The sequence below is a fragment of the Pseudomonas sp. RC10 genome (assembly GCF_038397775.1).
GTDB lineage: Bacteria > Pseudomonadota > Gammaproteobacteria > Pseudomonadales > Pseudomonadaceae > Aquipseudomonas > Aquipseudomonas bambusae.
The window spans coordinates 6302691-6711602 of sequence record NZ_CP151650.1; the positions used below are offsets into that span (position 1 = coordinate 6302691).

A 408912-nucleotide genomic window follows, 5' to 3' on the forward strand; every position below is an offset into this window, starting at 1 on the left:
GAAATCCACATTCACCGCGTTGGCCGTACCGGTCGTGCGGGCGAGACCGGCATCGCCGTCAGCCTCGTTGCGCCGGGCGAGAGCCAGCGCGCCCGCGCCGTCGAAGAGCTGCAAAAGGCGCCGCTGAACTGGCAGCAGTACGACCAGTTGACCCGCAAGGAAGGCGGCAAGCTGCTGCCACCGATGACCACCCTGTGCATCGGTTCGGGCCGCAAGGACAAACTACGTCCGGGCGACATCCTCGGTGCGCTGACCGGCGAAGCGGGCATTCCCGGCACTCAGGTGGGCAAGATTGCGATCTTCGATTTCCAGGCCTACGTCGCCGTGGAACGTGGCATCGCCAAACAGGCGCTGGATCGTCTGAACAACGGCAAGATCAAGGGCAAATCGTTGCGGGTCCGGATTCTCTGATTTCGGTAACACCGCAGCGCCCTCATCGCGAGCAAGCTCACTCCTACAGGATCGCGCAGACCTGTAGGAGTGAGCTTGCTCGCGATGGCGTATTCACAGACACCGCAAAACCATCTGACACACCACAGAACATCCGAGGACACCGCTTTGCCCGTTACTGACGTTGTGATCATCGGCGCTGGCGCCGCAGGTTTGATGTGCGCCGCCATCGCCGCCAATCGTGGCCGCCAGGTGATGCTGATCGATCACGCCAACAAGCCGGGCAAGAAAATCCTCATGTCAGGCGGCGGGCGTTGCAACTTCACCAATATGTACACCGAGCCCGCCAACTTCCTCTCGCAAAACCCGCACTTCTGCAAATCGGCGCTGGCGCGCTACACCCAGTGGGATTTCATCGCATTGGTGGGCAAGCACGGCGTGCCGTACCACGAAAAGAAGCTCGGCCAGCTGTTCTGCGACAACAAATCCAGCGACATCCTCGGCCTGCTGCTCAGCGAGTGCGATGACGCAGGCGTCAGCCTGCACATGGACACTTCGGTGCAAACCATCGAGAAAACCGAATCCGGCTATCTGCTGCAAACCACTTTGGGCAACATCAGCTGCTCATCGCTGGTGATCGCCACGGGCGGCCTGTCGATCCCGACGCTGGGCGCTACCGGTTTTGGTTATCAGGTGGGCAAGCAGTTCGGTCACACCCTGCTGCCGACCCGCGCCGGCCTTGTGCCGTTCACCATCACCGATCAGTTGAAAGAGCTGTGCACCGAGCTGTCGGGCACCTCGGTCGATTGCCTGGTCAGCTGCAACGACACCAGCTTTCGCGAAAACATCCTGTTCACCCATCGCGGGCTGAGCGGGCCGGCGATTCTGCAGATTTCCTCGTTCTGGCACCCCGGTGACACGGTCGAAATCAACCTGCTGCCCGACCACGACGCCCACAACTGGCTGACCGAGCAACAGGCCGAGCGCCCAAACAGCGAACTCAAGACCCTGCTGGGCGAACTCTTCACCAAGAAGATGGCCAACCTGATCGCCGATCAATGGTTCGTCTCCAAGCCGATGAAGCAATACACCCACGCCGAACTGGCCGACATCGCCGAAAAGCTGGCGAGCTGGAAAGTGGTTCCGGCGGGCACAGAGGGTTATCGCACGGCAGAGGTGACGCTGGGCGGCATCGACACGCGGGAAGTGTCCTCGAAGACGATGGAGTCGCTGAAGTCACCGGGGCTGTATTTCATCGGCGAAGTGTTGGATGTGAGCGGGCACCTTGGCGGCTTCAACTTCCAGTGGGCTTGGGCGTCGGCGTATGCGGCAGCGCAGTACATCTAAGGCATTGCGAGAAACCCTGTGGGAGACGCCGGAGGTTACGACGGCAGCGAAAGCGGTGTGTCAGACGACAAAGCGGTGTTGGCTGTGCCGGCCCCTTCGCCACCGTCGTAACCTCCGGAAGCTCCCACAGGAAATCGGCGACCGGCGACAGATTGCCGCAAGGCTCACGGAATAAATTTTGCTAATCAGATGTACAGCGCGCATCAGGCGCTGTACATATCCATCAGCAGAATCAGTCGCGAAAAAGGCCGTCCGCGTTCATGGCATCGAAATCGTTGCGCAATACCTTCCGCCGCCTGTGGGCGCTGGACAAGTTTTCCTACAGCGTGCGGGTGTTCATCGCGCTGACCGGCAGCATGGCGCTGTGCTGGTATCAAAACGAAATGTCGCTGGTCATCCCGCTGTTCCTGGGGATTATCGCCAGCGCGCTCTCCGAAACCGACGACAGCTGGCAAGGCCGCCTCAATGCGCTGGCCGTGACGCTGGTGTGCTTCAGCATCGCGGCGCTCTCCGTCGAACTGCTGTTCCCCTACCCCGTCCTGTTCATCTGCGCCTTCGCTCTGGCGGCGTTCTGCCTGACGATGCTCGGCGCCTTGGGCGAGCGATACGGCGCGATCGCCTACGCGACGCTGATTCTCTCGGTCTACACCATGATCGGCGTGGACCAGCGCGGCGGCGAGGTCCTCGATTTCTGGCATGAACCGATGCTGCTGGTGGCCGGTGCCGCCTGGTACGGACTGCTGTCAGTGCTGTGGCAGATGCTGTTTTCCAACCAGCCGGTGCAGCAGGCATTGGCGCGACTGTTCCGCGAACTGGGCCTGTACCTGAAACTGAAGTCCGATCTGTTCGAGCCGATTCGCACGCTGGACGTCGAAGCCAAGCGTCTGGAGCTGGCCAAGCAGAACGGCAAGGTCGTCGCCGCACTGAACGTCACCAAGGAAATCATCCTCAACCGCGTCGGCAGCGGCCGTCCCGGTTCAAAGGTCAGTCGCTACCTGAAACTGTACTTTCTCGCGCAAGACATCCATGAGCGTGCCAGTTCGTCGCACTACCCCTACAACTCACTGGCCGAGGCGTTTTTCCACAGCGACGTGCTGTTCCGCTGCCAACGCTTGTTGCGCCAACAGGGCAACGCCTGCCGCGACCTGTCGGTATCGATCCAGTTGCGCCAGCCGTTCATTTACGACGACAGCTTCGCCCATGCGCTGGACGACCTGCGCGCCTCCCTCGAACACCTGCGCATCCAGAGCAACCCGGCGTGGCGGGGCCTGCTGCGTTCCCTCCGTGCGCTGGCGAACAACCTTGGCACGCTGGACCGCCTGCTCCGCGACGCGAGTAATCCCGATGCGCTGGCGGATGCCTCGGACAGCAGCCTGCTGGACCGCTCGCCTCGCAACTTGAAAGACGTCTGGACCCGTCTGCGCCTGCAACTGACGCCAACCTCGCTGCTGTTCCGCCACGCCCTGCGCCTGCCGATGGCGCTGGTGATCGGCTACCTGATGGTTCACCTGATTCACCCGTCGCAAGGCTACTGGATCATCCTGACCACGGTATTCGTCTGCCAGCCGAGTTACGGCGCCACCCGGCGCAAACTGGGGCAGCGGATCATCGGCACGGCCATCGGCCTGACAGCGGGCTGGATTCTGTTCGACCTGATCACCACGCCGGTGCTGCAATCGATGTGCGCAGTGCTCGCAGGGGTCGTGTTCTTCGTCAACCGCACCACGCGCTACACGCTGTCGACGGCGGCGATCACGGTGATGATCCTGTTCTGCTTCAATCAGGTCGGCAACGGCTACGGGCTGTTCCTGCCGCGCCTGATGGACACGCTGCTCGGCAGCCTGATCGCGGGCTTGGCGGTGTTTCTGTTCCTGCCGGACTGGCAGGGCCGACGCCTGAACAAAGTGCTGGCCAACACGCTGTCCTGCAACAGCATTTACCTGCGCCAAATCATGCAGCAGTACGCCCAGGGCAAGAGCGACGACCTTGCTTATCGCTTGGCCCGACGCAACGCCCACAACGCCGACGCCGCGCTGTCCACCACGCTGGCGAACATGCTGATGGAGCCCGGCCATTTCCGCAAAGAGGCCGACGTGGGCTTCCGCTTCCTGGTGCTCTCGCACACATTGCTGAGCTATTTGTCAGGTCTCGGCGCCCACCGCGAGACCCAGCTCCCCAACGAAGTGCGCGAGCAGTTGATCGAAGGTGCGGGCGCCAATCTGGCGTCGAGCATCGATGAGATCGCCCAGAGCCTGGCCACCCGTCACCCCGTGGCGGTACAAAGCGATGCCGAGGAAGCCCTGGCGGCGGACCTTGAGCAGATGCCGGAAGAGATCGATGAAGGGCAGCGTCTGGTGCAAACACAACTGGCGCTGATCTGCCGTCAGCTGGGGCCGCTGCGCACCTTGGCGGCTCACTTGATCAAAGAGCCGTCCAAGGACGAGACAACCGTTACAGACCGTGCAGCTTGAACAACTTGTCGTAGGTGCCATCGGCTTTCATGGCGGCGATGGCATTGTCGAAATCGGCGACGATTTTCGCGTGATCGGGGTTCTTCAGGCTGACCAGAATGTGCAGGCTGTTTTCGCTCAATGACTGGGGCAAAAAGTCGACGCTGCCTCGCACGTCTTCCGGCTCGTGACTAAGGGCGAAACGCGCCGCGTATTCGTCCTCGACGGTCAGCTCCACCCTCCCCGCCGCCAACATCCGGACCGCCGTCGAAAAGCTCGCGACCGGTATTTTTTTCAGATCGGGATCGTTATCGAACTCGGGGGAGTAGGCATAGCTGCGGACGATGGCAATGGAATAGGGGTGTAACTGAGGCAGGCTTTTGTACTGGATGTCCGACGTTTTGCGCTTGAGAAACCGCAAACGGTTAACCAGGTACTCGCCGGAAAACTCGCCCATCTCTGTGCGATCTCTGCTGTACCACGCGTTGATCAGGATGTCATAACGCCCTTCACTGACCCCATGAACCGCCCTGGCCCACGGCACCTGATCGTATTCAGTGGTGTAACCGGCGCGGTCAAGCGCCGTGCGAATCAGGTCAGTGGACAGCCCGCCATTGATCAGCGTCAGATCCGAATAAGGGGCCCAGGCGTCACCGGCGATACGCAGTTTCTGCGCCGACGCGCCTTGCGCAATCAACAGCATTCCCAGCAAAGCCATGGCTCGAAGCAAACGCGGCATGCTCAAGATCCTTAGGCAGGTGGATGGCCTGCGATTTTTCAGCGGCAATCAAGCGACACTGTGACATCCCTGGTGCGAGCAAAAGGTCGTTTAGCGACCCCAATGGAGGTGACGTTCGGAGGTAGCAAGTGGCCTTCATTGAAGACCGGTTGCTGTTTTTCCACAACACATAAGTGGCCAATGTTTGTGCCGCAGTTCAAGAAATCGCGCGATGCCCTGACTCTTGTCACAACTGTCACCACGCGTTGACGTTGGGCTTACAGCAATATGCGTTTAGTATCCGGGATCGACTTCTTTTCGCGAGCCGGCTTCATGTCTATCAACTGGATTTGCAAACACCATACCGCCCTGAGCAAGGAACAGTTGTACGCCATTTTGCAGCTGCGCGCGCAGGTGTTCGTTGTCGAACAGAAATGCTTTTATCAGGATGTCGATGGCCAGGACTTGCTGGGCGATACGCGCCATTTGATGGCCTGGCAAGACGATGAACTGGTGGCTTATCTGCGCCTGCTCGACCCGATCCAGCAGGACGGCGACGTGACCATCGGACGCGTGGTGACTGCCCCATCGATGCGCAACAAAGGCATGGGCCACGAACTCATGGTGCAAGCGCTGGAACACGCCGAACGCAACTGGCCCGATCAACCGATCTATCTGTCGGCGCAGGCGCATTTGCAGGGCTACTACAGCCGTTACGGGTTCAACCCGGTGGGTGAGGTGTACGTGGAGGACGGCATTCCACACATCGGGATGCGTCGGGATCTGGATTGAGCCTTCTGGCACTCCGCGGTCGAACTGTGGGAGCGAATTTATTCGCGATTGGCCAGTACAGCTGATACATCTCTGTCGCCTGGTCTACTTTCGCGAATGAATTCGCTCCCACAGGTGTTCAGCGTCAGTCGCCCCACTCAGGGATAACCCAGCACCGATTTGATCTGCATTAGATGCTCCGCAATCCAGCGCTTGTCGATCGCGCCCCACTCGCGAATCCGGTACGACCCCGCGTGATTGCGCGCGCCCTCTTCCTGTTCGAACTCACACACGATGTCCAGATCCGCCAACGCAGCGATAGTGTCTTGCGCCGTTCGGCGCGGCATGCCGGTGACGTCGGTGAGGGCCGGGACGCTGCTGGCGATGCCACTGCCGATCAAATACGCCACATACAAGCGGCGGTAAAAGCTGCTTTTGGTTTTGCTGACGTCCATCGTCAGGTCCTTGTCGATGAGAGGTGCGCCCATGCTCTCACCAATTCCGATAACGACCAACCATCACGCCCTCAGCCCTGCATGTCCCGCCACGTCAGGTACACGCGCAGGTCGAATTCCAGCTGGTGATACCCCGGCTGCATGTGCTCGCACAGGTTGTAGAAGGCCTTGTTGTGGTCGCTCTCTTTGAAGTGCGCCAGTTCATGCACGACGATCATCTTGAGGAACTCAGGCGCCGCCTCTTTGAACAGCGAGGCCACGCGAATTTCTTTCTTGGCCTTGAGCTTGCCGCCTTGCACGCGTGAAACCGTGGTGTGCAGGCCAAGGGCGCGATGGGTGAGGTCCAGGCGGTTATCGAACAGCACTTTGTCGATGGTCGGCGCGTTGCGAAGGTGTTCCTGCTTGAGGGCGAGCGCGTAGGCGTAAAGCGCTTTGTCGCTCTGCACGTCATGGCGTCCGGGGTAGCGCTGCTTCAGATAATCGCCGAGTTTGTCCTGGGCAATCAGGTGGCGGACCTGATCCTGCAAAGACGCCGGGTAGGCCAGCAGGTACTTGAGCATCGTTGGCGCGGTGGCGGTCATGGTCTGATCGTGTGGGTCGAAAAGGCATCAGTCTACCGCGTCAGCCTTTGCCCAGCAGCGACTCACGACTCGGCAACGTAATCGGCGCGACGAAACTCAAGGCTTCGTCCGGCGTCATCGGATGCGCCAGCAGGAACCCCTGGATGATTTCGCAGCCACTGTCGACGAGCCAGTGATATTGCTCCAGATTCTCGACCCCTTCAGCGATCACTTCGATATCCAGCAATCGGCACAGATCGATGATGCTGCGCGCTACGGCCAGATCGCGCGGGGAGTTCATCATGCCGCTGATGAAATGCCGGTCGATCTTGAGCGTGTCCAGATCCAGGTTTCGCAGGTGCGCCAGTGAACTGTCGCCTGCGCCGAAATCATCCAGCGACACCCGAACGCCAATGTCGTGCAGGCTTTGCAGCTGTTTACGACTGTGAACAAGGTTGTGGACCAGCGACGGCTCGGTGATTTCCACCTCCAACTGTCGCGGTTTCAGCCCGTGAATCTGGATCGCCCGCTGCAGCTCGGCAGCGAGATTGGGCATGCTGAACTGCGCCGGACTCACGCTCACGCTGATCACCAGGTCATCCGGGAACACCCCCTCCCAACGCTGGCGCTGCGCGGCGCCTTGCTCGTAGATCCAACTGCCCAGTTTGTTGATCAGCCGCGTTTCTTCCAGCAACGGGATGAACAGGCTGGACGGCACGTCGCCCGCATCCGGGTGGTTCCAGCGCAGCAAGGCTTCAAAACCTCGGGTACGCCCCGTCAAAACGTTGATCTGCGGCTGATAGACGATAGAGAAATCTTTGCCCTCAATGGCGGTGCGCACGCTTTCTTCGAGCATCAATCGAGAACGCGCACGGCCATTCATGTACTGGTCATAGAAACGGTATTGATGGCGACCCGCGCGCTTGGCTTCGTACATCGCGATGTCGGCGGCACGCAGCAGCCCATCGAGATTGGTGCCGCAATCCGGGTAAATCGCAATGCCGATGCTCGCGCCCAACGTGGCTTCGATTCCGTCCACCTGACGTCGCACCGATACCCGTTCGATGAGCTTTTCGGCGACTTTGGCGGCGTGTTCGGGGAAGTCCAGCCCATCGACCACAACGACGAATTCGTCGCCACCCATCCGCGCCAGCACGTCATACGGCCGCAAGCATTCCTTCAATTGCTCGGCGACCCAGATCAACACCTGATCGCCCGCGTCATGCCCCAGCGAATCGTTGACGTGCTTGAAGCCGTCGAGATCTAGATAGAGGACCACCAGGTATTTCCCGGCATTCTCATTGCGCAGCAGCATGCCTTCGACCGTTTGGTAAAAGCCTCGGCGGTTGAGCAACCCGGTCAACGAATCCGTGACGGCCTGGTGTTCAAGTTGGCTATAAAGGTCTCGCACCACCGACATGTCGAGCACGCTCAACACCATCGCTTTCTGCTCTTCAGGCAATGGCGCGCAAGACAGCGCCACCGGCACTTGCCGCCCTTCAGGGGTGCGCATGATGGCGTCATGAATGCGATAGGTATCAGCGCGTCGGTAGTGGTGATAAAACCCGGACTCTGTCCACTCAGCGACACACGGCTCTTCGAGATAACAGCACAGCTCGGTGCCTCGCAGCTCGCCATCGGTCATGCCCAGCAGCCGACAGATCGCCGGGTTGGCGAAACTGATGATGCCGTCTTCGTTGACCACCAGAATGCCTTCGGCAACGTTCGCCAGCACCGACGCATTGAACGCCCTCGCCGACTCCAGCTCCCGGCTGAGTTTCTGCAGGGCACGACGGTTGTGCTGCTGCTCCAGTAGCGCCTGAACCTTGGGTTTGAGGATGTTCGGGTCAAAGGGTTTGAAAAGATAATCCACCGCACCGCTGGCATAGCCTTTATGCACGGCATCTCGGGACTGCTCGTTGGCGGTCAGGAAAATGATGGGGGTCAGGCGCGTTCGTTGGCTGCCGCGCATCAGTCGCGCGACTTCGAAGCCGTCCATCTCAGGCATCTGCACATCCAGCAGGACGATGTCGACGTCCACATCCAGAAGCAGGCCCAGCGCTTCCATGCCGGAGCTGGCGGTGACGATTTCCCAGTCCTGTCGCTGCAGGACCGCTCTCATCGTGACGAGATTTTCCGGGTAGTCATCGACTACCAACAGAACCGATTTGCCATTAGGTGACAGGGGTTGCACGCATTCCATGCTGCTACTCATTACTTCACTGCCCGGTGAGAGGGCTCCGCCCATGATCCGAATGGCCCTTACTCTAGACCCGAATGGGGAAAAGTGAAGCTGGGCCACCGTTATGCCATCTCAAAAGTGTAATCGAACCGACTAACGGTATCAGCCCTGAGGTGCAGTCCTGCGCTGGCCTGCGTGGAATTTAGCGGCACATTGACGCTACCCGTTCGACGGTTTCACGTTAACAGGCAGGGACTTGGAACGTATAAGAAGCGCCCCTTTCCGCCTTGCGCCAGATGTTTGACTGGCAATGAGACACCTCGGACGAACTAAATGATTGATTTGGGAACCTGGAATCTGAGCATTCCTGTGGGCTCGCCCCCCGCCACCATTGAAACCCGCCAACTGCTTCAAGGCTACGACGGCAAGTACTTCACCTCCAGTGCTTCCAATGTCACGTTCTGGGCGCCGGTCACCGGCACCAAGACCGCCAACGCCAAGTACCCTCGCACAGAATTGCGGGAGACCTGGTCGAACGGCACCCTGCATAACTGGTTCTATCCTGACGCCGACAATTTCCTCACGGCCAAGCTCAAGGTCATTCAGGTGCCTTCATCCGGCCGCGTCGTGATTGGTCAGATCCATGTATATGAGAGCACCCAGCCGTTACTCAAAGTCGAGTACCAATATCAGGACGCGACCAAGGACGGCATCATCGTTGCCAAGGTCAGGTTTCATCCCACCGACAAGAAAGCGCGCATCTTCACGGTCGCCGAAGGCGTACCACTCAACGAAACCTTCAAGTATCAGATTCATCTGAACAAAGCCGGTTTGCTCAGTGTGAGGGCCAACAACATGTACTGGAACGATCGCATCAGCGCTACGTGGAGCAAACAGCAGCTGTACTTCAAGGCGGGGGTTTATACCCAGGACAACACCGGTTACACCAGCGAAGGCGGCAAGGTGATGTTCTTCAACCTGGATGTGGATCACAACAAAGGTTGAGCTTGCCATGCGACTGTAGCGGCGAGCCTGCTGGCGAAAGCGTTCCGACAGGCATCGCAATGCATCGGACCCACCGTCTTCGCCAGCAAGCCGGCTGCTAGAGCGACCTTACGCAGCCTTGTACTCTTTCTCCGCCGCTTCGAAACGCTGCAACATGCCCGCCGTCGGTCCTTTGCCCAGCGCACTGAAGAGCACAATGGCGAGGCTGGCGAAGATGAACCCCGGAATGATTTCGTACAGGCCCAGCAACTCGAAGTGCTTCCAGACGACGACCGTGACGGCCCCCACCAGAATTCCTGCCAGCGCACCGTTGCGGGTCATGCCTTTCCATAGAACGGAAATCAGCACCACGGGCCCGAATGCCGCGCCGAAACCTGCCCACGCGTAGCTCACCAGACCCAGGACTCGGTTCTCAGGGTTCGCGGCCATGGCGATGGCGATCAGGGCCACCAGCAGCACCATTGCACGTCCAACCCAGACCAGTTCAAGTTGCGAGGCACGTTTGCGCAGGAATGCCTTGTAGAAGTCTTCCGTCAACGCGCTGGAACACACCAGCAACTGACAACTCAACGTACTCATGACCGCTGCGAGGATGGCCGACAGCAGCACGCCGGCCACCCACGGGTTGAACAACAGCTTTGCCAGTTCTATGAACACGCGCTCGGGGTTTTCCGTCACAGGCCCGGCGACTTCAGGATGCGCGGAGAAATAGGCGATACCGAAGAAGCCGACGGCCACGGTGCCGCCCAGGCACAGGATCATCCACGCCATGGAGATGCGACGGGCCTTGGCGATCGACTTCACCGAATCGGCCGCCATGAAACGCGCCAGGATATGCGGCTGCCCGAAATACCCCAGGCCCCAGCCCATCAAAGAAATGATGCCGATGAAGGTGGTGTTCTTGAGCATGTCGAAGTGAGCCGGGTCTTTGGCTTCAATGGCCAGAAACGTGGTATCGACGCCACCCGTGGCCAGCAGGACGATGATGGGCGTCAGGATGAGCGCAAAGATCATCAACGTGGCCTGCACGGTGTCGGTCCAGCTCACGGCGAGGAAACCGCCGATGAATGTGTACGCGATAGTCGCGGCGGCTCCGGCCCACAGCGCGGTTTCATAAGGCATGCCGAACGTGCTTTCGAACAGACGCGCGCCGGCCACGATGCCCGAGGCGCAGTAGATCGTGAAGAACACCAGGATTACGATCGCCGAAATGATCCGCAGCACGCCGCTGGTGTCTTCGAAGCGGCTGGAGAAGTAATCCGGGAGTGTGAGTGCGTCGCCGTTATGCTCGGTCTGCACCCGCAGGCGACCGGCCACAAACAGCCAGTTCAGGTAGGCGCCGACGATCAGGCCGATGGCGATCCAGCTTTCCGACAGGCCGGACATGTAAATCGCGCCTGGAAGCCCCATCAGCAGCCAGCCACTCATGTCCGAGGCCCCCGCTGACAGTGCCGTCACGACGCTGCCCAGGCTTCGACCGCCGAGTATGTAATCCGAAAGGTTATTGGTGGAGCGATAAGCCATGAGTCCGATCAGGACCATGGCAGCGATGTAGATCACAAAAGTGATCAACGTAGGGTTGCTAATGTTCATCGTCTGTCCATGCCTTGGTGAAAGGAGGCACAACGGGTTGCACCAAAGGCGGGCATCCTAGGGAACAGAACGGAAAAGGTGCAACCTTTCGGAACACTGAGCCGCTCTTTTTCTGAGTCAAAATGTATCCCGTTGGTTTTTATGCGCTTTTTTGAACCATTGATAGCCGAAATCACACCAAATGACGGTGCTTAAACCCTTTTTTGAGGGGCATCGTGCATTGACGATACCTTTGGAAATATCTTGAAAAAACGGGTTGCACCCGGTTGCACCCAGCCCCGACCACAGGCTAATCTTGCCCGCAGTGACAGCCACGCCCAATGTGGCTCTGATGAGGACAAGACATGGCGACCACCACCCTCGGTGTCAAACTCGACGACCCGACCCGCGAGCGATTGAAAGCAGCTGCGCAGTCCATTGACCGGACTCCCCACTGGCTTATCAAACAGGCGATTTTCAATTACCTGGAGAAGCTCGAAGCTGGCGCCACCCTCAACGAGCTCAATGGGCTGGTCAGCAAAGACGCCGATGATCACGGCGATTTGCCCGTGGATAACGGCCATCAGGCGTTCCTTGAATTCGCTGAAAGCATCCTGCCTCAGTCAGTGCTGCGCGCCGCGATCACGTCGGCTTATCGTCGCCCTGAGCCTGAAGTCGTGCCAATGCTGCTGGAACAGGCCCGCCTGCCAGTAGCCATGGCAGACGCCACCCACAAGCTGGCCGCGTCGATTGCCGAAAAACTGCGCAATCAAAAGAGCGCCGGGGGCCGCGCGGGCATCGTGCAGGGCCTGCTGCAAGAGTTCTCGCTGTCGTCCCAAGAAGGCGTGGCGCTGATGTGCCTGGCCGAAGCGCTGCTGCGCATTCCGGACAAAGGCACCCGCGATGCACTGATCCGCGACAAGATCAGCACCGGCAACTGGCAGCCGCATCTGGGTAACAGCCCATCGCTATTCGTCAACGCAGCCACCTGGGGGCTGCTGCTGACCGGCAAACTGGTCAGCACTCACAACGAAGCAGGCCTGACCTCTTCGCTGAGCCGCATCATCGGCAAGTCCGGCGAACCGATGATCCGCAAGGGCGTCGACATGGCCATGCGCCTGATGGGCGAGCAGTTCGTCACGGGTGAAACCATTGCCGAGGCGCTGGCCAACGCCAGCCGTTTCGAATCCAAAGGCTTCCGCTATTCCTACGACATGCTCGGAGAAGCGGCGCTGACCGAACACGATGCGCAGAAATACCTGGCGTCGTACGAACAAGCAATCCACTCCATCGGCAAAGCCTCCCACGGTCGCGGCATTTACGAAGGCCCGGGCATCTCGATCAAGCTTTCGGCCCTGCATCCGCGTTATAGCCGTGCGCAGTACGAGCGAGTGATGGAAGAGCTGTACCCGCGCCTGCTGTCCCTGACGCTGCTGGCCAAGCAGTACGACATCGGCCTGAACATCGACGCCGAAGAAGCGGACCGTCTTGAGCTGTCACTGGACCTGCTCGAACGCCTATGCTTCGAACCGCAACTGACCGGCTGGAACGGCATCGGCTTCGTCATTCAGGCCTATCAAAAGCGCTGCCCATACGTGATCGACTACGTGATCGATCTGGCCCGCCGCAGCCGCCATCGCTTGATGATCCGCCTGGTGAAGGGCGCGTACTGGGACAGCGAAATCAAGCGTGCTCAGGTCGAAGGCCTGGAAGGCTATCCGGTCTACACCCGCAAGGTGTACACCGACGTGTCCTACATCGCCTGCGCCCGCAAATTGCTGTCGGTGCCGGAAGTCATTTACCCGCAATTCGCGACGCACAACGCCCACACGTTGTCGGCGATTTATCACATCGCCGGTCAGAACTATTATCCCGGCCAGTACGAATTCCAGTGCCTCCATGGCATGGGTGAACCTCTTTACGAACAAGTCGTAGGCAAGGTCGCTGACGGCAAGCTGAATCGACCGTGCCGCGTGTACGCTCCGGTTGGCACACACGAAACGCTGCTGGCTTATCTGGTTCGTCGCCTGTTGGAAAACGGCGCCAACACTTCTTTCGTCAACCGCATCGCCGACCAGTCCATTTCGATTCAGGAATTGGTGGCCGACCCCGTTTCCAGCATCGAGCGCATGGCCACGCAGGAAGGCGGCTTTGGTCTGCCGCACCCACGCATTCCGCTGCCTCGCGATTTGTATGGCAGCGAGCGCGCCAACTCGGCCGGCATCGACATGGCCAACGAACACCGTCTGGCGTCGTTGTCGTCCGCACTGTTGGCCACCGCACACAACGACTGGAAAGCCCTGCCGATGCTGGGCAGCCCGGTCAGCGCAGGCGCTGCAAACCCTGTGCTGAACCCATCCGACTTGCGTGACGTGGTGGGCCATGTTCAGGAAGCCAGTCTGGAAGACGTCGATAACGCCCTTCTGAGCGCCCTGAGCGCCGGTCCGATCTGGCAAGCGACGCCACCGGCCGAACGCGCCGCGATCCTGGAACGGGCCGCTGATTTGATGGAAGCCGACATCCAGCTCCTGATGGGCCTGCTGGCTCGCGAAGCAGGCAAGACCTACGCCAACGCCATCGCCGAAGTGCGTGAAGCCGTGGACTTCCTGCGTTACTACGCCGTGCAGGCTCGCAACGATTTCACCAACGACGCCCACCGTCCACTGGGTCCGGTGGTCTGCATCAGCCCGTGGAACTTCCCGCTGGCGATTTTCAGTGGTCAGGTCGCCGCAGCATTGGCCGCAGGTAACCCGGTATTGGCCAAGCCGGCCGAGCAAACCCCGCTGGTCGCGGCTCAAGCCGTGCGCATTCTGCTGGAAGCCGGTATTCCTGAGGGCGTGGTGCAATTGCTGCCAGGTCGTGGCGAAACCGTCGGGGCCCGCCTGGTCGGCGACGATCGCGTCAAAGGCGTGATGTTCACCGGCTCCACCGAAGTCGCCCGCCTGCTGCAACGCAACATCGCCGGTCGTCTCGACTCGCAGGGCCGTCCGATCCCGCTGATCGCCGAAACCGGCGGCCAGAACGCGATGATCGTCGATTCCTCAGCCCTGACTGAACAGGTGGTGATCGACGTGGTGTCCTCGGCCTTCGACAGTGCGGGCCAGCGTTGCTCTGCATTGCGCGTTTTGTGCCTGCAGGAAGACTCCGCCGACCGCGTCATCGAAATGCTCAAGGGTGCCATGGCCGAAAGCCGTCTGGGCAACCCGGAGCGCCTGTCCGTAGACATTGGTCCGGTGATCGACGCCGAAGCCAAGGCAGGCATCGAGAAACACATCCAGGCCATGCGTGACAAAGGCCGTAACGTGTATCAGGTGGCAATCGCCGACAGCGACGAAATCAAGCGCGGCACCTACGTGATGCCAACCCTGATCGAACTGGAAAGCTTCGACGAACTGCAACGCGAGATCTTCGGTCCCGTGCTGCACGTCGTTCGCTACAAGCGCAAGGAACTGGACCAACTGATCGGCCAGATCAACGCCTCGGGCTACGGCCTGACGCTGGGTGTTCATACCCGCATCGACGAAACCATCGCCAAGGTGATCGACTCGGTGAACGCCGGCAACATGTACGTCAACCGCAACATCGTGGGTGCCGTGGTCGGGGTTCAACCGTTCGGCGGCGAAGGTCTGTCGGGCACCGGTCCGAAAGCGGGCGGCCCGCTGTACCTGTATCGCCTGCTCTCGACTCGCCCTGCCGACGCCGTGCAGAAATCGTTCGCTCAAGGTGACGCCGCGACGAAGCCTGACGTGCGCCTGCGCGACAACCTGCTCAAACCGCTGACCGCTTTGAAAGCCTGGGCGTCGAGCCAGCAACAAGCGGAATTGGAAGCGACCTGTGATCAGTTCGCCGAACAATCGCAAAGCGGCATCTCACGACTGCTGGCAGGCCCGACCGGCGAGCGCAACAGCTACAGCATCCTGCCCCGTGAGCACGTGCTGTGCCTGGCCGAAGACGAAACCGACCTGCTGACGCAACTGGCCGCTGTACTGGCCGTTGGCAGCACCGCCATCGTGCCGGACACCGAGATCAGCAAGCCGCTGTACAAGCGCCTGCCGAAAGACGTGCAGGCGCGCATCAAACTGGTGAGTGACTGGAGCAAGGACGACATCGCCATCGAAGCCGTCCTGCACCACGGCGACTCCGACCAGCTGCGCGCCATCTGCGAGCAAGTCGCTCAGCGTGCTGGCGCCATCATCGGTGTTCACGGCTTGTCCAAAGGCGAAACCGGCATTGCGCTGGAACGCTTGGTGATCGAACGTGCGTTGAGCGTGAACACCGCTGCGGCAGGGGGGAATGCGAGTCTGATGACGATCGGGTAAGCCGGCGCTACGTCCCTCCTGTAGGAGCGAATTCAGTCGCGTGACGTCTGTACATCCGATGACCTTCGTCGGGTATACCTTCTCATCGCGAATGAATTCGCTCCCACGGTCAGAAACCGTGCGACGCTCTCTACCCGGCCTGCATTCACCCTGTGTTCTAGCCCTCCATCACCCACATCAATCTTCCTGTTCACCCCTTCCCCTCGCCCCTAGACTCCTCGGCAATCCAACAAAAGGTACGCCGCCATGTCCGAGACGCTGCTCAGTTCCCGCAATCTGGCTTTCGAGCTGTACGAGGTGCTGGACGCCGAGGCATTGACTCAGCGTGCAAGGTTTGCCGAGCACAGTCGTGAGACGTTTGATGCCGCCATTGGCACGGCGCGGGCGATTGCGGAGAAATACTTCGCGCCCCACAACCGCAAGAACGACGAGAACGAGCCGCGCTTTGAGAACGGCGAAGCGGTGTTGATCCCCGAGGTGAAACCCGCTGTCGATGCGTTTCTTGAAGCAGGCTTTTTGAACGCGGCGCGGGATTTCGAAGCGGGTGGCATGCAGTTGCCGACGCTGTTATCCCAAGCCTGTTTCGCTCACTTCCAGTCCGCCAACGCGGCGTCGACGTCGTACCCCTTCTTGACCATGGGCGCGGCGAACCTGATCGAGAACTTCGGCAGCGAAGAACAAAAGCAGAAATTTCTGCAACCGATGATCGAGGGGCGTTTTTTCGGCACCATGGCGTTGACCGAACCTCACGCCGGATCATCGCTGTCGGACATTCGCACCCGCGCAGAACCTGCCGCCGACGGTAGCTACCGGCTGCGCGGCAACAAGATTTTTATTTCGGGCGGCGATCATCCGCTGTCCGAAAACATCGTCCATCTGGTGCTGGCCAAACTCCCGGACGCGCCACCCGGCGTGAAGGGCATTTCGCTGTTCATCGTGCCGAAGTTTCTGGTCAACGAAGACGGCAGTCTCGGACCCCGCAACGACGTGCTGCTCGCCGGGCTGTTCCACAAAATGGGCTGGCGCGGTACCACCTCGACGGCTCTGAATTTTGGCGATAACGGGAGCTGCGTGGGGTATCTGGTGGGCAAGCCCCATCAGGGCTTGAGCTACATGTTTCAGATGATGAACGAGGCACGGATCGGCGTGGGCATGGGCGCCGTGATGCTCGGTTACGCCGGTTATCTGTATTCGCTGGAGTACGCCCGCGAACGCCCTCAGGGTCGCCTGCCCGACAGCAAAAATCCCGAAAGCGCGCCGGTGTCGATCATTCAACACGCGGACGTGAAACGCATGCTGCTGACGCAAAAAGCCTACGTCGAGGGCGCGTTCGATTTGGGACTGTACGCCGCTCGCCTGTTCGACGACACGCAAACGGGCGACACCGAAGAAGCGCGCAAGCTGGCCCATGAACTGCTGGACCTGCTGACCCCCATCGTCAAATCCTGGCCTTCGGAGTTCTGCTTGAAAGCCAACGAGCTGGCGATCCAGATTCTCGGCGGCCACGGTTACACCCGCGAATATCCGGTGGAGCAGTACTACCGCGACAACCGCCTGAACCCGATTCACGAAGGCACTCACGGCATTCAGTCGCTGGATCTGCTGGGACGCAAACTGGCGCAGAACGGCGGCACCGGTCTCAAGCAATTGGTCCGTCTGATCGCAGACACCTGCCAACGGGCGCAGGAACACGCGTCGTTGAGTTCATTGCGCCAGCCACTGGAACAGCTGGTGGCACGCTTGCAGGCCGTGACGCTTGAACTCTTAATGGACTTGGCCCAAGGCAAGGTCACCGCGACGCTGGCCAACTCTGCCCTCTACCTCAAAGCGTTCGGCCACACAGTCATCGGCTGGCGCTGGCTGGAGCAGGCGATTCGGGCGCAAGAAGGCCTGAATAAAGGCCAGACGGCCGACACGGATTTCTATACCGGCAAACTCGCGGCCGCACGATTCTTCCTGACGTGGGAAGTCCCGGCGTGTCATCACGAGCTGGCGATTCTCCAGGCTCGTGATGACGTCTGCCTGACGATGCAGGACAGCTGGTTCTGAGATAAGCGGCGCGTGAGCAGAGGCTCATTTCGCCGCCTATCGATCACCTTCTCAACTGGCCGCCGAGTGCCACGAGTTTTCGGCACCCGCTGTGATTTTCAGCCGTCGGCCAAATGGGACATAAAAGTCTTGAGCTTCTATCACGTACTCCTGATAGGTGAGCGAAGAAATGCCTGATTTTGCGTGGAGGGAATTGTCGAGCAAGGCCGCGTAGTCCGGGCGAACGCTCTTCAATGTGTCCAGCAACAGGCGCGGCCCTGTCACGAAAAATATCTTGGTCATGTAAGGATTTTTCCCGTCGATCACTTGGGACTTGTCTGCTTCCATGCTGACAAGCGCGTCGAGCTCGTCCTTGAAGCGCGCGTACAACGTGCTCTGCACTTCCCGTAACACCGGATTACCGGGGTGGCTGGCAAAATGGCTGTTGCCAGGACCGAAGAAATCCATGCGCGACGACGACACAGCCTCCCCCATCAACACATCGTTCGGCCCCGCATTCAGCGCTTGCCCCTCGAACGACACTTTGATCACGTCGTCGCAATCCATGTAGATACCGCCGTACTCATGCAACAACGGATAGCGCACCACGTCCGACGCCGCTGCATAGTTTTGGCCGCTGCCTTCACGGAAATAGTTGAAGGGTTCGGCGGTGTGCGGGCTTTCCCTGAAATGGGTGAAGAACGGTTCTTCTTCAAGGTTCGAGACGGTCATGTTCGGATGGCCCGCAAACGCCGCTTGCAGTTGTGCCTGTGGGCTGGCCCCGTCAACGATGGCAGTGTCATCGATCTGGATATGCAGAGTGAAGCTGAGGTCCGGGTTGGTCTCCATGTTGGCTTTCATCCCGGCGATCAAATGTTCATCCGGAAGCCTGCTGCCTAGCCAGACGTGGTGAACGGTGCGGTTCACCGCCTGCGTGTCTTTCGCCACGCCGGGCACGCGTGGAAATTTGTAAATCTCGCTTTTCACAGGCGGCAATAGCTTGCCCCTGACCTTGAGGAACCTGTCCTCGTTCCCCGATTTCCAGACGCCGTTGTTGTCCATCCATCGGAACTCGACGGCGTTCTTTTTCCAGCAACCCAGATCCACGTCATAGGACACCCGGACGTCTTTCGATGGATTGGGAATGAAGAACTGATCGATTTCCTGACCGTCATCGCCCACCACCGGCCGTACCTCGATACCGTCCAGTGGGATCTCCACGAACAAGGGCGGCTGCGCGCGCACCAGTGGAATATCCTCTTTGACCGGCGCGATCTCGGGAACAGGTTCGTCCCCAGGTACGTAGCTGTCGCCACCCCTCAGCCCAGGCCTGACATCAATGTCGGAATAAAAGCCTTTCAGCTTTTTGACGTACGGTCCCTTGAGCGTCGAATCGCGCGACGAAACGATTCGGTACTGCTGGGCATTCTCGACGAACTCCACTCGGTAGACCTTTGCGTGCACGCGAGCGAAATGGATGTCGCTTCCGGAGTCCTTGTCAAAAACGCTGTAGACGTTTCCTTCATCCAGACTGTTCCACTCTCCGCCAGCAGGCAGTTCATCGACATATTCGAAGCTGGCGAGATCAGCCCTCAGCGCCGGGCTCAGCGAGCGCAACCCTGCAGGCTCCACACCAAAGGCTTTCACAGCGTCGAAGTGGGCCGCGTGATGCGCTCTCAGGTCTGCTCGACGCTGCTCCTCCTGATCCCGTCGCGCCCCGCGTTCATCTTCGGACTCAGTCGCTCGCGCTTGCTTCTCTTCCGCCGCATGCGTTTCTGCGCGTTCCGCTTCGGCCGAGGCTGCAGTCCGCTCTTCTTCAGTTGCACTGCTGATTTTCTGTCCAATCTCGTCGGCCGCGCCTGCGGCAACTGGCTCGCCTTTCACCGCTGCCGCGCCCAATACTTTTCCAGCGCCCTCGGCGAGTGCCGGCACAGCATTGAGAACACCAAAGACGATTCGGCCAGCGCCCTCATGCTGTTCTTCGACAGTCCCCTCGATCACCTGATCGGCTCCCAGGCCGATCAGCGCCACAGACATCACCGCGAGGGGCGCCCACAAACCTGGCACCACCATCGCGATAACGCCGGTGACGTTGATCGCGGCAGACAGGATCTCCGCCGCCGTTTCCTTGTTGTAGTCGGCGCGGCTGCGGAACAGACGCCTTGCGTCCGACTTGAGTCGGCTTTGGAGGTTTTTCTTGAAATGAGAGAACGGCCACGGTGAAAGCGCCGGCCCCAGATTGATCTCACTGGCGGGGTTCCAATAATGCGTATTGCCGATGAACCAGTTCGGGTAAGCACCCAGTCCTTTCAGAGATGACTGCAGGCCACTGTAAAAAACGCCGTCAGGCCCATCCTCGATTTTAAAATGCCCTTCCAGCGCTGTTCTCCGCTGGGTGTATCGGCACTGCAACGCAAACCAGTCACGTAAGGCGGCCATGTCGTCGAAACCGTGCAGCGGCGACGAGTTGCCGGGGATGTACATCACTAGCCTTTCAGTGCGCTCATCCTTGAGCACAATGATGTCGGTAGCGGTGTAGCAATAAATGCCGAGCTCGCGAATTGTCACATTCTGAGGATTCAGCGGCGCATCCCGAAATGCCTCGAACGCCAACGTTTCCCACGGCTGTTCAGGCTTCAGGCCTACAGCGTCGAGGACAAGCGCCTTATCCTCGTCACTGAGCGAGCCTTCCTCATGCTGAACATAGGCAGCCCGCAGAAGCGAAGCCTTGATGAACACGTGATAGTCATCCCGGTGCGCGGCCCAGAAATCGTTGAGCAGCTCCTCGTAGTGGGACTGGAGATCAGCCTCCCAAATGAAGCGCTTGAACGGCTTGGGGTCCAGATGGACCTGAGCGGAACCGTCGAAGTGTTGGGGGGCGGTTTTACGGTAGATCGCTTCATAGGCAAAACACTGGTCGAGCGACAGAGGTTCTTCCGAAATGACCGCGGGATACCCTTCAAGCCGCCAGTCCTCCAGCGTTCCGAGATGATCGTAGAAGTGGCCATCGCCCTCCTGCTGCCAATTGCGCATCAAGGCTTCAGTCAGCGTCATCGAGTAGGCAAGGTTCGCACGCTGATCGCCGTGGTCCGCGGCGTCGATGTAGAGCGTGGCAATGATCAGGTCATCGGGATCGATGTCCAGCTCCAGATGCTCCAGAACGTAGGCCTTGGCCTTGTCGTGAGCGAAGTCTTTGGGGGACGGAAAGCTTAAATCCTTGCTGGCCAGGAACTCTGTCAGCAGCAAGGCGTGATGTGGGTCACGCCCTCCTTCTTCAATCGGCACGATTTCAGGCCCCTCCACCTCGGGTAGCCCGACTTCGTAGCCGATGCCTTCGGCAGCTTCATCTACCTCAAGATCAAGCTCTGGATAAAAAATCGAACCAATGCTACGTGGCCGAACGCCCGACGGCATCGGGTATAGGGAGGGCTCCAGTTTCTTTTTCATCGTCGACATCCTTGTCAGTGATCAGAAGCCCCACAGTAGCCAACTAAAGATCCGAACATGCACTGCATAATTACCGCACTCTGCACACCCTATTAATGGCATTGTGCACGGCTGTTGGTTCTCCAGGACCGAAGCAAGCGTTAAGCCCTCCACTGGCAGAAGCCTTTGACAGCGTGCCAATTCAACGGGTTAAATCCCTTGGCACGTGGACTGCATGTCAGTTCACGCATGCGTTCATTTCTGCTTTTGTCTGGAGTACCGCCCTTGGATGCGACGACCATCAACAGCCTGTTCCTGATCGGCGCGTTGCTGGTGGGCGCGAGTATTCTGGTCAGCTCGCTGTCGTCCCGGCTCGGCATCCCGATTCTGGTCATCATCCTGGCGGTCGGCATGGCGGCAGGCGTCGATGGCGGCGGCATCATCTTCGACAACTACCCGACGGCCTATCTGGTCGGCAACCTCGCACTGGCGGTGATCCTGCTCGACGGCGGCCTGCGAACCCGGGTCGCGAGTTTCCGGGTTGCGCTCTGGCCGGCCTTGTCGCTGGCCACGGTCGGGGTGCTGATCACCACGGGTCTGACCGGCATGATCGCGGCCTGGCTGTTCGACCTGAACATCATTCAAGGCCTGTTGATCGGCGCCATCGTCGGCTCAACGGACGCCGCAGCGGTGTTCTCGCTACTGGGCGGCAAGGGCCTCAATGAGCGGGTCACGGCCAGCCTCGAAATCGAATCTGGCAGCAACGACCCGATGGCGGTGTTCCTGACCGTCACGCTGATCGACATGCTGTCTAGCGGCCAGACCGGCCTGCACTGGAGCCTGTTGGGTCATCTGATCCAGGAATTCGGCATCGGCGCCATCCTCGGTCTCGGCGGCGGCTGGCTGATGCTGCAACTGGTCAACCGCATCAACCTGGCCAACGGCCTGTACCCGATTCTGGTGATCGCGGGCGGCCTGGCCGTGTTTGCGCTAACCAACGCCATCCATGGCAGTGGCTTTCTGGCGGTCTACCTGTGCGGTCTGGTACTCGGCAACAAGCCGATTCGTAGCCGTCACGGCATCCTGCACATGCTCGACGGCATGGCGTGGCTCGCCCAGATCGGCATGTTCCTGGTGTTGGGCCTGCTGGTCACGCCCCATGATTTGCTGCCCATCGCGCTGCCGGCCTTGGGCCTGGCGCTGTGGATGATTCTGGTGGCGCGCCCGCTGTCGGTCCTCGCAGGCCTGCTGCCGTTCCGCGTGTTTCATGGTCGCGAAAAAGCCTTCATCGCGTGGGTCGGCCTGCGCGGGGCGGTCCCGATCATTCTGGCGGTGTTCCCGCTGATGGCGGGTCTGCCGCAGGCGCAACTGTTCTTCAACCTCGCCTTCTTTATCGTGTTGGTGTCGCTGCTGGTGCAGGGCACGAGCCTGCCGTGGATGGCGAAATGGCTGAAGGTGACGGTTCCGCCTGATCCTGCACCCATCTCTCGCGCAGCGCTCGAAGTGCACGTGACCAGCGAGTGGGAGCTGTTCGTTTACCGACTCGGTGCCGAGAAATGGTGCATCGGTGCGGCCCTTCGCGAGCTGAAAATGCCGGAAGGCACCCGGATCGCGGCCCTGTTTCGGGGTCAGCAACTGCTCCATCCGTCGGGTAGTACGGTGTTGGAGACGGGCGACCTGCTGTGCGTCATCGGCCACGAACACGACCTTCCCGCCCTCGGCAAGCTGTTCAGTCAGGCGCCGCAACGGGGTCTGGATCTGCGCTTCTTCGGTGACTTCGTCCTTGAGGGAGACGCTCAGCTCGGGGCTGTCGCGGCATTGTACGGTTTGAAACTCGACGGCCTGGATTCGAACATGCCGCTGAGCCAGTTCATCATTCAGAAGAATCGCGGCGCGCCCATTGTCGGCGACCAGATCGAATGGAACGGAACTATTTGGACAGTTGCGGTTATGGAAGGGAACAAGATCCTCAAAGTGGGCGTCAGATTCCCCGAAGGAAGCCGCCCGGGTCCCGGGTTGTTCCTCTAAACTGCTCCTCTTTCCTGATCGTGCAACCCGGTGTCTATGTTCTCGCTGCGTACTTTTTTTGCCTCAGCCTTGCTGGGGCTTTGCCTTTCCAACGTCCCGGCATTTGCCGCCGACACTCCCCCACCGAGCAGCGACGTCGTTCAGCAGAGCCTGGACCGGATCGCCGACCGCAAGCTGTCGGCCGATGACCAGAAAGCGCTGCAACAGGTGCTGGAACAGACGCTCGCCTTCATCGCCAGCCAGAAGGACAACCAGCAAAAGCTGGAGGACCTGAAGAAGCAACTGGCCGATGCGCCGAAGCAGACCGGCGAGAATCAGCGCGAACTGGCCAAGCTCAAAGCCAGCAAAACGGTTCCGGTTGCCCAGCGCTACACCAATCAGGACGTGCCCCAGCTCGAAGGCATGCTGAGCCAACGCAGCGCGCAGCAGGCTGACTTGCAGAAGGCGCTGAACGATGCCAACAGCATGACGATCACGGCACAGACTCGCCCGGAGCGCGCTCAGGCCGAGATCAGTACCAGCCAGACCCGCATTCAAACGATCAACGGCATCCTCAAATCCGGCAAGGACGGGGGCAAGGCGATCAGCAGCGACCAGCGTAATCAGCTGAACGCCGAGTTGGCGTCGATCAACGCGTTGATTGCCCTGCGTCGTCAGGAGCTGGCCGGCAACAGTCAATTGCAGGATTTGGGCGGCAGCCAGCGAGATCTGCTGACCGAGAAAGTGGCCCGCCAGGATCAGGAAATCCAGGACCTGCAAACACTGATCAACGACAAACGCCGCGCACAGTCCCAGGAAACCGTGACGCAGCTGTCGATTGAAGCGCAGAAGGCCGGCGGCAGCAGCCTGCTCGCCACCGAAAGTGCGGCCAATCTCAAGTTATCCGACTACCTGCTGCGCGGCACCGATCGCCTGAACGAACTGACCCAGCAGAACCTCAAGACTAAAACCCAGCTCGACGCCATCACCCAGACCGATGCGGCGCTGGACGAGCAGATCAACGTGTTGAGCGGCAGCCTGTTGCTCTCCAAGATTCTCTACAAGCAGAAGCAATCGCTGCCCAAGCTCAAGCTCGACAGCGGCCTGGCGGACGAAATCGCCGATATTCGCCTGTACCAGTTCGAGGTCAATCAGCAACGCGAACAGATGAGCAACCCGGCGAATTACGTCGATACGTTGCTCGCGACTCAAAAGCCGGAAGACGTCACCCCGGCCTTGCGCAAAACCTTGCTGGACCTCGCCACCACCCGCACCGACCTGCTGGAGCGGTTGAACCGCGAACTGAGCGCACTGCTCAACGAATCCATCACCTTGCAGCTCAACCAGAAACAGCTGGTCAGCACGGCCATCAGCCTGCGCCAGACGCTGGATGAGCAGATGTTCTGGATTCCCAGCAACAAGCCGCTGGACCTGGAGTGGTTCGAGCGCATCAAACCGCGCCTGACAAAACAAGTCACCACCCTGCCGTGGACCTCGACATTCAGCGAACTGGGCGATGGCCTGACCCAGCGCCCGCTGATTTTCCTGCCGCTGTTGCTGGTGATCGGCGGCCTGATGTGGAAGCGCAAGGCCCTGTACGACAAGCTCAACCGCCTGCACGCCGACATCGGCCACTTCAAGCGTGACCGGCAGTGGCAGACGCCGTTGGCAATCTTCATCAATATCCTGCTGGCGATGCCGTTGTCGTTGGCATTGGCGTCGTGCGCACTCGCGCTGCAGATCGACGCCCGCGAACAGAACATCAATCTCGGCGCGGCGCTGATGCAAATCTCGCTGGCCTGGCTGGTGTTCTACACGGCTTACCGGGTATTGGCGCCGGGTGGCGTCGCACAGCTGCATTTTCGCTGGGAGAAGTCCCAGGTGGAATTCCTGCGGGGCTGGATTCGTCGCTTGGGTCTGGTGGTGCTGGCGCTGGTGACGGTGGTCGCCGTGGCCGAGCATGAGCCGTCCGCGCTGGCGGACGATGTGATCGGCATTGCCGTCGTCCTGACCTGCTACGCACTGATGACCTGGCTGCTCGCCCGTCTGTTGCTGACCAGCCCGACCCACGAAAGTGCGTCGCTGTTCCGCCGCACGGTAGGTTTGGCGTTCACCGCTCTGCCGGTCGCGCTGTTCCTCGCCGTGTGCTTCGGCTACTACTACACCGCGCTGAAACTCAGCGACCGCTTGATCGACACCCTCTATTTGCTGATGCTGTGGTTGGTGATCGAAGCGACGTTCGTTCGCGGCCTGGGCGTCGCAGCCCGACGCCTGGCCTACCAGCGCGCTCTGGCAAAACGTAACGCCGCCAAGGAAGCTGGCGAGGGTGAGGCGCTGGTCGAAGAGCCGACGCTGGACATCGAACAGGTCAACCAACAGTCGTTACGCCTGATTCGTCTGGCCCTGATCGCCGGATTCATCGGCGCGCTGTATCTGGTCTGGGCCGACCTGATCACGGTGTTCTCATACCTCGACAACATCACCCTGTACGAATACACCAGCGGCACCGGCGCAACCATGAGCATGGTGCCGATCAGCCTCGGCGACATGATCGGCGCGCTGGTGATCATCGGCATCACCTTTGTGCTGGCCGGTAACTTGCCGGGCCTGCTGGAAGTGTTCGTGCTGTCAAAGCTGAATCTCAAGCAAGGCAGCGCTTACGCGACCACCACGTTGCTGTCCTACATCATCGCCGGTGTCGGTTTCGTCTCGACGCTGTCGGCCCTAGGCGTGAGCTGGGACAAGCTGCAATGGCTGGTGGCGGCGCTGTCTGTGGGTTTGGGGTTCGGGATGCAGGAGATCTTCGCGAACTTCATCTCCGGCATCATGATCCTGTTCGAACGCCCGGTGCGGATCGGCGACACCATCACCATCGGCAACCTGTCGGGCACAGTCAGCAAAATCCGCATCCGCGCGACCACCATCACCGACTTCGACCGCAAGGACATCATTGTCCCGAACAAAACGTTCATCACCGGGCAACTGATCAACTGGTCGCTCACCGATACCATCACCCGCGTCACGCTCAAGCTCGGCGTGGATTACGGCTCGGACCTCGACCTCGTGCGCAACCTGCTGATCAAGGCCGCGCAGGACAATCCCCGAGTCCTCAAAGAACCAGCGCCGCATGTTTATTTCCTGAATTTCGGCGAAAGCACGCTGGACCACGAACTGCGCATGCACGTGCGCGACCTTGGGGACCGCAACCCGGTGCTCGATGAGATCAACCGGTTCATCAACAAGGAATTCAAGAAGCAGCACATCAACATCTCGTTCCGGCAGATGGAGGTTTACCTCAAGAACATGCAGGGGCAGGAGTACAAAATGGTGCCAATCGAGCAGGAGCAGAAGACGATTGCCACACCTACGTCCGTGCCTGCCGCGCCGAAGGACGTGCCGGAACCGCCGGAAGCCAAGCTCGACTGACGCAACAAATCCCAGCAGAATGCTCGGACATTCTGCTGGAGCTGTCTTGTGAAAGCCCTCGACGAACTGACCTTCGACAACCGTTTCGCCCGCCTCGGCGACACGTTTTCCACGTCCGTATTGCCCGAACCCATTGCCGAACCGCGCCTCGTGGTCGCCAGCGAATCGGCCTTGGCGTTGCTGGACCTGGACCCCGAGCAGGCCGAAGAGCCGGTTTTCGCCGAGCTGTTCAGCGGTCACAAGCTGTGGGAAGACACAGACCCGAGGGCGATGGTCTATTCCGGTCACCAGTTCGGCTCCTACAACCCGCGCCTGGGCGATGGCCGTGGGCTGCTGCTGGGAGAGGTCTACAACGAGGCAGGCGAACATTGGGATTTGCACCTCAAGGGCGCCGGGCAGACGCCGTTTTCGCGCATGGGCGATGGTCGCGCCGTGTTGCGTTCGTCAATACGTGAATTTCTCGCCTCCGAAGCGCTTCATGCGCTGGGCATTCCGACGAGTCGCGCAGGCTGCGTGATCGGCTCCAGCACGCCGGTCTGGCGGGAGACCCAGGAACGGGCGGCGATGGTGCTGCGTCTGGCTCACAGCCACGTGCGCTTCGGCAGCCTCGAATATTTCTACTACACCAAGCAGCACGATGAACTGAAACAGTTGGCCGATCACGTGCTGTCGCTGCACTACGCCGAATGCCTCGAACAGCCTGAACCCTATCTGGCCATGTTCCGCGTCATCGTTGAGCGTCAGGCCGAGCTGATCGCCAAGTGGCAGGCCTATGGGTTCTGCCACGGCGTGATGAACACCGACAACATGTCGATCCTGGGCATCACCTTCGACTTCGGCCCGTTCGCCTTCCTCGACGATTTCGACCAGCACTTCGTCTGTAATCACTCCGATCACGAAGGCCGTTACTCCTTCAGCAATCAGGTGCCGATTGGCCAGTGGAACCTCAGCGCATTGGCCCAAGCGCTGACCCCCTTCATCAGCGTCGAAGCGCTGCGCGAGTCGCTGGACCTGTTCCTGCCGGTGTATCAGGCCCACTATCTGGACCTCATGCGCCGCCGTCTGGGCCTGACCACGGCCGAGGACGATGACGCCGACCTCATCGCACGCCTGCTGCAACTGATGCAAAACAGCGGCGTCGACTACAGCCTGTTCTTTCGCCGTTTGGGCGAAGATTCCACCGACATCGCTGTGCGTCATTTACGCGACGACTTCGTCGACATGCTCGGCTTCGACGCCTGGGCCGAGACCTACAAAGCCCGCATCACCCGCGACCCCGCCAGCACTCAAGACGAACGCCGCACCCGCATGCACGCCGTCAACCCGCTCTACATCCTGCGCAACTACCTCGCCCAACGCGCCATCGAAGCCGCCGAACAAGGCGACTACAGCGAGGTTCGGCGGCTGCATCAGGTGCTGTGCAAACCGTTTGAAGCGCAGGACAGCATGGAGAGTTATGCCCAGCGGCCGCCGGATTGGGGCAAGCATCTGGAGATCAGTTGTTCGTCGTGAGGTTCAGGAAGACGCCTCAACCTTCGCTGCCACGGCAGGCTTGGCTGTCCCCATCGCCTCAACCCTCTTGGCATACGATTCCGTCCATGTCATCGGCGTGGGCGATGTGCGTGGGCTGAATTTCTTCGTACGGGCAGGGGTGTTCGGGTCGACTTTGTCTTTCTGTGTATCGACCATACCCGCGAGGATGTCGTACAGCGTCAGCTTCCGGTCGGCAGCGCGTCGCTCGACGAGGCCGGGCAAAGTAGCTGGTTCTGGCAAGGTTGGCTTGCTCTTGATCCGCGCCTCCAGAATCGCTTCTGCATCCTTGGGATAGTCCACCGCCTTCTCGATGGTCGGCAGCGATTTGAAGTAGCTCAGGGCCTCTTGGTAAAACTTCGACGCCTTGCCTGTGCGGGTTTGTTCGATGAGCCCTTCGGGGATCGCCACCTTGCGCCAGGCGTCGTCCATCTTCTGAATGCCGTGCCACGCGGCGCGTCGTTCGTTAAGGGTGAACGAGCCGCTGTCGTCATAGGCAACCAGGTTCAGTTGCTCGCGGGACAGCGCATCGAACGGACTCTTTGCGTTCTGATGCCCTGCAAGGGTTTGGGTGACGAAAGCCGTGGCGGCTCGTGCGCGATCCAACAATTCGGGGTCGGTCGTATCCGGCACTTCCATCGCCCGTGTGTGGCTGTTGGCTTTCGGGGTTTCAGACAAAAACTCGTTGATCCGGCTCAGCCCGTACTTCCCCAATTCCGCATGGGTCATGCCCGCATCACGCTTGGCAGCACGGGCAGCGCTTTCATTCAACTGGCTCGCCAGCGTCGAAAAGCTCGCCTTGTCCGTTGCTTTCTTCTCGGTCTTCTCAGGGCTCTCGACGGCGAGCTCCGGACCCTTTTTCGTTTCGGAGGAAACGGTCGCCGGGACTTTGCCGGAGGTGATCGCTGAGAATGCAGCCTGTAACTGATTGATCATTAGCGTCTCCCTGACCATGAATGAACAGGGGCCACTGACTCCCAACGAATCGACACCCCTTCAGGGCAGAAGCTATGCGCAGGCTTTACCGGGGGCTAGCTGGCCAAACGGGTCGCTCTTTCGGATAAAAATGCAGGGCAGGATGCGTGGAAAGCGCCGCATATGGGCGTTTCATCGTGAGGCCCGAGGAATGCTAGGGGTCTTCAAGGAGCGGGGCGGGCGGCGCATGTGGACCCGCTCATGTTCGGGAATGTGAACAACTGCGCATTGGAGTGGACTGGAAATCAGTCCTGCAAATCGATGATGCTCAGCACCTTTGACACGATTTCGTTCGTGGTATCCCGATCCAGGCTCTCGACGTACTTTGCAGACCCTGCTTGCACACGCTCATCGAGATCAAAGCCACGAACCTGATTGCATACAGCGACTCCGGTCGTGTCGTGGCCAGAAATCATCACACATAGACCGAGCTCTCGCGCAAACGCGCCACCGCTGCTTATTGGGACAGCCATGCACACGCCTAACGAATTGATTTGCCGGGAGGTGATCACCACGAAGCGGTGTCGGCCTTTCATCTCACGTCCCGCAACAGGATTCGGATCAATCCAGTACACATCCCCTTGGCGCGGCGCGTTGCGACGGACCATCAGATGATTTCCCGCCCAACGGGATCGCCTTCTCGCGCCCAAGCGGTGTCTCTATTCAGTTCAGCTACGTGTTCGGCGCCCTTGAGCAACTCCTCTGCCGTAAAACGCTTGCGCATTAGCCGGGTAAGCGGTTTAGCGACCAAACCACCCGATTCGACGCTCAGCTCGACCTGCGATCCAATATCAAGATCCAGCAATTTCAAAAAGGCCGGCGGGATAGTCATCACCGCAGCGCCACCTTGGCGTCGGATAGTTGCATTCATGGTCATCTTCGATCTCTTGCTGGCCATCGTCACCTCGCCTGTCAGTGCTACAAAAGTAGCACCAGCGATACACCGTTGCGAGCGACGAAACATGGCCGTCAGAGTATCGACACTTCAATTCCTCGCAAATACGAAGAGGCCGCACGTTCTGTGGGAATCGGCTGAATCTCACCAACTTGATAAACCCATCCCGCGGCCTCACTTACCGAGCATTCGCCTTCTCGCAGGTACCAACCATGTCCGAACCTCTCGTCATCCCGTGCCCTCAGTGCAACGGCCTCAATCGCATCCCCGCCGAGCGGCTGGGGGATCAGCCCAAGTGTGGGCGTTGCAAGCAGCCGGTGCTGTTGTCTAAACCGTTCACGCTGACTCAGGGCGATTACACAAGTCAGATCAAGGGCGATCTGCCGTTGCTGGTGGATGTCTGGGCGGAGTGGTGCGGGCCGTGCAAATCCTTTGCGCCGACGTTCGAGCAAGCGGCTGTGCAGTTGAGCGGGCGGGTGCGTCTGGCGAAGCTGGACAGTGAAGCGCACCCGCAGCTGTCGGCACAGCTGGGTATTCGGTCGATTCCGAGTCTGATTCTGTTCAAGAACGGTCGCGAAGTGGCGCGTCAAAGCGGGGCCATGCCGCTCCAGCAGTTGACCGCCTGGCTTGCCAGTCAGGGGATTTGAGGGCGGATTCGCCTCACGTCGAAGCCCGCGGCTGCAATGTTCGTAAGACGCGTCTGAAAACGCCTGGCGGACATCCCGAGCTCAAAGAAAGCGCCTAGGGTTGGCCACTCTCACGGTTGATCCAGAGGCGATGAGCGATGGCATCGGTAATCAGAGAAGGCGACACAACCACCACAGGCGGCGTGGTGCTGCAAACATCCGGTACGCAGACCTACGAAGAACGTCGGCTCGCACGCATGGGCGATCCGGTCTGGTGCGCGGCCTGCGAGCGGGTGGGGTACATCGCGCAAGGCAACCCCACCTACATTGATGATCTCGTCGCTGTCGCGACGAACGGACAACGCGTGCGGTGTGAGTGCCCGAACGAAGATCATCGTTTGATCGCGAGCCAGGACCGGTTGAACGCCGACATGAAGGCCGCCATCGATATCCCCAAAGACCTCGCCCGCAAGGCGCGCAAACGGGCCAGACAGCTCACCAAAGCGCTGCGTCAGGAAAGTCCGCTGACGCAGGATGACGAAGCCAGCGCAGCCCGGGAGATGCCGATCAATGCGCCGTATTGTTTTCCAGCAGATGATGCAGCTCGACGAATTGCTGGCTCAGCTTGTGACGAGCGTCCAGGTGAATCAGCGGCATGTTCGCCTGATGTGATTCGCGCATTTTGACCGAGCTGTTGAGGTACACCGGGAGCACCGGCAGGCCTTCGGCGATCAGCTCGTCGAGGATCTGCTGCGGCAGGCTGGCACGTGACTGGAACTGGTTGACGATAATGCCTTCCACCTCCAGACCTTCGTTGTGGTCTTCTTTCAGCTCTTCGATTTCCTTCAACAGCCCATACAAGGCCTGCCGGGAGAAGCTGTCGCAGTCAAAAGGGATCAACACCCGATCCGCCGCAATCAATGCCGAGACGGCGTAAAAATTCAGCGCGGGTGGCGTGTCCAGATAGATGCGGTCGTAGTCCTCGTCCAGCTCTTCGAGCAACTTACGCAGCTTGTTGATCTTGTGCTTGGCTTCAAGCTTGGGCTGTAGATCTGCCAGCTCAGCCGTCGCGGTGACGACGTGAAGATTGTCGAAGGGTGTTTCGTAGATATCGACCTGATTCTTCTTGGAGAACGGCCCTGAAGACAGCGTCTGCTTGAAAAAATCGGCGATGCCCATGGGAATGTCTTCGCCGGTCAGGCCCGTGAGGTATTGCGTCGAGTTGGCCTGAGCATCGAGGTCGATCAAGAGGGTCCGGTAGCCCTCGTTGGCGCTGACGGCTGCCAGATTGCAGGCGATGCTCGATTTCCCGACCCCGCCCTTCTGATTGAACACCACACGCCGCATTGGAAAACTCCCTGTCGCTGTCTTGAATGAATGGATCGTCTCGTGACCCGATGAATGGTATCGAGTCTAGGCAAACGAGACATGTCAGGCGAGCGCTTCGGAAAATTCCGATAGTCGGCCCGAAACCCGCGTGCTTATCAAGTCGCAACATCCTACAGACCTTTGCCAGACAGCGACTGCCGTTACAGTAGGAAATATCCCAAGTAAATAAACTATTTGTTTCAGCGTTTGCCTCTGTGCTTTTACGCCGGGATAATGCCCGGCACTCGGTGATAGCGCCGCGCCATGGTTGGTGTCACTTCGGATACTCGAAGCCAGGAAGTAAGCCCGCAGGGGCGGGAAAAGAATCGTGATCAATTTCAACATTGCACAGTGGCGCGCTTGGGCGCCGGGATTGACCACGGTCGAAGATTGGCGGCACTGGAGCCAAAAACCGTTCGTGCCCTGCCATCAGGATGAGGCCCCCGATGTCTCGTTCCTGCCCGCCATGCAACGCAGGCGCCTGAGCCGCTTGGCGCGTATGGCCTTCAGCGTCGGCTGGCCGCTGGCAGAACGGCTTGAACACCTGCCGCTGGTATTCGTTTCAAGACACGGTGAAACACCCCGGACCTTCGACATTCTCAGCGACCTGGCGGCCGAACAGCCGTTGTCCCCGACCCAATTCAGCCTGTCCGTGCATAACGCGGTCATCGGCCTGTGGTCGATCATGCGCGGCGAAACCAGCGAAATGACGGCCCTCGCAGCGGCAGGCGACGGTCTGGAGCATGGCGTGCTGGAAGCGGCGAGCCTGTTGAACGAAGGGGCTCCAGCGGTATTGCTGGTCATTGCCGAGGAATACCCGCCCAAGGCCTATGCGCCCTGGGTCGACGATGTGCCATTTCCCTACGCGCTCGGCCTGTTGCTGACGCCGGGCGACGAATGGCAACTGACCTTGCGCGTGAACGAGTCTAAGGACGACGCGAAATCACCCCACGAGTGGCCGCACGCCCTCAATCTGCTGCGCGCACTGTCGACACAACAAAACGCTTTGCAACATCCCTGGAAGAATCGGCTATGGAACTGGCAACGCAACCGCTGAGCAAAAGTCGCAACGCCTACTATTGGCGGTTGCTGACCACTGCCCTGAGCTTCGCCCTGTTCGGGCTGGGCGGGTTGTGCCTGCGCCTGTTCATTTTTCCCGTACTGGCATGGCTGCCCGGCGATTCGTGCAGTCATCAGCGTCGTGCGCGCCGAACCATCAGCCGCCTGTTCTGGACGTTCATTCGCTTCATGGCCAAGGCAGGCGTCCTCACCTACGAGGTCCAAGGTGCAGAGCGACTGGGCCGTCCTGGGCAGATGATCATCGCCAACCATCCGTCGCTCATCGACGTGGTGTTTCTGATCGGCCTCGTCAGGGATGCCAACTGCGTGGTCAAGGAAAGCTTGTGGCAGAACCCGTTCACGCGAGGTCCCGTGCGTTCGACTGGCTACGTCAGCAACGATGGCAGCGCCGACATGCTGGAAAACGCCGCGCATCTCCTCCAGACCGGCCAGACTCTGATCATCTTTCCCGAAGGCACTCGCACCTGCCCGGGCAAAGCCCCTGCCTTCCATCGTGGCGCGGCGGCGATCGCCTTGCGTGGCGCGAAGATCATTACTCCGGTCACGATCCATGTCTCACCGACCACCCTGACCAAGGCAGAGCCCTGGTATCGCATCCCTCAGCGTCGTCCGCACTTTCACCTGCGAGTGGGTAACGACATCGACCCGGCGACGTTCGCCCTGCTCGGTCCCGCCCCTGTGGCATCGCGCAAGCTCAATGACTATCTGCATCACCACTTCATCAAGGAGCTCGCCACAGATGAGCGATCTGCATCTGGAAATTAAACAGCTGATCATCGATGCCCTGGGCCTCGAAGACATCAGCACCCACGACATCGGCAATGACCAGACGCTGTTCGGCGAAGGCCTCGGGCTGGACTCGGTGGACGCCCTGGAGTTGGGCCTGGCCATTCAGAAACGCTACGGCATCAAGATCGACGCCGACGCCAAAGACACACGCACCCACTTCACCAGCGTCGACAGCCTCGCGGCATTCGTCAGCGCTCGCCAAGTGGCCTGAGGACTGAACATGCAATCCCGTGAAGAGATTTTCGAAACCCTGCGCACCGCATTGGTCGAGCTGTTCGAGCTGGAGCCCGAGCGGGTCACGCTGGATGCCAATCTGTATCAGGATCTGGAAATCGACAGCATCGACGCGGTCGATCTGATCGACCACATCAAGCGCAAGACCGGCAAGAAAATCGCCGCCGAAGAATTCAAGTCCGTTCGCACCGTCAATGACGTCGTCGAAGCGGTCCACCGGCTGGTCAACACCGCCGCATGAACCGCCTGATGGGTCTGGTATTGGTGCTCGCAGGGGTGCTGTACCCCTTCGCCGTGTATTTCGGCATGGGGCACTTTTCGCCGTGGCAATTCGCATTGCTGCTGGGCGCGCTGTGGGCTGCCCGTGCGCTGACGGCCGAGCGTCGTCCGGGCAGCCTTGGCATGGCGTCGGTCGCCATCGGCTTCTGCCTGCTGCTGGGCATCGTGAACAGCCCGCAATTGTTGCGCTGGTACCCGGTGTTGATCAGCGGTTTCATGCTGACACTTTTTGGCTTGAGCCTGATGCACGGCATGCCTGTGGTCGAACGCCTCGCACGCCTGACCGATCCCGAGCTGCCGGACGTCGCGGTCCGTTACACGCGTCATGTGACCCAAATCTGGTGCCTGTTTTTTCTGTTCAATGGCATCGTCGCCGCAGCCCTGACCCTTTGGGCGCCGCTGAGCTGGTGGGCGCTGTACACCGGGCTGATCGCCTACGGCTTGATGGGCTTGCTGTTCGCCGGTGAATGGGTCGTGCGCCAACGTGTGCGGGGGCGTGCATGAGTTGGCTGAGCATTGACCGGCTGTTGCTGGCGCCACACGCTGAACGCCCGGTTACTCACGCCCCGGGCATGAACCACGCACAATATCGCGAGCGCGCATTGTCGGTCGCGGCGGCGCTGCAACAACGCGCCGTGACCTGTGTCGCGATCCACCTCGAAGACGCGGCGGAACTGGCCATCGCCGTGTTCGCCGCCTGGCATGCGGGCGCCAATGTGTTATTGCCCTCGGACTTGCAGGCCCAGAGCCGCGAACGCTGGGCTCCCCTTGCCGAGCTTTGGTTGACGGACGCCGAAGGCGATACCCGTCTCGATGAGCTGAACGCCCCACCGCTCAAGCCGATGCCTCTCAATCTGGACGAGTGCTTGTTGAGCCTGTGCACGTCAGGCTCCAGCGGCGAGCCCAAACTGATCGAAAAAACAGCGCACCAGCTGGCCAACGAAATCGCCGCACTGGAACGACTCTGGGGCGCCGACCTTGGCCGGGCCTGCATCATTGGCAGCGTCGCCGCGCAGCACATCTATGGCTTGTTGTTTCGTGTGTTGTGGCCTCTGTGTGCCGGACGTAGCTTCATGCGCAAGCAGCTCCCGTTTCCAGAAGACCTGCAACGCGCCAGCCGCGAGCATGAAGCCTTTGCCTGGGTCGCCAGCCCCGCGTTGCTCAAGCGCATGGGCGACAACCTTGACTGGGATAGCTTGAGCGCCGTGCGCCGGGTGTTTTCTTCGGGTGGCGCCTTGCCGACCGACGCCGCGCAAAGCTTGCATCAACGCCTTGATCAGTGGCCGACGGAGGTTCTTGGCAGCTCGGAAACCGGCGGTATCGCCTGGCGCCAGGGCGATCCGTTGTGGCGCGCGTTCGACGACGTGAAACTCAGTCAGAACGAAGACGGCGCGTTGCGTATCGAGTCCCCCTACTTGCCCGTGGGCCATGTCGAACAAACCGCTGACGCGGCACGTTTCACTGAAGATGGCCGCTTTGAACTGCTCGGACGACTGGACCGCATCGTCAAGCTGGAAGAGAAGCGCATCTCGCTGCCGCTGCTGGAGCAAGCGCTGGCCACCCATGAATGGGTCAGCGAAGCCCGGCTGGGCGTGATTCGGGAGAACCGTGCGTCACTGGGTGCGCTGGTCGTCCTTAGCGCCCAAGGCGTGCATGCACTGCGAAATCAGGGCCGACGCGCGGTAACGGCCGCGCTGCGACAGCATCTGGTGCCTCATTGCGAAACCCTCGCCCTGCCCCGCCGCTGGCGGATCCTGAGCCAATTGCCGCTGAACACCCAAGGCAAATTGCCTCAGGTACAGGTTGAAGCGCTGCTCGTGGCACCGCGAGTCCATGAGCCGGAGTTGGTCAATCAGCAAGACACCGACGAAGGGCTTCGGCTGGAGCTGATCGTCCCGTTGGATCTGGCGCATTTCAGTGGCCACTTCCCCACCACGCCGATTCTGCCCGGCGTGGTGCAGGTCGACTGGGCCATCGCCCTCGGCCAGCGCCTGATGGACCTGCCACCGCGCTTTGCTGGAATGGAAGTGCTGAAATTCCAGCAACTGGTCCGCCCGGGCGACCGCATCACGCTGACCCTGCGATTCGACCAAGAACGCAGCAAGTTGTATTTCACCTATCGCAATGGCGACGCGGCCTGCTCCAGCGGGCGGATTTTGTGGAGTGAAGCCAATGCGTGAGCAGACCACAAGCTCCATGCCCGACACGGATTATGTGTCTGGCGATAACCCTGTGGGAGCGAATTCATTCGCGAGAGGCCGGTACAGTCCACCCATCTCTGTCGGATGTACCTCCGTATCGCGAATGAATTCGCTCCCACAGGATTTGCGGTCGGCAGTGACGTATCTCAGCGCTCGAAAAGGACTTCCCTATGCATAACCCCTGCGCCGTCATCCCGGTCTACAACCATGAACTGGCCGTCCCGGCTGTGGTTCAGGAATTGCTGAACGCTGGCCTGCCGTGCGTGCTGGTCGATGACGCCAGCAGCCAGGCCTGTGCGGCGGTACTCGGGTCGCTTGCCGAGCAGGACAAGGTGTTTCTGGTCCAGCTCCCGGTCAACCAAGGCAAGGGCGGCGCCGTGATGGCGGGTCTGCGCGAGGCCGCAAAGCGGGGCTTTAGCCACGCCCTGCAAGTGGACGCCGATGGCCAGCACGATCTGAATGACATTCAAGTGTTTCTCGACCACTCCCGCGAACACCCGACATCGTTGATCTGTGGCTACCCGCAATACGACGCCAGCGTGCCGAAAGGTCGTCTGTACGCACGCTACCTGACCCACGTTTGGGTGTGGATCAACAGCCTGTCGCTGCAGATTCCCGATTCGATGTGCGGCTTTCGGGTGTACCCACTCAAGCCCGTCCTGCACCTCATCGATACCGTAAACCTCGGCAAACGCATGGATTTCGACCCCGAGATTCTCGTGCGCCTGTCCTGGCGCAACCAGCCAATGCGCTGGCTACCGACCAAGGTTCACTATCCTCAGGATGGCCTCTCCCACTTCCGCCTGTTTCATGACAATGCGCTGATTTCGAAAATGCACGCAAAGCTGTTTTTCGGCATGCTCGGGCGTTTCCCGCTGATCCTATGGCGGCGATGGTTGCCATGAGCGAAGCCGAACAGAAGCAGCATTGGGCGGAGCACGAAGAGCGCGGCAGTTTCCTGCTGATGAAACTCACCGCCTGGGGCGTGAAGGTCCTTGGGCGCCGGGTGCTGAGCCCGATCCTCCACGGCATCGTGTTGTACTTTTTCCTGTTCGGCCGCAGCGCACGGCGCAGTGCGTGGCAATACCAACAGCGGCTTTCAGACTGGAGTCAGCGCCCCGAACTGCGTCCGACGACATGGCGAGTGTTCCGGCAATTCATGGCGTTCGCCGACGCATTGCTCGACAAGCTCGACGTGTGGAACGGCAAGCTGGGGCTGGACCAGATTGAAATCGTCGACGACGCTCATCTGCGTGATCAGTTGCGCGGCGAGCGCGGGCAGATGCTGGTGGGCGCCCACTTGGGCAATCTTGAAGTCTGTCGAGCGCTCGCCGAACTTGGCGAAAAAGTCACGATGAACGTGCTGGTGCACACTAAACACGCCGAGCGTTTCAATCGTCTACTGGGTGAGGCAGGCGCGACCAATCTGCGGCTGATTCAGGTCAGTGAGCTGGACCCGGCCATCATGCTGCAACTCAGCCAGCGTCTCGATGAAGGCGAGTGGCTGGCGATTGCTGGCGACCGGGTTCCGCTGCACGGCGGACGGAACGTCAGGGTCAACTTTCTCGGCCATTCGGCAGCATTCCCTCAAGGCCCGTGGCTGCTGGCAGGGCTGCTGAAATGCCCCATCAACCTGATTTTCTGCCTCAAGGGCCCCGGCGGTTATCGCGTGGTGCTTGAGCCGTTCGCTCGTGCCATCGAATGGCGGCGCAGTGATCGCCAACAGGTGATCGCACAGTGGACTCAACGTTACGCCGATCGCCTGGCGCACTACTGCCTGCAAGCACCGCAACAGTGGTTCAACTTCTACCCGTTCTGGAAATCCGATGACGAACCCAGCACCTGAGCCGATCATCTTCGGCGAACGTCCCCTGAGCATCGAGGACGTCCTTGCCCTGTCCAATCGCCAGCGGCCCACCGCGCTGCAAAACGACGACGCCTATCGTCAACGCATTGCCAAAGGCGCGCAGTTTCTCGACTCGCTGCTGGACAAGGAAGGCGTCATCTACGGCGTGACCACCGGCTATGGCGATTCCTGTGTGGTGGCCGTGCCGCTGCAACACGTCGAAGCCTTGCCTCATCATCTGTATACCTTTCATGGGTGCGGCCTCGGGAAACTGCTCGACGCACAGGCGACGCGCTCGGTACTGGCCGCCCGCTTGCGCTCGTTGTGCCACGGCGTCTCGGGCGTGCGGGTCGAACTGCTGGAACGCCTGCAAGCTTTTCTTGAACACGACATCCTGCCGCTGATCCCCGAAGAGGGTTCGGTGGGCGCCAGTGGCGACTTGACCCCGCTGTCCTACGTCGCAGCGACGCTGTCCGGTGAGCGAGATGTGATGTTCAAGGGCGAACGTCGCCAATCTGCCGACGTGCATCGCCAGTTAGGTTGGGACCCGCTGGTGCTGCGTCCCAAAGAAGCGCTGGCGCTGATGAACGGCACAGCTGTCATGACCGGGCTCGCGTGCCTGGCCTTCGCCCGCGCCGATTACCTGTTGAAGCTTGCGACCCGCATCACGGCGCTGAACGTCGTGGCGCTGCAAGGCAATCCGGAGCATTTCGACGAACGCCTGTTCGCTGCCAAGCCTCATCCGGGCCAAATGCAGGTGGCGGCGTGGCTGCGCGAGGATCTGGCGATCAATGCGCCGACCGCCCCGCTGCATCGCTTGCAGGATCGCTATTCCCTGCGCTGCGCCCCCCATGTGTTGGGCGTGCTGGCTGACAGCTTGAACTGGCTGCGGGGCTTCATCGAAATAGAGCTGAACAGCGCAAACGACAACCCGATCATCGACGCCGAAGCCGAGCGCGTGCTGCACGGCGGGCATTTCTACGGTGGCCACATCGCGTTCGCCATGGACAGCCTGAAGACCCTCGTTGCCAACGTTGCCGACCTGCTGGATCGCCAACTCGCGTTGCTGGTGGACGAACGTTACAACCACGGTCTGCCCAGTAACCTGTCTGGCTCGCCAGCAGACCGCGCGATGATCAATCACGGCTTCAAGGCCGTGCAGATCGGCACCAGCGCCTGGACCGCCGAAGCCCTGAAAAACACAATGCCTGCCAGCGTGTTTTCACGGTCCACCGAATGCCATAACCAGGACAAGGTGAGCATGGGCACCATCGCCGCGCGGGACGCGATTCGGGTGCTGGAGCTGACCGAGCAGGTCGCCGCCGCCACGCTGATCGCCGCCAACCAGGGCGTATGGCTGCGCAGTCGCGTTCCCGAAGCCCGCCCGCTGCCGCCGGTGCTGGCCGCCATGCACGAGCAACTGCGCGAGGACTTCCCCCCCGTCATCGAAGACCGCGCGCTGGAGGGCGAACTTCGCCTGTGCCTGCAACGCATCGCCGATCAACACTGGAGGCTGCATGCGTAGCAAAGGCGTGATCCACGAAGACACCGAAGTGCTGGTGCCGTTTTTCGACGTCGACACCATGCACGTCGTCTGGCACGGGCACTACGTGAAATACCTGGAAGTGGCACGTTGCGCGTTGCTCGACAAGCTGAACCACAACTACACCCAGATGCGCGACTCGGGCTATGCGTGGCCGGTGATCGACCTGCAACTGCGTTACGTGCGGGGCGCGGTGTTCGGTCAGCGGATCAACGTGCGCGCCAGCCTGGTGGAATGGGAAAACCGCCTGAAAATCGATTACCTGATCACCGATAAAGCCACTGGCGAGCGCCTGACCCGCGCCAGCACCGTGCAGGTCGCTGTCGAGATCGAAACGCGTGAAATGCAATTGGCCTCGCCCAAGGTCTTCGTCGAAGCGGTCGAGAGGGCCTTGCAATGTTGACAGCCACATCACACACCCCTGTAGGAGTGAGCTTGGTCGCGATGAGGGCTGGCCAGGCACTGATGCGGCGGCTGAAACAATCCATCGCGAGCAAGCTCACTCCTACAGTTGCGATGTTGTTGAGCTTCAATGCCCACGCCTTCGACCTGCACCAGCTCAGCGAGCAACTGGCCAAACCGAGCGTGATCCACGGCAGCTTCATTCAGGAAAAACACCTGCGTTCATTGCCTCAGCCGCTGACCAGCAAAGGCAACTTCGTGCTGGCCAAGGATTTCGGTCTGCTGTGGCTATTGAATACGCCGCTCAAACAGGACTACCGAATCAGCGCTGCGGGTATCGCCCGTCGTGACGCCGACGGCAGTTGGCAAGTCATCCCCGGCAAAACCGCAGGCGCCCAGCAAAACCGGCTGTTCCTCGCCGTTCTGCAAGGCGACAGCAGCGGGCTGGAACGGGATTTCGAGTTGCGGGTGAGTGGCGATGCCCAAGCGTGGCAACTGACGCTGGTGCCACGTTCGCTGATGCTTCAACAGGTGTTCAAGCAGATCAACATCGACGGCGGCGCGCTGGTCGAGCGCATTGAGCTGTTGGAGACCCAGGGCGACAGAACGCTGCTGAAGATGATCGACAGCACCAGTGCCCAGCCGCTGAGCGACTCGGAGCGCGCCGACTTTGCCCGCTGACCCGACACTGCAGCGCCTGCTGCCCCGCCTGTTCCTGATCCTGCTGCTCGCGGTCCTTGCGCTGGCGGGTTGGCAATGGCGTGGCGGCGCGCCGCTGTCGGCGAACCTGATGGAACTGGTGCCCGGCAGCAGTCCTGATGCGCTGGAATTGCGCGCCGAGCAGCGGATTCAGGAACCGTTGAATCGCGAAATGCTGGTGCTGGTGGGACACGCCGATCAAGAGCAGGCCATCGCGCTGGCCCGTAGGATCACCGATCAATGGCAAGCCAGCGGTCTGTTCGAGAAGGTCCAGTGGAACCTTCAGGCTGATCTCCCGGCCTTGCGTGAGCAGTTGTTGAAAGGCCGCCTGTCGATGCTCTCGAACAGCGACCGCACCGAGCTGATCGACCAGCCGGATGCCTTTATTCAGAAGCGCGTGCAGAACCTGTTCGATCCCTTTGGCGGTTTCAGTCTGGTAGCCAGTCAGGACGATTGGCTGGGGCTGACGGCGCGTATCCAGAACAGCCAGCCGACTCACGGCACGGTGCAACTGGACGTAGGCAGCGGCGCCCTCATCGCCGAGGCTGACGGCAAGCATTGGGTGCTGTTGCGGGCGCGCACGCAGGCCGACGCGTTCGACATGAGCCTGCCATTGAAGGTCTCGGCTCTGCTCGACGCCGCCCGCGCTGAAGCCGACAAGACCGACGCGCAATTGCTCGCCGCCAGCGGGCTTCTGTACGCCGCCCACGGCCAGCAACAGGCCACGCGGGAAATCACCTGGGTCGGTGGCGGCGCAACGCTCGGCATTTTGTTGTTACTGCTGTTGGCGTTCAAACGTTGGCGGGTGTTGTTGGCGTTCCTGCCGGTGGTCGTCGGCATGCTCTTCGGCGCCACGGCGTGCATCGCGCTGTTCGGCAAGATGCATGTGATGACGCTGGTATTGGGGTCGAGCCTGATCGGTGTCGCCGTGGACTATCCGCTGCACTATCTCTCCAAAGGCTGGAGCCTGAAGCCGTGGCGCAGTTGGCCAGCGTTACGTCTGACGCTGTCGGGGTTGAGCCTGAGTCTCGCCACCAGTTGCATCGGTTACCTCGCCTTGGCCTGGACGCCCTTCCCGGCGCTGACTCAAATTGCCGTGTTCTCCGCCGCTGGCTTGATCGGAGCCTATCTGTGCGCGGTCTGCCTGTTGCCTGCGCTGCTGAACGGTGTCGACCTACACCCCGCGCAGTGGCCGCTCAAGATTGCCGAACGCCTGATTCATCTGCGGGCTCGACTGATCGCACGCGTCGGCACACCCGTCTTGTTGGGCCTGCTGCTGGCGTTCTGCGCGGCAGGTTTGTGGCAGTTGACGACCAAAAACGACATTCGCCAATGGATCGCGGCACCACCGAGTCTCACCGATGAGGCCCGGGCCGTTGCGCACATTACGGGTTATCAGCCCACCAGCCAGTTCTTTCTGGTGCGCGGCGCCGATCAGCAACAATTGCTGGAGCGTCAGAGCGCACTGAGTCAGCGCCTCGATCAGTTGGTGAATCAGAAGGCGCTGCAAGGTTATCTGTCCTTGAGCCAGTTGGTCGCGACGCCCGCCGATCAGGACGCCACGCGTCAGGCGCTCGATGCCCTGCCTGCCCGGTGGCAGCCCTTGTTGGACCTCGGCGTACCGGTTGAAGCGTTGAACAACGAATTGGCCAGGCTGCGCGCGTTGCCGAATCAGGGCATCGACGAAGTGCTGGCCGGCCCGCTCGGTGAACCCTGGCGACTGTTGTGGATGGGCCGTGATACCGAGGGTGTCGCGGGCATCGTCAGCCTGCAAGGGCTCAACAACGCTGTGTTGCTGCAAGCCCAGGCCGAGGGTTTGCCCGGTGTGCAGTTGGTGGACCGCCTGGGCGACTTGAACAAAGTGTTCGCCGCCACGCAGGTCAGCGCTGCCGAGTTGAAACTGCTGTCGTGCGTGCTGATCGTCCTGCTGCTGATCCTGCCGTTCGGCCTGCGCGGTGCCCTGCGAGTCGTCGCCCTGCCGTTGCTGGCAGCGTTGTGCAGCCTGGCGAGCCTGGGCTGGCTTGGCCAACCGCTGACCTTGTTCAGCCTGTTCGGCTTGCTGCTGGTAACGGCTATCAGCGTCGATTACGCGATCCTGATGCGTGAGCAGATCGGCGGTGCTGCGGTCAGCCTGCTGGGTACGTTGCTGGCCGCCGCGACCACGTGGTTATCGTTCGGGCTGCTGGCCATCTCCAGCACGCCAGCGGTGAGCAACTTTGGCCTGTCGGTAAGCCTGGGGCTTGCCTTCAGCTTCATCCTCGCGCCGTGGGCGGGCAGTCATTCCGAACCCTCTACCCGGCAAGACGCCGACGCCCTCATACACTCGAAAAGGAAATCCTGTGCCAATAGCTGATAGGGAACATCGCCAGATCGTCGTCATCGGCGCCGGTCCCGCCGGGGCAATTGCCGCCGCGTTGCTCAAACGTCGCGGCCATGACGTGTTGATCATCGAGCGCCAAGCCTTTCCGCGCTTCTCCATCGGCGAAAGCCTGCTGTCGCACTGCCTGGACTTCGTCGAAGAAGCGGGCATGCTCGACGCGGTGCACGCGGCGGGCTTTCAGGTGAAGAACGGCGCGGCGTTTGCGTGCGGCGAGCAATACAGTGCGTTCGATTTCAGCGAGACGTTCAGCAACGGCAAGCCGACAACGTTTCAGGTTCAGCGAGCCGATTTCGACCAACTGCTGGCCGACGAAGCAGTGCGTCAGGGCGTGGACGTTCGCTTTCAGGAAACCCTCATCGCGGCTGACTTCACGGCCGAACAGCCTGTGCTCGACGTGCAGCGCGGGGATGGCAGTCAGTACCGCCTGCAAGCCGACTTCGTCTTCGACGCCAGCGGCTACGGTCGCGTCCTGCCTCGTTTGCTCGACCTTGAAGCACCCTCAGACTTCCCGCTGCGTCAGGCCGTGTTCACCCACGTTGAAGACCGCATCGACGATCCGGGCTTCGACCGAGAAAAAATTCTGGTCAGCGTGCACCCGACGATGCGCGACGTGTGGTTCTGGTCGATCCCGTTCAGCAACGGCCGCTGCTCGGTCGGCGTGGTGGCGTCGGCCGAACGTTTCAAGGACAAACCCACCGACCTCGACGCCTGCCTGCGCGCCTTCATCGAGGAAACGCCCAGCCTTCAGCGCGTCCTGCAAAACGCGGTCTGGGACACCCCGGCAAGGACCATCGGCGGCTACGCGGCCAACGTCAAAACCCTCCACGGTCAAGGCTTCGCGCTGTTGGGGAACGCGGCGGAATTCCTGGACCCGGTGTTCTCCTCCGGGGTGACCATCGCCATGCGTTCGGCCAGCATGGCCGCCGCTGTACTCCATCGTCAGTTGCAGGGGGAAGCCGTGGACTGGGAAAACGAATTCGCCGTCCCGCTCAAGAAAGGCGTCGATACCTTCCGTGCCTACGTCGAAGGCTGGTATGACGGCAGTTTTCAGGACGTCATTTTTTATCCCGGCAGCAGCGATGACATCCGCCGCATGATCTGCTCGATCCTCGCGGGTTACGCCTGGGACGAGCGTAACCCGTTCGTGGCCGAGCCCAAACGACGCCTGCGCATGCTCGCGGAAATCTGTGGGGGTGCCAGCGAATGAGCGAGCCTTTCTTCTCTCACAGCTACGTCGAAGAAACCCGGCTGGGTTTTCTGTTCTTGCGCAGCCACACCTGGCAGCACCACGTGCTGCGCGTGGCGATCAACGACCTGCGCGGCCTGTTCAGCGAACACCCACCCGAAAATCCGGTGATTCTCGACGCGGGTTGCGGTCAGGGAAAATCCTTCCAGTACCTGCACAGCGTGTTCAATCCGGTAAAAATCCTGGGTGTCGACGCCGATCCGCTCAGCCTGCGTCTCAGTGCCGAGGAAGCCGAGCGGCGACGCTTGAACGTCGAATTGATCGGCAGCGACTGCGCATCGCTTAAACTGCCCGACGCCAGCGTTGACATGGTGTTCTGCCACCAAACCTTCCATCATCTGGTCGAGCAGGAACAGGCGCTGACCGAGTTCTACCGCGTGCTCAAGCCGGGGGGCTATCTGCTATTCGCCGAGTCCACCGAGGCCTACATCGACACGTGGGTGATTCGCTGGTTCTTCCGCCATCCGATGCACGTACAGAAGAGCGCTGCGCATTATCTGGACATGCTGCACGGACAAGGTTTTCAATTTACCGCGAAGAACGTCTCTTACCCCTACCTGTGGTGGAGCCGCGCCAGGGATTTCGGCCTGCTGGAGCGTTTCAAGCTGGTTAAACCCAAGCCCTTTGGCGAACGTGAAGAGACGCTGGTGAATGCCGTCGCACGTAAACCGCTACAGGCACCATTCGAAGGTGAGACACCATGATCCGCGCACTTTTGCTGTTTTGCGTCGTGCTGCTGAGTGCTTGCACCAGCCACGCGCCACTGCCCGCGCAAATTCCGCACATCAAATTTCCCAAGCAGTTGCACGTCCTGCGTGAACAGGCTGGCCAGCGACAGGATTGGCTGCTGGTGATCCAGAAGGAACGCCACGGCCTGCGTTTCTCGTTGATGGACCCGCTGGGCATCCCCGTCGCCCGTCAGCAACTGGAGGAGGAAACCTGGAAAGCCGATGGGCTGCTGCCACCCAATCCCGAAGCACGGGAGCTGTTTGCAGCCGTGTTGTTCGCGCTGACCTCCAATGAAGAGGCGCGCTTCGACTACCCCGGCGTCGTGTTATTGCCTCACGGCCGCACCCTCGAAGAGCGCTGGCGGGTCGATTATGCCTCGGAAGGAGTTTTCCGCCTCACCCTGGAAAGCGGCGAGTTGAAATACGTCGTCAGCCCGCTCGAAGGCAAGGCCTCGAAATGACCGCTTACCTCAATGCACTGGGTCTTATCTGCTCGCTGGGCGATGACCGCGCAAGCGTGGCACGGACGTTGTTCGCGGGCGATACCTCAGGCATGCGGACTGAAAGCGGCTGGGTGCCTGAACGATCACTGCCCGTCGCGTCCGTGAAGGCCCTGCTTCCCGAGATTCCTGATGCGCTGCGCGGGCAGTCGAGCCGTAACAACCAACTGTTACTGGCAGCGGCGTTGCAGATCGAACCCGAAATCCGTGAAGCCATCGGGCATTACGGCGCTGCACGGGTCGGCGTGATTCTCGGCACCAGCACATCAGGGATCGATGAAGCCAGCCGGGGCATTGCCAGCTATCTTCGTGACGACGCGTTTCCCGGCGATTACGACTATCGTCAGCAAGAGCTCGGCGCGCCTGCGGATTTTCTGGCGACCTGGCTGGACGTAGGCGGCCCGGCCTACGTGATTTCCACCGCGTGCACGTCCAGCGCCCGCGCGTTGCTCAGCGCCCGTCGTCTGCTGGACATGGGCCTGTGCGACGCCGTGTTGTGTGGCGGCGTCGACAGTCTGTGCAAGCTGACACTCAACGGCTTTTCATCCCTCGAAGCCGTGTCCAGCGAGCGCTGCAATCCGTTTTCCGTCAATCGCAACGGCATCAATATTGGCGAAGCAGCGGTGCTGTTTCTGATGACCCGCGAAGCGAGTGCGGACCATCGGATTGCCCTGCTCGGCGCGGGGGCCAGCTCGGACGCGCATCACATCTCCGCCCCTGAACCCACGGGGCGCGGCGCTAAGGCAGCGATGCAGAAAGCCCTGGATAACGCCCGCCTGATGGCCTCTGACATTGACTATCTGAACCTGCATGGCACGGCGACCCAACACAACGATTCAATGGAATGCCTGGCCGTGGACGCGCTCTTTCCCGGCGGGGTGCCCTGTTCATCGACCAAGCCCATGAGCGGTCATACGCTCGGTGCAGCGGGCGCGCTGGAAGCAGCGTTTTGCTGGCTGACGCTCTCCTCCGAAAACGACGGGCATCGGCTGCCGCCTCATGTGTGGGACGAACAGGCCGATACGAGCCTGCCCGCGCTGGCGTGGGTCAAGCCCGGCGATGAATGGCCACCTCGCACACCGCGCCGATTGATGAGCAATTCGTTTGCCTTCGGTGGCAACAACGTCAGCCTGATCATCGGAGACGCCCCGTGACCGCCCTGATCTCCTGCCAGTGGCCCGTCGCCGAACTGGTGCCCCATGCGGGCGACATGATCCTCATCGACGAGGTGATCGAATTCGACGAAGAGCAGATCCGCACCCGCCTGAACGTACGCGCTGGCGGACTGTTCAATCGCGCCGATGGCAGCTTGCCCGCCTGGGTTGGCATTGAGCTGATGGCTCAAAGTGTCGCCGCTTATGCGGGGTGTCAGGCCCGAGTGAAGCGTGAGCCTGTCGAACTGGGATTCTTGTTGGGCACCCGGAAATTCGAATGCAATGTCGAAGGGTTTCCAATGGGCAGCGAATTGATCATTCATGCCCTCCGATCGTTAGAGGATGACAACGGCATGGGCGTCTTCGAATGCCACCTGAACGGGCCCGGCATTCACGCCAGCGCACGTCTGAACGTTTACCGTCCGCCCCAGTCGGCGGGCTATCTGGCTGAAGGAGCCGTGAATGACTGATTCAATCCTGGTCACCGGTTCCAGCCGTGGCATTGGTCGCGCCATCGCGCTGCGCCTCGCACGGTCCGGCTATGACATCGTGTTGCACTGCCGCAATGGCCGCACCGAAGCCGACGCGGTGCAAGCCGAGATTCGCGCACTAGGCCGGGAAGCACGGGTGCTGCAATTCGACGTGGCCGATCGCGCCGCCTGCAAGGCCGTGCTTGAAGAGGACGTCGAAACCCATGGCGCTTATTACGGCGTGGTCTGCAACGCGGGCCTGACCCGCGATGGCGCCTTTCCGGCGTTGACCGACGAGGATTGGGACGTGGTCATGCGCACCAACCTGGACGGTTTCTACAACGTGCTGCACCCGGTGATGATGCCGATGATCCGCCGCCGCGCCGCCGGACGGATTGTCTGCATCACCTCGGTTTCCGGGCTGATCGGCAATCGCGGACAGGTCAATTACAGCGCCTCGAAAGCGGGCGTGATCGGGGCCGCCAAGGCGTTGGCCATCGAGTTGGGCAAGCGCAAGATCACGGTCAACTGCGTCGCACCCGGCCTGATCGACACCGCGATGCTGGATGAAAACGTGCCGGTGGAAGAGTTGCTGAAAATGATCCCCGCACAGCGCATGGGCACCCCAGAAGAAGTCGCCGGCGCCGTCAACTTCCTGATGTCGGCAGAAGCGTCGTACATCACCCGACAGGTGCTGGCCGTGAACGGAGGCTTGTGCTGATGAAGCGCGTCGTCGTCACCGGCATGGCCGGCATCACCTCGCTGGGCAGCGACTGGGCCAGCATCGAGGCCAATTTCAGCGCCAATCGCAGCGGCATCCGGCGCATGGACGAGTGGGATCGGTTCAGCGAGTTGAACACCCGTCTGGCCGGCCCCATCGATGATTTCGCGGTGCCCTCGCACTGGACGCGCAAACAACTGCGCAGCATGGGCCGCGTGTCACGGCTGGCGGTCGGCGCCTCGGAAGAAGCGTTGCGCGACGCCGGTTTGCTGGGCGATCCGATCATCCGTGACGGGCGCATGGGGGTGGCGTGCGGGTCTTCCACCGGCAGTACCGACGAGATCAAGGCGTTCGGCAACATGCTGCTCAATTCGGTGGCCGAAGGGCTGAACGCCAACTCGTACGTGCGGATGATGCCCCACACGACGGCAGCGAATATCAGCATCTTCTTCAACCTCACGGGCCGTCTCATTCCGACGTCCAGCGCGTGCACCAGCGGCAGTCAGGGCGTGGGCTATGCCTATGAAGCGATCAAGTTCGGGCGCCTGCCGTTGATGCTTGCCGGCGGTGCAGAAGAACTGTGCCCAACGGAGGCCATGGTGTTCGACGCGCTGTATGCGACCAGCCTGAAAAACGATGCGCCCCACACCAGTCCGCGTCCCTATGACAGCGGCCGTGACGGGCTGGTGATTGGTGAAGGCGGCGGCATGCTGGTCCTTGAAGAGCTGGAACATGCACTGGCCCGTGGCGCGAAGATTCACGCTGAAATCGTGGGGTTTGGCAGCAATGCCGATGGCGTACACACCACGCGTCCCGAGCAGGTCACAATGCGCCGGGCGATGGAGCTGGCGCTGGAAGACGCGGGCCTTTCTCCGGATGCCATCGGTTACGTCAATGGCCACGGCACCGCAACCGAGCAAGGGGACATCGCTGAAACCCTGGCCACCCACAGCCTGTTCGGCGCGCGCATGCCGATCAGCTCGCAGAAGAGTTTCCTCGGCCACACGCTGGGTGCGTGCGGTGCGCTGGAGTCGTGGTTCACCATCGAAATGATGAAGCACGACCGCTACATCCATACCCTCAATCTGGACGGCGTCGATACCCGTTGCGGGGCGCTGGACTACCTGCGCGGCGAGCCCCGCGCCATGAGCCACGAGTTCGTGATGAACAACAATTTTGCCTTCGGCGGGGTCAACACGTCGTTGATTTTCCGTCGCTGGCCGTGAGCGTTTTTTAGTTGATCCCTCAAGGAGTGAAAGCATGAAACTGAAAGTCTGGGCGGCCACCGCTGCAATCATTCTGGGCGCGCTGCCCGGTATCAGTCAGGCACGGGATACCGCGCTGTATCTGCCGTTCGACAAGGTCGTCGCACAAATGCTTCAAGAGAAGAAACTGGACGGCAGCGTGAAGTTCTACCTGGCGGGTGTCACGCCAAAAGGGAAAGTGTCGGTGCTATCGCCGAACGCTGTGACCAACAAGAAAACCAACGCCTTCAACAAAAGCGACAACGACGCCTGCGAGTGGGCGCTGCAATCAGCCATCCTGCAATTGAACGAAGCGGCGAAAGGCGCAGGGGCAAATGCCGTGGTTAACATCGCCAGCTACTACAAGAAGATCGAACGCAAAGACCCTGCAACCTACGAATGCCACGCCGGGGCCATCATGGCAGGCGTCGCGTTGAAAGGTGACCTGGCGAAGGTGCAGTAAAGCTTTCTAATGGGGCGAGGCTTTCTGCCGCGCCCGATGGCACGAACGGTTCACCTGTGGGAGCGAATTCATTCGCGAACAAACTTCAGCCGATAGAGGTGCATCGCCTGTTGCATCTTTCGCGAATGAATTCGCTCCGACAGTTCGAATTGCGCATCTCGTGCGTCCTTACTAGCCCGCCTTGCGCGTCACCAACTCAACGAACGCCTTGGCCATGGGCGACTTCTGGTCCTTGCGCTGCACCAGCCACACCGCCGACGTTGCGGCCTCGTCCAACAGCGTGCGATAGACCACACCATCGATCCGCATGCGTTGGTACGACGCAGGCAGCACCGTCACGCCCAGCCCCGCCGCGACCAGCCCGATGATCGTCATAGCCTCGGCGGCTTCCTGGGCGAACAACGGCGTGAACCCCGCATCACGCGCCAAACTCAGCAGCTGCGCGTACAGGCCACTGCCGTAGCTGCGTGGAAAAAACACAAACGGCTCGGTCGCCAGCTCCTTGAGGTAAATCCCCTGTTCGCTGCCCTGAGCCATCGGATGGTCAGAGCGGAAAACGGCCACCAACGGCTCGCGCAGCAGCTCGACCGCTACCAGTGAGTCCGGCAACGGCAGCGGGCGCATGATGCCGACCTGCATCGACTCCTCCACCAGCCTTTCGGCGACTTCCTTGCTGCTCATTTCCTGCAATGCCAAGTGCACGGCGGGATGGCGTTGACGAAAGGCAAAGATCGCCTGCGGAATGCTCGATGTGAACGGTGCCGACGCGGTGAAGCCAATCTTCAACTCCCCCAGCTCACCCAACTGCGCGCGGCGCGCCACATCAGAGGCTTTCTCGACCTGCGCCAGCACCAGCCGCGCTTCGTCGAGGAACAGTCGCCCGGCCTCGCTCAATGCCACTCGTCGGTTGGTCCGCTCGAACAGTCGGGCACCCAATTCATGTTCCAGCGCCTGAATTTGCTGGCTCAACGGAGGCTGAGAGATGCCGAGTGACTCCGCAGCCCTGCCAAAATGCAGCTCTTCAGCCACCGCAATAAAGTAGCGAAGATGACGTAATTCCATGGCCTCACCATTGAGTCGTTAAAGCTATCAAACAGGTCGAACAATATATTGGAGGAAAACGTTAGCTGGCTATATGCTTTTCCCCATCGCTGCTTCACATCGTTTGAGGTTACCTGTGAATACTGCTGCATCCCCCGCGACGTCTGCGCCCGAGATCAACGTCGCAATTCCGCTGGGTGATACCTACATCGAGAAAGACACCCCGGCCTTCATCCGCACCGTTCTCGCGCTGTTTTCCGGCGGCTTCGCCACCTTTTCCCTGCTCTACTGCGTACAGCCCATGATGCCGGTGCTGTCCCGCGAGTTCTCCATCAACGCCGCCGAGAGCAGCCTGATTCTCTCGGTTGCCACGGCGATGCTCGCCATCGGCCTGTTGATCACCGGCCCGATTTCCGACCGTATGGGACGCAAATCGGTAATGGTCTTTTCATTGTTCTCCGCCGCTTTGTTCACCATTGCCAGCGCGTTCATGCCCAGTTGGGAGGGCGTGTTGGTGACACGGGCCTTTGTCGGGCTTTCGTTGAGCGGGTTGGCGGCGGTAGCGATGACCTACCTCAGCGAAGAGATCCACCCGCAACACATCGGCCTGGCCATGGGCCTGTACATCGGCGGCAACGCGATTGGCGGGATGAGCGGGCGGCTGATCACCGGCGTCCTCAGCGATTACGTGAGTTGGCACATCGCGCTGTCGATCATGGGTCTCATCGCACTGGCAGGCGCCTGCGTGTTCTGGAAGATCCTGCCCCCCTCGCGCAACTTCCGCCCTCGCCCGCTCAACGCTCGCAGCCTGCTGGACGGCTTCGTGTTGCAGTTCCGCGACGCTGGTCTGCCGTGGCTGTTTCTGGAAGGCTTCCTGCTGATGGGCGCTTTCGTCACGCTGTTCAACTACATCGGTTATCGCCTGCTGGCCGAGCCCTACAGCCTCAGCCAAGCTGTCGTGGGACTGTTCTCGGTCGTTTACCTGTCCGGGATCTACAGCTCGGCGAAAGTCGGCGCGCTGGCTGACAAACTGGGCCGTCGCAACGTGCTCTGGGCCGTGATCGTCCTGATGATCGCTGGCCTCGCCCTGACCATGTTCACCCCGCTAGCCATTGTGGTCATTGGCGTCGTGATGTTCACCTTCGGTTTCTTTGGCGCCCACTCGGTGGCCAGCAGCTGGATCGGCCGCCGCGCGATCAAAGCCAAGGGCCAGGCCTCGTCGCTGTACCTGTTCAGCTACTACGTTGGTTCCAGCGTGGCGGGCACCGGCGGCGGGTTCTTCTGGCATTACGCGGGGTGGAACGGGATCGGCGTATTTATCGCGCTGCTGCTCGCCGCCGCGTTAGGTGCAGCGCTCAAGCTGGCGAAGGTGAAGCCACTGCCGGTAAACGTGCAGGTCTAGCCGCTTCAGGCTAAGACTCGGCAGCCCAAGCCACCCTTGCCAATAGAAGAGCCTCTCGCTTTTCCAAGGTCAACGACTGCATCCGGGCGCCATCCTGCTCAAGACGAATCAGCCAGTTCAGCAAAGCCTTGGCATCGCCCTCCAGCGTCACGCTCAGGCCTTGGCTGTCGTTATCCAGTTGTGACAGGTCGAGGCCTGCCTTCGCAGCGCTTTCACTGACATGTCGGGACAGTGACTGCGCGATACGGACCGGGCGGCCGGAGCTTGCATGCTTCAGCCGTTCCGCCAACGACAGGTTTTGACGATAGACCCGTTCTGCGGCCTCAAGCCGCTGCTGAGTCGGTAACCAGACACCTTTGATCAACGACACGCCCAGCACGAAGACGCCCAGCAAAACGAGCATGTGGCGGTCTCTTCGATTGAGCCTTCGCCAGTGCTCGACCGCTGCCAGTCGCGCGTTCCATCGAAGCGTCATGCCTCGTCCACCCCAATGATCAACATCGCTTTGACCCCGTCCTGATGCTTGCTCGCGCCGTCAATCCGAATAGGCAGTCCGCTTCGCTCAACCTGGTCGCGTAGACGCTCAAGTGCGGTGAAATCCTTGACGGCAATGGCCACTTTCCAGCCCTGCGCACGTGTGAAGCCAACATGCCGGACTTCTACCTCAGCGCTGCCGAGCACCCGTTCGATGAGCATGGAAAAGGTCGCCATAGGCTTGCGCCCTACTGCCTGTCTCGCTTGCAGGGCACTGAAGCGGGTAGACAAGTCGACGACCCGCCCTTGATCCGGGTACAGCGTCTGAAACCGCTGCAGACTCTGTTCATGGAGACGCAATGCTTCGGACTCCAGATGCTGAATGCGCGCAACGCTGAATCCCCAGGACATTAAGCCAAGGCATGCCAACGTAAGCAGCGGCAGCGACCAACGCCACCGTCGAGGCGCAACGCGAAACTCTCCCTGCAAGAGGTCGATCGACATCTTGCGCCCCGCCACCAGAAAGGCCGCTGTTTCAGCCGCGTCCGGTTGAGCATCCCTTACGCAGAGACCTTGGGGCAGACGGGACGCAAACAAGGTGCGCGACTCATCTGAAAAAGCCAGTCGGCAACCGACCTTACCGCCCAGAATCCAGCGGCCCGCCCACCAGACCAGATGCGGCTGATCGTCGGGCAGCATGTCGGCGTCGATTTGTACGCTGCCGACCTGAATGCCTGCCTCATCGAGCACGCTCAACACCTCACGCAGCAATGACCTGGAAAGGATCAGCAATGGATAACGGTGCTCGGTGTCGCGTAAGCCCACGGCGACATGCAGTCCCTCGACGTCTTCCGACAATTGCTCTTCCACCGAGTACATCAGCGCTTGTGTCCGGGGGGCCCTGCGGGTCGGCCATGGCGGGGTGCGCAGCCAACTGCAGGTTTCCATCGGCAGGATGATCTGAACGGCATGTCCCTGAAATACCTGCGCAGCCTGAGCCAGCGTGCACTCGCGAAGCGCGACACCCTCAGCCCCACACCAGACCGAATCGAATCGTGCAGTGCCGGTCATGCTCTCGGGGGTGAAATACAGCCAGCCTTTCATGGAATGGAGCCTTGCGCGGGTGACAACAGGCGACGCTGGATAATCCGAAGCCGCTGAGTGTTCGCCACACGCTCCAGATCCGAGACCATGGTCATTCGGCTATCGGCAAGGCCTACCTCTGCGGTGATGCGAAACCAACGACTACGCACCCCTAGCCCGTGGGGCGAGATACCGAGCCCATCGACTGTGGCTGAGCCGACAAATGCCGCCGCATCCGGGTATCCTTCGGAGGGTCGTTGGCGAATCAGCTCCAGTGCGCTCGCCGTCGTCATGCCTTCCAGGCTCGCCAGCACCTGGGCGGGCGCCGTGTTGACGTTGAGGGCTGCGTCACGGGGCAGCACCGCGATCCACGGCAACAGATGTTGCAGGTCCGAGGGGCGCAATCCGGGGATTTGCTGAAGTTGAGCAGCATTGCTGAACGGCTGTGTTTTCAGCGCGGAAAGGTCGAATGGTTCGATATCCAAGGCGTTCAACAGGCGAAACCACCGCAAAGCATAAACGTCGTCGACACTCTCCGGCACCGCCAGATGGGTCAGGTTAAAGCGGCCGCCCAAGTCTTCGATGGAGAGCCGTACATCGAGATCTGGCAGCCGAAACCCTTGGGGACTCATCGCCCAGGCCTGCGCGAGATGGGTCGTCTCTCCCGCGCCCGATACGCTGTCCTGCAAAAGCTGCATCGCCCGACTTTCAGCAGCCAGGGCGGCTTGTCGCAGGTGCAAATGCTGCACCTGCTGTACGGTGGTTTGCAGCGTCAGGCGATGGCTGCGCAACACCCCTCCGATCACCATCAATGCCAGACTGGTGATGAGCAATACGCTGATCAACGCAACGCCTTGCTGGCAGGACCGACTCATGCGTCCCCCGCCAAGGGAACGACACGCCGAATGCCCTCGAAGCGCGCGAACGAGAGGGTCAACTCCACCGCTCTCGGCTGCACCGCTTGCGAGTCCCGCAACGAATCGGTACGCCAATGATGGCTGGCATCATAGAGGCGCCATTGGAGTTCCCGCACGTCACGCAACAGCAACTGCTTTTGGACCCCGGAAAAATCGAGGCTGCGGCTGTAACGCAATAACTGGTTTTTTTCGAATACGTAGCTGACTTCCTGGCTGTCACCTCGGGGTTGGCCGAGCGGATTGCGCCAGTTGCCGCGGCGCAAATTCAAGACGCCATGACGCAGTTGCACCGACGGCGTCTTCGATGAAAAAGTCGCCTGCATCAGATCGCGCTCAATGATGGCCACGGCTCGACGTAGATCACGCAAGTCCCGTTGCTCCCGCTGCACCTGCTCTTGAACCCTGAACACACCATCAAACAGCCGCCAGCTCGCGAATCCAAGTGTGCTGAAAATCGCCAGACTGATGAGCAACTCCAGCAGCGTGAACCCTTTACTCGTCGTCATGGCTTTTCCGCCAGAAGCGGCGAGGCAATCCATCCGCGGGTCCGAAAGACGGTGGCCGAATCGACGCTGCGACGCACATCGATTTCCACGCTGAGCAGACCGCTTTCGCGATGGCGTTCGACACGTTGTTCCACAACCCAGCGCTGGCCGGATAACACAGGGGCCACGCTGCGCCTTCCCGTTGGCGGAGGCTGCAGCCGCAATTCGGTCATGTGATTGTCTGCCAGCCAACTGGCCAACACCCGCTCGCGCAGTGCCTCGTTCTGCTGGAGAACGAACTGGCTCGCTGACAGCACCGCACTCGCCAGTAACGCGAACACCGCTAACGCCACCATGACTTCGAGCAAGGTGAAGCCGCGTTCAGCTTTCATTGATCGCAGCATCATTAACACCATCACTGGCAACGCTCAGCAAGCGACCCTGGGCAGTTTCGTAGTGAAGGGTGAAAGCGCTGAGCTCGTCGCTGCTCAGGACAAGCAATTGAGGCGCGTGGGTTCGCTCGGACAGGTGCAGCGGCTGCCCTTCCAGCACCAGATGAAACCGAAGGGCATCCGGCAGCGGATACGCCTGCATCGGCTGCCAGCCATTACCTTGCAACATCATCGACCGATAGCCCTGCTCATCGAAGTGCAACCCATACTCGCGGCCTTCGGTGACGGCTCGTTCGCGAAGCTCATGCAAAAGCATCAACAACTCATGGCCATGCTGTCGCGCCTGCTGTGCCGGGCTGGCGCTCAACAATGGCACCACCAAGGCCAGCAAAACGCCGATGAGAGCCATGACCACCAGCAGTTCCAACAACGTAAAACCCCGGCTGCATCGGCGCATCAGTCCGTAGCCCGACTGTCGATGTCGGCAGCGAAATCAACGCCGCCCGGCATGCCATCGGCGCCGTAGGAATACAAATCGTAAGGAGCGCTTCCGGTGCCTGGACTCAGGTATTGGTAGGGCGTGCCCCACGGATCCGACGGCAAGGCCTTTAGATAACCGCTCGGATTCCAGTTCCGCGCGGGAGGCAGTCCCGTCGGCTGTCTGACCAGAGCCTCAAGGCCTTGCTGAGAGGACGGGTAGCTGAAATTGTCGAGCCGGTACATTTCGAGAGCCGTGCTCAAGGCCTGTATGTCCGTGCGAGCGGCGGTGACTTTCGCCTGATCCGGACGCGACATGAACTGCGGGATCACCATGGCCCCCAGCACGCCGATGATCACCACCACGACCATGATTTCGATCAGCGTGAATCCGCGTTGTTTCCTGTGTCGACGAACGGCCATAGGTTCAGTGCACCAATTGATTGAGGTTGAGAATGGGCATCAGGATGGCCAGGACGATCATCAACACGAGGCCGCCCATGATGACCAGCATCGCCGGTTCGAACAGACTGACGATCAGCGCGATACTCGCGGCGAGACTTTTCTCCTGCTGTTGGGCGGCGCGTTCGAGCATGTGGTCCAGCTCACCCGCACGCTCTCCGCTGGCGATCATGTGCAACATCAAGGGCGGGATATCGCCCCCTCGCTCAAGGCTTCGAGTGAGGGTTTCGCCCTCGCGAACACGTCGGGCAACGTCCAGCATGCGTTCACGGATGGAGACGTTGCCAATCACCGCCGCTGAAACGTGCAGCGCATCCACCAAGGGCACAGCACTTTTGCCAAGAATCGCCAAGGTGCTGGCGAATCGCGCCGCCTCCATGGCTTTGATCACCCGCCCCATGACCGGCATTCGCAAAAACGCGCTGTGACAGCGCCGTTTCAGCTCAGGGTGCTGAAGACCCCATCGCGCCAGCATCGCCAGTCCCGCAAACAAGCCAATCAGCACACCGCCGTAATCCCTCAGCGCGGTACTGACAGCGATCAAGGCGTCGGTCAGAAGCGGCAGAGGCTGCCCGCTGTCGATGAAAACCTTTACGACGTCGGGGACCACGTACCCCAGCAGAAAGCCGACGATCGCCAGCGAAGCGCACAACAGAATCGCCGGATAGACCAACGCGAGTTGGATCTTCTGTCGCGATAGCTGACGCGCTTCCGTATAGGACGCTAGCCGCTCCAGCACATGCCCCAAATGGCCGGATCGCTCACCGGCCGCAACGGTTGCACGGTACAGATCGGGAAACGCACGTGGGTAAGCGCCAAGCGCCGACGCCAGGTCGTAGCCTTCCGTAACCCGTGCTCGGATAGCTGCCACCAGTTGGCCGACCTGCCGCTTTTCGGCTTGAGCTTCTACGGCATGCAAGGCTTCTTCCAACGGCAACCCGGCTTGAATCAAGGTCGACAGTTGCAAGGTCAAGAGTGTCAGATCGGCTGTGCTCAACCCCTGCCGTCGAACGGTCGGGCTGCCTGGCTGCGATGAAGCATTCGACGCGCAGACCCGCACGGGCAGCAACCCTTTATCCCGCAACAATTGCCGGGCATGCCGGGCGCTTTGGGCTTCCTGCTGACCCCGTTGACGACGGCCCGCTGAATCGTGAGCTTCATAACTGAAAGAGGCCATCGCTCACCGCTCCTGCGTGACACGCAACAGCTCATCCAGGCTGGTGCGACCTTCGAGTACCAGCCGACGCCCGTCCTCGAACAGACTGCGCGAACGCTGCTGCGCTTCACCCGCCAACTCGGACTCGCTGGCGCCCCGGTGGATCATTTCCGCCAGCCGAGGCGTCACTGTGATCAGTTCGTAGATACCGACGCGTCCGCGATAACCTTGCCGACAGTGCTCGCAGCCCCTGGCCTTGAACAACTTGGGCGGCTGGTCCCGATCAATGCGCAAACGCTCACACGCCGCTTCGCTTGCGATTTCGGAAACCTTGCACTGATCGCACAACGTACGCAGCAGCCGTTGAGCGAGGACGCCCAGCAAGGACGACGCCAGCAGAAAAGCGTCGACGCCCATGTCCAGCAAGCGTGTCACTGCTCCCGCCGCGCTATTGGTGTGGAGGGTCGAGAGCACCAGGTGCCCGGTCAGAGAGGCCTGCACCGCGACCTGTGAAGTTTCCCGGTCGCGGATTTCTCCCACCATCACCACATCGGGGTCCTGCCGAAGAATGGCGCGCAACCCTTGTGCGAAGGTCATCTGCACCTTGGGATTGACGGGCGTCTGACCGATGCCCGGCAGGTGGTATTCGATGGGATCCTCAATGGTGAGGATGTTGCGCGTCTGGTCGTTCAGACAGGTCAGCGCGGCATAAAGGCTGGTCGTTTTTCCGGAGCCTGTTGGCCCGGTGACCAGAAAGATCCCATGAGGTCGCTTCAGGATCTGCTCGAACTGTGCCCGCGTATCATCCGGCATCCCGAGTGTCACCAGATCCAGACTGCCTTTGCCTTTGTCGAGCAGCCGCATGACGACACGCTCTCCATGGGCCGAAGGCAGCGTAGAGACCCGGACATCCACTTCTCGCCCTGCCAGACGCAAGGCCATGCGTCCATCTTGGGGGATGCGTTTCTCGGCAATGTCCAGCCTCGCCATGACCTTGATTCGGGAAACCAGCAGGTTTGCCAGTTCTCGCCGTGGCTTGAGCACTTCACGTAACTGCCCGTCGACTCGAATCCGCACAGACAGGCAGTGTTCGAACGTCTCGAGGTGAACATCCGAAGCCTGCTCGCGCACGGCTTCACCCAGCACGGCATTGATCAGACGAATGATCGGGGCATCGCCTTCCTGCTCCAGCAGATCAGCGGTCTGCGGCAGTTGCTCGGCGATTTCCAGCAAATCCAGTTGACCGTCCAGCCCCTGAGCGACGTCTTCGACCCCGGTTTGGCCGTCGCTGTAAAGACGGGCAAGGGTCAATGCAAACGTTGCTTCGTCAAGCATTTGCCACTTCAACAAACGAGGACCGAGCAGACGTTGGGCCTCTGCGCAGGCCGTTAGAGGGGTGTCGGGCCGGATCGACAGCCACTCCGTGCCCTGATGCACCTCGTGCAGCACGCCGGCGCGGCGTGCAAAACCGAAAGGTAACGTCATGCTCATGGCTGGCCTCTTACGTCTCTGTCGGCATCAATGACAGGGGCGTCGGGTCGGTGATCGAACAGCTGCTTCACATCACGAGGCACCAAAAGCGAGTTAGCGCCTGTGCCGTCGCCCAGACTGCGTAGCAATTCATAGCGATCATCGGTGAGTGCGGTCAGCCCCGCGTTGCTGCGAACGATGGTTGGGCGCAAAAATATCATCAGGTTGGTTTTCTCTCGGGTATCGCTGGTCCAGCGAAACAAGGCGCCCAGCCATGGAATGCTGCGCAACATCGGCACGCCGCTTTCTCGGGTGCGGACGTTGTCCTTGATCAGCCCACCGATGACGATGACCTGGCCGTCGTCGGCGAGAATCGCGCTCTTCAGCGAGCGCTTGTTGATGACCAGGTCATTGAGGCCTTCAACCGAGCTGGCGATCTCCGAGTTTTCCTGCTCGACCTCCAGACGCAGCGTTTCGCCGTCGTTGATGTGAGGCCGAATCTTGAGCTTGATGCCAATGTCCTGACGGGTCACCGTCGTGTACGGATTCTCCGAACCGCTGCCAGGGGTCTGATAGGAGCCGCTCTTGAAAGGCACGTTCTGGCCAACGAGGATTTCGGCTTCCTGATTATCGAGCGTCAACAGGCTTGGCGTGGACAACACGTTGTTACGCGTATCACTTGCAAGGGCGTTGATGAGCACACTGAAGCGGTCGTTGCCTAGCTGCAACAGAGCCCCATCGGGCAAATTCACGTCCCCTGCCCCCAGTCCTGGAAGACCGATCCCGGCGCCGGGAAAATTGATTGCCCCAAGCCCTCCGCCTCTTTGCGCGCCCCACTGCACACCCAGCGCATTGGCGATGTCACCCGACACCTCGATGATTGCCGCGTGGATCAACACCTGCGAGCGAGGCTGGTCGAGCTGCCGAACCACCTGCTCCAGCGTGCGGAGGTGGGAGGGTTGAGCGATCATGACCAAAGCGTTTTGGCTCACGTCGGATTTGACCGTCGCTTTGTACTCGGATGCGGTGCCAGGCTCACCTTGCTGGTCAGGCGCAATGCCGTCCAGCACCTCTGCCAGCTGTCGAGCGTCGCTGTGGCGAAGCCGAATCACCTTCGCATTGTCACCATTTACCGAAGCGGGCGTGTCCAGGTCTCGGGCCAATGCACCCAGACGCTGTCGGACCGTGGCACTCCCCACAAGTACCAGACGGTTATGACCCACATCCGGGATCACAACAGCCCCGCTCTCTGCCCCTCGCTTGCCCAAGGATTGCTCAATGACGCGGGCCAGAGGCTCGGCAAGGGCGTGCTGCAACTGTACGACCAGATGTCCGTTGCTCTCACCAGCGTCCAATTGACGGACGATGCCCTTGATGCGCCGCACGTTGCCTGCCGCATCGGTCATGACCAACGCGTTGCTCGACGCGGAAGGCCCTACGTAACCATTGGCTGAAACCAGCGGACGCAGCAGTGTCGAAAGGTCGGCCGCGCTGGTGTTACTCAATGCGAATACCTCGGTGACGAACTGTTCATTCTGGGCATCGCGAGTATCGGCCTCGCTGGCGCGTGTCTTTCCCTCGGCAACCGGGGTGATCAGGATGCGCTCGCCCTGATCAATGACCGTGAAGTGGTGAGCATCCAGCACGGAGTAGAACAGCCTGCGCACGGCCTCTCGATCCAGTGCCTGTTCGGACATAACAGTGATGCGCCCTTGCACGCGCGGATCGAGCACGATCGTCGCGCCCAGAATGACTGACATCTCTCGCACCACATCTCGCAAATCGGCGTCGTTCATCGCCAACTGCCAAGAGGGTTCGCTGGCCATCGCAACGTTCGGAATCCTGAGTTCCGAGAGGAACAGCACGACGCAGAGCAGCCATATGTACCAACCTGGCGGGGCATACAGGCGCCTCATTGCGATTCGGACATCGCAGTAGTCGGTTTGAAATGCACAAGCGCCGTTGACTTGGGGTCGGCGGTCGTGACCAGCGTTGCAGAGCCACTTACCGATAACGGCAGGAACGTATCAACGCCCCGGTTTGACAGCAGAACGCGACCGGGCTCGATTCGTTGCAATACGCTGCCCCCTGGCAGGCGGTCGCCGAGACGGTAGCGGCTATCCTGGCCCGCAACAGTCAGCAGAGCTGTAGACGATCCGTTTGAAGCCATGAACAGGCCACGCACGGTCGCTGACTCCGGACTTTGCCGAAGCCTGCCATCTGCCTGGAATCCCATGGAAGTTAACAGCGCACCTGCACTTACAGGGCCGACCGGCGTGGTACTCGGAGACTTTTCGCGCAGCACTGGTGGAACTTTCGCCAACTCTGCGCGAACAGCCTTTTCATCTAACACGAAATAAAACCCAGACCCAGCAAGTGTGGCGAGGCACAAAATAGTTACGCCATGGAAACGTGTAAACGACTTCACGAGCGCTATCCAACTCATCACATCAATGCCCAAAACGGTCACTTGAAGCAGCACAATGTCGCCGCTCCAAGTGCCGGCCGTTATTTATTGAAGTATCCAGGCATCTTGCCAATCAGAGCCCGATCCTGGTTCAAAATGATGTGGACTTTGGGCGCACCACCCGGAAGCCGGGAACGGTTTGCACTCATAAACGTTGCCATCCGCTGGCTGTAGAACGGTGGTGCCCGCCGTGTACGTTTCCATGCCCTGTGGATAAATGGCGTCGTAGTCCTGACCGCCCCCTTCTCCTGATAACGTCAGCCCCCCAAGGGCCTGGCGGCTGGTACGCCCATCAGGCGTCACGCCAATCAGTTTGATTTGATGGTCGCCGGGCGCGCTGCGCAGGTCGATGTTGATCGTTGTGCTGCCCGGTGTCAGGACTTGGGCTGCGGCCCCCACTGATTTATGGCTGGAGTCGAAAACCGTGGCCTCGACGTTCATCGTGCGGTTTCCGGTCACCACGAGCGGCAACGTTGCTCGGCCTTTCACCAGTTCGAGATCCTGCCCGACAGGCTGAATGGCCAGTTCTGCTTGCGCATCTTCTATTAGGTCCATGTGTAGCTCGTAGCGGTTCACTCCGCTTTCCTGCTTGGCGTAGAGCGTGTTCGTCCCTTTGATCGGTGCAATGACGCCGTCGTCACCACGTACGCCAGCGCGCACCAGGGTGTGGGCGTCGTTGATTTGACTGGCCAGCTTGAATGACCAGTTTTCGGGCTTCCCTTCGTCCTCGTCAGCGATACTCACCTGTGAGCTGAATTCGGCGCTTTCGCCCTCTCCCATCAACGCCCGCGCTTTGACCTTGTCGCCGACCCACAAAGTGTCGCGGGGAGTAATGTTGCCGACGGGACGCCAGCCGTCCGGGGTTTCGGCCTCGGCGACGATGTCCACGTCAACCACGTTGTGGAACGCGCCGGGCGTGTCGTGCACGGTCCACAACCCAAGAATGACATGGTGGCCGCTGCGGTCAGCCGGAATCTGGCAGGAATGCTTTTCGCGCGCGGGGCCCTCGCTTCCCTGCGGACTGTCAGTCGGCAAGCGGCCGCCCGCATCGATCACGCAGAAGGGCGTCAAATCAAATGAGTTGCGAGTGAGCTCGGCGTTGGGGTTCCAGCCGTTTTGGGTGATGAAATATTCGTACTTCGTCGCCGGATGAGTCGCTTTGTAGTACCAATCGAAAGCGACCGTTCGATCTTTGATCTCGGTTTTGTGCCATCGCGTAGCGGACTGGACATCCAGGGCAGCAAATTGCGACAAGGCGCCACTGGCGATTTTGCCGTCGGGTACGCCGGTGGCAGGAAAACCTTTCGCGGTTTCTCCCACGCTTTGAGGTTCGTACTGAGCGCCGCCACAATCCTTGTTCAACCCTTTCTGGCAGGCGAATGCCCGGGAAGGAGGATCATTCAAATAGCCATGGGCAATGGCGTGCTGGGGGGTTAGCAATGAAAAGGTGAGAGCGAGGGACGATGCCCCGGCTGATAAAGCGGTGAGTCTGGACATTACTGATACATCCTGTTTTCTGTCTTACAGAACTTTCCATGGAACAGCCACGCCCTTGCTGGACTCAGCTGTAACTTAGCCATCTTGTGAGCTCGCTTCATCGTGCCCATCCATCTCCTTTCATCGAAAACGACAACAGGTATATAAGCGAGTGAATCAATGACAGGCGACACAAAGTCTACGTCAACAAAATTTTATAGATGTAGGAAGCATCCCTGCCGACATGAGTGACTTTTCGCTAATTTGCTACAGGCAAGTTACCAAACACTTTGAATATGCTTTCAAATGCAGATACAAAATGCAGAAACAAAAACGCCCGGCATTACCGGGCGTTTTGATATTTGTGTATCGATTTACCGATGATACTGCGCCGACAACTCATGCACTGCGTTGATGAACGCGCCTGCATTGGCCGGGTCGACCTCAGGGGTGATGCCGTGGCCGAGGTTGAAGACATGGCCGGTGCCGCTGCCGTAGCTGTTGAGGATGTTGGCGACTTCCTGGCGGATGGCCTGGGGGTTGGCGTAGAGGACGGTGGGGTCCATGTTGCCTTGCAGGGCAACTTTGCTGCCGACGCGACGGCGGGCTTCGCCAATATCGCAGGTCCAGTCCAGGCCCAGCGCATCGGCCCCTGCGTCAGCGATGCTTTCCAGCCACAGGCCGCCGCCTTTGGTGAAAAGGATCACCGGGACTTTTCGACCGTCGTGTTCGCGGATCAGGCCGCTGACGATCTTGCGCATGTAGGCCAGGGAGAATTCTTGGTACGCCGCCGCCGAGAGGCTGCCGCCCCAGCTGTCGAAAATCTGCACGGCCTGAGCGCCCGCCAGAATCTGGCCGTTGAGGTACGCGGTGACCGACTGCGCCAGCTTGTCCAGCAGCAGGTGCATGGCTTGCGGGTTGTCGTAGAGCATGGCCTTGGATTTGCGGAAGTCCTTGGACGAGCCGCCTTCGACCATGTAAGTCGCGAGGGTCCACGGGCTGCCGGAGAAGCCGATCAACGGCACGCGGCCATTCAGCTCGCGGCGAATGGTGCTGACCGCGTCCATGACGTAGCCCAGGTCTTTCTGCGCGTCCGGGATCGGCAGCGCTTCGATGTCGGCCAGGGTGCTGACGGTCTTCTTGAAACGCGGGCCTTCGCCGGTCTCGAAGTACAGGCCAAGGCCCATGGCGTCGGGCACGGTGAGGATGTCGGAGAACAGGATCGCGGCGTCGAGCGGGTAACGCTCAAGCGGTTGCAGGGTGACTTCACAGGCGAACGCCGGGTTCATGCACAGGCTCATGAAATCCCCGGCCTTGGCGCGACTGGCGCGGTATTCCGGGAGATAGCGACCGGCCTGACGCATCATCCATACCGGCGTGACGTCAACGGGTTGCTTGAGCAGGGCGCGAAGGAAACGGTCGTTCTTCAGGGCAGTCATGGCAGGATCCGGGAAAAAAGTGCGGGCATTTTCTCAGACACCAACGCAAAAGGCACGGTAAGTACCGTGCCTTTTGTCTATGGGGGCGATTTGTCGCACAAAAACAGCTACAAGCCAGAAGAGCAGCCTCAAGTTATCAGCTTCAAGCCACAAGTAAAAGCTAGACCGCGTTCATCTTGAGGCTTGCAACCTGTCTCTGAACTGCAGCAATAAGCCACAAGCCTCAAGTAAAAGCCGGACCACTTTCAACGTGAAGCCTGCAACCTGTCTCTGAGCTGCTTTGATTCTGCCGCCGCAAGCTTCAAGCCCTGAGCGGCTAGCCGAGGCCAACCGTGTCTACTTGTAGCTTGCGGCTTGAAGCTTGCAGCTGTTAAACGCCCAGATAGTCCAGAATCCCTTCAGCCGCATTACGGCCTTCGAAGATGGCGGTCACGACGAGGTCGGAACCGCGCACCATGTCGCCACCCGCGAAGATTTTCGGGTTGCTGGTCTGGTGCTTGAACTTGCCCTGCTCCGGCGCCACGACGCGACCCTGGCTATCGGTTTCGATGCTGTGCTGCTCGAACCACGGCGCCGGGCTTGGACGGAAGCCGAAGGCGATGACCACGGCGTCGGCCGGGATGATTTCTTCGGAGCCCGGAATCGGCTCGGGGCTGCGACGACCACGCGCATCAGGCTCGCCCAGACGGGTTTCGACGACTTTGACGCCTTCGACCTTGTCCTCACCCACGATGGCGATTGGCTGGCGGTTGTAGAGGAACTTCACGCCTTCTTCCTTGGCGTTCTTCACTTCCTTGCGCGAGCCCGGCATGTTTTCTTCGTCACGACGGTAAGCGCACGTTACAGCCTTGGCACCCTGACGGATCGAGGTGCGGTTGCAGTCCATCGCCGTGTCGCCACCGCCCAGCACCACGACCTTCTTGCCCTTCATGTCGACGAAGTCTTCCGGCGACTTTTCAAAGCCCAGATTGCGGTTGACGTTGGCGATCAGGAAGTCGAGCGCGTCATGCACGCCTGGCAGGTCTTCGCCTGGGAAGCCGCCTTTCATGTAGGTGTAGGTGCCCATGCCCATGAACACGGCATCGTATTCCTGAAGCAGTTGTTCGACGGTGATGTCCTTGCCGATTTCGGTATTGAGGCGGAACTCGATACCCATGCCGGTAAAGACTTCACGTCGGTGGCTCAGCACGCTTTTTTCGAGCTTGAACTCAGGGATACCGAAGGTCAGCAGACCGCCGATTTCCGGGTTCTTGTCGAACACCACCGGCGTCACGCCGCCACGCACGAGCACGTCGGCGCAACCCAGACCCGCCGGGCCTGCACCAATGATTGCCACGCGCTTGCCGGTCGGCACCACGCGGGACATGTCCGGACGCCAGCCCATGGCGAATGCGGTGTCGGTGATGTACTTCTCCACCGAACCAATGGTGACCGCGCCGAAACCGTCGTTCAGGGTGCAGGCCCCTTCACACAGGCGGTCCTGCGGGCACACGCGACCGCAGACTTCCGGCAGGGTGTTGGTCTGGTGCGACAGCTCGGCGGCCGCGAGGATGTTGCCCTCGGACACCAGCTTCAACCAGTTGGGAATGAAGTTATGCACAGGGCATTTCCATTCGCAGTACGGGTTGCCGCAACCCAGGCAGCGGTGGGCCTGATCGGCCGACTGCTGGGGTTTGAAGGGTTCGTAGATTTCCACGAACTCTTTCTTGCGTTGACGCAACAGTTTCTTCTTCGGATCTTTGCGCCCGACATCGATGAACTGGAAGTCATTACTCAGACGTTCAGCCATTTTTCAAACCTCTGGTCGCAGCTTCAAGCGACGAGCTTCAAGCTGCAAGAATCATGTTTCGCAGGCACTCGCGCACTGCCGTTAGCTTGCGGCTTGAAGCTTCGCCGCTTGCAGCTGCTTTATTGCGGGTTAGCGCGTGTACTCGACAGCAAGGACTTGAGGTTGGCGGCCTTCGGCTTCACCAGCCAGAAGCGGCGCAGGTAGTCATCCAGGTTTTCCCAGAGATTACGGCCCCATTCGCTATCCGTCTCGGTCACGTATTCGGCGAGCACGCGCTCCAGGTGGCTGCGATAGGCTTCCATCGCTTCGCCGCTGATGCGCTGGATCTCGACCAGTTCGTGGTTGACCCGGTCAACGAAGGTGTTGTCCTGGTCGAGCACGTAGGCGAAACCGCCGGTCATGCCAGAGCCGAAGTTGTAACCCGTTTTGCCCAGAACGCAGACGAAACCGCCGGTCATGTACTCGCAGCAGTGATCGCCCGTGCCTTCCACAACGGTGTGGGCGCCGGAGTTACGCACCGCGAAACGCTCGCCTGCCGTACCCGCTGCAAACAGCTTGCCACCGGTGGCGCCGTACAGGCAGGTGTTGCCGATGATGGCGCTGTCCTGGGTTTTGAACGGGCTGCCTTTCGGCGGCACGATCACCAGTTTGCCAGCGGTCATGCCTTTGCCGACGTAGTCGTTGGCGTCGCCTTCCAGGTACATGTTCAGGCCACCGGCGTTCCACACGCCGAAGCTCTGACCGGCCGTGCCCTTGAAGCGGAAGGTCACCGGGGCGTCTTTCATGCCCTGGTTGCCGTGCAGCTTGGCGATTTCACCGGAAATCCGCGCGCCGATGGAGCGGTCGCAGTTGCAGATGTCGAGCTCGTACTCGCCACCGGCTTTGGACTCGATGGCGGATTTGGCCAGCTCCACCATTTTCTCGGCCAGCAGGCCCTTGTCGAACGGCGGGTTGCGGTCAACGAGGCTGAACTGAGGCTTGTCTGCGGGGATGTGATCGCTGCCCAGCAGAGGCGTCAGGTCGAGATGCTGCTGCTTGGCGGTTTCGCCCGGCAGGATGTCCAGCAGGTCGGTGCGGCCGATCAGCTCTTCCAGCGAGCGCACGCCCAACTTGGCCAGCCACTCGCGGGTTTCTTCCGCCACGTAGGTGAAGAAGTTGATCACCATGTCGACGGTGCCGATGTAGTGATCCTTGCGCAGCTTGTCGTTCTGAGTCGCGACGCCGGTGGCGCAGTTGTTCAGGTGGCAGATACGCAGATATTTGCAGCCCAGCGCGATCATCGGCGCCGTACCGAAGCCGAAGCTTTCAGCGCCCAGAATGGCGGCCTTGATCACGTCCAGACCGGTTTTCAGACCACCGTCGGTCTGCACCCGGACCTTGCCGCGCAGGTCGTTGCCGCGCAGGGTCTGGTGGGTTTCGGCCAGGCCGATTTCCCACGGAGCGCCCGCGTATTTGATCGACGACAGCGGCGATGCACCGGTGCCGCCGTCGTAGCCGGAAATGGTGATCAGGTCGGCGTAAGCCTTGGCCACACCGGCGGCGATGGTGCCAACGCCCGCTTCTGCCACCAGCTTGACCGAGACCAGCGCCGACGGGTTGACCTGCTTGAGGTCAAAAATCAGCTGCGACAAGTCTTCGATCGAGTAAATGTCGTGGTGCGGCGGCGGCGAAATCAGGGTCACGCCGGGGACCGCATAACGCAGTTTGGCGATCAGACCGTTGACCTTGCCGCCTGGCAGTTGACCGCCCTCGCCCGGCTTGGCGCCTTGCGCGACTTTGATCTGCAACACGTCAGCGTTGACCAGGTACTCAGGCGTAACCCCGAAACGCCCCGTCGCGATCTGCTTGATCTTGGAGCTGCGGATGGTGCCGTAGCGCGCAGGGTCTTCGCCGCCTTCGCCGGAGTTGGAGCGTGCGCCCAGACGGTTCATCGCCTCGGCCAGCGCTTCGTGAGCCTCAGGCGACAGTGCGCCCAGCGAGATGCCCGCCGAGTCGAAACGTTTGAGGATCGCTTCCAGCGGCTCGATGTCGTCAATCGACAGCGGTGTGTCGAGTTCCTTGACTTTGAACAGGTCGCGGATCATCGACACCGGACGATTGTCCACCAGCGCGGTGTATTCCTTGAATTTGCTGTAGTCGCCCTGCTGCACGGCGGCTTGCAACGTCGCCACGACATCAGGGTTGTACGCGTGGTATTCGCCGCCGTAGACGAACTTCAGCAGGCCACCTTGCTGGATCGGCTTGCGCGGACTCCAGGCCTCGCCCGCCAACGCTTTTTGCTCGTCTTCGATGTCAACGAAACGTGCGCCTTTGATGCGGCTTGGGACGCCACGGAAACTCAGGTCGCAGACTTCCTCGGACAGGCCGATGGCTTCGAACAGTTGCGCGCCACGATACGAGGCGATGGTCGAGATGCCCATCTTCGACAGGATCTTGAGCAGGCCCTTCGTGATGCCTTTGCGGTAGTTCTTGAAGACTTCGTACAGGTCGCCCAGCACTTCGCCAGTGCGGATCAGGTCGCCCAGCACTTCGTACGCCAGGAATGGATAGACCGCCGACGCACCGAACCCGATCAGCACGGCAAAGTGGTGAGGATCGCGGGCTGTCGCGGTTTCAACCAGGATGTTGCTGTCGCAGCGCAGGCCTTTTTCGGTCAGGCGGTGGTGAACCGCACCGGTGGCCAGCGAGGCGTGGATCGGCAGTTTGCCGGGGGCAATGTGGCGGTCGCTCAGAACGATCTGGGTGCGACCGGCGCGCACAGCTTCTTCCGCCTGATCAGCGACGTTGCGCACAGCGGCTTCAAGGCCGGTGGCTTCGTCGTAGTTCAGGTCGATGATGGCGCGGTCGAAGCCAGGGCGATCCAGCGTCATCAGCGAACGCCACTTGGCCGGGGAAATGACCGGCGAGCTGAGGATCACGCGGGACGCATGCTCAGGCGACTCCTGGAAAATGTTGCGCTCGGCACCGAGGCAGACTTCCAGCGACATGACGATGGCTTCACGCAGCGGGTCGATCGGCGGGTTGGTGACCTGCGCGAACTGCTGACGGAAATAGTCGTACGGCGTGCGCACACGGCGGGACAGCACGGCCATTGGGGTGTCGTCGCCCATGGAGCCCACGGCTTCCTGGCCCTGCTCACCCAGCGGACGCAGCACCTGATCACGCTCTTCGAACGTGACCTGGAACATTTTCATGTACTGCTTGAGCTGATCCGGGTTGTAGAACGCCGAACCATGGTCGTGGTCTTCCAGCGTCGCCTGAATGCGCAGCGCGTTCTTGCGCAGCCATTGCTTGTACGGATGGCGCGACTTCAGACGGCTGTCGATGGCGTCGGTGTCGAGGATCTGGCCGGTTTCGGTGTCCACGGCGAAGATCTGGCCCGGACCGACACGGCCCTTGGCGATGACGTCTTCGGGGGTGTAGTTCCAGACGCCGATTTCCGACGCGAGGGTGATGTAGCCATTCTTGGTAGTGACCCAACGCGCTGGACGCAAACCGTTGCGGTCGAGCAGGCAGACTGCGTGGCGACCTTCGGTCATCACGATACCGGCCGGGCCGTCCCACGGCTCCATGTGCATGGAGTTGAATTCGTAGAAAGCACGCAGATCCGGGTCCATGGTCTCGACGTTCTGCCACGCTGGCGGCACGAGCATGCGCACGCCACGGAACAGGTCGATCCCGCCAGTCACCATCAGCTCCAGCATGTTATCCATGCTCGAAGAGTCGGAGCCGACGCGGTTGACCAACGGCCCCAGCTCATCGAGGTCCATCAGATCGTTGGTGAACTTGGTGCGACGGGCCTGAGCCCAGTTGCGGTTACCGGTGATGGTGTTGATCTCGCCGTTGTGGGCGAGGAAGCGGAATGGCTGAGCCAGTGGCCACTTCGGCAGGGTGTTGGTCGAGAAGCGCTGGTGGAACACGCAGATGGCGGTTTGCAGGCGTTCGTCGTTGAGGTCTGGATAGAATGCCGTGAGGTCACGCGGCATCATCAAGCCTTTATAAATGATGGTCTTGTGCGAGAAGCTGCAGATGTAGTGGTCGGTATCAGCGGCGTTGGACACCGACGAACGGCGACGTGCGGTGAACAGCTTGATCGCGAATTCCTGATCGCTCAGGCCTTCACCGCCGATGAACACCTGCTCGATTTTCGGCAAACGCTCCAGCGCCAGACGCCCGAGGACGCTTGTGTCGATCGGCACCTGACGCCAACCTACGAGGGTCAGACCGGCCGCAAGGATTTCGCGGTTCATGTTCTCGCGAGCGGCTTCGGCCTTGGCGTCGTTCTGGTTGAGGAACACCATGCCCACGCAATACTGGCGCGGCAGCTCGACACCGAAGTGCTCGTGAGCCACGGCACGCAGGAACGTGTCTGGTTTTTGAATCAACAGACCGCAACCGTCACCGGTCTTGCCGTCGGCGTTGATCCCACCACGGTGGGTCATGCAGGTCAGGGCTTCAATCGCCGTCTGCAACAGATGATGACTGGGCTCGCCCTGCATATGGGCAATCAAGCCGAAGCCGCAGTTATCCTTGAATTCTTCTGGTTGGTACAGACCTGCTTTCATAGACACATTCTCACCAGGCTGCCTCTTATCGAGACAAATTTCTTTTCAATTCAGCCATTTACCGTCCACGCCGAACGTACGCCGGCTTTGCGGGAGCAAAAGGGAGGTCATTGTACACACCGACACAAAGCCTCACAAATTTAGCGACGAAATGTCGCAAATTCATGTCGCATTCGTGAAAGGTTTTTATCGATTCTCATGCTAGCCAGAGCTTTGTTGCGAGTCTGACCAAAGAGAGCCCAAAGTTCAATGCATGTCTGAGACGCAGACACCGCAAGGCGCGCTGCTCATTGTCAGCACGCTCATGCGTTGAAATTGGGGAGCCAAGCGAGCGACCCGGATAAGGTCGCTGCGTCTTCAGCGGGCTGCGGCGAGTTCCTGTTGGATACTGCCGACAGTGCGAGGCCAAGGTTTACCAGCCTGAACCTTCGCTGGCAAGTTCTTGATAGCGGCGAGTGCTGCATTGCGGTCGGCAAAACTGCCGTAGGTGACCACGAACAACGGCTTGCCTTGCAGGGTTTTCTTGAAATAACGGTACTCGGCGCCCTGCTCTTTCACGTAGCTCTGGGCCGTAGCTTCGGAGCTGGTGCCGAGGATTTGCACGACGAAATGCGTCGGTGCCTGACCGGCGTACCAGGTGCCGCCTGCAGAAGCTGGCGCGGCAGCGGCAGGCGCTGCTGGCTTCTCGGCTGGCTTGGGCGCTGGCTTGGCCGTCGCAACCTGCGCAGGCGCAGGAGCGGGCTTGGCAGCGGGCGCAGGAGCCGGTGTCGGCTTGGCGGCAGGTGCCGGCGCCGGACGAGGCGTCGGAACCTGGGTTTGCGCCATCTGCGGCGCTGGGCCCGCAGCAGCACCGGCCGGCGGAGCGGTCGTGGTCACAGTCGGCGGTTGCAGCGATTGATTGGCGGCAGGGCCACCGTCTTCGCCATCACCTTCGCCTGACCCCGCGGCTTCGGCCAAAGGACCGCGCATCACTGGCTGCGAGTTACCGACCAACGGTAGCGGCATCGGTTGCGAATTACCGGCGAACTCAATGGCCGGGCCACCGTTGTTCGATTGCTGAGCAGGCGCTTTGCCTTGGCCCAGCGGCAGTTGTGCCTGGGAGTTGGCCGGAGCCGTTGGCGCGGTGTTGCGCCCTGGAATCAACCACGCCGCGAGCACTGCCGCGACCACAACCCCACCCAAAGCCAACACGTGTTTCTTAGGCATCTTGAACCCCATACTTGGACGCTTGACCGCAGAGCGGCTGGCGATCATGGCTTCGATCATCGAATCGCGCGCGACCTGGTTGATCGCGCCCGGCCATCCATTGGACTGTTCGTGAATATCGGTGATCTGCTCGGCACTGAACACTTCAATGCCTTGACCGGCGCCTTCGAGGCGTTGAGCCAGATACTCACGGGTTTCTTCTTCGGTGTACGGTGCCAGCTCGATGACGTGAAAACGCTCTTCTTCCGAACCGCTCTCGGCGCACAGCTGATCCAGACGATCGATGATCGAAGCCTCGCCGAACAGGAAGACGTGCGGACGCCCCTCAGGGGTGCCTGCCGCCAATCCCAACAACGCTTCGAGTGCGGATTCGCCCAGTTGTTCGGCATCGTCTACCAACACGTAGACTTCCTGACCGGTCAGGCCCAACTGCACGACCTGCGACAGGATGGACTGCATTTCCGGCTGAGCAACGTTCAGCGCCTGAGCCACCTGACGCAGCACGCCCGACGCATCACCGGCGCCACGGGCGGAGACCACAACGCTCTGCACGGACTGTTTGTTAGTGCTGGCGACCAGCGCCTGACGCAGCAGCGTCTTGCCGCTGCCATGTGGGCCGGTGACCAACAGCAGCAATTGGCTGTAGCGGGCCAGGTGGTGCAGTTGACCCAGCACGGGCTTGCGCTGGGCCGGGAAGAACTTGAAGCCCGGGACCCGAGTGGCAAAGGGGTCATGACTCAATTGGTAGTGACCGAGAAAGGCCTCATCGGCGTGCAAGCTAGTCATGGATTTCTCATTAACCTCTAAGCTGATCCACCAAGGCGCGGTAGTCCGCGACCAGTGTGGCCTGTAGTACTTCTCTTGGATATTCGTCGGTCACCACTGCTTCGCCCATCCGGCGCAACAGCACCAGGCGCAAACGACCATCGATCACCTTCTTGTCCACCGCCATGTGCTCAAGGAAATGCTCAGGCGTCATGTCTTCAGGGGGCACCACGGGCAAACCGGCGCGCTGAAACAGACGGATACCACGATCCCGCTCCTGTTCGCTGATCCAGCCAAGGCGCGAGGACATCTCCAGCGCCATGACCGTACCGGCTGCCACCGCCTCACCGTGCAACCAGACGCCGTAACCCATTTGGGTTTCGATGGCATGGCCGAAGGTGTGGCCCAGATTCAACGTGGCGCGCACGCCCGACTCTCGCTCATCGGCACCGACCACAGCAGCCTTGGCCGCACAGGAGCGCTCGATGGCGGTGGTCAACGTGGCCTGATCCAGACCACGCAGCTTGTCCATATTCTCTTCGAGCCATGTCAGGAACGGCTCGTCACATATCAGACCGTATTTGATGACCTCGGCAAGCCCGGCAGACAGCTCGCGTTCAGGCAGGGTGTTCAGCGAGAGAGTGTCGATCAGCACGGCGTTCGGCTGATAGAACGCGCCAACCATGTTTTTGCCCAGCGGATGGTTGATGCCGGTCTTGCCACCCACGGACGAATCGACCTGCGACAGCAGCGTGGTCGGCACCTGAATGAAGTCCACGCCCCGCTGATAGCACGCGGCAGCAAAACCAGCCATGTCACCAATCACACCGCCACCGAGTGCAATCACGGTGGTGCGGCGGTCATGACGTGCGGTCAGGAGGGCGTCGAAGATGAGCTGCAGGGTTTCCCAGTTCTTGAAGGCTTCGCCATCGGGCAACACGATAGGCAGCACGTTGTAACCGGCCAGCGTCTTGGTCAGGCGCTCGATGTAGAGCGGCGCGACGGTGCTGTTGGAAACGATCGCGACCTGTTTGCCTGCGATGTACGGCGTGAGCAGTTCAGGTTGATCCAACAAGCCTTCGCCAATGTGAATCGGGTAGCTCCGCTCGCCAAGCTCGACCTTAAGTGTCTGCATGTATCCCCACACTCTTTATAACAATTAGATGCCTGTTCGACGCCAGCGCATCGATACGGACCATGGCGCAAGGCCTTTTGGCGACCCTGCTTTTTATGGTCGCCGAGGATAGCGCATTTCCGCCTGCGCTTTAACGGGGAGGAAGCTCGGCCAACAGGGCGAGGATGTCAAGCACCACCATCCGGGGAGGCCGCTCATCGGTTTCGATAATGACGTCGGCGATTTCCCGATAGAACGGATCGCGGATGGCCAATAGCTCGCGCAACACCCGTGCCGGGTCTGCGGTCCGCAGAAGCGGCCGATTGCGATCACGGGACGTACGGCCGACTTGCTGTTCCACGGAAGCGTGCAGATACACCACCCGCCCACCCGCGTGCAGGGCTCGACGGTTTTCTTCACGCATGACCGCGCCGCCACCGGTCGCAAGCACCACGCCATCAAAGGCGCACAGCTCGGCAATCATGGCTTGTTCACGATCTCGAAAGCCCGCTTCACCTTCCTTGTCGAAGATCCACGGGATATTGGCGCCCGTTCGCAGTTCGATTTCCTTGTCGGAATCCTTGAACGGCAGTCGAAGCTCTTTGGCCAGCAGACGACCGATGGTGCTTTTGCCAGCCCCCATCGGTCCCACAAGTATTAAATTTCGCACAGAATCAACGACTCACAGCAATCGCCTGGTTGTTCATGATACGCGGAGTGAGGAACACCAACAGCTCGGATTTTTTCTCCGAGACAACATCCCGCCGGAAAAGGCGGCCAACATACGGCACATCGCCCAAAAATGGCACCTTATCGACGACTTTATTCTGTGTATTGGAGAACACGCCACCAATCACGATGGTTTCGCCGTCGGCCACCAGCACCTTGGCGTTGACTTCGTTTTTCTTGATCGGCGGTACGCCCAACACGGTGTTCACGTAGTCAGGTTCGTCCTTGGTCACCTTCACTTCCATGATGATGCGGTTGTCCGGAGTGATCTGCGGGGTTACTTCCAGGGACAACGACGCCTCTTTGAACGACACCGACGTCGCACCGCTGGAACTCGCTTCCTGATACGGCACTTCTGTACCTTTCAGAATTTTCGCGGTTTCCTTGTCCGAAGTGACGACCTTGGGTTGCGACACCACCTCACCGTTACCGGTTTTTTCCATGGCGGTCAGTTCAAGGTCGAGAATCGTGTTGTTGGTCAGGAAGCCCAGACCAATCGAAGACGTTGGGTTGGCCACTCCCATGTCCACGTATGGGCCATTGGTGTTACCAGCGCCCGTCACCGTGCCATTACCGCCCGTGGTGTATTTACCGCCGGTGGTGGAACCGCCCCAACGCACACCCAGCGCCTTGTCGTAGTCGACGTTGGCTTCGACGATGCGCGCCTCGATCATCACCTGACGCACAGGAATGTCCAGCTGCGAGACGATACGGCGCAGCTCATCGAGCCGGTCCTGCGTTTGATAGGCGATGATGTTGTTGGTCCGCTCATCGACGGTGATCGAACCGCGCTCGTCGGTCTTCGACTCAGCGCTGGTCACCGACTGGAACAGCTTGGCGATGTCCGCAGCCTTGGCATAGTTCACTTGCAGCAGTTCACGACGCAGCGGTGCGAGCTCGGCAATCTGCTTCAGCGATTCCAGCTCCTGACGTTCACGAGCGGCAATCTCGTCAGCAGGCGCGACCAGCAACACGTTGCCGATCTTGCGCTTGTCCAGGCCTTTGGTCTTGAGCACCAGGTCAAGCGCCTGGTCCCACGGCACGTTTTGCAGACGCAGGGTGATGCCGCCTTGAACGGTGTCACTGGCCACCAGATTGAGATTGGTGAAGTCGGCGATCAATTGCAGCACCGAGCGCACGTCAATGTCCTGGAAGTTCAGCGACAGTTTCTCGCCGGTGTAGACCAGCTTGTCGGCATTGCGGCGAGCGACGTCTTCGTTGGTCAACGGACGCACGCTGATGGTCAGTTTGTTTTCGGTTTGATAGGCCGAGTAATCGAACGCACCGGACGGCTCGATGGAGATGCTCGCCTTGTCGCCGCTCACGCTGGAGTTCACGAACTGGACCGGTGTGGCGAAATCCTTCACGTCGAGGCGTACGCGCAACGGATCAGGCAGTTGAGTCTTGGCGAAATCCACACGAATCTTGCCGCCCTGCTCCTGAATGTCCGGCGCAATGCCTGCATCGCTCAGCTCGATCACAACGTTGCCTTCACCCAGTTCGCCGCGCTGGAAATCGACGTTCTTGATCGAACGCGGACCCGGCGCAAAGGAGCGAGGGGCCGGTTTGGCTTGCGCGGCGCTGGCCGTTGCAGGAGGCACGCTCACGCGCGGCGCGCCTTGGGCGGTACTTGGCTGTGAACCTTGCGCGGCGGCGGCACCCTGCCCGACGACGACGAACAGGTTGTTGCCATCCACGCGGGAGCTATAGGGCGCGAGCGTGGTCAGGTTGATGATCACACGGGTGCGATCCTTGGCTTCGACCACCACGACACTGTGAGCGTTACCCGACCCCAGGTCCCGGCTCTTGATCGCCAGTTGGCTGGTCACGCCGGGCAAGTCCAGCGCGATGCGCGCCGGTTGCTCGGTGGTATAGCCGCGCGGGGCGGCCACAGGGCCGTCGAAGGAAAGTTTCAACTCGACCCGATCCCCCGGCAATGCGGCGACATCGAGCGTCTTGAGGTTGGCCGCCTGGAGAATCGGTGAAAGCATCGCCATCCATAGCGACACGCCGATAATCGAAAGAATCCTAGTCATGTTCACATTCCACCACTGTGCAGATCCGAAGGTGTTTCGCTTGCTTGCCGTCTTCATGAGCGTTCTTTCAGGGATATGCTGCGCGGCCGCTCAAGCCACGCCCCCTCTCCATCAGGCACGATTTCGATCACCTGCACTTCGGAGTCGGTGATCGAGACGATCCGGCCATCGTTGCGGCCCAGATAATCGCCCACTTTGACCCGATGAACCCCGCCCGCGCCACGCAGCAACGCGAACGTACCGGTTTCGTTGCTCAACGTGCCGACCATTTCAAAGCCGTCGATGTTGAAGCCTTCCAGGAACTGCTTGACCCGCGTCGGGTCCGGCTGGACCAGATGCGTGCCTTTCTGCCGGGCGATCAGATCGACCTTGATCGGCGGCTGGAACGGGCTGCGCAAACTGGCAGCCGCGTAGGTGAACGCTTCATAAGGCCGAAACTTCGGCATCGGCTCGATATTGCCTACCGGCCGGGCGCGGACCTCGGCCATGAACTGCTTCAAGTCGTCGAAATCACTGGAACTGTCGCAACCTGCCAACCCCATCAGCGCAGCGCCGAGGCACAACCAATGCACGGCCCTCATTTCGCGGGCCCCTTGTTGTCGATGTTCTGAAGTCCCTTGTCGTTATAGCGATAGGTCTTGGCGAGAATGCTCATGCGCAGTTTTCCAGGAGACTTGGGGTCCACCGGTTTGATTTCGAAATCATGCAGCGTCACGATCCGCGGCAGGCTGGCCACGCCGCTGACGAAGGTGGCGAGATCGTGATAAGCGCCAGTGACTGTGATCTGTATCGGCAGCTCGATGTAGAACTGCTGGGCCGCTTCAGGCAGAAGCTTGATCTCTTCGAACTCCAGACCGCTGCCCAGGCCGGTGCGGGTGATGTCTTCCAGCAGGCCCGGCACCTCGGTGTCGCTGGGCAGTTGCCGCAGCAGCGCGCCGAAAGTGTTCTCCATGTCGACCATCTGCGACTTGTAAGCCGGCAGGTTGGCCGCTTGATAAGCCTTGTTGGAGAACTGCTCTCTCAACGCGGTCTCGTCATTGCGTGCCTGGTCCAGCTGGGTCTGCATGTCCTGAATGTAGAAGAAGTAGCCACCGGCCAGCACCAGCACGAGCAACAGGGCGCCCGCGATGGTCTTGACCGCTGCGGGCCAGGAACCGAGGTTATTGATGTCCAGATCGTTGATGTCGATCTTGCGCAGGCTGTCCAGCCATTCATTCATGTTCATGGCTTGACCCCCTTCGCCGGAGTGGTGGGCTCAGCAGGAGGTTGCGTCTGACGCACCGTCAATTGGAAGGCATTGGACTGATCAGCCGATCCCGCCGCGCTGTTCGCCTTCACTTCGGTCAGGCTCGGCGACTCCAGCCAGTCGGACGCTTCAAGGTTACGCAACAGGTCCGAGACACGGTTGTTGGATTCAGCCGCGCCGGAAATACTGATCAGCTTGTCCGTCATTTTCACTTCGTTGAAATACACCCCGTCCGGCAACGTACGCGCCAGTTGATCGAAGACGCGGCCAATGATCGGCCGGTTGCCCTGCAAGTCCTGAATGATCTTCATCCGCTCCAGCAGCTGCTTGCGACGGGCCTTCAGCTCGCTGATCTCTTTGATTTTTGCATCGAGCTGGACGATTTCGGTCTTGATGAACTGGTTGCGCGCGTTTTGATGACTGATCGCACTGCTCAAATATTGATCAGCCAGGAAAATGGCGCCGACACCGGCTACCAATACACCGGCCAAGGAAAGCAGAAAGCGTTTCTTGCGCTCTTCGCGCAGCTGTTCCCGCCAGGGGAGTAAGTTGATCCGTGCCATTAATCGAAGCTCCTCAACGCCAGACCGCACGCGATCATCAAGGCCGGGGCGTCACTCGCCAGCGCGCCCGCGTTCACCTTGGCGCTGAGCGCCATGTCGGCAAAAGGGTTGGCGACCATGGTCGGGGTGCCCAGGCGTTCCTGGATCAGACGGTCCAGTCCGGCAATGGATGCCGTCCCGCCTGCCAGCATGATGTAGTCGACACGGTTGTACTGACCGGCGGCGAAGAAGAACTGCAACGAGCGGGAAACCTGCTGAACCACGGCGTCCTTGAACGGCTGCAGCACTTCTAGCGTGTAGTCGTCCGGCAAGCCGCCCTGCTTCTTCGCAAGCCCGGCTTCGCCGAGGGACAGGCCGTAACGGCGCTGAATTTCTTCAGTGAGCTGACGCCCGCCAAACAGTTGCTCGCGGGTATAAATGATGCGGCCGTTGTGCAGCACGCTGAGTGTGGTCATGGTGGCGCCGATGTCGATGACTGCGACGGTCAGTTGTTCGTGATCCTGACCCAACTGAGCGGACAACAGGCCGAAGGAGCGCTCCAACGCGTAGGCTTCAACATCGACCACGCGCGCGGTCAGGTTGGCCAGCGCCAACGCAGCTTCGCGGACTTCGACGTTTTCCTTGCGGCAGGCAGCGAGCAGCACATCGACACGCTCGGGATTGCGTGCCGAATAGCCTTGCACCTCGAAATCGATAGCAACTTCTTCAAGCGGATAGGGAATGTATTGGTCGGCTTCGATCTTGAGCTGGTTTTCCATCTCGTCGTCGGAAAGACCGGCATCCATCTCGATGGTCTTGGTAATGACCGCCGAACCCGCCACTGCAACCGCCGCGATTTTGACGTTTGTCTTGGCTTTTACCAACACCCGCGTCAACGCATTGCCGACCCCTTCCAGTTCGGCAATGTTTTTTTCCACCACCGCGTTGGCGGGCAGTGGCTCGACCGCGTAAGACTCGACCTTGTAGCGGGTGCCGGAACGACTCAGTTCAAGGAGTTTCACCGAGGTGGAGCTAATATCGATCCCTAGAAGGGTATTGGCCTTCTTACTGAAGAGTTCGAACACAACCGATTCCCTATGCGTTTCCGTCACTTACGGATATTTTTTTGTCCAACACCACTGTCGGCAGCCTTGACAGTAGCGCAAATAACGCTCGGCGACGAAAAATGCTTATAATGCCCAGCGTTTTTTTCGTGTAGCAAAGCTTCAAGGCGTGTTCATTTGTGAATGCCTGCGCTTAACCCATTCTTTTTTCTGGAAATCCAAAAGCCTTGATACGCCTGCTGAAGTTTTTCTGGTGGTCCATCGTCGCTGTCGTCTGCGGGCTGCTGCTCGGCTTGAGCGGTGCCTTCCTTTACCTGTCTCCGAATCTTCCTTCGGTCGACGCCCTGCGCAACATTCAGCTGCAAATCCCGCTGCGCGTCTTCAGCAGCGACGGCAAGCTGATTGCAGAGTTTGGCGAAATGCGCCGCTCCCCGATCCGTTTCGCCGACATTCCACCCAATTTCATTCACGCCCTGCTGTCCGCCGAAGACGACAACTTCGCCAACCACTACGGCGTTGACCCCAGCAGCCTGATGCGCGCCGCCAGCCAACTGGTCAAGAGCGGTCACATTCAGTCCGGCGGCTCGACCATCACCATGCAGGTTGCGAAGAACTACTTCCTGACAAGCGAGCGCAGTTTTTCGCGCAAAACCACCGAGATTCTCTTGGCCTTGCAAATCGAGCGCCAACTTACGAAGGACGAGATTCTCGAGCTTTACGTCAACAAGATCTACCTGGGCAACAGGGCTTACGGTATCGAGGCCGCAGCACAGGTTTATTACGGCAAATCCATTCGTGACCTGAGCGTCGCGCAGATGGCAATGATCGCCGGTCTGCCCAAGGCACCGTCACGATTCAACCCACTGGCCAACCCGGTGCGCGCCAAAGAGCGTCGCGACTGGATTCTGGGCCGCATGTTCAAGCTCGGCAAAATCGATCAGAACACCTATCAGGTCGCCCTGGCCGAGCCGATCAACGCCAGCTATCACGTTCAGAGCCCTGAAGTGAACGCGCCGTACATCGCCGAAATGGCCCGCGCCGAGATGGTCGGCCGTTACGGCAGCGAAGCCTACACAGAAGGCTTCCGCGTCACCACTACTGTTCCGAGCAATCTTCAGGAAGACGCCAATAAAGCCGTGCAGGATGGCCTGATCGAATACGACCAGCGTCATGGCTACCGTGGTCCGGAAAGCCGTTTTCCCGGCCTGACCCGCGACGGCTGGGTACAGGAGCTGACCAAGCAGCGCCCGATCAGTGGCCTCGAACCGGCCATCGTCAGCCAGGTCGACAAGACCGGCATTCACGTCCTGACCCGCAACGGCGAGAAAGAAGAAACCGTCGCCTGGGACAGCATGAAATGGGCGAAGGCGTTCCTGAACACCAACAGCGTCGGCGCGAACCCGAAACAGCCCTCGGACGTCGCCCACGTCGGCGATCTGGTGCGTGTGCAACGGCAACCCGACAATTCGCTCAAATTCAGCCAGATCCCGCAGGCGCAAAGCGCGCTGGTGTCGCTGGACCCGCATAACGGCGCAATCCGTGCTCTGGTGGGTGGTTTCGCGTTTGAGCAGAGCAATTACAACCGTGCGATGCAGGCCAAGCGTCAGCCAGGTTCGAGCTTCAAGCCGTTCCTGTATTCCGCCGCGCTGGACAACGGCTACACCGCCGCCAGCCTGGTCAACGACGCGCCGATCGTGTTCGTCGATGAAGCGGTGGACAAGGTCTGGCGCCCGAAGAACGACACCGGCACCTTCCTCGGCCCGATTCGGTTGCGTGAGGCGTTGTACAAGTCGCGTAACCTTGTGTCGATCCGACTGCTGCAAAGCCTGGGCGTGAACACCGCGATCAACTACATCACCCGCTTCGGCTTCAACAAGCAGGACCTGCCGCCGAACCTGTCGCTGGCCCTCGGCACGGCAACCTTGACCCCGATGGAAATCGTCAGCGGCTGGAGCACGTTCGCCAACGGCGGTTACAAGGTCAGCCCGTACCTGATCGACAAGATCGAAGACCGCGAAGGCAAGACGCTGTTCGTCGCCAACCCGCCGACGGTCCCGGCCAACGACCCGAACCCGAAAGCCGTCAACGAGGCCATGGTCAGCAATGCCACGACCTACGCGGCACCTGAAACGCCAGCACTGACCGCGAACACCGTACCCAATGCACTCGACACCAGTGGCGCACCACCGACCCCGGCAGTGGCCCCGCGCATTGTCGATGGCCGGACGACCTACATCCTCAATAGCATGCTGCAGGACGTGATCAAACGCGGCACCGGGCGTCGCGCGCTGTCGATGAACCGTCCGGACATCGCAGGCAAGACCGGTACGACCAACGACTCGAAAGACGCCTGGTTCTCCGGTTACAACGGCGATTACGTGACTACGGTGTGGACCGGCTTCGACCAGCCCGAAAGCCTCGGTCGTCACGAGTTCGGCGGCACCGTCGCGCTGCCGATCTGGATGAGCTACATGAGTGCAGCGCTCAAGGACAAGCCGCCGCACGTTCAGGCAGAGCCCGATGGCATCCTCAGCCTGCGTATCGACCCCATCAGCGGCCGCTCCGCCACGCCAAGCACGGCAGGCGCGTTCTTCGAACTGTTCAAAAGCGAAGACACCCCACCGAGCGTGAACGAATTGAACGGCGGCCCCGCACCTGGCAGCCCGTTGCCAGCGGACGAATCGGCGCCGATCGACCTGTTTTGAGGAGGCGGCTCAAGGATTACGTCGACCTGTAGGAGTGAGCTTGCTCGCGATGGCGGCATAACAGTCAGCATCATTGTCGGCAGACACGTCGCTATCGCGAGCAAGCTCACTCCTACAGTTGTCGCTCGACCCAAGACACAAAAAAGCCCTGCGTCGCTGCAGGGCTTTTTGTTTGCCGTTGTGTGATCAGCCGTTGAAGACTTGATCCACGTTGGTCAGTGGGTAGTGCTTCGGATACGGCTGAGTCGCGACGCCGCTTTCGATAGCAGCCTTGGCAACGGCGTCGGACACAACGGTCAGCAGACGCACGTCCAGTGGTTTCGGGATGATGTACTCACGGCCGAACTCCAGCTTGATGCCGCCATAGGCGTCGCAGACTTCCTGCGGCACTGGCAGCTTGGCCAGTTCACGCAGAGCATTGGCCGCGGCGATTTTCATCTCTTCGTTGATGCGCCTGGCGCGAACGTCCAGAGCACCACGGAAGATGAACGGGAAGCCCAGGACGTTGTTGACCTGGTTCGGGTAGTCCGAACGACCGGTTGCCATGATCACGTCGCTGCGCGTGGCGTGAGCCAGTTCCGGCGAGATTTCCGGATCAGGGTTCGAGCACGCGAACACGATCGGATTGGCAGCCATGGACTTCAAGCCTTCCGGGCTCAGCAGGTTCGGACCCGACAGGCCGACGAACACGTCGGCACCGTTCAGTGCGTCAGCCAAGGTGCGCTTGTCAGTCGCGTGAGCGAATTGCGCCTTGTACTGGTTCAGATCGGAACGCTCGGAGTGAACCACCCCGTTACGGTCAATCATGAAGATGTTTTCGATCTTCGCGCCCATGCTCACCAGCAGCTTCATGCAAGAGATGGCCGCTGCGCCAGCGCCCAGGCAGACGATCTTCGCTTCTTCCAGCGTTTTGCCAGCGATTTCCAGGGCATTGATCATGCCCGCTGCGGTTACGATGGCTGTGCCGTGCTGGTCATCGTGGAACACCGGAATGTCGCACTGTTCGATCAGCGCTTTTTCGATCTCGAAGCACTCGGGTGCCTTGATGTCTTCAAGGTTGATACCACCGAACGTGATGGAGATGCGCTTGACGGTGTCGATGAACGCTTGCGGGCTTTCCGAATCGACTTCGATGTCGAACACATCGATGCCAGCGAAACGCTTGAACAGAACGCCTTTGCCTTCCATGACCGGCTTGGACGCCAGCGGGCCAAGATTGCCCAGACCGAGGATCGCGGTGCCATCAGAGATGACCGCAACCAGGTTGCCCTTGCCGGTGTACTTGTACGCCAGCTCAGGGTCGCGACCGATCTCACGCACTGGCTCAGCCACACCCGGGCTGTAGGCCAGAGAGAGGTCACGCGCAGTGGCGGTGGCTTTGGTGAGTTCTACGCTCAATTTCCCAGGGCGAGGGTTGGCGTGATAGTCGAGCGCGGCAGTTTTCAAATCTGACATGGGGGCATTCCGCTTTTTTGCTGTTGGACAGACGGACGAACGAGCATACGCAAGTCAGAAAGTCCTAACAAGACTGCCGGGTCAGGTGTGTCAAGAGGCCGCATCTACGACTTTCAGCGTAGAGCCACGTCTTTAAAGGCCTCCAGAGAAAAACAATTCATGGAAAAAATGTTCACAATTTTAGCTTGAAGTTGTATTCAACATGACAGGATGCGTGATCGGCATCATCCAGCGTGGCTGACCGGACTTGAGACCGCCTCGACGGAATCGGTCAACGACCCAACCCCGCGCTTCTACCTGCTGACCTTTCAGACGTAGCAGGCTGGCACTGTTGAATTGCCCTACAAGATTCGGAGCAATACGCAATACCAGTGCATCGCCGAACTCGATCCAGATACCCCCGCCATTGCGCTGAACATTCGTCACGCGCCCCGACACGAGGGCGAATCCACCGCTGCTGATTTGCTCGGGGGATTGCACCGGGGAATTGCGCCATATCCCAACACCCGCTTGGCGCGCGGTCTTTTCTGCGGCCTGCTGGCAATCCACCAGTGAAACGTTCGGGGAGACCGCCACCAGATAACCCAGCCCTTCCGTGAGCAGCTGAGCCTCAAGGTTTGCGCCATTGCGGCCATAGACGTTGGCCAAGGTGCGTCCGTAATGATCAGCGGCCTGCTCGCCGATCCTCAGACTGACTTGACCGTCGCTTTCATCTACCAACGTTTGCAGTCGGCGCTTGGCGGCTTCGGCAAACGGTTGGGCGGACTGACCTTTTTTGCCAGTTTCCGGCGCATTGAGGCCAACCATCCGCACGCTGCGCCCATCACTCAAACGAAGGGTGTCGCCATCTACCACGCGCTGAACCTGCGCGGTGGGCAAATTGGAAGGCGCCGGGCACAAGGCCTGGGCGGTAGAGAGCCAAATCGCAGGCACAAAAAAGGCGCCCGCAAGGGACGCCTTCTTGAGCAGCCTGGATAAGCTCGGGGAGCGATCCAGAAAATCCACTCTTACTTCGCTTTGGTTGCGCCGAACGCACCGAAACGCGACTTGAACTTGTCGACGCGACCGCCAACGTCCAGAGTCTTTTGCTTACCGGTGTAGAACGGGTGGCACTCGTTGCAAACGTCCAGGCTCAGAGGCTTGGCCAGGTTGGAACGGGTGTGGATGACGTTGCCGCAGCTGCAGGTTGCAACGACGTCTTCGTAAACTGGATGGATATCAGCTTTCATCGGTATTTCCTCAGGCTAGCGTGCCGCCACCCAACACTATTGTTGAATACCGCACGGAATTAGGCCGCGCATATTAACAGAGAACGTGAAACGCGCAAGGCCGCGTTAACGCCGGTCGTCTGCTAAGATCGCGCCCTTGGTCATACTCCGTAACAGGACATCCCCCGCGTGCCCGACGCCATTTTGCGCCTCGCCCTGCCCTCCCCCTTGCGCCGCCTGTTCGACTACCGCGCCCCCGCCGGGATTGCGCGCAGTGCGCTGCAACCGGGCATGCGGTTACGGGTGCCGTTCGGGCGTCGGGAGATGATCGGCATCCTGGTTGAGATCACCGATCACAGCGATGTGCCCGAGGACAAACTGAAGCCCGCGATTGCGCTGCTCGACACCGAAGCGCCGCTGCCACCCGCCCTGTTCAAGCTGTGTCTGTGGACGGCCCAGTATTATCAGCACAGCCTCGGTGACACGTTGAGCTGGGCGTTGCCGGTCTTGCTGCGTCAAGGCGAGCCCGCCGAGGCCCGGCAAGAGCGTTTCTGGCAGATCGCGACCGGCGCCAGCATCGATGACCCGCGCATCGCCCGAGCGCCGAAACAGAAAGAAGCGTTGCAAACCCTGGCCCAGCACCCCCACGGCGTCGCCCATCAATTGCTGAGCAAGCTGATGCTCAACCGTGACAGCCTCAATCTGTTGCTGGCCAAGGAGTTGGTGACGGTGGAAGTGCGCGGCCATGCCCCGGTGGCGCGGCATGAGCATTGGCTGGCGCAACCGGAACTGCCGCTGAACACTGAACAACGCGCCGCGTATGAAGCCATTCGCTCCGGATTTGGCAGTTTTCATGCGTCTTTGCTCGCAGGCGTGACCGGCAGCGGCAAGACCGAGGTTTACCTGCAACTGATCCGCGAGACGCTGGAGGCAGGCAAACAGGCGCTGGTGCTGATTCCGGAAATCAATCTCGGCCCGCAGACCCTCGCTCGTTTCGAGCAGCGTTTCAATGCGCGGATCGCGCTGTTGCATTCGGCGGTCAACGATCGGGATCGCCTGGATGCCTGGCTCGCCGCCCGCGACGGCGAAGCGGACATCATCATCGGCACGCGCTCGGCGCTGTTCACGCCCATGAAGAACCCCGGCCTGATCATCATCGACGAAGAACACGACGGCTCTTATAAGCAGCAAGAAGGCCTGCGTTATCACGCGCGGGATCTGGCACTGGTCCGCGCCCGCCAGGAAGACATCCCGATCGTGCTCGGCTCGGCCACGCCTTCGCTGGAAAGCCTGCACAATGCCTACACCGGCCGGTACGCCCTCCTACGCCTGAACCAACGCGCAGGCGGCGCGCAACAGCCACGCTTCCTGCGCCTGGACGTGAAAAGTCGTCCGCTAGACAGCGGCATTTCTGGCCCGATGCAGCAAGCCATCGGGCAGACGCTGGCCGCCGGACAACAGGTGCTGGTGTTCCTCAATCGCCGAGGATTCGCGCCGACGCTGCTGTGTCACGACTGCGGCTGGCTATCCGAATGCAAACGTTGCGATGCGCGGATGACCGTTCATCAGCGCTCCGGCGAGCTGCGTTGTCACCACTGCGGCCACGTCGAGCGGGTGCCGCGCAATTGCCCGGCCTGTGGCAAAGTCGATCTGCGCCCCGTCGGCGCGGGGACGGAGCGCGCCGAAGAACGCTTGGCGATTCTGTTTCCGGACTATCCGGTGCTGCGAGTGGATCGCGACAGCACCTCGCGCAAGGACGCAATGAATCAACTGTTTGCCACCATCCAGAAGGGCCACCCGTGCATTCTCGTCGGCACGCAGATGCTCGCCAAAGGTCACCACTTCCCCCGCGTGACGCTGGTGTCGATTCTGGACGCCGACGGCGGGCTGTTTTCCGGCGACTTCCGCGCCAGCGAACGCATGGCCCAGTTGATCGTGCAGGTGGCGGGCCGCGCGGGGCGCGCCGAAGAACCGGGCAAAGTGATCATTCAGACGCACCTGGCCGACCATCCGCTGCTGATCCAGCTCACCGAGCAGGGGTATTCCGCCTTTGCAGAGCAGGCGCTGAGCGAGCGTCGCGCAGCGGGCCTGCCCCCGTTTTCGCATTTGGCGCTGTTGCGCGCTGAAGCCCATAAACCGGGACAGGCTGAGGGATTTTTAGACGAAGCCTGTACGGAAGCGGAACAGCTGTTGAAGGAAATGTCGCTGGGCGGGATTGAACTGTTAGGCCCGGTTCCGGCTCCGATGGAGCGCCGCGCGGGGAGATACAGGGCGCAATTGTTGCTGCAAGCCAACGCCAGGGCGCCACTGCACAAGCTGCTGGCAACGTGGCTGCTGGCGCTGGAAAGCATGCCGAGCGGGCGGGCGGTCAGGTGGTCGCTGGATGTGGACCCGGTGGATCTTTATTGAGCTCATGCGGACTCCTGGCGCGCATCGACTTTTGTGGGAGCGAATTCATTCGCGAAAAAGCGTACAGCCGATAGAGATGTGTCGGCTCGACCCGCCATTCGCGAATGAATTCGCTCCCACAGTTGGGAACCCGGCAACAGATGACAATTCACAACCGCACATCCAACCCGGTTGGCAAGGTGGCTCCGGCAACGGATAATGCCCAGTTTTTCCACCCGCGCATCGAAGCGCTGCCGCGCTTGCGGTCGAAAGAGAGCCTCATGAAAGACACCATTCGCCAGCTGATCCAACAAGCTCTGAGCCAACTCGTCACCGAAGGCGTCTTGCCGGAAGGGTTGACGCCGGCGATTCAGGTGGAAAACGCCAAGGACAAGAAAAATGGCGACTTCGCCAGCAACATCGCCATGATGTTGGCCAAGCCTGCGGGCCTGAAACCTCGTGACCTGGCCGAGAAGATCGTCGCTGCGCTGCCCGCCGACGAACAGATCACCAAAGTCGACATCGCCGGGCCTGGCTTCCTGAACTTTTTCCAGAACACTCAGGCCCTCGCTTCGCGTCTCGACGAAGCCTTGGCGGATGCCACCCTGTCGGTGCGCAAGAACGGTCCCGCCCAACGCGTGGTGGTTGACCTGTCCGCGCCGAACCTCGCCAAAGAAATGCACGTCGGCCACCTGCGCTCGACCATTATCGGCGACGGCGTGGCCAGCGTGCTTGAGTTCCTCGGCGACACCGTCATTCGTCAGAACCACGTTGGCGACTGGGGCACCCAGTTCGGCATGCTGCTGGCCTATCTGCAGGAAACCCCGGCGACCAGCGACGAGCTGTCGGACCTGGAAAACTTCTACCGCGCCGCCAAGGGCCGTTTCGATGAGTCCGAAGAGTTCGCCGAGCGCGCCCGTGGCCTGGTGGTCAAGCTGCAAGCAGGCGACCCTGAGTGCCTGACGCTGTGGACCCGTTTCAAAGACATTTCCCTTTCGCACTGTCAGGAAGTGTACGAGCGCCTGAATGTCAAACTGACGCCGAAAGACGTCATGGGCGAAAGCGCCTACAACGACGACCTCGCCAACGTCGTCGCCGACCTGAAGAAAGCCGGCCTGCTGGTTGAGAGCAACGGCGCACAATGCGTGTTCCTCGAAGAATTCAAGACTGCCGAAGGCACGCCACTGCCGGTGATCGTGCAAAAGGCCGGTGGCGGTTATCTCTATGCGACCACCGACCTCGCTGCCGTGCGCTACCGCAGCAACGTATTGAAAGCTGATCGCGCGCTGTATTTCGTCGATCAGCGTCAGGCCCTGCACTTCCAGCAAGTGTTCGAAGTGGCCCGCCGCGCCGGTTTCGTCACCAACGGCATGCAGATGGAACACATGGGCTTCGGCACCATGAACGGCGCCGATGGCCGTCCGTTCAAGACCCGCGATGGCGGCACCGTGAAGCTGGTTGACCTGCTCGATGAAGCCGAAGAGCGCGCCTATGTGCTGGTGAAAGAGAAGAACCCGGGAGTTGCCGAAGACGAATTGCGCACCATTGCCAAGGCGGTGGGCATCAGCGCGGTGAAATACGCGGACCTGTCCAAGCACCGCGCCAGCGATTACAGCTTCAACTTCGATCAGATGCTCAGCTTCGAAGGCAACACCGCACCTTACCTGCTGTACGCCTACACCCGTGTTTCCGGCGTGTTCCGCAAGCTGGGCGAGGCGTTCGACGAGAGCAAAGGCCAAATCATCCTTGAGGCCCCTCAAGAGCAGGACCTGGCTGCGCGTCTTGCGCAATTCGGCGAAACCGTGAACAACGTTGCCGAAAAAGGCACGCCGCACGTGCTGTGCGCCTACCTTTACGATCTGGCCGGCCTGTTCTCCAGCTTCTACGAGAACTGCCCGATCCTGAACGCGGAAAACCCCGAGCAACAGCAAAGCCGTCTGCGCCTCGCGCACCTGACCGGTCGCACCCTCAAGCAAGGCCTGCAACTGCTGGGTCTGGAAACTCTGGAGCGTATGTAACTTGGCAGTCAAAAAGAAACCTGCTCCCAAGCGCGGTGCCAGCCGGTACGAGGCGCCCGCAAAGAAGCCGATTCCGGGATGGGTGTGGCTGGCGGTCGGCCTGTCCGTCGGTGCATTCATCGTATTCCTGATGAAACTGGAGCCTGGCAGCGGCGATGACATCAAGCGGAACAAGGCCGAAGCCAAGGCCGCGAAGATCGCCGAAGCGAACAAGACGCCGCCAAGTCCGACCGCGCCCGTGAAGCCGAAGTACGATTTCTACACGCTGCTGCCGGAATCGGAAGTCATCGTGCCAAACGAAGCCGTGCCGGAAAAAACGCCGCCGTCAGTGGCTGCGCCGACCACGCCGGTCACTCCAGAGGTGGCCGCGAAAATCGACACCGCTCGTGCCCAGGCAGCGCTTAGCGGCCTGACACCACCGCCAGCGCCCCCGGTCGCGAAACCGGCGCCGGTGACGACGTTCTTCCTGCAGGCGGGTTCGTTCCGCAAACAGACGGACGCTGACAAGGTTCGCGCACAGATCATTCTGTTGGGGCAGGCCGCGACGGTTGAATCCGGAACGGTGAAGGACGAGACGTGGTACCGCGTATTGGTCGGACCGTTCAGCAACCGCGAACAACTGACGACCGCGCAGAAGCAACTGGCGGGTGGTGGATTCAGCAACCTGTTGCTGCAACAGCGTCAGGCCCGCTAGACCAAACGCCGATCCCGTTATGGGAGCCGGCTTGCTGGCGAATACGATGATTCAGTCACCCTCTATGCTGACTGACACACCGCTTTCGCCAGCAAGCCGGCTCCCACGGCCTTCGGCCAGAAGCAGATCAATACACCCCTGCCATTCATCCCCCACGGTTGAAATACCCGCCCCCACCCCCATATGAGTTTCCATCAGGGCATTTTCGCCCCCTAGCGTGGAGACTCTCCCCTTGACCACCATCGTTTCAGTGCGCCGCCAAGGCAAAGTCGTCATGGCCGGTGACGGCCAGGTTTCCCTGGGCAATACCGTCATGAAAGGTAACGCCAAGAAGGTCCGCCGCCTCTACCACGGCCAGGTGATCGCCGGTTTCGCGGGCGCCACCGCTGACGCCTTCACCCTGTTCGAACGTTTCGAAGCCCAATTGGAAAAACACCAGGGGCACCTCGTGCGCGCCGCCGTCGAGCTGGCCAAAGACTGGCGGACCGACCGCTCCCTCAGCCGCCTGGAAGCCATGCTGGCTGTCGCCAACAAAGACGCCTCCCTGATCATCACCGGCAACGGTGACGTCGTAGAACCCGAAGACGGCCTGATCGCCATGGGCTCCGGCGGCGCATTCGCTCAGGCCGCTGCTCGCGCCCTGCTGCTGAAAACCGAATTGTCCGCGCGGGAAATCGCCGAGACCGCGCTGCACATCGCGGGCGACATTTGCGTGTTCACCAACCACAACATCACCATTGAGGAGCAGGACCTCGCCGAATAAGCCCGACAGGCGCCGCAATTCATCGCGGCTGCCGGACTCATTCGCTCAAGAGGACCGTTGAAAACCATGTCCATGACTCCCCGTGAAATCGTCCACGAACTCAATCGCCATATCATCGGCCAGGACGATGCCAAGCGCGCCGTCGCCATCGCGCTGCGTAACCGCTGGCGCCGGATGCAGCTCCCTGAAGAGCTGCGTGTTGAAGTCACCCCGAAAAACATTCTGATGATCGGTCCGACCGGTGTCGGTAAAACCGAGATCGCCCGCCGTCTGGCCAAGCTGGCCAACGCGCCGTTCATCAAGGTCGAAGCCACCAAGTTCACCGAAGTCGGCTACGTGGGCCGTGACGTCGAGTCGATCATTCGTGATCTGGCCGACGCCGCCATGAAGCTGCTGCGCGAACAGGAAATGACCAAGGTCCGTCATCGCGCCGAAGACGCCGCCGAAGACCGCATCCTCGACGCCCTGCTGCCACCTGCACGCGTAGGCTTCAATGAAGACGCGGCCGGTGGCACCGATTCCAACACCCGCCAGCTGTTCCGCAAACGCCTGCGTGAAGGCCAGTTGGACGACAAGGAAATCGAGATCGAAGTCGCGGAAATGGGCGGCGTCGATATCTCCGCGCCTCCGGGCATGGAGGAGATGACCAACCAGCTGCAAAGCCTGTTTGCCAACATGGGCAAGGGCAAGAAGAAGAGCCGCAAGCTGAAGGTCAAGGACGCGCTGAAGATGGTCCGCGATGAAGAAGCGAGCCGTCTGGTCAACGACGAAGAGCTGAAAGGCAAGGCGCTGGAGGCAGTCGAGCAGCACGGCATCGTGTTCATCGATGAAATCGACAAAGTCGCCAAGCGCGGCAACGTCGGCGGCGCGGACGTCTCCCGTGAAGGTGTGCAGCGCGACCTGCTGCCGCTGATCGAAGGCTGCACGGTCAACACCAAACTGGGCATGGTCAAGACCGACCACATCCTGTTCATCGCATCCGGTGCGTTCCACCTGAGCAAGCCGAGCGATCTGGTGCCTGAGCTGCAAGGCCGTCTGCCGATTCGCGTCGAGCTGAAAGCCCTGAGCCCTCAGGATTTCGAACGCATCCTGAGCGAGCCACACGCGTCGCTGACCGAGCAATACCGCGAGCTGCTGAAGACAGAAGGCCTGAACATCGAATTCTTGCCGGAAGGCATCAAGCGCCTGGCCGAGATTGCGTGGCAGGTGAACGAGAAGACCGAAAACATCGGTGCCCGTCGTCTGCACACCCTGCTGGAACGCCTGCTGGAAGAAGTGTCTTTCAGTGCGGGTGACCTGGCCGGCGCGCAGGATGGCGGCACGATCCAGATCGACGCGGCGTACGTCAACAGCCACTTGGGCGAGTTGGCGGAAGACGAAGATCTGTCTCGCTACATTCTTTAATCAGCCCACGCCCCCCCTGTAGGAGTGAGCTTGCTCGCGATTGCATTGGATCAGGTCAACACATCATTGCCTGCCCCACCCTATCGCGAGCAAGCTCACTCCTACAATGTAACGCGCAAGGCATACCGTCGATGACACGCATTCCCTCCGCCATCCAGCTTCACAAAGCCTCGAAAATCCTCACGCTGAAATACGGCCCTGGTGAGGAATATCACCTGCCCGCCGAGTTCCTGCGGGTGCATTCGCCGTCCGCTGAGGTGCAGGGGCATGGCAAGCCGATTCTACAATTCGGCAAGCTGGGCGTCGGTTTGACGAAAGTGGAACCGGCCGGTCAGTACGCACTGAAATTGACCTTCGATGATGGTCATGACAGCGGTCTGTTCACGTGGGAATACCTCGAACAACTGGCACAACGTCAGGAAGCCCTTTGGGACGATTACCTGGCTGAACTGAAAGCTGCGGGCAAATCCCGCGACCCTTCCGAGCAAGTCGTCCGACTCATGCTCTGAGCTGCCGCTCTAGTCCGCGCCTTGGTGACCGATGGGCGCTTTAGGACGCACTTTCTAATTCAATCTGCTTCAATGCTCCGCGCAGCGGTCAATGACTGACCCTGCTTGCGATTTTTATAAATCTCGCGTAACCAATGATTCTGGCAAGCCATCTGCATCGGAGTTTTAGCAGAAGCCTGTCGGTGTGAACCGCAGCAGTCGCATGCAGCGCCATCGAAAAATACGGCGCCTTGCAGGAGCATTCACACCCGTTGTGTTAATCATCGGTCACCCGAGAGCAGTGCTGGCGTTTGCCCGTGGCGTGTTTTCACAGGGATGCCAGCGCTCGTCTCAGGACAATGGAGCGTCGTAGATGAGTAACAAGAGTAATGATGATCTGCCGCGTCAAGCCTCTGAACACACCCTGGGGTTGAACCCCGTCGTCGGCTTGCGGCGCAAGGATTTGCTCACCACGGCACGCATGGTCTTGACCCAGGCCATCAAGCAACCGATCCACAGCGCCAAGCACGTGGCCCATTTCGGGCTGGAACTGAAAAACGTGCTGCTCGGCAAATCCAGCCTGGTGCCCGACAGCGACGACCGTCGTTTCGCCGACCCGGCCTGGAGCCAGAACCCGCTTTATCGTCGCTACCTGCAAACCTACCTCGCCTGGCGCAAGGAGTTGCACGACTGGATCGACGACAGCAGCCTCTCGCAACAAGACATCAGCCGCGGCCACTTCGTGATCAACCTCATGACCGAAGCCATGTCGCCCACCAACGGCGCGGCCAACCCGGCGGCGGTCAAACGCTTCTTTGAGACGGGCGGCAAGAGCGTCCTCGATGGCCTCTCGCACCTGGCGAAGGATCTGGTGAATAACGGCGGCATGCCGAGCCAGGTCAACATGGACGCTTTCGAGGTCGGCAAAAACCTCGGTACCACCGAAGGCGCCGTGGTGTTTCGCAACGACCTGTTGGAACTGATCCAGTACAAGCCGATCACCGAGCAGGTCCACGAACGCCCTCTGTTGGTGGTGCCCCCGCAGATCAACAAATTCTATGTGTTCGACCTCAGCCAGGACAAAAGCCTGGCGCGCTTCTGCCTGCGCAACAACGTGCAGACCTTCATCATCAGTTGGCGCAACCCGACCAAGGCCCAGCGTGAATGGGGCCTGTCGACCTACATCGACGCCGTGAAAGAAGCGGTGGACGTGGTCTGCAAGATCACCGGCAGCAAGGACGTGAACATGCTGGGCGCCTGCTCCGGCGGGATCACCTGCACTGCCTTGCTCGGCCACTATGCGGCGCTGGGCGAGCAGAAGGTCAACGCGCTGACCCTGCTGGTGAGCGTGCTCGACACCACCCTCGACACGCAGGTCGCGCTGTTCGTGGATGAGCAGACGCTGGAATCGGCCAAGCGCCATTCGTATCAGGCGGGCGTGCTGGAAGGCAAGGACATGGCCAAGGTCTTCGCCTGGATGCGCCCCAACGATTTGATCTGGAATTACTGGGTCAACAACTACCTGCTGGGCAACGAGCCGCCGGTGTTCGACATCCTGTTCTGGAACAACGACACCACGCGCCTGCCCGCCGCGTTTCACGGCGATCTGATCGAGATGTTCAAGAACAATCCGCTGATTCGTCCAAACGCGCTGGAGGTCTGCGGTACACCGATTGATCTGAAACAGGTCAAAAGTGACATCTTCTGTCTCGCAGGCACCAACGACCACATCACGCCGTGGGTGTCGTGCTACAAGTCGGCTCGACTGTTCGGCGGCAAGACCGAATTCGTGCTGTCCAACAGCGGGCATATCCAGAGCATTCTGAACCCGCCGGGCAACCCGAAGGCGCGCTACATGACCAACCCGGACCTGCCCGAAGAAGCCACTCGTTGGCAGGAGGACGCCAGCAAACACACTGATTCGTGGTGGCTGCACTGGCAGGCGTGGCAAGCCGAGCGCTCCGGCAAACTGAAAAAATCTCCCGCTACATTGGGCAACAAGGCGTATCCCGCAGGCGAAGCGTCTCCGGGCACGTATGTGCATGAGCGTTGATCTGGATTAACTACCACCTGTAGGAGTGAGCTTGCTCGCGATGTCGTCGGAGTAGTCGATATAACACTGACTGAACTATCGCAATCGCGAGCAAGCTCACTCCTACAGGTTTTCAGGCAACTGTGAGCTCTGATTCGCCACTGACGGCAAGCATCGAACACACAGAAACCGCGCACGCGGTTTCAGGACCGGAAGACGCGCAGGACTGCTTTACCGGCGTTTAACCAACAGGGCTTCGCGCATGCCGCAACCGTTCGTATTTCGCACCATCGATCTGGATGGTCACAACATCCGCACCGCAGTGCGCCCCGGCAAGAGCCATCTCACGCCGCTGCTGATTTTCAACGGCATCGGCGCCAACCTGGAGTTGGTGTTTCCGTTCGTCGATGCGCTGGACCCCGACCTCGAAGTCATCGCCTTCGACGTGCCCGGTGTTGGCGGTTCATCGACACCAAACCGTCCCTATCGCTTTCCCGGTCTGGCGAAACTGGCGGCACGGATGCTGGATTATCTGGACTACGGACAGGTCAACGCGATTGGTGTTTCGTGGGGAGGCGCACTGGCCCAGCAGTTCGCCCACGACTACCCCGAACGCTGCAAAAAACTCGTGCTCGCGGCCACGGCGGCGGGCGCGGTGATGGTGCCGGGCAAACCGAAAGTGCTCTGGATGATGGCCAGCCCGCGTCGTTACATTCAGCCGTCGCACGTGATCCGCATCGCGCCGGACATCTATGGCGGGGCGTTTCGTCGCGATCCGAACCTGGCAGCAAACCACGCCGCGAAAGTCCGTTCCTCCGGAAAGCTCGGCTATTACTGGCAGCTGTTCGCGGGCATGGGCTGGACCAGCATTCATTGGCTGCACAAGATCCAGCAGCCGACGCTGGTGCTGGCGGGTGATGACGATCCGCTGATTCCGCTGATCAATATGCGACTGCTGGCTTGGCGTATCCCCAATGCCCAGCTACACATAATCGACGATGGTCACTTGTTTTTGATCACCCGGGCCGAAGCCGTGGCCCCCATCATCATGAAGTTTCTGCAACAGGAGCGGCAGCGCGCCGTCATGCATCCACAACCTGCACCGACCGTGCGATAACCCAAGGAATAAGGGGCGCATTCGTGCCTCACATCAAAGAGAAATCGCTTCACTGACGCGTTATCGGCGGGATTGCCAGACGTGGAACAGCGCACTGCTCAGGGGAGGTCGAGCGGGGCGCCGCTGTATTTGCTGATGGCCAGACGAAGGAGTGTTGATCCATGCGAGACAAACCGGCGAAGAATAGCTACCCGACGCCAGCGACCTACATCAACGCGCAAAGCGCAATCACCGGCCTGCGCGGTCGGGATCTGCTGTCGACTCTGCGCAGCGTGGCTTTGCAAGGTCTCAAGCACCCGGTTTACACGGCGCGCCATGCGATTGCCCTCGGCGGTCAGTTGGGGCGTGTGATGCTGGGCGATACGCCTCACCAGCCACACCCGAATGACACCCGCTTCAACGATCCGACCTGGACGCACAATCCGCTGTACCGTCGCGGTTTGCAGGCGTATCTGAGCTGGCAGCATCAGGTGCGCGACTGGATCGACCACAGCGACCTGCCCGAAGACGACCGTTCTCGCGCGCAATTCATTTTCTCCCTGCTCAACGATGCACTGGCGCCGACCAACACCCTGCTCAACCCGTTGGCGGTGAAGGAGCTATTCAACTCCGGCGGCACCAGCGTGGTGAAGGGCCTGAGCCACATGCTCGACGACTTCATGCACAACAACGGCCTGCCGAGCCAGACCACCAAGGACGCGTTCGAGATCGGTCGCACCCTGGCCGTCACTCCCGGCGCCGTGGTGTTTCGCAACGAGCTGCTGGAGCTGATCCAGTATTCGCCGATGAGCGAAAAGCAATACGCCCGACCGCTGCTGATCGTGCCGCCGCAGATCAACAAGTTCTACATTTTCGACCTGAGCCCCACCAACAGCTTCGTGCAGTACGCCCTGAAAAACGGCGTGCAGACCTTCATCATCAGCTGGCGCAACCCGGACGTTCGCCACCGGGAATGGGGGCTTTCCAGTTACGTGCAGGCCGCCGAGGAAGCGATGAACGTGTGCCGTGCGATTACCGGCGCACGGGAGGTCAACCTGATGGGCGCCTGCGCGGGCGGCCTGACCATCGCAGCGCTGCAGGGCCATTTGCACGCCAAGCGACAACTGAGGCGGGTGTCGAGCGCGAGTTATCTGGTGAGCTTGTTGGACAGCGAAATTGAAAGCCCAGCGACGCTGTTCATCGACGAACAAACCCTCGAAGCCGCCAAGCGCCGCTCCTATCAGCGTGGCGTGCTCGACGGTCGCGAGATGGCCAAGGTCTTTGCGTGGATGCGCCCCAACGATCTGATCTGGACGTACTGGGTGAACAACTACCTGCTGGGCAAGGCGCCGCCGCCGTTCGACATCCTTTACTGGAACAACGACAGCACGCGCCTCCCCGCCGCGCTGCACGGCGATCTGCTGGACTTCTTCAAGCACAACCCGCTGACCCGTCCGGGTGGACTGGAAGTGTGCGGCACACCCATCGATCTGCAGAAAGTGACGGTGGACAGTTTCAGCGTCGCGGGCATCAACGACCACATCACGCCGTGGGACGTGGTCTACCGCTCGACCTTGCTGCTCGGCGGCAATCGGCGCTTCCTGCTGTCGAACAGCGGCCACGTACAGAGCATCCTCAATCCGCCCGGCAACCCCAAGGCGAACTTCGTTGAGAACGGCAAGCTCAGCAGTGATCCCCGCGCCTGGTATTACGACGCCCAGCGCACGGACGGCAGTTGGTGGCCGAGTTGGCTGAGCTGGATTCAAGAGCGCTCGGGCGCGCAGCGCGAAACGCTGATGGCGCTGGGCAATCAGAATTACCCGCCGATGGAGGCGGCGCCCGGGACGTATGTCAGAGTTCGCTAGAAGCACCACGGACTCTTGCTGAACGTTGCTCCTGTAGGAGTGAGCTTGCTCGCGATAGCGGTGTGTCTCTGAACACATTCAAACCTGACGAATCGCTTTCGCGAGCAAGCTCACTCCTACAGGAGCATTCGAATACCTCAGTGCCGAATTAAGAAGACCGGATGAAGACCCGCGACCGCATACTCGAATGCGCTCTGCTGCTGTTCAATCAGCAAGGCGAGCCCAACGTTTCAACCCTGGAAATCGCCAACGAACTGGAGATCAGCCCCGGCAACCTCTACTACCACTTTCACGGCAAGGAGCCGTTGGTGATGCAGCTGTTCGAGCGCTTCCAGTCCGAGCTCGCGCCGCTGCTCGACCCACCTGCCGATGCGCGCCTGGACGCCGAGGATTACTGGCTGTTTCTGCACCTGATCGTCGAGCGTTTGTCCCATTACCGTTTTCTGTTCCAGGACCTGTCGAACCTCGCCAGCCGCCTGCCGAAACTCGCACGGGGCATTCGCAATCTGCTCAATGCGATCAAACGCACCCTCGCCTCACTGCTGGCGCGGTTGAAGGCCGAAGGGCAAGTCACCAGCGACACGCAAGCCCTGGGACAGTTGGTGGAACAGATCACGATGACGCTGCTGTTCTCGCTGGATTACCAACGCATCCTCGACCGAGAGGGTGAAACTCGGGTGGTGGTGTACCAGATCATGATGCTCGTCGCGCCGCACCTGAAACCGGGCGCGAGGCATGCGGCGGAGCGGTTGGCTTTGCATTATCTCGAAGACTAAATCGGGGCTTTTGATTCTGGCCGAAGGCCGTAGGAGTTGGCTTGCCTGCGATCTGGTGCGCAGCACCAGCAAAATCCCCTAACCCGTTGTACCTGACACAGTCGAGGTGTCAGGTTTTGCTGCCGGTGCCCGCCAGATCGCAGGCAAGCCAACTCCTACGGCCTGCGGCCAGAAGCGTGTTCGGCGTGAAAATAAAAAACCCGACCTGCTCTCACAGATCGGGCTTCGGTCCAATCAGCCGTAAATCAGGACTGGCTGGAAGGTGTCGACGCGGCGGAATTGGTCGACGGTGCAGCGGCGGATGCGGACGGTGCCGAGGTGGCAGGCGATGCGCTGGCGGTGGTTGCAGCAGGGGTGGACGCTGCGGCCGGTTTGGCGGCTGCGGCGGGCTTCGGTGCTGCGGGTTTCTTGGCAGCGGCTGGCTTTTTCGCAGCGGCAGGTTTGGTCGCTGCAGGCTTCGCGGCCGGTTTCGCTGCTGCTGGTTTCGCAGCCGGTTTCGCAGCGGCCTTCGGCGCCGGTTTCGCAGCAACGGTATTCGCCTTGGCGGCGGTGGACGCAGCGGCTTTCGACGCGGCGGCTACCGGCTTGGCGGCGGCCTTGGCCGCTGTTTTTGCGACCGCCGGTTTGGCCGCTGCGGTTTTGCTGGCGGCAGCGCTTGCGGGTTTGGCGGCGGTTTTCGTGGCAGGTTTCGCCGCTGCCGTTTTCGACGCCGAAGGCACCGAGGCGCCCGTCAGTTTTTCGATTTGCTTGGTCAGCAGATCAACTTTGCTGTGCAGGGCTTTGACTTCGTTGCGGCTCGGTACACCCAAGCGAGAAATCGCGCTGTTCAGACGCTTGTCGAAAGCCCCCTCCAGTTCGCCCCATTTGCCCAGCGCCAGGTCCTTCACGTCACCGACGCGGGACTTGGTCGAAACCTTGGCCGTGTCGACGGTTTTACCGACGGTGGCCTTGGTTTCTTTCTCGGCTTTTTCGCCGTCTTTCACCAGCGTTTCGAAAAGCTTACTGCCGTCATTGCTGATCTTCGAGTAAGCGCCTAAACCAGCCAGCCAGATTTGGCGGGAGTATTTCTCCACTTCACCAATCCAGGAGCTGCCTTCTTTTTCAGTTTTCTTTTTGCCAGCCATCCCGCTCTCCTTATTGTTTACGCGCGACACGTTCAAGCAATGCCGTCAGCTCATCGAGCTTAGCAGAGAGTGTCTCAACATCATGTTTAGACGGAATGCCAATGCGATTCAAGGCGCTGGCCACACGGCGGTCGAAGGCGCTCTCGATTTTGTCGAGTTGCACTTCCACACGGCCTTTGGCTTTGGTGATTTCGCCGGTGACTTCATCCTTCGCCGAATCGATTTCGCTGTTGGCGGCTTCGATTTTTTCGTCGATGACTTTCTTGGCTTTCTTTTCGGTCTGCTCGCCGGTCTTGATCAGCTCTTTGACGTACTCAGCGCCTTCCTGCCCGGCCTTCACGTAGGCACCCAGGCCTGCGAGCCAGATTTTGCGGGCGTAGAGACGAACCTCGGAGAACGTCTTCGCTTCTTCGGCTTCGATTTTTTTCTTCAGAATCACTTTGGCCATGGTGCACCTCACGCTCGAAAGGGATAAGAGGAACCGCCCCGCAGACGGGGGCATGGGCACAAAGTAGAGAGAAAAATTAGAAAGCTCACCCTAGACGATGAGCACGACGAGCAACTGTAGGAGTGAGCTTGCTCGCGATAGCGGTATGTCTGTAGACGCATCGAGGGCCGACGAACTGCTATCGCGAGCAAGCTCACTCCTACAGACTCTCGGCCTACGTTACAGCGCTAGCGCCCGCAAGCCACGCTCCTAAAATAGGCCATCAGGCAATAAGCGCTTTATCCAGCTGCCGCTCGACCTCAGACTGGATCGTGCTGCTCATCGCCGACAGGAAGAAATTCAGCTCGATGTTGACCCGCACCAGCGCGTCTTCCACCTCAACGGTGCCTTTGGCGCCCTTGCCTTCCAGCGACACGGTGTCGCCATTCCAGCTGTGCTCGATGCCATATTTGTCGCCCAGCTTCTCGGCCAGCAGTTCGGCTTTCTCGCGAGCCTTATCCTTGCCCAGTGCATGCGGGCGTTCCACGGTAATACGGGCCATTGGCGGGCTCCTTCATCGGCCTAAATCGTCGGGCCACTATACCAGCGGCGTTCGGCGAAGAAACTGTTGGCGGTGAGCCTTGTCAAGACAAAGCCAGCCCCGACGATTAGAATGGCGGCACTTTATTCCGGTGACAGCGATATGAACGATCCGCGCAAAGGCAGCGATGCCGAACCCACCACCCACTTCGGTTACAAAACCGTCGCTGAAAGCCAGAAGGCCGAGAAAGTCGCCGAGGTTTTCCACTCCGTGGCGGCCAAGTACGACCTGATGAACGACGTGCTGTCCGGCGGCATGCACCGCCTCTGGAAGCGTTTCACCATCGAGCTGTCCGGTGTGCGCACCGGCAACCGCGTGCTGGACATCGCAGGCGGTACGGGCGATTTGGCCAAGAAATTCTCCCACCTGGTCGGTCCGACCGGTGAAGTGGTGCTGGCCGACATCAACGCGTCGATGCTGAAAGTCGGTCGCGACCGCCTGCTCGACCGTGGCGTGGCAGGTAATATCAAGTTCGTCCAGGCCGACGCTGAAAAGCTGCCGTTCCCGGACAACCATTTCGACTGCGTGACCATCGCATTCGGCCTGCGCAACGTCACTCACAAAGAAGACGCCATTCGCTCGATGCTGCGCGTCCTCAAGCCGGGTGGCCGCCTGCTGGTGCTGGAATTTTCCAAGCCAACCAACAAAGTCATGTCCAAGGTCTACGACGCCTATTCGTTCGCGTTCATGCCGTTGGCGGGCAAGCTGATCACCAACGACTCGGAAAGCTATCGCTACCTGGCCGAATCGATCCGCATGCACCCGGATCAAGAAACCCTGAAGTCAATGATGGTAGAGGCCGGTTTCGATCGCGTGACCTACCACAACATGACCTCCGGCATCGTCGCTCTGCACCGTGGTATCAAGCCCTGATGCTGATCAGCGGCTTGCTCGCCAGTGCCGAGCACGGCATCAACCGTGTGCTGCAAATGGACAGCACAGCCTTGCCACGCCTTGATCGGCTGAGCGGCAAGGTGATTGCGGTCGAATGCACCAGCCCGGCGTTTCACCTGCACATTCTGCCCAGCGACGAAGGCCTGATGTTGGCCTCGCGCTGGGAAGCAGGCGCTGACGTGACCCTGCGTGCCCCGGCCGCTAGCCTGATGCGCCTCGCCTTGAGCAAGGACAAGAACGCCGTGCTGCACAGCCCGGAGGTCGAGCTGGATGGCGAAAGCGCCGTGCTACTGGAGTTGGTGGGCGTGTTGCAGGACCTGGACCTCGACTGGGAATACGAGCTGCAACGCTGGCTCGGTCCGGTCGCCACGCCGCTGATCGGTGGCCATCTGCGCAACAGCGCACGCTGGACCCAAGAGAGCATGGCGAGCCTGAGCCACAACCTGGCCGAATACCTGGCCGAAGAATCCCGCACCCTGGTCGGCAAACGCGAGGCTGAAGCCCGCTTCGCCGAACTGGATCAGACCAAACAAGACCTGGAACGCCTCGAAGCCCGCTTCGAGCGTCTGGCCCACTTCCTCAAATCCAGCGATAACGCATGAGCCTGCTTGCCGTCCGCCGCCTGTTTCGCATCCAGCGTGTCGTAATCCGTTACCGCCTCGATGATCTTTTGTTCGCCCTGCCACTGCCGTGGTGGCTGCTCGCCGTGCGTTTCGTGCTGCCGTGGCGCTGGATTCCGCGACGCAAAAGCGAGCTGACCCGAGGTGCGCGCCTGCGATTGGCGTTGCAGGATCTCGGGCCGATCTTCATCAAGTTCGGCCAGTTGCTTTCGACCCGCCGTGACCTGCTGCCCGAAGACATCGCCGACGAGCTGATGATGCTCCAGGACCGCGTGCCGCCGTTCGAATCCGAGAAGGCGATTGCCCTGATCGAGTCGCAGTTGGGCGCGAAGATCAACGACGTGTTCAGTCGTTTCGATGTTGCGCCGTTGGCGTCCGCGTCGGTGGCGCAGGTTCACGCCGCTCGCCTCAAGACCGGCGAAGAAGTGGTCGTGAAAGTCGTGCGTCCGGGCCTGAAACCGGTCATCGGCTCCGACCTTGCCTGGCTGTTCATCCTCGCCAAGATCGCCGAGCGTTTGTCTGCCGACGCCCGCTTGCTGCACCCGGTGGACGTGGTCGCCGACTACGAGAAGACCATCTACGACGAACTCGACCTATTGCGCGAAGCGGCGAACTCCAGCCAGCTGCGCCGCAACTTCGAAGGCTCGACGATGCTGTACGTGCCTCAGGTCTATTGGGACTGGTGCCGCCCGAAAGTGCTAGTGATGGAGCGGATTTACGGCGTTCAGGTAACCGATCTCGCGACCCTCGCCGATCAGCGCACCGACATGAAGAAACTGGCCGAGCGTGGTGTGGAGCTGTTCTTCACCCAAGTGTTCAGGGACAGCTTCTTTCACGCCGACATGCACCCTGGCAACATTTTCGTCAGCACGGTTTCGCCGTGGGACCCGCAATACATCGCCATCGACTGTGGCATCGTCGGCAGCCTGACCCCGGAAGACCAGGATTATCTGGCGCGCAACCTGTTTGCATTCTTCAAGCGGGATTATCGTCGTGTCGCGCAGCTGCACATCGATTCCGGCTGGGTGCCCGCTGAGACCAAGCTCAACGAATTTGAAGCCGCGATTCGTACCGTGTGCGAGCCGATCTTCGAGAAACCGCTCAAGGATATTTCCTTCGGTCAGGTGCTGATGCGCCTGTTCCAGACCGCGCGTCGCTTCAACATGGAAGTGCAGCCGCAACTGGTGCTGTTGCAGAAAACCCTGCTCAACATCGAAGGCCTGGGCCGTCAGTTGTACCCGGAACTGGACTTGTGGAGCACCGCGCAGCCGTTTCTGGAACGCTGGATGCGCGAGCGCGTCAGCCCTAAAACGCTGATCGGCAACCTGCAATCTCAGGTCGAACAGATTCCGCATCTGGCCAACATGACCCGCGATCTGCTGGAGCGCCTCTCGCAGCCGCACAGGTCCGATCCTGCGCCTCCGTACTCGCGCAAGGGCGACCACTGGGCGCTGCGCCTGATCGGCGCCGCGTTGCTCGGCGGTGGCGTGGTGCTGGCGACGGCCCATACTCAATCAGGCGACGAACTGATCGCGCTGAGTGCCTGGCCCGCGCTGCTGATGCTGGTCGCCGGGCTCTATCTGGTCGTGCGCCGATAGCCATCGGGACGAGCCGCTGGCACACTAACCCACCCACCCATCGGCCGGAGCCGACGATGAAAGACTGGCTGGACGAGATTAAATGGGACAGTGACGGTTTGGTGCCAGCGATTGCGCAGGACCACAAGACCGGGCGCGTCCTGATGATGGCCTGGATGAACCGCGAAGCACTGAGCCTGACGGCCACCGAGAACCGCGCCATCTACTGGTCGCGCTCCCGTGGCAAATTGTGGCGCAAAGGCGAAGAATCGGGCCATGTGCAGAAATTGCACGAACTGCGTCTGGACTGCGACGCCGACGTCATCATTCTGATGGTCGAGCAGATCGGCGGGATCGCCTGCCACACCGGCCGCGAAAGCTGTTTCTACCGAGTTTTTGACGGTGCAGGCGACGATGCTGGCTGGAAGACCGCGGACCCGGTCCTCAAAGACCCGCACGCCATTTATCACGCAGGACACTGAACATGACCGATACCCTGTCTCGCCTCGCCCAGGTGCTCGAAGAGCGCAAAGGCGCGGCTGCCGACTCCTCCTACGTCGCCAGTCTCTATCACAAGGGGCTGAACAAGATTCTGGAGAAGGTCGGCGAAGAGTCGGTCGAAACCATCATCGCTGCCAAGGACGCCGCCGTCAGCGGGGACTGCAGCGATGTCATCTACGAAACGGCAGACTTGTGGTTTCATAGCCTGGTGATGCTCGCAGCGCTGGGCCAGCACCCGCAAGCCGTACTCGATGAACTGGATCGCCGTTTCGGCCTGTCCGGACACGTCGAAAAAGCTGCTCGTTCGACGGATTAAACACGGGCCTGCGAGCCCTGAAATCATTGTGAGGAACGCGTCATGGGCATTTTTGACTGGAAACACTGGATCGTCATTCTTGTGGTCGTTGTATTGGTCTTCGGCACCAAGAAACTGAAAAACCTGGGCACTGACGTTGGCGAGTCGATCAAAGGCTTCCGCAAAGCCATGAACGACGAAGAAAAACCCACCGAACAACCGCCTGTTCAGCCACAGCCGACCGCGCAGCCTGTTCCACCGACTCAGCCGCCGTATCAGCCGCACACCATCGACGGCACTGCGCAGAAAGTCGAAGAGCCCATCCGCAAAGACTAGGTCGTGACGCATGTTTGGTATCAGCTTCTCTGAACTGCTGCTGGTCGGCCTCGTTGCCCTGCTGGTATTGGGCCCCGAGCGTTTGCCAGGGGCAGCGCGGACGGCCGGGCTTTGGATCGGGCGTCTGAAACGCAGCTTCAACGCGATCAAACAGGAAGTTGAGCGCGAAATTGGCGCCGATGAAATTCGTCGTCAATTGCACAACGAGCACATTCTTTCGCTGGAAGAAGAAGCGCGCAAAATCATGCAACCGCAGCAAGCGGCCGCACCCGTCGTGCCGCCAGCGGTTCAGCCGGTCAGCGAGCCCGCAGCGCCGATCATGGGTGCCGCACCTACGCCACCGAGCGCCGACATTGGCCCGGCAGCGCCTGCTGAAAGCGCGTCGGTCACGCCGCCCGCTGCGCAGCCCGAGCCTGTTCCGCCTGTCGCGACACCTGCGCCCGCTCCGGTGGCCACCACGCCCACGGCCGTGCCGGGCGCGCCTTCCGCCAACGATTCGACACAGCCCCCACGAGCCCCATGAGCGAAATCCCGGAAAACGACCAGCAAATGCCGCTGGTCTCGCACCTCACTGAGCTGCGCTCGCGCCTGTTACGTTGCGTGTTGGCGATCTTCGTGATCTTCGGTGCGCTGTTCTACTTCACGCAGAAGATCTACACCTTCGTCTCGGCGCCACTGCGCAAGTTCTTGCCCGAAGGCGCGACGATGATCGCCACTGATGTGGCCTCGCCGTTTCTGACACCGTTCAAGCTAACGATGATGGTGGCGCTGTTCCTGGCAATGCCGGTCATCCTGTACCAGATCTGGGGCTTCATCGCGCCGGGCCTGTACAAACACGAAAAACGCGTGGCGGTGCCGCTGCTGATTTCCAGCATCATTCTGTTCTACGCCGGGATGGCCTTCGCCTATTTCCTGGTGTTCCCGCTGATCTTCCACTTCTTCGCCAGCGTGACCCCGGAAGGGGTGTCGATGATGACGGACATCTCCAGTTATCTGGATTTCGTCATGACGCTGTTCCTGGCGTTCGGCGTGGCGTTTGAGATCCCGGTCGCGGTCGTGTTGCTGGTGTGGATCGGCATCGTTGATGTGAAGTACCTCAAGAAGATTCGCCCCTATGTGGTGATCGGGTGCTTCGTGGTCGGCATGATCCTGACCCCGCCGGACATTTTTTCGCAGACGCTGCTGGCCGTGCCGATGTGGCTGCTGTTTGAAATCGGCGTGTTGTGCAGCTCGATGGTCACCAAACGCGGCGACCACGAAGACGACGAGAAAGCCGAAGACGAGCAAGACCAGCCGCCAGCGACCCAGCCGTGAATCTGCTGCTTCTGGAAGAGGCCGACTTCATTTCGGCTGATCGGGTGGTGTTGCGTGATCGACGCCTCAAGCACATGCAAGAGGTGCATCGTTCGGAGGTCGGCGACAGCCTGCGCGTTGGACGCGTGGGCGGCTTGCTCGGCAGCGCGCAGTTACTGCGTCTCGAACCCCGCGAGGCGGAACTGTCTGTCAGTTTCGACCGTGAGCCTCCCGCCAAACTGCCGCTGACCCTGGTGCTCGCCCTGCCCCGCCCCAAAATGCTGCGCCGGGTATTTCAGACCGTCGCCACCATGGGTGTGCCCAAGGTCATTCTGGTCAACAGTTACCGCGTCGAGAAAAGCTTCTGGCAGACGCCGTTCCTGGAGCCTGGGGCGATTCGTGAGCAGTTGATTCTGGGGTTGGAACAGGCGCGGGACAGCGTGTTGCCGGAAATCGTCATCGAGAAACGCTTCAAGCCGTTCGTCGAAGACCGGCTGCCTGCCATCGTTGAGGGGACGCTTGGGTTGGTTGGGCATCCCGGCGATTACCCGGCCTGCCCGTGTGCGGTCAATGAGCCGGTCACTTTGGCCATCGGCCCGGAAGGCGGCTGGATTCCCTACGACGTCGACCTGCTGCGCGAATCCGGCCTGAACCCTGTGCAGCTCGGCGACCGCATCCTGCGGGTCGAAACCGCCGTCACTGCCGTCCTCGCCCGGCTTTTTTAATCCATCCCCTTCACGCGACCAGCCCCCGCCCATGTTGTGGCCGGCTTGCTGGCGAAAGCGGTGTGTCAGCCACTATCAATGTTTCCGACCTGACGCATTCGCCAGCAAGCCGGCTCCCACGGCCTTCGGCCAGATGCAGATCGCGATAAACACAGCGCTTCCGATACTTGGCCGATATGCCATCCTCGCTCTGCTTCAGATTGGTGCACCCTTGCCGATAACGTGACGTCCCAAAAAACCATCAGCAAGGAATCGTCATGTATCGCTGGACCGCCCAACGCCTTGGAAATATCAGTGTCAGTCGCAAGCTCGGGATCGGGTTCGGGCTGGTTTTGCTGTTGACGCTGGTCATCACCGCAACAGGCTGGTCGGGCGTGAGGTCGTTGATTGATCGCGGCGACAAGCTCGCGATGATCTCCCAGATCAACGAATATTCCCTGGCGCTGCGCATTGCACGCATGAATTACGAAACCCAGGCCAACCCGGATACGGCGAAGGCCGTCATGACCGCGCTGGACCATCTCGACGCGGAGCTCAAGACGGCCCACGGCAAGCTCGTGGTCGGGAGCGACCTGAAGCTGCTGGACGCTCAGACTCAGGCCGCCACTGACTACCGTCGCGCATTCGAGGACATGGCCAAAGCCATTCAAGCCCGTGAAGCCAGCCGCGTGAACTTGGGCGCAGCCGCGGATGCCGCCGTGGACGAGGTCAACAAGATCGAAGAGGCGTTGATCCAGCACGACAACATTCTGCAATTCAACAGCGCCGTGGGCGTGAGCAAGCTGATTCAGCAGGCGCGTTTTCAAGTACGCGGCTACACCTTCAGCGGCAATCCAGATTTCGAAAAGAGCGCCACAGCCGCCATCGAAGAAGCCATCGTTGGCGTGAACACCTTGGCGGGCGACGTTTCGTCCCAATACATCCCGCAGCTGCAACGGGCGAATCTGGCCCTTAAAAGTTACGGCGCTGCAGTCGCACAATACCGCGACGCCCAACGGGTGAGCCGCCAGGCGCTGCAGAAGATGGAGGGGGTCGGTCAGCAGTTGCTCGACCTGAGTGACAAATTGACCACCTCACAAAATACCAAGCGAGACGCCGACAGCGCGCAGGCGCAATCGATGCTGAGTCTGGCGACAGCGCTGGCTCTGTTTTTCGGGGTCCTTGCGGCGTGGGCCATTACTCGCCAGATTACCCTGCCGTTGAAACACACACTCGTCGCGGTGGATCGCGTTGCGTCCGGCGACTTGACCCATAACCTGAGCATTGATCGCCGTGACGAACTGGGTCAGCTGCAAGGCGGCATTCAGCGCATGACAGTGAACCTGCGCGAGCTGATCGGCGGCATCAGCGACGGTGTCACGCAAATCGCCAGCGCCGCTGAGCAGCTGTCCGCGGTGACCGAGCAGACCAGCGCCGGGGTTAACAATCAGAAAGTCGAGACGGACCAGGTCGCTACGGCCATGCACCAGATGACGGCCACGGTGCAAGAAGTCGCACGGAATGCCGAGGAGGCTTCAGAAGCCGCTGTGGCGGCCGATCAGCAGGCCCGTGAAGGCGACAAGGTCGTGAGCGAGGCCATCGCTCAAATCGAGCGTCTGGCCACCGAAGTGGGGCATTCCACCGAGGCCATGGGTGAACTCAAGCGCGAAAGCGACAAAATTGGCAGCGTGCTGGACGTGATCAAGTCGGTCGCGCAGCAGACCAACTTGCTGGCGCTCAACGCGGCCATCGAAGCCGCCCGGGCCGGTGAAGCGGGTCGCGGCTTCGCCGTGGTGGCCGATGAAGTGCGCAGCCTGGCCCAGCGCACACAGAAATCCACCGAAGAGATTGAAGACCTGATCGCGGCCTTACAGAACGGCACGCAACAGGTGGCGACGATCATGGACAACAGCCGTGAATTGACGACCAGCAGCGTGGAACTGACCCGTCGGGCTGGTGGCGCGCTGGAAAGCATTACCCGAACCGTGTCCGCGATCCAGTCCATGAACCAGCAGATTGCGGCCGCCGCCGAGCAGCAAAGTGCAACGGCCGAAGAGATCAACCGCAGTGTGCTGAACGTGCGGGATGTGTCGGAACAGACCTCAGCGGCCAGTGAAGAAACCGCGGCATCCAGCGTGGAGCTCGCACGTTTGGGCACGCATCTGCAGGGGCTGGTCGGCCGGTTCAGGGTGTGAATCTACACACTTATTGTAGGAGCCGGCTTGCTGGCGAATGCGGTGGGTCAATCCCCTTATCATCGGATTACACACCGCTTTCGCCAGCAAGCCGGCTCCTTGTATCTCGACTCTGGCGTTTCATCGCGCCATAGTTCTCGACTGATCATCGAGGGAGAGCCGGGAAGCTGTTCAGCTCCTAAGGCCTCAGAGCTTACAAAGTAGATAGAGCTCCGGTTCTCCAACCTCACTCGAAAAGTCCGAACGGTATCCAGTGCGCGCCTTCGGCGTGAGCACGCATGTACAAGGCAGGACCGGGTGACGCGATGATCGTGTGCAATCGACTCTGGAGAGCGCCATGTCTGCTTTTGTTGGCATCGATATCGCCAAAAACTCATTTGATATCGCCACCCCGCTGGATAACGGGAAGTTCAGGACCAAAGCCAGGCTGGCCAATAATCCCAAGGGTTATCAGGTGCTGCTCGACTGGCTTACCACCCACTCCGAGCCCCATGCCTGGGTCGTGATGGAAGCCACCAGCGTCTACCACCAGGGCGTTGCTGATTGCCTTCACGCTCACGGATACCGGGTGTGCATCGTCAACCCTGCGATCCTCCACCAGTACGGCAAGGATGAGCTGCGCCGGGTCAAAACCGACAAGGCCGATGCAAAGCTGATCGCCCGCTATGCGCAAGACAAGCACACCAGACTGCGCGAGTGGGTGCCGGAGCCCGCGCCACGTCGGCGCTTGCGCGCGTTGGTGCGTCGACTGGAAGATTTGCAGGAAATTCAGCAGATGGAAAGCAATCGTCTGGATGTCGCCGAAGACAAGGTCAAAGCGTCGATCGAGTCGGTGATCAGCCACGTCAAGCAACAGATCGACGAGACCAGGAAAGCGATCAAAGACAATATTGACGACGATCCTGACCTGCGCCAGAAGCGCGATCTGATCGTGACCATCGACGGGCTGGGGGATACGACCGCAGCGCTGATCCTGGCCGAACTCGGCGACCCATTGGATTACAAGGGCCCCAAATCTATCGTTGCCTTTGCGGGCCTGGACCCACGTTGTGCTAGCTCGGGAGAGTCGGTAGGCCCGACCCATATATCCAAAACCGGCTCGAAAAGGCTGCGCGCCGGGCTTTACATGCCAGGCATGGCTGGCCTAAAGCACAACGCGGTGTTGCGAGAGCTAAAGACCCGGATGCGCGCCAATGGGAAAGCCCCAAAAGAGATCATCTGTGCAGCAATGCGAAAGCTGCTGCATCTGGTCTATGGCGTGCTGAAATCGGGCAAGCCGTTCGACGCAGAAATTGCGCTTGCCCGGTGATGGGCAAGACGGTATCTACGAAGTCTTGCGGTACTCGGAAGAAATGTGTGACCCGCATCACTCCCGCCATCGCCTCAGAAATCTCCTACACCCTCTTCAGGTCACGCTCCCGCCTCCCCTGCCGATGCGCGCTTATCGCCCATCCGCAGGAGATGCACCATGTCGCAAGGAATCAACGGGGCGCTGGCCAATACCAGCGTCAAACTCAAACTGGCACTGGGCTTCGGCCTGGTATTGCTGCTGACGCTGATCATCACCCTCACAGGGTGGCACGGACTGGACGCCATGATCGAGCGTTCGGAATCGCTGACCTCCATCGCTCAGCTCAACACCATGACGGAGGATCTGCGGGCAGAGCGCATCATCTTTCGCGTCGAAAACACGGCAGCCAGTGCGACCAGCGTGCTGGACGGGATCAACGAAATCGAGGCGCATTTGGGCGTCTTGCGTAAAGGGGATCACCCCGCCGACGTACTTGACATGCTCGCCAGGCAAAGCGACACCGTGCGGTCGCTGGAGACAGCATTCAACGATCTGAGCCAACTGTTAGAGACCCGCGACGCTTCACGGCTGCACATGGACAAGCTGTCGAACACCGTGATCGCAGCCATCGATCAGGTCGAAGCCGATGTGCTGAAGGCCGTCAGCGAGGAACAGGGCAACAGCGAAAAGCTCGATGAATTCACCAACATTCTGCAATTGCGGCGGCATATTCAGGACGCGCTTTACGCCGCACAGGCCTATCTCTACAGCGGCAAAGAGACATTTGAGTCGGCAGTAATAACGGCCATCGATGAAGCGCTCAAGGAAGTCGACCAGATCATGGCCAGCCCGTCCAACACCAACGCGGCCATTCTTGAAAGCGCGAGAAAAGCCTTGGAGGACTACCGCGCGCAACTGGCTCAGCTCAAGGTGCTGCAGGTCAAAGCAGACGCTGCGCAAGGGTCGATGGCGACCTTGGGCGATACGCTGCTGGAGTCCACTGACAAGATCAGCTCACTGCAAAGCCAGCGCCGGGACAGCGATGCCGACCGGTCGCGCAACACCCTGATCGGCGTGGCACTGCTGGCTATCGTGCTGGGGCTGTTGGCCGCTTGGCTGATCACCCGGCAGATCATCCTGCCACTGCACCAGACCCTCGCAGCCGCCAAGCGGATTGCCAGCGGCGACCTGAGTGTTGACCTCGACGTGCAACGCCATGACGAAATGGGCAGTCTGCAACAAAGCATGCAGGACATGACCCTGCGACTGCGGGCGCTTATTTCGGGCATCAGTGACGGTATCGCGCAGATTGCCAGCGCCGCCACGCAGCTGTCGGCGGTAACCGAGCAGACCAGCGCCGGGGTCAACGATCAGAAACGCGAAACAGATCAGGTCGCCACGGCGATGAATCAGATGACCTCCACTGTGATGGAAGTCGCACGCAACGCCGAAGAGGCCAGCGAGGCGGCGGTGCAGGCTGATCAGCAGGCGCGGGAAGGTGATCAGGTGGTCGCAGACGCCATTGGCCAGATCGAACGGCTGGCGGTCGAGGTGGCCAATTCCACCGACGCCATGGGCAAGCTCAAGCTGGAAAGCGACAAGATCGGTGGCGTGCTGGACGTGATCAAGTCGGTGTCTCAGCAGACCAACTTGCTTGCGCTGAATGCCGCCATCGAAGCGGCCCGGGCGGGGGAAGCGGGGCGGGGGTTTGCCGTTGTCGCCGATGAAGTGCGCAGCCTGGCCTTGCGCACGCAGCAATCCACCGAAGAAATCGAACTGTTGATCGCGGCCTTGCAGAGCGGCACGCAACAGGTGGTCAGCACATTGGATGCCAGCCGCACATTGACGGATCGCAGCGTCGAGTTGAGCCGGCGGGCCGGTGCGGCGCTGGAGCACATCACCCGCACGGTCTCGACGATCCAGACCATGAACCAGCAGATCGCGACGGCAGGCGAAGAACAAAGCGTCGTCGCCGAGCAGATCAACCGGAGCGTGCTGACCGTGCGGGATGTGTCCGAACAGACGGCAGCAGCCAGCGAAGAAACCGCCGCTTCAAGCCTGGAACTGGCGCGGCTGGGGACGCATCTGCAAGAGATGGTCGGGAAGTTTCGGGTGAGCTGAACGCGCGGCTCTCTATGGCGTTCTTGCTACGAGATCGCTGTGGGAGCGAATTCATTCGCGAAAGATCGTACACCCGACGCAGATGCGTCGAATGTACCCCGCATCGTCGGATTGCCGCCCAGAATGAATTCGCTCCCACAGATTCGCTGGCGACGATGCGATTTGAGGGTCGCTCCTCCCCTGTAGGAGTGAGCTTGCTCGCGATGACGTCAGGTTGGTCAACACTGCGACATCTGACAGGACGCCTCGCGAGCAAGCTCACTCCTACAGGAAGTGCGGCTGCTGGAGGTTGTACCTGATCACACCCAAACAAAAACGCCGCCGAAGATCCCTCTCCGGCGGCGTTTTTTTGCAGCGGTTACGTCAATCAGGCATTGGCGAGCGACGGCACGTTCAGGTGTGTCGCAGGCTGCAAGGGCAGCAAAGGGGCGTGAGGATCGGCTTTCACCGACGCTCGCCAGGCCTCCAGCCACGCTTCGTTGCCTTCCGCCCAGACCGCCTCATGCAGACGCGCCAGCGCAACAGGATCGCTCAGCAATTGCAGGCGTTCGTTGTTGTTCAAGTGCTCCGGGCCGCCTTTGATGGCGTGGCGTACGCGTTCGACGCGCATCCACTCGATCGGCTCGGCGTGACGGTGACGTGAGGTTGCCAGTGCACAGGCCAGAGCGTTCTGCTGAGGATCGACCACGGCACGAACAAAGCCATCGTTCAGTGCATGCCAACGGTTCTCGTGGGTGTACTGATCAGTCGACACCAGCTCCTGCGGCGGGGTGTGCTCTTCCGGGATCAGGAACAGGCTTTCATCCTTCGCTTTCAGGCCCAGGTTGGTACGGCTGGAAATCACCGACACAGGGATCGAGAGCATCAACGAGCCGACAATCGGCACCAGCCACCACAGGAAGCTTGGGTTGAGCCAAGCCACCAGCAGCGCCCAGCCGAAGCCGAGCAATGTCTGCGGTCCATGACGCTTGACCGCTTCGCTCCACGGCGTGGAGTCGTCGTCACGTTGTGGCGAGTTCCAGGTCGCGGCCCAGCCGAGGAACGCGGCCAGCACGAAGCGGGTGTGGAAGATCATCCGCACCGGCGCCAGCAGCATGGAGAACAGCATCTCCAGGAGCATCGACATGGTGACTTTGATCCGACCGCCGTAGCCCGTCGCGCCCTTGGCCCAGATCAGGATGACGCTGAGCAGTTTCGGCAGAAACAGCAGGACAACCGTGGTCGAGAACAGCGCGACGGCTTTTTCCGGGTGCCACTGTGGCCACAACGGATAGAGCTGACGCGGCTCCAGGAAGTAGGTCGGTTCCATCAGCGTGTTGACTGCGAGCAGCGCCGTCGACAACACCAGGAACAGGAACCACAACGGCGCGGAAAGATAGGACATCACGCCCGTCAGGAACACCGCACGGTGCACCGGGTGCATGCCTTTCACCAGGAACAGGCGGAAGTTCATCAGGTTACCGTGGCACCAGCGACGGTCACGCTTGAGTTCGTCCAGCAGGTTCGGCGGCAGTTCTTCATAGCTGCCTGGCAGGTCGTAGGCAATCCACACGCCCCAACCGGCGCGGCGCATCAGCGCGGCTTCAACGAAGTCGTGAGACAGAATCGCACCGGCGAAGGCCCCCTTACCGGGCAACGGCGCCAAGGCGCAATGCTCGATAAACGGCTTCATGCGAATGATCGCGTTGTGACCCCAATAGTGGGATTCACCCAGCTGCCAGAAGTGCAAACCGGCAGTGAACAGCGGGCCATACACACGGGTGGCGAACTGCTGCATGCGGGCATACAGCGTGTCCATGCCCGAGGCACGTGGCGCGGTCTGGATGATACCGGCGTCCGGGGTCGCTTCCATCAAGCGCACCAGACTGGTCAGGCACTCGCCGCTCATCACAGAGTCGGCGTCGAGCACGACCATGTAACGATACTCGCCACCCCAGCGACGGCAGAAGTCGTCGAGGTTGCCGCTCTTACGTTTTACGCGACGGCGACGACGGCGATAGAAGATCCGGCCAAAACCATTGGTCTCGCGGCACACATCCAGCCACGCCTGTTGTTCGGCAACGGCGATGTCGGTTTCGTTGGTGTCGCTGAGGACGAAGAAGTCGAAGCGATCCAGATCGCCCGTCGCGGCAACGGACTCGAAGGTGGCACGCAGACCGGCGAAAACGCGAGGCACGTCTTCGTTACAGATCGGCATGACCAACGCAGTACGCGCACCGGCTTCAATCGGCTCATTGCCAGCGCTAGCGCCAGAGATACGGTATTTGTCGCGCCCGGTCAGCAGTTCGAGGAAGCCCATCAAGGCGGTCCAGAAACCGGCAGACACCCAGCAGAACAGAATCCCGAACATCAGCAAAATGGTGGTCTGCAGCGCGTACGGCATCACTTGAACGGCGGTTTGCCACAGAGTCTGACGGCTGATTTCGTCGAACGAGACCAGCGACCAGCCTTGGTACGGCAGGATGCCTTTCATGTAGAAACCAGCCACGATCGTCTGGCCCAGCATGAGAATCAGCAGGATGTAACGACGGATCGAACCGACCGTACGCCAGCGAGCCTTCGGCAAGTCACGCGGCAAATCGTCGTGGCTTGGCTTGGGCGGGTTGGTTTTCCCGGTCAGACGACGCCAGCCACGGTGCAGGATGTTGGTCCGCCATGGCTCCGGGACGACTTTGGTACGGCGGATCGGCGGCGTGGCTTTCAGGCAAACGCGACCGCTGGCGTCGACCGTCAGCATTTCTGCTTCGTGCAACTCGTCAGCGGTGGTCAGGGTCAGGCGACGGCCCACCGAAGCCTGAGCGGCCTCGGCGGAGTCGGTGACGGTCTGCGCCGAAAGGCGTTCATGCAGCTCAGCGAACGAGGTGCAACTGGCCAGTTCGGCCCGCTGCTCGTCACTCATTGGCAGGTGTGCGAGATACTCACTTAGAGATTCAGGCACGGCTTGTGAATTACTCATCGGCTGGCAACTGGTAGCTCCAGGTCTCGGTCAGAATCTGTTGATTCATGGCCGGGCCCTGCTGGGTGGATGCAGCCGGTGTCGCTGGCTGCGTGGTGTCTTTATTACCTTTATTCGCCTTGGCAGCATCGCCCAGCGCGGCTTCAGGTTTCGACGCTTCGTCGGACTTGGCTTCGGCAACCTTGGCAGCGTCAGCTGGCTTGGCGGCATCGGCCTTCGCGTCTTTCGCAGCAGCGTCTTTGCCATCGGCTTTCGCGTCGGCCTTGGCCACTTTGGCGTCTTTCGCATCACCGGCTTTCACAGCGTCGGTTTTGACGATTTCGGCTTTTTCGTCTTTAGGCGCGGCAGCGGCTACCGCCGGTTTGGCGTCCGCTTTTTTCTCAGGCTTCTTGTCTGCTTTGTCAGCAGTGATCAGCGCAGGTTCCTTACCAGGTTCGACCGGGGTCTCGCGCAGCAGGTAAGCGCGCAGTTCCACATTCTTGTTGGTGTCCTTGACCTTCAGGCGCAGCGTCAGGCGCCAGCCCTTGGTGACCGGGTTGTAACGCAGGTTGTTTTCGACCAGCTCGGTATTGTCGTCAGTGGTGACCTGGCTGCGGATCGCCGGGTCTTCACCCAGCTTGGCCAGGGTTGGGCCGACGAAATCGACCAAGTAGGCAACGCTGCCATCCGGCTGGCGGATCAGGTTGGACTGCTTCACGTCACCGGTGGAACGCAGGGTCTGCTTGACCCAGCCCAGATCCGGCGAGTGAATGGAATCTTCATCCATGGTCCAGTGCAGACGGTAGTTGAAGTCGATTGGCTGACCCGGCTCAGGCTGGGTTTCCGGCTTCCAGAACGCAACGATGTTGTCGTTGGTTTCATCGGCAGTCGGAATCTCGACCAGATCGACAGTCCCCTTGCCCCAGTCGCCTTTTGGCTCGATCCAGGCACTTGGGCGTTTGTCGTAGCGGTCGTCCAGGTCTTCGTAGTGGCTGAAGTTACGGCCACGTTGCAGCAAACCGAAGCCGCGCGGGTTTTCAACCGAGAAGCTGCTGACAGCCAGGTGTTTCGGGTTGTTCAGCGGACGCCAGATCCACTCGCCATTGGCAGCCTGAATCGACAGACCGCTGGAGTCGTGCAGCTCGCGACGGTAGTTGAGGACTTTCGACGGCTGGTTGGCGCCGAACAGGTACATGCTGGTCAGCGGCGCAACGCCCAACTTGCCGACCTTCTCACGCAGGTACATGCGCGACTGTACGTCGACCAGGGTGTTGGTGCCCGGACGCAGGGTCAGTTTGTAGGCACCCGTGGCGCGTGGAGAGTCCAGCAGCGCGAAGATCACCAGATGGTTGTCATCCGGGTTCGGCTTTTCGATCCAGAACTCGGTGAAACGCGGGAATTCTTCACCCGACGACATCGCGGTGTCGATGGCCATGCCACGGGCGGACAAGCCGTAAACCTGACCTTTGCCGATGACGCGGAAATAGCTCGCGCCCAGCATGGTCATGATTTCGTCTTGTTTGTCGTCCTTGTTGATCGGGTACGTCACGCGGAAACCGGCGTAGCCGAGATTTTCGGTGGACTTAGGATCGAACTTGACGTCACCAAAGCTGAAACGACTCGGATCGTATTTGATCTCGTTGACCGTCGTGGCGGTGACCTCGTTGATCTTCACCGGGGTGTCGAAGTGCATGCCCTGGTGATAGAACGAGATTTTGAACGGCGTCTTGTCAGCGGCCCACTCGGCCTTGTCCTGCAAGAAGCGGATCTTCTGGTAGTCGGCAAACTTCATGTCGCGGAATTCCGCTGGAAGGTTGCTTTTGGGGGCTACGAATTTCTGTCCGGCCAGTTCTTTGGCCTTTGTCGCCACGTCGTCAATATCGAACGCCCAGAGCTGGCTGGCGCCGAAAAGACAAAACAAAGCCGACCCGGCCAACAAGGCGCTGCGCAGGCGCTTGCCAGGGGTCTTTGGTGCATTACATGGACTAACAATCACGAGCAACCCTCGCCGAAAACAGATGAAGAAACCAACGGCCAGCTTTCAAATGCCGGGTTGGCGAGCATTGTTCCGACTCCGAAAGGGGCCAATGATTCCCCAAACGATTTCGGACCAGTCTGCGTTTTTACCGATGGGACGAGTTTTCACTCGCCTTTGTAGCGCGCGATTATCTAGTAGCCCGCGTTACAACGCATCAGGGGAAACAAAGTATTTATGGCTTTTTGCCTAATAAATTCGGGTGCATCAGGCAAAACCGGCGATTCAGGTCTCAAGCAAAAATGTCACAGGGCCATCATTCACCAAATGCACCTGCATATCCGCACCAAATTGGCCCGAAGCGACCGTTCCGTGCGAGGTTTTAGCCTTTTCCAGCAAATAGTCAAACAATTCAGCGCCGAGGGCAGGAGGCGCGGCTTTGGAGAAGCTGGGGCGCATGCCGCTTTTAGTGTCGGCGGCCAATGTGAACTGTGAAACCAGCAGTAATCCACCGCCCACGTCGTTCAATGACAGGTTCATTTTGCCGTCGGCGTCGCTGAACACCCGGTAGTTAAGCAGCTTGTGCAGCATTTTGTCGGCGCTGGCGCGAGTGTCTTGAGGTTCGACCCCCACCAGCACCAGCAACCCTTGATCAATGGCGCCCACCGTTTCGCCCGCGACATCGACGCGAGCAGAACGCACGCGCTGGAGCAAACCTTTCATTTATTCGCCTCGTATCGGAATGGTTCGCCAGACCCTGTAGGAGTGAGCTTGCTCGCGATGAGTTGGAGCAGTTATTACAGACATGACTGACAGACCGGAATCGCGAGCAAGCTCACTCCTACAGAAAGTATGCGGCCGAACTTCAAGCCTCTTCCGGCGGAAGATCGAGCAAACGCCGCGCCACTTGCGACGCTGCGCGTACCAACGCATCGGTGATGCCCGGCTCGGACGCCGCGTGGCCTGCGTCGCGAATCACCTGCAATTCGCTGTTTGGCCAGTTCTGGTGCAGTTCCCACGCGTTATCCAGCGGGCAAATCACGTCGTAGCGGCCATGCACGATGATCCCCGGCAGGTGCGCGATCTTGGGCATGTCGCGAATCAGCTGGTTTTCTTCAAGGAAGGCGTTGTTGGTGAAGTAATGGCATTCGATGCGGGCAATGGACAGCGCGCGCTGTGGCTCGGAGAAGCGGTCCACCACCAGCGGGTTCGGACGCAGTGTCGCGGTGCGACCTTCCCACGTGGACCACGCCTTGGCCGCGTGCATTTGTGCGATCTGATCGCTGCCCACCAGACGCTTGTGGAAGGCCTTGAGCAGATCGCCCCGCTCGTCCTGCGGAATCGGTGCCAGGTAATCTTGCCAGTAATCGGGGAACAGACGGCTCGCGCCTTCCTGATAGAACCAATTGATCTCCTGCGGACGGCACAGAAAGATGCCGCGAAGAATCAGGGCGTGCACACGATCAGGATGAGTCTGGGCGTAGGCCAGCGAAAGGGTCGAGCCCCACGAACCGCCAAACAGCACCCATTTGTCGATGCCCAAGTGTTTGCGAATGCGCTCAAGGTCTTCGACCAAGTGCCACGTGGTGTTGTTTTCGAGATTGGCGTGAGGGGTGGAACGGCCGCAACCGCGCTGGTCGAAGGTGATGATGCGGTACAGGTTCGGATCGAAATAGCGACGGCTCTGCGCATCGCACCCCGCACCCGGCCCGCCGTGGATGAACACCACCGGCAAGCCTTCCGGCGAGCCGCTTTCATCGACATACAGCACATGAGGCTCTTCCACTGCCAGATCGTGCCGGGCATAAGGTTTGATCTGCGGGTACAAAGTCTGCATAGGTGCTCCATAAGTCCAATTCAGGGGCTTCTATCTATCTGCCGTTGGGCATCATAAACCCGAAATGACAAATGATCATATTGGCGCAGTGAACGCCGCGTATCGTGTGCAGCGGCGGAAACTGGAACGATCGATGCAAGGTGCTTCGCAGCCTCTGACAACTTGAAAAACCGGCGAACCAGAGCGAGCTGTTCGAGTCGAACCGAGGGGCGTGCAACCGGATATTTCGCCCGATGGCAGGAAATAACCGACGACACCCCCTACAGTCATTCAACCCCATTCAATCGTCCAACCAACTTGAGGTCGTACCCGATGTCTCCGGAACCCAACGTTCGTGACGCTGAAGTGGCAGCCTTTCGTGAAGCTGTACTTACCAAACTCGAATTCGCTGTCGGCAAAGACGCCGACCATGCGTTCGACCATGACTGGTTCATGGCGATCGCCCTGGCGACTCGCGACAAGATGGCCGAGAAGTGGATGAACCACACGCGCTACATCTACCGCCAGGAAAAGAAACGCGTGTATTACCTGTCGCTGGAATTTCTGATCGGGCGACTGATGTTCGACAGCCTGAGCAACCTCGGCATTCTGGAAACCGCACGTGAAGCGCTCAAAGGCCTGAACGTCGATCTGGAAAGAATTCGCACGCTGGAACCCGATGCCGCACTGGGCAACGGCGGTCTGGGCCGCCTGGCCGCGTGCTTCATGGAGAGCATGTCCTCCCTCGGCATCGCCGGTCACGGTTACGGCATTCGTTATGAGCACGGCCTATTCCGTCAGGCCATCGTCGATGGCTGGCAGCAGGAACAGACCGAGAACTGGCTGGACTTCGGTAACCCGTGGGAGTTCGAACGTCCGGAAGTGATCTACCAGATCGGCTTTGGCGGCAGCGTTCAGCCGGTCCTCGACAGCAACGGCACGCCGGTGCTGGATGCCTCGGGCGAGACCCGTCAGGTCTGGAGCGCGGGCGAAACCGTCCGGGCGATTGCCTACGACACCCCCGTCGTCGGCTGGCGCGGCAAGGCCGTGAACACCCTGCGTCTGTGGCGTGCACGAGCGGTTGAAGACCTTCACCTCGAACGCTTCAACGCCGGTGACCACGTGGGTGCGGTGGCGGAAGTCGTGCGCGCCGAGAGTATTTCCCGCGTGCTCTATCCGAACGACAGCACCGAAGCGGGGCAGGAACTGCGCTTGCGTCAGGAATATTTCTTCGTGTCGGCCTCGCTGCAAGACCTGCTGCGTCGCCACAAGAACATGGGCTACACGATCAACAGCCTGCCTGAACACGCCGCGATCCAGATGAACGACACGCACCCGTCGATTGCCGTCGCGGAGCTGATGCGCATCTTGATCGACCTGTACGACGTGGAGTGGGACGAAGCCTGGCGCATCACCGTCGGCACCCTCGCTTACACCAACCACACGCTGTTGCCCGAGGCGCTGGAGACCTGGTCGGTCGGCCTGATGGAACGCATGCTGCCGCGCCACATGCAGATCATTTATATGATCAACGCTCAGCACATCGACGACGTGCGCCTGGAACACAAAGACGACCCGGACCTGTTCGGTCTGCTGCGCGCGGTGTCGTTGATCGAAGAAGACAACGGCCGTCGCGTGCGCATGGGCAATTTGGCGTTCATCGGTTCCCACAGCATCAACGGCGTGTCGGCCCTGCACACGCAACTGATGCGCAAGACCGTGTTCGCTCAACTGCACAAGCTGTATCCGGACCGCATCAATAACAAAACCAACGGCATCACCTTCCGCCGCTGGCTGTTCCAGTCCAACCCGCAGCTCACCTCGATGCTGGTTGAGAAACTGGGCGAACAGGTCCTCGACAACCACGAAACCGCGCTGCTCAAACTGGAGCCGTTGGCCGACAACGCCGCGTTCCAGCAAGCGTTCGCTGCGCAACGGCTGCAGAGCAAAACCGCGCTGGCCAACATCGTTCAGGAACGGCTGGGCATCACGCTCAACCCGGAAGCGCTGTTCGACGTGCAGGTGAAACGGATTCACGAATACAAGCGCCAGCTGTTGAACCTGTTCCACACCGTGGCGCTGTATCAGGCCATGCGTGCCGACCCGAGCACCGACTGGGTGCCACGCGTGAAGATTTTCGCGGGCAAGGCGGCGGCCAGTTATCACTCGGCCAAGCTGATCATCAAACTGGCGAACGACATCGCCCGGACGGTGAACAACGATCCGACCCTGCGCGGTCGCCTCAAAGTGGTGTTCCTGCCGAACTACAACGTGAGTCTGGCAGAAAGCATCATTCCGGCTGCCGACTTGTCCGAGCAGATTTCCACGGCAGGGCTCGAGGCGTCGGGCACCAGTAACATGAAGTTCGGCCTCAACGGCGCGCTGACCATCGGCACCCTGGACGGCGCCAACGTGGAGATGAGCGAGCAGGTCGGGCTGGAACACATGTTCATCTTCGGCATGACGTCGCAAGAAGTCGAAGCGCGCAAACATGCGGGCGAGTTCAACGCGCACAACGACATCGCGTCGTCGCCGCGCCTGAACGACGTGCTGCAAGCGATTCGTGGCGGGGTGTTCTCGCCGGATGACCCGTATCGCTATGCCGGGTTGATCGAGCAGTTGATCAACTACGACCGTTTCTTTGTCTGTGCGGATTTCGAGTCGTACTGGGACGCTCAGGCCCGCGTCGAAAAACGCTGGCACGAGAGCAAGGAATGGTGGCGCTCAGCGGTCCTCAACACAGCCCGCATGGGCTGGTTCTCCTCGGATCGGACGATTCGGGAGTACGCGAACGAGATCTGGCAGGCGCTGGATTGAGAAACTAAGCGCGCTCCTACATGGGCTGTCCTCCAAACGGCCCAAGCCCTGTAGGAGCGCGCTTGCCCGCGATGCATTTCGTCAGGCACTGAAAGATTGACTGGCACACCGCATTCGCGGGCAAGCGCGCTCCTACAGCTTGGGTGCCGGTCACACCTTCGTGAGCGACGCAGTTCTCGCGTCCTGACACAAAATGTTTCCTCTTCCCCAACGCCCGATATACTCCTCGCCATCGCCGTTCTGCGGCCGAAAAGGGATGTCGTCGCGTGCAATGGATTCTTCTGTTGGCTGGGTTGTTCATCGGGGCGGTGTTGGACGAATCGCTGATGGGCGGCGCTGTGGGTGCGGTTGTCGGCCTGGCTCTTGGATTGAGCTTGCGCCTCTCCTCTGTCGCGCGCGAAGCCGCTGCGCAGAAGGCCGAGCTGGCGAAAACCCGGCTTGATCTCCAAGCCGTTCAAGCACGTCTGAGCCAACTGAACTCGACAGCCACGCAACTGCCAGACACCCCTGCGCCCGCTCCGCTCGATATCCAGCCCGTCGCCGACACCGGCCCCGAACTGCTGTGGGATCTGCCGGACCTCGAACCTGAGCCTGTTGAATCCACCACTGATTCCGAATGGCGCCGCCCGGTCGATGCCCCTCCCCCGGTGCGCCCTGTTGCTCCGCCGCCAGCCCAGCCGAACCTGTTCGACAGCGCCCTGCTCCGCGCCAAGGACTGGTTGCTCGGTGGCAACACGGTGTTGCGCGTCGGCGTGGTGCTGCTGTTTCTCGGTCTGGCATTTCTGCTGCGCTACGCCACCGAAGGGATGGTCGTGCCCATCGAAGCTCGTTACGCCGGGGTCGCGGCGGCTGCGCTGGCGCTATTGGGATTGGGCTGGTGGCTGCGTCAACGCAACGAATCTTTCGCCCTGATGCTGCAAGGCACGGGCGTCGCGGTGCTGTACCTGACGGTCTTCGCCGCGATGAAAGTCCACACCCTGCTCGCCCCCGGCATGGCCTTCAGCCTGTTGGTCGCGGTGACGGTGTTCTCGGCCATTCTGGCGCTGACGCAAAACTCCCTGGCCCTCGCCTGCGTCGCCGCGCTCGGTGGTTTCGCAGCTCCGTTGCTGACGTCCTCGGGCGAAGGCAGCCATGTCGCGCTGTTCAGCTATTTCGCCCTGCTCAACGCCGGGATCTTCGCCATCGCCTGGTTCAAGGCGTGGCGCCCGCTGAACCTGATCGGCTTCGTCGGCACGTTCGGCATCGGCTGCGCGTGGGGCTTGAAGGCCTATACGCCAGAGTTGTTCTGGAGCACCGAGCCGTTCCTGATTCTGTTCTTCCTGATGTACCTGGCCATTGGCTTACTGTTCGCCCGCCGCAAGCTTCAAGAGCACGCCACTGGCCCTGAAAACGACAGTCGTGAGGCGGTCTTGCGCTGGTCGGCGAAGCACAGTCACTACGTCGACGGCAGCCTCTTATTCGGCACGCCCATCGCCGGGTTCGGGCTGCAATACGCCATCGTCCAACACATCGAATTCGGCGCGGCCTTCAGTGCCTTGGTGCTGGGCCTCCTTTATATGGGCATCGCGCGGGTGCTCGCCGGACGCGCGCCGGGCCGGGCATTGCTGCTGGTCGAAACCTGCCTGTCACTCGGGGTGGTGTTCGCGACGCTGGCCATTCCTCTGGGGCTGAGCGCGCAGTGGACGACCGTCGCATGGGCCGTCGAGGGCGCTGCGGTGTTCTGGTTGGGCATGCGCCAGAACCGCCTGCTGGCGAGGTTCTTCGGTCTGCTGCTGCAATTGGGTGCAGGCTTCGCGTTTCTCGGCATGGTGGGTCGCTGGGCTGCGTGGAACGACGGCCCGACCTTCAATCATGGCGATTTCTGGACGCCGCTGATCATCGCGCTCGCAGGCTTGATCAGCGCCTTCGTCGTCGAGCGGATCGGCACGTTGCGTCTGGCGTTCAGCGAACGCGTCCTGCAACCCGCGCTGTTGGTCTGGGGCGCGCTGTGGTGGTCGATCGCCCTGTGCGTCAGCACCTATTACGTGCCGGGCGCGCGAGAGATTCCAACGCTGTTGTTGCTGGGCGCCTTCAGTGTCGGGCTGTGGACCGTCGTGTCGCTGCGCCTCAAATGGTCGGGGCTGGCGCAGCTGTGCACGCTGTTGGCGCCCGCCAGCCTCGTGCTGCTGGCCTTGATGCTGTTCAACCCTTATTACCACCCCGCTGCAGATTGGGGCTGGCTCGGCTGGGTGGCGGTGTTCGCGGCTCATGTGCTGTCGCTGAAGAAGCTGGACGCTGTGCTCAATGGACACCTGCGCAGCGCCGCGCATGTTCTTGGGTGCTGGCTGATCCTCGGCGTGCTGTCGCTGGAATTGCGTTACGGCCTGTTGATCCTGTCGGAGTCCTACAACGCGTGGCGCTGGCTGGGTTGGGCCTTGCTGCCAAGCCTTTATTTGCTGGCGATGACCGCGCCGCGCAATGGGCCGGTGCCGTGGCCGGTCAGTGCCTACCCTCGCGAATATAGGGTCTGGGCCGCTGCGCCTCTCGCGGTCCTGATGCTGGCGTGGTTCTGGCTGGCAAACTGGTTCAGCGAAGGGGCGGCCGATCCGCTGCCTTACCTCCCGTTGATCAACCCGTTGGAGTTGGGCCTGTTGATCACCCTCACCAGTATTTTCAGCTGGACACGTCAGCAACTGCCGCAGCTGGGCGTCAGTCCCGATCATGCGCGCAAAGTGGCGCTGGTCATTGCCGGGGCTTCGGTCTTTGCCCTGGTCACCGCCATGGTCATGCGCACCGCGCATCATTGGGCGGGCGTTGCCTGGCACACCGACGCGTTGTTTGAATCGATGCGCGTGCAAGCGGGCCTTTCCATCGTCTGGACCTTGATGGCGCTGGCGCTGATGATCGGCGGCCATCTGCGCAAACAGCGGGATGTGTGGATTGTCGGCGCGGTGCTGATCGGCATCGTGGTCGCCAAACTGTTCTTCGTCGAGCTGAGCAATCGCGGCGGACTTGAGCGAATCGTCTCGTTCATCGGCGTTGGCATTCTGCTGCTCGTGGTGGGATATTTCGCACCATTGCCGCCGAAGAAACCTACGCGCAGCCCATCGTCAGACGACGTTGCGCCCAGAGATTCGGCATCGCCATGAAAATCAGGAGTTCGTTGTTGAGCCGTCAGCCCCTCGTCAAGGCCGCTGTTTTGGGATCGTTCCTGTGCGCCGCGCTGTTCGCTCAGGCCGAAGACCTGCCAGACGATTTCACCAGCCACACACCGTTGAGCGTCAGCGGCGAAGGGCCGTGGTATCGCCTTGAGCTGCCACTCGCCGCACAGTTGAACGCACGTCAAGGCAACCTCAACGACGTGCGCATTTTCAACGCCGATGGCCAGGCCCAGCCATACGCGCTCACTCTCAGTCAGCCGCAGCGCGCCGAAGACGAAACTCCCGTCGATGTGAAGTGGTTCCCCCTGTACAACAGCGACGACGCCAAGGACGCCGAGCCGAAAATCCGCGTCGAACGCACCACCACCGGTACGCTGGTCGAAGTCCAGCCCCAGAGCGAGATCGAGGCAGGCGAAGAAATCCTGCGCGGCTGGCTGCTCGACACCAGCGCCATCAACGCGCCGCTGGACCAGTTGATTCTCGACTGGAACGCCGAGCGCGACGGCTTTCAGCGATTCAGCATCGAGGCCAGCGACGACTTGCAGCACTGGAAGCGCTGGGGCGAGGGTCAGGTGGCGCGGCTGTCGTTCGCAGACGAGCGCGTCGAACAGCGCGTCGTAACCCTGCCTGGACGCAACGCTCGCTATCTGCGTCTGCTGTGGACCAACCCGCAATCGGCACCGACGCTGACGTCCGCGCAATTGGTCAGCACACGCCCCGGTGTGATGCCGCTGAGCTGGTCGCCGAGCATCACCGGGACGGTCGAGAAGTCCAGCGTGTATGTCTGGCAGCTTCCGGTGGCCCTGCCGCTGGAGCGCATGAAGGTCGACATCACTCAGCCCAACAGCCTCGCGCCGGCCACGCTGTATGGCCGTGCGGACATCAACGCCCCATGGCAGCTCATCGACGACGGCCTGCTCTACCGGCTGACTCAGAACGGTCAAGAAGTGGTGCAGGATGAAATGGCGCTGCCCGGCAATGTCGTCCGGCAACTGAAACTCGAAGTCGATGATCGTGGCGGTGGCTTGGGCAATGTAGCGCCAAAACTCAGCTTCGCCGTGCGCGCCACGCAAGTGGTGTTCCTGGGCCGAGGAGCACCGCCTTACAGCCTTGCCATCGGCAACGCGACCATCAAAGGCGCAAACCTGCCGCTCAACACGTTGGTGCCCGGCGTGACGCCGGAGAAACTGGCAGCGTTGGGCACGGCCAGATTGACCACGACGCCGGTGGCCGTTGCAGCGCCCGCCGCCCCCGTCGCCGCGGGGCCGGACTGGAAACGCATCGGCCTGTGGGGCGTGCTGGTGCTAGGGGTGATTTTTTTGGGATGGATGGCGATTGGCACGTTGCGCGCATCGAATTCGAAGCGTTGAAGCTGAACCGATCCTGCAAGTGAAAAAACGCGAACGTGGCACCTCAACTTGTCATGGTCGAACGTCTACGCTCATGTAGCCCGTGAACTCAATCACTACAGAGTCGGTCTGACAGGCAGTAATAAGTCCTTACACGCGTTAAACTGTGCGCGTTTTTTATTTCCCTTCTTCCGGAGCTCTCCATGTCCCGCGTTACCCTGAGTCGCTATCTGATTGAGCAGACCCGCAGCAATAACACTCCTGCCGATCTGCGCTTCCTTATCGAAGTGGTGGCGCGTGCGTGCAAGGAAATCAGCCACGCAGTATCCAAAGGCGCCCTGGGTGGCGTCCTCGGCAGCATGGGTACTGAGAACGTTCAAGGTGAAGTGCAGAAGAAGCTGGACGTGATGTCCAACGAAATCCTGCTGGAAGCCAACGAATGGGGCGGTCACCTGGCAGGCATGGCGTCCGAAGAAATGGACAACGCCTACCAGATTCCGGGCAAATACCCGAAGGGCGCGTACCTGCTGGTGTTCGACCCACTGGACGGCTCGTCCAACATCGACATCAACGCTCCGGTCGGCACCATCTTCTCGGTGCTGCGTTGCCCGAATGAATACCTGAGCCAGAACGAAGCCCTGAACGAAAAGGCCTTCCTGCAGCCAGGCACGCAACAGGTCGCCGCCGGTTACGCCATCTACGGTCCGCAAACCATGCTGGTCCTGACGCTGGGCGACGGCGTTAAAGGCTTCACCCTGGATCGCGAAATGGGCAGCTTCGTGCTGAGCCATGAAGACATCAAGATTCCGGAGTCCACCCAGGAATTCGCCGTCAACATGTCCAACCAGCGTCACTGGGAAGCCCCGGTCAAACGCTATGTCGAAGAGCTACTGGCCGGTGAAGAAGGCCCGCTGAAGAAGAATTACAACATGCGTTGGGTGGCTGCGATGGTCGCCGACGTGCACCGCATCCTGACCCGTGGCGGTCTGTTCATGTACCCACGCGACGCTCGCGAGCCGTCCAAGCCGGGCAAGCTGCGTTTGATGTACGAAGCCAACCCGATGTCGTTCCTCGTTGAGCAAGCGGGCGGCGCGTCCACCAACGGCCACCAGCGCATCCTCGACATCCAGCCTGAGGGCCTGCACCAGCGTGTGGCGGTGTTCCTGGGCTCGAAAGAGGAAGTGGAACGCGCAACGTCGTACCACCAGGAATAACCGTGAACTCGCCCTGGCTGCCGGTGCTGGCGTGGTGGTTCGGTTCGGCCGAGTCACCGACCGAAATCGCCAAGGCGAAAAACACGCTGTGGTTTGGCAAGAAAGCCTCTCAGGACACCGACGCGCGCCAGCGTTTCGGTGGTCTGGTCGATCAGGCGCTCCAGGGCGAATTGTCCAACTGGACTGAAACGCCCGAAGGCTGGCTCGCCTTGGTTCTGCTCCTCGACCAACTCCCTCGCATGATCTTCCGCGACAGCCCTATGGCCTATGCGGGTGACAAACGTGCTCAAGAATTGGTCCAGGAAGGACTGACGCTTGAACGGGACTTATGGCTGGCCCCGTTGCAACGCACCTTCATCTACCTCGTGCTCGAACACACCGAACACCTCGCCGCCCAGGACGACGCTATCCAGCGGTTCACCGAGCTATTGCCCTTGGTGCCAGACATTGAACGCGGGTATTTCAAACAGACCCTGGATTACGCGAAGAAACACCGCGTGGTGATCGAGAGGTTTGGGCGTTTTCCTCATCGCAATGAGGTGCTGGAGCGGGACTCGACGGAGGAAGAGATGGCGTTTTTGAAAGGGCCCGGGTCGAGGTTTTGAAGGCTACGGACTGCTGCGCAGCAGACGCTTGGTCAACAGTGAGACCATATCCCGACGCACATCCACGACCGCATGAACGAAAACGACTTCTTGGCGAATCTCGTAGATGATCCGGTTAAGACCGGAGATAACCTGCCGGTATTCACTCAAGTTCAGCATTTCAATCTCAGCAGGTACAACCCCCGCTTGTGGCGAAACGGCCAATATCCCTATGGCCTTCTTGATCTGCGCTGAAGTCTCAAACCAGACCGATTGGGAGAACCTGGTCACGACGTAATTGCGAAGCTCTTTCAAATCTGTTTTTGCAGAGTGGAGGATCACAACTTTGAAACTCATTGCGGGCCTGTCCCATCCAGCTCATCAAACACGTCGTCAACGCTTTCGAATTCGCCTCTCTCGATTTCCCTGTTGCCCAGCGCCAGTATCTTCAACAGCGCAAACGTCTCCATTTGTTCCTCGTACGTTTTCACGTCCATCACGACCAACTTTGCTTCGCCATTTTGAGTAATCAACATGGGCTCCCTGCTCTCTGAGATGCTCTTCACGATTTCGGCGGTGTGACTTTTGAGATAGCTGATCGGCTTGATTTGCGATGAAAACTTCACGGTTGAATCCCCCGAAGACAAGACGGACTGATTTTAGTCTTTATTCAGTCCTTAGCACCAACAACAATCCGATGAGCAGGTAGAAGACTTAGAATATGTCTGCTCGTGGTACGTCGTGCACGGAACCAGACCCACCCTTTCTCTTCTAAGCTTTCGGCATGACGTCAGTGCTTTGCGCCAGAGGCCAATCACTGTGACGCTGCCCCCTCTCGATTCAGGAGCTTCACCCATGTCGTTGCGATCTCTCGCGTTGTTATCGTTCTGTGTGCTGCTGGCCGCGTGCAGCAAGATCAATCAGGAAAACTATTCGAAAATCTCGGCGGGGATGTCCAAGGCGCAAATCGAACAATTGCTGGGCAGCCCGACTGAATGCTCGGGTGCGTTGGGGATGTCGAGCTGCACGTGGGGCGACCAGAAGACCTTTATCAGCGTTCAATACGCGGCCGATAAAGTCGTGCTGTATTCGGGTCAGGGGCTGAAATGAAGGTGGGTTTCATGATGCGCGCTGCCGTTGTGGCGCTGGCAACCGTCTGGTTGAGCGCCTGCGCGGTCACGCCGGAAGCGGAATCCATGGCCCCGCGCACGGCGGACCATGTGGACTTGAAACGCTATCAGGGCACTTGGTACGAACTGGCGCGGATGCCGATGTTTTTCCAGCGCAATTGCGCGCAATCCGAGGCGCATTACAAGCTGAAAGACGACGGCAACATCGCCGTGACCAACCGCTGCCGCACGCTGGACGGCAAGTGGGAAGAAGCGACCGGCACGGCGTCGCCGCAAGTTGAAGGCAAGACCGACAAGCTGTGGGTGGTGTTTGACAACTGGTTCTCGCATCTCGCGCCGGGCGTGGCCAAGGGGAATTACTGGGTGTTGTACGTCAGCGACGATTACAAGGTCGCGCTGGTCGGCAACCCGAACCGCAAATACCTGTGGCTGCTGTCGCGTACGGCCCACGTGTCGGAGTCGGTGAAGAACGAGCTGATGATGAAAGCGCAGCAGCAGGGGTATGACACGACCAAGCTGATCTGGCGGATCGAGGATTCGAAGGTGGCGAAAGCCGCCGACTGATCCCCGATTCCACTGACGTACGCACACCCTCTGTAGGAGCGAATTCATTCGCGAAGGTAGACCAGACGACAGATCAGCGTCGGATGCACCCTCGTTTCTCAAATAAATTCGCTTCTACAGACTGATCACCGCTGGTCTTACCCGAGCAATTCCTTCAACACCTGCGCAAACGCGCGGCTGCTTTCCTCTTCGTCCGCGTGCCGCCCGTCACGAATCACCCATTGGCCGTTCACCATGACTTCACGAATCTGCCGGTCGCTGCCCGCGAACAGCCAGCGGTTGAGAATGCCGTCGCCCGACGCCGTGGCCAGATACGGGTCGTTGCCATCCAGCACCAGCCAGTCAGCGCGCTTGCCGACTTCCAGTGCCCCGATCGGCTGACCCATCGCCTGCGAACCGCCCACCAGTGCGGCGTCGTAAAGGGTGCGACCAACCATCGGTTGATCCGGACGGTACAAGCGGTTGCGTCGTTGATCCCGCAGACGCTGCCCATATTCCAGCCAACGCAACTCTTCGACGACGCTGAGCGAAACGTGGCTGTCCGAACCAATGCCCCAACGTCCGCCCTGTGCGATGTAGTCCACCGCCGGGAAAATCCCGTCGCCAAGGTTCGCTTCGGTGGTCAGGCACAGCCCCGCGATGGCGCGACTTTTTGCCATCGAGGCCACTTCGTCAGCCTCGGCGTGGGTTGCGTGCACCAGGCACCAGCGCTCGTCGACCTCGACGTTCTCGTACAGCCATTGCAGCGGGCGACGACCACTCCACGCCAGGCAGTCATCGACTTCCTTCTGCTGTTCGGCAATATGAATGTGAACCGGGCATTGCTTGTCGCTGGCGGCCAGTACATCACTGATCTGCTGTGGGGTGACCGCGCGCAAGGAGTGGAAGCACAAGCCCAACGCTTGCGCAGGTTGTGCGCTGATAATCGGTTTCAGGTCCGATTGCAGGTTCAGGTAGCTTTCGGTGCTATTGATGAATCGACGCTGGCCCTCGTTGGGCGCCAGTCCGCCAAATCCCGAATGGGTGTACAGCACAGGGAGCAGGGTCATGCCGATGCCGACCGAACTCGCCGCCTGGCTGACCTGCAACGCCAGCTCGACAGGGTTGGCGTAAGGCTTGCCGTCTGCGTCCTGATGCACGTAATGGAACTCAGCGACCGAGGTGAAACCGCCCTTGAGCATTTCGATGTACAGCTGACGAGCGATGACGCCCAGTTGCTGCGGACTGATCTGGCCGACGAGGCGATACATCAAGTCGCGCCAGGTCCAAAAGCTGTCGTTGGGGTTGCCCGCCACTTCCGCCAGCCCGGCCATCGCGCGTTGGAACGCGTGGGAGTGCAGATTAGGCATGCCCGGCACCACCGGACCGTTGATCAGTTCGGCGCCCTGACGCTCGGCGTCGGACTGGACGTTGGTCAGAACACCATCAGCACCGACCTCAAAACGCACGTTATTGGCCCAGCCAGTAGGCAATAGCGCTCGTTCGGCAAAGAAAACGGACATCGTTTCGCACCCCTCGCGTGAAATTGTCTATACATATACAGACGTTTGCCTGCCCGGTAAACTGCGGCAAGCTTGTCGGCGCTCGCGTTAATGGTTAGCGTGGGCGCTGGTTACAGCGTATTCACCCACTGTTTTTGCTTATAACAAGGATTTTTCTGTGCCGACTCCGCCTGCCAATTCTCCGCTGGCCGCCCAGATGGGTGACAGTCCGGCGCCGCTCTACGCCCGGGTGAAGCAAATGATCACCCAGCAGATCCAGAACGGAACCTGGCCGCCGCATCATCGCGTGCCGTCCGAAAGCGAACTGGTGACCCAACTGGGCTTCAGCCGCATGACCATCAACCGCGCCCTTCGCGAAATGACTGCCGAAGGCATGCTGGTGCGGATGCAGGGTGTCGGCACGTTCGTCGCCGAACCCAAGACTCAGTCCGCGCTGTTCGAAGTGCACAACATCGCCGACGAAATCGCCTCTCGCGGTCACACCCACACCTGTCAGGTCATCATCCTCTGCGAAGAGGCTGCCGGTTCCGAGCGCGCATTGGCGCTGGACATGCGCGAAGGCCAGCGGGTATTCCATTCGTTGATCGTGCATTTCGAAAATGACATTCCCGTGCAAATCGAGGACCGTTTCGTCAACGCGGCCGTTGCACCCGAGTATCTGCAACAGGACTTCACCAAGCAGACGCCTTACGCCTACCTCAATCAGGTGGCCCCGCTGACCGAAGGTGAGCACGTGGTCGAGGCCATTCTGGCGGACTCGGATGAATGCAAGCTGCTGCAAATTGAAAAAGGCGAACCCTGCCTGCTGGTTCGCCGCCGCACGTGGTCGGGCCGTCAACCGGTGACCGCCGCCCGCCTGATCCACCCCGGCTCACGCCACCGCCTGGAAGGACGTTTCACCAAATGACTCAGCTGACTGTTCTGCGTGCCGCCGACTACCCGCGCATGCCCTGGAAAAACGGCGGTGGCAGCACCGAAGAAATCACCCGCGATGCAGGCGAAGGGCTGGACGGCTTCGGCTGGCGCCTGTCGATTGCGGATATTGGCGAGTCGGGCGGTTTTTCGGTGTTCGCCGGTTACCTGCGCATCATCACGGTGCTGCAAGGCGCGGGCATGACGCTGAACATCGATGGAAAGGACAGCGAAGCGCTGCTGCCGTCCGATCCGTTTGCGTTCAGCGGTGACAGTCAGGTGTCGTGCACGCTGTTGAACGGGCCGATTCGCGACTTCAACCTGATCTACGCTCCAACCCGTTATCGCGCACGCCTGCAGTGGATCGATGTGCTGCAACCTCAGCGTTTCTTCAGCTCGGCGAATGTGTTCGTGGTGTTCAGCGCGGCCGAGCAGATGGCGGCCAACGTGGGCGAGCATCCGCCGCAGTTGCTGGAAAAACACGATTGTTTGCAACTGGATAACAAGGAAGGGGCGCTGGTGGAAGTGGTGCTGTATGCGCCGACGGCGAGTCGGGTTTGTATCATCGAACTCGCTGCAATCTAAAAGCTTCTGCCCGCAGGGCGTAGGAGAGTGACTTGTCCGCGATCTGCCGGGAACCGGCAGCAAGACCATCTGACGCGGTTGTGTCAGGCACACCGTGCACGCAGAATTCGCTGCCGCTTCGCGCCAGATCGCCTGCAAGCAAGGCTCCTACGCCTTCGGCAGAAGCAGTCCGCGTAGCTTTGAAATGATCAACACAAGGACGCGCATGACATCGCCCAGCCCGCAAAAAGAAACCCCACGCGCCCTCGCGGTTCTCGCCAGTTTCCTTGCGTCGGAATCCGCAGGCGGAATCGTGTTGATGGGGGCAGCGCTTGCCGCGATCATCGTCGCCAATTCGCCCATGGCCGCTTTCTACTTCGCCGCGCTTCACAGCGTCTGGGGCGGCCTTTCGGTGGAGTTGTGGATCAACGACGGCCTGATGGCGATCTTCTTTCTGATGGTCGGGCTGGAGATCAAACGTGAAGTGCTCGCCGGTGGCCTCGCCAGTTGGGGCCAGCGCGCCCTGCCCGGTTTTGCGGCGGCGGGAGGGATGCTGGTACCCGCGCTGATCTACGTCGGCATCAATTTGGGCAACGCCGAAACCCTCGGTGGCTGGGCGATTCCGGCGGCCACCGACATTGCCTTCGCGCTGGGCGTGTTGTCGTTGCTCGGCAAGCGCGTGCCCACATCGCTGAAAGTCTTCCTCGCCGCCCTGGCGATTCTCGACGATCTGGGTGCGGTCACGATCATCGCGCTGTTCTACAGCACCGGCCTCAACCTGCCGATGCTCGGCGCTGCGTTCGCAACGCTGGCAGTGCTGGTGATCATGAACCGCATGGGCGTACAACGACTGTTGCCGTATCTGTTGCTGGGCCTGCTGCTGTGGTTTTTCGTCCTGCAATCCGGCGTGCACGCGACGCTGGCCGGTGTTGCGCTGGCGCTGTGCATTCCGCTCGGCACACGGCAGGAAGAGGCCCGTTCGCCGCTGTTGTTGCTGGAGGAAAAGATGCACTACTGGGTCGCGTTTGCCGTGGTGCCGGTGTTCGGGTTTGCCAATGCGGGGGTGTCGCTGTCGGGCGTCAGTCTCGGCAACCTCGTGGACCCGGTGCCGCTGGGGGTTGCGTTGGGTCTGTTCGTCGGCAAGCAGATTGGCGTGTTTCTCGCGGCCACGTTGGCGATTCGGTCGGGATTGGCAACATTGCCCGAGGGCAGTAACTGGATGCAGCTCTACGGTGTCGCGTTGCTGTGCGGGATTGGGTTCACGATGAGCCTGTTCATCGGCAACCTGGCATTCCCCGGCGCGCCGCATTTGATTGACGAGGTAAAAATCGGGGTGCTGATGGGATCGATTTTGTCCGCGCTGGCGGGCATCGCCCTGTTGCGCAGCAAGTTGGCGCAACGCTGAGCCGCTTCCTGAACATTTTTTTCAAACCGCTGCATCCAGATCCGTTTCTGGCGGGTAGTACAGTCAGCAGCCCTTCGCTGCCCACTGAAATACCCTCAGGAGAAACTGCGATGAACGCTAAACACTACTTCTGCCTGGCAGCCAGCGCCCTGGCCCTGACGTGTGCATCCTCAGCTTTCGCTCAAACAGAAGTGCCCGACAGCATCAAGGTCCCGGCCGGTCACAAAGTCAGCATGGAAACCACTGGCGTTGGCGAAATCACCTACGAGTGCAAAACCAAAGCAGACAACGCCAGCGAAATGGCATGGACGTTCGTCGGCCCCAAGGCGGTGCTCAATGATCGCAAGGGCCAACAGGTCGGGACCTACTTCGGCCCACCGGCAACGTGGGAAGCGAAAGACGGTTCGAAAATCACCGGCACCCAGTTGGCGGTTGCGCCATCGGGCGAGGGCAACCTGCCGTATCAACTGGTCAAGGCCAATCCCGCCGAAGGTAAAGGCGCCATGCACGGCGTCACCTACATTCAACGCGTCGCGCTCAAAGGCGGCGTAGCCCCTTCCACGACGTGTTCGGCCGCCAACAAAGGCGCGAAAGAAGTGGTCAAGTATCAGGCTGATTACATTTTCTGGGCCAGCAACTGATCACGACGGTTTCAGAGGTCTTGCGCAGTAAACGGGCTATGCTCCTGCGCAAGCGACCTCACCCGTGATCGCACACACTCCCATGGATGGCCGATCAATTTGTCCACACCTCAGACACCGTTTGACTATGAAGCAGCGTTGCTTGCCTGCGCCCGCGGTGAACGGCGGGCGCTGCAACGTCTTTATGAGCAGGAAAGCCCGCGTCTGCTTGGTGTGGTGCAACGCATCGTGATCGACCGCGCGCGTGCCGAGGACATCGTGCACGACGCCTTTATCAAGATATGGAGCAGCGCGGCGAGTTTCGACCCCTCCCGTGGCAGCGCCCGTGGGTGGATGTTCACGGTGGCGCGACATTTTGCGCTCAACAGTGTGCGCAACAGCGCGCGGGAAGTGTCTATGGACGATGACCATGACAGCCACGTGCAAACAACGGTCGAGGGCTGGCAAGAGACCCAAGACGCCTTCGATTGGCGGGTCAACCCGGGCCGGATTCACACCTGCCTCGAACAACTGGAGCCGGTGCGTCGCAACTGTATTTTTCATGCTTACGTCGATGGCTACTCTCATCAACAGATCGCGCAAAAGCTGGGCGCCCCCTTGGGCACGGTGAAAGCCTGGATCAAGCGCAGCCTGGCTTCGCTGCGGGAGTGCATAGGATGATCGAACAACCAGGCACCCCCTCTGACGACGATGTCCAGTCCCTGGCCGGTGAATACGTACTGGGCACGCTCTCCGCTGGGCAACGGGCTGACGTTCAGCAGCGCCTTGAACACAATGTTGCGCTACGCAGGGCGGTCGACGAGTGGGAAGCCCGATTGCTCTCGCTCACTGATCTGGCAGAGCCGCAGACGCCGCCCACCTCTCTCTGGAACAGAATCGAGCACAGCCTCGATTCGTTGTCGGTTTTGTCACAGCCACGAGTGGATCGAGCGCCGCGTTGGTGGGACAGCCTTAACCTGTGGCGCAGCGTCGCCGGTTTTGGGGTCGCCGCTTCGGTGGTATTGGCGGCATTGCTGGTGACGCAGCATGCACCCAAACCGGTGCCTTCTTACCTGGTGGTGCTCGTCGCGCCGCAGGACAAGGCGCCGGGCTGGGTGATTCAGGCCAGCGACAGCCGTGATATTCAGCTGATCCCGTTGGGCGAAACCTCGATACCCGAAGACAAGGCGCTGCAATTCTGGACCAAGGCCGACGATTGGCAGGGCCCGGTATCGCTTGGGCTGGTCAAGCCAGGCCAAGTGCTGAGCGTACCGCTGGACAGCCTGCCGCCGCTGCAGCCCAACCAGTTATTCGAGCTGACCCTTGAGAAATCCACAGGCTCGCCGATTAACAAACCAACAGGTCCGATTCAATTCATCGGTCGCGCGGTGAAGGTGATTTGAGCCGCTGGCGAAATGAATAGATGGGTGCTGACGAACCGACCCTGAAAATTCGCCCTCCGTGCGTCGTAACGATGTGTTTCAGGAATGCGTCGGCGGTTATTCTCAGCACTACATCGCACACGCATCTGGTGCGCCGTCGGGCACGGTAAACGCCTGTATCGAGCACGGCGCTGCCGTGTGGCGGGAGTGTTTTTGGATGAGTGAAAAACAAGACAAGATTCCGGATCTCGACGTTCAGACCTTGGCCGGCGAGTACGTGCTCGGCACACTCACGGCTGAGCAACGGGTTGAGGTACAAGAGCGTCTGGCCCATGACCCGGCCTTGCGCAAGGCCATTGATGGCTGGCGGTCCCGGCTGCTGACCCTGACCGAAATGGCCGAACCGCAGAAAACACCACCGCCAAGACTCTGGGGGCGGATCGACCGTACGATCGGTACGCTGCCGTTCACGCAGCCGGGTGGCAAAGCTCAGCGACTGAAGCGTCGCAGCCAGTGGTGGGACAACGCCGGATTGTGGCGCGGGCTGGCAGGCATGGGATTGGCCGCCTCGGTGATTCTGACCACTCAGTTGCTGGGCCAGATTCCGACCCCGCCAGCGCCAGCCTTTCTGGCCGTGCTCTCTTCCCCCGAAAATCACACCGCCAGTTGGGTTATTCAGGCGAGCAACCTGCGCGGTATCGAACTGGTGCCGGTGGACAAGGTCGAGGTGCCACTGGGCAAGGTGTTGCAGTTCTGGACCCAGGCGGATGATTGGGAAGGGCCGATATCTCTCGGACTCGTCGGACCGGGCCAGACGCTGAACGTGCCAACGGATCGCTTGCCGCCACTGCAACCCAATCAGGTGTTCGAGCTGTCGCTGGAAAAGGCCGGTGGCTCGCCGATCAACAAGCCAAGCGGGCCGATTCAGTTCATCGGTAAAGCGGTGAAGGCGGGTTGAGCGACAACGGCTGACTGAATGCAATCCTGTCAGCCGTCGCTCGGTGCACCGCCGTGCCTACCAGCGCAAAACCCGAGGCCCGACCAGCGCACCGATTACGGTGGATGCCACCAACCCCATGAGATACCAGACGCCCCAGAACGGAATTTCCATTTCAGGGCAGTGCAGGCAGTAGGCGATGGTCGCCAGCGAACCGGCGAGCAACCCGCCGCTGGCCCCCGCCAGACGCAAACGGGTCGGCGCCATGCCACGCAGCGCCCAGAAAATTGAAATGAAGCCCGGAATCGACAACAGCACAATGTTGATCGCGCAGACTTTCCAGGTTTTGCCAAAGATCATCGCGACACGCGCGTCGGCAGGCGCCTGCATCAAGGCAATCACCCCCGCCAGCCAGACCAGCAATACGCCCGCCCCCACCACCCAGCGCCCCGAACCCGCGCTCAGACCAGGTCGCGCCAGACGAAGGACCATCCACAACGAACCCGCGCCCAGGCACGCCGGGAACGCGATTTTGCCCCAGAACAGCGGCGTCTGGGCAGCCTCCATCAGGTCAGGCCGGGCGCCAAACTTCACCAACACCATCAATAACGAACCCAGCGCGGCGAGCACCACTGCGAGGCCGAAACGCTTGGCAAGCTGCCCGCGATCAACCGGGGCGACGCCGCCCGCGAGCATGGAAATCAGATCATCGGTTTTCATCGTGTACCTCGTATGCGTGCCGCCAGCGCCTTGAGGCCGCGATGCACGCCAATCTTGACCGCCGACTCGGAAAGCCCGGTCATCTTCGCGGTTTCTGTCACCGACAACCCCTCAAGCTTCACGTGCATGATCGGCAAGCGCTGACGGTCAGGCAGATCGCCCAACAGCTTGCTCAAATCGCGACTGGCCTGTGCAGGCTCAAGCTCAGGTTCGGCGAACAGCTCGGCGGTGTCGTCCAGCGAGTCGTTGAACACATCGCCCCTGGACCTCGCACGGTAAAAATCCGTGAGTTTATAGCGAGCAATGGCAAACACCCAGGCAGTGAGCGGTTGATCGACCCGATACGTGTGCCTGGCGTTGTGCACGGCCAGTAGCACTTCTTGCAGCAAATCTTCGATCTCACCGGGCTGACGCTGAAGCCGCGCGCGCAAAAAGCCGCGCAGGTGAGTGCTCAAGTCGGTCAGGAATGTCCTGTAAGCGCGCTCGTTGCCGTCCTGACCGGCCAGAAACAACGATTGAAGCTGCGTTTCCCGGGTCCGCAAGGCAGTGGTGTGCGCAGCGTGATCTGTAATTCGGTCCATCGGTCGCCCTGGTTACATCCGCGTTGAAATTTTCTTTGTAAATCGCAGGCGCAGTAGAAGCCCAACCGCTGCCACAAACAATTCAATTTTCTGTTACCTAATGCACCGTCAGGGAGCGGTCGCACCTAAAAGTAACAATCACGGGAATCCCGTAACGCCTTGAGGCCCATAGTTGCAATACCACGAAACATAGAAACGTCACGAACTGCGCGGGCTGGCGGGGTTTCGAAACGTGGACGAAGCAAGTTGGCCTTTAGGTTGCATATGCTTGTATGTACAAGTAAATATGAGTATGCAAGAGTATTGTGAGTGCACCGCTTCGATTCACTGTCAGCGGCGCCAGATCTGCCAGACCCATATTCCGCCTGTTCGACACAGGCACCGTCAGCCCAGTGCCTGGGCCGGATTGATCATCGAGGATTGCGAAGTGACGACTGACAACAAAACCCCAGCCCAGCAATGGACCAAACGCCGCGACGTGGAAATCCGCGCAGCCCGCGGCACCCAACTGACCGCCAAGAGCTGGCTGACCGAAGCGCCGCTGCGCATGTTGATGAACAACCTCGACCCGGAAGTCGCCGAGAACCCCAACGAGCTGGTGGTGTACGGCGGTATCGGTCGTGCAGCGCGTAACTGGGAATGCTACGACAAAATCGTCGAAAACCTGACCCACCTGAATGACGACGAAACCCTGCTGGTGCAATCCGGCAAGCCGGTCGGCGTGTTCAAGACCCACAGCAATGCCCCGCGCGTGCTGATCGCCAACTCCAACCTGGTGCCGCACTGGGCGAACTGGGAACACTTCAACGAACTGGACGCAAAAGGCTTGGCCATGTACGGCCAGATGACCGCTGGCAGCTGGATCTACATCGGCAGCCAGGGCATCGTTCAGGGCACTTACGAGACCTTCGTTGAAGCCGGTCGCCAACACTTCGACGGCAACCTGAAAGGCCGTTGGGTCCTGACCGCAGGCTTGGGCGGCATGGGTGGCGCACAGCCTCTGGCGGCAACATTGGCGGGCGCCTGCTCACTGAACATCGAATGCCAGCAGAGCCGCATCGATTTCCGCCTGAAAAGCCGCTACGTCGACGAGCAAGCCACTGACCTCGACGACGCGCTGGCCCGCATCGCCAAATACACCGCCGAAGGCAAGGCGATCTCCATCGCACTGCTGGGCAACGCCGCTGAAATCCTCCCGGAACTGGTTCGTCGCGGCGTGCGTCCGGACATGGTCACCGACCAGACCAGCGCCCACGACCCGCTCAACGGCTACCTGCCAAAAGGCTGGACCTGGGAGCAGTACCGCGACCGCGCTGTCACCGAACCGGCTGCTGTGGTCAAGGCCGCCAAGCAGTCGATGGCCGAACACGTCGAAGCGATGCTGGCGTTCCAGAAGCAAGGCATCCCGACCTTCGACTATGGCAACAACATCCGTCAGATGGCGAAAGAAGAAGGCGTGAGCAACGCGTTCGACTTCCCGGGTTTCGTCCCGGCTTACATCCGTCCGTTGTTCTGCCGTGGCATCGGCCCGTTCCGCTGGGCTGCGCTGTCGGGCAACCCGGAAGACATCTACAAGACCGACGCCAAGGTCAAGGAACTGATCCCGGACGACGACCATCTGCACAACTGGCTGGACATGGCCCGCGAGCGCATCAGCTTCCAGGGTCTGCCGGCACGTATCTGCTGGGTCGGTCTGGGCCAGCGCGCCAAGCTAGGCCTGGCGTTCAACGAAATGGTGCGCAGTGGGGAGCTGTCGGCGCCGGTCGTGATCGGTCGTGACCACCTGGACTCCGGCTCCGTTTCCAGCCCGAACCGCGAGACCGAATCGATGCAAGACGGCTCGGACGCGGTGTCCGACTGGCCATTGCTCAACGCCCTGCTCAACACCGCAAGCGGCGCAACCTGGGTGTCGCTGCACCACGGCGGCGGCGTCGGCATGGGCTTTTCGCAACACTCGGGCATGGTCATCGTCTGTGACGGCACCGACGAAGCCGCCGAGCGTATCGCCCGTGTTCTACACAACGACCCGGCCACCGGCGTCATGCGCCACGCCGATGCCGGTTACCAGATCGCCATCGACTGCGCCAAAGAGCAGGGTTTGAATCTGCCGATGATCAAGTAAGTCAGGCGGAACCCCTTGTAGGAGTGAGCTTGCTCGCGATAGCGGCCTATCAGACGCCGTCATGGAGTCAGACCTGACGCCTTCGCGAGCCAGCTCACTCCTACAGAAGGGCGGCGTTCGGCAATACGTGCATCAACACTCGCTTTAGGGGAAGTTTTAAGATGGCTGTTCCAGATGATCGTGTTGCACCAGCTTCGGTGATCGAAAGGCGTTCGATCGACTACATCCCTGACGCGGAAAGACATGGCCGTCTGTTCAGTCAATTCACCCTCTGGCTGGGTGCGAATCTGCAAATCACCGCCATCGTCACCGGGGCCTTGGCCGTGGTGCTGGGCGGCGACGTGTTCTGGTCGTTGATCGGCCTGTTCATCGGTCAACTGCTGGGCGGTGGCGTGATGGCGCTGCACGCGGCGCAAGGTCCGAAACTGGGTCTGCCACAGATGATTTCCAGTCGGGTGCAGTTCGGCGTCTACGGGGCCGTAATCCCGTTGGTGCTGGTGTGCCTGATGTACATCGGCTTCTCCGCCAGCGGCTCGTTGCTGGCCGGGCAAGCCGTCGCTCAACTGATTCAGGTCCCCGACTGGCAAGGCATTGTGCTGTTCGCCGCCGCCATCGTCGTCCTGACCATCTTCGGCTACCGGGTCATCCACATGATCGGCCGGGTCGCCAGCATCATCGGCGTGATCGCTTTCGTTTATCTGTTTGGCGCGCTGCTGGCGGGCAACGACGTCGGCGCGCTGCTGGGCAACAAACACTTCTCGCTGAGCAGCTTCCTTTTGGCGATTTCCCTGTCGGCCTCGTGGCAGATCGCGTTTGGCCCGTACGTCGCGGACTACTCGCGCTACCTGCCGCGCAGCACGTCGGCGAGCAAGACATTCTGGGCCGTCGGCCTGGGTTCGGTGATCGGCGCGCAAGCGTCGATGGTGTTCGGCGTGTTCGCGGCAGCACTGGCGGGCAAGAACTTCGCTCATCACGAAGTCTCGTACATCGTCGGCCTCGGCGGCACCGGTGCTGTGGCCGCCGCGCTGTACTTCAGCATCGCGTTCGGCAAGGTGACGATCACCACGCTCAACGCCTACGGCAGCTTCATGTCGATCGCGACCATCGTCAGCGGTTTTCGCGGCAATCGCCACATCTCCAGCGCGCTGCGCCTGACGTACATCTTCGCGATGGTCGGCATCGCCACCGCGCTGGCGCTGCTGGGCAAGGACTCGTTCCTCAAGGATTTCTCGGCGTTCATCCTGTTCCTGCTGGCGTTTTTCACGCCGTGGAGCGCGATCAACCTGGTGGACTTCTACTGCATCACCAAAGAGCGTTACGACATCCCTGCCCTGTCCAACCCGGACGGTCGTTATGGCCGCTGGAACTGGGTCGGCATCAGCATCTACGTGATCGGCGTGCTGATTCAGATGCCGTTCATCTCGACCCATTTCTACACCGGGCCGCTGGTGGCCAGCCTTGATGACACCGACATCTCGTGGATCATCGGTCTGGTGGTGCCTGCGGTGCTGTATTACGTCGCCGCGCGGAAATGGCCCGGCAAGATCGCCGACCGCCTGATTCTGCCGACCGAAGACGGGATGCCTCAAACACGCGAAAACGCAGCACCGACGCAGGCTGCGGTGAACTGAAAGTTCGTCATGCCCGTCTGTTAAAGCTGTGCCAGAGCAGTGCGGAACCCACATCCGGCCTTTGATCAGGCTGATTGCCGACCGCTTTGGTGATTGTCGAAAACCCATTCAAGACCAGGAGCTACACATAATGAAATCCAAAAAGGCCCTGCTATCCACACTGCTGACCGCAGGCTTGTTCGCCAGTGGTGCCAGCCAGGCAGCGGGATGGTGTGAGTCTGGCAAACCGGTGAAATTCGCCGGTCTGAACTGGGAAAGCGCCATGCTGCTGACCGACGTCCTGCAAGTGGTGTTGAACAAGGGTTACGGCTGCGAAACCGACAGCCTGCCCGGCAACTCCATCACCATGGAAAACGCCCTGAGCACCAACGACATTCAGATCTTCGCGGAAGAGTGGGTAGGCCGCAGCGAAGTGTGGAACAAGGCCGAAGCCGCCGGGAAAGTGGTGGGTGTCGGCGCGCCGGTCAAAGGTGCCGTAGAAGGCTGGTACGTGCCGCGCTACGTGATCGAAGGCGACGCCAAGCGCAAGCAGGAAGCCAAGGCGCCGGACCTGAAAACGATTGCCGATCTGGGTAGATACGCAGCGGTCTTCAAGGACGCCGAAGAGCCGGACAAGGGCCGTTTCTACAACTGCCCGGCCGGCTGGACCTGTGAGCTGGAAAACAGCGAGATGCTGAAAAGCTACGGCCTGGAAGGCAAGTACACCAACTTCCGCCCTGGCACCGGCCCGGCGCTGGATGCGGCGATTCTGTCGAGCTACAAGCGTGGCGAGCCAATCCTGGCGTACTACTGGTCGCCGACGCCGCTGATGGGCCAAGTGGACATGGTGCGTCTGGAAGAAAAAGCGGGCGTGAACAAGACCATCGACATCAAGGTCGGCCTGTCCAAGACCTTCCACGAGCAGGCGCCCGAGCTGGTGTCGGTGCTGGAAAAGGTGAACATCCCGATCGACCTGCTGAACCAGAACCTGGCCCGTATGACCAAGGATCGCATCGAGTCGCCAAAGCTGGCGAAGATCTTCCTCAAGGAACATCCTGAGGTCTGGCACCAGTGGGTCAGCGAAGACGCTGCCAAGAAGGTAGAGGCTTCGTTGTAAGGCTTAGATCCGGATGCCGCACTAATCGCGGCATAACCGAACCTGTAGGAGTGAGCTTGCTCGCGATAGCGTTTAAACATCCAACATCATCCTTGGCTGACACGACGCTATCGCGAGCAAGCTCACTCCTACAGGGGCTAAGCGCCATCAAATAGATCGAGACAAGATTATGTTCCCCGAAAGCTTCACGTTCTCCATCGCCGACTGGGTCAATGACTGGGTCGACAAACTGGTCACCAACTACGGCGACGTGTTCCGGCACATCTCCGACACGCTGCTGTGGGCCATCGTCAAACTCGAAGGCCTCCTGCGCGTGGCGCCGTGGTGGGTGTTGCTGGCCATCGTCGGCCTCATCGCCTGGCACGCCACGCGCAAATTCACCACCACGGCGGTCGTGGTCGGTCTGCTGTTCCTGGTTGGCGCGGTCGGCCTGTGGGACAAGTTGATGCAGACCCTCGCGCTGATGCTGGTCGCCACGTTCATCTCGGTGCTGATCGGCGTGCCGCTGGGGATTCTCTCCGCGCGCAGCAATCGCCTGCGTTCGGTGTTGATGCCGTTGCTCGACATCATGCAGACCATGCCGAGCTTCGTGTACCTGATCCCGGTGCTGATGCTGTTCGGTCTGGGCAAGGTCCCGGCGATTTTCGCGACCGTGATCTACGCCGCGCCGCCGCTGATTCGCCTGACCGACCTCGGCATCCGTCAGGTCGATGGCGAAGTGATGGAAGCAATCAACGCGTTCGGCGCCAACCGCTGGCAGCAACTGTTCGGCGTGCAACTGCCGCTGGCCCTGCCGAGCATCATGGCCGGGATCAACCAGACCACCATGATGGCCCTGTCGATGGTGGTGATCGCCTCGATGATCGGCGCCCGAGGTCTGGGCGAAGACGTGCTGGTGGGCATTCAGACGCTCAACGTCGGTCGCGGCCTGGAAGCGGGTCTGGCCATCGTCATCCTGGCGGTCGTGATCGACCGTATCACGCAGGCCTATGGCCGCCCACGGCATGAGGCGAGCAAGTGATGAGCGCTGAACAGAACAAAATCGTCGTCAAAAACGTCTACAAAATCTTCGGCAGTCGCGCCAAGGATGCGCTGGCGATGGTCCAACAGAACCAGAGCAAGGATCAGGTCCTCGCGCAGACTGGCTGTGTGGTCGGCGTGAACGACCTGTCGCTGTCGATCGGCAGCGGCGAGATCTTCGTGATCATGGGCCTGTCGGGTTCCGGCAAATCCACTCTGGTGCGCCACTTCAATCGCCTGATCGACCCCACCAGCGGCGAGATTCTGGTGGATGGCGAGAACATCCTGACTTACGACATGGAAGCGCTGCGCAACTTCCGTCGCCACAAGATCAGCATGGTGTTCCAGAGCTTCGGCCTGCTGCCCCACAAAACCGTAGCCGACAACGTGGCCTACGGCCTGGCGATTCGCGGCGAGAGCAAGGCGCAATGTGCCGAGCGTGCGCAACACTGGATCACCACCGTCGGCTTGAAAGGCTACGAGAAGAAGTACCCGCATCAGCTCTCGGGCGGCATGCGTCAGCGTGTGGGCCTGGCCCGCGCCCTGGCCGCCGACACCGACATCATCCTGATGGATGAAGCGTTCAGCGCCCTCGACCCGTTGATCCGCGCCGAAATGCAGGACCAGTTGCTGGAACTGCAAGCGACGCTCAAGAAAACGATCGTGTTCATCACCCACGACCTGGATGAAGCCGTGCGCATCGGCAACCGCATCGCCATTCTCAAAGATGGCCGGTTGATTCAGGTCGGCACCCCCAAAGAAATCCTCTACTCCCCTGCAGACGACTACGTTGACCGTTTCGTCCAGCGGCGGGTGGCGACCATTTAAGGACGGCTGTAGTCATGTCGCGAGCAGAACAGATCATCATCGGCGATGCACGGGTCACCTGGCAGGACATCACCGCCGTGGCGCGTCATGGCGCCACGCTGGCGTTGTCCGATAGCGCCTGGGCACGGATCGACAACGCCCAGGCCATCGTGCAGCGCATCGTCGCCAGCGACGAACGCGCCTACGGCGTGAACACCGGCTTGGGGGCGCTGTGCAACGTGTCGCTGCAAGGCGAGCAACTGAGCCGCCTGTCGCGCAACACGCTGCTCAGCCACGCCTGCGGTGTCGGCCCGGCACTGCCCGATGAGCAGACCCGCGCGATCATCTGCGCCGCGATCATCAACTACACACAGGGCAAGTCCGGCATCCATCGTCAAGTGGTCGAAGCGCTGATGGCGTTGCTCAACCGCCGCATCACGCCGCAGGTGCCGTCCCAGGGTTCGGTCGGCTACCTGACCCACATGGCGCACATCGGCGTCGCACTGCTGGGCGTCGGTCAGGTCAGCTATCGCGGGCAAGTCGTATCGGCATTGCAAGCGCTGAGCGAGGAAGGTCTGTCGCCGGTCGAACTCGGCGCCAAGGACGGGTTGTGTCTGGTCAACGGTACGCCGTGCATGACCGGCCTGAGCTGCCTGGCCATCGCCGACGTGAATCGCCTGATGCAATGGGCCGATGTGATCAGCGCCATGACCTTCGAAGGCCTGCGCGGTCAGCTCGACGCATTCGATGAAACGATCATTGCGCTCAAGCCCCATCCGGGCATGCAGCAAGTGGGCAAGAACCTGCGCGGCCTGCTGGCGGGCAGCGAAGTCTTGGCCAACAGCAAGGGTATTCGTACACAGGACGCCTTGAGCATCCGTTCGATTCCGCAGGTCCACGGGGCCACCCGCGACCAACTCGCTCACGCCACCCAGCAGATCGAAACCGAGCTGAATTCGGCCACCGACAACCCGCTGCTGCTGGGCGCGCCTGACGCCTATCGCGTCGTCTCGCAAGCCAACCCACACGGTCAGTCAGTGGCGATGGCGGCGGACCTGCTCGCCATTGCGATGGCTGAACTGGGCTCGATTGCCGAGCGACGTCTGGACCGCCTGATCAACCCGACCGTCAGCGGCCTGCCTGCGTTTCTGGTCAGCCAGCCGGGGGTCAACTCCGGGATGATGATCGTGCAATATGTCGCCGCGTCCCTCTGTGCGGAAAACCGCCAGCTGGCGCAACCGGCCGTCATCGACAACTACGTGACGTCAGGGCTTCAAGAGGACCATTTGAGCATGGGCACCAGCGCCGCCTTGAAGCTGCACAAGGTGCTGGAGAACGTCACGCAGATCCTCGCCATCGAGTACCTGCTCGCCGCTCAAGCGTTCGAATTCTTTAAGGGGCCGCGCTTCGGCGTGGGCACCGAAGCCGCGTGGCGTCTGCTGCGTGAGCGCGTTCCGGCTTATGACGAAGACCGCTGGCTGGCCCCGGACATCGCCAGCAGCGTGACCCTGCTCAAGAACGAAGAATCACTGGAAACCGTCTTTCAGGTCTGCCGCGATTATGCGGCAACCCATAACAGCAACAGCCGCAGTCCGAGCGCCACAAGCGCGGAACAGGCAGGAGCCAGTTCAAGGCACGCGACCGACATCAACGAAGGAGTAGCAGCATCGTGACCGACACCCAAAAGGCGACCCCGCTGAACCTGATCCCCGGCCAGTTGACCCTGGCGCAACTGCGCGCGATCTATCAGCAACCCGTGACCCTCACGCTGGACGCCAGCGCCGACCAACAGATCGAAGACAGCGTGGCCTGCGTCGAGCGCATCCTTGCTGAAGACCGCACGGCCTACGGCATCAACACCGGTTTCGGCCTGCTGGCTTCGACCCGCATCGCCAGCGCCGATCTGGAAAACCTGCAACGCTCGCTGGTGTTGTCTCACGCCGCAGGCGTAGGTCAGCCGATCAGCGACGAGCTGGTGCGCCTGATCATGGTGCTCAAGGTCAACAGCCTGAGCCGTGGTTTCTCGGGCATTCGTCGTCAGGTGATCGATGCGCTGATCGCGCTGATCAACGCCGAGGTCTATCCGCACATTCCGCTGAAAGGTTCGGTCGGTGCGTCCGGCGACCTCGCGCCACTGGCGCACATGTCGCTGGTGCTGCTGGGCGAAGGCAAGGCGCGTTACAAGGGCCAGTGGCTGAACGCCGTTGAAGCCTTGGCAGTCGCTGGCTTGAAGCCGCTGACCCTCGCCGCAAAAGAAGGCCTGGCATTACTGAACGGCACACAGGTGTCGACCGCGTACGCCCTGCGTGGCCTGTTCGAAGGCGAAGATCTGTTTGCCGGCGCCTTGAGCTGTGGCGCGCTGACCGTTGAAGCGGTGCTCGGCTCACGTTCGCCGTTCGATGCGCGGATTCACGCCGCCCGTGGTCAACGTGGCCAGATCGATTCCGCCGCGGCCTATCGCGACTTGCTGGGCGACAGCAGCCAGGTCTCTGATTCCCACCGCGACTGCGACAAGGTTCAAGACCCGTATTCGCTGCGCTGCCAGCCACAGGTCATGGGCGCGTGCCTGACCCAGTTGCGTCAGGCCGCTGAGGTGCTGGCCGTCGAATCCAACGCCGTGTCCGACAACCCGCTGGTGTTCGCCGCCGAAGACGACATTATCTCGGGCGGCAACTTCCACGCCGAGCCGGTGGCCATGGCCGCCGACAACATCGCGCTGGCCATCGCTGAAATCGGCTCGCTGAGTGAACGCCGCATCTCGCTGATGATGGACAAGCACATGTCGCAACTGCCGCCGTTTCTGGTGGCCAATGGCGGCGTGAACTCCGGCTTCATGATCGCCCAGGTGACCGCAGCGGCATTGGCCAGCGAGAACAAGGCGCTGTCCCACCCGCACAGCGTCGACAGCCTGCCGACCTCGGCCAACCAGGAAGACCACGTGTCGATGGCACCTGCCGCTGGCAAGCGTCTGTGGGAAATGGCGGAAAACACCCGGGGCGTGCTGGCTGTAGAATGGCTGGCTGCGTGTCAGGGTCTGGACCTGCGCAATGGTCTGAAGACCTCGGAAAAACTGGAAATCGCCCGCACCACCCTGCGCGGCAAAGTCCCGTTCTACGAAAAAGACCGCTTCTTCGCCCCTGACATCGAGGCCGCCACCGCGCTGCTGGCATCCAATTGCCTGAGCGAACTGGTTTCCGCTGACCTGCTGCCGAGCTTCTGATCGGGACAGGCCAGGGACGGCCTGTCATTGAAATGAAGGTGGGAGCGCTTTTGGCGTTTCGCCACCGCCCTGTAGGAGCGAGCTTGCTCGCGATGACGGTTCATCAGGCGCTAATTGCGTGTCCGACAAACCGCTATCGCGAGCAAGCTCACTCCTACAGGATTGGGTGCCCATCCTCATTTCAGCAAAAGGAAAGACTAGGAAAAGCGTGAGATGAAACCGCAAAACGCAACAGATCTGAAACGCGGGCTCAGCGCCCGTCACATTCGCTTCATGGCGCTGGGTTCTGCCATCGGCACCGGGCTGTTCTATGGCTCGGCGTCGGCGATCAAACTGGCCGGGCCTGCTGTACTGCTGGTCTACCTCATCGCGGGTGCCGCGGTGTACATGGTCATGCGCGCACTCGGCGAGATGGCCGTGCGCAACCCGGTGTCCGGCTCGTTCAGCGAGTACGCCACGCAATACCTGGGTCCGCTGGCAGGCTTCGTCCTGGGCTGGACCTACGCATTCGAGATGATCATCGTCTGCCTGGCCGACGTTACGGCATTCGGGATCTACATGGGTTTCTGGTTCCCCGACGTGCCCCGCTGGACCTGGGTGCTCGGCATCGTTTTCGTGATTGGCGCGCTCAACCTGTGCAGCGTCAAAGTGTTTGGTGAAACCGAGTTCTGGCTGTCGCTGCTCAAGGTCGGCGCGATCATCGGGATGATCCTCGCGGGCTTCGGCATTTTGCTGTTCGGCATCGGGTCGTCTGCGGGCGACAGCGTCAGCCACGTGAGCAATCTGTGGACCCAGGGCGGCTTCATGCCCAATGGCGTCGGCGGCATGGTCGCAGCGCTGGCGGTGGTGATGTTCGCGTTCGGCGGCATTGAAATCATTGGCGTGGCAGCCGGCGAGGCGCGTGATCCTGAGCGGGTTATTCCCCGCGCGATCAACGCAGTGCCGCTGCGGATTTTGCTGTTTTACGTGCTGACGCTGTTCGTGCTGATGTCGTTGTACCCGTGGCAGGACATCGGCAGCCAAGGCAGCCCGTTCGTCCAGATTTTCGACAAGCTCGGGATTTCCTCGGCGGCGATCATCCTCAACATCGTGGTGATCTCAGCGGCGATTTCGGCGATCAACAGCGACATTTTTGGCGCCGGTCGCATGATGTACGGCTTGGCAATTCAGGGTCAGGCGCCCAAAGGGTTCGCGCAGCTGTCGGCCAACGGCGTGCCGTGGATGACCGTGCTGGTGATGGGCGCCGCATTGCTCTGCGGCGTGGTGCTGAATTATCTGATTCCGGAGAACGTGTTCCTGCTGATCGCATCCATCGCGACCTTCGCCACGGTCTGGGTGTGGCTGATGATCCTCGTCACACAGATTGCGATGCGCCGCTCGATGAGTCCGGAAGACGTCGCGCAATTGAAATTTCCGGTGCCGTTGTGGCCGGTCGCACCGATTGCCGCCACTGCGTTCATGGTGTTCGTGTTTGTGGTGCTGGGGTATTTCCCCGATACGCAGGCAGCGCTTCTGGTGGGCGCGGTGTGGATTGTGATGTTGGTGATTGTGTATCGGGTTTGGGTGAAGCCAACCCACAAACTGATCAAAAACCGACCTGTCGGATGACACAAATCCTGTAGGAGTGAGCTTGCTCGCGATTGCGGTGGGTCAGAAACATCTATGCCGTCTGACACACCGTCATCGCGAGCAAGCTCACTCCCACAGGTTCTTTATCGTTTCGCACTCTGGAGGTATCGATGAAAACGCTCTGGCATAACTGTCACGCAGCAACCATGGCAAACGGCACGTACTCGATCATCGAGAACGCGGCCATCGTGACCGACGGAGCGCACATTGCCTGGGTCGGTCCTCTGAGCGATGCCCCTGATCTGGCCGACGCTCAAAAGGTTGACCTCGACGGCGCGTGGGTCACACCTGGCCTGATCGACTGCCACACCCACACCGTGTTCGGCGGCAATCGCAGCGGCGAATTCGAGCAGCGTCTGCAAGGTGTCAGTTACGCCGAAATCGCGGCGGCCGGAGGCGGTATCGCCAGCACCGTGCGCGCGACCCGGGCGGCCAGCGAAGAGCAGCTCTACGCCAGCGCTGAGCGCCGTGTGCAGCATTTGCTCAAGGACGGTGTGACCACGCTGGAGATCAAATCCGGCTACGGCCTGGACCTGGCCAGCGAAGGCAAAATGCTGCGTGTCGCTCGCCGACTAGGGGAAAAACTCCCCGTCACCGTGCGCACCACCTGTCTCGCCGCCCACGCCCTGCCCCCGGAATACAAGGATCGCGCCGACGATTACATCGCCCACATTTGCTCGGAAATGCTGCCCGCACTGGCGGCTGAAAATCTGGTGGATGCAGTGGATGCGTTCTGCGAATACCTGGCTTTTTCGCCTGCGCAGGTCGAGCAGGTGTTCATCACCGCCGGCCAATTGGGCTTGCCGGTGAAGCTGCACGCCGAGCAGTTGTCGTCGCTTCATGGTTCGAGTCTGGCAGCCCGTTATCAGGCGCTGTCGGCTGACCATCTGGAATTCATGACCGAGGAAGACGCCATCGCCATGGCCGCTTCCGGCACCGTCGCGGTGCTGCTGCCGGGCGCGTTCTACTTCCTTCGTGAGACTCAGTTGCCACCGATGGACGCCCTGCGCAAACACGGCGTGAAGATCGCCATCGCCACCGACCTCAACCCAGGCACCTCGCCGGGCCTGTCGCTGCGACTGATGCTGAACATGGCCTGCACCCTGTTCCGCATGACCCCGGAAGAAGCCCTGGCGGGCGCAACGATTCATGCCGCGCAAGCCTTGGGCCTGGCTGAAACGCACGGCTCGCTGGAAGTCGGCAAGGTGGCGGATTTCGTCGCGTGGAACATCGAACGGCCTGCGGACCTGGCTTATTGGCTGGGCGGGGATCTGGATAAACGCGTCGTGCGTCACGGCGTGGAAAGTCGTTTCTAAGCCGTTTCCAATCAGGAGAATACTGTGGACAAGGTATTTAGTTTCACTCGCGGTCGCGTGCCGCTGCTGATCAGCATGCCGCACCCAGGTTTGCATCTGACGCCGGTGGTGCGCGAGGGGCTGGTGGACGAGGCCGTGAGCCTGCCGGACACGGACTGGCACATCCCGCGCCTCTACGATTTCGCCCACGATCTGGGCGCCAGCGTGCTGGCCGCCGAGTATTCGCGCTTCGTCATCGACCTCAACCGCCCCTCCGACGACAAGCCGCTGTACGCTGGTGCGACCACCGGACTGTACCCATCGACGTTGTTCGAAGGCGATCCGCTGTTCAAGGAAGGCCAGGTGCCGACCCAGGAAGAGCGCGCGACGTATCTGGAGAAAATCTGGACGCCGTACCACGACACCCTGCGCAATGAGCTGGAGCGTCTGCGCGACGAATTCGGCTATGCGCTGCTGTTCGACGCCCACTCGATTCGCGGCCACATCCCGCACTTGTTCGACGGTCGCCTGCCGGACTTCAACCTCGGCACCTTCAACGGCGCGAGCTGCGATCCCGAGCTGGAAAAACGCGTTGAAGCGGTGTGCGCAGGCGCGAAGAACTACAGCCATGTGCTCAACGGACGCTTCAAGGGCGGCCACATCACACGCCACTACGGCAACCCGGCCGAGAACATCCACGCGGTGCAACTGGAACTGGCGCAGAGCACGTACATGGAAGAGTTCGTGCCGTTCCACTACCGCGCGGACCTGGCTGACCCGACGCGGGTGGTGTTGAAATCACTGCTGGAAAGCATGATCGCCTGGGGGCGGAAGAAGTACGGGAAGTAATCGCTCCACTTCATACACTTCCTGATGTGAAATGCTGACCTCACTGTGGGAGCGAATTCATTCGCGAGACATGGGTACATCCGACGCAGATCCATCGTCAGACAGACCATCGCGAATGAATTCGCTCCCACAGGGGATAGCGCAGCGTCATCAAAACTTGCGTTACTTCCTCAACAACCGCAACCCGTTGAACACCACCAGCAAGCTCACCCCCATATCCGCAAATACGGCCATCCACATGGTAGCGACGCCCGCGAACGTCACGACGAGGAAGATCGCCTTGATCACCAGCGCCAGCGCGATGTTTTGCTTGAGCACTGCCGCGGTGTCCCGGGACAGACGGATGAACGCCGGAATCTTGCGCAAATCGTCGTCCATCAACGCCACGTCAGCCGTTTCAATGGCGGTGTCAGTCCCAGCAGCTGCCATCGCGAAGCCGATCTCCGCCCGCGCCAATGCAGGCGCGTCGTTGATGCCATCACCCACCATCCCGACGCGATGGTTCTGCGCGTACAGGCCTTCAATCGCCTGCAACTTGTCGGTCGGCAGCAGGTTGCCCTGGGCCTGATCGATCCCCACCTGTGCGGCAATCGCCTTGGCCGTGTGTGGGTTATCACCGGTGAGCATCACGGTCTTCACGCCCAGTGCATGCAATTGCGCAATGGCTTCACGGCTGCTGTCCTTGACCGTGTCGGCCACGGCGAACAACGCCAACGGTCCGGTCTCGTCGAACAACAGCACCACGGTTTTGCCTTGGGTTTCCAGCACCTCAAGACGCGCCTCAAGTTCGGGCGAGCAGAGCCCCGACTCATGCACCAACCGGTGGTTGCCCAAGTGATACAGACGACCATCGACCTCACCCTTCACACCTCGCCCGCCCAGCGCTTCGAACGCCTCGACCGGCAGATGCCCGTCCTTGCCGAAATCGGTCGCAATGGCCTGAGAAACCGGGTGATCGGAGCGCCCTGCGAGGCTTGCTGATATCGCCAGCGCGCGATCACCGAACGCCTCGTCGAGCAACACGTAATCGGTCTGCACCGGTTTGCCGTGGGTGATGGTCCCGGTTTTGTCCAACGCCAGGTAATCGAGCTTGTGCCCCATTTCCAGATAGACGCCGCCCTTGACCAAAATCCCCTTGCGCGCCGCCGCAGCGAGACCGCTGACGATGCTCACCGGCGTTGAAATCACCAATGCACAGGGGCACGCCACCACCAGCAACACCAGCGCACGGTAGATCCAGTCGAACCACGTCGCGCCCATGAACAACGGCGGGATGATCGCCACGGCCAGCGCCAGCGCGAACACGGCGGGCGTGTAGATTTTCGAGAAGCTGTCGACGAAGCGCTGAGTCGGCGCACGCGCGCCTTGAGCCGCTTCGACCGCGTGAATGATCCGCGCCAGCGACGAATTGTTCGCCGCCGCCGTGACCTTGTACTCCAGCGAACCGGCCTGGTTGATGGTCCCGGCAAACACCTTGTCGCCCACGGTCTTCTCGATCGGCAGGCTTTCACCCGTGATCGGCGCCTGGTCGATGCTCGAATGCCCCGCCACCACCTCACCGTCCAAGCCAATGCGCTCGCCCGGTTTGACCCGGACCACGCTGCCCAATGCGATGTGCTTGACCTCGACCTCCACCCACTGGCCGTCTTGCTGAACCGTCGCCATCTCGGGCGTCAGCTGCATCAGGCCGCCGATGGCGTTGCGCGCGCGGTCCAGGGATTTGGCTTCGATCAGCTCGGCCACAGTGAACAGGAACATCACCATCGCCGCTTCCGGCCACTGCCCGATCAGCACGGCACCGGTCACGGCGATGCTCATCAGGGCGTTGATGTTCAGATTGAAGTTTTTGAGCGCGATCCAACCTTTTTTGTAGGTGGTCAGGCCGCCGCTGAAGATTGCGACGAGGGCAATCAGCGCCACCACCCAGGTCGGCGCGGCATCCGTGAAGTGAATGATTTCCGCCGACACAGCAGCCACGCCGGACAGCGCCAGCGGCCACCACGGCTTTTTCGGCGACGGCAGCGATTCGGTCTCTTGGGCTGCGCCCTCTTCCATCACGTCAGCCTGCATGCCGAGCGAGCCGATGGCCTCACGAATCGGGTCGGTCGACGGCAGCTCATGCCAGACGTCCAGCACACGATTGATCAGGTTGAATTCGAGCTTTTGAATGCCCGACATCATGCCCAGCTTGTTCTGGATCAGTGTCTGTTCGGTCGGGCAGTCCATCGCCTCGATGCGGAAGCGGCTGAGACGCGCGTTGTCTGTCGAACCGTTGCCAACGCTGACCACCGCCGGAGCGCTCTCATGGGAGCAGCATGAATGGGCTTTGTGCTCGTGCTTGCCGACCGGCGTGAATGTCACGGGCGCCGAGTGATCATTCCCTGCGTGGTCATGGCCGCTATGGTCATGGCCAGCGTGATCGTGGGGCGAATGTTTGTGTACAGAGTCACTCATCGATTGAGTCTCTTGGTGTGCGTGTTGCCAAGTGAACACCCTGTAGCCACTATAGGGTCAAGCCTCAAAACGGGATCGATGACATGAACGCCTCTTTCAAGATCGGCGAGCTGGCCAAACTGACCGACTGCCCCGTGGAAACCATTCGTTATTACGAGCGCGAAAAGCTGCTGTCCGAGCCTGCGCGAAGTGAAGGCAATTACCGGCTGTACACTCAGGAACACGTCGAGCGCCTGACCTTCATCCGCAACTGCCGCAGCCTGGACATGACGCTGGATGAAATCCGCAGTCTGCTGGCCCTGCGCGACAGCCCGCAAGATCAGTGTGAAAGCGTGAATGCGCTGATCGACGAGCACATTCAGCACGTCAGCGCCCGCATCGCTAGCCTTCAGGCGCTACAAGCGCAGTTGGTGGATTTGCGACAGCGCTGCAGCGAAGGCGCGCCGGATCATTGCGGGATTCTGGATCGGCTGGAAGTGAGCGGCAGCGTGGTCGCCGCCGAAGTGGAGCATTCCCATGTGGGGCGCAGTCATGGGCATTAAAGCTATCTGCCCCTGAAACTGATTTCGAATTCGACTCGGACTTGTAGGAGCTTCTGGAGGTTACGACAGTGGCGAAAGCGGTGTGTCAGACGAACCCACAGGATTTGCAGCATTGGGGATCCGTTGCGCAAAGTCAGTAAACATCGGCCAATGAAAAAAGCCCCCAACCTGTCACTCAGGTTGGGGGCTTTGTGTTTCAGCTGCCGTTACGCGTGGTGAATACGCTCCACCGCCTCGGTCACACCGGCGCCGTACGCCGGGTCAGCCTGGGTGCAGTGCTTGATGTGCAGCGCGATGATCGGCGCCGACACGCCGCGCAGGGCACGTGCGGTGTTATCGAACAGCGACTGTTGCTCTTTCGGGCTCATGTTGCGAAACAGGTTGCCCGGCTGCGAGAAGTAGTCGTCGTCCACACGGTGGTTCCAGTGGCCCGCAGCGCCTTCGATGGACAGCGGCGGCTCGCGGAAATCAGGCTGCTCCTGGAACGCGCCCTTGGTGTTCGGCTCGTACGAGGTCATGCCGCCACGGTTGCCGTCGATGCGCATCAGGCCATCGCGGTGATAGCTGTTCACGTGCAGCGCTGCTTTTGGCGAGTTCACCGGAATCTGGTGGTGGTTGACGCTCAAACGGTAGCGCTGGGCATCGCCGTAGGAGAACAGACGGCCTTGCAGCATTTTGTCCGGCGAGAAACTGATACCCGGCACCACGTTGGAAGGCGCGAACGCGGCTTGCTCGACGTCGGCGAAGTTGTTTTCCGGGTTGCGGTTCAGCTCGAACACGCCCACTTCGATCAACGGGTAGTCGCCTTTCGGCCAGACCTTGGTCAGGTCGAACGGGTTGATGTGGTAACTGCCCGCTTCCTTCTCCGGCATGATCTGCACGAACAGTTTCCAGCGAGGGAAATTGCCGCTCTCGATGCTTTCGTACAGATCGCGGTGATGGGACTCACGATCGCGACCCACCAAATCCTGCGCTTCGGCATCGGTCAGGTTGGCAATGCCTTGCTGGGACACGAAGTGGAATTTGACCCAGAAACGTTCGTGCTGCGCGTTGAGGAAGCTGTAGGTGTGGCTGCCAAAACCGTGCATCTCGCGGTAGCTGCGGGGAATGCCGCGCTCGCTCATGACCACGGTGACCTGGTGAAACGCTTCGGGCAGTTGGGTCCAGAAGTCCCAATTGTTTTCAGCGCTGCGCATGCCGGTGCGTGGGTCGCGTTTCACAGCGTGGTTCAGGTCAGGAAATTTCAGCGGATCGCGCAGGAAGAACACCGGGGTGTTGTTGCCGACGAGGTCCCAGTTGCCTTCTTCGGTGTAGAACTTCAGGGCGAAGCCGCGAATGTCGCGTTCCGCGTCCGCAGCGCCTCGCTCACCGGCGACGGTCGAGAAGCGGGCGAACATTTCAGTCTGCTTGCCGACCTGAGAGAAGAGTTTGGCGCGGGTGAACTGGGTGATGTCGTGAGTGACGGTGAACGTGCCGAACGCGCCCGAGCCTTTGGCGTGCATGCGGCGCTCCGGGATGACTTCGCGGTCGAAGTGAGCAAGTTTTTCCAGGAACCAGACGTCCTGCAACAGCGCCGGGCCATGAGGGCCTGCGGTCTGGATGTTCTGGTTATCGACAACAGGGGCGCCGAATGCGGTCGTCAGTTTGTTGCTCATGCGCTTCTCTCCTCGGGGATCACGTTCCCGGCGACCTCATGTGAAGCCAGCCGTGTGCTTGTTCAATGGAGAGACGATAAGGAAAACCCGACGCCGAAGCTCATTGTGATGCCGCACTGGGTGGATAGAGGAAGTTAATTAGCGGAAGGCGTGATGATAGTCGTAGATGATCGAGCAGATGTAGGAGTGCGCTTGCCCGCGATCACGGTGCGTCGATGGCATCCAAGCCATCTGACACACCGCCTTTGCGGGCAAGCGCGCTCCTACAGAGGTGTTTAAAGTAAGTGCTCAAATCTGGCTGCGGTGGTACCCATGCGGCACGCCACCTTTGGACAATACCCACTGCCACAATTGAATGTCCCGCGCGCGGAACGCCCCGGCACAGGACAACAGGTAATAACGCCACATGCGATAGAAGCGTTCGCCCAATTGCGATTCAAACTCAGGCCAGGCTTTCATGAAGTTCTCGTGCCACGCCATGAGTGTCTTGTCGTAGTCCGCGCCAAAGTTGTGCAAGTCTTCGACCACGAATAGCCCATCCATGGCATCGCCCATTTGACCAATTGAAGGCAGGTCACCATTGGGGAATATATATTTGTCGATCCATGGATCAGGGTAAGAGTTGCGCTGGTTCTTGCCGATGGTATGCAACAGGAACAACCCACCGGGTTTCAAACAGCGATTGGCCAGTTCCATGTATTCTCGATGGTTCTTGCGACCCACGTGTTCGAACATGCCCACGCTGGCAATCGCATCGAACTGCTCGTCCAGTTCACGGTAATCCTGGAAGCGAAATTCAAGTGGCAGGTGCTTGTAGCGCTCTTTGGCCCAGGCAATCTGTTCTTTGGAAATGCTCACACCCACGGCTTCGACGCCGTAGTGTTCAGCGGCATAGCTCATGAAGCTGCCCCAGCCGCAGCCAATGTCGAGCACGCGCATGCCGGGCTTGAGTTGCAACTTGCGGCAGATCAGGTCGAGCTTGGCGGCTTGCGCTTCTTCGAGGGTTGCGGCGTTTTCCCAGTACCCGCAGGTGTAGGTCATGCGCGAGTCGAGCATTTTCGAATAGAAATCGTTGCCCAGGTCGTAATGCACTTCACCGACCGTTTTCGAACGTTTGACGTTTTGCCGGTTCATGAACTTGGCCATGAGCGCGTAGAACAGCAAGCGAATCGGTTTGACGTCTTCCGTCATCCGCGTCTTGAGGAGCCGATGGAAAAACTCGTCTAGATGCTCGCTGTCCCATTGCCCGTCCATGTAGGCCTCGCCCAACCCCAGGTTGCCCTGGGCGAAAGCGCGTTCGAGAACGCCGGGACCATTGAAGCGAATATCCGAGGGTGCCGATCCGTTGATCTGGATTCCGGCTTCGTTGAGGATGCGAGCGGCGGCGCGATAAAGACCGGAGGTGGTGCTGGAGTAAGTGTCAGTGCTGAAGTTCGTCGTGGTCATGGAGGGTGATTCCAAACGCGTGTCAGGCTAAAGACTTATCGGTAGACCCCGACTATAGAACAAACAATCCCCAGAGTTAAACTCAATACACGCAATCGACAGATTGAAAATATCTATCAAATCAATTTTGTTTACTGCCTTGCAAAACAGTTATTACGCAACTGCAACAATCCGAACTTTTATTAAATTTTAATTGACCGGGAACTTTGGGGTTAACCGGTTAGAACATAGAACCCGCGTGCGAATTTAATTAAATCGCTCTGGATCAGTACGGCTTGCTGGCGGCGTGAGCAGAATCGCTACCGCCGCCGAGCCGGACTGCTACAGAGTCTTCAGCGCTGGAGGCTCAAACCGCCACAGGCGCTTTGATGTTGGGATCGGCGTCGTAGCCCACGATCTCGAAGTCTTCGAAACGGTAGTCGTAGATGCTGTCCGGGCGGCGGTTGATCTTCAACTGGGGCAGCGCTTTGGGCGTGCGGGTCAGTTGCGTGGCGATCTGCTCTTCGTGGTTCGAATAGGCGTGGGTGTCGCCCAGGCTGACGATGATCTCGTGCGGGATCAGGTCGCACTGCTGCGCCAGCATATGGGTCAGCAGGGCCAGCGCGGCGATGTTGTACGGCAGGCCGAGGAAGACATCGGAGCTGCGAATGTACAGCTGCATCGACAGCTTGCCGTCCGCCACGAACGCTTGATACAGCAAATGGCAGACCGCGAGCGCTTGACGTCCGACCTTCACGTTTTCCTGAGGCGAAAGCTTTTCGTCCGGCAGGTATTCGGTGTTCCAGCCGTGGAACAGGATGCGGCGACTGTTGGGGTTGTGCTTGAGGCAATCGACCATGTAATCGATCTGGTTGATCTTGCCGCCGTCCTTGGTCGGCCAGCCGGTCCACTGTGCGCCGTAAACCGGGCCCAGGTCGCCGTCTTCAGTCGCCCACTCGTCCCAGATGGTCACGCCGTTTTCGTTGAGCCATTGGGTGTTGGTGTTGCCGCTGAGCATCCAGATCAGCTCATTGGCGATGCTCTTGAAGTGCAGCTTTTTGGTGGTCAGCAGCGGGAAGCCATCGGCAAGGTTGTGGCGAATCTGACGACCGAACACCGCCGTCGTGCCGGTGCCGGTGCGGTCGCCCTTGCGCGTTCCGTTGGCGATGACGTCCTGTAACAGCTCAAGGTATTGCTTCATGCCCAAAGGCCCTCTGTATCGATGAATCGCCCGGCCTCATGAGCCGGGCGATCCAGAGTCAAACCGCTGCCTTGTTGGCAGCCGGTGCGCGGTGATAGGCCAGCCAGATCAACACCAGGCCACCGATGATCATCGGCAGGCTGAGGATCTGACCCATGGTGACCCAGCCCCAGGCCAGATAACCCAGTTGGGCATCGGGCACTCGGACGAACTCCACGACAAAGCGGAAAATCCCGTAAAACAGCGCGAACATGCCGGAAACCGCCATGGTCGGACGCGGTTTGCGCGAGAAGAAATAGAGAATGACGAACAGTGCCACACCTTCCAGCGCGAATTGATACAGCTGCGACGGGTGGCGCGGCAGTTGAGCAGGGTCGCTGAACGGCGGGAAGACCATGGCCCACGGCAGGTCGGTCGGTTTGCCCCACAACTCGCCGTTGATGAAGTTGCCGATGCGCCCGGCACCCAGGCCAATCGGCACCATTGGCGCGATGAAGTCCATCAGTTGGAAGAACGACTTGCCGTTGCGTTTGCCGAACCAGTAGGTCGCGATCATCACGCCGATGAAACCGCCGTGGAATGCCATGCCGCCTTTCCACACTTCAAAGATCAGCAGCGGGTTGGCGATGTAGTTCGGCAGGTCGTAGAACAGCACGTAACCGAGCCGTCCACCGACGATCACGCCCATCGCGACCCAGAAGATCATGTCCGAGAGTTTTTCCTTGGTCCATGTCGGGTCGAACGTGTTCAAACGACGCGAAGCCAGGAACCAGGCACTGCCGATGCCGACCAGGTACATCAGGCCGTACCAGTGAATTTGCAGCGGACCGATGGCCACGGCTACCGGGTCAATCTGCGGGTAAGGCAGCATTGCGACTCCTTAAATGGACGCTCATAGAGCAACGAATCAAATCAGAAAACTGGTACCCACGACCACCAGCAGGAGTGCGAACAGTCGTTTCAGCACCCTCGGTGACAGTTTGTGCGCCAGCTTCGCACCAAAACGGGCGAAAAACATGCTGGTGACGGCGATGCCGATCAGCGCAGGCAAGTACACGAAACCGAGACTATGCGGGGGCAGCAGCGGGTCATGCCACCCCAGAATCATGAAACTTATGGCGCTCGCCACCGCGATGGGAAAGCCGCAGGCGGAGGACGTGGCGACCGCTTGCTGCATCGTCAGACTGCGCCAGGTGAGGAATGGCACGGTCAATGATCCACCGCCGATGCCGAAAATCGCCGACGCCCAGCCGATCACCACACCTGCCGCCGTCAGCCCCGTCTTGCCCGGCACGCTGCCGCTGGCCTTGGGCCTGAGGTCGAGGGCCATCTGAAGGGCGACCAGGATCGCGAAGACCCCAATGATTTTCTGCAAATGCGGCCCGGCGATGTAGCTGGCCGTCAGTGAGCCAAACCCCGCGCCGATCAGAATTCCCACCGTCATCCACGCAAACACCGCCCAACGCACGGCCCCCATTTTGTGGTGGGCGCGAACCGACTGGATCGAGGTGAACACGATGGTCGCCAGCGATGTGCCGACGGCCAGATGGGTCAGGACCGAACTGTCGAAACCTTGCAGCGTGAAGCTGAACACCAGCACCGGAACGATGATGATGCCGCCGCCCACACCGAACAGCCCGGCCAGCACGCCGGCGCAGGCGCCCAGGGCCAGATAGAGCAGAAATTCCATGGGGGTCTCCGAAAATCAGTGCGGCATGTTACCGGAGCAAGCGCTTGCCCTCCACCTGTGGTCGATGGATGTCCTGTGTATCTGTGCGTACAGTGTCGAGAAAAAGGAGGCCCGCATGTGCCTGATCGTCTTCGCCTGGCGCCCTGCCCACCCGCAGCCGCTGATTCTGGCGGCCAATCGTGATGAATTCTACGCACGTCCCACCCTGCCTCTCGCACAATGGGAAGACGCTTCCCACGTCTACGCTGGACGTGATCTGGAAGCGGGCGGCACGTGGCTGGGCGTCACGGCCGAGGGGCGCTTTGCCGCGTTGACCAACATCCGCGATCCCGGCCAGCCGTTGGGGCGTCGCTCAAGGGGTGAGCTGGTTGCTCATTTTTTGACCGGTTCGCTGTCGATAGATGAGTACTTGCGGGAAGTCGCGGGTCGCTCGACGGAATACGGCGGCTTCAATCTGTTGGTGGGCAATCGCGAAGAGCTGCACTTTCTCAACGCGGCGAATCCCCTTCCTCACCGCTTGGAACCGGGGATTTATGGCGTGTCCAACGCAGGGCTTGATACGCCGTGGCCGAAGCTGCTGAAGGCGAAGGCAGCGCTTTCGGATCAGCTGAATCAGCCGGAGCCGGAGGCGCTGTTTGGTTTTCTTGCGGATGCCGAGGCTGCGCCAGACGCCGACCTGCCCAGTACTGGCGTGGGTTTGGCGACCGAGAAGCTGCTGTCCAGCGTGTTCATCGCCAGCCCGAATTACGGGACGCGGGCGAGTACGGTGCTGATTGCCAGTGCAGATGGCAGCCGGAGACTGATCGAACGCAGCTTCGGGCCATATGGCGGGAGATTGGGTGAGGTTGAGCTAACAGTGTGAAATGCAAACCACCTGTGGGAGCGAATTTATTCGCGATGCGGTAGTACATCTGACAGAGGTGTGTCGGATGTACAGACCCCTCGCGAATAAATTCGCTCCCACAGAGGGCAAGTGTGTGCAGTCGAGATTGATGACCGATCAATGCCCTTTGACGGACGTCGGGTTGATCATCCGCGACAACCCAAGATTCCTCAGCGCCAGCTGCAGCGAGCTGCTGATGACCTGCGGGTTGTCGTTCTTCATTAGCTGCGCCAGCAGTTCTTTCGCCTTGCTCAGGTTGATCTGGCGCAGCATCCACTTCACTTTCGGCAAGTTGGTGGCGTTCATCGACAGGCTGTCGAAGCCCATCGCCATCAACAGCACGGCAGCCGCTGGATCGCCTGCCATTTCACCGCAAATACTCACCGGCTTGCCTTCGGCATGAGCGTCACGCACGACATTCTGCAGGGCCTGTAAAACAGCCGGGTGCAGGTAATCGTAGAGATCAGCCACGCGTGGGTTGTTGCGGTCGACCGCCAGCAGGTACTGAGTCAAGTCGTTGGAGCCAACTGACAGGAAGTCCACCTGACGCGCCAGCTCGCGGGTCTGGTACACCGCCGCCGGCACTTCGATCATCACGCCCACCGGCGGCATCGGCACGTCGGTGCCTTCGTCGCGCACCTCGCCCCACGCCCGGTGGATCAGGTGCAGGGCCTCTTCGGTTTCATGGGTACCGGAGATCATCGGCAGCAAAATCCGCAGGTTGTTCAAGCCTTCGCTGGCCTTGAGCATGGCGCGGGTCTGCACCAGGAAGATTTCCGGGTGATCGAGGGTCACGCGAATGCCGCGCCAGCCCAGGAACGGGTTGTCTTCCTTGATCGGGAAATAGGACAGCGCCTTGTCACCGCCAATGTCCAGCGTGCGCATGGTCACGGGCAGAGGGTGGAACGCGGCCAGTTGCTCGCGGTAGATCGCCAGCTGTTCCTTTTCACTCGGGAAACGCTGCTGAATCATGAACGGCACTTCGGTGCGGTACAGGCCCACCCCTTCGGCGCCGCGCTGTTGAGCACGCGCCACGTCGGCCAGCAGACCCGTATTGACCCACAGCGGCATGCGGTGCCCGTCGAGCGTCACGCAGGGCAGCTCGCGCAAGGCGTCAAGGCCTTGAGACAGCTGACGCTCTTCCTCGACCACCACCGAATACTGCTTGCGCAGGGCTTCGCTGGGGTTGGTGAAGACTTCGCCGTGATAACCGTCGACGATCAGCTCGATGCCATCGACCTTGGAATACGGCAAATCCACCGCACCCATGACCGTTGGGATGCCCATCGCCCGGGCCAGGATCGCCACGTGGGAGTTGCCCGAACCCAAGACTGATACCAGACCGACGAGCTTGCCTTCCGGCACTTCTCCGAGCATGGCCGGGGTCAATTCCTCGCTGACCAGAATCGTCGCGTCGGGATAGACCAGCGCTTGCTGGCGCGCCTCCTGAAGATAAGCCAGCAGACGACGGCCCAGGTCCTTGACGTCCGATGCGCGCTCGCGCAGGTAGGCATCGTCCATCAGTTCAAAACGGTTGACGTGCTCATTGACCACCGAACGCAGTGCGCCCTGTGCCCATTGGCCGGTCTTGATGACGTTGGTGACTTCACTGCCCAGCGATGCATCATCGAGCATCATAAGGTAGACGTCGAACAGCGCACGCTCTTCAGGGCGCAATTGAGTGGCCAACTTCGCCGAAAGTGTGCGCATATCGCTGCGAACGCCCTCAAGGGCGTTCTGGAACAGTTTCAGCTCGGCATCGATGTCGGTGACGGTCTTGTCCGGCACCACTTCGAGATCGGCGGGCGGCAACATGACCAGTGCCGTACCGACCGCCGCACCTGGCGAGCCGGCTACGCCGACGAAGCGGGCTTCCTGAATCCCCTTGCCCTGACGCCCCAACCCGCGAATCGAGCCAGTGGCCTCGGCGTGGGCGATAACGCCAGCCAACTGGGCGCTCATGGTCACGAGGAAGGCTTCTTCCCCTTCGTCGAACTGACGGCGCTCCTTTTGCTGGATCACCAACACCCCGACGACACGCCGGTGGTGAATGATCGGCGCGCCAAGGAACGAAGCAAAACGCTCTTCGCCGGTCTCGGCAAAGTAGCGATAACGCGGGTGATCGGCGGCGTTTTCGAGATTCAGCGGCTCTTCGCGCGTGCCGACCAGACCGACCAGGCCCTCATTGGGCGCCATGCTGACTTTACCAATGGAGCGCTTGTTCAAGCCCTCAGTGGCCATCAGCACGAAACGGTTGCTTTCGGGGTCGAGCAAATAGACCGAGCAGACCTGGCTGCTCATGGCCTCTTTGACGCGTAACACAATAATCCCCAACGCCGCCTTGAGATCCTTGGCGGAGTTAACTTCCTGGACGATCTTGCGCAGCGTATTGAGCATGGCTCGGGGTCGAACTCCGTGTCAGTCGCGCGCCAACAGGCGCGGGGCAAGCTCTTTGAGTGCGCGGCGATACACTTCGCGCTTGAATGTCACCACCTGGCCCAACGGATACCAATAGCTGACCCATTTCCAGCCATCGAACTCCGGTTTACCGGTCAAATCCATCCGCACCCGCTGCTCGTTGGAGATCAGGCGCAGGAGAAACCATTTTTGCTTCTGGCCGATGCACAGCGGCTGGCTGTGGGTACGGACCAGACGCTGCGGCAGACGATAGCGCAACCAGCCACGGGTGCAGGCCAGAATTTCAACATCGTGCCGTTCCAGCCCGACTTCTTCATTCAATTCACGATAGAGCGCGTCTTCCGGCGTTTCTTGAGGGTTGATCCCTCCTTGCGGAAACTGCCAGGCATCTTGGTTGATACGGCGAGCCCATAAGACCTGGCCAGCATCATTTGTCAGAATTATCCCGACATTAGGGCGGAAACCATCGGGGTCGATCACGGCTACAACCTCGCAAACGCATGTCGCCGCATTGTTCCACAAAGATCGTGAAGGCAGCAACGAGGCGCAGGCAGCTTATCGCGACAACTGCATTAATAGATGCGATCTCTTGATGAAACCTCGTATTCTTGTGCTCTTTTTTCAGCCAATTCAGCGAGTAACCGCATGCGCCTGGCCTTATTCGACCTCGACAACACACTCCTGGGTGGCGACAGCGACCACGCCTGGGGGGATTACCTGTGCGAACGCGGCATCCTTGACGGTGCTGCTTACAAGGAGCGTAACGATGCCTTTTATCAGGACTATCTGGCAGGCACTCTGAACCTGACGGATTACCTGAATTTCAGCCTGGAAATCCTCGGCCGCACTGAAATGGCGCAACTCGACGAATGGCATGGCGAGTTCATGCGCGACTGCATCGAGCCGTTGATGCTGCCGAAGGCTCTCGCCCTGCTCGCCAAGCACCGCGATGCGGGTGACAAGCTGGTGGTCATCACAGCGACCAACCGCTTCGTGACCGCGCCCATTGTGGCCCGTTTGGGCATCGACACGCTGCTGGCGACCGAGTGCGAGATCGTCGAAGGCCGCTACACCGGCCGCACCACCGACGTTCCGTGCTTCCGCGAAGGCAAGGTGACGCGCCTGAACCGCTGGATCGAAGAAAACGGCTTTGATCTGGAAGACAGCTATTTCTACAGCGACTCGATGAACGACCTGCCGCTGCTGGAGCAAGTCGCCAACCCGGTGGCCGTCGACCCCGATGAAAAACTGCGCGCCGAAGCGACCCGTCGTGGCTGGCCGGTGATTTCGTTGCGCGGTTGAGATATCAGAACTGCCTCAATCGCCTGTAGGAGCGAATTCATTCGCGAGAGGCCAGCTCAGCCGATACAACTCTATCGCCTGAGCTATTTTCGCGAATAAATTCGCTCCTACAGAGGTTTCAGCGGTGAGGGTTAGAGTAGTGACCCTTTTCAAGTTGGCTTGGCCACCATCAGGTAAAAAATCGCGATAAACGAAAAGAACGCGGGCCACGCCATGCCAAACCACCATCGCATATAAACAGTCGCCTTCATCGGCATCGCAGAACCGTCCAGCAACGCCTGATTCGCCATCTTGTGCACCCGGATCTGCAGCCACACCACCGGCAGCCAGCAAATGCCCGCCAGCACGTACAACCCGAAACTCCACATCAGCCAGCTCTGATGGGGCGGCCAACCCGCCAGCAATACCAGGCCTAACCCGCTCAGGGGCTGAAAGATCGCGGTCGTCGTGGTGAACGCCCAGTCGGCGAACACCAAGTGCTTGAACGTCACGGCGATGACCTCGACCTTGCCGGTCCGCCAGGCCCTCAGCGCGTAATAGGCCGAGCCCGCGCCGAGGCCGAACAGGATCGTGGACGACAGAATGTGCAGGGTTTTGAGCAGTAAATAGGCGTTCATCGACGCGGTTCGGTCCGTAAAAGCCAAAGGGTGGCCACCATCAGCACCAGATTTTTGGCGACAGCGGCGTAAGGGTCAAACCAGTAATGGGGAAGGATGAAGGTGATGATGACGGTGTAAACCGCCATCAGGCACAGCTGCGCCTGAAACACACGGCGGCGCCAGCGCGGGATGAGCAGGCCAACCCCCAACACGCCGTCGCACAGCGCACCACTCACCGCCGCGATTTGCGCGAAGGGCCCTGTCAGTCCGGCCTCGGCAAGAATTCGCAACCCCCAATCAAAGCCGGGCCCGAGGCTGACGAACGCCGTGCCCAGCCAGATCAGCGCCAGCACCGCCAGCATCATCGGACGCAGGGCGAGCTGTGCGCTCTGGGCCGGATCGGGCCACTCCTGCAAACGATCACGCAAACTGGCGCAGCGATAACCACAGACCGACTCCAGCACTTCGGGATCGGCGATGTTGTCGCGACGGGCCATGAGCAGACTTTGATAATTCAGAGCTCTCCAGCCGAAGCGATCGCCCATCGAGGCCCCCAGCTCGGTCACAGCGTCAGGGATTTTGAGAAACCAGGCGGTCGGCCATCCTTGGGACATGCGCATCTGGTCGATCAACTGCCCCAGCGTCATGACCTCAGGCCCCACCACGGGCAAGATAACGGCGGCGTCCGGCCAGCGGCGCATCAAGGCCAGTACGGCACCGACCAGATCATCGATGTGCAAAGGCTGCAATCGGGCTTTGCGGTCCAGCAACGGGATCACCGGCAATGCGGAAAGACGAGCGAGCCAGTCACTGCTGGCACCGCCCTGCCCTACGATCAACGAAGGGCGCAGCACCACGGCGGGTAGGCCGAGCGCCATCAGATAGTCATCCGCCGCAGCTTTACTGGCCAGAAACGGCACGTCCGGCTGTCCGCCCGAGCCGAGGGCCGAGATGTGCAGGACCCGGACACCGGCCTGTTTCGCCAGATCGAAAAGCGCACGAGTCCCGAGGTCCTGGGTCAGGCTCAGCTGTTGCTCGTCCACACTCAACAAACCGGCGGCGTTGATCAGCAGATCGATGGCTTCGGGGAATTCGAAGTGGTCAGGCACTGAAGCCAAGGTGTCGAGGTCGAGCTGACGCCATTCGACGCCCGGCAACCGCAACGATTGCCGGGTGCGACTGGTCGCGATGATCTGATGACCGGCGCTGCTCAGCGCCTTGAGCAAGTGACGCCCGACGAATCCCGTCGCACCTGCCAGAAGTACCCTCATTACCGTCCTTGTAGTGATTGTGATGCAGCGGAATTAAACCGGCTTGGCACCCATCAATCCGACGATGGCGACGAAACAGACCGCGCTGAAGACCGCCAACGCCAGGGTAAATTTAGGGTTGCCGACGATCACTGGCCTGCGCAGCCGATTGACCCGCACCGCCAGCCAGGCCCAGCTCAACGCGCCCAAGGTATAAAGAATGCTGGCGAACAACAACCAGCTCTGCCCCAGCGACCAGCCCGCATAGTGCACCAGCCACCAGCCGCTGATCGGCAGCGTCAGCAGGCACAACCCCATCAGCAACCAGACAAACACCCAAGGCTTCTGCATGGCGCGATTCTGCACCGTCAGATCCCCGGCCCGCCGTCCGCGCACGATCCAGAACGTCAGCGCCAGCCCACAGGCGAACAGCAGCACAGTCGTGACCACGTGCAGGATTTTCAGGGCGGCGAAGTGTTCCATGGTGGCGCTTTCCTTTATAGAGGCCGTGCTTTGAGCGTAGTCGCGGGCAGGAAGTTGCGTTGGGCTACATTGCACCCGATCCGCTTCTGCCGAAGGCGTAGGAGCAAGCTTGCTCGCGATCGGCTGCGTAGCAGTCGTAAACCTGACGACGCGGTATGCCTGACACAACCGAGGTGTCCGGTTTTACTGCCGCTTCGCGACAGATCGCAGGCAAGGTGGAGCGCCACCCCGGCACTCCTACGCCCTTCGGGCAGAATCAAGAGCGTGCGCCCTCACCGCGACCAACGATGTCAGCCGAGAAACAACCTATACGCCGGATTATTCGTCTCATCCCAATACGGATACCCAATCTCCGCCAGCGCCTTCGGCACCAGGTGCCTTTCATCCTCCGGCACCACCAGTCCCGCCACGACCCGACCATCCGCAGCCCCATGATTACGGTAGTGAAACATCGAGATATTCCACTTCCCGCCCAGCTTATTCAGAAAATTGAACAACGCTCCCGGCCGCTCCGGAAACTCGAAGCGGAACACCACTTCGTCACTGACCCGCTCCGAATGCCCGCCCACCATGTGCCGCAAATGCAGCTTGGCGAGTTCGTTGTCGGTCAGGTCCAGCACCGGGAAGCCTTGCTCGGTGAGGCTCGCGATCAGCGCCTTGCGCGGGTCGTTCTCGGGGTGGGTCTGCACGCCGACGAAGATGTGCGCCTCGCGGTCGGTGTGGTAGCGGTAGTTGAATTCGGTGATCTGGCGCTTGCCCACGGCTTCGCAGAACGCCTTGAAACTGCCGGGCTGTTCGGGAATGGTCACGGCAATGATCGCTTCGCGGCCTTCGCCCAATTCAGCGCGTTCGGCGACGTGGCGCAGGCGGTCGAAGTTGACGTTGGCGCCGGACTCGATGGCCACAAACGTCTGGCCTTTGACCTCGTATTGCTCGACGTATTTCTTGATCCCCGCTGCACCTAAAGCGCCCGCAGGCTCGGTGATCGAGCGAGTGTCGTCGTAGATGTCCTTGATCGCCGCGCAGATTTCGTCGGTGCTGACGGTGATGACTTCGTCGACGTAATCCTTGCAGATGTCGAAGGTGTGCTGGCCGATCTGCGCCACGGCCACGCCGTCCGCGAACAATCCGACCTGCTGCAACACCACGCGCTCGCCGTAGGCCATGGCCTGTTGCAGGCAGTTGGAGTCGTCCGGCTCGACGCCAATCACCTTGATCTCCGGCCGCAGGTATTTCACATAGGCCGCGATGCCTGCGATCAGCCCGCCACCGCCCACCGGGACGAAGATCGCGTCCAGTCGGCCGGGGTGCTGACGGAGGATTTCCATGGCCACCGTGCCTTGCCCGGCGATGGTGTCAGGGTCGTCGTAGGGGTGAATGTAGACGTAGCCTTTTTCCTCAACCAGCTTCAGGGAATACGCCAGCGCCTCGGGAAACGAGTCACCGTGCAGTACGACTTTTCCGCCGCGCGAACGCACGCCCTCGACTTTGATCTCCGGCGTGGTCTTGGGCATCACGATAGTGGCCGACACGCCCAGGGTTTTCGCCGCCAGCGCCAGACCCTGCGCATGGTTGCCCGCCGACGCCGTAACCACGCCCCGCGCCAGCTCTTCCGCGCTCAGCTGCGCCAGCTTGTTGTAGGCGCCGCGAATCTTGAAGGAGAACACCGGTTGCAGGTCTTCGCGCTTGAGCAGAACCGTGTTGCCGAGCCGCTCGGACAGCTGTCGAGCGCCGTGCAGCGGGGTTTCGATGGCGACGTCGTAGACGCGGGAGGTGAGGATTTTCTTCACGTACTGTTCGAGCATCGGGGAGCATCACTGGCGAAAGGGGCAAGAGCCGGAAGTCTACCCCGCGACCCGACGCACGACCACACCAAGAGTCAGGCTTTACCGACGGCATGTCGCTATAATGCCCGCCCTTTTTGTGTCCTTTGGCCCCCGTGGAGCCCCGCATGACCCAGGATCAACTCAAACAGGCCGTTGCACAGGCCGCCGTCGACTTCATCCTTCCGAAACTCGACGACAAAAGCATCGTGGGCGTCGGCACTGGCTCCACCGCCAACTGCTTCATCGACGCGCTGGCGCAGCACAAAGGCGCGTTCGACGGCGCAGTCGCCAGTTCCGAAGCCACCGCCGCACGCCTGAAAGGCCACGGCATCCCGGTGTATGAGCTGAACACGGTCAGCGATCTGGAGTTTTACATCGACGGCGCCGACGAAAGCGACGAGCACTTGAACCTGATCAAAGGCGGCGGCGCAGCCCTGACCCGCGAGAAGATCGTGGCGGCCGTGGCGAAAACTTTCATTTGCATCGCCGACGGCAGCAAGCTGGTGCCGGTGCTGGGCGCGTTCCCGCTGCCTGTGGAAGTCATCCCGATGGCCCGTAGTCACGTTGCGCGTCAATTGGTGAAACTGGGCGGCGACCCGGTGTATCGCGAAGGCGTGTTGACCGACAACGGCAACATCATTCTCGACGTGCACAACATGAACATCACCAATCCGGTGGAGCTGGAAGCACAGATCAACGCCATCGTTGGCGTGGTCACCAACGGGTTGTTCGCGGCGCGCTCGGCGGACTTGCTGCTGTTGGGCACTCAGGAAGGCGTGAAAACCCTGACTCGCTGAACCCTGGCCTGGCGACCTCCGCAGTTCTGTCGAAACATGAAACCCTGTAGGAGCGAATTCATTCGCGAGACGTCGGTACAGTCGATAGACGTTTGTCGGCTGCAAGGGCCGCTCGCGAATGAATTCGCTCCTACAGGGTTATCGAGAAACCATTTAGCTACTGCTTCTTGAACACATAAAACAAATTCGGCTCGCTCACCAGATACAACGTCTCGTCATCCCCCATCGCGATCCCCTCCGCCTGCGGCACGCTCTTGCTCAGGCCCATGCTGCCTTTGCTCAACGAGACATTGCCCACCGGCCGGCCTTCGGTATCCAGCTCCAGAATCTGCCGCGACTCATCGGAGAGCGCCAACAAATGGCCGCTGCGCTCATCAAATTGCAGGCTGGAGAGGTCACGGACAAACAGCCCCGCGTCCCGGCGTTTGCTAGAGGTCACTTCCAGGGGGCTTGGCGCGCTCGCATCAAGGTTGGGAAAACCGCGCACTTCGAGGATCTGCACGGGCTTGCGCTCCTTGGCGACAAACAGGCGCTTGCCCCTGTTGTCATAAGCCAGCCCTTCGAAACCGCTGTTGCCCCCGGCCCCCATACCCAACGTCAGTTGCTCGGCGTCGGCAGAATCGAGAAACAGGGTGTCGTCGTCCACGTGGACCTTGATCAAACGCTGCTGGTATTCATCGCTGATGACATAGATGCCGGGGCTGATGTACTCCACCGCCTCGGCATCCCCAAACCCCGTCAGCGGAATTCGCCTGAGGATGTGGCCTTCCAGGCTTAGTTCTACCAGTTCGGGGTCTTTGTTGGTCACCGTGAACAGGGTCTTGCGATCAGGATCGAAGCTCAGGGCCGAAACGTTATCCGCCAGCCCTTCAATCGCTCGTGCCTCAATCACCACTTCGTAATCGTCCAATCCCAGCGCTTGCGCATCGCTTGACTGCCAGAAGACCTGCCAGTTGAACCACATTCGCTCGATGAGCCGGTACTCGCCAACAGCGCGCCAAGTGATCGCCAGCGCCATAACGACCAGCAACGTCAACAGGACGGTTTTGAGAGGGGACAAAGTACGCATGGATGACGCTCGGGTTCAGACGGGACCGCTTTAATATCACGGTAGCCTGAAACCAGACTGAAAAACGGACGCCTTGACGGTTTGATGGCGTGCCGCACCTGTCTGACTACTGCTTCTTGAACGAGTAAAACAGGTTCGGCTCGCTGACCATGTAAATCGTGCCGCTTTCGTCCATCGCAACGCCCTCGGCGCGAGGGATGGTGTGGGCCAGGCCGTTGAAGCCTCTCACCAGCGCCATGAAGCTGACCTTGTTGCCCTTCTCGTCCAGCTCCAACAGCAAGTGGGACTCGGCAGACAGCACCAACAGGTGCCCGGTTTTCTGATCGGCGTACAGCGCCGACAGGTTGCGGACGATCAGGTTGTCGTTCTCGCGCTTCTGCTTGTCGCCCTTCAACACAGCACTGCCGTCGGATTTCCAGCTGAACAAAGCAGGCGGGCGCTCTTCGCCGAGCATGATCTGCTGATTACGCGGGTCCCAGGCCACCCCTTCGAACGCCTTGTTCTGATCGGCTGAAGGCCCCAGGTCGTATTTAGGGAAGTCTGCGATGTTCAGGGTCTTGGTCTCCGGCGTCACCGTGACCATGGTCATCAGATGTTGGCGCTCGTCGACAATCGCGATCAGACCGTTGCCCAGCACGGCCACGCCTTCGGGGTTGCTCCAGCCCACCAGTGGAATCTTGCGCAGCACATCCCCGGTCAGGCTCAGCTCGGCCAGAAAGGCGTTTTTGCCCATGACCGAGTACAAGGTTTTGCTGGACGCGTCATAGGAAAGATCAGACGCCTCGTCCTTTTCCAGCCCTGCCAAGGGTTTGCCATCGATGACAGCGTGATAGTCAGGCAGCCAGATGCTCGCATTTTGCTCAGCGGCGGAAGCGGTCTGTTCGCGCAGCCACAGCAGGCCGCGATCATCCCAGTGCCAGGCGTAGGACAGCCCCACGAGAATCGCCACCAGGGCGATCAGCAACCAGAACCAGGAGAAACGTCGGCGCGCGGGAGTGCTCAGCGATTGATCAGTAACAGCCATTGAAACGATCCTGAAGAAAAATCCATGGGCACAGCGATGTGACGCTGCGGTCGGCGGAGGATTATCCAGATAGGCTGTGAAAAAAACGGCAATCTGGACATTTCCCGCGCTTATAAAAAAGGCCGCTTGCGGGGTCACAAGCGGCCTGTTGGCCGAGCCTGTCGGGTATCAGCGCACGTCGCTTTCGAAACGGCTCTGGCCTGGTAGTTCGAGGACGATCTGATCGCCCACGTTGAACGGCCCGACACCGGCTGGCGTGCCGGTCATGATCAGGTCGCCCGCTTGCAGCGAGAACTGCGACGCCATGTGCTGAATCATCGGCACGATGGGGTTGAGCATCTGGCTGCTGTTGCCGTCCTGACGCACTTCGCCGTTGACGGTCAGGCGGATGGCGATGTCGGCGAGGTCCGGGTAGACGTCTGCAGAGACGAACGGGGCGATCACCGCCGCGCCGTCGAACGACTTGGCGATTTCCCACGGCAAGCCTTTTTCTTTCAGCTTGGACTGCACGTCACGCAGGGTCAGGTCCAGGCCCGGCGCGAAGCCGGAAATGGCGTCCAGCACTTCTTCACGGCTCGGGTTCTTGCTCAGCGGCTTGCCGATCAAGACCACGATTTCGGCTTCGTAATGCACCGAACCCCGATCCTGAGGGATGCTGAAACCGCCTTCGATCTCGACCACGCAGCTGCCGGGCTTGATGAACAGCAGCGGCTCAGTCGGCACCGGGTTATCCAGTTCCTTGGCGTGTTCGGCGTAGTTGCGGCCGATGCAGACCACTTTGCCCAGCGGGAAGTGAACCTTGGTGCCGTCGAGGTATTTGTGCTGATAGCTCATGAGCGTTCCTTTAATACAGCGTCTATTCAGTCAATCGTCGCTTACTGCGCGAAGATTTTGCCAGGGTTCATGATGCCGTTCGGGTCGAACACGGCTTTCACCGCTTTCATGTACTCGATTTCCACGGGCGAGCGGCTGTATTCAAGGTAATCACGTTTGACCAGCCCGACCCCGTGCTCGGCAGAAATCGAGCCGTTGTACTTCTCGACGGTCTCGAACACCTTCTTGTTCACCGTCGCGCACCGGGCGAAGAACTCCTCTTTGGGCAGATCGCCCGGCTTGAGGATGTTCAGGTGCAAATTGCCGTCGCCGATGTGGCCGTACCAGACGACCTCGAAATCAGGGTAGTGCGTACTGACGATGGCGTCGATTTCATTCAGGAACGCTGGCACCTTCGAGACAGTGACCGAGATATCGTTCTTGTACGGCGTGTAATGGGAGATGGTTTCCGACAGGTATTCGCGCAATTTCCACAGATTCTGCAGCTGTTGCTTGCTCTGGCTCATCACGCCGTCGATGACCCAGCCCTGCTCCACACAATGCTCGAAGGTCGCCAGCGCCTGATTGGCGATCTCTTCGTTGCTCGCTTCGAATTCCAGCAAGGCGTAGAACGGCGTCTTGGTTTCGAACGGCTCGGGCACGTCGCCTCGGGCCAGAATGTGGGCCAGGCCCTTGTCGGAAAAGAATTCGAACGCAGTCAGGTCCAGCTTGCCGTGGAAGGCGTGCAGCACGGGCATGATCGAATCGAAATCCGGCGTGCCCAACACCATGCAGGTCAGGTTGTTCGGCTCGCGGTCCAGACGCATCGTCGCTTCGACGACGAACCCCAGCGTGCCCTCGGAGCCGATGAACAGCTGACGCAGGTCGTAGCCGGTGGCGTTCTTGAGCAAGTCTTTGTTCAGTTCAAGGATGTCGCCCTTGCCCGTCACCACTTTCAGGCCCGCGACCCAGTTGCGGGTCATGCCGTAGCGAATGACCTTGATCCCGCCGGCGTTGGTGTTGATGTTGCCGCCAATCTGACTGGAACCGGACGACGCGAAATCCACCGGGTAATAAAGGCCGTTCTCTTCCGCGAAGTTCTGCAATTGCTTGGTGACCAGGCCTGGCTGGCAACGCACGGTACGGTCGGTGGCATTGAATTCGAGAATCTGATTCATGTAGTCGAAGGAAACGACCACCTCGCCGTTCATCGCCACGGCCGCAGCCGACAACCCGGTACGACCACCCGACGGCACCAGCGCAAACCTGTGCTCGTTGGCCCAGCGGACAATGGCCTGGACCTGTTCGGTGGTCTTAGGGAACACGATGGCGCTGGGCGCCGGGGCGAATTGCCGGGTCCAGTCCTTGCCATAGGCTTCGAGAGAATCGGCATCGGTGAGCACTTTTCCGGGCTCGACCAGGGACTTAAGTTCTTCTATCAACGCAGACTGTGTCATCAAGGAACTCTCGAACGATTCATGGTGATCCTGAGAACGGCTCACGTCGCAGGAACGGGTATTTAGCGGGGCACATATGCTAGCATACCGCCCCCGCAGAGACGTGCCTGAGGCCGACCTGCGAAGGCGCCGTTGCGCCGTGAGGCCAGCTTGCGCTGTCCAATTCCCTGCCATTTTCTCCGGGACACAGGTTTACGCAGATGAGCAAGACTTCCCTCGACAAGAGCAAGATCAAGTTCCTTCTTCTCGAAGGCGTCCACCAATCCGCAGTCGACGTCCTCAAGGCCGCCGGTTACACCAGCATCGAATACCACACCAAGTCGCTGCCGGAAGCCGAGCTGAAGGAAAAGATTGCCGACGCTCACTTCATCGGTATTCGCTCCCGCACCCAACTGACCGAAGAACTCTTCGACAGCGCCAAGAAACTGGTCGCGGTGGGCTGTTTCTGCATCGGCACCAACCAGGTCGACCTGGACGCGGCCCGCGAGCGCGGTATCGCCGTGTTCAACGCCCCGTACTCCAACACCCGTTCGGTCGCCGAGCTGGTGCTGGCGGAGGCGATCCTGTTGTTGCGCGGCATCCCTGAGAAAAACGCTTCCTGCCATCGCGGTGGCTGGATCAAGAGCGCGGCGAACTCGTTCGAAATCCGTGGCAAGAAACTGGGCATCATCGGCTATGGCTCGATCGGTACTCAGCTGTCGGTTCTGGCCGAAAGCCTGGGTATGCAGGTGTTCTTCTACGACCCGCTGACCAAGCTGCCACTGGGCAACGCGAATCAGGTGGCCAGCCTGACCGAGCTGCTGGGCCTGGCGGACATCGTGTCGCTGCACGTGCCTGAGCTGCCATCCACTCAGATGATGATTGGCGAGAAAGAAATCCGTGCCATGAAGAAGGGCGCGATCCTGATCAACGCTGCGCGTGGCACCGTGGTCGATCTCGACGCACTGGCCAGTGCGATCAAGGATCAGCACCTGATCGGCGCCGCCATCGACGTGTTCCCGGTCGAGCCGCGCTCCAACGACGACATCTTCGAAAGCCCGCTGCGTGGCCTGGACAACGTGATCCTGACCCCGCACATCGGTGGTTCCACCGCCGAAGCCCAGGCCAACATTGGTCTGGAAGTGGCCGAGAAGCTGGTCAAGTACAGCGACAACGGTACGTCGGTGTCCTCGGTCAACTTCCCGGAAGTGGCCCTGCCGGCTCACCCTGGCAAGCACCGCCTGCTGCACATCCACGAAAACATTCCGGGTGTGCTCATGGAGATCAACAAGGTGTTCGCGGAAAACGGCATCAACATCTCCGGTCAGTTCCTGCAGACCAACGAGAAAGTCGGTTACGTGGTCATCGATGTCGACGCCGAGTACTCGGACCTGGCGCAAGAGAAGCTGCAACACGTCAAAGGCACCATCCGCAGCCGCGTGCTCTTCTAAGGCTGGCGCTGAAATGAAAAAAGGAGACCTTTGGGTCTCCTTTTTTGTGCCTGCCAATCGGACCTGTAGAGGCACCACTGACAGGTAGGAGTGAGCTTGCTCGCGATAGCGGTATGTCATGCAACATTAATGGGGATGACAGAACGCTTTCGCGAGCAAGCTCACTCCTACAGGGGTACGGGGTTATTTCACAGTAATCGTGATCTTCTGCGACTCAACCACCGGACTGACCGGCACGTGGTTTTTGTCACCGACCAACAATTGCAAGGTGTGCTGACCCGGCGTGAGGTTCAGTTCGGTTTCGGTCTGGCCTTTGCCGAAGTGACGGATGTTGTCGGTGGTCGGCAGCGGCGCATTCATGTCGGGCTGGTCTTTCACGTCGATCAGCAGGTGATGGTGCCCGGTGTCCGGCACGTCAACGCCCGCTGGCGCTACGCCCATGCCCTTCAGACCAAACTGGACTTTGAACGTACCGTTAACCACGGCGCCGTCCTTGGGCGAGATGATGTAAACCTCAGCCCCGGCTGGCGAAGGAGTGCGTGGCACGTCGGCCGCCTGAACCATGAATGTCGAGCCCAGCAGCAGGCCTGCGAGGGCAGTTCTTGCGAATAAGGTTTTCATGAAGCTCTCCCGTTTCTACTTTTTATAAAGCGCTCAACGTCGGACCTGTCAGCCGGGACTCGGTTCAAGGTCTGCGGACAAACGCTCTGGCACGGCGTTTACCTTAGTCCGAACAGCGGCAGAGGGCGCGGGGAGAGTGATTGTGTGTAGAAGATTTCATGTTGGACAAACACATGCAGCACGCTCCCCTGTAGGAGCGAATTCATTCGCGAGGCGGTTCTACAAACGACACATTTTCATCGAATGTAACGGCCTCTCGCGAATGAATTCGCTCCTACAGGGGAAGCGTGTTTATCCATCACTGAGCAGGACGCCCTACAGCTCAAAAGGCTCATTGCCCCGGCGCCGGAACCAGCCGGTCAGCGACAGTCGATCACGCCGGGCGGGCAGGACTTCGTGGGGCATGTCGCCTGACAGAAACAACACCAACGAGCCGCCCGTAGGCTGGACATCCAGTTCGTTGCCGTCCTTCAAGAACATGCGCAGCTGGCCGCCATCTTCGGGCTGCCAGGAAGGGTCGTTCAGGTAAATCACCGCCGAGACCATGCGCTTGTCGTCGTCCCGAAAGCGGTCGACGTGCCTGCGATAAAACGCGCCCGGCGGGTAAAAAGCGAAATGGCTTTCGAAATCCTCCAGCCCCAGGAACAAACCGCGATTGAGCGCAAGACGCAACTGATCCATCACTTCCAGATACCGGTCGCACGGTTCGGCCTGCCCCGCTTCCAGCCACTGAATGTGATCGCCGCGAATTCCTTCTCGAACCTCCTGTGCAGGACCACGCCCCACCGCCGCCGGAGCCAGGTCGCCTTCGGCCGCGCGTTTGCGGCACTCAAGCGCCAGCTCGCGGGTCAGCGCTTCGGGCAAAAAGACGTCCTGCTGCGACCAGCCATGTTCGGCCAGGTCATCGACGATTTTCATCAGCAGGGGATCATCAGGGGATATGTGCATGCCGCGCATAGTATCCACACGCCGAACAATCCAACAGAGCCCGCGGTCTGCCAGCCACAGAATATTTTCAGGGCGGTAAAAACCTGCATCCGCTTTATCCGAAAGATCGCCGAACCCACGGATTTTCTTGGGGTCTGGCAACTTGTTAACTCGACAAATCCCCGCCGCCCCGCCGAGAATAGCGGCCTGCCGACAGGAGTCTCTAATGCGCCGTCTGTTTTTCCTGCTGTTGATGTTCTGCACCATGCCCGTTTGGGCAGACGGCCACGACCAGCTGTACAAGGTCGCCGGCTGGCCGGAACAGCGCGCGCATTTCAACGACGCCCTGAAAGCCGCACAACAGCGCTACAAAAACAGCCTGCCGCCTGCGGTGTACGACGCCCTTGTCAGCAATAGCAACCAACGGTTCGCGCCACAGGCCATGGACCAGCGTGCCGAGCAGAAGCTGCGCCAGACCTTGCAGGACCCGAACCCCGCGTTGCAGTTTTTTCAGTCGCCGTTGGGTCGCAAGATCGTCAACGCCGAGTTGACCGCCACCCGCCCTGATCAACTCGCCAAGAACGCTCAGGGCCTGCCGAAGATGCAGGCCAGCGATAACCGCATGCTGATCATCGGCCACTTGTCCAGCGCCCTCCCCGCCAAGGAAGCGGGCGCGGAAGTGAGCCTGGCGATTGCAGGTGTGGCGGCTGATAGCCTGAGCTCGATGATTCCGGGCTTGATGGGCGGCGGCTCGACCCAAGGCATGCTCGAAGGCCAACGCCAGCGGCTCATGGCGCAAATCGCCAACGACATGAGCAACACCCTGCTGTACGTGTACCGCGACCTGTCTGACCACGAGCTGGACGAATTCTCGACCTTCGCGGAATCGAACGAGGGCAAGGCTTACTACCAGGCGGCACTGGCAGCGATTCGCGCGGGGTTAGCGGTGGGGCAAAGCGTGAATTGATCGCCCCCACGCGCACATTCACTGTAGGAGTGAGCTTGCTCGCGATTGCGGTAGAGCCGCCACACTGTCTCATTTGACACACCGTAATCGCGAGCAAGCTCACTCCTACAGTGGATGCAATTTACAGCTCACCCCATCCGCTGCGTCAAAAACCCGAAAAACTGTGCTCTCAACGCTGGCAACTCATTGGCCAGATGATGCCGCGCTTCGTGCAGCATGAAGATTTGCGGGTGGTCGAATTTTTCGTTGAGCACCGCGAGGTTATGGCTCCAGTCCACGGTCATATCGGACTCTCCTTGCACGACCAGCGGGCTGCGATTGCTGCGCGGGGCGTTTTCGATGCGTTCGATCCACCGAGCCAATGCCCCCACCCAAACCGTCGGCAAGCGTCGAGGCTGTAAGGGATCGGCCATCAGAAACGGCAAAAACGCAGGCGCATTGGAGTTTTCGCTGAAACGCCGGTCGATGCCTTTCACGAATGCCCGCAGCAGGTAATAACTGACCTTGGACCACGTCCAGCCGCGAGGACGCACCAGCGGCGCCAGCAGAATCGACTGCCCCTGAATCGGGCTGTCATCGCCGTGATTGAGCAGGTGGTCGATCACGATGGCCCCGCCCGTGCTCTGTCCGCACAGGTGCCACGGCTTGGGCAGTTGCAGGATTTCAGCCTCGACGAACAATCGGTCGAGCACCACCTGATATTCCGAAAAATCGGTAATGCTTGCCCGTGTCCCACTGGACAACCCATGGCCCGGCAAATCGCAGGAAATCACCGCAAAGCCAAGCTCCAGAGCCCATTCAATGACGTGTCGGTACAGACCCATGTGGTCGTAGAAACCGTGCACCAGCACCAGCGTTGCCACGGGCGACTCGGGGGCCCAGAGCTGGGTGACGATCTCGTAACCGCCGATCTCGAAACGTCCGAGACGGCTGTTGACCAAACCGTCACGCCCGAGCCCTATCAGGCTGTAGAAGCGCTGGTAGGCAAGTTCCTCTTCCGTGAGCGCCAGCTTTGCGCTCAGCGGTTGCAGGCCAGCGCGCAGGTGATCGGGGTCGAACGTGTTGGGCATCGGCAATCCACATCAGGCAATAGGAATTCACAGTGACGCATGCCTGCGAGTTTCTTCCGTCCTCACAGGCGTGGCAAGCTACGTCACCCACATCGAAGCCACCTCATGACTGCTCATTCGCTCGTTCGTCGCCGCACGCTGTTCCTCGCGCTGATCGCCTTGGGCTGTGTGGCAGCCTTGTGGCTGGGCTACAGATGGTTTGAGGGTCGATACGTCCGAGCGTTCAGTGATCAAACGGCACTGTTCGCAGGAGACAAGCTTAGCCTGCCTGCGGCGATTGCAGGGCCGGGGCGTATTCGGGTCGTGCATTTCTGGGACCCGGCCTGCCCCTGCAACGTGGGTAATCAAGAACATCTGAGCGAATTGGTCGAGCGCTTCTCCGGCGAAGGCGGCGTGGATTTCTATGCCGTGCAGAAGCCAGGTACCCACGGAATCTTGCCCTCGACGCTGAGCGCGATCAAACCTTTGAACGACTTGCCGGGGGCTGAACGAATCACGTCCAGCCCGGCTGTGGCGATTTGGGACCGGCAGGGCAACCTTGCGTATTTCGGGCCGTACAGCGAAGGGCTGGTCTGCAATGCGCAGAACAGCTTCATCGAGCCGATCCTTCAGGCGCTCAAGGCAGATCGACCGGTGCATGCCACGCACACCATGGCTGTGGGGTGTTATTGCCCTTGGGCGTCTTCTGACTGAACCTGCTGCTTTAGCCGCAGATTGATCCCACAGTGGTCATGCATCCGCTCTGAAATCAGTGACTGGCCTTGTAATCGATCACGTACGGCAGCTTTTCATCGGCAGTCTTGGTCAGCACCTTGCGCTTGACCGACTTGAAGCCCCCCAACTGCTTGGCGGTCATGCCCTCGCCGATCGGTTTGCTCAAGGGCGGCTTGACCATTAACTCGCTCGCCGCCTGCAACGCCCGATGGTAGCCGCTGCGTTCACTAAGGTTGTAATCCGCCAGGACCAAACGATGCCGCAGCCAGTCTGCCCAATAGAACTCCAGAAACTCCGGCGAGACGCCGCCTGACTTGGGTTTATCGTACGCCGCGCCGCGCACGAAATAGACGAGGCTGCGCAGGACGTCGTTGTGCATCGCTTGCAACCCGAGGTGTTCTGGCAGTTGATCAGGAGAAATCGACTGGCCGTTGCCGTCCTTGAGCCAAACCTTGTGCGCTTTCTGCATGCGCGTCCAAAAAGCGGCCATGTCCGGGCTGTCGCTGAACACATCGGTGATGCGCACCTTCATCTTCATCTGCGGCCCCGCGCCGGGCTGTTCCCACAGCGTGCTGAACGTGTGGTGACCGTCCGTGAGATAAAAACGCCCTTCGGGGCCGACCACCACGGTTTTCATGTCTTTAAGGTGGGCGTTTGGCTCGTCTTTGCAGGTATAGCTCTCAGGATTCAGCGGGTCAGCGCTTGCGTTGATCGCCTTGGCCTCGTGCTGACCGTTGCTTTCGCAGATTTCGTCGAACAGCTTTTGGCGATCCTTGGCGAAACGTTCGAGCTGGTAATACACCTGATCGAATCCGATCACCGCTTGGGTCGGGTGCAGTTGGTCGAGGCTGACCTCAACGACGTCTCCGGGTTTCGGGCCGCTGAAAGCGAAGACAGGGGCGCAGGCCAGGGCGAGCAACAGTGTCAGCGCGCAGGTTTGAATTCGCATGGTTCGAGGCTCTTGCTGAGTTGGGGAGGAGCTTACTCCATCCGGCGCCCTCGCTCCGTTGCAGCACCGCTACACAGCCCCGCGACAAATCTGTAGCCTTCCCCGCTTCTCTCTGTTTTTTCGAGCCTTCGGATGAAACGCAGCCTTTCCGTGATCGCCATCGTGATCGTTCTGATCACAGGCGGTGGAACCTGGTATGTCCACAGCAAGCAGCCTGTGCGCGATGGCGAGGTGGCTCTGGCGCAGCTTCATGCGCCGGTCAGCGTGCGCTACGACGAGCGCGGCGTGCCGCACATCAAGGCTGAAAATCAGGATGATCTGTATCGCGCGCTGGGGTACGTCCACGCGCAAGACCGGCTGTTCCAGATGGAAATCCTGCGTCGGCTGGCCCGCGGCGAGCTGGCCGAAGTGCTTGGCCCCAAGCTGGTGAACACCGACAAACTGTTTCGCAGCCTGCGAATCCGCGAACACGCTGACGCCTACGTTGCTCGGCAGGACAAGGACACCCCGGCCTGGAAAGCCTTGCAAGCCTACCTCGACGGCGTGAACCAGTTTCAGGCAACCCACCCTAAGCCCATCGAGTTCGACGTGCTGGGCATCGAGAAGCGGCCATTCACCGCTGAAGACACCCTGAGCATCGGCGGTTACCTGGCCTACAGTTTTGCCGCTGCCTTTCGCACCGAACCGTTGCTGACGTACGTGCGCGATCAACTGGGGCTGGATTATCTGAAAGTCTTTGATCTGGACTGGCAACCTCAAGGCGCCTTGCCCCCCTCCCCGACGTTGAGCAGCAAGGACTGGAAAGGCCTGAGCGATCTGGCGCAACTGAGCGCGAAGGCGCTGGAGGACGCAGGCCTGCCGCAGTTTGAGGGCAGTAACGCGTGGGCGGTGTCCGGCAGTCGCACCCAAAGCGGCAAACCCTTACTGGCGGGCGATCCGCACATTCGGTTCTCGGTGCCTGCTGTCTGGTATGAAGCGCAGCTGTCGGCACCGGGTTTTGAGCTCTATGGGCATTTTCAGGCGCTCAACCCGTTTGCCCTGCTGGGCCACAACATGGACTTCGGCTGGAGCCTGACCATGTTCCAGAACGACGACGTTGACCTGATCGCGGAAAAGGTGAACCCGGAGAATCCCAATCAGGTCTGGTATCACGGCGCCTGGGCAGACATGACCTCGCGCCCCGAGCAGATCAAGGTCAAAGGCGAGTCGCCGATCACCTTCACGCTGCGCCAATCGCCCCATGGCCCGATCGTTAATGACGTGCTGAGCGCCAGCGGCATCCAGGACCACGCCGACACGCCGGTCGCCATGTGGTGGTCTTTTCTGGAATCCGAAAACCCGATCCTGCAAGGCTTCTATGAAGCCAATCGCGCCGACACGCTGAACAAGATGCGCGGCGCTGCCGAAAAGATTCAGTCGCCAGGCTTGAATGTGGTTTACGCCAATGCCAAAGGGGACATCGGCTGGTGGGCGGCGGCGCAGTTGCCTGTGCGCCCGAATGGCGTGAACCCGGCCTTTATCCTCGATGGCAGCGGCGAGCAGGCCGACAAACTCGGCTTCTACCCCTTCAGCGCCAATCCTCAGGAAGAGAACCCGGCTCGGGGTTATATCGTCTCGGCCAACTTTCAACCCGTGTCGCCAACGGGCGTGGAAATTCCGGGCTATTACAACCTCGCGGAACGGGGCCGTCAGCTGGACAAACAACTGAGCGACACTTCTGTGAAATGGAACCTGGACAACAGCAAGGCGCTGCAACAGGGCACGAAGACGGATTACGCGCAGCAGATTCTCACACCACTGATTCCCGTGTTGCGTCGGGTCATCAGCGATCCCGAAGAGCATGATTTGATCGAGCGTCTGACGGCCTGGAAAGGCGATTACCCAGTGGATTCAGTGGGCGCCACGCTGTTCAATCAGTTCGTCTATGACCTGAGCAATCAGGCGTTTCGCGACGAATTGGGCGACGGAATGTTCGCAACCCTGATCTCAACACGGGTGATCGACCTGGCGTTGCCAAGGCTGGCCGCCAATCCGAACTCGCCGTGGTGGAACAATCGAAACTCCAACGAGCCGGAGAGCCGGGATAACACCGTGAAGGTGGCCTGGCATGCCACGGTTTCGCACCTGAAATCGCTGTACGGCTTGAATCCGGATGAGTGGACGTGGGGCAAGGCGCACACCCTGACCCACGAACACCCGCTGGGACGCCAGCCGCCGCTGGACAGGCTGTTCAACGTCGGCAAGTTCGCCGCGCCGGGCACCCACGAGGTGCCGAACAACCTGTCGGCCAGCATCACGCCCGCGCCATGGCCCGTGACCTATGGGCCATCGACCCGCCGCCTGATCGACTTCGCCGACCCTGCGCATGCGCTGGGCATCAACCCGGTCGGGCAAAGCGGGGTGTTGTTCGACAAACACTACGCGGATCAGGCACAGGATTACGTCAACGGCCAGTACAGGCCGGAGCGGTTCAGTGAGGGGGATGTGGCGGGGAATAGCACAGAGGTGTTGAAGCTGGTGCCAGCTCGCTGACACCCCTCAACCTTGTGGGAGCCAGCTTGCTGCGGGCGGCGTTCCGACGAATGCGGTGTGTCATTCAGTATCTGGGTGACTGACCTGACGCATTCGTCGGAACGCCGCCCGCAGCAAGCCGGCTCCTACAGGTATGCGGTGCCTTATTAAATCTGCTCAACCACCTTCGCACGACGCACATCCGGCTGTTTCCAGCCATCTGCTGCCGCTTCTTCGATGGCCTGTTGAATGGCCTTTCTGCGGTTGTTTTCGGCGCGGCGGCTGAAGAACCACACCATGAACGTCGCGATCGAAACCGCCAGCAGAATCAAACTGGCAATGGCGTTGATCTCAGGCTTCACACCCAGGCGTACCGCCGAGAACACTTCCATCGGCAGCGTCGTGGAGCCCGGGCCGGACACGAAACTCGCCAGTACCAGGTCGTCCAGCGACAAAGCGAATGACATCATGCCGCCCGCTGCCAGCGACGGCGCGATCATCGGGATGGTGATCAGGAAGAACACCTTCCACGGACGCGCGCCGAGGTCCATGGCGGCCTCTTCGATGGACATGTCCAGCTCACGCAGTCGTGCCGACACCACCACCGCCACGTAGGCCGCACAGAACGTCGTGTGGGCGATCCAGATGGTCACGATGCCGCGTTCCTGCGGCCAGCCGATCAACTGCGCCATGGCCACGAACAGCAGCAACAGCGACAGACCGGTGATCACTTCGGGCATCACCAGTGGCGCCGTCACGAGGCCGCCGAAGAACGTGCGGCCCTTGAAGCGCGTGACGCGGGTCAGCACAAACGCGGCCATGGTGCCGAGGGCGACCGCCGCAATCGAGGTGTAGCAGGCAATTTCCAGCGAGCGCATCACGGCACTCATCAGTTGGGTGTTGTCGAGCAAGCCGACGTACCACTTCACCGACCAGCCACCCCAGACCGTCACCAGTTTTGAGGCATTGAACGAGTAGATCACCAGGATGACCATGGGCGCGTAGATGAAAATCAGGCCCAGTACCAACATCAGGTTCGAGAATCGGAAGCCTCTCATGCCTTGCCCTCCAGTTCTTTGGCCTGGCTACGGTTGAACAGAATGATCGGCACGATGAGGATCAACAGCATCACCACCGCCAGCGAAGACGCCACCGGCCAGTCGCGGTTGTTGAAGAACTCTTGCCACAGAACTTTACCGATCATCAGCGTCTCGGGACCGCCCAGCAATTCCGGGATGACGAACTCGCCCACCACCGGGATGAACACCAGCATGCAGCCAGCGATAATGCCGTTCTTGGACAGCGGCACGGTGATTTTCCAGAAGCTGTTGAAGGTGCTCGAACCCAGGTCCGACGCGGCTTCCAGCAGGCTCTGGTCGTGCTTCACCAGGTTCGCATACAGCGGGAGGATCATGAACGGCAGGTATGAATAGACCACGCCGATGTAAACAGCGAGGTTGGTGTTGAGGATCTGCAACGGCTCGCTGATCACGCCCAGCCACATCAGGAACGCGTTCAGCAAGCCGTTGTTGCTGAGAATGCCCATCCACGCGTAAACGCGGATCAGGATTGCGGTCCAGGTCGGCATCATGATCAGCAGCAACAGCACCGTCTGCATTTCTTTGCGGGCGATGGAGATGCCGTAGGCCATCGGATAGCCGATCAACAGGCACAGCAAGGTGCTGAAGAACGCCATCTTCAACGAACCGAGGTACGCCGAGATGTACAGGTCGTCACCGGTCAACAACGCGTAGTTGGCGAAGTTGAGGACGATGTCGAGCTTCTGCTCGGCGTAGGAGAATATCTCGGTGTACGGCGGAATCGCGACGTCGGCTTCGGCGAAACTGATCTTGATGACGATCAGAAACGGCAGCGCGAAGAACAGGAACAGCCACAGGAACGGAACCCCGATGACCGCCTGACGGCCAGTGGGTGTTATGCGATGGAGCGCACGTTTGATTTTTCGGATTTTCATGAGCGCAGTACCACGCCGCTGTCGTCTTCCCACCAGACGAACACTTCGTCGTCCCAGGTAGGGCGCGCGCCGAGGCGTTCCGAGTTGGCGACGAACGACTGGACCAGCTTGCCGCACGTCAACTGCACGTAGAACACCGAGTGGCCGCCCAGGTACGCGATGTCGTGAATCTTGCCGCGCGACCAGTTGTATTGCGTGGTCGGTTGTTCGGTGGTGATCAGCAGCTTCTCGGGCCGGATCGCGTACGTCACGCGCTTGTCTTCCACGGAGGTGCTGACGCCGTGGCCCACGTAGATCTCACGCTCAAGCTCCGGGCTGTGAATCAGCGCGTGGCCTTCCATGTCCTCGATAACTTCGCCGTCGAACAGATTGACGTTACCGATGAATTCACAGACCAGACGGCTGGTCGGGGTTTCGTAGATGTCCACCGGGCTGCCGATTTGCGCGATCCAGCCCAGGTGCATGATCGCGATGCGCTGGGCCATGGTCATGGCCTCTTCCTGGTCGTGGGTCACCATCACGCAAGTCACACCAACGCGCTCGATGATTTCCACCAGCTCCAGCTGCATTTGCGAACGCAGTTTTTTGTCCAGCGCGCCCATGGGCTCGTCGAGCAGCAACAGTTTCGGTTTCTTCGCCAGCGAACGGGCCAGGGCCACACGCTGACGCTGGCCACCGGACAACTGGTGCGGCTTGCGCTTGGCGTACTGGGTCATCTGCACCAGCTTGAGCATCTCAGCTACGCGAGTGTCGATTTCGGCCTTCGGCAGCTTGTCCTGTTGCAGACCGAACGCGATGTTCTGCGCCACGGTCATATGCGGGAATAGCGCGTAGGACTGGAACATCATGTTGATCGGACGTTCGTACGGCGGCATGTCAGTGATGTCGACGCCATCGAGGAAGATCCGGCCCTCGGTCGGACGCTCAAAACCGGCGAGCATGCGCAGCAGCGTGGATTTGCCGGAGCCGGAACCGCCGAGCAGGGCGAAAATCTCGCCCTTGTTGATCTGCAGAGACACATCGTCCACAGCAATCGTCTCGTCGAACTTTTTCGTGACCCGATCGATTTTGACCAGCACCTGTTTAGGTTGCTGACCACCCTCAAGGGCTTTTTTGTAGGCGCCGGAGGCAACTGCCATGGGTGAAACTCCCAACTGTGCTTGCGCCCGGCCGATATGACCGGGCGCGAGGTCTTTATTTACCGGATTTGATCTTGGTCCAGCTGCGCGTCATCACGCGCTGGATTTTCGGTGGCAACTCGGAATTGACGTACAGCCGCTTCTGCACGTCCGCTGACGGATAGACCGCTTCGTCTTTGCGGATTTCCTGATCCATCAGCTCGCCCGACGCCGGGTTCGGGTTGGCGTAACCCACCTGATCGCTGACCTTGGCGATTACGTCAGGCTTGAGGATGTAGTTGATGAAAGCGTGCGCGGCTTTGACGTCCGGCGCGTCAGCAGGGATCGCGAGCATGTCGAACCACAGGTTGCCGCCCTCTTTCGGAATCGCGTAAGCGATGTTCACGCCTTTGCCCGCTTCCGCTGCACGAGCCTTGGCCTGGAACACGTCGCCGGAGAAACCGGCTGCGATACAGATGTCGCCGTTGGCCAAGTCGGTGATGTATTTGGAGGAGTTGAAGTAGGTCACGTAAGGACGCACTTTGAGCAACTTGTCCTCGGCCTTCTTGTAATCTTTTTCGTCGGTGCTGTTAGGATTCAGGCCCATGTAATTGAGCACGGCGGGCATCATTTCATCAGCCGAGTCGAGGAACGCGACGCCACACTTCTGCAGCTTCTTGATGTTCTCGGGCTCAAACAGCACGGCCCAAGAATCGATGGTGTCGACGCCCAGCACTTCCTTGATCTTGTCGACGTTGTAACCGATCCCGTTAGTCCCCCACAGGTACGGCACGGCGTACTGATTGCCCGGATCGTTTTTCTCCAGGCGTTTCATCAGTTCGGGATCGAGGTTGGAATAATTGGGGAGTTGCGATTTGTCGAGTTTCTGAAACGCACCGGCCTTGATCTGTTTGCCAAGGAAGTGGTTGGAAGGGACGACCACGTCGTAACCGGTGTGACCGGCGAGCAGTTTGCCTTCCAGGGTTTCGTTGGAGTCGAAGACGTCGTACTTGGTCTTGATCCCCGTGGTGTTTTCGAAATCCGCGAGGGTCGTGGTGCCGATGTAATCGGACCAGTTATAAATGCGGACGGTGGATTCCGCGTAGGCGCCGACGGCGAGCGTCAGGCCGACTCCGAGTAGCAAGCCTTTGGAAAACAAAGAAATAGACACGTGTGCAGTCCCTTTTAGTAGGTGGGCATGTTGCCCTGGCCGACGACAGTAACGACTGCCTGTGACAAATCCGGCGCGCAACTTACCTTCGTTGAACCCATCTCGCAAAAAAACTTTATTTCAGCCCGCAGTGGGAGCTGTAGGAGTGAGCTTGCTCGCGATTGCGGTGTGTCAAATACACGAATGATGACTGACGCACCATCTTCGCGAGCAAGGTGGGGCGCCACCCCGGTCACGCCTACAAGGCTGATCACGTGCCGTTATTCAACGACACGTTTCAGTCCGGCTTACTTGCCCGATTTGATGTTGGTCCAGCTGCGGGTCATCAGACGCTGAGTCGCTGCAGGCAGGTCAGCAATCGCATACAACTTGGCCAGCACGTCGGCAGGTGGATAAACGCCTGGGTCCGAAGTGATTTCTTTATCGACGAACTCGGTCGCAGCCTTGTTGCCGTTCGGGAAGTGAACGGCGTTAGTGATCTCGGCCATCACTTTCGGTTGCAGGATGAAGTTCATGAACTTGTAGGCGCCTTCGACGTTTTCGGCGTCTTTAGGAATGGCGACCATGTCATAGAAGCTGCCAGCACCTTCTTTCGGAATGTTGTAGCTGACCTTGACCTTGCCACCGGCTTCTTCAGCACGGGCCTTGGCCTGGTACACGTCACCCGAGTAACCCACGGCGACACAGATGTTGCCGTTGGCCAGGTCCGAGATGTACTTGGACGAGTGGAAGTAGGTAACCGAAGGGCGGATTTTCTTGAACAGCGCTTCAGCTTTCTCGATGTCTTCTTTCTTCTGGCTGTCGGTCGGCAGACCCAGATAATGCAGCGCCACTGGCAGCATTTCGGTCGGCGAATCGAGGAAGCTGATGCCACAGCCTTTCAGCTTGGCGGCGTTCTCAGGCTTGAACAGCAGGTCCCAGGAGTTGGTCGGTGCGTCGGCGCCCAGAGCAGCCTTGACCTTGTCGGCGTTGAAGCCGATTCCGATCGAGCCCCACATGTACGGGAAGGCGTGCTTGTTGTCCGGGTCGCTGATGGACACGGCTTTCAACAGCGCAGGGTCGAGGTTTTTGTAGTTAGGCAGCTTGGACTTGTCCAGCTCCTGGTAAACACCGGCCTTGATCTGCTTGGCCAGGAAGTTGTTGGACGGGACGACGATGTCGTAGCCCGACTTGCCTGCCAGCAATTTGGCTTCGAGGGTCTCGTTGCTGTCGAAGACGTCGTACACCACTTTGATGCCCGACTCTTTTTCGAAGTCGGCGATGGTGTTTGGCGCGATGTAATCGGACCAGTTGTAGACGTGCAGAACTTTATCATCGGCGTGTGCCGCTGCGGCCACTGCGCCCATCAGGGACAGGGCGAGGAGGGTTTTGCCAAATTTCTTCATGCGTACAGCTCCAATGTTTTTATGTTAGCGGCGACTAAAACAACCGTTAGTCTGGCAATTTCCTGGGCGGGCTTACAAGCAGAGCGGCCTGCCTTCTTGCTTAGCTTTCAAAGATTTCATCTGCACCCGGCGAAACGCTCTCTGTAGGAGTGAGCTTGCTCGCGATAGCGGTGCATCATTCGACCCATTCGGTTCAGACAAATAGCAATCGCGAGCAAGCTCACTCCTACAGTCCATCACTTACTCAACTCGGCCAGCGTCAGGTCCAGGCATTTGCGGGCCTTTTCCACCAACTCATCGATCTCGGCGAAGCTGATCACCAGCGGCGGCGAGATGATCATCGTGTCTCCAACCGCACGCATGATCAGTCCGTTATTGAAGCAGAAAGTGCGACAGATCATGCCCACGCCCTGATCCACGTAACGCGCGCGAGTGGCTTTGTCTTTCACCAGTTCGATGGCGCCGAGCATGCCGACGCCCCGCACTTCACCCACCAGCGGATGATCGCTCAGCTCACGCAAACGTCTTTGCAAATAGGGTGCCGTTTCCGACTTCACGCGCTCGACGATCTTTTCTTCGCGCAGGATGCGGATGTTTTCCAGCCCCACTGCCGCAGCCACCGGATGACCTGAATAAGTGAAGCCGTGGTTGAAATCACCGCCCTCGTTCAGCACTTTCACCAATTCGTCGCGCACGATCACGCCGCCCATGGGGATGTAGCCCGAGGTCAGGCCCTTGGCGATAGTCATCAGATCAGGTTTGAGGTCGTAGAAATCGCTGCCGAACCACTCGCCGGTGCGACCAAAGCCACAGATCACTTCATCGGCCACGAACAGGATGTCGTACTTGGCGAGGATCTCTTTGATCTTCGGCCAGTAGGTGTCAGGCGGAACGATCACACCGCCCGCGCCTTGAATCGGCTCGGCGATGAACGCACCGACGTTGTCCACGCCGAGTTCGAGGATTTTCTTTTCCAGTTGCTCAGCCGCCCAGATGCCGAATTCGTCCGGGGTCATGTCGCCGCCTTCACCGAACCAGTACGGCTGCGGGATGTGGACGATGCCCGGAATCGGCAGGTCGCCCTGCTCGTGCATGTAGGTCATGCCGCCCAGGCTCGCGCCTGCCACGGTAGAGCCGTGGTAGCCGTTCATGCGGCTGATGATGACTTTCTTGCTCGGCTTGCCCTTGATCGCCCAGTAGTGGCGCACCAGACGCAGCACGGTGTCGTTGCCTTCGGAGCCGGAACCTGTGAAGAACACGTGGTTCATGCCTTGCGGCGCGATATCGGAAATCGCCTTGGCCAGTTGCAATGCGGGCGGGTGAGCGGTCTGGAAGAACAGGTTGTAATACGGCAGCTCGCGCATCTGTTTGCTGGCGGCTTCGGCCAGTTCTTCACGACCGTAGCCGACCGCTACGCACCACAGACCGGCCATGCCGTCGAGGATTTTGTTGCCTTCGCTGTCCCACAGGTAAACGCCCTTGGCGTTGGTGATGATGCGCGGGCCTTTCTCTTTAAGCTGTTTAAAGTCGCTGAACGGCGCCAGGTGATGATCACTGCTGAGGGCTTGCCATTCGCGGGTTTGCGGGTTGTTGGAACTCATGAAACCACTCCATTAGCTGCGTATCGCGTGTGGCGCCATCGGCCTTCTCAGGCTCGATGGCGCCCGTGATCTTCAGACGGCGAAGAGCAGGAATTCCCGCTCCCACGAGCTGATCACACGCTTGAAGTTTTCGTGCTCGGCGCGTTTCACGGCGACGTAGCCGGTTACGAAGGTCTTGCCGAGGTATTTCTCGACCGTCTTGCTATTTTCCATCCGCTCCAGCGCGTCTTCGATGGTCAACGGCAGGCGCAAGTTGCGGCGCTCGTAACCGCGGCCCACCACTGGCGCACTCGGATTGAGGCCTTCGACCATGCCAATGAAGCCGCACAGCAGGCTCGCGGCAATCGCCAGATACGGGTTGGCGTCAGCGCCGGGCAAGCGGTTTTCAACGCGGCGGTTTTGCGGGGTCGCATCCGGGACGCGCAGGCCGACGGTGCGGTTCTCCTCGCCCCATTCCACGTTCACGGGCGCCGAGGTGTCGGGCAGGAAGCGGCGGAACGAGTTGACGTTAGGGGCGAACAGCGGCAACAACTCGGGGATCAGCTTTTGCAGGCCGCCGATGTGCTGCAGAAACAGCTCACTCATCGTGCCGTCTTCGTTAGAGAAGATGCTCTTACCGGTCTCGATATCGATGATGCTCTGGTGCAGGTGCATCGCGCTGCCAGGCTCGCCGGTCATGGGCTTGGCCATGAAGGTCGCGGCCACGTCGTGTTTGAGCGCGGCTTCACGCATGGTGCGTTTGAACACCAGAATCTGGTCGGCGAGATGCAGCGCGTCACCGTGACGGAAATTGATTTCCATCTGCGCGGTGCCGTCTTCGTGAATCAGCGTGTCCAGGTCGAGGTTCTGCAGCTCGCACCAGTCGTAGACGTCTTCGAACAACGGGTCGAATTCGTTGGCGGCTTCGATGGAGAACGACTGACGACCGGTTTCCGGACGACCCGAGCGGCCCACCGGCGGCTGCAACGGGTAATCGGGGTCGTCGCTGCGCTTGGTCAGGTAGAACTCCATCTCAGGCGCCACGATGGGCTGCCAGCCTTGATCGGCGTAGAGCTTGAGGACCTTCTTCAAGACGTTGCGCGGGGACAGCTCAATCGGGTTGCCCTGCTTGTCGTAGGTGTCGTGAATCACCTGCGCGGTGGGCTCAATTGCCCAAGGCACCAGAAACACCGCATTCTGGTCAGGACGGCAGAACATGTCGATGTCCGCAGCGTCCAGCAATTCGTAATAGATGTCGTCTTCGACGTAGTCCCCGGTCACTGTCTGCAGCAATACGCTTTCCGGCAAGCGCATGCCCTTCTCGGCAATGAACTTGTTAGTCGGAGAGATTTTGCCGCGCGTGATACCGGTGAGGTCGGCGATCATGCACTCGACTTCGGTAATCCTGTGTTCTTTCAACCAATCGGTGAGCTGGTCGAGGTTGGTACTCATAAATACCTCAGGGGTTTCGGTTCCTGGTCGTCGTTATGGCGATCAGGCGTTCTTTGACGCTTGCGCGTCGCGTTGTGTCGCACGCTTTCGACAGGCATCGCCAAATGCCTGAAGAATTGAAAGATAGTCGGGGTTCTGCGTGACCTGCCACTCCGGATGCCATTGAACGCCCAAAGCAAACACGTCAGATGAAGCAAAAGGCGCGCCCGGCGGTACGGAAATGGCTTCGATCAAGCCATCCGGGGCGGTGGCTTCGACACGCAGACCCGGCGCAAGACGTTCAATGCCCTGTCCGTGTATTGAATTGACACGAATTTCTTTGGCAAGTCCCAATCCGGCCAGAACGCCGCCCGGTGCGATCTGCATCGGATGGCTTGGAGCGTATTGAATTTCAACGGGTTCGCTCTCAGGTTCACGATGATCCATGAACGTTCCAGTCTCGTGAACCTTTTGATGCAGACTACCGCCAAATGCCACGTTCATCTCCTGAAACCCGCGGCAAATGCCCAATACAGGCACGCCGGCGGCCACAGCAGCACGAATAAGAGGTAAGGTGGTGCGATCGCGTTCAGGATCATGAGCAGTACCTGGCGCGCTGGCGGGCCCATTATAGTGATGGGGTTCGACGTTGGAGGGAGAACCGGTGAAGAGCAAACCATCGACCACCGAGAGGATATCGGCCGGGTCGAGGAGCTCTGCCAGAGACGGCAGAATCAGCGGCAGGCCCTTGGCAGCGACGGCGACTGCCCGGACGTATTTATCACCACTGATGTGATAGGCATGCGAGCCAATTTGCTGAGTACAGGCAGTGATGCCGATCAGCGGAAGGCGAGACATGTGACCCCCGGTGTTATTGCTGTTATGGGTTGCGACCGAGCTTAGCCTTGTTCATTTTTTTACACAACAACCCCGTAAAAAATAAAACACGCCCCGCTCAAGGCCGCAGCTCCTATCGATTCCAACGGTTAAAAACCGCCCTAAAGTGCGGCAAAAATGGCCTCACGGCGCCCTTTTAGGGCAAAACAGGGCTCTCTTGACTTCATCAGGGCTTTCGGATTGACTGAACCCCGTAATGCTCGATGATTGATATTTTCAACAACAAAGGTGTTGCATCATGTCGGTACCCCCGCGTGCCGTTCAGCTCAACGAAGCGAACGCGTTCCTTAAGGAACATCCTGAGGTTCTATACGTTGACCTTCTGATTGCAGATATGAATGGAGTGGTGCGCGGCAAGCGCATCGAACGCACTAGCCTCCATAAGGTTTACGAAAAAGGCATCAACCTCCCAGCTTCTCTTTTCGCACTGGATATCAACGGCTCGACGGTGGAAAGCACCGGCCTGGGTCTGGACATCGGTGACGCTGACCGAATCTGTTATCCCATCCCCGACACTCTCTGCAATGAGCCCTGGCAGAAGCGTCCTACCGCACAACTCTTGATGACCATGCACGAACTGGAAGGCGAGCCGTTTTTCGCTGATCCACGTGAAGTGTTGCGTCAGGTGGTGGCCAAGTTCGATGAAATGGGCCTGACCATCTGCGCTGCGTTCGAGCTGGAGTTCTACCTGATCGATCAGGAGAACGTGAACGGTCGTCCACAACCGCCACGCTCGCCGATTTCCGGCAAACGCCCGCACTCGACACAGGTCTACCTGATCGACGACCTCGACGAATACGTCGATTGCCTCCAGGACATTCTGGAAGGTGCGAAAGAGCAGGGCATCCCGGCCGACGCCATCGTCAAGGAAAGTGCCCCGGCGCAGTTCGAAGTGAACCTGCACCACACTGCCGACGCACTGAAAGCCTGCGACTACGCGGTACTGCTCAAGCGTCTGATCAAGAACATCGCCTACGACCATGAGATGGACACCACCTTCATGGCCAAGCCTTACCCAGGTCAGGCGGGCAACGGTCTGCACGTCCACATCTCGATCCTGGATCGCGATGGCAAGAACATCTTCACCAGCGAGGATCCCGAGCAGAACGCCGCATTACGTCATGCGATCGGCGGTGTGCTCGAGACCCTACCGGCGCAGATGGCGTTCCTTTGCCCGAACGTCAACTCGTATCGCCGGTTCGGTGCTCAGTTCTACGTGCCTAACTCGCCAACCTGGGGGCTGGACAACCGGACGGTCGCGGTGCGTGTGCCGACCGGTACAGCCGATGCCGTGCGTATCGAACACCGCGTGGCCGGTGCCGATGCCAACCCGTATCTGCTGATGGCTTCTGTTCTGGCAGGCATCCACCACGGCCTGACCAACAAGGTCGAGCCCGGTGCGCCTGTCGAAGGCAACTCGTACGAGCAGCATGAGCAGAGCCTGCCGAACAACTTGCGCGATGCCTTGCGTGAGCTGGACGACAGCGAAGTCATGGCCAAGTACATCGATCCGAAGTACATCGATATCTTCGTTGCGTGCAAGGAAAGTGAGCTGGAGGAGTTCGAGCACTCCATCTCCGACCTTGAGTACAACTGGTATCTGCACACCGTGTGACGGCTGTGTGAAATAAAAAGAACGCCCCTGAACCGCAAGGTCAGGGGCGTTTTTTATTTTAGACGGCAGAAGTAAGGTCTCGATGGATAGGCCGTCTGTGCGAGTTTTCGCGAATGAATTCGCTCCCACAGGGGTTCTGTGTATTTCTGAAATATCGCGGCGTTGCACAATCTGTGGGAGCGAATTTATTCGCGAAGGCGGCCACCCGGGCGCCACGAATCCATGCCTCGCGTACAATGCCCCGGACTTCAACGCCGAGACGCTTCGATGACCCGCCCCGCCACACCTCGTAAACCCCGCGCACGCAGCCAGGCCCGGATCGATTCGATCCTTGATGCCGCCCGTACGCTGCTCGCGTCCGATGGCGTGGCGAGCCTGTCGATCTACAGCGTGGCCGAGCGCGCGGGGATTCCTCCGTCGTCGGTTTACCACTTCTTCGCCAGCGTGCCTGCTCTGTTGGAAGGTCTGACGGCAGACATCCACAGCGCCTTCCGCGACAGCCTGCAACAGCCCATCGATCACGCTTTGCTCAACACCTGGCATGACCTGTCTCGACTGGTCGAAACGCGCATGCTCACCATCTACAGCGAAGACGCCGCCGCTCGCCAGCTCATCCTCGCGCAGCACGGCCTGACTGAAGTCACCCAGGCCGACCGCCAGCACGACATCGAACTGGGCAACCTCATGCACGAACTGTTCGCCAAGCACTTTCAGCTCCCGGCACTGCCTGACGACGTCGACGTGTTTGCCCTGGCGCTGGAACTGGCCGACCGCGTCTACGCTCGCTCAGTCCAACTGCACGACAGCATCACCCCGCGCATGGCCGAAGAAGGCCAGCGGGTATTCGACGCGTATCTGGGGCTTTATTTGCCGCCGTTTTTGCCTAAGCACGCGGCAATCTGAGCGACCATCCCGCCCTCCTGTGGGAGCGAATTCATTCGCGAATGGCCGGTACGTCCGATGTATCTCTGTCGTCTGTCATATCTTTGCGAATGAATTCGCTCCCACAGGGAATCGCAGTTCAACCGTGACTCGTGGTGTCCTGACTAGCGCACCACCTCTGCCGATTTCGTCTCTATACGAGCATCAAGCCAAACATCAACGAGCATGTCCTGTCCGTCCACCGTCAAGGCGGCAGGACTATGGAATCGATAAACCTGCTTTCCGACTGAAACCTTCACCCTCCCCTCCGCCACTGAAACTCTGGCATGCGGATCGCGTGTCACCAAAAACGCTTTCCCATCGCGTGCCATTGCCTTCAACGCCAATTGATCATCATCCATGCGCTGATAGAGAAAGTAGCGGTAAACAAAAGGAGAGGTCGCCCCGCCTGCATCGGTGAGGACGGCGTAGACCATCCCGGCATCTCCTATGGGATAGCGGCCAATGACTTCCGATAACACAGGCGAAGGCTGGCGGTTGAGCAAAATCCAACCAAGCAGAACGATGCACAGAGTAGCGAGAAGCCACGCGGTTAACTTAGCGCTACAGCGGATGGCAAATCGCATATTTAATGCCCTCCAGAATCATCATCTGGTCATTCCTGTCGTCACCATAAGGAAACGAGAACCAGTCTACCCACGTGATGTCCTCCTCTGTTGTACCCGCCCTGAACTGGGCAAAACCTGCAGCTCGCTGAAGTACAAAACTTGAAAAGCCGGCCGCCGTGCCGACAGCACCATAATGGAAGTTTCCAAAGTCTTGATACTCCGCGCCTTGCTGCTTGAAATCCCACGGCCCTCCATTGCGAACCTGCTCATAAAACCATCGCCATAGCAACGCACCGCGACCGTATTTGTAGAGCACCTTCTTTTGGCGAGCCCAATGCAGGTTCAGGGTCAGGTTAACCCCTTCCGGCGCACGCGGTATTTTCATAATCTCGGCGTCCGACTTAGTAAAAGACGGATCGAATGTAGGGATGACAATCCCCTCTGTTAAGAGCTGTCAGCCATGTCCCAAAAATTCAGAAGCGTCCTACAGCAACCCGTGCAAGAGTCTTTCTCCTGAGTACTACATGGCCAGCACGACATCGAACTGGGCAACCTCATGCACGAGCTGTTCGCCAAACACTTTCAGCTCCCGGCACTGCCTGACGACGTCGACGTGTTTGCCCTGGCGCTGGAACTGGCCGACCGCGTCTACGCCCGCTCAGTCCAGCTGCACGACAGCATCACCCCGCGCATGGCCGAAGAAGGCCAGCGGGTATTCGACGCGTATCTGGGGCTTTATTTGCCGCCGTTTTTGCCGAAGACGAACACGGTCATTTGATCTCTGCGATGAACCCTCTTAGCGAGCTCAGGTTATCGTTCGGCCCTCCGTCTCCCGCCGCGTAAATCGTTTCGTCGGTTGAAGAGTGAATGAGCAGATTGCGCATGAACGAAACCTTGGCCTCCCCTCCGGATGGAATATCGGGGTTGAACGTCAGCCATCCGTCTGGCGCGAAGGACGTATCGACTTTGCCTTCATCTGTGAAACGCACCACGAGCATTGCGCGGGCATAACCTGAAGACCTGTCCTCGACGCCACCACCGATCACAAGCTTGCCGTTGAATTGAACACTTGCGCCGCCGTAGATGAAGTCGGTATCCAGATAGGCTCCGGGCACTGCGGGGTTAGGCACCCGAAACAGTACAGGCTTACCATCGTTGAATCTCTCGACCTTCTGGCCGTTGACGTCTATTCGTACGACGAGACCAGAAGTGCCGTTATTCATGACGTTACCGCCCACGAAGTATCCACCGTCCTGGTGACGCACGACGTAGTTGAACTCCATCTGAAATGGGTTACCGGGCAGGCCTAGATCGGCAGGACGGAACAACACAAAGCCTTCATTGCCGAAACTTTCGTCCAGTTGGCCATTAAATGAATAGCGGGCGAGGAACAGCTCAAATCCCGACAGCCTATTGCCGATGGTTCCGATCACTGTCACTCCTCGGCCCCTCCCGTCCCAGACCATTCCGACCGGCCCCGTAGCTTTGTCTTGGTATTTGACGACCACCATCCCGCCTTCACCAAATGCGCTATCCAACTGCCCATTCTCCATGATGCGCATCAAGTTGCCCGAGCTGCCAAACCGTTGACCAATCAAACCGTAAAGCCTGCCGTCTTCAGCACCAGCCAGTACACCTGCGCTGCCAGTGTTCTGAACCTCGTTACTGCGGTGGGCCGCGTCTGTGGGGGCGTTACGCTCTCCTGCAATGGGCGTGCGAGCCCTATGCACAACTTTGCCGCCGGTGCCGAATCCTGTATTCAGCGTTCCATCAGCATTGAAGCAAACCAGTCCCAGCGCGCCCTCCAGTTGCAGCCCGGCGATGACACCTTCGTCGGTATTTGAACCTCGCGGGACGAGCCCGGCGGGTTTGAATGGGTATGTCCAACTACCGGGCAGCTCCTCGCTCCGCCATCCATCTGGACCGCCAAACCCATTGTCTGCTGACCCGTCTAGCCCGAGTCGCGCCACGAATACTGATGGCAGGTCGTAGCTGCTATCTGTCACATACAACTTGTCCCTGGTCGCGTTTAACGCTGTGATCGTTTCATGCTTCTTGTTCGATGACACATCGAATGGAACCTCGAAAACCTTCGAGACAGCTGCTTTTTTACCTTTGTTCATGATCGTTCTCCGTCCATGCCATGAGGCCAAGCCCCTTGAGTCCGATCAATTCGCAAAGGCGCATCAGGCCTCTTTCACCACGGCGATACATCCGTCAGACGCAGTCAGGCTATGAGGTTTTCGCAGCGCTGCCTAGCTGGCAGAAATGACAGGAGGCGCCGTGCCAGCACCACACCAAACAGCCCGACGTGCCTTGAAAAACGGCTTGTCCAGAAGCAAAAAAACCCGAAGGGCTCGCACCCTTCGGGGTTGTTCACAACGCATCGATCACAACTTGGCGATCGACACCTCGGTGGATTTTACGAAGGCGATCACTTCGCTGCCGACGACCAGTTCCAGCTCTTTGACCGAGCGGGTGGTGATCACGGAAGTGACGATGCCGGAAGCGGTTTGTACGTCGATTTCGGACAGGACGTCGCCGGTGACGATTTCCTTGATGGTGCCTTTGAATTGGTTGCGAACGTTGATGGCTTTGATAGTCATGATAGGTCTTCCTTTGTGAGATCAGTGCCGAGTGCAGTATTGCATCCGGATTAGTTGGCCCAACGCAGTTGCGTGGGCAGCGGTGAAGTCGGTTCGGGTTCGGGCGGGCTGCCAGGCAGCGACAGGACGCGGTTGAGCACTTCGGTTTCCAGGGCTGCCAGTCGATACGAGCCACGGGCGCGCGGTCGAGCGAGGTCCACTTGCAGATCAAGGCCAATGCGGCCTTCTTCGATCAGCAACACGCGATCAGCGATGGCAACCGCCTCGCTGACGTCGTGGGTCACCAACAGTACGGTGAAGCCATGCTTTTGCCAGAGGTCTTCGATCAGTTGCTGCATCTCGATCCGGGTCAGGGCATCCAGTGCGCCCAGTGGTTCGTCCAGCAACAACAGGCGAGGTTGATGGATCAGCGCACGGGCCAACGCGACACGTTGCTTCTGACCACCTGACAACGCCGCTGGCCATTCATTGGCGCGCTCGGCCAAGCCCACGGCGGCCAGGGCTTCCAACGCCTTGTCACGCCAGTCGCCGCTCAGACCAAGCCCAACGTTGTCGATGATGCGCTTCCAAGGCAGCAAACGCGCTTCCTGAAACATCAGGCGGGTGTCTTCCCGCGCATCGGCCAGCGAGGCGTTTCCGGCGAGCAATTGGCCGCTGGTGGGCTGATCAAGCCCTGCAAGCAGGCGCAGCAAGGTGCTTTTGCCGCAACCGCTGCGACCGACCACGGCCACGAATTGCCCGGCCGGGATGTGCAAATCGATGTCTTTCAAGACTTCACGCGAGCCGAAGGTTTTCTTCAGCTTGCGCACTTGCAGGGGAATCCCGCGCAACAGGTTTGCCGGTTGTTGGAGATTGCTCATCGTGCGCCACCTTTTGCCACTTGATACGCCGGGTGCCAACGCAGGCAGACCCGCTCCAGACCGCGCGCCGCGAGGTCTGCCAATTTGCCGAGCACCGCGTAGAGCACGATTGCCAGCACCACTACATCTGTCTGCAAAAACTCGCGGGCGTTCATCGCCAGGTAACCGATGCCGGAACTGGCCGAGATGGTTTCGGCCACGATCAGCGTCAGCCACATGAAGCCCAACGCGAACCGCACGCCTACCAGAATCGAAGGCATTGCCCCCGGCAGGATCACGTGGCGGAACAGTCCGAAACCTGACAGGCCGTAGCTACGGGACATCTCCACCAGCGCCGGGTCGATGTTGCGAATGCCGTGGTACGTGTTGAGGTAGATCGGGAACAGGGTGCCGAGTGCAACCAAAAAAATCTTCGCGCTTTCGTCGATGCCGAACCACAGGATCACCAAGGGGATCAGCGCCAGGTGCGGCACGTTACGAATCATCTGCACCGAACTGTCGAGCAGGCGTTCGCCCCATTTCGACAGACCGGTGATAAAGCCCAGCGTCAGGCCGATGCTGCCGCCGATGGCGAAGCCGATGCCCGCACGCCAGCCACTGATCGCCAGGTGGGTCCAGATTTCGCCACTGCGCACCAGCGTCACACCCGCTTCGATGACCGCGCTTGGCGCAGGCAGGATTCGGGTGGAGAGCCAACCGGCGCTGACCGCCAGTTGCCAGATCGCCAGCAACAAGACCGGTAGCAACCAGGGCGCCAGTCTGTGAGTGATTCTTTCCACGCTCATGGAGTTGTCTCCTCTTAATGCCGAGGCTTACTGCGCTTTCGCGACAGCAGCAGGTGGCGTCCAGATCACATCGGCGATGCTGAGCGGTTTAGGGATCAACTTCAGTTGATAGAAGGTGTCGGCGATTTTCTGCTGGGCTGCGACGGTTTCAGGGGTGATGAACAGCGCCCCGTAACCTTGGCGTTTCACCGAGATTTTGGTGATGTCTTCTGGCAGGCCGAGCAGCGGCGCGACTTGTTTGGTCACGTCATCGGGGTTGGCCTTGGACCACTCGCCCACCGCACGGACTTCTTCGACCAGCGTTTGAATCACTTTCGGGTGCTGCTGTGCGTAAGGCTTGGTCGCCAGATAGAACTGGTTGTTGTCGACGATGCCAGTGCCATTGCGCAGGGTGCGTGCCTGGAGCTGTTGTTCGGCGGCGGCCTGGTACGGGTCCCAGATGACCCAGGCATCGACCGCGCCGCGCTCGAAAGCGGCATGGGCGTCAGCCGGTGGCAGGTAGACGGTCTGGATATCGCTGTATTTCAGACCCGCCTCTTCCAGCGCACGCACCAGCAGGTAATGCACGTTGGAGCCTTTGTTCAACGCGACTTTTTTGCCCTTGAGGTCTGCCACCGATTTGATCGGGGAATCCTTGGGCACCAGCAGCGCTTCGCTGGTCGGCGCCGGAGGCTCGGAGGCCACGTACAGCAGATCGGCGCCTGCGGCCTGGGCGAACACCGGCGGGGTTTCGCCGGTCACGCCGAAGTCGATGGAGCCGACGTTGAGACCTTCCAGCAACTGAGGGCCACCCGGGAATTCAGTCCATTGCACTTGGACGCCCTGCTCAGCCAGTTTCTTTTCCAGCGAGCCTTTGGCTTTGAGCAGGACCAGCGTGCCGTACTTCTGATAGCCGATGCGCAAGGTATCGGCTTGAGCTTGAGTTAAAACGCCGAAGGACACCGCCGCAGCAAACAGAGCGACCAGGCCTCGACGCAAAATGACAGTGCGCATGGCACGCTCCTTTGCTTGTAGCTTTTAGGTGGCACCTGCTTGTCCGATGGCGGGCAAGTAAGGTGTGGATGGAATTCATTGCCAGCGATTTCGCCAGGACGGTGAAACCATAACAGGGGTTGTTTATTCTCTAAAATCATATTTATTCATTTGGTTAGCACCAAAGTGAATATGAAGAATCTTCCGGACGACGCGTACTGTCTGTAGGAGCGAATTCATTCGCGATGCAATGTGCCTGGCGAAAAATGTGTGTCGACGGGACTGGCCATTCGCGAATGAATTCGCTCCCACAGGTCCATCATTTCATCCAGAGGAATGGATTCGTGGCCTAAAAAAAAGGGCCGATAAATCGGCCCGAATGTCGTGGTTGAAACAGATTTTCAGCGGTTGGGCTGTGGGGTCAGACGCAGGTATGGCGTAACGGCCTTATAGCCTTTCGGAAAGCGTTGCTTGATCTCTTCTTCATCCTTGATCGACGGCACGATCACTACGTCATCGCCATCCACCCAGTTCGCAGGCGTCGCGACTTTGTGGCTGTCGGTCAATTGCAGCGAATCGATCACCCGTAGGATTTCATTGAAATTGCGCCCGGTGCTGGCCGGATACGTGATGGTCAGACGCACTTTCTTGTTCGGGTCGATCACGAACAGGGAGCGCACGGTCAGCGTTTCACTGGCGTTGGGGTGAATCAGGTCGTACAGGTCAGACACCTTGCGGTCGGCGTCGGCCAGGATCGGGAAGTTCACGATCGTGTTCTGGGTCGTGTTGATGTCGTCGATCCATTTCACGTGGGATTCAGCCGAGTCAACGGAGAGCGCAATCGCCTTCACATTGCGCTTTTCGAACTCGTCTTTGAGTTTCGCGGTGAAGCCCAACTCAGTGGTGCATACGGGGGTGAAGTCGGCAGGGTGGGAGAACAACACACCCCACTTGTCACCCAGCCACTCGTGAAACTTGATGCGCCCTTCACTGGAATCCTGTTCGAAGTCGGGGGCGATGTCGCCAAGTTTGAGGCTCATGCAGTCAGCTCCTTTGTTGTGTGTGTTCTGGAGACACTCTGCCTGTGAATTCACAGAAACTGAAAGACCGAGTGGTCATGTCGTACGATTGTTTGGCTATATAAATAAGCAAAAACCCTTTATTACAGGCATAAAAAAGCCCCGCCGAAGCGGGGCTTTTTTCAACTGACCCGGCTTATTTGAAAGCGTAGGTGTAGTTGAAGATCAGACGAGTCTGGTCTTGGTCTGCGATACGAGTGTTCTGGCCAGTAGTGCCCTTGAAGTCGCCGCGGTAGTTGGCGCGGCGCAGGGTAGCGCCGAAGCCTTTCAGAGGACCGTCCTGGAAGACGTAGTCGATACGCATGTCACGTTCCCACTCAGAGCTGTCGCCAACCGACGCACCGCTGGTCGCCTTGATGTTGGAACCTTTCAGGTAAGCGAATGCGGCTTTCAGGCCAGGAACGCCCAGACGTGCGAAGTCGTAGGAGTATTGACCGAAGTTGGTGGTCTCACCGGCACGGGCGAACTGGTTGATCATCGAGTCAGTGAACAGGTAGAAGCTGGAACCGCCTTCACCGTCGCCACGGCCACGGCCGTCAGCCACGTTACCGTTGCTGATCCAAACCATGCCGCCGTCGTCGCTCACGTCTTGGTGACCGAGCATCAAAGCATGGCCGCCGAGGGTGTACGTGAACATGGCCGACCAGGTTTTGTTGTCGACTTCGCCAGCGTGTTTGGCATAACCACCGTTGTTGTTGAAGCGGTGAGTCGCGTCGCCATTCGCGCCGTCGGAGCTGCTGTCGAAGTAACGCAGGTCAGTCTTGAAGGACTGGTCGTCAGCGATTGGCAGAATGTGCACCAGGCCGAAGAAGTTCTGCTTGTAGTAGTCTTCCAGCTCGGAGTGGTAAGCCTGCAACGTCAGGTCTTTGGTGACTTTGTAGTCGACGCCAGCGAACGTGAAGTTGTTGGAACCCTTGGTACCGCCAGCAGTGGCGAGGCCAGCGTAGTTGCTGGACGCACGGCTTGCGCCTTGGGTGATCTTACCGACGTTGAACGTGAAGTTGTCGATCTCTTTGGACTGAAGAGTCGCGCCCTGGAAGGTCTGCGGCAGCAGACGACCGTCGTTCGACACCAGGATCGGCAGGTTAGGCTGCAGCGCGTTACCTACTTTCAGCTCTGTCTTGGAGAGCTTGACCTTGGCGTTCGCGCCCAGACGCGACCAGCTGTCTACCGACGAACCATCGGTGTCAGTCGGGAAGAAGGTGTTCGAAGTAGCGGCGGTGTGGTGGTCGATGCCGCCACCCAGGTGAATACCGTAGATGCCTTGCACGTCCAGACCGAAGCCTACGGTGCCAGGCGTATAACCCGAGATAAAGTTGAACAGCAGGCCTTCAGCGGTTTCACGCTGGTCAGCAGCGCGAACGCCATCACGAATGTCGTTTTCGAAATACATGGTGCGGGAACTGAGGGTTGCCTTGCTGTCTTCAAGGAAACCAGCTGCACCAGCCTGAGTGGCCATTACACCTACGGATACGGCCAAGGCCAGGGTGGACTTCTTCATTGTGTATCGCTCCTCTTGAATCTAATTTTTGTAGTTCCTTGGTATCGAGACCGAAGGCTCAAGACCGCGGATGCGCGATTAGCGCTGGACCTGACTCGGCGAGTCAATGGCCCCAAGACTAATTGACTAGACCGCGTTAACAGCTGGCTGCAAGGTAAGGGAAATCCTTTAAACCTAAAAAGACTTTGTAGACCTGCTTTTATGCCGCGCAGTTATATGTCACAAGTCGTTTCAGCCGTCCGTTGCGGAGTGTATCGGCGTCTTTACCTAATTCCCAAAAAATATTTACATCCCGTTCGTCAGATCGATTGGTTTCTGCACATCGTACGACCGGAACTCGACTGCCCAGTCATGGTCTCCGTGTGAAACAGGATGAGAATAAGGTAGATAAGCCGTTGAAAATAAAGACCTTGATAACCACGTAGACGCAATTGTTACAGTTGTCACCGTGCTATCTGTCTAATTTTTTTAATATTGCGTTTCTGACTCGTCAGTTAACAGGCACACCTGCCACCTGGCGCGCCGCAAGATCACTGACCGCCCTTCCCCCACGTTTCAGCCGGATGCAGGCAAGCGCTCAGCAGCTTCCTTCAGACGAGCGGGCAGATCGTATTTACAGAATGTGACATTTCGATGAACGGTCAAAGCGTATCCGCATCTTTTCCGAATTTCGCTGTGCGGGGTCAACACAGGCTCTACTTTCCTCTCTAAGCTCATGCCAAAAGGTTATTTATTTGGCGTTTCTTAGATCATTTACGCTTCGCCTCATTCAGTCCCTCGGCCTGCCTTGATCCGGAGCCTCACCATGAAACTGCTCAAACCCCTTCGCTTGTTGGCGGCCCTGTCGCTGGCCGGTTCTGCCCTGCTCGCCCAGGCTGCGGATTTCACCGTTGCTTACCAGACCACCGTGGACCCCGCCAAAGTCGCTCAGGCCGATGGCGCGTATGAAAAAGCCACTGGCTCGAAAATCTCCTGGCGCAAATTCGATAACGGCGCCGACGTGATCACAGCCATTGCGTCGGGCGATGTGCAGATTGGCTACCTCGGTTCCAGCCCGTTGACGGCAGCGGCGACGCGCAAGGTTCCGGTGGAAACCTTCCTGATTGCCACCCAGATCGGCGCCGCCGAAGCGCTGGTGGCGCGCAATGGCGCAGGCATCAACAGCCCACAGGATCTGGTCGGGAAGAAGATCGCCGTCCCATTCGTGTCCACCGGGCACTACAGCCTGTTGGCAGCGCTGAAGCACTGGAACATCGACCCAACGAAAGTGACCGTCCTGAACCTTGCGCCACCGGCCATCGCCGCCGCCTGGAAACGCGGTGACATCGACGCCACGTACGTATGGGACCCGGCGCTGGGCGTGGCCAAGGAAACCGGCAAAGTGCTGATCACCTCCGGTGAACTGGCCAAAATTGGCGCACCGACCTTCGACGCCTGGATCGTGCGCAAGGACTTCGCCGACAAGCATCCTGAAATCGTCAAAGCCTTCGCCAAGACCACCCTCGACGCCTACGCCGATTACCGCAAAGACCCGGCTGCCTGGATCGCCAACGCCAGCAACGTTGACAAGCTGGTTAAGCTGTCCGGCGCCAAAGCCACTGACATCCCAGGCCTGCTGGAAGGCAACGTCTACCCGCTGGCGGCGGATCAGGCGAAAGAACTGGGCGCACCGACCACCGAAGCCATTGGCAAGACCGCTGCCTTCCTGAAAGAGCAAGGCAAAGTCGATGCGGTGCTGGCGGATTACACGCCCTATGTCAGCGCGAAGTTCGTGACCCAGTAACGCACATAACCCTGTAGGAGCCGGCTTGCTGGCGAAAGTGTTGGGTCAGTTGGCCCATGAGGTGCTGGTACAGCGCGTTCGCCAGCAAGCCGGCTCCTACAGAAGTGCGCCGTTCCGGCAACACGGATGCAGCCTCAAAACGAACACCTATCTAAAGAAGCGGAGTCATCGCCATGGCCTTGTTAAAGCTGGAGCGCATCTGCGCACAGTATCCCGGTGCGGCCGAGCCGGTACTGTCCGACATTTCCCTGAGCCTCGGCCCGCAACAGCTGCTGGTGGCCCTCGGCCCTTCCGGCAGCGGCAAGACTTCGTTGTTGAACCTGATCGCAGGCTTCGTCGAGCCAAGCGCCGGTCGCATTACCCTCGACAACGTTCCGGTCAAAGGCCCCAGCGCGGAACGTGGCGTGGTGTTTCAGGACGACGCCTTGCTGCCTTGGCAGGACGTACTCGCCAACGTCGCGTTCGGACTGGAGCTGGCAGGCGTTCCTCGCGCACAACGTGAAGCCAAGGCCCGCGACATGCTGGCGCTGGTCGATCTCGCCGGGTTCGAAAATCGCCGCATCTGGCAACTGTCGGGCGGCCAAAAACAGCGCGTAGGCCTGGCCCGCGCCTTGGCCGCCGACCCACGGGTCTTGCTGATGGACGAGCCGTTCGGTGCGCTGGATGCGTTCACCCGTGAACAGATGCAAGAGCTGTTGCTGCAAGTCTGGGAACGCAGCGCCAAACCGGTATTTCTGATCACCCACGACATCGAGGAAGCCGTGTTCCTCGCCACCGACCTGATCCTGTTGGCGCCGAATCCGGGGCAAATCGTCGAGCACCTCAAGCTCGACTTCGGCCAGCGCTACAGCGCAGGCGAGTCGGCACGGGCGATCAAGTCCGATCCCCGTTTTATCGAAACCCGCGAACACGTGTTGGCTCGGGTGTTTTCTCAACGTCAGGCCATTCAGGAGCAACGGGCATGAGCAGATACCAATCCCCGCCGCTGGCCGATGCCCTCACACCGACGTCGCTTCCTGCGAAAGCCGGAGCGTGGCGCTTTTACATCAGCACACGCGCCATCAGCGTCCTGACACTGGTCGCACTGCTCGCCGCCTGGTGGGTGGTCACGGCATTCGAATGGGTCGAGCCGCTGTTCCTGCCGCCGCCCTCTGCGGTGCTGGAAAAAGCCTGGTTGCTGATGACCAAGGGTTACATGGAGTCCACCCTCTGGCAGCACCTCGGCGCCAGCTTGCAGCGCATCGGGCTGGGTCTGGTGTTCGCAGTGCTGACGGCCATTCCGGTCGGCATTGCCATCGGCCATAACCGTATCGCGCAGGGTATTTTCGACCCCCTGATCGAGTTCTACCGCCCGATCCCGCCGCTGGCGTATTTGCCGCTGATCGTGATCTGGTGCGGCATCGGCGAGTTCTCCAAAGTGCTGCTGATTTACCTGGCGATCTTCGCACCGATTGCCATCGCCACGGCCACCGGCGTGCGCACCGTGGACAGCGCCAAACTGCGTGCCGCGCAGTCGTTGGGGGCCACGCGCTGGCAGCTGATTCGGCATGTAATTTTGCCCAGCGCCCTGCCCGACATCCTCACCGGCGTGCGCATCGGGCTGGGTGTGGGCTGGTCAACGCTGGTCGCCGCCGAGCTGATTGCGGCCACCAGCGGCCTGGGTTTCATGGTCCAGTCCGCTGCGCAATTTCTGGTCACGGATGTCGTGGTACTGGGGATTCTGGTGATCGCGTTCATCGCATTCGCTCTGGAAATGGGCTTGCGCGCGTTGCAACGCAAACTCGTGCCGTGGCAAGGCCAGAATCATTGATTACTGACAAGAACAGACACTGACTACGCCGACACTTCGGCGCACATTGTGAGAACCCGCATGAGCCTTCACATCACCCCTATCAGTTCGGCATTGGGCGCGCAGATCAGCGGCGTCGACCTGAGCCGGGACCTGACCGCCGATCAACGGGACGCCATCGAGCAAGCGCTGCTCGACCATCAGGTGCTGTTTTTTCGCGAGCAGCCGATCACGCCTCAACAACAGGTGCGTTTCGCCTCGTTGTTCGGCGACCTGCACGTGCACCCAATCTACCCCAACGTGGCCGAGCAGCCCGAAATCATGGTGCTCGACACGGCGCTGACTGACGTGCGCGACAACGCCATTTGGCACACCGACGTGACCTTCTTGCCGACGCCCGCCCTCGGTGCTGTCCTGAGCGCGAAGCAATTACCCGCCTACGGCGGCGACACTCTCTGGGCCAGTGGCATTGCAGCGTTTGAAGCGCTGTCCAAGCCGCTGCAAACGTTGCTCGATGGGCTGACGGCTACTCACGATTTCACCCGATCCTTTCCTGTGGAACGCTTCGGCAGCACGGCCGAGGACCTCGTCCGCTGGGAAGAAACCCGTCGCAAGAATCCTCCGCTGTCGCACCCGGTGATTCGCACGCACCCGGTGAGCGGGCGCAAGGCGCTGTTCGTCAACGACGGCTTCACCACGCGCATCAACGAGCTGGAAGCGGCGGAAAGCGAGGCGATTCTGAAACTGCTGTTCGCCCACACCACCCGCCCCGAGTTCACTATCCGCTGGCGCTGGCAGGAAAACGACATCGCCATGTGGGACAACCGCGTGACACAGCACTACGCCGTGGACGATTACCGCCCACAGCGCCGGGTCATGCATCGCGCCACGATTCTGGGCGACGCGCCGTTCTAGCTCATCAGCCCTCTTCGAATCCCACGCGGTAGGTCAGCTCACGAATCAGCGCCATTTCCTGTGCCTCATACGCGGCCTTCAACGCCGCGTATTCTGCGCCCAGCTCCTCGATTGCCTGGCCGGGAAAGCGGTCCGGAACGGCCAAGACCCGCGCCAGGTAATCGTCCTTCAGCGTCTGGAAGCGCTCGGCATAGGCCCCGCGTAGGTAATCCACCCAAAAGTCGCGCTGGGCGGCATAGGCCATGAATGGCTCGCCGTATTCCCCTTGCTGTACACGGGCCAGCGCAGCCTCCAGTTCACCGGGACGAATGCTGGCGTGCACCTGATACAACATGTTGCTCGGCGGCAATGGCAGGTCCAGCTCCGAGGCCCAACGCAGGCGATAGGCCAGACGCACTTCGGCCTCGTCGCGACCGGCAGCCTGCTCACGGGCAACGGCGTCGAGCTCGTGCAGTCGGTACAGGCGCCGGGTCAGTCGATACAGTGATTGCCCGCGCAGTTCGGCAGGCACGTTGCTCAGCGACTGCTCGATGAACATCTGAATCTCGATCTGGTTAAACACCAGCCACGCGCCGTCGAAGCAAGTTTGAAAGCCCGTTTCAGGCTGCACGAGGGCCTCAACGGCGATGCCGTTGTACAGCAGTCGGTTTTCGAGATTCCGGTCCGCCGCATCGAGCACGCGCCACACCCGCTCTGCAAACTCGACACGTGTCTGCGCATTACGATAAGGCGCTGATTGCGTGAGGCGCCCGATCAGCGCCATCAGGTTCGGCGCATCGCCTCCTTCCTCAATACGCTGCCACAACGCCTGATGCGACTGGTTTTCATCGACTGAACCCAGGAGCCATTGCTCGACGTCGGGCGCCTCTTCAGGTGGTGGGGGCTCTGGGCTGTACAGACCGCCGGAAGAATCGGAGTCTGATTCGTAGGTGTCGGAATCCGAGTCATGGCGCTCCGGTGATAGCTCAAGAATGTCGTCGGGATAGTCCATCGCAAAGGTATAAGACCCGCGATAGCGTTCAGAAACGTGCGCCCTGCGCATCGTTTCATGGGTCAGCGGATTGCCGCGCAAGGCGATTTCGGTCTGCCCGATGTCATTGCGCGGGTTCCGCAAAACGCGCTCGGGCAGCTCGGTCAGTTGATTGTTGTCCAGCGTCAGTCCTTCCATGGGGAGCAGGACGTCCACCCAGTCAGGCCACTGCGTCAGCCCCGAGTTGTCGAGAGAAAGCCAGGTCAGACGGCCTCGCATCGCGGAAACATCGGAGATCGCGCCCAGTACGTTTCCGCTCAGATCCAGTGCATTGAGATGAGGTAGCCTCGCGAGAAACGTCATGACCTGCTGATCGATAAGACGGCCCTGATCCCGGATGCTCAAGGTGTTCAGTTGCGGCAGGCGCGACAATACGGACGGCAGCGCCGGCAGAGGCTCCACGGCCCCGGTCAACTCCAGATTCGTCAGTTGTGGGAAGCGCGTCAGAAATCGATTCAGCTCAGCCTCGCTGGCCCCGACCCGGATCAATTGCAGGCTGCGCACGCGCACGTCAAAGAACGCTGGCAGTTGCGCAGGAAAGTCCGCCAGCGCAATGCCCTGGAGAGTCAAAACCGTCTGCGTCTGGCCTTCGCCGTAGAGGCGCGAGAACTCCAGCAGGGTTTCACCGATGACCCGCCGAACTTCTACCGCTTCTGCGCTTAGAGGTCGGGTCGAGGTAGAAGCCTGGGTCCAGCTGTCGATGGCCTCTCGCAATTGGGTGCGCTCCTGCCTCATCTGATAGATGTGCGCGGCCAGATGAGGGGGTACGTCGAGCTGGAACCGAAACCGGTTATTCACTCCTTCGTTGAGCCGAATGCGGGTCATCGTCAGGCGGGACAGTGGGTTGCCTTGCAGCGAAATCGTGGTCGATCGATCGGTCGAGGCTTGCAGGCTGGACATGTCCAACGGCACCTCCATGATGCGGTTATTGCGCAACGACAGCTCGGTGATCGACGAGGTCGCCAGCCCGTCCAACCAGGCAGGCCAACGCTCGAGCCCCACGTTGTCCAGCCTAAGTGTGCGCAAACGCAAGCCAGTGAGCGTGCTCGGCTCGATAAAGCTAATGGTGTTACCGCTCAGGTCCAGCGTTTCCAGATGTTCGAGCCGACTGAGAGACTGCACTTCCAGCAGACTGATCGACAGGCTCTGATTGACCAATCGCAAGCTGCGCAAGGCCGGAAACGACTGAGCGACCAGGTACGGCAACTGAAAGACAAGCGGGTCGTTCGCCATCGTCGAACGGCTGATTTCCAGCGATGTGACGTCCGGGAATCGTACGAAAAACGCTTCCAGGGCAAGCCGCTGATCCACCCATCGAGAAACCGGGGGTGCTTGCGTTGATACCGGTCGATTGATGGCGATATCGACCAGGTCCATGCGAGTCACGCGCTGACTGAAAAAGTCAGGAAGCGCTGGCGGGAAATCGCTCAGCACCACGTTTTGCAACCGCAATGTCGAGGCGTTGGGCGCGACCTCGGGCAAGGCTGTTTCGGCCCAATGCCGCCAAATCGCGTCATGAATGCGCGTTCGATTCGCCTGCCGTTCGGCCGCTTCGGGCGCGGACACTGAGCTGTCGCCCCAGGCGTTCAAACTGACGTCCAGGGCAATACGCTCATTAAGCACCCCAATCAGTCGTTGATGAATCTGCAGGCGATCCAGGCCTGCGGCCTCTAACGCAGCCAAAATGTGCTCGGCAGAGGCGTCGCCGTTCGACACGCCGGTGGATCGAATGAGGTCCAGCAAGGTGTCCCGCGCGATAAACCCTTGCATGGCCCCTCTGCCACTCAAGGGATAACCCAAGCGCCCGTCCGCCAGCCGCATCGGCGAGGGCCGACCGGGTATGGCCGGCTGCATTTTCAATAACCTGCGCAGCTCTGGCCGGGAGATGAGCGGGCCGTTTTGAACAGCAAGCTTGAGTTTGGGGCCATCCCAGGTGCCGGGAAAACCCAACGCGGCGCGCGGTGCGTCAGGCAGGGCGTGCAGGACCGAGGCGTAAAAGTCGTCGCGCCCGTGCAGCTCAAGCCCTTGCGCGTCATAGGGTTGATAGCCATCGACGTATCGCACCAGCACTTTGCGAAGCGTTGAGTCTGCAGGGCCGATGGCATCAATCAGTGTTCCGGCGAACCGGTCCTCATGCACCTCCAACCGCAGGTCGGCAGGCCAACCCGGCAGCGTCTCCAGCGAGTGAAGCATCAGGACGTCACTGTCGGCATTCCTCACCGATTTCAGGTAAAGCCCTTCGTAAGCGCGCGCCAATCTGACCTGCTGCTGATAGACACGAATCTCTTCGGCAACGCGCACGGGCACCTGCCCATTGGCCAACGCTGCACGCTCAGCCGCCGACGCAGCGCGGACCACTTCATCCACGATCGGACCTGGCAGGTCGGGGTAGCGGCGGGTGATCAAGCCCCCTTCGGCTTCCTGCGCGGAAGACAGCGCACGATAACGTGACGCAAAGGCCGCCGCCTGGTTGATCCCGGCACCCTCGCCCCGCTGCTCGCGCGACATGTCTTCATCCAACTGGAAACGGCGCATCGTGTCCTCAAGCAAGGCCGGAGGGCGTTGCCCCTCCGCCAACGCTTTGCGCAGCACGGTTTCATGGGTATCGCTGATCTGCAAAATGCGTTGCGCCGTCACGTCGGAAAACGCATCGGCGGTATGACCCAATCGGCGAAACAGTTTCAGACCCTCCCACTCCAAAGGACGATCTGCCGGGTGCAGCCAGGCGCCTGCGTCATTGCTGCGCAGCGGGGGTTCATAGCTGATGGCTTTGGTAGGATGCTCGATCCGCAACGGCTCACTCGCGGACGATCTTTTTACCGAGTACACCTTACCTTCGAGAGAAACCCAGGTTTTGTTCTGGTAGTGATAGACCCCGTAAACGTCAGGCTTCAGCCCAGCGGGCAGCACTGTGTCATGGGCAAAAGGTCTGATATCGGGTTTCCACAATCGGGTTTCACCATTGGGCAATTCGACCTCTTCCAGTTCCTCGATGAACGAAGGCGTCTCCACCGTGAGGGTTTCTACCGCCGGAGTGCCGCTGCCGTGAGCAGCCCCCAGTGCGGCCATGAGTGCTACGTTTTCCGCCACGTCCATGAGGCAACGCCAGCCCTGTTCCCACTCGCCGCGCGTCCAACTGTCCACGCCTTCGAAAACCTCGACCCCCAGCTGCGCGGCCGCGACGGCCATCATCACGGCGCCGACCGGCGGGACGACGAACCCCACCGCGTTCAGCGTCTGTAGCGCGATGTTTTCAAAATAGTGAACACGTTGCTCGAAGGTTTTCTGGTCTTCATCCGCCGTAGGCACTCCATGAAACAGCGCGTCGTCCTTGAGGATCGCGGCATTTTGCTCAGTGACAGCCGTCAGCAGCCCGACCTTGAACTCATGCTCCCGCAGATGGAGCTTCGCGTTCACGTCGACCTGCGGCTCGTACCAGTTTCTGTCGTTGTTCCACACCACAGGCCGCAGGCATGACTCCAGCTTTGCGAACAGTTCTGCTTGGTGACGGGCGGGAACGAAACGCTGGAAAAACGCCGAATAGCCTTCCATCAACAATCTGTCGCGCAGCGCAACGGTGAACACAGCGCTGGATGGGTATTCCTTGAGCGGGCAGACCGGATCATTCGGGATGTAGACCACGACGCTCTGCACGGTGTCTGCGCTGTCGCGGGGTTTGCTGATCGTCACGATGCCTGTCAACTCGACGTCCCACAGGCGCAGGAAGCTGCAGGTCATCGGCTCGCCGTCGAGCGTGGCTTGCGTGAGGTTTGCGGCCACCTCTAATAAAGGAGCGTAAAGACGTTGGCTGATATGCCCCTGCATCAAGGCCAAGTGGACCTGAATGCGAAGGGCCGACTCTTCCACACGCTTGAGCAAGCCCCGTCGATTGAACGTGGCGGCATCGGAAGCATCGCCGGGCACGGAAACAGGGTTCAGGAACGCGCTGATTTTTTGCTGATACTGCCCACCGAGGTCCAGTTCCCGGGACAGGGCCGCGAAGGCTTCAGGCGCAATCGCCAGTGGGGTTGTCGGCAATGCCAGCCCATCGACCGGGTAGCGGTCGTAAACCGCCGCCTTCTGTCGCGCATCGAGGTCCATTCCACCGGGTTCAGTTTCCCAGGCCTCGAAGTTTTGCAACGCGGCATGCAGCAACGTCTGCGTCGCTGCCTTAAGTGATTTCTGGTATTCGACCAGCGGATCTCTGGACACGGCTTCAAATGAATCGTCGATACGAATCCTGCGTGCGTGAAACAGCCAGGTTGTGCGGACGTCCACCTCCAACCCGAATCGCTCTTTAAGCGCGGTAACGAGCAAGGGTTCGGCAAATGCCTCAAGGGAGGGAAAGTCTTTTAATACCTCGTTGAGCTCTGCTTCTCTTGAGCGGTGCAGCACGTAGTCATCCCGCAATGCCTTGACGACCTCAGGCATGGATTGGCGGGCCTGTTCAAACCAGGTGAGTCGCATGGCGCCCGCTTTGCGCAATGTGCTGTGAAGGTCCGACGGGGCGCTCGCCAACCAGTCGGGTATTTTGCTTCGGATGGTTTTCAACTGCTGAGACATCGTTAAAGCCCTGAAACTTATATGGAATTTCTGAGCGTATTCAGAAAAGCGTCCATAAAAAGCTCAAAAACCTGATAGCAATCAGGGGGCTTCACGGCACATTTGGAATGGATAGCAGCTTTAAATACTACCTATTGCAGATTTCCCACAATTGGGTGCAGCGTTGGCGCGGCAGTTGCCGCGACGTGCATCACTTTGGCTCTCTGACCTTCGAAAATGCGCGAATAGCGTGCAAAAACGATCAAGAAATAATCAATCTCGAACACTGTTCAAATAGCGTGTGAATCGTACCGGCCATTTCTGACGTTGGTCGAGAGGCCTGAAAACGGGGCTTCTATGGTTATCTCGAAATTTCCTACAGGCTTTTCTCAAAACTGGCACGCGCTCTGCAATAGGTTAAGCATCACCAGTTTTGGGGACCTTGGTACAGGCAGGCCGGGGATTCCCCTCTTTTATTCCTCTCGGAGACTGACCTCCAGTCTCCAGCGCCCGTCCTGAGTTGCGCCGTGCCACTCACCGCGCAACGGACGGGCCGCCAGAAGGTTCAGCAACAACCCCTTGTCACTCTTCTGAACTCTCCAACGCACATCACGCCCATTGAGCTTCAACTCGCCCCGTTGCGCATCGCCTTTGGCGTTGAAGAGCAAGGCCACGGCGCCGTCGATGATCTCGCCATGCAACTGCGGCTCGCGGTTGAACCACACCGCCACGCCACCGGACAGCACCTCGATACGTTGCAGCTCGATGGGGTCAGGCGTCATCACACGACCGATCATCAATCCGACCATCACGCCAAATATCGCGATAGACCCCAAAAACCGCCGCCATAGCTTCGGCCTCGGGTCTTCTTCGGGGGTAGAATGCATCCCGTCCTTTTGTTCGGAGCCGTGCATGTTTCACGTGATCCTTTTTCAACCAGAAATTCCGCCGAATACCGGCAACGTCATCAGGCTGTGCGCCAACAGTGGCTGCAACCTGCATTTGATCGAGCCGTTGGGCTTCGAGCTGGACGACAAGCGCCTGCGCCGCGCGGGCCTCGATTACCACGAGTACGCCACGCTGCACCGTCACGCCGACTTGGCCAGTTGCCTTGAAAGTATCGGCCAGCCTCGCCTGTTCGCTTTTACCACAAAGGGCTCGCGGCCTTTCCACGACGTGGCGTTTCAGGAAGGCGATGCATTCCTGTTCGGCCCGGAAAGTCGGGGGTTACCGCCAGAAGTGCTGGACCCGTTGACCACCGAGCAACGCCTGCGCCTGCCGATGCGCCCGGACAGCCGAAGCCTGAACCTGTCCAACACCGTGGCCATTGCCGTTTATGAAGGCTGGCGGCAGTTGGGGTTTAAATAACCCGCTCCTACAGGTGATCTGCGCATACCGTACGATCTCCAATAAAAAAGCGCCCATCACAGGCGCTTTTTTCATTCGGTCAGGCCGCAAGGCTTACTGAACGGTCGGGGTCTCGCCCGATTCCTGCATGCGCTGCAGCTCTTGCGCGTACAGGGCATCGAAGTTCACCGGGGCCAGCATCAGCGCCGGGAAAGAACCGCGAACCACCAGGCTGTCGATGGTTTCGCGCGCGTACGGGAACAGGATGTTCGGGCAGAACGCGCCGAGGGTGTGGCTCATCGACGATGCATCCAGCCCCTTGATCAGGAAGATACCGGCTTGCTGGACTTCAGCGATGAAGGCGATTTCGTCGCCGTTCTTCACTTCGACCGACAGGGTCAGCACGACTTCGTAGAAGTCATTTTCCAGCTGCTTCTGGCGAGTGTTCAGGTCCAGGCTGACGCTTGGGGTCCACTCCTGACGGAAGATCGCCGGGCTTTTCGGCGCTTCGAACGACAGGTCACGCACATAGATGCGTTGCAGGGAAAATTGTGGGGCTTCTTCGTTGGAAGTGGCGCCGTTATTCGTTTGATCGCTCATCTCAGATCCTTCTTACTCTTGGGTCTTGTAGGGTTCGAATTCAGGCGCTCAACAGTGTGTCGAGCTTACCGGCACGTTCCAATGCGAACAGATCGTCGCAGCCGCCGACGTGGACCGAACCGATCCAGATCTGCGGGACAGACGTGCGTCCGGCCTTTTTTGTCATTTCAGCGCGAATCTGCGGCTTGCCGTCGACTTTGATTTCCTCGAAATCGACGTTCTTGCTTTCGAGCAGGTACTTGGCTCGCGAGCAGTAAGGGCAATAATCGCTGGAGTAGACGACGACTTCAGCCATGTCACTTCACCAGTGGCAGGTTGTCGCCGCGCCACGACGAGACGCCGCCAGACAGCTTGGCCGCAGTGAAACCGGCCTTGAGCAGCTCGCTGGCCACGTGACCCGCGTGCTGACCGGCGGCATCGACGATGATCAGGGTCTTGGGTTTGTACTTCTCAAGTTCCGAGGTACGGGACATGACCTTGTCCTGAGGGAAGTTCAGGGCGCCCACGATATGGCCGGTGGCGTAGTCCTCCTTGGGACGCACGTCGATGACCACCGCCTCATCACGGTTGACCAGCGCGGTCAGCTCACCCGTGCTCAAGCTCTTGCCGCCCTTGTTCAGCTCTGTCGCGATCAGCAGCGCCAGCAGAATGACAAAAGCGCCAGTGATCAAATAGTGGTTCGTGGCAAATGCAAGCAGGTGATCAACCATCATCAGGTTCCAGGGCGTTAAAATGTCGGCCAGTATACACACCCCCCAAGGTGGGCCAAAGCCCGTACGGCAGTGACGCCGTCGGAACTTCGTCCTAAACTGCTGATCTTTTTTCTACTTCACCTATTAGCCAAGAGTGGGATTCATGACTACCACGCCTAAACCTTTGGTTCTGATCATCCTGGACGGCTTCGGTCACAGCGACAGCCACGACGGCAACGCGGTCTACGAAGCGACCGCCAGCAAGAAAACCCCGACCTTCGATCGCATGTACAAGACCATGCCCAACGGCCTGATCTCCGGTTCCGGGATGGATGTCGGTCTGCCAGACGGTCAGATGGGCAACTCTGAAGTCGGCCACATGAACCTCGGCGCCGGACGCGTGGTGTATCAGGATTTCACTCGGGTGACCAAGGCGATCAAGGACGGCGAGTTCTTCGAGAACGAAGCCATCTGCAAGGCCGTGGATCAAGCCGTGGGTGACGGCAAGGCCGTGCACGTACTCGGCCTGCTCTCCGATGGTGGCGTACACAGTCATGAAGATCATCTGGTGGCCATGGTCGAACTGGCCGCCAAACGTGGCGCCGAAAAGATCTACCTGCACGCGTTCCTCGATGGCCGCGACACACCGCCACGCAGCGCGCATCAATACCTCGACACCATGGAAGCGGCCTATGGCCGGCTGGGCAAAGGTCGTACTGCCACGATCATTGGCCGTTATTTCGCCATGGATCGCGACAATCGCTGGGACCGCGTTGAATCAGCCTACAACCTGATCGTCGACGGCAAATCCGAATTCCAGGCCGACACTGCGAAGGCGGGACTGGACGCCGCGTACGCCCGTGACGAAAACGACGAGTTCGTCAAAGCCACGCGCATTGGCGAGCACGTCAAGGTCGAAGACGGCGACGCTGTTGTCTTCATGAACTTCCGCGCTGACCGCGCCCGCGAACTGACGCGTGTGTTCGTCGAAGACGATTTCAAGGACTTCGCACGTGCCCGCCAGCCAAAACTGGCTGCCTTCGTCATGCTGACCCAATACGCCGCGTCCATTCACGCACCCGCCGCGTTCACCAAAGGCAGCCTGGACAACGTGCTCGGCGAATACCTGGCCAAAAACGGCAAGACTCAGCTGCGCATCGCCGAAACCGAGAAATACGCCCACGTGACGTTTTTCTTCTCCGGTGGCCGTGAAGAGCCGTTCGAGGGCGAACAACGCATCCTGATTCCTTCGCCGAAAGTCGCGACCTATGACCTGCAGCCTGAAATGAGCGCGCCGGAAGTCACCGACAAAATCGTCGATGCCATCGAAAATCAGCGTTTTGACGTGATTATCGTCAACTACGCCAACGGCGACATGGTGGGCCACAGCGGCATCATGGAAGCAGCAGTCAAAGCGGTTGAATGCCTGGACGTGTGCGTGGGTCGCATCACCGAAGCACTGGAGAAAGTCGGCGGCGAAGCGCTGATCACGGCCGACCACGGCAACGTCGAGCAAATGACCGACGAGAAAACGCATCAGCCACACACCGCGCACACCTCTGAGCCGGTGCCGTTTGTCTACGTCGGCAAGCGTGACCTGAAAGTGCGCGAAGGCGGCGTGCTGGCCGACGTGGCGCCGACCATGCTGACCTTGCTGGGCCTGGAAATCCCGAAAGAGATGACCGGCACGTCGATTCTGGTCGCCAAGTAAGCCCCTAAACCGGCGTGTTCATCTCAAACACGCCGGTTTTTGTATGAAATGTCTGAAAGCCGCGCCCGATGAGCGTTTTTTTTGCAGCCTTCGGCGGGCATACTAAGCCCGTCTTCACTCCTGGTATCGCCCAACTCCATGCTCCGCGCCCTGATCGTCCTTGCTTTGATGTGCTTGCTCACTCCGGCTTTTGCCGACGATGACCGCGCACAAACCCAAAAACAGCTGGATGCCACGCGTCAGGACATTGCTGAGCTGAAGAAGACCCTGAGTCAGATCCAGGACGAGAAATCCGGCGTACAAAAAGACCTCCGCACAACCGAAACCCAAATGGGTCAGCTGGAAAAGCAGGTGGAGGCCCTGCAAAAAGAACTAAAAAAGAGCGAAGCCGAGCTCCAACGGCTCGATGAAGAGAAAAAAAAACTCCAAAGCGCACGCGTTGAACAGCAACGACTGATCGCGATTCAAGCCCGCGCCGCTTATCAAAGTGGCCGTCAGGAATACCTCAAACTGCTGCTCAACCAGCAGAACCCCGAAAAATTCGCCCGCACGCTCACCTATTACGATTACGTGAGTCAGGCCCGCCTCAAACAACTGCACGCCTTCAACGAAACCCTGCGCCAACTGGCCGAGGTCCAGAAAGACATCGACCTGCAACAGGCGCAGTTGCTGGTGCAGAAAAGCTCGCTGGACGACCAGAAGTCCCAGCTCGACACCGTTCGCCAAGAGCGCCAGGTTGCACTGGCGAAGCTGAATCAGGACTACAAGGCCCGCGACCAAAAGCTACAGGCTCGCCAGCAGGATCAGGCAGACCTGACTAAAGTCCTCAAGACCATCGAAGAAACCCTCGCCCGTCAGGCCCGAGAAGCCGAAGAAGCGCGTCAGAAAGCGCTTCTGGCCCAGCAGGAAGCCGAGAAGCGTCAGCGTGAGCAACAGGAAGCACTGGCCAAAAACCGCAGCAAAAATGACAGCGATGAGCCGCCTCGCAAACCGGTGAAGGCCCCCGGCGCGATGGTTTCCAGCGCGGGTCAGTCCTACGGCGGACCTTTTGAACAAGCAAAAGGAAAACTTCCTTGGCCTGTCGATGGTCGATTGTTGGCGCGTTTCGGTGAAACCCGTGGCGATGACGAGCGAACCAAGTGGGATGGCGTGATGATCAGCGCTGCCGCAGGCAGTCAGGTACGCGCTGTGCATGGGGGTCGCGTGGTCTTCGCCGACTGGTTGCGCGGGGCTGGCCTTCTGGTCATTCTCGATCACGGCAACGGCTATTTGAGTCTGTACGGTCACAACCAGAGCCTGTTGAAGGAAGCTGGGGACGTTGTAAAAGCCGGGGAAGCGATCGCCACTGTAGGCAACAGTGGTGGTGGTCAGGACACTCCGGCGCTGTATTTCGCTATTCGTCAGCAGGGTCGCCCTAGTGATCCGGCCCAATGGTGTCGCACTCAAGGATAAGTCGACACCTCACTCAGGAGTTCGTAAGACATGCTGTTTTCGTCCCGCCTCACCTCGCTGGCCCTGACTATCGCCGTGGTTATCGGCGCTCCGCATGCATTGGCCGCAGGTGCCGCACCGGCTGCTGCGCCTGCTGCTGCCGCGCCCGCCAACGCCGCGAACATCAAGGCGCCACTGCCGCTCGACGAGCTGCGGACCTTCGCCGAGGTCATGGACCGGATCAAAGCCGCTTATGTCGAGCCTGTGGATGACAAGACCCTGCTGGAAAACGCCATCAAAGGCATGCTCAGCAACCTCGACCCGCACTCTGCCTACCTCGGCCCGGAAGATTTCCAGGAGCTGCAAGAAAGCACCAGCGGCGAGTTCGGCGGTCTGGGCATCGAAGTCGGCGTCGAGGACGGCTTCATCAAAGTCGTTTCGCCCATCGACGACACACCCGCTTCCAAGGCTGGCATCGAGGCAGGCGACCTGATCGTCAAGATCAACGGCGCGCCGACCCAAGGCCAGACCATGCAGGAAGCCGTCGACAAGATGCGCGGCAAGCTGGGCGAGAAAATCACCCTGACGCTGGTGCGCGACGGCGGCAACCCGTTCGACGTGACGCTCGCCCGCGCGACCATTCAGGTCAAGAGCGTGAAATCGCAGATGCTGGAGCCGGGTTATGGCTATATCCGCATCACGCAGTTCCAGGTCAAGACCGGCGAAGAGGTCGGCAAGGCGCTGGCCAAGCTGCGCAAGGACAACGGCAAGAAGATGAACGGTCTGATCCTCGACCTGCGCAACAACCCGGGCGGCGTGCTGCAGGCGGCGGTCGAAGTGGCGGACCATTTCCTGACCAAAGGGCTGATCGTCTACACCAAAGGCCGCATCGCCAACTCCGAACTGCGCTTCTCGGCAGACCCGGCCGACGCCAGCGAAGGCGCGCCACTGGTGGTGCTGATCAACGGCGGCAGCGCCTCGGCCTCGGAAATCGTCGCCGGTGCCTTGCAAGACCAGAAACGCGGCATCCTGATGGGCACGGACACCTTCGGCAAAGGCTCGGTGCAAACCGTGTTGCCACTGGCCAACGACCGCGCGCTCAAGCTGACCACGGCGCTGTATTTCACGCCGAATGGCCGCTCGATTCAGGCCCAGGGCATCAACCCGGACATCGAAGTCAAACGCGCCAAGGTCACGACCGAAGCCGATGGCGAGAACTACAAAGAGGCCGACCTGCTCGGCCACCTGGGCAACGGCAATGGCGGCGCGGACAAACCGACCACCAAATCCAAGGCTGGCAAGGCGCGTCCGCAGGACGACGATTACCAGTTGAACCAGGCCCTCAGTCTGCTCAAGGGATTGAGTGTCACACGCGGCAATTGATATGCGCTTCTGGTTGACCGGGCTCGTCTGGGCCTTTGCAGTGGTGACGGGTGCTGCGTGTGCGGCACCCGCCGAATCCTCCGACACCGACGCCAAACCGGCGAAGGTCGCCTACCTCAGCCTGATCATCGACGACCTTGGACAAAGTGCCGAGAAAGACAGCCGTGCGCTGGCCCTCCCCGGCCCCGTGACAGTGGCGATCATGCCGGACACCCCGCACGCCACGGATTTTGCGCGCCAGGCCCACAAGGCGGGTCGAACGGTGATGCTGCACATGCCGATGGACCCTGCCACCGGGCCGTACGCGTGGCATCCGGACTTGCCGCTGCCTGAGCTTGAAGCCCGCCTTAACGCGGCGCTGCTGAAGGTGCCGTACGCCGCAGGCATCAACAACCACGAAGGCAGCCGCATGACTGCCGAGCCAGTGGCCATGGCCTGGCTGGTGGGCGAGTTGCAGCGGCGTCATCTGTTTCTGGTCGACAGCCGCACCAGCGCCAAGACCGTCGCCGCTGCTGAGGCACAAAAGATTGGTTTGGCGAGCGTGTCGCGGGACGTATTCCTCGACGACACCCGCACCAGCGAAGCGATCTACGGGCAGCTACAGACCGCGATCAAACTGGCGCACAAGCAAGGCTCGGCGATCATGATCGGCCATCCGTATCCGGTGACCATGGACGTGCTGGAGCGGGAACTGCCCAAGCTCAAAGCCCAAGGCATCGAATGGGTGGAACTGCGCCACATGATCAGCATTCGTGGCAATCAGGCCATGGGCGGGCACGGGAAGAATGGGGTTTATCGGTAAGCTGAACGCCACCCTTCGTAGGAGCGCGCTTGCCCGCGATTGCATTGGATCAGCGACACATTTGCCAACAGGCCACACCGCCATCGCGGGCAAGCGCGCTCCTACAAGCGACGTCGTGGCTCAAAGGTATTTCCCGAGAATGCTGTCCACTGTCCCTTCTTTTCGCAGCTGATCCAGCGCGGCCTGTAGCTTGTTGACCACCTCGTCCGGCGTGTCCTTGTTCAGCGCCAGGAACAATTCGGCGCTGTTAAAGCGCAGCACGGTCTTCAGACCGGTCACGCCTTCCTGACGCGCCAGGTACCTTCCCGCCGGATCACCTGTCGCCCACAAATCAATCTGTCCTTCGACCAGCTTTCGAGCGTTGTCCTTGTCGCTGAGCACGGTGATCGGATTCATGCCCTGACGCCCCAACTCTTCGGCAATGGCGTCACCTTTATAGGCGCCGATCCGGTATTGCCTGGCATCTTCGAGGGAATTCAGCTGAAGCGAGCTGTCGGCCTTGGCCAGCATGATCCAGTCGTCCGGGCCAATAGGACCGACCCACTTGAACAACGTCTCGCGCTCGGGCAAACGCGCGGTCACGAACACGCCGTAGCCCGGTTTTTCCAATGCAAGTTTGTAGATGCGATCCCATGGGAAGCGCAAGGTCATGCTGTAGCCGATGCCCGCACGCTTGAAGGTTTCGCGAACGATCTCGACGGCAATGCCCTTGATATTGCTTTCCTGGGCGAAGTTTTTGCCATCAATGGCCATGTTGTAAGGCGGGAAATTCTCGGTGAGGAGCACCATCGAATAGGCCGGCGCATCGTCTGCCCGAGCGACGCCCGAGAGCAGCGTCGCAGCGCTGATCAGCGCAAGAAAAACACCTTTGAACATATCCCTGGCACCCGATCCTGACGACGGCATGAGAGTGCCGTTAACGATAGGCGTTGTCCAGTTCTCGCGCCCGAGAGGTCGCTCTCAGAACACTACATATCTATTACCCCACCCGTGCGCCAATGCTTTCTAATCAATACCGCAGCGATCTGCGCTGCGCTGGCATCAACAACCATCAAGGACGATTAACATGAAATGTAAAACCATCGCCGCAGGCTTGTGCCTGTCCAGCCTTCTGGTCCCCCATGCACTGGCCGACAACCGAGATTACGGTGAAGGCTTGCAGCCGCTTGAACCCTCACGACTGCTCGACAACGCTGACGGTCGCTACGACCACTGGACCGGCATCGGTCACCTTGAAAGTCTCAACAACCTCCGCTGTTCGGCGGTGCTGATCGATCCTCGCCCCGCCCCAGATTCCATCTCCTCGAATAGCCCCGCTTATGTGCTCAGCAGCGGCCATTGCGCGTTCCTTCAAACGGGCCGGGTTGCCAGCAATCTGGAAATCGAAGGTCAGGTCGAGTTCAACTACTTCAAGGACACAGGCAACCAGCGCAAGGTCTTCCCCCTGAAACGAATCGTCTGGAGCAGCGTACAAGGCACCGATCTGGCGCTTCTCGAGCTGCAGGCGCCACTATCGCAAGTCATTGAAAGTGGTGTCCAACCATTGCGATTGAGCCAGTCGTCCCTGGAAGAGTTGCGTGGCAGGGAGATTCTCACCGTTTCCGGGCCGCTGACCCCGACTGGCTACACCATGCGGGTGGCGGCGTGCGCCGTCGACGGGATCGCCAACCTTGTCGAACAGCCTTATGCGTGGACACACAACCTGCGCAATCAATGCACCGACGTGTTGCCCGGCAGCTCGGGCGGCGCGACGCTGGACCGCTACACCAACGAGCTGGTGGGTATCATCGGCACCTCGACTCGTGGCGCCACGCCCGCAAGCCGTTGCTTTGCGCACTCCCCTTGCGAAGTCACCGCCGCCAAACCGACCTGGCTTGCGGAAACAAATTACTCGACCCCGGTCAGCGGGCTCCACGCCTGCTTCGCCAATGGGGTGTTCAGCCCCGATACGCCGAGCTGCCAGCTGTTACCTGCGAACGTGCTGACCCCGGCAAACCCGCACTACCAGAAAATGTATGTGCGCCTGAAGCGCGATGATGAAGGCAACATCATTCCGGCCAAATGGGACTTCAAGTTCACCATCGAGAGCTCTCATTACGCTTTCAAGACTACGCGCGAGCCGCAACGTTGCCAGGCTCCTCACCGGTACAGCCCGCTGATTGCGAAACAGAACGCACACATCGACGCAGAGATCGGCAGCAGGCCAGGTATCTATACCCTGTGCGTCGTGGGCGTGGATCAAGGCCAGAAGCTGACGCCAGCGTTGCGCAACAACGCGTTTATCCACACTGTCGAGCTGATCGAAGAGGTACCCGAGAGCGAACCGGCGGTGAGTGTGACCCTGCTGGACACCGGCCGTCATAGCGTCAACTTCACACGTTCACTGCCAGGCAACGATGGTCATATGTTCAAGTTCGGGCCACCTGAGAGTACCCGATGCGAAGATCCGCAGGGCTACAAGCATGCCTATGGCAACTTCACCATCGGCCCAAGACTGCTTCCGGTGACGCTGTGCACCAAGGCGAAGAACGCAGCGGGTGAGTTATCAGCGCCCCGCACCGACCTGTTGCCGATGCCGGAAAACAGCTGAAGGCTCCTGTAACAGCCCGGCCCGTGGTGGCGGCGATCTCGCAGGCACTCCGCCTGTGGCAGCGCGGCTTGCCGGCGGTAGCGATCTTCAGGACGCCACCGCCGGCAAGCCGGATGCTACAGGGTTGAGAGAAGCCTTCAGCGAACGACGATGCCTTGCTTCGCCATGAACGCCTTGGCTTCGGGCACGGTGTATTCGCCGAAGTGGAAAATACTCGCCGCCAGCACCGCGCTGGCATGGCCTTCCAGCACGCCATCCGCCAGGTGCTGAAGGTTGCCTACGCCACCCGACGCAATCACCGGAATGCCCAGCGCATCACTGATCGCGCGGGTTACGCCCAGATCGAAGCCGTTTTTCATGCCGTCCTGATCCATGCTGGTCAGCAGAATTTCACCCGCGCCCAGGCCTTCCATCTTCTTGGCCCACTCGACCGCGTCCAGACCGGTCGGTTTGCGACCGCCATGGGTGAAGATTTCCCAGCGGGGTGTTTCACCCGGACCGGACACCTTCTTGGCGTCGATCGCCACCACGATGCATTGCGAACCGAACCGCGCAGCAGCCTCGCCGACGAACTCGGGGTTGAACACCGCCGCCGTGTTAATCGAGACCTTGTCAGCCCCGGCATTGAGCAGGTTGCGAATGTCCATCACAGTGCGCACGCCGCCGCCGACGGTCAGCGGGATGAACACCTGGCTGGCCATGCGTTCGACGGTATGCAGTGTGGTGTCGCGGCCATCGACGCTGGCGGTGATGTCGAGAAAGGTGATCTCGTCAGCGCCCTGCTCATCGTAACGACGAGCGATTTCCACCGGATCCCCGGCGTCGCGGATGTTCTCGAACTTCACGCCCTTGACCACGCGACCGTTGTCGACGTCCAGGCAAGGAATAATTCGTTTGGCGAGGGCCATGAGCCTATCCTCTGAAAACGGTTGATAACCTGTAGGAGTGAGCTTGCTCGCGATAGCGATCTATCTGCGCCAATTGCGCTGACTGACACCACGCATCGCGAGCAAGCTCACTCCTACAAAGGCAGGTGCACTCAGGCCTTATAGGAATCGCAAAACGCCTGGGCTTCAGCCACGTCGAGCGTGCCTTCGTAGATCGCGCGGCCAGTAATGGCGCCGATGATCCCTGGTGCCCTGGCATCCAGCAGCGCCTTGATGTCGCCCAGGTTGTGAATGCCGCCTGATGCGATGACCGGGATTTTCGTGGCCGCGGCCAACGCTGCGGTAAACGGCACGTTGCAGCCCTGCATCATGCCGTCTTTGGCGATGTCGGTATAAACGATGGCCGAGACGCCGTCCGCTTCGAAACGCTTGGCCAGGTCGATCACCTGCACCGTGCTGACTTCGGCCCAGCCGTCAGTGGCGACGAAGCCGTCTTTGGCGTCCAGACCGACGATGACCTTGCCAGGGAACGCGCGGCAAGCCTCGGCGACGAACTCAGGCTCTTTGACGGCCTTGGTGCCGATGATCACGTAGCTCACGCCCGCCTTGACGTAATGCTCAATGGTTTCTAGCGAACGAATGCCGCCGCCGATCTGGATCGGCAGGGTCGGGTAGCGCTTGGCGATGGCCGTGACCACTTCGCCGTTGACCGGCTGGCCTTCGAACGCGCCATTCAGGTCGACCAGATGCAGACGGCGGCAGCCACCGTCGACCCACTTGGCAGCCATGCTGACAGGGTCATCGGAGAACACCGTGGAATCTTCCATGCGGCCTTGTCGCAGGCGCACACAAGCGCCGTCCTTAAGGTCGATAGCGGGAATGATCAGCATCTGCTTTTCCTCGTCAAAGCGCAGCGAGTTGCGAGCTATAAGCCGCAAGCAGGCGCGCATAAATCAGTCTTGCAGCTTGAAGCCTGACGCTTGTCACTGCCTTTAATTTTTTTCGAGCGACCACATGTCGCTTTCGAGGCTCTCAAAGCGCTCTTTCAACAGCGTCTGAGCATCGAAGATCGCTCGGTTGTAATAGTGCGGGGCAATTTCGCGGGTGAACAATTCAAGGATTTCAGCCGCTTCGAACGAACCCAGGTCCAGTTCGAAACGGTCTTCCATGAACCGCTTGATCGTGTGGCACGCCTCACTCTCCTGCTCGGGAGTGAGGGTCAGGATCGGCGGCTTGTTCTTTTTGCTCATTACCAGCGACCGTCCCACGCGGCGAAGTTCTGCAGCAATTGCAGGCCATGGGTGTGGCTTTTCTCCGGGTGGAACTGCACGGCGAAGCGCGAACCGTCTGCCAGCGCAGCAGCGAAGTCGTGACCGTAATGACCGCGGCCGACGATCTGCCGAGGGTTCGGCGACTCGATGTAATAGCTGTGCACGAAATAGAACCGCGCCATATCCGGAATGCTGTGCCACAGCGGGTGATCCACCGACTGCGCGACTTCGTTCCAGCCCATGTGCGGGACTTTCAGGTGTTGGCCGTCTTCGTGAAGGTCTTTGCCGAAGAAACGCACCTGGCCGGGGAACACGCCAATGCAGTCCACGCCGTCGTTCTCTTCACTGCGATCCATCAACGCCTGCATGCCGACGCAGATGCCGAGAAACGGACGATCCTGGCTCACTTCACGTACCAGCGCATCGAAACCCAGACGACGGATTTCAGCCATGCAGTCGCGAATTGCGCCCACACCGGGGAAGACAATGCGGTCGGCTTCGCGAATGACGTCAGCGTCGCTGGTAATCAACACACGGCCGGCGCCGACGTGTTCGAGGGCCTTGGCCACCGAGTGCAGATTGCCCATGCCATAGTCGATAACGGCAACGGTCTGCATTACAGCACGCCCTTGGTCGAAGGCATTTGTCCGGCCATGCGATCGTCCAGCTCAACGGCCATGCGCAGCGCGCGACCGAACGCCTTGAACACGGTTTCGATCTGGTGGTGGGTGTTGTGGCCACGCAGGTTGTCGATGTGCAGAGTGACGTTGGCGTGGTTGACGAAGCCCTGGAAGAACTCCTGGAACAGGTCCACGTCGAAGCCGCCGACCGTTGCGCGGGTGTACGGCACGTGCATCTGCAGGCCGGGACGACCCGAGAAATCGATGACCACGCGGGACAGCGCTTCGTCCAGCGGGACATAGGCGTGGCCGTAGCGACGGATGCCTTTTTTGTCGCCAATGGCTTTGCTGAAGGCCTGACCCAGGGTGATACCGACGTCTTCCACGGTGTGGTGGTCGTCGATATGCAGGTCGCCCTTGCTTTCGATATCCAGATCGATCAACCCGTGACGGGCGATCTGGTCGAGCATGTGTTCAAGAAAAGGAACGCCGATATCGAATCGGGCCTTTCCGGTGCCATCCAGGTTGATCGAGGCTTTGATCTGAGTTTCCAGGGTGTCGCGCTCGACGAACGCCTTACGTTCGGCCATCACCAGCTCCGCAAAATCATTGGGCGAAAAGGCGAACATTATAGGCGTGTGGCGGGGAAACAGAAACACGAGACGTGTGATGGTAGACGGGATGACGCAGATAGACATGTCTGTACAAATTACCTGTAGGAGTGAGCTTGCTCGCGATAGAACTCTTGTCCTCAACAACATTGTCGACTATCAGAACGCTATCGCGAGCAAGCTCACTCCTACAGTTACAGCCCCAGTCTGATGACAATCGGACCGGTTCGGTGCCAGCCTGGGAGGCCCAAGGCTGACCCCGACAGCCGCTTAGTGAAACAACACCGCCGTCTTCTGCAAGGTGATCCACACGCCCCACGCCAGCGGAATGCCGACTGCCAGCCAGGCCAGAATCGCCAGAGGCTTGGTGCCTGCGTCCGCTTTCCACTCCAGCGAAGTGGTGTGGTCGGCGCCTGCATCGTGACCAATCGCCTGCTCGGCCTTCAGTTCTTCTTCAGTCATGAAGTACTTGTCGGCCACCGGACGCACGAGCATGTTGCAGATGAAACCCAGCACCAACAGACCTGCGAGGATGTACAGGGTGATGTCGTAGGCGTCGGCACGGGCTACACCGTGGCTCAGCTGATACTCACGCAAGTAGTTCACAAGCACCGGGCCCAACACACCAGCGGCGGCCCACGCGGTCAGCAGACGACCATGGATCGCACCTACCATCTGCGTGCCGAACAGGTCGGCCAGGTAAGCCGGAACGGTCGCAAAGCCGCCGCCGTACATCGACAGCACGACGCAGAATGCCGCCACGAACAGCGCAACACTGCCCAGGTGACCCAGGGTCGGCACCGACGCGTAAAGCAGGAAGCCCAGTGCGAAGAACACAAAGTAGGTGGCTTTACGGCCGATGTAGTCGGAGAACGAGGCCCAGAAGAAGCGACCGCCGATGTTGAACAGGCTCAGCAGACCGGTGAAGCCCGCTGCGATGGCCGCGATGGCCGCCAGTTGCGAAGCGTCCAGTTGCGAGAAGCCTTGATCGGTGCCCAGCAACTTGCCGCCGAACACTTCCTGCAGCAGTGGCGAGGCCATGCCGAGGATGCCGATGCCCGCCGAAACGTTCAGGCACAGCACCAGCCATACCAGACGGAATTGCGGGGTTTTCCACGCCACGCTGACGTGCACGTGACGGTTGGTGATCATCGCGCTGTTGGTTTTCTTCGCTGGCGCTGTCCAGCCTTCAGGTTTCCAGCCGGTTGGCGGAACGCGATAGGACAGTGCACCGCCGATCATGAAGATGAAGTAAATCACCGCCATGGCCACGAAGCTTTGCCATACGCCGACACTGTCAGGCGTTGCGAAGTGGCTCATCAGCGCGGTCGCCAGTGGAGCACCCACCATCGCACCGCCGCCGAAGCCCATGATCGCCATGCCAGTGGCCATGCCGCGTTTGTCCGGGAACCACTTGATCAGGGTCGAAACCGGTGAAATGTAGCCCAGGCCCAGACCGATACCGCCGATCACGCCCGAACCGATCCACATCAGCCAGATCTGGTGGGTGTAGACACCCAGCGCCGAGATCAACAGACCGCCACACCAGCACAGGGCCGAAACGACACCTGCCTTGCGTGGACCTGCGTGCTCCAGCCAGCCACCCCAGATGGCGGCCGAGCAGCCCAGGAAGATGAAGAACAGGGTGTAGATCCAGCCGAGCATCGAGATCGGCCAGTCACAGGCGGACGAGAAAATTTGCTGAAAGAAGCCCATGTCTGCCGGGCAGGCCACGGCGGTCTTGATCCCGATGGCTTTGGACAGCGGCAACCAGAATACGGAGAACCCGTATGCCATGCCGATACACAGGTGAATGGCCAATGCAGCTGGCGGAACCAGCCAACGGTTGAAGCCACGCTTGGCGATAATGCGCTCTTTGGACAAGAACGCAGGCTGAGCGGCAACGCCACCCAGAGCAGTACTCGTAGTCATTATTTTTTTGCCCCTATTTTGTAGTTATGCCACGCAAGAACAGCGACATCGTTCCACCACCCCTCTTAACGCACGCAAGCATTGGGGGTTTTAGAAGTGGAAAGTCTCAGTACGTGGCAATTCGACGCAGCATGTGCCACGAACGCGCTGAGATTAACATTTGCTGCATCAGATAAAGCATTCTGCTATTACCTTTTTTATGCCGTCTGTCACTGCACGAACGCGACGTGCACACTGTGAAGAATGTCCCCGAATGGGCACGACTTCTTGCTGTCCCAGTGCTGCTTACATTTGTCCGGGTAGCGTGCAAGGCCGATCGCAGCCCGGCACCTGCGTGAGAACGCTATACTCGCGGGCTAAATTTTGAACGATTCGATTACAAGGACTCGCCCATGAAAGCGTTCGGCAAAATCCTGGGACTTTTCATTCTCGGGCTGTTGCTGATCATCGTGGCTCTCGGCTTTGCCTTGACCCATCTGTTTGATCCCAACGATTACAAAGACGAGATTCGTAAACTGGTTCGCGACCGGGCCCATGTCGAACTGACCCTCAATGGCGATATCGGCTGGAGCCTCTTCCCGTGGCTTGGCCTTGAACTGCACGACGCCAGCATCGCGACGCTGACCGAGCCGACCAAACCGTTCGCCGACCTGCAAATGCTCGGCCTTTCGGTGCGCGTGCTGCCGCTGCTGCGCAAGGAAGTGCAGATGAGCGACGTGCGCGTCGAAGGCCTGAACCTGATGCTGACCCGCGACGAAAGCGGGCATGGAAACTGGGAAGACATTGGCAAGGCCCCTGCAAAGGCCGCGAATCCTGCTCAGCCCCCGGCGGCCACCCAGCCTTCCAGCGAACCCGCCCCGGCGTCCGCACAGTCGGAAAAAACCTGGCAACCGCTCAAGCTGGACATCGACAGCCTGACCGTGAACAACGCCCGCATCGATTTCAATGACATGCAGAAGGCCCGGCAATTCACCGCCGAGAGCATCCAACTGAGCACTGGCCCGATTCACAATGCGACCGACATTCCGGTCAAGCTGACCGCGTTCCTGAGCACCAATCAGCCCGTCTTGCGCACCAAGACCGAATTGACCGGCAAAGTCCGTTTCGACCGCGCCCTCAAGCGCTACCAGCTCGACGACATGCGTTTCTCGGGCGAAGCGGCGGGCGATCCATTGCAGGGCAAGACGCTGACGTTCTCCGCTCAAGGCCAACTGCTGGCTGACATGTCGGCCAACGTTGCCGAATGGACCAATCTCAAGCTGTCGGCCAACCAACTGCGAGCGCTCGGCGAGCTGCACGTGCGCGACCTGGACAAGGCGCCCCAGCTGAGCGGCGGCATTTCCATCGCCCAATTCAACCTGCGCGAATTCCTCGACAGCGTCGGCCAGACCGCGCCCACACTGGGTGAAAATAGCCTGACGCGGCTGGAAATGGTCAGCCGCATCGCCGCGACGCAGACCAGCGTTTCGCTGGATGATCTGACCTTGAAGGTTGACGACAGCACCTTCACCGGCCACGTCGCGGTAGACGATTTCGCCAAACAAGCCCTGCGCCTGCAACTCAAGGCCGACACCTTCGACGCCGACCGCTATCGTCCGCCGCAAAGCGATCAGGCCAAGGCTGCCGGCGCTGCGCGCAAGTCCGAAGTCCAGAGTGGCGAAGCTGACGCCATGATCGCTTCGGGTACGTCGCCACTGCCAAACCAGCCAACTCAAGGCGCCTGGAGCGATGCGCGACTGCTGCCGCTTGAACGCATGCGCACGCTCGACGTCGATGCCGACCTGAGCTTCGGCAAGCTGACGGTTGAAAAACTGGCGATTCAAAATGCAGCGTTGAAAACCTCGGCACTCGACGGCGTGGTCAAGCTCGACAGCCTGCGCGGCGATCTCTACAACGGCAATTTCGAGGTCAAAGGCAATCTGGATGTGCGTCCGGAAGTGCCGCTGGCCAGCGTGCAGACACGTATCGCCCGCGTACCGGTCGAGCGTTTCATCCAGAGTCAAGGCACCACGCCGCCGCTGCGTGGCTTGCTGACGCTGAACAGCGACGTCACCGCCAAAGGCAATAGCCAGAAAGCGCTGGTCGAAAGCCTTAACGGCACGGCCAATTTCGCACTGAACGACGGTGTGCTGGTCAACGCCAACCTTGAGCAACAGCTGTGTCGCGGAATTTCGGTGCTGAACCGCAAAACGCTGAGCGGCGATCCGCGCGGCAAGGACACCCCGTTCCAGCAGCTCAACGGCAACCTGGTGTTCCGCAACGGCGTGGCCAGCAACCCGGACCTGAAAGTCCGCACGCCGGGCCTGACGGTCAACGGCGACGGCGACATCGACCTGCGCGTGCTGGGCATGAACTACCGCGTCGGTGTGATCATCGAAGGCGACAAGAGCGACATGCCGGACCCGGCCTGCGAAGTGAACCCGCGCTTCGTCGGCATCGAATGGCCAATTCTCTGCCGCGGCCCGCTGGAACTGGGCGCCAAGGCCTGCCGCCTCGATAACGATGGCTTGGGCAAGGTCGCCGCCAAACTGGCGACCGACCGGATCGGCGACAAGATCGATGAAAAGCTGGGGGACAAGGTCAGTCCCGAGCTCAAGGATGCCATCAAGGGATTGTTCAAGCGCTGAGGGTTTTGCCGCCGATCGCAAAGGGCGGCATTTCAAGAATCCGTAGGAGCCGGCTTGCTGGCGAAAGCGGTGTGTCAGCGACCTGATTCGGTACAGGCACACCGTATTCGCCAGCAAGCCGGCTCCTACAATTTCGCGGCCCACAACCCTAATATTTTTCGAACCCCGGAACCACGATGCAACCCGAGCAGTTCTCCTCCGCCGTCCTCGACTGGTATGACCGTCACGGCCGCCACGACCTTCCCTGGCAACACGACATCACCCCCTATCGCGTCTGGGTGTCGGAAATCATGCTGCAACAGACGCAGGTCAGTACCGTGCTCGGCTATTTCGACCGGTTCATGGAAGCGCTGCCCACCGTTCAGGCCTTGGCCGACGCGCCGGAAGACGAAGTGCTGCACCTGTGGACCGGACTCGGTTACTACACCCGGGCCCGCAATCTGCAAAAGGCCGCCAAAATCGTCGTCGCTCAGCATGGCGGCGAATTCCCCCGCGACGTTGAACAGCTCACCGAACTGCCGGGCATCGGTCTATCCACCGCAGGCGCGATCGCCAGCATCAGCATGGGCCTGCGCGCGCCGATCCTCGATGGCAACGTCAAACGCGTTCTGGCGCGCTTTACGGCGCAGGAAGGCTATCCGGGCGAACCCAAGGTCGCCAAACAGATGTGGACGACTGCAGAGCGCTTCACGCCCCATAGCCGCGTCAACCACTACACTCAAGCGATGATGGACTTGGGCGCGACCCTCTGCACCCGTAGCAAACCCAGCTGCCTGCTCTGTCCGCTGGAGCGTGGGTGCGAAGCGCACATGCTCGGACAGGAGACGCGGTACCCGATCCCGAAACCGCGTAAGACCGTTCCGCAGAAACGCACCTTGATGCCCATCTTCGCCAACCGCGACGGCGAGATTCTGCTCTACCGCCGCCCTTCGACTGGATTGTGGGGTGGGCTGTGGAGCCTGCCGGAGCTGGACGCCTTCGATGACATGCGGCATCTGGCCGATCAACATTCGCTGGAGATGGGTGAACATCAGGCGCTTCCCGGGCTGGTCCACACCTTCAGTCACTTTCAGTTGACCATCGAACCCTGGTTGGTCCGGGTCGAGGAGTCCGCCCATCACGTGGCCGAGGACGACTGGCTCTGGTATAACCTCGCCACCCCGCCGCGCCTGGGCCTCGCCGCCCCGGTGAAAAAGCTGCTGAAGCATGCAGCCGACGTTTTGAATGCAGGAGAGTCGTCATGACCCGCACCGTAATGTGCCGCAAATACAAAGAAGAACTGCCAGGCCTTGAGCGCCCGCCGTACCCCGGCGCCAAAGGCGAGGACATCTACAACAACGTCTCGCAGAAAGCCTGGGCCGACTGGCAGAAACACCAGACCCTGCTCATCAACGAGCGTCGTTTGAACATGATGAACGCCGAAGACCGCAAATTCCTCCAGACCGAGATGGACAAGTACCTCTCGGGCGAAGAGTACGCCAAGGCCGAAGGCTACGTTCCACCGTCCGAATAACCCTTTGCAGACGGTGTTCGTCGTAAGCGGAGGAAATAATTCAAATTTTTTTCAACAACACGCTTGACGACCTCCTGAAAAACACGTCTAATGCGCCCCGTTGCCCAGATAGCTCAGTCGGTAGAGCAGGGGATTGAAAATCCCCGTGTCGGCGGTTCGATTCCGTCTCTGGGCACCACTAATACCGAAAAACCCCTGCATCGAAAGATTCAGGGGTTTTTTATTGGGCGCGATTTACTAACATGGCAACCCTGACGCTAAGCGAAGGAGAACCATCGTGCCATCCGCTCAAAAGCAGCAGAAACGCGCCAAGCGTGCGAAGGACAAAGCTAAACAGGCTCGCGTTGCACGCCAGAGTCCTCAGACGCTTGATCCAATCGTTCCGGACTATTTCATGCCCGACCTCCTCCCTGAGGAGTTTGACGAGAAAGACATCGACGATGATCTTCTCCTGAGGGCCTACGTTGAGCCTGAACTCCTGGAGACCATGGACGACGAAGAACGAGAAGCCATGGTCGCGCTACTCAAAGACGACTCGGAAGTGACAATCACCGAAGACGAGTTGCTGCTCCTGGATATTTTCGAGGCTCCAGCGCCCGAGCCCACCGAAGAACAACGTCTGGACCACTTTGCAGCGCTCAAGCTGGCCGAGGAAGACGGTCTCCACGCCCTTCTGCTGACGTTCGCACGAGGCCCTGTCGCTGCACATGCGTTGTACAACATAGATTTCAACCACTACGGCGACATCCTGCAGAACACCATCGGCAGCTACCTTGGATGGGCGCATGGTCTGGATGAGCCAACCGTTCGCACCCGCATAGACAGCGACGACTTCCGCGAGGCCTTACGCGACGCGTACAGCGAAATCGAGGGAGAAATGATCATTCAGCAATACACAAGAGGCGGCAGGAAACAGGACGAATCCGCTCAAGACTGAATACAATGTGCGCCCGCTCATTCCGGGCCATGAAAATGGCTGTACCGCATAAAGGAAATCGCCTCCATGGCCTCTCCAGATAAACAGCAAAAACGCGCCCAACGGGCCAAAGCCAAGGCCAAGCAGAACCGTTCGGGCAAAGGTAAGCCGAGCCCGGTGCATCCGGTGCTGAACCACGCGATCGTCAATGAGCCATTCGATGATGTGACGATTGACCTGAGCACGTTCGACTTCAAGGACATCATGGAAAACGGCTTCGAGCCTGCCGACTACGATGACCTGTTCCAGGCCATGAAAGCCGCCGAGTCGATCAGCCTGCTGGCGATGTGCGTTGTGTTCCTGCAATACCCGGTGCTGGAATTGGTGGTTGCGGAGGAAGAGGAAGACCCGGCCACTGACTTCCTCATGGCGTTGCTGATCGTCTATCGCGGCATCTTTCATGACGAAGAGGAAGACGTGACCGTCGAGTGGCTGGGCAGCGATACCTTCCAGGATGCCTACAATCAGGCGTCGGACATCCTGACCATGAAGAACTCGCGAGACGCGGGTCGCCGGTGACACACGCGCTTTAATTTGCATGACACCGATCAAGACGGTAGCGTTGCGCCCTCACGAGAATGCAACTCCTTCTCAATAAGGCTGCGGTTTTGAAACACCCTCACTCCCCCTCTTCTGTGCTTACAGCGGTAGAAGCGACTGCTTACACCAAGCCCCGAATTTTCCTGCACTGGCTGTCCGCCGCCATTATCCTCTGGGCAACATTCAGTGGCTTCGGCGTCGCGCTGCTGGACACGAATGATCCGTTCCGCCAATGGGTCGAATCGTTCAATCCGCAGATCACCAGTCTGTTCATCCCGTTCTTCGCCTGGCGTCTGTGGCTAGCCATCAAGGCTGATCCCCCTTGCACGCGCACCTCAGTGCACGAACGCTTCGCCTCGATGGCGCACATGGCGATTTACGCCGCGGTTTCAGGTGTGCTGATCACCGGCGTGCTGATGATGAGCCACCCGGTCACGCTCATGGCGGTTGTAACGCTGCCACAGCTGATTCACTCAAAGATCGCGTTGCTGGAACTGCACGAGTTGCATCACGTCTTGTGCGCGATTTTGGCGGGGTTGGTGGCGTTGCATCTGACGGCGGTCGTGCTGCATCAGGTGCGGGGGAAATCGGTGTTGGGGAGGATGCGTTGAAGCCATCCCACATAATTTGTCCCAAAATTACACTTAGCCCATTGCCTGATTTAAGATAAATTTTTTCAGGCCCTGACCAGGGCCCCTTTAAGAAGGGAGTTTCACCAGCTTTTTTATAGATATTAAAATCCCACCCTTGAGATATTTTTCGCATGCCAGCGTTTTCTCACTACGACCTCAACTTGCTGAATCCCACATTTGACTCAGAGTTGGTAGACGTCCTGAGCGAGCTTGAGCACCTGCGCAGGCTCAGACTGGAAGGCGATACCCCTGCCCCTGTGTTCTTCCAACTCAAATCCATATTTCATACATTGGAAAGCTTGGGCTCCGCACGGATCGAAGGCAACCACACCACCCTGGCCGACTACATCGACAGCAAAGTGGATGGGAAAGCCGAGGAGACCGATCAACTTCGTGAAGTCGCCAACATCGAAAAGGCCATGGACTACATTGAAGAGCGAATGAGGCCCGGTACCTCATTGACCGAACACTTCATCCGCGAACTTCATGCGATGACTGTCCATGACCTCGATCGCGAAGGGGATAAGACTCCTGGCGCCTACCGACAAACCCAAGTGCGTATCTCCCAGTCGGAACACCTACCTCCCGATGCCATGCAAGTCCCTGGCTACATGCAGGAATTGGTGGATTTCGTGAATCGGGAAGACTCTCCAAAATATGACCTGATGAAAGTGGCACTGGCTCATCACCGATTTGGCTGGATACACCCTTTTGGCAATGGCAACGGGCGAGTCGTGCGCCTCATTACCTACGCTCTGATGATGAAGTACGGCTTCAACGTCAGCACAGGTGGACGGGTTCTCAACCCTACGGCCGTTTTCTGCAATGACCGCGACCGCTATTACGCAATGCTTACTACCGCAGACTTAGGCACCGGCCAAGGGCTTGAGGCTTGGTGCACTTACGTCTTGGAAGGTGTCCGGGATGAGCTCAAGAAAGTGGACTTGCTCACTCGATACGAATACTTGACCCAATCGATTTTGACACCGGCCATCGCTTTCGCCCGCCAAAGACAGTGGATCACCAATACTGAAGAGGCGGTTCTTGCGTTGGCCGTCAAATCCAAAGTGGTGAAATCCGCAGACCTCGCAAGCGTTTTACCAGGGCTTAAAAGCCCCCAACGTACGTACCTGATACGCAAGCTGGTTGATCAAGGCATGCTCCTTCCCATCAATGAGGGAGCTCGCCAGTACACCATCGGATTCTCGAACAATTACCTGATTCGGGGAGTGATCAAAGCACTTCGCGAAGAGGGATTCATTCCCGCCCCCTTAGAAAACCCCTAAAAAAACGGCCACTCTCACTCCTGAGAGCAGCCGCTTTTTCTCACTGGCAACGCCAGCTCAATCACTCATCAATTCAGCACAACTTTCCCGGCCTTGCTGGCTTTGCGGCGGCTCGACACGATCAAACCCGCTGCGACGACCAGAATGCTCAGCAAGCCGGTGGCGATGATTTCCATGCGGTGGCCTTCCTGGAACAGCATGATGGTCAGGACTGCGACGATGAACACGATGACCGCCCAGGTCAGACCCGGGAACAGCCACATGCGGAAGTCGATGGCCTGGCCTTCTGCTTCGCGCTTACGGCGCATGCGCAGTTGCGAGACGGCGATCACAAGGTACACCAGCAGCGCGATGGCGCCGGAGCTGGCGAGCAGGAAGTCGAACACGGCAGCCGGTGCGACGTAGTTGGCGAACACGGCAACGAAAGCCGCGGCGGTCGACAGCAGCACGGCCCAGTACGGGGTGCCGGCTTTGCTGGTGCGTTGCGAAACGGCTGGCGCGTCGCCGCGCTTGCCCAAGGAGAAGAGCATGCGCGAAGCGGTGTACAGCGCCGAGTTGAGGCAGCTGGTGACAGCAACCAGAACGACCAGGTCTACGATCAGCTTGGCGTTCGGGATGCCCATCAGGTCGAGCACCGTCTGGTAGGAACCGACTTCAGCCAGACGGCTGTCATTCCACGGCACCAATGCGACGACCAGGAAGATCGACACGAGGTAGAACAGGCAAATCCGCCAGATCACCGAGTTGGTGGCCTTGGTGATTTGCTGGCCCGGATTCTTCGATTCCGCCGCCGCGATGGTGACGATTTCGGTGCCCATGAACGAGAACATGGTGGTCAGCATGGCGGCCAACACGGCACCCATGCCGTTTGGCAGGAAACCGTTGGTGTCCCACAGATGGCTGACGCCGCTGACCTGGCTGCTTGGCAGCAGACCGAACATGGCCGCAATGCCCAGAATCACGAAGCCGATGATCGCCAAGACCTTGATCAGCGCGAACCAGAACTCGAATTCACCGTAGTTCTTGACGCTGAACAGGTTGGTCGCAGTCAGCACCAGCGTGATGACCAGGGTGAAAGCCCAGATCGCGATGTTCGGGAACCACGCGTGAAGGATGGTCGCCGCAGCGTTGGCTTCCAACGGAATCACCAACACCCAGAACCACCAGTAGAGCCAGCCGATGGTGAAACCTGCCCAGTGACCGATCGCACGGTCTGCGTAGGTCGAAAACGAACCGGTGTCCGGCGAAGCCACTGCCATTTCGGCCAACATGCGCATCACGAGAACCACCAGCGTACCGGCTGCAGCGTAGGCCAGCAGAACCGCTGGACCCGCTTCGGCAATGGCGTGACCAGAACCGACGAAGAGACCCGCACCGATCACACCTGCAATGGAAAGCATGGTGATGTGACGCGGTTTGAGCCCCTGATCGAGGTTTGAAGAATTTGGGGTACTGCTCATGTAAGCAACCTTCAAGAATTTTTATACGGATCAGAGCGATTTGCGACCCTTCGTAAAAAGATCACAACAGCACTGTTATTTATTTTTTACGCAAGAATTACGCCAAGATATTTCAAAAGCGACGTCGTGCGCGGATATGCCCGTTGCAGAGGCGTTTGATAAGTGCCTGAGACGAATAGCGTTTTGCCATTTCTGTAGGAAACGTTACCAACCGCAACAGGATAGAGACGTTTTGTCGCACCGAAAATACACACTTGGCGACATAAAGCACCAAATTGGCGCAAGCCTACCCGCTCCCGACACTCCATCTGGCCGAAATACCCTTCCCCACGGCGTTTAAAGCTGGCACCATCGCGCCCTTTTTGCGCAGGGCCAGCTCGTTTGCCGTGCGCCATCAGTACCGAACACACGAGGTTTCAACATGGCCCAGGCAACGCCCGCCTTGGAAGTTCGCGATTTGCATAAACGCTACGATCAGCTTGAGGTGCTCAAGGGCATCTCGCTGACTGCACGGGACGGCGACGTGATTTCAATTCTGGGCTCGTCCGGTTCTGGCAAGTCGACGCTGCTGCGCTGCATCAACCTGCTCGAAAACCCGCACAAAGGTGAAATCCTCGTCGCGGGCGAAGCCCTCAAACTCAAAGCTTCGCGCACGGGTGAACTGATCGCTGCCGACACTCGTCAGATCAATCGCCTGCGCAGCGAGATTGGCTTCGTATTTCAGAACTTCAATCTGTGGCCGCACATGACCGTACTCGATAACATCATCGAGGCGCCGCGCCGGGTTTTGGGGCAAACGAAGGCCGAGGCGATCGAAGTGGCAGAAGCGTTGCTCGCCAAAGTGGGCATCGCGGATAAACGTCGTGTGTACCCGGCACAACTGTCGGGCGGCCAGCAGCAAAGAGCGGCCATCGCCCGTACGCTGGCCATGCAACCCAAGGTGATTCTGTTCGACGAGCCAACCTCTGCGCTGGACCCCGAGATGGTGCAGGAAGTGCTCAGTGTGATTCGTGGCCTGGCCGAAGAAGGCCGGACCATGTTGATGGTGACTCACGAAATGAATTTCGCCCGGCAGGTGTCCAGTGAAGTGGTCTTCCTGCACCAGGGGCGCGTGGAAGAACAAGGATCGCCGCAGCAGGTCTTCGATGACCCGCAGTCGGCTCGCTGCAAACAATTCATGTCCAGCAATCGCTAACGGAGCAACATCGATGCAGACCCTGAAAAACATTCTGGTGGCCGCTCTTCTGGTCGTCGCCTCCAGTGCCGTTGCTGCCGACACCCTGAAAATGGGCATCGAGGGCGCATACCCCCCGTTCAACAACAAGGACGCAAGCGGCCAGGTCGTGGGCTTCGACGTCGAAATCGGCAACGCCCTGTGCGCCAAGATGAAAGTCACCTGCGAAGTCGTCACCTCGGATTGGGATGGCATCATCCCGGCGCTGAACGCTCAGAAATTCGATTTCATCATCTCGTCGATGTCGATCACGGAAGAGCGCAGGCAGGCCGTGGATTTCACGAACCCGTACTACTCGAACAAACTGCAATTCATCGCGCCAAAAGCCACCAACCTGACCGGCGACACGGCTGCGATCAAGGAAGCCCTGAAAGGCAAGACCATCGGCGCTCAGCGCGCGACCTTGTCTGGCACCTGGCTGGAAGACAACTGGGGCGACGACGTGACCGTCAAGCTCTACGACTCGCAGGAAAACGCCTTTCTCGACCTCACTTCCGGTCGCGTGGATGCCCTGCTGGGCGACAAATACGCCAGCTATGAGTGGCTGAAGAGCGACGCGGGCAAGAACTTCGAATTCAAGGGCGAGCCGATGTTTGGCGAAGACAAGATCGGTATTGCCGTGCGCAAGGATGATCCGCTGCGCGACAAGCTGAACACGGCCTTGAAAGAAATCATCGAAGACGGCACCTACAAAAAGATCAACGACAAGTATTTCCCGTTCAGCATCCTCTGACCCGCCTGACCAGCATCGCCGCACTCACCCTGCGGCGGTGCCGATCCGTTAACCAAGCAAAGCCATGAACTTCGATCTCCAAGGATTCGGCCCGGCCCTGGCGGCTGGCATGCTGATGACGATTCAACTCGCGCTGTCCGCCCTATGCCTGGGCCTCATCCTGGGACTGCTCGGCGCCCTCGCCAAAACCTCGCCCAACCGTATTCTGCAATGGATCGGCGGAACGTATTCGACGCTAGTGCGCGGCATTCCCGAACTGCTGTGGGTGCTGCTGATCTACTTCGGCACCGTGAGTTCGATGCGCGCCGTCGGGCATGCGTTCGGCATCCCCAACCTGTCGCTCAGCGCCTTCGCGGCAGGCGTCATCGCTCTGGGCCTGTGCTTCGGCGCATACGCGACTGAGGTGTTTCGCGGCGCCATGCTGTCGATCCCGAAAGGGCATCGCGAGGCAGGGCTGGCGTTGGGCATGTCCCGGTCGCGCATCTTCATCAAACTGGTCATGCCGCAGATGTGGCGCATCGCACTGCCAGGCTTGGGCAACCTGTTCATGATCCTGATGAAGGATACGGCGCTGGTATCGGTGATCGGGCTTGAAGAAGTCATGCGACACGCGCAGATCGCCGTCACGACTACCAAACAGCCGTTCACCTTCTATATGGTCGCGGCGTTTATGTACCTGGGCATGACAGCGATGTCGATGATCGGCCTTGCGTGGCTGGAACGTCGGGCATCGGTGGGTTTTGTGAGGAGCGCGTCATGAGTTGGGAGTTCGTCCTCAAGTGGCTGCCCAAATTGCTGCAAGGGGCAACGCTGACACTGGAATTGGTCGCCATCGCCGTTGTGGCGGGGCTGATCCTGGCGATCCCAATGGGCATCGCTCGGGCCTCACGAAACGCGTATGTCCGCGCCCTGCCCTACGCCTACATCTTCTTCTTTCGCGGCACTCCGCTACTCGTCCAACTGTTTCTCGTCTATTACGGCCTCGCCCAGTTCGAAGCCGTGACGCAAAGCGTTTTTTGGCCATATCTGCGTGAACCGTTTTTCTGCGCAGCGCTGACCATGACACTGCACACCACTGCATACATCGCCGAGATTCTGCGCGGCGCGATCCAGGCCGTGCCGCCCGGCGAGATCGAGGCCGCTCGTGCATTGGGCATGTCCAAGGGCAAGGCCCTGCTCTATATCATCCTGCCTCGCGCAGCCCGTATCGGCCTGCCCGCTTACAGCAACGAAGTCATTCTGATGCTCAAAGCCAGCGCCCTCGCCAGTACGGTGACCTTACTCGACATTACCGGGATGGCCCGCACAATCAATGCACGGACATATATGCCAGAGCAGACATTCTTCATTGCGGGCGTGATCTATCTGGTGATGTCGTTCGTTCTGGTGCAGGGCTTCAAACTGCTGGAGCGTTATCTGCGGGTGGATGCGAGCCAAGGACGGTAAGCGAGGTTCGACAACGTTTCTGGTTCACACCGCCCAAAACTGTAGGAGCGAATTTATTCGCGATGCGAGGGTGCATCCGGTACATCCCTATCGGATGTACCGGCGATTCGCGAATGAATTCGCTCCCACGGGAGTGAGCGCCAACCATCAGCTACCTCGCTCCCCAAATACCCCGTAAGCTTTTCCCACGCCCAGCACCGCGCTTTCCGACCATGCCTTTTTCCGCTACCGACCTCAAATCCCGCTTCCTCGCGCTCGACGCCTTCCTGCTCGCGCATCAACACCTGTGGCGGCCAAAACCCTTCACCCATCGCCATTTGCCATGGGAAGCCCAACACCCGGCGTTATCTACATGGCTGCGCCAGCGCTCGCTGGAAGAGGCCGAAGCGGCCCACAACCATCCCGAAACCCTCGACGCGCCAGAGCCCTTCGCGCAGCTCGCCAGAGAATCCAAAGCGCTTAGCGAAATCGACGCCCTGCCGACCCACGCACTCAACGCCATCTCCTCACGCATGAACGTCGACGTGCCCGGTCGCAAATGGCAACAGATCGAAGCCTTCACCAGCAGTCTGAGCTTTCGGGAGGCGCCTACGCACTGGCTCGACTGGTGCTCCGGCAAAGGCCACCTCGGCAGACGACTCGCCCACGATGGCCAAGCCCTGACCTGCCTCGAATACGATGCCACGCTGGTTGAAGCAGGCCGGCAACTCAGCCATAAGCTCGGCGTTCAGGCGGCGCATCTGCATCAAGACGTCATGGCCGAAACGGCGGCCCACCAACTCGCAGCCCACCACACCCCCGTCGCCCTGCATGCCTGCGGCGACCTCCACGTGCGCCTCATGCAACTGGCCAGCGACGCCGAGTGCCAACAGATAGCCATCGCCCCCTGCTGCTACAACCGCATCGCCAGCGAGCACTACCAAGCCCTGTCAAACGAAGGTCAGGCATCAACCCTCAGCTTGTCACTTGACGACCTCGGCCTGCCCCTCAGCGAAACCGTCACCGCAGGCGCCCGCGTCCGTCGCCAGCGCGACACCTCCATGGCCCGCAGGCTGGCATTCGACCTGCTGCAACGCCAACTGCGCGGCATCGACGACTACCTGCCAACTCCCTCACTCCCCAGCGCCTGGCTCGACAAACCCTTCAACGACTACTGCCGCGACCTCGCCGCGCTCAAACAACTGCCCGAGCCTGGCAACCGAGACTGGCCCGCCCTTGAAGCAACCGGCTGGCAACGATTGGCCGAAGTCCGCAACCTCGAACTGCTCCGCAACCTCTTCCGCCGCCCTCTCGAACTCTGGCTCATCCTCGACCGCGCCCTCTACCTGCAACAACGCAGTTACGAAGTGCGGATCGGTACGTTTTGCCCATCACACATCACACCTCGCAACCTGCTCATCCTCGCGGAACGGATATGACCCGCTGAAGGCACGATGCCCTGTGGATAACTCTGTTGACGAAAATCCCACGAACACACAGAAAACCTGATTCTCAAACGATTTACACGATTGGTCATTTTTTGATCACGTGTTAAATTTTTGAAAAAACAGTAGCTTGCGAACGAATGAGAAGAGTTCCACAAAACGGCCTTTCGCCACGAGCTCGATGGACCGCTTGTGAATAACAGTAATCGCGACAGGTCATAAGCTGCGTAAAAAAACTTGAATTAGGGCTTTACTCGCCCGATCAAATCCCTATAATCAGCGCCCACAACGCCGGTATAGCTCAGTTGGTAGAGCAACTGACTTGTAATCAGTAGGTCCCGGGTTCGACTCCTGGTGCCGGCACCATACAAAACAAAGGCTCGCAGAAATGCGGGCCTTTTGTTTTTGTCTCGCGCGTAATAACTAACGTACCAAGTCAGATCACCCGGCCAAGATTTAGCATGGCTGCTTCCTATAAAGGGTTACGTGATAGAAGATAGGCGGGAATGCGCCTTAGCATCGTGCCGTGAGAATTGGAACGGGATGCTGCACCCTGCCTGCCAATCAAATGCGAGACGGATTGTCTCGGGTCTGTACATCGTCGAGGTCGCAGTGCTTCCAGAGCCTAAATATTCTGGTGCCAAAGCCAGGCAAATGTTCCGGTTTCGTGGACGGATAGGTCTCTGTTTCGTTGCCAGTCTTTCGTTCATCGCCGGTATGACGGACTCGATCAGTTTTATGGTCACTGGCGACTTTGTCTCATTCATGAGCGGCAATACGACACGCCTTGCGGCGTCGCTAAGCACGAGCAACTTTGTCTTGGCCCTCCACATCGCCCTGCTCGTAGCAACGTTCGTCGTAGGAAATGCCTTAGGGGTGATAGCTGCAACCTACAGTGGCCGCCGGTCGTGGCCCCTACTTTTTTGCATTGGACTGCTGCTCTGCGTTGGCGGATTTCTTGGGGAAAACACGATAGCGCCTATTTTGGCGGTATTTGCCATGGGGATGATTAACGCGGTCGTCGAGGAAGTGAATGGTTTGCCCATAGGGCTAACTTACGTCACCGGGGCATTATCACGGTTTGGACGAGGTCTGGGCCGTGCGATCTTAGGGCAACAGCGGATCGGATGGCGTGTGCAGCTTGTACCCTGGAGCGGCATGCTTGTTGGTGCAATTGCAGGCGGCACAATGGCGCACACACTTTCTTTCAAGGCCATGGTCATCAGCGGCGTTATCACTTTGGGGGTCGGCATCGCATCGGCAGCGATTCCACGAAGCTGGCAGTCTAAATACATGCCGAAGTGAGCCGCTTACAACGACCCACTCTCTCCACCGAAATAACCATCAGTCTAGACGCGTACTAACGCGCCATCTCCCGCCCATCTCGACAAGCAGCGAAGACGGGTCGCGCCTTCGCCACTCGTCCGATATCAACCTCAACCCAGAACGCTCTGGAACCGAACCCTCCCCCCGCCACTCCAGTAATTAGCGGCTATGCTGCAACCTGACTGATCTGCCACACGTTTTATGGACTGCACCCACGCACATGGCAGTGACGATCCCATTTCCAGCAATGGAAGCCGTTTTGACCGTCTCGGGGAATGTATTCGCTCCATAGCCTGAATTCGCTGGCGCAGGTGCGATTTTCGCAGGTGTGTTGGTGCGCACAGGCTTTTGTGAAGACATGTCAGTCGCCGCAACGACGGGGATGGCGATTCTCTACGGACGGGCAACTGCCTGTCGGCCGTTTCTCGAACAGTTCGATCACTGAAAAAAGGGACTTATCATGAGCATTATCAGCAGCATTCTAGAAAAACTCGGGTTTGGGACGGCTAACGCCAGCACGCAGGCATCGCCAGATGCGCCGACCGCGCCCACGGCGGGGAGCGCGCCGCCCTCCTCCGGAACCCCCACACCCGAACAGCTCAAGGCCAAGCTTGAAGAGTTGAAAAATGCCAATTCCAAGGGCGCCGAGAAGCTGAACCCCGAGTCGTCTATCGTTGACTTGCTCAAGGCATTGGGGCTCGACAGCAGCAAGGAAAATCGGAAGAAGTTGGCCGAGGAGGTCGGGATTTCGTCCTATGACGGCTCGGCGGAGCAGAACATCGCGTTGCATAAAGCCGTGTTGAACAAGGCGACTCAGGGATAACGCCCGAACGACACGATGCGGCCTTATACCTGCACAAAAAGCTGCGCCTGAAGTCAGGCGCAGCTTTCAGGTGTCAGTCGTGATTCTTATCCAACGTCCGCAACTTCTCGGGCAACCCCCACAACAACAAACCTGCCGCAATCACGCTGGTGACGCCGATCACGTACAGCGCTGGCGTGGTGCTGCCTGTCATGTCCTTGATGCTGCCGACCATGATCGGGCTGACGATGCCGCCGAACTGGCCGAGGGTGTTGATCAGCGCGATGCCGCCTGCCGCGCCTGCGCCTGCACCGGCCAGCAGTTTCGGTGGCAGGGTCCAGAATGCCGGGATGGAGGCAACGATGCCGCCACCGAGCATGGCCAGGGAGAGGATCAGCATGCTGGTGTGCTGAGCGAAAATCCCTGCGCTGAAGAAGCCGATGGCACCCAACACGACCAGACCGCAGACAAATTTGCGACGTTCGCCGCTGGCGTCTGACAGGCGACCGATCACGACCATGCTGATCGCGCCACAAATATAAGGAATGGCAGTGAGCAGGCCGATCACGACGGGGCTTTCGACACCTGCGCTGCGAATCAGCTGAGGCGCCCAGAAATTGAGGCCGTAGGATGCCACTTGGATCAGGAAGTAGATCAGACCGAGCATCAGGAAACCCGGCATTTTCAGGGCGGTCAGCAACGAGCCATGTTTGTTGGGCTCATGCTGGGCGATGCGGCTGGAAAGATAGGTTTTTTCGGCGTCGGTCAGCCAATGGGCGTCTGAAACGCGGTCCTTGAGGATCTTGAGCACAGCGATACCAAGTGCAATGCAAGGCAGTCCGCCGAGCAGGAACAGCCAGTGCCAGCCGCGCATCTGCATGACCCCGTCCATGTGACCCAATACCAGACCGGAGATCGGCGCACCGAGCAGACCGGCGAAGGCCGAGGCGAGAAACAGGATCGATGTGATGCGCCCACGGTAGGTCTGTGGGAACCACAGCGTCAGATAAAACAGTACGCCGGGTGCGAAACCGGCTTCCATGGCGCCGATGATGAAGCGCAGCACGTAGAACTGCCATTCAGCGTTGACGAACACCATCAGCGCGGTCGCGATGCCCCAGGAAATCATGATCCGGGCAATCCAGCGGCGGGCGCCAACCTTGTAGAGCATGATGTTGCTCGGCACCTCGAACAGCACGTAACCGATGACGAACAGGCTCGCGCCGAGGCCGTACGCGGTGTCGCTCAGGCTCAGGTCGGTTTGCAGCTGAAACTTGGCGAAGCTGATGTTGATGCGGTCAAAGAACGCGAACAGGTAGCAGACCATGATCAACGGCATCAGCCGCCACGCGACTTTGCGGATCAACGCTTTTTCGGCGTTCACAACGTCCACGACGCTGCTATTGGGGTTTAGAACGGAGATAGTCATTGCGGTCACTCCAGTTGGACTTCCCAAAGGGAGCCCTATTGTTTTTGTTGTCTGGACGAATGCGCGGCGAGGCGTATTCGTTCGTATTCGGTAAAGCGTTTGGCTACAGATGTCTCGCGATAAATCAGCCCGGCAAATTTTCAGGCGCGGGATGCAAATCACAGTTACGCCCTGCCTTGGCAACTTGCCCCGGCATTTCATGCCCGAGCAGCGCAGGCAGGCCGCGCGAGAGTTTCAGGAGATGCGGCAGGTCGACACCGGTCTCGATCCCCATTTCTTCGCACATGTTCACAAGGTCTTCAGTGCAGATATTTCCTGATGCGCCAGGCGCGAACGGGCAACCGCCCAAGCCACCCAACGACGCATCAAAACGGCGAGCGCCTGCCTCGTAGGCCGCGAGGACATTGCTGAGCCCCAGCCCACGGGTGTTATGGAAGTGCAGGGTCAGCGCCGACGCCGGTATGCGCGTCAGCACGCGTTGCACCAGCCGATGCACCTGACGCGGGTTGGCCATGCCGGTCGTGTCCGCCAGCGAAATGCCCTGCATGCCCAGTTCCAGGTAGGCATCGACGATCTGCAGCACGCGGTCTTCGTCGATCTTGCCCTCGAATGGACAACCGAACGTCGTGGCGATAGAACCGTTGAGACTCACGGGATGGCCAGCGGCGAAGGAAACGACGTCGCCAAACGCACTGAGCGACTGCTCGCAGCGCATGCGCATGTTCGCCAGGTTGTGGGTCTGGCTGGCGGACATCACCAGATTCAGCTCGTTGGCACCTGCGTCTATCGCACGCTGCGCGCCCTTGAGGTTGGGGATCAGCGCCACGTAAATCACGCCCGGGTGGCGCAAGATTCCACGAAACACCTCGTCGCCATCCCGCAGCGCGGGAATGGCCTTGGGCGAAACAAAAGAGCCGGCCTCGATGCGGCTGAAACCGGCCAGAGAAAGCTGATCAATGAGCTCGATTTTGTCGGGTGTTTCGACCCAAGTGGGCTCGATTTGCAAACCATCGCGCGGCGATACTTCCTGGACGATCAAACGCTCGGAAAAGTCGGTGATCATTGCACCACCCCCTCTGTTTTGAGTTGTGCGATATCGGCAGCGGTCAGGCCCAGATCGCTCAGAACGCTGTCAGTGTGTTGACCCAAGGCAGGCCCTTGCCAGTTCACCGAACCCGGTGTTTCGGAGAGTTTGGGCACGATGCCGGGCATTTTCACGTGGGCGCCGCCGGGCAGTTGCGCGTCGAGGATCATCTCGCGCGCCTGATAGTGAGGGTCGGCCACAATGTCAGCGACGTTATAGATCCGGCCGGCGGGCACTTCCGCCTGTTCAAGCGCCTCAAGAACGTCGTCGATAGGCAAGCTGGACGACCAGGCGCTGATCACCGCATCGAGCATCTCGCTTTGCGCGGCGCGACCATCGTTCTGCGCAAGCTCAGGGGCTTCGGCCAGATCAGGACGGCCAATGGTGTGCATCAAGCGCTTGAAAATCGGATCGCTGTTGCCGGCGATGACGACAAATGCGCCATCAGCGGTCGGATAGGTGTTGGAGGGTGCGATGCCGGGCAGTGCACCGCCAGTGCGCTCACGAACATGGCCAAGCATGTCGTATTCCGGCACCAGGCTTTCCATGAGGTTGAACACGCTTTCGACCAGCGAGACATCGACGATCTGGCCATCGCCTTGCCCGGTTTTCACGCGCAGCAACGACATCAGCGCGCCCATCACAGCGTGCATCGAAGCCAGTGAATCACCGAGGCTGACGCCCACTCGCGCCGGAGGCGAACCGGGGGTGCCGGTGGTGTAACGAATGCCGCCCATGGCCTCGCCGATGGCACCAAAGCCCGGACGATCACGATAAGGACCGGATTGGCCGTAGCCCGAGATACGCACCAGCGTCAGCTTGGGGTTCAAGGCGTGTAGGACATCCCAGCCAAGACCGAGTTTTTCCAGCGCGCCGGGGCGCAAGTTTTCGATCAACACGTCGGCGCTTTCGGCCAGACGCTTGACGATCTCGATGCCTTCGGGGGATTTGAGGTTCAGCGACAAGGATTTTTTGTTCCGAGACTGGAGATACCACCACAGCGAGGTGCCCTCGTGCAGCTTTCGCCATTTACGAAGCGGGTCACCCTGTCCCATGGATTCGATCTTGATCACCTCAGCGCCGAACTCGCCCATCAAGCGTGCGGCGAAGGGCGCTGCGATCAGTGTGCCGATTTCAATTACGCGCACACCGTTCAGGGGGCCTGTCATAGCGGATACCTCAGTGTTTCTTGGAATTTGTAACCAAGACTAGAGGACCGGGGTTTGGCAAATCCAACCGTATGTTGGCAAGCATCGTTCGCGAAACGCGAACGCTAGCGACGGTGCTGCTGAAGGTGATCGAACAGCAAGAGGCTGACCGGGGACAAGGCGGCCTTGTCGCGCACCACCAGAATCAACGTGCGCTTGGCCCACGCATCGCTCAAGCCTACGGCTGTCAGGCCTAATGGTGTGCCCAGTAAATCAAATGCCTTACGCGGCAGGACGCCGATCCCCATGTTCGCCTGCACCATTCGGCACATGGCGTCGAAGCCCGGAACATGAATACGCACGCGTAGAGGTTTGCCATGAGAGCGCGCTGCCGTATGGGTGCGCATGTTGATGGAGCTGGCGGCGTGCAGGCCGATGTGATCACTGCCCAGTGTGTCTTCGAAAGCGACGTGATCCCGTTGAGCCAGCGCGTGGTCGGAGCGCATGACCACGACCAACTCGTCGCGCCTGTACGGCACGCTGTAGAGGCCCTGCACATCGGTGTCTTCTGAACAGATGCCGATGTCGGCAACGCCGTCTATCAAGCCTTGAACCACGCCGGTGCTGGGCCGCTCTTCCAGATCGACCTTGACCAACTCATGGCTGATGGTGAAGTCGTGCAGGTCTTCCGGAAGAAACTGAATGATCGCCGAAAGGTTAGCCAGCATGCGTACATAGCCGCGCATGCCTTGCAGGTGCTCGTCGAGTTCAAGACCCATTTTTTCGAGGTCGAACAGCATGCGTCGCGCGTGGTGCAACAGGGTTTCACCTGCGGCGGTCAGCACCATGCCTTTGGCGTTGCGCACGAACAGCCCAATGCCCAAGACCTCTTCAAGCTCCATCAATCGCTTGCTGGCGGCCGATACAGCAATGGCCTCGCGCGCCGCTGCACGGGTCAGCGTGCCTTCTTCATGCACGGCAACGAACAGCTTGAGGGTGATCAGATCAAGGCGACGAATGAGATTTTTGTGAAGCATGAGCAGGTCTCGGCCACGGGGCCTGCTCAGCATATACGTAAAACGACGGCTGGCTATCAGCGCACCAGAACAGGAATTCGAAAGACAACAGATGGGGGATGTGGATCAATATCGTCTTCTAAACATCTGCAAACTGATTGAATATTTCAGATGTTCGGGAATTTGGTTTGTCCGTGTAATTCGACGGCCAATGTCAGAATCTGTTTTTTTCCGGGCGAATCGAGGCGATAAAAGAGGAGCAGCATTCTGGCCTCTTCATCATCAACGCTATAAAAATAGGCGGGCGGAACATCCAGAGCGGCGGCGATTTGAATGATGGTCAATGAATTGGGCGTGTGTTTATTGTTTTCGTATTGATTCATCCGCGCACTGGCGGAGGCGGGATCGATCCCTGATTCAATGCCCAAACGCTCCTGGGACAGCCCGGCAGCCGTTCGGGCTTCCTTCAATCGTTTGCTAAAAATGCTCATTTATTAGCCGCTAAAAGGCTAAGAGATTCTTAGAATCAGGTTGACCGCGTACTAAGACATACTTAGGATTTGAAATTATCTGTAGGGCCTTTTTTGTAGATCATGAAATTTGGCGAGCAACAACTGCCCGCTTCAGACAAATGCCACACTTCCCTCCACACTCAGAGAGCGTCGCCCATGAATATCGAAGCACGCCTCTGCTCACTTGAGCTTTTGCTTGAAAATAGCGTCCAGGGTAAGGCCCCAATACCTGCGGCCCGCGTACTGGAATGGTTGACTGAGTTGAAAGATGTAAAGAGCCATGTGGGCGCCGTCAGCGCGGCGATGCAGCAGGTCGCGAACGTTAATATGGCGCTGGAGCTGACGACTCGCCTGCTTGAGGCGGCTCACACCGAAAAGTTCGATGCGGATCAGATCTGGTGCTTGATCGATCCGTTACGCGAAAAGCTGGATAGCGCCGTAGAGGAGATGAGACTGTCTCTGTGATAGCACGATTGGGCTGAGGGATGTCGAATCATTGTCCTGCAGCCCCTGATTCTGCCAGACGGTCTCCCGAAACTGACTCAAAACCCTCGTCGCCCCCACCATTCGTCGTCAACGCTGACCAACAAGCCTCGCACACCCGAGCCTCTGCGGCAGCGATCTCACGCGCCCCCTCCCCGATCACGCGCCCATCTAGTAACGTATAGGCATTCCGACTGGCCCGCGCCTTCGCCCACAGCGACAGCGAGCCGTCACCCGAAACACGAGAGAAGGCCCAACCGTGCACAATGTTCGATTGATCAAATACGTCTGGACCCATCAGACCCCCGAAATTTCTTCTGAATGGTCGAAGCTTCTGTATGAGGTCGAGTTGCCGTTCGTGCCCTTCCATGGCCTGAACATTCAGCTGCCCGATCAACGCGCCTGGCGTATCCGGGACGTTGAGTGGAATGTTGAAGAACAGACCTTCCGCTGTCACATCGAAGATCAGTTCATGAACCTGCTGGACGTCGACGATTCCTACGAGGACTGGATCGACATGCTGCTCGAGTGCGGCTGGGAGCTGAGCGGCCGTTACACCAACGAGCACAACAAGACGTGAACGCGTGAGGTTCCTGCGGCCTGAATGTTGTACCTTTCCAGCAAAATCATGAGCGGCGACACGACCGACTTGTGAGCCAGGCAAGAGGCCTGCCCTGACAGGCCCTGTATTTACCTTGAGCGCTGCTGCCATGAAATGGATTTCCCGCTTTACCCCGTTCGCCATGAGCGCGCTATTGGCAGGCCTACCCACGGCATTCGCCACCTCCGCCGTTGACCTTTACGTTCCCGAAGCGCCACCGTTGACCATGCTCAATCAGGCAGAAGCGCACGGTATCGTGGGCGACATTGTGGTACAGGCCATGGCGATGACAGGGTACTCGGGCAATTTTGTCTCTCCACCCTGGCCCCGTGCACAACGGGAAGTCAGCAGTGGCAAAGACATGCTGATCGCCCCGCTCACGCGCACGCAAAGCCGAGAAGGCCTCTTCACCTGGATCGCCCCGGTGATGACCATGGACCGTACGTTTTTCAGCCTCGACCAGCGGGTCGATACCTTCGACGAAGCGAAGAAAGCCTTCAAGCTCATCGCCGTGGGAATCGGCACAGCGCAGGAAACCCGTCTACGCGAAGAAGGCTTCCCCGCCTCGCAAATCTACCCGTTGAAGATCGGTGAAAACCCGGCTCAAATGCTGCTCAAAGGACGTGTGGATGCGTGGTTCAACGGCGTGCCTGAAACCCGCTACATCTGGAAGCAAATCAGCGACCGCCCACTGGTGATGAGCCGAGTGCTGATGACCGCAAACCTCTACCTGGCCTGCTCCAAGGATTGCGACCCGCAGATGGTCGAACGCCTGCGGACGGCCCTCGATACGCTGGAAGCCAATGGCACGTCGGCGAGGATTGAGGCGGGGTATGTGAAAGGGTTGCCGGTTTGGTGACGCGATTTGGCCTGCCGTCGAGCAGCTTGAGGTTGTGAACCAGAAGTTCAGCGCGTAACGTAACGCCAAACGTCATTACAGGTTATATTTCATGGCCTCAATCAACATCCGTATCGACGATGGACTGAAATCTCGCTCATTCGCCGAACTTGAAAAACTGGGCGTATCGCCTTCGGATCTTCTCAGGCAGACGCTTCAATACGTCGCAGATAACGGCAGGCTGCCATTTAAACCCGTACTCATGAATGACGAGGACGAAGCGCTGCTTGCGGAGGTTAGAAAACGCCTCGCGAATCCTCAGCGCGTGAAGGTTTCTCTGGATGACCTATAGCCTTGAGTTTGATCGACGTGCATTGAAGGAATGGAAAAAACTCGGGGATACGATCAGAAGCCAGCTCAAAAAAAAGCTGGCCGAGGTACTGGAAAATCCCAGAACAGAGGCCAATCGGCTACGAAACCTGCCGGACTGCTACAAAATCAAGCTGCAGAACACAGGGTATCGTTTGATTTACCAAGTCATCGACCATGAGGTCGTGGTGTTCGTTGTGGCCATCGGCAAGCGAGAGCGAGAGGCCGCCTATGAGGATGCTCTGCAACGTCTCCGCGATTGATACCCGAATGGCGCCATCTGCACCGAAGTGCGCAGACGACGCCTTTGCCCCATCGGCCATCCGCCCATTTAAGGCAACAGGATAATCTTGTCCGCACTGCCCTCATTCACTTCTGCGTAACCCGCGAGCCCTTCTTCAATTGGCGTCTCGATCAAGTCGGTTGGCAGTGGCAAGGTGCCGTCGTCAAACAGTTTGCCGAACTGCTCCAGCATCCGCGCACAGGCTTCGACGCCGTACAGCAGCGAATTGACGCCCACCACCGAGCCACCTTTTCGGTACAGCGCCAGCGCTGGCAGCTGGACGTGGCCGTCCACCGGGGCGGCGATGATTGCGATGCGGCCGAACTGCGCCAGCGCCTGTACCGAAGCGGGCAGCCAGAAACCGGTGGTGTCGAAGATCACGTCCGCGCCGCCCTGGAAGACTGCGTTCACTTGGGCCGATAGTTCTTCAGGCTTGCCCAGCAAGATGGCGTTGTAGCCTTGGTCCTGAAGGGCTTTGACCTGTTCCGGACGGCGCACGGCAGCCAGCACTTGGGCCCCGCGGACCTTAGCCAACGCGATGGCAGCGCTGCCGACCGCACCATTGGCACCGATCACCAGCAGGCGGGTGTCGGCTTTTACCAGACTTCGCTCCAACGCATCCCATGCGGTGGTGTACGGCACACCCAGACTCGCGGCCTGCACGAAACTCAAGGACTTGGGTTTGAGCGCCACGCCTTTGGCTGACAACGTGATGTAACCCGCGTGGGAGCCATTACGCGAGAAACCGATCTGGTTGCCTGTGCCCCAGACTTCCTCACCGATCAACTCACTTGGGCCCTCGACGACGACGCCTGCGAAGTCGCGACCGGGCACCCGTGGCAGCGTCGTATAAGGGAAACGGCCCAAGACGTTTTTCACGTCGCTTGGGTTCAGCCCTGCCGCTTTGATCTGTACGAGAACCTCATCCGCTGCAGGAACGGGAGTGGGCAGTTCGACGACTTCCAGTGCGGCCAGGTCGCCGGTTCGGGAAAATTGCAGTGCTTTCATGGCGTTCAAATCCAGAGTGGGAATACAGAATTCGTTCTATTCAGGACATCAGGTTGGCGAACAGCTGGCGGCCCATGGGCCACAGCTTTTCCCCCGCCTGCATGCCGAGCAGCCCGACCAATGCCACCAAGGGCGGCGCGGGTGAGCGAAAGTCGAGTGCGCCGTACAGCAAGCCGACGGCGATACCAATGGCGAGTGAAATGATGTAGCTCATGACGAACTCCGGGACCGTGTGTCGTGAAGCACGACAGCGTTGGCGATGGACCAGAGTTTAGGGAAAGGTGGAAATGCCTACCGGCCAAGTGCTTCTGAATTCCGGACAGACTGAGTGCGATGGCTGACCTGTAGGAGTGAGCTTGCTCGCGATAGCGGTGAATCAATCGATTCATTCATGCCTGACACACCGCCATCGCGAGCAAGCTCGCGCCTACAAGATGTCTGGCGATTACGCCATTTCGCCCAACGGATACTGCGATGGCGGCATCCCCAGCTCACGGCGGAACATGTCGCTGAAACTGCTGGGGGAATACCCCATCGAGCGCGCAATGGTGCTGACCGGCACGCCCTGAATGATCTCCGCCACCGCCGTCGCCAATTGCACCTGCCTGCGCCATTCGGCGAAACCCATGCCCAGCGTGCCCTGAAACAACCGGGACAGCGTGCGTACGCTGGCCCCGGCGTTTTCGGCATGTTGCTCGAACGAGATGCCAATGGAGGGTTCGATCATCACCGCCTGACAAATATTCATCAGCCGACGGTCGCTGTCGTCAGGCATCGGCACCTTCAGCAACGAGCGCTTTGCCCGTCGAAGCTCCAGTAACGCCAGACCGACCAACGCGCTGTAATATTCGGAATCCTTGTCCTGTTCGGCCACCAGATTGACGATCAGCTCGCGCAACAGCCGCGCCACTTCGAATACCTGAACGGTCGGCTCCAGCGTCTCGGACAACGCTGGGCGCAGGTAGATGTTGCGCATCTCCAGATCCGACACCACGCGAATGCCATGAGACACCCCCGGCGGCAACCAGACCGCCCGCTGTGGCGGCACCACCAATGCCTCGTTGGGTGTTTCGACCCACATCACCCCCGACATCGCGTAGAGCACCTGCCCCCAGTCATGCTCATGCGGTTCGATGTAAAGCCCACGCGGGTACGTGCGCGAAACACGCTGAACCGGAACGGTGGTGTTGGTGAGATCGCGAGGTGCGGCAAGGGCCATGAGAGCGACCAACAAAAGATCGGGTGTGGGCAATGTTAGCGACGTGGGGTCGAAGATGACCAGCGATTAGCGTATCCAGGCGAGCGCTTGAACAAAAACGCCCCGATCTCTCGACCGGGGCGCTCTTTTGCAGCTTCAGCTCAATCGCCGTTCAACATTAGAAAACGTTGATCGGGTAGGTGATGAAGATGCGGGTTTCGTTACCGCCAACGTTGTAGTTGGAAGCGTTGTCCGACACCCGCAGCCAGGAGTTGCGCAGGCGCAGGGACAGGTCTTTGGCCGGGCCGCTCTGGACCACGTAGGTCATCTGGCTGAACAGTTCGTGCTCTTCGCCATCGCCACGGTTGGTGCCATCGTCGATGTTGTCGCCGCGCACGTAAGCCACTTTGTAGCTCAGGCCTGGAGTCACGAGGGTCGACAGGTTAACGCCGTAGCCCAACTGCCACGAACGCTCGTCCTTGGCGTTGAAGTCCGACCAGTAGGAGTTGGTCAGGTAGATGGAGTTGCCGCCGTCACTGAAGCCGCCGTTGTTGCGATAGCCGCCGTAGTTGTAGCCGGTTTCGCCGGTGCTGCGCTGGTGCGCGATGGTGAAAGAGTGGATGCCCACTGCCCACGTTGCCGCCAAGCTCCAGATTTTGTTGTCACGGGCGTCATCGACCGCCACGTCACGATCCAGCTTGGTCTTGTAGCCGTTGAAGTCGAACGTCAGCGACTGGTCGGTCGGCAGCGCGAGGACGTAGTTCAGGTTGACGTACTGCTTCTTCAGCGTGTCTTCGTCATCGGAGGCGTAATAGGCCGCGCTGAACGCATCGGAGAATTTGTAAGCGCCGCCGTAGACGTTAATGCTTTTCAGATCACCACTGTCGCGGCCTTCGGCGCTCTTGCGGGTCTGAGCAGTGAAGCGGCCTGCAACCAGCGTCAGGTCCTTGATCTCTTTCGAGGTGATCATGGTGCCGGTGTAGGTTTCTGGCAGCAGACGCGAGTTGTCGTAACTCAGCACCGGCAGCTCCGGCATCATGTCGCCGTATTTCAGCTCGGTGTTGGAGATGCGGAATTTGACCGCGCCGCCGAAGCGGGACAGGTCGTCAGCGGCTTTGCCGTTGCTGTCTTGCTTGAAGAAGTCGATGCCGCCGGCGCCGCTTTTGCCGCGACCGCCGTCCAGACGAACGGCGTACAGGCCGAATGCGTCAACGCCGACGCCCACGGTGCCCTGGGTGTAACCGGACGAGTAATTGGCGATGAAGCCCTGGCCCCATTCAGCGCGGTCTTGAGGACCACCTTTGTAATCGCGGTTGATGTAGACGTTACGCAGATTGACGTTGAGGCTGCTGTCTTCGACGAAGCCTTTGGAGTCGGCTTGGCCATCAGCCATGGCCTGAGTGGCCGCCAGGATGCCCAGAGCGAGCAGACCGATACGCTGTTTCATCTTGTTGTCCTTGTAAGCAGATTGATCTCGCGCTGTGGCAAAAACCGGACAGGTAATTGCGTCTCCCCAGACTTACTTTCAGTCCCGGAAGCCCGCACGAAATCATCGCAGTGGACTACTGATGCACGTACATGGCGCTTGGCCACAGGCGGTTGAGGCGCGAATGCTATCGCCAGCACCGATGGGTGTCAATTTGATGAAGGCCGAAACGATGAAGTGCGCCTACTCCAGATTGGAATAGGCGCGCATGATCATTTGTGCCAAATACCGAGCAACGCCTCGATTTCCGCATCATTGATGAGGCCAGAGGGGTAGCGCTCGGAGAGCATGGCCCGGTAATCCGGAGCCTGGTGTTTTGAAGCTTGGGTTATCCGTAACCAGTCCGCCATCATCTGCCGTGCTTCACTGCTCGCAGACAAATTTTCAGTCACGCGTGGCTCATGACCTGCGTTCATAGGGATAACCTCTTACGTCTTGGACTGCGAAATCTACGGAGCTTTTGTTACAGACGAACGACTCGTGTCACCGTCAAGCCTTCGTGGAAACACCCCTTCGCCGAAAAACGAGAAGTCGCTACCCACAAAAAAGCCCGTCGTTCGACAGGCTTTGATGAGAGCAAGAAGTGAACCAACTCAGCGACGGTGTGGTGCCGGTTGCTGCTGAGTCAGGCAATGGATATTGCCGCCGCCCAGCAGCAGCTCACGGCCTGGGACCATGACCACCTCATGTTCCGGAAACAGGCGTTGCAGAATCTGACGTGCCGTTTCGTCGAGCGGATCATTAAAACTCGGGGCAATGATGCCGCCGTTGACGATCAGGAAATTCACATACGAACCGGCCAGGCGCACCGATGGGTTGCGTTCCTGGCTGCCGTGCACCTGATCGACGCCAGCGCACTCTTCCTCCGTGGCGAACAACGGACCGGGAATCGGCATTTTGTGCACGACGAACGGTCGCCCCTTGGCATCACGCGCGTGTTCCAGAATGCCCATGGCGGCCTGACAGCGCGGGTAATTGGGGTCTTTGGGATCATCGGTCCACGCCAACAGCACTTCACCCGGGCGCACGTAACAGCAGAAGTTATCCACATGCCCGTCGGTTTCGTCGTTGTACAAACCGTCCGGCAGCCAAATGATTTTCTCGACCGACAGGTGATCGCGCAGCACGGCTTCAATCTCTTCCCGAGACAGATGCGGGTTGCGGTTGCGATTGAGCAGGCATTCTTCGGTGGTGATCAGCGTGCCTTCGCCGTCGACGTGAATCGAGCCGCCTTCCAACACGAACCCTTCAGTGACGTAACGCGGGCAGCGTTCGATTTCCATTACTTTGCTGGCGAGCTGTTCGTCCAGATTCCACGGCGAGTACAGGCCGCCATCGAAACCGCCCCACGCGTTGAAGCCCCAGTCCACACCGCGCACCTCGCCTTGGTCATTGATGACGAAGGTCGGGCCGGTATCACGCACCCAAGCGTCGTCGTTGCTGATTTCGACGACACGGATGTTCGGCACATCAAGACGCGCGCGGGCGTTGTCGTATTGCGCAGCGGATACGGCGACGGTCACAGGTTCGAAGCGGGCGATTGCCTTGGCCACCGCGACATGGGCGCTCTGCACGGGTTTACCGCCCAGGCGCCAGTTGTCAGGGCGCTCAGGCCACACCATCCAGGTCTGGGTTTGCGGGGCCCATTCGGCAGGCATGTAGAAGCCGTCGGCGCGTGGTGTGCTGTTGAGTGTGGTCATTGATCAGGACTCCAGTGAGCAGCGATGGAAGTAGCGGGACAGGGTCGACTTTATAGCCGATATATATCCGCCTTAAAAGTTTATCTCACATAAAATGCAGAATAATCCGGACTAAAATTCGATATAAATCTGTCAAAAAACAGCCTGTGGGAGCGAATTCATTCGCGAAACGGTGGCACAGCCGACGGAGATGGGTCGAATGTACCGGCCATTCGCGAATGAATTCGCTCCCACAGACGACCGCCCCATGCCTGACAGGGACGCAGGTTCAATTAACCTTCAAGCTCAGCCAGAACCTTCGAAACGCTGTCCACGAAGAAATCCACGCTACGGCGCGTCGTCACCATCGGCGGTTTGATCTTGAGGATGTTCAGGTAATCACCGGTAGGCTGCATGAAGATGCCCAGCTCACGCAGCCGGTCGCACAGGTAAGTGGTCTCTTCTGTGGCGGGTTCCAACGTTTGGCGATTGCGCACCAGCTCCAGGCCCAAATAGAAACCCGAACCGTGGGCCGCGCCCACCAGGGGATGCAGGTCGATCAGCGCCAGCAGCCGTTCCTTGAAATAGCCGCCCACCACCTGCGCGTTCTCCCACAACCGTTCCTCTTCCATGACATCCAGCACCGCCAGACCGATCTGGCAGCTCACCGGACTGCCCCCCGCCGATGAGAAGAAATAGCCCTCGGCTTCCAGCGCCTCAGCAATCTCGCGCCGTGTGATCACCGCGCCAAGCGGGTGTCCGTTGCCCATCCCCTTGGCCATGGTGATGATGTCCGGCACTACGCCCTGCTCTTCAAAGCCCCAGAAATAGTGCCCGAGACGGCCGTACCCCACTTGAATCTCGTCCGCGATGCACACCCCGCCCTGCGCGCGGACTTTCTGATACACCTCGCTCAAGTAACCCGGCGGCAGCGAGATGCCGCCCGCGTTGCCGTACACCGGCTCGCAGATGAAACCTGCGACCTGACGCCCCAGCTCGGCCAGCCGCTGCAGATGCGCATCCACGCTTTTCAGGTAGAACGGCGTGCTGTCCGCACCACGCGCTTCGCCCCGATACGTGTTCGGCGCGACAACCGGATGCACCCAATCCGGACGCGTGCTCAACGCCTGCGGGTTGTCGGCGATGGACGTGGAAATCGCATCGGTCGCCACCGACCAGCCGTGATACGCCTCCAGCACGCTCAAGACATCGCGCCCGCCGCTGTAGGCCCAAGCCAACCGGATTGCCAGATCGTTCGCTTCGGTGCCGCTGTTGACCAGAAACACCCGATCCATCCCTTGCGGCGCCAGCTTGAGCAGACGCTCGGAAAACTCGGCGATGGACGCGTAATGAAAGCGCGAGTTGGAGTTGAATAACGACCATTGCCGCGCCGCGACCTGCACCATGCGCGGATGACCATGACCGAGGACCGCGACGTTATTGAGCATGTCCAGATACGAACGGCCTTGCATGTCGATCAGGTGATTGCGCCAACCGCGTTCGATCTGCGGCGGCGCCTGGTAATAGTGCTTCTGTGAGCGAGCGAAACTGGCGTCGCGACGGGCCAACAACTCGGCAGCGTCCGAGGGGGTCGGGGCGTCGCAATCGAACCCCAGCAACCCGCTTGGCGAGGGGCACAACGTGCGCCAGGCGGCGGCGCGGGAAGGCGGACAAAACAGCGGCGGGCTGACGTTGCGTTCGGAACACAACTGCACGATCAATGAACCGCCGCCCTGCCCGATCACATCGCTGGCCCCGAACTCGACTCCGGAATCGAAATCCGATCGCACGCCCCACAGGCGCAGGTTCGAATGGGCACCGACGAGCATTAACGCGCCGTCGGCGGTGTGTCGCAAGGTGCCGTGAAAAGGCGCGTGCACCGCTGTCCCGTGGGGGATCAGCAGTTCGACGTGCAACGCGAAGGTGTCCGGCTCATGGGCGCTGTCGGGCAACGTTCGGGAGAGCCGGTATTCGCCGTAACGGCTGGCCGCCAGACCGTGCGTGCGCGCAGCGTCTTTAAGGAGCGTCTCGTCGATGCCGCTCTGCTCCCAGTTTCCCGCCTCGAAATGCGCGCTGAGGACACCCAAATCAACGGTTTTGAATGCCTGCCCCTCCAGACTTGGCAACAGGGGCGAAAACGGCGTTTCGCCTTTTGATTCGTGGGTCGTTTCAAGCAGACCCACGGCGTCCAGAATCGCAGCTTCCATCAGCGCCATCGACACCGAAGTCGCCACGTCGAAGATGTTCCATTCGCTGTCGAGGTTGGCCTGAATGTAAGCATTGTCCGGCTCGACGGTGGCGTGTTGCTCGCTGCTGAGCACCAGCACCGCCGAGCGATTGACGATCAATGGCCACAGCGCTTTCAGCTCTTCGATCTGCAAGGGGTTGATTCGGTGATACGCCTGAATCGCCGGCAGGATGTACAGCGGATCGCCTTCGGCATGGTGCAGCAGCGCGGCGCAGGACACCGAGAGGTCCGCGATGCGCCAGGTACGCACCACATCGCCAAAGTCGATCAGGCCCTGCAACTGCCACATATGGTGGGCGTCCCGTTCCCAGACGACGTTGTATTCCGTGATGTCCAGGTGAATGGCTTGCATCGGCAATGCAGCGATCAATGGCAATAACCGGGCATGGGCCTGATCCGTTGCATTGGCGATGCAGACCTGCTCATCTGCATTTTCAATCACCGGCAGCAGGTGCTTGATCAGCGCGCTCGCATGGCGAGGGTCCCATTGCAGAATGCGCTCCAGCCCCGGATGGTCGAAGCCAGCCAGCGCGACATCGACTTTGGCACACAGCTCAGCCAAACGGGTCACCACTTCCCGGCTCAGGTGTTGGACATCGGCCAGCGACTGCCCGTCGATGAACTCCAGCAAGCGCACGTGCACCGCGTTCCCACCCACCTCGACCGATAAGATGTCGTCGCCACTGACCGCAGGCACCACCCCCGGCACCCGCAGATCGGGATGCGCCCCCAGGTGCCGAAGCGTCGCATGCTGGGCCGCCAACTCAGCAGTGGCGTAGTCGCCCCGGCAGATCTTCAACACAAAGCGCCGCCCTTCGTTTGTGTCCAGCAAGAAATTTCGGTCTTGCTGACTGCCCAATTCCTTCAACGACCCCACCAGCCCGTAATGCACCGAAAGCAGTTCGGCCGCCTGATCGGGAGTGACCTCCGGGCAAGGCAGGCTGGATCGATGAATCAGGGTGGCGAGCGGCATGTGAAGGGTCTCGGGGCAGGGATTAACGCGCAATATCGCCAGTTGCTCGTGAAATTCGCAACCCTGCGACAGTGCAACGTAAAGAAATCATTTAGCTGATCGATAGATAGCGTAGTCGTTACACGAATGAAACACTTGCGGCGGTTTTATGACGCTAATCGGGTCTGGCCATCAATTAATTTCATGGCCTTCGGGGCGTTTGTGCCTTGCGCCTGTCACCGCCCGCCCACAAGCTATGCTTCGTAATCTTGACGTCCATCCAGGGAAGAAGGTCTGGCTATGCGAATACTTGTCACCGGTGGCGCCGGATTTATCGGTTCGGCGCTGATCCGCCATCTGATCAATAATACCGACCACGACGTACTGAATTTCGACAAATTGACGTACGCAGGCAACCTCGAATCGCTGCACAGCATCGTGACGAACACCCGCTACGAATTCGTGCAGCAGGACATCGTCAATCAGGCCGAAGTCAGCAAGGTGCTGGCGCGTTTCAAGCCTGACGCGATCATGCACCTGGCGGCGGAATCCCACGTGGACCGCTCCATCGACGGCCCGTCGGAATTCATCCAGACCAATATCGTCGGCACTTACAGCCTGCTGGAAGCGACTCGCGGTTACTGGCTGACCTTGCCTGAGGCCGAGCGCGCCGCGTTCCGCTTCCACCACATTTCCACCGATGAGGTGTACGGCGACCTGCATGGCGTCGATGACCTGTTCACCGAAACCACGCCTTACGCGCCCAGCTCGCCCTATTCGGCCAGCAAGGCGGCGTCCGATCACTTGGTTCGCGCCTGGCAGCGCACCTACGGCCTGCCAGTCGTCGTGACCAACTGCTCGAACAATTACGGGCCGTTCCACTTTCCGGAAAAGCTCATCCCGCTGGTCATCCTCAACGCCCTCGCGGGCAAACCGCTGCCGGTCTACGGCAACGGCCTGCAAGTGCGAGACTGGTTGTTCGTCGAGGATCACGCCCGCGCGCTGCTGAAGGTCGTGACTGAAGGCAAGGTCGGCGAGACCTACAACATCGGCGGCCACAACGAGCAAAAGAACATCGACGTGGTGCGTGGCATTTGCGCCCTGCTTGAAGAACTGGCGCCGGAGCAGCGCAAAGGCGTGGCCAATTACGCGGACCTGATCACTTACGTGACCGACCGCCCCGGCCATGACATGCGCTACGCCATCGACGCGAGCAAGATTGAACGCGAACTGGGCTGGACGCCGGAAGAAACCTTCGAATCCGGGCTGCGCAAAACCGTGCAGTGGTATCTCGACAACCTGGAATGGTGCCGCAACGTGCAGGACGGCAGCTACCAGGGCGAACGCTTGGGCACCAACGTGAAGGATCTGATCGCATGACTAAAGGAATCGTACTGGCAGGCGGGTCGGGCACGCGCCTGCACCCCATCACCCTCGGGGTCTCCAAGCAACTGTTGCCGATCTACGACAAACCGATGATCTACTACCCGATCTCGGTGCTGATGCTGGCGGGCATCAAGGAAATCCTGGTCATTTCCACGCCGCTGGACCTGCCGCAATACAAGGCCCTACTCGGTGATGGCAGCCAATTCGGCGTGCATTTCCACTACGCCGAACAGCCCAAGCCGGACGGTCTCGCGCAGGCGTTCCTGATCGGCGAGGAGTTCATCGGTGACGATTCGGTGTGCTTGATCCTGGGCGACAACATCTTCCATGGTCAGCACTTCAGCGATCAGCTCAAGCGAGCGGCTGAGCACACCTCGGGCGCAACCGTGTTCGGCTATTGGGTCAAGGACCCGGAGCGCTTCGGCGTGATTGATTTCGACGAGAACGGCCACGCACTGTCCATCGAAGAAAAGCCCAAGGCACCGAAGTCCAGCTACGCCGTGACGGGTTTGTATTTCTACGACAACGGCGTCATTCAGATCGCCAAAGACGTGAAACCGTCGCCACGGGGCGAGCTGGAAATCACCGACGTCAACAACGCTTACCTCACACGCGGCGACCTGCGCGTCGAGCGTTTCGGGCGGGGCTTTGCCTGGCTCGACACCGGCACTCACGACAGCCTGCTCGACGCCTCGCAATATGTGCAGACCATCGAGCATCGTCAGGGCCTGAAAGTGGCGTGCCTCGAAGAAATTGCTTATCAGAACGGCTGGATCGATCGCGATCATCTGCTCAAACGGGCTGACTATTTTGGCAAGACCGGCTACGGTCAGTACCTGTTCAAAATTGCCGGGGAAAGCCAGTGAACGTCACTCAAAGCGAGTTGCCAGAAGTGCTCATCATCGAGCCTAAAGTGTTCGGTGATGAGCGCGGTTTCTTCTACGAAAGCTTCAACGCCAAAGCCTTCGCCGAAGCCACCGGGATTACCGATCAGTTCGTGCAAGACAACCACTCGCGTTCGCAGAAAGGCGTGTTGCGCGGTCTGCATTATCAAATCCAGAACCCTCAAGGGAAGCTGGTGCGCGTCACGGCGGGCAAGGTGCTGGACATCGCTGTCGACATCCGCCGCAGCTCGCCGCACTTCGGCAAATGGTTCGGCCTTGAGCTGTCGGCGGAAAACGCTCGCCAGCTCTGGATTCCGCCAGGATTCGCCCACGGCTTCGTGGTGCTCAGCGATCACGCCGAGTTCTTGTACAAGACCACCGACTACTACACGCCGTCCGCCGAACGCTGCATTCGTTGGGACGACGAAGAGCTGGGCATCGACTGGGGCCTGAGCGACGCGCCAACCTTGTCGGCCAAGGACCAGGTCGGCAAAAGCCTCAAAGACGCGGAATTGTTCCCGTGAGTGCGTCACTGCGGATTCTGATCAGCGGGCAACACGGCCAGGTCTCGCAAGCGTTGCAGCACACCCTGAAGGACCTCGGTGAGCTGATCGTGGTGGGTCGCGACCAGCTCGATTTGAGTGCGCCGGAGTCGATCCGCAATGTCGTGCGTGAGGTCAAACCGGACCTGATCATCAACGCTGCCGCGCACACGGCAGTGGATCAGGCCGAAAGCGAACCCGACCTGGCCTACGCGATCAACGCGACGTCTCCCGGCGTATTTGCTGAAGAAGCTGCCGCGCTGGGCATCCCATTCATTCATTACTCCACCGATTACGTGTTCGACGGCAGCAAGGATGGCGCGTGGACCGAAACCGACACGCCAAACCCGCTCGGCGTCTACGGCAGCAGCAAACTCGCCGGGGAGCAGGCCATCGAAAAGGCCGGTGGTCAGTACCTGATCCTGCGCACCAGTTGGGTCTATTCCCTGACCGGCCGCAACTTTCTGCTGACCATGCAACGTCTGCTGCAAGAGCGCGAAAAACTCACCATCGTGGCCGACCAGATCGGCGCACCGACGTGGGCGGGCACCATCGCGCAGAGCACGCGGGCGTTGATACAGCGCTGGCGTGACGGCGAGCCGGGCGCATGGGGCGTGTATCACCTGACGGCCAGCGGTGAGACGTCATGGGCAGGTTTTGCCGGGGCGATTGGTCAGGAGTTGAGCAAGGTCGGAAAGCCGTGCGCGACAATTGAGCCGATCCCTTCCAGCGCCTACCCAACCCCCGCCAAACGCCCGCTCAACTCCCGCCTCGATTGCAGCCGCCTGCAACAGGAATGGGGCGTGAGCCAACCGGATTGGCACGCTGCATTGCTGGAGTGCTTAGCTCAGCAGCGATAGGCATAATGTTGCCTATCAGATGCTGAGTGGCGCTGGCCGACCGATGCTTCGCTTGACCTCACGCCTTCGCGAGCAAGCTCACTCCTACATTCAACGGCTCCCGCCTGTAGGAGTAAGCTTGCTCGCGATAGCGGCGGCATGAGCGACACCAGCCAAATGCCTGTCACACAAGCATCGCAACGGACTCACCGGGCGATTTCATGACCAGCACTTCCTCTCTCCCCCGCCGCCCTCGCTGGCGCAGCCTCGCGTTATTGGCGTTGATCCTCGCGCCGTTGCTGTGGCCGCTGGAACGCCTGGCCGAGCGTTATTACCTCAATGAGCTGCTGAGCCAGAACCGTCAGACGCTGGACCTCTACGTCGCCAACCTGCTCGGCACACTGCACCGTTACGAAGTGCTGCCACAAATCCTTGGTGACCTGCCGGGCTTACGCGCCATGCTGGCCAACCCTCAGGACAAGCAGACCCAGGAGCAGGCCAATCTGCTGTTGATGAACACGGCCCAGCAAACCGGCGCGGAAGTCATTTACCTGATGGCGCCCAACGGCGAAACCCTCGCGGCATCCAACTGGGACAAGCGCGACAGTTTCGTGGGTCGGAATTTCGCCTTCCGCCCGTATTTCAGCAACGCCATGGCCGGCAAACTGGGTCGCTTCTTCGGCTTGGGCACCACGTCGGCCAAACGCGGGTATTTCTTCGCCGCCGCCGTGCATGACGGCAACACTGTCATCGGCGTGCTGGTGGTCAAGGTCGATTTGGACCTGACCGAAACCCTGTGGGGCAAGACGCCTGAGCAATTGCTGGTCACCGACCACAACGGCGTGGTGATCCTGACGTCCAACCCGGCCTGGCGTTTCCGCGCGACACGGCCGCTCAGCGAAGAAGAAAAACAGGCCATCGTTGCGATTCAGCCGTACCCGACCCGCGACCCGCGCCCGCTTCAACTGAATGAAAACGGCTGGCTGACCCAGACCCAGCAGATCGACGAAACCGGCTGGAGCGTGAACATCCTCGCCCCGAAAGTGCTGGTCTCGCGTCCAGTGCGCACGGTGGTCGCCATCGGCGGCGCGACGTTGCTGGTGCTGATGTTGCTGCTCGGCATCATGATGCAGCGGCGGCGTCACTACCTGGACCGCATCAACTTCGAAGGCAAGGCCCGCCGCGAACTGGAAGTGCGGGTGATGGAACGCACCAGCGACCTGGAAGGCTTGAACCAGCGGCTGCGCCAGGAAGTGCTGGAACGGGAACATGCGCAACAGGAGCTGTTTCGTGCGCAGGACGAGCTGGTTCAAGCGGGCAAACTGTCGGCGCTGGGCACCATGTCGGCCAGCATCAGCCATGAGCTCAACCAGCCGTTGGCAGCGATCCGCAGCTACGCGGAAAACGCCGAAGTGCTGCTCGATCACCAGCGCACCGACGATGCACGGGACAACCTCAAGTTGATCAGCGAACTCACGGGGCGCATGGCGTCGATCATCGCGCACTTGCGCGCCTTCGCCCGGCGTGACCGGCACGCGCCTGAAAGCGTGGCCCTGCAACCGGCCTTCGACGACGCGCTGGCCTTGCTCGCCAAACGGCGCCGCGCCATGGACGTCGAGCTGATTCGCGACCTACCCGACGCCACGCTGTGGGTGCAGGCTGGCGAAACCCGCTTGCGGCAGGTGCTCGGCAATTTGCTGGCGAACGCACTGGACGCTCTCACCGAGAAAGGCCCGCCGCGCAAATTGTGGATAAGTGCCGAGTACAACGCCGAGGGCGTCAACCTGTACATTCGCGACAACGGCCCGGGCTTTTCCCGCGAGGCGCTGGAGCATGCGCGCGAACCCTTCTTCACCACCAAGACGCGCACGCAGGGCCTGGGGCTGGGCCTTGCGATCTGCGATACGCTGATGCGCGCGCTGGGCGGCGAACTGCTGTTCGCCAATCACCCCGAGGGCGGCGCGCTGCTGACGCTGCGCATGCGCACTGGGGCTTCAGGGGTCAGTCTTCAACCGCCGGAGGATCTATCTGCATGACCACGGACACCGCCATCGACAGCCGTATTCAGGTTGTGCTGATCGACGACGACCCACACTTGCGTCAGGCCCTGAGTCAGACGCTGGACCTGGCAGGTCTGAAAGTCCTGCCGCTGAGCGACGCCACTGGCCTGCAAGCCCGCATTGAGCGTGACTGGCCGGGGGTGATCGTCAGTGACATCCGCATGCCGGGCATCGACGGCCTCGAACTGCTGAATCAACTCCACGCACAAGACCCGGAACTCCCGGTACTGCTGATCACCGGTCACGGCGATGTACCGCTGGCAGTCCAGGCGATGCGGGCCGGGGCCTATGACTTTCTGGAAAAACCCTTCGCCAGCGACGCGCTGCTCGACAGCGTGCGCCGCGCACTGGCCCTGCGCCGCTTGGTCCTGGACAACCGCAGCCTGCGTCTTGAACTGAGTGATCGCCAGCAACTGAGTGCGCGTCTGGTCGGCCTCTCGCCACAGATGCAGCGCTTGCGCGACCAGATCGGTGCTCTGGCAGCCACGAAGGCCGATGTGCTGATTCTCGGTGAAACCGGCGCGGGCAAAGAAGTCGTGGCCCGCGCGCTGCATGATCTGTCCAACCGTCGCAACGGCCCTTTTGTCGCGATCAACGCGGGCGCGCTGGCGGAGTCGGTGGTCGAGAGCGAGCTGTTCGGCCACGAGCCGGGCGCTTTCACCGGGGCGCAAAAACGGCGCATCGGTAAATTCGAATTCGCCAACGGCGGCACGCTGTTTCTCGATGAGATCGAGAGCATGAGCATGGATGTGCAGGTCAAGCTACTGCGGCTGTTGCAAGAAAGGGTGGTCGAACGGCTGGGCGGCAATCAGCAGATCCCGTTGGACATTCGCATCGTCGCCGCCACCAAGGAAGACCTGCGTCACGCCGCCGATCAAGGCCGTTTCCGGGCCGACCTGTATTACCGCCTGAACGTCGCGCCGCTGCGCATTCCCCCTCTGCGCGAACGGGGCGAGGATGCACTGGTGCTGTTTCAGCATTTCGCGGATGCCGGGAGCCTGCGTCACGGCTTGCCTCGCCACGAACTGCAACCGGGGCAACGGGCAATGCTGTTGCGCCACAGTTGGCCTGGGAATGTGCGCGAGCTGCAAAATGCCGCCGAGCGTTTTGCGCTGGGTCTGGAGTTGGAACTGGAAGGCACGTCGCCGCACATGCCCGCCTCGACCGGTGGCCTGAGTGATCAAGTCGAAGCCTTCGAGCGCGCTCTGATTGCCGCCGAACTGACCCGCCCTCACAACTCCGTTCGCAGCCTCGCCGAAGCACTGGGCATCCCCCGCAAAACCCTGCACGACAAACTGCGCAAACACGGCCTGATCTTCAGTGGTGGCGGTTCCGATGACAACGAATGAATCTGCGGCCAGCTACCTGGAAACCGTGCTGCATCACGACATCCCCCTGACCCGCGACATGGGCATGAAAGTCATCGCCTGGGAAAACCATCAACTGCGCCTGCACTTGCCGTTGGCGCAGAACATCAACCACAAGAGCACGCTGTTTGGCGGCAGCCTGTATTGCGGCGCCGTGCTGGCGGGTTGGGGTTGGCTGTACCTGCGGTTGAAAGAAGCCGGGATCGACGACGGCCACATCGTGATCCAGGACGGCCAGATCAGCTATCCGCTGCCGGTGAGGCGCGACGGCGTGGCAATTTGCGAAGCGCCGGATGACGCGACCTGGGAGAAATTCGTGAAGCTTTATCAGCGTCGCGGGCGTGCGCGATTGGCGCTGAACACCCGAATCGTGGCCGAAGGGTCGGACGACTCAGCGGTGGAGTTTGTTGGGCAGTATGTGTTGCATAAATAAGCGCGGCATCAGCGGACGCAGAGCGTCGAAGGCGGCATTCCCACGCGGAGCGTAGGAACGATCGGAATCGTGTCCGCCGCAGAATGTTGAGTTGGCTGCGATCAGCCTTTTGCCAATTCCACCAACGCCCCGCGCCACGGCGCATTGCCCGGCAACGCCAGAAAAAACCCGTTGAGCAACGACTCACGTGACGGGTACTCGAACGTTTCGCCCATCAGGTCCAGCACCACACCGCCCGCCCCTTCCAGCACGCCCTGCGCAGCGGCGGTGTCCCATTGCGAAGTCGGGGCCAGACGTGGGTAGCAATCAGCCGAACCTTCGGCCAGCAGGCAGAATTTCAACGAGCTGCCGATGTTGGTCAGTTTCAGTTCGCCCACCACTGACGACAGCCCTGCCAACAGCGCCTCCTGCTCCGGGCTGGAATGGCGACGGCTGGCGACCACGGTAAACGCCTCGCCCACACTGGGCTGTTCACGCACGGTAATCGGTTCGACGTGATCAACAGCATCGCTCCGCCAAGCCCCCATGCCCGCTCCGCCAAAGTAACAGCGGTCGTTGGTCGGCATTGATACCACGCCGAACACAACGCGCCCATCCTCGACCAGCGCGACGTTGACAGTGAATTCTTCGCTGCCCGAAATGAACTCCTTGGTCCCGTCGAGTGGATCGACCAGCCACCAGCGCTGCCACTGGCTGCGCTCGCTGAGAGGGATGTTGGCGTCTTCTTCGGACAGGATGTGAATGCTCGGGTCCAGCGCTTTCAGTCCCGCTACCAACAGCTCGTGAGCGGCCAGGTCGGCAGCGGTCACGGGGGAATTGTCGGATTTGGACGTCACTTCAACGCCCGAGCGCCAGAACGGCAGAATGGCTTCTCCCGCGCGACGGCAGAGGTCGATCACCGGGGCCAGCAACGGGTGGGGCAAATCAGCGAACAGATCAGTCATGGCTGAAAGACCCCGCGCTGGGTCAACAGATCGCGGGTCAGGTACAACGCAGCCAGGGCGCGACCTTCTGAGAACTGCGGGTGCTGCGCCAGGCTGGCGAGTTCGCGCAGGTTGATCTTGTCCACGCGCATCGGCTCAGGCTCGTCACCCTCCAGGCGCTCTTCATACAGATCGGTGGCCAGCACCACTTGAATCTTCTGACTCATGTAACCCGGCGACAGCGACAGCTCAGTCAGATGTTCAAGGTTGCGCGCCCCGTAACCCGCTTCTTCCTTGAGCTCACGGTTGGCGGCGGCCAGCACGTCTTCGCCCGGCTCGACCAGCCCTTTGGGCAAGGACAGCTCGTATTCATCGGTGCCGCCACAATACTCTTCCACCAATACGGCGTGCTCGGCGTCGAGCATCGCCACGATCATCACCGCCCCGTAACCGTTGCCGCGTCCGACCAGACGCTCATAAACGCGTTCGACGCCATTGGAAAAGCGCAATTGCACTTCTTCGACTCGGAATAGACGGCTGCTCGCGACGATTTCACGGGCGAGTACGGTGGGTTTCTGGCGCATGACAAGCTCCTTGGCGTAGACGGGTTACTATACCGTGGCTTTTCTGAATGTCTGTGTCGGAAAACCACAGCGACTTATTCAATGCCGAGAGACCCGTATGCCTTCTTTGCCCTGGCGCGACATCGACACCGTTCTGCTGGACATGGACGGAACACTGCTCGACCTGCACTTCGACAATCATTTCTGGCTTGAACACCTGCCTAAACGTTACGCGGAGCTGCATGGCGTGAGCCTCGCGATGGCGAAAATGGAGCTGACGCCGCTGTTTGAGAAGAACGCGGGCACGCTGAACTGGTATTGCACCGATTTCTGGAGCAGCGAACTGAAGCTCTCGGTGAAAGAGCTGAAAGTGGAAATTGCCCACCTGATCGCGCTTCGCCCCGACGCTGAGCTGTTTCTGGAGGCCATCAAACAGGCAGGCAAGCGGGTGATCATGATCACCAACGCACACCGGGATTCGCTGTCTTTGAAAATGGAGCGGCTGGAGCTGGCGCCCTATTTCGAGCGGCTGATCAGCTCACACGATTACGGCTATCCCAAGGAAAACCCGCAGTTCTGGGACGCGCTGCACGCGGACATCGATTTCGATGCGACCCGCAGTCTGTTCATTGACGACACCCTGCCGATCCTGCGCAGCGCCGGGCGTTATGGCGTGAAACACCTACTGGCCGTGCGTGAACCCGACAGCCGAAAGGGGCCGAAGGAGACCGAAGAATTCGACGCCGTTGAAGATTACCGGACCCTGATCCAAGGCCTGTGATCGTTCCCCTGTCACACACCAATCCCTGTGGGAGTGAGCTTGCTCGCGATGGATGCCTGGAACAAACAGGTATGTATCGAGTGTCAGGCCTATCGCGAGCAAGCTCACTCCTACAGGTTGCCCATTGCGCAACTGTTCGTCCCAGTCCCAATCATCACCCCATGCGACATCCTGCCGCGCTAGAATCCCCGAGCCGACCTGTGCCTTGCGGAGTGAAGATGGACATCAAACAGCTGAAATTCCTGATTGCCCTCGACGAAACCCGTCATTTCGGGCAGGCGGCTGCGCGTTGCCACATCACTCAGCCGACCCTCTCCATGCGTCTGCGCAGTCTGGAAGAAGAGCTGGACCTACCGCTGGTCAACCGCGGTCAGCGTTTCGAAGGCTTCACAGCCCCAGGCGAGCGTGTGCTGGCGTGGGCACGTACGGTGTTGGCGGCCTATGACGGTTTGCAGGCCGAAGCCGCTGCCTGTCGCGGGCACCTCGTCGGTACCTTGCGATTGGGTGTCGTGCCACTGTCCAACTTCGATCCGCTGCCGTTGCTGCAACGCCTGCACAACAATCACCCAAGCATGCGCTTCGAATTGTCGTCCCTCAGTTCCGAACAAATCCTCGACCAACTGGCGAGCAACCGGCTCGACCTCGGCGTTTCATACCTGGAACGGCTGGACTCGGAACGCTTCGACTCGCTGGAGCTGGCGGAAACGCGCATGGGCCTAATGTACGATCAGCGCCACTTCAGCTTCGGTGACGCCCCCCTGAGCTGGGAGAGCCTGATCGAATTGCCGTTGGGCATGCTCACCAGCGGCATGCACTTTCGCCAGTCCATTGACCACAACTTCCAGACCCGTGGGCTGGAACCCCAGCCGCTGATCCAGACCGACGCCGTCCATCAACTGCTGCAAGCCGTACAAGCCGGTTTCTGCTGCGCGATCATGCCGCTGGACGGCGGGCTCGAAACGCTGACAGATCACCTGCGTCTGCAGCCCATCGAACAGGCGCAGACACTGGCCCGCCTGGGACTCATCATGCGTCGCTCGGCGCCACGATCCGCGCTGGCCGAGGCGTGCTTTGGCGAGTATCACAAAATGATCGCGGCATCTTGATCGACGTCATCTATTACGGCATCAGTACTAGCGATTAGACGCCATCCGACGAGAGGCCTAGGCTAGGGGCCTGGAAACTCTGCCGGTACGTCCCGATGCATACCAAGCACAAGGAAAGCACGGCGCCCGCAAAACAACTGCCCGCGCCTGCCGCAAGCCAGCCCTACACCTACTCGAATCTGGAGCACGACGCTTCTGAGCCCACCGTGCTCGCAGAGGAAGTGGCGCTGGCCATTGCCTTTAATGGCATCAGCCAGGCGGTGATGCTGGTGACGCCCTCCGATCTGGAAGACTTTATCGTCGGTTTCAGCATCGGCAGCGGCATCATCGAATCCCCCGACGAAATCTACGACATCAAGCTTGGCGGCTGCGGTTCTGCGCAAACGGCGGAAGTCGAAATTGCCAGCCGCGCGTTCTGGAACCTCAAGACTCAGCGTCGACAAATGGCCGGAACCACCGGTTGCGGCCTGTGCGGGGTCGAAGCCGTGGAACAGGCCTTGCCTGAGCTGAACGTACTCCCCGGCGCTCCGCTGCCCCCGGCCGAATGGCTTCACGGCTTGCGTGAGCGCCTGGACGAATTCCAGCCGTTGGGCCAGTACTGCGGTGCCGTCCATGCCGCGATGTTCATGAACGATAAAGGCGAACTGCTGCTCGGTCGCGAAGACATCGGTCGACACAACGCCCTCGACAAACTGATCGGGGCGCTGATCCGCCAAAACATTCCCACGGCGGGCGGCCTGGCGGTCGTGACCAGCCGTTGCAGCCTCGAATTGATCCAGAAAGTCCTGCGTGCCGGGATAAAAACCCTTGTCAGCCTGTCCTCGCCTACCGGCCTGGCGCTGCAATGGGCGCGTCGGCACAACCTCAACCTCATTCATCTGCCAAAACACAGCGCGCCGCGGGTCTACAGCCCGGCCTTGGAGAATTAACGCGTGAGCATGCACAAACAAGCCGACAAGACCCCCGTTCCTCGCTACAAGCCTTATAAAGGTCCGGCCGGCGGATGGGGTGCGCTGATCAGTGTGAGTAAAGCCTGGCTGACCAGTGACAACGCGCTGAAAAACCTGCGCATGATGCTCAAGACCAACCAGAACGGCGGCTTCGACTGCCCGGGCTGTGCTTGGGGCGACTCGCCGGAAAGCGGCCTGGTCAAGTTCTGTGAAAACGGCGCAAAGGCGGTCAACTGGGAAGCCACCAAGCGTCGCGTCGACCCGTCTTTCTTTGCCCGCTACAGCGTCAGTGCGCTGTTGGAGCAGAGCGATTACTGGCTGGAGTATCAAGGCCGCCTGACCGAGCCGATGGTCTACGACGCCCAGACCGATCGTTACAAACCGATCGCCTGGGACGACGCATTTGCGCTGATCGCCAAGCACCTGAACAACCTGCCCAGCCCGAACATGGCCGAGTTTTACACCTCGGGCCGGGCCAGCAACGAAGCCGCCTATCTGTATCAGCTGTTCGTGCGCGCCTACGGGACCAATAACTTCCCTGACTGCTCGAACATGTGCCACGAGGCCAGTGGCGTAGCGCTGTCGCAAAGTGTGGGCGTCGGCAAAGGCACCGTGACCTTCGACGACTTCGAACACGCCGACGCGATCTTCGTGTTGGGCCAGAACCCTGGCACCAACCACCCGCGCATGCTTGAACCGCTGCGTGAAGCCGTACAGCGCGGCGCCCAGGTGGTCAGCGTCAATCCGCTAAAGGAGCGTGGCCTGGAACGTTTCCAGCACCCGCAACATGCACTGGAAATGCTCACCAACGGTTCCGAGCCGACCAACACCGCGTTCTTCCGCCCAGCGCTGGGCGGCGACATGGCCATGATGCGTGGCATGGCCAAGTTCCTGCTGCAATGGGAACGTGAAGCCCAGGCCAAGAATGAGCCAGCGGTGTTCGACCACGCGTTCATCAACGAGCATACCGACGGCGTGCAGGATTACCTCGCCACCGTCGACGCGACCTCATGGGAATTCATCGTCGAGCAATCGGGCCTGACGCTGGACGACATCGAGCTGTCTGCCCGGATGTACGCCCGCGCCAAGAACGTGATCATGTGCTGGGCGATGGGCATCACCCAACATCGCCATTCGGTCCCGACCATCCAGGAAGTCGCCAACCTGATGCTGCTGCGCGGCAACATCGGCAAGCCAGGCGCGGGCCTGTGCCCGGTGCGTGGCCACAGTAACGTGCAGGGCGACCGCACCATGGGGATCAACGAGCGTCCACCGGCGTTCTTCCTCGATGCGCTGGAAAAACGCTTCCAGTTCAAAGTGCCGCGCGAAAACGGCCACAACGTCGTCGAAGCGATCCACGCGATGCTGGAAGGGCGCTCGAAAGTGTTTATCGCCTTGGGCGGCAACTTTGCTCAGGCAACCCCGGACAGCACGCGTACGTTCGAAGCCCTGCGCAATTGCGACCTGACCGTGCAGATCAGCACCAAGCTCAATCGCAGCCACCTGGCCCACGGCAAGGAGGCGCTGATCCTGCCGTGCTTCGGTCGCACCGACATCGATATCCAGGCTGAAGGCCCGCAGGCCGTCACCGTGGAAGACTCCTTCAGCATGGTTCACGCATCCAACGGCCAGTTGAAACCGCTGTCACGTCACATGCGCTCCGAGCCCGCCATTCTGGCAGGCATCGCCAACGCCACCTTGGGCAAGCAGCCTGTGGACTGGCTGTGGCTGGCAGCAGATTACGGGCGCATTCGCGACCTGATCGCCGACACCATCCCGGCGTTCAAAGACTTCAACGAGAAGATCAAGAATCCCGGCGGCTTCTATCTGGGCAGCACGGCCGGTTCGCGCAAATGGAACACGCCAAGCGCACGCGCCAATTTCAAGGCAAACGAGCTGCCGGTGGACCTTGTGCACGAAAGCATTCGTGGGACCGGCATCATTCCGGACCTGATCATGCAGTCGATGCGCTCCCACGATCAGTACAACACCACGATCTATGGATTGGATGACCGCTATCGCGGCGTGAAAGGCCAGCGTGACGTGATGTTCCTCAACGAGGCCGACATCGTGCGCCTGGGCTTCGTACCCGGCCAGAAAGCCGACATCGTGTCGATCTGGGGCGATGACATCGAACGGCGCGTGAAGGGCTTTACCCTGCTGCCGTTCGATATTCCGGCGGGCCAGGCAGCGGCTTACTACCCAGAGGTCAACCCGTTGGTGCCGCTGGAAAGCATTGGCGATGGCAGCCATACGCCAACGTCCAAGTTCGTGGCGATCAAGCTGGAGCGGCACGCCGAGGTGGCGCGGATTATTTAACCCGCGCTGCTATCCCCCCTGTAGGAGCGAATTCATTCGCGAGAGGGCTTTGAAGTCGATAGAGAGACGTCGATTGAAATGACGTCTCGCGAATGAATTCGCTCCTACAGATGATCCTCGTACACCGAAGTCAACCTAGGCTCGCTAGCACAGTCCTGACCACAAAAAAGGCCCAAATCGCATGATTTGGGCCTTTGGGAAGTAATCTAGGACTCGTCAAACTTCAGTAAGTTCCGCATCAAAAACAATAACTTAGGCTTTTGTATACAAGTCGTGTTATTCGTCGGATTTCGATTGTGACATTTTCTTCATGATTGCAGGATCGCGTCGTCATCCCTACGAGCATCCCTACATGAAGTATTCCTCGATTCTGTTGTTGTCCCTCTCGCTGGCCACCGGTTTCGCCTCAGCAGGCGATAACCTGAACGCTGGCGTGGGCGGCGCATTGGGTGGGGTACTGGGTTCAGTTGTCGGCCAACAAATCGGCGGCAGCACCGGTTCTGCCATCGGCGCAGGACTGGGCGGCGCGGCTGGTGGCGCAGTGGGCGCCAACCGTCACAACCGTACTGAAGCCGCCATCGGCGGCGGTTTAGGCGCGGCAGGCGGCAACGTGATTGGTCGCAGCGTCGGCGGCAGCACTGGCAGCCTGATCGGCGCAGCAGCAGGTGGCGGTGCCGGTGGCGCGCTGGGTAACTATATGGGCGAAGAGAGCCGTCGTGACGACAATCGTCGCGGCTATCGCGGTGACCGTCGCGACTACCACGGCGGTCATGGCAAGCGTCACTACGACCACGGCCGTCATCGCGGCTGGCGTCATCGCTGACAGCAGCGCAACGCCTTCGACAGGGACATTCACCGGCCGCCGATAACGCGGCCGGTTTGCGTTTCCAGGCGCTTCAGAGCACCAGACGCTCCATCGCCGCGCGCAACGCCACAGGAATCGGCACGGGCTGATTCGAGGCCCGATCCACGAACACGTGCACGAACCGCCCCGCCGCACACGCCTCTTCTTCACCCACCTTGAACACTGCCAGCTCGTACTGCACTGAACTGTTCCCCAGTTTTCCGACGCGCAACCCCACCTCAATCAGGTCAGGGTAAGCGACTGACGCAAAGTAATCACAGGACGAACTGACCACGAACCCCACCACCGCCCCATCGTGGATATCCAGCCCGCCCTGCTCAATCAGGTAGCTGTTCACGGTGCTGTCGAAGAAGCTGTAGTAGGTGACGTTGTTCACATGGCCGTAAATGTCGTTGTCATGCCAGCGTGTGGTGATGGGCTGAAAGTGGCGGTAGTCGGCGCGTATCGGAGTTTCGCTCATGCGTTGTCCTCGGTGGGCAAGTGCGGACCTGACACTATGACGATTTAGGGTATCCATGAAACCTGTGGGAGCGAATTCATTCGCGATGGCGGCGTAACAACACCATCATCTGCGCCTCAGAATACGCATCGTGAATGAATTCGCTCCCACAGGAGACTGCATCTGCAGCCCCTACTGAAGTTGGCCCTGAACCCAAGCCCTCACTTCGCCATAGGGGTAATCCTCCAGCACCGCGAAACCAGGAATGCCCCGGGCCTTGAGTTTGGTAAACACCGGCACGCTGATTCCGCATAAAAACCGGGTCACGCATTCAAGGCTGGGATCATGCCCCAACGCCTGCAAATGCTTGCTGACAAACTCGCTGCACAAATCCCCCAGATCCCGCTCATCGAGCGGCCTCAGCTCGGGAGGCTCCGGCAACACCGCGACATGCCCTGCACACACCGAGCAATGCCCGCAGCGCTCAGGCGCCCGCTCATCGCCAAAGTACTGAGCAAGGCGATGACTCAGGCACTGTTCACTCGCGAATAGATCCAGCATCGCGTGAATACGCGCCACTTCGGTCGTCTCATGATGCACGAAGTAAGCGTGAAGCTCTTCGCTCAGCACGTCGGTATCGAAGTCAGTCACCAGAACGTTGTACACGTCGGTCATCTGCTTGGTCTCTAGCTCGATCCAGCCCTTTTCCTGAAAGAAATCCAGGGCTGTCACCACACGCCCGCGCTCCGCCGTGTATTGCTGATAAACCGCGTCGAAGTCCACGGTCGCCCAGGTTCGCGCACGGCGTGAAGTCTCGACCAATGCCTGCACGAACTGCTGCCGCTCTCCTTGGAACTGCTGCACCAACGCGTCTGGCTCGATCAAATATTTGAAGCGGTACTCCGCGAAATACGAGTAACGAGGGGCAATGATCCCGCGCAGTTCAAGCTGAACAAGCAACGTTTTCAACGGCAGCTGGCGGATGTTGCTCATGTCGGAAAGATGCAGCAGCAAGAATTCCCACTGGCCGTCATGGCGCGCACTGAGCAAATCCTCCAGCACCCGACGAATCCCCTCGCGCTCGGGCGTGTCCCCGTACACAAAATTTTCCAGCACGTTGAGGCTGTCGCGATTGGCCAGCACCAGACACTCGGAGACGGCACCGTCGCGCCCTGCCCGGCCAATCTCCTGGCTGTAGTTCTCGACCGATTTGGGAAGATCGAAATGCACGACATTGCGGATGTCGCTTTTGTCGATGCCCATCCCGAACGCAATGGTAGCGACGATGCAGTTCAGGCGCCCCGCCATGAACTGGCGCTGGATCGACTCGCGTCTGTCGTGGGGTAATCCGGCGTGATAGGCCTGCGCCGGAATGCCCTGCTCCGCCAAATGCGCTGCCACGAATTCGGCGGTTTTCTGCAACGTGACATACACGATGCTCGGCTGCCCCGCCCGTTCGCCGAACCATTGCGTGAGGCGTCTGCGTTTGTCGCGCCCCGGCGTGGGTTCGACCAACAGCGTGAGATTCGGCCGATAAAACCCGGTCGTCACCACGTCTTTGGGCGCGATGGCGAATTTGCTCTGCATGTCTTCGATGACGTGTGGAGTGGCAGTGGCGGTCAGCAACAGCGCTTGCGGGATATTGAATTCGCGCTGGTAGTCCGGAAGCTTGAGATAGTCCGGGCGGAAGTTGTGCCCCCATTCCGAGATGCAATGCGCCTCGTCGATCACCAACAGCGAGATCGGCACCTGCGCGATGAAGTGCCGGAATCGCTCATTTTTTAGACGCTCTACCGAAATCATCAGAATTTTCAGTTCGCCGGAGCGGGCGCGGTTCATCACGTCTGTCACGTCTTCACGACTCTGTGCCGAATCGATACTCGCCGCTGAGATGCCGTGGCGCTGCAAAAAGGTCAACTGGTCCTGAATCAGGGCCAGCAAGGGTGAGACCACCAGCGTGAGATGGGGCAACAACAAGGCTGGCAGCTGATAGCACAGCGATTTTCCGGAGCCGGTGGGAAAGATCGCGGCAACGGAACGACCCGCCAGTACCGCGCTGATCGCTGCCTCTTGTCCGGCGCGGAACTGCCGATAACCGAAAACCTGCTCAAGCGTTTGATGCATGTGCCGCCCTCCATGAACCGTCGCAAAGGCCTGAACCTTAGCGCGGCAGGTTCGGGCGACGAACACCTAAACCGTTACAGAAATGCCAAACAGGATACATCTCTGATAAGCGAGGGATGTGCACGACTAGCAAAACGACATCGCGCCGTTTAACCTCGCCGCAACTTTTACTCACATCTGATTTCACTCGCTGAAGAGGGCCTAGGGGCCCCATTGCAGCACGAAAATCGCCAAGGAGAGGCCATGCAACCCACCCTGCCGCCTGAGGATGACGGCCAGATCGTCATACAGCGTCTGACGCCAGACCAGTTCGACGTCGTGCTCGGTTCGCACCCCGCAAAAAGAAAACTCCCACCTGCCAAAAGTACGTGGCCGCTCAGCAGCGTGTTGATCTGTCTGGCGCTAGTGATGGCGATTCTCTACCTCGTCGCTGAGATGTTTCATACGCAGAAACCCGCTCCGATGCCCGTCGCCACGTTACCGGCGGCTGACGTCATCGAAGCACCTGAACCCGAGGCTCAAACACCCGAAATGCGGACGACCGAGCAAGTGGTCTACGTCGCTCCCAAGCTAGATACCACCCAACCTGCGACGTCAAAGCCGCTCGACGACTGCATGAAGCAAGGCAATGTGATCGACCGAGACGTCATCAATTGCCGGTTTGGCGATATTCAACCGACGGACTACAACGCACCCCGACCACAGGGCATGGTGTCTGACCGTTACATGGCGCAGTACAAGGCGACCGCCGCCAAGCCTCAGGCTGAAACGGGCCGTCGCTATGAAGTCGCGGGCGTACTCATCAGGGAAGTGGATGGGCGCAATCGGTACGAAGCGCGCTACCGCATCTACAACAATCACGTCGAAAACAATAGCGTGTGCATGAACTTCAAAGCAGACAGCGTCGAATATCGCGAATGCCGTCGCGCCGCTGCACCGTACTTCAAAGACATGTGCAGCGACTGGACAAAGCGCGCTGCCAAAGACAGGGACGAGAAAAACAAACTCGCACAGGAACAGTTCTGTGAGGCGGCTAATACTTATCGACCCTGATGCGGACTGACACACTTTGGAGCCTTTTGACAGGCTCATATTGCGAAACAGTTACGCTTTTGCCAAATGAATATCCTCAACCTACCTTTTGGAGACCTATCAACCCAAAGGGTAATTAATCATGAGTGTTTTAACAGTATTCTTTTGCGGTACCGGCTCTAACAGTTTTGACCCATTCAATAAAAGCTATTGGGACGGCGAGCTGGTATCCACACTGGCTTCAAACATGAACAACCGAGAGTTTGCCGACTGGATCATTATTGATGGCCCTGGCAGTGGCAACTTGCAAGCCGATAACCTGTTCACTGAGCCCGGCGGCTATGGCATGACCGGAACGCTGTTTGGCAAAGGCTGGGAAGAAAATGTCGGTCATGCATTGGCAATGATCAAGGGCAAAACCGACTGGCAGCGCACGAAGCTGACCAAAGAGGAATACGACCGGCTGAAAAAATCCAACATTCCCATTGAAGACCTGGATCGCACCGGGTGCTGGATGTGGCGAAACTTCGACTATGGTGATCGCAAAGTCACCCCCCAGCAGCTTCAGGAAAAAATCATCCAGATCTTCCGCAAGAAAGATGAAAAAGGCCGCCCGATTCCCAAACAAGTCAATCTGGTGGGCTGGAGCCGCGGCGGCATCAGCTGCCATATGTTGGCCAATGCCATGCTGGCAGACCCTGAGCTGAAGCACATTGCCGTCAATATTTTCGCCATCGATCCTGTGCCGGGTGCGCTGAACTTCCAGGCTCACCGCGTCACGCTCGGTGCCAACGTCAAACAGTACATTGGCTTTTACGCACGTGATGAACGCTCCAAAGGTTTCGCCTGCGTAGCGCCGCGCACCGCGCCAGGCACCCAGGTGCATATCTTCCCAATGGCAGGTCGCCACGCAACGTTAGTGGGCAACGCGGCCGATGATGGCGCCAATGGCAGAAATGCTTTTACGGAACCGGGTTTGATCATCCGTCATTACGCCGAGCAAAGTCTGACTCGCTGGGGGGCTACGCTGAATAAAATGCTCAAGCTGACTTCCGCCAGAATTGATGAGTATTTGAAAGTGATTGCACGGAACGATAAGAGTTTTATCGGTATGCGCAGCAAATCTTATACCGCCATTACGGAAGCGGACGCCGGAGAGCGCCGCGTCTCGTGGGGCGATAAGGGTGTGAAGTTTTCAGCCGTGAACGGCAATGCATTCTTTCCCAACGCAGGCTTGTCCGCCCCTGTTGCGCCAACGTCGAGTTTTCACAAGCCCATTGTTTGAAATTTCACTTCCATTTTATTGAATGTGATTTACAACACCGTTCAAGCTGTATCGCTTCACATTATGCGTAAAACTGAAAGACCGATTGACACCCTGCCATGACATAAACGAAGCGGCAATACGTCATCAAGAATTCCAGGCAACTGTCTCGCTCTTGACCGGGATCATGAATCACCGTCGAGGGCGAGCTTGCCAACAAAGACCTCGGCAACATTTTTCAGTCACTGGCTCGACAAAACGCGATTTCAGCGGTCATACCTTCCGCCAAGCAGAGGCTTTCAGCCGATCACTTCAGGAAAACCCCATGACCCACACTCGCTACCTTCCGCTCATGTTCGCCGCCCTGATTGCCACCCTCGCAGGCTGCGGCGATAAAAACCCCGAGAAAGCCAGCAGCGCCTCTGCCGACGCTCGCGGCCTCTCGAAGTCGATGACGGTAGACGTGAGCGGTGCCATGAATCTGCACTACGAAGCCAAAGGCGATGCCGTCAGCGTCGGCTTCCTGCCCGGCAAGCTGCCCGGCGCGAACTGGCTGACGCTCAGTGCGGACCAGGAAGCAGACGGTGATCGCAACGAAGTCAGCATCGGGCCCATCCTCGGTTTCTCTTTCGAGGACCCGGACCAACAGAAACAGGCGATCATGTTTCAGGGTGGCCGCGTAGAAGTCGCCCATGATGAAAACAGCGCGTCCTACGACACCGGCTCGTACTACCAGTATTTCGACACAGACAAGGACGGCGCGAACAGCAACGTCAAACTCGACTTCAGCAAGATCGAGAAGCTGGCCTCATCCAACAAGCTGTTGGACCGTTATAGATTGGTAGGCACGTTTCAGTTCAACGCCGCACTCTCCCCCGAACAGCCCACCGACGAATGCACCAAAGAAGCCGCCGCCTTCGCGGCCCAACACGGCGAACGCCACCCCGGTTTCGACGCGAAACTGTGCAACGCGAAGAACGTCGTTGCCAAGGGCAGTTTCGACATCACGCAGGATTTTCCGGTGACGGGGAAATCAGGCTGAGCCATAAGATCGGGCAAGACTGACGCCGAAAGATATCCATAAAAAAACCGCCCCTGGAGGCGGTTTTTTGGTCAGCAAAGCCCGGTCTTACAACTTCGGACCCGCTGCCTTGATCGCATCGCTCACGTCGAACTTCTTGAAGTTCTCGATGAACAGACCGGCCAGTGCCTTGGCCGCTTCGTCGTACGCTGCTTTGTCGGCCCAGGTGTTGCGTGGGTTGAGCAGCCCGGTGTCGACGCCTGGAACGGATTTCGGCACGTCCAGGTTAACGGTGTCGAGGTGCTCGGTTTCTGCACCGATCAGCGCGCCGCTCTGGATCGCGGCAATAACGCCACGGGTGGTCGGGATGTTGAAGCGTTTGCCAACACCGTAGCCGCCGCCGGTCCAGCCGGTGTTGACCAGGTAAACCTTCGAGCCGAAGCCGCGGATACGCTTGATCAGCAACTCAGCGTATTCGCCGGCCGGACGCGGGAAGAACGGTGCGCCGAAGCAAGTGGAGAAGGTCGACTTGATGCCAGCGCCCGAACCCATTTCGGTCGAACCGACCAGCGCGGTGTAGCCCGACAGGAAGTGGTAGGCCGCTTGTTCTTCGCTGAGGATCGACACGGGCGGGAGAACGCCGGTCAGGTCGCAGGTCAGGAAGATCACAGCGTTTGGCTCGCCACCGAAGTTTTTCTCGGAGCGCTTTTCAACGTGTTCCAGCGGGTATGCAGCGCGGCTGTTCTGGGTCAGGCTGCTGTCTGCGTAGTCGGCGTGCTGGTTGGCGTCGAGAACGACGTTTTCCAGCACAGCGCCATGCTTGATGGCCTTCCAGATGACCGGCTCGTTCTTCTCCGACAGGTCGATGCACTTGGCGTAGCAACCGCCCTCAATGTTGAACACAACACCTTCGCCCCAGCCGTGCTCATCGTCACCGATCAGGTAACGGCTCTCGTCTGCGGACAAGGTGGTTTTGCCAGTGCCCGACAGACCGAAGAACAGGGTCACATCGCCTTCTTCGCCGATGTTGGCGGCGCAGTGCATTGGCAGCACGTCAGCGGCCGGCAGCAGGAAGTTCTGCACGGAGAACATGGCTTTTTTCATCTCGCCGGCGTAACGCATGCCTGCGATCAGCACCTTCTTCTGTGCGAAGTTGAGGATGACGCAGCCGTCGGAGTTGGTGCCGTCGCGTTCTGGCTCGCAGATGAAGTTGGCAACGTTCAGCACCTGCCACTCCTGGCGACCAGCAGGGTTGTACTGGGCCGGATTAATGAACAGGCAACGACCGAACAGATTCTGCCAGGCAGTCTGAGTGGTCATCTTGACGGCCAGGTAGTGGTCGGATGCCGAGCCTACGTGGACGTGAGAAACGAAATGTTCCTGAGCGTTGTTGAACGACTCCACACGCGCCCACAGGGCATCGAACTTGTCAGCAGGGAATTTGCGGTTGATCGGGCCCCAGGCGATGGCCGACGACGTGCTCGGCTCATCGACGATGAAACGGTCCGCTGGCGAGCGACCTGTACGGTGACCGGTTTCGACGACGAGCGCGCCGGTGTCGGACAGTACGCCTTCTTCGCGTTTGAGGGCTTCTTGAACCAGTTCGTCGACACTGAGATCGGTGTAAACGGCGTTGTTGGCTTGCGTCATGAGATTCCCCGTCGGCCCGCTGGCCGAGTGCTCCAAACGTTTTGTAGTAGAAAAACCCAAACTACTACAGCTGAAAAGTGGGCCGGATTATGCCAGAAAAGGCCAAAAAAGGTAGGGGCCAACTGTCAGAACTACATAATCCAGAGCCAAGCAGGCCGGGCGGAAACCATTCAGCCCGACCTTGGCACTACATCGACACTACATTAATGACGGGTGTCAGAAGGGGTATCGATCCCACCGCCTGCAAACAGCTGCGCCACGTCAGCGGCATCGAACAGGTAACGCTGATTACAGAACTGGCAATCGATCTCGACCATGCCGTTGTGTTCGATCACCAACTGCTGCGCATCCTCAAGGCCCAGGCTGACCAGCGCGTTAGCGGAGCGCTCGCGGGAGCAGCTGCAACGGAACACCAGCGGCTGAATGTCGAACATGCGCACGGCGTCCTCATGGAAGAGACGATGCAGCACGGTTTCGTTGTTCAGGCTCAGCAGCTCTTCGGCGGTAAGGGTATCGACGAGGGTATTGACGTGCTGCCAGCTGGCTTCGCGCTCTTCCGCGTCAGTGAGACGTGCGGGAGGGAGCTGCTGAAGCAGAAGACCGCGCGCTCGCTTGCCGTCAGCCTTGATCCAGAAGCGCGTAGGCAATTGCTCGGACATCACGAAGTAGCTGGAGAGGCACGCCGACAGGTCGACGCCGTCCAGCCCCACGATCCCTTGGTAGCGTTTACCTTGGCGAGGATCGATGGTCATGGTCAGGTCGCCGTCTGGCATCAGCTCCTGCAACGTGGCTCCCGGGGTGATGAGGCTTTCGTCATAACGGGCGATGCCGCGGATTTCGCGGTCGCTGGAGCACTCGACCATCAGCAGCGAAACCGGCCCCAGCGACCGCGCCTGCAAGACCAGCAAGCCGTCGAATTTCAGCGTGCCGACCAGCAAGGCAGCTGCAGCGAGCATTTCGCCGAGCAGTTGCGCAACCGGCTCAGGGTAAGGGTGCTTGGCAAGTACCTCAGCGTAGCTACGCTCCAGTGCCACAAGCTCACCGCGAACGTCGCTCTCGTCGAAGATGAAACGTTGGGTGTAATCGATGTCCGGGAAATTTTGCATATGAAGAAAGGTATCTGAGTAATGACAAAGTGATGACAAGCGCTTATAAAACGCCGTTTAGCACCGATGGGTGCACTGTCATGCCGATGGGGGCATCTTATGGACTATCCCGCGTTGTTCCAAGCCAAGTGGAACGCCAAAAAATTCCTGCTGTGTAATCTGATCGCGCTAGCACTGCTACTGGTGTGGATCTGGCCCACAGGCCACGCCGCTTTCACCCAATTCGACGAATGGTTTTTCCATGTGCTGAACCGCCCACTTGAGCAAAACAAAATGTGGTTGTGGATCTGGACGATTGCCAGTATGCGCCCGTTCGATATCGTCGTCGGGCTGATCTTGCTGGTGCTGCTGATCAAGGGCGACTGGGTATTCAAAGCGGTACAAACCCGCGCCGCGCTGATCGGCTTCGTACTGACGTTGATTCTGTTGCTGATCATTCGCACGGTGTTCTCCAAAATCATTGATCACACCTCCCTGCAACATGACAGCGCCTCCATGGTGATCCCGGACGCGATCAAGCTCAGCGAAATCTTCCCCACACTGGAAGACAAATGGCAGTTGAAGGACCGCTCAAGCCAGAGCTTTCCCGGCGACCACGCTTCGGTGCTGCTTATCTGGGCGATGTTCATGACTGTGTTCAGCCGTACGGTGGGTCAGCGCGTGATCATCTGGGTGCTGGCGCTGCTGTTCATGATGCCCCGCCTGGTGGCTGGCGCTCATTGGGGTCAGGACGATTACATTGGCGGCGTGATGATCGCCCTGCTCGCGTTGGCCTGGAGTTGTTACACGCCGTTCGTGGCAGTGGCCACACGCTTTCTGTTGCACGTCATGGCGCCGATTTTCAACCTGTTCGCCAAGGTGCCGCTGCTGGGCTGTCTTAGCATCATGAAGCCAGGCGCACGATTGTAAGAGATCCACATTGGCAGGGGCCGCCGGGGGTGGCTCCTACACACCGCGACCAGACGTTCACCCCGCGAGCACGTACTCAGTCATCCCCCGACCGAAAATGAAACAGCTGGCGTCGCTGCTTTTTGGTCGGTTTGCCGTCCGTGGTCACACCAAGGCTTCCGGCCTTGCGCATCTCGGCCGCCTGTTCCCGCTTCGCGAGGCTTTCCGGTGTTTCGCTGTACAACAACTGAGCTTCCGGCGCCCCCCGACGAACGATGGACAGCGCCTGAACCACCACCGTGCGCTCATCGAACCCCGCTCGAATCTGAAACTCGTCACCAATGCGCGGCTCCTTCCCGGGCTTGCAACGCTCGCCTCGGCAATGCACCTTGCCGCTTTCAATCGCTGCTTTCGCCAGCGCGCGAGTCTTGAAGAAACGCGCTGCCCAGAGCCATTTGTCCAGACGAACCTTGTCGTCCTCTTCTGCTTTTTGTGCCATCTGAATTCCTCAATCGGGTAATAGTCAGAACTGTACTACGCAACGCCGGGCGCGCAGTAATCTCAAACCTTGATTAGAATTCCCCGCACATGCGTAGGGGTATGCGCTTTATCGCTCGTGCGGCTATCGTTCCCGGATTGTCACACAGCAGACCGCGTTGGCCGTTAGAGTCATCGGCGCTGGCATTGAGCAGCCTGCATTTCAAGCCTTGGCCCCGGCTTTTCGGGTGTCAGGGAGAACGCGCAACTTGACGGAATCGCTTTGAAAACATTCGACCATCTCACAGTCATCGGCCTTCGCGAATGGGTGGCGCTGCCCAATTTGGGGGTGGCAGGCTTGCGCGCGAAAATCGACACCGGGGCCAGCACATCCAGCCTGCATGCCACGGAAATCGAACCTTTCGAACGCGACGGCGAAAAGTGGGTGCGCTTCAACGCTCACTTGGGGACCGTCGTGCAGTTACGACATCGCCGTTGCGAAGCGCAGTTGGTAGCGATGAAGACCATCAAGAGCTCCAACGGCCAGGCGCAGGTGCGATACGTGATTCGCACCACCCTTGCCTTGGGAGATCGGGTCTGGCCAGTGGAATTCACCCTCGCCTGCCGCAAGGCCATGCGTTACCGGTTGTTATTGGGTTCCAAGGCTTTGATTGACGGCCAACTGGTGGTCAATCCGGGCATTACTTACGTTCAGGACAAACCGGTCTTTCCGGCCTCCAATCCCTCTGCCACAGGTGTTGCATGAAGATCGCTGTGCTTTCGCGAAACCCGCGTCTGTATTCAACTCGCCGTCTGGTCGAAGCTGGCATTCAGCGTGGCCATGAGGTTGTGGTGATCGATACCCTGCGCGCCTATATGAACATCGCCAGTCATAAGCCGCAGATTCACTATCGAGGAAAACCCCTGGAAGGCTTTGACGCGGTCATACCGCGCATTGGCGCTTCCGTGACCTTCTACGGCTGCGCCGTGCTGCGTCAATTCGAGATGATGGGCGTGTTCCCGCTCAACGAATCCGTCGCCATCGCGCGCTCTCGGGACAAATTGCGTTCGTTGCAATTGTTGTCGCGGCGCGGAATCGGCCTGCCGGTGACGGGTTTCGCTCACTCCCCTGACGACATCCCCGACCTGATCCAGATGGTCAACGGCGCACCGTTGGTGATCAAGGTGCTGGAAGGCACCCAAGGCATCGGCGTCGTGCTCTGCGAAACGGCAACGGCAGCGGAATCGGTGATCGAAGCCTTCATGGGCCTCAAGCAGGACATCATGGTGCAGGAGTACATCAAGGAAGCCGGAGGCGCTGACATTCGCTGCTTCTTGGTGGGCGACAAGGTGATTGCTTCGATGATGCGTCAGGCCAAACCCGGTGAATTCCGCTCCAACCTGCACCGGGGCGGCACCGCCAGCCTGATCAAGATCACGCCGGAAGAACGCATGACTGCCATCCGCGCCGCCAAGGTCATGGGCCTGAGCGTCGCAGGTGTGGACATCCTGCGCTCGAACCACGGGCCACTGGTGATGGAAGTGAACTCATCGCCGGGCCTGGAAGGCATCGAAGCCACGACCGGCAAGGACGTGGCAGGGATGATCATCCAATACATCGAGAAAAACGGCGGCCCGCACATGACGCGGACGAAGGGGAAAGGGTGACGCCTAAATTGACCCCGTCCAGGGTTTCCAATACCATCAGCCCTGTCGAAGCGACTGACCGGATGAGATCGAGCGCTTCCCAGCGGTGAAAACCGTAGTCGCGCAAGGCGGCTCGCAAGTGGTGTCCGGATCTGCTTTACCGTTAACAAAAAAAAGACGCCTTGTGCGTCTTTTTTCGTTTCTTGATGCTTAACGTCTGGTCGCAATAGCTCTGCGCAAGTAAACCTTGCTGCACAAGAGCTGAAACCCGATGCGGCCAAACAGCTTGGGCGAGCGCCAGCTCGAATCAGTCCGCATCCCTCGGCAGCATCAACCCCAACGGCAGCCGAACCCTCGCTTCCAGCCCGCCTCCCGATCGATTGCGCAGTTCGACGTTGCCGCCGTGCATGGCAGCGATGCGTTTGACGATGGCAAGGCCCAGCCCGGTGCCTTTGCCACTGCGGGCACGGTCGCCGCGGATGAAGGGGTTGAAGATGCCTTCCAGCTCGGAGGGGTCAATGCCCATGCCTCGGTCCAGCACGCTGAGCACGACATAAGGCGCGCCGCTGTCACCTGACACATAAGCTGCCACTTCAACGCCATCTCCCGCATGGTGCATGGCGTTCCCGATGAGATTGGCGAGCAAGCGCTTCATCGAGACGCGACGCAGCGGAAACGGCGGGATGGATTCCAGGCATAAACGCACCTGCTCGACCGGGCTGTTGTACGGCGCCACCACTTCGTGAACCAGTTCGACCAGATCGACTTCCTCGACTTCTTCGTCGCGTCCATCACGAATGAACGCCAGGAACTGATCGAGAATCGCGTCCATGTCTTCGATGTCCCGGACCATGCCATCCATGAATTCGTTGTCCTTGGGCATCAATTCCAGCGACAGGCGCAATCGCGTGAGCGGCGTGCGCAAGTCGTGGGAAACCCCGGCCAGCATCAGCTCCCGCTCCTGCCCTGCCTGTTCGACGTCCTCCGCCATCTGATTGAAGGCGCGGTACACCTCGGTCATTTCGCTGGGGGTGTCGCTGACGGGCAAACGGACGCTACGCCCCTGCCCCAATTGGCGAGCCGCGAACACCAGACGTTTGAGTGGCCGATTCAGCTGGCTGACGAAAATCCAGGCCGACGCCGTGGACAGCAAACCGATGGCGAGGAACCAGCCGAGTACGCTCCAGATTTTCTGACCGCGTAACGGGTGAGGATACAAAGGGACCTTGAGCCAGCCATCGCCCAGACTCGGCGCGCGAACCCACAGCGCAGGCGGCGCGTGGACCCGCAGCCGTACTTCGGTGTCGGCTCCCAACTCGGCCTGCATCTGGCGTTGATAAATTTCCGAGTAAGGCCAGTGCTGCTCGCCTTCCGGTACGCCACCGCCGACGACGCGAATCAGCCCCGCCGCATCGGCGATCGTCTGCCGGTCGCTTTCATCTGCCGCCCAATACGCCCGCAAGGTCAGCGCGACGCCGTGGCTGTACTGACGGTCGACCAGCACGTCTTCGTTCATCAGCAGATACACCAGCGTCAGCGCCTTGGAAAACAGCACGACGATGAGCACCAGCCACAGGGTGCGGGAAAAGAAGCTTTGCGGGAACCAGAGCGGAGTCTTCATAACGGTGGCTATACACTTTGCAGGAGCGAGGCAAACTCGCGAGATGTCGCGAATGGCAAGAGACAGCAAAACCAGCCACCTCGACACCCCCTCTTGGGAGGCGCGAAATGACTGGCTGGCGTAAGCAGGCGATCAAAGCGCCCGACAGGCAACCTGTCGATGTGCTTACTGCTTGTTGGCACCGTCGGGCACGAACACATAACCCACACCCCAGACGGTCTGGATATAACGCGGTTTGGCGGCATCGACTTCGATCAAACGGCGCAGGCGTGAAATCTGTACATCGATGGATCGCTCCAACGCGTCCCACTCGCGTCCTCGGGCAAGATTCATCAATTTGTCGCGGGTCAGCGGCTCCCGAGCGTGCATGACCAACGCCTTGAGAACAGCGAACTCGCCGGTGGTGAGCATGTGAACCTGATCACCCTTTTTCAGCTCGCGAGTGGCGAGCGACAGCTCGTATTCACCGAACGTGACGGTTTCGTCTTCACTGGCAGGCGCACCGGGCACCGGCGCGGACTGGCGTCGCAGGACCGCTTTGACACGGGCCATCAGTTCATCGGGGTTGAACGGCTTGGCCAGGTAATCGTCGGCGCCCAGTTCCAACCCTTTGATGCGGCTCAACTCGTCGCCCTTGGCCGTCAGCATAATGATTGGCACCTGGTTGTTCGCGGCACGCAGTCTGCGGCAGGCAGACAAGCCGTCTTCGCCGGGCAGCATCAAATCCAGCACGACGAGATGGAACACTTCCCGAGCCAGCAGACGATCCATGTGCTCGACATTGGGCACAGCACGGGCGCGGTAGCCCTTGCTGGTAAAAAAACGTTCTAACAGGCTGCTCAGACCCGGGTCATCATCAACGATGAGGATTTTCTCGCCTTCAGCCGTTTGTGCAGTGCTGCTCATTGGAAGCTCCTTTGATCTCGGCGCGCATTATGGCGTAGCTGCTGTTATGTGCACCGTGTGCATTGTTAGCAGATTTTTCCTGGGGTCACACGGATGCTCTGCACGGGGCATTACACATATCTACAGAGTAGCTGTGCAGTCCTGACAAGCCCTCCGACGAGGCAATCCCCTAATCCGGGTTCACTGGGTATAATGCGCCGCCCTCAAGATCAGGCACCACTCGCTCAAGGCCTTCGCCAGCAGCCGGATTTTTTGCACACACATTTGCCAGGTGGTTTTATGGACAGCATCAACAGCCGCATCGCCGAGGAACTCGGCGTCCGCCCGCAACAGGTCGCAGCGGCCGTCGCGTTACTGGATGAAGGCTCTACCGTGCCGTTCATCGCTCGCTACCGTAAAGAGGTGACTGGCAGCCTCGATGACACGCAACTGCGTCATCTGGAAGAGCGTCTGCGCTATCTGCGTGAACTGGACGAACGTCGCATCAGCATCCTTGCGAGCATCGAAGAGCAAGGCAAGTTGACCCCGGAACTGGCGCGCGACATCAAGCTCGCCGACACCAAGACCCGCCTCGAAGACTTGTACCTGCCTTATAAACAGAAGCGCCGTACCAAAGGCCAGATCGCTCTCGAAGCAGGTCTCGGCGAGTTGGCGGATGGCCTGTTCAACGACCCGAGCCTGACGCCGGACACCGAAGCCGCGCGCTTTGTCGATGCCGAAAAAGGCTTCGCTGACGTCAAGGCCGTGCTGGAAGGTGCCAAATACATCCTGATGGAGCGTTTTGCCGAAGACGCCACGCTGCTGGAGAAGTTGCGCAGCTTCCTCAAGCAGGAAGCCGTGATCAGCGCGCGCGTCGTGGCCGGCAAGGAAGAAGAAGGCGCCAAGTTCCGCGACTACTTCGAACACGACGAGCCCTTGAAAAGCATGCCGTCCCACCGTGCGCTGGCCATTTTCCGCGGCCGCAACGAAGGCATTCTCAGCTCCGCGCTAAAAGTGGGTGAAGAGCTGCCAGGCACGCTGCACCCGTGCGAGATGATGATCAGCGAGCGCTTCGGCCTGCAGAATCAGAACCGCCCGGCGGACAAATGGCTGGGTGAAGTCGTGCGCTGGACTTGGAAGGTCAAGCTGTATTCCCATCTGGAAACCGACCTGCTGGGCGAGCTGCGCGATGGCGCTGAAACCGAAGCGATCAATGTCTTCGCCCACAATCTTCACGACCTGCTGCTGGCCGCCCCCGCTGGCCCGCGCGCCACACTGGGTCTCGACCCAGGCCTGCGCACCGGTTGCAAGGTGGCCGTCGTGGACAACACTGGCAAGCTGCTGGACCACGCCACGGTGTACCCGCACGTGCCAAAAAACCAATGGGATCAGACCATCGCCGTATTGGCCGCCTTGTGCGCCAAACATTCGGTCGACCTGATCGCCATCGGCAACGGCACCGCCAGCCGCGAAACCGACAAACTGGCCGCTGAGTTGATCAAAAAATACCCAGGACTGAAAATGACCAAGGTCATGGTCTCCGAGGCCGGTGCATCGGTGTACTCGGCGTCGGAACTGGCCGCCAAGGAATTCCCGGATCTGGACGTGTCGATCCGTGGCGCGGTGTCCATCGCCCGTCGCCTGCAGGACCCACTGGCCGAGCTAGTGAAAATCGATCCGAAATCCATCGGGGTTGGCCAGTACCAACACGACGTGTCGCAGCTCAAGCTGGCACGCGGTCTGGACGCCGTGGTCGAAGACTGCGTGAACGCCGTGGGCGTCGACGTGAACACAGCGTCGGTCGCCCTGCTCGCCCGAATTTCCGGTCTGAACACGACACTGGCGCAAAACATCGTGACCCACCGTGACGAGAACGGCGCCTTCAAGACCCGCGCCGCGCTGAAGAAAGTCGCGCGCCTGGGCGAGAAAACCTTCGAACAGGCCGCAGGCTTCCTGCGCGTCATGAACGGCGACAACCCGCTGGATTCGTCCGCCGTTCACCCTGAGGCGTACCCGTTGGTACAACGCATCGCTGCCGAAACCGACCGCGACATTCGCTCGCTGATCGGCGACGCCAGCTTCCTCAAGCGTCTGGACCCGAAGAAATTCACCGACGAGACCTTCGGCCTGCCAACCGTCACCGACATTCTTCAGGAGCTTGAGAAACCAGGCCGCGACCCGCGCCCGGAATTCAAGACCGCCGAGTTCCAGGACGGCGTCGAAGACCTGAAAGACTTGCAACTGGGCATGATCCTCGAAGGTGTCGTCACCAACGTGACCAACTTCGGCGCGTTCGTTGATATTGGCGTTCACCAGGACGGTCTGGTGCATATCTCTGCGCTGTCGGAGAAATTCATCAAGGACCCTCGCGAAGCCGTCAAAGCCGGTGACGTGGTGAAAGTGAAGGTCATGGAAGTCGACATCCCGCGCAAACGCGTCGGTCTGTCGATGCGCATGAGCGACACGCCGGGCGAGAAAATCGACGGCGCCCGTGGTGCACGGCCTGGGGCAGCACCACGGCAGCAACAAACCAGCGCGCCGCGCAAAGAAACCGCGACAGCCGCCCCGGCCAATAACGCCATGGCTTCGCTGTTCGCCAACGCCAAGCAACTGAAGAAACGCTGATGGATATCCCGGACGAGCTGACACAAAGCGCTTACTTCAAGACCCTGGGCTGCCGTGTCGTGCGGCTCAGTGAGGAAGGCGTCGCAGAGGTGGCGTTGGCGCTGGAGCCACACCTGCGCAATCGCGGCAATGTCATGCACGGCGGCGCGCTGTTCAGTCTGGTCGATATCGCCATGGGGCTGGCCTGCTCCAGCGCCCATGGCTTCGACAAGCAAAGCGTGACGGTCGAGTGCAAGATCAACTACATGCGCGGCGTGGCGGATGGCGAAGTCATCTGTGTCGCAACAGTGCTGCACGCCGGTCGTCGCACACTGGTGGTCGAAGCTGCCGTGCATCAGGCCGAAAAACTGGTCGCGAAAGCACAAGGCACATTCGCGATCGTGTAGCTGTCCGATAGGGATATGGGTTAATTTCGGCGCTGTGTATCAGTGTCGAAATTTTCTGGTCGTTCCCACGTGACAGCTTGTGGGAATGATCAGTGACGGGCATCGGCGTTCGGACCGAAAACGAGGCGAAAACGCCAGTTCCTTTCTTCACCCTTGTAGATCGCCATATCGCCCCCATATAGGGCCGACTGACGCGTGAAGGAATCCAACTTGAGCGAACTTCTCAATCGCCGCCTGGCTCTGCTCGGCGAGCAATCTCACCTCTCCCTTCTGGAGAAGTGCCTGCACGGTATCGAGCGTGAATGCCTGCGCGTTACGGGCGAGGGCCGCCTGGCCCAGACGCCACACCCTGAAAGCCTGGGTTCTGCACTGACTAACGAGCAGATCACCACCGACTATTCGGAGTCGTTGCTGGAGTTCATCACGCCAGCACTGGCCAATCCTGCCGACACCCTCGACAGCCTCGAAAAGATCCACCGCTTCGCCTATAGCAAGCTGGGGAACGAGTACATCTGGAGCCCTTCGATGCCGTGCCCGCTGCCGGCCGAGGAAGACATCCCGATCGCCTATTACGGCACCTCGAACATCGGCAAGCTCAAGTACGTATACCGCCAAGGCCTCGCCTTGCGTTACGGCAAGACGATGCAATGCATCGCAGGGATCCATTACAACTTCTCGCTGCCTGAAGACATCTGGTCCGTTCTGCGGCAGACCGAGGATTTCGACGGCACCGATCGCGACTTCCAGTCCGAAAGCTATATCGGCCTGATCCGCAATTTCCGTCGTTACAGCTGGCTGCTGATGTATCTGTTCGGCGCCTCGCCTGCATTGGATGCCAGCTTCCTGCGCGGTCGCTCGCACCAGCTGGAACAGTTCGACGCCGACACGCTCTACCTGCCTTACGCCACCAGCCTGCGCATGAGCGATCTGGGTTATCAGAGCAACGCCCAAGCCGACCTGACGCCGTGCTACAACGATTTGCTGACCTACACCGACAGCCTGCGCAAAGCGGTGGCAACGCCCTACGCGCCGTACACCGAAATCGGCACGCACAAGGATGGCGAGTGGATTCAGCTCAACACCAACGTGTTGCAGATCGAAAACGAGTACTACTCGACGATCCGTCCGAAGCGCGTGACTTACTCCGGCGAGCGTCCGATTCAGGCCTTGATGGCTCGTGGCGTTCAGTACGTCGAAGTCCGTTGCCTGGACATCAACCCGTTCCTGCCGGTCGGGATCGACCTGCAACAGTCGCGCTTCATCGACGCCTTCATTCTGTTCTGTGCCCTGCAGGAAAGCCCACAACTGGCTGACTGCGAATGCGGAAATGCCAGCAGCAACTTCCTCACCGTGGTCAAGGAAGGCCGTCGTCCTGGCCTGCAACTGAGCCGCAACACGTCCACCATCGACCTGAAAGTCTGGGCGGATGAGTTGCTGGACAAGATCGAACCGATCATCGCACTGCTGGACAAGAGCCAAGGGATCGCTGAACACGCAGAATCGCTGGCCGTTCAACGGGCCAAGGTCGCGGACGCGTCACTGACGCCGTCGGCACAAGTACTGGCTGCCATGACGGAGCGCAAGGAAGGCTTTACGGCGTTCTCGCTGCGTCAGGCGCAGGTTCACGCGGAATACTTCCGCAGCCGCCCGCTGAGCGTCGACGACCAAACGGATTTCGAAACCCGCGCCCGCGAATCCCTAGCCCAGCAATCCGAGCTGGAACAGGCCGAAGAGCCGGTGGATTTCGACACCTTCGTCGGGGCGTATCAGGCGAGTATTCTGGCGATCAGTAACTAAAAGAGCTGGCGCCTAATCATCCACTAGGCGCAGCTGCTTTTGATTCTGGCCGGAGGCCGTGGGAGCAAGCTTGCTCGCGATCTGGCGCGAAGCGACAGTGAAACCAGACGACCTCGTGGTGTCAGGATGGTCGCGGTTGCAGATATTGCTGCCGCTGCGCGTCAGATCGCAGGCAAGCCAGCTCCTACGGCCTCCGGCCAGAATCAAAAGCGCATCGCATGCAGAACTAAATCGCCTTCTCGAAAATCTTCGAATTACGCTGATAGTTGTACAGCGACGCACGGGCGCTCGGCAGGCGATCAACGCTGCTCGGCTCGAAACCGCGCTCGCGGAACCAGTGGGCCGTACGGGTCGTGAGGACGAACAACGTCTTCAAACCCTGAGCCTTTGCCCGCTCTTCGATGCGCTCAAGCAGCTCGTCGCCGCGCCCGCCGTGACGGTATTCGGGATTCACCGCCAGACACGCCAGCTCGCCCGCTTCGGAATCGGCAATCGGGTACAACGCCGCACAGGCAATGATCAGCCCTTCACGCTCGACCACGCTGAACTGCTCTATCTCGCGCTCCAGCACTTCGCGGGAACGGCGCACCAGAATGCCTTGCTCTTCTAGCGGCGTGATCAGATCGATCAGGCCGCCAACGTCGCCAATCGACGCCTCGCGCACCAGCTCGAACTGTTCCTGCGCCACGAGCGTACCGCCGCCCGCGCGGGTGAAGAGTTCGGAGAGCAGCGCACCATCCTCGGCATAACTGACGATATGACTGCGCGCCACGCCGCCACGGCAAGCCTGTGCAGCGGCGTCCAGCAATTCCGCCTGATAGTTGCTGCCAAGGCGCTGCAAGTGGGCCGGGACTTGTTGAGGCCGCAGTTCACGCACCAGACGCCCCTGCTCGTCCATCAGGCCGGATTCAGCGCCGAACAGCAGCAGCTTTTCAGCACCCAAGTCGATGGCGGCGCGGGTGGCGACGTCTTCGCAGGCGAGGTTGAAGATTTCTCCCGTCGGCGAGTAGCCCAGAGGCGACAGCAGCACAATGGAGCGTTCGTCGAGCAGGCGATTGATCCCTTTGCGGTCGATCCGACGGACTTCGCCGGTGTGTTGATAGTCGACGCCTTCCAGCACGCCAATCGGGCGGGCCGTGACGAAATTGCCGCCAGTGACGCGCAGCCGCGAGCCCTGCATCGGCGACGCGGCCATGTCCATCGACAGGCGCGCTTCGATCGCAATCCGCAACGCTCCCACGGCGTCGATCACGCATTCCAGGGTGGCAGCGTCGGTGACACGCAATTCGCGGTGAAAATGCGGCGTGATACCGCGCGCTTCAAGGCGACTTTCGATTTGCGGACGAGAGCCGTGAACCAGCACAAGACGTACGCCCAGGCTGTGCAAGAGCACCAGGTCGTGGACGATGTTGCCGAAGTTCGGGTGTTCAACGCCGTCGCCGGGCAGCATGACGATGAAGGTGCAATCCCGGTGGGCATTGATGTAGGGAGACGCGTGGCGGAGCCAATTGACGTAATCGGGCATATCCGAATGAGCCTGTAATAAAGAGGGACGAAGGGTGAAAACACTCACAGCGGCATGAGCTTTATCGTCGGAACAGGCATCGCAACACGCGTACTCTCCTTCTGGATGGGTTTGGGCTGTAGTGCCAACTCACATCGGAGTCAGGCAGTAATGTTCGATCAATTGACGCAATAGACGCACTGTAGGCTGCAAACGTGACATTTCGAGATATTCGCCCGGCTGGTGCGCGCAAGCAATGTCGCCCGGCCCCAGCACGATCGTTTCGCAACCAAGGCGCTGAAGATAAGGCGCTTCGGTGCCAAATGCCACTGCTTCAGCCGTATGACCCGTCAGACGCTCGGCGACCCTTACCAGTTCCGCATCGGCGCTCTGTTCGAACGGCGCGCATTCCGAGAACAGCGGCGCGTAGTCGATCTTCACGTGATGCTGCTCGGCCAGCGGTTGCAGCTTCTGGCGAATCGCGGCGCGGAGCATTTCCGGGTCCATGCCCGGCAGCGGGCGAAGGTCGAACTCCAGCGAACACTGGCCACAAATGCGGTTGGGGTTGTCGCCACCGTGGATGCAGCCGAAGTTCATGGTCGGCTGCGGCACGCTGAATTGGGGATTGTTGAACTGGGTTTGCCATTGCTGGCGCAGGCCTTTGAGCGCGCCAATCGCGTCGTGCATCGCTTCGAGAGCGCTGTGTCCCAGGCTGGGGTCCGACGAATGGCCACTGCGCCCGAGAATGTCGATGCGCTCCATCATCACACCTTTGTGCAGGCGAATCGGCTTGAGGCCGGTCGGCTCGCCAATCACTGCGGCACGCCCCAACACGCCTCCCGCTGCCGCGAGGGCCTTGGCGCCCGCCATTGAGCTTTCCTCGTCACAGGTCGCGAGGATGATCAGCGGTTGCTTGAAGGGTTTGTCGAGCAAAGGCTGCAACGCTTCGATGGCCAGCGCGAAAAAGCCTTTCATGTCGCAGCTGCCGAGTCCCACCCAACTGCCGTCCACTTCTGTCAGCTTCAGCGGATCGGTCTTCCACAGCGCGTCGTCATACGGGACGGTGTCGCTGTGGCCCGATAGCACGAGACCGCCAGGGCCAGTGCCGTAGGTCGCCAGCAGATTGAATTTGCCGGGGCTGACTTGCTGGATGTCACACGCGAAACCCAGATCGCCCAACCACGTAGCCAACAGGTCGATGACGGTGCGGTTGGATTGGTCTAGCGCGGGCTGCGTGCAGCTCACAGAAGGCGCGGCGATCAGGGCCGCGAACTGGTCTTTCATGGACGGCAACGGCATAGGCGTGTCCTCTAATGCAGGCGCAATGTGCGAACCATCATAGGGTGATTGGGCCGCTGGAATAAACTGTCACGGGTGATGTCCTGTACACTGCACGACCCGCGCAGCTGTGTCGATTCCGGCTGCGTCCCCTTGTTCAAGAGATAGAGCGCCTATCCGCGATAGCGCGCCTGGATTCCCGGCCATGCAGAAAGAAACCGAAATCAAACTCCGCGTCAGCCGAGAAACCCTGACTGCCCTGCGCGATCACCCGCTGCTGAAAAAACGCAACAAAAGTGGCTGGGAGCGGCTGGAGCTGTTCAACCAGTACTTCGACACCCCCGAGCGCGAGCTGGCCCATGCCAAAGTGGCCCTGCGCCTGCGCCGTGATGGCGACGCGATCATCCAGACGTTGAAGACCCGTGGCCAGAGCGTGGCCGGGCTGTCCGAGCGCAACGAGTACAACTGGGATCTGCCCAAGGCCAAGCTGGACCTGAAAAAACTCGACGGCGAATGCTGGCCCGAGCAACTCGCCGATCTGGACAAAAAAACCATCAAACCGCTGTTCACCACCGATTTCGTGCGTGAGAAAGCCGAGATTGCTTGGGGCCGTGGCAAATCCAAGGTCGTGATCGAAGCGGCGCTGGACTTGGGCAACGTCATCGTCGGCAAGCAGAAGGAAGAAATCTGCGAGCTGGAACTCGAGCTGCGCGAAGGTGAGCCTGCCGCGTTGTTGGAACTGGCCGCCGAGCTGGCTGAAAAACTGGCGCTGATGCCGTGTGACATCAGCAAGGCCGAGCGCGGCTATCGCCTGTTCGATGCCGGCAGCTACTCGGTCAAATTGCCGCTGCCAGAGTTGCATGCCGAAACATCCGTGGACGACGCCTATAGCGCGCTGGCCTGGTATCTGTTGGGCAGCAGCCAGCGTCTGGCCGAGCAATATCGCTTCAATGGCCACTGGAGCCTGTTGCAGGAGTGGGTGGAAGTGCTCGCCGAACTGCGCGCCTTGACCGGCAGCCTCGGCCAGGCCGCCCCACGCGCCAGTACCCATGACCTGCGCGCCGCGCTGGACGCCCTGCTCGAAGACTGGCGCACGCTGGTTCAGGCCGGTCAGGAAGACGCGGATGTTCGCGCCGCTGCCCACGAGCAATTCATCGAAGAGCTGGAAGACCCGCGTTGGGGCCTGTTCTCGCTGACGACCTCGCGCTGGCTGATGGAACGCAGTTGGACCGCCGAGCGCAACAACCGCGGCAATCGTCAGGGCAACGCGATGCTGAGCAGCTGGGTCCCGCGCTTCCTCGGTGACGAGGCCATTGCGTTGAATCTCGCGCGTTATCAGCAGCAGCCGGAAGACCTGGCCGAGCAACTGCCGCGCATCGAGCGCATTCAAGTCTGGCTGCACTACGCCCGCCAGACCGTTGAACTGCCTGAGCTGGACCGTTTATACGGCGAGCTGAACAAGCTGGAGCAACTGGCACACCTGGACATCAGCGACGAAATCCTCGACGCCCGCGTGCAACAGACCATCACCGTGCTGCAAAGCCGGGCATGGAAGACGCTGTTGAAGCTTTAAGCAACATCGCAATCCCTACTGTAGGAGTGAGCTTGCTCGCGATAGCTATATGTCAGCTATGGAGATGCTGAATGGCATACCGCAATCGCGAGCAAGCTCACTACTACAGGATCTGCGTCATCGGACGATCGGCAAACTCGTCGTCGATTTGATTTCCGACAAGGCCACCGTCGAATTCACCTCCTGAATCCCCGGCACCAGTGACAGTTTCTCGAAGAAAAACCGCTCATACGCCTCGATGTCTGGCGTCACAATGCGCAGCAAGAAGTCCACCGACCCCATTAACACGTAACACTCCAACACCTCCGGAAACCCGCGAATCGCTTCGGTGAATTCCGTGAAGTTCGAGCGGCCGTGGGCGTTGAGTTTCACCTCGGCGAAAATCTGCGTGTTCAACCCGATTTTCTTGCGGTCCAGCAGTGTGACCTGCCGCCGGATCACGCCCTCGTCCTTGAGTCGCTGAATCCTGCGCCAACACGGCGATTGCGACAGTCCGACCGCTTCGGCGATCTGCGCACTGGAGAGCGACGCGTCCTCTTGAAGCAGGGCCAGAATCTTACGGTCGTAGGCATCCAACTCGATTTGCATAATTTATTCTCAGAAACTTTTGATGGCGCATTAACAAGTCGAAATAAGTTTAATACGGCCCAAGACCGACCAGATATTTCTTTTTCCGCATGTAAAACTCTCTTCCACTCGTCAGCCCACCCATTTCATAGACGAAACAGGAGAGTTCAGCATGCCGCACCTCGAAGCCGTTCCTACCCCGCATCGTCATGACGCCTGGTCGGCCAACAACGCGCACTGCCGCTCGCGTTACCAGATTCTTGCCGAAGCCGAGCCAGACCTGATCTGCCGGGTGCTGAATTACTTCGCGATGCAGTACCTGACTCCACAACAGGTCAGCGTCTTGCAGCAGGAAGGCATGCTGATGATCGAAGTGGAAGTGGACGGCATGACGTGGCATCGCGCGCAGGTGATTGGCGAAAAAATGCGCAATTTGATCAATGTTTGTTCAGTGGAGCTGGAACCCATCGGCGATTTTCACGTCCTATCCGAGCCCGTCTCACTGGCTGTCGGTTGAGAACGCCGAAAATATTGGCAACGCTTCACTACCTGCAGGACGCAACAACTGGCACGCTTGGGACTACTCTTGCTTACCTACGAAGTAAGCCGTCTCGTCCAAAGGAGCCCGCATGTCCGTCCTTGCCCCCTCGTCCCAGGACCGCTGGCTGGATCTCAATGAAGTTCTGCGCGATCTGGTCGCACAGGGTTATCTCGATCAGGACAATGCCGAATACGCACTGACCTTGCGCCGCACCGCGCAGAACCTGCAAACCCATCCTCTTGAATTCATCGCCGCTCAGCAGTTTGAGAACCTCAAGCGCCCCGGCAAAAAACTCGACCTCGAATCCCTCACCGCCTGGCTCGCCGAGCAGGCGGGTCAGCCCTACCTGCGCATTGACCCGCTGAAAATCAACGTGGCCGCCGTTACGCCGCTGATGTCCTACGCCTTCGCCCAGCGCCACAAGATTCTCGCCGTCGCCGTAGACCGGGAATGCGTGACCATCGCCAGCGCCCAGCCGTACGTGAAGGCGTGGGAAGCCGACCTGATGCACGTGCTGAAAATGCCGATCAAGCGCGTGGTCGCCAACCCGGTCGATGTGCAGAAACTGGCCGTGGAGTTTTACCGGCTGGCGAAATCGGTCAGTGGCGCCAGTGCGACTGATCAAAAAGTGAGCAATCTGGGCAACTTCGAACAGTTGCTCAAGCTCGGTGCCAGCGATCAGGAGCCAGACGCCAACGATGCGCACATCGTCAATATCGTGGATTGGCTGTTCCAGTACGCCTATCAACAGCGCGCGAGCGATATTCACATCGAGCCCCGTCGCGAAGCGGGCACCGTGCGCTTTCGCATCGATGGCGTGTTGCACAACGTCTATCAATTCCCGCCACAGGTGACGATGGCGGTCACCAGCCGCCTGAAAAGTCTGGGCCGGATGAACGTTGCCGAGAAGCGCAAACCTCAGGACGGCCGCGTCAAAACCAAGACCCCCGATGGCGGCGAAGTGGAGTTGCGTCTCTCGACCTTGCCCACCGCGTTCGGCGAGAAAATGGTGATGCGGATTTTCGACCCGGAGGTGCTGCTCAAGGACTTCGACCAACTGGGCTTTTCCGGTGATGACCTGCGGCGCTGGGAAGGCATGACCCACCAGCCTAACGGCATCATTCTGGTGACCGGGCCGACGGGTTCCGGCAAGACCACGACGCTGTACACGACACTGAAAAAACTGGCGACCTCGGAGGTAAACCTCTGCACCATCGAGGACCCGATCGAGATGGTCGAGCCTGCGTTCAACCAGATGCAGGTGCAGCACAACATCGATCTGTCCTTCGCCAGTGGCGTACGCGCACTGATGCGGCAAGACCCGGACATCATCATGATCGGCGAGATTCGCGACCTGGAGACCGCTGAAATGGCAATTCAGGCCGCGCTCACCGGTCACTTGGTGCTCTCGACCCTGCACACCAACGATGCGCCGAGTGCCATCAGCCGTCTGTTGGAACTGGGCGTGCCGCATTACCTGCTCAAAGCCACGATTCTGGGGGTTATGGCGCAACGTCTGGTGCGAACGCTGTGCCCGCACTGCAAAGCGCCGGTGGAAATCGACGAAGCGGACTGGCAGGCCCTGACCCGGCCTTGGCAAGCAGGTGTGCCGAGCGGTGCGCACCGGGCGGTGGGGTGCGCAGAGTGTCGAGACACGGGCTACAGAGGACGTGCGGGGGTGTACGAAATCATGCTGATGTCGGACGCCGTCAAGACGCTGATCACGGCCGACCTCGACCTCACCGCGTTGCGTCGGCAGGGCTTCAAGGACGGCATGCGCAGCCTGCGTCTCTCAGGCGCACAAAAAGTCGCGGCGGGACTGACCACCATCGAAGAAGTGCTGCGCGTGACGCCGCAGAGCGAACAGCGATAGCACCGGGATGAGCGCCCCCCCTCCCTGTGGGAGCGAATTTATTCGCGAAAGGTAGAACATCCACTGCATCTCCGTCGTCTGTACTGGCCAATCGCGAATGAATTCGCTCCTACAGAGGTTTGTCTGTGCCGCCAGGTCTGAGTCAGACGCGCATCCCTCTGTAGGAGCGAATTTATTCGCGAGGCGGCAGACCAGACGATAAAGCCGTATCGGTCATGCCATTTCTCGCGAATAACTCGCTCCCACAACAGGTGTTCACAGATCCTTGACCCCAAAATCCAGCACCACTTTCATTGCTTGCTGCTTGTCCCCCGCCAATTCGAACGCCTGAACCGCGTCGTTGAACGGGATCGTGTGAGAAATCACCGGGTTCACATCGATCACCTTGCGGTTCAATAAATCCACCGCCTGCGCGAATTCAGGGTGAAAGCGGAAGGTGCCGCGCAGGTCGATCTCTTTGCCGACCACCAGATTCAACGGGATCGACACATCGCCACCAAGCCCGACCGTCACGACCACGCCTCGGGGCCGTACGCAAGTCAGGCCGTCGCGCAAGGCCTGAGCGCTTCCGGAGGCTTCGAACATCACGTCGAAATGCCCTTTCTCGGCGGTGTAACGGGTCAGTGCTTCAGGTTCGTCTTTCAGATTGTGCGCCTCACTGGCGCCCATTTGACGAGCGCACGCCAAGGCGCTGTCGCTGAGGTCCGCCGCCACAATCTGCAACGCACCGGCAGCGCGTAGGCCGCCAATCAACAGGTTGCCGATCGGTCCGCAGCCGGTCACCAGCACGCGCTTGCCGAACACACCGCCCGCACGCTGGATCGCGTGTAATCCTACTGACAACGGCTCGGCCAGCGCGCCCTCGGCCAGGGTCGTCGTCGGCGCCAACAGGTGCGCCTGGCTGCTGTCGATCACCAGGGTTTCGCGAAAGGCACCCTGAATGTGAGGGAATGGCATCGCGCTGCCGTAAAAACGCATGTTCAGGCAGTGGTTGGGCAGCCCTTCGTGACAGTATTTGCAGCCGCCACAGGGGCGCGAAGGCGATACCGAAACGCGCTGGCCGACACTGAAACCGCTCTGCGCGTCGCCCACTTCTTCGACGACCGCGGAGATTTCATGGCCCAGCACCATGGGCTCTTTCAGGCGCACGGCCCCAAAACCGCCGTGCTGGTAGTAATGCAGATCCGAACCGCAGATGCCGCCCCGGGCGACGCGCACGCGCAACTGGCCAGAGGTCAGCGCGGAGGTTTGCTCCTCGGCTTCGACGCGCAGGTCTTTCGGGGCGTGGCAGACAATGGCTTGCATGGAAGCTCTCCGAATCACAACGACGCCGTGATGGCGCCATCGACATAAAGAATGTGGCCGTTGACGAAGCTGGAGGCATCGGACGCGAGGAAGACCGCAGCCCCTGCGAGCTCAGAGAGTTCACCCCAGCGACGACTCGGCGTGCGCTGCACCAGCCAGTCGCTGAACTCAGGGTTCGCGACCAGCGCCGCATTGAGCTCGGTTTTGAAATACCCCGGCCCGATCCCGTTGACGCTCAGCCCGTGCGGACCCCAATCGATCGCCATGCCCTTGGTCAGCATTTTCAGCGCGCCCTTGCTCGCAGCGTAAGGGGCGATGTTCGGGCGTCCCAGCTCACTCTGGACCGAACAGATATTGATGATCCGCCCCCGCCCGCGAGGAATCATGCACCGGGCGACGGCCTGCCCGACGAAAAAAGCGCTGTCGAGGTTGGTCCGCATCAGCTCGCTCCAGTTCGCTTCGCTGAATTCGGCCAATGGCGCACGACGCTGAATGCCTGCGTTGTTGACTAGAATTTCCAGCGGGCCGACGCGCTGTTCGATGTCCTGAACCGCCGCGCTCACTGCTGTGCTGTCAGTGACGTCGAAAGACTGAGTGTGGACCTCGTGCCCCTCAGCAGCCAGCGCCGCAGCCGCCGATTGCAGCGTTTCGACGTTGCGCCCATTGAGGACGACGCGCGCGCCCGCCTCTGCCAGCCCCCGCGCAATCGCCAAGCCGATACCCGCACTGGACCCGGTGATGAGCGCCACTCTTCCATCAAGGCGAAAGCTTTCCAGAACGGCCATGGTGTCTCCTCGTGTCGGACCGATATCGAATCATCCGTTGTGATGAGTCGCGTCAACGTCCATCATCCGTAAAAGTCGATACTTCAGCGCATCCTTCGTACCGGGTCCAATGGTCGTTGATGATCGGCTGATCATTATTTTTGATCACCAACGGAGTCGCCTTGGAACTCAAGCATCTACGGGCCTTTGTGACGCTGGCGGAGGAGCTGCATTTTGGTCGAGCTGCCCAGCGGCTGGCCATTGTTCAGCCCGCCTTGAGCATGCAGATCAAGTCACTGGAGACGTGGCTGGGCGTTCGCCTGCTCGACCGCAATCGGCATTCGGTGACGCTGACCGAGACCGGACAGCTGTTCCTCGACGAAGCCCGGGCAACGCTGCATCAGGCGCAGCATTCAGCCGATGTGGCGCGCGGATTGGGGCGTGGCGAGACGGGGCGCATTCGGTTGGGGTTCGTCTCCTCAGTGCTGCCTGAGCTGCTGCCCACGCTTATCCGGCAGTCGCATCAGCGTTATCCCGGCATTCAGCTGGAACTCAAGGACATGCCGGGGCCGGAACAGGTGCACGCCCTCAAAAGCGGACAGCTCGACTTCGGCCTGATGCGCCTGCCCGCCCCCCATGCCGGTGTGCAGACGCAGGTGGTGCTGCACGAACCCATCATCGTCGCCCTGCCCGCCGATCATCCGCTGACGGCGTTGGAAAGCCTCGATGTGCAAGCCTTGGCGCATCTGCCGGTCCTGATGCTTGCCCGGCGCTACGCAGCCGGTTTTCACGACGGGCTGTTGCGGGCGATTGCTCATGAGGGCGGCAAGCTTGAGGTGGCGGAAGAGTTGGGTGAATTCACGACGATGCTCGCCCTCGTGTCCGCTGGGCTGGGCATCGGCCTGCTGCCCTATCACGCGGGACGGGCGCTGCCGCCCAACGTCGTGTCGCGACCTTTGCAGCTTGGCGATTACCGTGCCGTGACCGGGCTTGCGTGGACCTCGCTCGACACCGCCGTGAAGACCACGGTCTTCAACCTGATGCGCGAGCTATTCTTCAATGAGTCGCTTGCGTGACCCATACGCTGGCGCCTTGAGCGGGGCTGTTACAAGAAATATTCGCAGAACGGATTCCGATCCCCGTACTCTTCGCCGCATTCTTCACTCAGCAATCGACAGGGACAGGTTATGCAAATTGGTAGTGTGGTTTTACTCTTCGTCGCGTTGGCCATCGCCATCGTGTTCATGGGGTTCAAGGTCGTGCCGCAGGGGTATCAGTGGACCGTCGAGCGTTTCGGTCGCTACACCAACACCCTGAAGCCGGGTTTGAACATCATCGTGCCGGTGGTGGATCGCATCGGGCACAAGATCAATATGATGGAAACCGTGCTCGACATCCCGCCGCAGGAAGTCATCACGTCCGACAACGCGACGGTGCAAATCGACGCGGTGTGCTTCTATCAGGTGGTCAACTGCGCCCAGGCGGCGTACGAGGTCAACAACCTGCAGCATGCGATCCGCAACTTGCTGCAGACCAACATCCGCACCGTGCTCGGCTCAATGGAATTGGACGCCATGCTCAGCCAGCGCGATGGCATCAACGAACGCCTGCTGCGCATCGTCGATGAGGCGACCGCGCCGTGGGGCATCAAAATCACACGAATCGAGATCAAGGACATCAGCCCGCCCGCCGACTTGATGGCGGCCATGTCCGGGCAGATGAAGGCCGAGCGGATCAAGCGCGCACAGATTCTTGAAGCCGAGGGCCTGCGCGCGTCGGCCATTCTGACTGCCGAAGGCAAGAAACAGGCGCAAATCCTCGAAGCCGAAGGTGAGCGTCAGGCCGCGTTTCTCGAATCCGAGGCCCGGGAACGTCAGGCAGAAGCCGAGGCCCGTGCGACGCAAGTGGTGTCCGAGGCCATTGCCGCCGGTGACGTGCAAGCCATCAATTATTTCGTCGCGCAAAAATACATCGACGCGCTGGGCAGGCTGTCGTCGGCGAACAACAGCAAGGTCATCCTGATGCCTCTGGAGGCGAGCCAAATGATCGGCGCCATTGGCGGAATCGGGGAAATCGTCAAAGCGACGTTCGACAAGGGACCGCTCGACAAGAGCAGACCCGACACCGGCAAGCGGGTCTGAGCCATGTGGGATTACCTGCAAAATCTGTCGTTCTGGGACTGGCTGGGACTGGGCACGGTGCTGCTGATTCTGGAAGTCTTCGGTGCGGGCGGCTATCTGCTCTGGATCGGCGTGGCAGCGGCAGGTGTCGGCATTCTCACGTACATCATCCCGGCCATGAGCTGGGAAGTGCAGTTTCTGCTGTTCGCCGTGCTGTCGGTGCTCACGGCGCTGTACTGGTGGCGGCGACAGCGTAACGTGTTGCGCAAATCTGACCAGCCAGGCCTGAACATGCGGGGCTCGGAGCTGATTGGCCGGACCTTCGTCGTGCATGACGCGATCGTCGGCGGGCGCGGCAAGATCAAGGTCGGTGACGGGGTGTGGATGGTGGTCGGGCCAGATACGCCTGCTGGGGATCATGTGCGCGTGATTGCGCAGGAAGGCGCGATTTTGAAGGTCGAAGCAGCGTGATTTGTCGAATCGAGAAGGCGCTAGAGGAGTGACTGCCGCGAGGTTTTAACGGAGGTTGTGGAACTAGATCAGGACGCGGCGTATCAAATCGTTTCAGAACAACCAAAGTCGGAGTACCCCCGTCATGCGTCTAAAACTTGCTGTAGCCACGTTAGCTTTGCTTTCCCTGCCGGTCGGTTCAGCAATGGCTGACGGTTTCCTGCGCGACGTTCTGTCGTCTGGCGCCACCACCGGTTCGACCTACCTGACCTTCCGGCATCACAAACTGATCGTCGCAGCGCAGGACGATGCAGGCAGCTTCGTCGCCAGCAACGGCGCCATTCGTGGCCCGTATCTGGAAGCGGCGCTGAATCAGGTGCGTCAGGACAATCCGAGCCTGAATGCGTCGGACATGGATCTGGCCAACGCGATTCTGGCGAAGAATCTGGTGGCTGAGCAGTAAGCCTGTGCAGGAGCGTGCTTGGTCACGTACGACCCGGACCAAGCGCGCGCCTACAAACGCCTTTGCGGTGGCTTATTCGCCGATGGCAGCCTTGTAACCGGCAGCGTCCAGCAGTTTGGCGAGATCGCCTTGGGCATTGCTTGGCTTGACCTTGAAGATCCATGCGCCGTAAGAGTCGGAGTTCAGCGATTCCGGGGCGTCGCCCAGCGCTTCGTTCACTTCTACCACTTCACCGGCAACCGGCGAGTAGATGTCAGAAGCCGCTTTGACTGACTCGACCACACCCGCCGCGTCGCCGGCAGCGAACACCTTGCCAATTTCCGGCAGCTCGACGAACACCACGTCACCCAGCGCTTCCTGCGCATGATCGGAAATACCGACAACAATCAGATCACCCTCTTGCTTGGCCCATTCGTGGCTTTCGGCAAAACGCAGCTCGGCGGGAACGTTGCTCATAGTCTTTGTCCTCTCTACATCATCAGGTCAGCGGAAAGCCCGCCAAAGGGAATTGTTCTTGAAAACCGGGTTAAACCAGGGTCTTGCCGTGTCGCACAAAGGTCGGCTGAACCACGCGAACCGGGTACCACTTGCCGCGAATCTCCACCTCGGCGCGGTCACCTGTCGCAACCGGCACACGCGCCAAGGCAATCGACTTGCTTAGCGTAGGAGAGAAACTACCACTGGTGATCTCTCCTTCGCCAACTTCCGCTATTCGGACGACCTGATGTGCGCGCAAAACACCACGCTCCTCCAGGACAAGCCCTACAAGCTTTGAGGCAGCCCCTTTCGCTCGTTCAGCCGCCAACGCGGCGCGTCCGATGAAATCGCGATCCTCTGGGGTCCATGCGACTGTCCAGGCCATATTGGAGATTAACGGTGAGACCTGTTCGTCGATTTCCTGACCGTAGAGATTCATCCCCGCTTCGAGACGCAGCGTGTCACGAGCGCCCAGACCAATTGGCGGAATGCCCGCGCCCACCATGTCGTTGAAAAAGCTGCAGGCCTGATCGCCTGGCAGGATGATTTCCAGCCCGTCTTCCCCGGTGTATCCGGTGCGCGCGATAAACCAGTCACCTTCCTGCTGACCTTCGAACGGTCGCAAGGTGTGGATCAGTTCAGTGCGGGCTTGTGTGACGAGTTCGGCGATCTTCTGTCGGGCGTGCGGCCCCTGAATGGCCAGCATGGCCAACTCGGAACGGTGCGTCAGGTGCACGTCGAAACCGGAAAGGTGGGCGTTCATCCAGGCCAGGTCCTTGGCGCCGGTGGCTGCGTTGACCACCAATCGATAACCCGAGTCGGTGAGGTAGACGATCATGTCGTCGACGATCCCACCTTGGGTGTCGAGCATCGCGCTGTAGAGCGCGCGCCCGGTGTGCTGCAACCTGCCGACGTCATTGGCCAGCAGGTGTTGCAGCCAGGCCTTGGCTTGGCTGCCGGTGATGTCGATGACGTGCATATGCGACACGTCGAAAATCCCACAGTCGCGGCGCACCTGATGGTGTTCTTCGACCTGTGATCCGTAGTGCAACGGCATATCCCAACCACCAAAATCGACCAGCTTCGCGCCGAGGGCGAGGTGCAGGTCAAACAGGGGCGTACGCTGTCCCATGGGTGTCTCCTTCCGGGCTTGGCGAAGACGCGGCGTCTCACAATTACCGCAAATCCCCCGTAATTTGGGGTCTGAAGCCTTTGCGAATATGCGGAATTGTCTGACAGACCGCGTCGATTGCGGCGCATTGTAGCCGCAAGGTCGTGCCCCCGCACCTAGCCGATGGGTCTGGCCGAACGTCTGATCAGGCCAATCACCGGGAGTAAACCGACAAGGACCAATGTCAGCGCCGGTAAAGCCGCTCGCGCCCACTCGCCTTCGCTGGTCATTTCAAAGATGCGCACCGCCAGCGTGTCCCAGCCAAACGGGCGCATCAGCAACGTGGCGGGCATTTCCTTAAGGACGTCGACGAACACCAGCAATGCAGCGCTCAAGGTGCCGGGAATCAACAACGGCAGATAAATCTTGAAAAACAAACGTGGCCCACTGACACCCAAGCTGCGGGCCGCCTCGGGGAGCGACGGGCGAATCCGCGACAGGCTGTTTTCCAGGGGGCCGTACGCGACGGCAATGAAACGCACCAGATACGCCAGCACCAACGCTGCCAGGCTGCCGAGCAACAGTGGCTTGCCCGCGCCCCCCAGCCAGCTGGACAGCGGCACCACCAGCTCACGGTCCAGATAACTGAATGCCAGCATGATCGACACCGCCAGCACGGAACCCGGCAGCGCATAGCCGATGTTGGCCAGGCTGACACCCGAACGAATCGCACGGGTCGGCGCCAGTCGGCGAGCAAATACCAGCACCATCGCCACGCTGACCGTCACCAGCGCCGCGATACCGCCGAGATACAGCGTGTGCAGGATCAGCCCGGTGTAACGCTCGTCCAGATCAAAACGCCCGCGCTGCCAGACCCACACGATCAATTGCAACAGCGGCACCACAAACGCGCAGGCAAAGACCAGCCCACACCAAGTGGATGCCGCAACCGCCTTGAGGCCGTGCAAGTGATAGAGGGCTTGGACTCGGGGCCGCTCGTTGCTGGTGCGACTGGCGCCCCGCGCACGATGCTCGCCGTACAACAGCAGCATCACCGCCAGCAGCAGAAGACTCGCAAGCTGAGCTGCACTCGACAGGCTGAAGAACCCATACCAAGTCTTGTAAATGGCGGTGGTGAAGGTGTCGAAATTAAAAACGGAAACCGCACCGAAATCTGCGAGGGTTTCCATCAGGGCTAACGCGACGCCCGCGCCGATTGCCGGTCGTGCCATCGGTAGCGCCACGCGCCAGAACGCCTGCCAGGGAGACTGTCCGAGAATCCGCGCCGCCTCCATCAAGCCCTTCCCTTGAGCGAGGAACGCCGTGCGCGCCAGCAGGTAAACGTAGGGATAGAAGACCAGCACCAGCACGACGATCACCCCGCCGGTGGAGCGTACGCGAGGAAAGCGGATGCCGGTGCCAAACCATTCGCGCATCAGCGTTTGTACGGGGCCCGCGAAGTCGAGCAGGCCGACGAACACGAAGGCCAATACATAAGCAGGGATGGCAAACGGCAGCATCAAGGCCCAATCGAGCCAGCGACGGCCGGGGAATTCGCACAGGGCCGTAAGCCACGCCAGACTGACGCCCAAAATCGTCACGCCCACGCCCACACCGATCACCAGCGTGAGTGTGTTGCCAAGCAGGCGCGGCATCTGGGTTTCCCACAGGTGGGACCAGATTTCATGATCCACGGTGTCCCACGAGAGCAGCAAAACGCTCAGCGGCAGAAGGACGAGCGCAGCGATGGCAAAAACGAGGGGATACCAGCGGCGCTGGGCGGGATGGGCCAAAGGGGGTCTCAGAAAGTCTGTGAGTCGTAGAGAATCACTGTGGGAGCGAATTCATTCGCGATGCGGCGCCAAGCGCATATACCTGCATCGCCTGACGCATATTTCGCGAATGAATTCGCTCTCACAGAAACGTGTGTTGGCTGCGGTGTCGATGATCGATCAGATGTCGATGCGGCGCAGAATCAATTCCAACCCGCACGATCCATCATGCGAATCGCCTCGGCCTGGCGGCGTCCGGCAATTTCCACAGGAATGGTGTCGGCCTTGAACTCGCCCCAGCTCGCCACTTCTTCCGACGGTGCCACTTTCGGGTTTGCAGGGAATTCCTGGTTGGTGCCCGAGAAAATCTTTTGCGCGTCAGGCCCTGTCATCCACTCCACCAACGCTTTCGCAGCTTCGGGGTGTGGCGCGTGTTTAGTCAGGCCGATGCCCGACAGGTTGACGTGAACGCCACGGTCCGTCTGGTTGGGCCAGAACAGGCGCACGGCCAGATCCGGGTTTTGCTTGTGCAGGCGGCCGTAGTAATAGGTGTTGACGATCCCCACATCGCATTGCCCAGCGTTGATCGCTTCCAATACGGCGATGTCATCCGAAAACACGTCGGTGGAAAGGTTGTTGACCCAGCCCTTGAGCACTTTTTCTGAAGCCTCGGCGCCGTGGGTTTCGATCAGCGTGGCGGTCAGCGACTGGTTGTAAACCTTCTTCGCCGTGCGCAGGCACAGGCGGCCTTCCCACTGTTTGTCAGCCAACGCCTCGTAGGTGGTCAGTTCCGCTGGCTTAACCCGGTCGGTCGAATACGCGATGGTCCGCGCGCGCAGGCTCAAGCCGGTCCAGGCGTGACTGGCAGCGCGGTATTGCGGGGGAATGTTTTCGTCGATCACCGGCGAGGTGAAGGGCTGGAGAATGCCCATCTGCTCAGCCTGCCAGAGGTTGCCGGCATCGACCGTGAGCAGCAGGTCCGCCGTCGCGTTCTGCCCCTCGGCCTTGATGCGCTGCATCAGCGGCGCTTCCTTGTCGGTGATGAACTTGACCTTCACACCGGTTTTGGCGGTGTAGGCATCGAAGACCGGTTTGATCAGCTCGTCGATTCGGGAGGAATACACCACCACTTCATCAGCGGCCTGGGCGGTGCTGCCGAGCACGGACAATGCCAGGACAGCCAGAAGACGCTTGCTCGCCTGCATGCTGAAATCTCACGTTTTCAAAATGAGGCGAAATGGTAGTGAATCGCATCCACGAAGTCCGGATCGAGCAGTTACCAGATGTTGCAGCGTGAGATGATGCCGAGACGTCTGAAAGGAGCGGTCATCTGTAGGAGCGAATTTATTCGCGAGGGGCGTATGAAGACCGACACACCTCTGGCGCCTGACGCATCTTCGCGAATGAATTCGCTCCTACAGAGAGTCCCGTTCCCAACGCGAAACAGGCGGGATCAGATCTTCGCCAGCTCCGGCAAATCACCGGTCAACCCCAACGCCTGGCGAACGAACATCGCCTTGGCTTCAGATGACTGATCGACCATCTTCAAACCGGTATTGCGCAACCAACGCACTGGCAACGGATCGGCCTGGAACAGACGCTCAAAGCCCTCCATCGCGGCCATCAGCGCCAGGTTATGAGGCATGCGACGGCGCTCAAAGCGACTCAACACCTTTTGGTCCGCCAGACGCTCGCCGCGCTCTACGGCGTTGTGAAGTACTTCGGCCAGCACGGCCGCATCAAGGAACCCCAGGTTTACGCCCTGGCCTGCCAATGGGTGAATGGTGTGCGCCGCATCGCCGATCAACGCCAGCCCGTCCGCCACGTACCGCTTGGCATGACGCTGACGCAGCGGGACACACAAACGCGGATCGGCTGAAATAACTTGACCCAAACAGCCTTCGAACGCCTTCTCAAGCTCGCGACAGAACGCGTCATCTTCCAGCCTCATCAAGCGCTCGGACTCTTCGGGCGTGACCGACCAGACGATGGAGCACCAATGCTCGCCTTCACGCTCAAGCGGCAAGAACGCGAGAGGGCCTTCGTCGGTGAAACGCTGCCACGCCGTCCTTTGGTGGGATTGTGCCGTGCGCACGCTGGTGACAATGGCGTGATGCATGTAGTCCCATTCGCGGGTGGCCATGCCGGTCATGCGTCGAACCGTGGAGTTGGCGCCGTCGGCTGCGACCACCAGTGGCGCACGCAGGGTGCGACCATCGGACAGGGTCAGCAGCCAGTCATCCCCGGAATGCCGGATCTGTTCCAGGCGCGCATTGGCCAGCAGGCCAATGTCGGAATCGTGCAAACGCTCGACCAACGCATCCTGAACCACACGGTTTTCGACGATATGACCCAGCACCTGCGCGTGCACGCTGGATGCGGAGAAATGCACCTTGCCCGTGCCGCTGCCGTCCCACACGTGCATGTCGCTGTAAGGGCTGACGCGCCGCGAGACCATGCCTTCCCAGACATTCAGACGCTCAAGAATCCGCTGGCTCGCCGCCGACAACGCGCTGACACGCGGTTCGAAGGGCGTGCTCGCGTCGAACGGTTTGACGCTCAACGGGCTGCCATCGACCACCAGAATGTTCAACCCGCTGTTTTGCAGCGCCAGCGCGAGTGCGCTACCGACCATTCCGGCCCCGACAATCAGCAGATCTGCGCGCGTTTCCATGCTTTGAATCGTCTCGTTGGTGGCTGGCGCCACGGAATGAAGTGCGGCATTAGCCACGAATAAAAGAAGGGGTCAAACATCGGCCCGCGTTCCCAGCCCCATGGCCTGACGAGCAAACCAGCTTTTGGCCGACGGCAGCAGGTCGAGACCGAGCAGGCCGATATTGCGCCCTGCCGTGATCGCCGCCTGCTGGCTCCCAAACAGGCGCGTGACCTGATCGGAAAAGCCCACGGTCAGTTTCTGGTCCAGAAATTGGCGGTCGCGGTAGGCCTGCAAGGTCGTCAGATCCCCCGGCGTCGCATCGCTGGCGAGCAGCGCTTCGGCCAATGACGCGGCATCGCGCAGGGACAGGTTGAAGCCCTGCCCGGCAATCGGGTGCAGGCTGTGCGCGGCGTTGCCCAACACCACCAGATGCGAGCGCACTTGCTCTTCCGCTTCGATCAACGACAGCGGGTAAGTGTGGCGTACGCCGACCTGCTTCAGCGCGCCGAGTCGGTAACCGAACACGCTCTGTAATTCGCTGAGGAAACTGCGGTCGTCCAATGCCATCAGCCGTTTGATTTCGTCCGGTTTGCGAGTCCAGACCAACGCACAGCGATTTTCCGGCAACGGCAGTAGCGCCATCGGGCCTTCTTCGGTGAAGCGCTCGAACGCCTGACCGCAATGGGCCTCGCCGGGGGTGATGTTGGCGATCAACGCGCTCTGATCGTATGGCGTGGCGCGCACGCCGATGCCGAGCTGTTCGCGCAGATTCGAGCGGCCGCCATCCGCAAGGATCGCCAGGTCGCAGTCCAACTGGGTGTCGTCGTTCAGGGTCAGGCGATAGCCTTCGGGCTGCGCCTGCATCTGTTTGACTTCAGCGGGCACGCGCCAGGTAATCACATCTTTATCAAGACCCTGCCAGAGGCATTGCCCGAGCCAGGCGTTTTCCACCACATAGCCCAGCGCGGGTACGCCTTCCTGCATCGAGGACAGACGCGCTGCGCCAAAACGGCCTTTGTCGGAAACCTGGATTTGCAGGATTGGCTCGGCGCGGCGGCTGATCTGCTGCCACAGGCCCAGGCGTTCGTAAATTTGCCGAGCGCCGAAGGACAGCGCCGATGAACGCGCGTCGTAACTCGGTTGATAGGTATCGCCCGGCGCGAAGGGTTCGATCATGACGATCTTCCAGCCCCGCGCCTTGGCACCCGCCTGCAACGCCAGCGCCAGACTCGCGCCGACCAGCCCGCCACCCACAATCGCCAGATTGAAACGGCTCATGCAGCTTCGGTTCGCGCAGCGGCCATCAGGGCCTCGATGTCAGCCACCGTCTTGGGCACGCCACCGGTGAGGATTTCACAGCCTTTTTTGGTCACCACGACATCGTCCTCGATTCGTACACCAATTCCGCGCCATTTCTTCGCGACGTTCTGATTGTCCGGCGACACGTAAATACCCGGTTCAACGGTCAGCGCCATGCCGACTTCCAGCACACGCCATTCGCCGCCGACCTTGTATTCGCCGACGTCATGCACATCCATGCCTAGCCAGTGCCCGGCGCGGTGCATATAAAAAGCTTTGTACGCCTCGCTGGCGATCAGTTCACTGACCTCGCCTTGCAACAGGCCCAGTTCGACCAGCCCGGCAGTGATCACGTGCACCGTGGCCTCGTGGGCCTGGTTCCAGTGGTTGCCCGGTTTGATCGCCGCGAACGCCGCTTCCTGGGATTTGAGCACCAGTTCGTAGATCGCTTTCTGCTCCGCTGAAAACTTCCCGCTGACTGGAAACGTCCGCGTGATGTCGCTGGCGTAGCAATCGATCTCGCAGCCCGCGTCGATCAACACCAGATCGCCGTCCTTCAACGGCGCGTCGTTTTCCTGGTAGTGAAGAATGCAGCCGTTGCGGCCCGACGCGACGATGGAACCGTAAGCCGGCATCTTCGCCCCGCCCTTGCGAAATTCGTAATCCAGCTCGGCTTCGAGGCTGAACTCGTACAGACCGGCACGACTGGCCTGCATGGCCCGAACGTGGGCGCGAGCAGAAATTTGCGCCGCTTCGCGCATCACCTTCACTTCCGCTGCCGATTTATACAGGCGCATGTCGTGGAGCAGGTGATCCAGCGCAACGAATTCTTTCGGCGGCTGCGCGCCCAAGTGCGCCTTCGAGCGGATCACGTTGATCCACTCCATGACATGGCGATCAAACTCGGGGTTGCTGCCCATCGAGGAATACACCCGGTCGCGCCCTTCAATCAGGCCCGGCAGGATGTCGTCGATGTCCGTGATGGGGAATGCGTCGTCGGCGCCGTACTCGCTGATCGCGCCGTCCTGCCCAGCACGCAAGCCATCCCACAGCTCTCGCTCGGCATTGCGCTCGCGGCAGAACAGCACGTACTCGCCATATTCCCGACCGGGGATCAGTACGATCACCGCTTCCGGCTCGGGGAAGCCGCTCAAGTATTGAAAGTCGCTGTCCTGGCGGTACACATGTTCGACATCACGATTTCGAATGGCCACAGCGGCTGCCGGGAGGATGGCGATGCTGTTGGGCTCCATCTGCGCCATCAAGGCTTTGCGGCGACGGGCGTATTCGGCTTTCGGGATATGGATCATGGGCAAGTGCGGTCCTCCGGGTGGGCGCTCCGGTCATCAGCGCACGCAGGCCAATGACCGAACGACAACGATGGCAATCAGTGCAGGGAAGGCTTCGCTTCAGGCTCCGCTTTCTTGTTGAACTCGGTGAACAGGAGCAGCGGGGCGACACGCAGGTATTCCATGACTTCCATGTAGTCGCTTTCACCGTCTTCGGACTCGTCCAGCGAGTCCTGAATCTGGGCGATGGCGGCCAGGTCCTGCAAGACGTCCTTGGCATCGTCGCTCATCGGCTGTCCACCGACGCGCGCGAAGCCGTGGAGGAAGCCTTGGCACCATTGGCCAATCGCCGTGGTGCGGGCGGTCAGCGATTCATCGTCGCCAGGCAACAGCAGCACGACAGCCATGTCGTCGCCGGTCAGCTCGCTCTTGACCATCTCCTGCAAGCCGATCAAAGCCTGACGGACATTGGCCTCAGGCTCGGTCTGCAGCAGCTCGTGTGCGTCGTCGAACCAGCCTTCGGCATCGAAGCCGGCGCCCGCGCAGCTGCGGCCTAGCAACAGGCCGTGCAACTCGGCGGGAGAGACAGGATGACCACCGTTGGTGAGCAGGGTGGCGAATGCGTTGTACGGGGAATTCTGATTAGGCATGGGCAACTAGGCGCCAAGCGGCGCAATGTCTAGAATGGAGGCCTTGTATCGTAGCACCGGCAGACGCGCCCTAGCTATCCAGGCGACATTCAAGGCAGTTCCTGAGGCCAGCTCCTGCACCACTCATCAGAAAATAATCAGTGGAAAACGATGGAAGACAACGACCTGCAAGCGTTGATGGCCCGACTGGAATTATTGATCAATCGGGTCGAGCAACTAAAAAGTCAAAACGGACTCCTATTAGCTCAGGAAAAAACCTGGCGCGAGGAACGCGCTCACCTCATTGAAAAGAACGAAATCGCCCGGCAAAAGGTCGAGTCGATGATTTCGCGCCTCAAGGCCCTGGAGCAAGACTCATGAGTAATGGCAACAGCATCACTGTGCAAATCCTCGACAAAGAATATTCGATCATCTGCCCGCAAGAGGAGCGCACCAATCTGGTTAGCGCCGCGCGTTATCTGGACGGCAAGATGCGTGAGATCCGCAGCAGCGGCAAAGTCATCGGTGCCGACCGCATTGCCGTGATGGCCGCGCTGAACATTACTCATGACCTGCTGCACAAACAGGAACTGCCCGAGACTCAAACCAGCGGCTCGACTCGCGAGCAAGTGCGTGACCTGCTGGACCGCGTGGACCTCGTCCTTGCCACGGATGAGCCAAAAGCACAAGGCTGATTGTTCGAGCATCATTCGTTATACTGGCGACCGCTCCCTGGAGTGCTTGCCAGTCGGTCATGTCCCTGAGCCGATACGCACAACCACGGGGGTTGCACGTTGGGGTTGGTGTGCATGTCCGCTCGACGGAAAGCCTTAAAGCCTCCTGCAATCTCCACCTTGAACTTTCGGGTTCAAGGGCTACACCGACAGCGGTTCGTCGGGGAGTCTCAAATTCTCAAGCCATTGCCAGACGTCCTGTCTGGCGGTGGAACCGGGGACCATCGTGAATCGCCCTGATTCCAGACAGTCCCTCTCCTACTCTCTCGGACCCGCCTGCATGACCTCTTCTGGCGCCGCTTCCCTGAACGATCCCTCGACCCTTTCCCGTCCTCAATTGCGCCGTCTCTTGCGCAAGGCACGTCGCTCGCTTAATCGAGCCGAACAGCGACAGGCGGCACGCGGTTTGTACAACCAATTGGCGCAAAACCCGCTTTTTCGTCGCGCACGGCATGTTTCGCTGTACCTTCCGATGGACGGTGAAATCGACCCACGACTGCTGCTGCGCGAAGCACAACGCCGGGGCAAGGCGACCTATCTGCCGGTGCTCAGTGCATGGCCTCGGACCAAGATGGTGTTTCAGCGGGTTCGACCGGGAGATAAATTCAGGCCCAACCGGTTTCGCATCCCCGAGCCGCACATCAACCCCCGCCAGCAGCGCAAAATCTGGGCGCTCGACCTGATCCTGATGCCGCTGGTGGGGTTCGACGATCAGGGTGGTCGGCTGGGCATGGGAGGGGGATTCTACGACCGCAGCCTGGCGTATCAGGCACGTCGGAAAGCTTGGCAGAAACCGGTGTTGCTGGGTTTAGCGCATGAGTGTCAGAAGGTTGGAAAACTGGCAGTGGCCAGTTGGGATGTGCCGTTGCAGGGAACGGTGTCTGACAAGCGTTGGTATATGGCGTGACACGTATGTCGATGATGTAGGAGCGCGCTTGCCCGCGATTGCGATTTGACTCTGATACAGCAGCCAACTGACATGCCGCCATCGCGGGCAAGCGCGCTCCTACATTTACCCGCAATCCGAAAAAACAGGTTATCGGCGAGCCTGTTGAGCCTGTTGCTGAGTGACTTCAACCGGTGCATCCGGCTTCGCGGACCACAAACTTTGCGCATAACCCGTGGTGACAATGCCCAAGCCGAACAAAATGACCAAAATCCATAGTAAATCCGGCTTGCGTTGCATTGATTGCCCCCCTTTGGCAAATCAAAAGCTGTCGTTCACGACATGTTTCTATAGGCCGCGAAACGGTGTAGCGCTGAAAATGGCGGCATTCTGCGTTAACGTGATGCAACACGCAAATGCTGGCGTCAACCGACCGTCGGTTTGTCATAAAAGCGTCGGACAACCTGTCTATTACGTCTTCAGGAGCCCCAATCCATGGCCTATTGGCTGATGAAATCCGAGCCCGACGAGCTGTCGATCACTGGCCTGCAAACTCTCGGCCAAGCCCGCTGGGATGGCGTTCGAAATTACCAGGCGCGCAACTTTCTTCGGGCCATGGCTGAAGGCGATGAGTTTTTCTTTTACCACTCCAGCTGCCCTGAACCGGGGATCGCGGGCATCGGGAAAATCACCAGGACGGCGTATCCCGATCCCACGGCGCTAGACAAAGACAGCCACTACTTCGACGCCAAAGCCACTGACGAGAAAAATCCATGGAGCGCCATTGATGTGGCGTTCGTAGAGACGTTTCCGAAAGTGTTGGGCCTGGGGTATTTGAAACAGCAGACCGCGCTGGAACAACTGCCGCTGGTTCAAAAGGGCAGTCGGCTTTCCGTCATGTCCGTCACGCCCGAACAGTGGGCAGCGGTGTTGGCGTTGCGTTGAATTCACGACCGCCGACTACTCTTGTAGGAGTGAGCTTGCTCGCGATTGCACTGTGTCAGCGATAGATTTGCTAACTGACTCGCCGCAATCGCGAGCAAGCTCACGCCTACAGATTCAGGCCAATATTTACTGGGCGATGAAGTTGTTGAACAGCAGGTCATCCACTACAGGCTTGCCGGTTTCCTGGCTCAATACCTGCTGGGTCTGCTTCAAGGCTTCCTGACGCAGTTTTTCTTTAGCGTCGACGTTGCTCATGCTTTCGAGGGTTTGCTGAGTGAACAGCGCCACCAACTGATTGCGGATCAACGGCTCGTTCGCCTTGACCAGCTTCTGCGCTTCGGCACCGGTCACACGCAATGCCACGTCGGCCTTGTACACGTGAAGTTTTGGGCTGCCATCCAGCGCGTAGTTGCCCACGAACGGCGGCGTTAACGCCACATATGAGACCTTGTTCGGGTCATCTTTCTCGCCGCCTTCTTCATTGGCCAGCACAGGCGCCGACAGCGCCAACAACATCAGAATCCACGCTTTCACAGTCCCACTCCTCGTCCGGTTCGCGCCATAGCTTACTCCAGCTTATGCACGCCTATCAGGCCGGGGCATGCTCATTGACCCCACACCCCCTCTACCTACACTTATCGGCCATCACTGGAAAAGGAATAGTCCCCGATGAAAGCCGTGCTCTGTAAAGCCTTCGGCCCTGCCGAAAACCTTGTGCTGGAAGACGTTCCGACGCCAGAACCCAAGAAAAACGAGATTCTGTTGGACGTGCACGCCGCCGGGGTCAACTTCCCCGACACGCTGATCATCGAGGGCAAATATCAGTTCAAACCGCCCTTCCCCTTCTCGCCAGGGGGCGAAGCGTCGGGTGTCGTCGCAGCCGTCGGTGAAAAAGTCAGTCACCTCAAAGTCGGCGATCGGGTGATGGCCCTCACCGGCTGGGGCAGCTTCGCGGAGCAGATCGCCGTCGCCGGGTACAACGTCCTGCCGATTCCCGAGGCCATGGATTTCACCACCGCTGCGGCGTTCAGCATGACCTACGGCACCTCCATGCACGCGCTCAAACAGCGCGCCAACCTGCAACCCGGCGAAACCCTGCTCGTCCTCGGGGCGTCCGGCGGCGTCGGCTTGGCTGCGGTTGAAATCGGCAAAGCCCTGGGCGCCCGCGTCATCGCCGCCGCCAGCAGCGCCGACAAACTCGAAGTCGCCAAAAAAGCTGGCGCCGACGACCTCATCAACTACAGCGAAACCAACCTCAAGGACGAACTCAAACGCCTCACCAACGGCAACGGCGTCGACGTCATCTACGACCCCGTCGGCGGCGACCTCTTCGACCAGGCCGTCCGCTCCATCGCCTGGAACGGCCGCCTCCTCGTCGTCGGCTTCGCCAGCGGCCGCATTCCCGAACTGCCCGTGAACCTCGCCCTACTAAAAGGCGCCTCGGTCGTTGGCGTGTTCTGGGGCTCGTTTGCACAGCGCCAGCCCCAAGATAATGCGGCGAACTTTCAGCAGCTGTTCAAATGGTTCGGCGAAGGGAAGTTGAAACCGCTGGTGTCGAAGGTTTATCCATTGGAACAGGCAGGTGAAGCGATTGATTCGTTGGGGCTGAGGAAGGCGGTTGGGAAGGTGGTGGTTGGCATTAAATAATTTTAATCTCCTGTCTCACATGATGCCCGTCGCAACGACGGGCTTTTTATCGCACAGCTGAGCCCCTCCCTTCTTCGCGCCTAATTCATTACTTCAATACCCGCGCATAACACACCAGACATTAAAAAAATAATATTTATATATCTCTTTTTTGCAAAAAACTCGTATTGATTGAACGCCATACAGCTAACAAGGAGAAACTGTATGGCCACACGTAGCAGACGACAAATCAATTATTACCCCGACAGTACTACGGGCACCATTAATATTACCCACGGCAGTCCTCAGCGCCCAAGTAACAATGGTTTTTTTGGCAGTGGGTTTACCAATACCACCAGTAGCAAATCCAGCAAAAAGCGGCGTCGACGCAGAAAAGAAGCTGAAAGGCGCCGACGTGAAGAAGCAGCACGGGCGCGAGCGGAAGCTCAGGCGGCAGCGGAAGCCCAAGCAAGAACTCAAGCGCAGCTTCAAGCCGAAGCAAACGCACGTGCTCAAGCGGAGGCACATGCGCGGGCCCAAGCCGCTGCAGCTGCAGCTGAAGCTGAAGCCAAAGCAGAACGGGAGCGTGTGATCGCGGCTCACCAGCAAGCATTAGAAACGCTTCCTCATTCACAGACCGCAACAAAGGCAGAACTGGATCAGAAACATATTGATGCGATGGCAACGCTACCTGCGACATTGGCGACGGATGCACAATTCGCGACAGATTTGAACGGGTTATCGGGCAAGCCGCTGCTGGACGCGATCATCCATGAAAAGGCTCATATCAATTACCTGATTTCCCAACGATCAGACCTTTCAAATCAAAAACGCCAAACAGCGTATACCTTTGCAAATCAAGACCCACCAGAGATCACTGGCGAACAATATAAAGCGATCTTAGGGTCGCGGAGTGTAAACGCAGACCAAGCGCATCAAGTACATCGAGCCTGGACACAGGCCTACAAGGATGCACTTGAAGCAAACCTGCACATCCGCGCCTCGGAACATCTTGGTCAGTTGTCGGACACGCTCACAAATCGATATGCAGAGCAAACCAACTCGTTAGACCGTGATTCAGAGCGTGCGGCACTCAAGCATCTAGCCGAAGCCAACCGATTTTGGTCGGTCGTTGCCGGACCTACTGCACCTAGCCACGAGCTGCCTTCTATTGGGCAAAAAGCGAGAGCACTCGCAGAAAAGCTATTTACCCAGCAAGCTTCCAAATTATTGGGTCGAGCGTTGCCTCATTTGGCTTTGCTGTATCCGACTGAGGTCGCTGATGGCGAGATTGGCCCTTCGATCCTCGCGACAGCGGCATCTGGGCTGGGCGTGGCGAAGGATGTAGATCTCGGCTTTATCGCGGGCCGCAATGGGACCATTGACGTCACGCATCGTATGACGTTTGAGGAAATGGAGGGGGAGTTAACCACTGCTTGGACCGTAGCTGATGGGATTTCTGTAGGTACGCAAGTTCCTGTTCGCTCGTTTGTATATAACCCTGGCACCAGCAGGTATGAGTTCACTCGTGACGGCGATACGAAACCGACGCTGGTCTGGACGCCTAGCGTCACCCCAGGGAATAGCTCTACCTATCTTCCAAGCGAAACTTCGGGGGTAGGTCAATATTCCGGAGCTCCGTTAACGCCTGCTTTGGAGGCTTTAGGGGATTATCCGACTTACGACATCGAGGAGATTGAAGATTACGTACTGGTGTTCCCTGCTGAATCAGGGCTGGATCCAGTTTATGTAATGTTCAAGAGCCCCAGGTATTTGCCTGGAATAGTGAGCGGTGTCGGTGGGCCTATTGACTCAAATTGGGAAGCCGCTGCGTCTAAGGGTCTAGGTTCACCAATACCGTCGGTCGTAGCGGATGCACTTCGCGACAAAAGATATTCCGAATTCCGAAACCTGAAGAAGGCTATTTGGAGAGAAATGTCTAAGCTCCCAGAAGTCGTCGAAAATATGAGCCAGAAAAATATCGCCCTGATTCGCAAAGGCAATTCTCCGATCGCACCTTATGCAGAACAAAAAGGCGGCAGGGTTTGGTATGAAATTCATCACACCCTTCCCATCTCAGAAGGGGGGGCTGTTTATGAAATAGACAACTTAATGTTAAATAGCCCTGTGAATCACGACAAAATTCACCATGAGCTTCGTACAGGACAGAGAAAACCATGAACGGCAAAAATATTGAAGATGTCACCGAAACAGAGTTTCTCGAATTCGTTAGAAAAATATGCACCGGAGATTATAAAACCGAGGCTCAACATGGAAGAGCTGTCTTCCAATTCAACCAAATGAGCGAACACCCATCTGGCTCTGACTTGATTTACTATCCTGAGGCCTCTGCAGATGATTCACCAGAAGGTATCACTCGCGAGGTAAAAGAATGGCGCGCCGCTAACGGAAAGCCCGGTTTCAAAACTGAAAACTGAAAACTGAAAACTGAAAACTGAAAATTTAATCAAGATTACCTACCCGGAACACCCATATAAGGATATTTTAAGTGACTCACTACTCGACTCTATTCAGCCAACTTCCACAAAGACTTCAATCCGAAATCTCAGCCCATCTGGGGTCTATCGTCGGCATGTCTGAAGTACAGATCGTCACTCGGTACAAAGACGTCGCCTGGTGGCTCAGGTCCACAAAACTTGCGGCGTTACCACCGGGATACGCCCCTCACAGTGGTCATTTGACGGCGCAAGAATTTAATGGCGTAGGCTCACCTGTCGGTGTGGCCCCGGAAATTGCGGAAATCACGAATCAGTTCATTGCCTATGAGAGCGCTTGGCATTTGGATAACTTCGTGCATCAACTTCTGGCGGTGATCAATCAACTGCATGAAGCTGCTCGTCTACAAGCACAACGTCAAGCAGAAGAGGCGGCACGAGTTGAGGCACAGCGCCAAGCCGAAGAAGCCGCCCGACAGCTCGCTCAACGTCAGGCCGAGGAGGCAGCACGTCTACACGCCCAGCGCTTGGCCGAAGAAGCCGCGCGACAAGTTGCAGCCCGCCAGCTCGCAGAGCAACAAGCTTATGCCGCTGCGCAGGCTCTTGCTGAACAGAAAGCCCGAGAGGTTGCACTCCAGGAAGCCCGGCTCGCGCTGGAGTTAGCGCCTGTGGTGCCTGCGCTTCCTGAAACCCCAGTCGGCCCCGGACAGACTTCGAGCGAAACCATTCCTGCAGCTACCCCAGTGCGCGAAATCGTGTTCATTCCCGGCCCAGCGGCAATGGCCGAAATCGATCGCGCAACGCTCGTCCTCAAACAGACCATTGATACTGCCGTCATTCAGTATGCGTCTGCGATCAGCCCCTTTCTGAAGGCTTCTGAGACTGTCGTTCACGCGAACCGATAAGCGCTTGCCTAGCGACGTCTTGCTGATCGGCGAAACGTAGACTCATCTACGTTTCGCTTGCTCATTGGAATGCGAAGCCGAAGCATCATCAAATGTGCGCGCGCACGCTTTCAGGCAACAACTGCTTGTATCGCTTGTCTGGCCGGGCTGCGCATTGCTCGACCACCCCGGGAATCGCCCGATCAAACTCATCCCCTAATTCCGCTCGCTGATTGTCTGTCATCTTGTGCCGCGTGGCGGCCTTTCCCAACACCCTGAAGGTGTAGGTGATGTAGTGCAGGTCGTGCAGGTTCTGGCTGGGAGACTCGGCCTTGAACGTCGTCAGCGCTTTGTTGAAGGCGTTGCACGAGAGCGTTCGCAGGTATCGACGCATCCAGCCGTGCGGGTCGTTCCGCTCGCGGGAGTGGACGAAATAGAACTCTTGCCGAAAGCTCATCGTTTCAGGCGCCTGCGCAGTGGCTTGCCAAGGTTTGAGCCGCCATTTGGGGACGGTACGTTCAACGGATTTGGCGAAATGGCGATGGGAGCTGTCGATGATTTTCACATCCGTGACCGAGCCGTCGTTGTGCCCGAGAAATTCGAAGATAACCAACCCCGACAGACCTTCTTCGTACAAGGATCGGGGATAGGGGGGTGGGATCTGGCGTTCGTATTCCGGCTTTTGGCTGGCGTGCAAGGAGGCGGACATCAGCACTGACCACCACAGCAGCCATCGCGCAAACCGTTTCCGGCCGCTCATGAGACATCCCTCCGTGCCCACGAGATCACTATCCGCAATCGCTTCTCCAGCCGCTCCTGATCGAAAACGAAATGCACGGATTCACCGATCCGGGCGGGCATTTCTTCTGTCACGTCCCACGGCTCGAACTGCCAGCGTTTGACAGCGGACAGCGCAGAGTTCGCGGCTTTCTGATCGGTTTGCTCCACGACCCTGACGTCAGTGACAGTGCCGTCATGGTGGATGTCGTAGTGGACCCGCACGCTTGAAAACAGCTTCCCGCCGCGCAACGCAGAGGGATAGGTCGGCGAGACATAGCGCTCGAAGAGGGGGTGCATCTCGCGCGCACCGACGGACATGCTCAGCATCAGCGCACAGCCACTCAAAATGGCTGACACCTTCCATTGTGATTTCACCCTTTACCTCGTCCCCAACGCCCTGTGGCAGATGGCGGCGATGGTAGGGGTCTGCGTGCTCGTTAGTAAGGTGATCGATTCTGGTTCTCAAGTAGGACGAATCCGAAAGCCTCTGTTCCCGATTACAAACCTGCACCATGTTCATATTCCAACACGTCAAACAGCCAAATTTCGGCGGTGCATCAGACGAGAAGCCTTCCTATTTTCTGTAATGAAAATGTAATATTCGAATTCGCATACCAAAATAAGAACTCGGAGTGTCTCGATGTTTGCCTTTTTCAAACCTGCCGCGCATCAGGCCCCGTTGCCTGCCGAGCGTGTCGACAGCACCTATCGTCGCCTGCGCTGGCAGATTTTCGCCGGTATTTTCTTCGGCTATGCGGGGTACTACCTGCTGCGCAAGAACTTCTCGCTGGCCATGCCGTACCTGATCGATCAGGGCTACACACGAGGTGAGTTGGGGCTGGCGATTTCGGCGATCGCCATCGCCTACGGCCTGTCGAAGTTCCTGATGGGGCTGGTGTCGGACCGATCCAACCCTCGCTACTTCTTGCCGTTCGGATTGCTGGTGTCTGCCGCGACGATGTTCGTGTTCGGATTCGCGCCGTGGGCGACGTCGAGCGTGGCGATCATGTTTATCCTGCTGTTTATCAACGGCTGGGCGCAGGGCATGGGTTGGCCGCCGAGCGGGCGGACGATGGTGCACTGGTGGTCGCAGAAAGAACGCGGCGGTGTGGTGTCGGTGTGGAACGTGGCGCACAACGTGGGCGGTGGCCTGATCGGCCCGCTGTTCTTGCTCGGCCTGGGCTGGACCAACGACTGGCACGCGGCGTTCTACGTGCCGGCGGCGGTCGCGCTGTTCGTCGCGTTGTTCGCGTTCATCACCATGCGCGACACGCCGCAATCCGTGGGTTTGCCGCCGGTCGAGGAATACAAGAACGACTACCCGGAAGGCTACGACGCGAGCCACGAAGAGGAATTCAGCGCCAAGGAAATCTTCGTCAAATACGTCCTGCGCAACAAAATGCTCTGGTACATCGCGCTGGCCAACGTGTTCGTGTATCTGCTGCGTTATGGCGTACTCGACTGGGCACCGACCTATCTGAAAGAGGCCAAGCATTTCGACGTGGACAAGACGTCGTGGGCCTACTTTTTCTATGAGTGGGCGGGCATTCCGGGGACGCTGCTGTGCGGCTGGATGTCGGACAAGATCTTCCGTGGCAACCGCGGCCTGACCGGCATCGTGTTCATGCTGCTGGTGACCGTGGCCACGCTGGTGTACTGGCTCAATCCACCAGGCAACCCGACCATCGACATGATCGCGTTGATCTCAATCGGCTTTCTGATTTACGGGCCGGTGATGCTGGTCGGCCTGCAAGCGCTGGAACTCGCGCCTAAAAAAGCAGCGGGCACAGCGGCAGGCTTCACAGGGCTGTTCGGGTATTTGGGTGGGTCGGTCGCGGCCAGTGCGCTGATGGGCTACACCGTGGACCATTTCGGCTGGGACGGTGGCTTCGTGATCCTGGTGTCGTCGTGCGTGCTGGCGATGGTGTTTCTGGCACCGACGTTGAGGCATACGCGCGTGGCGAGTCAGTCGCGTGACACTGCGGCTTAGTGGTCTAAAGCTACGGCGCGGTAGGTCCTGGGGCCTATCGAGCCGAACTCCGCTCAAGGATATTCCTGACGAGCATGGAGAACGCTCACGATTTCAATCTGATCAGTGATTTGATAAACGACCAGATAATTCGGATGAACAATTATCTCCCGGGTCATTGGCGCTCGGCCTATTCGGTAAAGATAAGGATGTTCAGGAAGGGCGGAAGTCGCTCTTTCTATTTCCGCCTATAGCGCGTCAGCTGCTTTCGGGTTTCGCTCATCAATGTATTCGAGGATCTCCCAGAGGTCCTCGCGTGCTTTCGGTCGCCAATCAACGATCATTGCGACGCTTTTCGCGCTTGGCGGCCAACCTCATCTTCATCTCGGCCATCACTTCGTCATGAGAGATGCTAGGTCGCTCATCGTCCAGAGACGCCTGTACCTTCGCGCGGAACCAAGCATCGTAGCTCGCGGCCTGTTCTTCTGATTCAAACTCGGAAACGATCGGAGAAAGTTGAGCGCTCACGGGATACCTCCTGTGTAAGTCAGCGAAGTCTAACGCTTCGCGGGCAGCAGACGACAGCGACGTGGCAACCGGATGTCAAACCGCCAACAAAATCGGCTTACACCGCTTGAACCGCTCTTCCAGACTCACATCCGGCATCGCATGATTTCGCAGCGCGTGAATCGTCTGCTCGACGTATTCCCACGTCGTGCCATACCGACCGCTGGCACTGGCCAGGACTTGGGTCAGGACGCTGTCGGGCAGGTTCCCCGCATAGCTAGGCAAATGCCGTTCAAGCACGAAACCCAAGGCCTGAACCTTGGTGCCGTCTTCAAGGCGGCAGCTGAGCCAGTGGGGTCGGTAGGACGGGAATGGCATTTCCCGCTCCCACAACGCCAGCAATGAGGCTTCGATATTTTCTTCGGGGAGTCGATAGGCGAAGCCACTGCATGAGCCGCCGCGATCAAGGCCGAACACCAGCCCAGGTTGTTCGGGCGTGCCGCGATGTTCGTGGGACCACAGGTACAAACCGCGATGGTAGCCGTGCACTCGGCCGCGCACGCGCTCCACGGCGGAGCATTCGGGGCGCCAGATCAGTGAGCCGTACGCAAACAGCCAGACAGGGCCGCCAGTGTGTCGGCTCATCGTGGCGTGCATGGAAGCAAGGAGTTGTTCGCGGGTCAGTTTTGGCCCGAGGTCGATAACAGGTGGGTAAGACAGCCCAAGACCGTCATGTACGGCCTCCACCAAGCTATTGATTTGGTTCTCCATCTGGCTCCCTCACTGGCCAGAGATAACGCCAGTGCAGTGCTGAACAACGGTCGAAGCGGCTCAGGCAATAGTGAATCAACACCTTTTCACGGTTCTAAGCAATGTGCAGGTCGTAACGCCTTAAAACCGACCCCGCACATATTCTGATGCAATTAGCTCTCCACGGCAGCTGCCATCGGGCGGACGGTCACGCACGCGGCGCGTAGGCGAAGACGTCGGCGCGCATTTGATGGGCGTCCATACCCGCGACGACCAGCGCGTCCAGCGTGGAGTACACCATGTTGGGCGATCCGCTGGCGTAAACCTGAATCGATTTCAGATCTGCGAAGTCCTCGCACACGGCTTCGTGCAACATCCCGCAGCGCCCTTCCCAACCGCACAAATCGCTGACGACTTTGTGCAAATGCAGGTTTGGCAGGGTTTTCCACTCGTCCCAGTGTTTCAGTTCGTAGAAGTCCTCAGGACGTCGCACGCCCCAATAAACGTGCACGGGATACGGAAAACCTTTGGAACGGCAATGTTCGATGAGGCTGTGCATCTGACCCATGCCCGTGCCAGCGGCGATCAGCACCAGCGGGCCATCGGGCAACTCGCCCAAATGAGTGTCGCCAAAGGGCAGTTCGACGCGGGCCATGCCGTCGCGCTGGAGCTGCTTGATCAGATTTTGTGCACTGGCTTCGCGGGCCAAGACGTGGAATTCCAAGTCACGGCCACTTTCCGGCGCCGACGCCATAGAGAATGCGGACTTTTCGCCGTCGTCGCGGGCGATCATGAGGTACTGACCGGCGTGATAACGCGGCGGCTTGCCTGCAGGGGCGCGGAGCATCACGCGCCAGACATCACCGCCGACCTCGACGCATTCAGTGACCTGACACGCGAACGTTCGCACGGGCAATTCTCCCAAAGGCAACACGCTGTCCCACAGCACCACGCAGTCTTCTTGCGGCACGGCCAGGCAGGTGTAGATTTCGCCATGCCCGCGCACTTCACCACCCTGCTCGACGCTGCCTTCGACCAACAGCGCGGAGCAAATATGGCAATTGCCGTTGCGACAGCTTTGCGGGCATTCGTACCCCAGTCGCTGGGCGGCGTCGAGAATCCGCTCGCCGGGCAAGGTTTCAAGCACTGCGCCCGACGGCTGCAAAGTTACGCGCATCAATCTATTCCCAGCTGGTTCCAGATATCGTCAATCCGGCGGGTGACGGCTTCGTCCTTGACGATGGCGCGACCCCACTCACGGGTGGTCTCGCCCGGCCATTTATGCGTGGCATCGAGCCCCATTTTCGACCCCAGCCCGGAAACCGGCGAGGCGAAATCAAGGTAATCGATCGGCGTGTTGTCGATCATCACGGTGTCGCGCTTGGGGTCCATGCGCGTGGTGATCGCCCAGATGACGTCGTTCCAGTCACGGGCGTTGATGTCGTCGTCGGTGACGATAACGAACTTGGTGTACATGAACTGTCGCAAAAACGACCACACACCCAACATCACGCGCTTGGCGTGGCCGGGGTACTGCTTCTTCATGGTCACGACCGCCATGCGGTACGAACACCCTTCGGGGGGCAGGTAAAAGTCGGTGATCTCCGGAAACTGCTTTTGCAGGATCGGCACGAACACTTCGTTCAGCGCTACACCCAGAATGGCCGGCTCATCCGGCGGACGTCCGGTGTAGGTGCTGTGGTAGATCGGCTTGATGCGGTGAGTGATGCGCTCGACGGTGAAGACCGGGAAGCGGTCGACTTCGTTGTAATAGCCGGTATGGTCGCCGTAAGGGCCTTCATCGGCCATTTCGCCCGGATGAATCACGCCTTCCAGGACGATTTCCGCGCTCGACGGCACTTGCAGGTCGTTGCCACGGCATTTGATCAGCTCGGTGCGGTTGCCACGCAACAGGCCCGCGAAGGCGTATTCGGACAGGCTGTCCGGCACCGGCGTGACCGCGCCGAGGATCGTCGCCGGGTCAGCACCCAGTGCGACGGACACCGGGAAAGGCTGACCGGGATGCTTATCGCACCACTCCTTGAAATCCAGCGCGCCGCCGCGATGGCTAAGCCAGCGCATGATGACTTTGTTGCGGCCAATGACCTGCTGGCGATAAATGCCCAGGTTCTGGCGCTCTTTATTAGGGCCTCTGGTGACAGTCAGGCCCCACGTGATCAGCGGGCCAACGTCGCCAGGCCAGCACGTCTGCACCGGCAGCATGCCCAGATCGACGTCATCGCCTTCGATGACCACTTCCTGGCACGGGGCGTCCTTGACGACTTTCGGCGCCATGGAGATGACTTTCTTGAATATCGGTAGCTTCGACCAGGCGTCTTTCAGGCCTTTCGGCGGCTCGGGCTCCTTGAGGAACGCCAGCAGTTTACCGATCTCCCGCAGCTCTTCGGTGGACTCGGCGCCCATCCCCATGGCCACGCGCTCTGGCGTGCCGAACAGGTTGCCGAGCACAGGAATGTCAAAACCCGTCGGGTTTTCGAACAGCAAGGCCGGCCCCTTGTTACGCAGGGTCCGGTCGCAGACTTCGGTCATCTCCAGCACAGGAGAAATAGGCACTTGAATGCGTTTCAACTCTCCGCGCTGCTCAAGCTGCTGCACGAAATCCCGTAGATCCTTGAATTTCATTAACCCGGCCACTTAACAAATAGATGCACATCCTACCTGCTCTGGCGGGCAACGGCAGCAGCCGAACGCGGATTCATCTGCCCTGAGCGGCGTTTTCGCTGAGATAAATCGGCGCCAGCAAAGGCTTCATGCGCTCGCCGCCTTTATCCGACAGGTGATTTTCATCCATGTATTGCGAATAGCCGTCGAATTCGGCGCGGCAAATCCCACCGGGGCACATCAGGGGTGCAGGGTCCAGGACACGGACGTTCGGATCTTGTTGGCTCAAGTGGGTGAACAGCGTGTTTAGAAACTGCTGACGCGCCAGATGCTCGGCGATGGGCCGTCCCAATCGTTCGGCAGAACGCCCGACCATCGCCAGACTGGCCAACCGCGCGACCGTCCCCTGCCGTTGCAGCGGCACTTCTTTGAAAATCCATACTCGCGCACCAGCTTCACGCAATGTGTGGACCATCGCAGTCAAGTCCCTGCCCACTTCCTGTTCGGCCACCGAACGGCGGTCATCCGGATACAGGACGTGCTGCATGTCGCCATCTTCTTCGCCGTACAGATACAAGCTCCAACGCGCTGCCAGGACGACGTCTCGAATTTTGTGTTCGCGAATGGATTGCAGCGTGGCTTGATTGAAATCCTGACACTGCGGTCGCGTTTCATGCCCGAGGATCGGCAGGCAACCCGACAGACTCGCCAGCCAGACCGGGACGCCATAACGCTTTGCATCCGCCTCGATGGCGGGCAATAAGGCCGCCGCATGGCTATCGCCCCACACCAGTTGCACCGGCGGGGTCTGCTCGTCGCCTCCAAACCGGCAGATTTTGCTCATGTCCGGGCTGTCGCGTTGCAGAAGGCAATCCATCTGCCCGCGCTGCCAGTCCCGCGCCTCCGCGTATTGCAAAGCCTGTCCCGAAATGCGCTGCGGTACACCATCACTGGTGCGTATCAGTTGGCCTGCAAGGCCGATAATCAACAGCGTCGCCAAACCCGAAAACAGCACGGACTTACGCCCGGCCAGCACCCGTTTTTCACGGAACGGCAGCTCGACCAGACGCCAACTGAGCCACGCCAGCACGAGCGTGAGCACGACCCATCCCGACGCTTCGAGCGCCTGCATGCCGTCAATGGACACCGCATTCGCGTAGACAAATACCGGCCAGTGCCAGAGATACCAGGAATAGGAAATCAGCCCGACGCCGACCATGCCTTTCACGCTCAGCAACCGGCCGACGACGGTGGACGTCTGCCCATTTGCCCAGATCATCGCCGTCGCGCCAAGGACCGGAAACAGCGCCGCCCACCCGGGAAACAGCGTGTATTTGTCGAAACCGAAAATCGCGCACAGCACCGCCACCAGCCCCGCCAGGCTGACCGCCTCATAAACCCACGATGGCATCTTGCGATCCGAGACGGTAAGCACCGCCAGCATCGCGCCACACAACAACTCCCACGCCCGCATCGGCAGCAGGAAAAACGCCTCATCAGGGTTGCGCTTGATCACCCAGACGTTGAGCGCGAACGACACCACCAAGAGCCCAAACAGCATCCAGCGCCATTGCCGCAGGTAACGGGTCAACAACACCATCAGCAGGGGAAACAGAATGTAGTACTGCTCCTCCACCGACAGGGACCAGGTGTGCAGCAGCGGTTTGAAATCGGAGGCGGGGTTGAAATAACCGTCCTGACGCATGAACAGGATGTTGGACGCGAACATCGCCTGATACCGCACGGCCCGGCCCAGTTGTGAATAGTCGTTGGCGGGCATCAGCACCCAGCCGACCAGCAAGGCGGCGAGCATCATGACGCTCAGCGCGGGAATGATGCGTCGGGCGCGGCGGGCCCAGAAATCGACAAAGCTGAAGCGCCCGGCGCTGATTTCCCGAAAGATGATCGAGGTGATCAGGAAGCCGGAGATAACGAAGAACACATCGACGCCCACGAACCCGCCGCTGAACAGACCAAATCCGAAGTGGTAAAGCACCACGGGGATGACGGCCAACGCGCGCAGTCCATCGATGTCCCGACGATTGCCAAAGGTGTGCATGACGCTCCTTGTCCGCTTTCTTGTTAAAAAAAGTCAAAAAAAATGGTGCCCCAAAAGGACACCATTTTTCTACAGCCGTTCAGCGCGTGCCGTTGAGCGTGTTACTTGCGCTTCATCGACAGGAAGAACTCATCGTTGGTCTTGGTCTGTTTCAGCTTGTCGACCAGGAATTCGATGGCAGCGACTTCGTCCATCGGGTGCAGCAGTTTGCGCAGAATCCACATGCGTTGCAGCTCGTCGTCGGCCGTCAGCAACTCTTCGCGGCGCGTGCCGGAACGGTTGATGTTGATGGCCGGGAAGACGCGCTTCTCAGCGATCTTGCGATCCAGAGGCAGCTCCATGTTGCCGGTGCCTTTGAATTCTTCGTAGATCACTTCGTCCATCTTCGAACCGGTTTCAACCAGTGCGGTGGCGATGATGGTCAGCGAGCCGCCTTCTTCGATGTTACGAGCCGCACCGAAGAAGCGCTTTGGTTTTTCCAGCGCGTGGGCGTCAACACCACCGGTCAGTACCTTGCCGGAGCTCGGGATGACGGTGTTGTAGGCGCGAGCCAGACGGGTGATGGAGTCGAGCAGGATGACCACGTCTTTCTTGTGCTCGACCAGGCGCTTGGCCTTCTCGATCACCATTTCGGCAACTTGCACGTGACGGGTTGGCGGTTCGTCGAACGTCGAGGCAACCACTTCGCCGCGCACGGTGCGCTGCATTTCGGTCACTTCTTCCGGACGCTCATCGATCAGCAGAACGATGAGATGAACTTCAGGGTTGTTACGGGTGATGTTCGACGCGATGTTCTGCAGCATGATGGTCTTGCCCGCTTTCGGCGGGGCAACGATCAGACCGCGTTGACCTTTGCCGATAGGGGCGCACAGGTCGATGACACGACCGGTGAGGTCTTCGGTGGAGCCGTTACCGGCTTCCATCTTCATGCGAATCGTCGGGAACAACGGCGTCAGGTTTTCGAACAGAATCTTGTTCTTCGCGTTTTCTGGACGGTCGAAGTTGATGGTGTCGACCTTAAGCAGTGCGAAGTAACGCTCGCCTTCCTTCGGCGGACGGATCTTGCCAACGATGGTGTCGCCCGTGCGAAGGTTGAAGCGGCGGATCTGGCTAGGCGAGACGTAGATGTCGTCTGGGCCCGCGAGGTAGGAAGCGTCTGCAGAGCGGAGGAAGCCGAAGCCGTCCTGGAGGATCTCCAGCACGCCATCACCCGAGATTTCCTCGCCGCTTTTAGCGTGCTTTTTCAGCAGGGAGAAGATCACATCCTGCTTGCGCGAACGGGCCATATTTTCTATGCCCATCTGTTCGGCCATTTCGAGCAGATCGGTAATAGGCTTTTGCTTGAGTTCAGTCAGGTTCATATAGGAATGACGTAATCGTGTATGAGGGGGAAATTAAGCTTTTGGCTTAATGAGGCCGCGCCGCAGAGAAGGCGACAGGATCGCGTACAAATCGAAAGGAGAGCGTCGGCGACGGCTAGCAGGGGGCAACGGAGAAGCCGTTGCGGGGCCGAATGTACCACTTGATTTTCGAAGCGTCTAGTACAACGCCAGAAAAAAGCCCCGCAATTTGCGGGGCCTTTGCGCCATCAGATGTTGGCGTCGAGGAACGCTTGCAACTGCGACTTGGACAGAGCGCCAACCTTGGTGGCAGCGACTTCGCCGTCCTTGAACAGCATCAGGGTCGGAATACCACGAACGCCGTGCTTGGCCGGGGTTTCCTGATTTTCGTCGATGTTCAGCTTGGCAATGGTCAGTTTGCCTTCGTAGGTGCCAGCGATATCGTCCAGAACCGGGGCGATCATTTTGCAAGGGCCGCACCACTCAGCCCAGTAATCTACCAGCACAGGGCCTTGTGCCTTCAGGACATCGGCTTCGAAGCTCGCGTCGCTGACGTGTTTGATAAGGTCGCTACTCATGAGATTTCTCCGAGGTCATAGGCAAAAAAACGTGGACCATCATAACTGTGTCGGGTCGTGACAGGAAGGTAGAGGCGATTGTCTCTTGCTATGGGTTTAGATGACTAGCTTTATTGAAGTGACCCCAATCAGGTAGGAGCCGGCCCCGTTGGCACTTGGGGCACGATCCCTGTGGGAGCGAATTCATTCGCGATTGGCCAGCGCATCCGACGCATCTCCATCGGTTGTGCCACCGCATCGCGAATGAATTCGCTCCTACAGGTCATGCGTTCAAATTCAAGACAAGCGCCCCGTTTGGGACAAAAATCAGGCCGAAGGCGCCACGAACACAATCCCCGTACGCAACGCAGCGCCTCTTATATGTTCCTGCATCGCCTTTTGGGCGGGGCCGGACGCGTTGCGAGCGAGGGCGCGGAGAATCTTGCGGTGTTCCTGCCAGGTTTCCATCGCCCTGCCCGCCCGAATGAACGGTAGCTTCTGGCTCTCCAGAAAAATGTCGGCGCTGGCCGTAATGATCCCAAGAATCGCCTGATTGCCGCTCGCCACAAGAATCCGTCGGTGGAAATCGAAGTCCAGTTTGGCGGCGCCGTCGAAATCACCGGCTTTGAGTTCGAGACGCATGGCTTCGACGTTGTCCTCCAGGACATCGCGCTCATCTGCCGTCAGCGTCACAGCTGCCAGCCCTGCCGCAAAACCTTCGAGCGCGTAACGCAGCTGAAACGTCTCCGACGGCGAAGCATGGGCCGCAAAAGGCCAGGAGAAACCACTCGTGCGCTGTTGTGGTTCAGAAATCGCTTGAACGAAAACCCCCTTGCCTGGCTGCACGCTGACCACGCCTAACGCGCTCAACGACGACAACGCCTCGCGCAACGAAGCGCGACTGACCCCCAGACGAACCGCGAGATCCCGCTGCGAGGGCAGGCTGTCGCCAGGGCCATAGCCTTGCTCGGCGATCAATTTGCGGATCGCCTGGAAGGCGGCTTCGGGTACTGCGATCGGGCTCGTGTGCATGGGTTTTCAGGCGCAATGACCGTGGAAAACCTTCTTTTATAGTCATCCCGCTGATTCGGCAAGTGACGCCCAAGTGAAGGGCGGCGAGGCTTTCAGGCGCGCCAAAGCGGGGCGAACCGGCGCCCAACTGTTCAGACCAGTTAGACCGGATCTGGGCGCCAGCCCTCATTCCACGGTCGCAAACGCAGCGATGGCATGGGCTGTGCACTGGCCCCTGAGCATCACCCATGCATTGCCTTCACCCTTGTTCGATTCGGAGACGTCCCATGACCCAGCGTTACAGCGCTCTGCTTGCCGCCTTGTTTGCCAGCTTCCTGCTCGGCCAGGCCCCTGCCCACGCCAACGGGCTGGATGATGTGACCGCGCGCGGCACGCTGAAAGTCGCCGTACCGCAAGACTTCCCGCCCTTCGGTTCGGTAGGCCCGGACCTGAAACCACGCGGCCTGGACATCGACACCGCGCAATTGATCGCCGACCGGCTCAAGGTGAAGCTGGAACTCACCCCGGTGAACAGCACCAACCGCATCCCGTTCCTCACCACCGGCAAGGTCGATCTGGTGATCTCCAGCCTGGGCAAAAACCCGGATCGCGAGAAAGTCATCGACTTCTCCCGTGCCTATGCGCCGTTCTACCTCGCCGTGTTCGGTCCACCTGACGCTGCCATCAGCGGCGTGGACGACCTCAAAGGCAAAACCATCAGCGTGACCCGTGGCGCCATCGAAGACATCGAGCTGACTGCCGTGGCACCGAAAGAAGCCACCATCAAGCGTTTCGAAGACAACAACTCGACCATCGCCGCCTACCTCGCCAACCAGACCGACCTGATTGCCAGCGGCAACGTGGTGATGGTCGCGATCAGCGAAAAGAACCCGAAACGCATCCCGTCGCTGAAAGTGAAGCTCAAGGATTCGCCGGTCTACGTCGGCGTGAACAAGGGCCAGCCGGAGCTGTTGGCCAAGGTCAACGAGATTCTGGAAGCGGCGAAACAAGACGGCGCGCTGGAGAAGAACTCGCAGACCTGGCTGAAACAGCCGCTGCCCGCCGATCTCTGATCGCCCCGCTTTAGTCACTGCGTCTGGTTGAGGTTTTCAGATGGCCTATAAGTTCGACTTCATTCCGGTCCTGCAAAACGCTGACCTGCTGCTGCGTGGGGCCTTGTTCACCCTTGAGCTGACGGCCATCGGCACTCTGCTGGGCGTCAGCGTCGGTATTGTCGGCGCCATCGTCAGGGCCTGGAAGATCCAGCCGTTCTCGGCCCTGTTCGGGGTCTATGTCGAGCTGATACGCAACACGCCGTTTCTGGTGCAGCTGTTCTTCATCTTCTTCGGGCTGCCGTCGCTGGGGGTGCAGATTTCCGAATGGCAGGCAGCGGTGCTGGCGATGGTGATCAACCTCGGCGCGTACTCGACCGAAATCATTCGCGCAGGCATTCAGGCGATTCCTCGCGGGCAGCTGGAAGCCTCGGCCGCACTGGCGATGACGCGCTTCGAGACGTTTCGCCATGTGGTGTTGATTCCGGCCCTGGGCAAGGTTTGGCCCGCGCTCAGCAGCCAGATCATCATCGTCATGCTCGGCTCGGCGGTCTGCTCGCAGATCGCGACCGAAGAACTGAGCTTCGCCGCCAACTTCATTCAGTCGCGCAACTTCCGTGCGTTCGAGACGTACATCATTACCACGCTGATCTACCTGTTCATGGCGCTGATGATTCGTCAGTTGCTGGCGTGGATCGGACGTCGCTATATCGCGAGGAGCCGCTGATGGATTTCACGCTATGGGACATCGTGCGCAACCTGCTCACAGGCCTGCAATGGACGCTGGCGCTGTCGCTGGTGGCGTTCATCGGCGGCGGCGTGATCGGCTTGCTGGTGATGACGATGCGCATCTCTGAAAGGAGTTTCTGGCGCCGGCTCGCGCGGTGCTACATCGAGCTGTTTCAGGGCACGCCGCTGCTCATGCAGCTGTTTCTGGTGTTTTTCGGTGTCGCGCTGATGGGTGTGGACATCTCGCCTTGGGTCGCGGCCGCCCTCGCGTTGACACTGTTTACGAGCGCGTACCTGGCTGAAATCTGGCGGGGCTGCGTGGAATCGATTTCCAACGGTCAATGGGAGGCGTCGGCAAGCCTGGCCCTTACCCCCTTCGAGCAACTGCGCTACGTGATTCTGCCCCAGGCGTTGCGCATCGCCGTGGCCCCGACCGTGGGCTTTTCGGTGCAAGTCGTCAAAGGCACGGCCGTGACATCGATCATCGGTTTCACTGAGCTGACCAAGACCGGCGGGATGCTCGCCAACGCCACGTTCCAGCCTTTCATGGTCTACGGCTTTGTCGCCCTGGGCTACTTCCTGCTGTGTTATCCGCTGTCGCTCAGCGCCCGTTATTTGGAAAGGAGACTTCATGCCTCTGCTTAGAATTTCCGCCCTGCACAAATACTACGGCGATCACCATGTGCTCAAAGGCATCGACCTCAGCGTCGAGGAAGGCCAGGTCGTGGCGATCATCGGCCGCAGCGGCTCGGGCAAAAGCACATTGCTGCGCACGCTGAACGGGCTGGAATCGATCAACGACGGCGTGATCGAGGTCGATGGCGAATACCTCGACGCAGCGCGGGCTGATCTGCGCAGCCTACGGCAGAAAGTCGGCATGGTGTTTCAGCAGTTCAACCTGTTCCCGCACCTGACCGTCGGCGAAAACGTGATGCTTGCGCCGCAGGTGGTGAAAAAGGTCTCCAAGGCCGAAGCGACGAAGCTCGCCAAGGAAATGCTCCATCGCGTCGGACTTGGGGAAAAATTCGACGCGTTCCCTGATCGTTTGTCGGGAGGCCAGCAGCAGCGCGTGGCAATTGCGCGGGCCTTGGCGATGTCGCCGAAAGTGCTGCTGTGCGATGAAATCACCTCGGCGCTGGACCCGGAGCTGGTGAATGAGGTGCTCAGCGTCGTGCGCGAGCTGGCGAAAGACGGCATGACGCTGATCATGGTGACCCACGAAATGCGCTTCGCTCGGGAAGTGGGCGACAAGCTGGTGTTCATGCATCAGGGCAAGGTGCATGAAGTGGGCGATCCAAGAGAGCTGATGGCCAACCCAAAAACACCGGAACTGGCGAATTTCATTGGGTCGGTGGAACACGCTTGAACAGGTCGCTTGCCATCGACCTGTAAACGCGCATCTGTAGGAGTGAGCTTGCTCGCGATAGCGGGGGATCAGACAAAGCTGTGGTGGCTGATCACCGCTATCGCGAGCAAGCTCACTCCTACAGTTATGGCGGTGCAACGTAATGATCGTTCCCGCGTGGAGCGTGGGAACGATCACGTCACGCCCAACGCTTAAATGCGCGTTTGGCGGCAGTGATGGTTCGTGGCACGATGTCGGGGTTAACGACCGAGACCTTTTGACCATGTCGCCATCCACAGCCAAAAACCTCTCGCTGATCGCCGCGATCGACTTGGGCTCCAACAGCTTCCACATGGTGGTCGCCAAAGCGAATCAGGGTGAAATCCGCATTCTTGAGCGGCTCGGCGAGAAAGTGCAGTTGGCCGCCGGGATCGACGACGAGCGCAAGCTCAACGAAGAATCCATGCAGCGGGGGCTCGATTGCCTCAAGCGTTTTGCCCAACTGATCAACGGCATGCCACCGGGCGCCGTGCGGATCGTCGGCACCAACGCCCTGCGCGAAGCGCGCAATCGCAACGAATTCATCCACCGCGCCGAAGAAATCCTTGGCCACCCTGTCGAGGTCATTTCCGGCCGTGAAGAGGCGCGCCTGATCTACCTCGGCGTGTCCCACACCCTCGCCGACACACCGGGCAAACGCCTGGTGGCGGACATCGGTGGCGGCAGTACCGAATTCATCATCGGCCAGCGCTTCGAACCGTTGCTGCGCGAAAGCCTGCAAATGGGTTGCGTGAGCTTTACCCAGCGCTATTTCAAAGACGGCAAGATCACCCCGGCGCGTTACGCCCAGGCCTACACGGCGGCGCGGCTGGAGATCATGAGCATCGAGCACGCCCTGCATCGTCTGACGTGGGATGAAGCGATCGGCTCGTCCGGCACCATTCGCGCGATCGGCCTGGCCCTCAAAGCCGGCGGCCACGGCACCGGTGAAGTCAACGCCGAAGGCCTCGCCTGGCTCAAACGCAAACTGATGAAGCTCGGCGAAGTGGACAAGATCGACTTCGACGGCCTCAAGCCCGATCGTCGCGCCATTTTCCCGGCCGGTCTGGCAATTCTCGAAGCGATCTTCGACGCCCTTGAACTGAAACGCATGGACCACTGCGAAGGCGCGCTGCGCGAAGGCGTGCTGTATGACCTGCTGGGCCGCCATCACCACGAAGACGTGCGCGAACGCACCCTCAGCTCGCTGATGGACCGTTATCACGTCGATCTGGAACAGGCCGCACGGGTCGAGCGCAAGGCGCTGTCAGCGCTGGAGCAGGTCGCCACGGCGTGGGAGCTCGAAGACGATCTGTATCGCGAGCTGCTCAGTTGGGCCGCCAAGGTGCATGAAGTGGGGCTGGACATCGCCCACTATCACTACCACAAGCACGGCGCGTACTTGATCGAGCACTCGGATCTGGCGGGTTTCTCGCGGGAAGACCAACAGATGCTCGCGCTGCTGGTGCGCGGCCATCGTCGGAACATTCCAAAGGACAAGTTCGCCGAATTTGGCGATGAAGGCGTGAAGCTGATTCGTCTGTGCGTGCTGCTGCGCTTCGCGATCCTGTTCCACCACATTCGCGGCACCCAAGAGATGCCGCAACCTGTGCTGACCGCCAATGGCAACGACCTCGACATCCTGTTCCCGGATGGCTGGCTGGAAAACAACCAGCTGACTCAGGCCGACTTCGCGCTGGAAGCGGAGTGGCTGACCCGAGTCAACATCAACCTCAGCGTACGCTAAGGACCGGGTTGCTCAACTTCTCCAGAAGCGACGCCTGCACATTGCGGGCGTTCTGGTTGCCGGTTGGCGTGCTGCGAAGGTAGCGCCCGTCCGGCTGCAACAGCCACGCGTGGGTGTTGTCGGTCAGATACCCCTCCAACTCCTTCTTCACGCGCAGAATCAGCTTCTTGCCTTCCACCGGGAAGCAGGTCTCGACGCGCTTGTCGAGGTTGCGTTCCATCCAGTCGGCGCTGGACAGGAACATCTGCTCGTCGCCGCCATTCAGGAAGTAGAACACGCGGGTGTGCTCCAGGAAGCGACCCACGATCGAGCGCACCTGAATGTTGTGCGACACGCCCGGAACCCCCGGACGCAGGCAGCACATGCCCCGCACCACGAGATCGATCTTCACGCCCATCTGGCTGGCTTTGTACAGCGCGCGGATGATCTTCGGATCAGTCAGCGAGTTGAACTTGGCGATGATGTGGGCAGGTTTGCCGTCGGTCGCGAACTGCGTCTCGCGGGCAATCATGTCGAGCATGCCCTTCTTGAGCGTGAACGGCGCGTGGAGCAACTTCTTCATGCGCAGCGTCTTGCCCATGCCGATCAGCTGGCTGAACAGTTTGCCGACGTCTTCGCACAGCGCGTCGTCGGAGGTCAGCAGGCTGTAGTCGGTGTACAGACGAGCGTTGCCCGCGTGGTAGTTACCGGTCCCGAGGTGGGCGTAACGCACGATCTCGCCCGCTTCGCGACGCAGAATCAACATCATCTTGGCGTGGGTCTTGAAGCCGACCACACCGTAAATCACCACCGCACCGGCCGCCTGCAAGCGGCTGGCGAGTTGCAGGTTGGACTCTTCGTCGAACCGCGCGCGCAGCTCGATGACTGCCGTGACTTCCTTGCCGTTACGCGCGGCATCCACCAGCGCATCAACGATTTCCGAGTTGGCGCCACTGCGATACAGCGTCTGGCGCACGGCCAGAACGTGAGGGTCTTTGGCCGCCTGACGCAGCAAATCCACCACCGGCGTGAAGGATTCGAATGGGTGCAACAGCAGAATGTCCTGCTTGCTGATCACGTTGAAGATGTTTTCGCTGTTCTGCAAAAGCTTCGGAATGGCCGGGGTGAACGGCAGGTATTGCAGCTCCGGATGGCTGTCCAGGCCGGTGATGCTGAACAGACGCGTCAGGTTCACTGGACCGTTGACCTGATACAGCTCGGTCTCGCTCAGGTTGAACTGCTTGAGCAGGTAGTCGGACAGGTGTTTCGGGCAGGTGTCGGCCACTTCCAGACGCACCGCATCGCCGTAGCGACGGGAGAACAGCTCGCCACGCAGGGCGCGGGCCAAGTCTTCTACGTCCTCGGAATCCAGCGCCAGGTCGGCGTTACGGGTCAGGCGGAACTGGTAGCAGCCCTTGACCTTCATGCCCTGGAACAGGTCATCGGCGTGGGCGTGGATCATCGACGACAGGAAAACGTAGTTGTCGCCCGGGCCGCCGACGTCTTCCGGCACCTTGATGATGCGCGGCAAGAGGCGGGGGGCCGGAATGATCGCCAGGCCCGAATCGCGACCGAAAGCGTCGATGCCTTCCAGCTCGACGATGAAGTTCAGGGATTTGTTGACCAGCAACGGGAACGGGTGCGTCGGATCGAGGCCGATCGGTGTGATGATCGGTGCGATTTCGTCGCGGAAATAACGACGGACCCACGTCTTCAGCTTGGTGGTCCAGTAACGACGACGGATGAAGCGCACCTGATGCTTTTCAAGCTCGGGCAACAGGATGTCGTTGAGGATGGCGTACTGGCGGTCCACGTGGCCGTGCACCAGCTCGCTGATGCGCGCCAGCGCCTGATGAGGCTGCAAGCCGTCGGCACCGGCCTGCTCACGGGCGAAGGTGATTTGTTTCTTGAGGCCCGCGACGCGGATTTCGAAAAATTCGTCCAGGTTGCTGGAGAAGATCAGCAGAAACTTGAGGCGTTCGAGCAGCGGGTAGGATTCGTCCAGCGCCTGCTCAAGTACGCGAATATTGAACTGCAGCTGCGACAGCTCGCGGTGAATATAAAGGCTGCTGTCATCCAGGTTCGGGATCACGATCGCCGGGCTGGCAGGCTGCTGCAGCTCGACGGCGGGCAGCACCTCGATAGTCGGTTCGACCACGGCGGTGACTTCCGTAGAAGAGATTTCGGGTTCAAGTTCAATTGAGGCTTCGGTGCTTCCTTCGGTACTCATGAATAATCCTGTAAGGCTGTTGCCCTGTAACAGTTGGGCCGGTAGAACGGCCGAAGAGATCGATCTGTCGGTCCCTTCACGACAAAAGGGACGATCAGCGGCGCAGACCGGTCACACCGGGCACCTGCGGGCCCGAGCGCGCGGGCAAACGTGACAGTTATAAGCCAGCATTGTGACTGACACATGACAGCTACATGTCCACCATACCGTGTAGGACCAAAACACGCTTCCTAGACGACAATTCTGCCCAAGTCGTAAGAAACTTTAACGTAGTGACACATTTCGACACTTTCCTGAATGTGTCCGGCGCGTTAGGCTGCGCGTTCATTTCGCCAGCACCCATATGATGCTCCAGCATTTTTTACAAGAATTTGGCTACTTCGCCCTCTTCCTTGGAACCTTTTTTGAAGGTGAGACCATTTTGGTCCTCGCTGGATTTCTTGCGTTTCGTGGGTACATGGACATCAATCTGGTCGTGGTGGTTGCCTTCTTCGGCAGCTACGCAGGCGATCAGCTCTGGTATTTCATGGGGCGCAAGCATGGCCGCAAGCTTTTGGCACGCAAGCCGCGCTGGCAACTGCTGGGCGATCGCGCGCTGGAACATATTCGTCGGCACCCCGACATCTGGGTGCTGAGCTTCCGATTTGTCTACGGTTTGCGCACGGTGATGCCGGTGGCCATCGGCCTTTCCGGGTATCCGCCGGGGCGTTATTTGCTGCTCAACGGCATCGGTGCTGCGGTCTGGGCGGCGGCGCTGGGCGCTGCGGCCTACAAATTCGGCGCGGTGCTTGAAGGTTTGCTGGGCAACGTCAAGAAATACGAGCTGTGGGTCTTGGGTGCACTGCTGGTGATTGGTGGCCTGCTTTGGATCAGACGTCGTATCAAAAACGCCCGTATTGCGCGCGAGGCCAAACTGGCGGTTTCAGCCGCGGCCCCCGTCGAGGTCAAGGACCGGCCAGACGAGTGAATCGACCCCGAGCGCAATACACAGCGATTGCGCTCAGCAGCGTGTAAGTCAGCAACACTGTCCAGCCCAACGCACTCGCGGGCCACAGGCCTACTGCCGGAGCCACCGCCATTAACGGCAGGTTCGCCACCAGCCTCACCCCTTCCAGCTTCAACGCCGCCGGCCGGTTTTCCAGTGCCGCGCCAAACACGAACAGCCCCAACGCCACCCATGACCAGCCGACGATCAGCGCAGCCCACGGCAACACGTCGCCGTTCGACAGCAGATAACTCCCCAGCAGCGTGTACAGCGAAAATTGTGCGCCAATGTACAGCTGCTGCGTCAGGCTCAACGGCACCTCGAATTTGCGGAATTGCACAAGGTCCGGCTTGCTGATCGGATATTTCCGCGCCACGTCCGCAGGCCGCCACCCGGTCGGCATGAACCAGATCCGCCATTTGTCCCACGTCGATTCGGCCCGTCGTGCATCCGCTGCCAATTGAGCATAGAACTGCACGTTCGCCCACAGCGGGTTCCAGCTTCTCAAAGGGGTTGTGACCCCGAAAATCGGCGGTTCCTCATCCAGCTCTTCCTGGAAGGTGCCGAACAGTCGGTCCCAAACAATGAACACCCCGCCGTAGTTGCGATCCATGTAGACACGGTTCTGCGCGTGGTGAGCGCGATGATTGGATGGCGTCACGAAGAACCATTCGAACCAGCCCAGCTTGGGAATGTGCCGAGTGTGGACCCAGAATTGATAAAGCAGATTGAGCGAGGCCACCGCCACGAACACCACCAGCGGCACGCCGACCACGGCCAGCGGCAGATAGAAAATCCAGCTCAGCAGAAAGCCGGTGCTGGTCTGGCGCAAGGCGGTCGAGAGGTTGTAGTCCTCGCTCTGGTGATGCACCGAGTGCGCGGCCCAGAGAATGTTGCGCTCGTGCCCCATCCGATGAAGCCAGTAATAGCAGAAGTCGTAAAAGATGAAGGCGAACCCCCAGACCCAGACGCTCTCGGCAGACAGCCGCCACAAGGCCAGATGCTCCAGCGCAAAGGCGTAGGTCACCAGCCCCACGCCTTTGGTCAGCAGACCCGTCGTCGTCGATAACACGCCTGTACTGAGGCTGTTGATCGCATCGGCGACCCGGTAATTGTTGACCTTGCGCCAACGGTCGGCGACCAGCTCGACACCGATCAGCACGAAGAAAAACGGCACTGCGTACAGAATGAAATTCATCGACGCCACCCGACAACGAAACCTCGAAGATTAGGCGTCACCACGGCAAAACCCTATGGCAACAGATGACAAATTAGTAGACATTTGAGGACATCGTTGGCGCGGCGAGCCGCTCGTAAGCGCCAGGGAACACGACATCACCGGCGTACCCGGTCTAGCCCGGATCGCTCAAGAGAGGGAACACAGGCATGAGCAAAAAAGTGGCCGTCATTCTTTCCGGTTGCGGCGTCCAGGACGGCGCGGAAATTCACGAAAGCGTGCTCACCCTGCTGCGTCTGGATCAACGCGGCGCCGAGGTGAAGTGCTTCGCGCCAAACATCCCTCAGTACCACGTGATCAATCACCTCACTGGCGAAGAAATGCCTGAAACCCGCAATGTGTTGGTGGAATCAGCGCGCATCGTGCGGGGCGCCATTGAGGACATCCGCGAGGCGGACGTCACTGAGTTCGATGCGTTGATCATCCCGGGCGGCTTTGGCGCGGCGAAGAACCTGTCGAACTTCGCCTCAGAAGGCTCAGGCTGCAAGGTTCAAGCGGAGGTGCTGGCCATGGCAGAAGCCTTCGCCATGGCGGGCAAACCCATTGGATTGATCTGTGTGTCGCCCGCGTTGGCGGCCAAGATCTACGGCCCGGGCGTGACCTGCACCGTTGGCAATTGCCCCGAAACTGCCGCCAAAATCACCAGGATGGGTGGCCAGCACGAAGAATGCGACGTCACTGACATCGTTGAAGACAAGGCCCGCAAGCTGGTCAGCACCCCGGCGTACATGGTTGCCAAGTCGATTGGCGAAGCAGCGTCGGGGATCAACAAGCTGGTGGATCGGGTGCTGGAGTTGGTGCAGGAAAGTGAGGACGTTTCGGCCTGATGAATAACTTTAGGAGCCGGCTTGCTGGCGAAAGCGGTGGGACTGACCCTCATGCACTGACTGATGAATCGCTTTCGCCAGCAAGCCAACTCCTACACCTGTCGTCCGTTGATCAGGCGGGGGATTCCCGCGCTAACCGGGTCAAAATCCGGTCCAGCGAATTGGCGAACGCCTGTTTCTCGCGATCCCCGTAAGCCCCCTGCCCGCCTCCTGCCTGCCCCTGTTCGCGCAAGTCGGTGAACAGGTTGCGCACGGCCAGTCGCTCACCCATGTTCTGCTCGTCGAACTCCTTGCCACGCGGGTCCAGCGCTGCAACGCCCTTTTTCACCAGCCGATCCGCCAGCGGCACGTCGCTGCAAATCACCAGTTCGCCCGGCGCTGCATGCTCGACCAGGTAATCGTCAGCCGCATCAGGGCCGCTGGGCACCACGATCAGCTTGACCAGCGCGAACGCAGGCCGAGGCACCGCTTGCCCCGCCACCAGCACAACCTCGAACTGGCGCTTGAGGGCGAATTTGACCACTTGATCCCTGGCCGCTTTCGGACAGGCATCGGCATCGATCCAGACGCGCATGTTAAAACTCCATCATTCTGCTTTTGTAGGAGCGTGGCTTGTCCCGCGAACGGCGGGGAACCCGCCGCAAAACCCGCATATGCAGTCCTTCTGTTGCACCGCGCCTGCCGGATTCACGACGACTACGTCGCCGATCGCGGGACGAGCCACGCTCCTACAGGTCAATCACACAGCCGCAACCCGGCGCTTTTCTGATAACCGGCTGCGACCATACAGCACCGCAATCGCCAGCAACGCAACCGCCTGCGCGCCCAAGGAATACGCATCGGCGTGAATGCCCAACCAATCGAACTCGAAGAACGGCACGGGCCGTGTGCCAAAGATGCCAGCCTCTTGCAGCGCCTTGACGCCATGCCCGGCGAACACCACCGACAACGCGCACAGCAGCGCAGCGTTGATACCGAAGAACATCGCCAACGGCAGTTTCGCCGAACCGCGCAGAATCACCCACGCAAGGCCCACCAACAGCACCAGCGCCGTGGCACCGCCAGCCAGCACGGCGTTATGCCCGGCGGGACCTGCCTGCAGCCACAACGTCTCGTAGAACAGAATCACCTCGAACAGCTCGCGGTACACCGAGAAGAATGCCAGCACTGCGAAGCCGAACCGACCGCCACCGCCCACAAGGCTGCTCTTGATGTAGTCCTGCCACGCCGCCGCGTGACGACGGTCGTGCATCCACACGCCCAGCCACAGCACCATGACGCTGGCGAACAGCGCCGTCGCGCCTTCCAGCAATTCTCGCTGCGAACCGCTGACATCGATCACGTACGCTGCCAGCGCCCACGTTCCCAAGCCTGCCAGCAGCGCCAAACCCCAACCCACGTTGACGCTGCGCACCGCCGATTGCTGGCCGGTGTTGCGCAGGAACGCCAGAATCGCCGCCAGCACCAGAATCGCTTCCAGCCCTTCGCGCAACAGAATCAAGAGGCCCGAGATGAAGCTCAGGGACGTACTGAGGCCATCGCTGCCAAGCAGATCGGCAGACACTTTGAGTTTTGCCTTCGCCGCCGCCAGTTTCTCAGCCGCTTCTGCAGCGGGCAGCCCGTCCTGCAACGACTGACGGTAGGCCATCAGCGCCTTCTCGGTGTCCTTGCGAACCGTGGCGTCCACGTTGTCCAGCGAGCTTTCGACCAACTCGAAGCCTTCCAGATACGCCGCCACCGACAGATCATAGGCCTGCTCGTGATCACCGGCCTGGTACGCCGCCAGGCTCTTGTCCAGCGTCGAGCTGGTGTAATCGAGCAGTTGCGAGGGACCCCGCTGGACCTGCGGTGGCTGGGCACGCTGGGCGCGGAAGGCCGCAGCGGCTTTCGGGCCCTCCACAACCAGCACTTCTGTCGGCGTCTGGCGGGCCAGGTCCGCGAGGTTGAACGTCTTGACCGCTTCGGCTTTGGGGTCGGCCGTGAAGCTTGCGATGTAGGTCGCCACATCCCAGCGCTGACGGTCATCCAGTTGGTCGGCGAACGACGGCATGTCCGTGCCTTCGATGCCCAGGCCCAACGTGCTGTAGACGTCATACAGGCTCAGGCGATCAAACCGCGACGCATCACGCATGTTCGCAGGGGGTGGCGACATGCCGACAGCCGCAGGACCATCACCCGCTCCCGCATTACCGTGACAGACCGAGCAATACTGCGCGTAGAGCGGCGCACCGCGTGTCGCGTCCGGGGTGATGATCGGTGCCTGGCTCACTTCGTACGCCACGGCCAGCTTCGCCCCCAACTGCCGTGCTTGATGCGCGACCTGCGCGCCATCGTCCTTTTGCTCGACAGCCGACAGCAGCGCCTTCGCGCCTTGCGTGAGTTCGGCACGCTCCGGCCGCTCGGGCAAGCCCGCGATCAAACCCTGAACAGCGCCGAGAAATTCGAGTTGCTCCCGATACTCAGCCTCGTCGATCACCTTGCCGTCCGCCACCGTCGCCGGGTAGTCGGCGCTGACGTAGTTGAACAGGTGAAGGGCTTGCGCGGCGCCATCAACGGAATCCGCGCGAGCGGTCACGCTGAGCAGGATCAGCAGCGCCAGACCCAAGCCAGCCATGAAACGTGAAGGGGAAAACATGAGTGGATCTCAAACAGGAATGCGAAGGGTTGTCATTGTTCATGTTGAGAGACTTGCACTCAAGTTTTACGGCATCTTTCGCGCCGTTTTTTGCAGGCCAAGGTGCGACGCATCAATTTTTTTCGAAAACAGCGCGGCATAGAGGCTGTGTAAGACGTGTCCGAAAATCCCGTGCGACATCAAAAAGCCATTGTTTAAAGCGTCTCGGTCCTTATAATCCCCCGCCGCCGCTTCTTGGCACACAGCTATCGCTTGATGACTGGCCCCGCTGGAAGCCCCCGCGTCTCAAAAAAGGAATTGCACAGCCGAGCGTCATGGAAACCGGCTGGCTCACTCAAGGAAAGATTCGATGTGCTCTCGCGCCCTCGGCACACTGGTGCTGATCATTGCCGCGCAACTGACCGGCTGCGCTGCGTTTCGCAGCTATGACACCGAGCTGCAGCAGACCAATCAGCAGCTTGCCAGCGGCAACGTCGATGGCGCCCTGCTATTGCTGGAAAAACACAACACCGGGGACGACAAGGACCTTCTCTACTACTTCGAGAAAGGCGAACTGCTGCGCTCCAAAGGCGATCTCGCGGGTAGCCAGCTGGCGTGGGGCCGCGCTGACCAGACCGTCATCGCCTGGGAAGACGCCGTCAAGCTGGACAGCGGCAAATATCTGGCGCAGTTCGGCAGCTACCTGGTGAACGACAAAGTGCGGCGCTACGAAGGCTACGACTACGAAAAAGTCATGCTGACCACGCAAATGGCGCTGAACCGGCTGGCCGAAAACGACTTCGATGGCGCCCGCACTGACATCAAGCGAACCCACGAGCGCGAAGCCGTGATCGCCGAACTGCGCGACAAGCAGTACCTCAAGAGCGAAGACGACGCCCGAAGCCAAGGCATGGCGTTTCAGTACAAAGACCTCAAGGGCTATCCGGTCGCCACCCTCGACGCGCCGGAAGTCATAAACCTGAAGAACAGCTATCAGAGCGCGTTCAGTCACTACCTTGCCGGTTTCGTGTACGAAGCGCTGGGCGAAAAAGACTTGGCAGCGCCAGGCTATCGTCAGGCGGCCGAGCTGCGCCCCAACACACCGCTGTTGGATCACGCCCTGCTGGACCTCGATGCCGCTGGCAGCAAAAACACCGCCACCGACGGCAGTGATGTGTTGCTGGTGGTGCAGACCGGCCTCGCACCTGCGCGTGACTCGATTCGTATCCCGCTTCCATTGCCGATTGACAACAATCTGGTCATCACCACCCTGTCGTTTCCAGTCGTCAAAGCCGACAACTCGACGCCGCTCTTCAATCAGGTCGGCGTGGACGGTCAGCCTGTCAACCTGACGTCGCTCAACAGCACCACCGCCATGTCCCGCCGCGCCCTGCGTGACGACATGCCGGGCATTTTGCTGCGCACCACCGTGCGCGCCATCAGCCGTGGCGTCGCGCAGAAGAAGCTCAACGAGGTCAATCCGCTGGCAGGGCTGGCCGTCGGCATTGCGTCCGCCGTCACGGAAAACGCCGACACCCGCACTTGGCGCACCTTACCGGACCACACCCTGGTGGCACGCATGCGCCTCAAACCGGGGGCGCACGAGGTGACTTTGCCCTCTTCGCTGGGCGGTACTCATGTGCAACTCAACATCGACCGCCCTTACCAAGTGGTCACTCTGCGTGCCATCGGCAATCAGGTGTTCACCAGCGGCCTGGCCGCGCAGGTGATCCCGTCGACCCTGCCGCAAGCCGTGGCCCTCAACACCCCTTGAACGGAGACACAACATGCTTCGCAAGATATGCGCCCTGATGGCCCTGGCGTTGCTCGCCGGTTGCGCCACCCCGCCGCCCGCCCCGGGCAGCGCCGCCAGCAAGGTGGTCGCCTTGGGTGACCTGAAAAACATCGACATCGGGCCGATGCGGGTCGCCCGTGAAAACGGCTTCCTGACCGTCAACGTCTCGCTGAACAACACCAGCCGCTACAACAAGACGATGTACTACCGCTTCGCCTGGCTGGGCAATGACGGCTTCCCGGTCGCTGAGCCCGAGACCTGGAAAAGCCTGACGCTGTATGGCTCGCAGAGCAGTTTCCTCCCCGCCATCGCGCCCGTGCCCAGGGCCACGGACTTCCGCCTCGAAGTCAAAACCCCTTGATGCCCCTTATTCGCTCAGCAAAAGAGACCCCTTTCATGCCATTCATTCGCCTTTCCCTGCTCGCTGCCGTCGCCCTGCTGGCCACCGGCTGCGCCAACAACTCGCCCACGTTGGGCAGCAAGAACATCAGCTACGGCGACACCAAGGCTGTTGAAACCGTGACCAACGAATTCGGCTCCACCGACCTGCAAATGATCGCAGAGAGCATGACCCGCTCACTGGCGCAGTCCGGCACTTTGCAGGGGCGCCCGGTGGTGCAGGTCTATGACGTGAGGAACAAGACCAGCGAATACATCGACACGCGGGAAATCACCACGTCGATCAAGACCCAGCTCATGAAGTCCGGTACCGCGCGTTTCGCCAGCGACAACACCGACATGCAGAGCCAGGTCGATCAACTGAAGCTGCAGAACCAGAGTGGCCTGTACAAACAGTCCACGGTCAGCAAAACCGGCAACATGGTCGCGGCCAAATACCGCCTTGAAGGCTCGATCAGCTCCATCGTCAAGCGCAGCAGCGACTACAAAGACGTCTTCTACAAATTCAGCCTGCAATTGATCGATGTCGAAAGCGGTCTGGCCGAGTGGATGGACGAGAAAGAAATCCGCAAGACCACGGAGCGTTGATGATGCGTGGATGGATCGGCATTTTGGGTCTGGTGTGCGCGTTCGGCGCCCAGGCCGCACCGAAAATCGCGGTCACTGACCTGGCGTTCGAGCAACAGGTGGAGGAATACATCCACACGGTGTCGGCGCAGACCAACGTTCAGGTCAATCGCTACGGTGCCAGCGGCTCGTCGAGCTACAACGAATACGAAGCACGCACCACATACATCGAACAAAGCGAGCTGCGAAAATTCAGCGGCGACATCAAGGGCGAGATTCTCAAGTCCGGGATGTTCCAGCTGGTGCAGGGCACGCCTTACACCGCCAGTGCGAAGGAAGACGTGTACGACGTGATCAAGCGCATCAAGAATGGCAACTTCAAAGGGGCTGATTACGTGCTGTTCGGCACCGTGTCGGACATCGACTTCCGTCAGGACGTTAACGAAATCGCCAACACCAACGCCCACTCTGCGGTGCTGGGCCTCACGCTGGTGGGCGACTTCAGCCTGATCAACACTCGCACCTTCGAAATCACCTCGGCGTTTACGGCGATGGGCGAAGGCCAGGACACCAAGCTGGTGAATGGCAATGACGTACGCGTCACGCCGAATCGGGGTCGGGTGGTGAAGGAAGTGTCGAAGTCCATCGGACTGGATGTAGCGCGACAGCTGCGAGAGCAACTCCGGGGAGAGATCGAGTATTCGCAAGAGCAGCCTGCGCCTCGGAACAATCTGCCGCGAGATGAAGCGCCGAAGATTTTGCGTTGAGCGTAAAGGCCTCCGCAAATCAACTGTGGGAGCGAATTCATTCGCGATGCGGCGGTACATCCAATCGATTTCTTTCGGATGTTCCGACCTCTCGCGAATGAATTCGCTCCCACAGATCCTTCATGATCCAACGTTACGCGCGATGCAACGTCGCGAGAAACGCCGCCGCACTCACGAACAATCCGGCAAACGTGCGGTTCATCCGGCGCTGTTGCTTCGGCGTCTTGAGCGCGCGCAGCACTTTCGACGCCAGCCCGGTGTAGCCCGCCATCACGATCAAATCCACGGTGACCATCGTCAAGCCAATCGTCAGGTACTGCGGCAGCAACGGCAGGTGGGTGTCGATGAACTGCGGCAGGATCGCGAGCATGAATACCAGCGCCTTGGGGTTGCTGATGTTCACCAGAAAGCCTCGGGTGACCAATGCCAGCGGCTTGCCGATCGGGCGAATAGCCGCGTCGTCAGACAAATCGCTCGGCAGGGCGCGCCACTGTTTGACGCCGAGGTACACGAGGTACGCGACACCAAACCATTTGATCAGCGTAAACGCCAATGCCGACGTCGCCAGCACGGCGCCGAGGCCTGCGGCAACAATCGCGATCTGGACGATCAACGCGAGTTGCAGGCCGAGCGCGTTCCAGTAACCGCGCCAGAATCCGTATTGAAGACCGCTGGACATTGATGCAATGGCACCGGCCCCCGGAGAAAGACTGATGACCCAACAGGCGGCGAAAAAGGCCAACCACGTTTCGAGCGACATGACGCACCTCAGGCAGAACGGAAACTCCGTCTAACCTAGTGTTTACGCGGCTCAAAGACCAATGATTTCTAACTGTTACGCCAGATTCACGAATAGCTGTTTTGCACGCAGCTGAGGCTATTTCGGCGCGGGGCCGTCGCTAGAGCGCTTTTCGCCAGAGATGATCGCCATGCCGTCGTTGCCCCGCCAGCGGCGGATCGACTTCTGAAAGAACTGGCTGTTAGGCACCTGCACCAATGTGCCGCCCAACTCGGCGGGCTCGACCAGTGTGGTGAACATCAGGTTGATGGCGGTCACGCGGCCTTTGATGCCGGGCTTGTCGGTGGTGTCCACGAGTTCGACCACGTCGCCAATGCGAAACGGCCCCATGGTGAAGATGAACACCGCACACAGCAGGTTCGACAGCACGCTCCACATGGCAAAGAACGCCACAGCTGCCACGGCCACGAACCCCGAAAGCGCCGCCCACAACACCGAAGCCGAAACACCGAGACGACCGAGGACAGCCACGAAAGCCGTGCCCATGATCAACCAGCGCAACCCGCCGCGAACCATCACCAAAAGCTCGGGCGGCAGCAGCGGATAACGCTCGGCCATCCGGGTCAGGAAACGCGCGACGAATCGTTGCAAGGTGTAGCCGATCAGCAGGATCAACAGAATCTGCAAGCCAATCAGAATCGGCTCGATCCAGTACGCCGGCACCGGTAGCGCCAACGCTTCCATCAGGACAACGCTTCCAGCTCGGCCTGCATCGATTCCAACAGCTCCAAGGCTTCCATCCACGCCTCTTCCAGCTCGGATTCGCGGGTTTTCAGCTTGGCCTGGTCGGCCAGCAAATCACGCAGCTTGTCCTTGTTGGCCGCTTCGTAGATCGCGCTGTCGCCAAGGGCCGCTTCGATTTTCGCCAGTTTTTCGTGCACCGTGCCGAGTTCCTTTTCCAGCTTCTCGGCTTCACGCTTGTGCGGGGCGAGTTGCTGACGCAGCGCCGCAGCCTGCTGACGCTGGGCTTTCTTGTCGGTCTTGTCGGCGTTGGCCGGGGTGTTGCTGACCGGCGCATTGCGCTGACGGTAATCGGCAAGCCAGCGAGTGTAGTCGTCCAGATCGCCGTCGAATTCCTCGACCACGCCATCGGCGACCAAAAGGAAGTTGTCGGTCGTGCTTTTGAGCAAATGACGATCGTGAGAAACCACCAGTACCGCGCCGCTGAATTCCTGCAACGCCATGGTCAGGGCCAGGCGCATTTCCAGATCCAGGTGGTTGGTCGGTTCATCGAGCAGCAGCAGGTTAGGTTTGTCCCAGGCAATCAGGGCCAATGCCAGACGAGCCTTCTCGCCGCCGGAAAAATTCAGCACCGGCTCTTCCAGACGTGCGCCACGGAAGTCGAAGCCACCGAGGAAATCGCGCAGCGTCTGCTCGCGCTCGGTCGGCGCAATGCGCTGCAAATGCAGCAACGGACTGGCCTTGGCGTCGAGGGAATCGAGCTGGTGTTGCGCGAAGTAGCCCACGACCGTGTTCTCGCCTCTCACCAAGCGCCCGCTTAACGGCTCAAGCTCGCCGGAGAGGTTTTTGATCAGGGTGGACTTACCGGCACCGTTCGGGCCGAGCAGACCGATCCGCGCTCCCGGCGTCAGTTGCAGTTTGACCTTCTGCAGCACGGCTTTGTCGCCGTAGCCCAGACGTGCGTCAGACAGGTCCAGCAGCGGGCTGGAAATCTTGTCGGACTCGCGGAAAACGAAGTTGAACGGCGAATCGACGTGGGCGGCCGACAGCTCTTCCATCCGCTCCAGTGCCTTGATCCGGCTCTGCGCCTGACGGGCTTTGGTGGCTTGCGCCTTGAAGCGGGCGATGTACTTTTCCATGTGCGCACGCTGCGCTTGCTGCTTCTCGTAGGCCTGCTGCTGCTGGGCCAGACGTTCGGCGCGGGCACGTTCGAATGCGCTGTAACCGCCGCGATAGAGCGTGATCTTTTTCTGGTCGACGTGAGCGATCTGATCGACCACGGCGTCGAGGAAATCCCGGTCGTGGGAAATCAGCAGCAGCGTGCCCGGATAACCCTTGAGCCAGTCTTCGAGCCAGAGGATGGCGTCGAGGTCCAAGTGGTTGGTCGGTTCGTCGAGCAACAGCAGGTCGGACGGGCACATCAGTGCCTGCGCCAGGTTCAGACGCATCCGCCAGCCACCGGAGAAGCTGCCGACCTGCCGTTCCATCTGCTCATTAGTGAAGCCCAGGCCCGCGAGCAATTTGCGAGCGCGGGCGTCGGCGGTGTAGCCATCGGCGCTGTCGAGCTCCGAATGCAGGCGTGCCTGAGCCGCGCCGTCGTGGGCGGCTTCGGCCGCCGCCAGGTCATGCTGCACCTGACGCAGGCGCAGGTCGCCATCGAGCACGTAGTCCACGGCCAGACGTTCGAGGGTATCGACCTCCTGGCGCATGTGTGCGATGCGCCAATCGGCGGGCAGCGAGCAGTCGCCGTTGTCGGGGGTCAGTTCACCCCGCAGCAAGGCGAACAGGCTGGATTTGCCGGCGCCATTGGCGCCGATCAGGCCGGCTTTCTGGCCAGCGTGCAGGGTCAGCTCGGCGTCTTCTAGCAGACGTTGCGGACCACGCTGTAAGGTAAGGCTTTGAAGTCTGATCATAATGGCGGCGGAGTCTACCAGCTTCGTCCAAAACAGGTAGATGACTATGCCTTCCGACCTTTGGAGTTTCACCCTCGATTTCTATGCCCGACCGGGCGTCGAGCAGGCGTGTCTGGCGCTGCAGGCCAGGGGCGGCAACGTCTGCGCCTTGCTGTGTGGCGTCTGGCTGGATCAGCGCAACATCTCGTTCAATCCGCAACGGGCAGAAGAAATCAGACAGTTGGCGACGCCTTGGCACGACCAAGTCGTTGGGCCGCTACGGGCTGTGCGCACGCAATGGAAAGCCGCCGCAGTGACGGACGAAGAACTCAGTGCGCTGCGGGAACGTGTGAAGGGGTTGGAGCTGGATGCCGAGCGGGAATTGCTGGTGCGATTGCAGCGGCTGATTCAGGACTGGCCTGAGCATGACGCGGAGCACGCTGCTGTCTGGCTGAATGCGCTCGCAGGTGACGCTGGAAAAGAAGCTCCCAACGCGCTGCACGTGCTGCAGCGCGTCGGGGAGGATCTTACTTAGGACGCGCTGTTCGACGTCGAACCGGTCGCTGGCGTAGCCGCTGGCGCGGTGGGCGCAGCAGGAGCGGCTGGCGTGGTCGAAGCGGACGTTGCTGGAGCCGACGTCGCGGGCTTCGCAGCCGCTGCCGGAGTGGCAGGCTTGGCCGCTGGTTTCGCAGCAGGCTTGGCGGCGGCAGGTTTGGCCGCTGGCTTCACGGCTGGTTTCGCAGCGGCGGGCTTAGCGGCCGGTTTGGCAGCGGCAGTCGCTGGCTTGGCGGCAGGCTTGGCGGCGGCAGGCTTGGCGGCGACAGCTTTTGCAGCTGGAGCTTTGGCCGCTGGCTTGGCCGCGGCAGTTTTTGCAGCCGGAGCTTTAGCAGCCGGCTTGGCAGCAGCGGTCGCAGGTTTGGCAGCAGGTTTTGCGGCTGCAGTTTTAGCAGGCGCCTTCGCAGCGGCAGGTGCTTTCGCGGCGGGTTTTGCAGCAGGTTTGCTCGCAACCTTGGCAGCTGGCTTAGCCGCCGGCTTGGCAGCAACCGGCGCTTTGGCGGCAGCCGGTTTAGCGGCGGCGGTTTTCGCAGCTGGCTTCGCAGCGGCAGCTTTCACAGGCGCTTTCGCAGAGGCGGGCTTGGCAGCTGTGGTTTTCGCAGCGGGCTTGGCAGCGGCGGCTGGTTTGGCAGCGGCCTTGGCAGGCGCTTTCGCCGGAGCCTTCGCGGCAGGTTTCGCAGCCGCTTTAGCAGCAGGTTTGGTCACTTTAGCGGGTGCCTTGGCGGCACGATCGCTCAGTGCTTTGCCTACCGCTTCTTTCACACGACCCACGCCTTGCGCCAGCTTCAGGCTTTCCTGGGCATCGCGTTTGAGATTGAGAATGTAGGCGCGCGTTTCGGTCTGACGATCTTTCAGCGCGTCGAGCAGAGCTTCGAGCTCCGCGACGCCGCTCTTCGCCTTGGTTTGCGCCTTGGCTTTGCCAGCGGCAGCGGCGTCCTGCAATTTGATGCGGGACTTGTGCAGTTTTTCCTGCGCCTTGCCGCGTTGTTTCTCAAGCTTGGCGAGCAATTTCTCGGCATCAGCCAACGCTGTGGAACAGGCATCTTCAAGGTGTTCGAGCAAGCTGCTCGAAAGCTGTTGGAGCAAATGCAACGGAGTGTTTACTGGCTTCTTGGTGGCCGACATGACTTACCTCCTGGCTGATTTGAATGCGGCTCATACTAGACCTCTGCCCGCACCGCCGCTAGGGCATCTTGACATTACAAATCGGGCTCTGTTGCAGTTCGGCCAAAATCCCTTCACATCGTCATCACATTTGGCAGCCGGCGCTGGCATAATCGCCACTTCCCAGGCCGGAGAGCATTCATGTCGCGCTATTTGTTAATGTCGTTGTTCCTCTTGGTAAACCTTGCCCACGCGACCGACGCTCCCGCTTCCGACAACGCCCACGATCTGTCGTACAGCCTGGGTGCGAGCCTGGGTGAACGGCTGCGCCAGGAGGCGCCGGACCTGCAATTGCCTGCGCTGATCGAAGGCCTGCAACAGGCGTATCAAAACAAGCCGCTCGCCATCAAGCCGGAGCGCATGGAGCAAATCCTCAGCGATCACGATGCGGCGCTCGCGCAAGCGGAAAATTCCGGGCAGTCCGAACCCCAGACCGAAGCCGCGCTGAAAGAAGAACGCAAATTCATGGATGCCGAGAAAGCCAAGCCTGGCGTTCGACAGTTGGCCGACGGCATCCTGATGACCGAGCTGACGCCCGGCAGTGGTGCCAAGCCCGATATCAATGGCCGCGTCCAAGTGAAATACGTCGGACGCCTGCCTGACGGCACGATCTTCGATCAGAGCCAACAGCCTCAATGGTTCCGTCTGGACAGCGTCATCGCGGGCTGGACCACCGCGTTGGTGGACATGCCGGTCGGTGCGAAATGGCGACTGGTGATCCCTTCTGCACAAGCCTACGGCGCAGAGGGCGCAGGCGACTTGATCGATCCCTACACCCCGCTGGTGTTCGAGATCGAACTGCTGGCGGTCTCTCAGTAGAAACCCCACGCAATAAAAAAGGGCGCCTCGATGGCGCCCTTTTTTAACGTGAAACGAATCAGGCCTGAACCGCGTCCTGTTCTTTGTGCGCGTTGTGCAGCACTTCGATCAGGCAATCTTCCAGCTCGAAACGCTCATGGAGCAAACCACCCAGCTCCTTGAACTTCTCCGCCACACACTTCCCTTCATCACACAGATCATTGAAAGCCAGCAGCTTCTCGGTGATCACATCGATGCGAGGGTAAAGGGTGTCCGCCAGCTCAAGTCCACGTTGGTCATTGAACGCCTTGGCTTCGCCTGTCAGCTGCTCATAAATTTCAAAATGACCGGCCGACACATAGTCGACGAGCGTGCCGCAAAATTCCTGCAGCTGCTTCGTGGTTTCAGACAACGCGTTCGGCTCGGCACCTAGAACATCGTAAGCCTTGATCAGTTCGTTGCGCTCCAGCAACCAACGATCAATCAGCTTGTGAACCCCACCCCAGCGTTCCTGAGCGTTCTGACAACTTTCGAGCATGATGTTCTCTCTTCCCTTCAGGGGCATGCTGCCTGTAATCGCTTGGCGATACGGCCGGATGCGTATGAAAACCGGCTCTGAAATACGTCGACAGCAGCATTATTCCGATGACGCGTGCGGGCCAGATTATGCCCGTGCGACCAGGCCTTCAAGGTACGCAGACGATAAAGTTCATACAAGTGTTTAATCTGTCATGTCCGTATCCATTGATCTGAATCGGCAAAATTCGATGAACACGTAATACATCGCGAACAGCGCGACACCCGAAAATGCCAGCAGGCTCCACTCCGGAAGACTGATGCCAAACAGCGACCAGGTGATTTCCGAGCATCCGGCGTGGCCTGCGAAAATCATGGCCAACACCTTCAGCCAAGGCTGGGTATCGAGCAGATATTGAAGGTTCACGAGGCAAGCGGCAGGGTTTTCTGGCGGTGAAGCCTGCAGCCAGACTTGCCGTCCTGCCAGCCCCGCTCCCGTCAAGGAAGCCAGCAGAAGAACGCCGGAATAGATACGCCAACCGAGCGCGCGAGGCCCGTGGACCGCAGCCACCAGACAAACGACCGAGCAACTGAGCAACAGCACGCGCTGAGCAAAACAGAGTGGGCATGGGGCATTTCCCACCACACGCTCCAGATAAAACGTCGCGCACACGATCAACGCACAGGCGATAAACGCCAGAAAGAACAGGATGCGGGTGCGGGCCAGATGCATGGAAAATCCGTAACAAAAGACGAAGGCGGTTACGGTAGAGGAAAGCGAGACTCGCTTTCAAGGCAACCAGAGGAGGATATTTCTTAGCGTGAGTAAGGATTTACCGACCACACAGATAGGAATTTACGCTAACTGGCATCAAGCGAGAAAAAATCCTGTCGCATCTTGAGAAACGCCCTACACGAATTGGCGACAACCCAACAAAAAGGCCCGCAGAGCGGGCCTTTTGTGGCAAACCTGCCGAGGGTCAGGCGCGCGCGAGTGCGGGAAGCGGTCGCGCCAATAAACGCTCGTCTAACAAGCCCAAACCTTCCTGAAACAACAGATTGCTGCGGTCGGTTTCCCCTAACTGACCGAGCAACCGGGCCAACTCGGCGCAGGCTTCGGGATTGCGTTGTAGCTTAAGGCTCGCTTCAAGATAATCCCGCGCCTTGCCCCACAGGCTGCTCTGCAAACAGAGGCGCCCCAGCGTCAGCAACAGACCAGGATCGTCTGAATGCTGCTTCAACCAGCCCTCCGCCGTTTGCAATTGCTTGCCGGGATCACTCCCTCGGACGAGACCGTAGAGTCTCGCCAAATGACTGTTGTAGTCACGCTTCATCGCGGTGCGCAGCACCTCTTCCGCCTGCACGTCAGCGCCGTGGCGACGCAGCTGCTCGGCGTACGCCAGGATCAACGCTGGCTCTTGTCGCTGAGCCGAGGTTAGTTGCTGCCAAGCCGTTTCCAGCGCAGGCAGACCCGCCGGACCCGTCTCGCTATCGTTTCCGCGATAAGCCGCCAGCGATAGGTTCTCGCCCCAGGCGCGCTTCTCCAGCTCAGCCAGTTCTTGCGCAGGCAAAACCTTGTCCTTGCGCAGCTCAGGCATCAGTCGAATCAGCTCGGACCACTCGCTGCGCTGACGATAGAGACGCTGCAACTGACGCAACACCTGAGGGTTGTGCGGATGACGTTCGTGCATCGCCTGCAGGGTGCTCAGCGCACCGTCGCTGTCGCCACGGTCGAGCTGCAGCTGCGCATGGTTCAGGGCAATCGCAAGCTCGGCGTGAGGCTGACGTTCAAGGGCGCGCTCAAGCAGGTTGTCGCTCTCTTCATAACGGCCTTGCTCGTTCGCCGCACGGGCGGCACCGAGGTAATACAGCAGCGGTTGAGGTTCAGCCTCGGCGGCGCGATGCAGGTGACGCTGAGCGCTGGCCCAACGCCCCTCGGCGAGGTCCATCTGACCACGCTCGATAGCAATCTGCGCACGACGGCTGCGGTTACGGCGCGACCACGGATTGACCACACCGCCCGAGGTCGTCAGCAGCCGTATCAGCCCCCGCACCAGCCAGACCACGATCGCAATGGCGACCAACAGCGCCAAGGCAGCCCACAGGCTGGACTCGTAGCGGAAGGTGTCATAGGCGATGAGCACGTAACCGGCGTGACGGGAAATCGCCAGGCCGACCAATGCCGCGACGACGATCAGGACGAAGACGATCACATAGCCGCGCTTCATGGCTTGCTCCCCGGCTGCGCCCCTTCAGCAGGTTGCTCCAATGCTCCGCCCACCGGGGTGTGGCGCTGCTCTAAGTAGGCTTGCACGGAGCTCAGGCTCTGCGTCAGGTCAGGCGTGATGACAGCCACTGGCTGTTTGGCGAGTTCGTCCAGACGCTCGCCCAGCATCTTGCTTTGTGGGTTGTCCTGATTGAAGTTGGCGTCCAGCACGCTACGCGCCTCGGCAACGGCTTTGGCGTAAACCGGCTGCTCACCATTAAGCGCGGCCCACTGCGCTTGCTCCAGCGTCAGGCTCAACGCCAGTCGTACTTGGGTCAGGCTCTGGCCCGCCAACAGCGGACGAATGTTTTTGTCGGCGTGGAAGTCGAGACGGATGTATTGAGAAATCTTGTCCCACCATTTCGCCCAGTAGCTGTCTTCGCTGCCATCGGTCAGGCCCAGCAGCGACTCGCCTTTGTCTTTGTATTCCGGCGCCAGCGCGTTCAATTGGAGGGCTTGATCGCGCAGGGCGGCCAGTTGCAGGAACAGCCCGGTGCGGTCCGGTTGGTCGACGCTGCGCAAGGCCGCCAGGCTCTTGGCCAACTGCTCACGTGCGGCATAGGCGCCCGGATCATCCTGTTCGCGCAGAATTTCGTCAGCACCCTGCACCAGCGCCTGGGCACTGTTGATGTCCTGCAGCGCAGACAATCGCAGGCTTGCCAGACGCAGCAGATGCTCAGCCTCGGCCAGACGCCAATCCTTGCGGCTCGCGCCCAGCACGGTCTCCACGCGCTGGCTCAAACGCTGCTGATCGCCCTGCAATTGAGTGACAAGACGGCGGCGGTCTTCAAGCTCCTGCGCAGGCGGCAGTTGCGCCAGACGTGCCGACAATTGCTGCTCGCTTTGCTGGAGGGAGCGGGTTTGCGAACCGAGGTCCTGCAATTGCCCCGATTGCTCCTGGTGACCGGCCTGGATCGCGCGCAGTTGCCACACGCTCCAGCCACCGACCGCCACGCCTGCCGCACCCAACAAGAGTGCCAAAACGGCCAGCCCGTTGCTGGAGCGGCGGGGAGAAGGTTCTTTTTGCGCGGAATCAGGCAGCGGCTCAGGTTTGACCAGTACCGGTTCAACGTCATCTTTTGGCAAGACTGTTTCGCTCACGTATCCATCCTTTGCATTTGGGCGTAATCGCGTAATCCGACCCGTCGATCATTACGCCTGAGAGGCAGGTGCAGGCTGGGCCCGCAACGCTGCCAGCAAGGCCGAAGCGCTGGCGCCACGGCAGTCCACTACGGTCAGAGCCCCGGCTTCACGCGCCAGTTCAGCGACCCGAGGGCTCGGTACGAATAAAGGCATCTGCGCCAGGGACGGCCATGCATCGCCCGCCAAATCACGCAGATGTTGAAAACCCTGTCCACTGCTGACCACTAGCCCGTTCAAGCGTTCCGCCGCCACCCGCTGTGGCAAGACGGACGCCGGGTATTGCGGCAGGTTGCGGCGGTACAGCGGCAGATAATCGACACTAACACCCCGTTGGCGCAAGCGCTCGGCCAACAATTCGCGGCCGTCTTCGCCGCGCATGATCAGCACCTTGGGGTCGTAACCGGAAATGGCGTCTTGAAGTTGAGGCAAATCGAGCAGCGCTTCGCTGTCGTCGCCGTGCTCGGGGAAGAACACGCGAAGGCCGTAGTCGTCGAGAATCTGCCCTGTAGCGGCGCCGACGGTAAACCACGTTTGCATAGGCGGCTGCGGCCAGATTTCGTCGACCATTTCCAGCCCCAGTCGCGCGGCAGGCTTACTGACGACGATCACCGCGCAGTAGGCCGCAAGGTCGTAAATGATCGAGCGATTTTCTTCCGAGACCGGCAATGGTTCGATGTCCAGCAACGGCAGACTGGCGCTGAAAACGCCCGCTTGCGCCAAGGTCTCGGCCAATGCCTGCGACTCTTCGGCTGGCCGCGTCAGCAGCAGGCGCCAGCCCGTCACGCCTCGTCCGCCTCGCCGTAGACTGCTTTGAGAATTTTTGCGGCGCCCTGTGCCAACAACGCTTCAGCAACCTGCACGCCCAACGCTTGGGCATCGGCGTGGGGTGCACGGGCCTCGGCGTGCAGCAGCAGACTGCCGGCCGGATCGCCCACCAGGCCACGCAGCCACAACTGGTCGTTTTCGAGCACGGCGTAACAGGCGATAGGCACCTGGCAGCCACCATTGAGGTGCTTGTTCAGCGCCCGCTCAGCGGTGACGCGCAAAGCGGTGTCGGTGTGGTGCAGCGGGGCCAAGAGGGCGTGCAGTTCAGTGTCGACGCTGCGGCACTCGATGCCGACGGCGCCCTGCCCGCCTGCCGGGAGGCTGTGTTCGATGCTGATTGCAGAGGTGATGCGGTCTTCAAAGCCCAGACGAATCAGGCCCGCGGCTGCCAGAATGATCGCGTCGTATTCGCCCGCGTCGAGCTTGGCCAGACGCGTGTTGACGTTGCCACGCAGAAAATGGATTTTCAGGTCGGGACGCCGCGCCAGCAATTGCGCCTGACGACGCAGGCTCGATGTGCCGACGATGCTGCCCGCTGGCAGCTCATCAAGGCTGGCGAAGGTGTTGGAGACGAATGCGTCGCGAGGGTCTTCGCGCTCGCAGATACAGAACAGGCCCAGGCCTTGCGGAAAATCCATCGGCACGTCTTTCATCGAGTGAACGGCGATGTCCGCTTCGTTTTCCAGCAGCGCGGTTTCCAGCTCTTTGACGAACAGGCCCTTGCCGCCGATTTTCGACAGCGGTGAGTCCAGCAGCTTGTCGCCCCGGCTCACCATGGGCACCAGCGTTACGATCAGACCGGGGTGAGCTTCCTGCAGACGAGCCTTGACGTATTCGGCTTGCCAGAGTGCCAGCGCGCTTTTGCGCGTAGCGATGCGGATTTCGCGAGTGGACATGGATCAATCCGTACTGAGTGAATGCGGCGGATAATAACAGCTCGACCCAATCGGGCCGAATGACTGTCGTCAATCTGCTCGCATCATGTTCTCAATCGATGCACGGAAGCCATGCGACGGCATGTCGCTTTCCACTGCTCGCCTCACTGCACCTAGACCTGTGGGAGCGAATTCATTCGCGAAGCGGCGGTACATTCAACACATCGTTGTCGCCTGGACTATTTTTCGCGAATATATTCGCTCCCACAAAAGATCCCCACACGCCAGACAGACGCGAGCTACAACTGCTGCATCATCTTGCGCACACCGGCCACGTGCCGACGGCTGACGATCAAGGCATCGCCATTAAGCCCTTTGAGGAACAGTTGGAAATGCCCCAAAGGCGTGCGCTGCAAGCGCTCGATGCGATCGCGGGCCACCAGCGCATTGCGGTGGATGCGCACGAAGCGATCCCCGAACTCATCCTCCAACGCCTTGAGCGGCTCATCGAGCAAGACCTCACCATCTTCATGGCGCAAGGTCACGTATTTGTGGTCCGCGATGAAATAGATCACGTGGTCCAGCGGGATCAGCTCGATACCCTTGCGGGTGCGAGCACTGATGTGGCTGCGTGGGCCGTTCCCGCTCTCGGCGGCCGGACGGGTCATCGCCGCCAGCTGCACACGGTTCGGGCGCTCGGCCTTGCGCAGTGCTTCAAGCAGGTTTTCAGGACGCACCGGTTTGACGAGATACCCCACGGCGCTGACCTGAAATGCCTCCAGGGCAAACTCGTCATGAGCCGTGCAAAAAACCACGGCAGGCGGTGTGTCGCGTTCGCATAATTTGGCCGCAACCTGCAGACCATCCAGGCCCGGCATGCGGATGTCGAGTAAAACCACGTCGGGCTTCAGACTATCGATCAGCGTCAAGGCTTCTTCGCCATTGGTGGCGCTGGGTTCAAGGACCCGGTAACCCTCAAGGTCGCCAACCAGACGGCTCAGGCGATCACGGGCTAGGGGTTCGTCATCAACGATCAGGACATTCATATTGCTCTGGCTTCCTGCGTGAGTCTCGCACAAGGATAGCGTAGACAGGTGAAGTGACGACCGTCACGGCGCTCCACGCTCAGACTCGCGAGAGGGCCAAAAAGTGCCGTGATTCGAGCGCCGATGTTTGCCAAGGCCTGCTGAGTGCCGCTTGAAGTCTGCCGGAGGGCGACTTCGTCATAGGGATTACTGACGCGCAATATAAATACTCCCCGTTCGTAGTTCGCCTCGACCCTGACCACGCCACCCTCCACACGGGGAGCGATGCCATAGATCAACGCGTTCTCAAGTAATGGCTGCAAGGTTAGCTGGGGAATCGGCAAGTCGTCGGGAATTGCGCTGACGTCCCAGTCCAACTGTAGACGCTCGCCAAGTCGATATTGCTCAATCGACAGATAACGTCTGGCCAACTCCAGTTCTTCCCCCCATGTCGTCAGGCTGCCAGGCTTGCCCAGACTGGCGCGGAACAGGTCCGACAAATCCAGCACCGCCTGCTCGGCCTTGAGCGGGTCGCTGGTGACCAGACTCGCGATGCTGTTGAGCGTGTTGAACAGAAAGTGCGGCCGGATGCGGGCCTGTAACGACTCGATCCTGGCTCGCAATTCGGCCTGTTGCTGTTTGCGCCACTGACTCTGCAAGTAAAAGTAGCGCAACATCAGCGCTGACATGATCAGCGCAATCAATGAATAACGAAGGTAGCGTTCGATGTCGCTGTCGACCGGCAAGGCTCCGTCCAACTGACAGTAGTCAGTCACGGCCGTGCAAGCCAGCGTGACCGCCACCACCAGCAAGCAGCCCATCGCGCCCGCCACGCCGGGTTTGAGACGCGCCAGCCAAGGGCGCAAACCGCACAGCAGTGCCGCCGACAGCAGCACGATCCACTGCACGAACAGGGAAATCAGCGCCAGCCGCACCCAATCGAAGCCCGGATGCATCGGCTCCACCAGCACCAGGACCAGCACCAGCAGCTCGGCGAGCACGACCAGCACCAGCAGCGCCTGAGGCAGGCACAGTTCCGGAAGGAAGAACTCTTTGCCGGGAGAAGCGCTCTGGCCCGGTTTGTTGCGCTCGGTTTGCATGGCCCCAGTCTCTGCGCTCGCACCCCGGTGGGCAAGCTGTCCGGGATAAAAAAGCGGCAATGCTGTTATCATCGCCCGCGCCTTTTTCAAATCAGCACAGCCACCAGCAGAGCAGCGAGCGAAACCATGAGCACCGACAAGACCAACCAGTCCTGGGGCGGCCGCTTCAGTGAACCCGTCGACGCCTTCGTCGCACGCTTCACCGCCTCCGTCACCTTCGATCAGCGCCTTTACCGCCACGACATCATGGGCTCCGTCGCCCACGCCACAATGCTGGCGAAAGTCGGTGTGCTGACCGATGCCGAACGCGACACCATCGTCGATGGCCTGAAGACCATTCAGGGAGAAATCGAAGCGGGCACGTTCGACTGGCGTGTGGACCTGGAAGACGTGCACATGAACATCGAAGCGCGTCTGACCGACCGCATCGGGATCACCGGCAAAAAATTGCACACTGGCCGCAGCCGCAACGATCAGGTCGCCACCGACATTCGCCTGTGGCTGCGGGATGAAATCGACCTGATACTGGCCGAAATCACTCGTTTGCAAGAAGGCCTGCTGGGTCTGGCCGAACGCGAAGCCGACACCATCATGCCGGGCTTCACCCACCTGCAAACCGCACAGCCTGTGACCTTTGGGCATCACATGCTCGCTTGGTTCGAGATGTTGAGCCGCGACTACGAACGTCTGGTCGATTGCCGCAAACGCACCAACCGCATGCCGCTGGGCAGCGCGGCACTGGCCGGCACTACGTATCCGATTGATCGCGAACTGACCTGCCAGTTGCTGGGTTTCGAAGCCGTGGGCGGCAACTCGCTGGACAGCGTGTCCGATCGCGACTTCGCCATCGAATTCTGCTCGGCGGCCAGCGTGGCGATGATGCACCTGTCGCGCTTCTCCGAAGAGTTGGTGCTGTGGACCAGCGCGCAATTCCAGTTCATCGATCTGCCGGACCGCTTCTGCACCGGCAGCTCGATCATGCCGCAAAAGAAAAACCCTGACGTGCCGGAGCTGGTCCGTGGCAAAAGCGGCCGCGTGTTCGGCGCGCTGATGGGCCTGCTGACCTTGATGAAGGGCCAACCGCTGGCCTACAACAAGGACAATCAGGAAGACAAAGAACCGTTGTTCGATGCTGCCGATACCCTGCGTGACTCGCTGCGAGCCTTCGCCGACATGATTCCTGCGATCAAGCCTAAACACGCGATCATGCGTGAAGCGGCCCTGCGTGGTTTTTCGACCGCGACCGACCTGGCCGACTACCTGGTTCGCCGTGGCCTGCCGTTCCGTGACTGCCACGAAATCGTGGGCCATGCCGTTAAATACGGCGTGGAAACCGGCAAGGACCTGGCGGAAATGACGCTGGAAGAACTGCGTCAATTCAGCGATCAGATCGAACAGGACGTGTTCGCTGTTCTGACGCTGGAAGGTTCGGTCAACGCCCGAAACCACATCGGTGGCACTGCGCCTGCGCAGGTAAAAGCGGCAGTCGGACGCGGCAAGCAACTGCTCGCGACTCGCTGATTTCGAACGGTAGGAGCGCGCTTGCCCATGATGTGGGCAAGCGCGCTCCTCAAAGGCCCCGCTACGCTGCCCCTGTGGGCCTGACCCTTTCCAGAAACACCGGATAATCCACCTCCCGATCCGCCGCCACGATGCGCGCACTCGGCCGGTCATTCAGTCGCGCCAGCAACTCCCTCGCCCCTTTCACCTCATCCAGCAGGTTCAAGCCCATCAGGCGCTCGCCCACCTGCTGCGACAGATCCACGCTGTACATGAAATAGATGTCCGCCAGCGTAAAGTCGGCGCCCGTCAGATAGGGGGCGAATCGCGCCCGCCTCGCCAGCGCGGCAAAGCCTTTGATCAGATCCCGTTTGGCCTTGGCCTTCAGCGCATCCGGCGTTGCCCGTCCGCCGAACAGCACTTCGACATAACACAGCCGTGCGGGCAGTTCGATGTAGAGCTCGATTTCCTTGGCGGTCGTCCAGACCTGAGCACGGAGGAACGGGTCAGCGGGCAACAAGGGGATGTGAGGGTGTGTGTCTTCGAGGTAGCGCAGGATGACGTCGGTTTCGCTGATGAACCCCTCATCCGTCTGCAAAACCGGTACCTTGCCCCGCGCGCTGACGGCGAGGGTGTCCGGGTTCTGGCAGCCGTGCATGGACACGACTTCAAACGGGAGTTGCTTCTCCAGCAGCGCCAGTTTGACCATGTTGAAATAGTTGCTTGAGGCGAATCCGTAAAGCTTGAGCATTGGCAGGCCTCCTTGGCCTTTTGAAGCGGTCATTTCAGCCCTGTCCGACACGCGTTGCCGGACCTGAGCGGAGGAACCCTAACAACCGGTTACGTCGTCGGGCTTGACGTGCATCATGCGCACTGACGATCACCTGACACCCGATTGCAGTTAAACTGCCGGCCTTTCCTGAGGAGTCCGCCATGAGCGACCGCATCGACAACGACGAAGAAGAGTTCGCTGAATCGACCCTGATCCAGGCCATCGAAAACCAGATCGAGAGCGACAACCCGCCCGCCGCCAAAGCCACGTTCAACAAGCTGACCCTGGTGGGTTACGAACGTGACGACATTCTGGAAATGATGGCCCACGTGCTGGCCGTCGAGATTGACGGCATTCTCGAAGAAGACCGCCCGTTCAACACCGAATGGTATGAAAAAGCCCTTCGCGCCCTGCCAGAACTGCCACCGGGCGTGAAGCTGGAAGAAGAATGACATCCAGCCCTGTAGCAGTCCGGCTTGCCGACAGCGATGTCATTGAAGTTGCTAATTGCGCAGGTCTGTAGAAGCGTGGCATGTCCCGCGACCTGCCGCGAAGCGGCAGCCAATCGGATTAACGCGGTATACCTGATACACCGAATGCGCAGGGTTTACGACGGGTTCCCCGTCGATCGCGGAACAAGCCACGCTCCTACAGATACATGCGCTCTAAGCTTCACCTGACGACCGGCCAGATACTTCCTGCAAAATTCCCAGACCCTAACTACACTGCAGAGGCCTCGCTGCCGCTTGACCTACGGGGCTGTCACGTCTGCGATTCCTTCGCCGCGTCATCCATTACAAAAAGTCTGGAGCCTCTATGTCGTATACCCCTGAGTTGGTTGCCGAACTGGAAATCCTGTCACTGTTCAATCTGCGCAATACCCAGGAGGGCCTCAAGGTCCATCACGTGGCCGCGCCTTCTGCCGTTGCCGCCGCCAAACGTCTTTTCGAGAAAGGCCTGACGACTCAGGTCGACGGGGGCTACCTCACCAGTCTGGGACTGGATGCCGCCGAACACGCGCAATCCCTGCTGATCATCCTTGCCACGACCCAGGAAGCGGCCTGACATCGCCGCCTCGCGAAACCTTTACCAGGAGGCATCAAATAAAGGTTTCGCGAACCCTTCATTTGTAAGATGCTGCGCCGATAAAAAATTGGCGCCATAAAAACTCACAGCCGCCTGATGCTGGGTCTTCTTGCCGTCGCCATTCTTGTTCCCCAGCAGTGCCGTTCGTCGGCCTTGAGTCACGATGACCCGTAGTTTCGAGATCCGCCCCGATCTGGATGAGGGCATCGACCGTAAGGTCCTCAGCCAGTTGCGCAACCGATTTCTGACCCTCAACGAAGGGCGGCTCGGCCGCGCCAACGAAGGGCTGTCCACCCGCCAACAATCAGTTTTGGCGCTGCTGCCGCTGTTTTTCCACGTCAACCACCCGCTGTTGCCTGGCTACGTTTCCGGCGCAACCCCGGCCGGGGTTTCACATTACGAACCGGACGCCCAGGCCCTCGCCGAAGCGCAACGGCTCACGCGCTCGTTTTCCTACAAGCCTCGCCGAGGCAATCCGCCGCAGCCGATCCACGGCATTTTCCTGATGGGCAGCCTGGGCACACTGGCGCAGGCTGACGACAGCGACATGGACGTGTGGATCTGCCACGACACGAACCTCTCGCCCGAAGAAATTCTGGAGCTGCGCAAAAAGTGCCACGCGCTGGAAGTCTGGGCCGCCACGATGGGGGCAGAAGCGCATTTTTTCCTGATCGACCCTGAACGCTTCGTGCTCGGCGAGCGCGATGCGCAACTCAGTGGCGAGGATTGCGGAACGACTCAGCATTACCTGTTGCTCGACGAGTTCTACCGCACTGCGATCTGGCTGGCCGGGCGCACCCCCATCTGGTGGTTGGTGCCGGTCTACGAAGAAACGCGCTACGCGGAATACACCCACACGCTGCTGTCCAAACGTTTCATCCGGGAGGATGAAGTGCTGGACCTTGGCAACCTGTCCCACATCCCGCCGGGGGAATTCCTCGGCGCGGGCCTCTGGCAGCTGTTCAAAGGGATCGAATCGCCCTACAAGTCCGTCCTCAAGCTGCTGCTGACTGAGGCCTACGCCAGTGAGCACCCACAGGTGCAGTGCTTGAGCATGCGCCTGAAAAAAGAGGTGTTCGCCAATCGCGTGGACCTCGACGAGCTTGACCCGTACATGATGGTGTATCGCCGGATTGAGGAATATCTGCTGGCCCGAGGCGAACCGGAACGACTCGAACTGGTGCGCCGCAGCCTGTACCTGAAAGTGAACAAGAAGCTCACCGGCTTGCCCCGCCAGCGCACCACGAGCTGGCAGCGTCTGTTGCTGGAGCGTCTGGCGAAAGAATGGAAGTGGGATGAGCGCCAACTGGCGTTGCTCGACAGCCGCAGCCAGTGGAAGGTGCGTCAGGTGGCCAGCGAACGCCGCGCATTGGTCAGCGAGCTGAATTACAGCTACCGCTTCCTGACCCAATTTGCCCGCGAGCAAAACACAGTTAACTCGATCAACAAACGCGACCTCAACATCTTGGGTCGTCGGCTGTACGCCGCGTTTGAACGCAAGGCGGGCAAGGTCGAATTCATCAATCCCGGGATTTCGCCGGACCTGGCCGAAGACACGCTGACGCTGGTGCAGTCGCCGAACAAACGCGAGCCTGGCAAATATCAGTGGGGCCTGTACAACGGCAATCTCGGCGCCCACGAGTGGGAATCTTTCGCTCCAATCAAGCGCAGCCGCGAGTTGCTGGAGCTGCTCGCGTGGTGCCACCGCAATAACGTGATCGACAGCAGCACCCGCCTGGCCTTGCACCCCGGCAGTAGCGACCTGACCGAATTCGAGCTGTTTAACCTCCAGGGTGCGCTGCAACACAGCATCCCGATGCCGCTGGGCACGGTGGCCGAAGACGTGCTGCTGCGCCCCAGCGTGCCGAGCGAAATCCTGCTGCTGGTGAACGTGGGCGTCGATCCGCTCAAACACCACAAGGACCTGAACATCCTGATGACCACCGAGCGGACCGACTCCCTGAGTTACGCCGGGGTCCGGGAAAACCTGGTGCTGACCTTCGACCAGATCACGCTCAACAGTTGGAACGAGGTGTTGGTCAATCGATTCGACGGGCCCAATGCGTTGCTGGATTGCATGACCGATTTGCTCAACAACCTGCCCGCGACGTTGCCAAAACCGGTGATCAGCGTGCGCTGCTTCTGCCACAACCGCGCGCCCGCCATCGCCCAACGGGTCGAAGAGCTGATTCAGACGGCGCAACTGCTGTTGGCTCGCGGGTTGAATCATCGCTATCTGATTCAGGTGGAGCACCACTACTGCGTCATGGAGATGAAGCCCGGCCAGGTCGCCCATGTCACGCTCGATGACCTGCCAGCGCTCTATGAATACCTCGGCGAAGAGCTGCCCGCTTACAGCCCGATTCATCTGGACCCCCAGGCGCTGGACGACAGTGACCTCTCGCTGATCATTCCCCACGGTCAGCCGGAATGCATTCAAGTGTTCTACCGGATCAACGAACCCAACGCGGACCTGTACGTGCTGGATGAGCACAACGCGCTGTGGCATCAGCGTTTGCCCTATCACGACGAGCCAAGCCTGCTGGTGCCGCTGCAACGTTTTTTACAATCGCTGATGTTCCGGCGTGGTGCGCTGTTACCGTTGGACAACCCGCTTGAGCCGCAAAACCTGGAAACCCTGTATTACCGCGTAATGCCGGATGGCGCGGGTCGGGCGCGGCGCATCGAGCAACGGCTGGGGCCGGTCATATCCACCGACAAGCCGTTTTACGACGTGCAGGCCATCGTCGAAGAGGCGTCACCGGGTCAGGTGAGCGTCACGCTGTATTGCGACGGCATGGAGTTTTCGGAGCTGGAGTTTGGCGAGCAACTGTTCAGCGTCGTGGCGCGGCAGATTCTCGATCAGCGCCGGGAGCCGCAACGCTATCGCTGCTACATCACGGACCTGGATTTGTCGGGAATTCTGGCGGATACGCGGGGGCAAACGATCCTGTTCCTGCGCTACAAGGCCGAGCTTGAGAAGTCGCTGAATGATGCGATGGAAGAGGCTTGAGCCAAATCGCCTCGATCCCTTGGCGAACACTGCACCTTGTGGGAGCCGGCTTGCTGGCGAAAGCGGTATGCCAGCAAGATCGGAGTCGTCTAACACACCCGATTCGCCAGCAAGCCGGCTCCCACAGGGAATTTAGGTATACCCAAAACGCGGGATCAGGCGCTGGCCCGGCGTTGATCGGCCTGGCTCACAATCTCGCGTCTGCGCTCATCCGTCGCCGCTCGCCATTCGCGGATGTCTTCGACATGGCGATGACAGCCGGTACAGACTTTCTGCTCATCGAGCCGGCAAACGCTGATGCAGGGCGACGGTACGGCAGGGCTGACGTTGCTGAACAACGGCTTGGGTGCTTTGGCAGGTGCAGCGTTGGTCACTGGCGGTTTCCGTCTTCATGACCGTCAATATCGTCGAACTCGATTTCGACACCGGCCTGTTTCAACGCCAGACGATGAAGCATCTCGCCCAACAGCTCTTCACTCTTGTCGCAGACCCAACGTTTTGCTTCTTCGTCGTAATCGAAGTGAAAGCCGCCCGCAGGCGCCGCCAGCCATAGCTGACGCAATGGCTCCTGGCGGCTGATGATGAATTGCGTGCCGTTTTCGAATTTGACGGTCAAGACGCCGGCCGAACTCTCAAGGTCCAGGTCCAGATCGCTCTCGTCAAAGATGTCTTCGAGCTTTTCTTGGGTCGCATCGACCAGGTCGTGAAAGCGGGCTTCGGTCAAACTCATTGCAGGAACCTCGAAAGTGTCTACGGATGGCGCAGCGACGCAAGATACGGTCGCTTCCAGCCAATTGCAAAGCATACCCGCCCATTTGCAGGTCGACGCGCCAAAAAATGCGCGACCATCGCCAACATATCCGGCAGTTGCGTCAAAGCCCCGCCGGACGGGAGCCGTGGCGCATAGGCAATCTGTCGGGTGGTCGGTATACTCGGGCGCAATTAATGCTTATACAAAGGATTTCGCCATGAAGCGCCTGATTTCCTCCCTGGCCACGCTCCTCGCTGTTGCGTGCCTGGTCTCTGCCTGCGGTCAAAAAGGTCCGCTGTACCTGCCCGATGGCGAAACGTCCAATGCGCCTGGCAGCGAAACCTCATCGCACTCGCACAAGCATCAGACCTCGACCTACTAGGGATTGACCATGGACGCCTTCAACTACCGCGACGGTGAGCTGTTCGCGGAAGGAGTTGCATTGTCTGCCATTGCCGAGCGTTTCGGCACGCCGACCTATGTCTACTCCCGAGCCCACATCGAGGCCCAGTACCGCGCGTACGCCGACGCGTTGAGCGGCATGCCGCACCTAGTCTGCTTCGCGGTCAAGGCCAACTCCAACCTGGGTGTACTCAATGTCCTGGCGCGCCTCGGCGCCGGTTTCGACATTGTGTCCCGTGGCGAGCTGGAGCGTGTTCTGGCCGCAGGCGGTCAGGCGGACAAAATCGTGTTCTCCGGCGTCGGCAAGACCCGTGACGACATGCGCCGCGCACTCGAAGTTGGCGTGCATTGCTTCAATGTCGAATCCACCGACGAGCTCGAACGCCTGCAGATCGTGGCCGCCGAGATGGGCAAACGCGCCCCGGTGTCCCTGCGCGTCAACCCGGACGTCGATGCGGGCACTCACCCGTACATTTCCACCGGCCTGAAAGAAAACAAATTCGGCATCGCCATCGCTGACGCCGAAGACGTTTACATTCGCGCCGCGCAGTTGCCGAACCTGGAAGTGATCGGTGTCGATTGCCACATCGGCTCTCAACTCACCACGCTTTCCCCGTTCGTCGATGCGCTGGATCGCCTGCTGGATCTGGTCGATCGCCTGAGCGATTGCGGCATCCAACTGCGCCATCTCGACTTGGGCGGTGGTCTGGGCGTGCGTTACCGCGATGAAGAGCCGCCACTGGCAGGCGATTACATCAAGGCCGTGCGTGAACGTATCGAAGGTCGTGACCTGGCGCTGATGTTCGAACCGGGCCGTTTCATCGTCGCCAATGCTGGCGTGCTGCTGACCCGCATCGAATACCTCAAGCACACCGAACACAAAGACTTCGCCATCGTCGACGCGGCGATGAACGACCTGATCCGCCCGGCGCTTTATCAAGCCTGGATGGACGTGAAGGCCGTCCAGCCCCGCGACGGCGCTGCGCGCAGCTACGACATCGTCGGCCCAATCTGCGAGACCGGTGACTTCCTCGCCAAAGAGCGCGAACTGGCACTGGCCGAAGGCGATCTGCTGACCGTGCATTCCGCAGGCGCCTATGGCTTTGTCATGAGCTCCAACTACAACACGCGCGGCCGCACCGCCGAGGTGTTGGTCGATGGCGATCAGGCGTTCGAAGTGCGTCGTCGTGAAACCGTGACTGAGCTGTATGCCGGCGAAAGCCTGCTGCCGGAGTAATCCCCATGCTGCTGCGTTTTACCAAGATGCATGGCCTGGGCAACGATTTCATGGTGCTGGACCTCGTGAGCCAGCACGCGCACATTTTGCCCAAGCATGCCAAGCAATGGGGCGACCGGCACACCGGCATCGGTTTCGATCAGCTGCTGTTGGTTGAAGCGCCGAGCAACCCCGACGTGGACTTTCGCTATCGGATTTTCAACTCCGACGGCTCTGAAGTCGAACAGTGCGGCAACGGCGCGCGCTGTTTTGCCCGCTTCGTGCTGGACAAGCGCCTCACGGCCAAAAAGCAGATCCGCGTCGAGACCAAAGGCGGCATCATCGAGCTGGACATCCGTAACGACGGCCAGATCAGCGTCGACATGGGCGCACCGCGTCTGGTCCCTGCGGACATCCCCTTCGAGGCGCCGCAACAGGCACTCAGTTACACACTGGATGTCGAGGGCGAGAGCGTTGAACTGGCCGCCGTGTCGATGGGTAATCCCCACGCGGTGCTCCGGGTGTACGACATTAACAATGCGCCGGTTCACAGCCTCGGTCCGAAGATCGAGCACCATTCGCGCTTCCCGGCGCGGGTGAACGTGGGCTTCCTCCACGTCGTCGATCGCCAGCGCGCCCAATTGCGCGTGTGGGAACGTGGCGCGGGCGAAACCCAGGCGTGTGGCACCGGCGCATGTGCCGCTGCCGTCGCCGCCATCAGCCAGGGTTGGATGGATTCGCCACTGCTGATCGATCTGCCGGGTGGGCGTCTGTCCATCGAGTGGGCGGGTCCGGGCCATCCGGTGGTGATGACCGGCCCGGCTGTCCGGGTCTACGAAGGCCAAGTACGTCTATGAGTGAGAGTATCCGATGACCGATTTGCCTCAGACTTCAACCGACACGCCCGGCGAACCTGCCGATACCAAAGTGCCTGCCCTTGAAGCCGAGGCGGTTGCGGCCTGGCTGCAACAACATCCGGACTTCTTCGCCGAGCACGACGATTTACTCACCGCGATGCGCATCCCCCACCAGCGCGGCGACACCGTTTCGCTGGTCGAGCGCCAGCTCAAACTTTTGCGTGAACGCAATATCGAGATGCGCCATCGCCTGTCGCAGCTGATGGACGTCGCGCGGGACAACGACCGCCTGTTTGAGAAGACCCGTCGTCTGATCCTCGCCTTGATGGACGCCACCAGCCTTGAAGAGATTGTCATCGCTGTAGAAGACAGTCTGCGCCAGGAATTCCAGGTGCCGTTCGTGAGCCTGATTCTGTTCAGCGATAACCCGATGACCGTGGGCCGCTGGGTCAGCAGCGCCGAAGCGCAAAAAGCCATCGGCGGCCTGATTTCTGGCGGCAAGACGGTGTGCGGCGCGTTGCGCGAGCATGAGCTGGAGTTTCTGTTTGGCGCCGGGCAGAGCAAGGAGGTCGGCTCCACCGCCATCGTCGCGCTGAACCATCAGGGCCTGCACGGCGTTCTGGCCATCGGCAGCCGCGACCCGCAGCACTACAAAAGCTCGGTGGGCACGCTGTTTCTCACTTACATCGCCGATGTGCTGAGCCGCCTGCTGCCGCGTTTCACCAACGCCCTGCGCTCGGTTCGCTAGTCATGGAACGGCAGCTGGACGCTTACTGCACGCACCTGCGCAGTGAGCGCCAAGTGTCGGGCCACACGCTGGAAGCCTACCGCCGCGACCTGAGCAAAGTGCTCGGGTTCTGTGAAAAACAACGCATCGAAAGCTGGAAAGCGCTGGACGTACAGTCCATGCGCAGCCTCGTTGCGCGTTTGCATCAAGATGGCCAATCATCACGCAGCATTGCCCGGCTGCTGTCGGCGGTGCGCGGCTTCTATCACTACCTCAATCGTGAAGGCTTGTGCGAGCACGACCCGGCCAACGGCCTGTCGCCGCCCAAAGGCGAACGCCGACTGCCTAAAACGCTGGATGCTGACCGCGCCTTGCAGCTGCTGGAAGGCGGCGTTGAGGACGAATTTCTCGCCCGCCGCGACCATGCAATCCTCGAACTGTTTTACTCGTCAGGGCTGCGCCTCTCTGAGCTGACAGGACTGAACTGTGCCCAACTCGACTTGGCGGATGGGCTGGTCGAAGTGCTGGGCAAGGGCAGTAAGACCCGCGTGTTGCCCGTGGGCCGCAAGGCTCGCGAAGCGCTGGAGGCGTGGCTGAAACAACGCGAGTTGGCCAATCCCAAAGACGATGCTGTGTTCATCAGCCAGCAGGGCCGACGCCTCGGGCCGCGATCAATTCAACTGCGAGTCAAGGCGGCAGGTGAGCGCGAGTTGGGGCAGAATCTGCACCCGCACATGCTGCGTCACTCGTTCGCCAGCCACTTGCTGGAGTCCTCTCAAGACCTGCGTGGCGTACAGGAATTGCTCGGCCACGCCGACATCACAACGACTCAGATCTACACCCACCTGGATTTCCAACACTTGGCGACGGTGTACGACAGCGCCCATCCAAGGGCCAAACGCAAGGATTCTTCCGAATGAGCATCAAGCTGATCACCTTCGACCTGGACGACACCCTGTGGGAAACCGCACCGGCTATCGTGAGCGCGGAGGCCATGTTGCGGGATTGGCTGGCCGAGAACGCCCCTAAATTGGGTCCGGTCCCGGTGGAACACCTGTGGGAAATCCGCTCGCGGCTGGTGGACGCGGACCCAAGCTTCAAGCACCGCATCAGTGCGCTACGTCGTCGCGTACTGTTTCACGCGCTGGAGGATGCCGGTTACGGCCATGCCGAAGCTGAAGCTCTGGCCGAGCAGAGCTTCGAAGTGTTTCTCCAAGGGCGGCACAAGCTGGATATCTTCCCGGAGGTGGTGCCAACGCTGGAGATTCTGACCAAGTCCTACACCTTGGGTGTGGTCACCAACGGCAACGCCGACGTGCGCCGACTGGGCCTGGCCGATTATTTTGCGTTCGCGCTGTGCGCGGAAGACTTGGGCATCGGCAAACCTGATCCTGCGCCATTTCTCGAAGCGCTGAAACGCGGAAAGTCCGAAGCCGCCCATGCCGTGCACGTTGGCGATCACCCCGGCGACGACATCGCAGGCGCCCAGCAGGCTGGCTTGCGCGCCATCTGGTACAACCCGAGTGGCAAGGCGTGGGAAGGCGATAAGCTGCCGGATGCCGAGATCAGGAGCTTGACGGATTTGCCTGGGGTTCTGGCGCGTTGGGGGTGACGCTTGGCTGGAGATTCTTACTCTGATGCCCTGCGGGCCTGATCGCGAGCAAGCTCACTCCTACATTCGTTGCAACGTACCGCATCCGACGCACCGAGCTCTTAGCCTTTAAAGCCGACCGTGACATCTCTTGCCGGACGCCACGGCTGCCTACTCGGTACATCAGGCCATGGCACGTTGCAAAAGATGTAGGAGTGAGCTTGCTCGCGATCAGGCCCGCAGGGCATCTGAGTAAGAATGCCAAGCCAAACCCCAGCCAAAAAAAAGCCCGCAGCGACAGCGGGCTTTTTTCAGCAGGTATCTGACACCCTTTAGATAGGGCGGCTACCGTACTTGTTGTCAGGCTTCTTGGGCGGATCGGCGACCACGTTGGCCTCCACTTCCTGCACTTTGCCGCCACGGGCGAGGAACTCTTCCATCGCGCGAGCCAGAGCATCACGCTCTTTGTTCTTGGCCTCAACGCTAGGCAGCTCATCGACCGAGACCGCAGCCTTGGCCTTGCCTTTGGTGGGGGTGGCCGCCGCTTCAGGACTGTCGTCTATCTCGGAGCCGTCGTCTTCGGGAGCAGCTGCAAGCTCCTCACCGTCATCCTCGTCTTCCAGACCGTCTTCAACCAGATCGTCGTTGTCGTCGTCGCTCATGTTCTACCTCATGACTTGCGAAAGCAGATTAGTTATAGCCCAGCTGCACATAATTTCTAAGACAGCCAGAAAAAATTCAACCACCGCCAACCCTCAGCGGTCGTACGCCTCGCCCTGAAGGGTTGCGAGGACTTTACGCGCACCGCCTGAATCGCGATGCTCTCCTAAATAAACACCTTGCCAGGTCCCGAGTGCCAACCGTCCATCCGTTACCGGGAGGGTCAGCTGGCAGCCTAGCAAACTGGCTTTGAAGTGCGCGGGCAGGTCGTCGGGTCCTTCGTCGTCGTGTTCAAAACCTGCCTGATCCTGCGGAATGAGCCGGTTGAAAAAACGCTCGAAGTCACGACGCACCGCCGGGTCGGCATTCTCGTTGATGGTCAACGAGGCTGACGTATGCTGCAGCCACACGTGCAGCAGGCCAACACGACATTCACGCAGCCCTGGAAGCCCTGCCACGATCTCGTCGGTCACCAGATGAAATCCGCGAGGCCTGGCCCGCAGCGTGATTCTGGTCTGTTGCCACATACCGTTCTCCGCCCTTCGGCGCGCATTCTAACGCGCTGGAAAAAAAAACAAAGCGCGTAATGAGTGACGTTTTTTGTAAGCCGAAAGCCCGGAACTGCAAGCCGTTGCAAACATCGCAAAGGACGCCCTAAAACGGGGCCGGAACAGGCTTCGCGCATCACTCGTCAGCGGTCTTGCCTATCGACAAACGCCAGGCAAAAAAATGCCCGGAAACCCGGGCATTTTTTTCAGAGTCGTGATTACAGGTTGTAGCCACGCTCGTTGTGTTGCGCGAGGTCGAGGCCGACCGCTTCTTCTTCCTCGGTGACACGCAGACCCATGACAGCGTCCAGTACCTTGAGGATGATGAAGGTCACGATCGCGGTGTAGATGATCGTGAAGCCAACACCTTTGCACTGAATCCAGACTTGTGCAGCGATGTCAGTCACAGTGCCGAAGCCGCCCAGCGAAGGGGCTGCGAAGACACCGGTCAAGATCGCGCCGAGGATACCGCCGATACCGTGAACGCCGAAGGCATCCAGCGAATCGTCGTAGCCCAGTTTGCGTTTCAGGGTGGTGGCGCAGAAGAAGCAGACCACGCCCGCCGCCAGACCGATGATCAGGCCGCCCATTGGGCCGACAGTACCGGCCGCCGGGGTGATGGCAACCAGACCGGCAACCACGCCCGAGGCGATGCCCAGTGCGCTTGGCTTACCGTGGGTCAGCCACTCGGCGAACATCCAGCCCAGTGCAGCAGCGGCGGTTGCGATCTGAGTGACCAGCATCGCCATACCGGCAGTGCCGTTGGCCGCAGCAGCCGAGCCTGCGTTGAAGCCGAACCAGCCTACCCACAGCATTGCTGCGCCGACCAGGGTGTAACCCAGGTTGTGCGGAGCCATTGGGGTGGTCGGGAAGCCTTTGCGTTTGCCCAGTACCAGGCACGCTACCAGGCCAGCCACACCGGCGTTGATGTGAACAACGGTGCCGCCTGCGAAGTCGAGAACGCCCCAGTCCCACAGCAGACCACCCACGCCACTCCAGACCATGTGCGCGATGGGCGCATAGACCAGGGTGAACCAGATGGCCATGAAGATCAGCATCGCGGAGAACTTCATGCGTTCTGCGAAGGCACCGACGATCAGAGCCGGGGTGATGATGGCGAAGGTCATCTGGAAGGTGACGAACACGGCTTCAGGAAACAGCGCCGTCGCACCGGTGATGCTGGCAGGCGTGATGCCCGCCAGGAACGCCTTCGACAGACCGCCGACGAAGGAGTTGAAATTGATGACGTTGGCTTCCATTCCCGTGGTGTCGAAGGCCAGGCTGTAACCGTAGATGCACCACAGGATGCTGATCAGGCCGGTGATGGCGAAGCACTGCATCATCACGGAAAGCACGTTTTTCTGACGAACCATGCCGCCGTAGAACAGTGCCAGACCGGGAACGGTCATGAACAGCACCAATGCGGTGGACGTCAGCATCCAGGCGGTGTCGCCTGAGTTGAGTACAGGTGCTGCGGGGGCTGCCACTTCGTCTGCCGCCATGGCCAAGCCAGGGGTTACGAGGGACAACAGGGCTCCTAGCCCTGCGAATTGACGCAGAGTCATATTGTTTTCTCCTGGGGCGTTGGGGTTTGGCGGCTTAGATTGCGTCGGTATCGGTTTCGCCGGTACGGATGCGAATAGCCTGTTCCAGATTGACCACGAAGATCTTTCCGTCACCGATCTTGCCGGTGTTGGCCGCTTTGGTTATCGCTTCGATAACGCGGTCCAGATCCTTGTCATCGATCGCAACGTCGATCTTCACCTTGGGAAGGAAGTCGACAACGTATTCCGCACCGCGATACAGCTCGGTGTGGCCTTTCTGACGTCCGAAGCCTTTGACTTCAGTTACCGTGATGCCCTGCACGCCGATTTCCGACAACGACTCGCGTACGTCGTCCAGCTTGAACGGCTTGATGATGGCAGTGACTAGCTTCATGAAACTTTCTCCCGAATTGGTGGACTTGCCCCAGGAAAACAAACCCGTCTCAAGTCTAAGCGCAGTGTCTGGCTTTGTAACGCGTCGTTGGCCCGAAACAGGCCAACTCCAGAAAACCGCTTCTGACGAAACACTTCCCCGCTCCGCCTGCCGCACTGCATTCGTCACAGCGACTGCATCAGTGCATGGGTCATATGCCACTAAGCAGAAACCTTGCCATCTCGTGAAAACCCGCGAATTACGGCCCCTCAGCTCACTCCACGCGACTTCAGATCGCCATCACTCAATCCTGTCGCACAACAACAGTGCGAACGTGCACGGCCAAATGCTCGAAAAGCGTGCAGCGCCGCCAGCGTGAAATGACTATAGACGCTGCGTGATACACTTCCGCCCCTCTGATTCCGGAAGACGATCATGCTCGCGCCCAAAGCTTTTCTAGATGCCCTGAGCGGCCACGCCTCGCGGTTGTTCAACGGCGAGACCCCACTGCCCCGCAACGAATTCGAGACCCAGTTCAAGGCCCTGCTGCAAAGCGGCTTCAGCAAACTGGATCTGGTCAGCCGGGAAGAATTCGACAGCCAGATGGTCGTCCTCGCCCGAACCCGTGCCCGTCTTGAGGCACTGGAAGCGAAGATGGCGGAGATGGAAGCGCAGTTGGCGGGGCAGCCAAAAGAGTAAGCCGCGACATGCCCCGTCATTGGCCGGGCATGTCAGTTGTGTTCAGGCACAGTGCGCGATGCGCTGGACCTGTGCCTTGATGGCCGCTCCTCGTTCGATTTCTGCCTTGCGCAGATCGTAGGTCAGTTGCAGGTTCAGCCAGAACTCCGGGGTGGTTTCAAGGCAAGCGGCAAGGCGCAACGCCACGTCCGCGCTCACGCCTCTTCGCTGCAAAACGATATCGTTGACCGTGGGCGTGGAAACACCCAATGCCCGCGCCAACGCCGCAGCCGTGAGCCCCAAAGGCTCCAGATACTCTTCTTTGAGAATTTCGCCAGGATGTACCGGCCGCATTCCGTTCTTGGTCATGGTTGCCTCAGTGGTAATCGACGATTTCGACGTCTTCCGGCCCATTCGCACCCCAAACGAAACAAATCCGCCATTGGGCGTTGATCCGTATGCTGTGCTGCCCTTTACGGTCGCCGTCCAGAGCCTCAAGCCGATTCCCGGGTGGAGACCTTAGATCTGCTAGCGAAGTAGCCGCATCCAGCATGGTCAGTTTGCGTTCCACGACCGAAAGGATCGAGGACCACACCCGTGTTTTGCCGTGGTAAAAAAGTGATTCAGTATCCCTACATCTGAAACTTGCAATCATTGCTAACGCTTAACGTTATTCATTAACGTGAAATTGTAGACAGCGATAGCTCCGAACACAACAACCAAAACGCTAGAAACACCCCGTAGAACTTACCCCCTCCCTCACCTCACTCCCCTGACTATCCTTCAGCACGCCGCAGGAAGCGGTGCCGCCTCCAAGGATCGCTCATGTCCCTCGCCATCGTTCTCAGCCGCGCTCAAGTCGGGGTCGAAGCCCCTGCGGTGACCGTCGAAACTCATCTCGCCAACGGCCTGCCCGCGTTGACGCTGGTGGGGCTGCCGGAGGGGGCGGTGAGGGAGAGCAAGGATCGGGTACGTTCGGCGATTCTGAATTGTCGGCTGGACTTTCCGGCGCGGCGGATCACGTTGAATCTGGCGCCTGCCGATCTTCCCAAGGATGGCGGGCGTTTCGATCTGGCGATTGCATTGGGCTTGCTGGCGGCAAGTGGGCAGCTACCCACGCTGGCGCTCGATGGCGTGGAATGTCTGGGCGAGCTGGCGCTGTCGGGCGCGATACGGCCTGTGCAAGGCGTGTTGCCTGCGGCGTTGGCGGCGCGGGAGGCGGGGCATACGCTGATCGTCCCGGCGGTGAACGCTGAAGAGGCGTGCCTGGCGTCGGGTTTGAAGGTGATTGCGGTCAGTCATCTCTTGGAATTGGTGTCTCACCTCAATGGCCACGCCACGATTGCGCCGTACAAATCCAACGGCCTGATTCTGCAAACCCAGCCTTATCCGGACTTGAGCGAGGTTCAGGGCCAGCCCGCTGCCAAACGTGCGTTGTTGGTTGCCGCTGCCGGAGCGCACAACTTGCTGTTCAGTGGTCCGCCGGGGACGGGCAAAACTTTGCTGGCGAGCCGTCTTCCCGGTCTTTTGCCACCGCTGGACGAGCGTGAAGCGCTGGAAGTGGCGGCGATTCAATCGGTGGCCAGTCACGCGCCCCTTACCAGTTGGCCCCAGCGCCCGTTTCGACAACCCCACCACTCTGCCTCCGGACCAGCGCTGGTCGGCGGTGGCAGTCGCCCGCAACCTGGCGAAATCACGTTGGCCCACCATGGCGTGCTGTTTCTCGATGAATTGCCCGAGTTTGATCGGCGCGTGCTGGAAGTGCTGCGTGAGCCGCTGGAATCCGGCCACATCGTGATTTCCCGCGCCCGGGATCGGGTGCGCTTTCCGGCACGCTTTCAATTGGTGGCGGCGATGAACCCCTGCCCCTGCGGCTATCACGGCGAGCCGACCGGGCGCTGCCGCTGCTCAACCGATCAGATTCAGCGCTACCGCAACAAGCTGTCCGGGCCGTTGCTGGATCGCATCGACCTGCACCTGACCGTCGCCCGTGAAGCGACATCACTGGCTGCGACCGCTCAAACCGGAGAAAGCAGCGCCAGTGCCGCGGAGTTGGTTTCAGAAGCCCGCGAGCGCCAGCAAAAGCGCCAAGGCTGCGCCAATGCCTTCCTCGACCTTCCCGCCTTACGCCAACACTGCGCCTTGCTGCCCGAAGACGAAGCCTGGCTCGAAACCGCGTGCGAGCGCTTGAGCCTGTCACTTCGTTCGGCCCATCGACTGCTGAAAGTCGCGCGCACGCTGGCGGATCTGGAGCGAGTCGAGGCGATTTCCAGAAGCCACATTGCGGAGGCATTGCAGTATCGCCCGGCCGCCAACTGAGGATCGGTCCGCGTAATCTGCCGTTTGATCCTGACCATTCAGGCAAAACTTCTGCGCCAACAGGGCAATATGCCGTAACTCATCCTGGAGGAGCGTTCTATGGCCCTGCTTTATAAGTCCGACCCCAGCCGTGGCCCGACCTGGAAAGCCCTGTTCGCGGAGCACGCGCCCGATATCGAAATCCGCCTGTGGCCCGACGTGGGCGACCCGACCGAGATTCGCTACCTGGCGGCGTGGTTGCCGCCGGAAAATCTCGCGGAGTTCAGCAATCTGGAAGTCATTTATGCGCTGTCCGCTGGCGTAGATCAGTTCGACCTGAGCCAACTGCCCGACCACGTGCCAGTGGTTCGTGTGCTGGACCCCGGCATTGCGCAAGGCATCGTCGAATACGCCAGCCTCACGGTGCTCAGCCTGCATCGACAGGTGCCGCTGTACCTGCGCCAACAACACCAGCATGAATGGACAGCCCACGCGCTGACGCCGGCCAGCGAGCGTCGGATTGGCGTCATGGGCCTGGGCAATCTGGGCACTGCGGTGCTGCGGCACTTGGGTGCTTACGGGTTCAAGCGTTTGGGGTGGGCGCGGTCGGCGCATCATATAGAAGGCGTTGATTGCTATGCGGGCAAAGCGCAACTGCCCGCGTTTCTGAGTCAGTGCGACATTCTGCTGTGTCTGCTGCCATTGACCGACGAGACCCGAGGGATACTCAATGCCGACCTGTTCGCAGCGTTGCCCTCTGGCGCCAGCGTGATCAATTTGGGGCGCGGCGCTCAACTGGTCGACGCCGATCTGCTGACGGCTTTGGACAGCGGGCACCTCGATCAAGCGGTCATTGACGTGTTGGAGCAGGAGCCACCTTCCGAAGAGCACCCTTTCTGGGATCACCCCAAGATCTGGCTGACGCCCCATATCGGCGCGATGACCTTTCCGCAATCGGCCTTCGGCGCATTGCTGGACAACATCCGACGGCATCAACGGGGCGAGGCGATGACAGGCGTGATCGAACGGCTCAGGGGGTACTGAATCGCGCCCATCGATCATCCAGTCATTTATGCTGTTTGACGGCATGAAAACGGCCAATTCGATCAGTCGCCCAGTCAACTTCAGCGTCCTCCACGCGGCCGTCTGCTTACCCTCTTAGCAGGTTGGCAGCCATTCCGGCGGCCCGTGAGGGAGAGCGACATGACTTCTGCAAACACGCGAAATGACCAACTTCTGGCCCTGCGCGAGCAGCATGTGGCGCGCGGCGTCGCGACGGCACATCCGGTTGTCGTCGCCCGCGCCCAAGGCACCGAGTTATGGGACGTCGATGGCAAGCGCTATCTTGATTTCGTGGGCGGCATCGGGGTGTTGAATACCGGCCATAACCATCCCCGGGTGGTGGAAGCCGTGCGCAAGCAGGTTGGGGAGGTCTCCCACGCGAGCTTTCAGGTGGTGGCGTATGAGAGCTACATCAACGTCTGTGCCCGGTTGAACAAACTGGTCGGCGGCGGCGAGCACTATAAAAGCGTGCTGTTCACGTCCGGCGCGGAAGCTGTGGAGAACGCAATCAAGATTGCACGGGGCTACACCAATCGCCCGGCCATCATTTCGTTTCGCGGCGGCTTTCATGGCCGCACGTTGCTGGGCGTCACGCTGACGGGGATGAGTCAGCCCTACAAGCAGAACTTCGGTCCGTTTCCCGCAGACATTTTCCACACGCCCTACCCTGATGCGTTCCGTGGCATGACCACCGAAAAAGCCTTGCAGGCGCTGGACGAGGTGTTCGCGACTGATGTGGCGCCAGAGAGGGTCGCGGCGATCATCGTCGAGCCGGTACAGGGCGATGGTGGATTTCTCGCGGCACCGGTGGAATTCATGCGAGCCCTCAGAGAACGCTGCACGCGGCATGGCATCGTGCTGATTTGCGATGAGATTCAGGCGGGGTTCGGGCGCACCGGTACGATGTTTGGTTTCCAGCATTCTGGGATTCAGCCTGATCTGGTGACCACGGCGAAAAGCCTGGCGGGCGGTCTGCCGCTGTCCGGCGTGGTCGGACGCGCCGAGATCATGGAAGCGCCGACGCCCGGAGGCTTGGGCGGCACCTATGGCGGGAACCCTGTGGCATGCGCGGCGGCGCTGGCGGTGCTCGATCTGTTCGAACAGGAAGACCTGCTGGCCCAGGGCGAACGCCTCGCGACGCAATTGCGGGCGGGCTTGCTGGACTTGCAGAAAAGCCACTCGCGCATTGGCGACGTGCGGGGACGTGGGTTCATGCTGGCGATTGAAATGGTGGCGGCGGATGCGGCGCAAACCCCGGATGCCGTGCTGGCGCAAAACGTCATCGATCACGCGCGCGAAGCCGGGTTGTTGGTGATCAAGTGCGGCGTGCATCGCAACACCGTGCGCTTCCTGGCGCCGCTCACGACCACGCCTGAACAGATCGACGAAGCCCTTCAGGCACTCAAGCAGGCATTACTGAAGGCCGGGGCCTGATCTTCCCGTCGCCGGTCCCGGCAAGGCGATAACGATTGCCGGGGCTGGCAAGCTTCTGTTTGCAGGGCATCCCTTCGACACAGTACAACTACGCCAGCGCCGGGGTTCGCGCGGTGCCATTCACTTTTGGTGTTCGAGGTAGTCAGATGCACGCAGGCATGAAGCTGGACCGGATCGACATCAACATTCTGGTTCATCTGCAAAAGGATGCGCGAATGACCAACATCGCCCTCGCGGAGGCGGTGGGGCTGTCGCCGAGCCCGTGCCTGCAACGGGTCAAACGTCTGGAAGCGGCGGGCTACATCAGCGGCTATGAAGCGCAGGTCGACATTTCGAAGCTGGTGAACACGGTGACGGTGTTCACAGAGATCACCCTGTCGGATCACAAACGCAGCGATTTCGTGAAGTTTGAATCGTGCATCCGCAACATCGACGAAGTGCTGGAATGCCACCTCATCAGCGGCGGTTACGACTACCTCGTGCGCTTCGTCACGGGCAGCATTCAGTACTACCAGGAGTTGATGGAGTCGTTGCTCGACAAGAACATTGGCATCGAGAAGTACTTCAGCTACATCGTGATTAAGTCGCCAGTCATGAGAAATGCATTGCCGTTGCGCAGTCTGCTCAAGCCGCCGTCATCGACGCTATAACGCCGATGACACCACCGAAGCATTGGGGGGCGAGGCGGTACGTCAGCCGAAATGATGTGAAGGCCTCCATCCTTTCGCGAGCAAGCTCACTCCTACAGGTTTTGCGGCAGACCAAAGATCCAGGGTTGCCACAAAATTGTAGGAGTGAGCTTGCTCGCGAAGGCGGAGTGTCCGCCAACGCGCCGGCAACTGACTCACCACCAAAGCGCCCTCACCCCAAACCGCCAATGTGCCAGGCCTTCACTTCAAGAAATTCATCGAGGCCGTATTTCGAGCCTTCCCGTCCGATGCCGGATTGCTTCACCCCGCCAAACGGGGCGACTTCCATGGAAATGATCCCGGTATTCAACCCCACCATGCCGAACTCCAGCGCTTCGCCCACGCGCCATGAGCGGCGCATGTCCTGGGTGAAGTAATACGCCCCGAGGCCAAATGGCGTGGCATTGGCCATTTCGATCGCTTCGGCCTCATCGGTAAACCGAAACAACGGCGCCACAGGTCCGAACGTTTCTTCGTTCGCCATGAGCATGTCGGGGGTCGCTTCCAGCAGGACGGTCGGCTGCACATACAAACCGTCGCCCTCCGGCATCCCGCCCGCCAGCACGGCGGCGCCTTTTTCCAGCGCATCGCCAATGTGCGACGCCACTTTCGTGACCGCAGCACGGTTGATCAGCGGGCCAATGGTCACGCCCTGCTCCAGCCCGTTGCCAACGATGAGCTTCGCGACTTCGGCCGCCAGCCGCTCAGCAAACCGCTCATAAATGCCGTCTTGCACCAGAATGCGATTGGCGCAGACGCAGGTCTGTCCGGCATTACGAAATTTGCTCTGCATGACCCCGGCAATCGCCAACTCAAGGTCAGCGTCATCAAAGACGATAAAAGGCGCATTGCCACCCAATTCCAGGCTCAGGCGTTTGATGCTGCTGGCGCACTGGCCCATCAGCAATTGGCCGACGCGGGTGGAGCCGGTGAACGACAGCTTGCGCACCAGGGGATTGCCGGTCAGCTCAGCGCCAATCTCCGTCGGCAATCCGGTGACCACCTGAATGACGCCCTTGGGAAACCCCGCCCGCTCGGCCAGCACCGCCAAGGCCAATGCGGAATACGGCGTCATCTCGGAGGGTTTGACGATGACTGTGCAGCCTGCCGCCAAGGCCGGCGCGCATTTGCGGGTGATCATCGCGTTCGGGAAATTCCACGGCGTGATGGCAGCCGTCACACCCACTGGCTGCTTGAGCGTGAGGATGCGGCGATCCGCGGTGGGCGCGGGAATGGTGTCGCCGTAAATGCGCCGGGCCTCTTCAGCAAACCATTTGACGAAACTGGCGCCGTAGGCGATCTCGCCTCGGGCTTCCGCCAGCGGCTTGCCCTGCTCCGCTGTCATGATCTGCGCCAGGTCTTCCTGATTCTCCAGAATCAGCTGGTGCCACCTTTCCAGCAGTTTGGCGCGCTCGGCGGGTGTGACGTGGCGCCAGTCTTTCCAGGCCTCGTTCGCACATTCCACGGCCCGCCGCGTCTCGTTGACGCCCAACGCGGGGATCAGTCCCAGCTCGTGGCCGGTGGCGGGATTAGTCACGCGGAGTGTCACGCCATTGTCCGCTTGAATCCAGTGGCCGCCCACGTAGGCATGATCAGCGAACAGGGAGGGGTCTTTGAGTCGCAGTTTGAGCATGACGAGCGCCTTATTCGGGAGGGTGAAAAAAGTCTAAAAAAAACCGCGAACGGCGGATGCCGTATCGCGGTTCGGGACCACAGGACCTGCTGAACTGAACGGGTCACGCAGCACACTGTGCTGTCGGACCCGGCCGCTTCGTCAGCAGGGGCGAATCAACCGGCGTTCTTCGCAGCGGCGACCCAGCCATCGAAAGTGGTCTTGTTTTCGTTCATCCAGTCCTCGGCCATTTTGCGAATCTTGCGGTCGCTGCCACCGCCGGTGCTGATGGCTTTTTCCCAGGCGGACCACGTCTCGCGGGAGAACGAAATTTGCTCAGCCAGCGCTTTCACAGCGGGGTTGGCGTTGATGAAGGTGTTGTTGGCGACGGCGTTCCAGTTCCAGACTGCCATGGCCATCCGGCAGGGGTCAGCATTTCCCGCGCAGCCGGGGACGCCCGGAATCGAGGCAGAACCGGCATTCGGCACGTTCGGCGGCAGTGCATCGAATGGGGTCGGCAGCCAGACGACGTCTTTGCCAGGCACCAGGGCATTGGTCATCCACGAGGGAATCCACGCGTAGAAGAACACCGGCTCGCCGCGTTTTTCGCGGGCGACGACTTCGAACATCAGCGCTTCATATTTGCCACGCACGGAGGTGATGGTGTCTTTGAGGCCGAATTTGTCGAGCTGGTACTCAACCACGTCACCGCAGCTCCAGCCCGGATCGCAGTTGATCAGCTCAGCCTTGCCGTTCTTGCCGAAGAGCCCCGCGATTTTCGGGTCCTTCAACTGTTCCAGCGAAGTGATGTTGTATTTGTCGGCGGTCTTCTTGTCGATCAGATAGCCGTTGTAGCCGCCGCCCTGAATCGAGCCTTTGCCCACCATTTGCGCCTTGTCCTTGACCTTGTCGAAGCCAGGCTGACGCTGGGGGAAGTTCAGATCCATGGCGATGTCCAGATCGCCTTGGGCGGCAGCCTGGAAGAACAGCGTCGAGTTGACGGTGCTTACTTTGACGTCGTAGCCCAGCTGTTTCAGGGCTTCGGCGGTGATGGTGGTCAACACGTAGTTGCCGCCCATGCTGTCGGATTGCGCCAGACGGACCGTCTTGCCTTTGCCAGGCTCGTCGGCCGCCACGGCAAGGACCGAGGCGCTGACAAGGACTGCGGCGGTCATCGTTGCAAGCAAGCGCTTTAGCATCTGTTTCATGGTTTCCCCTTGGCGTGTCCGTTTCTTCAGTGATGGCAGTTGCTTCTTGCAGCCTAAGCACGGCGATGAAGATCAGGCACTCATTGTTGTTTTAGTGGTTTCACGAATCGGTGCAGTGATCGGTACAACGTTGGGTGAACGGATTTTCGGTGAGTGCGGACCTCGAATGAATCAGGCGTTGACCCGGTTCGGGCTGACCAGCCGTTTGAACAGTGATTGGCGTTTGCCGCGTTTGACCGGCAGCGCGAGTTTCTGCGTGATGCGGTCGAGCATCATGGCCAGCAGCACGATGGCGATACCGCCCACCGCGGCGCGTCCCACGTCCAGTCGACCCAGGCCCTGTAACACCACGAGACCCAAGCCTTCTGCGCCGATCATCGCGACCACGACCGACATCACCATGGCCGTGAGAACCGTCTGATTGAGGCCGCCGAGCATGGTCGGAATAGCCATCGGCAACTGGATTTCCCAGAGCAACTGACGCTTGTCCGCACCGAACGCGAGGCCTGCCTCGACGATTTCCTGATCAACCATGCGAATGCCCAGGTACGTAAAGCGAATCAGCGGTGGCGCAGCCGCGATGACCACCGCCACTTCACCGGACACCGTGCCGACGCCGAACAGCATCACCACCGGCACCAGGTACACGAAGGTCGGTGTGGTCTGCATGATGTCGAGAATCGGCCGGACGACGCTCCAGACCTTCTCGCTGCGAGCGCAGAGAATGCCCATCGGGATGCCGATGATCATGCACATGACAATCGCCGTGGTGATCAGCGACAGCGTGGTCATGGCTTCGTCCCAGACGCCCAGCGCGGCAATGGCGATCAGCGACGCCGCACTGAAAAAGGCAATGCCCAGGCTCGCGGCGCGGTACGCCACCAAAAACATCAGCACCACCATCACCGGGAATGGAACGGCGTGCAGCAGGTAGTCGTTGAACGCCAGCAGGTTTTCGATCGGCCAGCGAATCGCCAGGAAGATGGGCCGGAAGTGGATTCCGAGCCACTGCACGCCATCCGACACCCATTCATCGACGGGAAAAACGGCCAGGTCTTGTGCCTCAAGCATGGTGTGCACCTTCTTGTGTGAGGTTTCGTGGAGAGGAAACGGTGCCGATGCATTCCAGGATGTTTTCCGGCTCCAGCGTGCCGATAAAAGCCCCGCTTTCATCGACGACCGCGACCGGTTGATCGGCCTTCATCATCCGCGAGATCTCCACCAGCTTGGTGTTGGCCGAGACCGTGACGAAATTAGTCGACACCAGATTGCTCGCCGGGCTGCCTGCGCGGACCTTGAGCAGCGATTGCGCGTCCAGCACGCCGAGGACTTTGTTGCCCGGCGTCAGCACGAAGGCGTCCTTGCGGAACGCTTGCTGATTACCGACCACACGGCCCAGCGCGTCATCCAGGAAGGTCGAGGCCGGTTGCATCACCGAGCGCGCATCGAATAGCCGCGAGCGATCGACTTCACGGGTGAAACCGCAGACGTACTCGCTGCCCGGCTCCATGACGATGGATTGCGGCGTGCCCTCGCGCACCACCTGCCCGTCGGCCATGATCGCGATGCGTGTGCCGAGCTTGAGCGCTTCCTGAAAATCATGGGTGATGAACAGAATGGTCTTCTTCAGGCTGCGTTGCAGGCGCAGCAATTCGTCCTGCATTTCGCAGCGGATCAGCGGGTCGAGTGCGCTGAAAGCTTCGTCCATGATCAACACGTCGGCGTCCGTGGTCAGCGCCCGCGCCAGCCCGACCCGCTGGCGCATGCCGCCGGACAGTTCGTGCGGGTAGTGATAGGCCCACTTCGACAGCCCGACCACTGACAACACTTCCTCGGCCCGCTGACGGCGCTGGGCGGGCGCAATGCCACGCAGCTTCAAGCCGAACTCGGTGTTCTCGATGATGGATTTGTTAGGCAACAGCGCGAAATGCTGGAAGACCATGGAGATGCGCGTACGGCGCACTTCTCGCAGGTCCTTTTCATTCAGGCCGACGATGTCTTGGCCGTCCAGCAAGATCTTGCCCGCTGTCGGCTCGTTCAAGCGGTTGATGCAACGGGCGAGCGTGGATTTCCCCGAGCCGGACAGCCCCATGATCATGTAGATCGCGCCACTGGGCACCGACAGCGAGACGTTGTTCAGGCCGACGACCGTGCTGGTCTCCGCCAGAATCCGGTCCTTGCTCGCCCCTTGCGCCAAGAGCTGCATGGCTCTTTGCGGGGTGGAGGAAAAGACCTTGTACAGGTTCTCAATCTTCAGACGTTCACTCACCCGTGCCTCCATTTTTTCCAAGATGCGGAAATTCAAACCGTAATCTGTTGGCGATGGCAGTTGCTGGCATTCGCGCCGGAGCCGTTAATCGGGCTTTCCAGGCGCTGCCTTATCGATCGGTGAGCAAGCACGCATCAGCAAACAGGCTCAGTGGCGCGGCCTCGTGACCACGCTCGTTTTTTGTTCATTGCAGCGGTGAAAAGTCAGTGGGTAACAAGATACGATTTTCCGAGCTCTCGATCAGCGCCGTGAGTCTGGGAATGAATACCTGCCATCGCGGATCCTGCGCCAGCAACTGTCGGCGCCTGACCCGCTCCTCGAAACTGTCGTAGGCCCACATGTGCACTACATGGCTGAGTGGGCCGATTTCGCTGACGAAGTAGCCGATCAGGCGGCCCAGAATCGGCTGCTGAATCGCCAGGCCTTCTTCGCGGACCAACGCCAGGTAGTTGCTCATCTGCCCCGAGCGGATTCGGTAAATGCGCTCTTCAAGAATCATGATTGCGCCTCGGGTTCAGTCGCGGTTTCCAGCAGAAAGCCTTGCATCATTGAGGCCACCAACTCTGGGGCCTCGGTCAGGATCGAATGCCGAAGCCCCGGCAGAATCCGCAACTGCGAACCGGCTATGCGCTCGTGCATGAACGCGGCCATGCGTGGATTGGAACCGGCGTCGTCAGCGCCTGTGGCAATCAACGTCGGGCACTGAATCTGATGAAGCGCGTCGCCAAAATCACTCTCTGCCAGAATTCGATACGCCGCCGCGTAACATTCGGGGTCGTTTTGGGCGTTGCGCTCGCGCAGTTGCGCGACCAGCTGCGGGTTTTTCATCTGAAAATCCTCGGTCAGCCAGCGCGACAGGGAGGCGTCGTAATGCGAGCCCGGTTCGCCAGCTTGCAACGCCGCCAGGCGCGCCATGACCCGTTCACGTTCCTGCGCGTTGCGCCCCGCGACCGTGGACAGCAGCACCAGCCGACGCACGCGCTCGGGGTGGGTCAGGGCCAGCCGCTGGGCGATGAGGCCACCCAGTGAAAACCCCGCCAGATGAAAGCGCGAGAACCCGATGGCGTCAGCCAGGGACAGCGCCTCATCGACCATCTCATCGATGTCGTAGCGACCCTTGAGCCGGGTGGAATTCCCGTGGCCGCGCAAGTCGAAGGTCAGAATCGTGAAACGCTGATTGAGCCGCTCGACCACGCCTTCCCACGCCAGCAGGCTGGAGCCGACGCCGTGGATGCACACCAGTTGCTCGGCGCCCTCGCCGTCCACGCGGTAGTTCAGGCTGACGCGCCCTACGGTCAGCTGCCGATCCCGAGCCACGGCGTTCATTGATTCACGGCCCGCTGGCGAGTGCGTTCACGCTCGGCGAAGAACGGCATGACTTCATCGATGAACAACCGCAGCGTCTGCTTTTGCAGTTCGAACGGCAGGTTGAAGCTCAGGCCTAGGCAATACTGATCCACCCCGGCGGCCTCGTAATCCAGTAACTTCTCGATCACTTCCTCAGGGGTGCCGAACATCAGGTTGCGGCGGATGTTTTCCGGGTTGTAGTTCTCTTTGCCTTTCACGCTTTCGAATGGCACCGCTTCAGGGAAACCGTCGTGAACCGAGCCGATGTTCTGCATCAGATTCTCGAAGGTGCGACCGAAGTCCATGCTGTGACGCACCGGAATTTCCCAGTCGTCCTGACGGGCATACACGCAGGTGCGGCGTTGCATCATGAAGCGGGGACGCGGCACTTCCGGGTGATCGGCCACGGCTTTTTCGAACTTGTCGCTCAGCACCTTGATCTCGGCAGCGGGCAGAGAAAGCGGCGTGGAGAGAATGTTCGCACCGATGCTCAAGGCCCAGTCGAAGGTGCCGGGATCACGGGCCGCGACCCAGATCGGCGGGGCTTTCTGCAACGGTTTGGGCACAGCGGCGGTCAGCGGGAAATTCCAGTAATGGCCCTCGTGTGCGTAATCGCCCTGCCAGAGCTTTTGCACGGCAGGCACCAGCTCCTTCATGTACGCCACGCCTTCCTGCTGGACGACGCCGGGGTTCATGCGGTCGAACTCATACTGATACGAGCCACGGGCGATGCCGAATTCGAGCCGCCCGTTGGTGAGGTGGTCGCACAGCGCCGCTTCCGCGGCGAGACGAATCGGATTCCAGTAGGCGGCCGCAATCGTCGCGGTGCCCAGCCGAATGCGTTGAGTGTGTTGGCCTAGCCACACGAGTGTCTGAAACGGGTTGGGCGCGATGGTGCATTCGAGCGTGTGGTGCTCGGACGTCCACAGCGTTTCAAAACCGCCTTCATCGGCCATGCGCGCCAGTTCCAGCACGTTGGCGATAACGGTGTGCATGGGCACGTTCGGCGACGCGCGTTCCATGCTGATCGAGACAGCGAATTTCATGCGTATTCCCCCTGGGCAGACGCGTGGAATGAATCAGCGCAGACGGATCACGAACGGATCCTGCATCGCGCCTGAGTAATCGATGACGATGTTTTTGGCGCGGGAGAATTCGCGCATGACGTCAAACCCGCCACGCCGCCCGTAGCCGCTGTCCTTGAACCCGCCGTTGGCCGACATGTAGGCCGCCGAGCGGTAGGTGTTGATCCAGACGGTCCCGGCATCGATGCGACTGGCGAAGCGCATGGCGCGATCAATGTTCTGAGTCCAGACCCCCGAGGCCAGGCCGTAAGCGCTGTCATTGGCCAAGGTGATCATTTCTTCTTCGGAGTTGAACGGCACCACGCCCACCACAGGCCCGAACAGCTCGTCGCGCATGAACGTCATGTCGTTGGTGGCGTTGGCCATGACCGTTGGTTCGAAGTACCAGCCTTGGGACAGATTCGAGGTGTCGGGGCGCTTGCCACCGATGGCCACCCGTGCCCCCTGACTGGAACCGGACGCGATGTAGTGCTGGAGCTTTTGCAATTGGGCTTGCAGGGCCAGCGGGCCGATGTCGGTGTTGTCTTCCATCGGATGGCCAACGGTGATGCGTTGCGTACGGGCGACCAGCGCTTCGACGAACTGGTCGTAAATACTAGCTTCGACGAAGCAGCGCGACCCGGCCACGCAGGTCTGGCCAGCGGCGGCGAACACACCCGAGACGACGCCGTTCACGGCTTTCTCGATGTCCACGTCGGCGAACACCACGTGCGGGGATTTGCCGCCCAGTTCCATCTGGCACGGCGCGAGGTTGTTCGCCGCGTTGCCTGCGATGCGTCGACCAGTGTCGGTGCTGCCGGTGAACACGTATTTGTCGATGTCCTTGTGCCGGGTCAGTGCTTCGCCGGTGATCGCACCGCCGCCACTGACCACGTTGACCACACCTGCCGGGAAACCGGCTTCCATGATCAGCTCCGCCAACGCTAGCGTTGATGCCGTGGCATGTTCGGAAGGCTTGATGACGACCGTGTTGCCGATGGCCAGGCTGGGCGCCAGGGTGCCGGTCAGCAGCATGAGCGGGGAGTTCCACGGGGTGATCATGCCGATCACGCCCAACGGTTCACGAATGTTGAAATTGAGCTGGTCGAGCTTGTTGACGGGAATAGTGTCGCCTTGCAGCTTGTCCGCCATGCCGGCGAAATAGGTGTAGGCGTCAGGAAGGGCGCGCATCTGGGCACGCATTTCGCGCATCAGCTTGCCGTTGTCTCGGGTTTCGAGCAGGGCCAGTTCCTCGGCGTTTTCCAGCACCAACTCGGCCAGACGACGCACCAGCTTGCCGCGATCCGTCTGGGTCATGCGCCGCCAGGCCGGATTGACGAACGCTCGACGGGCCGCCTGAACGGCGCGATCCACATCATCCGCATCCGCTTCGGCAAACTGGTACCACGCCTGCCCGGTGGTGGGGTCGAAGCTATCGACATAGCGTCCCTTGCTGGGCGCCACGTACTGCCCGTCAATGAACAGGTCCAGGCGATTGCCTTCCAGTGAATTAACCGTCGTTTTCATAAGTCTTCCTGCTGTCACAGTTGTTGTTCGCGGGAGAAGTCGGCCCAGGTCCGGGCGGCGCCGTCGATCATTGCCACCCGGCCGCCGTCGCTCGAACCCATGTAAATGCTGAAACGCTGATCTTTGCGCTCGCGCACATAGCGGCGCATCACGGAGCGCATTTCGTTGCTGGGCATGAGGTCGTAGGGGAGCTGATCGACCGGAAAGAACCGCAGGGACTCGGGCAACGCTTGCGAGGAGCTTGCGGTGTCGAGTTGGGCGCGGAAGATCAGGTAACCGGGGTCGATGTCATCGACGTCGAACACCGAATAGAGAAACGTGGATTCGGGCACCAGCATGAGCGAGCCTTGATCCACGGGCAGCTCGGTTTTGCCGCGGCTTCGGCCCGACACCGGCAGGCTCCACCCGCCCTTGCCATCGGCGCGGAGCAGAATCGAATCGTCGGCTTCGATCAGGTAGCCGCTGATCATGCCGTGGGACTCCAGCCATTTCGACGGCAGCGGCTCCTTGAGGCTGGCGTAGCTGCCACGGCAGAAACACAGAGGTGATTTCGGGCTGGTGCCAAATGCACGCACCTGGCCGATCAGGACAATGTGATCACCGGCGTCGACGCGCTGATCCACCGAGCAATCGAACCAGGTCAGACTGTCCATCAGGATCGGCGCGCCGGTGTGCACGACGTCATGATTGACGGTTTTGAATTTGTCCGGCGATTTCGAGGCAAAGGTGGCCGAAACATCCGTTTGACCTTCGTGCAGCAGATTGACCGCAAAGCAGTCGCCGCTCGCGAAGGCGGTGTAGCTCAGGGCCGATTTGCCGACACAGACCAGCAACAGCGGCGGATCGAGTGAGACCGAGGTGAACGAGTTGGCCGTCATTCCGCGTGGCTGGCCGTCGGCATCGTGCGTGGTGATGACCGTCACCCCGGTGGCGAAAGTGCCGAACGCTTGGCGAAGTGCACCCGGATCGATTGCTGCATCGTTGGCGCTGATCATCGTGCTCGACATTGACTCTGTCCTTTTTGTTGCTCGGGTTTGATGCAAGGCTAGTCCTGCCATTGCTCGCGTTCTTCCATCGAAAAAGAGCAAAGTCGGGATTTTTTTTGCTGCCCTTCCGAGTATTCAGAGCACACCTGTTGCAGCGAATCTTCGACGCAAAAAAAAGCAGCCCGATTCGTGACCGGGCTGCTTTGAAGAGGCGATAAGTCGGTGGGCGCAGGGCCCACGGGTGTCAGCGCTGTTGCTTCTCGGCTTCCATTTCAGCCATGTCCTGAAACCGGTCCGCGATGCGGGGGTGCGGACGCGAACCATCGGCGGCGCCAATGGCGATCAGCACTTCATCCGGGCCGGGGGCATCGGCAATCTGGAAGTTGGCGGTGAGAAAGTGGGAACGCTTGCCGGTGGTGCTTTTGTGCACCATCGGCAGGGCAATCAGCGCGCCCGGCCCGTTGCGCACGTTGGTGAAGCTCAGGTAGGCCGTGCCATCCACCGCTTCGCGGAACATGTTGCCAAACCGCAGGGTGTGGATCAGGCCGGACGCGTGTTCGATCTCGCCATTGACGCCGACACACGCGGCCTTGCCGTAGGCTTCCACCTTGTCCGGCGGCATCAGCGCCACCAGACGTCGCGTCAGCTCCTGCCCAAGCGTTGGGGCCAGGCGCAGGATCTCAGGGCGCAAGTCTTCGACGAATCCGCGGCCTGCCCACGGGTTTTTCAAAACCGCCGCGACGACGACCATGGTGATGGGGCGATCGGCCTCCTTGCCGCCTTCGATGAACGTTTCCTCAATGAACGTGGAATATTTTCTTACGCCTGTATCCATGATGATCGTCACTCTCTCGTTAAATGAATCGTGCGCTGCGTGGACAGCGCGGTGGAGGGCATGGACATCAGGTTAGGGAGCGTAATGGGGTGCGTCTTCCAGCGTTTCGACGGATAAAAAGCGAGAACATTACTCTGGAATGATGCAAGTATTGGCGTCATCGGCCACGCTAGTTTTAAACCCCACCGGCCAGGCAAGGTGACGGACGTGAATAGAACGATGCAGTTGCTGTCATTGCGTGATGTCGCCAGCCAGATCAACTCCGGTGGCGATCTGGACTTGACCTTGCGCCAATTGGTGCGGGTCAGCTGCCAGCACACCGACTGGACGCTGGGGTCGATCATGTCCATCGACATGAGCCAAGGCTACGCGTACGTCGTCGCCCGTCACGACCCGACGCTGTTGCAGCGCCCGCTCAGCGACCGCTGGGAATTGGCGTCGAGCCCCGCCGTGATCGCCCTGCAACGCAACGAGCCGATCTACATCCGCGACGTCCGCGAAAGCGAGTACTCGGGCTATCGCATGGAATCCTACGAGCGCGATTACCGCACGGTGCTGGTCATGCCGATGAGCTGCCGGGATTTCGAAGGGCGCCCCATGGTGTTGAGCGTGGTGTCGCGCCACATCAAAGAAGTCGGCGATGAAGACCTGGCCTTCCTCGGAATGATCATTCACCTGGGCGCCATTGCCGTTGAGCGCGAGCACCAGTTGGAAGCGCAACGCCTGGCCGCCGAACGCTTGCAGCAAGCGTTACGCGTGCACACTACGCTGCTCGAACACGTGTTGGCGGAAGGCTCGGTGTCATCGCTATCGCTCATGGTCGGCAGCCTGTTGCCCAGCCCGTTGGTGGCGGTGGATTTCGCGGCGAACCAGGTCATCGCGGGACGCTCGCCGGACACACTGATGTTCGACGACGCCAGCTGGCAGAACGCCGTGGCAGGGGTGCTCAGTTCGCAGATTTCGAAAACCTGTCGCGACACCTTGAACAGCTCAGTGCGCACGCCAGTCAATCTGTTCCTCGACGACGGCACGCGGCATTTCACCTTCAAGGCGCAGATCGAGCCATTGACGGTCGATCACGAACTGGTGGGCGCACTGGTGCTGTTTGCCGTTGCGCCGTCGCTGAGCGAGCTGGACCAACTGATGCTGGAAAGCGCCAAGTTCGCCCTGAGCGTGCAGATGATGCGCAGCGTCATTCGCTTCCGCTTCGAAACCCGCACCCAGACCGAGCTGTTTTTCGAGGTCATCGAGCGCCGCTGGCGGGACGCCAACGACGTGCTGCAACGGGCGCAGCGGCTGGACATTCATCTCAACGCGCCGCAACAGATGATCGTCGTGGACTTTTCCGACGGGGCGAAAAAGCACGCCACCGCGCCCAGCCACTTCCATCACAACGCATCGCGCATCCTGCAACGCGCCGGGATGGACGCGACGGTGATCGCCATCGATAAGGGGCTGGTGTGTCTTGTGCCGTTCGAAGGGGAAAAAGGCGCCGAGAGAATCACCAAGGTCATGCGCCGCATCACTGACGACCTGATGCATTACCTGTCCGTCGAACCCATCGTGCTGGCCAGCAGCTGCTGCACGACACTGAACGATTATCCCGTGGCGTGGGAGCGTTGCCGCCGGATGATCGACATTGCCCGCTCGTTCGGACGAACCGGGCCCCTCTCAGGCCAGGATTTCGGGCCGATGCCGATGCTGATCGCAGCGGTCGGCGGCGAAGACATTCGCGCTTATGTCGCCGACAGCGTGGGGGCCATGATCGCTCACGACAAACAGCACGGCACGCCGTACCTCGAAACCCTCTCGACCTACCTGCAAGTCTGTTGCCGCAGCCAGGCCTGCGCGGATGCGATGGGGGTGCATGTCACCACGCTGCGTTATCGGCTGACGCGCATTCAGGAACTGTTCGACATCGATGTTGAAACGCCGGAACGACGCTTCGCCATCGAACTCGCTATCCGCCTGCAAAATGTCATGGGCAGCTAGGTTTTCCTTTACCTGAAGCGGTCCACTTCCTTGCGCAGGTCCGCCGCCAGCGCGTTCAACTCTTGCGCCGTCACCGCCAGGTTCGACACCACTTCGCGCTGTTCGCTGTTGGCCAGTGCAATGCTTTGCAAGTTGGCACTGAGTAGCGTCGCGGTGTTGCTTTGCTCTTGGGTCGCGGTGGTGATCGACGCGAATTGCTCGCCCGCCGAGCGGCTTTGCTCGTCAATATGGGCCAGTGCGGCGGCCACTTTGGCGTTACGCGACAGGCCTTCCTGCATCAGCGTGTTGCCCTGCTCCATGGTGCTGATGGCGTTGCCGGTTTCCTGCTGGATGCTGGCGATCATGCCGGAGATTTCGTCGGTGGCCTGACGGGTGCGCGAGGCGAGATTACGCACTTCATCAGCGACCACAGCGAATCCGCGCCCCTGCTCCCCTGCCCGCGCAGCCTCAATGGCGGCGTTGAGGGCAAGCAGGTTGGTCTGCTCCGCGATGGAGGTGATGACGCTGACGATGCCGCCGATTTCCTGCGAACGCTGACCGAGGGTGTCGATCACGGCGGCGGTGCTACCCAGCGAACCGGCGATCTGCTCAAGGGACGCCGACGCTTCTTCCATCGATGCGCGACCAATGCGAGTTTGCTGGGCGTTGCCCTGGGCCAGACGCTCGGTGTTGCCCATGTTGTCGGCGATGGTCAGGGCCGTGGCGCTGAACTCTTCGACGGCGCCGGCCATGCTGGTGATCTCACCGGACTGTTGCTCCATGCCTTCGTACGCGCCGCCCGACAGGCCAGACAACGCCTGCGCCCGCCCGCTGACTTCCTGAGCCGCGATACGAATATGCGACACCATGGTTTCCAGCGCCTGGCCCATCTGGTTGAAGCTGTTGGCCAACTGGCCGATTTCGTCGTGGCGCGTCACGTTCAGGCGCACGCTCAGGTCGCCGGCGCCGAGGGCTTCGGCCTGATTCACAAGGTCCGACAGCGGCTGCAATTTGCTGCGCAACAGCCAGATCGCCGAGCCGACTGCGATCAGCATCGCCAACAGGCTACCGATGGCGAGTTGGGTGCCGACGCTCCAGGTCACGGCGCTGATTTCCGCTTTAGGCATGGTGGCGAGCACGATCCATGGTCCACCGGAGAACGGTTCAGCGACCGTGTAGAAATCATCCCCTGCGTCTTGCCAGAAACGGCCTTTGTTAGGGGTTTTGACGAATTCGGCCAAGGTTTTGCTCGCCTGATCCAGATCCTTCACGCCCGCTGGCGGCACCAGCCATTTGTTCTGTTCGTCGAGCAGGGCCAACGAGCCGGTCGAGCCGATGCGGAAGCTTTTGAGGTTGTCGAACTGCGACTTCTGCGCGTCGGTGTAATCGAAGCCCACAAACAGCACGGCGATGACCTTGCCGCCCGCGTCCCGCACAGGGGTGTATTGGGTCATGTACAGCCGGTCAAACAACAGCGCGCGACCCACGTAACTCTGCCCAGCGAGCAATTTTTCGTACGCCGGGTGTTTGTGATCCAGTACGGTGCCGATGGCGCGGGAACCGTCCTGCTTGTTCAATGAGGTGCTGACCCGGATGAAGTCGTCGCCGTTGCGCACGAAGACTGTCGCGACGCCTGCCGTCATTTTCTTGAAGTCGTCGACTTCGGCGAAGTCATTGTTCAGCGGATTGCCATTGAGCAGGAGCGCAGGCGTTTGTACCCCGGCAACGGTGATTTGTTGCTCGGGCTGCAACGTCAGGCCGCCACTGAAGCGCTTCTCGAACAGCCCGCTCAAACGTTGAGTGCTGTCACGCAAAGTGCTGTGGAACGTATTGAGCTGATCGGCCAACAACCGCGCTTCGCTGCCCATATGCTCTTCGCGGATAACGAGGTTCGCCGAATCCAGCGAACGCAAGGCGAACAGGGTACTGCCGCTGATGACGACCGCCAGGATGACGGCCAAGGCGATGCCAAGCTGCGAGGCAATGCGGGCACGGGGTTGAGGCATGAAAACTCCTTGCCAAACGACCGGATCGTCCTGACCTCAGGTGTACCGTTCGGGCTGATTTCTAATAGAGGGTATCGATAGGCCGATCGATTGTTGTCGGCTCTGTAATAACACCTTCGGCTGACACCGAAAATACTTGAGTCCTACACGGGGTCTTAGGACGGAAGGCGATTCGGCATGACACATAACCTGTGGGAGCGAATTCATTCGCGATGCGGCGGCACAACCAACACTCCTCTAGCGGCTGGACTATTTTTCGCGAATGAATTCGCTCCCACAGAAGAACCGGTGGCCGACAGGGAAAGTGAGCCTCGCTGTCGAGGCATGCTCACTCCAATATCGTCACATCCGGCAATTCCATCGCCTGCACCTCGCCCTGCAGGAAATCGCTGAGTCTGCGCAACCGCTCTCCCCCCGGGCGGGTCTTGGGCCAGACGAGGTAATAGTTCTCGCCGCTGACCACCGCCGTACGCCACGGAAGACTGAGCCGGCCCTGGAGGACGTCTTCGGCCACCATCAGCAGGTCGCCCATCGACACCCCATATCCCCGCGCCGCCGCGATCATCCCCAATTCCAGGGTGTCGAACACCTGTCCCCCCTTGAGCGAGACCTGATCCGACAAACCCATGCGCTCAAGCCAACTGCGCCAATCCCGGCGATCCGGCGTGGGATGCAGCAATTCAGCGCTGGCCAGTCGCGCAACATCCCAAGGCGCGTCATCAAGCAGGCTGGGCGATCCCACCGGAATCAACAGTTCCGGAAAAAGATAGGTCGCCTCCCAGTCCGGGGGAAAATGCCCACGACTCAGCAACACCGCGCAGTCAAAGGGCTCCTGAGCGAAATCGACGTTATCGATGTCCATCCACGCGCTCGTCAGTTGCACCTCATTGCCCACCTGCAAATGACGAAACCGGCTGAGCCGCGCCAGCAACCAGCGCATGGTCAGCGTCGAGGGTGCTTTCATGCGCAAAATACCCTCTTCAGCCATCAGCGCACTGCACGCCCGCTCCAGCGCCGAGAACCCTTCACGAACCCCCGGCAACAGCTCCCGAGCCGCCTCGGTCAATTGCAGATTGCGTCCGTTGCGACGAAACAATCGGCAGGCAAAGTGCTGCTCAAGGGTGTGAATGTGCCGACTGACCGCGCTTTGTGTGATCGACAGTTCTTCGGCGGCGCGGGTAAATGAGCTGTGCCGCGCGGCAGCTTCAAATGCACGGAGCGCATACAAAGGCGGAAGACTACGAGGCATCGGGCGCATTCCTCTTGGCGTGATAGCGATCTCGGCACTGTACTGCAAAATTCTCAGGATGAGTTTTACTCATGCCAATGATCGGATTTATCCCTTTGTGCATTACACCTCGAATCACGACAATGGCCTGCTCATCAATGCCTCACCCCTCCCGAGCGCCGCGAACATGCAACAGAACGCCTTCAAAGAATTGTGGATCATCCTGCGCGTGGCCGGGCCGTTGATCGCGTCGCAGATGGCGCACATGCTGATGGTCTTCACCGACACGGTGATGATGGGCAAGCTCGGCCCGGAGTCTCTCGCGGGCGGTGGGCTGGGGGCGGCGAGCTATAACTTCGTTTCATTTTTCTGCGTGGGCGTGATGGCCGCGGTGGGCACGCTGGTATCGATTCGCAAAGGCGCCAATGATGACCTCGGCGCGACGCGGCTGACTCAAGCAGGCCTCTGGCTCGCATGGGGCATGGCGCTGGTCGCCGCGCTGATTCTCTGGAACCTGACGCCGATTCTGCTGCACTTCGGCCAGGCCGAAGCCAACGTTCACATGGCCAGCCAATTCCTGTTGACCTTGCCGCTGGCGCTGCCGGGCCTGCTGAGTTTCATGGCGTTGCGCGGGTTCACCAGCGCGTTGGGCCGCGCGACGCCGGTGATGGTGGTGAGCCTGGTCGGGGTCGCGGCCAACTTCGGCCTCAACTACGCCTTTATTCACGGCCTGTTCGGGTTGCCGCATTGGGGGTTGATGGGGATCGGGCTGGTCACCGCCATTGTCACCAACAGCATGGCGCTGGCACTCTGGCTGCACATTCGTTACCACAAGGTGTACGCCGCGTACCCTTTACACGTAGGTCTGATGAGCCTGTCGCGCGCCAGCCTCAAAGAGTTGTGGCGGCTGGGCCTGCCGATTGGCGGCACCTACGCGGTGGAAGTCGGACTGTTCACCTTCGCAGCCTTCTGCATGGGCGCGATGGGCAGCACGCAGATGGCGGCGCACCAGATCGCGCTGCAGTCGGTGTCGATGGCGTTCATGATTCCCGTCGGGATTTCCTACGCGGTGACGATGCGCATCGGCCTGCATTACGGCGGCGGCAATCTGCTGCAGGCGCGTACGGCTGGGCGCGTGGGCATCACCTTCGGAGGGCTGCTGATGCTGGCGTTCGGGGTTCTGTTCTGGGTGGCGCCGCACGTGGTGATCGGGCTGTTCGTCGACCTGAACGATCCGAAATACCAGAGCGTCGTCGAGTTGGCGGTGAAACTGTTGGCGATTGCCGCATGGTTCGAGATTCTCGACGGCACCCAGACTATCGCGATGGGCGCCATTCGGGGCTTCAAGGATGCCAAGACGACGTTTCTCATCGGTTTGGCCAGCTATTGGGTCGTCGGCGCGCCGCTGGCGTGGGGGCTGGGTTTCTTGGCCAGCCAAGGCGCTGAAGGTGTGTGGTGGGGCTTGGCGGTCGGGTTGCTGTGTTCGGCGGTCGCACTGACCTACGCCTTCGAACACAAGGTCGCCAAGCTGCTGCGTAAAGAAGCGACGGGCGTTGTGGTGATGGGCTGAGACACACCCCGGCTTCTGTAGGAGTGAGCTTGCTCGCGATGGCGACGTGTCTGTCACGTTATCAGTGCCTGACACACCGCCATCGCGAGCAAGCTCACTCCTACAGACGAAGCGTGAAACCGCCACCGTCGGCAAGCGCGCTCCTACAGATCAGAACCGGGCCACTTCACAGCCCCTGCGCCACCCGCCCTTTTTGATCGAACATCAGGTAAGCCAGCAATTCCGGCAGCGCCAGCGGGTGGCTGATGAGATACCCCTGCGCCTGATCGCAACCGAAGCTGCGCAGCAACGCCAATTGCTCCGGCGTCTCGACCCCCTCCGCCACCACTTCCAGACTCAAGTTGTGCGCCAGGTTGATCATGGCGTGCACCAGCTTGCGGTTTTCCTCACGCTGTTCCATCTCGCCCACGAAGCTCTTGTCGATCTTGAGCAACGTGATCGGCAGGCTGTTGAGGTGCACGAATGATGAAAAGCCGGTGCCGAAGTCGTCCAGCGAGAACCGCACGCCCAAGCGTCCCAGCGCATCCATGGTCTGCTTGACCAGATCGCTGCGGCGCATGACCGCAGTTTCAGTCAGTTCGAACTCCAGCCACTGCGCATCTACGCCGCGATCACTGATCAGGCGGTCCAGGGTCGGCAGCAGCTGATTGTCCTGGAACTGGCGGAACGACAGGTTGATCGCCATGTGCAGCGGCGGCAGGCCTTTTTCCCGCAGGGTCTGCATGTCCCGCAACGCGCGGGAAATCACCCAATAGCCCAGAGGCACGATCAACCCGCTCTGCTCGGCCAACGGCACGAATTCGCTTGGCGGCAACAGCCCGCGCTCGGCATGGCGCCAACGCACGAGGGCTTCAAGACCGAGGATTTTCCCGGTATTCAGGCACAGACGCGGCTGGTAATGCAGCTCCAGCTCGTCACGCCGCAACGCCCGGCGCAGCTCGCTTTCCAGATCGGCGAGGCTGCGAGCGTTGCGATTAATGCGTTCGTTAAAAACGTGGAAGGTGCAGCCCTGAATGCCTTTGGCCTGCTGCATCGCGATGTGCGCATGCCACATCAGCGGATCCGCCCCGGCGTCAGCGCGGGCATGGGCGATCCCGAGGCTGCAACCGATCAGCAGGCTCTCGCCATCCACCCAATAAGGCTCGGACAGCGCTTCGGTGATGCGCTCGGCCATCCATTCAGCGCGATCCGGCGCACGGCGGGTATCGATCAAGAGGGCGAATTCATCGCTGCCGAGCCGCGCAAGCTGATCACAGGCTTCGAGCTGGCTCTTCATCCGCGCCACGACCTGCAGAATCAAGCGGTCCCCGGCCTGATGGCCCAGCGCGTCGTTGGCTCGACGGAAATTGTCGAGGTCAAGGTGCCCCAGCGCCAGCCCTCGCCCGTCGAACTCCACCAGGCGCGCCGCGAGCAACGTCTGAAACCCCTGACGGTTGGCAATGCCGGTCAGCGGGTCTTGCTCAGCGAGGCGTTGCAGGGTGTTTTCCAGCAGCCCCCGTTCGCGCACATGACGCAGGCAGCGGCGCAGGCTTTGGGTATTCAGGGCTTCACGAATCAACCAATCACTGACGCCCACAGGGTCAGTATCAGGTTCGACATCGAGCAACAGCACCGTCGGCCAACTGCACTGACCGGCCGCAGGCTGCAAGGCGGCGGTCGTGAAGAGGATAAAAGAATGCGAGGGGTCATCAGGCTGGCCAATAGCGTCCCAGCTCGACGCGCAGTCGAGAAAAACGGCTTCCCCCAAGGGGGCCAGGCACTCGCGCAATATCGCTGGCCATTCCGGCGTGTCCGCCAGAAGCAGCAAACGCAAGGGTTCGACAGGCGTAGACAAGCTAGCTCCCCACACAAACAAAAGACATCGGCGCCCATTCAAACGAGGGGCGTCAAACGCGTAGATTCACCGCGTGCTGCGCAAATGTAACAAAACGGCGAAATATAGATAGCGTGACGCATCACAGTGTCAGACGGTCGCTGCACAATCCTTCGACCCTGTTAAAATGCCCGCCCATTTTGCAAGCGATCCCCTTTTCCTC

369 protein-coding genes, 2 tRNA genes, 1 other RNA gene and 2 pseudogenes (1 of these 374 cut by a window edge) are annotated in these 408912 nt (G+C 59.9%); 190 read left to right on the forward strand and 184 right to left on the reverse strand.

Features of this window, described 5'->3' with window-relative positions:
- The 3 genes from dbpA to yccS all read left to right on the forward strand — a co-directional run.
- Positions 1-411, forward strand: partial view of an ATP-dependent RNA helicase DbpA gene (gene dbpA / locus AAEO81_RS28275; protein ID WP_341960399.1) — the 3' portion only. 969 nt of this gene lie to the left of the window's left edge; 411 of the gene's 1380 nt are visible here — the last part of the coding sequence; its start codon lies off the left edge, out of view; it ends in the stop codon at positions 409-411.
- Between the two features lie 147 nt (positions 412-558).
- Entirely contained in the window at positions 559-1737 is a 1179-nt protein-coding gene (locus AAEO81_RS28280) for an NAD(P)/FAD-dependent oxidoreductase (protein WP_341960400.1), read from the forward strand.
- A gap of 260 nt (positions 1738-1997) precedes the next feature.
- The gene (gene yccS, locus AAEO81_RS28285) at positions 1998-4208 is read left to right on the forward strand and encodes a YccS family putative transporter (protein WP_341960401.1); all 2211 of its coding nucleotides are present in this window, start codon (positions 1998-2000) and stop codon (positions 4206-4208) included.
- Here the strand turns inward: yccS and AAEO81_RS28290 are convergent.
- Positions 4189-4926, reverse strand: coding sequence for a transporter substrate-binding domain-containing protein (locus AAEO81_RS28290; RefSeq protein WP_341960403.1), 738 nt, complete (start codon positions 4924-4926; stop codon positions 4189-4191). The two genes, yccS and AAEO81_RS28290, sit on opposite strands and share 20 nt — an antisense overlap.
- A gap of 312 nt (positions 4927-5238) precedes the next feature.
- On the opposite strand from AAEO81_RS28290, the gene AAEO81_RS28295 reads away from it, so the two are divergent.
- Positions 5239-5697, forward strand: a complete 459-nt coding sequence (locus AAEO81_RS28295; protein WP_166596086.1) for a GNAT family N-acetyltransferase — start codon at positions 5239-5241, stop codon at positions 5695-5697.
- 137 nt (positions 5698-5834) lie between these two features.
- Here the strand turns inward: AAEO81_RS28295 and AAEO81_RS28300 are convergent, their stop codons facing one another.
- The 3 genes from AAEO81_RS28300 to AAEO81_RS28310 all read right to left on the reverse strand — a co-directional run bounded on the left by AAEO81_RS28300 (position 5835) and on the right by AAEO81_RS28310 (position 8894).
- Positions 5835-6131 (reverse strand): winged helix-turn-helix domain-containing protein, encoded by a 297-nt coding sequence (locus AAEO81_RS28300; protein ID WP_341964640.1) that lies wholly within the window; start codon positions 6129-6131, stop codon positions 5835-5837.
- Positions 6132-6202: 71 nt separating this feature from the next.
- Positions 6203-6691: a M48 family metallopeptidase gene (locus AAEO81_RS28305; protein WP_341964641.1), complete on the reverse strand. Its 489-nt coding sequence runs from the start codon at positions 6689-6691 to the stop codon at positions 6203-6205.
- A gap of 61 nt (positions 6692-6752) precedes the next feature.
- Positions 6753-8894 carry an EAL domain-containing protein gene (locus AAEO81_RS28310; RefSeq protein ID WP_341960405.1) on the reverse strand — a complete coding sequence of 714 codons (2142 nt, stop codon included), beginning with the start codon at positions 8892-8894 and terminating at the stop codon, positions 6753-6755.
- A gap of 312 nt (positions 8895-9206) precedes the next feature.
- On the opposite strand from AAEO81_RS28310, the gene AAEO81_RS28315 reads away from it, so the two are divergent.
- Entirely contained in the window at positions 9207-9878 is a 672-nt protein-coding gene (locus AAEO81_RS28315; RefSeq protein WP_166596089.1) for a polysaccharide lyase family 7 protein, read from the forward strand.
- A gap of 108 nt (positions 9879-9986) precedes the next feature.
- On the opposite strand, the gene putP is transcribed toward AAEO81_RS28315, so the two are convergent.
- Positions 9987-11471 carry a sodium/proline symporter PutP gene (gene putP / locus AAEO81_RS28320; protein WP_341960408.1) on the reverse strand — a complete coding sequence of 495 codons (1485 nt, stop codon included), beginning with the start codon at positions 11469-11471 and terminating at the stop codon, positions 9987-9989.
- Between the two features lie 344 nt (positions 11472-11815).
- Here putP and putA point away from each other — a divergent pair, with 344 nt between their 5' ends.
- Together putA and AAEO81_RS28330 are read left to right on the forward strand one after the other, a co-directional pair.
- Positions 11816-15769: a trifunctional transcriptional regulator/proline dehydrogenase/L-glutamate gamma-semialdehyde dehydrogenase gene (putA, locus tag AAEO81_RS28325; protein ID WP_341960410.1), complete on the forward strand. Its 3954-nt coding sequence runs from the start codon at positions 11816-11818 to the stop codon at positions 15767-15769.
- Between the two features lie 246 nt (positions 15770-16015).
- A complete protein-coding gene (locus AAEO81_RS28330; RefSeq protein ID WP_341960411.1) occupies positions 16016-17818 on the forward strand; it encodes an acyl-CoA dehydrogenase in 1803 nt (600 codons plus the stop codon).
- Positions 17819-17869: 51 nt separating this feature from the next.
- On the opposite strand, the gene AAEO81_RS28335 is transcribed toward AAEO81_RS28330, so the two are convergent.
- Positions 17870-21244: a DUF6543 domain-containing protein gene (locus AAEO81_RS28335; protein WP_341960412.1), complete on the reverse strand. Its 3375-nt coding sequence runs from the start codon at positions 21242-21244 to the stop codon at positions 17870-17872.
- Between the two features lie 264 nt (positions 21245-21508).
- On the opposite strand from AAEO81_RS28335, the gene AAEO81_RS28340 reads away from it, so the two are divergent.
- From AAEO81_RS28340 to AAEO81_RS28350, 3 genes are read left to right on the forward strand one after another with little or no spacing between them, the layout of a single operon-like run.
- Positions 21509-23251 carry a potassium/proton antiporter gene (locus tag AAEO81_RS28340; protein ID WP_166596094.1) on the forward strand — a complete coding sequence of 581 codons (1743 nt, stop codon included), beginning with the start codon at positions 21509-21511 and terminating at the stop codon, positions 23249-23251.
- Positions 23252-23287: 36 nt separating this feature from the next.
- On the forward strand, positions 23288-26656 hold the full coding sequence (gene mscK, locus AAEO81_RS28345) for a mechanosensitive channel MscK (protein WP_341964642.1): 3369 nt from the start codon (positions 23288-23290) through the stop codon (positions 26654-26656).
- Positions 26657-26704: 48 nt separating this feature from the next.
- Positions 26705-28168, forward strand: a complete 1464-nt coding sequence (locus AAEO81_RS28350; RefSeq protein WP_341960414.1) for a YdiU family protein — start codon at positions 26705-26707, stop codon at positions 28166-28168.
- A gap of 3 nt (positions 28169-28171) precedes the next feature.
- On the opposite strand, the gene AAEO81_RS28355 is transcribed toward AAEO81_RS28350, so the two are convergent.
- The 3 genes from AAEO81_RS28355 to AAEO81_RS28365 all read right to left on the reverse strand — a co-directional run bounded on the left by AAEO81_RS28355 (position 28172) and on the right by AAEO81_RS28365 (position 30038).
- Positions 28172-29122: a hypothetical protein gene (locus AAEO81_RS28355; RefSeq protein WP_341960415.1), complete on the reverse strand. Its 951-nt coding sequence runs from the start codon at positions 29120-29122 to the stop codon at positions 28172-28174.
- Positions 29123-29406: 284 nt separating this feature from the next.
- A complete protein-coding gene (locus AAEO81_RS28360; protein WP_341960417.1) occupies positions 29407-29769 on the reverse strand; it encodes a type II toxin-antitoxin system PemK/MazF family toxin in 363 nt (120 codons plus the stop codon).
- Complete coding sequence (locus AAEO81_RS28365) at positions 29769-30038, reverse strand: AbrB/MazE/SpoVT family DNA-binding domain-containing protein (protein WP_341960418.1); 270 nt, start codon at positions 30036-30038, stop codon at positions 29769-29771. Before AAEO81_RS28365 ends, AAEO81_RS28360 begins: the two co-directional genes overlap by 1 nt.
- A gap of 230 nt (positions 30039-30268) precedes the next feature.
- Between AAEO81_RS28365 and trxC the strand changes: the two genes are divergently transcribed.
- Together trxC and AAEO81_RS28375 are read left to right on the forward strand one after the other, a co-directional pair.
- Entirely contained in the window at positions 30269-30703 is a 435-nt protein-coding gene (trxC, locus tag AAEO81_RS28370) for a thioredoxin TrxC (RefSeq protein WP_341960420.1), read from the forward strand.
- A gap of 137 nt (positions 30704-30840) precedes the next feature.
- The gene (locus AAEO81_RS28375) at positions 30841-31368 is read left to right on the forward strand and encodes a PAAR domain-containing protein (protein ID WP_341960422.1); all 528 of its coding nucleotides are present in this window, start codon (positions 30841-30843) and stop codon (positions 31366-31368) included.
- Here AAEO81_RS28375 and AAEO81_RS28380 read toward each other — a convergent pair.
- Positions 31250-32029, reverse strand: coding sequence for a ParA family protein (locus tag AAEO81_RS28380; RefSeq protein ID WP_341960423.1), 780 nt, complete (start codon positions 32027-32029; stop codon positions 31250-31252). The genes AAEO81_RS28375 and AAEO81_RS28380 overlap by 119 nt on opposite strands.
- 349 nt (positions 32030-32378) lie before the next feature.
- Here AAEO81_RS28380 and AAEO81_RS28385 point away from each other — a divergent pair, with 349 nt between their 5' ends.
- The 20 genes from AAEO81_RS28385 (at position 32379) to AAEO81_RS28480 (ending at position 50029) form a co-directional block, all read left to right on the forward strand.
- A complete protein-coding gene (locus AAEO81_RS28385; protein WP_341960425.1) occupies positions 32379-33107 on the forward strand; it encodes a beta-ketoacyl synthase chain length factor in 729 nt (242 codons plus the stop codon).
- Complete coding sequence (locus AAEO81_RS28390) at positions 33083-33895, forward strand: lysophospholipid acyltransferase family protein (protein ID WP_341960427.1); 813 nt, start codon at positions 33083-33085, stop codon at positions 33893-33895. The genes AAEO81_RS28385 and AAEO81_RS28390 overlap by 25 nt, the downstream gene beginning before the upstream one ends.
- Complete coding sequence (locus AAEO81_RS28395; RefSeq protein WP_166596103.1) at positions 33870-34130, forward strand: phosphopantetheine-binding protein; 261 nt, start codon at positions 33870-33872, stop codon at positions 34128-34130. The genes AAEO81_RS28390 and AAEO81_RS28395 overlap by 26 nt, the downstream gene beginning before the upstream one ends.
- A 9-nt stretch (positions 34131-34139) precedes the next feature.
- Positions 34140-34394 carry an acyl carrier protein gene (locus tag AAEO81_RS28400; protein ID WP_166596104.1) on the forward strand — a complete coding sequence of 85 codons (255 nt, stop codon included), beginning with the start codon at positions 34140-34142 and terminating at the stop codon, positions 34392-34394.
- A complete protein-coding gene (locus AAEO81_RS28405) occupies positions 34391-34936 on the forward strand; it encodes a hypothetical protein (RefSeq protein WP_341960429.1) in 546 nt (181 codons plus the stop codon). Before AAEO81_RS28400 ends, AAEO81_RS28405 begins: the two co-directional genes overlap by 4 nt.
- Complete coding sequence (locus AAEO81_RS28410) at positions 34933-36612, forward strand: AMP-binding protein (protein WP_341960430.1); 1680 nt, start codon at positions 34933-34935, stop codon at positions 36610-36612. The genes AAEO81_RS28405 and AAEO81_RS28410 overlap by 4 nt, the downstream gene beginning before the upstream one ends.
- 191 nt (positions 36613-36803) lie before the next feature.
- Positions 36804-37538 carry a glycosyltransferase family 2 protein gene (locus AAEO81_RS28415; RefSeq protein ID WP_341960432.1) on the forward strand — a complete coding sequence of 245 codons (735 nt, stop codon included), beginning with the start codon at positions 36804-36806 and terminating at the stop codon, positions 37536-37538.
- On the forward strand, positions 37535-38479 hold the full coding sequence (locus AAEO81_RS28420; RefSeq protein ID WP_341960433.1) for a glycosyl transferase: 945 nt from the start codon (positions 37535-37537) through the stop codon (positions 38477-38479). Before AAEO81_RS28415 ends, AAEO81_RS28420 begins: the two co-directional genes overlap by 4 nt.
- The gene (locus tag AAEO81_RS28425; RefSeq protein WP_341960435.1) at positions 38460-40004 is read left to right on the forward strand and encodes an aromatic amino acid ammonia-lyase; all 1545 of its coding nucleotides are present in this window, start codon (positions 38460-38462) and stop codon (positions 40002-40004) included. Before AAEO81_RS28420 ends, AAEO81_RS28425 begins: the two co-directional genes overlap by 20 nt.
- Positions 39997-40425, forward strand: coding sequence for an acyl-CoA thioesterase (locus AAEO81_RS28430; protein WP_166596109.1), 429 nt, complete (start codon positions 39997-39999; stop codon positions 40423-40425). The genes AAEO81_RS28425 and AAEO81_RS28430 overlap by 8 nt, the downstream gene beginning before the upstream one ends.
- A 62-nt stretch (positions 40426-40487) precedes the next feature.
- Entirely contained in the window at positions 40488-41105 is a 618-nt protein-coding gene (locus AAEO81_RS28435) for an outer membrane lipoprotein carrier protein LolA (protein WP_341960437.1), read from the forward strand.
- Positions 41095-43476 (forward strand): hypothetical protein, encoded by a 2382-nt coding sequence (locus AAEO81_RS28440; protein WP_341960439.1) that lies wholly within the window; start codon positions 41095-41097, stop codon positions 43474-43476. The genes AAEO81_RS28435 and AAEO81_RS28440 overlap by 11 nt, the downstream gene beginning before the upstream one ends.
- A complete protein-coding gene (locus tag AAEO81_RS28445) occupies positions 43463-44710 on the forward strand; it encodes a tryptophan 7-halogenase (protein ID WP_341960440.1) in 1248 nt (415 codons plus the stop codon). Before AAEO81_RS28440 ends, AAEO81_RS28445 begins: the two co-directional genes overlap by 14 nt.
- Positions 44707-45453 carry a class I SAM-dependent methyltransferase gene (locus AAEO81_RS28450; RefSeq protein WP_341960441.1) on the forward strand — a complete coding sequence of 249 codons (747 nt, stop codon included), beginning with the start codon at positions 44707-44709 and terminating at the stop codon, positions 45451-45453. Before AAEO81_RS28445 ends, AAEO81_RS28450 begins: the two co-directional genes overlap by 4 nt.
- Entirely contained in the window at positions 45450-45938 is a 489-nt protein-coding gene (locus AAEO81_RS28455; protein WP_341960442.1) for a hypothetical protein, read from the forward strand. Before AAEO81_RS28450 ends, AAEO81_RS28455 begins: the two co-directional genes overlap by 4 nt.
- Entirely contained in the window at positions 45935-47131 is a 1197-nt protein-coding gene (locus tag AAEO81_RS28460) for a beta-ketoacyl-[acyl-carrier-protein] synthase family protein (protein ID WP_341960443.1), read from the forward strand. Before AAEO81_RS28455 ends, AAEO81_RS28460 begins: the two co-directional genes overlap by 4 nt.
- A 56-nt stretch (positions 47132-47187) precedes the next feature.
- Positions 47188-47601 carry a hotdog family protein gene (locus AAEO81_RS28465; protein ID WP_166596148.1) on the forward strand — a complete coding sequence of 138 codons (414 nt, stop codon included), beginning with the start codon at positions 47188-47190 and terminating at the stop codon, positions 47599-47601.
- Positions 47594-48322 carry a 3-oxoacyl-ACP reductase FabG gene (gene fabG / locus AAEO81_RS28470; protein WP_341960445.1) on the forward strand — a complete coding sequence of 243 codons (729 nt, stop codon included), beginning with the start codon at positions 47594-47596 and terminating at the stop codon, positions 48320-48322. Before AAEO81_RS28465 ends, fabG begins: the two co-directional genes overlap by 8 nt.
- Positions 48322-49548: a beta-ketoacyl-ACP synthase gene (locus AAEO81_RS28475; RefSeq protein ID WP_341960446.1), complete on the forward strand. Its 1227-nt coding sequence runs from the start codon at positions 48322-48324 to the stop codon at positions 49546-49548. Before fabG ends, AAEO81_RS28475 begins: the two co-directional genes overlap by 1 nt.
- A 34-nt stretch (positions 49549-49582) precedes the next feature.
- Positions 49583-50029: an excinuclease gene (locus tag AAEO81_RS28480; RefSeq protein ID WP_341960447.1), complete on the forward strand. Its 447-nt coding sequence runs from the start codon at positions 49583-49585 to the stop codon at positions 50027-50029.
- A 171-nt stretch (positions 50030-50200) separates the two neighbouring features.
- Here AAEO81_RS28480 and AAEO81_RS28485 read toward each other — a convergent pair whose 3' ends face one another.
- Positions 50201-51091: a LysR family transcriptional regulator gene (locus AAEO81_RS28485; protein WP_166596118.1), complete on the reverse strand. Its 891-nt coding sequence runs from the start codon at positions 51089-51091 to the stop codon at positions 50201-50203.
- 115 nt (positions 51092-51206) lie between these two features.
- Here AAEO81_RS28485 and AAEO81_RS28490 point away from each other — a divergent pair, with 115 nt between their 5' ends.
- Positions 51207-52472, forward strand: coding sequence for an MFS transporter (locus AAEO81_RS28490; protein WP_341960449.1), 1266 nt, complete (start codon positions 51207-51209; stop codon positions 52470-52472).
- A 10-nt stretch (positions 52473-52482) separates the two neighbouring features.
- On the opposite strand, the gene gspM is transcribed toward AAEO81_RS28490, so the two are convergent.
- The 23 genes from gspM to AAEO81_RS28605 form a co-directional block, all read right to left on the reverse strand.
- Positions 52483-52947 carry a type II secretion system protein GspM gene (gspM, locus tag AAEO81_RS28495; RefSeq protein WP_341960450.1) on the reverse strand — a complete coding sequence of 155 codons (465 nt, stop codon included), beginning with the start codon at positions 52945-52947 and terminating at the stop codon, positions 52483-52485.
- A complete protein-coding gene (gene gspL / locus AAEO81_RS28500) occupies positions 52944-54050 on the reverse strand; it encodes a type II secretion system protein GspL (protein ID WP_341960452.1) in 1107 nt (368 codons plus the stop codon). Before gspL ends, gspM begins: the two co-directional genes overlap by 4 nt.
- Positions 54047-54874: a type II secretion system protein GspK gene (locus tag AAEO81_RS28505; RefSeq protein WP_341960453.1), complete on the reverse strand. Its 828-nt coding sequence runs from the start codon at positions 54872-54874 to the stop codon at positions 54047-54049. The genes gspL and AAEO81_RS28505 overlap by 4 nt, the downstream gene beginning before the upstream one ends.
- Positions 54875-54900: 26 nt before the next feature.
- Positions 54901-55452, reverse strand: coding sequence for a type II secretion system minor pseudopilin GspJ (gspJ, locus tag AAEO81_RS28510; protein WP_341960454.1), 552 nt, complete (start codon positions 55450-55452; stop codon positions 54901-54903).
- The gene (gene gspI, locus AAEO81_RS28515) at positions 55449-55823 is read right to left on the reverse strand and encodes a type II secretion system minor pseudopilin GspI (RefSeq protein WP_341960456.1); all 375 of its coding nucleotides are present in this window, start codon (positions 55821-55823) and stop codon (positions 55449-55451) included. Before gspI ends, gspJ begins: the two co-directional genes overlap by 4 nt.
- Positions 55813-56280, reverse strand: coding sequence for a type II secretion system minor pseudopilin GspH (gspH, locus tag AAEO81_RS28520; RefSeq protein WP_341960458.1), 468 nt, complete (start codon positions 56278-56280; stop codon positions 55813-55815). The genes gspI and gspH overlap by 11 nt, the downstream gene beginning before the upstream one ends.
- Positions 56280-56723: a type II secretion system major pseudopilin GspG gene (gspG, locus tag AAEO81_RS28525; protein WP_341960460.1), complete on the reverse strand. Its 444-nt coding sequence runs from the start codon at positions 56721-56723 to the stop codon at positions 56280-56282. The genes gspH and gspG overlap by 1 nt, the downstream gene beginning before the upstream one ends.
- A 4-nt stretch (positions 56724-56727) precedes the next feature.
- A complete protein-coding gene (gene gspF, locus AAEO81_RS28530) occupies positions 56728-57939 on the reverse strand; it encodes a type II secretion system inner membrane protein GspF (RefSeq protein ID WP_341960462.1) in 1212 nt (403 codons plus the stop codon).
- A 3-nt stretch (positions 57940-57942) separates the two neighbouring features.
- A complete protein-coding gene (gspE, locus tag AAEO81_RS28535) occupies positions 57943-59409 on the reverse strand; it encodes a type II secretion system ATPase GspE (protein ID WP_341960464.1) in 1467 nt (488 codons plus the stop codon).
- Positions 59406-61214, reverse strand: coding sequence for a type II secretion system secretin GspD (gene gspD, locus AAEO81_RS28540; protein WP_341964643.1), 1809 nt, complete (start codon positions 61212-61214; stop codon positions 59406-59408). Before gspD ends, gspE begins: the two co-directional genes overlap by 4 nt.
- An 86-nt stretch (positions 61215-61300) precedes the next feature.
- On the reverse strand, positions 61301-61870 hold the full coding sequence (locus AAEO81_RS28545) for a type II secretion system protein N (RefSeq protein ID WP_341960465.1): 570 nt from the start codon (positions 61868-61870) through the stop codon (positions 61301-61303).
- 30 nt (positions 61871-61900) lie between these two features.
- Positions 61901-63352, reverse strand: a complete 1452-nt coding sequence (locus AAEO81_RS28550) for a lytic polysaccharide monooxygenase (RefSeq protein WP_341960467.1) — start codon at positions 63350-63352, stop codon at positions 61901-61903.
- A gap of 353 nt (positions 63353-63705) precedes the next feature.
- Positions 63706-64770 (reverse strand): uroporphyrinogen decarboxylase, encoded by a 1065-nt coding sequence (hemE, locus tag AAEO81_RS28555; protein WP_341960469.1) that lies wholly within the window; start codon positions 64768-64770, stop codon positions 63706-63708.
- 370 nt (positions 64771-65140) lie between these two features.
- The gene (locus AAEO81_RS28560) at positions 65141-66559 is read right to left on the reverse strand and encodes an FAD-dependent oxidoreductase (protein ID WP_341960471.1); all 1419 of its coding nucleotides are present in this window, start codon (positions 66557-66559) and stop codon (positions 65141-65143) included.
- Positions 66560-66678: 119 nt separating this feature from the next.
- Entirely contained in the window at positions 66679-71124 is a 4446-nt protein-coding gene (gene gltB / locus AAEO81_RS28565) for a glutamate synthase large subunit (protein ID WP_166596124.1), read from the reverse strand.
- 357 nt (positions 71125-71481) lie between these two features.
- The gene (locus AAEO81_RS28570; protein WP_341960473.1) at positions 71482-73116 is read right to left on the reverse strand and encodes an AAA family ATPase; all 1635 of its coding nucleotides are present in this window, start codon (positions 73114-73116) and stop codon (positions 71482-71484) included.
- A gap of 10 nt (positions 73117-73126) precedes the next feature.
- Positions 73127-74230 carry a 3-dehydroquinate synthase gene (aroB, locus tag AAEO81_RS28575; RefSeq protein WP_166596126.1) on the reverse strand — a complete coding sequence of 368 codons (1104 nt, stop codon included), beginning with the start codon at positions 74228-74230 and terminating at the stop codon, positions 73127-73129.
- Between the two features lie 130 nt (positions 74231-74360).
- Positions 74361-74879 carry a shikimate kinase AroK gene (aroK, locus tag AAEO81_RS28580; protein ID WP_110950932.1) on the reverse strand — a complete coding sequence of 173 codons (519 nt, stop codon included), beginning with the start codon at positions 74877-74879 and terminating at the stop codon, positions 74361-74363.
- Positions 74880-74883: 4 nt separating this feature from the next.
- Positions 74884-76974, reverse strand: a complete 2091-nt coding sequence (pilQ, locus tag AAEO81_RS28585; RefSeq protein ID WP_166596127.1) for a type IV pilus secretin PilQ — start codon at positions 76972-76974, stop codon at positions 74884-74886.
- A gap of 53 nt (positions 76975-77027) precedes the next feature.
- Positions 77028-77555: a type 4a pilus biogenesis lipoprotein PilP gene (gene pilP / locus AAEO81_RS28590; RefSeq protein WP_166596128.1), complete on the reverse strand. Its 528-nt coding sequence runs from the start codon at positions 77553-77555 to the stop codon at positions 77028-77030.
- Positions 77552-78199: a type 4a pilus biogenesis protein PilO gene (pilO, locus tag AAEO81_RS28595; RefSeq protein ID WP_166596129.1), complete on the reverse strand. Its 648-nt coding sequence runs from the start codon at positions 78197-78199 to the stop codon at positions 77552-77554. Before pilO ends, pilP begins: the two co-directional genes overlap by 4 nt.
- The gene (locus AAEO81_RS28600) at positions 78196-78783 is read right to left on the reverse strand and encodes a PilN domain-containing protein (RefSeq protein ID WP_166596130.1); all 588 of its coding nucleotides are present in this window, start codon (positions 78781-78783) and stop codon (positions 78196-78198) included. The genes pilO and AAEO81_RS28600 overlap by 4 nt, the downstream gene beginning before the upstream one ends.
- On the reverse strand, positions 78783-79847 hold the full coding sequence (locus AAEO81_RS28605) for a pilus assembly protein PilM (protein WP_166596131.1): 1065 nt from the start codon (positions 79845-79847) through the stop codon (positions 78783-78785). Before AAEO81_RS28605 ends, AAEO81_RS28600 begins: the two co-directional genes overlap by 1 nt.
- Before the next feature lie 206 nt (positions 79848-80053).
- On the opposite strand from AAEO81_RS28605, the gene AAEO81_RS28610 reads away from it, so the two are divergent.
- A complete protein-coding gene (locus AAEO81_RS28610) occupies positions 80054-82531 on the forward strand; it encodes a penicillin-binding protein 1A (protein WP_341960479.1) in 2478 nt (825 codons plus the stop codon).
- Between the two features lie 186 nt (positions 82532-82717).
- Here AAEO81_RS28610 and AAEO81_RS28615 read toward each other — a convergent pair whose 3' ends face one another.
- The 3 genes from AAEO81_RS28615 to rpmE all read right to left on the reverse strand — a co-directional run bounded on the left by AAEO81_RS28615 (position 82718) and on the right by rpmE (position 85215).
- Positions 82718-83986, reverse strand: coding sequence for a malic enzyme-like NAD(P)-binding protein (locus AAEO81_RS28615; protein WP_341960480.1), 1269 nt, complete (start codon positions 83984-83986; stop codon positions 82718-82720).
- 180 nt (positions 83987-84166) lie between these two features.
- Positions 84167-84982: a thermonuclease family protein gene (locus tag AAEO81_RS28620; protein ID WP_341964644.1), complete on the reverse strand. Its 816-nt coding sequence runs from the start codon at positions 84980-84982 to the stop codon at positions 84167-84169.
- An 11-nt stretch (positions 84983-84993) separates the two neighbouring features.
- Positions 84994-85215 (reverse strand): 50S ribosomal protein L31, encoded by a 222-nt coding sequence (gene rpmE, locus AAEO81_RS28625; RefSeq protein WP_062379238.1) that lies wholly within the window; start codon positions 85213-85215, stop codon positions 84994-84996.
- Between the two features lie 168 nt (positions 85216-85383).
- On the opposite strand from rpmE, the gene AAEO81_RS28630 reads away from it, so the two are divergent.
- The 10 genes from AAEO81_RS28630 (at position 85384) to AAEO81_RS28675 (ending at position 98718) form a co-directional block, all read left to right on the forward strand.
- Complete coding sequence (locus tag AAEO81_RS28630; protein WP_341960483.1) at positions 85384-87603, forward strand: primosomal protein N'; 2220 nt, start codon at positions 85384-85386, stop codon at positions 87601-87603.
- A gap of 260 nt (positions 87604-87863) precedes the next feature.
- The gene (gene argS / locus AAEO81_RS28635) at positions 87864-89600 is read left to right on the forward strand and encodes an arginine--tRNA ligase (RefSeq protein WP_341960484.1); all 1737 of its coding nucleotides are present in this window, start codon (positions 87864-87866) and stop codon (positions 89598-89600) included.
- Between the two features lies 1 nt (position 89601).
- Positions 89602-90294, forward strand: coding sequence for an SPOR domain-containing protein (locus AAEO81_RS28640; protein WP_341960486.1), 693 nt, complete (start codon positions 89602-89604; stop codon positions 90292-90294).
- A 232-nt stretch (positions 90295-90526) separates the two neighbouring features.
- Positions 90527-91057, forward strand: coding sequence for an ATP-dependent protease subunit HslV (gene hslV / locus AAEO81_RS28645; protein ID WP_037016051.1), 531 nt, complete (start codon positions 90527-90529; stop codon positions 91055-91057).
- Between the two features lie 66 nt (positions 91058-91123).
- Positions 91124-92461, forward strand: a complete 1338-nt coding sequence (gene hslU / locus AAEO81_RS28650; protein ID WP_341960489.1) for an ATP-dependent protease ATPase subunit HslU — start codon at positions 91124-91126, stop codon at positions 92459-92461.
- A 131-nt stretch (positions 92462-92592) separates the two neighbouring features.
- Positions 92593-92970 carry a DUF971 domain-containing protein gene (locus AAEO81_RS28655; RefSeq protein ID WP_166598163.1) on the forward strand — a complete coding sequence of 126 codons (378 nt, stop codon included), beginning with the start codon at positions 92593-92595 and terminating at the stop codon, positions 92968-92970.
- A 352-nt stretch (positions 92971-93322) separates the two neighbouring features.
- Positions 93323-95002 carry a class II poly(R)-hydroxyalkanoic acid synthase gene (phaC, locus tag AAEO81_RS28660; RefSeq protein ID WP_341960492.1) on the forward strand — a complete coding sequence of 560 codons (1680 nt, stop codon included), beginning with the start codon at positions 93323-93325 and terminating at the stop codon, positions 95000-95002.
- Between the two features lie 241 nt (positions 95003-95243).
- Positions 95244-96098, forward strand: coding sequence for a poly(3-hydroxyalkanoate) depolymerase (gene phaZ, locus AAEO81_RS28665; RefSeq protein WP_166598161.1), 855 nt, complete (start codon positions 95244-95246; stop codon positions 96096-96098).
- 161 nt (positions 96099-96259) lie between these two features.
- Entirely contained in the window at positions 96260-97942 is a 1683-nt protein-coding gene (gene phaC / locus AAEO81_RS28670) for a class II poly(R)-hydroxyalkanoic acid synthase (RefSeq protein WP_341960495.1), read from the forward strand.
- Between the two features lie 161 nt (positions 97943-98103).
- Positions 98104-98718 (forward strand): TetR/AcrR family transcriptional regulator, encoded by a 615-nt coding sequence (locus tag AAEO81_RS28675; protein WP_341960496.1) that lies wholly within the window; start codon positions 98104-98106, stop codon positions 98716-98718.
- Between the two features lie 245 nt (positions 98719-98963).
- On the opposite strand, the gene AAEO81_RS28680 is transcribed toward AAEO81_RS28675, so the two are convergent.
- The 3 genes from AAEO81_RS28680 to AAEO81_RS28690 all read right to left on the reverse strand — a co-directional run bounded on the left by AAEO81_RS28680 (position 98964) and on the right by AAEO81_RS28690 (position 100831).
- On the reverse strand, positions 98964-99842 hold the full coding sequence (locus AAEO81_RS28680; RefSeq protein ID WP_341960498.1) for a phasin family protein: 879 nt from the start codon (positions 99840-99842) through the stop codon (positions 98964-98966).
- Positions 99843-99852: 10 nt separating this feature from the next.
- Entirely contained in the window at positions 99853-100290 is a 438-nt protein-coding gene (locus tag AAEO81_RS28685) for a phasin family protein (RefSeq protein ID WP_341960499.1), read from the reverse strand.
- Positions 100291-100552: 262 nt separating this feature from the next.
- The gene (locus AAEO81_RS28690) at positions 100553-100831 is read right to left on the reverse strand and encodes a polyhydroxyalkanoic acid system family protein (RefSeq protein WP_341960500.1); all 279 of its coding nucleotides are present in this window, start codon (positions 100829-100831) and stop codon (positions 100553-100555) included.
- 141 nt (positions 100832-100972) lie between these two features.
- Here AAEO81_RS28690 and ubiE point away from each other — a divergent pair, with 141 nt between their 5' ends.
- The 12 genes from ubiE to AAEO81_RS28750 all read left to right on the forward strand — a co-directional run bounded on the left by ubiE (position 100973) and on the right by AAEO81_RS28750 (position 112697).
- Positions 100973-101743 carry a bifunctional demethylmenaquinone methyltransferase/2-methoxy-6-polyprenyl-1,4-benzoquinol methylase UbiE gene (gene ubiE / locus AAEO81_RS28695; protein ID WP_110951120.1) on the forward strand — a complete coding sequence of 257 codons (771 nt, stop codon included), beginning with the start codon at positions 100973-100975 and terminating at the stop codon, positions 101741-101743.
- A complete protein-coding gene (locus AAEO81_RS28700) occupies positions 101743-102366 on the forward strand; it encodes an SCP2 sterol-binding domain-containing protein (RefSeq protein WP_341960502.1) in 624 nt (207 codons plus the stop codon). The genes ubiE and AAEO81_RS28700 overlap by 1 nt, the downstream gene beginning before the upstream one ends.
- The gene (ubiB, locus tag AAEO81_RS28705; RefSeq protein ID WP_341960504.1) at positions 102363-103982 is read left to right on the forward strand and encodes a ubiquinone biosynthesis regulatory protein kinase UbiB; all 1620 of its coding nucleotides are present in this window, start codon (positions 102363-102365) and stop codon (positions 103980-103982) included. Before AAEO81_RS28700 ends, ubiB begins: the two co-directional genes overlap by 4 nt.
- A 56-nt stretch (positions 103983-104038) precedes the next feature.
- Positions 104039-104443 carry a phosphoribosyl-AMP cyclohydrolase gene (gene hisI / locus AAEO81_RS28710; RefSeq protein WP_166598152.1) on the forward strand — a complete coding sequence of 135 codons (405 nt, stop codon included), beginning with the start codon at positions 104039-104041 and terminating at the stop codon, positions 104441-104443.
- 2 nt (positions 104444-104445) lie between these two features.
- Entirely contained in the window at positions 104446-104778 is a 333-nt protein-coding gene (locus AAEO81_RS28715) for a phosphoribosyl-ATP diphosphatase (protein ID WP_166598151.1), read from the forward strand.
- Between the two features lie 42 nt (positions 104779-104820).
- On the forward strand, positions 104821-105093 hold the full coding sequence (locus AAEO81_RS28720; RefSeq protein WP_166598150.1) for a twin-arginine translocase TatA/TatE family subunit: 273 nt from the start codon (positions 104821-104823) through the stop codon (positions 105091-105093).
- A 10-nt stretch (positions 105094-105103) separates the two neighbouring features.
- Positions 105104-105616 (forward strand): Sec-independent protein translocase protein TatB, encoded by a 513-nt coding sequence (gene tatB, locus AAEO81_RS28725; RefSeq protein ID WP_166598149.1) that lies wholly within the window; start codon positions 105104-105106, stop codon positions 105614-105616.
- Positions 105613-106407, forward strand: coding sequence for a twin-arginine translocase subunit TatC (gene tatC / locus AAEO81_RS28730; protein WP_166598148.1), 795 nt, complete (start codon positions 105613-105615; stop codon positions 106405-106407). The genes tatB and tatC overlap by 4 nt, the downstream gene beginning before the upstream one ends.
- The gene (locus AAEO81_RS28735) at positions 106404-107111 is read left to right on the forward strand and encodes a 16S rRNA (uracil(1498)-N(3))-methyltransferase (protein WP_341960506.1); all 708 of its coding nucleotides are present in this window, start codon (positions 106404-106406) and stop codon (positions 107109-107111) included. The genes tatC and AAEO81_RS28735 overlap by 4 nt, the downstream gene beginning before the upstream one ends.
- Before the next feature lie 257 nt (positions 107112-107368).
- A complete protein-coding gene (locus AAEO81_RS28740) occupies positions 107369-109285 on the forward strand; it encodes a methyl-accepting chemotaxis protein (RefSeq protein WP_341960507.1) in 1917 nt (638 codons plus the stop codon).
- Positions 109286-109622: 337 nt separating this feature from the next.
- Complete coding sequence (locus tag AAEO81_RS28745) at positions 109623-110594, forward strand: IS110 family transposase (RefSeq protein WP_341958838.1); 972 nt, start codon at positions 109623-109625, stop codon at positions 110592-110594.
- 159 nt (positions 110595-110753) lie between these two features.
- Positions 110754-112697 carry a methyl-accepting chemotaxis protein gene (locus AAEO81_RS28750; RefSeq protein WP_341960508.1) on the forward strand — a complete coding sequence of 648 codons (1944 nt, stop codon included), beginning with the start codon at positions 110754-110756 and terminating at the stop codon, positions 112695-112697.
- A 367-nt stretch (positions 112698-113064) separates the two neighbouring features.
- Here AAEO81_RS28750 and mdoH read toward each other — a convergent pair whose 3' ends face one another.
- The 4 genes from mdoH to pip form a co-directional block, all read right to left on the reverse strand.
- Positions 113065-115653, reverse strand: coding sequence for a glucans biosynthesis glucosyltransferase MdoH (gene mdoH, locus AAEO81_RS28755; RefSeq protein WP_341960509.1), 2589 nt, complete (start codon positions 115651-115653; stop codon positions 113065-113067).
- On the reverse strand, positions 115646-117634 hold the full coding sequence (locus AAEO81_RS28760; RefSeq protein WP_341960510.1) for a glucan biosynthesis protein G: 1989 nt from the start codon (positions 117632-117634) through the stop codon (positions 115646-115648). The genes mdoH and AAEO81_RS28760 overlap by 8 nt, the downstream gene beginning before the upstream one ends.
- Positions 117635-117892: 258 nt before the next feature.
- The gene (gene dtd, locus AAEO81_RS28765) at positions 117893-118330 is read right to left on the reverse strand and encodes a D-aminoacyl-tRNA deacylase (protein WP_341960512.1); all 438 of its coding nucleotides are present in this window, start codon (positions 118328-118330) and stop codon (positions 117893-117895) included.
- Between the two features lie 142 nt (positions 118331-118472).
- On the reverse strand, positions 118473-119444 hold the full coding sequence (gene pip / locus AAEO81_RS28770) for a prolyl aminopeptidase (RefSeq protein WP_166598141.1): 972 nt from the start codon (positions 119442-119444) through the stop codon (positions 118473-118475).
- A 312-nt stretch (positions 119445-119756) separates the two neighbouring features.
- On the opposite strand from pip, the gene AAEO81_RS28775 reads away from it, so the two are divergent.
- The 5 genes from AAEO81_RS28775 (at position 119757) to AAEO81_RS28795 (ending at position 128548) form a co-directional block, all read left to right on the forward strand.
- Positions 119757-122240, forward strand: a complete 2484-nt coding sequence (locus AAEO81_RS28775; protein ID WP_341960514.1) for a glycogen/starch/alpha-glucan phosphorylase — start codon at positions 119757-119759, stop codon at positions 122238-122240.
- 266 nt (positions 122241-122506) lie between these two features.
- A complete protein-coding gene (locus tag AAEO81_RS28780; protein WP_341960516.1) occupies positions 122507-125368 on the forward strand; it encodes a DUF2339 domain-containing protein in 2862 nt (953 codons plus the stop codon).
- On the forward strand, positions 125365-126750 hold the full coding sequence (locus AAEO81_RS28785; RefSeq protein WP_341960518.1) for a DUF3999 domain-containing protein: 1386 nt from the start codon (positions 125365-125367) through the stop codon (positions 126748-126750). The genes AAEO81_RS28780 and AAEO81_RS28785 overlap by 4 nt, the downstream gene beginning before the upstream one ends.
- A gap of 182 nt (positions 126751-126932) precedes the next feature.
- Positions 126933-127943 carry a class 1 fructose-bisphosphatase gene (locus AAEO81_RS28790; RefSeq protein WP_166598138.1) on the forward strand — a complete coding sequence of 337 codons (1011 nt, stop codon included), beginning with the start codon at positions 126933-126935 and terminating at the stop codon, positions 127941-127943.
- Positions 127944-127945: 2 nt separating this feature from the next.
- On the forward strand, positions 127946-128548 hold the full coding sequence (locus AAEO81_RS28795) for a DUF924 family protein (protein WP_341960520.1): 603 nt from the start codon (positions 127946-127948) through the stop codon (positions 128546-128548).
- Between the two features lie 3 nt (positions 128549-128551).
- Here AAEO81_RS28795 and AAEO81_RS28800 read toward each other — a convergent pair whose 3' ends face one another.
- Both AAEO81_RS28800 and AAEO81_RS28805 read right to left on the reverse strand, forming a co-directional pair.
- Positions 128552-128884 (reverse strand): type II toxin-antitoxin system RelE/ParE family toxin, encoded by a 333-nt coding sequence (locus AAEO81_RS28800; protein ID WP_341960521.1) that lies wholly within the window; start codon positions 128882-128884, stop codon positions 128552-128554.
- Positions 128881-129153, reverse strand: coding sequence for a type II toxin-antitoxin system Phd/YefM family antitoxin (locus tag AAEO81_RS28805; protein WP_341960522.1), 273 nt, complete (start codon positions 129151-129153; stop codon positions 128881-128883). The genes AAEO81_RS28800 and AAEO81_RS28805 overlap by 4 nt, the downstream gene beginning before the upstream one ends.
- 229 nt (positions 129154-129382) lie before the next feature.
- Here AAEO81_RS28805 and bamE point away from each other — a divergent pair, with 229 nt between their 5' ends.
- Both bamE and AAEO81_RS28815 read left to right on the forward strand, forming a co-directional pair.
- Positions 129383-129637, forward strand: a complete 255-nt coding sequence (gene bamE, locus AAEO81_RS28810; RefSeq protein WP_081563693.1) for an outer membrane protein assembly factor BamE — start codon at positions 129383-129385, stop codon at positions 129635-129637.
- Between the two features lie 86 nt (positions 129638-129723).
- Positions 129724-130221 (forward strand): lipocalin family protein, encoded by a 498-nt coding sequence (locus AAEO81_RS28815; protein ID WP_341964645.1) that lies wholly within the window; start codon positions 129724-129726, stop codon positions 130219-130221.
- A gap of 137 nt (positions 130222-130358) precedes the next feature.
- Here AAEO81_RS28815 and AAEO81_RS28820 read toward each other — a convergent pair whose 3' ends face one another.
- The gene (locus AAEO81_RS28820; protein WP_341960524.1) at positions 130359-131723 is read right to left on the reverse strand and encodes a formimidoylglutamate deiminase; all 1365 of its coding nucleotides are present in this window, start codon (positions 131721-131723) and stop codon (positions 130359-130361) included.
- Between the two features lie 196 nt (positions 131724-131919).
- On the opposite strand from AAEO81_RS28820, the gene hutC reads away from it, so the two are divergent.
- The 7 genes from hutC to AAEO81_RS28855 all read left to right on the forward strand — a co-directional run bounded on the left by hutC (position 131920) and on the right by AAEO81_RS28855 (position 137564).
- The gene (gene hutC / locus AAEO81_RS28825) at positions 131920-132630 is read left to right on the forward strand and encodes a histidine utilization repressor (protein ID WP_341964646.1); all 711 of its coding nucleotides are present in this window, start codon (positions 131920-131922) and stop codon (positions 132628-132630) included.
- Complete coding sequence (locus AAEO81_RS28830) at positions 132627-133220, forward strand: HutD family protein (RefSeq protein ID WP_341960525.1); 594 nt, start codon at positions 132627-132629, stop codon at positions 133218-133220. The genes hutC and AAEO81_RS28830 overlap by 4 nt, the downstream gene beginning before the upstream one ends.
- 205 nt (positions 133221-133425) lie before the next feature.
- Complete coding sequence (nhaA, locus tag AAEO81_RS28835) at positions 133426-134604, forward strand: Na+/H+ antiporter NhaA (protein WP_341960527.1); 1179 nt, start codon at positions 133426-133428, stop codon at positions 134602-134604.
- A 110-nt stretch (positions 134605-134714) separates the two neighbouring features.
- Complete coding sequence (locus AAEO81_RS28840) at positions 134715-135245, forward strand: DUF3455 domain-containing protein (protein WP_341960529.1); 531 nt, start codon at positions 134715-134717, stop codon at positions 135243-135245.
- Positions 135246-135344: 99 nt separating this feature from the next.
- On the forward strand, positions 135345-135905 hold the full coding sequence (locus AAEO81_RS28845; RefSeq protein ID WP_341960530.1) for a sigma-70 family RNA polymerase sigma factor: 561 nt from the start codon (positions 135345-135347) through the stop codon (positions 135903-135905).
- Positions 135902-136627: an anti-sigma factor gene (locus AAEO81_RS28850; RefSeq protein WP_341960531.1), complete on the forward strand. Its 726-nt coding sequence runs from the start codon at positions 135902-135904 to the stop codon at positions 136625-136627. The genes AAEO81_RS28845 and AAEO81_RS28850 overlap by 4 nt, the downstream gene beginning before the upstream one ends.
- 196 nt (positions 136628-136823) lie before the next feature.
- Positions 136824-137564 carry an anti-sigma factor gene (locus AAEO81_RS28855; protein WP_341960532.1) on the forward strand — a complete coding sequence of 247 codons (741 nt, stop codon included), beginning with the start codon at positions 136824-136826 and terminating at the stop codon, positions 137562-137564.
- Between the two features lie 57 nt (positions 137565-137621).
- Here the strand turns inward: AAEO81_RS28855 and AAEO81_RS28860 are convergent, their stop codons facing one another.
- Both AAEO81_RS28860 and AAEO81_RS28865 read right to left on the reverse strand, forming a co-directional pair.
- On the reverse strand, positions 137622-138263 hold the full coding sequence (locus AAEO81_RS28860; RefSeq protein WP_341960533.1) for a DUF1109 domain-containing protein: 642 nt from the start codon (positions 138261-138263) through the stop codon (positions 137622-137624).
- Entirely contained in the window at positions 138260-138844 is a 585-nt protein-coding gene (locus AAEO81_RS28865; protein ID WP_166598126.1) for a sigma-70 family RNA polymerase sigma factor, read from the reverse strand. The genes AAEO81_RS28860 and AAEO81_RS28865 overlap by 4 nt, the downstream gene beginning before the upstream one ends.
- Positions 138845-139271: 427 nt before the next feature.
- Between AAEO81_RS28865 and hutU the strand changes: the two genes are divergently transcribed.
- From hutU to hutG, 10 genes are all read left to right on the forward strand, one after another.
- A complete protein-coding gene (hutU, locus tag AAEO81_RS28870) occupies positions 139272-140966 on the forward strand; it encodes a urocanate hydratase (protein WP_341960534.1) in 1695 nt (564 codons plus the stop codon).
- 161 nt (positions 140967-141127) lie between these two features.
- Positions 141128-142597: a cytosine permease gene (locus AAEO81_RS28875; RefSeq protein WP_341960535.1), complete on the forward strand. Its 1470-nt coding sequence runs from the start codon at positions 141128-141130 to the stop codon at positions 142595-142597.
- Between the two features lie 130 nt (positions 142598-142727).
- Positions 142728-143693: an ABC transporter substrate-binding protein gene (locus AAEO81_RS28880; protein ID WP_341960537.1), complete on the forward strand. Its 966-nt coding sequence runs from the start codon at positions 142728-142730 to the stop codon at positions 143691-143693.
- A 169-nt stretch (positions 143694-143862) separates the two neighbouring features.
- Positions 143863-144714 (forward strand): proline/glycine betaine ABC transporter permease, encoded by an 852-nt coding sequence (locus AAEO81_RS28885; RefSeq protein WP_166598122.1) that lies wholly within the window; start codon positions 143863-143865, stop codon positions 144712-144714.
- Positions 144711-145541, forward strand: a complete 831-nt coding sequence (locus AAEO81_RS28890) for a glycine betaine/L-proline ABC transporter ATP-binding protein (protein WP_341960539.1) — start codon at positions 144711-144713, stop codon at positions 145539-145541. The genes AAEO81_RS28885 and AAEO81_RS28890 overlap by 4 nt, the downstream gene beginning before the upstream one ends.
- A gap of 14 nt (positions 145542-145555) precedes the next feature.
- Positions 145556-147193 carry a histidine ammonia-lyase gene (gene hutH / locus AAEO81_RS28895; RefSeq protein WP_341960540.1) on the forward strand — a complete coding sequence of 546 codons (1638 nt, stop codon included), beginning with the start codon at positions 145556-145558 and terminating at the stop codon, positions 147191-147193.
- A 23-nt stretch (positions 147194-147216) separates the two neighbouring features.
- Positions 147217-148740 carry a histidine ammonia-lyase gene (gene hutH / locus AAEO81_RS28900; protein WP_341964647.1) on the forward strand — a complete coding sequence of 508 codons (1524 nt, stop codon included), beginning with the start codon at positions 147217-147219 and terminating at the stop codon, positions 148738-148740.
- A 213-nt stretch (positions 148741-148953) separates the two neighbouring features.
- Entirely contained in the window at positions 148954-150348 is a 1395-nt protein-coding gene (locus AAEO81_RS28905) for an amino acid permease (RefSeq protein WP_341960541.1), read from the forward strand.
- 131 nt (positions 150349-150479) lie between these two features.
- On the forward strand, positions 150480-151685 hold the full coding sequence (gene hutI / locus AAEO81_RS28910; protein WP_341960542.1) for an imidazolonepropionase: 1206 nt from the start codon (positions 150480-150482) through the stop codon (positions 151683-151685).
- Positions 151686-151709: 24 nt separating this feature from the next.
- Positions 151710-152513, forward strand: a complete 804-nt coding sequence (hutG, locus tag AAEO81_RS28915) for an N-formylglutamate deformylase (RefSeq protein WP_341960543.1) — start codon at positions 151710-151712, stop codon at positions 152511-152513.
- Between the two features lie 162 nt (positions 152514-152675).
- On the opposite strand, the gene AAEO81_RS28920 is transcribed toward hutG, so the two are convergent.
- Entirely contained in the window at positions 152676-154967 is a 2292-nt protein-coding gene (locus AAEO81_RS28920) for a heavy metal translocating P-type ATPase (RefSeq protein ID WP_341960544.1), read from the reverse strand.
- Positions 154968-155050: 83 nt separating this feature from the next.
- On the opposite strand from AAEO81_RS28920, the gene cadR reads away from it, so the two are divergent.
- Positions 155051-155509, forward strand: coding sequence for a Cd(II)/Pb(II)-responsive transcriptional regulator (gene cadR / locus AAEO81_RS28925; protein WP_341960545.1), 459 nt, complete (start codon positions 155051-155053; stop codon positions 155507-155509).
- A gap of 206 nt (positions 155510-155715) precedes the next feature.
- Here the strand turns inward: cadR and AAEO81_RS28930 are convergent, their stop codons facing one another.
- The 5 genes from AAEO81_RS28930 to AAEO81_RS28950 all read right to left on the reverse strand — a co-directional run bounded on the left by AAEO81_RS28930 (position 155716) and on the right by AAEO81_RS28950 (position 161480).
- The gene (locus AAEO81_RS28930; protein WP_341960547.1) at positions 155716-157164 is read right to left on the reverse strand and encodes a catalase; all 1449 of its coding nucleotides are present in this window, start codon (positions 157162-157164) and stop codon (positions 155716-155718) included.
- Between the two features lie 288 nt (positions 157165-157452).
- A complete protein-coding gene (gene cfa / locus AAEO81_RS28935) occupies positions 157453-158610 on the reverse strand; it encodes a cyclopropane fatty acyl phospholipid synthase (protein WP_341960549.1) in 1158 nt (385 codons plus the stop codon).
- Between the two features lie 346 nt (positions 158611-158956).
- The gene (locus AAEO81_RS28940) at positions 158957-159790 is read right to left on the reverse strand and encodes a thymidylate synthase (RefSeq protein WP_341960551.1); all 834 of its coding nucleotides are present in this window, start codon (positions 159788-159790) and stop codon (positions 158957-158959) included.
- 58 nt (positions 159791-159848) lie between these two features.
- On the reverse strand, positions 159849-160661 hold the full coding sequence (lgt, locus tag AAEO81_RS28945; RefSeq protein WP_341960552.1) for a prolipoprotein diacylglyceryl transferase: 813 nt from the start codon (positions 160659-160661) through the stop codon (positions 159849-159851).
- Positions 160662-160697: 36 nt separating this feature from the next.
- Positions 160698-161480, reverse strand: a complete 783-nt coding sequence (locus AAEO81_RS28950) for a sulfite exporter TauE/SafE family protein (protein WP_341960553.1) — start codon at positions 161478-161480, stop codon at positions 160698-160700.
- 115 nt (positions 161481-161595) lie between these two features.
- Here AAEO81_RS28950 and AAEO81_RS28955 point away from each other — a divergent pair, with 115 nt between their 5' ends.
- Complete coding sequence (locus tag AAEO81_RS28955) at positions 161596-162342, forward strand: NRDE family protein (protein WP_341960554.1); 747 nt, start codon at positions 161596-161598, stop codon at positions 162340-162342.
- A 138-nt stretch (positions 162343-162480) separates the two neighbouring features.
- Here AAEO81_RS28955 and ptsP read toward each other — a convergent pair whose 3' ends face one another.
- The gene (gene ptsP, locus AAEO81_RS28960; RefSeq protein ID WP_166598738.1) at positions 162481-164760 is read right to left on the reverse strand and encodes a phosphoenolpyruvate--protein phosphotransferase; all 2280 of its coding nucleotides are present in this window, start codon (positions 164758-164760) and stop codon (positions 162481-162483) included.
- 21 nt (positions 164761-164781) lie between these two features.
- On the reverse strand, positions 164782-165261 hold the full coding sequence (locus AAEO81_RS28965) for an RNA pyrophosphohydrolase (protein ID WP_074751434.1): 480 nt from the start codon (positions 165259-165261) through the stop codon (positions 164782-164784).
- Between the two features lie 165 nt (positions 165262-165426).
- On the opposite strand from AAEO81_RS28965, the gene AAEO81_RS28970 reads away from it, so the two are divergent.
- Positions 165427-166083: an HAD family hydrolase gene (locus AAEO81_RS28970; protein WP_341960558.1), complete on the forward strand. Its 657-nt coding sequence runs from the start codon at positions 165427-165429 to the stop codon at positions 166081-166083.
- A gap of 149 nt (positions 166084-166232) precedes the next feature.
- On the opposite strand, the gene AAEO81_RS28975 is transcribed toward AAEO81_RS28970, so the two are convergent.
- The 4 genes from AAEO81_RS28975 to ilvA form a co-directional block, all read right to left on the reverse strand.
- A complete protein-coding gene (locus tag AAEO81_RS28975; protein WP_341960560.1) occupies positions 166233-166700 on the reverse strand; it encodes a DUF2269 domain-containing protein in 468 nt (155 codons plus the stop codon).
- Positions 166697-167953, reverse strand: coding sequence for an SDR family oxidoreductase (locus AAEO81_RS28980; protein ID WP_341960562.1), 1257 nt, complete (start codon positions 167951-167953; stop codon positions 166697-166699). Before AAEO81_RS28980 ends, AAEO81_RS28975 begins: the two co-directional genes overlap by 4 nt.
- Positions 167954-167986: 33 nt before the next feature.
- Positions 167987-168415, reverse strand: coding sequence for a DUF2269 family protein (locus AAEO81_RS28985; RefSeq protein ID WP_341960564.1), 429 nt, complete (start codon positions 168413-168415; stop codon positions 167987-167989).
- A gap of 290 nt (positions 168416-168705) precedes the next feature.
- Positions 168706-170220 carry a threonine ammonia-lyase, biosynthetic gene (gene ilvA, locus AAEO81_RS28990; protein ID WP_341960567.1) on the reverse strand — a complete coding sequence of 505 codons (1515 nt, stop codon included), beginning with the start codon at positions 170218-170220 and terminating at the stop codon, positions 168706-168708.
- A 146-nt stretch (positions 170221-170366) separates the two neighbouring features.
- On the opposite strand from ilvA, the gene rpiA reads away from it, so the two are divergent.
- Entirely contained in the window at positions 170367-171038 is a 672-nt protein-coding gene (gene rpiA, locus AAEO81_RS28995; protein ID WP_341960569.1) for a ribose-5-phosphate isomerase RpiA, read from the forward strand.
- A gap of 157 nt (positions 171039-171195) precedes the next feature.
- On the opposite strand, the gene AAEO81_RS29000 is transcribed toward rpiA, so the two are convergent.
- From AAEO81_RS29000 to AAEO81_RS29015, 4 genes are all read right to left on the reverse strand, one after another.
- Complete coding sequence (locus AAEO81_RS29000; RefSeq protein WP_341960571.1) at positions 171196-172107, reverse strand: SdiA-regulated domain-containing protein; 912 nt, start codon at positions 172105-172107, stop codon at positions 171196-171198.
- 106 nt (positions 172108-172213) lie between these two features.
- A complete protein-coding gene (locus AAEO81_RS29005; RefSeq protein WP_341960573.1) occupies positions 172214-173131 on the reverse strand; it encodes an SdiA-regulated domain-containing protein in 918 nt (305 codons plus the stop codon).
- Positions 173132-173299: 168 nt separating this feature from the next.
- Positions 173300-173965 carry a fumarylacetoacetate hydrolase family protein gene (locus AAEO81_RS29010; RefSeq protein ID WP_341960574.1) on the reverse strand — a complete coding sequence of 222 codons (666 nt, stop codon included), beginning with the start codon at positions 173963-173965 and terminating at the stop codon, positions 173300-173302.
- A 41-nt stretch (positions 173966-174006) separates the two neighbouring features.
- Complete coding sequence (locus AAEO81_RS29015) at positions 174007-175401, reverse strand: FAD-binding oxidoreductase (protein ID WP_341960575.1); 1395 nt, start codon at positions 175399-175401, stop codon at positions 174007-174009.
- A 200-nt stretch (positions 175402-175601) separates the two neighbouring features.
- Between AAEO81_RS29015 and serA the strand changes: the two genes are divergently transcribed.
- Entirely contained in the window at positions 175602-176831 is a 1230-nt protein-coding gene (serA, locus tag AAEO81_RS29020; protein WP_166594259.1) for a phosphoglycerate dehydrogenase, read from the forward strand.
- Positions 176832-177014: 183 nt separating this feature from the next.
- Here the strand turns inward: serA and AAEO81_RS29025 are convergent, their stop codons facing one another.
- Together AAEO81_RS29025 and AAEO81_RS29030 are read right to left on the reverse strand one after the other, a co-directional pair.
- Positions 177015-177452, reverse strand: a complete 438-nt coding sequence (locus AAEO81_RS29025; RefSeq protein WP_341960577.1) for a DUF4399 domain-containing protein — start codon at positions 177450-177452, stop codon at positions 177015-177017.
- Positions 177453-177767: 315 nt separating this feature from the next.
- Positions 177768-178409 (reverse strand): 2OG-Fe(II) oxygenase, encoded by a 642-nt coding sequence (locus AAEO81_RS29030; protein ID WP_341964648.1) that lies wholly within the window; start codon positions 178407-178409, stop codon positions 177768-177770.
- A gap of 196 nt (positions 178410-178605) precedes the next feature.
- Here AAEO81_RS29030 and AAEO81_RS29035 point away from each other — a divergent pair, with 196 nt between their 5' ends.
- The gene (locus AAEO81_RS29035; protein WP_341960578.1) at positions 178606-179346 is read left to right on the forward strand and encodes a DUF2059 domain-containing protein; all 741 of its coding nucleotides are present in this window, start codon (positions 178606-178608) and stop codon (positions 179344-179346) included.
- 128 nt (positions 179347-179474) lie between these two features.
- Here the strand turns inward: AAEO81_RS29035 and AAEO81_RS29040 are convergent, their stop codons facing one another.
- A complete protein-coding gene (locus AAEO81_RS29040) occupies positions 179475-180416 on the reverse strand; it encodes an alpha/beta hydrolase (RefSeq protein ID WP_341960580.1) in 942 nt (313 codons plus the stop codon).
- Between the two features lie 105 nt (positions 180417-180521).
- Between AAEO81_RS29040 and AAEO81_RS29045 the strand changes: the two genes are divergently transcribed.
- Positions 180522-181109, forward strand: coding sequence for a DUF6436 domain-containing protein (locus AAEO81_RS29045; RefSeq protein ID WP_341960581.1), 588 nt, complete (start codon positions 180522-180524; stop codon positions 181107-181109).
- A 55-nt stretch (positions 181110-181164) separates the two neighbouring features.
- On the opposite strand, the gene AAEO81_RS29050 is transcribed toward AAEO81_RS29045, so the two are convergent.
- Positions 181165-182079, reverse strand: a complete 915-nt coding sequence (locus AAEO81_RS29050; RefSeq protein ID WP_341960583.1) for a ParB/Srx family N-terminal domain-containing protein — start codon at positions 182077-182079, stop codon at positions 181165-181167.
- A gap of 132 nt (positions 182080-182211) precedes the next feature.
- Between AAEO81_RS29050 and AAEO81_RS29055 the strand changes: the two genes are divergently transcribed.
- Entirely contained in the window at positions 182212-184611 is a 2400-nt protein-coding gene (locus AAEO81_RS29055) for a penicillin acylase family protein (protein ID WP_341960584.1), read from the forward strand.
- Positions 184612-184757: 146 nt separating this feature from the next.
- Here the strand turns inward: AAEO81_RS29055 and AAEO81_RS29060 are convergent, their stop codons facing one another.
- From AAEO81_RS29060 to AAEO81_RS29095, 8 genes are all read right to left on the reverse strand, one after another.
- Positions 184758-185648 carry an ABC transporter permease subunit gene (locus tag AAEO81_RS29060; protein ID WP_166594252.1) on the reverse strand — a complete coding sequence of 297 codons (891 nt, stop codon included), beginning with the start codon at positions 185646-185648 and terminating at the stop codon, positions 184758-184760.
- Positions 185645-186565, reverse strand: coding sequence for an ABC transporter permease subunit (locus tag AAEO81_RS29065; RefSeq protein WP_166594251.1), 921 nt, complete (start codon positions 186563-186565; stop codon positions 185645-185647). Before AAEO81_RS29065 ends, AAEO81_RS29060 begins: the two co-directional genes overlap by 4 nt.
- Complete coding sequence (gene potA / locus AAEO81_RS29070) at positions 186562-187704, reverse strand: polyamine ABC transporter ATP-binding protein (RefSeq protein ID WP_341960587.1); 1143 nt, start codon at positions 187702-187704, stop codon at positions 186562-186564. Before potA ends, AAEO81_RS29065 begins: the two co-directional genes overlap by 4 nt.
- A 55-nt stretch (positions 187705-187759) precedes the next feature.
- Positions 187760-188854: a polyamine ABC transporter substrate-binding protein gene (locus AAEO81_RS29075; protein WP_341960588.1), complete on the reverse strand. Its 1095-nt coding sequence runs from the start codon at positions 188852-188854 to the stop codon at positions 187760-187762.
- A gap of 287 nt (positions 188855-189141) precedes the next feature.
- Entirely contained in the window at positions 189142-190239 is a 1098-nt protein-coding gene (locus AAEO81_RS29080) for a polyamine ABC transporter substrate-binding protein (RefSeq protein WP_341960590.1), read from the reverse strand.
- A gap of 236 nt (positions 190240-190475) precedes the next feature.
- Entirely contained in the window at positions 190476-191840 is a 1365-nt protein-coding gene (locus AAEO81_RS29085) for an aspartate aminotransferase family protein (RefSeq protein WP_341960592.1), read from the reverse strand.
- A gap of 72 nt (positions 191841-191912) precedes the next feature.
- The gene (locus AAEO81_RS29090; protein ID WP_166594246.1) at positions 191913-193271 is read right to left on the reverse strand and encodes a glutamine synthetase family protein; all 1359 of its coding nucleotides are present in this window, start codon (positions 193269-193271) and stop codon (positions 191913-191915) included.
- 42 nt (positions 193272-193313) lie between these two features.
- Entirely contained in the window at positions 193314-194108 is a 795-nt protein-coding gene (locus AAEO81_RS29095) for a gamma-glutamyl-gamma-aminobutyrate hydrolase family protein (RefSeq protein ID WP_341960594.1), read from the reverse strand.
- Positions 194109-194385: 277 nt separating this feature from the next.
- On the opposite strand from AAEO81_RS29095, the gene AAEO81_RS29100 reads away from it, so the two are divergent.
- Both AAEO81_RS29100 and AAEO81_RS29105 read left to right on the forward strand, forming a co-directional pair.
- Entirely contained in the window at positions 194386-195762 is a 1377-nt protein-coding gene (locus tag AAEO81_RS29100; RefSeq protein WP_166594244.1) for a glutamine synthetase family protein, read from the forward strand.
- A gap of 267 nt (positions 195763-196029) precedes the next feature.
- Positions 196030-196665 carry a TetR/AcrR family transcriptional regulator gene (locus tag AAEO81_RS29105; protein ID WP_341960595.1) on the forward strand — a complete coding sequence of 212 codons (636 nt, stop codon included), beginning with the start codon at positions 196030-196032 and terminating at the stop codon, positions 196663-196665.
- Positions 196666-196808: 143 nt separating this feature from the next.
- On the opposite strand, the gene AAEO81_RS29110 is transcribed toward AAEO81_RS29105, so the two are convergent.
- A complete protein-coding gene (locus AAEO81_RS29110) occupies positions 196809-197270 on the reverse strand; it encodes a hypothetical protein (RefSeq protein ID WP_341960597.1) in 462 nt (153 codons plus the stop codon).
- Complete coding sequence (locus AAEO81_RS29115; protein ID WP_341960598.1) at positions 197248-197637, reverse strand: polymorphic toxin type 44 domain-containing protein; 390 nt, start codon at positions 197635-197637, stop codon at positions 197248-197250. The genes AAEO81_RS29110 and AAEO81_RS29115 overlap by 23 nt, the downstream gene beginning before the upstream one ends.
- Positions 197638-197781: 144 nt before the next feature.
- Between AAEO81_RS29115 and AAEO81_RS29120 the strand changes: the two are divergent.
- Positions 197782-198030, forward strand: a pseudogene (locus AAEO81_RS29120) (TetR/AcrR family transcriptional regulator); the annotation flags it as partial.
- Here the strand turns inward: AAEO81_RS29120 and AAEO81_RS29125 are convergent.
- The 7 genes from AAEO81_RS29125 to AAEO81_RS29155 all read right to left on the reverse strand — a co-directional run bounded on the left by AAEO81_RS29125 (position 198023) and on the right by AAEO81_RS29155 (position 205055).
- On the reverse strand, positions 198023-199375 hold the full coding sequence (locus AAEO81_RS29125) for a hypothetical protein (RefSeq protein WP_341960599.1): 1353 nt from the start codon (positions 199373-199375) through the stop codon (positions 198023-198025). The pseudogene AAEO81_RS29120 and the gene AAEO81_RS29125 sit on opposite strands and share 8 nt — an antisense overlap.
- Positions 199376-199642: 267 nt before the next feature.
- Entirely contained in the window at positions 199643-199858 is a 216-nt protein-coding gene (locus tag AAEO81_RS29130) for a TOBE domain-containing protein (RefSeq protein WP_062379390.1), read from the reverse strand.
- Positions 199859-199908: 50 nt separating this feature from the next.
- Positions 199909-200718 carry an aliphatic sulfonates ABC transporter ATP-binding protein gene (gene ssuB / locus AAEO81_RS29135; RefSeq protein ID WP_166594241.1) on the reverse strand — a complete coding sequence of 270 codons (810 nt, stop codon included), beginning with the start codon at positions 200716-200718 and terminating at the stop codon, positions 199909-199911.
- Entirely contained in the window at positions 200715-201503 is a 789-nt protein-coding gene (gene ssuC, locus AAEO81_RS29140; protein ID WP_166594240.1) for an aliphatic sulfonate ABC transporter permease SsuC, read from the reverse strand. Before ssuC ends, ssuB begins: the two co-directional genes overlap by 4 nt.
- Before the next feature lie 27 nt (positions 201504-201530).
- Positions 201531-202496 (reverse strand): sulfonate ABC transporter substrate-binding protein, encoded by a 966-nt coding sequence (locus tag AAEO81_RS29145; protein WP_341960602.1) that lies wholly within the window; start codon positions 202494-202496, stop codon positions 201531-201533.
- A gap of 380 nt (positions 202497-202876) precedes the next feature.
- Positions 202877-203515, reverse strand: a complete 639-nt coding sequence (locus AAEO81_RS29150; protein WP_166594238.1) for a peroxiredoxin — start codon at positions 203513-203515, stop codon at positions 202877-202879.
- A 175-nt stretch (positions 203516-203690) separates the two neighbouring features.
- Complete coding sequence (locus AAEO81_RS29155; protein WP_341960604.1) at positions 203691-205055, reverse strand: OprD family outer membrane porin; 1365 nt, start codon at positions 205053-205055, stop codon at positions 203691-203693.
- A gap of 805 nt (positions 205056-205860) precedes the next feature.
- Here AAEO81_RS29155 and tauA point away from each other — a divergent pair.
- The 4 genes from tauA to tauD all read left to right on the forward strand — a co-directional run bounded on the left by tauA (position 205861) and on the right by tauD (position 209542).
- Positions 205861-206838 carry a taurine ABC transporter substrate-binding protein gene (gene tauA / locus AAEO81_RS29160; RefSeq protein ID WP_341960606.1) on the forward strand — a complete coding sequence of 326 codons (978 nt, stop codon included), beginning with the start codon at positions 205861-205863 and terminating at the stop codon, positions 206836-206838.
- Between the two features lie 173 nt (positions 206839-207011).
- Entirely contained in the window at positions 207012-207803 is a 792-nt protein-coding gene (tauB, locus tag AAEO81_RS29165) for a taurine ABC transporter ATP-binding subunit (protein ID WP_341960608.1), read from the forward strand.
- Positions 207800-208648, forward strand: a complete 849-nt coding sequence (tauC, locus tag AAEO81_RS29170) for a taurine ABC transporter permease TauC (protein WP_341960609.1) — start codon at positions 207800-207802, stop codon at positions 208646-208648. Before tauB ends, tauC begins: the two co-directional genes overlap by 4 nt.
- 60 nt (positions 208649-208708) lie before the next feature.
- Positions 208709-209542 (forward strand): taurine dioxygenase, encoded by an 834-nt coding sequence (gene tauD / locus AAEO81_RS29175; protein WP_341960611.1) that lies wholly within the window; start codon positions 208709-208711, stop codon positions 209540-209542.
- Positions 209543-209546: 4 nt separating this feature from the next.
- On the opposite strand, the gene AAEO81_RS29180 is transcribed toward tauD, so the two are convergent.
- Both AAEO81_RS29180 and AAEO81_RS29185 read right to left on the reverse strand, forming a co-directional pair.
- Positions 209547-215039, reverse strand: coding sequence for a DUF6543 domain-containing protein (locus AAEO81_RS29180; RefSeq protein ID WP_341960613.1), 5493 nt, complete (start codon positions 215037-215039; stop codon positions 209547-209549).
- 548 nt (positions 215040-215587) lie between these two features.
- Positions 215588-216028: a hypothetical protein gene (locus tag AAEO81_RS29185; protein ID WP_341960615.1), complete on the reverse strand. Its 441-nt coding sequence runs from the start codon at positions 216026-216028 to the stop codon at positions 215588-215590.
- On the opposite strand from AAEO81_RS29185, the gene trmL reads away from it, so the two are divergent.
- The gene (trmL, locus tag AAEO81_RS29190; RefSeq protein WP_166594230.1) at positions 216027-216482 is read left to right on the forward strand and encodes a tRNA (uridine(34)/cytosine(34)/5-carboxymethylaminomethyluridine(34)-2'-O)-methyltransferase TrmL; all 456 of its coding nucleotides are present in this window, start codon (positions 216027-216029) and stop codon (positions 216480-216482) included. The genes AAEO81_RS29185 and trmL overlap by 2 nt on opposite strands.
- 93 nt (positions 216483-216575) lie before the next feature.
- Here the strand turns inward: trmL and secB are convergent, their stop codons facing one another.
- Genes secB through AAEO81_RS29205 form a run of 3 tightly spaced genes read right to left on the reverse strand, consistent with a single transcriptional unit; the run spans position 216576 to position 217771 of the window.
- Positions 216576-217061, reverse strand: a complete 486-nt coding sequence (gene secB / locus AAEO81_RS29195; protein WP_341960616.1) for a protein-export chaperone SecB — start codon at positions 217059-217061, stop codon at positions 216576-216578.
- A 40-nt stretch (positions 217062-217101) separates the two neighbouring features.
- Positions 217102-217356 carry a glutaredoxin 3 gene (gene grxC, locus AAEO81_RS29200; RefSeq protein ID WP_166594228.1) on the reverse strand — a complete coding sequence of 85 codons (255 nt, stop codon included), beginning with the start codon at positions 217354-217356 and terminating at the stop codon, positions 217102-217104.
- A 1-nt stretch (position 217357) separates the two neighbouring features.
- Positions 217358-217771: a rhodanese-like domain-containing protein gene (locus AAEO81_RS29205; protein ID WP_341964649.1), complete on the reverse strand. Its 414-nt coding sequence runs from the start codon at positions 217769-217771 to the stop codon at positions 217358-217360.
- A gap of 145 nt (positions 217772-217916) precedes the next feature.
- Here AAEO81_RS29205 and gpmI point away from each other — a divergent pair, with 145 nt between their 5' ends.
- The 4 genes from gpmI (at position 217917) to AAEO81_RS29225 (ending at position 223080) form a co-directional block, all read left to right on the forward strand.
- Positions 217917-219464 (forward strand): 2,3-bisphosphoglycerate-independent phosphoglycerate mutase, encoded by a 1548-nt coding sequence (gpmI, locus tag AAEO81_RS29210; protein ID WP_341960618.1) that lies wholly within the window; start codon positions 217917-217919, stop codon positions 219462-219464.
- 138 nt (positions 219465-219602) lie between these two features.
- Positions 219603-220916: a murein hydrolase activator EnvC gene (locus tag AAEO81_RS29215; RefSeq protein WP_341960619.1), complete on the forward strand. Its 1314-nt coding sequence runs from the start codon at positions 219603-219605 to the stop codon at positions 220914-220916.
- A 30-nt stretch (positions 220917-220946) separates the two neighbouring features.
- Positions 220947-222278 (forward strand): S41 family peptidase, encoded by a 1332-nt coding sequence (locus tag AAEO81_RS29220; protein WP_341960620.1) that lies wholly within the window; start codon positions 220947-220949, stop codon positions 222276-222278.
- Position 222279: 1 nt separating this feature from the next.
- Entirely contained in the window at positions 222280-223080 is an 801-nt protein-coding gene (locus AAEO81_RS29225) for a divergent polysaccharide deacetylase family protein (RefSeq protein WP_341960621.1), read from the forward strand.
- A gap of 120 nt (positions 223081-223200) precedes the next feature.
- Here AAEO81_RS29225 and AAEO81_RS29230 read toward each other — a convergent pair whose 3' ends face one another.
- The gene (locus tag AAEO81_RS29230) at positions 223201-223956 is read right to left on the reverse strand and encodes an ABC transporter substrate-binding protein (RefSeq protein WP_341960623.1); all 756 of its coding nucleotides are present in this window, start codon (positions 223954-223956) and stop codon (positions 223201-223203) included.
- Between the two features lie 190 nt (positions 223957-224146).
- Here AAEO81_RS29230 and AAEO81_RS29235 point away from each other — a divergent pair, with 190 nt between their 5' ends.
- Positions 224147-225670 (forward strand): serine protease, encoded by a 1524-nt coding sequence (locus tag AAEO81_RS29235; protein WP_341960624.1) that lies wholly within the window; start codon positions 224147-224149, stop codon positions 225668-225670.
- A 137-nt stretch (positions 225671-225807) separates the two neighbouring features.
- On the opposite strand, the gene hisF is transcribed toward AAEO81_RS29235, so the two are convergent.
- From hisF to AAEO81_RS29265, 6 genes are all read right to left on the reverse strand, one after another.
- Positions 225808-226578 (reverse strand): imidazole glycerol phosphate synthase subunit HisF, encoded by a 771-nt coding sequence (gene hisF, locus AAEO81_RS29240; protein WP_166594222.1) that lies wholly within the window; start codon positions 226576-226578, stop codon positions 225808-225810.
- Between the two features lie 131 nt (positions 226579-226709).
- The gene (gene hisA / locus AAEO81_RS29245; protein WP_341960627.1) at positions 226710-227447 is read right to left on the reverse strand and encodes a 1-(5-phosphoribosyl)-5-[(5-phosphoribosylamino)methylideneamino]imidazole-4-carboxamide isomerase; all 738 of its coding nucleotides are present in this window, start codon (positions 227445-227447) and stop codon (positions 226710-226712) included.
- Positions 227448-227549: 102 nt separating this feature from the next.
- Positions 227550-227807: a DUF2164 domain-containing protein gene (locus tag AAEO81_RS29250; protein ID WP_341960628.1), complete on the reverse strand. Its 258-nt coding sequence runs from the start codon at positions 227805-227807 to the stop codon at positions 227550-227552.
- Entirely contained in the window at positions 227807-228445 is a 639-nt protein-coding gene (gene hisH, locus AAEO81_RS29255) for an imidazole glycerol phosphate synthase subunit HisH (RefSeq protein ID WP_166594219.1), read from the reverse strand. The genes AAEO81_RS29250 and hisH overlap by 1 nt, the downstream gene beginning before the upstream one ends.
- Positions 228445-229038, reverse strand: a complete 594-nt coding sequence (gene hisB, locus AAEO81_RS29260) for an imidazoleglycerol-phosphate dehydratase HisB (protein ID WP_062379429.1) — start codon at positions 229036-229038, stop codon at positions 228445-228447. The genes hisH and hisB overlap by 1 nt, the downstream gene beginning before the upstream one ends.
- A 291-nt stretch (positions 229039-229329) precedes the next feature.
- Complete coding sequence (locus AAEO81_RS29265) at positions 229330-230991, reverse strand: OFA family MFS transporter (protein WP_166594218.1); 1662 nt, start codon at positions 230989-230991, stop codon at positions 229330-229332.
- A 392-nt stretch (positions 230992-231383) separates the two neighbouring features.
- Between AAEO81_RS29265 and AAEO81_RS29270 the strand changes: the two genes are divergently transcribed.
- The 8 genes from AAEO81_RS29270 to AAEO81_RS29305 all read left to right on the forward strand — a co-directional run bounded on the left by AAEO81_RS29270 (position 231384) and on the right by AAEO81_RS29305 (position 238565).
- Positions 231384-233618 carry an AsmA family protein gene (locus AAEO81_RS29270; protein ID WP_341960631.1) on the forward strand — a complete coding sequence of 745 codons (2235 nt, stop codon included), beginning with the start codon at positions 231384-231386 and terminating at the stop codon, positions 233616-233618.
- Positions 233619-233794: 176 nt separating this feature from the next.
- On the forward strand, positions 233795-234862 hold the full coding sequence (gene mutY, locus AAEO81_RS29275) for an A/G-specific adenine glycosylase (RefSeq protein ID WP_341960633.1): 1068 nt from the start codon (positions 233795-233797) through the stop codon (positions 234860-234862).
- Entirely contained in the window at positions 234859-235131 is a 273-nt protein-coding gene (locus AAEO81_RS29280; RefSeq protein ID WP_093465758.1) for an oxidative damage protection protein, read from the forward strand. The genes mutY and AAEO81_RS29280 overlap by 4 nt, the downstream gene beginning before the upstream one ends.
- Before the next feature lie 102 nt (positions 235132-235233).
- Positions 235234-235309: transfer RNA gene (locus tag AAEO81_RS29285), tRNA-Phe, on the forward strand.
- A gap of 216 nt (positions 235310-235525) precedes the next feature.
- Positions 235526-236068, forward strand: a complete 543-nt coding sequence (locus AAEO81_RS29290; protein WP_341960636.1) for a hypothetical protein — start codon at positions 235526-235528, stop codon at positions 236066-236068.
- Between the two features lie 66 nt (positions 236069-236134).
- On the forward strand, positions 236135-236626 hold the full coding sequence (locus AAEO81_RS29295; RefSeq protein WP_341960637.1) for a hypothetical protein: 492 nt from the start codon (positions 236135-236137) through the stop codon (positions 236624-236626).
- Positions 236627-236715: 89 nt separating this feature from the next.
- Complete coding sequence (locus AAEO81_RS29300; protein ID WP_341960638.1) at positions 236716-237258, forward strand: cytochrome b/b6 domain-containing protein; 543 nt, start codon at positions 236716-236718, stop codon at positions 237256-237258.
- 152 nt (positions 237259-237410) lie between these two features.
- Complete coding sequence (locus AAEO81_RS29305) at positions 237411-238565, forward strand: Fic family protein (protein ID WP_341960639.1); 1155 nt, start codon at positions 237411-237413, stop codon at positions 238563-238565.
- 68 nt (positions 238566-238633) lie between these two features.
- Here the strand turns inward: AAEO81_RS29305 and gabP are convergent, their stop codons facing one another.
- Complete coding sequence (gene gabP, locus AAEO81_RS29310) at positions 238634-240025, reverse strand: GABA permease (RefSeq protein ID WP_341960640.1); 1392 nt, start codon at positions 240023-240025, stop codon at positions 238634-238636.
- 421 nt (positions 240026-240446) lie between these two features.
- Here gabP and AAEO81_RS29315 point away from each other — a divergent pair, with 421 nt between their 5' ends.
- From AAEO81_RS29315 to AAEO81_RS29350, 8 genes are all read left to right on the forward strand, one after another.
- On the forward strand, positions 240447-241220 hold the full coding sequence (locus AAEO81_RS29315) for an ABC transporter ATP-binding protein (protein WP_341960641.1): 774 nt from the start codon (positions 240447-240449) through the stop codon (positions 241218-241220).
- 13 nt (positions 241221-241233) lie between these two features.
- Complete coding sequence (locus AAEO81_RS29320; RefSeq protein WP_341960642.1) at positions 241234-241992, forward strand: ABC transporter substrate-binding protein; 759 nt, start codon at positions 241234-241236, stop codon at positions 241990-241992.
- Positions 241993-242056: 64 nt separating this feature from the next.
- Positions 242057-242752: an ABC transporter permease gene (locus AAEO81_RS29325; RefSeq protein ID WP_341960643.1), complete on the forward strand. Its 696-nt coding sequence runs from the start codon at positions 242057-242059 to the stop codon at positions 242750-242752.
- Positions 242749-243438 carry an ABC transporter permease gene (locus AAEO81_RS29330; protein WP_341960644.1) on the forward strand — a complete coding sequence of 230 codons (690 nt, stop codon included), beginning with the start codon at positions 242749-242751 and terminating at the stop codon, positions 243436-243438. Before AAEO81_RS29325 ends, AAEO81_RS29330 begins: the two co-directional genes overlap by 4 nt.
- Before the next feature lie 212 nt (positions 243439-243650).
- Positions 243651-244856: a methyltransferase gene (locus AAEO81_RS29335; RefSeq protein ID WP_341960645.1), complete on the forward strand. Its 1206-nt coding sequence runs from the start codon at positions 243651-243653 to the stop codon at positions 244854-244856.
- Between the two features lie 296 nt (positions 244857-245152).
- Positions 245153-245228: transfer RNA gene (locus tag AAEO81_RS29340), tRNA-Thr, on the forward strand.
- A gap of 288 nt (positions 245229-245516) precedes the next feature.
- Positions 245517-246167, forward strand: coding sequence for a YoaK family protein (locus AAEO81_RS29345; RefSeq protein WP_341964650.1), 651 nt, complete (start codon positions 245517-245519; stop codon positions 246165-246167).
- 481 nt (positions 246168-246648) lie between these two features.
- Positions 246649-247011 (forward strand): DUF3597 family protein, encoded by a 363-nt coding sequence (locus AAEO81_RS29350; RefSeq protein WP_341960646.1) that lies wholly within the window; start codon positions 246649-246651, stop codon positions 247009-247011.
- 73 nt (positions 247012-247084) lie between these two features.
- Here the strand turns inward: AAEO81_RS29350 and AAEO81_RS29355 are convergent, their stop codons facing one another.
- The 5 genes from AAEO81_RS29355 to AAEO81_RS29375 all read right to left on the reverse strand — a co-directional run bounded on the left by AAEO81_RS29355 (position 247085) and on the right by AAEO81_RS29375 (position 252158).
- On the reverse strand, positions 247085-248419 hold the full coding sequence (locus AAEO81_RS29355) for an MFS transporter (RefSeq protein WP_341960647.1): 1335 nt from the start codon (positions 248417-248419) through the stop codon (positions 247085-247087).
- Positions 248420-248543: 124 nt separating this feature from the next.
- Complete coding sequence (locus AAEO81_RS29360) at positions 248544-249482, reverse strand: hydroxymethylglutaryl-CoA lyase (RefSeq protein ID WP_341960648.1); 939 nt, start codon at positions 249480-249482, stop codon at positions 248544-248546.
- The gene (locus AAEO81_RS29365; protein WP_341960650.1) at positions 249479-250672 is read right to left on the reverse strand and encodes a CaiB/BaiF CoA-transferase family protein; all 1194 of its coding nucleotides are present in this window, start codon (positions 250670-250672) and stop codon (positions 249479-249481) included. The genes AAEO81_RS29360 and AAEO81_RS29365 overlap by 4 nt, the downstream gene beginning before the upstream one ends.
- A gap of 104 nt (positions 250673-250776) precedes the next feature.
- Positions 250777-251688, reverse strand: a complete 912-nt coding sequence (locus tag AAEO81_RS29370) for a LysR family transcriptional regulator (protein WP_341960651.1) — start codon at positions 251686-251688, stop codon at positions 250777-250779.
- Between the two features lie 146 nt (positions 251689-251834).
- Positions 251835-252158, reverse strand: coding sequence for a helix-turn-helix transcriptional regulator (locus AAEO81_RS29375; protein ID WP_341960652.1), 324 nt, complete (start codon positions 252156-252158; stop codon positions 251835-251837).
- 177 nt (positions 252159-252335) lie between these two features.
- On the opposite strand from AAEO81_RS29375, the gene AAEO81_RS29380 reads away from it, so the two are divergent.
- The 5 genes from AAEO81_RS29380 (at position 252336) to AAEO81_RS29400 (ending at position 254733) form a co-directional block, all read left to right on the forward strand.
- On the forward strand, positions 252336-252644 hold the full coding sequence (locus AAEO81_RS29380) for a hypothetical protein (protein ID WP_341960653.1): 309 nt from the start codon (positions 252336-252338) through the stop codon (positions 252642-252644).
- Between the two features lie 277 nt (positions 252645-252921).
- The gene (locus tag AAEO81_RS29385; protein WP_074757986.1) at positions 252922-253242 is read left to right on the forward strand and encodes a hypothetical protein; all 321 of its coding nucleotides are present in this window, start codon (positions 252922-252924) and stop codon (positions 253240-253242) included.
- A 130-nt stretch (positions 253243-253372) separates the two neighbouring features.
- Positions 253373-254122 (forward strand): transporter substrate-binding domain-containing protein, encoded by a 750-nt coding sequence (locus AAEO81_RS29390; protein WP_341960655.1) that lies wholly within the window; start codon positions 253373-253375, stop codon positions 254120-254122.
- 91 nt (positions 254123-254213) lie between these two features.
- A complete protein-coding gene (locus AAEO81_RS29395; RefSeq protein WP_341960657.1) occupies positions 254214-254453 on the forward strand; it encodes a type II toxin-antitoxin system RelB/DinJ family antitoxin in 240 nt (79 codons plus the stop codon).
- On the forward strand, positions 254443-254733 hold the full coding sequence (locus AAEO81_RS29400; RefSeq protein ID WP_341960659.1) for a type II toxin-antitoxin system RelE/ParE family toxin: 291 nt from the start codon (positions 254443-254445) through the stop codon (positions 254731-254733). The genes AAEO81_RS29395 and AAEO81_RS29400 overlap by 11 nt, the downstream gene beginning before the upstream one ends.
- 68 nt (positions 254734-254801) lie before the next feature.
- Here AAEO81_RS29400 and AAEO81_RS29405 read toward each other — a convergent pair whose 3' ends face one another.
- The 7 genes from AAEO81_RS29405 to AAEO81_RS29435 all read right to left on the reverse strand — a co-directional run bounded on the left by AAEO81_RS29405 (position 254802) and on the right by AAEO81_RS29435 (position 263345).
- A complete protein-coding gene (locus AAEO81_RS29405) occupies positions 254802-255761 on the reverse strand; it encodes a zinc-binding alcohol dehydrogenase family protein (RefSeq protein WP_341960660.1) in 960 nt (319 codons plus the stop codon).
- Positions 255762-255801: 40 nt separating this feature from the next.
- Positions 255802-255975 (reverse strand): DUF1427 family protein, encoded by a 174-nt coding sequence (locus tag AAEO81_RS29410; protein WP_166594195.1) that lies wholly within the window; start codon positions 255973-255975, stop codon positions 255802-255804.
- Between the two features lie 231 nt (positions 255976-256206).
- Positions 256207-256980: a helix-turn-helix transcriptional regulator gene (locus tag AAEO81_RS29415; protein ID WP_341960662.1), complete on the reverse strand. Its 774-nt coding sequence runs from the start codon at positions 256978-256980 to the stop codon at positions 256207-256209.
- A gap of 157 nt (positions 256981-257137) precedes the next feature.
- Complete coding sequence (locus AAEO81_RS29420) at positions 257138-258406, reverse strand: OprD family porin (RefSeq protein ID WP_341960664.1); 1269 nt, start codon at positions 258404-258406, stop codon at positions 257138-257140.
- A gap of 251 nt (positions 258407-258657) precedes the next feature.
- On the reverse strand, positions 258658-258837 hold the full coding sequence (locus tag AAEO81_RS29425) for a hypothetical protein (RefSeq protein WP_341960665.1): 180 nt from the start codon (positions 258835-258837) through the stop codon (positions 258658-258660).
- 201 nt (positions 258838-259038) lie between these two features.
- The gene (gene aguA, locus AAEO81_RS29430; RefSeq protein WP_341960666.1) at positions 259039-260145 is read right to left on the reverse strand and encodes an agmatine deiminase; all 1107 of its coding nucleotides are present in this window, start codon (positions 260143-260145) and stop codon (positions 259039-259041) included.
- 272 nt (positions 260146-260417) lie between these two features.
- Complete coding sequence (locus AAEO81_RS29435; RefSeq protein ID WP_341960667.1) at positions 260418-263345, reverse strand: aminotransferase; 2928 nt, start codon at positions 263343-263345, stop codon at positions 260418-260420.
- A gap of 279 nt (positions 263346-263624) precedes the next feature.
- On the opposite strand from AAEO81_RS29435, the gene rfbB reads away from it, so the two are divergent.
- The 7 genes from rfbB (at position 263625) to AAEO81_RS29470 (ending at position 270835) form a co-directional block, all read left to right on the forward strand.
- The gene (gene rfbB / locus AAEO81_RS29440; protein ID WP_166594188.1) at positions 263625-264704 is read left to right on the forward strand and encodes a dTDP-glucose 4,6-dehydratase; all 1080 of its coding nucleotides are present in this window, start codon (positions 263625-263627) and stop codon (positions 264702-264704) included.
- A complete protein-coding gene (gene rfbA, locus AAEO81_RS29445; protein WP_166594187.1) occupies positions 264701-265576 on the forward strand; it encodes a glucose-1-phosphate thymidylyltransferase RfbA in 876 nt (291 codons plus the stop codon). The genes rfbB and rfbA overlap by 4 nt, the downstream gene beginning before the upstream one ends.
- Entirely contained in the window at positions 265573-266118 is a 546-nt protein-coding gene (rfbC, locus tag AAEO81_RS29450; RefSeq protein WP_166594186.1) for a dTDP-4-dehydrorhamnose 3,5-epimerase, read from the forward strand. Before rfbA ends, rfbC begins: the two co-directional genes overlap by 4 nt.
- Positions 266115-266996 carry a dTDP-4-dehydrorhamnose reductase gene (rfbD, locus tag AAEO81_RS29455; RefSeq protein ID WP_341960670.1) on the forward strand — a complete coding sequence of 294 codons (882 nt, stop codon included), beginning with the start codon at positions 266115-266117 and terminating at the stop codon, positions 266994-266996. Before rfbC ends, rfbD begins: the two co-directional genes overlap by 4 nt.
- Before the next feature lie 200 nt (positions 266997-267196).
- Entirely contained in the window at positions 267197-269011 is a 1815-nt protein-coding gene (locus AAEO81_RS29460) for an ATP-binding protein (protein ID WP_341960671.1), read from the forward strand.
- Positions 269008-270384 carry a sigma-54 dependent transcriptional regulator gene (locus tag AAEO81_RS29465; protein WP_341960672.1) on the forward strand — a complete coding sequence of 459 codons (1377 nt, stop codon included), beginning with the start codon at positions 269008-269010 and terminating at the stop codon, positions 270382-270384. The genes AAEO81_RS29460 and AAEO81_RS29465 overlap by 4 nt, the downstream gene beginning before the upstream one ends.
- Positions 270371-270835 carry a YiiD C-terminal domain-containing protein gene (locus tag AAEO81_RS29470; RefSeq protein WP_341960673.1) on the forward strand — a complete coding sequence of 155 codons (465 nt, stop codon included), beginning with the start codon at positions 270371-270373 and terminating at the stop codon, positions 270833-270835. Before AAEO81_RS29465 ends, AAEO81_RS29470 begins: the two co-directional genes overlap by 14 nt.
- 101 nt (positions 270836-270936) lie before the next feature.
- On the opposite strand, the gene cysQ is transcribed toward AAEO81_RS29470, so the two are convergent.
- Both cysQ and nudE read right to left on the reverse strand, forming a co-directional pair.
- Positions 270937-271779, reverse strand: coding sequence for a 3'(2'),5'-bisphosphate nucleotidase CysQ (cysQ, locus tag AAEO81_RS29475; RefSeq protein WP_341960675.1), 843 nt, complete (start codon positions 271777-271779; stop codon positions 270937-270939).
- Positions 271776-272342, reverse strand: coding sequence for an ADP compounds hydrolase NudE (nudE, locus tag AAEO81_RS29480; RefSeq protein ID WP_341960677.1), 567 nt, complete (start codon positions 272340-272342; stop codon positions 271776-271778). Before nudE ends, cysQ begins: the two co-directional genes overlap by 4 nt.
- A gap of 97 nt (positions 272343-272439) precedes the next feature.
- Between nudE and yrfG the strand changes: the two genes are divergently transcribed.
- The 5 genes from yrfG (at position 272440) to AAEO81_RS29505 (ending at position 278300) form a co-directional block, all read left to right on the forward strand.
- On the forward strand, positions 272440-273102 hold the full coding sequence (gene yrfG / locus AAEO81_RS29485) for a GMP/IMP nucleotidase (protein WP_341960679.1): 663 nt from the start codon (positions 272440-272442) through the stop codon (positions 273100-273102).
- Positions 273103-273320: 218 nt separating this feature from the next.
- The gene (locus AAEO81_RS29490; protein ID WP_341960680.1) at positions 273321-274208 is read left to right on the forward strand and encodes a LysR family transcriptional regulator; all 888 of its coding nucleotides are present in this window, start codon (positions 273321-273323) and stop codon (positions 274206-274208) included.
- A gap of 95 nt (positions 274209-274303) precedes the next feature.
- Positions 274304-275137 (forward strand): formate dehydrogenase accessory sulfurtransferase FdhD, encoded by an 834-nt coding sequence (gene fdhD / locus AAEO81_RS29495; RefSeq protein WP_341960682.1) that lies wholly within the window; start codon positions 274304-274306, stop codon positions 275135-275137.
- A gap of 9 nt (positions 275138-275146) precedes the next feature.
- Complete coding sequence (locus AAEO81_RS29500; protein ID WP_341964651.1) at positions 275147-277477, forward strand: FdhF/YdeP family oxidoreductase; 2331 nt, start codon at positions 275147-275149, stop codon at positions 277475-277477.
- Between the two features lie 352 nt (positions 277478-277829).
- Complete coding sequence (locus AAEO81_RS29505) at positions 277830-278300, forward strand: glycine zipper domain-containing protein (protein WP_166594176.1); 471 nt, start codon at positions 277830-277832, stop codon at positions 278298-278300.
- 73 nt (positions 278301-278373) lie between these two features.
- On the opposite strand, the gene AAEO81_RS29510 is transcribed toward AAEO81_RS29505, so the two are convergent.
- Together AAEO81_RS29510 and AAEO81_RS29515 are read right to left on the reverse strand one after the other, a co-directional pair.
- Positions 278374-278802 carry a thioesterase family protein gene (locus AAEO81_RS29510; RefSeq protein ID WP_341960683.1) on the reverse strand — a complete coding sequence of 143 codons (429 nt, stop codon included), beginning with the start codon at positions 278800-278802 and terminating at the stop codon, positions 278374-278376.
- A gap of 171 nt (positions 278803-278973) precedes the next feature.
- Positions 278974-280905 (reverse strand): RecQ family ATP-dependent DNA helicase, encoded by a 1932-nt coding sequence (locus tag AAEO81_RS29515; protein ID WP_341960685.1) that lies wholly within the window; start codon positions 280903-280905, stop codon positions 278974-278976.
- A gap of 243 nt (positions 280906-281148) precedes the next feature.
- On the opposite strand from AAEO81_RS29515, the gene AAEO81_RS29520 reads away from it, so the two are divergent.
- The 3 genes from AAEO81_RS29520 (at position 281149) to AAEO81_RS29530 (ending at position 284243) form a co-directional block, all read left to right on the forward strand.
- On the forward strand, positions 281149-281958 hold the full coding sequence (locus tag AAEO81_RS29520; protein WP_341960687.1) for a hypothetical protein: 810 nt from the start codon (positions 281149-281151) through the stop codon (positions 281956-281958).
- 121 nt (positions 281959-282079) lie between these two features.
- The gene (locus AAEO81_RS29525) at positions 282080-283222 is read left to right on the forward strand and encodes a hypothetical protein (protein WP_341960689.1); all 1143 of its coding nucleotides are present in this window, start codon (positions 282080-282082) and stop codon (positions 283220-283222) included.
- 304 nt (positions 283223-283526) lie between these two features.
- Complete coding sequence (locus AAEO81_RS29530) at positions 283527-284243, forward strand: hypothetical protein (protein WP_341960690.1); 717 nt, start codon at positions 283527-283529, stop codon at positions 284241-284243.
- A gap of 87 nt (positions 284244-284330) precedes the next feature.
- On the opposite strand, the gene AAEO81_RS29535 is transcribed toward AAEO81_RS29530, so the two are convergent.
- Both AAEO81_RS29535 and hslO read right to left on the reverse strand, forming a co-directional pair.
- Positions 284331-285872, reverse strand: a complete 1542-nt coding sequence (locus AAEO81_RS29535) for a phosphoenolpyruvate carboxykinase (protein WP_341960692.1) — start codon at positions 285870-285872, stop codon at positions 284331-284333.
- Between the two features lie 203 nt (positions 285873-286075).
- Complete coding sequence (gene hslO, locus AAEO81_RS29540; RefSeq protein WP_341960694.1) at positions 286076-286978, reverse strand: Hsp33 family molecular chaperone HslO; 903 nt, start codon at positions 286976-286978, stop codon at positions 286076-286078.
- A 99-nt stretch (positions 286979-287077) separates the two neighbouring features.
- Here hslO and AAEO81_RS29545 point away from each other — a divergent pair, with 99 nt between their 5' ends.
- The gene (locus AAEO81_RS29545; RefSeq protein WP_341960695.1) at positions 287078-287887 is read left to right on the forward strand and encodes a phosphatase PAP2 family protein; all 810 of its coding nucleotides are present in this window, start codon (positions 287078-287080) and stop codon (positions 287885-287887) included.
- A 76-nt stretch (positions 287888-287963) separates the two neighbouring features.
- On the opposite strand, the gene AAEO81_RS29550 is transcribed toward AAEO81_RS29545, so the two are convergent.
- A complete protein-coding gene (locus AAEO81_RS29550) occupies positions 287964-288365 on the reverse strand; it encodes a S4 domain-containing protein (protein WP_166594167.1) in 402 nt (133 codons plus the stop codon).
- Positions 288366-288653: 288 nt separating this feature from the next.
- Between AAEO81_RS29550 and AAEO81_RS29555 the strand changes: the two genes are divergently transcribed.
- Both AAEO81_RS29555 and rimK read left to right on the forward strand, forming a co-directional pair.
- On the forward strand, positions 288654-289109 hold the full coding sequence (locus tag AAEO81_RS29555) for an ATP-dependent zinc protease (protein ID WP_178115705.1): 456 nt from the start codon (positions 288654-288656) through the stop codon (positions 289107-289109).
- Complete coding sequence (rimK, locus tag AAEO81_RS29560; RefSeq protein WP_341960697.1) at positions 289106-290011, forward strand: 30S ribosomal protein S6--L-glutamate ligase; 906 nt, start codon at positions 289106-289108, stop codon at positions 290009-290011. Before AAEO81_RS29555 ends, rimK begins: the two co-directional genes overlap by 4 nt.
- A gap of 286 nt (positions 290012-290297) precedes the next feature.
- On the opposite strand, the gene AAEO81_RS29565 is transcribed toward rimK, so the two are convergent.
- The gene (locus AAEO81_RS29565) at positions 290298-291611 is read right to left on the reverse strand and encodes an ATP-binding protein (RefSeq protein WP_166594165.1); all 1314 of its coding nucleotides are present in this window, start codon (positions 291609-291611) and stop codon (positions 290298-290300) included.
- Between the two features lie 165 nt (positions 291612-291776).
- Positions 291777-292517 carry a two-component system response regulator OmpR gene (ompR, locus tag AAEO81_RS29570; RefSeq protein WP_166594164.1) on the reverse strand — a complete coding sequence of 247 codons (741 nt, stop codon included), beginning with the start codon at positions 292515-292517 and terminating at the stop codon, positions 291777-291779.
- 279 nt (positions 292518-292796) lie between these two features.
- Between ompR and AAEO81_RS29575 the strand changes: the two genes are divergently transcribed.
- From AAEO81_RS29575 to gshA, 3 genes are all read left to right on the forward strand, one after another.
- A complete protein-coding gene (locus AAEO81_RS29575; protein ID WP_341960698.1) occupies positions 292797-295121 on the forward strand; it encodes a Tex family protein in 2325 nt (774 codons plus the stop codon).
- Positions 295121-295507, forward strand: coding sequence for a PaaI family thioesterase (locus AAEO81_RS29580; RefSeq protein WP_341960700.1), 387 nt, complete (start codon positions 295121-295123; stop codon positions 295505-295507). The genes AAEO81_RS29575 and AAEO81_RS29580 overlap by 1 nt, the downstream gene beginning before the upstream one ends.
- 210 nt (positions 295508-295717) lie before the next feature.
- Positions 295718-297304 (forward strand): glutamate--cysteine ligase, encoded by a 1587-nt coding sequence (gene gshA, locus AAEO81_RS29585; protein ID WP_341960702.1) that lies wholly within the window; start codon positions 295718-295720, stop codon positions 297302-297304.
- Positions 297305-297530: 226 nt separating this feature from the next.
- Here gshA and argA read toward each other — a convergent pair whose 3' ends face one another.
- Positions 297531-298829 carry an amino-acid N-acetyltransferase gene (gene argA / locus AAEO81_RS29590; RefSeq protein WP_296187740.1) on the reverse strand — a complete coding sequence of 433 codons (1299 nt, stop codon included), beginning with the start codon at positions 298827-298829 and terminating at the stop codon, positions 297531-297533.
- Positions 298830-298958: 129 nt separating this feature from the next.
- Entirely contained in the window at positions 298959-300107 is a 1149-nt protein-coding gene (argE, locus tag AAEO81_RS29595; protein WP_341960703.1) for an acetylornithine deacetylase, read from the reverse strand.
- 184 nt (positions 300108-300291) lie between these two features.
- Between argE and AAEO81_RS29600 the strand changes: the two genes are divergently transcribed.
- Positions 300292-301659, forward strand: a complete 1368-nt coding sequence (locus AAEO81_RS29600; protein WP_341960705.1) for a CYTH domain-containing protein — start codon at positions 300292-300294, stop codon at positions 301657-301659.
- A gap of 117 nt (positions 301660-301776) precedes the next feature.
- On the opposite strand, the gene AAEO81_RS29605 is transcribed toward AAEO81_RS29600, so the two are convergent.
- On the reverse strand, positions 301777-302247 hold the full coding sequence (locus tag AAEO81_RS29605; protein ID WP_341960706.1) for an Lrp/AsnC family transcriptional regulator: 471 nt from the start codon (positions 302245-302247) through the stop codon (positions 301777-301779).
- A gap of 151 nt (positions 302248-302398) precedes the next feature.
- Here AAEO81_RS29605 and AAEO81_RS29610 point away from each other — a divergent pair, with 151 nt between their 5' ends.
- Together AAEO81_RS29610 and AAEO81_RS29615 are read left to right on the forward strand one after the other, a co-directional pair.
- Positions 302399-302743 carry a hypothetical protein gene (locus AAEO81_RS29610; RefSeq protein WP_341960707.1) on the forward strand — a complete coding sequence of 115 codons (345 nt, stop codon included), beginning with the start codon at positions 302399-302401 and terminating at the stop codon, positions 302741-302743.
- Between the two features lie 112 nt (positions 302744-302855).
- Positions 302856-304640, forward strand: coding sequence for a GspE/PulE family protein (locus AAEO81_RS29615; protein WP_166594155.1), 1785 nt, complete (start codon positions 302856-302858; stop codon positions 304638-304640).
- Between the two features lie 255 nt (positions 304641-304895).
- Here the strand turns inward: AAEO81_RS29615 and AAEO81_RS29620 are convergent, their stop codons facing one another.
- Together AAEO81_RS29620 and AAEO81_RS29625 are read right to left on the reverse strand one after the other, a co-directional pair.
- The gene (locus AAEO81_RS29620) at positions 304896-305945 is read right to left on the reverse strand and encodes an L-idonate 5-dehydrogenase (RefSeq protein ID WP_341960708.1); all 1050 of its coding nucleotides are present in this window, start codon (positions 305943-305945) and stop codon (positions 304896-304898) included.
- A gap of 14 nt (positions 305946-305959) precedes the next feature.
- On the reverse strand, positions 305960-306730 hold the full coding sequence (locus AAEO81_RS29625) for a glucose 1-dehydrogenase (protein ID WP_341960710.1): 771 nt from the start codon (positions 306728-306730) through the stop codon (positions 305960-305962).
- A 161-nt stretch (positions 306731-306891) separates the two neighbouring features.
- Between AAEO81_RS29625 and AAEO81_RS29630 the strand changes: the two genes are divergently transcribed.
- The 4 genes from AAEO81_RS29630 to AAEO81_RS29645 all read left to right on the forward strand — a co-directional run bounded on the left by AAEO81_RS29630 (position 306892) and on the right by AAEO81_RS29645 (position 309742).
- Positions 306892-307785, forward strand: a complete 894-nt coding sequence (locus AAEO81_RS29630; RefSeq protein WP_341960712.1) for a LysR substrate-binding domain-containing protein — start codon at positions 306892-306894, stop codon at positions 307783-307785.
- Between the two features lie 111 nt (positions 307786-307896).
- Positions 307897-308850, forward strand: coding sequence for an SPFH domain-containing protein (locus AAEO81_RS29635; protein ID WP_166594151.1), 954 nt, complete (start codon positions 307897-307899; stop codon positions 308848-308850).
- A gap of 3 nt (positions 308851-308853) precedes the next feature.
- Entirely contained in the window at positions 308854-309300 is a 447-nt protein-coding gene (locus AAEO81_RS29640; RefSeq protein WP_341960714.1) for an NfeD family protein, read from the forward strand.
- A 124-nt stretch (positions 309301-309424) separates the two neighbouring features.
- Positions 309425-309742: a DUF2388 domain-containing protein gene (locus tag AAEO81_RS29645; protein ID WP_166594149.1), complete on the forward strand. Its 318-nt coding sequence runs from the start codon at positions 309425-309427 to the stop codon at positions 309740-309742.
- Positions 309743-309814: 72 nt separating this feature from the next.
- Here the strand turns inward: AAEO81_RS29645 and gcvH are convergent, their stop codons facing one another.
- The 8 genes from gcvH to AAEO81_RS29685 all read right to left on the reverse strand — a co-directional run bounded on the left by gcvH (position 309815) and on the right by AAEO81_RS29685 (position 318996).
- Positions 309815-310198 carry a glycine cleavage system protein GcvH gene (gene gcvH, locus AAEO81_RS29650; RefSeq protein ID WP_341960715.1) on the reverse strand — a complete coding sequence of 128 codons (384 nt, stop codon included), beginning with the start codon at positions 310196-310198 and terminating at the stop codon, positions 309815-309817.
- Between the two features lie 70 nt (positions 310199-310268).
- Positions 310269-311351 (reverse strand): glycine cleavage system aminomethyltransferase GcvT, encoded by a 1083-nt coding sequence (gcvT, locus tag AAEO81_RS29655; RefSeq protein ID WP_341960717.1) that lies wholly within the window; start codon positions 311349-311351, stop codon positions 310269-310271.
- Between the two features lie 155 nt (positions 311352-311506).
- Positions 311507-313123, reverse strand: coding sequence for an iron ABC transporter permease (locus tag AAEO81_RS29660; protein WP_341960718.1), 1617 nt, complete (start codon positions 313121-313123; stop codon positions 311507-311509).
- 182 nt (positions 313124-313305) lie between these two features.
- On the reverse strand, positions 313306-314307 hold the full coding sequence (locus tag AAEO81_RS29665; RefSeq protein ID WP_341960719.1) for an extracellular solute-binding protein: 1002 nt from the start codon (positions 314305-314307) through the stop codon (positions 313306-313308).
- A 248-nt stretch (positions 314308-314555) separates the two neighbouring features.
- The gene (locus tag AAEO81_RS29670) at positions 314556-315776 is read right to left on the reverse strand and encodes a 2-octaprenyl-3-methyl-6-methoxy-1,4-benzoquinol hydroxylase (protein WP_166594144.1); all 1221 of its coding nucleotides are present in this window, start codon (positions 315774-315776) and stop codon (positions 314556-314558) included.
- 72 nt (positions 315777-315848) lie between these two features.
- On the reverse strand, positions 315849-317036 hold the full coding sequence (gene ubiH / locus AAEO81_RS29675) for a 2-octaprenyl-6-methoxyphenyl hydroxylase (RefSeq protein WP_341960722.1): 1188 nt from the start codon (positions 317034-317036) through the stop codon (positions 315849-315851).
- Positions 317033-318367: a Xaa-Pro aminopeptidase gene (gene pepP / locus AAEO81_RS29680; protein WP_341960723.1), complete on the reverse strand. Its 1335-nt coding sequence runs from the start codon at positions 318365-318367 to the stop codon at positions 317033-317035. Before pepP ends, ubiH begins: the two co-directional genes overlap by 4 nt.
- 77 nt (positions 318368-318444) lie before the next feature.
- Entirely contained in the window at positions 318445-318996 is a 552-nt protein-coding gene (locus AAEO81_RS29685) for a YecA family protein (RefSeq protein WP_341960725.1), read from the reverse strand.
- A gap of 150 nt (positions 318997-319146) precedes the next feature.
- On the opposite strand from AAEO81_RS29685, the gene AAEO81_RS29690 reads away from it, so the two are divergent.
- The 4 genes from AAEO81_RS29690 (at position 319147) to AAEO81_RS29705 (ending at position 320616) form a co-directional block, all read left to right on the forward strand.
- On the forward strand, positions 319147-319356 hold the full coding sequence (locus AAEO81_RS29690) for a TIGR02449 family protein (RefSeq protein ID WP_062379587.1): 210 nt from the start codon (positions 319147-319149) through the stop codon (positions 319354-319356).
- Positions 319353-319670, forward strand: a complete 318-nt coding sequence (locus AAEO81_RS29695; protein ID WP_166594140.1) for a cell division protein ZapA — start codon at positions 319353-319355, stop codon at positions 319668-319670. The genes AAEO81_RS29690 and AAEO81_RS29695 overlap by 4 nt, the downstream gene beginning before the upstream one ends.
- 31 nt (positions 319671-319701) lie before the next feature.
- Positions 319702-319880: non-coding RNA, 6S RNA (gene ssrS, locus AAEO81_RS29700), on the forward strand.
- A 109-nt stretch (positions 319881-319989) separates the two neighbouring features.
- The gene (locus tag AAEO81_RS29705; protein ID WP_341960727.1) at positions 319990-320616 is read left to right on the forward strand and encodes a 5-formyltetrahydrofolate cyclo-ligase; all 627 of its coding nucleotides are present in this window, start codon (positions 319990-319992) and stop codon (positions 320614-320616) included.
- 129 nt (positions 320617-320745) lie between these two features.
- On the opposite strand, the gene AAEO81_RS29710 is transcribed toward AAEO81_RS29705, so the two are convergent.
- Positions 320746-320895, reverse strand: coding sequence for a hypothetical protein (locus tag AAEO81_RS29710; RefSeq protein ID WP_341960728.1), 150 nt, complete (start codon positions 320893-320895; stop codon positions 320746-320748).
- Between the two features lie 195 nt (positions 320896-321090).
- On the opposite strand from AAEO81_RS29710, the gene AAEO81_RS29715 reads away from it, so the two are divergent.
- Complete coding sequence (locus AAEO81_RS29715; protein WP_341960729.1) at positions 321091-321540, forward strand: EVE domain-containing protein; 450 nt, start codon at positions 321091-321093, stop codon at positions 321538-321540.
- 126 nt (positions 321541-321666) lie between these two features.
- Here the strand turns inward: AAEO81_RS29715 and AAEO81_RS29720 are convergent, their stop codons facing one another.
- Positions 321667-322074 (reverse strand): flagellar basal body-associated protein FliL, encoded by a 408-nt coding sequence (locus AAEO81_RS29720; RefSeq protein WP_166594136.1) that lies wholly within the window; start codon positions 322072-322074, stop codon positions 321667-321669.
- Positions 322075-322209: 135 nt separating this feature from the next.
- Between AAEO81_RS29720 and AAEO81_RS29725 the strand changes: the two genes are divergently transcribed.
- The 4 genes from AAEO81_RS29725 (at position 322210) to AAEO81_RS29740 (ending at position 326527) form a co-directional block, all read left to right on the forward strand.
- Positions 322210-323187, forward strand: coding sequence for an NADPH:quinone oxidoreductase family protein (locus AAEO81_RS29725; RefSeq protein ID WP_341960731.1), 978 nt, complete (start codon positions 322210-322212; stop codon positions 323185-323187).
- 204 nt (positions 323188-323391) lie between these two features.
- On the forward strand, positions 323392-325347 hold the full coding sequence (locus AAEO81_RS29730) for an S-type pyocin domain-containing protein (RefSeq protein WP_341960732.1): 1956 nt from the start codon (positions 323392-323394) through the stop codon (positions 325345-325347).
- Complete coding sequence (locus AAEO81_RS29735) at positions 325344-325604, forward strand: bacteriocin immunity protein (protein WP_341960733.1); 261 nt, start codon at positions 325344-325346, stop codon at positions 325602-325604. The genes AAEO81_RS29730 and AAEO81_RS29735 overlap by 4 nt, the downstream gene beginning before the upstream one ends.
- A 71-nt stretch (positions 325605-325675) precedes the next feature.
- The gene (locus AAEO81_RS29740; protein ID WP_341960735.1) at positions 325676-326527 is read left to right on the forward strand and encodes a hypothetical protein; all 852 of its coding nucleotides are present in this window, start codon (positions 325676-325678) and stop codon (positions 326525-326527) included.
- An 88-nt stretch (positions 326528-326615) separates the two neighbouring features.
- On the opposite strand, the gene AAEO81_RS29745 is transcribed toward AAEO81_RS29740, so the two are convergent.
- Entirely contained in the window at positions 326616-327266 is a 651-nt protein-coding gene (locus AAEO81_RS29745) for an energy transducer TonB (protein ID WP_341960737.1), read from the reverse strand.
- Positions 327263-327661 carry a TonB family protein gene (locus AAEO81_RS29750; protein ID WP_341960738.1) on the reverse strand — a complete coding sequence of 133 codons (399 nt, stop codon included), beginning with the start codon at positions 327659-327661 and terminating at the stop codon, positions 327263-327265. Before AAEO81_RS29750 ends, AAEO81_RS29745 begins: the two co-directional genes overlap by 4 nt.
- 265 nt (positions 327662-327926) lie before the next feature.
- On the opposite strand from AAEO81_RS29750, the gene glpT reads away from it, so the two are divergent.
- On the forward strand, positions 327927-329276 hold the full coding sequence (gene glpT, locus AAEO81_RS29755) for a glycerol-3-phosphate transporter (RefSeq protein ID WP_341960739.1): 1350 nt from the start codon (positions 327927-327929) through the stop codon (positions 329274-329276).
- A gap of 53 nt (positions 329277-329329) precedes the next feature.
- Here the strand turns inward: glpT and AAEO81_RS29760 are convergent.
- The 9 genes and pseudogenes from AAEO81_RS29760 to AAEO81_RS29800 form a co-directional block, all read right to left on the reverse strand.
- Positions 329330-329599, reverse strand: a pseudogene (locus tag AAEO81_RS29760) (type II toxin-antitoxin system RelE/ParE family toxin).
- Positions 329589-329783: an antitoxin gene (locus tag AAEO81_RS29765; RefSeq protein WP_166594131.1), complete on the reverse strand. Its 195-nt coding sequence runs from the start codon at positions 329781-329783 to the stop codon at positions 329589-329591. The pseudogene AAEO81_RS29760 and the gene AAEO81_RS29765 overlap by 11 nt, the downstream one beginning before the upstream one ends.
- A 75-nt stretch (positions 329784-329858) precedes the next feature.
- Positions 329859-330533, reverse strand: a complete 675-nt coding sequence (locus AAEO81_RS29770) for a gamma-glutamylcyclotransferase (RefSeq protein ID WP_341960740.1) — start codon at positions 330531-330533, stop codon at positions 329859-329861.
- Between the two features lie 187 nt (positions 330534-330720).
- Complete coding sequence (locus AAEO81_RS29775; protein ID WP_341960741.1) at positions 330721-331689, reverse strand: CDP-6-deoxy-delta-3,4-glucoseen reductase; 969 nt, start codon at positions 331687-331689, stop codon at positions 330721-330723.
- Positions 331689-333155 carry a 4-hydroxy-3-polyprenylbenzoate decarboxylase gene (gene ubiD, locus AAEO81_RS29780; protein ID WP_341960742.1) on the reverse strand — a complete coding sequence of 489 codons (1467 nt, stop codon included), beginning with the start codon at positions 333153-333155 and terminating at the stop codon, positions 331689-331691. Before ubiD ends, AAEO81_RS29775 begins: the two co-directional genes overlap by 1 nt.
- 73 nt (positions 333156-333228) lie before the next feature.
- Positions 333229-335193, reverse strand: a complete 1965-nt coding sequence (locus AAEO81_RS29785; protein ID WP_341960743.1) for an acyltransferase family protein — start codon at positions 335191-335193, stop codon at positions 333229-333231.
- 101 nt (positions 335194-335294) lie between these two features.
- Positions 335295-336554, reverse strand: coding sequence for a transcription termination factor Rho (gene rho, locus AAEO81_RS29790; RefSeq protein ID WP_110948772.1), 1260 nt, complete (start codon positions 336552-336554; stop codon positions 335295-335297).
- Between the two features lie 227 nt (positions 336555-336781).
- Complete coding sequence (gene trxA / locus AAEO81_RS29795) at positions 336782-337111, reverse strand: thioredoxin TrxA (protein ID WP_166594126.1); 330 nt, start codon at positions 337109-337111, stop codon at positions 336782-336784.
- A 306-nt stretch (positions 337112-337417) separates the two neighbouring features.
- Entirely contained in the window at positions 337418-338122 is a 705-nt protein-coding gene (locus AAEO81_RS29800) for a FadR/GntR family transcriptional regulator (protein ID WP_166594125.1), read from the reverse strand.
- A gap of 266 nt (positions 338123-338388) precedes the next feature.
- Between AAEO81_RS29800 and AAEO81_RS29805 the strand changes: the two genes are divergently transcribed.
- The 5 genes from AAEO81_RS29805 (at position 338389) to ppx (ending at position 343013) form a co-directional block, all read left to right on the forward strand.
- Positions 338389-339174: a transporter substrate-binding domain-containing protein gene (locus AAEO81_RS29805; RefSeq protein WP_166594124.1), complete on the forward strand. Its 786-nt coding sequence runs from the start codon at positions 338389-338391 to the stop codon at positions 339172-339174.
- Positions 339175-339214: 40 nt separating this feature from the next.
- On the forward strand, positions 339215-339880 hold the full coding sequence (locus AAEO81_RS29810; protein ID WP_341960747.1) for an amino acid ABC transporter permease: 666 nt from the start codon (positions 339215-339217) through the stop codon (positions 339878-339880).
- Positions 339877-340527 carry an amino acid ABC transporter permease gene (locus AAEO81_RS29815; RefSeq protein ID WP_341964652.1) on the forward strand — a complete coding sequence of 217 codons (651 nt, stop codon included), beginning with the start codon at positions 339877-339879 and terminating at the stop codon, positions 340525-340527. The genes AAEO81_RS29810 and AAEO81_RS29815 overlap by 4 nt, the downstream gene beginning before the upstream one ends.
- A complete protein-coding gene (locus tag AAEO81_RS29820) occupies positions 340514-341248 on the forward strand; it encodes an amino acid ABC transporter ATP-binding protein (protein WP_341960748.1) in 735 nt (244 codons plus the stop codon). The genes AAEO81_RS29815 and AAEO81_RS29820 overlap by 14 nt, the downstream gene beginning before the upstream one ends.
- Positions 341249-341510: 262 nt before the next feature.
- The gene (ppx, locus tag AAEO81_RS29825) at positions 341511-343013 is read left to right on the forward strand and encodes an exopolyphosphatase (protein ID WP_166594120.1); all 1503 of its coding nucleotides are present in this window, start codon (positions 341511-341513) and stop codon (positions 343011-343013) included.
- On the opposite strand, the gene ppk1 is transcribed toward ppx, so the two are convergent.
- Positions 343000-345222 (reverse strand): polyphosphate kinase 1, encoded by a 2223-nt coding sequence (ppk1, locus tag AAEO81_RS29830; RefSeq protein WP_341960749.1) that lies wholly within the window; start codon positions 345220-345222, stop codon positions 343000-343002. The two genes, ppx and ppk1, sit on opposite strands and share 14 nt — an antisense overlap.
- Before the next feature lie 343 nt (positions 345223-345565).
- On the opposite strand from ppk1, the gene AAEO81_RS29835 reads away from it, so the two are divergent.
- Positions 345566-346189: a DedA family protein gene (locus tag AAEO81_RS29835; protein ID WP_341960750.1), complete on the forward strand. Its 624-nt coding sequence runs from the start codon at positions 345566-345568 to the stop codon at positions 346187-346189.
- Here the strand turns inward: AAEO81_RS29835 and AAEO81_RS29840 are convergent.
- Positions 346167-347405: a sterol desaturase family protein gene (locus AAEO81_RS29840; protein ID WP_341960751.1), complete on the reverse strand. Its 1239-nt coding sequence runs from the start codon at positions 347403-347405 to the stop codon at positions 346167-346169. The genes AAEO81_RS29835 and AAEO81_RS29840 overlap by 23 nt on opposite strands.
- Positions 347406-347593: 188 nt before the next feature.
- Between AAEO81_RS29840 and elbB the strand changes: the two genes are divergently transcribed.
- On the forward strand, positions 347594-348271 hold the full coding sequence (gene elbB, locus AAEO81_RS29845; protein WP_341960753.1) for an isoprenoid biosynthesis glyoxalase ElbB: 678 nt from the start codon (positions 347594-347596) through the stop codon (positions 348269-348271).
- A 112-nt stretch (positions 348272-348383) separates the two neighbouring features.
- On the opposite strand, the gene AAEO81_RS29850 is transcribed toward elbB, so the two are convergent.
- Together AAEO81_RS29850 and AAEO81_RS29855 are read right to left on the reverse strand one after the other, a co-directional pair.
- Positions 348384-348845: a YaiI/YqxD family protein gene (locus tag AAEO81_RS29850; RefSeq protein WP_341960755.1), complete on the reverse strand. Its 462-nt coding sequence runs from the start codon at positions 348843-348845 to the stop codon at positions 348384-348386.
- A gap of 165 nt (positions 348846-349010) precedes the next feature.
- On the reverse strand, positions 349011-350906 hold the full coding sequence (locus tag AAEO81_RS29855) for an FTR1 family protein (protein WP_341960756.1): 1896 nt from the start codon (positions 350904-350906) through the stop codon (positions 349011-349013).
- A 349-nt stretch (positions 350907-351255) separates the two neighbouring features.
- Between AAEO81_RS29855 and AAEO81_RS29860 the strand changes: the two genes are divergently transcribed.
- Genes AAEO81_RS29860 through AAEO81_RS29875 form a run of 4 tightly spaced genes read left to right on the forward strand, consistent with a single transcriptional unit; the run spans position 351256 to position 354413 of the window.
- A complete protein-coding gene (locus tag AAEO81_RS29860) occupies positions 351256-352659 on the forward strand; it encodes a hypothetical protein (protein WP_341960757.1) in 1404 nt (467 codons plus the stop codon).
- 13 nt (positions 352660-352672) lie between these two features.
- Complete coding sequence (locus AAEO81_RS29865) at positions 352673-353041, forward strand: YcfL family protein (RefSeq protein WP_341960758.1); 369 nt, start codon at positions 352673-352675, stop codon at positions 353039-353041.
- Between the two features lie 35 nt (positions 353042-353076).
- The gene (gene lpoB / locus AAEO81_RS29870; RefSeq protein ID WP_341960760.1) at positions 353077-353667 is read left to right on the forward strand and encodes a penicillin-binding protein activator LpoB; all 591 of its coding nucleotides are present in this window, start codon (positions 353077-353079) and stop codon (positions 353665-353667) included.
- A gap of 2 nt (positions 353668-353669) precedes the next feature.
- Positions 353670-354413: a penicillin-binding protein activator LpoB gene (locus tag AAEO81_RS29875; protein WP_341964653.1), complete on the forward strand. Its 744-nt coding sequence runs from the start codon at positions 353670-353672 to the stop codon at positions 354411-354413.
- 133 nt (positions 354414-354546) lie between these two features.
- Here the strand turns inward: AAEO81_RS29875 and AAEO81_RS29880 are convergent, their stop codons facing one another.
- From AAEO81_RS29880 to AAEO81_RS29890, 3 genes are all read right to left on the reverse strand, one after another.
- On the reverse strand, positions 354547-355173 hold the full coding sequence (locus AAEO81_RS29880; protein WP_341960762.1) for a LysE family transporter: 627 nt from the start codon (positions 355171-355173) through the stop codon (positions 354547-354549).
- 117 nt (positions 355174-355290) lie between these two features.
- The gene (locus tag AAEO81_RS29885; protein WP_166594109.1) at positions 355291-355896 is read right to left on the reverse strand and encodes a mechanosensitive ion channel family protein; all 606 of its coding nucleotides are present in this window, start codon (positions 355894-355896) and stop codon (positions 355291-355293) included.
- Positions 355896-357806, reverse strand: a complete 1911-nt coding sequence (locus AAEO81_RS29890) for an ATP-binding cassette domain-containing protein (RefSeq protein WP_166594108.1) — start codon at positions 357804-357806, stop codon at positions 355896-355898. The genes AAEO81_RS29885 and AAEO81_RS29890 overlap by 1 nt, the downstream gene beginning before the upstream one ends.
- Before the next feature lie 46 nt (positions 357807-357852).
- Between AAEO81_RS29890 and AAEO81_RS29895 the strand changes: the two genes are divergently transcribed.
- Positions 357853-358320, forward strand: coding sequence for a TIGR02444 family protein (locus AAEO81_RS29895; RefSeq protein WP_341960765.1), 468 nt, complete (start codon positions 357853-357855; stop codon positions 358318-358320).
- Here the strand turns inward: AAEO81_RS29895 and AAEO81_RS29900 are convergent.
- Positions 358317-359465, reverse strand: a complete 1149-nt coding sequence (locus tag AAEO81_RS29900; RefSeq protein ID WP_341960767.1) for an AlgP family protein — start codon at positions 359463-359465, stop codon at positions 358317-358319. The two genes, AAEO81_RS29895 and AAEO81_RS29900, sit on opposite strands and share 4 nt — an antisense overlap.
- A gap of 180 nt (positions 359466-359645) precedes the next feature.
- Here AAEO81_RS29900 and AAEO81_RS29905 point away from each other — a divergent pair, with 180 nt between their 5' ends.
- Positions 359646-360323: an FKBP-type peptidyl-prolyl cis-trans isomerase gene (locus tag AAEO81_RS29905; protein ID WP_166594105.1), complete on the forward strand. Its 678-nt coding sequence runs from the start codon at positions 359646-359648 to the stop codon at positions 360321-360323.
- 58 nt (positions 360324-360381) lie between these two features.
- Here AAEO81_RS29905 and rsd read toward each other — a convergent pair whose 3' ends face one another.
- The 8 genes from rsd to AAEO81_RS29945 all read right to left on the reverse strand — a co-directional run bounded on the left by rsd (position 360382) and on the right by AAEO81_RS29945 (position 368052).
- Positions 360382-360840, reverse strand: coding sequence for a sigma D regulator (rsd, locus tag AAEO81_RS29910; protein ID WP_166594283.1), 459 nt, complete (start codon positions 360838-360840; stop codon positions 360382-360384).
- A 183-nt stretch (positions 360841-361023) separates the two neighbouring features.
- The gene (locus AAEO81_RS29915; RefSeq protein ID WP_341960768.1) at positions 361024-361551 is read right to left on the reverse strand and encodes a disulfide bond formation protein B; all 528 of its coding nucleotides are present in this window, start codon (positions 361549-361551) and stop codon (positions 361024-361026) included.
- A 247-nt stretch (positions 361552-361798) separates the two neighbouring features.
- Positions 361799-363046 carry a heme biosynthesis protein HemY gene (locus tag AAEO81_RS29920; RefSeq protein WP_341960769.1) on the reverse strand — a complete coding sequence of 416 codons (1248 nt, stop codon included), beginning with the start codon at positions 363044-363046 and terminating at the stop codon, positions 361799-361801.
- A complete protein-coding gene (locus AAEO81_RS29925) occupies positions 363043-364185 on the reverse strand; it encodes a uroporphyrinogen-III C-methyltransferase (RefSeq protein ID WP_341960770.1) in 1143 nt (380 codons plus the stop codon). Before AAEO81_RS29925 ends, AAEO81_RS29920 begins: the two co-directional genes overlap by 4 nt.
- A gap of 51 nt (positions 364186-364236) precedes the next feature.
- A complete protein-coding gene (locus AAEO81_RS29930) occupies positions 364237-365010 on the reverse strand; it encodes a uroporphyrinogen-III synthase (RefSeq protein WP_341960772.1) in 774 nt (257 codons plus the stop codon).
- Positions 365007-365948, reverse strand: coding sequence for a hydroxymethylbilane synthase (gene hemC, locus AAEO81_RS29935; protein ID WP_341960773.1), 942 nt, complete (start codon positions 365946-365948; stop codon positions 365007-365009). The genes AAEO81_RS29930 and hemC overlap by 4 nt, the downstream gene beginning before the upstream one ends.
- Positions 365949-366226: 278 nt before the next feature.
- Positions 366227-366973, reverse strand: coding sequence for a LytTR family DNA-binding domain-containing protein (locus AAEO81_RS29940; RefSeq protein WP_074754601.1), 747 nt, complete (start codon positions 366971-366973; stop codon positions 366227-366229).
- A complete protein-coding gene (locus tag AAEO81_RS29945) occupies positions 366970-368052 on the reverse strand; it encodes a sensor histidine kinase (protein WP_341960776.1) in 1083 nt (360 codons plus the stop codon). Before AAEO81_RS29945 ends, AAEO81_RS29940 begins: the two co-directional genes overlap by 4 nt.
- A gap of 126 nt (positions 368053-368178) precedes the next feature.
- On the opposite strand from AAEO81_RS29945, the gene argH reads away from it, so the two are divergent.
- On the forward strand, positions 368179-369573 hold the full coding sequence (gene argH, locus AAEO81_RS29950) for an argininosuccinate lyase (protein WP_341960777.1): 1395 nt from the start codon (positions 368179-368181) through the stop codon (positions 369571-369573).
- Positions 369574-369634: 61 nt separating this feature from the next.
- On the opposite strand, the gene AAEO81_RS29955 is transcribed toward argH, so the two are convergent.
- Positions 369635-370303, reverse strand: a complete 669-nt coding sequence (locus AAEO81_RS29955; protein ID WP_341960778.1) for a glutathione S-transferase family protein — start codon at positions 370301-370303, stop codon at positions 369635-369637.
- 182 nt (positions 370304-370485) lie between these two features.
- Here AAEO81_RS29955 and AAEO81_RS29960 point away from each other — a divergent pair, with 182 nt between their 5' ends.
- The 3 genes from AAEO81_RS29960 to AAEO81_RS29970 all read left to right on the forward strand — a co-directional run bounded on the left by AAEO81_RS29960 (position 370486) and on the right by AAEO81_RS29970 (position 374423).
- Positions 370486-370776, forward strand: coding sequence for a hypothetical protein (locus AAEO81_RS29960; protein ID WP_341960780.1), 291 nt, complete (start codon positions 370486-370488; stop codon positions 370774-370776).
- 364 nt (positions 370777-371140) lie between these two features.
- On the forward strand, positions 371141-371389 hold the full coding sequence (locus AAEO81_RS29965; protein ID WP_166594095.1) for a TIGR02647 family protein: 249 nt from the start codon (positions 371141-371143) through the stop codon (positions 371387-371389).
- A 184-nt stretch (positions 371390-371573) separates the two neighbouring features.
- Positions 371574-374423 (forward strand): class I adenylate cyclase, encoded by a 2850-nt coding sequence (locus AAEO81_RS29970; RefSeq protein WP_341960783.1) that lies wholly within the window; start codon positions 371574-371576, stop codon positions 374421-374423.
- Between the two features lie 155 nt (positions 374424-374578).
- On the opposite strand, the gene AAEO81_RS29975 is transcribed toward AAEO81_RS29970, so the two are convergent.
- Both AAEO81_RS29975 and cyaY read right to left on the reverse strand, forming a co-directional pair.
- Positions 374579-374797, reverse strand: a complete 219-nt coding sequence (locus AAEO81_RS29975) for a DUF1289 domain-containing protein (RefSeq protein WP_341960784.1) — start codon at positions 374795-374797, stop codon at positions 374579-374581.
- Positions 374794-375153, reverse strand: a complete 360-nt coding sequence (gene cyaY, locus AAEO81_RS29980) for an iron donor protein CyaY (protein ID WP_341960785.1) — start codon at positions 375151-375153, stop codon at positions 374794-374796. Before cyaY ends, AAEO81_RS29975 begins: the two co-directional genes overlap by 4 nt.
- Positions 375154-375391: 238 nt before the next feature.
- Here cyaY and AAEO81_RS29985 point away from each other — a divergent pair, with 238 nt between their 5' ends.
- Genes AAEO81_RS29985 through AAEO81_RS30010 form a run of 6 tightly spaced genes read left to right on the forward strand, consistent with a single transcriptional unit; the run spans position 375392 to position 379988 of the window.
- Positions 375392-375556: a lipoprotein gene (locus AAEO81_RS29985; RefSeq protein WP_341960787.1), complete on the forward strand. Its 165-nt coding sequence runs from the start codon at positions 375392-375394 to the stop codon at positions 375554-375556.
- Between the two features lie 9 nt (positions 375557-375565).
- A complete protein-coding gene (lysA, locus tag AAEO81_RS29990; RefSeq protein ID WP_341960788.1) occupies positions 375566-376813 on the forward strand; it encodes a diaminopimelate decarboxylase in 1248 nt (415 codons plus the stop codon).
- 5 nt (positions 376814-376818) lie between these two features.
- The gene (dapF, locus tag AAEO81_RS29995) at positions 376819-377649 is read left to right on the forward strand and encodes a diaminopimelate epimerase (protein WP_341960789.1); all 831 of its coding nucleotides are present in this window, start codon (positions 376819-376821) and stop codon (positions 377647-377649) included.
- Positions 377650-377662: 13 nt separating this feature from the next.
- On the forward strand, positions 377663-378397 hold the full coding sequence (locus tag AAEO81_RS30000) for a DUF484 family protein (protein WP_341960790.1): 735 nt from the start codon (positions 377663-377665) through the stop codon (positions 378395-378397).
- A 2-nt stretch (positions 378398-378399) separates the two neighbouring features.
- A complete protein-coding gene (gene xerC, locus AAEO81_RS30005) occupies positions 378400-379296 on the forward strand; it encodes a tyrosine recombinase XerC (RefSeq protein ID WP_341960791.1) in 897 nt (298 codons plus the stop codon).
- Positions 379293-379988: an HAD family hydrolase gene (locus tag AAEO81_RS30010; protein ID WP_341960792.1), complete on the forward strand. Its 696-nt coding sequence runs from the start codon at positions 379293-379295 to the stop codon at positions 379986-379988. Before xerC ends, AAEO81_RS30010 begins: the two co-directional genes overlap by 4 nt.
- Before the next feature lie 311 nt (positions 379989-380299).
- Here the strand turns inward: AAEO81_RS30010 and sutA are convergent, their stop codons facing one another.
- The 4 genes from sutA to glnK all read right to left on the reverse strand — a co-directional run bounded on the left by sutA (position 380300) and on the right by glnK (position 383113).
- The gene (gene sutA / locus AAEO81_RS30015; RefSeq protein WP_166594085.1) at positions 380300-380629 is read right to left on the reverse strand and encodes a transcriptional regulator SutA; all 330 of its coding nucleotides are present in this window, start codon (positions 380627-380629) and stop codon (positions 380300-380302) included.
- 93 nt (positions 380630-380722) lie between these two features.
- Entirely contained in the window at positions 380723-381154 is a 432-nt protein-coding gene (locus tag AAEO81_RS30020; RefSeq protein ID WP_341960793.1) for a secondary thiamine-phosphate synthase enzyme YjbQ, read from the reverse strand.
- Between the two features lie 239 nt (positions 381155-381393).
- Positions 381394-382740 carry an ammonium transporter gene (locus AAEO81_RS30025; protein ID WP_166594083.1) on the reverse strand — a complete coding sequence of 449 codons (1347 nt, stop codon included), beginning with the start codon at positions 382738-382740 and terminating at the stop codon, positions 381394-381396.
- A 34-nt stretch (positions 382741-382774) separates the two neighbouring features.
- Positions 382775-383113 carry a P-II family nitrogen regulator gene (gene glnK, locus AAEO81_RS30030; protein WP_002555808.1) on the reverse strand — a complete coding sequence of 113 codons (339 nt, stop codon included), beginning with the start codon at positions 383111-383113 and terminating at the stop codon, positions 382775-382777.
- Between the two features lie 414 nt (positions 383114-383527).
- On the opposite strand from glnK, the gene AAEO81_RS30035 reads away from it, so the two are divergent.
- The gene (locus AAEO81_RS30035) at positions 383528-383791 is read left to right on the forward strand and encodes an accessory factor UbiK family protein (RefSeq protein ID WP_341960853.1); all 264 of its coding nucleotides are present in this window, start codon (positions 383528-383530) and stop codon (positions 383789-383791) included.
- 42 nt (positions 383792-383833) lie between these two features.
- On the opposite strand, the gene AAEO81_RS30040 is transcribed toward AAEO81_RS30035, so the two are convergent.
- Together AAEO81_RS30040 and AAEO81_RS30045 are read right to left on the reverse strand one after the other, a co-directional pair.
- Positions 383834-384139, reverse strand: a complete 306-nt coding sequence (locus tag AAEO81_RS30040; protein ID WP_341960855.1) for a HigA family addiction module antitoxin — start codon at positions 384137-384139, stop codon at positions 383834-383836.
- A gap of 7 nt (positions 384140-384146) precedes the next feature.
- A complete protein-coding gene (locus AAEO81_RS30045) occupies positions 384147-384425 on the reverse strand; it encodes a type II toxin-antitoxin system RelE/ParE family toxin (protein WP_341960856.1) in 279 nt (92 codons plus the stop codon).
- A gap of 170 nt (positions 384426-384595) precedes the next feature.
- Between AAEO81_RS30045 and AAEO81_RS30050 the strand changes: the two genes are divergently transcribed.
- From AAEO81_RS30050 to AAEO81_RS30065, 4 genes are all read left to right on the forward strand, one after another.
- Positions 384596-386089: a YifB family Mg chelatase-like AAA ATPase gene (locus tag AAEO81_RS30050; RefSeq protein ID WP_341960858.1), complete on the forward strand. Its 1494-nt coding sequence runs from the start codon at positions 384596-384598 to the stop codon at positions 386087-386089.
- Between the two features lie 99 nt (positions 386090-386188).
- A complete protein-coding gene (locus tag AAEO81_RS30055; RefSeq protein ID WP_341960860.1) occupies positions 386189-387112 on the forward strand; it encodes a glyoxylate/hydroxypyruvate reductase A in 924 nt (307 codons plus the stop codon).
- Positions 387113-387271: 159 nt separating this feature from the next.
- On the forward strand, positions 387272-388564 hold the full coding sequence (gabT, locus tag AAEO81_RS30060; RefSeq protein ID WP_341960862.1) for a 4-aminobutyrate--2-oxoglutarate transaminase: 1293 nt from the start codon (positions 387272-387274) through the stop codon (positions 388562-388564).
- A gap of 146 nt (positions 388565-388710) precedes the next feature.
- A complete protein-coding gene (locus AAEO81_RS30065; RefSeq protein ID WP_341960864.1) occupies positions 388711-389214 on the forward strand; it encodes an Lrp/AsnC family transcriptional regulator in 504 nt (167 codons plus the stop codon).
- A gap of 211 nt (positions 389215-389425) precedes the next feature.
- Here the strand turns inward: AAEO81_RS30065 and AAEO81_RS30070 are convergent, their stop codons facing one another.
- From AAEO81_RS30070 to AAEO81_RS30115, 10 genes are all read right to left on the reverse strand, one after another.
- A complete protein-coding gene (locus AAEO81_RS30070) occupies positions 389426-390886 on the reverse strand; it encodes an NAD-dependent succinate-semialdehyde dehydrogenase (RefSeq protein ID WP_341960866.1) in 1461 nt (486 codons plus the stop codon).
- A 155-nt stretch (positions 390887-391041) separates the two neighbouring features.
- Positions 391042-392073: a glycine betaine/L-proline ABC transporter substrate-binding protein ProX gene (gene proX, locus AAEO81_RS30075; RefSeq protein ID WP_341960868.1), complete on the reverse strand. Its 1032-nt coding sequence runs from the start codon at positions 392071-392073 to the stop codon at positions 391042-391044.
- A gap of 171 nt (positions 392074-392244) precedes the next feature.
- A complete protein-coding gene (locus AAEO81_RS30080; RefSeq protein WP_341960869.1) occupies positions 392245-393144 on the reverse strand; it encodes a proline/glycine betaine ABC transporter permease in 900 nt (299 codons plus the stop codon).
- A complete protein-coding gene (locus tag AAEO81_RS30085; RefSeq protein WP_341960871.1) occupies positions 393137-394342 on the reverse strand; it encodes a glycine betaine/L-proline ABC transporter ATP-binding protein in 1206 nt (401 codons plus the stop codon). Before AAEO81_RS30085 ends, AAEO81_RS30080 begins: the two co-directional genes overlap by 8 nt.
- Before the next feature lie 184 nt (positions 394343-394526).
- Positions 394527-394841 (reverse strand): NIPSNAP family protein, encoded by a 315-nt coding sequence (locus AAEO81_RS30090; protein ID WP_166594074.1) that lies wholly within the window; start codon positions 394839-394841, stop codon positions 394527-394529.
- Complete coding sequence (locus AAEO81_RS30095; RefSeq protein WP_341960873.1) at positions 394838-395668, reverse strand: alpha/beta hydrolase; 831 nt, start codon at positions 395666-395668, stop codon at positions 394838-394840. The genes AAEO81_RS30090 and AAEO81_RS30095 overlap by 4 nt, the downstream gene beginning before the upstream one ends.
- Positions 395665-396735, reverse strand: coding sequence for an LLM class flavin-dependent oxidoreductase (locus AAEO81_RS30100; protein WP_166594073.1), 1071 nt, complete (start codon positions 396733-396735; stop codon positions 395665-395667). The genes AAEO81_RS30095 and AAEO81_RS30100 overlap by 4 nt, the downstream gene beginning before the upstream one ends.
- Before the next feature lie 33 nt (positions 396736-396768).
- Entirely contained in the window at positions 396769-398280 is a 1512-nt protein-coding gene (locus AAEO81_RS30105; protein WP_341960874.1) for an aldehyde dehydrogenase, read from the reverse strand.
- Positions 398281-398294: 14 nt separating this feature from the next.
- Positions 398295-399287, reverse strand: a complete 993-nt coding sequence (locus AAEO81_RS30110; RefSeq protein ID WP_341960876.1) for a flavin reductase family protein — start codon at positions 399285-399287, stop codon at positions 398295-398297.
- A 223-nt stretch (positions 399288-399510) separates the two neighbouring features.
- A complete protein-coding gene (locus AAEO81_RS30115; RefSeq protein WP_166594070.1) occupies positions 399511-400101 on the reverse strand; it encodes an amino acid synthesis family protein in 591 nt (196 codons plus the stop codon).
- A 207-nt stretch (positions 400102-400308) separates the two neighbouring features.
- Here AAEO81_RS30115 and AAEO81_RS30120 point away from each other — a divergent pair, with 207 nt between their 5' ends.
- Entirely contained in the window at positions 400309-402093 is a 1785-nt protein-coding gene (locus tag AAEO81_RS30120) for a helix-turn-helix domain-containing protein (RefSeq protein WP_341960879.1), read from the forward strand.
- Between the two features lie 8 nt (positions 402094-402101).
- Here AAEO81_RS30120 and AAEO81_RS30125 read toward each other — a convergent pair whose 3' ends face one another.
- Together AAEO81_RS30125 and AAEO81_RS30130 are read right to left on the reverse strand one after the other, a co-directional pair.
- Positions 402102-404078, reverse strand: coding sequence for a methyl-accepting chemotaxis protein (locus tag AAEO81_RS30125; RefSeq protein ID WP_341960880.1), 1977 nt, complete (start codon positions 404076-404078; stop codon positions 402102-402104).
- Positions 404079-404406: 328 nt separating this feature from the next.
- Positions 404407-405327 (reverse strand): LysR substrate-binding domain-containing protein, encoded by a 921-nt coding sequence (locus tag AAEO81_RS30130; RefSeq protein WP_166594067.1) that lies wholly within the window; start codon positions 405325-405327, stop codon positions 404407-404409.
- A 166-nt stretch (positions 405328-405493) separates the two neighbouring features.
- On the opposite strand from AAEO81_RS30130, the gene AAEO81_RS30135 reads away from it, so the two are divergent.
- The gene (locus AAEO81_RS30135; protein ID WP_341964654.1) at positions 405494-406876 is read left to right on the forward strand and encodes a NorM family multidrug efflux MATE transporter; all 1383 of its coding nucleotides are present in this window, start codon (positions 405494-405496) and stop codon (positions 406874-406876) included.
- A 166-nt stretch (positions 406877-407042) separates the two neighbouring features.
- On the opposite strand, the gene AAEO81_RS30140 is transcribed toward AAEO81_RS30135, so the two are convergent.
- Positions 407043-408710 (reverse strand): bifunctional diguanylate cyclase/phosphodiesterase, encoded by a 1668-nt coding sequence (locus AAEO81_RS30140; protein ID WP_341960881.1) that lies wholly within the window; start codon positions 408708-408710, stop codon positions 407043-407045.
- Positions 408711-408912 lie beyond the last annotated feature (202 nt).

Bases quoted from the DNA above. Each gene is read 5' to 3' on its own strand.
- yccS (WP_341960401.1), top strand. From the start codon at position 1,998: ATGGCATCGAAATCGTTGCGCAATACCTTCCGCCGCCTGTGGGCGCTG.
- AAEO81_RS28290 (WP_341960403.1), bottom strand. From the start codon at position 4,926: ATGCCGCGTTTGCTTCGAGCCATGGCTTTGCTGGGAATGCTGTTGATT.
- AAEO81_RS28295 (WP_166596086.1), top strand. From the start codon at position 5,239: ATGTCTATCAACTGGATTTGCAAACACCATACCGCCCTGAGCAAGGAA.
- AAEO81_RS28300 (WP_341964640.1), bottom strand. From the start codon at position 6,131: ATGGACGTCAGCAAAACCAAAAGCAGCTTTTACCGCCGCTTGTATGTG.
- AAEO81_RS28305 (WP_341964641.1), bottom strand. From the start codon at position 6,691: ATGCTCAAGTACCTGCTGGCCTACCCGGCGTCTTTGCAGGATCAGGTC.
- AAEO81_RS28310 (WP_341960405.1), bottom strand. From the start codon at position 8,894: ATGGAATGCGTGCAACCCCTGTCACCTAATGGCAAATCGGTTCTGTTG.
- AAEO81_RS28315 (WP_166596089.1), top strand. From the start codon at position 9,207: ATGATTGATTTGGGAACCTGGAATCTGAGCATTCCTGTGGGCTCGCCC.
- putP (WP_341960408.1), bottom strand. From the start codon at position 11,471: ATGAACATTAGCAACCCTACGTTGATCACTTTTGTGATCTACATCGCT.
- putA (WP_341960410.1), top strand. From the start codon at position 11,816: ATGGCGACCACCACCCTCGGTGTCAAACTCGACGACCCGACCCGCGAG.
- AAEO81_RS28330 (WP_341960411.1), top strand. From the start codon at position 16,016: ATGTCCGAGACGCTGCTCAGTTCCCGCAATCTGGCTTTCGAGCTGTAC.
- AAEO81_RS28335 (WP_341960412.1), bottom strand. From the start codon at position 21,244: ATGAAAAAGAAACTGGAGCCCTCCCTATACCCGATGCCGTCGGGCGTT.
- mscK (WP_341964642.1), top strand. From the start codon at position 23,288: ATGTTCTCGCTGCGTACTTTTTTTGCCTCAGCCTTGCTGGGGCTTTGC.
- AAEO81_RS28355 (WP_341960415.1), bottom strand. From the start codon at position 29,122: ATGATCAATCAGTTACAGGCTGCATTCTCAGCGATCACCTCCGGCAAA.
- AAEO81_RS28360 (WP_341960417.1), bottom strand. From the start codon at position 29,769: ATGGTCCGTCGCAACGCGCCGCGCCAAGGGGATGTGTACTGGATTGAT.
- AAEO81_RS28365 (WP_341960418.1), bottom strand. From the start codon at position 30,038: ATGACCATGAATGCAACTATCCGACGCCAAGGTGGCGCTGCGGTGATG.
- trxC (WP_341960420.1), top strand. From the start codon at position 30,269: ATGTCCGAACCTCTCGTCATCCCGTGCCCTCAGTGCAACGGCCTCAAT.
- AAEO81_RS28375 (WP_341960422.1), top strand. From the start codon at position 30,841: ATGGCATCGGTAATCAGAGAAGGCGACACAACCACCACAGGCGGCGTG.
- AAEO81_RS28380 (WP_341960423.1), bottom strand. From the start codon at position 32,029: ATGCGGCGTGTGGTGTTCAATCAGAAGGGCGGGGTCGGGAAATCGAGC.
- AAEO81_RS28390 (WP_341960427.1), top strand. From the start codon at position 33,083: ATGGAACTGGCAACGCAACCGCTGAGCAAAAGTCGCAACGCCTACTAT.
- AAEO81_RS28395 (WP_166596103.1), top strand. From the start codon at position 33,870: ATGAGCGATCTGCATCTGGAAATTAAACAGCTGATCATCGATGCCCTG.
- AAEO81_RS28400 (WP_166596104.1), top strand. From the start codon at position 34,140: ATGCAATCCCGTGAAGAGATTTTCGAAACCCTGCGCACCGCATTGGTC.
- AAEO81_RS28405 (WP_341960429.1), top strand. From the start codon at position 34,391: ATGAACCGCCTGATGGGTCTGGTATTGGTGCTCGCAGGGGTGCTGTAC.
- AAEO81_RS28410 (WP_341960430.1), top strand. From the start codon at position 34,933: ATGAGTTGGCTGAGCATTGACCGGCTGTTGCTGGCGCCACACGCTGAA.
- AAEO81_RS28415 (WP_341960432.1), top strand. From the start codon at position 36,804: ATGCATAACCCCTGCGCCGTCATCCCGGTCTACAACCATGAACTGGCC.
- AAEO81_RS28420 (WP_341960433.1), top strand. From the start codon at position 37,535: ATGAGCGAAGCCGAACAGAAGCAGCATTGGGCGGAGCACGAAGAGCGC.
- AAEO81_RS28425 (WP_341960435.1), top strand. From the start codon at position 38,460: ATGACGAACCCAGCACCTGAGCCGATCATCTTCGGCGAACGTCCCCTG.
- AAEO81_RS28430 (WP_166596109.1), top strand. From the start codon at position 39,997: ATGCGTAGCAAAGGCGTGATCCACGAAGACACCGAAGTGCTGGTGCCG.
- AAEO81_RS28435 (WP_341960437.1), top strand. From the start codon at position 40,488: ATGCGGCGGCTGAAACAATCCATCGCGAGCAAGCTCACTCCTACAGTT.
- AAEO81_RS28450 (WP_341960441.1), top strand. From the start codon at position 44,707: ATGAGCGAGCCTTTCTTCTCTCACAGCTACGTCGAAGAAACCCGGCTG.
- AAEO81_RS28455 (WP_341960442.1), top strand. From the start codon at position 45,450: ATGATCCGCGCACTTTTGCTGTTTTGCGTCGTGCTGCTGAGTGCTTGC.
- AAEO81_RS28460 (WP_341960443.1), top strand. From the start codon at position 45,935: ATGACCGCTTACCTCAATGCACTGGGTCTTATCTGCTCGCTGGGCGAT.
- AAEO81_RS28465 (WP_166596148.1), top strand. From the start codon at position 47,188: ATGATCCTCATCGACGAGGTGATCGAATTCGACGAAGAGCAGATCCGC.
- fabG (WP_341960445.1), top strand. From the start codon at position 47,594: ATGACTGATTCAATCCTGGTCACCGGTTCCAGCCGTGGCATTGGTCGC.
- AAEO81_RS28475 (WP_341960446.1), top strand. From the start codon at position 48,322: ATGAAGCGCGTCGTCGTCACCGGCATGGCCGGCATCACCTCGCTGGGC.
- AAEO81_RS28480 (WP_341960447.1), top strand. From the start codon at position 49,583: ATGAAACTGAAAGTCTGGGCGGCCACCGCTGCAATCATTCTGGGCGCG.
- AAEO81_RS28485 (WP_166596118.1), bottom strand. From the start codon at position 51,091: ATGGAATTACGTCATCTTCGCTACTTTATTGCGGTGGCTGAAGAGCTG.
- gspM (WP_341960450.1), bottom strand. From the start codon at position 52,947: ATGACGCTTCGATGGAACGCGCGACTGGCAGCGGTCGAGCACTGGCGA.
- gspL (WP_341960452.1), bottom strand. From the start codon at position 54,050: ATGAAAGGCTGGCTGTATTTCACCCCCGAGAGCATGACCGGCACTGCA.
- gspJ (WP_341960454.1), bottom strand. From the start codon at position 55,452: ATGACGACGAGTAAAGGGTTCACGCTGCTGGAGTTGCTCATCAGTCTG.
- gspI (WP_341960456.1), bottom strand. From the start codon at position 55,823: ATGAAAGCTGAACGCGGCTTCACCTTGCTCGAAGTCATGGTGGCGTTA.
- gspH (WP_341960458.1), bottom strand. From the start codon at position 56,280: ATGCGCCGATGCAGCCGGGGTTTTACGTTGTTGGAACTGCTGGTGGTC.
- gspG (WP_341960460.1), bottom strand. From the start codon at position 56,723: ATGGCCGTTCGTCGACACAGGAAACAACGCGGATTCACGCTGATCGAA.
- gspF (WP_341960462.1), bottom strand. From the start codon at position 57,939: ATGGCCTCTTTCAGTTATGAAGCTCACGATTCAGCGGGCCGTCGTCAA.
- gspE (WP_341960464.1), bottom strand. From the start codon at position 59,409: ATGAGCATGACGTTACCTTTCGGTTTTGCACGCCGCGCCGGCGTGCTG.
- gspD (WP_341964643.1), bottom strand. From the start codon at position 61,214: ATGGCCAGCGAACCCTCTTGGCAGTTGGCGATGAACGACGCCGATTTG.
- AAEO81_RS28550 (WP_341960467.1), bottom strand. From the start codon at position 63,352: ATGTCCAGACTCACCGCTTTATCAGCCGGGGCATCGTCCCTCGCTCTC.
- hemE (WP_341960469.1), bottom strand. From the start codon at position 64,770: ATGACTGCCCTGAAGAACGACCGTTTCCTTCGCGCCCTGCTCAAGCAA.
- AAEO81_RS28560 (WP_341960471.1), bottom strand. From the start codon at position 66,559: ATGGCTGAACGTCTGAGTAATGACTTCCAGTTCATCGATGTCGGGCGC.
- gltB (WP_166596124.1), bottom strand. From the start codon at position 71,124: ATGAAAGCAGGTCTGTACCAACCAGAAGAATTCAAGGATAACTGCGGC.
- AAEO81_RS28570 (WP_341960473.1), bottom strand. From the start codon at position 73,116: ATGACTAGCTTGCACGCCGATGAGGCCTTTCTCGGTCACTACCAATTG.
- aroB (WP_166596126.1), bottom strand. From the start codon at position 74,230: ATGCAGACACTTAAGGTCGAGCTTGGCGAGCGGAGCTACCCGATTCAC.
- pilQ (WP_166596127.1), bottom strand. From the start codon at position 76,974: ATGACTAGGATTCTTTCGATTATCGGCGTGTCGCTATGGATGGCGATG.
- pilP (WP_166596128.1), bottom strand. From the start codon at position 77,555: ATGAGGGCCGTGCATTGGTTGTGCCTCGGCGCTGCGCTGATGGGGTTG.
- pilO (WP_166596129.1), bottom strand. From the start codon at position 78,199: ATGAACATGAATGAATGGCTGGACAGCCTGCGCAAGATCGACATCAAC.
- AAEO81_RS28600 (WP_166596130.1), bottom strand. From the start codon at position 78,783: ATGGCACGGATCAACTTACTCCCCTGGCGGGAACAGCTGCGCGAAGAG.
- AAEO81_RS28615 (WP_341960480.1), bottom strand. From the start codon at position 83,986: ATGTCAGATTTGAAAACTGCCGCGCTCGACTATCACGCCAACCCTCGC.
- rpmE (WP_062379238.1), bottom strand. From the start codon at position 85,215: ATGAAAGCTGATATCCATCCAGTTTACGAAGACGTCGTTGCAACCTGC.
- argS (WP_341960484.1), top strand. From the start codon at position 87,864: ATGAAAGACACCATTCGCCAGCTGATCCAACAAGCTCTGAGCCAACTC.
- hslU (WP_341960489.1), top strand. From the start codon at position 91,124: ATGTCCATGACTCCCCGTGAAATCGTCCACGAACTCAATCGCCATATC.
- AAEO81_RS28655 (WP_166598163.1), top strand. From the start codon at position 92,593: ATGACACGCATTCCCTCCGCCATCCAGCTTCACAAAGCCTCGAAAATC.
- phaC (WP_341960492.1), top strand. From the start codon at position 93,323: ATGAGTAACAAGAGTAATGATGATCTGCCGCGTCAAGCCTCTGAACAC.
- phaZ (WP_166598161.1), top strand. From the start codon at position 95,244: ATGCCGCAACCGTTCGTATTTCGCACCATCGATCTGGATGGTCACAAC.
- phaC (WP_341960495.1), top strand. From the start codon at position 96,260: ATGCGAGACAAACCGGCGAAGAATAGCTACCCGACGCCAGCGACCTAC.
- AAEO81_RS28675 (WP_341960496.1), top strand. From the start codon at position 98,104: ATGAAGACCCGCGACCGCATACTCGAATGCGCTCTGCTGCTGTTCAAT.
- AAEO81_RS28680 (WP_341960498.1), bottom strand. From the start codon at position 99,842: ATGGCTGGCAAAAAGAAAACTGAAAAAGAAGGCAGCTCCTGGATTGGT.
- AAEO81_RS28685 (WP_341960499.1), bottom strand. From the start codon at position 100,290: ATGGCCAAAGTGATTCTGAAGAAAAAAATCGAAGCCGAAGAAGCGAAG.
- AAEO81_RS28690 (WP_341960500.1), bottom strand. From the start codon at position 100,831: ATGGCCCGTATTACCGTGGAACGCCCGCATGCACTGGGCAAGGATAAG.
- ubiE (WP_110951120.1), top strand. From the start codon at position 100,973: ATGAACGATCCGCGCAAAGGCAGCGATGCCGAACCCACCACCCACTTC.
- AAEO81_RS28700 (WP_341960502.1), top strand. From the start codon at position 101,743: ATGCTGATCAGCGGCTTGCTCGCCAGTGCCGAGCACGGCATCAACCGT.
- ubiB (WP_341960504.1), top strand. From the start codon at position 102,363: ATGAGCCTGCTTGCCGTCCGCCGCCTGTTTCGCATCCAGCGTGTCGTA.
- hisI (WP_166598152.1), top strand. From the start codon at position 104,039: ATGAAAGACTGGCTGGACGAGATTAAATGGGACAGTGACGGTTTGGTG.
- AAEO81_RS28715 (WP_166598151.1), top strand. From the start codon at position 104,446: ATGACCGATACCCTGTCTCGCCTCGCCCAGGTGCTCGAAGAGCGCAAA.
- AAEO81_RS28720 (WP_166598150.1), top strand. From the start codon at position 104,821: ATGGGCATTTTTGACTGGAAACACTGGATCGTCATTCTTGTGGTCGTT.
- tatB (WP_166598149.1), top strand. From the start codon at position 105,104: ATGTTTGGTATCAGCTTCTCTGAACTGCTGCTGGTCGGCCTCGTTGCC.
- tatC (WP_166598148.1), top strand. From the start codon at position 105,613: ATGAGCGAAATCCCGGAAAACGACCAGCAAATGCCGCTGGTCTCGCAC.
- AAEO81_RS28740 (WP_341960507.1), top strand. From the start codon at position 107,369: ATGTATCGCTGGACCGCCCAACGCCTTGGAAATATCAGTGTCAGTCGC.
- AAEO81_RS28745 (WP_341958838.1), top strand. From the start codon at position 109,623: ATGTCTGCTTTTGTTGGCATCGATATCGCCAAAAACTCATTTGATATC.
- AAEO81_RS28750 (WP_341960508.1), top strand. From the start codon at position 110,754: ATGTCGCAAGGAATCAACGGGGCGCTGGCCAATACCAGCGTCAAACTC.
- mdoH (WP_341960509.1), bottom strand. From the start codon at position 115,653: ATGAGTAATTCACAAGCCGTGCCTGAATCTCTAAGTGAGTATCTCGCA.
- dtd (WP_341960512.1), bottom strand. From the start codon at position 118,330: ATGAAAGGTTTGCTCCAGCGCGTGCGTTCTGCTCGCGTCGATGTCGCG.
- pip (WP_166598141.1), bottom strand. From the start codon at position 119,444: ATGCAGACTTTGTACCCGCAGATCAAACCTTATGCCCGGCACGATCTG.
- AAEO81_RS28775 (WP_341960514.1), top strand. From the start codon at position 119,757: ATGTCTCCGGAACCCAACGTTCGTGACGCTGAAGTGGCAGCCTTTCGT.
- AAEO81_RS28785 (WP_341960518.1), top strand. From the start codon at position 125,365: ATGAAAATCAGGAGTTCGTTGTTGAGCCGTCAGCCCCTCGTCAAGGCC.
- AAEO81_RS28790 (WP_166598138.1), top strand. From the start codon at position 126,933: ATGTCCCGCGTTACCCTGAGTCGCTATCTGATTGAGCAGACCCGCAGC.
- AAEO81_RS28800 (WP_341960521.1), bottom strand. From the start codon at position 128,884: ATGAGTTTCAAAGTTGTGATCCTCCACTCTGCAAAAACAGATTTGAAA.
- bamE (WP_081563693.1), top strand. From the start codon at position 129,383: ATGTCGTTGCGATCTCTCGCGTTGTTATCGTTCTGTGTGCTGCTGGCC.
- AAEO81_RS28815 (WP_341964645.1), top strand. From the start codon at position 129,724: ATGGCCCCGCGCACGGCGGACCATGTGGACTTGAAACGCTATCAGGGC.
- AAEO81_RS28820 (WP_341960524.1), bottom strand. From the start codon at position 131,723: ATGTCCGTTTTCTTTGCCGAACGAGCGCTATTGCCTACTGGCTGGGCC.
- hutC (WP_341964646.1), top strand. From the start codon at position 131,920: ATGGGTGACAGTCCGGCGCCGCTCTACGCCCGGGTGAAGCAAATGATC.
- AAEO81_RS28830 (WP_341960525.1), top strand. From the start codon at position 132,627: ATGACTCAGCTGACTGTTCTGCGTGCCGCCGACTACCCGCGCATGCCC.
- nhaA (WP_341960527.1), top strand. From the start codon at position 133,426: ATGACATCGCCCAGCCCGCAAAAAGAAACCCCACGCGCCCTCGCGGTT.
- AAEO81_RS28840 (WP_341960529.1), top strand. From the start codon at position 134,715: ATGAACGCTAAACACTACTTCTGCCTGGCAGCCAGCGCCCTGGCCCTG.
- AAEO81_RS28850 (WP_341960531.1), top strand. From the start codon at position 135,902: ATGATCGAACAACCAGGCACCCCCTCTGACGACGATGTCCAGTCCCTG.
- AAEO81_RS28855 (WP_341960532.1), top strand. From the start codon at position 136,824: ATGAGTGAAAAACAAGACAAGATTCCGGATCTCGACGTTCAGACCTTG.
- AAEO81_RS28860 (WP_341960533.1), bottom strand. From the start codon at position 138,263: ATGAAAACCGATGATCTGATTTCCATGCTCGCGGGCGGCGTCGCCCCG.
- AAEO81_RS28865 (WP_166598126.1), bottom strand. From the start codon at position 138,844: ATGGACCGAATTACAGATCACGCTGCGCACACCACTGCCTTGCGGACC.
- AAEO81_RS28875 (WP_341960535.1), top strand. From the start codon at position 141,128: ATGGCTGTTCCAGATGATCGTGTTGCACCAGCTTCGGTGATCGAAAGG.
- AAEO81_RS28880 (WP_341960537.1), top strand. From the start codon at position 142,728: ATGAAATCCAAAAAGGCCCTGCTATCCACACTGCTGACCGCAGGCTTG.
- AAEO81_RS28885 (WP_166598122.1), top strand. From the start codon at position 143,863: ATGTTCCCCGAAAGCTTCACGTTCTCCATCGCCGACTGGGTCAATGAC.
- hutH (WP_341960540.1), top strand. From the start codon at position 145,556: ATGTCGCGAGCAGAACAGATCATCATCGGCGATGCACGGGTCACCTGG.
- AAEO81_RS28905 (WP_341960541.1), top strand. From the start codon at position 148,954: ATGAAACCGCAAAACGCAACAGATCTGAAACGCGGGCTCAGCGCCCGT.
- hutI (WP_341960542.1), top strand. From the start codon at position 150,480: ATGAAAACGCTCTGGCATAACTGTCACGCAGCAACCATGGCAAACGGC.
- AAEO81_RS28920 (WP_341960544.1), bottom strand. From the start codon at position 154,967: ATGAGTGACTCTGTACACAAACATTCGCCCCACGATCACGCTGGCCAT.
- cadR (WP_341960545.1), top strand. From the start codon at position 155,051: ATGAACGCCTCTTTCAAGATCGGCGAGCTGGCCAAACTGACCGACTGC.
- AAEO81_RS28930 (WP_341960547.1), bottom strand. From the start codon at position 157,164: ATGAGCAACAAACTGACGACCGCATTCGGCGCCCCTGTTGTCGATAAC.
- cfa (WP_341960549.1), bottom strand. From the start codon at position 158,610: ATGACCACGACGAACTTCAGCACTGACACTTACTCCAGCACCACCTCC.
- AAEO81_RS28940 (WP_341960551.1), bottom strand. From the start codon at position 159,790: ATGAAGCAATACCTTGAGCTGTTACAGGACGTCATCGCCAACGGAACG.
- lgt (WP_341960552.1), bottom strand. From the start codon at position 160,661: ATGCTGCCTTACCCGCAGATTGACCCGGTAGCCGTGGCCATCGGTCCG.
- AAEO81_RS28950 (WP_341960553.1), bottom strand. From the start codon at position 161,480: ATGGAATTTCTGCTCTATCTGGCCCTGGGCGCCTGCGCCGGCGTGCTG.
- AAEO81_RS28955 (WP_341960554.1), top strand. From the start codon at position 161,596: ATGTGCCTGATCGTCTTCGCCTGGCGCCCTGCCCACCCGCAGCCGCTG.
- ptsP (WP_166598738.1), bottom strand. From the start codon at position 164,760: ATGCTCAATACGCTGCGCAAGATCGTCCAGGAAGTTAACTCCGCCAAG.
- AAEO81_RS28970 (WP_341960558.1), top strand. From the start codon at position 165,427: ATGCGCCTGGCCTTATTCGACCTCGACAACACACTCCTGGGTGGCGAC.
- AAEO81_RS28975 (WP_341960560.1), bottom strand. From the start codon at position 166,700: ATGAACGCCTATTTACTGCTCAAAACCCTGCACATTCTGTCGTCCACG.
- AAEO81_RS28980 (WP_341960562.1), bottom strand. From the start codon at position 167,953: ATGAGGGTACTTCTGGCAGGTGCGACGGGATTCGTCGGGCGTCACTTG.
- AAEO81_RS28985 (WP_341960564.1), bottom strand. From the start codon at position 168,415: ATGGAACACTTCGCCGCCCTGAAAATCCTGCACGTGGTCACGACTGTG.
- ilvA (WP_341960567.1), bottom strand. From the start codon at position 170,220: ATGCTCGAACAGTACGTGAAGAAAATCCTCACCTCCCGCGTCTACGAC.
- rpiA (WP_341960569.1), top strand. From the start codon at position 170,367: ATGACCCAGGATCAACTCAAACAGGCCGTTGCACAGGCCGCCGTCGAC.
- AAEO81_RS29000 (WP_341960571.1), bottom strand. From the start codon at position 172,107: ATGCGTACTTTGTCCCCTCTCAAAACCGTCCTGTTGACGTTGCTGGTC.
- AAEO81_RS29005 (WP_341960573.1), bottom strand. From the start codon at position 173,131: ATGGCTGTTACTGATCAATCGCTGAGCACTCCCGCGCGCCGACGTTTC.
- AAEO81_RS29010 (WP_341960574.1), bottom strand. From the start codon at position 173,965: ATGAGCTATCAGCACAAATACCTCGACGGCACCAAGGTTCACTTCCCG.
- AAEO81_RS29015 (WP_341960575.1), bottom strand. From the start codon at position 175,401: ATGACACAGTCTGCGTTGATAGAAGAACTTAAGTCCCTGGTCGAGCCC.
- serA (WP_166594259.1), top strand. From the start codon at position 175,602: ATGAGCAAGACTTCCCTCGACAAGAGCAAGATCAAGTTCCTTCTTCTC.
- AAEO81_RS29025 (WP_341960577.1), bottom strand. From the start codon at position 177,452: ATGAAAACCTTATTCGCAAGAACTGCCCTCGCAGGCCTGCTGCTGGGC.
- AAEO81_RS29030 (WP_341964648.1), bottom strand. From the start codon at position 178,409: ATGCGCGGCATGCACATATCCCCTGATGATCCCCTGCTGATGAAAATC.
- AAEO81_RS29035 (WP_341960578.1), top strand. From the start codon at position 178,606: ATGCGCCGTCTGTTTTTCCTGCTGTTGATGTTCTGCACCATGCCCGTT.
- AAEO81_RS29040 (WP_341960580.1), bottom strand. From the start codon at position 180,416: ATGCCCAACACGTTCGACCCCGATCACCTGCGCGCTGGCCTGCAACCG.
- AAEO81_RS29045 (WP_341960581.1), top strand. From the start codon at position 180,522: ATGACTGCTCATTCGCTCGTTCGTCGCCGCACGCTGTTCCTCGCGCTG.
- AAEO81_RS29050 (WP_341960583.1), bottom strand. From the start codon at position 182,079: ATGCGAATTCAAACCTGCGCGCTGACACTGTTGCTCGCCCTGGCCTGC.
- AAEO81_RS29055 (WP_341960584.1), top strand. From the start codon at position 182,212: ATGAAACGCAGCCTTTCCGTGATCGCCATCGTGATCGTTCTGATCACA.
- AAEO81_RS29060 (WP_166594252.1), bottom strand. From the start codon at position 185,648: ATGAGAGGCTTCCGATTCTCGAACCTGATGTTGGTACTGGGCCTGATT.
- AAEO81_RS29065 (WP_166594251.1), bottom strand. From the start codon at position 186,565: ATGAAAATCCGAAAAATCAAACGTGCGCTCCATCGCATAACACCCACT.
- potA (WP_341960587.1), bottom strand. From the start codon at position 187,704: ATGGCAGTTGCCTCCGGCGCCTACAAAAAAGCCCTTGAGGGTGGTCAG.
- AAEO81_RS29080 (WP_341960590.1), bottom strand. From the start codon at position 190,239: ATGAAGAAATTTGGCAAAACCCTCCTCGCCCTGTCCCTGATGGGCGCA.
- AAEO81_RS29085 (WP_341960592.1), bottom strand. From the start codon at position 191,840: ATGAGTTCCAACAACCCGCAAACCCGCGAATGGCAAGCCCTCAGCAGT.
- AAEO81_RS29090 (WP_166594246.1), bottom strand. From the start codon at position 193,271: ATGAGTACCAACCTCGACCAGCTCACCGATTGGTTGAAAGAACACAGG.
- AAEO81_RS29095 (WP_341960594.1), bottom strand. From the start codon at position 194,108: ATGTCTCGCCTTCCGCTGATCGGCATCACTGCCTGTACTCAGCAAATT.
- AAEO81_RS29100 (WP_166594244.1), top strand. From the start codon at position 194,386: ATGTCGGTACCCCCGCGTGCCGTTCAGCTCAACGAAGCGAACGCGTTC.
- AAEO81_RS29105 (WP_341960595.1), top strand. From the start codon at position 196,030: ATGACCCGCCCCGCCACACCTCGTAAACCCCGCGCACGCAGCCAGGCC.
- AAEO81_RS29110 (WP_341960597.1), bottom strand. From the start codon at position 197,270: ATGCGATTTGCCATCCGCTGTAGCGCTAAGTTAACCGCGTGGCTTCTC.
- AAEO81_RS29115 (WP_341960598.1), bottom strand. From the start codon at position 197,637: ATGAAAATACCGCGTGCGCCGGAAGGGGTTAACCTGACCCTGAACCTG.
- AAEO81_RS29125 (WP_341960599.1), bottom strand. From the start codon at position 199,375: ATGAACAAAGGTAAAAAAGCAGCTGTCTCGAAGGTTTTCGAGGTTCCA.
- AAEO81_RS29130 (WP_062379390.1), bottom strand. From the start codon at position 199,858: ATGACTATCAAAGCCATCAACGTTCGCAACCAATTCAAAGGCACCATC.
- ssuB (WP_166594241.1), bottom strand. From the start codon at position 200,718: ATGAGCAATCTCCAACAACCGGCAAACCTGTTGCGCGGGATTCCCCTG.
- ssuC (WP_166594240.1), bottom strand. From the start codon at position 201,503: ATGAGCGTGGAAAGAATCACTCACAGACTGGCGCCCTGGTTGCTACCG.
- AAEO81_RS29145 (WP_341960602.1), bottom strand. From the start codon at position 202,496: ATGCGCACTGTCATTTTGCGTCGAGGCCTGGTCGCTCTGTTTGCTGCG.
- AAEO81_RS29150 (WP_166594238.1), bottom strand. From the start codon at position 203,515: ATGAGCCTCAAACTTGGCGACATCGCCCCCGACTTCGAACAGGATTCC.
- AAEO81_RS29155 (WP_341960604.1), bottom strand. From the start codon at position 205,055: ATGAAGAAGTCCACCCTGGCCTTGGCCGTATCCGTAGGTGTAATGGCC.
- tauA (WP_341960606.1), top strand. From the start codon at position 205,861: ATGAAACTGCTCAAACCCCTTCGCTTGTTGGCGGCCCTGTCGCTGGCC.
- tauB (WP_341960608.1), top strand. From the start codon at position 207,012: ATGGCCTTGTTAAAGCTGGAGCGCATCTGCGCACAGTATCCCGGTGCG.
- tauC (WP_341960609.1), top strand. From the start codon at position 207,800: ATGAGCAGATACCAATCCCCGCCGCTGGCCGATGCCCTCACACCGACG.
- tauD (WP_341960611.1), top strand. From the start codon at position 208,709: ATGAGCCTTCACATCACCCCTATCAGTTCGGCATTGGGCGCGCAGATC.
- AAEO81_RS29180 (WP_341960613.1), bottom strand. From the start codon at position 215,039: ATGCGACTCACCTGGTTTGAACAGGCCCGCCAATCCATGCCTGAGGTC.
- trmL (WP_166594230.1), top strand. From the start codon at position 216,027: ATGTTTCACGTGATCCTTTTTCAACCAGAAATTCCGCCGAATACCGGC.
- AAEO81_RS29185 (WP_341960615.1), bottom strand. From the start codon at position 216,028: ATGCACGGCTCCGAACAAAAGGACGGGATGCATTCTACCCCCGAAGAA.
- secB (WP_341960616.1), bottom strand. From the start codon at position 217,061: ATGAGCGATCAAACGAATAACGGCGCCACTTCCAACGAAGAAGCCCCA.
- grxC (WP_166594228.1), bottom strand. From the start codon at position 217,356: ATGGCTGAAGTCGTCGTCTACTCCAGCGATTATTGCCCTTACTGCTCG.
- AAEO81_RS29205 (WP_341964649.1), bottom strand. From the start codon at position 217,771: ATGGTTGATCACCTGCTTGCATTTGCCACGAACCACTATTTGATCACT.
- gpmI (WP_341960618.1), top strand. From the start codon at position 217,917: ATGACTACCACGCCTAAACCTTTGGTTCTGATCATCCTGGACGGCTTC.
- AAEO81_RS29215 (WP_341960619.1), top strand. From the start codon at position 219,603: ATGCTCCGCGCCCTGATCGTCCTTGCTTTGATGTGCTTGCTCACTCCG.
- AAEO81_RS29220 (WP_341960620.1), top strand. From the start codon at position 220,947: ATGCTGTTTTCGTCCCGCCTCACCTCGCTGGCCCTGACTATCGCCGTG.
- AAEO81_RS29225 (WP_341960621.1), top strand. From the start codon at position 222,280: ATGCGCTTCTGGTTGACCGGGCTCGTCTGGGCCTTTGCAGTGGTGACG.
- AAEO81_RS29230 (WP_341960623.1), bottom strand. From the start codon at position 223,956: ATGTTCAAAGGTGTTTTTCTTGCGCTGATCAGCGCTGCGACGCTGCTC.
- AAEO81_RS29235 (WP_341960624.1), top strand. From the start codon at position 224,147: ATGAAATGTAAAACCATCGCCGCAGGCTTGTGCCTGTCCAGCCTTCTG.
- hisF (WP_166594222.1), bottom strand. From the start codon at position 226,578: ATGGCCCTCGCCAAACGAATTATTCCTTGCCTGGACGTCGACAACGGT.
- hisA (WP_341960627.1), bottom strand. From the start codon at position 227,447: ATGCTGATCATTCCCGCTATCGACCTTAAGGACGGCGCTTGTGTGCGC.
- AAEO81_RS29250 (WP_341960628.1), bottom strand. From the start codon at position 227,807: ATGAGCAAAAAGAACAAGCCGCCGATCCTGACCCTCACTCCCGAGCAG.
- hisH (WP_166594219.1), bottom strand. From the start codon at position 228,445: ATGCAGACCGTTGCCGTTATCGACTATGGCATGGGCAATCTGCACTCG.
- hisB (WP_062379429.1), bottom strand. From the start codon at position 229,038: ATGGCCGAACGTAAGGCGTTCGTCGAGCGCGACACCCTGGAAACTCAG.
- AAEO81_RS29265 (WP_166594218.1), bottom strand. From the start codon at position 230,991: ATGACTACGAGTACTGCTCTGGGTGGCGTTGCCGCTCAGCCTGCGTTC.
- AAEO81_RS29270 (WP_341960631.1), top strand. From the start codon at position 231,384: ATGAAAGCGTTCGGCAAAATCCTGGGACTTTTCATTCTCGGGCTGTTG.
- mutY (WP_341960633.1), top strand. From the start codon at position 233,795: ATGCAACCCGAGCAGTTCTCCTCCGCCGTCCTCGACTGGTATGACCGT.
- AAEO81_RS29280 (WP_093465758.1), top strand. From the start codon at position 234,859: ATGACCCGCACCGTAATGTGCCGCAAATACAAAGAAGAACTGCCAGGC.
- AAEO81_RS29290 (WP_341960636.1), top strand. From the start codon at position 235,526: ATGCCCGACCTCCTCCCTGAGGAGTTTGACGAGAAAGACATCGACGAT.
- AAEO81_RS29295 (WP_341960637.1), top strand. From the start codon at position 236,135: ATGGCCTCTCCAGATAAACAGCAAAAACGCGCCCAACGGGCCAAAGCC.
- AAEO81_RS29305 (WP_341960639.1), top strand. From the start codon at position 237,411: ATGCCAGCGTTTTCTCACTACGACCTCAACTTGCTGAATCCCACATTT.
- gabP (WP_341960640.1), bottom strand. From the start codon at position 240,025: ATGAGCAGTACCCCAAATTCTTCAAACCTCGATCAGGGGCTCAAACCG.
- AAEO81_RS29315 (WP_341960641.1), top strand. From the start codon at position 240,447: ATGGCCCAGGCAACGCCCGCCTTGGAAGTTCGCGATTTGCATAAACGC.
- AAEO81_RS29320 (WP_341960642.1), top strand. From the start codon at position 241,234: ATGCAGACCCTGAAAAACATTCTGGTGGCCGCTCTTCTGGTCGTCGCC.
- AAEO81_RS29325 (WP_341960643.1), top strand. From the start codon at position 242,057: ATGAACTTCGATCTCCAAGGATTCGGCCCGGCCCTGGCGGCTGGCATG.
- AAEO81_RS29330 (WP_341960644.1), top strand. From the start codon at position 242,749: ATGAGTTGGGAGTTCGTCCTCAAGTGGCTGCCCAAATTGCTGCAAGGG.
- AAEO81_RS29335 (WP_341960645.1), top strand. From the start codon at position 243,651: ATGCCTTTTTCCGCTACCGACCTCAAATCCCGCTTCCTCGCGCTCGAC.
- AAEO81_RS29345 (WP_341964650.1), top strand. From the start codon at position 245,517: ATGTTCCGGTTTCGTGGACGGATAGGTCTCTGTTTCGTTGCCAGTCTT.
- AAEO81_RS29350 (WP_341960646.1), top strand. From the start codon at position 246,649: ATGAGCATTATCAGCAGCATTCTAGAAAAACTCGGGTTTGGGACGGCT.
- AAEO81_RS29355 (WP_341960647.1), bottom strand. From the start codon at position 248,419: ATGACTATCTCCGTTCTAAACCCCAATAGCAGCGTCGTGGACGTTGTG.
- AAEO81_RS29360 (WP_341960648.1), bottom strand. From the start codon at position 249,482: ATGATCACCGACTTTTCCGAGCGTTTGATCGTCCAGGAAGTATCGCCG.
- AAEO81_RS29365 (WP_341960650.1), bottom strand. From the start codon at position 250,672: ATGACAGGCCCCCTGAACGGTGTGCGCGTAATTGAAATCGGCACACTG.
- AAEO81_RS29370 (WP_341960651.1), bottom strand. From the start codon at position 251,688: ATGCTTCACAAAAATCTCATTCGTCGCCTTGATCTGATCACCCTCAAG.
- AAEO81_RS29375 (WP_341960652.1), bottom strand. From the start codon at position 252,158: ATGAGCATTTTTAGCAAACGATTGAAGGAAGCCCGAACGGCTGCCGGG.
- AAEO81_RS29380 (WP_341960653.1), top strand. From the start codon at position 252,336: ATGAATATCGAAGCACGCCTCTGCTCACTTGAGCTTTTGCTTGAAAAT.
- AAEO81_RS29390 (WP_341960655.1), top strand. From the start codon at position 253,373: ATGAAATGGATTTCCCGCTTTACCCCGTTCGCCATGAGCGCGCTATTG.
- AAEO81_RS29395 (WP_341960657.1), top strand. From the start codon at position 254,214: ATGGCCTCAATCAACATCCGTATCGACGATGGACTGAAATCTCGCTCA.
- AAEO81_RS29400 (WP_341960659.1), top strand. From the start codon at position 254,443: ATGACCTATAGCCTTGAGTTTGATCGACGTGCATTGAAGGAATGGAAA.
- AAEO81_RS29405 (WP_341960660.1), bottom strand. From the start codon at position 255,761: ATGAAAGCACTGCAATTTTCCCGAACCGGCGACCTGGCCGCACTGGAA.
- AAEO81_RS29410 (WP_166594195.1), bottom strand. From the start codon at position 255,975: ATGAGCTACATCATTTCACTCGCCATTGGTATCGCCGTCGGCTTGCTG.
- AAEO81_RS29415 (WP_341960662.1), bottom strand. From the start codon at position 256,980: ATGGCCCTTGCCGCACCTCGCGATCTCACCAACACCACCGTTCCGGTT.
- AAEO81_RS29420 (WP_341960664.1), bottom strand. From the start codon at position 258,406: ATGAAACAGCGTATCGGTCTGCTCGCTCTGGGCATCCTGGCGGCCACT.
- aguA (WP_341960666.1), bottom strand. From the start codon at position 260,145: ATGACCACACTCAACAGCACACCACGCGCCGACGGCTTCTACATGCCT.
- AAEO81_RS29435 (WP_341960667.1), bottom strand. From the start codon at position 263,345: ATGCCGCTCGCCACCCTGATTCATCGATCCAGCCTGCCTTGCCCGGAG.
- rfbB (WP_166594188.1), top strand. From the start codon at position 263,625: ATGCGAATACTTGTCACCGGTGGCGCCGGATTTATCGGTTCGGCGCTG.
- rfbA (WP_166594187.1), top strand. From the start codon at position 264,701: ATGACTAAAGGAATCGTACTGGCAGGCGGGTCGGGCACGCGCCTGCAC.
- AAEO81_RS29460 (WP_341960671.1), top strand. From the start codon at position 267,197: ATGACCAGCACTTCCTCTCTCCCCCGCCGCCCTCGCTGGCGCAGCCTC.
- AAEO81_RS29465 (WP_341960672.1), top strand. From the start codon at position 269,008: ATGACCACGGACACCGCCATCGACAGCCGTATTCAGGTTGTGCTGATC.
- AAEO81_RS29470 (WP_341960673.1), top strand. From the start codon at position 270,371: ATGACAACGAATGAATCTGCGGCCAGCTACCTGGAAACCGTGCTGCAT.
- cysQ (WP_341960675.1), bottom strand. From the start codon at position 271,779: ATGACTGATCTGTTCGCTGATTTGCCCCACCCGTTGCTGGCCCCGGTG.
- nudE (WP_341960677.1), bottom strand. From the start codon at position 272,342: ATGCGCCAGAAACCCACCGTACTCGCCCGTGAAATCGTCGCGAGCAGC.
- yrfG (WP_341960679.1), top strand. From the start codon at position 272,440: ATGCCTTCTTTGCCCTGGCGCGACATCGACACCGTTCTGCTGGACATG.
- AAEO81_RS29490 (WP_341960680.1), top strand. From the start codon at position 273,321: ATGGACATCAAACAGCTGAAATTCCTGATTGCCCTCGACGAAACCCGT.
- fdhD (WP_341960682.1), top strand. From the start codon at position 274,304: ATGCATACCAAGCACAAGGAAAGCACGGCGCCCGCAAAACAACTGCCC.
- AAEO81_RS29500 (WP_341964651.1), top strand. From the start codon at position 275,147: ATGCACAAACAAGCCGACAAGACCCCCGTTCCTCGCTACAAGCCTTAT.
- AAEO81_RS29505 (WP_166594176.1), top strand. From the start codon at position 277,830: ATGAAGTATTCCTCGATTCTGTTGTTGTCCCTCTCGCTGGCCACCGGT.
- AAEO81_RS29510 (WP_341960683.1), bottom strand. From the start codon at position 278,802: ATGAGCGAAACTCCGATACGCGCCGACTACCGCCACTTTCAGCCCATC.
- AAEO81_RS29515 (WP_341960685.1), bottom strand. From the start codon at position 280,905: ATGCATCAAACGCTTGAGCAGGTTTTCGGTTATCGGCAGTTCCGCGCC.
- AAEO81_RS29520 (WP_341960687.1), top strand. From the start codon at position 281,149: ATGCAACCCACCCTGCCGCCTGAGGATGACGGCCAGATCGTCATACAG.
- AAEO81_RS29525 (WP_341960689.1), top strand. From the start codon at position 282,080: ATGAGTGTTTTAACAGTATTCTTTTGCGGTACCGGCTCTAACAGTTTT.
- AAEO81_RS29530 (WP_341960690.1), top strand. From the start codon at position 283,527: ATGACCCACACTCGCTACCTTCCGCTCATGTTCGCCGCCCTGATTGCC.
- AAEO81_RS29535 (WP_341960692.1), bottom strand. From the start codon at position 285,872: ATGACGCAAGCCAACAACGCCGTTTACACCGATCTCAGTGTCGACGAA.
- hslO (WP_341960694.1), bottom strand. From the start codon at position 286,978: ATGCAAAATTTCCCGGACATCGATTACACCCAACGTTTCATCTTCGAC.
- AAEO81_RS29545 (WP_341960695.1), top strand. From the start codon at position 287,078: ATGGACTATCCCGCGTTGTTCCAAGCCAAGTGGAACGCCAAAAAATTC.
- AAEO81_RS29550 (WP_166594167.1), bottom strand. From the start codon at position 288,365: ATGGCACAAAAAGCAGAAGAGGACGACAAGGTTCGTCTGGACAAATGG.
- rimK (WP_341960697.1), top strand. From the start codon at position 289,106: ATGAAGATCGCTGTGCTTTCGCGAAACCCGCGTCTGTATTCAACTCGC.
- AAEO81_RS29565 (WP_166594165.1), bottom strand. From the start codon at position 291,611: ATGAAGACTCCGCTCTGGTTCCCGCAAAGCTTCTTTTCCCGCACCCTG.
- ompR (WP_166594164.1), bottom strand. From the start codon at position 292,517: ATGAGCAGCACTGCACAAACGGCTGAAGGCGAGAAAATCCTCATCGTT.
- AAEO81_RS29575 (WP_341960698.1), top strand. From the start codon at position 292,797: ATGGACAGCATCAACAGCCGCATCGCCGAGGAACTCGGCGTCCGCCCG.
- AAEO81_RS29580 (WP_341960700.1), top strand. From the start codon at position 295,121: ATGGATATCCCGGACGAGCTGACACAAAGCGCTTACTTCAAGACCCTG.
- argA (WP_296187740.1), bottom strand. From the start codon at position 298,829: ATGCCCGATTACGTCAATTGGCTCCGCCACGCGTCTCCCTACATCAAT.
- argE (WP_341960703.1), bottom strand. From the start codon at position 300,107: ATGCCGTTGCCGTCCATGAAAGACCAGTTCGCGGCCCTGATCGCCGCG.
- AAEO81_RS29600 (WP_341960705.1), top strand. From the start codon at position 300,292: ATGCAGAAAGAAACCGAAATCAAACTCCGCGTCAGCCGAGAAACCCTG.
- AAEO81_RS29605 (WP_341960706.1), bottom strand. From the start codon at position 302,247: ATGCAAATCGAGTTGGATGCCTACGACCGTAAGATTCTGGCCCTGCTT.
- AAEO81_RS29610 (WP_341960707.1), top strand. From the start codon at position 302,399: ATGCCGCACCTCGAAGCCGTTCCTACCCCGCATCGTCATGACGCCTGG.
- AAEO81_RS29615 (WP_166594155.1), top strand. From the start codon at position 302,856: ATGTCCGTCCTTGCCCCCTCGTCCCAGGACCGCTGGCTGGATCTCAAT.
- AAEO81_RS29620 (WP_341960708.1), bottom strand. From the start codon at position 305,945: ATGCAAGCCATTGTCTGCCACGCCCCGAAAGACCTGCGCGTCGAAGCC.
- AAEO81_RS29625 (WP_341960710.1), bottom strand. From the start codon at position 306,730: ATGGCCGTTCTGGAAAGCTTTCGCCTTGATGGAAGAGTGGCGCTCATC.
- AAEO81_RS29635 (WP_166594151.1), top strand. From the start codon at position 307,897: ATGCAAATTGGTAGTGTGGTTTTACTCTTCGTCGCGTTGGCCATCGCC.
- AAEO81_RS29640 (WP_341960714.1), top strand. From the start codon at position 308,854: ATGTGGGATTACCTGCAAAATCTGTCGTTCTGGGACTGGCTGGGACTG.
- AAEO81_RS29645 (WP_166594149.1), top strand. From the start codon at position 309,425: ATGCGTCTAAAACTTGCTGTAGCCACGTTAGCTTTGCTTTCCCTGCCG.
- gcvH (WP_341960715.1), bottom strand. From the start codon at position 310,198: ATGAGCAACGTTCCCGCCGAGCTGCGTTTTGCCGAAAGCCACGAATGG.
- gcvT (WP_341960717.1), bottom strand. From the start codon at position 311,351: ATGGGACAGCGTACGCCCCTGTTTGACCTGCACCTCGCCCTCGGCGCG.
- AAEO81_RS29665 (WP_341960719.1), bottom strand. From the start codon at position 314,307: ATGCAGGCGAGCAAGCGTCTTCTGGCTGTCCTGGCATTGTCCGTGCTC.
- AAEO81_RS29670 (WP_166594144.1), bottom strand. From the start codon at position 315,776: ATGGAAACGCGCGCAGATCTGCTGATTGTCGGGGCCGGAATGGTCGGT.
- ubiH (WP_341960722.1), bottom strand. From the start codon at position 317,036: ATGAGCCGTTTCAATCTGGCGATTGTGGGTGGCGGGCTGGTCGGCGCG.
- pepP (WP_341960723.1), bottom strand. From the start codon at position 318,367: ATGATCCATATCCCGAAAGCCGAATACGCCCGTCGCCGCAAAGCCTTG.
- AAEO81_RS29685 (WP_341960725.1), bottom strand. From the start codon at position 318,996: ATGCCTAATCAGAATTCCCCGTACAACGCATTCGCCACCCTGCTCACC.
- AAEO81_RS29690 (WP_062379587.1), top strand. From the start codon at position 319,147: ATGGAAGACAACGACCTGCAAGCGTTGATGGCCCGACTGGAATTATTG.
- AAEO81_RS29695 (WP_166594140.1), top strand. From the start codon at position 319,353: ATGAGTAATGGCAACAGCATCACTGTGCAAATCCTCGACAAAGAATAT.
- AAEO81_RS29705 (WP_341960727.1), top strand. From the start codon at position 319,990: ATGACCTCTTCTGGCGCCGCTTCCCTGAACGATCCCTCGACCCTTTCC.
- AAEO81_RS29710 (WP_341960728.1), bottom strand. From the start codon at position 320,895: ATGCAACGCAAGCCGGATTTACTATGGATTTTGGTCATTTTGTTCGGC.
- AAEO81_RS29715 (WP_341960729.1), top strand. From the start codon at position 321,091: ATGGCCTATTGGCTGATGAAATCCGAGCCCGACGAGCTGTCGATCACT.
- AAEO81_RS29725 (WP_341960731.1), top strand. From the start codon at position 322,210: ATGAAAGCCGTGCTCTGTAAAGCCTTCGGCCCTGCCGAAAACCTTGTG.
- AAEO81_RS29730 (WP_341960732.1), top strand. From the start codon at position 323,392: ATGGCCACACGTAGCAGACGACAAATCAATTATTACCCCGACAGTACT.
- AAEO81_RS29735 (WP_341960733.1), top strand. From the start codon at position 325,344: ATGAACGGCAAAAATATTGAAGATGTCACCGAAACAGAGTTTCTCGAA.
- AAEO81_RS29745 (WP_341960737.1), bottom strand. From the start codon at position 327,266: ATGAGCGGCCGGAAACGGTTTGCGCGATGGCTGCTGTGGTGGTCAGTG.
- glpT (WP_341960739.1), top strand. From the start codon at position 327,927: ATGTTTGCCTTTTTCAAACCTGCCGCGCATCAGGCCCCGTTGCCTGCC.
- AAEO81_RS29770 (WP_341960740.1), bottom strand. From the start codon at position 330,533: ATGGAGAACCAAATCAATAGCTTGGTGGAGGCCGTACATGACGGTCTT.
- AAEO81_RS29775 (WP_341960741.1), bottom strand. From the start codon at position 331,689: ATGCGCGTAACTTTGCAGCCGTCGGGCGCAGTGCTTGAAACCTTGCCC.
- ubiD (WP_341960742.1), bottom strand. From the start codon at position 333,155: ATGAAATTCAAGGATCTACGGGATTTCGTGCAGCAGCTTGAGCAGCGC.
- AAEO81_RS29785 (WP_341960743.1), bottom strand. From the start codon at position 335,193: ATGCACACCTTTGGCAATCGTCGGGACATCGATGGACTGCGCGCGTTG.
- rho (WP_110948772.1), bottom strand. From the start codon at position 336,554: ATGAACCTGACTGAACTCAAGCAAAAGCCTATTACCGATCTGCTCGAA.
- trxA (WP_166594126.1), bottom strand. From the start codon at position 337,111: ATGAGTAGCGACCTTATCAAACACGTCAGCGACGCGAGCTTCGAAGCC.
- AAEO81_RS29800 (WP_166594125.1), bottom strand. From the start codon at position 338,122: ATGCACACGAGCCCGATCGCAGTACCCGAAGCCGCCTTCCAGGCGATC.
- AAEO81_RS29805 (WP_166594124.1), top strand. From the start codon at position 338,389: ATGACCCAGCGTTACAGCGCTCTGCTTGCCGCCTTGTTTGCCAGCTTC.
- AAEO81_RS29810 (WP_341960747.1), top strand. From the start codon at position 339,215: ATGGCCTATAAGTTCGACTTCATTCCGGTCCTGCAAAACGCTGACCTG.
- AAEO81_RS29820 (WP_341960748.1), top strand. From the start codon at position 340,514: ATGCCTCTGCTTAGAATTTCCGCCCTGCACAAATACTACGGCGATCAC.
- ppx (WP_166594120.1), top strand. From the start codon at position 341,511: ATGTCGCCATCCACAGCCAAAAACCTCTCGCTGATCGCCGCGATCGAC.
- ppk1 (WP_341960749.1), bottom strand. From the start codon at position 345,222: ATGAGTACCGAAGGAAGCACCGAAGCCTCAATTGAACTTGAACCCGAA.
- AAEO81_RS29835 (WP_341960750.1), top strand. From the start codon at position 345,566: ATGATGCTCCAGCATTTTTTACAAGAATTTGGCTACTTCGCCCTCTTC.
- AAEO81_RS29840 (WP_341960751.1), bottom strand. From the start codon at position 347,405: ATGAATTTCATTCTGTACGCAGTGCCGTTTTTCTTCGTGCTGATCGGT.
- elbB (WP_341960753.1), top strand. From the start codon at position 347,594: ATGAGCAAAAAAGTGGCCGTCATTCTTTCCGGTTGCGGCGTCCAGGAC.
- AAEO81_RS29850 (WP_341960755.1), bottom strand. From the start codon at position 348,845: ATGCGCGTCTGGATCGATGCCGATGCCTGTCCGAAAGCGGCCAGGGAT.
- AAEO81_RS29855 (WP_341960756.1), bottom strand. From the start codon at position 350,906: ATGTTTTCCCCTTCACGTTTCATGGCTGGCTTGGGTCTGGCGCTGCTG.
- AAEO81_RS29860 (WP_341960757.1), top strand. From the start codon at position 351,256: ATGTGCTCTCGCGCCCTCGGCACACTGGTGCTGATCATTGCCGCGCAA.
- AAEO81_RS29865 (WP_341960758.1), top strand. From the start codon at position 352,673: ATGCTTCGCAAGATATGCGCCCTGATGGCCCTGGCGTTGCTCGCCGGT.
- lpoB (WP_341960760.1), top strand. From the start codon at position 353,077: ATGCCATTCATTCGCCTTTCCCTGCTCGCTGCCGTCGCCCTGCTGGCC.
- AAEO81_RS29875 (WP_341964653.1), top strand. From the start codon at position 353,670: ATGCGTGGATGGATCGGCATTTTGGGTCTGGTGTGCGCGTTCGGCGCC.
- AAEO81_RS29880 (WP_341960762.1), bottom strand. From the start codon at position 355,173: ATGTCGCTCGAAACGTGGTTGGCCTTTTTCGCCGCCTGTTGGGTCATC.
- AAEO81_RS29885 (WP_166594109.1), bottom strand. From the start codon at position 355,896: ATGGAAGCGTTGGCGCTACCGGTGCCGGCGTACTGGATCGAGCCGATT.
- AAEO81_RS29890 (WP_166594108.1), bottom strand. From the start codon at position 357,806: ATGATCAGACTTCAAAGCCTTACCTTACAGCGTGGTCCGCAACGTCTG.
- AAEO81_RS29895 (WP_341960765.1), top strand. From the start codon at position 357,853: ATGCCTTCCGACCTTTGGAGTTTCACCCTCGATTTCTATGCCCGACCG.
- AAEO81_RS29900 (WP_341960767.1), bottom strand. From the start codon at position 359,465: ATGTCGGCCACCAAGAAGCCAGTAAACACTCCGTTGCATTTGCTCCAA.
- AAEO81_RS29905 (WP_166594105.1), top strand. From the start codon at position 359,646: ATGTCGCGCTATTTGTTAATGTCGTTGTTCCTCTTGGTAAACCTTGCC.
- rsd (WP_166594283.1), bottom strand. From the start codon at position 360,840: ATGCTCGAAAGTTGTCAGAACGCTCAGGAACGCTGGGGTGGGGTTCAC.
- AAEO81_RS29915 (WP_341960768.1), bottom strand. From the start codon at position 361,551: ATGCATCTGGCCCGCACCCGCATCCTGTTCTTTCTGGCGTTTATCGCC.
- AAEO81_RS29920 (WP_341960769.1), bottom strand. From the start codon at position 363,046: ATGAAGCGCGGCTATGTGATCGTCTTCGTCCTGATCGTCGTCGCGGCA.
- hemC (WP_341960773.1), bottom strand. From the start codon at position 365,948: ATGTCCACTCGCGAAATCCGCATCGCTACGCGCAAAAGCGCGCTGGCA.
- AAEO81_RS29940 (WP_074754601.1), bottom strand. From the start codon at position 366,973: ATGAATGTCCTGATCGTTGATGACGAACCCCTAGCCCGTGATCGCCTG.
- AAEO81_RS29945 (WP_341960776.1), bottom strand. From the start codon at position 368,052: ATGCAAACCGAGCGCAACAAACCGGGCCAGAGCGCTTCTCCCGGCAAA.
- argH (WP_341960777.1), top strand. From the start codon at position 368,179: ATGAGCACCGACAAGACCAACCAGTCCTGGGGCGGCCGCTTCAGTGAA.
- AAEO81_RS29955 (WP_341960778.1), bottom strand. From the start codon at position 370,303: ATGCTCAAGCTTTACGGATTCGCCTCAAGCAACTATTTCAACATGGTC.
- AAEO81_RS29960 (WP_341960780.1), top strand. From the start codon at position 370,486: ATGAGCGACCGCATCGACAACGACGAAGAAGAGTTCGCTGAATCGACC.
- AAEO81_RS29965 (WP_166594095.1), top strand. From the start codon at position 371,141: ATGTCGTATACCCCTGAGTTGGTTGCCGAACTGGAAATCCTGTCACTG.
- AAEO81_RS29970 (WP_341960783.1), top strand. From the start codon at position 371,574: ATGACCCGTAGTTTCGAGATCCGCCCCGATCTGGATGAGGGCATCGAC.
- cyaY (WP_341960785.1), bottom strand. From the start codon at position 375,153: ATGAGTTTGACCGAAGCCCGCTTTCACGACCTGGTCGATGCGACCCAA.
- AAEO81_RS29985 (WP_341960787.1), top strand. From the start codon at position 375,392: ATGAAGCGCCTGATTTCCTCCCTGGCCACGCTCCTCGCTGTTGCGTGC.
- lysA (WP_341960788.1), top strand. From the start codon at position 375,566: ATGGACGCCTTCAACTACCGCGACGGTGAGCTGTTCGCGGAAGGAGTT.
- dapF (WP_341960789.1), top strand. From the start codon at position 376,819: ATGCTGCTGCGTTTTACCAAGATGCATGGCCTGGGCAACGATTTCATG.
- AAEO81_RS30000 (WP_341960790.1), top strand. From the start codon at position 377,663: ATGACCGATTTGCCTCAGACTTCAACCGACACGCCCGGCGAACCTGCC.
- xerC (WP_341960791.1), top strand. From the start codon at position 378,400: ATGGAACGGCAGCTGGACGCTTACTGCACGCACCTGCGCAGTGAGCGC.
- AAEO81_RS30010 (WP_341960792.1), top strand. From the start codon at position 379,293: ATGAGCATCAAGCTGATCACCTTCGACCTGGACGACACCCTGTGGGAA.
- sutA (WP_166594085.1), bottom strand. From the start codon at position 380,629: ATGAGCGACGACGACAACGACGATCTGGTTGAAGACGGTCTGGAAGAC.
- AAEO81_RS30020 (WP_341960793.1), bottom strand. From the start codon at position 381,154: ATGTGGCAACAGACCAGAATCACGCTGCGGGCCAGGCCTCGCGGATTT.
- AAEO81_RS30025 (WP_166594083.1), bottom strand. From the start codon at position 382,740: ATGACTCTGCGTCAATTCGCAGGGCTAGGAGCCCTGTTGTCCCTCGTA.
- glnK (WP_002555808.1), bottom strand. From the start codon at position 383,113: ATGAAGCTAGTCACTGCCATCATCAAGCCGTTCAAGCTGGACGACGTA.
- AAEO81_RS30035 (WP_341960853.1), top strand. From the start codon at position 383,528: ATGCTCGCGCCCAAAGCTTTTCTAGATGCCCTGAGCGGCCACGCCTCG.
- AAEO81_RS30040 (WP_341960855.1), bottom strand. From the start codon at position 384,139: ATGACCAAGAACGGAATGCGGCCGGTACATCCTGGCGAAATTCTCAAA.
- AAEO81_RS30045 (WP_341960856.1), bottom strand. From the start codon at position 384,425: ATGATTGCAAGTTTCAGATGTAGGGATACTGAATCACTTTTTTACCAC.
- AAEO81_RS30050 (WP_341960858.1), top strand. From the start codon at position 384,596: ATGTCCCTCGCCATCGTTCTCAGCCGCGCTCAAGTCGGGGTCGAAGCC.
- AAEO81_RS30055 (WP_341960860.1), top strand. From the start codon at position 386,189: ATGGCCCTGCTTTATAAGTCCGACCCCAGCCGTGGCCCGACCTGGAAA.
- gabT (WP_341960862.1), top strand. From the start codon at position 387,272: ATGACTTCTGCAAACACGCGAAATGACCAACTTCTGGCCCTGCGCGAG.
- AAEO81_RS30065 (WP_341960864.1), top strand. From the start codon at position 388,711: ATGCACGCAGGCATGAAGCTGGACCGGATCGACATCAACATTCTGGTT.
- AAEO81_RS30070 (WP_341960866.1), bottom strand. From the start codon at position 390,886: ATGCTCAAACTGCGACTCAAAGACCCCTCCCTGTTCGCTGATCATGCC.
- proX (WP_341960868.1), bottom strand. From the start codon at position 392,073: ATGAAACAGATGCTAAAGCGCTTGCTTGCAACGATGACCGCCGCAGTC.
- AAEO81_RS30080 (WP_341960869.1), bottom strand. From the start codon at position 393,144: ATGCTTGAGGCACAAGACCTGGCCGTTTTTCCCGTCGATGAATGGGTG.
- AAEO81_RS30090 (WP_166594074.1), bottom strand. From the start codon at position 394,841: ATGATTCTTGAAGAGCGCATTTACCGAATCCGCTCGGGGCAGATGAGC.
- AAEO81_RS30095 (WP_341960873.1), bottom strand. From the start codon at position 395,668: ATGAACGCCGTGGCTCGGGATCGGCAGCTGACCGTAGGGCGCGTCAGC.
- AAEO81_RS30100 (WP_166594073.1), bottom strand. From the start codon at position 396,735: ATGAAATTCGCTGTCTCGATCAGCATGGAACGCGCGTCGCCGAACGTG.
- AAEO81_RS30105 (WP_341960874.1), bottom strand. From the start codon at position 398,280: ATGAAAACGACGGTTAATTCACTGGAAGGCAATCGCCTGGACCTGTTC.
- AAEO81_RS30110 (WP_341960876.1), bottom strand. From the start codon at position 399,287: ATGTCGAGCACGATGATCAGCGCCAACGATGCAGCAATCGATCCGGGT.
- AAEO81_RS30115 (WP_166594070.1), bottom strand. From the start codon at position 400,101: ATGGATACAGGCGTAAGAAAATATTCCACGTTCATTGAGGAAACGTTC.
- AAEO81_RS30125 (WP_341960880.1), bottom strand. From the start codon at position 404,078: ATGCCTCAACCCCGTGCCCGCATTGCCTCGCAGCTTGGCATCGCCTTG.
- AAEO81_RS30130 (WP_166594067.1), bottom strand. From the start codon at position 405,327: ATGCCTCGTAGTCTTCCGCCTTTGTATGCGCTCCGTGCATTTGAAGCT.
- AAEO81_RS30135 (WP_341964654.1), top strand. From the start codon at position 405,494: ATGCAACAGAACGCCTTCAAAGAATTGTGGATCATCCTGCGCGTGGCC.